The 454,548-nt window shown below is 70.8% G+C and carries 410 protein-coding genes, 7 tRNA genes and 6 pseudogenes (2 of these 423 only partly in view); 234 read left to right on the forward strand and 189 right to left on the reverse strand.

Annotated features, from left to right (window positions below):
* Positions 1-961 carry the 5' portion of a benzoylformate decarboxylase gene (mdlC, locus tag ACLJOK_RS21085; protein WP_410820410.1) on the reverse strand. It extends 635 nt beyond the left edge of the window, so the window shows 961 of its 1,596 coding nt (coding positions 1-961); it begins with the start codon at positions 959-961; the stop codon falls past the left edge of the window.
* Between the two features lie 321 nt (positions 962-1,282).
* Here mdlC and ACLJOK_RS21090 point away from each other — a divergent pair, with 321 nt between their 5' ends.
* Together ACLJOK_RS21090 and ACLJOK_RS21095 are read left to right on the forward strand one after the other, a co-directional pair.
* Positions 1,283-1,873 (forward strand): YqgE/AlgH family protein, encoded by a 591-nt coding sequence (locus ACLJOK_RS21090; RefSeq protein WP_410820411.1) that lies wholly within the window; start codon positions 1,283-1,285, stop codon positions 1,871-1,873.
* 88 nt (positions 1,874-1,961) lie between these two features.
* Positions 1,962-2,034, forward strand: a tRNA-Ala gene (locus ACLJOK_RS21095).
* 67 nt (positions 2,035-2,101) lie between these two features.
* Here the strand turns inward: ACLJOK_RS21095 and ACLJOK_RS21100 are convergent.
* Together ACLJOK_RS21100 and ACLJOK_RS21105 are read right to left on the reverse strand one after the other, a co-directional pair.
* Positions 2,102-2,362 (reverse strand): YciI family protein, encoded by a 261-nt coding sequence (locus ACLJOK_RS21100; protein WP_410820412.1) that lies wholly within the window; start codon positions 2,360-2,362, stop codon positions 2,102-2,104.
* Between the two features lie 104 nt (positions 2,363-2,466).
* Positions 2,467-2,589 (reverse strand): 50S ribosomal protein L36, encoded by a 123-nt coding sequence (locus ACLJOK_RS21105; protein ID WP_030490864.1) that lies wholly within the window; start codon positions 2,587-2,589, stop codon positions 2,467-2,469.
* A 124-nt stretch (positions 2,590-2,713) separates the two neighbouring features.
* Between ACLJOK_RS21105 and ACLJOK_RS21110 the strand changes: the two genes are divergently transcribed.
* Positions 2,714-3,634, forward strand: coding sequence for a lytic polysaccharide monooxygenase (locus ACLJOK_RS21110; RefSeq protein WP_410820413.1), 921 nt, complete (start codon positions 2,714-2,716; stop codon positions 3,632-3,634).
* Positions 3,635-3,661: 27 nt separating this feature from the next.
* On the opposite strand, the gene mgrA is transcribed toward ACLJOK_RS21110, so the two are convergent.
* Positions 3,662-4,657: an L-glyceraldehyde 3-phosphate reductase gene (mgrA, locus tag ACLJOK_RS21115; protein WP_410820414.1), complete on the reverse strand. Its 996-nt coding sequence runs from the start codon at positions 4,655-4,657 to the stop codon at positions 3,662-3,664.
* Positions 4,658-4,727: 70 nt separating this feature from the next.
* Here mgrA and ACLJOK_RS21120 point away from each other — a divergent pair, with 70 nt between their 5' ends.
* The 8 genes from ACLJOK_RS21120 to ACLJOK_RS21155 all read left to right on the forward strand — a co-directional run bounded on the left by ACLJOK_RS21120 (position 4,728) and on the right by ACLJOK_RS21155 (position 13,276).
* Positions 4,728-5,708, forward strand: a complete 981-nt coding sequence (locus tag ACLJOK_RS21120; RefSeq protein WP_410820415.1) for an aldo/keto reductase — start codon at positions 4,728-4,730, stop codon at positions 5,706-5,708.
* 5 nt (positions 5,709-5,713) lie between these two features.
* Positions 5,714-6,211, forward strand: coding sequence for a hemerythrin domain-containing protein (locus tag ACLJOK_RS21125; protein ID WP_030331463.1), 498 nt, complete (start codon positions 5,714-5,716; stop codon positions 6,209-6,211).
* Between the two features lie 55 nt (positions 6,212-6,266).
* Positions 6,267-7,511, forward strand: coding sequence for a sensor histidine kinase (locus ACLJOK_RS21130; protein ID WP_410820416.1), 1,245 nt, complete (start codon positions 6,267-6,269; stop codon positions 7,509-7,511).
* Positions 7,508-8,158: a response regulator transcription factor gene (locus ACLJOK_RS21135; protein ID WP_357270655.1), complete on the forward strand. Its 651-nt coding sequence runs from the start codon at positions 7,508-7,510 to the stop codon at positions 8,156-8,158. Before ACLJOK_RS21130 ends, ACLJOK_RS21135 begins: the two co-directional genes overlap by 4 nt.
* Before the next feature lie 76 nt (positions 8,159-8,234).
* Positions 8,235-9,311, forward strand: coding sequence for a hypothetical protein (locus ACLJOK_RS21140; protein WP_410820417.1), 1,077 nt, complete (start codon positions 8,235-8,237; stop codon positions 9,309-9,311).
* A 56-nt stretch (positions 9,312-9,367) separates the two neighbouring features.
* A complete protein-coding gene (locus tag ACLJOK_RS21145) occupies positions 9,368-10,828 on the forward strand; it encodes a magnesium chelatase (protein WP_410820418.1) in 1,461 nt (486 codons plus the stop codon).
* 2 nt (positions 10,829-10,830) lie between these two features.
* Positions 10,831-12,783 (forward strand): VWA domain-containing protein, encoded by a 1,953-nt coding sequence (locus ACLJOK_RS21150; protein WP_410820419.1) that lies wholly within the window; start codon positions 10,831-10,833, stop codon positions 12,781-12,783.
* A gap of 28 nt (positions 12,784-12,811) precedes the next feature.
* Positions 12,812-13,276 (forward strand): hypothetical protein, encoded by a 465-nt coding sequence (locus ACLJOK_RS21155; protein ID WP_410820420.1) that lies wholly within the window; start codon positions 12,812-12,814, stop codon positions 13,274-13,276.
* 110 nt (positions 13,277-13,386) lie between these two features.
* On the opposite strand, the gene ACLJOK_RS21160 is transcribed toward ACLJOK_RS21155, so the two are convergent.
* Positions 13,387-14,394, reverse strand: a complete 1,008-nt coding sequence (locus ACLJOK_RS21160; protein ID WP_410820421.1) for a GlxA family transcriptional regulator — start codon at positions 14,392-14,394, stop codon at positions 13,387-13,389.
* 1 nt (position 14,395) lies between these two features.
* On the opposite strand from ACLJOK_RS21160, the gene ACLJOK_RS21165 reads away from it, so the two are divergent.
* The gene (locus tag ACLJOK_RS21165; protein WP_410820422.1) at positions 14,396-15,751 is read left to right on the forward strand and encodes an MFS transporter; all 1,356 of its coding nucleotides are present in this window, start codon (positions 14,396-14,398) and stop codon (positions 15,749-15,751) included.
* A gap of 19 nt (positions 15,752-15,770) precedes the next feature.
* Here the strand turns inward: ACLJOK_RS21165 and ACLJOK_RS21170 are convergent, their stop codons facing one another.
* Both ACLJOK_RS21170 and ACLJOK_RS21175 read right to left on the reverse strand, forming a co-directional pair.
* Entirely contained in the window at positions 15,771-16,484 is a 714-nt protein-coding gene (locus tag ACLJOK_RS21170) for an RICIN domain-containing protein (protein ID WP_410820423.1), read from the reverse strand.
* Positions 16,485-16,548: 64 nt separating this feature from the next.
* Entirely contained in the window at positions 16,549-17,019 is a 471-nt protein-coding gene (locus ACLJOK_RS21175) for an aminoacyl-tRNA deacylase (RefSeq protein ID WP_410820424.1), read from the reverse strand.
* Positions 17,020-17,112: 93 nt separating this feature from the next.
* On the opposite strand from ACLJOK_RS21175, the gene ACLJOK_RS21180 reads away from it, so the two are divergent.
* From ACLJOK_RS21180 to ACLJOK_RS21215, 8 genes are all read left to right on the forward strand, one after another.
* Positions 17,113-18,510: an FAD-binding oxidoreductase gene (locus tag ACLJOK_RS21180; protein WP_410820425.1), complete on the forward strand. Its 1,398-nt coding sequence runs from the start codon at positions 17,113-17,115 to the stop codon at positions 18,508-18,510.
* Positions 18,507-19,850, forward strand: a complete 1,344-nt coding sequence (locus ACLJOK_RS21185) for a class I SAM-dependent methyltransferase (protein ID WP_410820426.1) — start codon at positions 18,507-18,509, stop codon at positions 19,848-19,850. Before ACLJOK_RS21180 ends, ACLJOK_RS21185 begins: the two co-directional genes overlap by 4 nt.
* Positions 19,851-19,950: 100 nt before the next feature.
* Positions 19,951-20,508: a helix-turn-helix domain-containing protein gene (locus ACLJOK_RS21190; RefSeq protein ID WP_410820427.1), complete on the forward strand. Its 558-nt coding sequence runs from the start codon at positions 19,951-19,953 to the stop codon at positions 20,506-20,508.
* Positions 20,501-21,370, forward strand: coding sequence for an SRPBCC family protein (locus ACLJOK_RS21195; protein ID WP_410820428.1), 870 nt, complete (start codon positions 20,501-20,503; stop codon positions 21,368-21,370). The genes ACLJOK_RS21190 and ACLJOK_RS21195 overlap by 8 nt, the downstream gene beginning before the upstream one ends.
* Before the next feature lie 178 nt (positions 21,371-21,548).
* Entirely contained in the window at positions 21,549-21,782 is a 234-nt protein-coding gene (locus tag ACLJOK_RS21200; RefSeq protein WP_030331435.1) for a zinc-ribbon domain-containing protein, read from the forward strand.
* Positions 21,783-22,108: 326 nt separating this feature from the next.
* Entirely contained in the window at positions 22,109-24,364 is a 2,256-nt protein-coding gene (locus tag ACLJOK_RS21205; protein ID WP_410820429.1) for a putative bifunctional diguanylate cyclase/phosphodiesterase, read from the forward strand.
* 50 nt (positions 24,365-24,414) lie between these two features.
* Positions 24,415-25,173 (forward strand): MerR family transcriptional regulator, encoded by a 759-nt coding sequence (locus ACLJOK_RS21210; RefSeq protein WP_410820430.1) that lies wholly within the window; start codon positions 24,415-24,417, stop codon positions 25,171-25,173.
* Between the two features lie 53 nt (positions 25,174-25,226).
* Positions 25,227-25,997 carry a hypothetical protein gene (locus tag ACLJOK_RS21215; protein ID WP_410820431.1) on the forward strand — a complete coding sequence of 257 codons (771 nt, stop codon included), beginning with the start codon at positions 25,227-25,229 and terminating at the stop codon, positions 25,995-25,997.
* A gap of 7 nt (positions 25,998-26,004) precedes the next feature.
* Here the strand turns inward: ACLJOK_RS21215 and ACLJOK_RS21220 are convergent, their stop codons facing one another.
* Positions 26,005-27,321 carry a serine hydrolase gene (locus ACLJOK_RS21220; protein WP_410820432.1) on the reverse strand — a complete coding sequence of 439 codons (1,317 nt, stop codon included), beginning with the start codon at positions 27,319-27,321 and terminating at the stop codon, positions 26,005-26,007.
* Between the two features lie 151 nt (positions 27,322-27,472).
* Between ACLJOK_RS21220 and ACLJOK_RS21225 the strand changes: the two genes are divergently transcribed.
* The gene (locus ACLJOK_RS21225; protein ID WP_410820433.1) at positions 27,473-27,757 is read left to right on the forward strand and encodes a putative quinol monooxygenase; all 285 of its coding nucleotides are present in this window, start codon (positions 27,473-27,475) and stop codon (positions 27,755-27,757) included.
* Between the two features lie 22 nt (positions 27,758-27,779).
* Here the strand turns inward: ACLJOK_RS21225 and ACLJOK_RS21230 are convergent, their stop codons facing one another.
* The gene (locus ACLJOK_RS21230) at positions 27,780-29,321 is read right to left on the reverse strand and encodes a gluconokinase (RefSeq protein ID WP_410820434.1); all 1,542 of its coding nucleotides are present in this window, start codon (positions 29,319-29,321) and stop codon (positions 27,780-27,782) included.
* Between the two features lie 171 nt (positions 29,322-29,492).
* Between ACLJOK_RS21230 and ACLJOK_RS21235 the strand changes: the two genes are divergently transcribed.
* From ACLJOK_RS21235 to ACLJOK_RS21265, 7 genes are all read left to right on the forward strand, one after another.
* Positions 29,493-30,644, forward strand: coding sequence for a hypothetical protein (locus tag ACLJOK_RS21235; RefSeq protein WP_410820435.1), 1,152 nt, complete (start codon positions 29,493-29,495; stop codon positions 30,642-30,644).
* A gap of 45 nt (positions 30,645-30,689) precedes the next feature.
* On the forward strand, positions 30,690-31,223 hold the full coding sequence (locus tag ACLJOK_RS21240; RefSeq protein WP_350864552.1) for a hypothetical protein: 534 nt from the start codon (positions 30,690-30,692) through the stop codon (positions 31,221-31,223).
* A gap of 48 nt (positions 31,224-31,271) precedes the next feature.
* On the forward strand, positions 31,272-32,546 hold the full coding sequence (locus ACLJOK_RS21245; RefSeq protein ID WP_410820436.1) for an RNA polymerase sigma factor: 1,275 nt from the start codon (positions 31,272-31,274) through the stop codon (positions 32,544-32,546).
* 115 nt (positions 32,547-32,661) lie between these two features.
* Positions 32,662-33,336, forward strand: coding sequence for a DUF998 domain-containing protein (locus tag ACLJOK_RS21250; RefSeq protein WP_410820437.1), 675 nt, complete (start codon positions 32,662-32,664; stop codon positions 33,334-33,336).
* Positions 33,337-33,369: 33 nt separating this feature from the next.
* A complete protein-coding gene (locus ACLJOK_RS21255; RefSeq protein WP_410820438.1) occupies positions 33,370-33,750 on the forward strand; it encodes a YciI family protein in 381 nt (126 codons plus the stop codon).
* Positions 33,751-33,935: 185 nt separating this feature from the next.
* A complete protein-coding gene (locus ACLJOK_RS21260) occupies positions 33,936-35,075 on the forward strand; it encodes an epoxide hydrolase family protein (protein WP_410820439.1) in 1,140 nt (379 codons plus the stop codon).
* 145 nt (positions 35,076-35,220) lie between these two features.
* Entirely contained in the window at positions 35,221-36,432 is a 1,212-nt protein-coding gene (locus tag ACLJOK_RS21265; protein WP_410820440.1) for a hypothetical protein, read from the forward strand.
* A gap of 23 nt (positions 36,433-36,455) precedes the next feature.
* Here ACLJOK_RS21265 and ACLJOK_RS21270 read toward each other — a convergent pair whose 3' ends face one another.
* Positions 36,456-36,893, reverse strand: a complete 438-nt coding sequence (locus tag ACLJOK_RS21270; RefSeq protein WP_410820441.1) for a VOC family protein — start codon at positions 36,891-36,893, stop codon at positions 36,456-36,458.
* A gap of 218 nt (positions 36,894-37,111) precedes the next feature.
* Between ACLJOK_RS21270 and ACLJOK_RS21275 the strand changes: the two genes are divergently transcribed.
* Positions 37,112-39,265 (forward strand): MMPL family transporter, encoded by a 2,154-nt coding sequence (locus ACLJOK_RS21275; protein ID WP_410820442.1) that lies wholly within the window; start codon positions 37,112-37,114, stop codon positions 39,263-39,265.
* Between the two features lie 26 nt (positions 39,266-39,291).
* On the opposite strand, the pseudogene ACLJOK_RS21280 reads toward ACLJOK_RS21275, so the two are convergent.
* Positions 39,292-42,276: pseudogene (locus ACLJOK_RS21280) on the reverse strand (DUF3427 domain-containing protein); the annotation flags it as partial.
* A gap of 154 nt (positions 42,277-42,430) precedes the next feature.
* On the opposite strand from ACLJOK_RS21280, the gene ACLJOK_RS21285 reads away from it, so the two are divergent.
* Positions 42,431-42,676 (forward strand): hypothetical protein, encoded by a 246-nt coding sequence (locus ACLJOK_RS21285; RefSeq protein WP_410820443.1) that lies wholly within the window; start codon positions 42,431-42,433, stop codon positions 42,674-42,676.
* A gap of 305 nt (positions 42,677-42,981) precedes the next feature.
* Here ACLJOK_RS21285 and ACLJOK_RS21290 read toward each other — a convergent pair whose 3' ends face one another.
* Positions 42,982-43,206 (reverse strand): hypothetical protein, encoded by a 225-nt coding sequence (locus ACLJOK_RS21290; RefSeq protein ID WP_410820444.1) that lies wholly within the window; start codon positions 43,204-43,206, stop codon positions 42,982-42,984.
* Between the two features lie 152 nt (positions 43,207-43,358).
* Positions 43,359-44,427 (reverse strand): annotated as a pseudogene (locus ACLJOK_RS21295) (DEAD/DEAH box helicase); the annotation flags it as partial.
* A gap of 409 nt (positions 44,428-44,836) precedes the next feature.
* Here ACLJOK_RS21295 and ACLJOK_RS21300 point away from each other — a divergent pair.
* The 9 genes and pseudogenes from ACLJOK_RS21300 to dpdD form a co-directional block, all read left to right on the forward strand.
* Positions 44,837-45,178: pseudogene (locus ACLJOK_RS21300) on the forward strand (helicase); the annotation flags it as partial.
* Positions 45,175-48,429 (forward strand): protein DpdE, encoded by a 3,255-nt coding sequence (gene dpdE / locus ACLJOK_RS21305; protein WP_410820445.1) that lies wholly within the window; start codon positions 45,175-45,177, stop codon positions 48,427-48,429. The pseudogene ACLJOK_RS21300 and the gene dpdE, both read left to right, overlap by 4 nt.
* The gene (gene dpdF, locus ACLJOK_RS21310; RefSeq protein ID WP_410820446.1) at positions 48,419-50,953 is read left to right on the forward strand and encodes a protein DpdF; all 2,535 of its coding nucleotides are present in this window, start codon (positions 48,419-48,421) and stop codon (positions 50,951-50,953) included. The genes dpdE and dpdF overlap by 11 nt, the downstream gene beginning before the upstream one ends.
* Positions 50,954-51,844 carry a protein DpdG gene (gene dpdG, locus ACLJOK_RS21315; protein WP_410820447.1) on the forward strand — a complete coding sequence of 297 codons (891 nt, stop codon included), beginning with the start codon at positions 50,954-50,956 and terminating at the stop codon, positions 51,842-51,844. It abuts the gene before it with no gap.
* Positions 51,841-55,014 (forward strand): protein DpdH, encoded by a 3,174-nt coding sequence (gene dpdH, locus ACLJOK_RS21320; protein WP_410820448.1) that lies wholly within the window; start codon positions 51,841-51,843, stop codon positions 55,012-55,014. Before dpdG ends, dpdH begins: the two co-directional genes overlap by 4 nt.
* Positions 55,007-55,702, forward strand: coding sequence for a hypothetical protein (locus ACLJOK_RS21325; protein ID WP_410820449.1), 696 nt, complete (start codon positions 55,007-55,009; stop codon positions 55,700-55,702). The genes dpdH and ACLJOK_RS21325 overlap by 8 nt, the downstream gene beginning before the upstream one ends.
* The gene (dpdJ, locus tag ACLJOK_RS21330; protein WP_410820450.1) at positions 55,699-60,204 is read left to right on the forward strand and encodes a protein DpdJ; all 4,506 of its coding nucleotides are present in this window, start codon (positions 55,699-55,701) and stop codon (positions 60,202-60,204) included. Before ACLJOK_RS21325 ends, dpdJ begins: the two co-directional genes overlap by 4 nt.
* Positions 60,201-60,722, forward strand: a complete 522-nt coding sequence (gene dpdK, locus ACLJOK_RS21335) for a phospholipase D-like domain-containing protein DpdK (protein ID WP_410820451.1) — start codon at positions 60,201-60,203, stop codon at positions 60,720-60,722. Before dpdJ ends, dpdK begins: the two co-directional genes overlap by 4 nt.
* Entirely contained in the window at positions 60,719-62,884 is a 2,166-nt protein-coding gene (gene dpdD, locus ACLJOK_RS21340; RefSeq protein ID WP_410820452.1) for a protein DpdD, read from the forward strand. The genes dpdK and dpdD overlap by 4 nt, the downstream gene beginning before the upstream one ends.
* Before the next feature lie 184 nt (positions 62,885-63,068).
* Here dpdD and dbpB (ACLJOK_RS21345) read toward each other — a convergent pair whose 3' ends face one another.
* The 9 genes from dbpB (ACLJOK_RS21345) to ACLJOK_RS21385 form a co-directional block, all read right to left on the reverse strand.
* Entirely contained in the window at positions 63,069-64,271 is a 1,203-nt protein-coding gene (dbpB, locus tag ACLJOK_RS21345; RefSeq protein ID WP_410820453.1) for a DGQHR domain-containing protein DpdB, read from the reverse strand.
* Positions 64,264-65,505 carry a tRNA-guanine transglycosylase DpdA gene (dpdA, locus tag ACLJOK_RS21350; RefSeq protein ID WP_410820454.1) on the reverse strand — a complete coding sequence of 414 codons (1,242 nt, stop codon included), beginning with the start codon at positions 65,503-65,505 and terminating at the stop codon, positions 64,264-64,266. The genes dbpB (ACLJOK_RS21345) and dpdA overlap by 8 nt, the downstream gene beginning before the upstream one ends.
* Positions 65,502-66,644, reverse strand: a complete 1,143-nt coding sequence (dbpB, locus tag ACLJOK_RS21355; RefSeq protein ID WP_410820455.1) for a DGQHR domain-containing protein DpdB — start codon at positions 66,642-66,644, stop codon at positions 65,502-65,504. The genes dpdA and dbpB (ACLJOK_RS21355) overlap by 4 nt, the downstream gene beginning before the upstream one ends.
* Positions 66,644-67,645 (reverse strand): hypothetical protein, encoded by a 1,002-nt coding sequence (locus ACLJOK_RS21360; RefSeq protein ID WP_410820456.1) that lies wholly within the window; start codon positions 67,643-67,645, stop codon positions 66,644-66,646. The genes dbpB (ACLJOK_RS21355) and ACLJOK_RS21360 overlap by 1 nt, the downstream gene beginning before the upstream one ends.
* Positions 67,642-68,001 carry a 6-carboxytetrahydropterin synthase QueD gene (gene queD / locus ACLJOK_RS21365; protein ID WP_410820457.1) on the reverse strand — a complete coding sequence of 120 codons (360 nt, stop codon included), beginning with the start codon at positions 67,999-68,001 and terminating at the stop codon, positions 67,642-67,644. Before queD ends, ACLJOK_RS21360 begins: the two co-directional genes overlap by 4 nt.
* On the reverse strand, positions 68,001-68,648 hold the full coding sequence (gene queE, locus ACLJOK_RS21370) for a 7-carboxy-7-deazaguanine synthase (protein WP_410820458.1): 648 nt from the start codon (positions 68,646-68,648) through the stop codon (positions 68,001-68,003). Before queE ends, queD begins: the two co-directional genes overlap by 1 nt.
* The gene (queC, locus tag ACLJOK_RS21375; protein WP_410820459.1) at positions 68,645-69,346 is read right to left on the reverse strand and encodes a 7-cyano-7-deazaguanine synthase QueC; all 702 of its coding nucleotides are present in this window, start codon (positions 69,344-69,346) and stop codon (positions 68,645-68,647) included. The genes queE and queC overlap by 4 nt, the downstream gene beginning before the upstream one ends.
* Positions 69,347-70,221: 875 nt before the next feature.
* Positions 70,222-70,740, reverse strand: a complete 519-nt coding sequence (locus ACLJOK_RS21380; protein WP_410820460.1) for a flavoprotein — start codon at positions 70,738-70,740, stop codon at positions 70,222-70,224.
* A 399-nt stretch (positions 70,741-71,139) separates the two neighbouring features.
* The gene (locus ACLJOK_RS21385; protein WP_410820461.1) at positions 71,140-72,021 is read right to left on the reverse strand and encodes a fibronectin type III domain-containing protein; all 882 of its coding nucleotides are present in this window, start codon (positions 72,019-72,021) and stop codon (positions 71,140-71,142) included.
* A gap of 258 nt (positions 72,022-72,279) precedes the next feature.
* Between ACLJOK_RS21385 and ACLJOK_RS21390 the strand changes: the two genes are divergently transcribed.
* Entirely contained in the window at positions 72,280-73,134 is an 855-nt protein-coding gene (locus ACLJOK_RS21390) for a hypothetical protein (protein ID WP_410820462.1), read from the forward strand.
* A gap of 108 nt (positions 73,135-73,242) precedes the next feature.
* Here ACLJOK_RS21390 and ACLJOK_RS21395 read toward each other — a convergent pair whose 3' ends face one another.
* Positions 73,243-74,097, reverse strand: a complete 855-nt coding sequence (locus ACLJOK_RS21395; protein WP_410820463.1) for a hypothetical protein — start codon at positions 74,095-74,097, stop codon at positions 73,243-73,245.
* 176 nt (positions 74,098-74,273) lie between these two features.
* Here ACLJOK_RS21395 and ACLJOK_RS21400 point away from each other — a divergent pair, with 176 nt between their 5' ends.
* Positions 74,274-74,909: a hypothetical protein gene (locus ACLJOK_RS21400; protein ID WP_410820464.1), complete on the forward strand. Its 636-nt coding sequence runs from the start codon at positions 74,274-74,276 to the stop codon at positions 74,907-74,909.
* A 5-nt stretch (positions 74,910-74,914) separates the two neighbouring features.
* Here the strand turns inward: ACLJOK_RS21400 and ACLJOK_RS21405 are convergent, their stop codons facing one another.
* The 5 genes from ACLJOK_RS21405 to ACLJOK_RS21425 all read right to left on the reverse strand — a co-directional run bounded on the left by ACLJOK_RS21405 (position 74,915) and on the right by ACLJOK_RS21425 (position 78,890).
* Positions 74,915-75,283, reverse strand: a complete 369-nt coding sequence (locus tag ACLJOK_RS21405; RefSeq protein ID WP_410820465.1) for a DUF4180 domain-containing protein — start codon at positions 75,281-75,283, stop codon at positions 74,915-74,917.
* Positions 75,276-75,728, reverse strand: coding sequence for a helix-turn-helix domain-containing protein (locus ACLJOK_RS21410; protein ID WP_410820466.1), 453 nt, complete (start codon positions 75,726-75,728; stop codon positions 75,276-75,278). Before ACLJOK_RS21410 ends, ACLJOK_RS21405 begins: the two co-directional genes overlap by 8 nt.
* A 111-nt stretch (positions 75,729-75,839) precedes the next feature.
* The gene (locus tag ACLJOK_RS21415; RefSeq protein ID WP_410820467.1) at positions 75,840-77,624 is read right to left on the reverse strand and encodes an FtsX-like permease family protein; all 1,785 of its coding nucleotides are present in this window, start codon (positions 77,622-77,624) and stop codon (positions 75,840-75,842) included.
* A gap of 1 nt (position 77,625) precedes the next feature.
* The gene (locus ACLJOK_RS21420) at positions 77,626-78,354 is read right to left on the reverse strand and encodes an ABC transporter ATP-binding protein (RefSeq protein WP_410820468.1); all 729 of its coding nucleotides are present in this window, start codon (positions 78,352-78,354) and stop codon (positions 77,626-77,628) included.
* A complete protein-coding gene (locus tag ACLJOK_RS21425; protein ID WP_410820469.1) occupies positions 78,351-78,890 on the reverse strand; it encodes a PadR family transcriptional regulator in 540 nt (179 codons plus the stop codon). Before ACLJOK_RS21425 ends, ACLJOK_RS21420 begins: the two co-directional genes overlap by 4 nt.
* Positions 78,891-78,993: 103 nt before the next feature.
* On the opposite strand from ACLJOK_RS21425, the gene ACLJOK_RS21430 reads away from it, so the two are divergent.
* Positions 78,994-82,251, forward strand: coding sequence for an ATP-binding protein (locus ACLJOK_RS21430; RefSeq protein ID WP_410820470.1), 3,258 nt, complete (start codon positions 78,994-78,996; stop codon positions 82,249-82,251).
* Between the two features lie 23 nt (positions 82,252-82,274).
* On the opposite strand, the gene ACLJOK_RS21435 is transcribed toward ACLJOK_RS21430, so the two are convergent.
* On the reverse strand, positions 82,275-82,769 hold the full coding sequence (locus ACLJOK_RS21435) for a MarR family winged helix-turn-helix transcriptional regulator (RefSeq protein ID WP_410820471.1): 495 nt from the start codon (positions 82,767-82,769) through the stop codon (positions 82,275-82,277).
* A 61-nt stretch (positions 82,770-82,830) separates the two neighbouring features.
* On the opposite strand from ACLJOK_RS21435, the gene ACLJOK_RS21440 reads away from it, so the two are divergent.
* Entirely contained in the window at positions 82,831-83,322 is a 492-nt protein-coding gene (locus tag ACLJOK_RS21440) for an SgcJ/EcaC family oxidoreductase (protein WP_410820472.1), read from the forward strand.
* Between the two features lie 83 nt (positions 83,323-83,405).
* On the opposite strand, the gene ACLJOK_RS21445 is transcribed toward ACLJOK_RS21440, so the two are convergent.
* From ACLJOK_RS21445 to ACLJOK_RS21455, 3 genes are read right to left on the reverse strand one after another with little or no spacing between them, the layout of a single operon-like run.
* Positions 83,406-84,263: an ABC transporter permease gene (locus ACLJOK_RS21445; protein WP_410820473.1), complete on the reverse strand. Its 858-nt coding sequence runs from the start codon at positions 84,261-84,263 to the stop codon at positions 83,406-83,408.
* Positions 84,260-85,273, reverse strand: coding sequence for an ATP-binding cassette domain-containing protein (locus ACLJOK_RS21450; protein ID WP_410820474.1), 1,014 nt, complete (start codon positions 85,271-85,273; stop codon positions 84,260-84,262). The genes ACLJOK_RS21445 and ACLJOK_RS21450 overlap by 4 nt, the downstream gene beginning before the upstream one ends.
* Before the next feature lie 27 nt (positions 85,274-85,300).
* Positions 85,301-85,855 (reverse strand): NADPH-dependent FMN reductase, encoded by a 555-nt coding sequence (locus ACLJOK_RS21455; protein ID WP_410820475.1) that lies wholly within the window; start codon positions 85,853-85,855, stop codon positions 85,301-85,303.
* A gap of 133 nt (positions 85,856-85,988) precedes the next feature.
* Between ACLJOK_RS21455 and ACLJOK_RS21460 the strand changes: the two genes are divergently transcribed.
* Positions 85,989-86,504 carry a GNAT family N-acetyltransferase gene (locus tag ACLJOK_RS21460; RefSeq protein WP_410820476.1) on the forward strand — a complete coding sequence of 172 codons (516 nt, stop codon included), beginning with the start codon at positions 85,989-85,991 and terminating at the stop codon, positions 86,502-86,504.
* A gap of 25 nt (positions 86,505-86,529) precedes the next feature.
* Here the strand turns inward: ACLJOK_RS21460 and ACLJOK_RS21465 are convergent, their stop codons facing one another.
* Both ACLJOK_RS21465 and ACLJOK_RS21470 read right to left on the reverse strand, forming a co-directional pair.
* Complete coding sequence (locus tag ACLJOK_RS21465) at positions 86,530-87,516, reverse strand: aldo/keto reductase (RefSeq protein ID WP_410820477.1); 987 nt, start codon at positions 87,514-87,516, stop codon at positions 86,530-86,532.
* Positions 87,517-87,597: 81 nt separating this feature from the next.
* Positions 87,598-88,350, reverse strand: coding sequence for an SDR family oxidoreductase (locus ACLJOK_RS21470; RefSeq protein ID WP_410820478.1), 753 nt, complete (start codon positions 88,348-88,350; stop codon positions 87,598-87,600).
* Positions 88,351-88,452: 102 nt separating this feature from the next.
* Between ACLJOK_RS21470 and ACLJOK_RS21475 the strand changes: the two genes are divergently transcribed.
* Complete coding sequence (locus tag ACLJOK_RS21475) at positions 88,453-89,295, forward strand: helix-turn-helix transcriptional regulator (protein ID WP_410820479.1); 843 nt, start codon at positions 88,453-88,455, stop codon at positions 89,293-89,295.
* Here the strand turns inward: ACLJOK_RS21475 and ACLJOK_RS21480 are convergent.
* Positions 89,253-90,260 (reverse strand): winged helix-turn-helix domain-containing protein, encoded by a 1,008-nt coding sequence (locus ACLJOK_RS21480; protein WP_410821556.1) that lies wholly within the window; start codon positions 90,258-90,260, stop codon positions 89,253-89,255. The genes ACLJOK_RS21475 and ACLJOK_RS21480 overlap by 43 nt on opposite strands.
* Positions 90,261-90,390: 130 nt before the next feature.
* Here ACLJOK_RS21480 and ACLJOK_RS21485 point away from each other — a divergent pair, with 130 nt between their 5' ends.
* Complete coding sequence (locus ACLJOK_RS21485; RefSeq protein ID WP_410820480.1) at positions 90,391-90,921, forward strand: nuclear transport factor 2 family protein; 531 nt, start codon at positions 90,391-90,393, stop codon at positions 90,919-90,921.
* Positions 90,922-90,991: 70 nt separating this feature from the next.
* Here ACLJOK_RS21485 and ACLJOK_RS21490 read toward each other — a convergent pair whose 3' ends face one another.
* Positions 90,992-91,843: an aldo/keto reductase gene (locus ACLJOK_RS21490; RefSeq protein ID WP_410820481.1), complete on the reverse strand. Its 852-nt coding sequence runs from the start codon at positions 91,841-91,843 to the stop codon at positions 90,992-90,994.
* Between the two features lie 97 nt (positions 91,844-91,940).
* Positions 91,941-92,906, reverse strand: coding sequence for a LysR family transcriptional regulator (locus ACLJOK_RS21495; RefSeq protein ID WP_410820482.1), 966 nt, complete (start codon positions 92,904-92,906; stop codon positions 91,941-91,943).
* 52 nt (positions 92,907-92,958) lie between these two features.
* Between ACLJOK_RS21495 and ACLJOK_RS21500 the strand changes: the two genes are divergently transcribed.
* Together ACLJOK_RS21500 and ACLJOK_RS21505 are read left to right on the forward strand one after the other, a co-directional pair.
* Positions 92,959-93,885, forward strand: coding sequence for a serine hydrolase (locus ACLJOK_RS21500; protein ID WP_410820483.1), 927 nt, complete (start codon positions 92,959-92,961; stop codon positions 93,883-93,885).
* 154 nt (positions 93,886-94,039) lie between these two features.
* A complete protein-coding gene (locus ACLJOK_RS21505; RefSeq protein WP_410820484.1) occupies positions 94,040-95,017 on the forward strand; it encodes an MBL fold metallo-hydrolase in 978 nt (325 codons plus the stop codon).
* 42 nt (positions 95,018-95,059) lie between these two features.
* Here ACLJOK_RS21505 and ACLJOK_RS21510 read toward each other — a convergent pair whose 3' ends face one another.
* The 3 genes from ACLJOK_RS21510 to ACLJOK_RS21520 are packed head-to-tail and all read right to left on the reverse strand — an operon-like array spanning position 95,060 to position 97,450.
* Positions 95,060-95,599, reverse strand: coding sequence for a DUF1697 domain-containing protein (locus ACLJOK_RS21510; protein WP_410820485.1), 540 nt, complete (start codon positions 95,597-95,599; stop codon positions 95,060-95,062).
* Between the two features lie 28 nt (positions 95,600-95,627).
* Positions 95,628-96,296, reverse strand: a complete 669-nt coding sequence (locus tag ACLJOK_RS21515) for a response regulator (protein ID WP_410820486.1) — start codon at positions 96,294-96,296, stop codon at positions 95,628-95,630.
* Complete coding sequence (locus ACLJOK_RS21520) at positions 96,293-97,450, reverse strand: sensor histidine kinase (RefSeq protein WP_410820487.1); 1,158 nt, start codon at positions 97,448-97,450, stop codon at positions 96,293-96,295. Before ACLJOK_RS21520 ends, ACLJOK_RS21515 begins: the two co-directional genes overlap by 4 nt.
* Positions 97,451-97,619: 169 nt before the next feature.
* Here ACLJOK_RS21520 and ACLJOK_RS21525 point away from each other — a divergent pair, with 169 nt between their 5' ends.
* Genes ACLJOK_RS21525 through ACLJOK_RS21535 form a run of 3 tightly spaced genes read left to right on the forward strand, consistent with a single transcriptional unit; the run spans position 97,620 to position 101,838 of the window.
* A complete protein-coding gene (locus ACLJOK_RS21525) occupies positions 97,620-98,369 on the forward strand; it encodes an ABC transporter ATP-binding protein (RefSeq protein ID WP_410820488.1) in 750 nt (249 codons plus the stop codon).
* Positions 98,363-100,786 (forward strand): ABC transporter permease, encoded by a 2,424-nt coding sequence (locus tag ACLJOK_RS21530; protein ID WP_410820489.1) that lies wholly within the window; start codon positions 98,363-98,365, stop codon positions 100,784-100,786. The genes ACLJOK_RS21525 and ACLJOK_RS21530 overlap by 7 nt, the downstream gene beginning before the upstream one ends.
* A 41-nt stretch (positions 100,787-100,827) precedes the next feature.
* A complete protein-coding gene (locus ACLJOK_RS21535; RefSeq protein ID WP_410820490.1) occupies positions 100,828-101,838 on the forward strand; it encodes a hypothetical protein in 1,011 nt (336 codons plus the stop codon).
* A gap of 1 nt (position 101,839) precedes the next feature.
* Here the strand turns inward: ACLJOK_RS21535 and ACLJOK_RS21540 are convergent, their stop codons facing one another.
* From ACLJOK_RS21540 to ACLJOK_RS21555, 4 genes are read right to left on the reverse strand one after another with little or no spacing between them, the layout of a single operon-like run.
* Complete coding sequence (locus ACLJOK_RS21540; RefSeq protein WP_410820491.1) at positions 101,840-102,403, reverse strand: SOUL family heme-binding protein; 564 nt, start codon at positions 102,401-102,403, stop codon at positions 101,840-101,842.
* A 32-nt stretch (positions 102,404-102,435) separates the two neighbouring features.
* Positions 102,436-103,185 (reverse strand): hypothetical protein, encoded by a 750-nt coding sequence (locus tag ACLJOK_RS21545; RefSeq protein ID WP_410820492.1) that lies wholly within the window; start codon positions 103,183-103,185, stop codon positions 102,436-102,438.
* A 2-nt stretch (positions 103,186-103,187) separates the two neighbouring features.
* On the reverse strand, positions 103,188-103,985 hold the full coding sequence (locus ACLJOK_RS21550) for an ABC transporter permease (RefSeq protein ID WP_410820493.1): 798 nt from the start codon (positions 103,983-103,985) through the stop codon (positions 103,188-103,190).
* Positions 103,982-104,878 (reverse strand): ABC transporter ATP-binding protein, encoded by an 897-nt coding sequence (locus tag ACLJOK_RS21555; protein ID WP_410820494.1) that lies wholly within the window; start codon positions 104,876-104,878, stop codon positions 103,982-103,984. Before ACLJOK_RS21555 ends, ACLJOK_RS21550 begins: the two co-directional genes overlap by 4 nt.
* Before the next feature lie 133 nt (positions 104,879-105,011).
* Here ACLJOK_RS21555 and ACLJOK_RS21560 point away from each other — a divergent pair, with 133 nt between their 5' ends.
* The 3 genes from ACLJOK_RS21560 (at position 105,012) to ACLJOK_RS21570 (ending at position 107,547) form a co-directional block, all read left to right on the forward strand.
* Positions 105,012-106,265, forward strand: a complete 1,254-nt coding sequence (locus ACLJOK_RS21560) for a sensor histidine kinase (RefSeq protein WP_410820495.1) — start codon at positions 105,012-105,014, stop codon at positions 106,263-106,265.
* A complete protein-coding gene (locus ACLJOK_RS21565) occupies positions 106,244-106,993 on the forward strand; it encodes a response regulator (protein WP_410821557.1) in 750 nt (249 codons plus the stop codon). The genes ACLJOK_RS21560 and ACLJOK_RS21565 overlap by 22 nt, the downstream gene beginning before the upstream one ends.
* 200 nt (positions 106,994-107,193) lie before the next feature.
* On the forward strand, positions 107,194-107,547 hold the full coding sequence (locus ACLJOK_RS21570) for a hypothetical protein (protein ID WP_410820496.1): 354 nt from the start codon (positions 107,194-107,196) through the stop codon (positions 107,545-107,547).
* Positions 107,548-107,649: 102 nt separating this feature from the next.
* On the opposite strand, the gene ACLJOK_RS21575 is transcribed toward ACLJOK_RS21570, so the two are convergent.
* Positions 107,650-108,429 carry a D-Ala-D-Ala carboxypeptidase family metallohydrolase gene (locus ACLJOK_RS21575; RefSeq protein WP_410820497.1) on the reverse strand — a complete coding sequence of 260 codons (780 nt, stop codon included), beginning with the start codon at positions 108,427-108,429 and terminating at the stop codon, positions 107,650-107,652.
* 305 nt (positions 108,430-108,734) lie between these two features.
* On the opposite strand from ACLJOK_RS21575, the gene ACLJOK_RS21580 reads away from it, so the two are divergent.
* Both ACLJOK_RS21580 and ACLJOK_RS21585 read left to right on the forward strand, forming a co-directional pair.
* Positions 108,735-109,373: a DUF6642 family protein gene (locus ACLJOK_RS21580; RefSeq protein WP_091393643.1), complete on the forward strand. Its 639-nt coding sequence runs from the start codon at positions 108,735-108,737 to the stop codon at positions 109,371-109,373.
* 42 nt (positions 109,374-109,415) lie between these two features.
* Positions 109,416-109,880: a PPOX class F420-dependent oxidoreductase gene (locus tag ACLJOK_RS21585; protein WP_410820498.1), complete on the forward strand. Its 465-nt coding sequence runs from the start codon at positions 109,416-109,418 to the stop codon at positions 109,878-109,880.
* A gap of 25 nt (positions 109,881-109,905) precedes the next feature.
* On the opposite strand, the gene ACLJOK_RS21590 is transcribed toward ACLJOK_RS21585, so the two are convergent.
* Positions 109,906-111,138 (reverse strand): serine hydrolase domain-containing protein, encoded by a 1,233-nt coding sequence (locus tag ACLJOK_RS21590; RefSeq protein WP_410820499.1) that lies wholly within the window; start codon positions 111,136-111,138, stop codon positions 109,906-109,908.
* 96 nt (positions 111,139-111,234) lie between these two features.
* On the opposite strand from ACLJOK_RS21590, the gene ACLJOK_RS21595 reads away from it, so the two are divergent.
* From ACLJOK_RS21595 to ACLJOK_RS21605, 3 genes are all read left to right on the forward strand, one after another.
* Complete coding sequence (locus tag ACLJOK_RS21595) at positions 111,235-111,828, forward strand: pentapeptide repeat-containing protein (RefSeq protein WP_410820500.1); 594 nt, start codon at positions 111,235-111,237, stop codon at positions 111,826-111,828.
* Between the two features lie 283 nt (positions 111,829-112,111).
* Entirely contained in the window at positions 112,112-112,972 is an 861-nt protein-coding gene (locus ACLJOK_RS21600) for a hypothetical protein (protein WP_410820501.1), read from the forward strand.
* Positions 112,973-113,089: 117 nt separating this feature from the next.
* Entirely contained in the window at positions 113,090-113,419 is a 330-nt protein-coding gene (locus ACLJOK_RS21605) for a hypothetical protein (RefSeq protein WP_410820502.1), read from the forward strand.
* A 45-nt stretch (positions 113,420-113,464) separates the two neighbouring features.
* On the opposite strand, the gene dacB is transcribed toward ACLJOK_RS21605, so the two are convergent.
* Together dacB and ACLJOK_RS21615 are read right to left on the reverse strand one after the other, a co-directional pair.
* Positions 113,465-115,048 (reverse strand): D-alanyl-D-alanine carboxypeptidase/D-alanyl-D-alanine-endopeptidase, encoded by a 1,584-nt coding sequence (gene dacB, locus ACLJOK_RS21610; RefSeq protein WP_410820503.1) that lies wholly within the window; start codon positions 115,046-115,048, stop codon positions 113,465-113,467.
* Positions 115,049-115,114: 66 nt separating this feature from the next.
* Positions 115,115-115,831, reverse strand: a complete 717-nt coding sequence (locus tag ACLJOK_RS21615) for an MIP/aquaporin family protein (protein WP_410820504.1) — start codon at positions 115,829-115,831, stop codon at positions 115,115-115,117.
* A 109-nt stretch (positions 115,832-115,940) separates the two neighbouring features.
* Here ACLJOK_RS21615 and ACLJOK_RS21620 point away from each other — a divergent pair, with 109 nt between their 5' ends.
* Both ACLJOK_RS21620 and ACLJOK_RS21625 read left to right on the forward strand, forming a co-directional pair.
* Entirely contained in the window at positions 115,941-117,014 is a 1,074-nt protein-coding gene (locus ACLJOK_RS21620; protein WP_410820505.1) for an NAD(P)-binding domain-containing protein, read from the forward strand.
* 191 nt (positions 117,015-117,205) lie between these two features.
* Positions 117,206-117,487 (forward strand): adhesin, encoded by a 282-nt coding sequence (locus tag ACLJOK_RS21625; protein ID WP_091393621.1) that lies wholly within the window; start codon positions 117,206-117,208, stop codon positions 117,485-117,487.
* An 8-nt stretch (positions 117,488-117,495) separates the two neighbouring features.
* On the opposite strand, the gene ACLJOK_RS21630 is transcribed toward ACLJOK_RS21625, so the two are convergent.
* Complete coding sequence (locus tag ACLJOK_RS21630) at positions 117,496-118,560, reverse strand: beta family protein (RefSeq protein ID WP_410820506.1); 1,065 nt, start codon at positions 118,558-118,560, stop codon at positions 117,496-117,498.
* 91 nt (positions 118,561-118,651) lie between these two features.
* Here ACLJOK_RS21630 and ACLJOK_RS21635 point away from each other — a divergent pair, with 91 nt between their 5' ends.
* The 4 genes from ACLJOK_RS21635 to ACLJOK_RS21650 all read left to right on the forward strand — a co-directional run bounded on the left by ACLJOK_RS21635 (position 118,652) and on the right by ACLJOK_RS21650 (position 123,634).
* Complete coding sequence (locus tag ACLJOK_RS21635) at positions 118,652-119,530, forward strand: sulfotransferase domain-containing protein (protein ID WP_410820507.1); 879 nt, start codon at positions 118,652-118,654, stop codon at positions 119,528-119,530.
* A 243-nt stretch (positions 119,531-119,773) separates the two neighbouring features.
* A complete protein-coding gene (locus ACLJOK_RS21640) occupies positions 119,774-120,166 on the forward strand; it encodes a cupin domain-containing protein (RefSeq protein ID WP_410820508.1) in 393 nt (130 codons plus the stop codon).
* A gap of 42 nt (positions 120,167-120,208) precedes the next feature.
* Positions 120,209-122,008 (forward strand): glycoside hydrolase family 15 protein, encoded by a 1,800-nt coding sequence (locus ACLJOK_RS21645; RefSeq protein WP_410820509.1) that lies wholly within the window; start codon positions 120,209-120,211, stop codon positions 122,006-122,008.
* A 258-nt stretch (positions 122,009-122,266) separates the two neighbouring features.
* Positions 122,267-123,634 (forward strand): pectate lyase, encoded by a 1,368-nt coding sequence (locus ACLJOK_RS21650; protein ID WP_410820510.1) that lies wholly within the window; start codon positions 122,267-122,269, stop codon positions 123,632-123,634.
* 51 nt (positions 123,635-123,685) lie between these two features.
* Here the strand turns inward: ACLJOK_RS21650 and ACLJOK_RS21655 are convergent, their stop codons facing one another.
* Entirely contained in the window at positions 123,686-124,876 is a 1,191-nt protein-coding gene (locus ACLJOK_RS21655; protein WP_410821558.1) for a threonine synthase, read from the reverse strand.
* A gap of 184 nt (positions 124,877-125,060) precedes the next feature.
* Between ACLJOK_RS21655 and ACLJOK_RS21660 the strand changes: the two genes are divergently transcribed.
* The 3 genes from ACLJOK_RS21660 (at position 125,061) to ACLJOK_RS21670 (ending at position 127,093) form a co-directional block, all read left to right on the forward strand.
* Positions 125,061-125,849: an aldo/keto reductase gene (locus ACLJOK_RS21660; RefSeq protein ID WP_410820511.1), complete on the forward strand. Its 789-nt coding sequence runs from the start codon at positions 125,061-125,063 to the stop codon at positions 125,847-125,849.
* A gap of 126 nt (positions 125,850-125,975) precedes the next feature.
* Positions 125,976-126,128 (forward strand): hypothetical protein, encoded by a 153-nt coding sequence (locus tag ACLJOK_RS21665; protein WP_410820512.1) that lies wholly within the window; start codon positions 125,976-125,978, stop codon positions 126,126-126,128.
* Complete coding sequence (locus ACLJOK_RS21670) at positions 126,128-127,093, forward strand: N-acetylmuramoyl-L-alanine amidase (RefSeq protein ID WP_410820513.1); 966 nt, start codon at positions 126,128-126,130, stop codon at positions 127,091-127,093. The genes ACLJOK_RS21665 and ACLJOK_RS21670 overlap by 1 nt, the downstream gene beginning before the upstream one ends.
* A gap of 56 nt (positions 127,094-127,149) precedes the next feature.
* Here ACLJOK_RS21670 and ACLJOK_RS21675 read toward each other — a convergent pair whose 3' ends face one another.
* Positions 127,150-128,271: a GH12 family glycosyl hydrolase domain-containing protein gene (locus ACLJOK_RS21675; protein WP_410820514.1), complete on the reverse strand. Its 1,122-nt coding sequence runs from the start codon at positions 128,269-128,271 to the stop codon at positions 127,150-127,152.
* Positions 128,272-128,569: 298 nt separating this feature from the next.
* Between ACLJOK_RS21675 and ACLJOK_RS21680 the strand changes: the two genes are divergently transcribed.
* Both ACLJOK_RS21680 and ctaD read left to right on the forward strand, forming a co-directional pair.
* A complete protein-coding gene (locus tag ACLJOK_RS21680) occupies positions 128,570-129,676 on the forward strand; it encodes an FAD-dependent monooxygenase (protein ID WP_410820515.1) in 1,107 nt (368 codons plus the stop codon).
* Between the two features lie 130 nt (positions 129,677-129,806).
* Positions 129,807-131,567, forward strand: a complete 1,761-nt coding sequence (gene ctaD, locus ACLJOK_RS21685; protein ID WP_410820516.1) for a cytochrome c oxidase subunit I — start codon at positions 129,807-129,809, stop codon at positions 131,565-131,567.
* Between the two features lie 292 nt (positions 131,568-131,859).
* On the opposite strand, the gene ACLJOK_RS21690 is transcribed toward ctaD, so the two are convergent.
* The 4 genes from ACLJOK_RS21690 to ACLJOK_RS21705 are packed head-to-tail and all read right to left on the reverse strand — an operon-like array spanning position 131,860 to position 137,761.
* Positions 131,860-133,107 carry an MFS transporter gene (locus ACLJOK_RS21690; RefSeq protein WP_410820517.1) on the reverse strand — a complete coding sequence of 416 codons (1,248 nt, stop codon included), beginning with the start codon at positions 133,105-133,107 and terminating at the stop codon, positions 131,860-131,862.
* Positions 133,108-133,147: 40 nt separating this feature from the next.
* Positions 133,148-133,729, reverse strand: a complete 582-nt coding sequence (locus ACLJOK_RS21695) for an isochorismatase family protein (RefSeq protein ID WP_410820518.1) — start codon at positions 133,727-133,729, stop codon at positions 133,148-133,150.
* A gap of 50 nt (positions 133,730-133,779) precedes the next feature.
* Positions 133,780-135,066, reverse strand: coding sequence for a nicotinate phosphoribosyltransferase (locus ACLJOK_RS21700; protein ID WP_410820519.1), 1,287 nt, complete (start codon positions 135,064-135,066; stop codon positions 133,780-133,782).
* A 16-nt stretch (positions 135,067-135,082) separates the two neighbouring features.
* A complete protein-coding gene (locus tag ACLJOK_RS21705; RefSeq protein ID WP_410820520.1) occupies positions 135,083-137,761 on the reverse strand; it encodes a LuxR C-terminal-related transcriptional regulator in 2,679 nt (892 codons plus the stop codon).
* Positions 137,762-137,955: 194 nt separating this feature from the next.
* On the opposite strand from ACLJOK_RS21705, the gene ACLJOK_RS21710 reads away from it, so the two are divergent.
* From ACLJOK_RS21710 to rdgB, 11 genes are all read left to right on the forward strand, one after another.
* Complete coding sequence (locus ACLJOK_RS21710) at positions 137,956-139,506, forward strand: hypothetical protein (protein ID WP_410820521.1); 1,551 nt, start codon at positions 137,956-137,958, stop codon at positions 139,504-139,506.
* 148 nt (positions 139,507-139,654) lie between these two features.
* Positions 139,655-139,945, forward strand: a complete 291-nt coding sequence (clpS, locus tag ACLJOK_RS21715) for an ATP-dependent Clp protease adapter ClpS (protein ID WP_410820522.1) — start codon at positions 139,655-139,657, stop codon at positions 139,943-139,945.
* Positions 139,942-140,442, forward strand: a complete 501-nt coding sequence (locus tag ACLJOK_RS21720; protein WP_410820523.1) for a DUF2017 domain-containing protein — start codon at positions 139,942-139,944, stop codon at positions 140,440-140,442. The genes clpS and ACLJOK_RS21720 overlap by 4 nt, the downstream gene beginning before the upstream one ends.
* Before the next feature lie 52 nt (positions 140,443-140,494).
* Positions 140,495-140,983 (forward strand): Mov34/MPN/PAD-1 family protein, encoded by a 489-nt coding sequence (locus ACLJOK_RS21725; RefSeq protein ID WP_030487200.1) that lies wholly within the window; start codon positions 140,495-140,497, stop codon positions 140,981-140,983.
* A 66-nt stretch (positions 140,984-141,049) separates the two neighbouring features.
* The gene (locus ACLJOK_RS21730; RefSeq protein WP_410820524.1) at positions 141,050-141,421 is read left to right on the forward strand and encodes a MoaD/ThiS family protein; all 372 of its coding nucleotides are present in this window, start codon (positions 141,050-141,052) and stop codon (positions 141,419-141,421) included.
* A gap of 11 nt (positions 141,422-141,432) precedes the next feature.
* A complete protein-coding gene (locus ACLJOK_RS21735) occupies positions 141,433-142,398 on the forward strand; it encodes a PLP-dependent cysteine synthase family protein (protein ID WP_328650747.1) in 966 nt (321 codons plus the stop codon).
* Between the two features lie 223 nt (positions 142,399-142,621).
* Positions 142,622-143,365, forward strand: coding sequence for an MBL fold metallo-hydrolase (locus tag ACLJOK_RS21740; protein WP_410820525.1), 744 nt, complete (start codon positions 142,622-142,624; stop codon positions 143,363-143,365).
* 109 nt (positions 143,366-143,474) lie between these two features.
* On the forward strand, positions 143,475-144,620 hold the full coding sequence (locus tag ACLJOK_RS21745) for a glycosyltransferase family 4 protein (protein ID WP_410820526.1): 1,146 nt from the start codon (positions 143,475-143,477) through the stop codon (positions 144,618-144,620).
* A complete protein-coding gene (locus ACLJOK_RS21750) occupies positions 144,617-145,786 on the forward strand; it encodes a glycosyltransferase (RefSeq protein ID WP_410820527.1) in 1,170 nt (389 codons plus the stop codon). Before ACLJOK_RS21745 ends, ACLJOK_RS21750 begins: the two co-directional genes overlap by 4 nt.
* Before the next feature lie 9 nt (positions 145,787-145,795).
* Positions 145,796-146,521, forward strand: coding sequence for a ribonuclease PH (gene rph / locus ACLJOK_RS21755; protein WP_410820528.1), 726 nt, complete (start codon positions 145,796-145,798; stop codon positions 146,519-146,521).
* Complete coding sequence (rdgB, locus tag ACLJOK_RS21760) at positions 146,518-147,135, forward strand: RdgB/HAM1 family non-canonical purine NTP pyrophosphatase (RefSeq protein WP_357270395.1); 618 nt, start codon at positions 146,518-146,520, stop codon at positions 147,133-147,135. Before rph ends, rdgB begins: the two co-directional genes overlap by 4 nt.
* 62 nt (positions 147,136-147,197) lie before the next feature.
* Here rdgB and hutH read toward each other — a convergent pair whose 3' ends face one another.
* From hutH to ACLJOK_RS21790, 6 genes are read right to left on the reverse strand one after another with little or no spacing between them, the layout of a single operon-like run.
* Positions 147,198-148,736, reverse strand: a complete 1,539-nt coding sequence (hutH, locus tag ACLJOK_RS21765; RefSeq protein WP_410820529.1) for a histidine ammonia-lyase — start codon at positions 148,734-148,736, stop codon at positions 147,198-147,200.
* Entirely contained in the window at positions 148,733-149,920 is a 1,188-nt protein-coding gene (hutI, locus tag ACLJOK_RS21770; protein WP_410820530.1) for an imidazolonepropionase, read from the reverse strand. The genes hutH and hutI overlap by 4 nt, the downstream gene beginning before the upstream one ends.
* The gene (locus ACLJOK_RS21775) at positions 149,917-151,284 is read right to left on the reverse strand and encodes a formimidoylglutamate deiminase (RefSeq protein ID WP_410820531.1); all 1,368 of its coding nucleotides are present in this window, start codon (positions 151,282-151,284) and stop codon (positions 149,917-149,919) included. Before ACLJOK_RS21775 ends, hutI begins: the two co-directional genes overlap by 4 nt.
* On the reverse strand, positions 151,275-152,477 hold the full coding sequence (locus ACLJOK_RS21780; RefSeq protein WP_410820532.1) for an allantoate amidohydrolase: 1,203 nt from the start codon (positions 152,475-152,477) through the stop codon (positions 151,275-151,277). Before ACLJOK_RS21780 ends, ACLJOK_RS21775 begins: the two co-directional genes overlap by 10 nt.
* A complete protein-coding gene (gene hutU / locus ACLJOK_RS21785; RefSeq protein WP_410820533.1) occupies positions 152,474-154,129 on the reverse strand; it encodes a urocanate hydratase in 1,656 nt (551 codons plus the stop codon). Before hutU ends, ACLJOK_RS21780 begins: the two co-directional genes overlap by 4 nt.
* A 17-nt stretch (positions 154,130-154,146) precedes the next feature.
* Positions 154,147-154,998 carry a MurR/RpiR family transcriptional regulator gene (locus tag ACLJOK_RS21790; RefSeq protein ID WP_410820534.1) on the reverse strand — a complete coding sequence of 284 codons (852 nt, stop codon included), beginning with the start codon at positions 154,996-154,998 and terminating at the stop codon, positions 154,147-154,149.
* Between the two features lie 180 nt (positions 154,999-155,178).
* Between ACLJOK_RS21790 and ACLJOK_RS21795 the strand changes: the two genes are divergently transcribed.
* Positions 155,179-156,435 (forward strand): hypothetical protein, encoded by a 1,257-nt coding sequence (locus tag ACLJOK_RS21795; RefSeq protein WP_410820535.1) that lies wholly within the window; start codon positions 155,179-155,181, stop codon positions 156,433-156,435.
* 52 nt (positions 156,436-156,487) lie between these two features.
* On the opposite strand, the gene ACLJOK_RS21800 is transcribed toward ACLJOK_RS21795, so the two are convergent.
* Genes ACLJOK_RS21800 through ACLJOK_RS21830 form a run of 7 tightly spaced genes read right to left on the reverse strand, consistent with a single transcriptional unit; the run spans position 156,488 to position 165,369 of the window.
* On the reverse strand, positions 156,488-157,624 hold the full coding sequence (locus tag ACLJOK_RS21800) for a glycosyltransferase (RefSeq protein ID WP_410820536.1): 1,137 nt from the start codon (positions 157,622-157,624) through the stop codon (positions 156,488-156,490).
* A 10-nt stretch (positions 157,625-157,634) separates the two neighbouring features.
* Positions 157,635-158,909, reverse strand: coding sequence for an acyltransferase family protein (locus ACLJOK_RS21805; protein WP_410820537.1), 1,275 nt, complete (start codon positions 158,907-158,909; stop codon positions 157,635-157,637).
* On the reverse strand, positions 158,906-160,438 hold the full coding sequence (locus ACLJOK_RS21810) for a lipid II flippase MurJ (RefSeq protein WP_410820538.1): 1,533 nt from the start codon (positions 160,436-160,438) through the stop codon (positions 158,906-158,908). Before ACLJOK_RS21810 ends, ACLJOK_RS21805 begins: the two co-directional genes overlap by 4 nt.
* A 1-nt stretch (position 160,439) precedes the next feature.
* On the reverse strand, positions 160,440-161,627 hold the full coding sequence (locus ACLJOK_RS21815) for a glycosyltransferase family 4 protein (RefSeq protein WP_410820539.1): 1,188 nt from the start codon (positions 161,625-161,627) through the stop codon (positions 160,440-160,442).
* Positions 161,624-162,661: a glycosyltransferase gene (locus tag ACLJOK_RS21820; protein ID WP_410820540.1), complete on the reverse strand. Its 1,038-nt coding sequence runs from the start codon at positions 162,659-162,661 to the stop codon at positions 161,624-161,626. Before ACLJOK_RS21820 ends, ACLJOK_RS21815 begins: the two co-directional genes overlap by 4 nt.
* Entirely contained in the window at positions 162,591-164,063 is a 1,473-nt protein-coding gene (locus tag ACLJOK_RS21825) for an O-antigen ligase family protein (protein ID WP_410820541.1), read from the reverse strand. Before ACLJOK_RS21825 ends, ACLJOK_RS21820 begins: the two co-directional genes overlap by 71 nt.
* 40 nt (positions 164,064-164,103) lie before the next feature.
* A complete protein-coding gene (locus tag ACLJOK_RS21830; protein WP_410820542.1) occupies positions 164,104-165,369 on the reverse strand; it encodes a glycosyl transferase family 1 in 1,266 nt (421 codons plus the stop codon).
* Positions 165,370-165,794: 425 nt separating this feature from the next.
* Here ACLJOK_RS21830 and ACLJOK_RS21835 point away from each other — a divergent pair, with 425 nt between their 5' ends.
* Both ACLJOK_RS21835 and ACLJOK_RS21840 read left to right on the forward strand, forming a co-directional pair.
* Positions 165,795-167,063, forward strand: a complete 1,269-nt coding sequence (locus ACLJOK_RS21835; RefSeq protein WP_410820543.1) for a DUF1800 family protein — start codon at positions 165,795-165,797, stop codon at positions 167,061-167,063.
* Positions 167,064-167,082: 19 nt separating this feature from the next.
* Complete coding sequence (locus ACLJOK_RS21840; protein WP_410820544.1) at positions 167,083-168,342, forward strand: DUF1501 domain-containing protein; 1,260 nt, start codon at positions 167,083-167,085, stop codon at positions 168,340-168,342.
* Positions 168,343-168,351: 9 nt separating this feature from the next.
* On the opposite strand, the gene ACLJOK_RS21845 is transcribed toward ACLJOK_RS21840, so the two are convergent.
* On the reverse strand, positions 168,352-169,767 hold the full coding sequence (locus ACLJOK_RS21845) for a sugar transferase (protein WP_410820545.1): 1,416 nt from the start codon (positions 169,765-169,767) through the stop codon (positions 168,352-168,354).
* 200 nt (positions 169,768-169,967) lie between these two features.
* Complete coding sequence (locus tag ACLJOK_RS21850) at positions 169,968-171,044, reverse strand: LCP family protein (protein ID WP_410820546.1); 1,077 nt, start codon at positions 171,042-171,044, stop codon at positions 169,968-169,970.
* Between the two features lie 119 nt (positions 171,045-171,163).
* On the opposite strand from ACLJOK_RS21850, the gene ACLJOK_RS21855 reads away from it, so the two are divergent.
* From ACLJOK_RS21855 to ACLJOK_RS21865, 3 genes are all read left to right on the forward strand, one after another.
* Positions 171,164-171,997 (forward strand): O-methyltransferase, encoded by an 834-nt coding sequence (locus ACLJOK_RS21855; protein ID WP_410820547.1) that lies wholly within the window; start codon positions 171,164-171,166, stop codon positions 171,995-171,997.
* A gap of 4 nt (positions 171,998-172,001) precedes the next feature.
* On the forward strand, positions 172,002-172,820 hold the full coding sequence (locus ACLJOK_RS21860; RefSeq protein ID WP_410820548.1) for an MOSC domain-containing protein: 819 nt from the start codon (positions 172,002-172,004) through the stop codon (positions 172,818-172,820).
* Between the two features lie 111 nt (positions 172,821-172,931).
* On the forward strand, positions 172,932-173,921 hold the full coding sequence (locus ACLJOK_RS21865) for an expansin EXLX1 family cellulose-binding protein (RefSeq protein ID WP_410820549.1): 990 nt from the start codon (positions 172,932-172,934) through the stop codon (positions 173,919-173,921).
* Between the two features lie 4 nt (positions 173,922-173,925).
* On the opposite strand, the gene ACLJOK_RS21870 is transcribed toward ACLJOK_RS21865, so the two are convergent.
* The 4 genes from ACLJOK_RS21870 to bcp form a co-directional block, all read right to left on the reverse strand.
* Positions 173,926-174,453 (reverse strand): GNAT family N-acetyltransferase, encoded by a 528-nt coding sequence (locus ACLJOK_RS21870; protein ID WP_410820550.1) that lies wholly within the window; start codon positions 174,451-174,453, stop codon positions 173,926-173,928.
* Between the two features lie 109 nt (positions 174,454-174,562).
* A tRNA-Leu gene (locus ACLJOK_RS21875) sits at positions 174,563-174,636 on the reverse strand.
* On the reverse strand, positions 174,627-175,223 hold the full coding sequence (locus tag ACLJOK_RS21880) for an HNH endonuclease (RefSeq protein ID WP_410820551.1): 597 nt from the start codon (positions 175,221-175,223) through the stop codon (positions 174,627-174,629). The genes ACLJOK_RS21875 and ACLJOK_RS21880 overlap by 10 nt, the downstream gene beginning before the upstream one ends.
* A gap of 30 nt (positions 175,224-175,253) precedes the next feature.
* Positions 175,254-175,730: a thioredoxin-dependent thiol peroxidase gene (bcp, locus tag ACLJOK_RS21885; RefSeq protein WP_410820552.1), complete on the reverse strand. Its 477-nt coding sequence runs from the start codon at positions 175,728-175,730 to the stop codon at positions 175,254-175,256.
* Between the two features lie 172 nt (positions 175,731-175,902).
* On the opposite strand from bcp, the gene ACLJOK_RS21890 reads away from it, so the two are divergent.
* Genes ACLJOK_RS21890 through ACLJOK_RS21905 form a run of 4 tightly spaced genes read left to right on the forward strand, consistent with a single transcriptional unit; the run spans position 175,903 to position 178,581 of the window.
* Positions 175,903-176,619 (forward strand): energy-coupling factor ABC transporter permease, encoded by a 717-nt coding sequence (locus tag ACLJOK_RS21890; protein ID WP_410820553.1) that lies wholly within the window; start codon positions 175,903-175,905, stop codon positions 176,617-176,619.
* Entirely contained in the window at positions 176,616-177,041 is a 426-nt protein-coding gene (locus ACLJOK_RS21895; protein WP_410820554.1) for a PDGLE domain-containing protein, read from the forward strand. The genes ACLJOK_RS21890 and ACLJOK_RS21895 overlap by 4 nt, the downstream gene beginning before the upstream one ends.
* Before the next feature lie 14 nt (positions 177,042-177,055).
* Positions 177,056-177,826: a cobalt ECF transporter T component CbiQ gene (gene cbiQ, locus ACLJOK_RS21900; protein ID WP_124855226.1), complete on the forward strand. Its 771-nt coding sequence runs from the start codon at positions 177,056-177,058 to the stop codon at positions 177,824-177,826.
* On the forward strand, positions 177,823-178,581 hold the full coding sequence (locus tag ACLJOK_RS21905; RefSeq protein WP_410820555.1) for an energy-coupling factor ABC transporter ATP-binding protein: 759 nt from the start codon (positions 177,823-177,825) through the stop codon (positions 178,579-178,581). The genes cbiQ and ACLJOK_RS21905 overlap by 4 nt, the downstream gene beginning before the upstream one ends.
* A gap of 128 nt (positions 178,582-178,709) precedes the next feature.
* Here the strand turns inward: ACLJOK_RS21905 and ACLJOK_RS21910 are convergent, their stop codons facing one another.
* From ACLJOK_RS21910 to ACLJOK_RS21925, 4 genes are read right to left on the reverse strand one after another with little or no spacing between them, the layout of a single operon-like run.
* Positions 178,710-179,798: a hypothetical protein gene (locus ACLJOK_RS21910; RefSeq protein ID WP_410820556.1), complete on the reverse strand. Its 1,089-nt coding sequence runs from the start codon at positions 179,796-179,798 to the stop codon at positions 178,710-178,712.
* The gene (locus tag ACLJOK_RS21915) at positions 179,795-180,511 is read right to left on the reverse strand and encodes a DsbA family protein (protein WP_410820557.1); all 717 of its coding nucleotides are present in this window, start codon (positions 180,509-180,511) and stop codon (positions 179,795-179,797) included. The genes ACLJOK_RS21910 and ACLJOK_RS21915 overlap by 4 nt, the downstream gene beginning before the upstream one ends.
* Positions 180,504-181,028, reverse strand: coding sequence for a MauE/DoxX family redox-associated membrane protein (locus tag ACLJOK_RS21920; protein ID WP_410820558.1), 525 nt, complete (start codon positions 181,026-181,028; stop codon positions 180,504-180,506). Before ACLJOK_RS21920 ends, ACLJOK_RS21915 begins: the two co-directional genes overlap by 8 nt.
* A 32-nt stretch (positions 181,029-181,060) precedes the next feature.
* Positions 181,061-181,651 (reverse strand): sigma-70 family RNA polymerase sigma factor, encoded by a 591-nt coding sequence (locus ACLJOK_RS21925; RefSeq protein ID WP_410820559.1) that lies wholly within the window; start codon positions 181,649-181,651, stop codon positions 181,061-181,063.
* 172 nt (positions 181,652-181,823) lie between these two features.
* Here ACLJOK_RS21925 and ACLJOK_RS21930 point away from each other — a divergent pair, with 172 nt between their 5' ends.
* From ACLJOK_RS21930 to ACLJOK_RS21940, 3 genes are all read left to right on the forward strand, one after another.
* Positions 181,824-183,491: a copper resistance CopC/CopD family protein gene (locus tag ACLJOK_RS21930; protein ID WP_410820560.1), complete on the forward strand. Its 1,668-nt coding sequence runs from the start codon at positions 181,824-181,826 to the stop codon at positions 183,489-183,491.
* Between the two features lie 17 nt (positions 183,492-183,508).
* On the forward strand, positions 183,509-184,243 hold the full coding sequence (locus ACLJOK_RS21935) for a YcnI family protein (RefSeq protein WP_410820561.1): 735 nt from the start codon (positions 183,509-183,511) through the stop codon (positions 184,241-184,243).
* 149 nt (positions 184,244-184,392) lie between these two features.
* Positions 184,393-185,412: a hypothetical protein gene (locus tag ACLJOK_RS21940; RefSeq protein ID WP_410821559.1), complete on the forward strand. Its 1,020-nt coding sequence runs from the start codon at positions 184,393-184,395 to the stop codon at positions 185,410-185,412.
* Between the two features lie 120 nt (positions 185,413-185,532).
* Here the strand turns inward: ACLJOK_RS21940 and ACLJOK_RS21945 are convergent, their stop codons facing one another.
* Positions 185,533-186,816: a glycosyltransferase 87 family protein gene (locus ACLJOK_RS21945; RefSeq protein WP_410820562.1), complete on the reverse strand. Its 1,284-nt coding sequence runs from the start codon at positions 186,814-186,816 to the stop codon at positions 185,533-185,535.
* A gap of 72 nt (positions 186,817-186,888) precedes the next feature.
* Between ACLJOK_RS21945 and orn the strand changes: the two genes are divergently transcribed.
* Both orn and ACLJOK_RS21955 read left to right on the forward strand, forming a co-directional pair.
* Positions 186,889-187,479: an oligoribonuclease gene (gene orn / locus ACLJOK_RS21950; protein WP_357352045.1), complete on the forward strand. Its 591-nt coding sequence runs from the start codon at positions 186,889-186,891 to the stop codon at positions 187,477-187,479.
* A 112-nt stretch (positions 187,480-187,591) separates the two neighbouring features.
* Positions 187,592-187,667, forward strand: a tRNA-His gene (locus ACLJOK_RS21955).
* A gap of 110 nt (positions 187,668-187,777) precedes the next feature.
* Here the strand turns inward: ACLJOK_RS21955 and ACLJOK_RS21960 are convergent.
* Positions 187,778-189,070 carry an Ig-like domain-containing protein gene (locus tag ACLJOK_RS21960; RefSeq protein WP_410820563.1) on the reverse strand — a complete coding sequence of 431 codons (1,293 nt, stop codon included), beginning with the start codon at positions 189,068-189,070 and terminating at the stop codon, positions 187,778-187,780.
* 250 nt (positions 189,071-189,320) lie between these two features.
* The gene (locus ACLJOK_RS21965) at positions 189,321-190,583 is read right to left on the reverse strand and encodes an Ig-like domain-containing protein (RefSeq protein ID WP_410820564.1); all 1,263 of its coding nucleotides are present in this window, start codon (positions 190,581-190,583) and stop codon (positions 189,321-189,323) included.
* 187 nt (positions 190,584-190,770) lie between these two features.
* Here ACLJOK_RS21965 and ACLJOK_RS21970 point away from each other — a divergent pair.
* Together ACLJOK_RS21970 and ACLJOK_RS21975 are read left to right on the forward strand one after the other, a co-directional pair.
* A tRNA-Lys gene (locus tag ACLJOK_RS21970) sits at positions 190,771-190,846 on the forward strand.
* Positions 190,847-191,295: 449 nt separating this feature from the next.
* The gene (locus ACLJOK_RS21975; RefSeq protein WP_410820565.1) at positions 191,296-192,117 is read left to right on the forward strand and encodes a MarR family transcriptional regulator; all 822 of its coding nucleotides are present in this window, start codon (positions 191,296-191,298) and stop codon (positions 192,115-192,117) included.
* 208 nt (positions 192,118-192,325) lie between these two features.
* Here ACLJOK_RS21975 and ACLJOK_RS21980 read toward each other — a convergent pair whose 3' ends face one another.
* Positions 192,326-193,966 carry a sigma factor-like helix-turn-helix DNA-binding protein gene (locus ACLJOK_RS21980; protein WP_410820566.1) on the reverse strand — a complete coding sequence of 547 codons (1,641 nt, stop codon included), beginning with the start codon at positions 193,964-193,966 and terminating at the stop codon, positions 192,326-192,328.
* Between the two features lie 642 nt (positions 193,967-194,608).
* Between ACLJOK_RS21980 and ACLJOK_RS21985 the strand changes: the two genes are divergently transcribed.
* Together ACLJOK_RS21985 and ACLJOK_RS21990 are read left to right on the forward strand one after the other, a co-directional pair.
* A complete protein-coding gene (locus tag ACLJOK_RS21985; protein WP_410820567.1) occupies positions 194,609-194,941 on the forward strand; it encodes a hypothetical protein in 333 nt (110 codons plus the stop codon).
* A gap of 218 nt (positions 194,942-195,159) precedes the next feature.
* Positions 195,160-195,840, forward strand: coding sequence for a YdcF family protein (locus ACLJOK_RS21990; protein ID WP_410820568.1), 681 nt, complete (start codon positions 195,160-195,162; stop codon positions 195,838-195,840).
* A gap of 6 nt (positions 195,841-195,846) precedes the next feature.
* Here the strand turns inward: ACLJOK_RS21990 and ACLJOK_RS21995 are convergent, their stop codons facing one another.
* A complete protein-coding gene (locus ACLJOK_RS21995) occupies positions 195,847-197,073 on the reverse strand; it encodes a helix-turn-helix domain-containing protein (RefSeq protein WP_410820569.1) in 1,227 nt (408 codons plus the stop codon).
* A 370-nt stretch (positions 197,074-197,443) separates the two neighbouring features.
* On the opposite strand from ACLJOK_RS21995, the gene amcA (ACLJOK_RS22000) reads away from it, so the two are divergent.
* From amcA (ACLJOK_RS22000) to ACLJOK_RS22025, 6 genes are all read left to right on the forward strand, one after another.
* Complete coding sequence (gene amcA, locus ACLJOK_RS22000) at positions 197,444-197,608, forward strand: multiple cyclophane-containing RiPP AmcA (protein ID WP_196921378.1); 165 nt, start codon at positions 197,444-197,446, stop codon at positions 197,606-197,608.
* Positions 197,605-197,952: a hypothetical protein gene (locus ACLJOK_RS22005; RefSeq protein WP_410820570.1), complete on the forward strand. Its 348-nt coding sequence runs from the start codon at positions 197,605-197,607 to the stop codon at positions 197,950-197,952. The genes amcA (ACLJOK_RS22000) and ACLJOK_RS22005 overlap by 4 nt, the downstream gene beginning before the upstream one ends.
* Positions 197,949-199,085 (forward strand): cyclophane-forming radical SAM peptide maturase AmcB, encoded by a 1,137-nt coding sequence (amcB, locus tag ACLJOK_RS22010; RefSeq protein ID WP_410820571.1) that lies wholly within the window; start codon positions 197,949-197,951, stop codon positions 199,083-199,085. The genes ACLJOK_RS22005 and amcB overlap by 4 nt, the downstream gene beginning before the upstream one ends.
* Positions 199,082-199,264 (forward strand): multiple cyclophane-containing RiPP AmcA, encoded by a 183-nt coding sequence (amcA, locus tag ACLJOK_RS22015; protein WP_222954740.1) that lies wholly within the window; start codon positions 199,082-199,084, stop codon positions 199,262-199,264. The genes amcB and amcA (ACLJOK_RS22015) overlap by 4 nt, the downstream gene beginning before the upstream one ends.
* 62 nt (positions 199,265-199,326) lie before the next feature.
* A complete protein-coding gene (locus ACLJOK_RS22020) occupies positions 199,327-199,989 on the forward strand; it encodes a pentapeptide repeat-containing protein (protein ID WP_410820572.1) in 663 nt (220 codons plus the stop codon).
* 15 nt (positions 199,990-200,004) lie between these two features.
* Positions 200,005-200,574, forward strand: a complete 570-nt coding sequence (locus ACLJOK_RS22025; protein WP_410820573.1) for a kinase — start codon at positions 200,005-200,007, stop codon at positions 200,572-200,574.
* Between the two features lie 113 nt (positions 200,575-200,687).
* Here ACLJOK_RS22025 and ACLJOK_RS22030 read toward each other — a convergent pair whose 3' ends face one another.
* Positions 200,688-201,176, reverse strand: coding sequence for an HAD domain-containing protein (locus ACLJOK_RS22030; RefSeq protein ID WP_410821560.1), 489 nt, complete (start codon positions 201,174-201,176; stop codon positions 200,688-200,690).
* A gap of 525 nt (positions 201,177-201,701) precedes the next feature.
* Between ACLJOK_RS22030 and ACLJOK_RS22035 the strand changes: the two genes are divergently transcribed.
* The 4 genes and pseudogenes from ACLJOK_RS22035 to ACLJOK_RS22050 all read left to right on the forward strand — a co-directional run bounded on the left by ACLJOK_RS22035 (position 201,702) and on the right by ACLJOK_RS22050 (position 205,741).
* Complete coding sequence (locus ACLJOK_RS22035) at positions 201,702-202,589, forward strand: replication-relaxation family protein (protein WP_410820574.1); 888 nt, start codon at positions 201,702-201,704, stop codon at positions 202,587-202,589.
* Positions 202,590-202,970: 381 nt separating this feature from the next.
* Positions 202,971-203,890: pseudogene (locus tag ACLJOK_RS22040) on the forward strand (DUF2637 domain-containing protein).
* The gene (locus tag ACLJOK_RS22045) at positions 203,865-204,272 is read left to right on the forward strand and encodes a helix-turn-helix transcriptional regulator (RefSeq protein ID WP_410820575.1); all 408 of its coding nucleotides are present in this window, start codon (positions 203,865-203,867) and stop codon (positions 204,270-204,272) included. Before ACLJOK_RS22040 ends, ACLJOK_RS22045 begins: the two are co-directional and overlap by 26 nt.
* The gene (locus ACLJOK_RS22050; RefSeq protein ID WP_410820576.1) at positions 204,269-205,741 is read left to right on the forward strand and encodes a tyrosine-type recombinase/integrase; all 1,473 of its coding nucleotides are present in this window, start codon (positions 204,269-204,271) and stop codon (positions 205,739-205,741) included. The genes ACLJOK_RS22045 and ACLJOK_RS22050 overlap by 4 nt, the downstream gene beginning before the upstream one ends.
* A gap of 659 nt (positions 205,742-206,400) precedes the next feature.
* Here ACLJOK_RS22050 and mads8 read toward each other — a convergent pair.
* The 13 genes and pseudogenes from mads8 to ACLJOK_RS22115 all read right to left on the reverse strand — a co-directional run bounded on the left by mads8 (position 206,401) and on the right by ACLJOK_RS22115 (position 226,399).
* Positions 206,401-211,848 (reverse strand): methylation-associated defense system ATP-binding protein MAD8, encoded by a 5,448-nt coding sequence (gene mads8, locus ACLJOK_RS22055; protein ID WP_410820577.1) that lies wholly within the window; start codon positions 211,846-211,848, stop codon positions 206,401-206,403.
* Positions 211,845-213,443 (reverse strand): methylation-associated defense system protein MAD7, encoded by a 1,599-nt coding sequence (gene mads7, locus ACLJOK_RS22060; RefSeq protein WP_410820578.1) that lies wholly within the window; start codon positions 213,441-213,443, stop codon positions 211,845-211,847. The genes mads8 and mads7 overlap by 4 nt, the downstream gene beginning before the upstream one ends.
* On the reverse strand, positions 213,443-217,576 hold the full coding sequence (gene mads6 / locus ACLJOK_RS22065) for a methylation-associated defense system protein kinase MAD6 (RefSeq protein ID WP_410820579.1): 4,134 nt from the start codon (positions 217,574-217,576) through the stop codon (positions 213,443-213,445). Before mads6 ends, mads7 begins: the two co-directional genes overlap by 1 nt.
* A 2-nt stretch (positions 217,577-217,578) precedes the next feature.
* On the reverse strand, positions 217,579-218,991 hold the full coding sequence (mads5, locus tag ACLJOK_RS22070; RefSeq protein ID WP_410820580.1) for a methylation-associated defense system restriction endonuclease subunit S MAD5: 1,413 nt from the start codon (positions 218,989-218,991) through the stop codon (positions 217,579-217,581).
* Positions 218,988-219,632, reverse strand: a complete 645-nt coding sequence (gene mads4 / locus ACLJOK_RS22075) for a methylation-associated defense system protein MAD4 (protein ID WP_410820581.1) — start codon at positions 219,630-219,632, stop codon at positions 218,988-218,990. The genes mads5 and mads4 overlap by 4 nt, the downstream gene beginning before the upstream one ends.
* Before the next feature lie 28 nt (positions 219,633-219,660).
* On the reverse strand, positions 219,661-220,959 hold the full coding sequence (gene mads3, locus ACLJOK_RS22080) for a methylation-associated defense system AAA family ATPase MAD3 (RefSeq protein WP_410820582.1): 1,299 nt from the start codon (positions 220,957-220,959) through the stop codon (positions 219,661-219,663).
* On the reverse strand, positions 220,956-223,049 hold the full coding sequence (gene mads2, locus ACLJOK_RS22085) for a methylation-associated defense system DNA methyltransferase MAD2 (RefSeq protein ID WP_410820583.1): 2,094 nt from the start codon (positions 223,047-223,049) through the stop codon (positions 220,956-220,958). The genes mads3 and mads2 overlap by 4 nt, the downstream gene beginning before the upstream one ends.
* A 169-nt stretch (positions 223,050-223,218) precedes the next feature.
* Entirely contained in the window at positions 223,219-223,377 is a 159-nt protein-coding gene (locus ACLJOK_RS22090) for a DUF397 domain-containing protein (protein ID WP_410820584.1), read from the reverse strand.
* 8 nt (positions 223,378-223,385) lie between these two features.
* Positions 223,386-223,724, reverse strand: a complete 339-nt coding sequence (locus tag ACLJOK_RS22095; protein ID WP_410820585.1) for a Scr1 family TA system antitoxin-like transcriptional regulator — start codon at positions 223,722-223,724, stop codon at positions 223,386-223,388.
* Positions 223,725-223,880: 156 nt separating this feature from the next.
* Entirely contained in the window at positions 223,881-225,110 is a 1,230-nt protein-coding gene (locus ACLJOK_RS22100) for an MFS transporter (protein ID WP_410820586.1), read from the reverse strand.
* Between the two features lie 13 nt (positions 225,111-225,123).
* Positions 225,124-225,234: pseudogene (locus tag ACLJOK_RS22105) on the reverse strand (hypothetical protein); the annotation flags it as partial.
* Between the two features lie 74 nt (positions 225,235-225,308).
* Complete coding sequence (locus tag ACLJOK_RS22110; protein ID WP_410820587.1) at positions 225,309-225,725, reverse strand: hypothetical protein; 417 nt, start codon at positions 225,723-225,725, stop codon at positions 225,309-225,311.
* A 329-nt stretch (positions 225,726-226,054) separates the two neighbouring features.
* Positions 226,055-226,399, reverse strand: a complete 345-nt coding sequence (locus tag ACLJOK_RS22115) for a YnfA family protein (protein WP_410821561.1) — start codon at positions 226,397-226,399, stop codon at positions 226,055-226,057.
* A gap of 279 nt (positions 226,400-226,678) precedes the next feature.
* On the opposite strand from ACLJOK_RS22115, the gene ACLJOK_RS22120 reads away from it, so the two are divergent.
* On the forward strand, positions 226,679-227,200 hold the full coding sequence (locus tag ACLJOK_RS22120) for a hypothetical protein (protein ID WP_410820588.1): 522 nt from the start codon (positions 226,679-226,681) through the stop codon (positions 227,198-227,200).
* 66 nt (positions 227,201-227,266) lie between these two features.
* Here ACLJOK_RS22120 and ACLJOK_RS22125 read toward each other — a convergent pair whose 3' ends face one another.
* On the reverse strand, positions 227,267-230,389 hold the full coding sequence (locus ACLJOK_RS22125) for a hypothetical protein (RefSeq protein ID WP_410820589.1): 3,123 nt from the start codon (positions 230,387-230,389) through the stop codon (positions 227,267-227,269).
* Between the two features lie 54 nt (positions 230,390-230,443).
* Entirely contained in the window at positions 230,444-231,079 is a 636-nt protein-coding gene (locus tag ACLJOK_RS22130; RefSeq protein WP_410820590.1) for a TetR family transcriptional regulator, read from the reverse strand.
* Positions 231,080-231,174: 95 nt separating this feature from the next.
* Between ACLJOK_RS22130 and ACLJOK_RS22135 the strand changes: the two genes are divergently transcribed.
* Together ACLJOK_RS22135 and ACLJOK_RS22140 are read left to right on the forward strand one after the other, a co-directional pair.
* Positions 231,175-232,113, forward strand: coding sequence for an oxidoreductase (locus tag ACLJOK_RS22135; RefSeq protein ID WP_410820591.1), 939 nt, complete (start codon positions 231,175-231,177; stop codon positions 232,111-232,113).
* Positions 232,114-232,189: 76 nt separating this feature from the next.
* Entirely contained in the window at positions 232,190-232,540 is a 351-nt protein-coding gene (locus ACLJOK_RS22140) for a DoxX family protein (RefSeq protein WP_410820592.1), read from the forward strand.
* 8 nt (positions 232,541-232,548) lie between these two features.
* Here the strand turns inward: ACLJOK_RS22140 and ACLJOK_RS22145 are convergent, their stop codons facing one another.
* The 7 genes from ACLJOK_RS22145 to ACLJOK_RS22175 all read right to left on the reverse strand — a co-directional run bounded on the left by ACLJOK_RS22145 (position 232,549) and on the right by ACLJOK_RS22175 (position 240,349).
* On the reverse strand, positions 232,549-233,256 hold the full coding sequence (locus tag ACLJOK_RS22145) for an ABC transporter ATP-binding protein (RefSeq protein WP_410820593.1): 708 nt from the start codon (positions 233,254-233,256) through the stop codon (positions 232,549-232,551).
* Between the two features lie 20 nt (positions 233,257-233,276).
* Positions 233,277-236,129 (reverse strand): FtsX-like permease family protein, encoded by a 2,853-nt coding sequence (locus ACLJOK_RS22150; RefSeq protein ID WP_410820594.1) that lies wholly within the window; start codon positions 236,127-236,129, stop codon positions 233,277-233,279.
* Between the two features lie 87 nt (positions 236,130-236,216).
* On the reverse strand, positions 236,217-236,435 hold the full coding sequence (locus tag ACLJOK_RS22155) for a hypothetical protein (protein ID WP_410820595.1): 219 nt from the start codon (positions 236,433-236,435) through the stop codon (positions 236,217-236,219).
* A 199-nt stretch (positions 236,436-236,634) separates the two neighbouring features.
* Positions 236,635-237,381, reverse strand: a complete 747-nt coding sequence (locus tag ACLJOK_RS22160; RefSeq protein ID WP_410820596.1) for an AfsR/SARP family transcriptional regulator — start codon at positions 237,379-237,381, stop codon at positions 236,635-236,637.
* Between the two features lie 20 nt (positions 237,382-237,401).
* Positions 237,402-239,216: an ABC transporter ATP-binding protein gene (locus ACLJOK_RS22165; protein ID WP_410820597.1), complete on the reverse strand. Its 1,815-nt coding sequence runs from the start codon at positions 239,214-239,216 to the stop codon at positions 237,402-237,404.
* Positions 239,213-239,728 (reverse strand): TlpA family protein disulfide reductase, encoded by a 516-nt coding sequence (locus ACLJOK_RS22170; RefSeq protein ID WP_410821562.1) that lies wholly within the window; start codon positions 239,726-239,728, stop codon positions 239,213-239,215. The genes ACLJOK_RS22165 and ACLJOK_RS22170 overlap by 4 nt, the downstream gene beginning before the upstream one ends.
* Positions 239,729-239,803: 75 nt before the next feature.
* Complete coding sequence (locus ACLJOK_RS22175) at positions 239,804-240,349, reverse strand: MauE/DoxX family redox-associated membrane protein (RefSeq protein ID WP_410820598.1); 546 nt, start codon at positions 240,347-240,349, stop codon at positions 239,804-239,806.
* 161 nt (positions 240,350-240,510) lie between these two features.
* Here ACLJOK_RS22175 and ACLJOK_RS22180 point away from each other — a divergent pair, with 161 nt between their 5' ends.
* Positions 240,511-240,981 (forward strand): S26 family signal peptidase, encoded by a 471-nt coding sequence (locus ACLJOK_RS22180; protein ID WP_410820599.1) that lies wholly within the window; start codon positions 240,511-240,513, stop codon positions 240,979-240,981.
* 58 nt (positions 240,982-241,039) lie between these two features.
* Here ACLJOK_RS22180 and ACLJOK_RS22185 read toward each other — a convergent pair whose 3' ends face one another.
* The gene (locus ACLJOK_RS22185) at positions 241,040-241,165 is read right to left on the reverse strand and encodes a hypothetical protein (protein WP_410820600.1); all 126 of its coding nucleotides are present in this window, start codon (positions 241,163-241,165) and stop codon (positions 241,040-241,042) included.
* 12 nt (positions 241,166-241,177) lie between these two features.
* Between ACLJOK_RS22185 and ACLJOK_RS22190 the strand changes: the two genes are divergently transcribed.
* The gene (locus tag ACLJOK_RS22190) at positions 241,178-244,162 is read left to right on the forward strand and encodes a glycoside hydrolase family 3 C-terminal domain-containing protein (RefSeq protein WP_410820601.1); all 2,985 of its coding nucleotides are present in this window, start codon (positions 241,178-241,180) and stop codon (positions 244,160-244,162) included.
* 52 nt (positions 244,163-244,214) lie between these two features.
* On the opposite strand, the gene ACLJOK_RS22195 is transcribed toward ACLJOK_RS22190, so the two are convergent.
* Genes ACLJOK_RS22195 through ACLJOK_RS22205 form a run of 3 tightly spaced genes read right to left on the reverse strand, consistent with a single transcriptional unit; the run spans position 244,215 to position 247,713 of the window.
* Positions 244,215-246,296 (reverse strand): CotH kinase family protein, encoded by a 2,082-nt coding sequence (locus ACLJOK_RS22195; RefSeq protein ID WP_410821563.1) that lies wholly within the window; start codon positions 246,294-246,296, stop codon positions 244,215-244,217.
* Positions 246,293-247,114 carry a polyphosphate polymerase domain-containing protein gene (locus ACLJOK_RS22200; protein WP_410820602.1) on the reverse strand — a complete coding sequence of 274 codons (822 nt, stop codon included), beginning with the start codon at positions 247,112-247,114 and terminating at the stop codon, positions 246,293-246,295. The genes ACLJOK_RS22195 and ACLJOK_RS22200 overlap by 4 nt, the downstream gene beginning before the upstream one ends.
* Positions 247,111-247,713, reverse strand: a complete 603-nt coding sequence (locus ACLJOK_RS22205) for a DUF4956 domain-containing protein (protein ID WP_410820603.1) — start codon at positions 247,711-247,713, stop codon at positions 247,111-247,113. The genes ACLJOK_RS22200 and ACLJOK_RS22205 overlap by 4 nt, the downstream gene beginning before the upstream one ends.
* 686 nt (positions 247,714-248,399) lie before the next feature.
* On the opposite strand from ACLJOK_RS22205, the gene ACLJOK_RS22210 reads away from it, so the two are divergent.
* Positions 248,400-251,075 carry an RICIN domain-containing protein gene (locus tag ACLJOK_RS22210; RefSeq protein WP_410820604.1) on the forward strand — a complete coding sequence of 892 codons (2,676 nt, stop codon included), beginning with the start codon at positions 248,400-248,402 and terminating at the stop codon, positions 251,073-251,075.
* Positions 251,076-251,119: 44 nt separating this feature from the next.
* On the opposite strand, the gene ACLJOK_RS22215 is transcribed toward ACLJOK_RS22210, so the two are convergent.
* Entirely contained in the window at positions 251,120-252,310 is a 1,191-nt protein-coding gene (locus tag ACLJOK_RS22215) for a DUF1996 domain-containing protein (protein WP_410820605.1), read from the reverse strand.
* A 179-nt stretch (positions 252,311-252,489) separates the two neighbouring features.
* Here ACLJOK_RS22215 and ACLJOK_RS22220 point away from each other — a divergent pair, with 179 nt between their 5' ends.
* Both ACLJOK_RS22220 and ACLJOK_RS22225 read left to right on the forward strand, forming a co-directional pair.
* Positions 252,490-252,786 (forward strand): DUF6582 domain-containing protein, encoded by a 297-nt coding sequence (locus ACLJOK_RS22220; protein ID WP_196921397.1) that lies wholly within the window; start codon positions 252,490-252,492, stop codon positions 252,784-252,786.
* A 65-nt stretch (positions 252,787-252,851) separates the two neighbouring features.
* Positions 252,852-254,066: an FUSC family protein gene (locus ACLJOK_RS22225; protein WP_410820606.1), complete on the forward strand. Its 1,215-nt coding sequence runs from the start codon at positions 252,852-252,854 to the stop codon at positions 254,064-254,066.
* A gap of 56 nt (positions 254,067-254,122) precedes the next feature.
* On the opposite strand, the gene ACLJOK_RS22230 is transcribed toward ACLJOK_RS22225, so the two are convergent.
* Positions 254,123-254,548, reverse strand: a complete 426-nt coding sequence (locus ACLJOK_RS22230; RefSeq protein WP_410820607.1) for a VOC family protein — start codon at positions 254,546-254,548, stop codon at positions 254,123-254,125.
* A gap of 164 nt (positions 254,549-254,712) precedes the next feature.
* On the opposite strand from ACLJOK_RS22230, the gene ACLJOK_RS22235 reads away from it, so the two are divergent.
* Entirely contained in the window at positions 254,713-256,542 is a 1,830-nt protein-coding gene (locus ACLJOK_RS22235) for a glycoside hydrolase family 15 protein (RefSeq protein ID WP_410821564.1), read from the forward strand.
* A 9-nt stretch (positions 256,543-256,551) separates the two neighbouring features.
* On the opposite strand, the gene ACLJOK_RS22240 is transcribed toward ACLJOK_RS22235, so the two are convergent.
* On the reverse strand, positions 256,552-257,367 hold the full coding sequence (locus ACLJOK_RS22240) for a DUF72 domain-containing protein (RefSeq protein WP_410821565.1): 816 nt from the start codon (positions 257,365-257,367) through the stop codon (positions 256,552-256,554).
* A gap of 124 nt (positions 257,368-257,491) precedes the next feature.
* On the opposite strand from ACLJOK_RS22240, the pseudogene ACLJOK_RS22245 reads away from it, so the two are divergent.
* Positions 257,492-258,472 (forward strand): annotated as a pseudogene (locus ACLJOK_RS22245) (glycosyltransferase); the annotation flags it as partial.
* Between the two features lie 91 nt (positions 258,473-258,563).
* Complete coding sequence (locus ACLJOK_RS22250; RefSeq protein WP_410820608.1) at positions 258,564-259,292, forward strand: Clp protease N-terminal domain-containing protein; 729 nt, start codon at positions 258,564-258,566, stop codon at positions 259,290-259,292.
* Positions 259,293-259,302: 10 nt separating this feature from the next.
* Here the strand turns inward: ACLJOK_RS22250 and ACLJOK_RS22255 are convergent, their stop codons facing one another.
* Entirely contained in the window at positions 259,303-259,821 is a 519-nt protein-coding gene (locus ACLJOK_RS22255) for a hypothetical protein (protein ID WP_354943271.1), read from the reverse strand.
* Between the two features lie 145 nt (positions 259,822-259,966).
* Positions 259,967-260,161 carry a DNA repair protein gene (locus ACLJOK_RS22260; protein ID WP_410820609.1) on the reverse strand — a complete coding sequence of 65 codons (195 nt, stop codon included), beginning with the start codon at positions 260,159-260,161 and terminating at the stop codon, positions 259,967-259,969.
* Positions 260,162-260,333: 172 nt separating this feature from the next.
* Here ACLJOK_RS22260 and ACLJOK_RS22265 point away from each other — a divergent pair, with 172 nt between their 5' ends.
* Positions 260,334-260,999 carry a GNAT family N-acetyltransferase gene (locus ACLJOK_RS22265; RefSeq protein ID WP_410820610.1) on the forward strand — a complete coding sequence of 222 codons (666 nt, stop codon included), beginning with the start codon at positions 260,334-260,336 and terminating at the stop codon, positions 260,997-260,999.
* 221 nt (positions 261,000-261,220) lie between these two features.
* Here the strand turns inward: ACLJOK_RS22265 and ACLJOK_RS22270 are convergent, their stop codons facing one another.
* From ACLJOK_RS22270 to ACLJOK_RS22285, 4 genes are all read right to left on the reverse strand, one after another.
* Positions 261,221-261,919 carry a TetR/AcrR family transcriptional regulator gene (locus tag ACLJOK_RS22270; protein ID WP_410820611.1) on the reverse strand — a complete coding sequence of 233 codons (699 nt, stop codon included), beginning with the start codon at positions 261,917-261,919 and terminating at the stop codon, positions 261,221-261,223.
* The gene (locus ACLJOK_RS22275) at positions 261,882-262,376 is read right to left on the reverse strand and encodes a thiol-disulfide oxidoreductase DCC family protein (protein WP_410820612.1); all 495 of its coding nucleotides are present in this window, start codon (positions 262,374-262,376) and stop codon (positions 261,882-261,884) included. The genes ACLJOK_RS22270 and ACLJOK_RS22275 overlap by 38 nt, the downstream gene beginning before the upstream one ends.
* Positions 262,373-262,972 carry a hypothetical protein gene (locus tag ACLJOK_RS22280; protein ID WP_410820613.1) on the reverse strand — a complete coding sequence of 200 codons (600 nt, stop codon included), beginning with the start codon at positions 262,970-262,972 and terminating at the stop codon, positions 262,373-262,375. The genes ACLJOK_RS22275 and ACLJOK_RS22280 overlap by 4 nt, the downstream gene beginning before the upstream one ends.
* A gap of 136 nt (positions 262,973-263,108) precedes the next feature.
* A complete protein-coding gene (locus ACLJOK_RS22285) occupies positions 263,109-264,563 on the reverse strand; it encodes a glycoside hydrolase family 3 N-terminal domain-containing protein (RefSeq protein ID WP_410820614.1) in 1,455 nt (484 codons plus the stop codon).
* Positions 264,564-264,733: 170 nt separating this feature from the next.
* Between ACLJOK_RS22285 and ACLJOK_RS22290 the strand changes: the two genes are divergently transcribed.
* Positions 264,734-265,909 (forward strand): ROK family protein, encoded by a 1,176-nt coding sequence (locus ACLJOK_RS22290; protein ID WP_410820615.1) that lies wholly within the window; start codon positions 264,734-264,736, stop codon positions 265,907-265,909.
* 124 nt (positions 265,910-266,033) lie between these two features.
* On the opposite strand, the gene ACLJOK_RS22295 is transcribed toward ACLJOK_RS22290, so the two are convergent.
* Positions 266,034-267,044, reverse strand: coding sequence for an ABC transporter permease subunit (locus ACLJOK_RS22295; protein WP_410820616.1), 1,011 nt, complete (start codon positions 267,042-267,044; stop codon positions 266,034-266,036).
* The gene (locus ACLJOK_RS22300) at positions 267,041-268,039 is read right to left on the reverse strand and encodes an ABC transporter ATP-binding protein (RefSeq protein ID WP_410820617.1); all 999 of its coding nucleotides are present in this window, start codon (positions 268,037-268,039) and stop codon (positions 267,041-267,043) included. The genes ACLJOK_RS22295 and ACLJOK_RS22300 overlap by 4 nt, the downstream gene beginning before the upstream one ends.
* A gap of 131 nt (positions 268,040-268,170) precedes the next feature.
* Between ACLJOK_RS22300 and ACLJOK_RS22305 the strand changes: the two genes are divergently transcribed.
* Positions 268,171-269,013 (forward strand): ABC transporter ATP-binding protein, encoded by an 843-nt coding sequence (locus ACLJOK_RS22305; RefSeq protein WP_410820618.1) that lies wholly within the window; start codon positions 268,171-268,173, stop codon positions 269,011-269,013.
* 23 nt (positions 269,014-269,036) lie between these two features.
* Positions 269,037-269,933, forward strand: a complete 897-nt coding sequence (locus ACLJOK_RS22310) for a ribokinase (RefSeq protein WP_410820619.1) — start codon at positions 269,037-269,039, stop codon at positions 269,931-269,933.
* Between the two features lie 39 nt (positions 269,934-269,972).
* On the opposite strand, the gene ftrA is transcribed toward ACLJOK_RS22310, so the two are convergent.
* Positions 269,973-271,001 (reverse strand): transcriptional regulator FtrA, encoded by a 1,029-nt coding sequence (ftrA, locus tag ACLJOK_RS22315; RefSeq protein WP_410820620.1) that lies wholly within the window; start codon positions 270,999-271,001, stop codon positions 269,973-269,975.
* A gap of 70 nt (positions 271,002-271,071) precedes the next feature.
* Between ftrA and ACLJOK_RS22320 the strand changes: the two genes are divergently transcribed.
* Positions 271,072-271,530, forward strand: coding sequence for a rhodanese-like domain-containing protein (locus ACLJOK_RS22320; RefSeq protein WP_410820621.1), 459 nt, complete (start codon positions 271,072-271,074; stop codon positions 271,528-271,530).
* A gap of 24 nt (positions 271,531-271,554) precedes the next feature.
* On the opposite strand, the gene ACLJOK_RS22325 is transcribed toward ACLJOK_RS22320, so the two are convergent.
* From ACLJOK_RS22325 to ACLJOK_RS22340, 4 genes are all read right to left on the reverse strand, one after another.
* Entirely contained in the window at positions 271,555-272,283 is a 729-nt protein-coding gene (locus tag ACLJOK_RS22325; protein ID WP_410820622.1) for a hypothetical protein, read from the reverse strand.
* 47 nt (positions 272,284-272,330) lie between these two features.
* The gene (locus tag ACLJOK_RS22330; protein ID WP_410820623.1) at positions 272,331-272,720 is read right to left on the reverse strand and encodes a hypothetical protein; all 390 of its coding nucleotides are present in this window, start codon (positions 272,718-272,720) and stop codon (positions 272,331-272,333) included.
* Positions 272,717-273,199 (reverse strand): DUF6232 family protein, encoded by a 483-nt coding sequence (locus tag ACLJOK_RS22335; RefSeq protein WP_091393319.1) that lies wholly within the window; start codon positions 273,197-273,199, stop codon positions 272,717-272,719. Before ACLJOK_RS22335 ends, ACLJOK_RS22330 begins: the two co-directional genes overlap by 4 nt.
* A 94-nt stretch (positions 273,200-273,293) precedes the next feature.
* Positions 273,294-273,773, reverse strand: a complete 480-nt coding sequence (locus ACLJOK_RS22340) for a DUF6232 family protein (RefSeq protein WP_410820624.1) — start codon at positions 273,771-273,773, stop codon at positions 273,294-273,296.
* 98 nt (positions 273,774-273,871) lie between these two features.
* On the opposite strand from ACLJOK_RS22340, the gene ACLJOK_RS22345 reads away from it, so the two are divergent.
* Together ACLJOK_RS22345 and ACLJOK_RS22350 are read left to right on the forward strand one after the other, a co-directional pair.
* Positions 273,872-274,645, forward strand: coding sequence for an enoyl-CoA hydratase/isomerase family protein (locus ACLJOK_RS22345; protein WP_410820625.1), 774 nt, complete (start codon positions 273,872-273,874; stop codon positions 274,643-274,645).
* Between the two features lie 117 nt (positions 274,646-274,762).
* Positions 274,763-276,385 (forward strand): acetolactate synthase, encoded by a 1,623-nt coding sequence (locus ACLJOK_RS22350; protein WP_354943287.1) that lies wholly within the window; start codon positions 274,763-274,765, stop codon positions 276,383-276,385.
* Positions 276,386-276,433: 48 nt separating this feature from the next.
* Here ACLJOK_RS22350 and ACLJOK_RS22355 read toward each other — a convergent pair whose 3' ends face one another.
* From ACLJOK_RS22355 to ACLJOK_RS22365, 3 genes are read right to left on the reverse strand one after another with little or no spacing between them, the layout of a single operon-like run.
* On the reverse strand, positions 276,434-276,844 hold the full coding sequence (locus ACLJOK_RS22355) for a PLD nuclease N-terminal domain-containing protein (RefSeq protein ID WP_410820626.1): 411 nt from the start codon (positions 276,842-276,844) through the stop codon (positions 276,434-276,436).
* A gap of 27 nt (positions 276,845-276,871) precedes the next feature.
* The gene (locus tag ACLJOK_RS22360; RefSeq protein ID WP_410820627.1) at positions 276,872-277,177 is read right to left on the reverse strand and encodes a DUF202 domain-containing protein; all 306 of its coding nucleotides are present in this window, start codon (positions 277,175-277,177) and stop codon (positions 276,872-276,874) included.
* Entirely contained in the window at positions 277,174-277,566 is a 393-nt protein-coding gene (locus ACLJOK_RS22365; protein ID WP_410820628.1) for a YidH family protein, read from the reverse strand. The genes ACLJOK_RS22360 and ACLJOK_RS22365 overlap by 4 nt, the downstream gene beginning before the upstream one ends.
* A gap of 42 nt (positions 277,567-277,608) precedes the next feature.
* Here ACLJOK_RS22365 and ACLJOK_RS22370 point away from each other — a divergent pair, with 42 nt between their 5' ends.
* The 4 genes from ACLJOK_RS22370 to ACLJOK_RS22385 all read left to right on the forward strand — a co-directional run bounded on the left by ACLJOK_RS22370 (position 277,609) and on the right by ACLJOK_RS22385 (position 280,758).
* Positions 277,609-278,406 (forward strand): GNAT family N-acetyltransferase, encoded by a 798-nt coding sequence (locus tag ACLJOK_RS22370; RefSeq protein ID WP_410820629.1) that lies wholly within the window; start codon positions 277,609-277,611, stop codon positions 278,404-278,406.
* A 2-nt stretch (positions 278,407-278,408) separates the two neighbouring features.
* Entirely contained in the window at positions 278,409-278,816 is a 408-nt protein-coding gene (locus tag ACLJOK_RS22375; RefSeq protein WP_410820630.1) for a hypothetical protein, read from the forward strand.
* Between the two features lie 187 nt (positions 278,817-279,003).
* A complete protein-coding gene (locus ACLJOK_RS22380) occupies positions 279,004-279,783 on the forward strand; it encodes an electron transfer flavoprotein subunit beta/FixA family protein (RefSeq protein ID WP_210865189.1) in 780 nt (259 codons plus the stop codon).
* Between the two features lie 15 nt (positions 279,784-279,798).
* A complete protein-coding gene (locus ACLJOK_RS22385; protein ID WP_091393283.1) occupies positions 279,799-280,758 on the forward strand; it encodes an electron transfer flavoprotein subunit alpha/FixB family protein in 960 nt (319 codons plus the stop codon).
* Between the two features lie 96 nt (positions 280,759-280,854).
* Here ACLJOK_RS22385 and ACLJOK_RS22390 read toward each other — a convergent pair whose 3' ends face one another.
* A complete protein-coding gene (locus ACLJOK_RS22390) occupies positions 280,855-281,712 on the reverse strand; it encodes an anti-sigma factor (RefSeq protein ID WP_410820631.1) in 858 nt (285 codons plus the stop codon).
* Complete coding sequence (locus ACLJOK_RS22395) at positions 281,666-282,268, reverse strand: RNA polymerase sigma factor (RefSeq protein ID WP_238678390.1); 603 nt, start codon at positions 282,266-282,268, stop codon at positions 281,666-281,668. Before ACLJOK_RS22395 ends, ACLJOK_RS22390 begins: the two co-directional genes overlap by 47 nt.
* Before the next feature lie 230 nt (positions 282,269-282,498).
* Here ACLJOK_RS22395 and ACLJOK_RS22400 point away from each other — a divergent pair, with 230 nt between their 5' ends.
* The 7 genes from ACLJOK_RS22400 (at position 282,499) to ACLJOK_RS22430 (ending at position 289,070) form a co-directional block, all read left to right on the forward strand.
* Positions 282,499-283,329, forward strand: a complete 831-nt coding sequence (locus tag ACLJOK_RS22400; RefSeq protein ID WP_410820632.1) for a DUF4397 domain-containing protein — start codon at positions 282,499-282,501, stop codon at positions 283,327-283,329.
* Positions 283,326-283,979 carry a class F sortase gene (locus ACLJOK_RS22405; RefSeq protein WP_410820633.1) on the forward strand — a complete coding sequence of 218 codons (654 nt, stop codon included), beginning with the start codon at positions 283,326-283,328 and terminating at the stop codon, positions 283,977-283,979. The genes ACLJOK_RS22400 and ACLJOK_RS22405 overlap by 4 nt, the downstream gene beginning before the upstream one ends.
* 104 nt (positions 283,980-284,083) lie before the next feature.
* Positions 284,084-285,259: a cysteine desulfurase family protein gene (locus ACLJOK_RS22410; RefSeq protein WP_410820634.1), complete on the forward strand. Its 1,176-nt coding sequence runs from the start codon at positions 284,084-284,086 to the stop codon at positions 285,257-285,259.
* Positions 285,260-285,511: 252 nt separating this feature from the next.
* Positions 285,512-286,585, forward strand: a complete 1,074-nt coding sequence (mnmA, locus tag ACLJOK_RS22415; protein WP_410820635.1) for a tRNA 2-thiouridine(34) synthase MnmA — start codon at positions 285,512-285,514, stop codon at positions 286,583-286,585.
* Between the two features lie 37 nt (positions 286,586-286,622).
* Positions 286,623-287,627 (forward strand): methionine synthase, encoded by a 1,005-nt coding sequence (locus ACLJOK_RS22420; RefSeq protein WP_410820636.1) that lies wholly within the window; start codon positions 286,623-286,625, stop codon positions 287,625-287,627.
* Between the two features lie 36 nt (positions 287,628-287,663).
* Positions 287,664-288,029, forward strand: coding sequence for a VOC family protein (locus tag ACLJOK_RS22425; protein ID WP_354943302.1), 366 nt, complete (start codon positions 287,664-287,666; stop codon positions 288,027-288,029).
* Between the two features lie 30 nt (positions 288,030-288,059).
* Positions 288,060-289,070 carry an ADP-ribosylglycohydrolase family protein gene (locus ACLJOK_RS22430; RefSeq protein WP_410821566.1) on the forward strand — a complete coding sequence of 337 codons (1,011 nt, stop codon included), beginning with the start codon at positions 288,060-288,062 and terminating at the stop codon, positions 289,068-289,070.
* Between the two features lie 135 nt (positions 289,071-289,205).
* Here the strand turns inward: ACLJOK_RS22430 and ACLJOK_RS22435 are convergent, their stop codons facing one another.
* Positions 289,206-289,742, reverse strand: a complete 537-nt coding sequence (locus ACLJOK_RS22435; RefSeq protein ID WP_410820637.1) for a type II toxin-antitoxin system PemK/MazF family toxin — start codon at positions 289,740-289,742, stop codon at positions 289,206-289,208.
* Between the two features lie 329 nt (positions 289,743-290,071).
* Between ACLJOK_RS22435 and ligA the strand changes: the two genes are divergently transcribed.
* The 4 genes from ligA (at position 290,072) to gatA (ending at position 297,040) form a co-directional block, all read left to right on the forward strand.
* On the forward strand, positions 290,072-292,207 hold the full coding sequence (ligA, locus tag ACLJOK_RS22440; RefSeq protein WP_410820638.1) for an NAD-dependent DNA ligase LigA: 2,136 nt from the start codon (positions 290,072-290,074) through the stop codon (positions 292,205-292,207).
* A 157-nt stretch (positions 292,208-292,364) separates the two neighbouring features.
* The gene (locus tag ACLJOK_RS22445) at positions 292,365-295,037 is read left to right on the forward strand and encodes a putative bifunctional diguanylate cyclase/phosphodiesterase (RefSeq protein ID WP_410820639.1); all 2,673 of its coding nucleotides are present in this window, start codon (positions 292,365-292,367) and stop codon (positions 295,035-295,037) included.
* A 145-nt stretch (positions 295,038-295,182) separates the two neighbouring features.
* Positions 295,183-295,488: an Asp-tRNA(Asn)/Glu-tRNA(Gln) amidotransferase subunit GatC gene (gene gatC / locus ACLJOK_RS22450; protein WP_091393256.1), complete on the forward strand. Its 306-nt coding sequence runs from the start codon at positions 295,183-295,185 to the stop codon at positions 295,486-295,488.
* Between the two features lie 76 nt (positions 295,489-295,564).
* Positions 295,565-297,040: an Asp-tRNA(Asn)/Glu-tRNA(Gln) amidotransferase subunit GatA gene (gene gatA, locus ACLJOK_RS22455; RefSeq protein ID WP_410820640.1), complete on the forward strand. Its 1,476-nt coding sequence runs from the start codon at positions 295,565-295,567 to the stop codon at positions 297,038-297,040.
* Between the two features lie 76 nt (positions 297,041-297,116).
* Here gatA and ACLJOK_RS22460 read toward each other — a convergent pair whose 3' ends face one another.
* Together ACLJOK_RS22460 and ACLJOK_RS22465 are read right to left on the reverse strand one after the other, a co-directional pair.
* Entirely contained in the window at positions 297,117-297,671 is a 555-nt protein-coding gene (locus ACLJOK_RS22460) for a hypothetical protein (RefSeq protein ID WP_410820641.1), read from the reverse strand.
* Positions 297,668-297,886, reverse strand: coding sequence for a hypothetical protein (locus tag ACLJOK_RS22465; RefSeq protein ID WP_410820642.1), 219 nt, complete (start codon positions 297,884-297,886; stop codon positions 297,668-297,670). Before ACLJOK_RS22465 ends, ACLJOK_RS22460 begins: the two co-directional genes overlap by 4 nt.
* A 148-nt stretch (positions 297,887-298,034) precedes the next feature.
* On the opposite strand from ACLJOK_RS22465, the gene gatB reads away from it, so the two are divergent.
* Together gatB and ACLJOK_RS22475 are read left to right on the forward strand one after the other, a co-directional pair.
* Positions 298,035-299,534 carry an Asp-tRNA(Asn)/Glu-tRNA(Gln) amidotransferase subunit GatB gene (gene gatB, locus ACLJOK_RS22470; protein ID WP_410820643.1) on the forward strand — a complete coding sequence of 500 codons (1,500 nt, stop codon included), beginning with the start codon at positions 298,035-298,037 and terminating at the stop codon, positions 299,532-299,534.
* A gap of 121 nt (positions 299,535-299,655) precedes the next feature.
* Complete coding sequence (locus tag ACLJOK_RS22475; protein WP_410820644.1) at positions 299,656-302,013, forward strand: transketolase-like TK C-terminal-containing protein; 2,358 nt, start codon at positions 299,656-299,658, stop codon at positions 302,011-302,013.
* 43 nt (positions 302,014-302,056) lie between these two features.
* Here ACLJOK_RS22475 and ACLJOK_RS22480 read toward each other — a convergent pair whose 3' ends face one another.
* From ACLJOK_RS22480 to ACLJOK_RS22490, 3 genes are all read right to left on the reverse strand, one after another.
* The gene (locus ACLJOK_RS22480; RefSeq protein ID WP_410820645.1) at positions 302,057-303,661 is read right to left on the reverse strand and encodes a metallophosphoesterase; all 1,605 of its coding nucleotides are present in this window, start codon (positions 303,659-303,661) and stop codon (positions 302,057-302,059) included.
* 60 nt (positions 303,662-303,721) lie between these two features.
* Complete coding sequence (locus ACLJOK_RS22485) at positions 303,722-304,894, reverse strand: PQQ-dependent sugar dehydrogenase (RefSeq protein ID WP_410820646.1); 1,173 nt, start codon at positions 304,892-304,894, stop codon at positions 303,722-303,724.
* A gap of 92 nt (positions 304,895-304,986) precedes the next feature.
* Positions 304,987-306,804 carry a SpoIIE family protein phosphatase gene (locus tag ACLJOK_RS22490; protein ID WP_410820647.1) on the reverse strand — a complete coding sequence of 606 codons (1,818 nt, stop codon included), beginning with the start codon at positions 306,802-306,804 and terminating at the stop codon, positions 304,987-304,989.
* Between the two features lie 186 nt (positions 306,805-306,990).
* Between ACLJOK_RS22490 and ACLJOK_RS22495 the strand changes: the two genes are divergently transcribed.
* Positions 306,991-307,917, forward strand: a complete 927-nt coding sequence (locus ACLJOK_RS22495; RefSeq protein WP_410820648.1) for a 2-hydroxyacid dehydrogenase — start codon at positions 306,991-306,993, stop codon at positions 307,915-307,917.
* Here ACLJOK_RS22495 and ACLJOK_RS22500 read toward each other — a convergent pair.
* Positions 307,911-308,303, reverse strand: coding sequence for a PH domain-containing protein (locus ACLJOK_RS22500; RefSeq protein ID WP_410820649.1), 393 nt, complete (start codon positions 308,301-308,303; stop codon positions 307,911-307,913). The two genes, ACLJOK_RS22495 and ACLJOK_RS22500, sit on opposite strands and share 7 nt — an antisense overlap.
* Positions 308,304-308,520: 217 nt before the next feature.
* On the opposite strand from ACLJOK_RS22500, the gene ACLJOK_RS22505 reads away from it, so the two are divergent.
* The gene (locus ACLJOK_RS22505) at positions 308,521-310,893 is read left to right on the forward strand and encodes an EAL domain-containing protein (protein WP_410820650.1); all 2,373 of its coding nucleotides are present in this window, start codon (positions 308,521-308,523) and stop codon (positions 310,891-310,893) included.
* A gap of 6 nt (positions 310,894-310,899) precedes the next feature.
* Here ACLJOK_RS22505 and ACLJOK_RS22510 read toward each other — a convergent pair whose 3' ends face one another.
* Positions 310,900-311,919: a LacI family DNA-binding transcriptional regulator gene (locus ACLJOK_RS22510; protein ID WP_410820651.1), complete on the reverse strand. Its 1,020-nt coding sequence runs from the start codon at positions 311,917-311,919 to the stop codon at positions 310,900-310,902.
* 112 nt (positions 311,920-312,031) lie between these two features.
* Between ACLJOK_RS22510 and ACLJOK_RS22515 the strand changes: the two genes are divergently transcribed.
* The gene (locus tag ACLJOK_RS22515; RefSeq protein WP_410820652.1) at positions 312,032-314,482 is read left to right on the forward strand and encodes a glycosyl hydrolase 2 galactose-binding domain-containing protein; all 2,451 of its coding nucleotides are present in this window, start codon (positions 312,032-312,034) and stop codon (positions 314,480-314,482) included.
* 95 nt (positions 314,483-314,577) lie between these two features.
* Entirely contained in the window at positions 314,578-315,132 is a 555-nt protein-coding gene (locus ACLJOK_RS22520; RefSeq protein ID WP_410820653.1) for a hypothetical protein, read from the forward strand.
* A gap of 164 nt (positions 315,133-315,296) precedes the next feature.
* Here the strand turns inward: ACLJOK_RS22520 and ACLJOK_RS22525 are convergent, their stop codons facing one another.
* From ACLJOK_RS22525 to ACLJOK_RS22550, 6 genes are read right to left on the reverse strand one after another with little or no spacing between them, the layout of a single operon-like run.
* The gene (locus ACLJOK_RS22525) at positions 315,297-316,040 is read right to left on the reverse strand and encodes a copper homeostasis protein CutC (protein WP_410820654.1); all 744 of its coding nucleotides are present in this window, start codon (positions 316,038-316,040) and stop codon (positions 315,297-315,299) included.
* The gene (locus ACLJOK_RS22530; RefSeq protein WP_410820655.1) at positions 316,037-317,056 is read right to left on the reverse strand and encodes an asparaginase; all 1,020 of its coding nucleotides are present in this window, start codon (positions 317,054-317,056) and stop codon (positions 316,037-316,039) included. The genes ACLJOK_RS22525 and ACLJOK_RS22530 overlap by 4 nt, the downstream gene beginning before the upstream one ends.
* The gene (locus tag ACLJOK_RS22535; RefSeq protein ID WP_238681878.1) at positions 317,053-317,922 is read right to left on the reverse strand and encodes an amino acid ABC transporter permease; all 870 of its coding nucleotides are present in this window, start codon (positions 317,920-317,922) and stop codon (positions 317,053-317,055) included. Before ACLJOK_RS22535 ends, ACLJOK_RS22530 begins: the two co-directional genes overlap by 4 nt.
* The gene (locus tag ACLJOK_RS22540) at positions 317,919-318,563 is read right to left on the reverse strand and encodes an amino acid ABC transporter permease (protein WP_112582064.1); all 645 of its coding nucleotides are present in this window, start codon (positions 318,561-318,563) and stop codon (positions 317,919-317,921) included. Before ACLJOK_RS22540 ends, ACLJOK_RS22535 begins: the two co-directional genes overlap by 4 nt.
* A 16-nt stretch (positions 318,564-318,579) precedes the next feature.
* Positions 318,580-319,548 (reverse strand): glutamate ABC transporter substrate-binding protein, encoded by a 969-nt coding sequence (locus ACLJOK_RS22545; RefSeq protein ID WP_410820656.1) that lies wholly within the window; start codon positions 319,546-319,548, stop codon positions 318,580-318,582.
* 19 nt (positions 319,549-319,567) lie between these two features.
* Positions 319,568-320,296 carry an amino acid ABC transporter ATP-binding protein gene (locus ACLJOK_RS22550; RefSeq protein ID WP_210781094.1) on the reverse strand — a complete coding sequence of 243 codons (729 nt, stop codon included), beginning with the start codon at positions 320,294-320,296 and terminating at the stop codon, positions 319,568-319,570.
* A gap of 163 nt (positions 320,297-320,459) precedes the next feature.
* Here ACLJOK_RS22550 and ACLJOK_RS22555 point away from each other — a divergent pair, with 163 nt between their 5' ends.
* Both ACLJOK_RS22555 and ACLJOK_RS22560 read left to right on the forward strand, forming a co-directional pair.
* Positions 320,460-321,650, forward strand: coding sequence for an ROK family transcriptional regulator (locus ACLJOK_RS22555; protein ID WP_410820657.1), 1,191 nt, complete (start codon positions 320,460-320,462; stop codon positions 321,648-321,650).
* A gap of 174 nt (positions 321,651-321,824) precedes the next feature.
* Positions 321,825-322,652: a DUF3152 domain-containing protein gene (locus tag ACLJOK_RS22560; RefSeq protein ID WP_410820658.1), complete on the forward strand. Its 828-nt coding sequence runs from the start codon at positions 321,825-321,827 to the stop codon at positions 322,650-322,652.
* Between the two features lie 485 nt (positions 322,653-323,137).
* Here ACLJOK_RS22560 and ACLJOK_RS22565 read toward each other — a convergent pair whose 3' ends face one another.
* Positions 323,138-323,317 (reverse strand): hypothetical protein, encoded by a 180-nt coding sequence (locus tag ACLJOK_RS22565; protein ID WP_410820659.1) that lies wholly within the window; start codon positions 323,315-323,317, stop codon positions 323,138-323,140.
* A 26-nt stretch (positions 323,318-323,343) separates the two neighbouring features.
* On the opposite strand from ACLJOK_RS22565, the gene ACLJOK_RS22570 reads away from it, so the two are divergent.
* Both ACLJOK_RS22570 and ACLJOK_RS22575 read left to right on the forward strand, forming a co-directional pair.
* On the forward strand, positions 323,344-323,862 hold the full coding sequence (locus tag ACLJOK_RS22570; RefSeq protein WP_410820660.1) for a hypothetical protein: 519 nt from the start codon (positions 323,344-323,346) through the stop codon (positions 323,860-323,862).
* A gap of 72 nt (positions 323,863-323,934) precedes the next feature.
* On the forward strand, positions 323,935-324,405 hold the full coding sequence (locus ACLJOK_RS22575) for a hypothetical protein (protein WP_410820661.1): 471 nt from the start codon (positions 323,935-323,937) through the stop codon (positions 324,403-324,405).
* Between the two features lie 97 nt (positions 324,406-324,502).
* On the opposite strand, the gene ACLJOK_RS22580 is transcribed toward ACLJOK_RS22575, so the two are convergent.
* Positions 324,503-325,339 (reverse strand): hypothetical protein, encoded by an 837-nt coding sequence (locus tag ACLJOK_RS22580; RefSeq protein ID WP_410820662.1) that lies wholly within the window; start codon positions 325,337-325,339, stop codon positions 324,503-324,505.
* Positions 325,340-325,521: 182 nt separating this feature from the next.
* Positions 325,522-327,369 carry a dihydroxy-acid dehydratase gene (gene ilvD / locus ACLJOK_RS22585; protein WP_410820663.1) on the reverse strand — a complete coding sequence of 616 codons (1,848 nt, stop codon included), beginning with the start codon at positions 327,367-327,369 and terminating at the stop codon, positions 325,522-325,524.
* Between the two features lie 129 nt (positions 327,370-327,498).
* Here ilvD and ACLJOK_RS22590 point away from each other — a divergent pair, with 129 nt between their 5' ends.
* The 5 genes from ACLJOK_RS22590 to serA all read left to right on the forward strand — a co-directional run bounded on the left by ACLJOK_RS22590 (position 327,499) and on the right by serA (position 335,734).
* Entirely contained in the window at positions 327,499-329,853 is a 2,355-nt protein-coding gene (locus tag ACLJOK_RS22590) for a putative bifunctional diguanylate cyclase/phosphodiesterase (RefSeq protein ID WP_410821567.1), read from the forward strand.
* A gap of 188 nt (positions 329,854-330,041) precedes the next feature.
* Complete coding sequence (locus ACLJOK_RS22595; RefSeq protein ID WP_410820664.1) at positions 330,042-331,922, forward strand: acetolactate synthase large subunit; 1,881 nt, start codon at positions 330,042-330,044, stop codon at positions 331,920-331,922.
* Between the two features lie 81 nt (positions 331,923-332,003).
* Positions 332,004-332,519: an acetolactate synthase small subunit gene (ilvN, locus tag ACLJOK_RS22600; RefSeq protein WP_088946549.1), complete on the forward strand. Its 516-nt coding sequence runs from the start codon at positions 332,004-332,006 to the stop codon at positions 332,517-332,519.
* 95 nt (positions 332,520-332,614) lie between these two features.
* A complete protein-coding gene (gene ilvC, locus ACLJOK_RS22605; RefSeq protein ID WP_238684655.1) occupies positions 332,615-333,628 on the forward strand; it encodes a ketol-acid reductoisomerase in 1,014 nt (337 codons plus the stop codon).
* Between the two features lie 507 nt (positions 333,629-334,135).
* Entirely contained in the window at positions 334,136-335,734 is a 1,599-nt protein-coding gene (gene serA, locus ACLJOK_RS22610; RefSeq protein WP_410820665.1) for a phosphoglycerate dehydrogenase, read from the forward strand.
* Positions 335,735-335,809: 75 nt separating this feature from the next.
* On the opposite strand, the gene ACLJOK_RS22615 is transcribed toward serA, so the two are convergent.
* Both ACLJOK_RS22615 and ACLJOK_RS22620 read right to left on the reverse strand, forming a co-directional pair.
* Complete coding sequence (locus ACLJOK_RS22615; protein ID WP_091393184.1) at positions 335,810-336,166, reverse strand: hypothetical protein; 357 nt, start codon at positions 336,164-336,166, stop codon at positions 335,810-335,812.
* Between the two features lie 303 nt (positions 336,167-336,469).
* On the reverse strand, positions 336,470-337,312 hold the full coding sequence (locus ACLJOK_RS22620) for an FAD:protein FMN transferase (protein ID WP_410820666.1): 843 nt from the start codon (positions 337,310-337,312) through the stop codon (positions 336,470-336,472).
* A 228-nt stretch (positions 337,313-337,540) separates the two neighbouring features.
* On the opposite strand from ACLJOK_RS22620, the gene ACLJOK_RS22625 reads away from it, so the two are divergent.
* Together ACLJOK_RS22625 and ACLJOK_RS22630 are read left to right on the forward strand one after the other, a co-directional pair.
* A complete protein-coding gene (locus tag ACLJOK_RS22625; protein WP_112582053.1) occupies positions 337,541-338,572 on the forward strand; it encodes a 3-isopropylmalate dehydrogenase in 1,032 nt (343 codons plus the stop codon).
* A gap of 156 nt (positions 338,573-338,728) precedes the next feature.
* Positions 338,729-339,826: a branched-chain amino acid aminotransferase gene (locus tag ACLJOK_RS22630; protein ID WP_410820667.1), complete on the forward strand. Its 1,098-nt coding sequence runs from the start codon at positions 338,729-338,731 to the stop codon at positions 339,824-339,826.
* A gap of 51 nt (positions 339,827-339,877) precedes the next feature.
* On the opposite strand, the gene ACLJOK_RS22635 is transcribed toward ACLJOK_RS22630, so the two are convergent.
* The 4 genes from ACLJOK_RS22635 to ACLJOK_RS22650 all read right to left on the reverse strand — a co-directional run bounded on the left by ACLJOK_RS22635 (position 339,878) and on the right by ACLJOK_RS22650 (position 342,005).
* A complete protein-coding gene (locus ACLJOK_RS22635) occupies positions 339,878-340,714 on the reverse strand; it encodes a tyrosine-protein phosphatase (protein ID WP_410820668.1) in 837 nt (278 codons plus the stop codon).
* 19 nt (positions 340,715-340,733) lie between these two features.
* A complete protein-coding gene (locus tag ACLJOK_RS22640; RefSeq protein WP_410820669.1) occupies positions 340,734-341,192 on the reverse strand; it encodes a PRC-barrel domain-containing protein in 459 nt (152 codons plus the stop codon).
* 82 nt (positions 341,193-341,274) lie between these two features.
* Positions 341,275-341,805 (reverse strand): carboxymuconolactone decarboxylase family protein, encoded by a 531-nt coding sequence (locus tag ACLJOK_RS22645; RefSeq protein WP_410820670.1) that lies wholly within the window; start codon positions 341,803-341,805, stop codon positions 341,275-341,277.
* Positions 341,806-341,807: 2 nt separating this feature from the next.
* Positions 341,808-342,005: a hypothetical protein gene (locus ACLJOK_RS22650; protein WP_410820671.1), complete on the reverse strand. Its 198-nt coding sequence runs from the start codon at positions 342,003-342,005 to the stop codon at positions 341,808-341,810.
* Positions 342,006-342,320: 315 nt separating this feature from the next.
* Here ACLJOK_RS22650 and cimA point away from each other — a divergent pair, with 315 nt between their 5' ends.
* Complete coding sequence (cimA, locus tag ACLJOK_RS22655) at positions 342,321-343,904, forward strand: citramalate synthase (RefSeq protein ID WP_410820672.1); 1,584 nt, start codon at positions 342,321-342,323, stop codon at positions 343,902-343,904.
* A gap of 152 nt (positions 343,905-344,056) precedes the next feature.
* On the opposite strand, the gene ACLJOK_RS22660 is transcribed toward cimA, so the two are convergent.
* Positions 344,057-345,040 carry an endonuclease/exonuclease/phosphatase family protein gene (locus tag ACLJOK_RS22660; protein ID WP_410821568.1) on the reverse strand — a complete coding sequence of 328 codons (984 nt, stop codon included), beginning with the start codon at positions 345,038-345,040 and terminating at the stop codon, positions 344,057-344,059.
* Positions 345,041-345,381: 341 nt separating this feature from the next.
* Between ACLJOK_RS22660 and ACLJOK_RS22665 the strand changes: the two genes are divergently transcribed.
* The 7 genes from ACLJOK_RS22665 (at position 345,382) to arfB (ending at position 351,155) form a co-directional block, all read left to right on the forward strand.
* A complete protein-coding gene (locus ACLJOK_RS22665; RefSeq protein ID WP_410820673.1) occupies positions 345,382-345,891 on the forward strand; it encodes a hypothetical protein in 510 nt (169 codons plus the stop codon).
* A gap of 282 nt (positions 345,892-346,173) precedes the next feature.
* Positions 346,174-347,223 (forward strand): AAA family ATPase, encoded by a 1,050-nt coding sequence (locus ACLJOK_RS22670; RefSeq protein WP_410820674.1) that lies wholly within the window; start codon positions 346,174-346,176, stop codon positions 347,221-347,223.
* Entirely contained in the window at positions 347,220-348,233 is a 1,014-nt protein-coding gene (locus tag ACLJOK_RS22675; protein ID WP_410820675.1) for a DUF58 domain-containing protein, read from the forward strand. The genes ACLJOK_RS22670 and ACLJOK_RS22675 overlap by 4 nt, the downstream gene beginning before the upstream one ends.
* Positions 348,230-349,189 carry a VWA domain-containing protein gene (locus ACLJOK_RS22680; protein WP_410820676.1) on the forward strand — a complete coding sequence of 320 codons (960 nt, stop codon included), beginning with the start codon at positions 348,230-348,232 and terminating at the stop codon, positions 349,187-349,189. Before ACLJOK_RS22675 ends, ACLJOK_RS22680 begins: the two co-directional genes overlap by 4 nt.
* 38 nt (positions 349,190-349,227) lie before the next feature.
* Positions 349,228-350,082 (forward strand): S1C family serine protease, encoded by an 855-nt coding sequence (locus ACLJOK_RS22685; protein ID WP_410820677.1) that lies wholly within the window; start codon positions 349,228-349,230, stop codon positions 350,080-350,082.
* A 98-nt stretch (positions 350,083-350,180) separates the two neighbouring features.
* Positions 350,181-350,477, forward strand: a complete 297-nt coding sequence (locus ACLJOK_RS22690; RefSeq protein WP_410820678.1) for a hypothetical protein — start codon at positions 350,181-350,183, stop codon at positions 350,475-350,477.
* Positions 350,478-350,729: 252 nt separating this feature from the next.
* Positions 350,730-351,155, forward strand: a complete 426-nt coding sequence (arfB, locus tag ACLJOK_RS22695) for an alternative ribosome rescue aminoacyl-tRNA hydrolase ArfB (protein ID WP_357754697.1) — start codon at positions 350,730-350,732, stop codon at positions 351,153-351,155.
* Positions 351,156-351,413: 258 nt separating this feature from the next.
* Here the strand turns inward: arfB and ACLJOK_RS22700 are convergent, their stop codons facing one another.
* Positions 351,414-352,280, reverse strand: a complete 867-nt coding sequence (locus tag ACLJOK_RS22700; RefSeq protein WP_410820679.1) for a 3-methyladenine DNA glycosylase — start codon at positions 352,278-352,280, stop codon at positions 351,414-351,416.
* A 34-nt stretch (positions 352,281-352,314) separates the two neighbouring features.
* Positions 352,315-353,736: a hypothetical protein gene (locus tag ACLJOK_RS22705; protein WP_410820680.1), complete on the reverse strand. Its 1,422-nt coding sequence runs from the start codon at positions 353,734-353,736 to the stop codon at positions 352,315-352,317.
* 174 nt (positions 353,737-353,910) lie between these two features.
* On the opposite strand from ACLJOK_RS22705, the gene ACLJOK_RS22710 reads away from it, so the two are divergent.
* The 4 genes from ACLJOK_RS22710 (at position 353,911) to ACLJOK_RS22725 (ending at position 355,325) form a co-directional block, all read left to right on the forward strand.
* Positions 353,911-354,714 carry a fumarylacetoacetate hydrolase family protein gene (locus ACLJOK_RS22710; protein ID WP_410820681.1) on the forward strand — a complete coding sequence of 268 codons (804 nt, stop codon included), beginning with the start codon at positions 353,911-353,913 and terminating at the stop codon, positions 354,712-354,714.
* Between the two features lie 108 nt (positions 354,715-354,822).
* Positions 354,823-354,894 (forward strand) — tRNA-Gln (locus tag ACLJOK_RS22715).
* A gap of 133 nt (positions 354,895-355,027) precedes the next feature.
* Positions 355,028-355,100 (forward strand) — tRNA-Glu (locus ACLJOK_RS22720).
* Positions 355,101-355,252: 152 nt separating this feature from the next.
* Positions 355,253-355,325 (forward strand) — tRNA-Glu (locus ACLJOK_RS22725).
* Between the two features lie 156 nt (positions 355,326-355,481).
* On the opposite strand, the gene ACLJOK_RS22730 is transcribed toward ACLJOK_RS22725, so the two are convergent.
* A complete protein-coding gene (locus ACLJOK_RS22730) occupies positions 355,482-356,168 on the reverse strand; it encodes an IclR family transcriptional regulator (RefSeq protein WP_007456408.1) in 687 nt (228 codons plus the stop codon).
* Between the two features lie 49 nt (positions 356,169-356,217).
* On the opposite strand from ACLJOK_RS22730, the gene leuC reads away from it, so the two are divergent.
* The 4 genes from leuC (at position 356,218) to ACLJOK_RS22750 (ending at position 361,211) form a co-directional block, all read left to right on the forward strand.
* The gene (leuC, locus tag ACLJOK_RS22735) at positions 356,218-357,663 is read left to right on the forward strand and encodes a 3-isopropylmalate dehydratase large subunit (RefSeq protein WP_410820682.1); all 1,446 of its coding nucleotides are present in this window, start codon (positions 356,218-356,220) and stop codon (positions 357,661-357,663) included.
* 14 nt (positions 357,664-357,677) lie between these two features.
* A complete protein-coding gene (leuD, locus tag ACLJOK_RS22740) occupies positions 357,678-358,265 on the forward strand; it encodes a 3-isopropylmalate dehydratase small subunit (protein WP_410820683.1) in 588 nt (195 codons plus the stop codon).
* A gap of 172 nt (positions 358,266-358,437) precedes the next feature.
* A complete protein-coding gene (locus tag ACLJOK_RS22745) occupies positions 358,438-359,124 on the forward strand; it encodes an HU family DNA-binding protein (protein WP_410820684.1) in 687 nt (228 codons plus the stop codon).
* A 161-nt stretch (positions 359,125-359,285) separates the two neighbouring features.
* Entirely contained in the window at positions 359,286-361,211 is a 1,926-nt protein-coding gene (locus ACLJOK_RS22750; RefSeq protein WP_410820685.1) for an endonuclease/exonuclease/phosphatase family protein, read from the forward strand.
* A gap of 28 nt (positions 361,212-361,239) precedes the next feature.
* Here the strand turns inward: ACLJOK_RS22750 and ACLJOK_RS22755 are convergent, their stop codons facing one another.
* The 5 genes from ACLJOK_RS22755 to cofC all read right to left on the reverse strand — a co-directional run bounded on the left by ACLJOK_RS22755 (position 361,240) and on the right by cofC (position 366,972).
* Positions 361,240-362,118, reverse strand: coding sequence for an NUDIX hydrolase (locus ACLJOK_RS22755; protein WP_410820686.1), 879 nt, complete (start codon positions 362,116-362,118; stop codon positions 361,240-361,242).
* Positions 362,106-363,626, reverse strand: coding sequence for a CHAD domain-containing protein (locus ACLJOK_RS22760; RefSeq protein WP_410820687.1), 1,521 nt, complete (start codon positions 363,624-363,626; stop codon positions 362,106-362,108). The genes ACLJOK_RS22755 and ACLJOK_RS22760 overlap by 13 nt, the downstream gene beginning before the upstream one ends.
* 24 nt (positions 363,627-363,650) lie before the next feature.
* Complete coding sequence (locus ACLJOK_RS22765) at positions 363,651-365,777, reverse strand: RNA degradosome polyphosphate kinase (RefSeq protein WP_410821569.1); 2,127 nt, start codon at positions 365,775-365,777, stop codon at positions 363,651-363,653.
* Between the two features lie 291 nt (positions 365,778-366,068).
* Positions 366,069-366,266: a cold-shock protein gene (locus ACLJOK_RS22770; RefSeq protein ID WP_030335323.1), complete on the reverse strand. Its 198-nt coding sequence runs from the start codon at positions 366,264-366,266 to the stop codon at positions 366,069-366,071.
* A gap of 58 nt (positions 366,267-366,324) precedes the next feature.
* Positions 366,325-366,972, reverse strand: coding sequence for a 2-phospho-L-lactate guanylyltransferase (gene cofC / locus ACLJOK_RS22775; protein WP_410820688.1), 648 nt, complete (start codon positions 366,970-366,972; stop codon positions 366,325-366,327).
* A gap of 128 nt (positions 366,973-367,100) precedes the next feature.
* Between cofC and ACLJOK_RS22780 the strand changes: the two genes are divergently transcribed.
* The 5 genes from ACLJOK_RS22780 to ACLJOK_RS22800 all read left to right on the forward strand — a co-directional run bounded on the left by ACLJOK_RS22780 (position 367,101) and on the right by ACLJOK_RS22800 (position 372,089).
* Positions 367,101-367,838, forward strand: coding sequence for a lysophospholipid acyltransferase family protein (locus tag ACLJOK_RS22780; RefSeq protein ID WP_410820689.1), 738 nt, complete (start codon positions 367,101-367,103; stop codon positions 367,836-367,838).
* A 76-nt stretch (positions 367,839-367,914) separates the two neighbouring features.
* Positions 367,915-368,922, forward strand: coding sequence for an NAD(P)H-dependent glycerol-3-phosphate dehydrogenase (locus tag ACLJOK_RS22785; protein ID WP_410820690.1), 1,008 nt, complete (start codon positions 367,915-367,917; stop codon positions 368,920-368,922).
* Positions 368,923-368,930: 8 nt separating this feature from the next.
* On the forward strand, positions 368,931-370,049 hold the full coding sequence (locus ACLJOK_RS22790) for a cystathionine gamma-lyase (RefSeq protein ID WP_410820691.1): 1,119 nt from the start codon (positions 368,931-368,933) through the stop codon (positions 370,047-370,049).
* Positions 370,050-370,057: 8 nt separating this feature from the next.
* Positions 370,058-370,843 (forward strand): putative protein N(5)-glutamine methyltransferase, encoded by a 786-nt coding sequence (locus ACLJOK_RS22795; protein ID WP_410820692.1) that lies wholly within the window; start codon positions 370,058-370,060, stop codon positions 370,841-370,843.
* A 196-nt stretch (positions 370,844-371,039) separates the two neighbouring features.
* Complete coding sequence (locus ACLJOK_RS22800; protein ID WP_410820693.1) at positions 371,040-372,089, forward strand: ROK family protein; 1,050 nt, start codon at positions 371,040-371,042, stop codon at positions 372,087-372,089.
* Positions 372,090-372,131: 42 nt separating this feature from the next.
* Here ACLJOK_RS22800 and ACLJOK_RS22805 read toward each other — a convergent pair whose 3' ends face one another.
* Both ACLJOK_RS22805 and ACLJOK_RS22810 read right to left on the reverse strand, forming a co-directional pair.
* Positions 372,132-372,332 (reverse strand): DUF397 domain-containing protein, encoded by a 201-nt coding sequence (locus tag ACLJOK_RS22805; protein WP_124817266.1) that lies wholly within the window; start codon positions 372,330-372,332, stop codon positions 372,132-372,134.
* Between the two features lie 5 nt (positions 372,333-372,337).
* A complete protein-coding gene (locus tag ACLJOK_RS22810; RefSeq protein ID WP_410820694.1) occupies positions 372,338-373,183 on the reverse strand; it encodes a helix-turn-helix domain-containing protein in 846 nt (281 codons plus the stop codon).
* A 278-nt stretch (positions 373,184-373,461) separates the two neighbouring features.
* Between ACLJOK_RS22810 and ACLJOK_RS22815 the strand changes: the two genes are divergently transcribed.
* Both ACLJOK_RS22815 and ACLJOK_RS22820 read left to right on the forward strand, forming a co-directional pair.
* Positions 373,462-373,680 (forward strand): hypothetical protein, encoded by a 219-nt coding sequence (locus ACLJOK_RS22815; protein WP_030335309.1) that lies wholly within the window; start codon positions 373,462-373,464, stop codon positions 373,678-373,680.
* Positions 373,681-373,876: 196 nt separating this feature from the next.
* Entirely contained in the window at positions 373,877-374,977 is a 1,101-nt protein-coding gene (locus ACLJOK_RS22820; RefSeq protein WP_410820695.1) for a D-alanine--D-alanine ligase family protein, read from the forward strand.
* A gap of 54 nt (positions 374,978-375,031) precedes the next feature.
* Here the strand turns inward: ACLJOK_RS22820 and ACLJOK_RS22825 are convergent, their stop codons facing one another.
* Both ACLJOK_RS22825 and ACLJOK_RS22830 read right to left on the reverse strand, forming a co-directional pair.
* Positions 375,032-375,715, reverse strand: a complete 684-nt coding sequence (locus ACLJOK_RS22825; protein ID WP_410820696.1) for a DUF3515 family protein — start codon at positions 375,713-375,715, stop codon at positions 375,032-375,034.
* Positions 375,716-375,724: 9 nt separating this feature from the next.
* Entirely contained in the window at positions 375,725-375,958 is a 234-nt protein-coding gene (locus ACLJOK_RS22830; RefSeq protein ID WP_030487446.1) for an Lrp/AsnC ligand binding domain-containing protein, read from the reverse strand.
* A 96-nt stretch (positions 375,959-376,054) separates the two neighbouring features.
* On the opposite strand from ACLJOK_RS22830, the gene ACLJOK_RS22835 reads away from it, so the two are divergent.
* Positions 376,055-377,044, forward strand: coding sequence for a thiamine-phosphate kinase (locus tag ACLJOK_RS22835; protein ID WP_410820697.1), 990 nt, complete (start codon positions 376,055-376,057; stop codon positions 377,042-377,044).
* Between the two features lie 29 nt (positions 377,045-377,073).
* Entirely contained in the window at positions 377,074-377,535 is a 462-nt protein-coding gene (locus ACLJOK_RS22840) for a GNAT family N-acetyltransferase (protein WP_410820698.1), read from the forward strand.
* A gap of 126 nt (positions 377,536-377,661) precedes the next feature.
* Here ACLJOK_RS22840 and rpmB read toward each other — a convergent pair whose 3' ends face one another.
* Positions 377,662-377,853 carry a 50S ribosomal protein L28 gene (gene rpmB / locus ACLJOK_RS22845; protein ID WP_007456456.1) on the reverse strand — a complete coding sequence of 64 codons (192 nt, stop codon included), beginning with the start codon at positions 377,851-377,853 and terminating at the stop codon, positions 377,662-377,664.
* A gap of 287 nt (positions 377,854-378,140) precedes the next feature.
* Between rpmB and ACLJOK_RS22850 the strand changes: the two genes are divergently transcribed.
* Both ACLJOK_RS22850 and recG read left to right on the forward strand, forming a co-directional pair.
* Complete coding sequence (locus ACLJOK_RS22850; RefSeq protein ID WP_410820699.1) at positions 378,141-379,754, forward strand: DAK2 domain-containing protein; 1,614 nt, start codon at positions 378,141-378,143, stop codon at positions 379,752-379,754.
* The gene (gene recG / locus ACLJOK_RS22855) at positions 379,751-381,949 is read left to right on the forward strand and encodes an ATP-dependent DNA helicase RecG (protein WP_410820700.1); all 2,199 of its coding nucleotides are present in this window, start codon (positions 379,751-379,753) and stop codon (positions 381,947-381,949) included. Before ACLJOK_RS22850 ends, recG begins: the two co-directional genes overlap by 4 nt.
* Positions 381,950-382,124: 175 nt before the next feature.
* On the opposite strand, the gene ACLJOK_RS22860 is transcribed toward recG, so the two are convergent.
* A complete protein-coding gene (locus tag ACLJOK_RS22860) occupies positions 382,125-383,267 on the reverse strand; it encodes an LPXTG cell wall anchor domain-containing protein (RefSeq protein WP_410820701.1) in 1,143 nt (380 codons plus the stop codon).
* Between the two features lie 395 nt (positions 383,268-383,662).
* Here ACLJOK_RS22860 and rsmD point away from each other — a divergent pair, with 395 nt between their 5' ends.
* The 9 genes from rsmD (at position 383,663) to ACLJOK_RS22905 (ending at position 391,625) form a co-directional block, all read left to right on the forward strand.
* Positions 383,663-384,226: a 16S rRNA (guanine(966)-N(2))-methyltransferase RsmD gene (gene rsmD, locus ACLJOK_RS22865; RefSeq protein ID WP_410820702.1), complete on the forward strand. Its 564-nt coding sequence runs from the start codon at positions 383,663-383,665 to the stop codon at positions 384,224-384,226.
* Complete coding sequence (gene coaD, locus ACLJOK_RS22870; RefSeq protein ID WP_030335289.1) at positions 384,223-384,705, forward strand: pantetheine-phosphate adenylyltransferase; 483 nt, start codon at positions 384,223-384,225, stop codon at positions 384,703-384,705. The genes rsmD and coaD overlap by 4 nt, the downstream gene beginning before the upstream one ends.
* A 262-nt stretch (positions 384,706-384,967) precedes the next feature.
* On the forward strand, positions 384,968-385,465 hold the full coding sequence (locus ACLJOK_RS22875) for a hypothetical protein (protein ID WP_030335287.1): 498 nt from the start codon (positions 384,968-384,970) through the stop codon (positions 385,463-385,465).
* 109 nt (positions 385,466-385,574) lie between these two features.
* The gene (locus ACLJOK_RS22880; protein ID WP_110562455.1) at positions 385,575-386,138 is read left to right on the forward strand and encodes a YceD family protein; all 564 of its coding nucleotides are present in this window, start codon (positions 385,575-385,577) and stop codon (positions 386,136-386,138) included.
* 5 nt (positions 386,139-386,143) lie between these two features.
* On the forward strand, positions 386,144-386,317 hold the full coding sequence (gene rpmF, locus ACLJOK_RS22885; protein ID WP_030335284.1) for a 50S ribosomal protein L32: 174 nt from the start codon (positions 386,144-386,146) through the stop codon (positions 386,315-386,317).
* 114 nt (positions 386,318-386,431) lie between these two features.
* Entirely contained in the window at positions 386,432-387,415 is a 984-nt protein-coding gene (locus ACLJOK_RS22890) for a phosphate acyltransferase (protein ID WP_238681234.1), read from the forward strand.
* Positions 387,412-388,335 (forward strand): ribonuclease III, encoded by a 924-nt coding sequence (gene rnc, locus ACLJOK_RS22895; protein ID WP_410820703.1) that lies wholly within the window; start codon positions 387,412-387,414, stop codon positions 388,333-388,335. The genes ACLJOK_RS22890 and rnc overlap by 4 nt, the downstream gene beginning before the upstream one ends.
* Positions 388,328-389,185 carry a bifunctional DNA-formamidopyrimidine glycosylase/DNA-(apurinic or apyrimidinic site) lyase gene (gene mutM / locus ACLJOK_RS22900; protein ID WP_410820704.1) on the forward strand — a complete coding sequence of 286 codons (858 nt, stop codon included), beginning with the start codon at positions 388,328-388,330 and terminating at the stop codon, positions 389,183-389,185. Before rnc ends, mutM begins: the two co-directional genes overlap by 8 nt.
* Positions 389,186-389,405: 220 nt before the next feature.
* Positions 389,406-391,625, forward strand: coding sequence for an MMPL family transporter (locus ACLJOK_RS22905; protein ID WP_410820705.1), 2,220 nt, complete (start codon positions 389,406-389,408; stop codon positions 391,623-391,625).
* Positions 391,626-391,778: 153 nt separating this feature from the next.
* Here ACLJOK_RS22905 and ACLJOK_RS22910 read toward each other — a convergent pair whose 3' ends face one another.
* The gene (locus ACLJOK_RS22910; RefSeq protein WP_410820706.1) at positions 391,779-392,621 is read right to left on the reverse strand and encodes an endo alpha-1,4 polygalactosaminidase; all 843 of its coding nucleotides are present in this window, start codon (positions 392,619-392,621) and stop codon (positions 391,779-391,781) included.
* A gap of 116 nt (positions 392,622-392,737) precedes the next feature.
* On the reverse strand, positions 392,738-393,901 hold the full coding sequence (locus tag ACLJOK_RS22915; RefSeq protein ID WP_410820707.1) for a CAP domain-containing protein: 1,164 nt from the start codon (positions 393,899-393,901) through the stop codon (positions 392,738-392,740).
* 372 nt (positions 393,902-394,273) lie between these two features.
* Here ACLJOK_RS22915 and ACLJOK_RS22920 point away from each other — a divergent pair, with 372 nt between their 5' ends.
* From ACLJOK_RS22920 to ACLJOK_RS22930, 3 genes are all read left to right on the forward strand, one after another.
* A complete protein-coding gene (locus tag ACLJOK_RS22920) occupies positions 394,274-394,468 on the forward strand; it encodes a hypothetical protein (RefSeq protein ID WP_030487463.1) in 195 nt (64 codons plus the stop codon).
* Between the two features lie 349 nt (positions 394,469-394,817).
* The gene (smc, locus tag ACLJOK_RS22925; protein ID WP_410820708.1) at positions 394,818-398,432 is read left to right on the forward strand and encodes a chromosome segregation protein SMC; all 3,615 of its coding nucleotides are present in this window, start codon (positions 394,818-394,820) and stop codon (positions 398,430-398,432) included.
* A complete protein-coding gene (locus tag ACLJOK_RS22930) occupies positions 398,432-399,052 on the forward strand; it encodes an HAD family hydrolase (protein WP_410820709.1) in 621 nt (206 codons plus the stop codon). The genes smc and ACLJOK_RS22930 overlap by 1 nt, the downstream gene beginning before the upstream one ends.
* A gap of 7 nt (positions 399,053-399,059) precedes the next feature.
* On the opposite strand, the gene ACLJOK_RS22935 is transcribed toward ACLJOK_RS22930, so the two are convergent.
* From ACLJOK_RS22935 to ACLJOK_RS22955, 5 genes are all read right to left on the reverse strand, one after another.
* Positions 399,060-399,581: a DinB family protein gene (locus tag ACLJOK_RS22935; protein ID WP_410820710.1), complete on the reverse strand. Its 522-nt coding sequence runs from the start codon at positions 399,579-399,581 to the stop codon at positions 399,060-399,062.
* Positions 399,582-399,625: 44 nt separating this feature from the next.
* On the reverse strand, positions 399,626-400,120 hold the full coding sequence (locus tag ACLJOK_RS22940) for a universal stress protein (RefSeq protein WP_410820711.1): 495 nt from the start codon (positions 400,118-400,120) through the stop codon (positions 399,626-399,628).
* A 9-nt stretch (positions 400,121-400,129) separates the two neighbouring features.
* Positions 400,130-401,749: an MDR family MFS transporter gene (locus ACLJOK_RS22945; protein ID WP_410820712.1), complete on the reverse strand. Its 1,620-nt coding sequence runs from the start codon at positions 401,747-401,749 to the stop codon at positions 400,130-400,132.
* A 179-nt stretch (positions 401,750-401,928) separates the two neighbouring features.
* Positions 401,929-402,369 carry a MarR family winged helix-turn-helix transcriptional regulator gene (locus ACLJOK_RS22950; protein ID WP_354943392.1) on the reverse strand — a complete coding sequence of 147 codons (441 nt, stop codon included), beginning with the start codon at positions 402,367-402,369 and terminating at the stop codon, positions 401,929-401,931.
* 10 nt (positions 402,370-402,379) lie between these two features.
* On the reverse strand, positions 402,380-404,107 hold the full coding sequence (locus ACLJOK_RS22955; RefSeq protein ID WP_410820713.1) for an alkaline phosphatase D family protein: 1,728 nt from the start codon (positions 404,105-404,107) through the stop codon (positions 402,380-402,382).
* A gap of 117 nt (positions 404,108-404,224) precedes the next feature.
* On the opposite strand from ACLJOK_RS22955, the gene ftsY reads away from it, so the two are divergent.
* The 9 genes from ftsY to ACLJOK_RS23000 all read left to right on the forward strand — a co-directional run bounded on the left by ftsY (position 404,225) and on the right by ACLJOK_RS23000 (position 415,453).
* Positions 404,225-405,406, forward strand: a complete 1,182-nt coding sequence (gene ftsY, locus ACLJOK_RS22960; protein WP_334508007.1) for a signal recognition particle-docking protein FtsY — start codon at positions 404,225-404,227, stop codon at positions 405,404-405,406.
* Positions 405,407-405,412: 6 nt separating this feature from the next.
* Complete coding sequence (locus tag ACLJOK_RS22965) at positions 405,413-406,276, forward strand: aminoglycoside phosphotransferase family protein (RefSeq protein WP_181518597.1); 864 nt, start codon at positions 405,413-405,415, stop codon at positions 406,274-406,276.
* 275 nt (positions 406,277-406,551) lie between these two features.
* Positions 406,552-407,964, forward strand: coding sequence for an ammonium transporter (locus tag ACLJOK_RS22970; RefSeq protein ID WP_238681247.1), 1,413 nt, complete (start codon positions 406,552-406,554; stop codon positions 407,962-407,964).
* Positions 407,965-407,989: 25 nt separating this feature from the next.
* Positions 407,990-408,328 (forward strand): P-II family nitrogen regulator, encoded by a 339-nt coding sequence (locus tag ACLJOK_RS22975; RefSeq protein WP_172862163.1) that lies wholly within the window; start codon positions 407,990-407,992, stop codon positions 408,326-408,328.
* A gap of 14 nt (positions 408,329-408,342) precedes the next feature.
* Entirely contained in the window at positions 408,343-410,619 is a 2,277-nt protein-coding gene (locus ACLJOK_RS22980) for a [protein-PII] uridylyltransferase (protein ID WP_410820714.1), read from the forward strand.
* A gap of 198 nt (positions 410,620-410,817) precedes the next feature.
* Positions 410,818-411,981, forward strand: a complete 1,164-nt coding sequence (locus ACLJOK_RS22985; RefSeq protein ID WP_410820715.1) for a sensor histidine kinase — start codon at positions 410,818-410,820, stop codon at positions 411,979-411,981.
* Complete coding sequence (locus ACLJOK_RS22990) at positions 411,978-412,634, forward strand: response regulator transcription factor (RefSeq protein WP_410820716.1); 657 nt, start codon at positions 411,978-411,980, stop codon at positions 412,632-412,634. The genes ACLJOK_RS22985 and ACLJOK_RS22990 overlap by 4 nt, the downstream gene beginning before the upstream one ends.
* Before the next feature lie 114 nt (positions 412,635-412,748).
* Positions 412,749-414,308, forward strand: coding sequence for a signal recognition particle protein (gene ffh, locus ACLJOK_RS22995; RefSeq protein WP_410820717.1), 1,560 nt, complete (start codon positions 412,749-412,751; stop codon positions 414,306-414,308).
* Between the two features lie 65 nt (positions 414,309-414,373).
* Positions 414,374-415,453 (forward strand): amidohydrolase family protein, encoded by a 1,080-nt coding sequence (locus ACLJOK_RS23000; RefSeq protein WP_410820718.1) that lies wholly within the window; start codon positions 414,374-414,376, stop codon positions 415,451-415,453.
* Between the two features lie 207 nt (positions 415,454-415,660).
* On the opposite strand, the gene ACLJOK_RS23005 is transcribed toward ACLJOK_RS23000, so the two are convergent.
* A complete protein-coding gene (locus ACLJOK_RS23005) occupies positions 415,661-416,257 on the reverse strand; it encodes a TetR family transcriptional regulator (protein WP_410820719.1) in 597 nt (198 codons plus the stop codon).
* 22 nt (positions 416,258-416,279) lie between these two features.
* Complete coding sequence (locus tag ACLJOK_RS23010) at positions 416,280-416,837, reverse strand: hypothetical protein (RefSeq protein ID WP_410820720.1); 558 nt, start codon at positions 416,835-416,837, stop codon at positions 416,280-416,282.
* A 69-nt stretch (positions 416,838-416,906) separates the two neighbouring features.
* Here ACLJOK_RS23010 and proS point away from each other — a divergent pair, with 69 nt between their 5' ends.
* The 12 genes from proS to ACLJOK_RS23070 all read left to right on the forward strand — a co-directional run bounded on the left by proS (position 416,907) and on the right by ACLJOK_RS23070 (position 425,260).
* Positions 416,907-418,313 carry a proline--tRNA ligase gene (proS, locus tag ACLJOK_RS23015; protein WP_410820721.1) on the forward strand — a complete coding sequence of 469 codons (1,407 nt, stop codon included), beginning with the start codon at positions 416,907-416,909 and terminating at the stop codon, positions 418,311-418,313.
* A 49-nt stretch (positions 418,314-418,362) separates the two neighbouring features.
* Complete coding sequence (locus tag ACLJOK_RS23020; RefSeq protein ID WP_410820722.1) at positions 418,363-418,983, forward strand: DUF402 domain-containing protein; 621 nt, start codon at positions 418,363-418,365, stop codon at positions 418,981-418,983.
* 229 nt (positions 418,984-419,212) lie between these two features.
* Positions 419,213-419,731, forward strand: a complete 519-nt coding sequence (gene rpsP, locus ACLJOK_RS23025) for a 30S ribosomal protein S16 (protein WP_410820723.1) — start codon at positions 419,213-419,215, stop codon at positions 419,729-419,731.
* The gene (locus tag ACLJOK_RS23030) at positions 419,706-419,966 is read left to right on the forward strand and encodes an RNA-binding protein (protein WP_186718042.1); all 261 of its coding nucleotides are present in this window, start codon (positions 419,706-419,708) and stop codon (positions 419,964-419,966) included. Before rpsP ends, ACLJOK_RS23030 begins: the two co-directional genes overlap by 26 nt.
* Positions 419,966-420,616 (forward strand): ribosome maturation factor RimM, encoded by a 651-nt coding sequence (gene rimM / locus ACLJOK_RS23035; protein ID WP_410820724.1) that lies wholly within the window; start codon positions 419,966-419,968, stop codon positions 420,614-420,616. The genes ACLJOK_RS23030 and rimM overlap by 1 nt, the downstream gene beginning before the upstream one ends.
* Positions 420,617-420,627: 11 nt before the next feature.
* On the forward strand, positions 420,628-421,401 hold the full coding sequence (gene trmD, locus ACLJOK_RS23040) for a tRNA (guanosine(37)-N1)-methyltransferase TrmD (protein ID WP_410820725.1): 774 nt from the start codon (positions 420,628-420,630) through the stop codon (positions 421,399-421,401).
* A 143-nt stretch (positions 421,402-421,544) separates the two neighbouring features.
* Positions 421,545-421,901 (forward strand): 50S ribosomal protein L19, encoded by a 357-nt coding sequence (gene rplS, locus ACLJOK_RS23045; RefSeq protein WP_007456548.1) that lies wholly within the window; start codon positions 421,545-421,547, stop codon positions 421,899-421,901.
* 183 nt (positions 421,902-422,084) lie between these two features.
* Positions 422,085-422,954: a signal peptidase I gene (lepB, locus tag ACLJOK_RS23050; protein ID WP_410820726.1), complete on the forward strand. Its 870-nt coding sequence runs from the start codon at positions 422,085-422,087 to the stop codon at positions 422,952-422,954.
* A 10-nt stretch (positions 422,955-422,964) separates the two neighbouring features.
* The gene (gene lepB, locus ACLJOK_RS23055) at positions 422,965-423,600 is read left to right on the forward strand and encodes a signal peptidase I (protein WP_354943409.1); all 636 of its coding nucleotides are present in this window, start codon (positions 422,965-422,967) and stop codon (positions 423,598-423,600) included.
* 48 nt (positions 423,601-423,648) lie between these two features.
* On the forward strand, positions 423,649-424,134 hold the full coding sequence (locus ACLJOK_RS23060) for an NUDIX hydrolase (protein WP_410820727.1): 486 nt from the start codon (positions 423,649-423,651) through the stop codon (positions 424,132-424,134).
* Positions 424,128-424,940, forward strand: a complete 813-nt coding sequence (locus ACLJOK_RS23065) for a ribonuclease HII (RefSeq protein WP_410820728.1) — start codon at positions 424,128-424,130, stop codon at positions 424,938-424,940. Before ACLJOK_RS23060 ends, ACLJOK_RS23065 begins: the two co-directional genes overlap by 7 nt.
* Positions 424,937-425,260 carry a DUF2469 domain-containing protein gene (locus ACLJOK_RS23070; RefSeq protein WP_007075222.1) on the forward strand — a complete coding sequence of 108 codons (324 nt, stop codon included), beginning with the start codon at positions 424,937-424,939 and terminating at the stop codon, positions 425,258-425,260. The genes ACLJOK_RS23065 and ACLJOK_RS23070 overlap by 4 nt, the downstream gene beginning before the upstream one ends.
* Before the next feature lie 63 nt (positions 425,261-425,323).
* Here ACLJOK_RS23070 and ACLJOK_RS23075 read toward each other — a convergent pair whose 3' ends face one another.
* On the reverse strand, positions 425,324-426,466 hold the full coding sequence (locus tag ACLJOK_RS23075; protein ID WP_410820729.1) for a sulfite oxidase: 1,143 nt from the start codon (positions 426,464-426,466) through the stop codon (positions 425,324-425,326).
* Positions 426,467-426,711: 245 nt separating this feature from the next.
* Here ACLJOK_RS23075 and ACLJOK_RS23080 point away from each other — a divergent pair, with 245 nt between their 5' ends.
* Positions 426,712-427,413 (forward strand): murein hydrolase activator EnvC family protein, encoded by a 702-nt coding sequence (locus ACLJOK_RS23080; RefSeq protein WP_410820730.1) that lies wholly within the window; start codon positions 426,712-426,714, stop codon positions 427,411-427,413.
* On the opposite strand, the gene ACLJOK_RS23085 is transcribed toward ACLJOK_RS23080, so the two are convergent.
* The 5 genes from ACLJOK_RS23085 to ACLJOK_RS23105 form a co-directional block, all read right to left on the reverse strand.
* A complete protein-coding gene (locus tag ACLJOK_RS23085; protein WP_410820731.1) occupies positions 427,334-428,515 on the reverse strand; it encodes an aminotransferase class V-fold PLP-dependent enzyme in 1,182 nt (393 codons plus the stop codon). The genes ACLJOK_RS23080 and ACLJOK_RS23085 overlap by 80 nt on opposite strands.
* Positions 428,516-428,559: 44 nt before the next feature.
* Positions 428,560-429,546 (reverse strand): tyrosine recombinase XerC, encoded by a 987-nt coding sequence (locus tag ACLJOK_RS23090; protein WP_410820732.1) that lies wholly within the window; start codon positions 429,544-429,546, stop codon positions 428,560-428,562.
* Between the two features lie 340 nt (positions 429,547-429,886).
* Positions 429,887-431,104, reverse strand: a complete 1,218-nt coding sequence (gene dprA / locus ACLJOK_RS23095) for a DNA-processing protein DprA (protein ID WP_410820733.1) — start codon at positions 431,102-431,104, stop codon at positions 429,887-429,889.
* Positions 431,101-432,621 carry a YifB family Mg chelatase-like AAA ATPase gene (locus ACLJOK_RS23100; RefSeq protein WP_410820734.1) on the reverse strand — a complete coding sequence of 507 codons (1,521 nt, stop codon included), beginning with the start codon at positions 432,619-432,621 and terminating at the stop codon, positions 431,101-431,103. The genes dprA and ACLJOK_RS23100 overlap by 4 nt, the downstream gene beginning before the upstream one ends.
* 30 nt (positions 432,622-432,651) lie before the next feature.
* A complete protein-coding gene (locus tag ACLJOK_RS23105; protein ID WP_410820735.1) occupies positions 432,652-433,011 on the reverse strand; it encodes a YraN family protein in 360 nt (119 codons plus the stop codon).
* A gap of 203 nt (positions 433,012-433,214) precedes the next feature.
* Here ACLJOK_RS23105 and ACLJOK_RS23110 point away from each other — a divergent pair, with 203 nt between their 5' ends.
* The 5 genes from ACLJOK_RS23110 to frr all read left to right on the forward strand — a co-directional run bounded on the left by ACLJOK_RS23110 (position 433,215) and on the right by frr (position 438,114).
* A complete protein-coding gene (locus ACLJOK_RS23110) occupies positions 433,215-434,279 on the forward strand; it encodes a hypothetical protein (RefSeq protein ID WP_410820736.1) in 1,065 nt (354 codons plus the stop codon).
* Positions 434,280-434,658: 379 nt separating this feature from the next.
* A complete protein-coding gene (gene rpsB, locus ACLJOK_RS23115) occupies positions 434,659-435,582 on the forward strand; it encodes a 30S ribosomal protein S2 (protein WP_410820737.1) in 924 nt (307 codons plus the stop codon).
* Between the two features lie 134 nt (positions 435,583-435,716).
* The gene (tsf, locus tag ACLJOK_RS23120) at positions 435,717-436,544 is read left to right on the forward strand and encodes a translation elongation factor Ts (protein ID WP_091400300.1); all 828 of its coding nucleotides are present in this window, start codon (positions 435,717-435,719) and stop codon (positions 436,542-436,544) included.
* A 161-nt stretch (positions 436,545-436,705) separates the two neighbouring features.
* Positions 436,706-437,473: a UMP kinase gene (gene pyrH / locus ACLJOK_RS23125; RefSeq protein WP_030487501.1), complete on the forward strand. Its 768-nt coding sequence runs from the start codon at positions 436,706-436,708 to the stop codon at positions 437,471-437,473.
* A gap of 83 nt (positions 437,474-437,556) precedes the next feature.
* Positions 437,557-438,114, forward strand: coding sequence for a ribosome recycling factor (gene frr / locus ACLJOK_RS23130; RefSeq protein WP_204943784.1), 558 nt, complete (start codon positions 437,557-437,559; stop codon positions 438,112-438,114).
* Between the two features lie 52 nt (positions 438,115-438,166).
* Here the strand turns inward: frr and ACLJOK_RS23135 are convergent, their stop codons facing one another.
* Positions 438,167-438,613, reverse strand: coding sequence for a hypothetical protein (locus ACLJOK_RS23135; RefSeq protein WP_410820738.1), 447 nt, complete (start codon positions 438,611-438,613; stop codon positions 438,167-438,169).
* 381 nt (positions 438,614-438,994) lie between these two features.
* On the opposite strand from ACLJOK_RS23135, the gene ACLJOK_RS23140 reads away from it, so the two are divergent.
* From ACLJOK_RS23140 to ACLJOK_RS23150, 3 genes are all read left to right on the forward strand, one after another.
* On the forward strand, positions 438,995-440,383 hold the full coding sequence (locus ACLJOK_RS23140; RefSeq protein WP_410820739.1) for a phosphatidate cytidylyltransferase: 1,389 nt from the start codon (positions 438,995-438,997) through the stop codon (positions 440,381-440,383).
* Positions 440,384-440,487: 104 nt separating this feature from the next.
* Positions 440,488-441,645 (forward strand): 23S rRNA (adenine(2503)-C(2))-methyltransferase RlmN, encoded by a 1,158-nt coding sequence (rlmN, locus tag ACLJOK_RS23145; RefSeq protein WP_091400305.1) that lies wholly within the window; start codon positions 440,488-440,490, stop codon positions 441,643-441,645.
* A gap of 31 nt (positions 441,646-441,676) precedes the next feature.
* Positions 441,677-442,840 (forward strand): DivIVA domain-containing protein, encoded by a 1,164-nt coding sequence (locus ACLJOK_RS23150; protein WP_410820740.1) that lies wholly within the window; start codon positions 441,677-441,679, stop codon positions 442,838-442,840.
* A gap of 88 nt (positions 442,841-442,928) precedes the next feature.
* Here the strand turns inward: ACLJOK_RS23150 and ACLJOK_RS23155 are convergent, their stop codons facing one another.
* Complete coding sequence (locus tag ACLJOK_RS23155) at positions 442,929-443,150, reverse strand: DUF2631 domain-containing protein (RefSeq protein WP_091400308.1); 222 nt, start codon at positions 443,148-443,150, stop codon at positions 442,929-442,931.
* Between the two features lie 198 nt (positions 443,151-443,348).
* On the opposite strand from ACLJOK_RS23155, the gene ACLJOK_RS23160 reads away from it, so the two are divergent.
* Positions 443,349-444,929 (forward strand): Rieske 2Fe-2S domain-containing protein, encoded by a 1,581-nt coding sequence (locus ACLJOK_RS23160; protein WP_410820741.1) that lies wholly within the window; start codon positions 443,349-443,351, stop codon positions 444,927-444,929.
* Positions 444,930-445,024: 95 nt separating this feature from the next.
* On the opposite strand, the gene ACLJOK_RS23165 is transcribed toward ACLJOK_RS23160, so the two are convergent.
* Together ACLJOK_RS23165 and ACLJOK_RS23170 are read right to left on the reverse strand one after the other, a co-directional pair.
* Positions 445,025-446,620, reverse strand: a complete 1,596-nt coding sequence (locus tag ACLJOK_RS23165; RefSeq protein ID WP_410820742.1) for a phytoene desaturase family protein — start codon at positions 446,618-446,620, stop codon at positions 445,025-445,027.
* A 61-nt stretch (positions 446,621-446,681) separates the two neighbouring features.
* Positions 446,682-447,506 (reverse strand): YhjD/YihY/BrkB family envelope integrity protein, encoded by an 825-nt coding sequence (locus tag ACLJOK_RS23170; protein WP_410820743.1) that lies wholly within the window; start codon positions 447,504-447,506, stop codon positions 446,682-446,684.
* Between the two features lie 51 nt (positions 447,507-447,557).
* Here ACLJOK_RS23170 and ACLJOK_RS23175 point away from each other — a divergent pair, with 51 nt between their 5' ends.
* Positions 447,558-448,136: a GNAT family N-acetyltransferase gene (locus ACLJOK_RS23175; protein ID WP_410820744.1), complete on the forward strand. Its 579-nt coding sequence runs from the start codon at positions 447,558-447,560 to the stop codon at positions 448,134-448,136.
* Here ACLJOK_RS23175 and ACLJOK_RS23180 read toward each other — a convergent pair.
* Positions 448,121-448,900 (reverse strand): SDR family NAD(P)-dependent oxidoreductase, encoded by a 780-nt coding sequence (locus ACLJOK_RS23180; protein ID WP_410820745.1) that lies wholly within the window; start codon positions 448,898-448,900, stop codon positions 448,121-448,123. The two genes, ACLJOK_RS23175 and ACLJOK_RS23180, sit on opposite strands and share 16 nt — an antisense overlap.
* Before the next feature lie 442 nt (positions 448,901-449,342).
* Between ACLJOK_RS23180 and ACLJOK_RS23185 the strand changes: the two genes are divergently transcribed.
* From ACLJOK_RS23185 to ACLJOK_RS23195, 3 genes are all read left to right on the forward strand, one after another.
* The gene (locus ACLJOK_RS23185; protein WP_410820746.1) at positions 449,343-453,314 is read left to right on the forward strand and encodes a CARDB domain-containing protein; all 3,972 of its coding nucleotides are present in this window, start codon (positions 449,343-449,345) and stop codon (positions 453,312-453,314) included.
* A 240-nt stretch (positions 453,315-453,554) separates the two neighbouring features.
* Positions 453,555-454,013 (forward strand): hypothetical protein, encoded by a 459-nt coding sequence (locus ACLJOK_RS23190; RefSeq protein WP_410820747.1) that lies wholly within the window; start codon positions 453,555-453,557, stop codon positions 454,011-454,013.
* Positions 454,014-454,163: 150 nt separating this feature from the next.
* Positions 454,164-454,548, forward strand: the 5' portion of a protein-coding gene (locus ACLJOK_RS23195) for a Uma2 family endonuclease (RefSeq protein WP_410820748.1). Its footprint extends 251 nt past the window's final position; the window shows 385 of its 636 coding nt (coding positions 1-385); it begins with the start codon at positions 454,164-454,166; its stop codon lies beyond the right edge, outside the window.

Raw genomic sequence — 454,548 nt, forward strand, 5'->3', positions numbered from 1 at the left:
CGGCCAGGGCCAGCCCCGGGTCGCTGAGCAGGCTGTCACCGACCGGGGCTCGTGCGGCCTCGTCGGGGTCGTCAGTGATGTGCAGCAGTCGGGCGCCTTCGGGCAGGTGCCCGCCTGGCACGTACGGGTAGTAGCGGAACACCGGGGCGCCGACGACCAGCACCGTGTCGTGCCCGCTCAGCGCCTCGGCGAGCGGACCGATCGCGTACGGCAGCACGCCGCGGAAGTGCGGGTGGTCCTCGGGGAACACCGCCCGCTCGGTGGCGGGAGCCGACCAGACCGGCGCGGCGAGCCGCTCCGCCAGCGCGACAGCGGTCGACCAGCTCGCGGAGCGGTCCACCCCCGGCCCGTACACGAGCACCGGGTTGCGGCTGCCGGCCAGCACCCGGACGAACTCCTCCAACCGTTGGGGGTCCGGCGCGAAACGGGTGGCCACCGTTCGCGGCGCGGGCGGCGGGTCGGCTGGCTGAGCCCAGTCGTCCATCGGCAGGGAGAGGAAGACCGGCCCGGCCGGTGGCTGCACAGCCGTCGCGTACGCCCGCAGCATCGCCGCGGGGATGTCCTGCGCCCGGGCCGGCTCGTAGGCCCACTTCACGTAGGGCTGCGGAAGCTCGGTGGGTCGGCGGCTGGCCAGCCGGGGTTCCAGAAGCAGCATCTCCCGGGTCTGCTGGCCGGCGGTGACGATCAGCGGGGTCTTGTTGTGCCAGGCGGTGACCAGGTTGCCCATGCCGTTGCCGGTGCCCGGTGCGGTGTGCAGGTTGACGTGGGCGGGCACTCCGCTGGCCTGGGCGTAACCGTCGGCCATCGCGACGGCCGTCGCCTCGTGCAGCGCGTGGACGTAGTGGAAGTCGGCGGGGAAGTCCTGGAGGAACGGCTCCTCGGTGGAGCCGGGGTTGCCGAAGACGGTGGTCATATCGAGGGTGCGGAGCACGTCGTACGTCGCGTCCCGGACAGTTGCCATCGCACCCGCCTCCGTGTCGCGGGCAGGGGCAACCGCGGTCGCCCTCCCGATCAGCCGAATCTATCGGGATGTGACGGACCTTTCGGGCGTTTCTCGGCCGCCGGTGGCCCCGATCGGTCGATCACCGGGAGGTCCGTCGCCGGGTGCGTTGGCCCTTCGTCTTAACTGTCCGATCACCCGCCGGTCAGACCTTAGCCAGCACCCAGCACGCAGGCTATGGTGCCAGGCATGGCGTTGACAGGGCGGCTGAACCCGATGCGGCGGGCGGATCCGGTCGATGACCGGCCCCCGACGCGGGCTCACGGTTGACGGGTGTGTGGCATGCAGGGAGAGGGCCAGGCGATCGGCGGACGAGCGATGGAGTCGATGACCGGGCGGCTGCTGGTCGCGACTCCGGCGCTCAAGGACCCGAACTTCGACCGTACTGTGGTGCTGTTGGTCGCCCACGAGCCGGGCGGCGCGCTCGGCGTGGTGCTGAACCGGGCCACTGAGGTGCCGGTGGCCGAGGTGCTCGGTGACTGGAGCGACCTGGCCCGCCACCCGGCGGTGCTCTTCGAGGGTGGCCCGGTGCAGCCCGACTCGGCCATCTGCCTCGCCCGGATGCGGCACCCGATGCGCCGGGTGAAGGGCTTCCACCAGGTTTCCGGGGCGGTCGGCACGATCGACCTCTCGGTCGACCCGGAGCGGCTGCGGGAGACCATCGGCGGCATCCGGGTCTTTGCCGGCTATTCCGGCTGGGGCAGCGGCCAGTTGGAGCAGGAGGTCGCCGACGGGTCCTGGTTCGTGCTGGACGGGCTCCCCGGGGACGCCTTCGTCGACCGGCCCGACGACCTGTGGCCGATGGTGCTGCGCCGGCAGGGCGGGATGATGGCCGCCGTCGCGCACTTCCCGCCGGACGTGGCGCTCAACTGACCCGGCTCGGCGGGGGACCCCGCGAGATGACCATGCGGGCCGGTCTGTGTATAGTTTCCCAGTGGCCGGGCGACCGGGACGACAGCAAGGGGCCGTGGCGCAGCTGGTAGCGCACCACACTGGCAGTGTGGGGGTCAGGGGTTCGAGTCCCCTCGGCTCCACCCTTGAGAAACGCCCTGGTCGGGATAATCCGACCAGGGCGTTTTGCTGTAGCTGGCGGTTCCGTCGCTACCGAACGATCGGTGACCACTCCCGCTGGTTGGCGATCGTCACCCCGGGGGTCCGGTAGTAGGGGTCCTCGGCGACGACGGCGGCGAACGCTTCGGCGTCCGGGACGTCGAAGATCAGCAGTGCTCCGGAGTCGTCGGCGTACGGCCCGGCCATGACCAGCCGGCCCTCCTGGTGCAGGGCCTGGAGACGCTCCCGGTGCGCCGGTCGGGCGGCCAGCCGGTCGGGTTCGTCACCGAAGGACAGCTCCAAGATGAACACCGGCTCCTCCTCATCGGGGCGATCTCTCGAGGCACCCTATGCGAAACGCCCCGACCGGATGACCCGGTCAGGGCGTTGGCGACTAGATGTCCGGTAAGGCTCGTTCAGCCCTGACGGCTCTTCCACTGCGGGTTGGCGCGGTTCACCACGACCACCCGGCCGCGACGGCGGACCACCACCGAACCCGGCTTCTGCTTCAGTGCACGCAACGAGCTACGTACCTTCATCTCTGCCTCCTCGGTTCAAGCGGTTCCGAGTATCGAAACGCCGCACCCACCCGCCAGATTCCCGGCCGGTCAGCGTCGAACCTTTGCCGCCTCCCGCCCGTACCACTGGGCGGAGGTCATCCTCATGCCCGTACGCCGGCTCCTCGCCACGGTGCTGGTCGCTGCCGCGACAGTGCCCCTGGCGGCCATACCCGCAGCCGCCCACGGTGCCCCGACCGACCCGATCAGTCGCGCGGCGGCCTGCGGCCCCGAGGGCCGGTACGCGGCCACCAGCGCCTGCCGGGCGGCGATCGAAGCCGGCGCGGCCGTCCGCGAATGGGACAACGTACGCGTTTCCACGATCAACGGGCGAGATCGGGAACGGATTCCGGACGGTGAGCTGTGCAGCGGCGGACTGTCCGCGTACCGGGGACTGGACCTGCCCCGCATCGACTGGCCCAGCACCACGCTGACCACCGGCGCGAAGTTCACCTTCCGGTACCGGACCACCATCCAACACCGGGGCACCTTCCGGCTCTACGTCACCACGCCCGACTACGACCCCCGCAAGAAGCTGACCTGGGCGGATCTGGAGTCGCGCCCGTTTCTGACGCTGACCGACCCGCCGGTGCGGGCCGGGGCGTACCAGTTGGCGGGTCGGTTGCCGGCGGGCCGCAGCGGGCGACACCTGATCTACACGATCTGGCAGAACTCCAACACCCCGGACACCTACTACTCCTGCTCGGACGTGGTGTTCCGGGGCGCCAAGGCCACCGCCACGCCGGCGAAGGCCGCCGCGACGAAGAGCGCGGCGGCTGCTCCGCGTACCGCCGCGAGTGGGCCGGCCAGCACGGAGCCGGCGGTTGCGGCGTCGGCCGACCCGGGCGTGCCGGTGTCGTCGGTGACCACCCTCGGCGACCGGTGGCCGGTGCTGGCCGGTGCCGCCGCCGTGCTGCTCCTGGCGCTGCTGATCGGTGCCGGACGGCGACGCCGCAGCGCCGCCGCACCGGTGGGCCGGCAGTGCGAGGTGCGCAACCACCGGGCCGGGCAGCGGCGGATCTGGTGACCCGACCCGCCCCGGGCCCGACGGCGTTCAGCCCAGGTGGCGCTCGATCTCGGCCAACTCGTCGGCAGTGAAGTCGAGGTTGTCCAGCGCGGCGATGTTCGTCTCCAACTGCTCGACGCTGCTCGCCCCGATGATCAGGCTGGTCATGCGCGGGTCACGCAGCGCCCAGGCCAGCGCGAGCTGGGCCAAGGACTGGCCGCGTCGCTCGGCGACCGCGCCGAGCCCGCGGATCGTGGCCATCTTCGCCTCGCTGAGGTCGCTCTCGTTGAGGAAGACGCTGGTGCGAACCCGCGAGTCGGCCGGGATGCCGCCCAGGTAACGGTCGGTCAGCAGGCCCTGGGCCAACGGGCTGTACGCGATGCAGCCCGCGCCGACCTGCTCCAGCGTGTCGAGCAGGCCGTCGGACTCGGTCCAGCGGTTGAGCATCGAGTACGACGGCTGGTTGATCAGCAGCGGCGTACCCAGCTCGCGCAGGATCGCGGCGGCCCGCGTGGTCTGCTCCGAGTTGTAGTTCGAGATGCCGACGTAGAGCGCCTTGCCGGAGCGGACGATGGCGTCGAGCGCCCCCATCGTCTCCTCAAGGGGGGTGTCCGGGTCGAACCGGTGCGAGTAGAAGATGTCGACGTAGTCCAGCCCCATCCGGCCCAGCGACTGGTCCAGCGACGAGATCAGGTTCTTGCGCGAGCCCCACTCGCCGTACGGGCCGGGCCACATCAGGTACCCGGCCTTGCTGGAGATGACCAACTCGTCGCGGTACGGCTTCAGGTCGGTGGCGAGCATCCGGCCGAAGTTCTCCTCCGCCGAACCGGGCGGCGGGCCGTAGTTGTTCGCCAGGTCGACGTGGGTGACACCCAGGTCGAAGGCGCGGCGCACGATGTCGCGCTGCCGTTCGAACGGGCGGTCCGGACCGAAGTTGTGCCACAGCCCGAGCGAGACGGCGGGCAGCCGCAGGCCACTGCGTCCGCTGCGCCGGTAGGTCATGGTGTCGTAGCGGTCATCCGCGGCGAGGTAAGTCACGATCATGAGCCTAGCTCCGGCCCACCGTGATGCGGATCGGGCGTGGAAACCGGGACATCGGGGTAGTTTCGACGCCATGCGTTTCATTGCGCTCGACACCCCCAAACCGCTGTCCAAGATCGGCTTGGGCACCTGGCAGTTCGGCTCCCGGGAATGGGGGTACGGCCCGGACTTCGAGCGGCAGGCGGCGCAGATCGTCCGGCGGGCCGTCGAGCTGGGCGTGACGGTCTTCGACAGCGCGGAGATCTACGGCTTCGGGCGCAGCGAACGCATCCTCGGCGCTGCCCTCGGCGACGACCGGCCGAAGGTGGTGGTCGCCACCAAGATCCTGCCGGTGCTGCCGGTGGCCGCCGTGGTGCAGCAGCGGGCGGTCGCCTCGGCGGCCCGGCTCGGCGTCACCAGCATCGACCTCTACCAGGTGCACCAGCCCAACCCGCTTGTCGCCGACCACACCACAATGCGCGGCATGCGGACCTTGCAGGACGTCGGGTTGGTCGGCGAGGTCGGCGTGAGCAACTACGGGCTGCGCCGCTGGCAGGTCGCCGAAGCGGCGCTCGGCCGGCGGGTGCTCAGCAACCAGGTCCGCTACAGCATGCTGGACCGCGCACCCGAGCAGGACCTGCTGCCGTACGCGCGGCAGGCCGGTCGGGTGGTCATCGCGTACAGCCCGTTGGCGCAGGGCTTCCTCTCCGGCCGCTACGACGCCAAGAACCCGCCGACCGGCGCGGTCCGGCGCGCCAACCCGTACTTCCTGCCGGAGAACCTGGAGCGCGGCACGGCCCTGATTGACACAGTGCGCCAGGTCGCCGACGCCCACGACGCCACCCCCAGCCAGATCGCGCTGGCGTACCTGCTGCGCCACCCGAACGTGCTCGCCATCCCCGGCGCGTCCGGCGTCGAGCAGATGGAACGCAACGCCGCCGCCGCCGACATCGACCTCGCCGACGACGAGTACACGGCGCTGGCCGAGGCCGCGAAACGCTTCCGCCCGATCACCGGCCTCGCCGCCATGCCGGCGATGCTGCGTGCCCGGTTCGGCAACCCAACCGGAAAGTGAGCACAGTGGACGACATCACCGCGCTGATCCTGGACGACCACGCCGCCTTCCGGCGTGGCTTCGCCCGCCTCGACGACGCCCGCGACGAGCAGGAGATGCTCGCCATCTGGGACGCCCTCGCCCTGCACCTGGACATCCACGCCGAGGCGGAAGAGGCGATCCTCTACCCGCACCTGGTCAAGCACGGCGACGACGGCGAGGACGAGACCGCCGACGCGATCGGCGACCACAACAAGATCCGCGACGCCATCGCCGAGGCGAAGCTGCACCCGGTCGGCTCGGACCAGTGGTGGGAGGCGGTCGGCACCGCCCGCCGGGAGAACAGCGAACACCTGGCCGAGGAGGAGGACGAGGCGCTGCCCGACTTCCGTCGGCACGCGAGCACCGAACTCCGCGCCGAGCTGGGCCAACGCTGGCTGACCTTCTACGGCGAGCACAAGAACGGTCGCAACCTTCCGTTCCGCGACAAGGACCCACAGCAGTACGTCGCCGACCACCGCTGACATCTCCCCGGCGCGGGGGAGTCGCCGGGACCCGGTCGGGCAGCAGAATGACGAGGTGACAGTCCGAGCGGCGCTGGCCCCGCTGGTCGCCGGCACCACCTGGCGGCGCGGCGTGTTCCTGCTGCTCGGCGGCGTGCTGGCACTGCCGTACGGGCTGCTCGCGGTGACCTTCGCCCAACTGCTCGCCGACTCGGCGATCCCGCGCCCGCTGGTTTACGTCCTGCTGGTCATCGCCGTGCTGATCGCTGTCGTCCCGTTGCTGGTGGACGGCAGCCGGGCGTTGGAGATCGCCGCCGTCCGGGCCCTGCTCGGCGTCGATCTGCCCGAACCCGCGCCCGGCCACCACGGTGACCGGGAGACCCGGCTGCGCAGCGCGCTCTGGATCGCCACCCACCTCATCGTCGGTGCCGTGGTGATGATCGCGCTGTTCAGCGCCCTGCCGATGGCGCTGGCGTTCATCGCCCAACAGTTCGGCGTCGGCACCGAGCTGACCAGCCGGGAACAGTTCGGGCCACTGGACGGGCAGGACAGCGGCTGGCTGACAGTGACCGGGGTGCTCCTGCTGGTCGGCCTCGGCTACGCCGTCGCCGGGCTCGGCGCGCTCGCCGGATCCATGGCACCGGTGCTGCTCGGCCCGGCTCAGGCGGAGCGGATCGCCGCCCTCGAAGCACGGGCCGCCCGGCTCGCCGAACGCAACCGGCTGGCCCGGGAGCTGCACGACTCGGTCGGCCACGCGCTGACAGTGGCCACCCTCCAGGCCGGGGCGGCCCGCGAGGTCCTCGACACCGACCCCGAGTTCGTCCGGCGGGCACTCACCGCCATCGAGGACGTCGGGCGGACCGCGATGGACGACCTCGACCACGTGCTCGGGCTGCTCCGGGAGAACGGGCGCGACCGGCCCGTGGTGGCGCCGCAGCGTACCCTCGCCGACCTGGACCGGTTGGTCACCGACGCCCGCGCGGCCGGCCTGGCCGTGCACGCGCAACGCGCCGGCGACCCGACCCGGGTGCCAGCGGTGGTCTCCCGGGAGGGCTACCGGATCGTCCAGGAAGGACTGACCAACGCGGCCCGGCACGGCCACGGGCCGGTGACGGTACGCCTGGACCTGCACAGCGACGCACTGGAGCTGGAGCTTGTCAACGCGGTGCGCCACCCCGACCGGGCCCAGCGGGGGCGGGGTGGTCGAGGCCTGGACGGCATGCGGGAGCGGGTGCTGCTGCTCGGCGGCCGGCTCACAGTGGGCCCGGACGGCGACCAGTGGCTGATCCGGGCCCGCCTGCCGTACGAGGAGACGACATGACCACCGGAGTGCTGATCGTCGACGACGACGAGCTGATCCGGGTGGGGCTGCGAGCCATCATCGACGCCCAACCCGACCTGCACGTGCTCGCCGAGGCCGCCGACGGCGCCGAGGTGCCGCCGCTGGTCGCCCGGCACCGGCCCGACGTGGTGCTGATGGACGTGCGGATGCCCGGCATCGACGGCATCCAGGCCACCCGGCACCTGCTGGCCACCTCCGCCGACCCGCCCCGGGTGCTGGTGGTCACCACGTTCGCCAACGACGAGTACGTCTACGAGGCGCTACGCGCCGGCGCGTCGGGGTTCCTGCTCAAACGGGCCCGCCCCGCCGAGGTGGTGGAGGCGGTCCGGGTGGTCGCGGCCGGCGAGTCGCTGCTCTTCCCGGCCGCGATCCGCCAACTGGTCGGGGCGTACGGGCCAGCGGGCGGCGACCGGTTGAGCGCCGCCCGGCTCACCGAACGGGAGGCCGAGGTGCTGCGGTTGATGACCACCGGCCGGTCCAACCCGGAGATCGCCGCGCACCTGGTGGTGGGGGTGGAGACGGTGAAAACGCACGTCGGCAACGTGCTGGCCAAGCTGGGCGTCCGCGACCGCACGCAGGCGGTCATCGCCGCCTACGAGTCCGGCTTCGTCACCCCGTCCGGCTGATCCGTCCCTCCAGCGGGGGAGCGAATTCACCGCAGGCCGGGAGGGAATCCGGCGGCTGTCCGTCGAGGCTGAGAGCATGACAACGATCACTGCCTCCCCACCCCGTACCGACTCCCGCTGGTCGGACCGGCTCGCCCCACTGGCTGCCGGTTGGCTCGGCCTGTGGGGCGTGCTCGCCCTGATCGGCACGCTCACCGGCGCCGGCTACCCGTTCGGCCCGAACGACCCCCACGGCGGCGACGTCAGCCTGCTGCGCCTGGTGCCGGCGGAGGTGGCCACCCCGCTCTTCGCCGGCGTACTGCTGACCGCCGCGGTGGCCGCCCTGGCCATGAGCCGCCCGGCGGCGCGCCCACCCGGCCCGTTGCGGGCGCTGCTCGCCGGCTACGGCTGGGCTGTCGCGTTCGTGCTCGTCCTGGTCGTGCCGGACGTCCGGGTGCTGCTCATGCTCGGCTACCTGCCGATACTGATCGTCGGGGCGCCGTTCGGCTGGCCGCCGGTGGACTACTCCGACCTCTTCAACTGGGCGCTGTTCGGCCGGTTCGCGGCGCTGGCCGGCGGGCTGCTGCTGGTCGGGGCAGTGCTCACCTGGCAGCGCCGTACCGCCGGGGCCTGCGTCGGCTGCGGCCGCGCCGACACCGGCCAGCTGTGGACCACCCCGGCCGCCGCCACCCGCTGGGGCCGGTGGGCCGTGGGCATCGCAGCGGTCATCCCGTTCACGTACGCGTTGACCCGGTTCGCCTGGGCGGCCGGCATCCCGCTCGGCATCTCCCGCGAGTTCCTGACCGAGATGCAGGACACCGGGCTGGTCTGGGCCGGCTTCGGGCTGGCCGCCTTCGCCACCGTCGGCGCGATCCTCACCCTCGGCCTGGTCCAGGGCTGGGGCGAGCGGTTCCCGCGCTGGATGATCGGCCTCGCCGGCCGGCGGGTGCCGGTGAAGCTGGCCGTGGTGCCGGCCACCCTGGTCGCCATCTCCGTGACCGCGGCCTCGCTGGGGCTGCTCAGCAACCCCGAGTTCTGGCGGCTGACCGGCGGGCTGAGCATCACCGGGGCGCCGATGCTGCTCTGGCCGGTGTGGGGCGTGGCGCTCGGCGCGGCCACCTACGCGTACCACCTGCGCCGCCGCGGCACCTGCCGGCGTTGCGACCGGGACTGAGGGTGGTAGCGGGGGTGCCCCCTGATGCCGGGGCGCCCCTGCGAATGTGAGCTAGCGTGGGTCGGGTGACTGCGCCTACCCCGGTAATCCCGGTTCCACCGGCCGACCTGCCCGGCACGCTCGGCGCGCTACGGGCGGCCGGTCACCAGTACCGCACCGTCAAGCAGGAACTCCGCGACAACCTCCTCGCCCGGATGCGCTCCGGCGAGACCCGTTTCCCCGGCATCGTCGGCTACGACGACACAGTGCTGCCCGAGGTCGAGCGAGCCCTGCTCGCCGGGCACGACATGGTCCTGCTCGGCGAGCGCGGCCAGGGCAAGACCCGGCTGATCCGCTCACTGGGCGCGTTGCTCGACGAGTGGACCCCCGTTCTGCCCGGCTCGGTGCTCAACGAGCACCCGATGCACCCGCTCACCCCGGCGTCCCGCGCCCAGGTCGCGGAGGCCGGCGACGACCTGCCGATCGGCTGGCTGCACCGCTCGATGCGGTACGGCGAGAAGTTGGCCACACCGGACACCAGCGTCGGCGACCTGATCGGTGACGTCGACCCGATCCGCATCGCCCAGGGTCGTACCCTCGGCGACCCGGAGACCATCCACTTCGGGTTGGTGCCGCGCACCAACCGGGGCATCTTCGCCGTCAACGAGCTGCCCGACTTGGCCGAGCGCATCCAGGTGGCGCTGCTCAACGTGCTGGAGGAGCGGGACATCCAGGTTCGCGGCTACCAGCTGCGCCTGCCACTGGATCTGCTCCTGGTGGCCAGCGCCAACCCGGAGGACTACACCAACCGGGGCCGGATCATCACCCCCCTCAAGGACCGGTTCGGCGCGGAGATCCGCACCCACTACCCGGTCGACCTGGAGCTGGAGCTGGCGCTGATCCGCCAGGAGGCCGACCTGGTCGCCGAGGTGCCGGAGCACGTGCTGGAGGTGCTGGCCCGCTTCGCCCGCGCCGTCCGGGAGTCGCCGTCGGTGGACCCCCGATCGGGTGTCTCCGCCCGATTCGCCATCGCCGCCGCCGAGACTGTCGCCGGTGCCGCGCTGCGTCGCGCCGGTCTGCTCGCCGCCTCCGGCACCCCGGACGGACGCCCCGAGGTCGCCGTTGCCCGCGTCGGTGACGCGGTGTCGGTGACCAGCACGCTGCGCGGCAAGGTCGAGTTCGAGAGCGGCGAGGAGGGCCGGGAAACAGAGATCCTCGCCCACCTGTTGCGTACCGCGACCGCCGAGACGTTCCGGGCCCACCTGGCCGGGCTGGACCTGTCCGGGTTCACCGCCCTGGTCGAGGACGGCGCCGCGATCGAGACCGGCGAGTTGGTCAGCGCCGCCGAGCTGCTGCGCCAGGTCGGCACCGTACCCGGGTTGGCGAAGGTCCTGGACCGGCTCAACCTGGGCGACGCGCCCACCTCGGAGGTGGCTGCTGCCGCCGTCGAGTTCGTGCTGGAAGGGCTGCACCTGACCCGCCGGCTCGGCAAGGACGTCACCGACTCGGGGCGCACCGTCTACGGCGGCCGGGGCTGACCATGGCCGGCAACCGGTTCCGTTACGGGCAGTGGAACGGCGGGCCCGACCCGCTCGCACCCCCGTACGACGTGCGCGAGGCGGTGGACGCGGTCGGCGCCGAGGTGCTGGCCGGCGGCAGCCTGCGGGAGGCGCTGCGTGACCTGCTGCGCCGTGGCCCGCAGGGACGGGGTGGCCTGGACGACCTGGCCGCCCGGGCTCGGCGGCTGCGCCGGGAGGCGCTGCGCAGGGGCGACCTGGACGGCGCGGTGACCCGGGCCCAGGCCCTGCTCGACCAGGCCCTCGCCGCCGAGCGGGACGAGCTGCGGGGTCGCGACGACGACGCCGCGCGGTTCGCCGAGGCGGTGCTGGACAACCTGCCCCGCTCGACGGCACGGGCGGTGGAGGAGCTGTCCGGCTACCAGTGGGCCAGCGACGACGCCCGCCGCTCGTACCAGCAGATCCTCGACCAACTCCGCGACGACGTGCTCGGTCAGCGCTTCGCCGGGCTGCGCGACGCGGTGCGCGCCTCCGCCGATCCGGCCGCCCAGCAGCGGCTCGCCGAGATGATGGGCGACCTGAACGACCTGCTCGCCCGGCACGGCCGCGCGGAGGACACCACCGACGCGTTCGCCGAGTTCATGCGCCGACACGGCGACTTCTTTCCGGAGAAGCCGGCGAACGTCGACGAGTTGATCGACGTGCTGGCCCGCCGGGCGGCCGCCGGTGAGCGGCTGATGAACTCGCTCTCCGAACGGCAGCGCGCCGAGCTGGCCGGCCTCATGCAGCAGTCGCTCGGCGACCGCCTCGCCGGGGAGTTGTCAGCGCTCGACGCGAACCTGCGGGCGCTGCGACCCGATCTGCGCTGGGGGCGGGGTGAGCGGGTCCGCGGCGACCAGCCGTTGGACTACGCCGACGCGGCTGGCGCGCTGGGTGAGATCGGCGACCTGGACGACCTGCTGGACCAGCTCGACCAGGAACACCCGGGGGCGACCCTCGACGACGTGGACGTCGACGCGGTGGCGCGCACGCTGGGCCGGGACGCGGCCGACGACGTTCGCCGGCTGCGCGATCTGGAGCGGGAGCTGCGCCGCCAGGGTTGGGTGAGCCGCGACGCCGAAGGGCTCACGCTGAGCCCGAAGGCGCTGCGCCGGCTCGGAGGGACAGCGCTGCGGCAGGTCTTCGCGGAGCTGACCGCCGGGCCGCGCGGGCAGCACGATCTGCGCTCGGCCGGCGCTGCGGGCGAGGTCAGCGGCGCGTCCAGGCCCTGGCAGTACGGCGATGAGCAACCGTTGGACGTGGTCCGCACGCTGACCCGGGCGGTCAGTCGGGCCGGGCCGACGGTCCCGGTGCAGCTCGCGGTGGACGACTTCGAGGTGGTGGAGACCGAGAGACGGGCCTCGGCCGCTGTGGTGCTCTGCGTCGACCTGTCGTACTCGATGATCTCTCAGGGTCGTTGGGGGCCGATGAAGCAGACGGCGTTGGCGCTGGCGCACCTGATGGAGACGCGCTTCCCGCAGGACGCCCTGCAGATAGTGGGCTTCGGCCGGGAGGCCATGACGCTCACCCAGCAGGAGTTGGCGGCCGTGGAGCCGGACATGGAGCAGGGCACCAACCTCCAGCACGCGCTGCGGTTGGCGGGCCGGCACCTGCGCCGGCACCCGGACGCCGAGCCGATCGTGCTGGTGGTCACCGACGGTGAGCCGACCGCGCACCTGGACCCGGACGACGGGGAGGCGCTGTTCCACTGGCCGCCGCTGCCGGAGACGATCGAGGCGACGGTCCGCGAGGTGGACCGGTTGAGCCGCTACGGCGCCACGCTCAACCTGTTCATGCTCGGCGACGACCCGGGCCTGCGACGCTTCGTCGACGCGGTGGCCCGCCGCAGCCGCGGCCGCATGTTCACCCCGGACACCGACGACCTGGGCGAGTACGTGGTCAGCGACTACCTCCGCTCCCGCCAATCCCGCCGCTAACTCCCGCCGCGGCGGGTTGACTGGGGGGATGGAGAGCGGGGAGTTGCGACGGGCTTACGGTGCCCTGTTCGCGGAGGTCGACGCTGGCGGGTTCGGTCCGGCTCCGCAGGGGCAGCTCAGTGCCGAGCAGATCGTCGCGCATCTGGTCGCCAACGACGAGCTGATGATCCAGGCCACCGAGGCGTTGCTGGCCGGGTCGCCGTTCGCCTACTACGAGTTGGCAGAGGACATGCACCGCCCGCAGCTCGACGCGCTCGCCGCCGAGCAGGGTGGTCTGCGTGGCCTCACCGCGCTGCTGCACGGCACCAGCGACCGGCTGTGCGGGCTGGTCGACCAGCTCGGTCTGGCAGCGGAGACCCCTGTCGAGACGCACCTACGCGAGGGCTTCGACCTCATCGTCGACGAGCCGCTGCCCTGGTCCCGCACCCTGGACCTGCACACGAGGGTGCACCTACCAAAACACCAGTCCCAGCTACACGAGCTCCGCCCGTGAGCCCAGCCCCCCAGACCGCGTCGATCTTGCACTTTCTGTCTCGATATAAATAGACGTAAGGGACTTTCAGGCAACCCAAAGTGCACGATCGGCGGGGGATTGGGCGGGGGTCAGGTCTCGATCAGCTCGGGGCGGGGGTGGAAGGTGCGGCGGTAGGTGGACGGGGCCACGCCGATGCGTTGGTGGAGTTGCTGGCGTAGGGCGGCGGTGGTGCCGAAACCGCAGCGGTGGGCGATCTGGTCGACGGTGAGCTCGGTCGTCTCCAGCAGCAGTCTCGCGTGGTCGGTGCGCTGTTGCAGCAGCCACTGGGCCGGGCTCAGGCCGGTCTCCGACCGGAAGCGTCGGGTGAAGGTGCGCACGCTCATCCGCGCCTGCTCGGCCAGGTCGCGCAGCGCGATCGGCTCGTGCAGCCGGTGCCGCGCCCACTCCCTTGCGCCAGCCGTGCTGGTGTCGGTCGCCTTCGGCACCGGCTGCTCGATGTACTGCGCCTGACCGCCGTCGCGCCACGGTGGCATCACGCAGCGGCGGGCCGCCCGGTTGGCCACCTCGCTGCCGTGGTCGAGGCGGATGACGTGCAGGCACAGGTCGATGCCGGCGGCGACTCCGGCCGAGGTGAGCACCCGGTCGTCGGCGATGAAGAGCACGCCCGGGTCGAGGTCCACCCGGGGGTGCAGGTGGCGGAACCGCTCGGCGTACGCCCAGTGGGTGGTCGCCCGCCGCCCGTCGAGGAGCCCGGCGGCGGCGAGCACGAACGCCCCGGTGCAGATCGACATGACCCGGGCACCCCGCTCGTACGCCGCGCGCAGCGCCTCGGTCACCTCCGGCTCGACGACGCCCGAGGTCAACGGGGTGCCGTCGTGGATGCCGGGGACGATCACCGTGTCGGCGGTGTCGAGCAGCTCCAGACCGTGGTCCGGGACCACCTGGAAGCCGGCGGTGCTGCGTACCGGCTGCCCGCCCGGGGTGCACACCCGGACGTCGTAGAAGGGTGTCCCGTCGGCGGCCCGGGCGGTGCTGAAGACCTGGGACGGGGTGCCGAGGTCCAAGCCGACCACCTGGTGCAGAGCGAGTACGGCGATCCGGTGCGGGCGAGCGCTCATGGCCCGATTATTGCGCATGATGGCTTTCCGGCCACTCGTCGAGGTGGGTGGACCGGCTCAGACTTGTTCCGTGACGAAGAACCGCCGTCTGCATCCCGCCTGGCTGGTCGCCGCCGTCGCCTTCGTGGCGCTGGTCGGCGCTGCCGGCTTCCGCGCCACCCCGTCGGTGCTGCTGCACCCACTGCACGAGGAGTTCGGCTGGCCCCTGGCCACGATCTCCGCGGCCGTCTCGGTCAACCTGTTGCTCTACGGCCTCACCGCGCCGTTCGCGGCCGCCCTGATGGACCGGTTCGGCATCCGCCGGGTGGTCTCGGTGGCGTTGCTGCTGGTCGCCGCGGGCAGCGGGTTGACGATCTTCATGACGGCCAGCTGGCAACTTCTGCTCTGCTGGGGTGTGCTGGTGGGGCTGGGCACCGGCTCGATGGCGCTGGCGTTCGTGGCCACCGTCACCGGCCGTTGGTTCGTCCACCGGCGGGGCCTGGTCACCGGTGTGCTGACCGCCGGCGGGGCGGCCGGGCAACTGGTGTTCCTGCCACTGATCGCCATCCTGGTCCGCGACCACGGCTGGCGTACCGCCGCGCTTCTGGTGGCCGCAGCGGCGCTGGCGGTCGTACCCCTGGTGGTGTGGCTGCTGCGCGAGCATCCGGCGGATCTCGGCCTGCCCGCCTACGGGGCGACCGCTGTCGTCGCGGCGCCGGCGGCGACCGGCGGAGCGGCGACCCGGGCGCTCGGCGCGCTGGCCACCGCGGCCCGGACCCGACCGTTCTGGCTGCTGGCCGGAGGGTTCGCGATCTGTGGGGCGACCACCAACGGCCTGGTCGGTACGCACTTCGTGCCGGCCGCGCACGACCACGGCATGCCCCAGACCACCGCGGCCGGGTTGCTCGCCCTGGTGGGGCTCTTCGACATCGTCGGCACCATCGCCTCCGGCTGGCTCACCGACCGGGTGGACAGCCGCCTGCTGCTCGGCATGTACTACGTGCTGCGCGGGTTGTCGCTGCTGGTGCTGCCGAGCCTGTTCTCCGGCACCGCCGAGCCGAGCATGCTGGTATTCATCGTCTTCTACGGCCTGGACTGGGTGGCCACCGTGCCGCCGACGGTGGCGCTGTGCCGGGAGTACTTTGGCGGCGCCGGAGCTGTGGTGTTCGGCTGGGTGTTCGCCGCACACCAACTCGGCGCGGCGGTCGCCGCGACCGGCGCGGGGCTGGTGCGGGACCGGCTGGGCGACTACGCGATGGCCTGGTACGTGGCGGGCGCGCTGTCGATCGGCGCCGCCGGGCTGTCGTTGCTGCTGCGCCGCCGACCCGGGCGAGGAGTGCCGGAGGCCGTGCTGGTCGCCGCGACCGCACCCAGGGCGTGGAGCTTCCGGGGCTGAACCGCGAGGCGTCGGCGGGTCAGCCCACTGTCCACTGCTGGGCCGGCCGGCCGTCGCACTGTCGCTGCCGGATGTCCTCGCCGGCCTCGACGGCGTCGTCGTCGGCCTGGGCGCACTTGTTGCTGTGCGCGGCGACGAGCAGCACCGCGCTGCTGCCGGTCCCGCCGAACCGCCACTGCTGGTTGGCCTCGCCGTGGCAGGGGAACTGCTGCAACCGCGCGCCGTCGTCCCCACTGCCGCCCTCGACGTCGAGGCACTGCCCGTACTTGGCGTTCGTCAACGTCAGCACGCCCGCGCCGGCCGGGCTGACCACCCACTGCTGCTCCGGCGCGCCGTTGCACACTGCCAACTCGGCCTCGGCCTTCTCGCCGTCACCGTCGAGCCCCAGGCAGAGGCCCGAGGCGGCGCGCAGCACCCGCGGCCCGGTGGGCGGGGCGGCCGGCGTGCTGGCCGACGGGGTCGGTGACGGCTCGGTCGGTGCGGTGGGGCTCGGCTCGCCGGCCGGCTCGCTGGGCTGCGCCGCGCCGGACGGCGTACCGACCGACGCCGGCACCGCCGGCTCGTCGTCACCGTCGAGCAGCCCGCTGGCGAAGACGACCCCCAGGAGTACGCCGACGGCCCCGACCGCCACCGCGACCCGCAGCAGCGGATCGGCCAGCGGGCCGGAGCGCGGTGCCCGGTGACCGCCGTAGACGGTGCCGGCGGGGTCGGGACGTTCCTCGGGCGCGGACATACGCGTCATCCTCACCCACGACGTCGCGCCGGAGCCAGCCCGGCGGTGCGGCTGTTGGCGAGGCTCAGCGGGTGGGCTGCGGGTCGGTGACGTCAGCCACTGTGGCGTCGAGGGCGGCGATCGCGGCGTCGGCGTCGATCGCGATGGCGAGACCACGCTCACCGGCGCCCAGTGTGATCTCCCGGCCGCGCAGTCGCTCGTCGGCGACCACCGGCCAGGCCGTGCTCGCGCCGAACGGGGTGATGGTGCCGCGTTCGTAACCGGTGGCGGCCAGGGCGCCCGCCGCGTCCGGCATGGAGAGCCGGTGCACCCCGAGCAGGGCGCGCAGCTTGGGCCAGGAGATGACCCGGTCGCCGGGGGTGAGCACGAACAGGTGATCGTTTCCACCACGCCGGACCACTATCGTCTTGACCACGTCGGGGACGGCCACGCCCCGGGCTGCGGCGGCCTCCGCGAGACTGCCGACCGCACCGTGGCTGACCAGGCGATACGACAGTTGGGCGGCGTCCAGGGCGGTGATCGCTGGCGATGGCATGCCCGCCACGGTAGCCGTCGGGCCTGCCCCCGGACGGGAAACTGCCAGCGCCGACATCCCACGGTTTCCAAACCGCGAGCGTAAGGTGATCACATGCGCGCTGAGCGTGTGGATCAACCGATTGACCATGATCAAGCGGTGGACACGCTGCGGCGGTCGTACGCCGCAGTGCCCACTGGCGAGCCTGTTCGGCTGGCCAAACGCACCTCCAACCTGTTCCGCCCCCGGTCCGCTCTGCGGACTCCGGGGCTCGACGTGAGTGGTCTGAACGGCGTGCTGTCGGTCGACCCGGCCGGCCGTACCGCCGACGTGCAGGGCATGTGCACCTACGAGGACCTGGTCGACGCGACGCTGCCGCACGGCCTGATGCCGCTGGTGGTGCCGCAGTTGCGCACCATCACGCTGGGCGGCGCGGTGACCGGCCTCGGGATCGAGTCGACCTCGTTCCGCAACGGCCTGCCGCACGAGTCGGTCCAGGAGCTGGACGTGCTCACCGGCTCCGGCGAGATCATCACCGCCCGACCCGACGGCGAGCACGCCGACCTGTTCACCGCGTTCCCCAACTCGCTGGGCAGCCTCGGTTACGCCACCCGGCTGCGCATCGAGCTGCAACCGGTCGGCCGGTACGTGGCGTTGCGCAACGTCCGGTTCACCCAACTGGAGGCGCTGACCGACGCGATCGCGGAGGTGACCGCCACCCGGTCCTGGGCCGGCGAACCGGTGGACGCGATGGACGGGGTGATGTTCAGCCCCGGCGAGGCGTACCTGATCTTCGCCACGTTCACCGACGCGGCCGACCCGCCCAGCGACTACACCGGTCAGGCGATCTACTACCGGTCGTTGCGCCAGCGCACCCGCGACGTGCTCACCGCGTACGACTATTTGTGGCGCTGGGACACCGACTGGTTCTGGTGCTCGTCGGCGTTCGGCGCGCAGCACCCGGTCGTGCGCAGGCTCTGGCCGGCGCGTTACCGGCGCAGCGACTTCTACCACCGACTGGTCCGGCTGGAGCACCGCCACCAGGTGGCGGCCCGGATCGACCGGCTGCGCGGGCAACCGGCCCGGGAGCGGGTCGTGCAGGACGTGGAGATCCCGCTGGACCGTACTGCCGACTTCCTGCGCTGGTTCGCCGGCGCTGTGGGAATGAACCCGGTGTGGCTGTGCCCGTTGCGACTGCGTGAGCCGGCGGGGTCCGGTTCGGCGCGGTCCTGGCCGCTGTATCCGCTGCGGCCCGGGCAGGACTACGTCAACATCGGGTTCTGGGGGAGCGTGCCGATCGCGCCGGGCGCCGCCGACGGCGACGTCAACCGCACGATCGAACGCAGGGTGTCGGAGTCGGGCGGCCACAAGTCGCTCTACTCCGACGCGTACTACGACCGGGACGCCTTCGATCGCCTCTACGGCGGCGACACGTGGCGCGCGGTGAAAGACCGCTACGACCCGGACCACCGGCTGACGGGACTGTACGAAAAGGCGGTAGCACGAGCATGAGCCTGACCGACAGAGATCAGGGGGCGGCGAGCGTCCCCGCCACCCCGCCGGCGGGGGGCCGGCACACGGGTCCGACCGTCGCGGATGTCATCCGCGCGGTCACCACGGGGCCGTTGCCGGTGCGGATCACCGGGTACGACGGCAGCGCCGTCGGCCCGTCCGACGCCGGCATCACCCTGGCGATTCATTCCGAGCGTGGGCTGTCGTACCTGCTCACCGCACCCGGCGACCTGGGTATGGCCCGGGCGTACGTCAGTGGTGACCTGGCGTTGCAGGGCGTGCACCCGGGTGACCCGTACGAGGCGTTGCGGGTGCTCAAGGACGAGCTGCGGTTACGCCCACCGTCGCTGGCCGAGGGGCTGGCGCTGGTCCGTGGGCTGGGCTGGGAGCGGCTGATGCCGCCGCCGGCACCGCCGCAGGAGGCGCAGCCCCGCTGGAAGCGGGTGATGAACGGGCTGCGGCACTCGCGGGTGCGTGACAGCACCGCCATCTCGCACCACTACGACGTCTCCAACGCCTTCTACGAGAAGGTGCTCGGCCCGTCGATGACGTACACCTGCGCGGTTTTCCGGTCTCCGGACGACACGCTGGAGCAGGCCCAGGCGGCGAAGTACGACCTGGTCGCCGGCAAGCTGGCGCTGAAGAAGGGGATGCGGCTGCTGGATGTCGGGTGCGGCTGGGGTGGCATGGTGCGCCACGCCGCCCGCGAGTACGGCGTCAAGGCCCTCGGGGTGACCCTGTCGCAGGCGCAGGCGCAGTGGGCGCAGGCCGCGATCGAGCGGGAGGGGTTGAGCGAGCTGGCGGAGGTGCGATACCTGGACTACCGGGACGCGCCGGCCGAGCAGTTCGACGCCATCTCCTCGATCGGGTTGACCGAGCACATCGGGGTGCGCAACTACCCGGCCTACTTCGGGGCGCTGCGCAGCAGGCTGCGGCAGGGCGGGCGACTGCTCAACCACTGCATCACCCGCGCCGACAACCGCGCGCCGCACCGCTCGGGTGCGTTCATCGACCGGTACGTCTTCCCGGACGGTGAGCTGGCCGGTCCGGGCCGGCTGATCAGTGAGGTGCACGACGCCGGGTTCGAGGTGCACCACGAGGAGAACCTGCGCCAGCACTACGCGCTGACGCTGGCCGCCTGGTGCCGCAACCTGGTTGAGCACTGGGACTTCTGCGTCTCGGAGGTGGGCGCGGGCACCGCCCGGGTGTGGGGGCTCTACATGGCCGGGTCGCGGATGGCGTTCGAGCGCAACGGCATCCAGCTGCACCAGGTGTTGGCCACCCACAACGGCCCGAACGGCGTGAGCGGCTACCCGCTGCGACCGGACTGGTTGCCCTGATCACCTGCTGAGCGCCGCCTGAGGCCGCGTCGAAAAAGTCGGCGCGGCTTCTCGCGAAGCGATTGACAAAGAAGTTTTGTACGTACAAACTGATTTTGCTATGAGAGATGTCCTGTACCTGGAGCAGATCGAGCAGGCCGAAGTCCTGCTCAAGCCGCAGCGCGTCGAGGTGCTGCGGCAACTGGCCGAGCCGCGCACCTGCACCGAGGTCGCGGCCCGACTCGACCAGACGCCGCAGCGCGTCTACTACCACGTCAAGCAGCTCGTCGCGGCCGGCCTCGTCGAGCTGGTCAGCGAACGCAAGGTCCGCGGCATCACCGAAGGCATCTACCAGGCCGCCGCCCGGTCCTACTGGCTCTCCCCGCGGCTCGTCGGCCGGATCGGCCTGCGCCGGGCCCGCGACGAGCTGAGCCTGGGCTACCTGCTCGACCTGATGGAGGAGGTCCAGGCCGACATCGCCGGCCTGGACCGGGCGGCCCCCGAGCTGCCCTCGATCGGGGTCTCCGGCGAGATCCGGGTGCCGGCCGAGCAGCGCCAGCAGTTCCTGCACGACCTGCAAACCGCACTTCAGGAGTTGTTCACCCGCTACGGCGGCAGCGAAGGAGATGCCTTCAAGCTGGCCGTCGCCTGCTATCCGAAAGGGAACGACAATGAGTGAGCCGATGAAGGTCCAGGCCCGTCTCTCCGCGCCCGTCGGGCGCGTCCGCCAGGCCCTGACCGACCCGGCCGAGCTGCGTCTCTGGCTGGCCGAGCACGCCGAGGTCGAGCTGCCCCAGCGGTACGAGTTCTGGGGCCGCTACACGCCCGAGGGCGACGCCCCGCACCAGCGGCTGCTGCACGCCGACGACGACACGCTTCGCTTCGGCTGGCTGCTCGACGGGGTGGAGACCACCACCGAACTCCAGCTCACCGCCGAGGGCACCGACAGCACAGTGCTGACGCTGATCCAGAGCCACTTCGACTTCGCCGAGGCGATGAGCGGCTCCACCATCCGGGGCGTCCTCCAGACGTACTGGGCGCTGTCCATCGCCAACCTGGCCGCCCACGTGGAGGGCAAGCCACTGCTGCCCCGCACCGACTTCACCTCCGCCGACCTGCGCGGTGAGCTGGTCATCGCCGCCCCCGCCGACAAGGTGTGGGAGTCGCTGACCAACTCCGAGCAGGCCAGCGCCTGGTTCGGCTACCCGATCGGCATCGAGCCCTGGGTCGGCGGCCGGTACGCCATGGGCGGCTTCGAGACCGGCTACGCGGCCAAGGTCGTCGACCTGGAGCCCGGCCGGCGGCTGTCCGTCGACTGGGGGCCGACCGGCGTGACGAGCTGGGAGCTGGCCGAGTCCGCTGGCCGGACCACGCTGACCTTCGTGCAGAGCGGCTTCGACGAGGCCAAGCCCCCGTACGGGGCCTGGAGCGGGTCGGTTGCCGGGCTGTTCGAGCTGCGCCGCTTCCACGAGGTGCCGAGCTGGCAGCCGATCTGGCTCTCCGAGGAGATCCCCGGCCTGGAGCCCGCGCCGGCCAGCTGAGCGTTTCGTCTTGATCGTCTCGCCAAGATCGTGCTCGATCAGCGATGTAGTGGCCTCGTTCACCCGGGAGGCCACTACATCCCGGATCGAGCACGATCTTGTGTGTGCCGCGCGGGGTCTCGGAGATCCGCTGGCGGGATCTGGTGACTTTTCGCTGTCGAGTGGGTACTGGCGGGCGATGTTCTTCATCTTTGGTCTGCGTACCAAGGTCGACCGGTCCGGTGTCGTGCAGCAGGTCTGCCGCCACTGCGGCAACCAGGCCGCGCAGGTGATCACCCGCCGCTCGACGAAATTCACACTCTTCTTCATTCCGCTCATTCCAATCCGCACCCGGTACGCGCAGCAGTGCACGTTCTGCGGCGCGGAGTACGAGATCTCCAGGTCCGACGCCGAGCGCCTCCCGGTCGGCTGATCCGACGATGGACCGCTTCCTCTGCTGGCTGATCGGCCGACAAACGTCCTCGGCCGACGTGGCCGTGCACACAGTTGCCCGCCCGCCCTGCACCCCTGGCCGGCGCAGACGCCGCCGCGCACGCCGTCCGTTGGCCGGCACCGCACTGCCCCGTTCACCCTGGAACCGATCCGCGGGCCGCTGACCCTGGCCGGGGCCAGGGCCGGAGTCGCAGCGGGGTGAACGTTCGGCTCTGGCGGCGTTTCTGGGCGCTGGTTAGGCTTTCGGGGTTTGCCGTGGACCGGCGCCGCCGAGGGTGCACGCACGACGAAAGAGCCGGAGCGACCGTGTCCCGACAGGACGGAAAGCAGGCTGCGGGGACGCTCAACCCCGCCGGCGCGTTCGTCGCGGCTGCGGTCATCCTGCTGGAGGCGGGCTGGTTGGTCGCCGCGTTGCCCGGTGCCGCGCTGGTCAGCGACATCGGCGCGATGCTGGTCGCCGGCTGGGCGACGCTCGCGTGCGTCGGGGTGGCCCGTCGACATCCGGCGCCGCTGCGCCGGTTCTGGACGCTGCTCGCTCTCACCATGGGGCTGGCCGCGATCGGCCGGGCGATCTGGACGGTGCAGCGGCTCGTCGGCGACGACCTGCCGCACACGCCGGTGGTCGGGGTGGTCTTCACCGCCGGCATCCTCACCGGCACTGCCGCGCTGCTCAGCTCGCCGTCCGCCCCGAGGACCGCGGTCGGGCGGGCCCGTACGTTGCTGGACGGGGTGATCGTCGCCCTGGCCCTGGTGCCGATCGGTTGGGTGCTGGTCTTCCGGGGGGTCGCCGCCGCCGAGCTGGCCGACCCCGCGCGCACGCTGGGGCTGCTCTTCCCGATGTTCGACCTGATGCAGCTCACCATCCTGGTCGCGGTCTCCGGGCCGGCCCGGCCGATGTGGCGGCCGATGACAGTCCTCGCGGCGAGCCTCACGCTGCGGGTCGTCGCCGACGTCTTCTACGTGTCGCTGGTCGCCCGCGCCGACTACACCGCCGGTCACCCGATCGACCTGTGCTGGCCGTTGAGCTACCTGCTGATCGGCCTGGCCACCCGGAATTCGCCGCCCCCGGACTGTGACGGCACCGACGACACCGCCGAGTCGCCGCTGCCGCCGTGGTGGCGGGTGGCGCTGCCGTACCTGCCGGTGGGTGGGGCGATCATCGCCGTGGTGCTGGCCCGTCTGCCCACCGGGCAGACCCCGCAGCTCGTGTTCGTGACCATGATGGTGTTGCTGGCCGCCCTCGCCGTCCGGCAGGGGTTGGCCGCCAACGAGAACCTCCGGTTGGTGGCCCGGCTGCGCCGGCTCGCGTACGGCGACCAGCTCACCGGGCTGCCCAACCGGCTGTTGTTCAACCGGCGGCTGCGCCTGGCCCTGCGCGACGGGCGACCGGTGGCCGTGCTGCTGCTCGACCTGGACGGTTTCAAGCAGGTCAACGACCGGTTCGGGCACGCCACCGGTGACACCCTGCTGACCGGGCTCGCGGCCCGGATGCACACCGCCGTGAACGGCGACGGCACCATCGCCCGGCTCGGCGGTGACGAGTTCGCGGTGCTGGTCGACGGCGAACGGCCGGTGTCACCCGAGCGGCTCGCCGAGCGGCTGCTGGACGCGCTGCGGCCCTCCGACGACGAGGAGGACGTCGGGGTGCACCCGTCGGCGAGCATCGGTATCGCCGAGTACGGCCCGCAGCACGCCTCCCACACCGACCTGCTGCGCGACGCCGACATCGCCATGTACGCGGCGAAGGCGGCCGGGAAGTCCGCGTACCGGACGTGCACGCCGGCGTTGCGCGAGTCGGCCGTCTCCCGTGCCGAGTTGATCGCCGACCTGCGCCGCGCTGTCGACGAGGATCAGCTGCACCTGGAGTTCCAACCCATCGTCGACCTGGCCACCGGCGCGGTGCGCAGCGCCGAGGCGCTGGTGCGCTGGCGGCACCCTCGGCTGGGGATGTTGCCGCCGGCGAAGTTCCTGCCGCTGGCCGAGGAGACCGGGTTGATCCTGCCGATCGACCGCTGGGTGATCCACCAGGCGTGTCGGGCCGCCGCGACCTGGCGGGGGCGGGCGCCGGAGGCGACCGTCGCTGTGAACATCGCCGCCGCGCACCTGCGTCGGCCGGACCTGATCGCCACTGTCACGGCGGCCACCAGCGCCGCCGGGCTGGCGCCGCGGGCGTTGACCCTGGAGTTGACCGAGTCGGCGCTGATCGAGGGCACCGAGGCGGTGCTGGAGCGGCTGCACCAGCTCCGGGAGCTGGGCATCCGGATCGCCATCGACGACTTCGGCACCGGCTACTCGTCTCTGAGCTACCTGCACCGCATCCCGGCCACCGAGCTGAAGATCGACAGGTCGTTCGTGGCCCGACTGGGCACCGACGACCGGGCGTACGCAACGGTGGAGATGGTCACCCGCCTGGCCGGCGCGTTCGACCTGGCTGTGGTCGCCGAGGGGGTGGAGACCGAGCGTCAGCACGAGGCGGTCACCGCGATCGGCTGCCCACGCGGCCAGGGCTATCTGTACGGGCGGCCGGACGCCCCCGCCATGGTGGGCCAGAATCGGAGTTGACTCTCACGTAACGGCAGGCAGGAGCCTGGTTCCCGGAAGGGAGGGGGACCATGGCGTACACGGTGGGTCAGGTCGCGAAGGTGGCCGGCGTGACGGTGCGGACGCTGCACCACTACGACGAGATCGGGTTGCTCTCGCCCAGCGGGCGCACCTCGGCCGGTTACCGCCGCTATGACGACGCGGACCTGCAACGGCTGCAACTCGTCCTGTACTACCGGGAGCTTGGTTTCCCGCTTGAGGAGATCACCGCGATCATCGACGAGCCGGCGGCCAATCCGGCCGCGCACCTGCGCCGGCAGCACGAGCTGCTGACGGTACGGCTCAGGCGGTTGCAGGAGATGGTCACGGCGATCGAGTTCGCGATGGAGGCGAGCAAGATGAACATCCAACTCACGCCGGAGGAGCGGTTCGAGGTCTTCGGTGACGTCGATCCGGAGGAGCACCAGGCCGAGGCGGAGCGGCGGTGGGGTGACACCGACGCGTACCGGGAGTCGAACCGGCGGGTCTCCCGCTACACAAAGGACGACTGGCTGCGGAACAAGGCGGAGAACGAGGACTGGGGTCGGCGGATCGTCGCACTGATGGCCTCGGGCGCGCCGGCGGACAGCCCGGAGGCGATGGACCTGGCCGAGGAGCACCGGCAGATCATCAGCCGCTGGTTCTACGAGTGCTCGTACGAGATCCAGACCGGGTTGGCCGACATGTACCTGGCCGACGAGCGGTTCACCGCGTCCTACGAGAAGATCGCGCCGGGGCTGACCGTGTATCTGCACGAGGCGATCCACGCCAACGCGATCAGCCGGGCGTGACGAGGTGCGGTCCGGCTAGTCTGGCCGGACCGCACCGCTCGGGGGAGATGACAGTGCAGAAACCGAAGCTGATCGCCGCTGTCGCCGTGCTCGTGGTGGCGGTCGGCGCCGGGGCGTGGGCGCTGGTCGCCGCCGGCGACGACGAACCGGACGCGGGTCGCCCGGCGGCGTCGGCGAGCACCGACCCGGTCGGTGTGCTGAAGGCCGCCGCCGTGAAGGCCGACGAGCAGCCGTACAAGCTGACCGTCGGTACCGGCGGCACGGACGGGGACGCCACGGTCCTGCTGTGGGATCCGAAGGCGAAGCGTGGTCTGGAGACCACCTCGCTGAAGGTGCCCACCGGTGTGGTGAAGATCGAGCGGTTGACCACCGGGCCGGACGTGTACGTGCGGGTCACCGCCCCGGACCGCCGTGTGCCGGTCTGGGACGGCAAGACCTGGTGGCACGTCGGCGCCCCGGGCGCCCCGGCGGCCAAGCAGGGCCTGGACAACACCCGGCTGGCCAGCACGCTGGGCGCGCCGGCGGGGGTCCGGCTGACCGGCGAGCGGGAGTACGCGGGCACGCTGGACCTGCGGCAGAGCGGCGCGGTGCTGGGCAGCGGCGTCGGCAGTGTGCTCGGGGAGCGGGCCGGCGCGGTGCCGTTCACCGCGGCCGTGGACGAGCAGGGTCGGCTGGTCCGCTACCGCATCGAGTTGGCCAGCGAGCAGTCGCAGACCGCCCAGCTCGACCTGACGTACTCGGACTTCGGGCTGTCGGTGTCGGCGGACCCGCCGGCGGCCGACCTGGTGGGCGAGGACCCGCCGGCGAACATTCCCGGCGCGTGAGGTCGGCTCACTCCTCGACCGCCCCGGCTACCGGGGTGACCAGGAAGTCGTAGACGGTGCGGGCCATCCGCCGGACCGTCTCGTCGCCGGTGGCCATGGGGCCGGCGGTGAGGAACGCGACGGCGGTCTCGGTGCCGGGGATCAGGTAGTAGCCGACGTCGTGTGAGGCGTCCGGCAGGTCACCGGTCTTGTGGGCCACCGGCACGCCGGGCGGCAACGCCGCCGGGATCTTCGTGTTCAGGGTCTGCTCCCGCATGAACCCGATCATTAGGTCGCGGGAGGTGGGGGTGAGGATCTCGCCGTCCCAGACCGCGCCGAGCAGCGACACCACATCGTCCGGGCTCGTGTAGTTCTCCTCGCCGCGCTGCGCCGCCGCGCTGTCGAGCATCCGGCGGGCCAGGATGGTGGAGCGTTGGTTCATCGAGTCGATGAGCGCGTTGACCGGGGCGAACCCACCCAGGTAGGTGATCAGCACGTTCGCGGCCACGTTGTCGCTGTACTTGATCAGGTACTGGGCGAGCCGGCGCACTGTGACGACCTGCGGGAACGTCTCGAACTGAAGTTGACCGGTGCCGCCGACCACGTCCTCCGGGGTGACCAGCACGCCGTCGTCGAGGAAGACCTGTCCACAGTCGACCCGACGCAGCAGCTCGACGAGGATCCAGAGTTTGATGACGCTGGCCGCCTTGGGGCGCAGCGATCCGTTGACAGCGATCTGCTGGTCGCCGTAGCGGCCGGACAGGTCGCGGACGGTGACCCCGGCCGGGTTGAGGCTCGCGTCGGCGACCACGCGGGCGAGCTGCCCACTGAGCGGGAACAGCCGGACCCCGGCGACCGGGTCGGTAGGTGGCTGCGGGCTGGTGATCACCACGCCGGTCAGCGTCGTCGGCGGGCGGTGCCGCTGGATCACCTCCAGCGTGCCCTCGCTGCGCCCGACCAGCGGCACCCGGTAGCGGTAGGCCGTCCCGCCGACGACGACCGCCCCGCTGGCCGCCCCGGCGGCGACCCGCATGGTCGGGTCGGCGACCCGACCGGTGTCGCCGTCGCAGGCGCGGTAGCGCACCGTGTGCCCGAGCGAGTCGACAGCGAACACCCCGCCGGGAAACGACAGCCAGGACACCTCGCTGGTCGGCGGGCGCTCCGGCGTCGGGTCCACCCCGGGCTCGTGACTCTCCGCGATGGGCCCGCGGCCCGGGCCGTCCGCGGTGGCCGGCCCGGTCGTCGCGAGCACCGCGAGCGCGACCGCCGCCGTCAGCACCTTCAGGGGTACGCGGGCAGAGTTCCCCAGCAGGGAAAATGAGCGCCTCTTGTCGCTTTTTCTCACGTTTGCACGATATGAAGCGCCGGGGGCTGGTGAGACCGGCGGGACCGGCGTCACCCGTCCGGGCGGCAATGTCCCGGCGAGCGACATGACCCACCGGTATAAATATGACCCACAGGCATCACGCTTCCCAACCACTCACCCCGGAGGACCCATGCTGATCATCGCCGGCAGTCTGCAGGTCGAACCGACAGCACGGGAGGCGTACCTGTCCGGCTGCGAAGAGGTCATCGCCCGGGCGCGTGCCACCGCCGGTTGCCTCGACTTCCTGCTGGCGGCCGACCCGTTGGAGCCCGGCCGGATCCACGTCTACGAACGGTGGGAGTCCGCAGAGCAGTTGGCCGCGTTCCGTGGCTCCGGGCCGGAGGACGCGCAGGAAGCGGTCATCCTCGACGCCGACGTGCAGCGCTACCTGATCGCCGGCGTCGAGGCACCCTGATCCAACGGCGAGCCGGCACCGGTCACGTCGGTGGCAGGGGGCCGGTGGGCAGGCCGGGTGCCATCCGACGGATCGAGGCGAAGGTGGGCGTGAGGGCCTCGTACAGCTCGGCGAAGAGCGGCAGCAGCGCCGCGTAGGTGGCGGCGGCGGCCGGGTCGGGGCGGACCGTCTCCTCGATCCGCACCAGGTCGGCGGCGACGTCGATGCTGGGGATCAGCCCGAGCGCCTCCATGCCGAGCAGCGCCGCGCCGAAGCTCGACCCCTCGTGCGCGGCCGGGAAGCTCACCGGCAGGCCGAGGGCATCGGCGAGCATCTGCCGCCACAGGCCGCTGCGGGCGAAGCCGCCACCGGCCCGGACCTCCCGGACCTCGTTGCCGGCCGCGCGCACCGAGCTGAGCACCAGCGCGAGCTGCTGGCAGACGCCCTCCAACGCGGCCCGCACCAGATGTTCGCGACGGTGTGCGTGGGTCAACCCCACGTACGCGCCGCGCGGTAGGGCGCTCCAGTGCGGTGCCCGTTCGCTGTGCAGGTACGGCAGCATGATGAGCCCACCCGAACCGACAGGCGCGCGGGCCGCCAGGGCGACCAAGTCCTCCTCGGAGTGCTCGCCCAGATCCGGGGCGAGCGCCGCGCCGGCCCACTTGAGCACAATGCCGCCGTTGTTGATCGCGCCACCGACCGCCCAACGCTGCTCGGTCAGCGCGTAGCAGAAGACCCCGCCGAGCGGGTCCACGCCGGGCCGCTCGACCATCACCCGCATCGCGCCGCTGGTGCCGATCGAGCAGGCCACCATGCCGGGGTGCACAGCGCCCAGGCCCAGGTTCGCCAGCGGTCCGTCGCCCGCGCCGACCACCACCGGGGTGCGCTCCGGCAGGCCGGTCTCGGCCGCTGCCTGCGGGATCAGGTTGGGCAGCACGGCGGTGGTGGCGACGAGCTGCGGGAGCTGTTCCGGGGTGATGCCGGCGATGGTCAGCGCTTCGCGGTCCCACTCCAGCTTGTGGATGTCGAGCAGGCCGGTGGCCGAGGCGATCGAGTGGTCGGTGACCAGCGCGCCGCAGAGCCGCAGCAGCACCCAGTCCTTGATGCCCACCCAGTGCGTCACCCGCTCGAAGAGTTTCGGCTCCTGCTCGGCGAACCAGAGCAGCTTGGGCAGCGGCGACATCGGATGCATCGGCGTGCCGGTACGCCGGTGCAGAGCCAGGCCCGACGGCACCGCCCGCAACCGCTCGGCCTGCCGGGTGGACCGCGAATCGGCCCAGGTCACCGACGGGGTGAGCGGATTGCCGTCCCGGTCCAACCCGATCAGGCTGTGCATGGCGGAGCCGAACGACAGCCCGGCCACCGGCTGGACCAGCTCGGCCACGACCATGCTGATCGACTTGAACACCGCTTCGAGGATGATCTGCGGGTCCTGCTCGGCGTAGCCGGGCTGCGGGTTGTTCAGCGGGTAGCCGACCAGGTGACTGCCGAGTTGCCGCCCGTCGGTGTCGTACGCGACGGCCTTCGTGCTGGTGGTGCCGATGTCGACACCGATCACGACCCCGGGCAGCGTGACTGCCGGCACGACCGCCACCCCCTCTCCGAAACGTGAATCGACGCAACACTATCGCCCTATCGTGTGGGTTGCTCCGCCGATCGGGTAGTTCGCCCGTTTCGGCGTGTCCGAGCGCCGCGCCGGACCTGTTAAACCTCGTGACACCCCCAGATTGGTGGCCAGCGCGGCGAAGGAGTCGGCGTGGCGAAGACTGATTCGACGGGTTCCACATGGCGGTACCGGTGGGCGCACCGGCAGAACGTGCGGCGGGTCAGCACGTACCGCGGCGCTGAGACGGCGTGGCGGCGACGCGACGACGAGTTACGGCGGCTACGCGCCCTGGCCGCCGACTTCCAGGGCTCGGCAGCCGCCGGCGCCGGGCTGGCGTTGGAGTTGGCCGCCGACGAGGTGGTGCTCTGGGCGTTACCCGCCGCGCAACTGGTCGAGGTACGGCACACCACAGTGCTGCCCGCGCCGGACCTCACTGTCGCCCCGCCAACCGGGCCGCTGCGCCCGCGCCGCCCGGACGGCGTACGCGTCACCGACGCCGGCATGGCCGTGATCACCAGCCGTCGACTCGTGCTGCTCGGCGGGCGGGGCCGGCGCGACTGGGCGTACGGCCGAATAACCGGCCTGGCCCACGACCCGGCGGCGCCGGTCACAGTGATCCAGGTGCTGGACCGGCGGCGTACCTCCGGGTTGCTGCTGCCCACCAACGCCGCGCCGGACTTCCGGTTCAAGCTCACGCTGGCCTTCGCCGACGCGATCGAACAACGCGCCGCGGTGATCGCCCAACTCGACGAGCTGATCGCCGAGCACGCCCAGCTCAAGCCGTTCCGGCCGGCAGTGAACACCCCGGCGCAGGCCCGGTTCTCCGCGCGGGTACCGGGTGGCCGCAGGACCCTCGCGGTGGCGGCGGCCATCGCGCTGCTGGTGCCGGCGGCGCTGATCGAGTCGGACCCGTCCGACCCGACAGGTGGCGCGGAGGTCGCCGCGGCCGCCACGCCGGCGCCCACCACCAGCGTGGCACCCGCGCTGATCCGCCCGGCGGGCCCGGCGCTCGCGCTGAAGCCCCCGCCGCCGAAGCCGACGAAGTCCCCACGCCCGTCGCCCAGCGCCAGCCAGGGCCCAAGCTGCGGGGCACCGGAGAACCCGCTGGGGTACGGCTTCTGTGGCGGCACGCGGATCCGCAAGCCGGCCACCGAGGTGTGCGACTGGTTCGACTGCGTACCGCAGTTCTGGGCGGGACGCGGTTACCTCGTGCAGTGCCGCGACGGTTCGGTGAGCCTGGCCGGTGGCGGGTCCAAGGCGTGCGCCAACCACCAGGGCGTGCGGCGGACCATCACGAAGTGACCGATTCGGGGGCTAAAGTCCGCTTCGCTCAGCCAGAATGATCGAGTGGAGATCCGGTCTGACGATGGCGCTCGGGTGCGGGTACGCCCCGTCGGCTACCAGCCCGGCATCGACCCGCCCGACGACCCCGACGGAGCCACGCCCGGCTGGCACGACTGGCTGCTCATCGAGGTGGACGCCCGCACCGCCGACGGCCAGACCTGGTCACACCACTACCCGAGCCTCATGGTCGAGGAAGCCCGCGCGCTCGGCGGCTGGCTGCACGGGCAGGCCACCGCTGCCCTCGGGCTGAGCGCGCCGCCGGCGATGGTGCGCTTCACCGAACCCAATCTGGCCCTGCGCAGCCGGGTGCTGCGCCGCCGCCGGCTGGAGCTGATCGTGGAGTTCTCCGCCGAGTCGCTGCCACCGTGGATGCGCCGCCCGTCCACGGCGATCTACCCGCTGATCCTCACCGTCTCCGCGGACGCCCTCGCCACCGCCGCCGAGCACTGGGCCGAGCACTGCGAGGCGTACCCACCGCGTACCCAGTCGCGGTTCCCGACCCACGGCCCGCAGCCGTACCGTCGACGAGCCGGCTGACGCCTCCTTCCTTGTCCCAACGGGATCAGCCTGCTGTGATGGGCGGTCATGGGGGATGAGCAGGTGCACCGCACGGTCGAGGCGGTCTGGCGGATCGAGGCCGGACGGGTGATCGCGGCGCTGGCCAGGCTCGTGCGTGACGTCGGCTGGGCCGAGGAGTTGGCCCAGGACGCTCTGGTGGCCGCACTGGAACAGTGGCCGCGCGACGGAGTGCCGGCCAACCCGGGCGCATGGCTGACCACTGTCGGCAAGCGGCGGGCGATCGACGCGTTGCGCCGCCGGCACCTGCTGGAACGCCGGGTCGCCGACCTCGGGCGCGACCTCGGCGACCAGCAGTTCACTCCCGACTTCGACGCCGCCTTCGAGGAGAGGATCGACGACGACCTGCTGCGGCTGGTCTTCACCGCCTGTCACCCGGTGTTGTCGCCGCAGGCGCGGGCGGCACTGACGCTGCGCATGCTCGGCGGTCTGAAGACCGAGGAGATCGCGCGGGCCTTTTTGGTGCCCGAGACGACCGTCGCGCAGCGGATCACCAGAGCCAAGAAGACCCTAGCCGAGGCGAAGGTGCCATTCGAGGTGCCCGGCGTCGCCGAGCGCGGCGAACGGCTCGCGTCGGTGCTGGAGGTGATCTACCTGATCTTCAACGAGGGCTACTCGGCGACCGCCGGAGACGACTGGATGCGCCCCGCCCTCTGCGCGGACGCGCTACGCCTGGCCCGCGTCCTGCAGGGGCTGATGCCCGACGAACCGGAGGTGCACGGGCTCACCGCGTTGCTGGAGATCCAGGCCTCCCGCACCGCCGCGCGGGTCGGCACCACCGGCGAGCCGATCCTGCTCATGGAACAGGACCGGGAGCGCTGGGACCGGATACTGATCCGTCGGGGTCTGGCCGCCCTCGACCGGGCTCGAGCCGCCGAGGGCGCAGCCGGCCCGTACACCCTTCAGGCGGAGATTGCGGCCTGTCACGCGCGGGCGCGCACCCCGCAGGAGACGGACTGGGCGCGGATCGCGGCCGGCTACGGGGAACTGGCCCGGGTCGTACCGTCGCCGGTCGTGGAGCTGAACCGGGCCGTCGCGGTCTCCTTCGCCGACGGCCCGGCCGCCGGTCTGGACCTGGCCCAGGCGCTGGCCGACGAGCCGGCGCTGGCCGGCTACCACCTGCTGCCCAGCGTGCTCGGCGACCTGTTGGCGAAGCTGGGTCGCTACGACGAGGCCCACGTTGAGTTTGATCGGGCAGCCCAGCTCACCGGCAACGAACGCGAACGCGCGCTGCTGCTCGCCCGCGCCGCCGACTGCGCCCGAGGCGTCGCGCCGACCCGCTAAAAAATGTTCGCCCGTCATGTCGTATCCCGCGCCGTCCGCTCGACGCGTCAGTGAACGGCCGGCTCGCACCGGCGCGCGGGACCGGCGACCGGCCGGCACAGACGAGGAGAACGACATGACGACGACGGCGAACGAGACCAGCGCAGGGTCCGCGGTGGCGGGCGTCGACTCCCGGCGTACGACGACCAGAGCGCTGCTGTCCGGCGGAGTCCTCGCCGGCCCGCTGTTCGTGGTGGTGGCGGCGGCCCAGGTGCTCACCCGCGACGGGTTCGACCTGAGCCGGCAGCCGCTCAGCCTGCTGGCGCTTGGCGACCTGGGCTGGATCCAGATCGCCAACTTCGTGCTGACCGGGCTGCTCGCCCTGGCCGGCGCGGTCGGGCTGCGCCGGGTGCTCCGCGGCGAGCCGGGCGGGACGTGGGGGCCGGCGTTGATCGCCGTGCACGGCATCGGCCTGATCATTGGCGGGGTGCTGGTCTCGGATCCCAGCATGGGCTGGCCGGCGGGCGCACCGGAGGGCGCGCCCTCGACGTTGAGCTGGCACGCCGTCGGCCACGGCATCGGCGCGGGGCTGGCGTTCGGCTCGCTGCCCATCGCCTGCCTGGTCTTCGCCCGCGCCTGGTGGCGAGCCGGGCAGCGCGGTTGGGCGGCATACTCCGTCGGCAGCGCGCTGGCCGTCGTCGCGATCCTGGCCTGGCCCGACCAGGACACCCTCAGCGTCCGGATGGCACTTGCCTGCGTCGTCACGTTCGGCTGGCTCACGGCGCTCTGCACTCGACCGCTGACCCGCTGATCCGCACCTACCTACCACGAGAGGCCCACACCGATGCGGTACATGCTGATGCACAAGCTCGACGAGACCCAGACCGAGGCGTTCAACCCGAGCCCCGAGTTCATGGCCCGGATGGACGGCTTCATGAAGGAAGTGGCGCAGTCCGGAGTGTTGCTCGCTGCGGAAGGGCTCTGCCAGAGCTCCGACGGCGCCACCCGGATCACCGTGAGCGGCGGCAAGACCACCGTCACCGACGGGCCGTTCACCGAGACCAAGGAGCTGATCGCCGGGTTCGCTCTGCTGGACGTGCGCTCCCACGAGGAGGCGGTGGAGTGGGGGCGGCGGTTCACCGAGGTCTTCGCCGACACGGTCGGCGACGTCGAGGTGGACGTCCGCAAGGTCTTCGAGATGCCGGAAGGCATGCCGCCAGCCTGATCCGACCCACGCCGCGCCGCCACCTGAGCGTGAAGGTGGCGGCGCGGCCTGTGTAGGGTGATCTTCGTCAGCCACGAGAGGAGGTGAGCCCGGTGACCACCCATCGTCATTCCTGGGCGCTCCTCCCGGCCGTCCCCCTCAGCTGACCTTTCGCGTCGGGGAGCGCCCTCCTTATCGGAGGACCAATGTCTGTCTCTTCGTTCCGCATCGACGTGTCCGATGCGGTTCTCGATGACCTGCGGGCCCGACTGGCCCGTACCCGCTTCACCGACCGCAGCGGCACCCAGCCGTGGCAGGGCGGTGTCGATCCTGACTTCTTGCGGGACCTGGTGTCCTACTGGCAGGGCGGGTTCGACTGGCGGGCTCGTGAAGCCGGGCTCAACGCGTACCCCCAGCACCTGGCCCTCGTCGGCGGCCGGAAGCTGCACTTCCTGCACGTCCGGGCCGCGCGCCCGGCCGGTGCGCCCGCGCCGTTGCCGTTGCTCCTCAGCCACGGCTGGCCCAGCAGCTTCGTCGAGATGCTGCCGCTGGTCGACCGGCTGACCGACCCCGACCGGCCCGGCGGCGCGTTCGACGTGGTGGTGCCCTCACTGCCCGGCTTCGGCTTCTCGGAGGCGCCGAACGAGCCGGTGACCCGGGCGCTGCTGGCTCGGACCCTGCACGAGCTGATGACCGACGTGCTCGGCTACGAGCGCTACGGCGCCTTCGGCGGAGACGTCGGGGGAGTGGTCACCGGCTGGCTCGGTGCCCTGTATCCGCAGCAGGTGGCCGGCATCCACATGATCCATCCGCCGTTTCCGGCCAGCTTCGATGCCCGTCCGCTGTCGCCGGCCGAGCAGGCGTACCTGGACGCCGAGGCCGCGTACGACGAGACCGACGGCGGCTACAGCGCCATCATGGGCACCCGCCCGGACACCCTCGCCGCGGCGCTCGCCGACTCACCCGCCGGGCTGGCCGCGTGGCTCGTCGACAAGTACCGGGACTGGAGCGACAACCACGGTGACCTCGCCAACAGCATCGACCGGGACACCCTGCTCAGCATCATCACGCTCTACTGGGTGACGGGCACGATCGGCTCGTCGTTCCGGCAGTACGCCGACTTCGACCACAACACCCCACGACCAATGATCACCGTGCCCGCCGCGTTCACGGTGAGCACCGAACCCTCGCAGACCAACTTTCCCCGCTCGATCGCCGAGCGGGCCTGCACCGACATCCGGCACTGGAGCGAGCCGGGCCGGGGCGGGCACTTCATGCCGCTGGAGGAGCCGGACCTGCTCGCCGGTGAGCTGAGGCAGTTCTTCACCTCGCTGCACAGGTCGTGACCTGGGGCGGAGCCGGTCCGATTGTGGCCCGGCTCCGCCACTGTCGGCCGTGATCCTGCAATTCTCTCCTTTCGGGCGCAACGGGATGCATCGATCCTGGTCGCGTTGCCTGTCACGTACATGAGCGGTTGTACCGCGTGTGACCGTGACCTCTGTGGCCTGCGCCCCCTGGCGGATCGCCTGGGCCGAGCGCGAGAACGAGCGCCGGCAGCGCGCGTACCGCGACGCCACCGACGCCTGGCGGCACCGCGACGACCACCTGGCCCGGCTCCGTATCGAAGCCGCCAGCTTCCTCGGGTGTACGCAGCCCCGCACCGGCCTACCGGTGGACCTCGACGGCGACGAACTCGTCTTCCGCGTCCTCCCCGTCGCCACGCTGGTCGAGGCCGAGGCGCGGCACGTCCCCGGCCTACCCACCCCGGGCCGCTCTTGTTCCTTCGCCGAGACGTCAGGCGAGGCGCTGCCGGCGGGCCTGCGGGCCGTCGACACCGGTATGGCCGTCGTGACCAGTCACCGGGTTGCCTTCGGCGGGCGTGAGCACCGGCGCGAGTGGCGGTACGAGGACCTGGTTGGCCCCGCCCACCACCCCGACACCCCGTTCACCCTGCTGCCCGACCACAGTCGACTCTCCGGACTGCTCGTCCCCACGAACGCCGTGGTGAACTTCCGCTTCTACCTCACCCTCGCTGTCGCCACGGATCGCGCTGCCGTCCTGGCGCAGGTCGACGCGCTGCTGGCCGCGCACCGGGCGGCCCGGCCCGCGCCTGTCGTGCCGGCGGAACCCGACGACGCACCCCTGACCGCGGTACGCCCCGACCGGCGGGCGCTCGGTGCGGCCGCCATCGCGGCTGTGGTGTTCGCGACGGTCGGCCCCGGCGCCCTCGGCCCGAGCCCGCATCTGTTGGAATCCGAGCCTGTGCCGCAGGCGCAAACCGTCGCCCTGGACGTGCCGAGGGCCGGAGCAGTCCTCGTTCCGACCGTTCCCGTCGGGCCGGTGGCACCCCGGTCGCGGGTCGGTGCGGCCGACAGTGCCGTCTGGAGCCCGCCGCACGGCCCGGCTGCCCGGCCGTCGACTGCGGCAGCCGTCTCCAGAGTGGTGTCACCGGCCGTTACGGTGGCTGTAGCGCCGGCCGTCACCCCGTCGGCCCTCCCTGCGCCGTCGCCCACCTCGGTGCCAACCCCTGGGCCCACCACGGAACCGGCCACGCCGGCCGTCCCGACGCCGCCCGTCGCGTCGGCCTCCCCGACTCCGACGCCCACCGCGACGCCGTCGCCGGATGTGTTGCTCGCGGTCTGCCTGGATCCGCTGCAACTGCCGTTGCTGGACCCGCTGCTCTGCCCGCCTCCGACGCCCTGATCCGTGTTCGTGCCTGCGTCAGCTCAGCCCATGGCGCTGAAGTCGGGAACGGTGAGGGTGCCGTCGGCCGCGAGGGCGAAGCCGGGATTCCACGCGATCTCCCAGACGTGGCCGTCCAGGTCGGTGAAGTAGCCGGCGTAGCCGCCGTAAAAGGTCTCCCGGGCCGGCTTGGTCACCGTGGCACCAGCCTTGGTCGCCGTGGCGATCACCTCGTCTACCTCTTCGCGGGATCGGACGTTCTGGGCGAGGGTCACCCCGCCGAAACCGTCCGTGCCCGGGTCGGCGATGCCGGCGTCGTCGGCGAGTTTGTCGCGGCCCCAGAGGACGACGGCCAGGCCGCCGGCCTGGATGAAGACCGTCTCCTCGACCTCCTGGCCCCGCCAGCCAAGGTGCTCGTAGAACGCCTTGGCGCGCGCCAGGTCGCTGACGCCGAGGGTGATCAGGCTGATCCGCTGCTCCATGCCCCCAACCTAGTGCGTGATCAGTCACCGGGTGTGGTACCCGGACGGCTGCCCGGTCATCGGCCGCGAGGCTGAAAGCACGCGCCCGACACTCCCGTGCGTCCGAAAAGGATGAGGCGCGACGGTACGCTGCACATCGGTAGCGCAGAGTGGTGATCGGGGCGTCGGTGGGCGTCTCGGCCACCAGACGTCGGTTGTGCCGGACACACGGGGGAACCATGTTCGAGCGGCTGGGCAGATTCGTCGTGGGCAGAGCGTGGTGGGTGATCGCCGGGTGGGTGGTCGCGGCAACCGCCATCATCCTCACTACACCGTCCCTGAGCGACATCACCTCCGCCGACCAGGAGAGCTTCCTGCCTCGCTCGTACGAGTCGGTGCAGGCCACCGAGCTGGGGCAGAAGGCGTTCCCGCAGCAGGCCGCCGCGACGGCGACTATCGTGGTCAAGCGCGCCGACGGGCAGAAACTCACTTCGGCGGACGAGGCGAAGGTGGGCCAGCTCGCCCAGTCGCTCAAGGCCAAGAACATCCCGCGCACGTCCGGCTACCTGACCGGCCCGCCCGCGGTCGCGCCGGACAAGTCGGTGCAGATCATCAACGTCGGGCTCGACGCCCCCACCCCCGACGACCCGGCCCTGCTCGACGCCGTGCGCGACCTGCGCGCGGACATCGGCCCGGAGCTGGCAAACAGTGGGCTGACCGCGGGCGTGGCCGGTGACGTGGCGAGCTTCGTCGACAACGAGGACACCTTCAACAACGCCTTCGCCGTGGTCGGCGTCGCGACGATCATCCTGATCATCGGGCTGATCCTCGTCATCTTCCGCAGCCCCATCGCGGCGCTGCTGCCCGTGGTGGTCGTCGGCGTCGTCTTGAGCATCACGACGGGTCTTGTCGCCGCCGCGGGCAAGGCATTCGACCTCAGTGTCAGCCAGGATCTGCAGACGATCCTGCTGATCGTGCTGTTCGGCATCGGCACGGACTACATCCTGTTCCTGCTCTTCCGCTACCGGGAGCGGCTGCGCGCCGGCGACGACAAGCGCACCGCGATGATCGTCACCGTCCAGCGGGTCGGCGAGGTCATCACCTCGGCCGCCGGAGCGGTCATCGTCGCGTTCCTCGTGCTGCTCCTCGCCTCGCTGGGCTTCTTCGGCTCCCTCGGTCCGGCGCTCGCGATCGCGGTCGGCGTCATGCTGGTCACCTCGCTCACCCTAATCCCGGCGGTCGTCTCCCTGCTCGGCCGTTACGTCTTCTGGCCCTCGAAGGCGTGGCAGCGTGCGCCCAAGGCCACCATCTGGCACCGGCTCGGCAACACGGTCGGGCGCCGGCCGGCGCTTGTCGCGGCGGCCTCCGGCGTCCTCCTGGTCGCGCTCGCCGCGGGCGTGCTCGGCTACAAGGCCGACTACGACTTCAGCGCCGGCTTCCCGCAGGACACCGAGTCGGCGAAGGCCGCACAGGACCTACAGCGCGGGTTCGCCGCCGGTGCGCTCGCCCCTACCGAGGTCTACCTGACCACCAGCAACGGGTCGCCGTTGAACGAGCAGCAGGTCAACGACTTCGCGGCGGCCGTGGCGAAAGCCCCGGGTGTGGGCCAGGCACAGCCCCCGGAGCGCAGCACCGACCCGAGTGTGGCCCGGGTCAACCTGCTGCTCAACGAGAACCCGGTCTCCAACGAGGCGATCGCCCTCGTCCGCGACGACTTGCGCAGTGCCGTGCACGCGGCGGCCCCGCCGGGCACCCGGGCGCTGGTCGGCGGGACCACCGCGATCTTCGCGGACATCAACTCGGCCAACAACCGGGACCTGTCGGTGATCCTGCCGGTCGCGGCCGGCCTGATCGCGCTTATCCTCGCGCTGCTGCTGCGCAGTCTGGTCGCGCCGATCTACCTCGTGATAGCGGTGCTGCTCAACTTCGCCGCCACGCTGGGTGCCACTGTCTACCTCTTCCAAGGGTTGCAGGGCGAGCCCGGTGTCACCTTCCAGCTGCCGATCATCCTTTACCTCTTCGTGGTGGCGATCGGGACTGACTACAACATCCTGATGATCGCCCGACTACGCGAGGAGGCGCGGGAGGGCAATGAGCCGCACCAGGCCGCCGCCATCGGGGTCGAACACGCCGGCCCGACGGTCGCGGCAGCAGGCTTGATCCTGGCCGGGACGTTCGCGGTGCTGCTGCTTGCTCCGATCTCGTTCCTGCAGCAGATGGGCTTCGCGGTGGCGATCGGCATCGTGCTGTCGGCGTTCGTCATGTCGATGTTCTTCGTGCCAGCGCTGACCGCGCTGATCGGGCACAAGGCGTGGTGGCCGGGCCACGGCGACGAGCGACCGGCCGGCGGGCCGCACGTCCCGCCGGAGCCGGAGGCCGTGGCGAAGGGGTAGCCGGGCGAGCGGACGGACGGCCGATATCAGGCGGCGATGGCCCGAGCCGCGGCGTACATGTCGGCGGGCAGCGCGTGGTGCAGCTTCCAGAGGATGCGCATGGGTCGGTCGCCGGTGTGCTCCTGGTACGTCATCGGCCCGGCGTAGAGGTACGGCGGTGCGCCCAGGTCGCGGTCAGCGATGCGGGTTTCCCGTACGAAGAGATGCACGGTCGAGCCGCCCGACGTGTAGCGCTGCCCGGTCGCCGACGCCGCCGAAGTCGTGCTCTGCGACTCCCACTGGAAAAGGGTGTCGGTGATGGCCCGGTCGGCGTACATGGTGGTGGGGGAGTAGTGGGCCTCCGACTTGACCAGGGTGACGAAGAACAGGTCGGCCTGGGCGTCGGGCAGCCACTTCACCCCCTCACGCAGTGACCCCGGGTTCGTCATCCCGAAGGCAGCGCATGCCTCGTTGCGGCTGTACCGGGCGTGCACCCGCAGCGGCACCGCTCCCGGAGCGGCGGTCGGCGTGACCCGGTGGATGCGGTCCCGCAACACCTCGGCGACCTGCCGCAACTCGGCGCAGCGGGCCGGCTCCTTCCACAGCCGCGCCAGCCGTTCGTCCCGCGTTGCCAGCGGGGTGCTCGGCCCCCAGAGGCTGAAGTGCAGCATGTCCAGCAGGCGGCTGCTGCCCGCGTACATCTGCTGGCCTGGCGCGGGCGGTCCGGCCGCGACCTTCGTCAGCAGCTCTAGCCGGTCGATGTCGTCGGTGTGCAGCATGCGACCGATGGCCCGGCCCAACTCCCGGTCGTCGGGGCCGGGCACAGACGTTTCGATGCCGGCGAGCCGCCGCAGTCCGGTCCAGCCGCCGATGCTGGCCGACCGGTACACGTCCTCGATCTCCAGGCCGGTCTCGCGGAGGAACGTGGCCAGGCTGACGTCGCCGAGCTGCCGCAGCTCGGACACCAGACCGGCCTTCGAGGTGGGCAGCGCCGATCGCAGGTTGGCGAGCACGATTTCTTTCGCCACCCGGTCCAGTTCGACATGGCAGCCGCTCGGCAAGCTCGGGAAGTCATCGCGGACGGCCTCGATGATCGCCCGTCGGCTCACACCGGTCAGGGCGCGCCACCGCAGATCAAAGCGGAAGTTGGCGTGCTGCCCGCCGATGAAGTCGAGCACCGTGAGGCAGGGCTTGTCGTCGTCGAGGCGCAGGCCACGGCCGAGTTGTTGGAGGAAGATCGTGGCGCTCTCGGTGGGTCGCAGCATCAGGATCGTGCCGACCATCGGCAGGTCAACGCCCTCGTTGAACAAGTCCACTGTGAAGAGCACCCGCAGCTTGCCGGCCTTGAAGTCCCGCAGCAGCGTCGCCCGATCGGTGCCGGCCCTCGAGGTCACCGCCGCCGCCTCGACGCCGTGCTTCCTGAACGAGTTGGCCATGAACTCCGCGTGCCCGATGCTCACGCAGAACCCGAGCGCCCGCATCCGTCCAACGTCCACCTTCTCGCGGACTGCGCGCAGCACCGTCCGCGCCCGCGCATCGTTGCCGGTGTAGATGGTGCTCAGCTGCGTCGGGTCATAGCCCTGGCCGCGCTTCCAGGTGAGGTGCGAGAGGTCCTCGTTGTCGTGCAGCCCGAAGTACTGGAACGGCGACAACAACTGCCGCTCCAACGCTTCCCACAGATGCAGCTCAACGGCCGCGCGCCCGTCGAACCACCGGCGCACGTCGCCGCCGTCGGCCCGGTCGGGGGTCGCGGTGAGGCCCAGGAGTACGCGGGGACGCAGCCGCTCCAACAATCGCGTGTACGTCGGCGCTTCCGCGTGGTGGAACTCGTCCACGATCACCATGTCGTACGCCTCGGGGTCGACCTCGCGGCGGTGCAGCGACTGGATGGAGGCGAAGACGTGCTTCCAACCGTTCGGCTTCTCGCCCGCGACCAGCGTCTCGCCGAAGCTGCCGTCCCCCATGACCTGCCGGAACGTCGACAGGCTCTGCCGCAGGATCTGCTCCTGGTGAGCGACGAAGAGCAGCGAGTCCACCTTTTTGCTGCGATGCAGCCGGCGGTAGTCGAGGGCGGCGACCACAGTCTTGCCGGTGCCGGTCGCCATCACGACCAGGTTGCGCCACCGCCCGTGCACCAGGCGCTCGGCGTCCAGGTCGGCCAGAATCTCGGCCTGATAGGGGTACGGGCGCACGTCCAGGTTCGAGATCGCTGTCGGTGCTTCATCGCGGCGCTCCCCGCTCAACGCACGCCGTAGCCGTTCGGCGTCCCGGGCCGCGTCGTACGCCTCGAACGCCGGATCGTTCCAGTAGTCCTCGAACGTCGCCGTGAACGTGTCGATGACGTGCGGCTGCTCCATGTTCGAGATGCGCACGTTCCACTCCACGCCGTCCACCAGCGCGGTCTTCGACAGGTTCGACGAGCCGACGTACGCGGTGGTGGTGCCGTTGTGGCGGCGGAACAGCCACGCCTTGGCGTGCAGGCGGGTGGTCCGCGTCTCGTACGACACCTTGATCTCTGCGCCCAGCTCGGCGAGCCGGTCTAGCGCTCGTTGATCGGTGGCACCGAGGTAGGTGGTGGTGATGACGCGGACCTTGCCGCCTCGGGCAATCAGCTCGCGGATGGCTGGCTCGACGATGCGCAGGCCGTACCACTTGATGAACGCGCACAGCAGGTCTACCTGGTCGGCGGAGGCCATCTCGTGGTTGACCTCGTGGCCGATGCGGGGCTGGTGACGGCCGTTGACCAGCAGCGCGCCGGTGGAAAGGGGAGTGGTAGGGCGCTGCGGGAAGGCTGGTGGCGCGGGAGGGGTTGGCGGCGCGGCGATGGCGTGGAGGAGATGTTTGGCGTCGGTTACCTGGTCCAGGGCCGTCGCTGCCTTCGGGCTCAGAGTGGCGATGGCGTCGGCGATCTGGTTCGCCATTGCGATCTGCTGGTGGAGCTTGTCGTCGCCGTTGGGGACGGAGTGGAGGGCGCGGGCGGCCAGGGTGGCGATGTGCCGGGCGAGGGTGTGGTGGGCGTCGGCCGGGTCGAGTTTGTGGTGCCAGCCCTTCATGTAGGCCCGTGCCTCCGAACCGCGCCTCGCCTACCGCCACCGCTGCCAAGTCAACCTGCCATGGCCCGATGCACGTGGCATCGAAGTCACACATCACCGTCCGGCCCGACGCCTCTCGCAGCAGGTTGCCGACATGGGCATCCCCGTGGACGAGCTTCGGCTCCTCCCGGTGGCGGAGCGCAACGAGCTGCGGTTCCAAGCGATCGCACCAGTTCACCAGGAAGTCGCGGTCATTCGGATCGAGATCTTCGGCGTCAGCCAGGCGCCGTCGGGCGTCGCCGACCGGATCCCAGGCCGGGAGTGCAATGGGGGCCACGTCGAGAGCATGGAACTTGCGCAGCACAAGGCCGAGATCCTGCACCGTCGGAGCAGACGGTGACGGTTGAACGTAGGACCAGACCGAGGCAACATGGTCGCCGACTCGGACCGGCTGCTCGACATCGGGCGCGAGCCGGATCGTCGGCGCGTCGATCCGAGCGAACCAACGCCCAAGCTGAACGACCTTGGTCACCCGGTCCAGGAGCTGATGGGTTCGTGCGATCCGGATGACGATTCCAGATCGAGGTAATGCGAAGACCCCGTTATTGGTCAACTGCAGCAACTGGGCGCCCTCGGGAGAGACGCCCAGGGTGGCAGCGATGTCCCGCAGGGCCGCCGTCATTGCGGCCTCGGAGAATCGCCCGCTCACGCGCCCGCCGCAGCCCGAGCGCTGAGGACGCGGTCGAACGCGGCCACCTCCGGAAGCTCCCTATGCCGAGCGAGATCACGATGCAGATTGTTTACTCGGTCGATGACCCGCTTGGAACTCATCACCTGCGACTTTTCCAGTACCCGATTGCCGATCGCGATTGCCTGCTCGGGCTCATCGGCGAGGAACAGCGCGCTGCACAGTCCGACCTCGTTCAGCACGGTGCTACGCGCGTTTTCCGCGCCGAACGCGGCGATGGAATCCCTGCCCCAGCGCACTGCCTCGGACGCATGGCTGCGGTCTCGCCGTGCCATGTCCCGGTACACCCGCCCGTACTGAGCGAACAACTCGCCGCGGTCGTAGAAGTCGCCTCGACGGCCCGCCGGCTGACTCCGGTCAACGCCCGCCACCGCAGGTCGAAGCGGAAGTTGGCGTGCTGCCCGCCGATGAAGTCGAGCACGGTGAGGCAGGGCTTGTCGTCATCCAGGCGCAGACCGCGGCCGAGCTGCTGCAGGAAGATCGTGGCGCTCTCGCTGGGGCGCAGCATGAGGATTGTGTCGACCATCGGCAGGTCGACGCCCCCGTTGAACAGGTCGACGGTGAAGAGCGCCCGCAGTTCACGGTTGCGGAATGCGGTCAGCAGCGCCTGCCGCCCGGCGGCGTCGACCCCCGAGGTAACCGCCGCCGACGGTACGCCGTGCTTGGTGAACCAATCCGCCATGAACTCGGCGTGCCCGATGCTCACGCAAAAGCCGAGGGCCCGCATCCGCCCGACGTCGGCGGTGTCGCGTACCGCCCGCAGGATCATTCGCGCCTGGGCGTGGTTGCCGGTGTAGACGCCGTCCAGCTCGGCCGGGTCGTACCCCTGCCCCGCTTTCAGCGCAGCTGCGACAGGTCGACGTCGTCGTGCAGCCCGAAATATTGGAACGGCGCCAGCAGTTGCCGCTCCAACGCCTCCCACAGGTGCAGCTCCACGGCGGCGCGGCCATCGAACCACCGCCGCACGTCGCCGCCGTCGCTCCGGTCGGGGGTCGCGGTCAGCCTCAGCAGTACGCGCGGCCGCAGCCGCTCCAGCAGCCGCGCGTACGTCGGTGCTTCGGCGTGGTGGAACTCATCGACGATCACCATGTCGTACGCCTCGGGGTCGATGTCCTGCCGGTGCAGCGGCTGGATCGAGGCGAAGACGTACGTCCAGTCCTTCGGCTGTCGCCGCCGACGAGGGTTTCGCCGAAGCTGCCGTCCCCCATCACCTGCCGGAACACCGAGCGGCTCTGCCGCGGGATCTGCTCCTGGTGGGCGACGAAGAGCAGCGAGTCGACGTGGCCGGCCTTGCGCAGCCGGCGGTAGTCCAGGGCTGCCACCACGGTCTTGCCGGTGCCGGTCGCCATCACCACCAGGTTCCGCCAGCGGCCGTGTACCAGCCGCTCGGCGTCGAATGTCGCCGCCCGGCTCCGCGACCTCAACACGCAGTACCCGCTGGGATCGTCTTCGACCGGAGCGAACGCTAGTAAGTCCGCACGCCCGGAGCTTGTAAGGGCTGGTCCTCTGTCGCATCCCTGACAGATGCGCTTTGCATCGATGCTGAGCTCAGCCATGGACGTCTCGGGTGCGCGAAGGGGTGAGGAATGACCAGGAGTTGGCCCGCCAGAGCGCCTCACCAGGACATACACGTCTTCTTGCGGAGTGGTTGCTCTGAAGCAATATCAACTTTGAGGGTTATTGACACCGCAACTAAGCCAGGTCACACCGGCTGAACGGGTGAATACTCGGGGGTCCCGCTCGTAGGACTCCTAGCTGTAGTGTCCGGGGACACCTTGTGGGGAGGTGAGGTCGATGCTTGCTGGGCTGGAAGTTCGGGCGCACCTCGGCGAGGCCGGAGCGGGGATCACCGTCGACACCGCCAACCGGCTCCAGGGCAGAGAGTACGACGTGACGATCGTGCTGCACCCACTGTCGCGGCGGCGTGACGCAACCGCGTTCCACCTGGAGTCCGGTCGGCTCTGCGTTCTGACGTCACGCCATCGGCACGCCTGCATCGTCGTGGCGCGGGTGGGGATCGCAGAGCTGCTCGATGGGCATCCATCGACTGAGCGGCTGCACCTCGACGTCCCGGTCAAGTTCCCCGACGGCTGGGAGGCGAACCACGCAATGATTGCTTATCTACGAGGCCACGCCGAGCGGAGGAACGCGTGAGCCCCCTACGTCCGGGCCTCGCAGGCCTCGTCGGATTGCAGACATGGGCTGGATCCGGGCGTGGCTGGGGCAAGGTCGGAGCGACAGACGGCCAGAAGGTGCGTGTGGACTTCTTCGAGTCTCCCGCACAGCCCGAGGTCGACTCTGTCTGGTTGCCGAAGGATCGGGTCAAGTTTCCACCGCTACCTCGGCAGACCCGTGTGTTTTGGGAGGAAGGGGGACAGTGGCATGCCGGACGAGTCCTAGCTGGGGATGCGCGGTCGGGTTACGCAGTTCGTAAGCCAAAGAGCTTCTATGACATACCGCTCGACGCCCGAAGGCTGTGGGTTCGGTGGTCCCGTCCAGTCACGGATCCGGTCCAGGTGCTACTTGCTGGTGCCAGCGAAAGTCCGTACTTCGCCGAGACGCGGCTGCCCTTCGTGCGGACAATTATTGAGCAACGGGCGGCTTGTTCCAACGTGCCGGCGATTCTGTCGAGTGCGGTGGAGCTATATCCACACCAGTTGCGCGCCGTCCTACAGGTGCTCCGGGACCCGATTCAGCGGTACCTGATGGCGGACGAGGTCGGCCTCGGTAAGACCATCGAAGCGGGACTGATCGCGCGTCAACTGCTTCTCGACACGCCTGATGCCGTCGTGACATTTATCGTTCCCGATCTGCTGCGCCGCCAGTGGCAGGACGAACTGCGGACGAAGTTTTTCATCGATGATTTTCCCAGGGCGAAGATTCGGATCGTCGCGCACGAGAGCCCGCTGCGGTGGCGCGGCGAGCACGCGCTGGACTTGGTAATCGTCGACGAGGCGCATCACCTCGTAGCAAACGACACGCCTACGGAAATCCGGAAAGCCCTCGCTGAGGTGTGCCACGCCAGCCGTCGGCTGCTGCTTCTGTCGGCCACGCCGGCCCTGCACCACGAGCAGGCCATGCTCGGCCTGCTGCACCTGTTGGATCCGGCGGTCTACCGGCTGGAGGACTTGGTGGGATTCACTGCGCGGGTCCGGGCACGGCACGAGCTCGCCAGCGCCTTCTACGCGCTAGACCCGACCTTCCCGGAGTTCGTGCCGCTGCACTTGGAAACTATCCGGTCCGCCTTCCCCCATGATCCCCGACTCCGGTCGCTGGTTGACGACGCGAACGAGGCCGCCGATCACGAGTCGGAAGGGCTACCGCAGGCACTCGACCGGCTACGGGCCTACGTCAACGAGACCTACCGGCTTCACCGCCGGGTGATCCGTCACCGGCGCGATCGGGTGCTAGCGGCCGAGGGCTGCGGCCCGGGAAGCCCTCGATTCGAGGTCAAGGGCCGGCGCAATCCTGAGCTATTGGAGATCATCGACCCACATGGTGACGCGGCCGAGGAGCTGCTGGAACGGTGGCGACAGTCTGTCCGCGATCACCTCGTGGAGGTGGCGGCAGACGAGGAGACCTGGGCTGCGTACGCGTGGACCCACGCGGTGCTGATGGAGCGCTGTAGGAACCTGGCCGGAGGGCTGGCGGCGGCGGTGGCGTCGCGGCTGGGTGACGATGACGCGTGCCGGCTCGCCGGCCTGGATCGGCACGAGACCCGACTGCTGAGGCGCGCGCCGACCGTGGCGGCGGACGAGGAGCTGCGGCGCGGTCTTTCCGAGCTCGCAATGTCCGATAAGCCGGATAAGGCGGTAGCCAGGATCGCCGAGGCGATTGGCTCGCTGTGTCGTCGGTATAGTCGGATCCTCGTCTTCGCCGGAACCACCGCCGCTGGCCGAGCCGTCGCCGACGCCCTCACTCAATGCCGTCCGTCGGCGGTGACCGTACGGCACCTGGCCGGAGAAGACCCGAGCGAAGTCGAGCGGCGGATTCAAGCCTGGATTGGCGGAGACGCGCAGGTATTGATCTGCGACCGCGATGGCGAGGAGGGGCGCAACTTCCAGCCAGCGGACGCTGTCGTCCACCTGCAGTTGCCATGGTCGGTTAACCGTTTCGAACAGCGCCTGGGCAGGGTGGACCGCCACGGCGAGGGTGTTCCGGCGGCTCAGTACGTCGTAGCTCCGGCCGACCCAGAGTCCACGATGGAAGCCTGGCTGGCACTTCTTCGCGACGGCTTCGCGGCCTTCACCGACTCACTGTCCATGCTGCAGTACGCCGTCGACGTGGTGGCTCCGACGTTGTTCCTTCAGCTTCTGCAGCGCGGCAGCCAGGCGCTGATCGAAGGCACCGGATGGATTGCCGATACCCTCAAGCAGCGGCGTAAGGAGATCGCGGCCGAGGACATCCTGGAGGCCACATTTACCAGCGACGGTGAGCGTGACGCGCTGTTTGCGCGTATCGACGATGTCGAGGGGCAGTGGAAGAGGGTGCAGCGTGCGGTCGACAACCTGGTGTGCGACGCCAAAGGTTCGCTCCAACTGGCCCGCGAGACTGACTCGCGCGACCGGACCGTACGCCGTTACCGCCTAGGCGAGAAGGTCTTGCTCCCTACGTACCTGCTAGCTCAGTCGCTGCCCGGTAGTTGGGACAGCCCTGGCTGTTTCAACCGCACGGCGGCACTGCGGCGCCCGGGCACGCGGGTGCTGCGTCTGGGCTCGCCGACGGTCGACTCGCTGTGGGGATGGGCTCAGCAGGATGACCGCGGCCAGGCGTCGGCCTGGTGGCGGCTTGTTCCGAAGCTGAATGGTGACCATGTTTGCCTCGGCTTCGAGTATGTCGTGGACGGCGATATCGGCCGGGTTCGTGATCGCTTCCCGGACTTGCCGGCCACTGCCCTGCAGCGGCGCCTGGACGGCTGGTTCGTGCCGTTCACGCACCGAGTGTGGCTCGATGCGTGGACGGCCGACCATGTCGATCCTGAGCTTCAACCCTTCCTGGAGTTGGCCTACGAACCGGCTCGAGGCGATCACAACCTCAACACTGATCGCTTTCCGGTGCTGATCAGCCTGTTCGGAGGTTCGCGAGCGTTCCGGGACGCGGTTCTGCGAGCGCGCGAAGAGGCGCAGTCACGGCTGCGGACGGTCCGGCACCTGGAGCAGCGCGCGGCCGAGGCGGACGCCGCCGCGGCTGTGGATCTCGACCGCGAGAACGAACAACGGATGGCCAGAACTCTCGCAGCCGCCCACCTCGGCGGAGAGGAGGACGGCGCCGTCGCGGGCCTTCCCGAGGTGCTGCGCCAGGCGTGCCGGGAACCCCGGGTACGGCTGATCGCCGTCTCCTGCGTGGTTTTAAGTAATCGACCGTTCGCAGGTGCGGCCTCGGAGTTGGGTGTCGATGCACACTGAGGCGTGGGAATTCGTTCAGCAGGCGCTGAGCGATGGGCATGTTCCGTGCCTTCCCCAATATCAGCTTCCCGCGCCACATCGGCGGCTCTTCGACGCCCTCGCCAGCGGCAGCGGCGGCGCGGGCGCGGGCGCGGCGGACATTGCCGTACTGATCCGGCACGTGTTGGGGTTCGAGGGCGTCCGGCAGGGCGACAAGTTCGGAATCTCGGTGCAGCCTGGCGTCGCGGCCGGCGACGACAGCGTGTGGCAAAGAGCGGGGATCGCCTGCACCCGTCTCGCCGACGGCCGTCTACATCTTCAGCGGCGGCTGTGGGTGCCGCCGGGCGACGACACCGCACACCTGCGTGGCGATCCCCTGCACCACGTGTACCTAGAGTCGAAGTCACCTCTATGCCGGCGGCCCGAGCCTGTTCCGGCCGACCCGTTTTGGAGGGCCACTGTCGGCTACGAGGATTACCGGTCGGAGGGGCAGCGCCAGGCGGCTCGGTCGATCGTCACGGCTCCACCCGGCGCCACTGTTCTGGTGAGCCTGCCGACCGGCACGGGGAAGAGTTCCTTGGCGTTCGCGCCCGCGCTGTTGGCCTCGCAGGTCGTCGGGGTGACTGTCGTCGTTGTCCCCACCGTCGTGCTGGCGCTTGACCAGGAGCGGCGACTGCAAGAGGTGATTAAGGAGTGCGGGGAACGGCCATCGCCAAGCGGACGCTATGCCTACATCGGTGACATGGCGGAGGAGGATAAGGAGGGCATTAGGAACGCGATTCGACGCGGCGAGCAGCGAATGCTGTTCACCTCGCCGGAGGCGCTCATGACCGGCCTAGCGCCAGCGCTGCACTTGGCGGCAGAAGCCGGTCACCTGCGCTTCTTCGTGGTTGACGAGGCTCACATCGTCGACGGATGGGGGGCCGACTTCCGGCCGGACTTTCAGGCCATGACGGGGCTGCGGCGTACACTGGTGGACCGGTCGCCGAGCGACGTTGCGCCGGTCACGGTTTTGATGACAGGCACCCTAAGCCCGTCTGCGGCGGAGACGCTGTACCGGTTGTTCGCCGACGACCGCCCGTTCCGAATGGTGAGCAGTTCGACGCTGCGCTCCGAGCCGGAGTACTTCATTTCACGCTGGCCTACGGACCAGGCGCGTATGGACGCTCTACGCGAACACCTGCTTCACCTGCCGCGCCCTGCCGTGGTGTACGTGTCGTTGCCCGAGCACGTGGACGAGGTCCGGCACGCTATGACGGCCTGGGGCTTCCGCCGCCACGCTGGGGTCAGTGGCCGCAGTCGGGCGGCCGAGCGGCGGGACGTCGTCAACGGCTGGCGGATGGGTACCGACGCCACGCGCTACGACGTGGTCGTGGCCACCTCCGCGTTCGGCCTCGGAGTTGACGTTCCCAATGTTCGCGCCGTTGTCCACGCCTGTGAGCCGGAGTCTGTTGACCGGTTCTACCAGGAGGTCGGCCGCGGTGGCCGCGACGGTTCTCCTTCCGTCAGTTGCCTGCTGCTTGCTCCAGACGACCGGAAGATCGCCAGGAGGCTCGGCTCGCCCAAGCTGCTCAACCAGAGGGCAGAGGGCAGATGGGACGCCATGCTCGTTGGGGCTCGGCAACTTCCGTCGATGCGGCTACGCATCGACCTCGACACGAGACCGCCCAATGTAACCATGGAGGGTCCAACCAATCGGCGGTGGAATATCACCCTGCTTTCGGCGCTGGCCCGAACCGGTGTCCTGGACCTGATCGCTTCGGGGTGGGGCGAGGCGCAGGAAGAGGTCACACTGGATCAGGCGGAGGTGCGCCGTTACCTGGAGATCTCCCGGCACCGAGAGATTGACTGGGCCGCCTATTTGACCGAACGGCAGCGGATCCTGGACGCAAGCCGCGGCGGGTTCAACGCGCTGAAGGTAATTGAGTCCGGCAGGCAGTGCGTGGGTGAACTGTTGCGCGGCTTGTACAGCTTCGACAGACCGTGGGGCTCGGCTGCGGTCACAAGGTCATGCCGGGGCTGCCCAGCCTGCCGCCGGGCCGGGGTACCGCCGAGCGAGGGACTGGCTCCGCTGCCACCGGTCGCCGACTGGGGCTCCGACGTTGCCGGAGTGCCGACGTCACTGCAGGCCCTGATGCCGCATGGACGTCTCACGGTGCTCATTGATACCGAAGACTATGTCCCAATGGCGCAGCAGGCCCGACGCGTCCTCGATCAGTTGGTCGTCGCGGGATTCAGCCACGTGCTGGACGTCGGCGGCCACATCACCGAGCGGGAATGGTTGGCGCTACAGGACAGCGGGGGGCCTCGGCCGTTGATGCGGTCAATCAACGCGCCAAGCCCGCTGGATCCCCCGGTGCCTACCGTCGCGTTGCTCGCCGACCGCGCCGAACCCCCACACGGCCTTGCGGACTGGTTCGACTACTATCCCGCGCTCGTGGTGGTAGCCCCTACCAACCTAGCCGCCCCCGACCACGCCCACGTCGCCTGGTCCGACCTGCATCAGCCCTGCGTGACGCACATACGATTGCTCGAGGACCTGTAGATGCCACTGCTCAACCCGCCGAACATCCTGCCCAATGGGATGTACCTCATCGCGAAGTACCTGACTGGACGCGCGGATGCGGTGGAGCGGCAGCGACTCAAATCGCTGCTGCAACCACCCACCTTGAAGCTGCGCGCTGATGGCATCCCTACTTTCGACGCATGTCTCAAGGCGCTGCAGGACCTGCGACTTGTGGTGGCGGCGGACGGCATGGTTTCGGCGGGCCCCCAACTCGTGGCGCCGTCGGACGTGCGGGTCTTCGGCGAGGCACTGGTGCCGGTGATTTGCGCCGGAGCGGCGGAGGACAGTCGTGAGGAGCTGCCGCAACGTGACCTGCTCGCGGCGCTGACCTGGTGGTGCGCCCAGGATCCGTACGGCGCCCCGCTGGGTTGGAAGGAAGTTCAAGGCCTGCTGTCGCATGACATGGGCGAGGCATTCACGTCCTTTGCCATCGGGAACAGCAACCCGTGGTTGGCCTTCGTTCGGTGGGCCACCGCGCTCGGCTTCGCCGAGTTCGCCGGGCCGCCCAGTAGAGCCGCCTCCACCATCGTCCCGGACATCACGCGCGCGGTCCGGACGGTGATCAAGAACCGGGAGTGGAGTTCGCCAGTTCCCGCGTCGGAATTCGTATCATTTCTCCGGGACAGCCTGCCCGTCGTCGACGGTGGCCGGTTGGCGAACCTTCTACGCTCAAAGTGGGATCTACCGCCGGTGCGGCGGGCGGCCGAAGAAGCCCTGGATCTGATGTTGAGTCATGCCCTCTTACGTAACGAAGAGAGCGACGTCATAGCCATGGACAACCCCTCAGACGCGCCCGACAAGGTGCTTTTGTCCGATGGCTCAGACGTGAGGATCATCAGCGTTGTCACAGTGCGAGGGATGAAACGGTGACCGAATCTTTCCCCGGCTATGTCTGCTGGAGCCGTACGGACGTCGCGGACACGATCAACACCGAAGCGGTGCACGCGGATCCAGCAGTGTTCCTGGCCACCCACCGTCCCCTCGCCGTCGTCCGTCAGGCATGGGGATCGTCCGAGCCGGGAGAAAAAGTCGACGAGCATACCGTGCTCGACGACTTCACCAATCGCCCGCCCACCGGTGGCATCGTGTTGATGCCCATCATGGGCGAGTCCGGCACCGGCAAGTCGCACTTGGTGCGCTGGGTCCAGCAGCAGTTGCATGACACATCGAAACGCCGGGTCATTTACCTGCGTAAGACTGAGACTAGCCTTTCCTCGCTTATCCGCACACTCCTAGCCGATCTGCAGGGCCAGCATTTCCAAGACATCCGCGATCGCGTTAGCCGTACCCTCGGGCAGTACGATGAGCAGGCGCTTCCGCATGAGTTACTCGACCGACTCGCGTTGGTCCTGCAGTTCGCTGACTTCACCGGCACTGCGACCGACAGCACCGCCGCCAGGTACCGCAAGGCTCTCAGTAACGAGCGTGCATTGCCCGCCCTCCTGCGCGACTACGGATACCGTCGCCATCTGCTCGCACCCGACAGTGTTATCACGCGCTTCGCTACAGAATTGCTGCATGGCCGGCGCAGTGGCGATGGCGACCGGCGTACAGCGTTCGAGCCCGAAGACCTGCTTCCGGACGTCGACCCGGGGGAAATCGGTCCGATCGCGGCGATGATGTACAAACAACTTCTGGGATCGCCGGCGCTGCGCGAGGAGGCAGCCAAACTCCTCAGCGAGAATCTCGACCGGGCGGTGCTGCGCCTGACAGACCTTGAAGGCGGGCGCCTTACTGAAGCAATGATCGAAATCCGCCGCGAGTTTCAGCGCCGCGGGCAGGAAATCATCCTACTCATCGAGGACTTCGCCCTTATTCAGGGCATTCAACGAGATCTTCTTGAGGCGATTACCGAGGCTGGCGTCCGGGAAGGTCAACAGGAACTGGCGACAGTGCGAACTCTCATGGCTGTTACGAGGGGCTACTTCTTCGAACAACTGCCGGAGACGGCGAGGACCCGTGCCGAAGCCAGCGTTCCCTACATGTACAAACTCGACGTGCCAATGAGCGACAAGGCCTCGATCAGGGTCGACGATCAGCAAATCGTGGACTTTGTGGCGCGCTACCTTAACGCCGCGCGGGCTGGTCGTTCCAATCTTCTCCGCGCCCATGAGCGAGCCGGGCGGCAGGCGGCACTGGCCTCATCGAGGTGGGTGCCCAACGGGTGTTCATCCTGCACGTTCCGTAGTCAGTGTCACGAAGCATTCGGTCTCTCCTCGGAAGGTTTCGGCCTCTATCCGTTCAACAAACCCGCTATCGTGCGCGCGGTCCGAGTCACGTCTGACCGCGACGCTAAGACATTTAACCCCCGTACGGTGCTCAGCAGGGTCGTTCGCTACGTATTAGACAACTATGACAACGCGATCCGGGAAGGGGAGTTCCCTCCGCGAACGTTCCGCCGCGACTTCCCGCGCAGGCGATTGCTCCACGTGCTGGGGCCGGAACTCGCTACACGCCTTCAGGCGGCCGATCCGGAGTACTACGAGCGGCGACTGGACCTGCTTGAGTTCTGGGGTGACCACGTGGCAGGCAACCTGCAGTTGCCTGCCGGGGTCCAAACGGCCTTCCGGCTACCGCTGTTGCAGATCCGCGAAATGCCGGCCCATCAACCGCAACGCCGCGTCGTTCCAAATCCCTCTCCCGAAGAACAGTCGTCTATCGCGCCGCAATTGTCGTCCGGGGGGCCTATCGAAACGGGTGCCGGCACCGGCACCGTGCCCCCGAAGGCGCTGCAAGCAAGACTCAAAGCGGTCGACGATTGGTATGGCCGGGACACGCTCCTTGCCCAGGACTACGCGCGTGATCTGCGAACGTGGTTGCGGGACGCCGTTGTCGCCCGAATGCCCTGGAACGAACTCGGGCTGCCTACTCCAAATGACACCATCCGCCGGGCATTGTTTGGCGACAAGGTCGGCGTGTACATCGAAAGAGCATTCGGTGACAAAGGTGAGCCGCCACAAGGCAAGGCTTACATCGTGCTCAAGAAAGAGCCAGCAACGGCTACGATGTTGAAGGCGATATTCCAACGCGAAGAATACGGGCACTGGAACTTTTCGGGCGGTCCGGAACAGCAGCGGATATTGTCACGACGGCTGGACGAGTGGGCTGAGGCGATGGTGCAAGCCACTCGCGACCGCTTTCGATTCCACGACGGGGAAACCATCGCCGCCGCAGTCGCGACCTTGCTGGTCGGCGCGCGCCTACTGGACATCAAGGGAAGCCGCGGACGGGTCCGTGAGGATCTCGTGGCGGCCCTCTTCCATCCGGGACCCCAAGCCAATCCGGCCACCCACACCGACGCTGATGTCCGTACCGCACAGTGGACGGACCTCGCCCGCAAGCACCTTGACGACAGGGCCGAGTTGGTGAAACGGCTGAGTAACGCAGTGGGCGCTGCCCAAGGCGACGGGGCGCCACAACTTATCGACGTTACCGCCCTGCTGCCCGCGATCGAGACGTTCGTCGCGAGCCCAGCCCTGAAAGTAGATCCGCAGGTCCTGCCCGAGTGGATCGGTCCATGGTACGGGCGACTGCAGCGAGGTTTCGATGCGGCTGTACACGCCCAGTGGGTGCACCTGCAGACACTCGTCGTCGAGTACCGGCGGCTGACCGGGGAGAACGAGCCGGACGTGCTGCTCAACGAGTTGCAGGAGGCTGTCGCAGTGCTGCCCACCGTCGCGCCAGGCGCCGGTGGCCGTTCTCCCGAGGAGTGGCTGGACGGGCTGAGGCAAGCGCGAAGACTGCCGTGGGAGCAGTGGCAGGATCTTCTGAAGGAGTTCGACGAAGTCGACACGGCGCCCAAGCCGGGGTCGGCTGGCGAGAACGAGCGACGGTCACGATTGGTCGCCAAGGACCGCGGTAAGAACTTCGGCGCAGTGCTCCAGTTCCTCACTGATTGCGAGCGGTGGTTGGACGACGGGCTACGAAAAGCCAATCACCAGCGAAGTGCGCAACCTGCGGACCCCTACCCCGAACTTCGGCAGGTGCTCGCCGACATCGACAAGCTGTTAAGTGACGGGCGGGAGTCGGGACATGGGTGAATCGCTGTTGGACAAGGCCCGTCGACTCAACCAGGTGGCTGGCGAGGTCAAGGCGGTGCGGAGCGCCATGGATAACGCACGGCGTCTGCAGAACCGCGCTTCGGAATTGCGTAAGGCACTCGTTGAGCCAGATCTGGCGGCGCAGACGTGGCGCGCCTGCCTCAAAGCGGGAGTGGACGGCCTGCAAACGCCTGACCACACTGCCCTGGTTCAGGCAGTTGCCTATCTGCGTCGCGGGCTGGATGCCGAGGCTTCAGCCGACCTGGATGCCAGCTTTGACACCGTGAAGCGGGCCTTGGCCGCCGTGGCGCGGCAGACCGATAGCCTCACCGCCGAGGCCTGGCCAGGCTTCGCCAAAGCCAAGGCCGAGGAGGCGGGTATCCGCTCCGTCCGGATGCTCCCGCCGTCTGTCCAAAAGACGCTGACCTACGCGATTGCCGACGTCGAGCGGGCTCGCGGCGCGGTGCCGCGAAACCCGTCGCAGGTGGACATGTTCCTCCGCCAGGTCACCTGGCTGCGCAGGGAGATCAACGATGTTCGCGGGACCAAACTTCCCACGCAGTTGGAGGCAGTGTTCGAGGCGCTCAGCGGCGGGAGTTTCCCGCTGCGGGATATGACTGCGGAGCAGTTCCGCCTCTTACAGGAGCACGGCCTCGCGAATGATCTAGTGGTGCGGTGGCAGGCGTGACGGAGTCCATCACGCCGACGGTGCTGGGTGAGGCACTTAACGCAGTCGAGGATAGGGAACTTCCCCTGCTGGCGTGGGGAGTCGTCGATCGGGATCTCACCGAACCGGAGCTGTTGGAGGCGGTGGCGCAGCGGCTGGAGGACATCGACTTGGACTTCACGGCGGAAGAGATTGTCGATGCGCTTGTCGCCAGGGCGCTGTTAGTCGATGTCGGTGAGGGGCGGTGGCGGTCTCGGTTCGCCGAGACGCTGCGCCTGCTGACTCATGCCCGCCAACTGTTCGGCACAGGGGCGGGGGAGTGGTGGTTGCGCGGCCGGCGGCTGGTCGCCGATTACCGGGTCATCGCCCAGCCCCGGCGCTACCCGCGGCGCAATCTCCCGTTGACTAATCTGATCGACCGGGTACGGGACGTGCACCCATTGACCGCCATCGGTGCGCAGGTCCTCGCCGCGCAGATCGGCGACAACGAACTAGCCGCGTTCCAGGTCGACGCCACCGCAGCGGTGCTGCGTTCGCTGCACAGCGAGGGCGCCCAGGCGGTGATCGTGGCCGCTGGCACGGGTAGCGGCAAGACCTTGGCCTTCTACCTACCCGCCTACCTTTGGATGGCGGAACGTCCCACCACTCGGCAGGTGCACACCCTGGCCGTGTACCCGCGTAATGAGCTCCTCAAAGACCAGGTCGGTGAGGCGCTGCGCTCGTCGCTCGACATGGCGTCCGCGCTGCGCGCCGCGGGCCGGCGTCCGCTGCGCATCGGCGCGCTCTACGGCGATACCCCGGAGTCCGTCCGCGCGGTGGACTCCGCGCCCTGGCTTCAGGAGTCCTGGCGGCGCGTTGCTGAGGGTCGGATATGCCCGTACTGCCGCTGCCCCCGCTGCGGCGCTGAGCTGGTGTGGCCGGATGCCGACCGGACGCCCGGACGCGCGAAGGGGGACAAGGCTGGCCGAGAACGCCTGGTCTGTCGGGGATGCGGAGGGGACGTGTCCGGGGACCTCCTGGCGCTTACCCGGACCAGCATGCTGGACAGCCCGCCGGATGTGCTGTTCACCACGACGGAGATGCTCAACCGGGCATCATCCGACCCCAGACTGGGCGCCCTGTTCGGGTTCACGCCGAACGGATCGCATCCGCGGCTGCTCCTGCTCGATGAGGTGCACACGTACCAGGGCGTGCACGGTGCCCACGTAGGGCTGACCCTCCGGCGCTGGCGAAACGCCGTCGGCCCCGACATCACGGTGGTCGGGCTCTCCGCCACCCTGGCGGACGCGGGTGCCTTTATGGCCCGGCTGGTCGGCGTGGCGGAGAGCGACGTCAGCCACATCGAGCCCGCCGACGATGATCTCATCGCCGAAGGCCGGCAGTACCAGGTCGCCGTACGGGCCGATCCCACGAGCGGCGCCAGCATGCTCTCGCTGACCATCCAGGCATCCATGCTGCTCGGCCGGGCCCTTGACCCGACCACCACCGCCGACGGGCTCGCCGGCAGTAAGGGTTTTCTGTTCACAGACGACCTCGACGTGACCAATCGCCTCTTCCACGACCTCAGAGACGCCGAAGGAGACGGCTGGACCGCCCGGCGGCGGTCCGGGGCCCAAAAGGTACTCGCCAACCTCCGCTCCGCGGCGCTACCTAACCGGGCCCGCCGCGACGCGGACGGGCAGGTATGGGCCCTCGCCGATCGCACCGGTCACCAACTGCCCGGAACATCTCCCGCCCGCGGCCTGCGCATCGGCAAGACCTCCTCGCAGGACCCCGGCGTCGCCGACGACGCCGATCTCGTCGTCGCTACGGCCTCGCTCGACGTCGGCTTCAACGACCCGCGCGTCGGGCTCATCCTGCAGCACAAGTCACCACGGGACCCGGCCCAGTTCGTACAGCGACGAGGACGTGCCGGCCGGACCCGCGCGATCCGTCCGCTCACTGTGGTGACCTTGAGCGATTTCGGCCGTGACCGGCTGACCTACCAGGCCTATGATCGGCTGTTCGACCCTGAACTACCGCCGCGGTCGCTGCCAATCGGCAACCGCTACGTGGTACGGATGCAGGCCACCTTCGCGCTGGCCGACTGGCTCACCCGGCAGCTACGGTGGCGCGTGGACGCGCGGCGGATTCTCACGCCCAAGCACGGCCTCAACCACCCCGCCCGTGACCAGGTCGCCGCGCTGCTGGAGCAGTTGCTGACCGATCCGCTCACCCAGCGGGAGTTCGCCGAGCACCTGCGGTGGTCGCTGCAACTGGACGAAGACGAAGTGTCGGCGGTGTTCTGGGACCCGCCGCGGGCGCTGCTCACAGCGGTGGTGCCGACGCTTCTGCGCCGGGTACGCAGCAACTGGTCGGCGGGGGCCGACGATCCCGGTGGGGTGGGGGATGCTTTCGCGCCCGAGTTCGTACCGCGGGCGCTGTTCGCGGCGCTGAACCTGCCCGAGGTCGAGCTGCTGCTGCCGGCCAGCTACTCCCGGCAGGTAGACACCCGCATGCCGGTGCTGCAGGCGTTGCGCGAGACCGCACCCGGACGGGTCAGCAAGCGCTTCGCTGTCCGCTCCGGTGCGCAGCGCACCTGGGTCCCCATTCCGCTGGACACGGTGACTGCCGCGATACCGTTGCGGGACTTCGTGGAGCGGGGAAGCCTGGAGGGCCGGTGGACGGACTACCGTAGCGATGAGCAGTTCATCGTTGTGCGCCCGTACGCCATCCGGCTCGGCGAACCCCTGGCTCAGGTGGCCGACACCGCAAACAGTCGGCCTGTGTGGCGTACCCAGATCGTGCCGCAGGACGGCACACCCTTCCGGCTAGAGGTTCCCGCGCCCTGGTCTCAGTACGTGGAGTACGTCAGCGTTCACACGCACGTCAATCGGCGTCCGCTGCAGGTGCGGCGGTTCACCCCCGGGGCGAGGGCGGATATGAAAACGCGGGGTCGCAGCGCCGGCGCCGCCCAGGTCCGGCTGTCGTACGTCAACCATGCCGGTGAGGCTGCCGCGCTCGGCTTCGCCCTTGACGTGGACGGGGTGCACTTCCGCCTGCGGCTGCCGCCGGCGGCCGAGTTGGCCGGGCTAGCTCACCTCAGCTCGCCGGCCTGGCGTTCTCTGTCGTTCCGGCACGCCGTCGCTTGCGACGAGTCCGTACCCGACCCGTTCGTCCGGTCGTGGCTGGGGCCTGTCTTTGAAAGCGCCGTGGTACACCGGGTACTCGCGCAGCGGCAGCCGGTCGACGACGTTTGCGCCGACGTGAGCCAGGAGGATCTGCGCGGGGCTGTGGGGCGGCTAACCGGCCTGCTGACCGGGGAAGTCGAAGGGCCTGCGGCCGGCACTCGCGAAGACCTCGATGACGATCCCGAGGACGACCCTCGTCAACTGCGAGCCAAACTGTTGGCGGCGGTGGCGGATCCGACTGTGCGGCAAGGGCTGCGGGACCACGCACGACGCCTACACGCCGCTTTCGTCGGGGGCACTGTCGCCAATGCCCCCAGCGCGGCCGGAGCCGGCGCCAGTGCCGACGCTAACGTCGACCTGGCCCGGCACGTCCTGGCCCGCACCATCGGCGCCGCAATCCACTCGGCCGTCCTGCAGCTCACCCCGGACGCAGACGACCAGGATTTGTTGCTTGACGTGCGTGTTAACGGCGGCGGCGCCGACATCTGGCTAACCGAGAGCACGGTGGGCGGGGCAGGCATCGTTGAGCGCCTGGTCCGGACGTACGCAGCAGACCCGCGTCGTTTCTGGCGGCTTGTCCGGGCCGGGTTGGGGCCGGGCGACTTCGAGGTGGTCGACAATGAACTGCGCCGCCTGCTCGACGAGGTGGTCACCACGCCTACCGCACCGCTCGCCAGAGCGCTGTCGGCGGTACGGGCCGCGCGAGACAATTCCTCATCCCGTACGGCGCTGCAGTCGCTCCTCGCGGAACTAGACCGGGGCGGCTACCTGGTGTCGCATCCGGTTGTCTCCGCCATCGCCATCCGGCTGCTGCGGCCAGGCACCGGGCCGCGCCACGACGCCGCCCTGCTGCACGTGCTCAAAAGCTGGGACGAGGCGGCCCGGACCGTAGGCTTCGAGATCGACGCCCGGACGTGGTCCGCGCTGATGCTTGCCCACCAGCGGGGGGACACCGGCGACGTCTACCGTACCCCCGACCACGTGTACTCCAGCCTGTGGCCGCGCGGGGTGGAGATCTTCAACGGTGACCTTCAGGTCTTCTCGCCGTACGACGATCTGCCACCGCCCATCGACCGGCAACTGGTGGCCGCCCTGCTCGACGACGACGTTCCGGAGGTGTCCGTGGCCGACCCGGACTGGCGGGCCGCCTTCGAACGGGAGATTACCTCGACCGGGATGGCCGATCTCGTCGCGTCGACGGAGTCTGTCCGCGAACTGCAAAGCGCGGTCATCCACCTCAGTACCGAGCCGATTGACACCAGCTATCTGTTCGTGCACCCGGTCGTCCGGGGAGCGCGGCGGGAAAGCGGTCAAATCAAGGTGAGGCTGGAGCTTCGGGAGATGGAGCAGTGAGCCATCCCGCTCGGACGCTACGCCGTGGCCACACCCGTACAAGTGACGACCTGCGGGCCTTGCTGCAGGCGGTCTTCATTGGCGAGTTGCTAGCACCCAGCGAGGAGATCTGGCTAGTGTCGCCGTGGGTCAGCGACATTGGGGTGGTCGACAACAAGGACGGGGCCTTCACCGGTTTGGAGCCGAGTTGGGGCGCTCGCCATGTACGCCTTTCCGAGATCCTGCTGCGCTTGGCCGCGCGCGGTACCCGGGTCCTCGTGGAGGTTCGGCCCGACGAACACAACGCGCGGTTCCTCCAGCGGCTGCAACAGACCGAGACCGCGGGCCGCGTGCAGGTGCGGCGCTCGCCGGTCCTGCACGAAAAGGGCCTCCTGGGCGACGCCTACCTGCTCAACGGGTCGATGAACTTCACGTACAACGGCGTGCAACTTCTCGACGAATGGGTGCGGTTCGATACCGATCCGCACGCGATCGCCGAGGCCCGGCTGGCGTTTCGTGCTCGTTGGGGGCACGTGTGAGGGACGTCGACCAGTTCGTGCGCGAATTCTTCGGTCCGGGTAACGAGTTCAACCTGCCCGATGGCTGGCGGTTGGACGAGCGCTTCTCGCGGGTGGCGCCGTTCATCGAGGACGTGGCCGCGGTCCCCGGCCAACCAGTCCTGCTGCCACGCCGGCAGGGCGGGCGATGGTTCGTCCTCGCCAAGGCGTTCGGCGCGCCGATGGGCCGCCGCCTGGTCGAGGCCGTCACCGCGTTCGTCGGCCCGACCTACGCCCACTTCAGCCCCACTCCGGCAGTGCCTCGTCGCGACGATCCGGTCGAGATGGCGCTGGAGGGCTTGGGGGATGGGCCGATGTGGCGGCTGGAGATCCCCCACGAGAAGTGGCAGGCGGCGTGGCACGCGCTGCGCCTGTTGCGCGGCGTGTGGCACGAGCAGCCCACCCGCACTGTGGATGAGGTCGTACCGGTCGGTCGGCTGCTACGTGACTTCCGCATCGCACTGCTCAGCTGTGACGAACAGTTGTCCGCGGTCTACCTGCAACGGCTGGTGGCGTCCGGCGCCTTCGACGCCACCAACACCGCGTTCCTTCGCATCCGCCGCCACGACGCGCTCGGCTTCCCCGAACGAGCGCTCGACGGCGCCGAAGTCGACGACCTGTTCCGGATCCGGCTGCCCGCCGCCATCCGGGAGACCATGCTCGTCGCGGTGCACCGGCGCCACCTCGCCGCCGCAGCCGCCGACGTCGACGTCGACGCCGCCCACGACGTGCTGCTGCGATATCCGCAGTACGCCTCGTTGCTGGGCGGGCCCAGCCGGGTGCGCCGCCCGGAGGCCCGCAGCGCGCTGCTCGCCCTGGCGCTGACGTATCCGACATCGGCCGACCTGGAAACGCTGCTTGTGGCGCTCGCCGATGCCGACGACCCGTGGCTCGTCGCGCTGCGGGAGCGCCTGCCGGCACCAGCGCCCACCAAGACCGAGCCGGGCATCAACACGATCCGGGATCTAATCGACGACGGTGCTTTCGAACAGGCGTGGCGGGCGTTGGGTGCCCTTCCCGACGGCGCGGTCCGCGACCGGCTCGCGGTGCACTGCGCCCTCGGCCTCGCCGACGCGGTACGTAGCGCAGAGCTCTATCAGGCAATCAGCGCACACGGCCCGGACTACCTGAGCCAGGTTCTGCCCCAGGACTGGCAGCGGGAAGCGTGGCAGCACCACCTTGACGGCATTGGTCTGCGCCGCGCCCGCGTTCCGGCTAACTGGGTGGAGTTCATCGAACGGGTCGCCGCCGGAGAGGATCTCTCCGGCCTGTCGAGAGACCTCGACGAGATCGCCCATCAGTGGCCGGTGATCGACGATCGATCGGTCGCCAACGCGATCGCCCAGATTCCGCCGGAGTCACCCGCCGTCACAACCATCCTCGACGCCCTGCCGCTGCTGCTCGACGCGCTCGGCGAGCAGCGGGCGGGTGGAAGCAGCGGAGTGGCGATCAGTCTCGTCCTGCTGTCCGAAGAGTTCAACGAGGCCGCCCTCGCCTCCCTTACCGTGGCGCTCCGGTCGTTCCTGCTAGCCGCGCCGAACGCCACGGAGTACCGCGAGACCGTCAGCTCGCTGTCCGATTTCGCGCCTCAACTTGTGCAGGTCCGCACGGTCGACCGGGTGCTCGACCTCGTTGACCTGCTGCTGGCCGGACCGGCGGTGGAACCGGGAACGCGAGCCAAGGTCTGCCAAGACCTGCTCGCGCGGGTACGCGACCTTGCCCGCCGACTGACACCGGCTCAGATCATCCTCGCCGGCGAGTTCGGCTCCGACGCGGGGCTTGATCTCGCGTGGCCGTCCCTGATCGCACCGGCCGAGCAGGAGGCGGGCGGCAGCCTCCGCACCGATGCCCGCACAGTCCTGCTGTACAGCCTGCAGGAGCGCGTCCTGGACCGGGTCCGGGCGGCACTCCAGCAGCTTGCGCCGGCGCTGACCGTGCATATCAGCAGTGATCACGACGGCAGTGACAGGCTTAAGGGCCAATCCCAGGCTAGCGACATAGCCCTTCTGGCCACCAGGCGTGCGACGCACGCGGCGACAGGATTCATCGAGCGCTGGACGAGTGGTCAGGTGATGTACGTGCCCGGGGCAGGATCGGCGAGCATGCTCCACGCCGCGGTGGAAGCGCTGCGGCAGCCGGCCTGACCGCCGCTCGAGGAACAGACAGGGATTCGAATGCTAAGTGTGCCGGGGTGCCGCATGCAATACCTGGTCTTGGCCCCGCACTAGAGCAGGGCCAAGACCGCTATCGGGAGGTTGTACGCACCCGCGAGGGACGCCGAACCCTTTGCCCAAGAGAGTGGCCCGCCTCAATTAGGCCCAGCCCTCGCTAAAAGAGCCGACTTGACCGGTCGTGCCGCTTTCCCTGCTTGGAATAATAGGTGGAAACCAGGAAGTCCGTGATTCGTTGAATATCCCGAGGGGTGTTCTGAACATCGTTCCACCGGCGCGGAATTCCGTCGCCGAGGTCCCAGGTCCCCTCGGTCCAGCGACAGTAATCCTTGACGGTCTTCAGTCCCGTGGCAAATCCCTGAGTATCCGGAACATCGCTGCCGCTGCCGCTGCCGCTCGTGTCGGCGATGGCGTCCATCAGATAGCCCATGCTGATGATCCCAACGCCATGCATCAGCCGCGATTTGCGAGGGGGCTTACCCCACGCATCCTCACCGAACACATCTCGCACTGCGGTCCAGAAGTCGCTCAATACGGTCACCATCAGCCCGATGTTGGGCAAGGTGCTGTCGCTGCCACGGAAGCGATACAGAGCGCCGTCCGAGATGCTGTTCTCGAGCATGCGCAGCATGGAGTTGTCTTTGATGACGCCGGCAGGATTCGTCGGCGTTTGAATCATGTGACGCAGCGGTGAACGCTCGTCGAAGTTGAGGCGCTCAAGAACCGTCGCGGGGAGTTGCCGTACACGCAGCTGGTTCGGCAGCGGGCCAGATGCGGCCGGAAGCAGTTCGTGAATGAGGCCCTTTGGAAGCGGCTTGGTCGAGTTCACCAGGATGAACTGCGATCGGTGGTCAGCCTGGTCGGCGGTGATGAAGGCGGTGACGCAGATCGGGAAGGTCTCGACGCCTGCGTCTCGGATAGCGGCACAACGCTGCTGGCCGTCCACGATGAAGCCTGGCTTGTCGGCGTCCTCCCAATCTTCGCTGACGGGTACCAGGAGGGTCCCCGAGCGCACGTAACCTGGGCCATCAGTAGCGGCGTCAGCCGGGACGAAGCGAACTCGGTCATCGAAGGCCACGACGATCGCATTAGGCAACAGAGGGCTCTCGGCGGACTCCACGTAGCGTCGGATCGCCGCCACGTGTGCGAGGACCTCCGGCCGTTGGTAGCCGTGTAGTTGCTGCTGGTTGTCGCGCCGAACACGTGAAACTGCGGCAAAGGACGGGACTTGCTTCCCGTCCACGGCGAAGGTGTAGAGACGGCGATTTGGGCCCTGCCTAATCTCGAGAGCGGGGAGATGTAGCACGTTCGGTTGGTTCCCTACCTCCACCGTGCCGCCCTTCCTACCCTGCTTAGTCACGATCGTCTGCTCCAAGCTGCCGGCGCACTCGCTGGCCGAACACGTGTAGGTTGTGGAAGCCCCGACGCTTGTTGCGCTCGGCGCCACGAAAAATGATCACTTCAATGCCCACTGACACACAAATTGTGCAGTCGCAGGCCCGCCATGGCTGGTTTTCAAGCGTGTCGCGGTATTGGCTCGTTCTATCCGCCTTGCGATCCCATAGGGCGCTATAGCTCACGAGAGCCTCTAGGGCGGCGTCCACGTCGACCTCGTCCTGATCGAACTGGCGAAGGCGGGCCAACGCGGTACGTTCCAATTGCATAGCTTGACCTTGGCTGATTTCGCCAGAGCGAATTCGAGCTTTCAGTTTTGCATTCCCGTCAACTTGGGGGACGCGGAGCGCCACGAAAGTGCGTTGGGGGGCATAGTAATTGTCACGGTCATCCTTGAAGGCCTGGCGGAACGGTGACGTGCTATCGAAGCTTGTCACGCCGTGGCCAGCGAAAGTCCGAATCTCTTCGCAACGACTGATCCCCAGGAGATGTAACTGCGTATCGGACTCCCGTACGGCATCGATGGCGCTCAGGCAGGCGAGGATGTCCTTTGTCTTGAGCGGCACCATGCCGCCGAGTGCTATGCGCCGGTACCCAATCCGTTGCAGTTCCACCACAGCGGATGCATAGGACTCCGGGCTCCAACCCTGAGCGACCCCGAGCGGAATGAAGTGGACATCACTAGCGCTGCAACGCCGCCAAAACTCGGCGGCCAGTTCGAGAGTGATCTGTTGACGGCGAATCCACTCAGCGGCAGCATCATCAGTACGAAGCACCTTCGGCTCATACTGAAAGATGACGTGGTCGACGGAGATGCCGTAGTCGAACCCGCACCCCTCGTAGAAGCTGACCACCTCTTCGACGGTATAGGGCGGGTACTCCTCTCCAACGTACGAGAAAGCTCCGCAGTCACCCATGATCTTTAAAGGGGCGCTACCGTTGTCGAGGCGGAAGAAGTCCCGCGCCCCTTGCCTGTACAGCCTGTGGCGCTGGGGCCCGGTGTATTTGCCTGTGCTGGAGCTGGCGGTGCCGTCCACGATGGCCTTCGACACCAGGAGGCCGTTGAACGGCGGCGGCTTCAGCACTTCGTGCGCGTATAGATCGTCGCGTTGGCGCACCCGGAACGGGTCGCGTTCCTCACTGAGGAAGTCGAACGTGGGGTCTACCTGGTCCTGGCTGTCAGGAAAGAAGAACTTCACCGAATTCCCGCCCGTTCGTTCAGGTAGACGCGGATGAGGTAGTTGGACAACTCCTGCACATGGCGGGACAGGTTCTCAATCTCGTTCCACCGAAGGTTGAGCTCGTCCCACCTTCCCCCCGTCCACTGGCAGTGCGGGGCAATCACCGCGAGGTGTTTGCTGACCAGTTCGGGCGCCTCGGGAAGACGGGCATCCACCGTGCCCAACACTCGATCCATCAGTCGTCCCATGGCCCGTATGCCTGCTCCGTGCATGAGCCGGCTCTTGCTCGGCGGCTTGCCCCATGCGTCGGGGAAGGTGTCACGGACCGCTGACCAATAGGTGCAGAGTGCCTGGAGAATTCCGTCGAAGTCGGTCTCGTTGCGGGTGACGTCGCGGTAAGGGAAGAGGCACCCAGCCGGCGAGGTAAGGCTCTCCTGGATCATCTCGACGACGACGGTATCGGTGATCACCGCGTTCGGTGCCTGCTGCCGGTTGGTCGATGCCCGTTTGATTAGCCCGTAGAAGGGCGAGGCCTTGTCGGCGTTCAGGACGTCGCACAGTGCCGACGGTGCCTTCCGTATGGCGAGTCGGGGAGGTAGCGGGCTGTCGACCTCCGGCAGGAGTTCGGTCACCAGGCCACGCGGTAGCGGGCGGGTGTTGTTGATGCGCAGGAACTGGTCGCGCTGGAAACTGACGCTGTCCGCCACGAAGGCGGTCACCGGCACCGGAAACTGCTGCCGCTGGGTACGGGACAGCGCGAGGGCTCGCTGCTGTCCGTCCACGATCCATGCGGGCTTGGGCTTGCCGGGTTGCGTCAAGGGAATGCTCAGTAGTCCGGAGGTGGCGAGTCCATCCGCGGCGCCCGGTCCTCTGCTCGACTGAAACCGTACGTTGGAGGACAGAGCCAAGATGATGGGATTGGGAAAGAGGGCGGCTTCGCTGTCGAGGTAGTCGACGATCTCTTGTATGTGTTTCCGCACCTGCGGGCGTTGGTAGCCGATCAGCTTTCCGGCGTCGTCCCGACTGACGCGGGAGATGTCCGCGATCTGCAGGACCTCTTCCGCTTGCAGCGTGAAGAGATAGAGGGCCGGGGTGCCGGGCTGGGCGATTCGCAGGGCGCGGCGCGCGATGGTCTTGGGATCGTGTGCGGGCGGCATCAGCAGCGCACATCCAATGAGATCTCATCGAACAGATGTTTGAAGCGCGCCTGCTCGCATGACTTGCCGGAGTCCCTTAGCTGTCGAAGCAGGCGCGTTGCCGACGTTGGCCTGGCGCCTGCGAGCGGCCGAATGAAGGCCCTGACCTCGTCGTCGCTCATGCGCTCACGATTAGCCCGAGGCGTTGGCGGGGGTGCGGTGGCCGCAAGTTCATGGGCCAGAGCGCGGAGGTGGGACCTGCGGTGCGTAGCGGGGTCCGCGGAAACGAGGCTGACGAGGCGCTGCGCGACCCGGACGTTGAGGGCGAGCAGGCTGCCGCCGACCGCCGGCCTCATCCGAGCGGTCACCCCGACAACCAGTTCGTTCAGGTCGGGATCTGCCTGGGCCGGTCCGACGATCGTCAGCCGTTGCGGGTCGCGTAGCTGCCTCGCCGCCCTGCGGAGATCGTCACTGCACGGCCGAAGGTAGGTGTCCGACAGGACTGCGATGATCGTGTCGTGGGGGTTCGTTCGGGCGAGGTCGTAGAACGACCGAGGTGCGCCGGGATCGGGACCCACCCACTCGCTAAGCCCGCGCCACCAGTCGAGGTTCTCGGTCGAACTCCGCCCGACCGAGTCGCCATCCCGCAATCCGAAGGTCGCGGCATAGGGGCGGACGTGCGCGGTAGCAGGAATCAGTCCGTACCCGGCCGAACAGACCCAGAGCTGCGCTTCCACGCGTACAGCGGTGGCCAGTTGGCGCGCCGCTGCCCAATGTTCGCCGGCATAGAGTGACGTCGCGGCAGTGGTAGGTCCGCCGGGTTCGGACAGCCGTCGAATCCACTCCGTGAGCCTCTGCCTTGGCAGGTAGTTCGACAGGTTTCCAATGCGCAAGCCCGGAGGCACCGGAAGATTCTTGCGGTTCGCGCAGGTCACGACGATGTGAACGCGCGGCGGCGTTTCCGGCGGGCTGTCATCCACGGACGCGCCCGATCGATGCTCGTCGGTCGTCGCTTCCGTCACGGGGCATCGCCCCGGTAGACGGCACCCGAGGTGCAGGTCTCCCTGACCATAATGGCCGACAGCGGCAGTCGATCGATAAGCCTCCCCCAGATCCACTGCGCCAGCACCTCGCTGGTCGGGTTCTCGAGCCCTGGCACGTCGTTCAGGTAGTAGTGGTCCAGTTGGTCCAGGATGGGCCGGAATGCCGCCTTGACGTCACCGAAGTCCATCACCCATCCGGACGACGCTCCGACCTCGCCACGCACGTGCAGTTCAACGCGGTAGGAGTGGCCATGGAGGCGAGCACACTTGTGCCCCTCGGGCACGTGCGGCAAGCGATGAGCAGCTTCGAAGGTGAACTCACGGAAGATTTCCATCAAGCAATCCCGATGTATTTGTGTGTCTGGAGACTCAAAGACCATTGAGGATGGGCGAGGCAATAGCTGATGGCAGCCTGCGTGTTCGCGGCTTGGTTCGGTCCGTCCATGGGTTGAAGGAGAAAGTGAGCGAAGCCCAGACCTTCGAATCGATCAGGCTCCGCGCCCGGTTGCGGGTAGACGAGCTTGAGATCGTCACCCTCGGTGAGGATTAGCTCAGCCCCAGCCTTCGGACTGACGCAGATCCAGTCGACGCCGGCGGGCGCCGGCCGCGTCCCGTTCGTTTCGATAGCTACCTCGAAGCCCTCATCGTGAAGTGCCTCGACTGCGGCAGCGTCGAGTTGCAGTAGTGGCTCGCCGCCAGTGCAGACGACGTACGGCCTGCTCTTCGGGTGGGCCGCACCGGCCCATGCCTTGGCGACGGCTGCGGCCAGGTCTTGAGCGGACCGGAAGCGGGCGCCTCCCGGCCCGTCAGTACCTACGAAGTCTGTGTCGCAGAACTGACATATGGCCCGGTGGCGATCTGCTTCGCGGCCAGTCCAGAGGTTGCAACTTGTGAACCGACAGAAAACCGCGGGCCGCCCGGCGTGGGTGCCTTCGCCCTGGAGGGTGTAGAAGATCTCTTTGATGCGGTACGTGGATCTCATGAGAGGCTGCCGACGGCGGGGTCTGACATGCCGAGTTCGGCGAAGCCCCGGGTGCGAAGCAGGCAGGAGTCGCAGGTGCCACACGGCCGGCCATCGACGGGGTCGTAGCAACTGTGGGTGAGCGAGTAATCGACCCCGAGGCTGAGGCCCAGCCGAATGGTGTCTGCCTTCGTGAGGTCGATGAGGGGAGTGTGGATCTTCAGCCGCTGACTGCCCTCGACGCCAGCCTTGGTGGCGAGGTTTGCCATCCGTTCGTATGCCTCGATGTACTCGGGGCGGCAGTCCGGGTAGCCGCTGTAGTCGAGGGCGCTTACCCCAATGAAGACATCGGAGGCCCCAAGGGTTTCCGCCCAGGCAAGCGCGAACGACAGGAAGATGGTGTTCCGAGCCGGCACGTAGGTGATGGGGATCTCGCTCCCGATCTCCTCGGCGCTTTCGTGGTGAGGCACAGCGAGGTCGTCGTCGGTCAGCGCGGAACCGCCAAAGATTCTGAGATCGATGTCCGCGACGACGTGGCGGGTCGCCCCCAGAGCCTTCGCGACCCGTGCGGCGGCTTCGAGTTCCACGGTGTGCCGCTGCCCGTAGCGGAAGCTGAGGGCGTTGGCTTCGAACCCCTTGTTGGCGGCTACAGCGAGGGCTGTGGCCGAGTCGAGACCGCCGCTTAGCAGTACTACGGCTGGGGGCTTGGATGCCGACATCTGAGGCTCCTCGCTTCGTCGATGGTCGAGAAACTGCAGTAGCTTGTTCCGCCGGTGATGCGCAGTTACTGCTCGCAGGTTGCGTCACGTTACCCGAGTACTGCGCGTTGTTGAAAGGTGGCCAGGGCGTGTCCTTCGCGCGCTGCTAGACAGGGCACACGGCATTGGCTGCGGACCGGCCGACGGGCTGAGTCGGCGGGAAGTGCTCTCGCTTCGCCCCACGTGATACCGGCCTCTGGCCGGATGAGGGCACGGCCGAGTGCACCCAAGCGTCTCGACAGGCGTACCGACAGCCCAACCGTCTGGTCCTACGGCTACGAGGCTCACGTCAACCTGGGGAGGCATCCCGAAAGGGCGCCTGGGCCACTGCTGGCGGCACTGCTCACCGAGTGGAGCGGCCAAAGTCACGCCCAGCCCGCCCTTAGTCGTGCGGCCTCCCGCCGACCGCTGACAAAGCCTCTCATCGACCCCGATTTGGTCGACGGTAACGCCTTCCTGGATGCCGACATGGCGTGCAGAACCTTGCTGGTCCCCGAGCGGCCAGCAAGGTCGGCGACGGGAGTTCGATGCATCGACTGGTTCAGCCGTGCCCGTGGTGCGGCCTGGATTGACGCGGCATTCTTATTCCGACCAGTCCGCGCGGTTACGCGCCGGCCGCCGCCGAAGCTTGGGCGATGCAGATTCCCCGGGTCTGCCTCCGCGCCCGAACAGTCGGTAACCTGCTTCGCCGACGCTCTGACGCGGTTCTGGAACCCAAACAGCTTGCCGTGTCGGCACCCGATCACGGCCCTCTCCTCGACGTGCCCAACGATGGGCGGCCTACCGGGGACGCCCGCAACGGTGCGGCGGCTCGATAACGTCGATAGGAAGCCCCCTCAAGACCGTCGCGTCGACCGCAGCGCCTCGACGACCACGCTCCAACGCTCCGGCCCGTTCACCGAGTTCAACGGCTTCCCATCCGCGACGACCACGCCGGCAGAGCGCAGCACCGCCAGGTGGTCCGCATATCCCGGATGGGCAGCTAACTCGGCCTTGACGTGCGGAAACGCGATGATTGGCAGCCCCGCTCCCAGCGACTCGTTGAGGACGCCGAGCGCCAGGGTGTCGTTGATGCCCAACGCCCATTTCGTCACCGTGTTGAACGTGACCGGCGCGGCCACCACCACATCAGCGGGCGGGTGCGGCTCCGGGTCGCCGGGCATCCGCCACCCCACGCGTACCAGATAGCCGGTCTTGTCTTGAAGCGCGGCCCGGTCGAGCCACGGCGCGGCGGTCGGGCTGGCGATCATGCACACCCGCCACCCGTCGTCGATCAGGAGGTCGACCAGCTCGCCGATGTGCTCCGCCGGACCCGCTGCGCAGACGACCAGATACAGCACCGGGCGTTCCTTCATGCCCGCAGTCTGCCCGATTCGACCGCCGCGACGTCGAGCGCATACCGATCGGGCATGCCGCCAACGATCACCGTGACATACCGTTGTCCCTGCTCAGCCGCGACAGTAGAAGCGTGGCGCCGGTTCGGGTGCGTTGTCCCTGGAGTTACGCCGGCCACTCAACGGTGCAACTCCGCCCCGGTGCCATCCCATTCGTCAACGTCTTGAGGTCGGAATGCCCACCTGATCGACGATGACCACCCGGCTCACGTGGGCCTGACGCCGCCCGGAAGTTGGTCGACGTTCGGGCCGCCGGTGGCTTCTGTTGCGCCCTCGAAGATCGCCGACCCGGGTTGCTTAAACACCGCGACGCGCTGCTCGCTGCCCGGCCGCCCGCTCGCGCCGCCGCCCGGCCTGCGGTCAGGAGTAGGTGTCGCCGAACTCGCGTACCCCGTCGACGTCCAGCGTGATCCGGTCGTTAGCGGTCCACTGGCCGGTGGCGGCGAGCCAGCTCGGGTCGTCGCGTTCGTCGATGGTGCTCCAGCTGTGCCGGTGATGCCGTAGCTGGATCGGCCCGGTCGACTGGCCCGGCGCGAGCGTGCCGTCGGTGAAGGTCAGCTCCACCCAGCCGGGGACCGGAGTTCCCGGGGCCGGATACGGCGGCGCCGGCGTCGTCATCCCGGCGGGCGGCCCGCCTGGCGGGATGAAGAACTGCACGGTCTGCTGGATCCGGTCACAACCCAGCGCTGCCCAGTCGCAGTTCGGCACCAGCGAGGTGTTGCCGCCCTCGAAGCGCAGGTGGTAACGCACCCGCACAGTGCTCAGGTCGAGCGGCCCGGTGCCGGTGTTGGTCACTTTCAGGAGGTGCTGGATCTGGTTGTTGGTGGGGGACCAGTCCAGGTTGAGGTAGCTGACCGTCGCGCGGCCAGCCGCGGTGCGCACGGTGGTGGTGGGTGAGGTGTCGGAGTAGCCGCCGAGCGCGCGGGCGGCAACCGCTATCCGGTACGTCGTGCCCGGTGCGAGGTCGGTCAGCGTGATCGTGGTGTCGGTGGTGGAGCCGAGGAAGCGGTACGTGTTCGGGCCCAGCGGCACCTGCACCTCGTAGTTGATCGGCTGCTCCGCGCCGGGCTCGACCCAGGCGGAGGGCGACCAGCTGAGGGTGAGCTGATGTGGTTCGTTGGCCACCACAGTGGGGGCGCCCGGGGTGCTGATCGCCGGCCCGTCAGCGCGGGCGGCGTTCACGGCGAGCAGGCTCGCCAGCGCGGCGAGGGGGATGGTGGCGGCGACGCGGCGAGCAGGCATGACCGAATGGTATGCACAAACATCGATGAATGAGCATCGTCCGTCAGTCCAGAGACATCGAACGCGGGTCCAGTCCGTTACGCGACGTAGTCGGCTTGGAGATAATGCCTGGTCGGCCGGCTACCTAGCGTGAACCCGTCATCACGAACGGCCTCGACGTCGGCGTCGCACCTGCCGCCCCCGTCCGGCCACAGACGGGAGAAACACATGCGTACTCAGAACAAAAGCCGGCGGTACGGAACCCGAGCGTCAGTACTCGTGCTCGGTCTTGTCGCGACCGGAGCGGTGCTCGTCCCGGCGAGCCCGGCGTCCGCCGCGGTCCCCGGTCTGGTGCGGGTCGCCGCGACCAGCGTCAACAACTCGGCCGACTACCACAGCGTCACGGCGACCTGCCCGGCCGGGAAGGTGCTCACCGGCACCGGCTACGAACTCAACGGCGTCACCGGCGAGGGCATCGTCGACGACCTGCGCCCCAACGGTGGCGTCGCCACGGCACCGACGGCGGTCACCGTCGGCGCCTACGAGACCGAGGCGTTCGCGGGGAACTGGTCGGTGACGGCGTACGCGATCTGCGCCAACCCGGTGCCCGGCCTGGTCCGGGTCTCCGCGGTCAGCGTCAGCAACTCGGCCGACTTCCGCAGCGTCACGGCGACCTGCCCGGTTGGGAAGGTGCTGACCGGGACCGGCTACGAGCTGAACGGCGTCACCGGTGAAGGTGTCGTCGACGACTTCCGGCCCAACGGTGGCGTCGCCACGGCACCGACAGCTGTCACCGTCGGCGCGTACGAGTCGGACGCCACGGCCCTGAACTGGTCCGCCACCGCGTACGCGATCTGCGCCAACCCCCTCGCGGGCCTGGTGCGCACCTCGGCCGTGGGGGCCAGCACCTCCCTCGACTTCCGCAGCGTCACGGCGACCTGCCCGGTCGGGAAGGTGCTGACCGGCGCCGGCTACGAGCTGAACGGGGTGACCGGCGAGGGCATCGTGGACGACTTCCGCCCCAACGGCGGCCCCGCGACCGCCCCGACGTCCGCCGCGTCCGGCGCGTACGAGGAGGACGCGTTCGCCGGGAACTGGTCCGACACGGCGTACGCCATCTGCGCTCTGCCGTAACACCAGCCCATTGGTGGTGGCCGCCCCGCACGCAGGGCGGCCACCACGCGTGGCTATCCGCACCCGGCCCGTCCCGACAGGCCAGGATCCGTCAGTGCTCGTCCGGCCTCACGGATTCCAGTAGACGAGGACGCTGGCCTGGTCGAAGCGTCGATCCTTCAGGTCGGCACGCTGGATCACCCAGTGGATGGTCGCGCCGCCTTGTCTGCCGCCGTGGAACTCGGCCAGCAGAACCCAGTCACCATGGTCGGGCGGCCCACCACCACGCACCGGCCCGTCGGAGCCGGACCGGCCCGAGGGGTTGGCGCCCAACCACGCGGGGTTGAAGCCGTTGCAGTCAGTGCCGTAGCCGCCCAGCAGCAGTGGCGTCGTCCAGCCTCCGAAGGAGAACATGCCGCCCGGCGCGTCGCCCAGGACGTCCTGCCACACCTTGGTCATCTCTTCGAACAGGGGATCTCCCGGCAGCGGCGGAGACCACGGGGGCCCCGGGATCGTCTTGACGTAGGGCAGAGATATGTCGACAGTGAGGTGCAGATCGCCCTGCGGGATCTCCGCGTAGACCTCGGCGAACTCCTCGTCGTCCGGAGGGAAGTCAGGCGGATACTGCTCTCGCTCCTCGACCGCCACGCCTGCCGGCACATACCTGACCTCGCCCCAGCCGCTCTCTTCGGGCCAGCCGAACAGCAGCAGTTGGCCGTCGGACGGTAGCGGAAGGTCGGTCACGTCTGCCGGAAGAGCAGCGCAGTCGATGGTGGCGATCAATGGGTACTCGGGGTCCTCGGCGTCGACCGGAAGCATCACGGGCCCACGGATGGCGCCCACGACCGGCCCGTCACCCCCCTGTGTCAGGAGCGCCGACGGGCGGGCGAGCCCCAGCCAGCGCTCCACGTCGGCAGCGGGGATGTCGCGGCGCAGCGCCTCGGCGCGGACCTGATCGAGGATCTTCACGTTTCGGGGAAGCACGGGAGCACCGTAGGTCAACAGTGCGACGTTCACGACCCCGCCGGATGCTGGCCGCCCGGAAGGCAGGCGCCCTTGCGGTCGATACCGCGATTTGCTGTCGGCGGGCGGCGTGTGGAAGCGCCCGGCCATAGCGTCCGAACCACGGATTTCCGTGAGCGCGTGATCTGTGGGAGGCGATGCAGACGACCGAAGGTGTGGTGTTACCGGGCGAGCGGGCCCCGGTCACCGTGAATGTCGACCGCTGGCGGGCAGGGCTGCCGCCGGATGTGTGGCCCGACACCCTGCCGGCGAGCGGGGAGCTCTGGCGGCGCGACGTCTTCGCGGCGGCCGAGGCGTACCGGGCGGGGTCCGCGAGCCCACGGCAACTACTGACGGCCGTGCTGGTCTGGGCTTACGGCCCCATCGGGTACGGCCCGTGGCGCGCCGCCAGGTCGCTCGACGCCGATCCGGACGGCAAACGCCTGGCGTACGCGCTGGAAGAGGTGTCCACCTCGGCGCCCGACGAGGACGCGCTGCTCACGGCGTACCGCCGCTTGCGCGACCCGGACCACGCCCGTCTGCCCTGGTTGGGGCCGGGCCTGTTCACGAAGGTCCTCTACTTCGTCGGCTACCGGCGCGGGGTGGGCGGGGTGCAGCCCCTGATCCTCGACCGTGTCGTGGCCGGTCTGCTCCCCGTCGAGGCGGGTGTCGGCAGGCGCAACGGCTGGTCGTCCGAGGAGTGGCTGGCCTATCTGCGGTGGGCGGCCGAGCAGGCTCGGATCAGGAGAGTGGAGCCGGACGCGGTGGAGATGGCGGTCGTGCCCGACCGGTGAGGTGGCTATCGGGCGGCGCGTAGGCGGGTGTCCAGCGCGTCCAGGTCGGGAACGAACCAGATCTGCCCGCCCTGGTTCGACTCGTGCACCAGGGCGCGCAACGCGGAACTCTCCGCGAGCTGCGCCGAGATGTCGCCGACGACGGCCAGCCGCACCCGGTAGTTGACGAACTTCTGCATCACGTCGCCGGCGAAGCGGGTGCCCAGCGAGAAAAAGCGTGCGTCGAGTCGGTTGGCCGGCACGGCCACCACCTGGGCGCCGAGGAACGCCGCCCCGATCAGGTCCAGCGCGTCCTGCTCGGTGGCCACCGGCGGCCCCGCCGGGTCGCAGACCAGCACCGGCACTCCGGCGCGTTCCTGGATCTCGTCAGACATCGTGGACCTCCCTGTCGAGCAGGCCGTTGCCGGCGTTGAGGACGGCGTCGAGCAGGTGCAGCAACTCGGCGGTGGCGGCCGGGTCACCCAGGATGATGATCTTCAGGCGAAGACGTTGCTCGTCGTGCACGATCTGCACCCGCAGCGGGTTGGCCTGGTCGTGGCCGGTGTTGGCACTGGTGAGCACGAGCGTGCCGAGCCGGTCGGCGGCGGCTCTGTCGACACCGTCGATCTGCACGATGCTCGACACTTCCGCCTGCCCGCTGACGGGTGTGGCGGCCGGGGCCTGCCCGGTGAGCGCGTCGAGATCGCTGCCGGCGATCCGGTACTGCTTGCCGATCCGCACCGCGCGGAGTCGGCCCGAGCGGATGTAGCTACGCACGGTGCGCACGTGCAGGTTGAGCCGGTCGGCCACCTGCTCAACTGAGTAGAGTTCTTCCGTCATCGCTCCCTATCCTACTCATATAGGGAAGGTTGAGGAGTGATAGGGCCGACTCGTTGGCGACCTCAGCTCCAAAAGGCTCCACGTCATATGGTTCCCAGCCGTCGGCGGTGGTCAGGTCGCTGCGGACCGGAGGGTGTCCGCGACCGGACGACGTGCGGTGGCCAGAGCGGGGATGGCGGCGACCGCGGCGACCGCGAACAGGACTCCGCCTGCCGCGGTGAGCGTCCAGGAGGCGGGCGGGTACCGCTCCCCGTCGAAGAGCAGGTACAGCCCGATGCCGAAGGGGACCCCGGCTGCGACGCCGGGTACGGCGGGGAGAAGCTGCGCCACGGCCAGCCCCGTGCCGGCCTGGGCGGGGGTCGCGCCGAGAGCGCGGGCGACCGCCAGCGGGTGCCGGGTGTCGAGGACGGCGGTCCAGGTGCTCACGATGGTGTTGAGCAGCGCGAGGAAGCAGGCCACCCCGGCGACGATGAGCATGGCCTGGAGGGTTCGCTCGTTGCGGGGGTCGGGAAGTTCGGAATAGCCCAGGTTCAGTGGATCGTCGTCCTGCGCCAGGATCGTGAGGACGGCGGCTAGCGCGGCCGTGGTGATCAGGGTGTTCACCGTGACGAGCCGGGCACGGTGTGGCCGGCGCGCGTTGATGCGTACCCCGATCAGCAGTGCGGTGGGCAGCCGGCGCGACAGCCAGATCGTCCAACGCCGACGACGTGGTGGCGTGGTGGCGTCGGCCAACGCCTGGACGGTGCTGGTGGCCGCAGCGCGTAGCACCGGCCCCAGGGTCGCCGCGACGGCGATCGCGAGGGCGAACGCGGTGGCGGTGACCACCACGCGTAGCGGCGGGTACACGCCGACGGAGCCGACGAATCCGGCGCTGGGACGGAACAGCAGGGGCGCCGCGAACCAGCCGATGGCCAGGCCGGCCCCGGCGGCGGCGAGCGCGACCACGAGGTACTCGGCCAGGTGGACGGCGGCGATCACGCCGGGCCCGGCGCCGACGGCCTTGAGCAGCCCCACCCGGCGACGCCGGGCGATGACCCGACCCGCGACGATGCCGGCGACGCCGACCACCGCGAGGCCGGTCAGCAACCAACTGCCGACCAGAAGGGCCGTCTCCGCCTGCCGGTTCTGCCGACCACTGCTGGTGGCGATGTCGTCCATCGACCGGAAGATCCAGCCGCGGAAGCGGGGATCGCCGCCGGACGGGTCAACGACCTGGACGCCGGCCTGTGGGTCGACCAGTTTGAGGTTCAGGGTGTACGACAGCGGCTGTTTCCCGGCGAGTGTGGCGATGTCGCGGTGATCGACCCAGACCAGGCCGCCCTTCTCCACCAGGTTCCCGCCCGGCAGGTGCCAGTGGACCTGCGGGTACACCGGCCGGGCGGCGGTGACCGCGAACCCGGTCACGTACAGCGGGTGATCGTCGATGGTGATCGTGTCGCCGAGGCGCAGGCCGAGGGCGTCGGCGAAGGTGCGCTCGACGACCACGCCGCCGGGGCGTACCCAGGTCCCGTCGGTCACCGCCGGTCGATCGACGGCGGCCGGGGTGCTGTCGCGGCCCTCGACGATGACCCGGACGGTCGTGTCGCGGGCGGTCATCGCCAGGAAGGCCAGCGGGAACGGTCCGCTGTGCTCGGTGACCCCGGGCAGGGTCGTCAGCGGGGCGAGCGCGTCCAGAGACTGCGGCCCGGGGAAGCCCGGCTCCACCACCAGGTCCGGGCCCGCGGTGGCGGCCCGGGTCCGCTCGTACGGGCGGGTAACCAGCTCGTTGAGGGTGAGGCCGAGGGTCAGCGTCGCGGTTGCGGCGGTGATCGCGACCAGCAGCAGTACGTTCTCGGTCCGGTGCTGACGCAGGCCTCGTATCAGCAGTCGCCAGATGAGCAGCAGGCGGCCAGCCACCTCAGCGCACCCCGCCGTAGACGGTGCCGGGGCCGGTGCCGGTGAGAAGGCTGTCGTCGGCGAAGGCCCCGTCCCGCATGGAGATCACCCGGTCGGCGACCGCCGCGATGCGGGCGTCGTGCGTGACCACCACAAGAGTCTGCCCGGTGGTTCGCAACTCCTCGAACAGCCGCAGCACCTCCAGGGTCGCGGCGCTGTCCAGATTGCCGGTCGGTTCGTCGGCCAGGACGACCTGCGGCTCGTTGCTCAACGCGCGGGCGATGGCGACGCGTTGGCGCTGGCCGCCGGAAAGTGCCGAGGGCAGGTGCGTGGCGCGGTCGGCCAGCCCGACCTGGTCGAGCAGGTGCAGGGCCCGCCGCCGGGCGCGACCCGGCGACCACCCGGCCAGCAGGGCGGCCATCTCGACGTTCTCCACAGCGGTGAGTTCGTCCATCAGATGGAAGGACTGGAAGACGAGACCGATGGTGTCGCGCCGCAGCCGGGCGAGGGCGCGCTCGCTCATCGTGTCGATCCGGCGGTCGGCCAGCCACACCTCGCCGTCGGTGGGGCGTTGCAGCCCGCCCAGCAGATGCAGCAGGGTGGACTTGCCGCAGCCGCTCGGCCCCATGATCGCCAACGTCTGGCCGGCGGGCACCTCCAGGTCGACCTCGTCCACCGCGCGGACCAGCGCGTTGTCCCAGCCGTACCACCTGCTCAGCCCGCGCGTCCGCACCGCGATCGACCCGGTCATGCCCCCGCCTTCCGTCCCGCTCGATCACGCTCGGACCACATGCGTTCGCACGCCTCCAGCCACTCCAGATCAGCCCGCAACCGCAACACGACGCCCTCCAACAGCAACCCTGCAACCGGATCCACCGACCGCTCCAACGCGGCGCGTTGCGCGTCACGCAGCCGGCGCAGCACCTCACGCCGCTGCGCGTCCACCAACGCCACCGGATCGGCCAACCGGGCAGCCGCGGCGGCCACCAGCTTCAGGTGAAACTCGGTGAGGTCCGGCTTCGGCCAGCTCACCTCGGTCAGCCAGCCGGCGACCCGCTGCTGCCCGGCTGGGGTCAACGCGTAGACCCGCCGGTCCGGCCGGTCCGGCAGGCCGTCGGCTCGCTCTGAGGTCACCAGACCGGCCTTCGCCAACCGGGCCAGCGTCACGTAGACCTGCCCCGCGTTCATCGCCTCGCCGAGCGGCCCGAGCGCGTTCCGCATCCGGCTACGCAGCTCGTACCCGTGCGCCGGCTCCTTGGCCAGCATGGCCAGCACCACGTCCTGCACCCTGGCACACCCCTCGAATAGACCGGTAATAGATAACCGCTATCTATGACGCTGTCAAATCTCGACGTCGACCGTCGGAGGGGTCCAGTACGGTCTGGGGACCATGGACGCGTTCGGCGACGCCATCATCGGGCGGGATCACCCCGCGGGTCTGCTGCGCGCCGAGTTGGATCGCGCCACCACCAGCCACGGCGGTCTCGCCCTGGTCACCGGCGAGCCGGGCATCGGCAAGACGACCCTCGTCACGTCGGCGGCCCGGGAGGCCCGGCAGCGAGGCGCGCTGGTGCTCGGCGCCGCCTGCTGGGATTCCGACAGCGCCCCCGGCTACTGGCCGTGGGTGCAGGTGCTGCGTGCCCTGCGGCGCTCCGCCGATGACTGGGCGGTGGCGCGGCAGTCCGCCGAGCCGGCCCTCGCGGCACTGCTCGGCCAGTCCAACGCCGGCGGCGAGCAGGCCGGTCGCCTCGTCAGTTGGGCGGGCGTCGACCCCGGCCCGGACACCGCCGACCAGGAGGCGTTCGCGCTGTACGACGCGGTGACCGCCGCGCTGGTCGCCGTCTCCCAGCACCGCCCGGTCGTGGTAGTCCTCGACGACCTGCACTGGGCCGACCCGGCCTCGCTGCGGTTGCTGAGCTTCGCCGCCCAGCACACCTGGTTCGAGCGGCTCCTGCTGATCGGCACCTACCGCGACGCCGAGGTCGAGTCGGGCGAGCATCCGTTGCGCCCGCTGCTGATGCCGCTGGTCGCGAAGGCCACCACGATCACCCTCACCGGTTTCACCCGCGACGAGGTGGCCGCACTGATGACCCGGACCGCCGGCCGGGAGCCCGAGGCCGACCTGGTCGACGAGGTGCACCGACGCACCGGCGGCAACCCGTTCTTCGTCGAGCAGACCGCACGCCTGTGGCACGCCGACGACGCGGTCGGCACTATCGCACCCGGCGTACGGGAGGCGGTGCGCCGCCGCCTGGCCCAGCTACCCGCCGCAGTGGTGGAGGCGTTGACCGTCGCCGCCGTACTGGGTCGCGAGTTCCACCGTCAGGTCCTCGCGGCCTGCGCGGCCGCCCCGGCGGCGCAGGTCGATCGGCTGCTCGACCGGGCGGTGACCGCCCGACTGGTGGTTGCCCGGGGCGGTGGCCGCTTCGCCTTCGCCCACGACCTGGTCCGCGAAACCCTCTACGACGGGCTGACCGACGACGACCGGCGGGCCCGCCACGGCGCTGTCGTCCGGGCGGTCGACGACCTGCGGGAGCTCACCGACCGGCTGATCCCGGCCGACCTCGCCCGCCACGCCTACCTGGCCGGCCCTGCGCTCGACCGGGCCCGGGTGGCCACGCTGCTGGTCGCCGCCGGGCGGGACGCCTTCGCCCGGCTGGCCGGTGACGAGGCGGCAGTGCACTTCCGCCGAGCCCTCGAGGTCGTCGAAGACCCGGCACAACGTGTGCGGATCCTCGTCGAGTTCGCCGAGTCGCACTATCACCACGCCCGCCGGGAAGAGGTCACGCGACTCCTGGCCGAGGCCGCCAAGCTGGCCCGTTCACTCGACGACCCGGTGCTGCTGGCCCGGGTCGCGCTCACAGTGAACCGCTCCCGCCAGGTGGATACCGCCCAGTCGATCGAGGCGGCAGAGTTGGTGCGCGAGGCGTACCGCCGATTGATCGGCGAACCGGACGCCACCGCGACGGTCGGCGCCCTGGTCGCCGACCTGATCACCGCCAGCGAGACGATCGCCCGTCGAGGGCAGGACGACGAGGCGCTCACCTTCAGCCTCTGGGCCCGTCACGACACGACCTGGGGGCTCGGCACCGCCGCGACCCGAGCCGCGCTCACCGCCGAGATCCGGGACGTGGCCCGTCGGACGGGCGACCGGGAAACCGAGCTGTGGGCCACCTCGCTGCGCTGGGTGGCGTTGCTGGAGCTGGGCGACCCTCGCTTCGCCGAGGAGCTGACCACCTTCGTCGACGCCGAACAGCAGGGCGACTTCGCCCGGCACCGGATGGCCGCGGCCGTCGACAGCGGGATCATCGCGGCGTTCCAGGGTGACTTCGCCACGGCCGACGAGCGGTTCGCCGTCCTCACCGACCAGACCGACCCGGGCCACATCGAGTTCGGGTTCATGGGCCACCACCTTCGCTGGTCCCGACTGCTGCTCCAGGGCCGGGTCGCCGAGGCCGCCGCTCTGGTGGACGGGCTGGCCCCGATCGACTACCCCTACCGGGAGCTGCTGCGGGCGATCACCGCGGCCGAGCGGGGCGACGGCGAGACGGCGATCCGGCTGACCGCCGGCATCGAGGCCGCCGCCATCCGGTACCCGCGCCCGGTGTCACCGCTCTGGCTACGGCTACGCGCGCAGGCCGCCGCCGCGTCCGCCGACCCGAAGCGCTGCGACGCCGCGCGGGCCGCGCTCGCCCCACACCGTGGAGAGTGGACGGTAGGGCTTTTCGGCTGCGACATCAGTGGCCCCGTCGACCACTGGCTGGCGCTGATCGACGCCGCCCAGGAACGCTGGGACGACGCCATCGCCGGCTTCACCGCCGCTCGGGACTCCGCCGACCGGCTGGGCTCCCGGCCCTGGTCGCTGCTCGCCCGCACCGGCCTCGCGAACGCCCTCGCCGGCCGAGGTCACCCGAGCGACACCGCGACGTCGTCAGCGCTGCGCGCCGCCGCCGTCCAGGAGGCGACCGCGCTCGGCATGACGCAGGTGCTCCACCGGCTCGCCGCCCCGACAACCCTCGACGCCGACCGCCCGGACCAGGCCGTCGGGTCGGGTCAGGTCGTCGCGCCCGGCCAGGCCGCGCCGGTCGCGACTGCGATCGAGGGGTACGAGTTTCGGCGCGACGGGCCGGTCTGGCAGCTCGCGTACGACGGTGTCGTGGTGCACCTGCCCGACGCCAAGGGCCTGCACGACCTGCACCTGCTGCTCAGCCGCCCGGGCAGCGACGTGCCGGCCGTCGAACTGCTCGACCCGGCGGCCGGGCCGGAGCTGGTAGCCGCCCGCCGGATGGGCGCCGACCCGGTCCTCGACGACGAGGCGAAGGCCCGCTACCGGCGGCACCTGGCCCGCCTCGACGAGGAGATCGACCGGGCCGCCGCCCGCGACGACGACCAGAAGGTGTCCAAGCTGGACGCCGAACGGGGTGCGTTGCTCGACGAGCTGCGTGCCGCGGCGGGCCTCGCCGGCCGGAGCCGCCGCCTGGGCGACGAGGCCGAGCGGGCCCGCAAGACGGTGACCGCGCGAATCCGCGACACGCTGCGCAAGCTCGACGACCGACACCCGGCACTGGCGAGCCACCTGCGCGACGCCGTCTCCACCGGCACCACCTGCCGCTACCTACCCCCCGGGCCGCTGCCCTGGCGGCTCTGAATTGGTGATTCGAGGAAGGGCGCTCACGTTCCGATTGGCGGATCGGCGACTGCGTCTCGCGGAGCACTGCTGATCCGTACCGCTTGCTCCTCCTGCACTCGGCTGGCGGTCTGCAGGAAGTCGAGGATCGTCGCGAGCTGACCCTCGTCGTACCTGTCGAGGGCCTGCATGCCGGCGGCACCGACGGGCAGATAGATGTCTTGTTCGATGGTGCGCGCGGCGTCCGTGGCGGTGACCAGGACCCGCCGTCGGTTCTCGGAGTCCCGGGTGCGGCGGACCAGGCCGACCCGCTCCAGCCGGTCGATGACCGTGGTGGTCGCTGCTGGGCTCAGCTTGAGGGCGGTGGTGAGTTCCCCCGCCGACATCGGACCGCCGTGGGCTAACACAAGATCCATCGCGCGAAGGTCAGTGCGGTTGAGCCCGAGCCGAGCGGCAGCAGCCTCCTCGAACGTGTCGAAGCTCTGTTGGAGCAGTCGCACCTGCATCGCCACGTCACGAATCAGCCCATCCTTCGACATTCGAAACCTTCTGCTATCGTAGTTTTCGTCAGTCGAAATATTATCAGACGGGGAGGGTGCAATGACAGCCGATGACCGCGAGCTCAGGGATCTGTTCAGCCGGCTCATGCAGGCATGGACGGACAACGACGCCGTCGCCTACGGCGCCTGCTTCACCGAGGACTCCGACTACGTCTCGTACGACGGTACGCACGCCGTCGGGCGACTCGACATGCAGCACGCTCACGACCGGCTCTTCCGGGGGGTGCTTGCCGGATCGGCGCTCGTCGGAGACATCGAGTCGATCCGGCACATAGGTCCGGGGGTGGCAATCATCCACGGCACCGCCTCGGTGCTGATGCCCTGGCGTTCCAAGCTGCCGAAGCGACGCCTGTCCCGGCAGACGCTGGTTGCCGTGCGCACTGATCGCGGCTGGCTGTTCACGGCTCTGCATAACGGGCGGGTGCGTCCGGTGCAGATTCCGGCCCCGGAATCGTTGCCCTCCCGGATGGCCCAAACTGTCGGCCACGTCGCACGACGCCTCGGGGTTGGCCGGGCTCCGGTCAGACCGTGATCGCCCGGGGCAACCCGGCCCGCAGCCAACCGACGGGCGCCGCCACAGCCGTGGCGGCGCCCGTCGACCAGGCCGAGGCAGGGTCAGCGGCGGTTGTACCTGTACATGGTCAGGGTGCCGAAGACGACCAGGAAGCCGGCGCTCCAGGCCAGCAGCCACATGGTGGCCGACGGGTCCGAATCGCCGCTCATCGCCCCGCGGATCGCGGCCACCAGCTGCGTCACCGGGTTGACCTTCACGAACGCCTGGAGCCAGCCGGGCATGGTGCTCGGATCGACGAAGACGTTGCTCAGGAACGTCAGCGGGAACAGCACCATCATGCTGACCCCCATCACCGACTTCTCGCTACGCAGGATCAGACCGAAGAACGTCCACACCCAGGAGAAGGCGAACGAGAAGACCACCAGCAGCCCGATCCCGACGGCCACCCCGACGATTCCGCCGGCGGGCCGGAAGCCGAGCACCAGCCCCAGGCCCAGGATCACCAGGGCGGCGAGGATGTAGCGCAGCACGTCGCCGAAGATCATGCCGACCAGGGCGGCCGGACGCCAGACGGGCAGCGTCCGGAACCGGTCGAAGATACCCTTCTCGATGTCGGTGTTGAGGCCGATGCCGGTGTACATGGTGATCATGACGACGCTGGTCACCATGATGCCGGGCAGGAAGAACTGCAGGTATTCGCGCGGGCTGCCGGCGAGGGCGCCACCGAACAGGTACGTGAACATCAGCACCATGATGATCGGGAACGCGGTGACGTCGAAGAGCTGCTCCGGCACGTGCTTGATCTTCAGCATGGCCCGCCAGCCGAAGGTGAGCGACGCGCCCAGCGCGCTCGGCCGGGGCGGTCGGGCGCCGGGCGCGAGCACGGTAGCCAGCGCCTCGGCGGACGGCACGTAGACGGTCGGTGCCCGTTCGGTGGTGGTGGTCGTGGTGTCGCTCATCGGGCTGCCTCCAGCTCGTCGTCGTGCGCGTCGGCCGGCACGGCGGGGTGGTCGGTCAGGGCCAGGAAGACCTCGTCCAGGCTCGGCTGGCCGAGGGAGAAGTTGTCGACGACGATGCCGGCGCGGGCCAGGTCGCTGAGCACGCGAGCGGCCTGGGCGCTGGCGTCGAGGTCGGTGCCGGCCTCACCGACGCGGGCGGTCAACGCCATCGGGTCGGCGGCGAGCTGCACCGGCACGTCGAGCGCCTCCCGGAGCACCCGCTCCGCCTCGGGGCGCTGAGCGGGGTCACGCAGTCGCAGGTGGACGGTGCCGGAGCCGATCGACGACTTCAACTCACCGGGGGTGCCCTCCGCGATCACCCGGCCGTGGTCGACGACAGCGATCCGGCCGGCGAGCTGGTCGGCCTCGTCGAGGTACTGGGTGGTCAGCAGCACCGTCGTGCCGTGCGACACCACCGCCCGGATGATCTCCCACACCTGGTTGCGGCTGCGCGGGTCGAGGCCGGTAGTCGGCTCGTCGAGGAAGAGCAGATCCGGGGTGTTCAGGATGCTGGCGGCGATGTCGATGCGCCGCCGCATCCCGCCCGAGTACTTCTTCACCTGGCGGTCGCTCGCCTCGGTCAGACCGAACGCGGCGAGCAGGGCCGCTGCGCGCTCCCGGGCGGCCGGCTTGCGCAGGCCGAGCAGGCGGGCGAGGAGCACCAGGTTCTCCGTACCGGTCAGGTCCTCGTCGACGGAGGCGTACTGGCCGGTGAGGCTGACCCGGGAACGGACCTTGTCGGCCTCGGTGACCACGTCGTGCCCGAAGACCCGGGCCGTGCCGCCGTCGGGTCGCAGCAACGTGGCGAGTACCCGGACTGCTGTGGTCTTGCCCGCGCCGTTCGGGCCGAGCAGGCCGTAGACGGTGCCGGCGGGCACCTGGAGGTCGATGCCGGCCAGCGCCCGGGTGTCACCGAATGAGCGGGTGAGCCCCTCGGCCTCGATGGCCAGACCGGTGGTGCGTCTACTCATGATCCTTACCTTTCGTGTTGGACGTGTTCAGGAGACGTAGGGCCGAGCCGCCCGGCCGTCGCGCAGTGCCAGACCCCACCAGCGCAGCTGGTCGAGCAGGACGCAGACGTCGCGTTGCAGCTCGTCGGTGCACTGGGCGGTCGGCTCGCCGGCGAGCAGGTCGATCCCGACGACGTCGCGCACCGTCATCGCGTGCAGTGCGGTGAAGACGGTACGTAGTTGGTCGACAGCGTGCAGGCCAGTCGACCGACAGCCGTACGACACGAAGCCGACCGCTTTGGCCTGCCACTCGTCGTACGCGTAGTCGATGGCTTGTTTCAGGGGTGCCGGGAAGCTGTGGTTGTACTCGGGGGTGACCACGACGAACGCGTCCGCCCGGCCCACCTCGCGGACGAACGCCCGGATGGACGCGGTCGGCTCGGCGGGGTAGGTGGCCGGGAAGTCGTACTCGGTCAGGTCAACGACCGTCACCGCCAGGTCGTCGTGCCGCTCGGCCTGCTCGACGAACCAGTGGGCGAGCCGGTCGCCGACCCGCCCCTCCCGGGTGCTGCCGACGATCACGGCGATCCGCAACTGTGTCATGGCCACCTCCCTTCCACAGTGAAGGCGCGAGGTGACGACACGCGCCCGCTAGATCCGATCTAGCGGGCGCGGTTCGGGGCGAAATGTCGGTGGGATCGGCTTGACTGGGGTCGTCGACGAATGGGGGAGCGGGATGGCAGAGGTGCGGATCGAGCCGTGGCACGAGGACGACCTCGACCTGCTGCGGCAGCTCAACTCACCGGACACCCGCAAGCACACCGGCGGCCCGGAGACCGACGAGCAGGTGCTCGCCCGGCACGATCGGTACGTGCACTTCCCGGGCACCGGGCAGGGCTGCATGTTCACGCTGGTGCTGCCGGACGGGGCACGGGCGGGCAGCGTCGGCTACTGGGCCCGCGAGTGGCGTGAGAAGCCGGTGTACGAGATGGGCTGGGCGGTGCTGCCCGCGTACCGGGGGCAGGGGCTGGCCACCGCGGCGGTGCGCGCGGTGGTGGACGTCGCTCGCGCCCGACGGGATCGGCACTACGCCCACGCCTATCCCTCGGTCGACAACCCCGCCTCGAACGCGGTGTGCCGCAAGGCCGGCTTCACGTTGCTCGGCGAGACCGGCTTCGAGTACCCGCCGGGGCAGATGATGCGGGCCAACGACTGGCAGCTCGACCTGACCGCCCCACCGACCGGGAGCTGAGGTCGGCGGGGCGGCCGGTGACAGGTCACCAGGTGGTGTCGAGGCGGTGCCGTTGCTCGGCGGTCAGCTCCAGGTCGACAGCTGCCAGGCTCTCTTCCAGTTGCGCCACCGACGAGGCGCCCACCAGCGGGATGGACGGCAGCTCACCGCCCAGCAACCAGGCGACCACCACCTGGTTGACAGTCGCACCACTCTGCCCGGCCACCTCCCGCAGCGCGGCCAGTCGCCGTGGCGCGCTCGGCAGGTCGTACGCCGAGCTGAGCGGCTTGTCCGCCCGGGTGAACGCCCCCTTGAGCAGCGGCGAGTACGCCACCAGGGTCAGTTCGGGATCGGCACGCAGATAGCTGAGCAGGTCACCGCTGACGCCGCCCGGCTCGCCGTCCGGGTCCAGGTCGCTGACCAGGTCGGTGCGGTTCGGCAGGTAACTGCGGTGGTACTGGAGCACCTCGTACCCGGGCAAACCGGCGGCGGCGGCCAACGAGCGGGCCCGCTCCACCCGCCAGGCCCGGTGGTTGCTGGCGCCCAACAGACCCACAGTGCCCTCGGCGACCAGCTCGGCGAAGCCCTCCACGGTCTCCTGGAGCGGCACGGTCCGGTCCTCGATGTGCGCGTAGAGCAGGTCCAGCCGCTCCACCCCGAGCCGTTCCCGGCTGCGCTCCGCTGACTCGCGGATCACCTTGGCGGAGAGACCCTCGGCGTTGTCGAGGTAGCTGGTCCCCGGGGCCAGCGGTCGGGCGCCCAGCTTGGTGGCGATGACGATCTCGGCGCCGACGCCCCGGCTGCGCCGCCATCGGCCGAGCAGTTCCTCGCTCTGCCCGCCCTGCCCGCCGTCCACCCAGAAGGCGTAGTTGTCCGACGTGTCGATGAATGTGCCGCCGGCCTCGACGTATCGGTCGAGGATCGCGTACGAGGTGGCCTCGTCGGTGGCGCTGCCGAAGAGCATCGCGCCGAGGCTGAGCACGCTGACCTCGCGCCGGGTCGCCGGGTCAGCGCCGATCGTGCGGTACCGCATGGGGGTCTCCTCTCGTGCGCCCTACCGGTGGGCGCACGAGTCACAGTGCCGGCTGGAGCGCACTCCAGGTCAAGCGCTCAGTCACCAGGGCAGCACGCCGTACCCACCGCCGGCGTCCATCTGGAAGCCCCACAGCAGCCCGTTCGGCCCGTCGGCCGGCAGGGTCGCCAGGTGCACGCTCACCTCGGCGCCCTGTTCGGCGGTGCGGAAGCCGCTGTTGCTGTTGAGGTCGGTGGCGCAGTAGCCCGGGTTCGCCGCGTTCACCTTGATCCGGGTGTCCCGCAGCTCCTTGGCGTACATCGCGGTGAGCATGTTCAGTGCCGCCTTCGACGACGGGTACGGCACGGAGGTCAGCTCGAACAGCGCGCCGTTCGGGTCGGTCATCACCGCGATCGAGCCAACCTCGCTCGACACGTTGACGATCCGGGCGGCCGGTGCCCGGCGCAGCAGCGGCAGCAGAGCATTGGTCACCTCCACCACCCCGAAGACGTTCGTCTCGTACAGCCGGCGCAGCGTCGCCACTGTCGTCTCGCTGGGCAGCCCTCGCGCGCCGTCGGCGAGGATGATGCCGGCGTTGTTGACCAGCACGTCCAGTTGGCCGTACTCCGCCTCCACCCGCTTGGCGGCGGCCGTCACCGACTCGGCGTCGGTGATGTCGAGCGGCACGAAAACCGCGTCCGCGCCGCCGTCGCGCAGCTGCCGCTCCGCTGCCCGGCCCCGCTCGGCGTCCCGCGCGCCCACCAGCACTGTCATCCCGAGGGCGCCGAGCTGCCGGGCGGTGGCAAAGCCGATCCCTTTGTTGGCCCCGGTGATCAGGGCGGTCATGTTCGTCATGCCGTCGAGCCTCGCCGGGCTGGCCGCGCCCGGGGAGAGACGGGCCGAGGCTGGGACCGGCGGTACCACCTTCGCCGGCCCGCACAGAGGCATGCTGGGGGCATGACGAGCAGCGGGTTGCGGCGTGACGAACTGGCGGCGTTCCTGCGTACCCGCCGCGCCCGGTTGCGGCCCGCCGAGGTCGGGCTCCCCGAGGGTGAACGCCGACGCACCCCCGGGCTGCGCCGACAGGAGGTCGCCCAGCTCGCCGGCATGTCGATCGACTACTACATCCGGCTGGAGCAGGGCCGAGGGCCGCACCCGTCGCGGCAGGTGCTCGCCGCGATGGCCCGGGCGCTGCTGCTCAGTCGGGACGAGCGCGAGTATCTGTTCCGGATCGCCGGGGAGAATCCGCTGCCGGCCGGCGGGCCGAGCCGGGAGGTGACCCCCGGGCTGAGGCACCTGATCGACGCGATGACTGAGACTCCGGCGTACCTCGTCGACGCCGCGTACCAGGTGTTGGCCTGGAACCGGTTGGCCACGTACTTCATGGGCGACCTCTCGGTCGTGCCGGACGCGGACCGCAACATGATCCGCTGGACCTTCCGGCGTCCGGTGGCCGACAGCCACTGGACCGACGCCGAGACCATCTGTTTCGTCCGCAGCACAGTGGCGGACCTGCGGGCCGCCTACGGCCGTTACCCGGCCGACCCGGCGATCCGCGAGCTGGTCACCGAGCTGCTCGGCACCTCGCCCAGGTTCGCGCGGCTCTGGGCGGAGCACGATGTCGAGGAGCGCCGCCCCATCGTCAAGCGGGTGCCGCACCCCGAGCTGGGATCGTTGGAGTTCGAGTGCCGGGTGCTGCACGTTCCGGAGACCGACCAGCGGATGATCGTCTACGTCCCCGAGCCCGGCTCGCCCACTCAGGCGGTGTTCCGCCGGCTCGCCGAGCGCGTCGCGCCCTGACCTGGCCGGCAGCCGACCAGCCCGTCCCCGTGGTCGGACCGCCGGTAGAGCACGCTGTGCCGCTCCCTGGTGCGCACCACCAGGCCGGAGCGCAGCAGCACCCCCAGATGGTAGGAGACGGTGGCCGGGGCCAGCCGGTGCCGCTCGCTGAGCTGCCCGGTGGACCGCGGCACGTCCAGGTCCGCCAGGATCGCCGCCCGGCTCGCACCAACCAGGTCGCCGAGCCGACCCGCCCGACGCTGCTCCGCCGGCCCGGCGCCGACCGGGTAGACCAGCACGGCGTTGCCCTCGTCGCAAAGCTGGGTGGACACCTGGGGCCAGGCCAGCGCCGACGGCGCGAGCACCAACTCCGCACCGGTCAGTGCTGTGGTGATCCGGTACGAACTGTCAATGGTCAGCGACCTGCCGGTCCAGCCGACCTTCGGGTGCAGGCCGTTCAGCATGCTGCCCACCCCGGCGGTGGCCATCGCGGTGGCCCGCACGGCCAGTTCGGCCTCCAGCGTGGCCCGCACCGCCGGCCACTGCTCGGCGAGCGCGGCCCGCCAGAAGTGCCGCAGCCCGTCGGTGACCCGCCGGGCGAGGGTGCCGTCCTCGACCGCCGCGCGGACCCGCACCGGCATCGGGCCCGTCGGGAACCGCTCGTTCACCTGCGCCGCCACCTCGTCGGCGGGCGTCGCCGCCGTGGCCGACAGCTGCTGGTCGAAGGCCGCGTCGAGCGGCCCCAGCGGCGGCTTCGGCGTGAGCAGGTCCGGCGTGTAGCCGAGCCGGCCGGGCGGCATCACCAGCTCCGCGACCAGGGCCACGTCGGGGTGCCGCAGCGCGGCGCGGGCGGCCGGACCGGGATCGCCGTGCACCGGATGCCCGAACCGCGAGAGTGCGGCCCGCAGCCAGGACGTCACCTCCCAGGCCGGCGAGATCGCCAACCGGAGCCGGGCGAGGCTCGGGCCGTCCAGATGCGCGACCATCACAGCGCGGATCGTACAAGCGGTGGCGTCGATGTGCCGTCCGCATTCGAGCTGGTTCGAATCACTGGCCGACTGGGTGGCAGGCCGGGTTGGCTGCGACGGCACAACCACTCGTCCGAAGGAGAACCCGATGCGTCCACCCGCCTCCGCCCGTCCCGCCGGCCGGCTCGGCCGCACGATCGCGCTGCTCGGGCTCACCGCCGGCCTGCTCGCCGCCGCTCCGGCCGCGGTGTCGGCCGCCACCCCCGGTCCGGGCGACACCACAACCGGGGACGCGGCGGCCCGCGGCTGCGAGCGCGCCTTCGACCGCGCCGTCCGTGCGTACGTGGAGACCACCGCCCGGCGCGACCTGGACGGCTTCGCCGCGCTGCTGCACCCCGACGTCACCTCGGTCTTCGCCTCCGACGGTGAGGTGCTCGACGGCAAACGGGCCACCGTGGACTGGCTGCGCGGGTTCTTCGCCGACGACTCGTGGACCCAGTCCTTCAGCGTGGCGAAGCAGACAGTGGTGGGCTGCCGGACCGGCTTCGTGCTGTTCGACTCCGTCTACGCGGTGCCGGCCACCGGCACCAGCGTGCCGCTGTTGATCGGGGTCAGCTACACCTACCAGCACGGCCGGTGGCTGGTGTTGCAGAACCAGGACTCCGTCGGCCGGGTCTGACCAGGGGGGTCGCCACCCGGGGGGAGGGGCGGGCGCCACCGCGGCGGCGCCCGCCCCTCGGCGGGTCAGGTCAGTTGGGCAGGTAGGCGAAGGTGTCCGGGTTCGGGCCCTGCCGGCCGGCCTCGCCCTTGTTCAGCGCGGTGATCCGCTCCATCGCCGCGTCGTCCAACTCGAAGTCGAAGATCCGGGTGTTCTCCTCGATCCGCTTCGGGGTGGTCGACTTCGGGAAGATGATGTCGCCGCGCTGCACATGCCAGCGGAGCACCACCTGCGCCGGGGTCCGGTCGAGCTGCCCGGCGATGTCGACAACCGTCGGGTCGTCGAGCACCTTGCCCTGCGCGATCGGCGACCACGCCTCGGTGAGGATGTTGTGCTCACGGCCGTAGGCGCGGACCTCGTCGTTGCCGAAGTACGGGTGCGCCTCGATCTGGTTGACCACCGGCACGACGCTCGCCTCGGCGGCCAGCCGCTCCAGGTGCGACACCTGGAAGTTCGACACGCCGATCGAGCGGGCCCGGCCGTCGCGCTGGAACTCCTCCAGCACCTTCCAGGTCGAGACGTAGTCGCCGTCGTACAGGGTCGGCAGCGGCCAGTGGATCAGGAACAGGTCGATGTAGTCCATCTTCAACGCCGCCAGCGTCGAGTCGAACGCCCTGCGGGCGTCGTCGGGGCGGTGGAAGCCGTTGTTCAGCTTGCTGGTCACGTAGACCGAACTCCGGTCGAGGCCGGACACGCGTACCGCCTCGCCGACCTCGGCCTCGTTGCCGTACATCTCAGCGGTGTCGATGTGCCGGTAGCCCACCTCAAAGGCGGTGGTCACCGCCGCGACGGTGTCCTTCGGCTCGATCTGGAACACCCCGAAGCCAAGCTGCGGAATGGTGGTGCCGTCGTTCAGGCTGATGTCGGGAATCGTGAGTGCCACTGCGGCTCCTTCGCGTCATCGTTACCTGTCATCCATACCCGGGTCTGTGGACGATCCACCGCCCAACCGGGGGTGACGAACGCAACGGCGCGTCGGTTCACCCGGTCGTGTCGAACAGCACAGGCCACGGCCGTGCCGCCGGCACCGACGTCGCGGGCGGCGCGGGCGCTGTGGGCTCGGCGTCGGCCAGCACCTCCGCGGCGAGTTGGCCGAACATCGCCGCCGCCGGGTGCGCCGATCGGTCCGGCCAAACCGCCGACGTGCGCTTGGCCAGCGGCGCGTCGCTGATCGGCCGCCAGGCCATCCGGGGTTCCCGGCGGGCCACCGCCGCCGGTTCCACTGCCACCCCGCCTCCGGCCAGCACCAGCCCGAAGAGGAACTCCGGGTTGCGGGCCGGACGCACCCGGGCTGGACGCCAACCGTGCTGCCGGCACACCGCCAGCAGGTGGTCGTGCCAGCCGGGGGCGGTGGCGCGCGGCGCGGCCACCAGATCCAGACCGGCCAGCGACGCGAGCGTCACCTCGCGGCCGCGGGCCAGCGGCGAGGTGCGCGGCAGCAGCACCCCCAGGGGTACGTCGACCGGAGCGCCGAAGCGCAGCCCGTCCGCCGCCACCGGGTGATGCACGAGCCCCACGTCGAGGGTCCGTTCGGTGAGCATCCGCACCTGCTCGGCAGTGGTCAGCTCGTGCAGCTCCACGTCCAGGCCGGGCGCCCGGGTGGTGAGCCCGTCCAGCAGTGAACGCAGCGTCACGGCGGGCGTCTCTGGTGGCACCCCGGCCCGGAGTACGCCCAGCTCACCGGCGCGGATCTGCCCCATCAGGCTGCGGAGTCGACCCTCGCCGGCGAGCAACTCCTCCGCCTCGCCGAGCAGCAGCTCACCGGCGGTGGTGAGGCGTACCTGGCGGCGGGACCTGTCGAACAGCTCGACAGTCAGCTCCCGTTCCAGCCGCTGGATCGACTGGCTCAGCGGCGGCTGGGCCATCCCGAGCAGCTCCGCGGCCCGGCCGAAGTGCAGTTCGTGTGCGACCACCACGAAGTGCCGCAGGTGCCGGAGCAGATCCACGGCCGGGACCCTACGCCAGCGCGGCCACTGCGGTGCTGGATACCGTGCTGGCGTGGACGTGGAGGAAAGCATCGGGGCCATCTTCGCCGCTGTCGGGGTGACGGCCAGCCTGCACGTCGTGGACCTGGACGCCGTCGACCTGAACGCCGTCGAGGGCGGCGGACCGGTCGGTGGCGCTCTTCGTGAGGTCGGGGTGCGGGCCGACGAGCAGGTGGTGATCGCCTCGATCTTCAAGATCCTGTTGGTGCTGGAGTTCGCCCGGCAGGTCGAGGCCGGTCAGCTGGACCCGACCGAGCGGGTCCTGGTCACCGCCGGCGACCGGCTCGGTGGGTGGGGTCTGGCCGGGTGCACCGACGACGCCGAGGTGTCGCTGCGCGACCTCGCGTACTTCGCCATGTCGGTCACCGACAACACGGCCGCCGACCTGCTGCTGCGCCGGGTCGGCCCGGACCTGCTGCCGATGCTCGCCGTCGAGCTGGGGCTGACCCGTACCCAGATCCTCGGTGGCCCTCGGGAACTGGTCGAGATGATGCTCGCCGACGTGGGCGCCCGGACCGAGGCGGAGTTCGCTCGGATCTTCCCCACGCTGCCGGCGGACCGGGTCCGGGCCATGCGGGTCTTCGACCCCGCGCACACCACGTCCAGCACCGCCCGGGAGATCACCCGGCTGCTCACGCTGATCTGGCGGGACGAGGCTGGGCCGGCGGCGGCCTGCGCGATGGTCCGCACCTGGATGGCCCGGCAGATCTTCTGGACCCGGTTGGCGGCCGGGTTCCCGCCGGGCGTCCGCGTCTCCGGAAAGACCGGCACCCTGCCCGGGTTCCACCTGGAGGCCGGGGTCGCCGAATACCCCGACGGCGGCCGGTACGCGATCGCCGTCTTCGCCCGCGCCGAACAGTTGACCCCGCGCCGCATCGACGTGGACCTGGCGATGGGGGAGGCCGCCCGGACGGCCGTCGAGGCGCTGCGCGGCGACTGATTTCGCGCCCGTTCGGGAGTCGCCGCACCCCCTCCGAGCAGGACCGATATCCGCTGGCGTATCGAAGCCGACGGCCCTTGATCTTGGACCGTGGCCCGGTGCCGCTGGTTGGCTCGTGGTCGACACATCGCCCGACCACGGGGAGTAGATCCGCATGCCCAGTCTCGACCGCCGACGCTTTCTGCGCGACGCCGCCGCCACCACAGCACTGGTCTCCGCCGGTGGCCTCGCCGCCGGCGTCGCCAGCCCGGCCCAGGCCGCGCCCCCGACCGCCGCGCCCACGCCCACCGCTCGCCGCAAGGGCGCGGTCAGCTTCCGCTGGTGGGGTACGGCCGGCTGGCGCGTCGACATCGGTGACCGCACCGTTCTCGTCGACCCGTTCCTCAGCCGGATCGACACCGGGCTGTTCACCGGGCCGTTCAAGACCGACACGGCGTTGACAGTGCGCACCGACGTGATCGACCCGCGCGTCGACCGGGCCATGACGGTGCTGGTCACGCACACCCACTGGGACCACTTCATGGACGTGCCGTACATCGCCAAGCGCACCGGCGCGCGGGTGTTCGGCACGCTGACCGCGTACCACCTGGGGTTGGCCTACGGGTTGCCGTCGACGCAGCTCAGCGCCGTGAAGGGTGGAGAGGTGCTGGACTTCGGCGACCACAGCGTCGAGGTGGTCGGCTCGCTGCACAGCCGCAACCCGTCGTACTCGGTGGCCTTCCCCGGGGTGCGGGTGAGCCCGCCGCCGCAGCCGGCCACCATCGCCGACCTGCCGGAAGGCGACACGCTGGGCTACCTGCTGCGGGTCGACAGCGGGCCGTCGGTCTACTTCACCGGGGCCAGCGACGTCGCCGAGCGGAACCTCACCGGGCTCGCGCCCGACGTGGCGATGGTGGCCATGCAGAACGCCACCACCACCGGCGACTACCTGCCCCGGCTGCTGGCCGGCCTCGACTACCCGAAGGTCGTGGTGCCGGTGCACTACGACAACTTCGAGACGGCGTTGCAGAACCCGCCGCCGGTCGCCCCGACCGACCGCACCCGGCTGAACGAGATGATCGCTGCGGTGCGCCGGATCTCGCCGCGCAGCCGGGTGCTGGTGCCCGAGTACGAGACCGCGTACCACTTCTGAGCAGCGACGGTGGGGGTCGCCGAGCCGCGACCCCCACCCCGGTCAGGAGGCGGTCATCTCCGCCAAGGCCCGCACCGACTTCCAGTTGCGGGAGGTGGCCACGACACCGAGCTTCTTCTCCAGGTACGCGTTCGTGAACTTCGACCGCCCGTACCCGCCGTCGACGTAGTGCAGGAACGCCTCCCGGCCGGTCACAGTGAACGACACGTTCTCGCCACCGGGCACGGCCAGCGCGTCCACCGTGGACTTCTTCGGTGCGGTGGCGAGGAAGGCCACCAGCAGTCGCGTCGGGTCGTCCTCTCGATCGGCGTACGGGTTGCCGCCGGCGATCGCCGCCAACTCCCGGCCGCTGCGCACCAGCACCGGCACTGTCAACGCCAGCTCGTCGGTGAGCGCCCGTGCGATCCCGGCGGCCAGCTTCTCCGCGTCGCGCACCGTGCTGCCGAAGGCCACGTTGCCGCTCTGCAGGTACGTCTTGACGTCCTCGTGCCCGAGGTCGGTGACGATGCGGCGCAGATCGGCCATCGCCAGCCGGGTGGTACCGACGTTGACCCCGCGCAGCAGGGCGACGTATCGGGTCATGGCTCCTCCTCGGGTGTGGCCGACCGGCTCAGCGTAGGCCGCCCGGCCCCACCAGGCCCGTCTCATACGCGACGATGACCAGTTGCGCCCGGTCGCGCACCGCCAGCTTGGTCAGCAGCCGCCCGACGTGCGTCTTGACGGTGGCCTGGCTGAGGTTGAGGTGCGCGGCCAACTCCGCGTTGGACAGGCCCCGGGCGATCAGCGCGAGCACCTCCCGTTCCCGATCGGTCACCCCGTCGAGCTGCCGGGGCAGCGGCCGGGTCGGCTCCGGCTGCCGGGCGAACTCGTCGATCAGCCGGCGGGTCACCGTCGGCGCGAGCAGCCCCTCCCCGGCGGCGACCACCCGGATCCCGGTCAGCAGGTCCGCGGGTGGGGTGTCCTTGAGCAGGAACCCGCTGGCTCCGGCGCGCAGCGCACCGTAGACGTACTCGTCGAGGTCGAACGTGGTCAGGATGATGACCCGGGTGTCGGCCGTCGCCGGCTCGGCGCAGATCCGCCGGGTCGCCTCGATGCCGTCCATCTCCGGCATCCGGACGTCCATCAGCACCACATCCGGTCGGTGCTGCTCGGTCAACGCGACAGCCTCCACGCCCGTGCCCGCCTCACCGACTGTGGTGCAGTCCGGGCTGAGGTCGACCAACAGCCGGAAACTGCCGCGCAGCAACGCCTGGTCGTCGGCGATCAGCACGCGGATCACGCGGTCACCCGGTAGGGCAGGCTGGCCGTCACCGCGAAGCCACCGTCGGAGCGTGGGCCGGCGCGGAACTCCCCGCCGTGCAACGCCACCCGTTCCCGCATGCCGATCAACCCGTGCCCCTCCCCGCCGAGCAGGACCGGCCGCCGGCCGTCGTCGGTCACCTCCACCCGCACCTCGTCGGGCAGGACGGTCACCGTAGCCCGGCAGGCGGCCGGCGCCGCGTGCTTCACCACGTTCGTCACCGCCTCCTGCACGATCCGGTACACAGCGAGGCCCACCGACTCCGGCACCGGGCCGGCCGGCTCGTCCCGCCGTACGTCGAGTTGCACGTCGACGCCGCCGATCGCCGCCTGCCGGGCGAGGAGGGGCAACTCGTCCAGCCCGGGCGTCGGCGAGTAGGGGCTGTCCTCGCGCAGCACGCCGAGCACCCGACGCACGTCGGTCAGCGCGGTGCGGCCGGTCTCCTCGATGACCCGGAGCGCGGCGCCCGCCTCGCGGGGGTCGGCCTCGGCGACGTGGTTGGCGACGGCCGCCTTCACCACGATCAGGCTCAGCGTGTGCGCGACCACGTCGTGCAGCTCACGGGCCACCCGTAACCGCTCCTCGGTGGCGGCCTGACGGACCAACTGGTCGCTCTGCCGGGTGGCGAGGGCCCGTCGCTCCCGGATCAGCCAACCGATCACCCAGGCTGGCGCGACCATGACGGCGGCGTAGGCGACCGCGCCGGTCCGCGACCAGAGGTCGCCCGCGGTCAGCACCAGGCCGACGCTCACCAGCGCCAGACAACCGGCGGCGCAGAGCATTGACCGGCGGGTGGGCGTCGCCACTGCCACCGTGTAGAAGGACAGGCCGATGGCGAACGCCGGCGCGGCCGCCGCGAAGTTGGGTATCACGCCGGTGATCAGGGCGACTGTGGTGATCGAGCTGATCACGACGGCCACCGCCATCGGCCACCGTCGCCGGACGGCCAACGGCAACCCGATGGCCATCCCGACCAGCACCGACACCCAGAGCGGCTCGCGTACGCCGCCGTGCAGCGGCGACTCCAGCGCCGCGTACGGGCAGAGCAGCCCACCGACGGCCACCGCCAGCAGGACGTCCACCCTGTACAGGTCCACCGGCCGCATCCGTCGGGTCAGCAGGAGAGCGGTCACGCGTCGAACGGTAGCGGCCGGCCGGGTTGGCCGCGTCCGCCTGCGGGTGGTCATCCCTCAGGACGACGTGCCGGCGGTTGCGGACCGCCGACTCCACCCTGGGGAGGGCCGGAAAGTGCCCGCCCCGGCACGACGCGCCGCACCCCCGGCATTCGGCACCGTAACGGTCATGACCACACACACGGTGACCCTGACGGGGCTGCGCGCGGTGTACGGCACCGGAACCCGGCGGGTGACGGCGCTCGACGGCGTGACCACCGGCTTCGCGAGCGGCACGTTCACGGCGGTGATGGGCCCCTCCGGCTCGGGGAAGTCCACACTGCTGCACTGCGCGGCGGGGCTGGACCGCCCGACCGAGGGGACCGTCACGATCGACGGCACCTGCCTCAACGACCTCGGTGAGGACGAGCTGACCCGGCTGCGGCGGGACCGGATCGGCTTCGTGTTCCAGGCGTTCAACCTCGTGTCCACGCTGACCGCCGCGCAGAACGTCGAGTTGCCGACGCGCCTGGCCCGCCGCCGCCCGCCGGCCGGGGACGTCGCCGCCGCTCTCGACGCCGTCGGCCTCGCCGACCGGGCCGGGCACCGGCCGAGCGAGCTGTCCGGCGGAGAGCAGCAGCGCGTCGCCGTGGCCCGAGCGCTGATCAGCCGCCCGGCGGTGGTCTTCGCCGACGAGCCGACCGGGGCGTTGGACAGCTCGTCGTCCCGGCAGGTGCTCCGGCTGCTGCGGGCGCTCGTCGACGACCACGGTCAGACCGTGGTGATGGTGACCCACGATCCCGCCGCCGCCGCGTACGCCGACCGGGTCCTCCTGCTGGCCGACGGCCGTGTCGTCGACGAGCTGACCGGCGGAATCACCGCCGCCGCCGTCGCCGCCCGGATCGCCGAGCGGGAAACCGTCGCGGAGTCGTCGTGCTGAGCGTCCGGCGGTCGGCCAGCGCGTTCGTGGCCGTCGCCATCGGGGTCACGCTGGTCGCGGCGGCCACCCTGCTGCTCGCTTCCGGCCGCCCGCAGGTGCCGGACCGGCTGGCGCGGGCGGCGGTAGTGGTGCAGAGCCCCGAGGCGGGTGCGTCCGCTGACGACTTCGTGCCGACCCGGCCCTGGTCCGCCGCCACTGCGGCGGAGTTCGTCGGTAGGCTGGCCGGCCTGCCGGACGTGGTGGCGGCGGTGCCGGACCGCACCTTCTACGCGCAGCCGCTCGTCGACGGCCGGCCCTACGCCGCCGACACCCGGCGGGAGGACGCCTACCAGGGGCACGGCTGGTCCAGTGCCCAACTGGGTGGGCTGCGCCTCACGGCTGGCGAGCCACCCCGCCGGCCCGGTGAGGTGGTCGTCGACAGCGCGCTCGGGCTGCGCGCCGGCGCACCGGTCACCCTGCTGACCGCGGCGGGCCCGGAGCCGTACACCGTCACCGGCCTGGTCGACGGGCCCGGCGTCCATGTCGCGGACGCTGTCGCCGCCGCGCTCGCGCCCGGCGTGCGGGCCATCGGGCTGGTGCTCGCGCCGGGCGCCGACCCTGAGCGGGTCGCCACGGCGGCCAGCGGAGTCGTCGGCGGCGGCGGACGGGTGCTCACCGGTGCCGCCCGTGGCGCGCTGGAGCCGCGCGGCGACGCCCGTACCCGGTGGATCGGCATGCAGGTGCTCACCGCCACGGCGGCCCTCGCCGGCTTCGTCACGGTGTTCGTGGTCGCCTCCACCTTCGCGTTCACCATCGCGCAGCGCCGCCGTGAGCTGGGACTGCTGCGCGCCGTCGGCGCCACCGGACGCCAGGTCCGCCGCATGGTGTACGCCGAGGCGCTCACCGTCGGCGTCTCGGCGGGACTCGTCGGCCTGCTGGTGGGCGCGGCGCTCGCCCCGCTGCTGGGTCGGCTGCTGGTCGACGTCGGCTACGAACCGTCGACCTTCCGGGTCCGCTACGAGCTCTGGCCGATCGCGGTCTCGCTCGCCGCCGGGCCGGTGATCGCGTTGCTGGCCGTCTGGTCGGCGTCCCGCCGAGCGGCGCGGGTCCGCCCGCTGGAGGCGCTACGCGACGCCGCTGTGGAACAGCGACCGATCGGCCGGCTGCGCGCCGTCACCGGTGCGCTGCTCCTCGCGGCGGGGGCCGCGCTCAGCCTGGGCACGGCGACCGCCGACGAGGCGCGGGTGGGGGCGCAGTACGCGCTCTACGCGGTGATGGCGTTGGTGGCCGGCGCCACAGTGTTCGCCCCGGTGGTGGTCAGGCCGCTGCTGTGGCTGCTGCGTTCCCCGGTGCGTCGGCCCGGTGGCGCGATAGGAATGCTGGTCCGGGGCGGGGCGTTGACAGCTACCCGGCGGACCGCCGCCATCGCCGCGCCGGTGCTGCTCACTGTCGCGTTCGCGGTGCTGGTGTCCGGGATGGTGCGCACCACCACCGCCGCGTACGCGGCAGGTCGGGCGGACAACGTGAACGCCGGCTGGATCGTCGTGCCGGACCGCGCGCCCGGTCTGTCCGACCGGGCCGTCGCCGCGACCGGCGGCACCGCCCTCCTGCCGACCACCGTCTACCGCGCCGACCCCGGAACGTCGCCGCAGAACCAGCCGATGACCGCGCTCGGCGTGGATCCGGAGAGCTTCGCCGCCGCGAACCGGGTGCTCACCGTCGTCGCCGGCTCGCTGAACGACCTGAAGGGTGACGACACCGTGGTGGTCACCGCCTCGGCGAACCAGCTGCCGTCCGCGCCGTACCCGGTGGTCTTCGCCGACGGGACGTCGGTGTCGTTGCGTGTCGTCGCCGTGGTCGACGACGCCTCGATCCCCGGCGACCTGCTCGTGCCCCGGGCCGTGGTGCGGGCGCACGACCCGTCGGCGCTGACGTCCACCGTGTACGTCCGGGATCGCATCGATCCGCCGGTCGGGGCGCGGATCCTCGACGTCCCGGGGTGGGCGGCCGAGGCGGACGCCGCCGAGGACCGCCTCGTCTGGCTCTTCACACTGCTGCTGATCGGGGTGTCCGCCGGCTACGGGGCCATCGCGGTGGCCAACACGCTGCTGCTGGCCGCCGCCGGCCGGGCCGCGGATCTGCGGCTGATCCGGATGGCCGGGGCGACCCGACGGCAGGTCATCTGGCTGGTCACGGCGGAGTCCGCCCTGGTCGTCCTGATCGGCGCCCTGCTGGGTGGGGCTGTCGCGTTCGTCGGTCTGCTCAGCATCGGTGCCGGCCTCGCCGAGCAGGTCGGCGCCCCCGTCGACCTGGTGGTGCCGTGGGCGGTGGTCGCCGGAGTGGTGGGGCTGTGCCTGCTGCTCGCGGTGCTGGCCAGTGTGCTGCCGACGTGGCGGCTCCTGCGGCACCGTCCCGCCCGCTCACCGGTCGGCGGATGACCGCGTCCCCGCGAGGGCGATCGTGCGGCTACCGTCCACGGATGCGATCCGCGCGCCCGGTCGGGCTGCTCCTCTCCGCCGCCGCCGTCGCGCTCTGGGCGTACGGCATGACCAACTGGCAACCGCTGACCGAGCCGCTCGGCCCGTGGTCGGAGCGCCTGCCGGGCAACAACGCCTACTGGGCGCGCGACCTGCGGTTCATGGCGATCATGGCGGTGTCGCTCGGGTTGGTGCTGGCTGGGCGGGGTCAGGTGCGGTGGAGCGGCCCGGCGGTGGTGCTGGGCGGCTGCTGGATCGCCGCCGACGTGGCGATCGACCGAGCCGACCCGATCGGCGTCGACTCGACGGTGCTGCTCGCCGTCGCCGGCTGTGCGGTGCTCGGTGTGGTCGCGGCGATGCTGCTCTGGTGGGAGCGCCGCACCCCGCAGACGCGGGAGCCTGGCACGACTCCGGCCGCCGACCGGCGGGTGCTGACCGGCGCGGCCTGCGTGGCCGGGGTGCTGACGCTGGTGGCGGCCGCAATGGAGTCACCGACCGACCGGGAGCCGGAGCTGAACCAGGGCGCCCTGGCCACCGCGGCGCTGCTGGTGGCCCTGGCTGTCGGCGCCGCGCTGGCGGCGGCTCCGGCGCGCACCCGGGCTCGGGTCGGGCTGGCGGTCGGTCTCACAGTAATGGCGCTGCTCGGTGTCGGGCTGGTCCGTGCCACAGTGCCCGGGACACGACTCCTGCCGGAGGTCGCTCTCGGGGCGGTGCTGCTCACCGGGGTCACCCTGCTGGCCTGGGACTGGCCGGGCGGCCGGCCGATCTGGTGGCACCACGCCCTGGCCGCTCTCCTCGCGTTGGTAGGCCCGTTGGTGTTCCTGGTGGCCACGGCCGTCCCCATGATGATCCTGCTGCCGATCGGCGCGGCGTTCACCGCGCTGGCCGGCAACAGCCCGATCCACGCCGCCGACTCCGATCTGCTGGTCTCACTGGCCGGGCTGCTCTCCGGGCTGGGAATGGCAGTGCTGCTGGCGCGACCGAGCGTCGAAGATCGCCGGCAGCTCAGGTAGCTCACTCGACGACCGGCAGCACTACCTCGTTGCGGCGCAGGAACCACGGCTTCCACGGCGGGTCGAAGCGCGCGTACCGGATGGCGCCGGTGGGTTGCAGCCCGGCAGCGGTCACCGACCGGCCGAGCATGGTGCCCCGTTGGCTGAACGCCTGCTCGGTCCACCGTCCGGAGAACCGCATCGCCGCCGCCAGCCGCGCCGGCACCGCGCGGATCCGCACCCGGGCGTCCACCGGCTCGGGCAGGGTGGCGGTGGTGAAGGTGGCCGGCATGACGAACTGGATCAGGTACGCGCCCGGCCACTCACCCTCGATCTGCACCACCGGCACGGTCATGGCGATCTTCTCCGAGCCGCTGGCCGCCGCCATCGCCGGAGCGGCGGAGCCGATCGGGTGCCGGGCCCGATTGGCGCCACCGATGTACGCGGCCAGCGGCCGGAACGCCTCGATCGGCGCCCGGGTGAACGACGCCTGGATCTGCATCTCGGCCACCAGGTGGGCGGGGTACCGACGCAGCTCGAAGCCGGGGTGTCGGGACACCACCCGATACGGCTGCTGTTCGGTCATCGCGCGGCTCCCAGGGTCTGCTGGGACAGACGCTACCGCCCGTCCGCCTCCCGCTCGGCCGAAGTCGGCTGCTCCGGCCCGAGGGCGAGGGCCCGGGTGGTCAACCGCCAGTACTGCCGCTTGCCCTCGTCGCGCAGCACCACCCCGATCTGGCCCAGTTCGCGGCGCAACTCCCGGGCGTCGTCGCGGCGGTCCCGCTGGATCGCCCGATCCCGGGCGCGCAGCAGCGCGTCCGCGCCGGCCGGCAACCCGGGCAGGTCCGGAACCCACAGCCGGTACGCCGACCGGTGCGGGTCGTCGTCCGCCCAACCCCAGCCGTGCGACCGGAACGCCGCCGCCAGTTGGGCGGCCGGCAGGTCCGTCGACTCCCGGACCAGTTCCGCGCCGTCCGCGTCGAGCAGCACCAGGTGCTTGTCGGCGAGGAAGACCACCCGGGTGTCGACCCGGGCGATGGACCGGTTCTCATCGGAGCGGCGTAGCTGGACCTGCGCCGCGTCGACTGTGACGATCAGCCGTTCGGCGGTGCCGATCCCGGCGATGACCAGGCCGGCGATGACGCCCACCGCGACGGTGCCGGCGGTGGCTTGCGGCTCGGGCAGCCGGTCCAACCACTCGATGAGGTCGCCGAACGGCACCCAGGGCAGCCGGGCGAGCCAGCCCGTCGCCGCCGAGAGGAGCCATCCGGCGCCCGCCCCGAGCAGCGGGAAGCCACCCCACAGGACCGCCAGTTCCAGCGGGCCTCCGCTGACCACTGTGCGCGGACGGTAGCCGGCCATGTCCATGGTCAGGACACCTCGCGGCGCAGCGTCCGGAACAGGCCGGCGGCCAGCGGGAGGACCATCCAGACCAGCAGGGAGACCGCTACCCGCCCCCACTGCTCGCCGGTGATGGCGTCGCTGCTGAACAACGGTTCCATGGTCTTGCTGGTGTCCAGCCATTCGGACGGGCCGCGCAGCGGCTTGACCATCTCGCCGAGCACCCCCCACAGGGTGGGCAGCAGCAGGTAGCCGACGATCGCCAGCGGCGGGTTGAGCAGCAGCAGACCGAAGGCGGCGCCCATCAACACGCTGGTGACCTGGAGGATCCCCGCGTTCAGGACCAGCGACCAGTCGAACTCCCAGGTGCCAGCCCCGCCGGTGGCGGACGCCACCAGCGTGCCGACGGCGGCGACGGCGAGACTGGCCAGCACCGAGGCGAGCGCGGTCAGCGACACGGCGATCAGTTTCGCTGCGACCACCCGCTCCCGGCGGGGCACCAGGGCGTACGTGGTGAGGGCGGTGCGCTGCGACCACTCACTGGTGATCGACAGGATGCCCAGCACCGGCAGCAGCACCGACACCGGCAGCAGCGAGGGGACGAAGAAGTTGAGGAAGGTCTGGTCGGCGTCCCCGGCGTAGATCAACTGGAGGGTGACGATCGCGGCGGTGACCAGACCGATGGTGATCATCAGCCAGCGACCGGCCCGGGTGTCGACGAGCTTGCGCACCTCCACGGCGGTGAGGCGGAGCAGTGACGGTCGGCGTACCGGTGTGTGCTGCCGGGGCGCGACCGCGCCGTCGGCGGGCGCGGTGGTGGTGGTCATCGGACGGCCTCCTTGGTGGATTCGCCGGCGGTCAGGGTGAGGAAGAGTTGTTCGAGGCCACCGCCGCTGGCGGGGCGCAGCTCGGCCAGAGCGACGCCGGCATCCGCGGCGGCCTGGCCGACCGCCTCGGCGTCGGCCTGCACGAGCAGCCCTTCGGAGCTGTCGGCGGCGCTCAGGTTGGCCACCTCCAGCGCCCGGCGCAGCGCCGCGCCGTCGCGAGCCCGGACCACTGTGCCGCCGCCGGCCAGCAGCTCGTTCTTGTCGCCCTGGGCCACGATCCGGCCGCCCCCGATCACCACCAGCCGGTCCGCGACCGCCTCCACCTCGCGCAGCAGGTGGGAGGAGAGCAGCACGGTGCCGCCCCGGTCGGCGAAGTCGCGCAGCAGGCCGCGCATCCAGAAGATCCCCTCCGGGTCCAGGCCGTTGGCCGGCTCGTCGAGGATCAGCACCCGCGGGTCGCCGAGCAGCGCCTGCGCCAGGCCGAGGCGCTGGCGCATGCCCAACGAGTACGCCCGTACCCGACGCTTCGCGGCCACAGCGTTCAACCCGACCAGGTCGAGCTTCGCGGCGACCTCGCGCCGGTCCAACCCCATGGTGTACGCGGACAGCGTCAACGCCTCGCGGCCGGTGCGCCCGGCGTGCTGGGCGGAGGCGTCCAGCAGCACCCCGACCTCCCGTCCCGGGTTGGGCAGTTCCCGGTACGGGCGACCGGAGACGGTGGCGCGGCCGGCCGTCGGCGCGGTGAGCCCGCAGATCATGCGCATGGTGGTCGACTTGCCGGCGCCGTTGGGGCCGAGGAAGCCGGTGACGGTGCCCGGCTCGCAGTGGAACGAGACGTCGTCCACCGCCGGGTGTGGCCCGTATCGCTTGGTGAGGTTCTCCACGGTGATCATGCGGTTGAGCCTGCCCGTTCCGCCTGGCCATCCGCTGCGGCCACCGGTCGGTGCCGCGTCGACCTTGGTCGATCATCGGATCTCGACTTTGGTAGCTGGTCGTGTCGCCCGTCGGCTGCCTAGCATGGGCGTCGTGACCAGCCTCGCCGTCCCGGAGCACCCCTGGCTGCTGCCAGGGGAGCTGGTGGTGCCGGCTGACCATGGGCGTAGGCGTCCGCGCCGCACCACCCGGGACTGGATCGTGGACAGCATCGCCTTCCTGCTCTCCCTGCTCTGGGTGCTGTTCGTCACCGCGGACGCCCTGTCGGCGGATCCGGCGATGGCGATCCCGCTGCCAACCGACTGGCTGACCGGCGTGGACGCGCTGCTCGGTCTGGTCTGCTGCGGGCTGCTCTGGCTGCGCCGACGGTGGCCGCTCGGGCTGATCGTGGCCACGACACCGCTGACCCTGTTCTCGCTGGCCTCCGCCATTCCGCTGCTGATCTTCTACTTCACCGTGGTGGTGCATCGGCGGACGGCCGTCGCGATCGCGGTCACCGGCGCCGGCCTTCTCACCAACCTGGTCTTCAGTTGGGTGCGTCCGGATCCGCACATGTCGTACTGGGAGACCGCGTCGTGGGGCGTGGTGCTCAGCTTCGCCGTGCTGGCCTGGGGGATGTTCGTCCGGGCTCGCAGGCAGTTGATCGTGTCGTTGCGGGAGCGGGCCGAGCGGGCCGAGGCGGAGCAGCAGCTGCGGGTCACCCAGGCCCGCCACCTCGAACGCACCCGGATCGCCCGGGAGATGCACGACGTGCTGGCCCACCGGATCTCGCTGCTCAGCCTGCACGCGGGTGCGCTGGAGTTCCGCCCGGACGCGCCGGCCGACGAGGTGGCCCGGGCCGCCGGGGTGATCCGGGGCAGTGCGCACGCCGCCCTCCAGGATCTGCGGGAGGTGATCGGGGTGCTCCGCGCCGCGGACGACGGTGCCGGCGACGCCCCCGAGCCGCCGCAGCCCACCCTCGCCGACCTGCCGGCCCTGATCGCCGAGTCGCGGTCGGCCGGGGTGCGGGTGAACGTCAGCGACAGCGTCGCCAGCCCGGGGGAGGTGCCGGCGGCGCTGGGCCGGGCCGCGTACCGGATCGTGCAGGAGGGGCTGACCAACGCCCGCAAGCACGCGGCCGGCGCGGCCGTCACCGTGGACGTGGCCGGTGGGCCGGGCGCCGGGCTGACCGTGGCGATCGGCAACCGGTGGCCGGTCGGCGCACCGGCGGGTGACACCTTGCCGGGTGCGGGCACCGGCCTGGTCGGCATCAGCGAGCGGGTCACCCTGGCCGGCGGGCGGCTCGCCTACGGTCGGGACGACAGCGGTGACTTCCGGCTCGCCGCCTGGCTGCCGTGGCCGGCGTGACCAGCCCAGACGGCGCGACGGGGCCGCCGAACGCGACCGGGCCGGACGGCGCGGCTGCGCCGCCGGTGCGCGTGCTGATCGTGGACGACGACGCGTTGGTCCGGGCCGGGCTCTCCATGATCCTCGGCGGTCTGCCGGACCTGACAGTGGTCGGCGAGGCGGCCGACGGCGGCGAGGTGCCGGCGGCCGTCGCCGCGTACGCCCCGGACGTGGTGCTGATGGACATCCGGATGCCCCGGGTCGACGGGCTGACCGCCACCGAGGCGCTGCGTGCCCAACCGCACCCGCCGGAGGTGCTGGTGCTGACCACCTTCGACGCCGACGAACAGGTGCTGCGGGCGCTCCGCGCCGGGGCGGCCGGCTTCCTGCTCAAGGACACCCCGCCGGCGGAGATCGTGCGCGCCGTACGCCGGGTCGCGGCGGGCGAGGCGACGCTCTCCCCGACGGTGACCCGGACGCTGATCGCCCACGTGACCGCCGCCGCTCCCGGCCCGGTCGGCCCGGACCCGCGCCGCGAACGGGCGCTGCGACAGCTCACCGGGCTCAGCGAGCGCGAGCGGCAGGTGGCTGTCGCGCTGGGGCGTGGCCAGACCAACGCGGAGATCGCGGGGGAGCTGTTCATGAGCGTGGCGACGGTGAAGGCGTACGTCTCCCGGCTGCTGACCCGACTGGACCTGAACAATCGGGTCCAGGTGGCGCTGCTCGTGCACGACGCCGGCCTCGTCTGACGGTCGTCGCGCCGGCCTGTCGGCGGAGGATCTGCTTACCGCGTACCGGAATTGAACTTTCGTCGGGTGTCCGCCGTACCCATGGCCGAGGATGTCGGTGCGGTGGGTCCGCCGTACCGCTGCCGAACTGCGGGAGGCCTGCCGTGCGAGTTGGTGAGCAGTCGACGGATCCCATCGATCAGGTACTGGGTGAGGTGCCAATGCCGGCAACTCTGACCCCGGAGGATGTTCGGCTCGCGGTCCGGGCGGTGGTGGTGCACACCGCCGAGGAGTGGCCCACGGGGCCGCTGTGCCGCAACGACGGCGCCTCCTACCCGTGCCGGCTGCACCGTTGGGGGCGGCGGGTGTTGGAGACACACGGGCTCAACGAGCGGCAGATCGAGGCGTTGATCCGGCACGGCAATCCGTTCGTGCACGTGCCCTTCCCGTTCACGGCGACCGGGCCGTCGCGGCAACAGGCCGCGCGGGTCGTCCCCCAGGGGGTACGGCCCACCGCTGCTGGCCGGCCGGTGACTCCCCCCGTCACCGCGCCGCGCTGGCCCCGGGCGAGCTGAGCGCGCTACCCCCTCCGCCCAACCGACCCGGGGCGACACGACGTCGGCCCGGCGCGAAGATTCCCCCTCCGCGTCGGGCCGACGTCGCTCTGAGCGGGTGGCTCAGTTGCCGACCCCGCAGTCCGGGGCGGACCAGCTCGTCGTGTTCGAGCTGCTGTCGCTGTTGTTCTCCCGACGCGAGTCGACGTGCACGTGGTCGTCGTGGTCGGGGTAGCCCGGCCCGTAGATCCCACTGAAGCCGTTGTTGCGGGCGCCCCGGGCGACCTGGCACAGCGAGGATGTCCGTGAGGTCACGTCGGCCGCGTTGCCGTACAGGTGTTGGCTGTCGGACGCGCCGCCGACCTGGTTGTTGCAGGCGCGACTGCGGAAACCACTGGACACGTTGAGCGGCTTGTCGCCGAGGCTCTTGCGCAGCGCCTCCAGCTTCCACATGGTGCGCAGCGCGTTCTGCTTGGTCTGGTTGGCCGACAGCGGGCCGCCGCTCCACCCGCTCCCGCCGCACCCGTTGTCCAGCTCGCCGTAGGTGAAGTGCGCGGGTGTGCAGTCGTTGTCCTGGAGTTGGTACAGCTTGGCGAAGGTCTGTGGGCCGGCGATGCCGTCGGCGCGCAGCCCGTACGCCTGCTGGAACCGCTTGACCGCGGCGGCGGTCTTCGGACCGTAGCGGCCGTCGTTCTCCACGATGTCCCGGTTACCGGCCCACCCGGCGACCCGGATCTGCAACTGGCGGACGTCATCGCCGGAGCGCCCCTGGGTCAGGGTGCGGTTCCAGGTGTAACAGCCGTCCGCGTGCGCCGCCGGTGCGGCGACCACCGTGGCGATTGCGGCCCCGGGCAGCGCCAGGGCGAATGCGACGGCGACCCGCTTCAAGGTGTTTACGCGCACAGAAGTCCTCCCGATAGGAGAGCGAATGGGGTGGCACCAGGACATCGACCGAGAAGTCCCGTGATTTCCACCCTCGCACTGATCAGTGCCGTTGGAGGTGGTTAACGAGAATCGTGCTCACAATCCGCTGTCCCTGGGTATTGGCTGGGAATTCGGCTGATTTGCGAAACAGCCATTCCCGGCCGATCACCCCTCCTGCCGCCAAGCACACCGAACGTCGCAATCTGCCACACCGAGGGTGATGTTCCCGGGGCGATGACGGCCGGTAACGTCAGCCCCGGGACGGCGGACTGGCGGAGGTGCGCGTGGCACGCGGTGGCGTCTTCTGCGTCGAGGGTCAGTGGCACCGTGACCTCAACGAGCGGGGCTCGGTGCTGCCCACCCTGGAGCTGCTGGAGCGGCTGGGCAAGATCCGCTTCATCCACAAGGACGCGGCCACCCGCGACGAGTTGTTCTACTTCCTGGACCGTTGGCTGCTCAAGCAGTACGCCGACCACCGGGTCGGCTTCTTCGCCATGCACGGCGAGCCGAGCCGGCTCTGCCTCACCGACTGGCAGTCCGTCGAGTTGAACGAGGTGGCGGAGCTGATGGCCGGCCGCGCCGAGGGGCGGCGACTCTATTTCGGCAGCTGCTCGGTGCTGCGCGCCTCGGACGCGGTCCTGCGCGAGTTCCTGGAGGTCACCGGAGCCGCTCTGATCTGCGGTTTCACCCGGGAGGTCGACTGGGTCGAATCGGCGGCCTTCGAAACCGTGCTCCTCGACGTGCTCGCCAACGGCCAGCGACACAATGCCGCTGAGCTGCGGATGGGCTCCGCCCACTGGGCGCCGCTCGCGTCGTACCTCGGGTTTCGGGTGATCTACGCCAACGGTCGGGCCTGGCGTCCGTCCGGCCGTCCCCGGGTGCCCACCCAGGCGGTGCACCGCGCTGCGGCCCGGCCCCGCTGACCCGCTGAACCCGCGGCGCCCGCGCCCTGGTAGGAACGGGGAATGGCACGCAGCATCGCAAGGAACACCCGGGTCGACCGCGCCGGCCTGCTCGACTTCCTCCGGCCGCGGCACCGCGTCGTGCTGATGACCACCCGGGCCGACGGGCGCCCGCAGTCCTCCCCGGTCTCCGCCGGGGTGGACGGGCAGGGGCGGCTGGTCATCTCCACCTACCCCGAGCGGGCCAAGGTGAGCAACCTCCGCCGCGACCCCCGGGTCTCGGCCTGCGTGCTCAGCGACGACTGGAACGGCCCCTGGGTGCAGATCGACGGCACCGCCGAGGTGCTCGACCTGCCCGAGGCACTGGAGCCGCTGGTCGAGTACTTCCGCAGCATCTCCGGTGAGCACCCGGACTGGGACGACTACCGGGCGGCGATGGTGCGCCAGCGCAAGTCGCTGATCCGAATCACCATCGACAATTGGGGTCCGATCGCCACCGGTGGCTTCCCGGCCCGCCTCGCCGACTGACCGTCCGTCCGCCCCCGGCGGCCGGTCAGTCGACCAGGGCGGCGTAGACGAGCTGGCGCAGCTGGGAGCGGAGTGGGTAGGTGCTCGACGGCATCAGCTGCGTGAACAGCAACGCGGTGATCTCCTCGGCCGGATCGACCCAGAACGCGGTGCTGGCCACCCCGCCCCAGTAGTACTCGCCGACGCTGCTCGGCACCCGGCTGGGGATCGGGTCGTCGACCACCGCGAAGCCGAGGCCGAAGCCGATCCCGTCCAGGGTGGTCTCGGCGAAGCCGCCGGTGGACAGGGTGCCCAGGTCCTGACCGCCGGGAAGGTGGTTGCGGGTCATGAACCGCACCGTGCGCGGCCCGAGTAGCCGGACACCGTCCAGCTCGCCGCCGCGCAGCAGCAACTGCGTGAATCGGTGGTAGTCGGCGGCGCTGGAGATCAGGCCGCCACCTCCGGAGAGCAGCGCCGGCTTGCTGAACGCGAGCGACCCCAGGCTGTTGTAGCGGACGGCCCGGCCGCTGCGCGGTTCCGGTACGTAGAGCGCGGCCAGCCGGTCGGCCTCGTCGCCCTCCACCCACCAGCGGGTGTCGGTCATGCCCAGGGGGCCGAAGATCCGGTCGGCGAAGAACGCGTCGAGGCTCTGCCCGGAGATCACCTCGACGAGCCGGCCCAGCACGTCCGTGGCGACGGAGTAGCCCCACGCCGAGCCGGGCTGGAACAGCAGCGGCAGCTCGCCGAAGGCCGCGCAGGCGCCGGCCAGGTCAACGTCCGCCGGCGGGTACAGGTCATAGCCGGCGGCCCGGTAGAGCCCGTCGACCACCGAGGTCTGCATGAAGCCGTACGTCAGGCCGGCCGTGTGGGTGAGCAGGTGCCAGACCCGGATCGGCTCGACCGCCGGCACTGTGTACGGCTTGAGCGCCGACCCCTTCGAGTAGACCCGCAGGTCGGCGAACTCGGGCAGCCAGCGGCTGATCTCGTCGGTCAGCTCGAACCGGCCCTCCTCCCACAGCATCATCGCCGCGACCGAGGTGACCGGCTTGGTCATCGAGTAGATCCGCCACAGGGTGTCGGCCTCGACCGGTGCGCCCGACTCCCGGTCGCGCAGCCCGTACGTCGAGGAGTGCGCCACCTCGCCGCGACGGGTGACCACCACCTGCCAGCCGGCCAGCCGGCCGTCGTCGACGTACCGGCCGAAGTGCTCATCGATCCGCGCCAGCCGCGCCCTGTCGAAACCGATCTGATCCGGGTCCTTGCTCCGAGCCACACTCACGCCGCCGAACCTACTCGCCGGTACGCCGCCACCGGAAGGGGGCCGGCACCGGCCCGCCGCCCGTCGGCTGTCGGCGGCCCCCACTAGCCTGGCCGGATGCCGGAGTTGACCGAGGACGTGACCTTCCGCAACGAGGACTGGTACGGCGAGGAGCTGACCGACCGGCACTTCGTGGGTTGCGAGTTCTTCGGGGTGGACCTGACCGAGGCGGCGAGCAGAGGCGCGGTCTTCACCGGGTGCACGTTCGGCAACGTGGCGTTCAACGCCTCCCGGCATGTCGACTCCGCCTTCACCCGGTGCGTCTTTCGGCGGTGCAACTTCTTCGAGGCCGAGTTCACCGGCTGCAAGCTGGTCGGCAGCACCTTCAGCGAGTGTGATCTGCGTCCGTTGACGGTGGACGGCGGCGACTGGTCCTTCGTCGCGCTGCCCGGTGCCGACCTGCGTGGTGTTCGGCTGACCGGGGTGCGCATGCGCGAGGTGGACCTCACCAGGGCCAATCTCACCGGTGCTACGGTCACCGGTGTCGATCTTTCCGGGGCACAGCTGACCAACGTCCGGCTCGGCGGCGCCGACCTGCGGGGCAGCGATCTCACCGCGCTGGACCCGACGGTCGTCGAACGGGCCGGTGCCGTGATCGACGTCGAGCAGGCCGTGGTCGTCGCGCAACTGCTCGGCTTCCGGATCGGGTGACCGGAAAGACGCTCCTGGTCTGCCGAAGTGTCCGTTCGGGCGGGCCGGGTTGTCCGACAGCGTCCCATTGTGGGCTGGACACGTCCGGTGGTCCGGATCTAGCGTGTCGTCCACGCCCGGATAAACGTGAAACTGCCCACAGTGGATGGTGTGGTCCTCGGCGGTCCAAAACGGCCGGGCGGCGGAGTTGGAGGGGTCGGTGGCGGACGAAGACCGCACGCGGGCTGGTTCGAGGGCTGGCGACGCGCCGCCGAGGCACCGTCCGCGTGCCATTACCGCCGGGGTGACCCGCAGCCTGTTGCGCCGCGCCCGACAGCGGCGACGCTGGGCGGTCGAGGGAGCCGCCGTACTCGTCTGCCTGGTGGTCTTGATCTCTTACCTCGCCACCCGGTCCGGTCCGGCGCCGGACGACGACCGGGCGGGTCCGGGCGGCGTGCCCGCCGGGGCCCGTTCCCCCGGTCTCCCGGCCGCCGACGGGCGCACCGGCGAGGCGGGGCCGGCGACGCCCGGCCTGCGTCCGCGCCAGCGCCCACCCTCGCCGGAGCCGACGCCGACGCCGTCGGCCAGCGCGCCGGCCCCGCCACCGGCGAAGCCCGGTGCGCCGACGCTGACGGTGAGCCGGGGCGAGATGCCCGCCATCGTCGACCTGACCGCCGTGGGCGCCCGGGACTGGGTGCACTGGGGAGAGCGCGGCGGCCGGTCGACGAACCGCAAGCGCTCCGGCTCCGGCGAGATCATCGACGGGGGTGGCGCCGGGCGGCGGGTCGGCTGGGACGGCAACCAGGAGTACGTGCGCTGGTCCGACGGCTCTCCGGAGCGGTCGACGAACGGCAGCTCCAACGGCGTCTACGCCTGCGGTGCCGGGAACGGTTTCAGCCTCGCCGTCGCCGGCAGCGGCGAGCCGCGCACGGTCCAGCTCTACGCCGGCATCTGGATGGCTCGGGGGCGACTGGAAGCGCGGCTGTCCACCGGCGGGCCCGCCAGCACCGCTCGACTGGAAGATCCCTACACCAGTCAGAGCGCCCAGTTCACCATCCGTTTCACGGTGCCGAAGGGCGCCCGGCTGCTGCTGAACTGGACCGTCGAGAAGGTATTCACGCAGCACTGCGGCAACGTCGGCCTCCAGGCCGTGACGGTGCGTTGACTGACTGACTGATCGCTGCGCATTGGGGCAGCGGGACAGTTTGTCCGTCGCCGACTGTCGAATGCGTCGTAACTTTCTGCTGTCCCCATCCGACCATCCAGTGTGGAGGCAGCGGAGATGAGTAGCAGCACCGCCCACCGCGTCCGTCGTGCCGCTTCGTCCGGTATCGGTGAAGCGTCCGGGGAGGTTCTTCGCGACATTCCCCTGCCGCCGTACGTGACGGGGGAGGACACCCAGTTCGCCGTACGGGCGGTGGTGGTGCACGCCCCGCGACGGTGGTCCGGTGGTGTCGTCTGCCGCAACGATGCCAGCCCACACCCGTGCCGCCTGCACCGCTGGGGCACCCGGGTGCTGGCGCTGCGCGGGCTGCGGGCCGCTGAGATCGCCGCGCTCATCGAACGTGGTGACCCGACGGCGGTGGTCCCCCCACCGGACCGTCCGGCCTGAGCGCTCGCCGGGCCGGGAGGCGCGTTCGCGCCTCCCGGCCGCCGCTCAGCAGGTGATCGGTTTGACCCAGGAGCACTCGACGCCCTCCGGGGTGCGCGGCGTCTCCGGCACCGCCGGCGGGGCCACCCGTGCCCTCGACGCACCACCCTCGCGGAAGCCGGCCAGCGCCACGGCGATCTGGTCCTCAAGCGACTTCACCGACGCCGTCAGGTAGTTGTTCAGCAGGATGGAGAACGCCAGCAGTCGACCATCGGCGCTGGTGACGTAGCCGGAGAGCCCGGAGACACCGGTCAGGCTGCCGGTCTTGGCGTGCACGTTGCCCGCGGCCGGCGTGCCGACCATCCGGCTGCGCAGGGTGCCGCCGACGAACCGCTCGGGCTGGCCGGCGATCGGCAGCGCCGCGTACCAGGTCGCGAACCACGGTTCGGCGCGCACGGCGCTCAGCAGGTCGACGAACTCCGCCGCCGGGATCAGGTTGCGCCGGGACAACCCTGAGCCGTCACGCTGGCGCAGTCTCCCGGTGTCCATTCCGGTGTCGGCGACGTACTCGCTGATCGCTGTGATACCGGCCGTCCAGGTGCCCGAGCCGGATAGCACCCGGCCGATCTCCTTGGTCAACACCTCGGCGTGCCCGTTGTTGGACAGCTTCAGAAATGGCGTCATCAGCTCGCCCAGGCTCATCGAGTCGTGGCGCGCCACCGGGTGTGCTCTCTCCGGGGTGGGCTGGCCGAGCACGGTCTGGCCGAGCACCCGGACACCGTGTCGGTGCAGCGCCGCCCGGAACACGTCGGCCGCGTAGCCGGTGGGTTCCCAGACGGTGACCCAGTCGCTGGCGGGCTCGTCGCCGACGGCGATCTGACCGGTCACCACGACGGTGTTGCCGCCGTGCTCGCGCTCGATCGAGATCGAGGTCTCGCCGTCGCTGACCGTCTGGGCGCGGTTGTCGACGCGGACGTACCCGGTGGCGGGGGTGGTGGTGACCACCGGCGGGGCGCCGGCCCGGTCGGCCGGTGCGGCGTGCACGATCACGGTGCCCGCGTCGTAGTCGGTGTTCGGGGCGACGGTCAGCGCGGAGACCTGGGCTGCGTAGTAGTAGGGCTCGTCGTCCCAGGTCCAGTCGGGGCCGAGTCGGGTGCGGTCGTAGCGGGTGTCGTCGGCGACCAGGTTTCCGGTGACCACCCGGACGCCGTCGGCGGCGACCTGCGCGGCGAGCGCGTCGTAGTCGGCGGCGAGCATTGTCGGGTCGCCCCCGCCGCGCAGGTAGAGGTTGCCGGGGAGCAGGCCCCCACGGCGTTTGCCGTTGGCCCGTACGTCGGTGCTGAAGCGGTGCCCCGGGCCGAGCAGCTCAAGGGCGGCCGTCGAGGTCAGCAGCTTGGTGTTGGACGCCGGGACCAGCCGGCGGTCGCCGTTGCGGTCGTAGAGCGTCTGTCCCGTGCTGGTGTCGACCACGACCACCGACGCCTGTGCGCCGGCAAGCCGGGTGTCGGCGAGGATCGTGTCGATGGTGGCGCGCAGCTGGGTCGTCGCGGCGGTGGGCGACTCGGCCGTGGCACCGGGCGCGCCGGCGGTGGCTGCGGTGGCGACCAGCGCGAGCAGCGCGAGGGCGCGGGGAAAGTGACGGCGATGCATCCGCTGATGCTGTCACGGAGATATTCGCCGGAGAAGGCCCTCGGGCGAAAGATGTTGCCGTCTGGGCTACTTAGGCCCGCCGACCGATTTTTCGTGGCCACCCCAGTAGTGCCGCTGCGCCCCCATGACCATTGGTGCGACCAGTGCGGCGAGCGCCCCGCCGAGCAGCGGGAAGACGATGAACACCCAGAGCTGCCGCAGGGCTGCACCGCCCTCGAAGACCGCCGGGCCGAACGCGCGGGCCGGGTTGACCGCCGCGCCGGTGAGCGTCACGCCCACCAGTTGGGTCGCGGCGAGGGCCAACCCGATGGCCAGTCCGGCGGTGCCCGGATTCTCGCTCCGACTGGTCACCACCAGCACGACCAGCACGAAGAGGAAGGTCAGCACGACTTCCAGCACGGCGGCGCCGCCCCGGTTGATGTGCGCGCCGTAACCGTTCGTGCCCAGGGCCCCGGTCTGGTCCGCGACGTCACCCCATCGGGTGAGCGCCCAGAGTACGAAGCCCGCGACGGTCGCGCCGACGAACTGCGCGATCCAGTACGCCACCGCCCCGAGCAGCGAGATCTTGCCGGAGAGCAGCACACCGAGCGTGACCGCTGGGTTGACGTGGCTGCCGGACAGTGGGCCGATCGTGTAGACGAGGGCCACCATCACGAACCCGAAGGCCAGCGCCACCACCACCACCCCGCCCTGGACCCGTGCGGCGATCGCGCTCCCCACCCCGAAGAACACCAGCAGCAGGGTGCCGAGAAACTCGGCTGCGTACCGACGGAAGTCGCTCATTCACTCAGCGTAAGCGCAGGTCAGGTGGTCGAAGCCGGAATGGTCTTCTGTGATCGGCGCGACGGTCGAGGACGGGCACAGCGGTGACGTCCGGTGCGTTGTAGCCCACGTGGACACCCACTCCGCGGACGTCGTGGTGATCGGCGCCGGGCAGGCCGGCCTGAGCGCCGGCTATCACCTGCGCCGCACCGGCTTCGCGCCCGGCAGCGGCTTCGTCATCCTCGACGCCGACGACGGGCCCGGCGGCGCCTGGCAGCACCGCTGGCCGACGCTGGTCTTCGACCGGGTGCACGGCTTCCACGACCTGCCCGGGCTGCCGCTCCCGCCCACCGAGCCACATCGCCCAGCTTCCGAGCAGGTCAGCGCCTACTTCACCGCGTACGAGAGGGCCTTCGACCTGCCGGTGCGGCGGCCGGTGCGGGTCCGGGCGGTGCGCTCCCGCCCGGACGGACGGCTGGATGTGCACACCGACCGGGGCACCTGGACCGCCCGGGCCCTGATCAACGCCACCGGCACCTGGACGCGACCGTTCTGGCCGCACTACCCGGGCCGGTCGACCTTCCGGGGGCGGCAACTGCACACCGCCGACTATCGGGGGCCGGCCGAGTTCACCGGCCTGCGTGTGGTGGTGGTCGGAGGCGGGACCTCGGCCGTGCAACTGCTCGGCGAGGTCTCCACCGTCGCAGCGGCCACCACCTGGGTGACCCGCCGGCCGCCGACCTTCAACGACGAGGAGTTCGGCCCGGAGCTGGGTCGCCTCGCGGTGGCCCGGGTGGACCAGGCGGTCCGGGCCGGCCGACCGCCGGGAAGCGTGGTGGGCGTGACCGGGCTTCCGGTCACTCCGGAGGTACGCCGACTGCGCGAGCGCGGCGTCCTCGACCGGCTACCCATGTTCGACCGGATCACGCCCGACGGGGTGGCCTGGACGGACGGGCGGTTCGTGCCGGCGGACGTGATCCTCTGGTGCACCGGCTTCCGGGCGGCCATCGACCATCTCGCCCCGCTGGGGCTGCGCGCGCCGGGCGGCGGTATCACGATGGACGGCACCCGGGTGGTCGCCGACGCACGGGTTCACCTGGTCGGGTACGGCCCCTCGGCCAGCACGATCGGGGCCAACCGGGCCGGCCGCACGGCGGTCAACGAGATTCGCGCCTGGCTGACGCAGGCCGCCGCTCTGCACTGACCTGGCTCTATTTGACGGATGGTCCGGCAGCGGGCACGGTGGGAGTGACGGGGCCGTCAGCTGCCCCGATTCGATGCGACGGCGATGACCGTTCGCCCCTAGTCGCCTCCCACGTGTGCTCGTACGCGGGCCGACTGTCCGGTCCGCGCGGTATCCGACCGCGAGCCGAGAATCCACGAGGAGTTCCAACAATGCTCACCATGACCGATAACGCCGTGCTCGTCATCCGTGACCTCGCCAACCAACAGGACGTCGCCCAGGACGGCGGTGTGCGTATCGCCGCCGACACCGAGGCCGGCTCGCTCACCGTCGAGCTGGTGCCCGAGCCGGTACAGGGTGATCGGGTGGTCGACAACCAGGGCGCCCGGATCTTCCTGGACGAGGACGCCGCCGAGTTGCTCGGCGACGCGTCGGTGGACGCCACCGTCGACGACGAGGGCATCATCCAGTTCGGCTTCACCGAGAAGCAGTAGACCCGGCCTCACCGCAGCGATCGTCCCCGCTGCGGTGGTCCCTGCCCGGGGTGCCACCGCGGCGCGCCGTCGCCGGCCGGGTGCAACAGCGTGCCGAGCACGTGGGCCAGGTGGTGCGAGGTGCTCCACGCCGCCCAGTTGGCGGTCGAGCCGGCCCCGGCGCCCCGGCGGGCCCGGCGCAGCAGCTCGTGGTCACCCCAGGAGAAGGCCGCCCCGCTGGTCGGCCAGTGTGGCGCCGACACCAGCGTGCGACACAGGTCGGCGAACCTGTCGTCGCCCCGGCCACCGCGTCGCGCCCAGCGGTAGACCCACCAACTGCCGTCGTCGGTGTATCGCACGGTCGGCAACCGGTCGCCGTCACCGGTGCCCGGCCCGGCCGGGTGGACGCCGTAGTCGCCGTAGTCGACCCCTGCGTCGGCAAGTCGTCGCCACAGTTGCCAGTCCCAACGGTCCAGTTGGACCGGCTCGTCGGTGGGCAACCGGGACAGCGCCGGCGGCATACCGCCCGCCGCCACCGTCACTGACCGCCAGGCGTGCCGGCGCGCCCAGTCCAGCAGGTGGCGTACCCGTGGCTCGGTGGTCCGCACGTCCGCCGGGCAGCAGACGTCCCCCGCATCCACCAGCAGGTCGCACTCCTCCGGAGCGAGGTCGGTGAACCGCCAGATCCGTTCCACGGCGGTGGTGCTCGCGTCCGGCCCGGCCCGGTCCCGACCGGCCCGTAGCCGGATGAGCGCGCGCCGGCCGTACGCCCGCGCCGCCGCGCCGTGCGCTACCAGCCGGTGGTCGCTCTCGGAGAGCCCGATCACCGGCACCACCGGTACGCCCCAACGGGTCAGCTCCGCCTCGGGGATGTCGGGCAGGGCGCTGACGTCGATGGCGGGCAGCAGCCCGGATGGCAACCGGCGAATCGCGTCCATCGTGGACCTGCCGATCGCGCCGATCTCCAGGATCGGGGCGACCAGTGCGGCGTACGCGGGATCGAGGTGGCTCAGGGCCTCAAGCTCGCCCCGTCGGTTGGCGAGGATGGGGCGGTAGATCGGTGCCGCCGCCCGGCCCCCGTGGGCGGGCACCATAATATAATCTAGCCAGGCATACGCGCCTGCCCCACTGATGTAAGCCGGAATTCGGCTGCTGGGCTGTCGGTTCGGCGACTACCATCCACCGGTGCCTACACCAATTCACCGTTACCAATCCGACGAAGAGGACAGCGCCCGGTGGAGCGGTTTCCCGTTCCGCGACGGCGACATCGTGATCAGCACCCGGTCGAAGAGCGGCACCACCTGGATGCAGATGATCTGTGCGCTCCTGGTGCTTCGTACCCCGGAGTTGCCGGCACCGCTGACCGTGCTGTCGCCGTGGCTGGACTGGTTGGGCGAGCCGCAGGCCACTGTGTACGACCGCCTGGCCGCCCAGCCGCACCGGCGGTTCATCAAGACGCACACCCCGCTGGACGGGGTGCCGCTCGACTCTCGGGCGCACTACGTGGTGGTGGCCCGGCACCCGCTGGACATGGCGGTCTCCCTCTACCACCAGGGCGCCAACCTGGACCGGGCGCGCATCGCCGAGCTGACCGGGCAACCTGCCCCGGCCGGGCCACCCCGGGAGCGGCCTTCGGTGCGGGAGTGGTTGCTGAGCTGGGTCGACCGGGAGGTGGACCCGCACACCGAGCTGGATTCACTGCCCGGGGTGCTGATGCACCTGAGTGATGCGTGGGACCGCCGGCACGAGCCGAACGTCGAGCTGGTGCACTACGACGACCTGCTGGCCGATCTGGGCGGTGAGATGCGCCGGCTGGCCGACACGTGGAAACTCCCGAGCGCGGGGCCGGAGTTGGTGGAGGCAGCCACCTTCGGTCGCATGCGGGAACGCGCCGACCGGCTCGCACCGGACACACTCGGCGTGCTGCGTGACCGCCAGGCGTTCTTCCGCCAAGGCGCCTCAGGTCAGGGACGCGACCTGCTGGACAACGCCGGCCGAGCCCGCTACCAGGAGAGGGCCGCAAAGCTGGCCCCGCCCGACCTGCTCACCTGGCTACACCGCTAGGTCCGCCAGGCACACATGAGCGCGCGGCGCCGCTCCGTGATCGGAACGTCGCCGCGCTCTGGCCGTCTCCCACCATCGCAGCCGTTCGGCGGTACGCCAGCGGGGACCTGGCTCGACCGGCCCTTCGTGCCGGTCCGCTTCTCGATCCCCGGTCCGCGCGAATCCAAACCCGCCCAGCGTGGGGAATTCCACCATTCGTGAGTCCTGGCGTGGCGAGCCGCCGGACGGGGTATGAGCGTGGACATGGAGCATTTCACTATCGCGACTGTCGCCGAGAAGAGCCCGGATTTCCGGCGCGTGCTGTGGACCGGTGAGCACACTCAGCTGGTCATCATGACCATCCCCGCCGACGGAGAGATCGGCGAGGAGGTGCACGAGGACATCGACCAGATCCTCACCTTCGTGAGCGGCGTCGGCGAGGCGCGGGTCGCCGGCGCGAAGCGGAAGGTCGTCGCGGGCGACCTGGTCGTGGTGCCGGCGCGCACCAAGCACAACTTCGTCAACACCGGCCCCAACCCGCTGGTGCTGTACACGGTCTACGGGCCGCCGGAGCACGCCGACAAGGCAGTGCACAAGACCAAGGAAGAGGCCGACGCGGCCGAGGCGGCGGGCGAGGACGAGCCACCCACCGAGTGATCCGTCCGGTCTGATCCGGGCCGATGCGGGTACCCCCGGCGGGTGGAGCAGCAGCCGCAGATCTCCGACTACGGGTTCCTCTCGGACTCTCGTTCGGGAGCCCTGGTCGGCAAGGACGGCTCGATCGACTGGTGGTGCCCGCACCGGTTCGACGGGTCGTCAGTGTTCGCGCGGCTGCTCGACCCGGGGGCCGGCCACTTCCGGTTGGCGCCGGTCGGGGTCGGCGGCCCGGGTCACCGGGTGGAGCGCGCGTACCTGCCGGACACGTTGGTGCTGCGGACCGTGCACCACACCCCGCACGGCAGCGTGGCGGTCACCGACGCGCTGGCCGCCGAGGTGGGCGCCCGCGCCCACGAGCTGGGCAAGAACTCACCCGCTGTGCTGATCCGGGTGGTCGAGGGGATCTCCGGGCGGGTGCGGATGGCACTGGACTTCGCGCCCCGCCCGGAGTACGGCCTGCTCACGCCGTACCTGCACGAGCAGCCGGACGGCGGGGTGCTGGCCGGCGCCGGCCCGGTGCTGCTCATGTTGCGCGCCGGGGGTCTGCACCTGCGGGCGGGCACGGACCGGGTGACCCACGAGTTCGAGGTGTCCGCCGGTCAGGTGATCGGGATGGACCTCGCGTTCGGCGAGGCGTACGGCGACCCGCCGGCCCGGGTGGACCCGCTGATCACCCTCGCCGAGACGACACAGGCGTGGCAGGCGTTCCGGGAGACGCACGGGTACTCCGGCCGCTACCCCGAACTCGTCAAACACAGCTCGACGGTCCTGACCGGCCTCACGTACGCCCGCAGCGGCGCGGTCGCCGCCGCGCTGACCTCCTCGCTGCCCGAGCAGATCGGCGGCGACCGGAACTACGACTACCGCTACTCCTGGCTTCGGGACTTCTCGTTGACGATGCGGGCGCTCTGGGTCGCGGCCTGCCCCGACGAGACGTCCCGGTTGTTCGCCTGGGCGACCCGCTCGATCGGCCGGTTCGGCGATGAGCCCGTGCCGGTGCTCTTCGGGCTGGAGGGGGAGCGCGACGTCTCCGAGCACCACTGCGACCACCTGCGCGGCTACCGCGACAGTCGACCCGTGCGGGTCGGCAACGACGCCTGGCGGCAGCGGCAGCTCGACGTACCGGGTGAGGTGATGTCGGCGGTGTGGCGGCTGCGCGACTACCTCGGCGCGCGGTTCGAGGACGAGCTGCGGGAGATGGTGCTCGGGCTGACCGAGCAGGTGGCCGCGACGTGGCACCTGCCGGACCGGGGCATCTGGGAGACCCGCGACGAGGAGCGCCACTACGTCTCGTCCAAGGTGTCCTGCTGGTTGACAATGGACCGGGCGGTGGGGCTCGCCGACCGGCTCGGTGATCGGGCCGACCCCACTCGCTGGGCCCGGGTACGCGACGAGATCCGCGACACCGTGCTGCGCGAGGGGTGGAACGACCGCATCGGGGCGTTCACCGGCGCGTTCGGTTCGGCGGAGCTGGACGCCTCGGTGCTCGCCCTGCCGGTCACGCACTTCCTGCCGGCCACCGACCCGCGGATGCGCTCGACGATCGCGATGGTCGAGCGCGAGCTGGGCACCGAGGACGGCCTGATGCGCCGCTGGACGACCGACCCGGCCGGCTTCCTGCTGTGCTCGTTCTGGCTGGTGGAGTGCCTGGTGATGACGGGCGAGCCGCAGCGCGCCGAGGCGCTCTTCGAGCGGGTCGTCGGGTACTCCAACGACGTGGGGCTGTTCAGCGAGCAGATCGACCTCACGACCGGCATGCAGCTCGGCAACACCCCGCAGGCGCTCTCGCACATCGGGCTGATCAACGCGGCCTGGCGGATCACCGAGCCGGAGAGCTACTGATCGGTCGGCGTTTCCGTCCCGGCCGGAATCCTGCAACAGACCTGCAAACGCCAGGCATTGACGCTGATGGTTGGACGGTCCTAGCCTCGAAGCATCGGGAAAGCCCTTTCCCCAGGGCTTCGATCCCGCTTCACTCCGCTTCGGATCCGGGCGTCCGGCGGGGGCGCACACCGATCCCATCCAGCGCAGCACGCCGTGCCGACACGTCTCGGCACGGCCGCCGAGGGATCACCACCACATGCGTCAAGGAGGACACCTGTGCGAAAAAGACGACTCTCCGGCCGCCGACCACTCCTGCTGGCGGTGGGCGCCGGTGTGACAGCGGCGGCCCTTGCCGCTGGCATGACCTCGGCCTTCGCTGCCACCGTCTTCAGCGACGACTTCACCGACGGCGACACCTCCGGCTGGTCCAAGTCCGGCGGCACCTGGACCGTCGACGGCTCGGGCGTGCTCAACCAGTCCAACGCCGGCAGCGAGCTGGCCCGGCAGTTCGCCGGCCAGACCAGCTGGACCAACTACTCCGTGCAGGCCCGGGTCAGGCCGACGAGCTTCGGCTCGTCCAGCGCCCTGGTCGGGCTCGCCGCCCGCTCCACCAGCAGCACCAAGATGTACCGGCTGGCCCTGCTCGGCTCCGGCCGGGCCGAGCTCCAGGCGGTAAACGGCAGCTCCGTCACGGCGATCGGTTCCGCCGCGCTGAGCATTGGCACCGGTACCTGGTACACACTGCGCATCGAGACCAGCGGCAGCACCATCCGCGGCTTCGTCAACGGCACCCAGATCGCGTCCGGCAGCAACAGCCTGGCCGGCGCGGGCCGGATCGGGCTGGTCACCGCGTACGCCAGTGGCGGCTTCGACGACGTGGCCGTCGACTCCTCCGGCGGTGGCACCCCGACCACTCCGCCACCGACCACCACTCCGCCACCGACCACGCCGCCGCCGACCACCACACCTCCGCCGGCTGGCTGGCCGACGCCCACCAGCAGCCAGAAGGTGGACGCCACGATCGCGGTCTCCGGCACCTTCGACGGTGGGCTCAAGCGCTACTACGGCATCGGCGACGGTGGGCAGAGTGAGAGCCAGGACCCGATGTTCGAGCTGGCCGCCGGCGCCACCCTGCGCAACGTGATCATCGGCGCCCCGGCCGGCGACGGCGTGCACTGCGAGGGCAACTGCACCCTGATCAACGTCTGGTGGGAGGACGTCGGCGAGGACGCGGCGACCTTCCGCGGCGGCACCACGTACACCGTCGACGGCGGCGGGGCCCGCTCCGCCAGCGACAAGGTCTTCCAGCACAACGGCTCGGGCACCGTCTACATCAAGAACTTCCGGGTGGAGAACGCCGGCAAGCTCTACCGCGCCTGCGGCAACTGCTCCACGTCGTACCAGCGGCACGTGGTGTTCGACAACGTGATCGTCCGGAACACCGACGCGATCGCCGGCATCAACACCAACTGGGGCGACACCGCCCGGTTCAGCCGGATCACCATCGTCGGCGACCCGGACCGGGAGACCTCGATCTGCGTGAAGTACAAGGGCGTGCCGAAGGGCAGCGAGCCCACCGAGATCGGCGAGGGCGCCGACGGCGTCAACTGCCTCTACTCACCCTCGGACATCACCTACCAGTAGACCGGCACGACGGCACCCCGCGTACCGCTCGGTCCGCGGGGTGCCGTCACCTCACCGCATCAGGGGTACGCCGGAGACGTCGACGGTGTCCGGATACTTCAGCCCGGAGCCGGTGTTGAGCACCACCACCCGCTCGCCGGCCCGGATCCACCCGCCCGCGCGCAGTTGCCGCGCCGCCGTGAGGCAGGCCGCCCCCTCTGGGCAGAGCAGCAGCCCCTCCCGTGAGGCGAAGTCCCGCAGATCGGCCAGGATGTCCGCGTCGTCGACGGCGACGGCCGTACCGGAGGACTCCCGCAGTGCCGCCAGGATCAACTCGTCGCCCAGCGGGGCTGGCACTGTGATGCCGAACGCCACAGTGTGCGCGTCCGCCCACGGCTGCGCCCGATCCTCGCCGGCGGCGAAGGCCCGCACGATCGGCGCGCAGCCGGTGGACTGCACCGCCACCAGCCGAGGCAGCTTGTCGCCGATCCAGCCCAGCTCGCGCAGCTCGTGCAGCGCCTTGTGGATGCCGATCAGGCCGACCCCGCCGCCGGTTGGATAGATGATCACGTCGGGCGCCTGCCAGCCGAGCTGCTCGACGATCTCGTACCCCATCGTCTTCTTGCCCTCCAGCCGGTAGGGCTCGCGCAGCGTGCCGGCGTCGAAGATCGCTCCGTTCGACTCCGCGATCAGCTCGGCCACCCGCCGACCGGCGTCGCCGATCAGCCCGTCGATCAGGCGCAGGTCGGCGCCGGCGGCGACGCACTCGCGGCGGCAGATGCTCGGCGCCTCCAACGGCATGACGATTGTCGCGCCCATTCCGGCCCGCGCGGCGTACGTGGCCCAGGCCGACCCGGCGTTGCCGTTGGTGGGCATCGCGATCCGCTCGACGCCCAGCTCGCGGGCCCGGCTCACCCCGACCGCAGCACCCCGGGCCTTGAACGAGCCGGTCGGGATCAACCCCTCGTCCTTGACCATCAGGTCCGCGATGCCGATCTCGGTGCCGTATGCCGGGGCGCGCAACAGCGGCGTCCAGCCCTCGCCCAGCGTGGTGACGTGTCGAGGGTCGGCGACCGGCAGTACCTCCCGGTAGCGCCACAGGTCGGCCGGGCGCAGTGGAAAGCGTTCCGGGGTGACCGCCTTCGCCACGGCCGGCAGGTCGTAGCGGGCCAGCAGCGGCGATCCGCACTCGCAGAGATTCTGTAACCGGTCGGCGGCGTGCTCCTTGCCGCAGCGCGGGCAGTCCAGGTGGGTCAGGTACACGTCGCTCCTCGCCGTCACACCGCGTCGATGGGGAACCACGGCGGAGTCTGCCAGTGCGTACCGGCCAAGACCAGCCCATCGAGCAGCTCCCGGCGTTGCGCGTACGGCACGTCGACGCTGCTCACGCCCTCCGAGTGTCCGATTCGCTCGGCGGCGGGGGGCGTGGCGGGGTAGAACGGACCTCATGGACCTCACCGACCAGCCCACCGCCCTGCTCCCCGGTGACGTGCGGATGCCCCTGCTCGGCTTCGGCACCTGGCAGGCCACCGGCCAGGCCGGTTACGACGCCGTGCTGGCCGCGCTCGACACCGGCTACCGGCACCTCGACACCGCCACCGTGTACGGCAACGAGCGGGAGGTCGGCCGGGCGGTGCGGGAGAGCGGGCTGCGCCGCGAGGATCTCTTCATCACCACCAAGCTCCCGCCGGACCGGGTGGGCCGGGAGCGCGCGACCCTGGAGGCCAGCCTGGAGGCGCTCGGCGTCGAGCACGTGGACCTCTGGCTGATCCACTGGCCACCGTCGTCGCCGGGGGACAGCATCCCGCTCTGGCGCGAGCTGCTCGCCGCCCGCGACCAGAACCTGGCCCGGGCGGTCGGGGTCAGCAACTACAGCACCGCGGAGATCGACGAGCTGATCCAGTCCACCGAGGAGAACCCGGCGGTCAACCAGATCCGGTGGAGCCCGTCGTTGTACGACAGGCAGCGGCACGCCGAGCACCGGGACCGGGGCGTGGTGCTGGAGGGGTACAGCCCGTTCAAGACCAGCGACCTCAGTGATCCGGTGCTGACCAGGATCGCCGGCGCGCACGGCGTCTCCCCGGCGCAGGTGGTGCTGCGGTGGCACATCGACCACGAGATCGTGGTGATCCCGAAGTCGGTGACCCCGGAGCGCATCACCGCCAACTTCGACGTCTTCCACTTCTCGCTCACGGCCGAGGAGATGCGCGACATCGACGCGCTCGGCGAGGTCTGAATCGGCGAAATCCTTCAGCCTGCGACCCAGCCATGAAGGGTATCGACATCGACGTACGTGACGGTATAACGTGCCCGTCATCACGTTCGTCGATCCGTTCGTACCCGCCGTCGCTGGAGGATCGCCATGGCCCGAATCCCGTCCATCCGTCTGCGCCGCCGTGGGGTGCTCGGCATCCCCGCCCTGGTGGTCACGGCGCTGACCGTCGTCGCCCGACCCGCCGCGGCCAGCGCCGCGCCGAAAGCCGAATGCCTCGCCGACCTGCTTCAGGACGCCTGATGGCGACGATTCCCTGGCTGGTGGACGTGCTGCGCGCTGCCGGGGTCCAGGTCGTTGTCGAGGGGGACTGGCTCAACCGGATGCGACCCGGCTCCTTCGACCCGATCGGGGTGCTCTGGCACCACACCGCCTCGACCTCCAGCGCCAGCAACCCGCACCCGGCGCTCGGCATCTGCATCAACGGCCGGTCCGACCTGCCGGGCCCGCTGTGTCAGGCGCTCGTCGACTACAACGGTGTCTTCCACGTCATCTCCGCCGGCCGGTGCAACCACGCCGGGGTGAGCGGAGGCAGCGGGCCGATCCCGGCCGGGGACGGCAACACCCTGATGATCGGGTGGGAGATCGATTACAACGGCGTCAACCAGGAGATGACTGCCGCGCAGTACAACGCGTCGCTCGCCGCCACCGCCGCCGTGCTCACCCGGCTCGGCCGGGACAGCAGCTACGCCCGGGGCCACCGGGAGACCAGCACCACCGGCAAGATCGACCCGTCCTTCATCGACCTGAACGTCATGCGCGCCGACGTGGCGGCGAGAATGGCCGGCGGCGGCACGGCGTGGTCCTCCACCGTGGACAACACCACCAGCGGTCGGTTCACCGCCAGCGCCAACTGGGGCGTGTCGTCGTACTCCAGTCAGCGGTACGGCGCCGACTACCGCTACGCGGACCCGGTCGCCGCCAGCGACGTCGCGTGGTACAGGTTCAACGTCCCGGCCACCGCCAGCTACCGGGTCGAGGCCTGGTGGCCGGCGAACTCGGGCTACAACAGCGCCGCCCCGTACATCGTCGCCACCAGCACCGGCAACCAGACCGTCCGGGTCGACCAACGGGCCACCGGCGGGCAGTGGCGAATCCTCGGCACGTTCACACTCCCGGCCGGTGACGCCAACCGGGTGGGCGTGAGCCGGTGGAGCAACACCACCGGCCTGGTCATCGCCGACGCCGTACGCCTCACCCGCGTCTGACCCTGATCTCGCAAGTGGTGGGGGCGCGACCGCATGGTCGCGCCCCCACCGTCAGTTCACGAGCGGGAGCAGGTTGCCCCGTTGAGCGAGAAGCTGGTCGGCGACGAGTACGACCCGTTCAGCGTCCCCTGGTAGCCGAAGCTGGCCGTGCCCCCGGGTGCGACCGACCCGTTGTGGCCGACGTTACGGGCGGTCACCGTCGACCCGCTCTGGCTCACAGTGGCGTTCCAGGCGTTGGTGACCTGCTGCCCGCCGGGCAGGCCGTAGGTCAGCGTCCACCCGTTGATCGCGCTGGACCCGGTGTTGGTGATCTGCACGTCGGCCGTGAAGCCGTTGTTCCACGAGTTCGCCGTGTACTTCACCGCGCAGCTCGCGCCACCGCTCGGCGGCGGGGTCGTCGGGTCGGTCGGCGGCTGGCCGCCACCGTTGACGTTTGCCGAGAACGAGGTCACCGCGAGGCCGACGCCGCCCTGCCAGGGCTCGAAGCCGGCCTGGATGCTGGTCAGGTACCAGGAGTTGGTGATCGCGCCCCGGTTGCGGGTGTCGTTGATGAAGTCCAGCACGCTGAAGTTCAGGCTGGAGATCGCCGACGACGCGACGTAGGAGATGACGTTGTTGGAGCCGTTGCTGCCCCGCCAGACCTCCCAGGTGCGGCCGGCCAGGTTCGTGGTGCCGACGACCGAGCCGATGGGCTGGATCGGACCCTGCCGGTTGAGCCAGATCATGATCTCCATCTGGTTCACCCCGTCCCGCTTGGGCGACGGGTCCAGCCAGATGTCGTACGACGCGTTGTAGGTGGCGCCGCTGACGTAGCGGTAGGAGATGCTGCTGGTGGCGCTGCTGATCTGGCTCACCTGGATCGGCAGGTTCGTGCCGGGGGAGCAGTTGGTGTAGTGACAACCGAAGAACACCGAGGGGTACGCGGTGGGCGCCCCGTTGGTGGGGCTGCTGCCGTTCAGGGTGGTGATCTCGAAGCCGTTGTTGGTGGCGTTGATGCACTGCTGGGCGGTGGTGCCCCAGCGGTTGTTCTGCACCACGTAGCGGCCCTGGATGACTGTCGAGCCGTACTGTTCGCAGATCTGGGTGTCGGCGGAGGCGCTGCCGCCGAGGGCCACTGCCACCAGCGAACTGGCGACCAGCAACCCGGCGGCGGCCAGGGCCCGAAGTTGACGTTTCATGACACTCCTTGACTCGGCGCGTGCCGGGCGCCGGATGTGGTGGGGTACTGCGGGAGCGCTCCCACGCTCAACGACACATTTACATGTCTGAAACTGGTGCGCAACCGTCCGCGTCGAACTGGTCAATTGTGAGGATTGCCATGCGCGCCGGACGGCTGGCGACGGACGGCCAGGCAAGCGGCGCGGGTCACCGACGAGCGGCGGGGTGTGGGCCGATTGGGCCTGGTGTGCACCGATCGCTCCGAGTAGCGTGTTGCCTCCAACGCGTGCCGCTCCCCCTCCGGAGGCGTACACCACCATGGGTGGCTCCCCCCTGCGCATCCTCGTCGTCGGCGCGGGCATCGCCGGCCTGGCCGTAGCCCGGGCGCTGCGCCTGGCGGGCTTCCGGCCCGACGTCACCGACAAGCTGCCACCGGGGGAGTCCACCGAGACCGGTCTCTACCTGCCCGGCAACGCCGCCCGCGCGCTGCACCGGCTCGACCTGCACGACCCGGTCCGGCCGATCGGGCAGGTCATCCGCCGGCAGCGGTTCTTCGACGCGGCGGGCGCGCAACTCTGCGAGGTCGACCTCGACGCCCTCTGGGCCGGCGTCGGCGAGTGCCGTGCGCTACCCCGGGCCGACCTGCACCGGGTGCTGCTCAGCGGTGCCGGCGGCGCCGTCCGGCACGGCGCCGAGGTCCGCACCCTGGACCTGCTCCCGGGCGCGGTCGGCGTCACCTTCACCGACGGCACCACCACCGAGTACGACCTGGTCATCGGCGCCGACGGGCCACGCTCCTCGGTCCGTGCGCTGGCGGCGCTCGGTGGGCCGCCGCGCCCGGTCGGGCAGGTGGTCTACCGGGCCGTCCTGCGCGACGGCCCGCCGGTCACCGAGTGGACCGCACTGCTCGGCCAGCGCTCCGGGTTCCTGATGGTGCCGATCGGTGCCGGGCGGCTGCACCTCTACGCCGACGAGGCCGGCACCGAGGAACCCGCCGACCCGCTGGCCCGGCTGCGGGACCTCTTCGCCGACTACCGCGGCCCGGTCCCCGAGGTGCTGGCGGCCCTCGACGAGGTGCACGTCGGGATCACCGACGAGGTGGAGTTGGGCCGCTGGTACCGGGGGCGGGTCCTGCTGGTCGGCGACGCCGCGCACGCCACAGCGCCGACGCTGTCGCAGGGTGCGGCCATGGCGTTGGAGGACGCCGTGGTGCTGGCCGAGTCGCTGCGCGCCGCCAACAGCGTGGAGGCGGCGCTCGTGGCGTACGAAAGTCGTCGCCGTCCGCGTACCCGATGGGTGCGCGACCGGACCCGGGACCGCAACCGGACCAGGGACGTGCCGCCGGCGCTGCGCGACCCGCTGCTGCGCGGGCGCGGCGACCGGATCTTCGGCGAGCACTACCGGCTCCTGCTCGGCCCGCTGTAGGCCCGTAGTAGATCGTGTCACGCCACCCCACGCGGCGCTGCGACCTGCCGGGGACTATCCTCCTTGCGGATGACGGCCCGCCGATAACCAGCGTGTGCCGAGCGGGACAACCGAGAACCGGAGGCCACTCGTGACCACCGTCGCACCCAAGCCGGTCGTGACCCGGCCCTGGCCGGTCCGGGAGCCGGTCAAGGGGTCGGCCATCGCGCGGCTGCTGCGAACCACGGACGCGAAGCAGATCGGGATCATGTACATGATCACCGCGTTCGTGTTCTTCATGATCGGTGGCCTGATGGCTCTGGTCATGCGTGCTGAGCTGGCCCGACCCGGGCTGCAGTTCCTGTCGCCGGAGCAGTACAACCAGCTCTTCACGATGCACGGCACGATCATGTTGCTGTTCTTCGCGACGCCGATCGTGTTCGCGTTCGCGAACTACATCGTGCCGATCCAGATCGGCGCGCCCGACGTCTCCTTCCCCCGACTGAACAGCTTCGCCTACTGGCTGTACCTGTTCGGCGGCACGATGGCGACCGCCGGGTTCCTCACCCCGGGTGGCGCCGCTGACTTCGGCTGGTTCGCGTACGCGCCGCTGAGCAGCGTCGAGCACTCGCCTGGCGTCGGCGCCAACATGTGGATCATGGGTCTGGCCATCTCCGGCCTGGGCACCATCCTCGGCGCCGTGAACATGATCACCACGGTGCTGACCCTGCGCGCGCCCGGCATGACCATGTTCCGGATGCCGATCTTCACGTGGAACATCCTGGTCACCAGCCTCCTGGTGATCCTGGTCTTCCCGTTGCTGGCCGCCGCGCTCTTCGCGCTCGCCGCGGACCGCATCCTCGGCGCGCACGTGTACGACCCGGCAACCGGTGGGCCGATGCTCTGGCAGCACCTGTTCTGGTTCTTCGGGCACCCCGAGGTCTACATCGTGGCGTTGCCGTTCTTCGGCATCATCAGCGAGGTCATCCCGGTCTTCTCCCGCAAGCCGATCTTCGGCTACAAGGGTCTGGTCGCCGCGACCGTCGCGATCGCCGCGCTCTCCATGAGCGTCTGGGCGCACCACATGTTCGCCACCGGCCAGGTGCTGCTGCCGTTCTTCAGCTTCCTGAGCTACCTGATCGCCGTGCCGACCGGTATGAAGTTCTTCAACTGGATCGGCACCATGTGGCGGGGCCAGATCAGCTTCGAGACGCCCATGCTCTGGGCGGTCGGCTTCCTGGTCACCTTCCTCTTCGGTGGTCTCACCGGTGTGCTGCTGGCCAGCCCGCCGATCGACTTCCACGTGTCGGACTCGTACTTCGTGGTGGCGCACTTCCACTACGTGCTCTTCGGCACCATCGTGTTCGCGGTCTTCGCGGGCATCTACTTCTGGTTCCCGAAGATGTTCGGCCGGATGCTCGACGAGCGCCTGGGCAAGGTGCACTTCTGGCTTACCATGATCGGCTTCCACACCACGTTCCTGGTGCAGCACTGGCTCGGGAACGAGGGCATGCCCCGTCGGTACGCCGACTACCTGCCCAGCGACGGCTTCACCACGCTGAACACGATCTCCACGATCGGCGCGTTCATCACCGGTATCTCCACGTTGCCGTTCATCTACAACTGCTGGAAGTCGTACAAGACCGGCCCGGTGGTCGAGGTGAACGACCCCTGGGGTCACGGCAACTCGCTGGAGTGGGCGACCAGCAGCCCGCCGCCGCTGCGCAACTTCGACCGGATGCCGCGGATCCGCTCCGAGCGGCCGGCGTTCGACATGAAGTTCCCGGAGTTGGCGGCCGGTGGCCAGAGCCTGGCCGGCCCGCCGGAGGGTGGCGCCAAGCCGCTCACCAGCGAGTCGGACGGCGGGGCCAGCTACCGCGAGGACACCGCGAGCGACGTCGACAGGCACTGACGCTCAAGCTCAGCAGTACGACGGGCGCCGCCCCCGGGACACCGGGAGCGGCGCCCGTCGCCATATCCGGCCAACGTCACTCCCGCGCCCTGCCCGCCCGTTCCTGGCCGCTCCACCGTCCCTTCACCGGCGCGTCGTCTGGCTCCGAAGCGGCTCTTCAGCATGCATGGGGGCCGGCTGCCCGGCGGACACCCGACTGGCCGCTGCCGCGGCCCACCCGGTCCATGGTCCGCCCGGCCCGACCGCCGGCCGGTGGGCCATCAAACCGCCGTCGGTGGCGTGGGCGCAGCCGTCAGTGGGCGGCGGGGGTGAGGTCGGCCTCGACGGGCGGTGGGGTGGCCGCTTCGGCGTTGCGGCGGCGACGCAGCTCGATCGGGAGCACCACCAGGGTGACCAGCGCGCCCAGCGCCCCGGTCACCACGAAGCCCCAGAGTGGCGCGCTGGCGTCGATCACCGCGCCGGCGAGCGGCGCGCCGATGGCGATGCCGACGGTGACCGCGGAGCCGTGCAGACCCATCGCCTCGCCGCGTACCTCGGCCGGCACCAGGCGGCTGACCGCGTCCGACCCGGCGGCGATGGTCGGCGCGCAGAGCGCGCCGGCGGGGATCAGCGCCAGGCACAGCAGCCACCAGTGCGCACCGCCGAGGCCCACCGGAATCGTGCACACTGCCAGTGCGGCGGTCAGTGCCAGCGGGGAGAACGAGCGGTGCACGGCCCCGTAGGCGAAACCGCCGGCCAGCGAGGCGACCGCCCAGATGGCCAGGACCGCGCCGGTCCACCCGACCTCGCCGCTGGCCCGCAGGACGGCGACCACCGCGACGTCGGTGCCGCCGAGCACCAGGGTCGCGGCGGCGCTGAGCGCCAGGACGGCGAGCAGTCGGGGGGTCATCCACTCCCGGCGCGGCACCCGGCGTTGTGGGCCGGTGGGCTCGGTGGCCTCCCGGATCGGTGGGTTGACCACCCACAGGGCGATCCCGGCGGCGACGATGCCGCCACCGACCAGATACATGGTGGTCTGCGCGGAGATCGCGGTGACCAGCGCCACCGCCAACGCCGGACCGATCATGAAGGACAGCTCCACCGACATCGAGTCCAGTGCGTAGGCCGGGCGACGTTGGTCCTCGGGGACCAGCGCGGCGATCGACTGACGGACCACGGAGAAGATGGGCAGGGCCAGGGAGCCGGCCACGAAGGCGGCCGGCAGGAGCACGGGGTACGCCAGCGTGGGCGCGGTGGACCAGAAGATCGCCTCGGCGATCCCGGTGAGCACCAGGACCGGGCGTAGTCCACGCCGGTCCACGAGTCGACCGAGCAGCGGCCCGCCGATCGCCGCGCCCACGGTGACGGCCGCACCCACCAGGCCCGCCGCCCCGTAGCCCCGATCAAGGTCGAGCACCACGTGGAAGGTCAGCGTCACCCCGGTCGCGGTGAGCGGGATGCGGGCGAGGACGGCGACCACCAGCAGCGACCGCAGGCCGGGCAGGGCGAGTGCCCGCCGGTAAGGCTTCATGTTCACGTGGGTCCGTACCTCCGGCGTCATCCTCGACCGGCGGCGGCTCCTTGGCCAACCAATTAGCGCCTCATGCGGCCCTGATCACAGGCTGGCCGTGCATGATCACCCCGGCGCCGTCCATCGCGCGCAGGGCCACGTCGGTGGTCGCCGGGGCGACGGCGGCGGTCAACTCCAGCAGCACTGTGGTGGCGAAACCCTCCCGGGCGGCGTCCAGCGCTGTCGCCCGAACGCAGTGGTCCGTGGCGATGCCGACCACGTCGACCTGGTCCACGTCGTGCCGGCGCAGCCAGTCGGCCAGGCACTCGCCGTCGTCGGCGTGCCCCTCGAAACCGGAGTACGCCGCGGCGTGCTCGCCCTTGTGGAAGATCGCCTCGACCCGGGCGGTGTCCAGTTCCGGATGGAACTCCGAACCGCTGGTGCCGACCACGCAGTGCCGGGGCCAGGACTCCACGAAGTCCGGCGGATCGCCGAAGTGGGCACCCGGGTCGACGTGGTAGTCCTTGGTGGCGACCACGTGGGTCCACCGGTCCGGCTCCGCGGCGAGCAACTGGGAGATGCCGGCGGCCACCCCTGCGCCGCCGGCGACGGCCAGCGAGCCGCCCTCGCAGAAGTCGTTCTGCACGTCCACGATGATCAGCGCGTTGGCCATCGGGGGTTTCCTCTCTCCGCACTGTCGGTGGGTGGCGCTCGGGGGATGACTCAGCCGGCGGGTACGACGGTGACCGGCACGGCCGGGTCGCCGGCCGAGAGCTTCAGCCCCTCCCACGGAATGGAGATCAGGCACTCCCGCAGGTGCTCCCGTGACTCGTCGAGGGTGGGCAGCGGCACCGACTCACCGGCGACCACGTACGACTGCTGGAGCAGGCGGTCGTTGGGCTGCCGGTCCGGAACACCCTGCGGGACGATGACCTCCTCGGTGGCGGTGCCGGTCGGCTTGTGCCGGCGGACCGCGACCTTCCGGCCGCCGATGGTGGCCTTGTGCTCGGAGCGCTTCACCACCGGCCGTCCCTCGACCTCGACCAGCTTGTAGACAAGCCCGGCGGTCGGTGCCCCGGAGCCAGTGACCACGGCCGTGCCGGCGCCGTACATGTCCACCGGTTCGGCGGCCAGTGCGGCGATCGCGTACTCGTCCAGGTCACCGGAAACGATGATCTTGGTCTCGGTGGCACCCAGCGAGTCGAGCAACTCCCGGGACTGCTGGGCGATCACCGCGAGGTCACCGGAGTCGATCCGTACCGCCCGCAGGTCAGGCCCCGCCACCGCGATGGCGTTGCGGATGCCCTGGCTGATGTCGTACGTGTCGACCAGCAACGTGGTGTCCTTGCCCAGCGTGGCGACCTGCGAGGCGAACGCCGCCCGCTCGTCGTCGTGCAGCAGGGTGAACGCGTGCGCCGCCGTGCCCGCCGTCGGGATGCCGTAGCGGGCCCCGGCGGCGAGGTTGGACGTGAACCGGAACCCGGCCAGGTACGCGGCCCGCGCCGCGGCCACCGCCGCCTCCTCGTGCGCCCGACGCGACCCCATCTCGATAAGTGCCCGGCCCCGCGCCGCGGTCACCATCCGGGCTGCGGCGGCGGCCACCGCGCTGTCGTGGTTGAGCACTGACAGCACCAGCGTCTCCAGCACCACACATTCGGCGAAGCCGCCGGAGACGGTGAGGATCGGTGAACCGGGGAAGAACAGCTCACCCTCGGCGTACCCGTCGACGTCGCCAGTGAAGCGGTAGTCGGTGAGCCATGCCGCCGCCGTCTCGTCGACCACCCCGGTTCGCAGCAGGAACTCGACCTCGGTGCTGTCGAACCGGAAGTCGCGGATCAGCTCGATCAGCCGGGCCGTTCCGGCGACCACGCCGTACCGGCGGCCGCTGGGCAGCCGGCGGCTGAACACCTCGAAGACACACCGGCGGTCGGCGGTGCCGTCCTTCAGTGCCGCGCTGACCATGGTCAGCTCGTAGTGGTCGGTCAGGAGCGCGGGGCGGTGGATGCTCACCACCCCAGCCTAAGGTTCAGCTCGGGTCGCCGCCGTCGTGGCCCGGGATCGAACGTAACGCCGCCCACAGCTCGGCCCGGCCGGTGACGCCGAGCTTGGCGTAGATCCGCTGGAGGTGGTTCTCCACAGTGCGCGCCGAGAGGTAGAGCCGTTCGGCGATGGCCCGGCTGGGGGCGCCGTGCGCGGCGAGGCGCGCCACCTGCCACTCCCGCTCGGTGAGCACTGGCGCGCCGGCCTGGAGCGCCGGCGTCCGGATCAGGTCACAGCGCCCGAGCAACCCGGCGAGGCGCTCCCGGGCGTCGTTTGCCGCAGCCGAGTGTTGCTGGCGTAGCCGCTGGACGGCCTGGGAGGTGGCCTCGGCGGCGTACACGGTCAACTCCAGGGCCGCATAGTCGTCGGCGACCGCGAGCAGGTCGGTGGGGGAGTCGGTCACCGCGGCGCGGGCGTGCCGGGCCAGCAGCGGCGGCAGCACCCCGTCGACCCGCTCGGAGAGCTCGGCGAGGCGCTGCGCGACGGTGCGCCGGCCACCGTCGGAGCAGGTGGGCCCGACCGCCATGCCCGCCTGGTCGAGTCGGACGAGGTCGTGCAGCACATGCACCTCGTGCCCGGCGAAGCCGTCCGAGCGCAGCCGATCCACCAGGTCACCGAGGTGTTTGACAGCGCCCGGCAGGTCACCCGAGGCGGCGAGCGACGCACCCCGAGCCTGCTCCAGCCACGGGTAGAGCACGGCCATGCCCGGCGCGTGGGTGCGGTCGGCTTCGGCCATCGCCGCAACCGCCTGTGCCGCGTCACCGCGCAGCGCCGCCGCCTGGGCGCGTTCGGCCTGAGCCAGACCGGCGTAGACCCGACTCGTGGCCAGCACCGCGCAGGCGCCCAGCGAGGTCCGCATGGCCGCGTCGCTCTGCCCGCGCAGCCGGGCCGCGTACGCCTGGAGGATGGCCAGGTAGCCGGTGCCGAGGCGGAAGTCGCCGGCTCCGGCGAGGTCGGCGAACTCGTCGGCCACTATCGCGTCGATGCCGGCCAGGTCGCCGGTGAGCATGAGCCGGGTGCCTCGGGCCAGCTCCAGGGCCAACTGGAGGTACGGCATGTCGGTACGCCAGCTCGCCGCGGCCGAGTGCACCTGGGCGATCGCCGTACCGCTGCGGGTCAGCTCACCCTGCGCGGCCTGGACGTACGCGATGGTGGAACGGGCCAGCTCGCGGGCGGCGACGCCGGCCGCCGGCCGGTCCAGTACTCGTCGGCTGAGCTGCACCGCGGTGGCCGTGTCCAGTCCGTGCAGGCGCATGATCGCCTCGAAGGCGTGCACCCGGGACCGGTCGGCGGAGTCGCTGAGCTGCTCGACCCGGCTTGCGATCTCCTCCACCGTGGACTCCCGGCTCAGCCCCCAGTAGCTGACCATGCCGCGGACGGTCAGCCACCGGCAGAGCCGTCGCTCGTCGCCGGGCTCGGGGGTGACAGCGTCGAGGACGTCGATCGCCTCGTCGGGCCGGTCGGCGAACATCAGGATGGTGGCCAGCAGCTCGGCCGCGTCGTAGCCGCCGTCGGCGTTCAGCGCGGCCCGAGCCAGGCGGGTCGCCAGCGGCACGTCGTAGCGGGTGAACGCCTGCACCGCGGCGTCCAGCAGCAGAGCAGGGTCCTGTGCGGTGCCGGAGTCGAGTCGCCAGACGGCCACCCGCAACAGGTCGTCGCGGCGGCGTTTGCCGACCTGCTCGAGCAGCTCGGCGAGGTGTGCCTGAAGTCGGCGGGTGCGGCTGACCGGGCAGCGTCGGCGCATCACCTCGCCGTAGAGCGGGTGCGCCAGCCGGACGTTGGTGCGCCGGTCGTGCTGGATGACGGTGATCAGCCCGCGTTCCTCGGCGGTCTCCACGTCCGACTGCTCGGCGGCCTGCCTCAGGAGGTGCAGGCCCAGTGGTTCGCCGAACGCGACCAGCTCGACGACCGCGCGCACGCCGTCGGTGAGCTTGCCGACCCGGGTGTCGATGAGGTCGGTCAGGTTGGGCGCCAGCTCCAGTCGCCCGGTCCACTTCCAGATCCCGTACGTGCGCTTCAACTCGGCGCTGCCGTTGGCGGCGTGCACCAGCTCGCGCAGCAGCAGCGGGTTGCCGGCCGACAGCCGGCCGAGCCGGTCGGCGGAGCCGGCGTCGACCGGGCCGCCCAGGATCGCCGCCAGCAGGTCGGTGGTCTCTGCCTGCGGCATCGGGGTCAGCTCGACGTGCTCGACCAGGTCGTCGGTCCAGAGTGCGCGGATCGGCAGCGGGATCTGCTCGCCGTCGCGCAGGGTGCCGACCACTGTGGCGTTCTCGGCGCGGGCGACCAGGTGCACCAGTGCGGCCGAGGGGGGATCGAGCAGGTGGGCATCGTCGATGGCGAGCACGATCCGTCGGCCGGCCGCCTGCTGTTGCAGCACGTTGAGCGCCCAGCGCAGGATGCCGGCGGGGGAGAGGCCCTGGGGCTGCTCGGCGGGGAGGACCTGGACCAGCCCACCGAACGGCAGCGCCGCGGTGGTGGCGCTGGCGGCGATGGACCAGATCGCGAACCGGTCGGTGGGCAACGCGCCCACGCCCTCGCGCAGCAGGCGACTCTTGCCGATGCCAGCGCTGCCGCTGAAGAAGAGCCCGCGGCCGGCCTCACCGGTCACCGCCTCCAGCAGGCGGTTGAGCTCATCCGTGCGGCCGACGAACTCCCATCGACTCATTCGCGCAGCATATCGACCGGAATCCGTCCGCGCCCGTACCGTCACCGTGCGAAGTTGAGTAATCGCACAATTACCGGTGAGTATTCGAGGTGTTCCGCCCGGTTGCCAGCCCGCCCGTAGTCTTCCGACATCCGGGTTGTTGTACCGGAATTTTCGCGACCGGACCTCCGGTCACCTGCAACGGGAGGCACCTGATGAAGCAGGGCCCTCTCCCCTCGGTCGACTCGCCGGGCGACATGACCGGCCCCACCGATCTACCCGCCTGCGGCCCACTCCCCACCCGGGTCGGCGTGTCCGGCGCCGCCCCGGACGAGCCGCTCGGTGTGATCGCCGTCGGTCCGGCCGGTGCCGAGCGGCGTGCCGTGCTGGCCACCCTGCTCGGGCTCGATCCGGTCATGCTCACCGTGCCGGCGGGCAGTTGGTTGGTGGTGCGCGACGCCAAGGTGCCCACCCGTGCGGCGTTCGTGCCCGGTTACCGCCTGCCGCACTCGTACGGCGCGGACCGGGACGCCGCCGGTCCGGCGTTGGCCCGCCCGCCCCGGCGTGTCGAGCTGAGCGTGCCCGAGCCGCTGCTGCGGCACTTCACCCTGATCGACGTTCCGGACACCGCCACCCTCGGGGTGTCCGGCACCCGGGTGCTGCTCGAAGCGGCGGGCCGAGCCGGCGCGCTGCTCTTCGTGATCGCCGCCGACCAGGCCTTCACCGCCGCTGAGTTGAACCTGCTCGCCGAAGTCGCCCTCACCTCGGTGGAGGTCGTCTTCGCGGTCACCCCCGGCGCGGCGGGGTGGGCTCCGCTGACCGACGGCACGGCGACTACGGAGGGCGCGGGGGCGTCCGTCCCGCCGGTCGGAGGTGCGGAGACCGAGGTGGACGCGGTAGCGGTGACGGTGGAGGCACATCGCGCGGCGCTCCTGGCCGCGGTGCCGGCGTTGGCCGGCGCCCGGTGGTTCCCGGTCGACGACGCCGACACCGCCGCCGACCTGCGGCGGGCGCTGGTGGGTTGGGCGTCGCGTGAGGGGTTGCAGCGGGCCAGCGTCGATCCGCCGGTCCTCCCGGGCCAGCAGGGCCGCGTCGCAGTGGCTGCCGATCCGGGTGACTGGTCCGAGCGGCTCGACCGCCACGCCCGCACGTGTGCACAGCGGATTCGCCAGCACCTCGCCCTGGAGTTGGCGAACATCCACCTGCGGGCCGTGCAGGAGATCGTGTTCGGCGTCGGCTGTGCCGGCCTACCGGATCTCCTCGACCGGGAGATGGCGGCGTTGTCGCTGTTGGCCACCGCGCAGTGCGACCAGGCGGTGCGCGGCATCGTGACCGACGTAGCGTCCCAGGTGCTCGGCGTGCCGCCGTCCGAGGGCGTGCGACGTCGGATCGCCGCCGCGGTGCAGTACGGCCTGGCCGATCACCGGCCCGGCCACGAATTGGACAAGGTTCTGCTGATCACCAGCACGGCGGGCGTGGCCGAGTTGACCGGCCTGGAGGCGATCGACGCCGCCGCCAGCTATCCGGCGGCTTCCCGGGACGAGGTGCTCCCGCCGGTCGCGGTGGCGCTCTCCGGCGGTTGCTGGCAGCAGTGGCGTACGCCCGGCAACGACGACCACAGCGCGGCGCGGGCCTGGTCCCAACGGGCGGTTCGTGAGGTCGAGTTGGGGTTGTCCAGGGAGATCTCCCGACGGTTCGAGGTGATCCGCCTCTCGCTGGGCGTGGTGCTCTCCGATGCAGTCGATCACGGCATTCTGCTCGCCTGACGGCGCGCCCACCGGTTGGTCCGGGTCCGGCCCGGACCCCGCCTCCGATGGCGTCCGGGGCGGGCCGGGAGGGCCCGAGGTGGGTGATCCGCGCCGGGCCGGCGTTCCGGTTCCTCGGTTCCGGGAAACCGGTGGCACGATGGGGGGCATGGCGGCTCCGCAGGTTGCACCGTTCGAGACGCCGGACACTGACGAGGTGCCGGCGTCCGACCGGCAGTGGGTGACGATCGTGTGGGACGACCCGGTCAATCTGATGACGTACGTGACCTGGGTCTTTCAAAAGCTTTTCGGCTACAGCCGGGAGAGGGCCGAGCAGCTGATGATGGACGTGCACCACAAGGGCCGCGCCGTGGTCTCCACCGGTGCCCGCGAACGCATGGAGCACGACGCGTCGCAGCTGCACGCGTACGGGCTGTGGGCGACGGTGGACAGATCATGAGCATGTTCCATCGCCAGGCCGGTCGCTACGTCGCCGTCTTCGCCGTCGACGAGGTGCGGGTGCTGCGCAAGGTCGCCTCCGAGGTGGTGGGTCTGCTCACCGACGGCTTCGACCACACCGACCCGGTCGTCGGTCGGCTCTTTCCGGCGGTCTACCCGAAGGACGCTCCGGGCACCGCAGAGTTTCGTCGCTACACCGAGGGCGACCTGAAGACCGCGAAGATCGATCAGGCGGGGGCGATCCTGGCCGCGTTGCCGGACGAGGCCGGCGGCGAGGTGCGGCTGGACGCCGAGGCCGCCGAGGCGTGGTTGCGGGCGCTGAACGACGCCCGGCTCGCGATGGGCGTCCGTCTGGAGATCAAGGACGGCACCGATCTGGGCGAGGAGTTGGACGACGCGGTCGCGGAGGACCCGGGTTCCAGCCGGGTGTTCCAGCTTTCGGTCTACGCCTATCTCGGGTATCTACAGGAGTCGCTGCTCAACGCCTTGATCGACTAGGGGTGACCGGCACCACTTCGGCCCGTGCCCGGCAGGCGTTAGGCTGGTGCACGTGCTGAGCATCGACCGGTCGATCATCGACGCGATCGTCGCCCACGCGCGCCGGGATCACCCAGACGAGGCGTGCGGCGTGGTCGCCGGTCCCGTCGGCAGCGACACCCCGACCCGGCACATCCCGATGGACAATGCCGCGCGGTCGATGACCTTCTACGAGTTCGACTCGATGGAGCACCTGCGCGTCTGGCGGGAGATGGACGACCGGGACGAAGAGCCCGTCGTCATCTACCACTCGCACACCGCCACCGAGGCGTACCCGTCGCGGACGGATGTCTCCTTCGCCGGTGAGCCAGGGGCGCACTACCTGCTCGTCTCGACCCGTGAACCCGACTCGGAGGAGATCCGGTCGTTCCGGATCGTCGACGGCGTGGTCACCGAGGAGCCGGTGCGTGTCGTGGAGGCCGGTGTCGACCCGCACGCCGTCCAGTCCTACATGTTCGGGCAGAGCCCGGCGACGGTCGATTACGAGTGTTCCGGCCGCTGACCTGTCAGCGCCGCAGCCCGCTCGTCCCGTCACCGTAGGCACACCCGATCGAGGAGTTTCCACATCATGGCTATTGAGGTTCGCATCCCCACCATCCTGCGCAGCTACACCGGCGGCGCCAAGGTCGTCGACGGCAGCGGCGACACGCTCGCCGATCTGCTCACCGACCTGGATTCCCGGCACGGCGGTCTGCGCGGCCGGCTGATCACCGACGCGGGCACGCTGCACCGCTTCGTCAACGTCTACGTGAACGACGAGGACGTCCGCTTCCTCGGCGCGCTGGACGCGAAGCTCTCCGACGGCGACAGCGTCACCATCCTGCCGGCCGTGGCCGGCGGCGCGTTCGGCTTCGCGGCGGCAGCGGCGATCAGCTCGCACAGCATCAGCTCGCAGAGTGCCGCCGCCGCGGTGGCGCGCGACGCCGTCGCGGCTCGCTGAGGTCGGCCGCCATGGCGCGGTACGACAGCCTGCTCGACGCCTGCGGGGGCACGCCGCTTGTCGGCCTGCCCCGACTCTCCCCGACGGTGCCCGACGGTGCCCCTCCGGTGCGGCTCTGGGCCAAGCTGGAGGACCGCAACCCCACCGGCAGCATCAAGGACCGCGCGGCGCTGTTCATGGTCCGGGCGGCGGAGGAGGCTGGCCGGCTCCGCACGGGTGACACCATCCTCGAGCCGACGAGTGGCAACACCGGCATCTCGTTGGCGATGGTGGCGAAGCTGCGCGGCTACCGGCTGGTCTGCGTGATGCCGGAGAACGTCTCCACCGAGCGGGTGCAGCTGCTCCGGATGTACGGGGCCGAGATCATCTTCTCGCCGGCGGCGGGTGGTTCCAACCAGGCGGTCGCCACGGCGAAGCAGATCGCCGTCGAGCACCCCGACTGGGTGATGCTCTACCAGTACGGCAACGAGGCCAACGCCCGGGCGCACTACGAGACGACCGGGCCGGAGCTGCTGCACGACCTGCCCAGCATCACGGACTTCGTGGCCGGGCTGGGCACCACCGGCACCCTGATGGGCACCGGGCGTTACCTGCGGGAAAAGGTCGAGGGCATTCAGATCGTCGCCGCCGAGCCGCGCTACGGCGAGTTGGTCTACGGCCTGCGCAACATCGACGAGGGGTACGTTCCGGAGCTCTACGACGCCTCGGTGCTCTCTCGGAGGTTCTCGGTCGGCACCCGGGACGCGGTGTTGCGCACCCGCCAGCTGGTGGAGGTGGAGGGCATCTTCGCCGGGTTCTCCACAGGCGCGATCCTGCACGCCGCGCTGGCGGTGGCGCACGAGGCGGTGCGCGACGGCCGGCGGGCCGACGTGGCCTTCGTGGTCTGTGACGGCGGGTGGAAGTACCTGTCCACCGGCGCGTACGGCGGCACACTCGCCGATGCCGAGGACGCCCTGGAGGGGCAGCTCTGGGCCTGACCGATCTGGTCTGCCGACTACGGGCCGTCGACATTCGTCGACGGCCCGTGCGCTTCCCGACGTACCGCGAGCGGGTGTCACGTTCGTGACAACTTCCGTTGGATGATTCTTGCTGCCGGGTGCGCCAGCGTAGGCTGCGCAGCGTGGCGTACGCGTCGGTAGAGATCATGGCCGGGACCGTCGCCGGTGCGGGTGCTACTGATAGTGACAGCGAGACCACTCGATGCGACTGACCGTTCTGGGAAGCGCCGGCAGTTTCCCTGGCCCCGAGTCGCCCTGCTCGGCCTATCTCATCGAGGCCGACGGCTTCCGGCTCCTGGTCGACTTCGGCTCGGGGTCGCTGTCCAGCCTCCAGCGGTACGCGGGTCTGCACGCCCCGGACGCCATCCTGCTGACCCACCTGCACTGTGATCACATGTTCGACGCCGTGCTGTACGTGGTGGTGCGCCGGTACGCCCCGGACGGCCCCTACCCGGCGCTGCCGGTGTACGCGCCCGCCGGCGCGCCGGACCGGCTCAGCGCCGCGTACGGCGACGACGGTTCGGTGGAGGACGTGTACCAGTTCTACGCGCTCCAGCCGGGCACCTTCCCGATCGGCCCGTTCTCCGTCACCGTCGACCGGGTCAACCACCCCGTCGAGACGTACGGTGTGCGGCTGGAGCACGACGGCCGTTCGCTGTGCTACTCGTCGGACACCGCACCCTGCGAGGCGTTGCTGCGGCTGGCCCAGAACGCCGACGTGTTCCTCTGCGAGGCCAGTTACCTCGACGGCATGGACAATCCGCCGGACCTGCACCTGACCGGTCGGGAGGCCGGTGAGGCGGCGACCAAGGCCGCTGTGGGTCGGCTGCTGCTCACCCACCTGGTGCCCGCCTGGGGCAGCGAGGCGCACACGCTGGAGTCGGCCGCTTCCGCGTACACCGGGCCGCTCGAAGTGGTCCGGCCCGGCGCCAGCTACGACATCTGACGCACCGAGTCCCGGTTTGCGAGGCCGGCCGCGGTGTTGTGCCGTACTGTTCGCCGGCCGGTCAGCGGGCGGTCGTCTGGCGCACCCGTGGCACCCGCACGGTGTGGGCATGCGGATCGCCATCGTGACCGAGTCGTTCCCACCGGATGTGAACGGCGTCGCGCACTCTGTGGTGCGGACGGCGGAGCACCTGCTCGACCAGGGCCATGAGCCGGTGGTCATCGCGCCCGCCCCGCCGGGCGGCGGCCGGCAGAACATCGACCGGCTGCCGTACTCGGTGGTGCGCATCCCGAGCGTGCCGCTGCCCCGCTACCAGGGCTTCCGGCTGGGTGTGCCGACCAACTCCCGACTGACCGGGGCGCTGCTGTCGGCCGAGCCGGACGTGGTCCACCTGGCCAGTCCGTTCGTCCTGGGCGCCCGGGCGGCCACGCTGGCCAGCCGGCACGGGCTGCCCACTGTGGCGGTCTACCAGACCGATGTGGCGGCGTACGCCCGGGCGTACCGCGTCAGTTGGGGCGAGGCCGCGGCGTGGCGGCGGATCCGCGAGATCCACAACTCGGCGCAGCGCACCCTCGCCCCGTCCACCCGGGCCGCCGCCGACCTGATCGCGAACGGGGTGCAGCGGATCTGGCTGTGGCGGCGCGGTGTGGACGCCGTTCGCTTCGATCCGGCCAAGCGGTGCGCGGCGCTGCGGGACCGGCTGGCGCCCGGCGGTGAGCTGCTGGTCGGCTACGTCGGTCGGCTCGCCCCGGAGAAGCGGGTGGAGTTGCTGGCGGCGACGTCCCGACTGCCCGGCGTACGGGTGGTGGTGGCCGGCGACGGCCCGACCCACCGCCAGTTGGCGCGCGAGCTGCCCGGGGTGACGTTCCTGGGCGTGCAGCAGGGCGAGGACCTGGCGCGGCTCTACGCCAGCCTGGACCTGTTCGTGCACACCGGACCGCACGAGACCTTCGGCCAGACCATCCAGGAGGCGCTGGCCTCCGGGGTGCCGGTCGTGGCGCCGGCCAGCGGCGGCCCGGTCGACCTCGTCGACCACGGCGTGACCGGCCTGCTGGTGCCGCCGAACGACGGCAACGCGCTCGCCGCGGCGGTGGCCGAGCTGACCGGCGACGCCGACCGGCGGCGGGCCTACGGGCTGGCCGCCCGGGTCGCGGTCAGTCGCCGCAGCTGGGCGGCGGTCGGCGACGAGCTGATCGGGCACTACCACGCGGTACGCGCCGTTGCCGCCACCGTCGGCCTGCCGGCCGCCTCGTGACCGGGCCCGTCGGCGGCCTGCGGATCGTGCGGATCGCCAACTTCGTCACGGAACGCTCCGGCGGCCTGCGTACCGCGCTGCGGCACCTCGGCGCGGGCTACCGGGCGGCCGGACACGATCCGGTGCTGGTGATACCGGGTCAGCGGGCCGCTGACGAGACGTACCCATGGGGGCGGGTGGTCACACTGCCCGGGCCGCGGATGCCGGGCACCGGTGGTTACCGGCTGCTGGCCGGCCGACGCCGGTTGGCGCGGCTCCTCACCGACCTGGCACCGGACCGGTTGGAGGTCTCCGACCGGTCGTCGCTGCGCTGGACGGGCCGGTGGGCGCGGGCGCACGGGGTCCCGTCGGTGATGGTGTCGCACGAGTCGCTGACCGGGCTGCTCGGCCAGTGGGGTGTGCCGGATGCGCTGCGCCGCCCGACCGCCGACCGGCTCAACCGGGCGACCAGTCGGGCGTACGACCGGATCGTCTGCACGACCCGCTGGGCTGCCGAGGAGTTCGACCGGATCGGCGCCGACAACGTGGATCTGGTGCCGCTCGGGGTGGACCTGGACACCTTCGCGCCGCACCGGGCCGACCCCCTGGTGCGCGAGCGGTACGCCGACACCGGCGAGTTGCTGTTGGTGCACTGCGCGCGGCTGTCCCCGGAGAAGCGGCCGGAGTTGGCCGTGCAGACCCTCGCCGAGCTGCGCCGGGAGGGCGTGCCGGCGGTGCTGGTGATGGCCGGCGACGGCCCACTGCGCGGCGCGCTGGCCCGACGGGCGGAGGGGCTGCCGGTCACCTTCACCGGTTTCCTGCCGGACCGCGCCACGGTGGCCGCGCTGCTGGCCAGCGCGGACGTGGTGCTGGCGCCGGGCCCGGTGGAGACCTTCGGTCTCGCTGGCCTGGAGGCGCTGGCCTGCGGCACTCCGGTGGTGGTCAACGCGGCCAGCGCGCTACCCGAGGTGGTCGGCGACGCCGGGCTGGCGGCGTACGGCTCGGGGGTGTCGATGGCGGCGGCGGTGACCCGCCTGGCGGCCCGGCCGGAGGCGCAGCGGCGGCGGGCCGCCAGGGTGCGGGCCGAGGAGTTCGGCTGGCCGGCCGCCGTCGCCGGGTTCCTCGGTGTGCACGGCGCGGACGTTCTCCGGGGCACCCCGAGCGAGGTCGATCGCCGCACCGCATAGGGTGCAGGGATGGCGCGACCTGACGGGCGAGGGCCCTCTCAACTTCGACCGGTGACCCTGACCCGTGGCTGGAGCACCCATCCGGAGGGCTCGGTGCTCGTCGAGTTCGGCGGCACCCGGGTGCTCTGCACGGCGAGCGTCACCGAGGGGGTGCCCCGCTGGCGCAAGGGCTCCGGGCTCGGCTGGGTGACCGCCGAGTACGCGATGCTGCCCCGGGCCACGAACACCCGCTCCGACCGGGAGAGCGTCAAGGGTCGGGTCGGTGGCCGGACCCACGAGATCTCCCGGTTGATCGGCCGCAGTCTGCGGGCCAGCATCGACCTGAAGGCGCTCGGTGAGAACTCGGTAGTGCTCGACTGCGACGTGCTCCAGGCCGACGGTGGCACCCGCACGGCCGCAATCACCGGCGCGTACGTCGCCTTGCACGACGCGGTGGGCTGGCTCGCCGCCCGGAAGTCGTTGGCAGGTAAGCCGGAGAAGGTGATGCACCGTTCGGTGGCCGCGGTCAGCGTGGGGATCATCGCCGGGGAGGCCCGGCTCGACCTCTGCTACGAGGAGGACGTCGCCGCCGAGGTGGACATGAACGTGGTGGTCACCGGCGCAGGCGACTTCGTCGAGGTGCAGGGCACCGGCGAGGCGGGCGTGTTCGCCCGCGACCAGCTCGACGCCCTGCTCGACCTGGCCGTCGCCGGCTGCGCCGAGTTGGCCGAAGCCCAGCGGAAGGCTCTCTCATGAACAAGGTCCTGCTCGCCACCCGTAACCGCAAGAAGCTCGTCGAGCTACAGCGGATCCTCGACGGCGCACTCGGCGCGCACCGGATCGCCCTGCTCGGGCTGGACGACGTCGAGCAGTACGCGGAACTGCCGGAGACCGGCCTGACCTTCGGCGAGAACGCGCTGATCAAGGCGCGGGAGGGTTGCCGGCAGAGCGGGCTGCCGACGATCGCCGACGACTCCGGGCTCGCGGTCGACGCGCTCAACGGCATGCCGGGGGTGTTCAGCGCCCGCTGGTCCGGCCAGCACGGCGACGACCGGGCCAACCTCCAACTGGTGCTAGACCAGATCGGCGACGTGCCCGACGAGCAGCGGGCCGCCTCGTTCGTGTGCACCGTGGCGTTGGTGCTGCCCGGCGGCAAGGAGCACCTCGTCGATGGCCGGCAGTCCGGGCGGGTGCTGCGCGCGCCGCGCGGTGACGGCGGGTTCGGCTACGACCCGATCTTCCTGGGCGACGGACAGGACCGGACAAACGCCGAACTGACCCCGGCGGAGAAGGACGCCATCAGTCACCGGGGCAAGGCGTTGCGCGAGCTGGCCAAGCTGATCGCCAAGGTGCTGCCGCCGGCCGCCTGACGGGCGCGAGGTGCTGCCGCCCGCCGCCTGACCCGCGGCGGACGACAGCGACCCGATGGAGATCAGCCCAGCGGGCCGACCTCCCGTTCGATGGCGGTGCGCAACTCCGGCCCGGCGACGACGGCACGGGCGGCCTCCATCACCGGGGCGAGGAACACGTCCGGGCCGGGCTCGCCGGCCGCCGGACCGAGCGCGGCGACGGCCGCCCGGCCGGCCGGGGACGGCACCAGCGGGGCGCGCAGCTGGAGGCCGCGTACGCCGGCCAGCAGCTCCACCGCGAGCAGGCTGGTCAGGTTGTCCAGCACGGTACGCAGCTTCTTGGCCGCCGCCCAGCCCATCGAGACGTGGTCCTCCTGCATTCCGCTGGTGGGCAGCGAGTCCACCGAGGCGGGGGCGGCCAGCCGGCGGTTCTCGGCGACGATCCCGGCCGCCGTGTACTGGGCGATCATCAGCCCGGAGTTGACCCCGGCGTCGGGGGAGAGGAACGCCGGCAGCTCCCGGGAGCGGGTGACGTCGAGCAGCCGGTCCACCCGCCGCTCGGCGATCGCGCCCACCTCGGCGGCGGCGATGGCGAGGAAGTCCGCGGCGAAGCCGAGCGGCGCGCCGTGGAAGTTACCCGTCGACTCGACCCGGCCGTCCGGCAGCACCACCGGGTTGTCCACAACGGACACCAGCTCTCGGCCGGCGACAGTGCGGACGAAGTCCAGGGTGTCGCGGGCCGCGCCGGCCACCTGCGGGGCGCAGCGCATCGAGTACGCGTCCTGCACGGCGTGCGCCAGGTCGTCGCGGTGCGAGTCCATCACCCGGGAGTCCTGCAACAACCGGTGGATGTTCGCCGCCGACGTCGCCTGACCGGGGTGTGGCCGGATCGCGTGCAGCTCGGGCAGGAACGGTCGCTCCGAGCCGAGCATCGCCTCGATGGCCAGCGCTGCCGTCACGTCGGCCATGGCGAACAGGTGCGCCGCGTCGTGGATGGCCAGCAGCAGCATGCCGAGCATGCCGTCGGTGCCGTTGATCAACGCCAGCCCCTCCTTGGCGGCCAGCTCGATCGGCTTGAGCCCGGCGGCGGTCAGCGCGTCGGCCGCGTCCTGCCGCTCACCGGCCGGGCCGAGCACCCAGCCCTCGCCGAGCAGCACCAGCGCGCAGTGCGCCAGCGGCGCCAGGTCACCGGAGGCGCCCAGCGAGCCGTGCTCCGGCACCCAGGGGGTGATGTCGTGGTTGAGCAGGTCGACCAGGGCCTCCGCGACCAGCGGCCGCACGCCGGATCGGCCCAGGGCGAGGGACCGGACCCGCAGCAGCATCATGGCCCGGACCACCTCGCGCGGCATCGGGGCGCCCACCCCGGCGGCGTGCGAGCGGATCAGTGCGTGTTGCAGCTCGGCCCGTCGCTCCGGGGCGATGAAGGTGTTGGCCAACGCGCCGAACCCGGTGGAGACCCCGTAGACGGGACGCCCCGACGACTCGATGCCGTCCACGATGGCCCGGCTGGTCGCCATGGCGTCGATGGTGGCCGGTGCGAGGACGACAGTGGCGGTGCCGCGGGCCACCGCGCGCACGTCGTCGGCGGTGATCCCGGTGGGCTGGATGGTCACGTGCGTCATTGTGGTGCTCCGTTGCGTATTACCTGGCGGATCAGGGGGACACCGGGCCGGTAGGCCAGGTGCAGGTACGACGGCGCGTCGAGGACGACGAGGTCGGCCCGCGCGCCGGGGGTGAGGACACCGATGTCGTCGCGGCGCAGCGCCCGCGCGCCACCGGCGGTGGCGGCCCAGACGGCCTCCGCCGGGGTCATCCGCATCTCGCGGACCGCGAGGGCCACGCAGAACGGCATCGACGAGGTGTACGACGAGCCGGGGTTGCAGTCCGTCGCCAGCGCCACAGTGACACCGGCGTCGAGCAGCCGGCGGGCGTTCGGGTAGGGCGAGCGGGTGGAGAACTCCGCGCCGGGCAACAGGGTTGCCACCGTGCGGGTGCCCGACCCGTCGCTGTGGGCCGTGTCGGCCAGCGCGGCCACGTCGGCGTCGCTCAGGTGGGTGCAGTGGTCGACGCTGGCCGCGTCCAGCTCCACTCCCAGCTGCACCCCGGGGCCGGGGCCGAGTTGGTTGGCGTGCAGCCGTACGCCCAGCCCGGCGGCCTGACCGCAGGCCAGGATGGCGCGGGCGTGGTCCACGTCGAAGGCGCCCCGCTCGCAGAACACGTCGATCCACTTCGCGTACGGGGCGGCGGCGGCCAGCATCGGCCCGCAGACCAACCCGACGTAGTCGTCGGGGCGGTCGGCGTACTCGGCGGGCACCACGTGCGCGCCCAGGAAGGTGGTCTCGGTGCTGATCTCGGCGGCGATCCGCAGCGAGCGGGCCTCGTCGGCGACGGTCAGGCCGTACCCACTCTTGATCTCCATGGTCGTGGTGCCCTGGCGCAGCGCCTCCCCGCGCAGCCGGCGCACTGTGGCCCGCAGTTCCTCGTCGGTGGCGGCCCGGGTGGCACCGACGGTGGTCCGGATGCCGCCGCCGGTGTAGGGCTCACCGGCCATCCGGGCGGCGAACTCGGCGGCCCGATCCCCGGCGAAGACCAGGTGGGCGTGGCTGTCCACGAAACCGGGCAGCACGGCGGCCCCACCGGCGTCGATGTGATGGTCGGCGGCCGGCGCGTACGCGGACGGCCCGACCCAGACCACCCGGCCCGCCTCGGCCAGCACTGCGGCGTTGCGTCGGATGCCGAGCGGGCCCTCGCCGGCACCGTTGGTGACCAGCTCCCCGATGTTGTCGACAAGCAGGCTGCCGCTCATGCGGGTGTCACCGCCTCGATCGCGGACGACAGTTCGGTCGGCACGTCGACGGTCAGGTGTCGGCCCTCGGCCACCACCACCCGGCCGTCCACCACCACCTGCTCGACGTCCGCCGCGCCGGCGGCGAAGAACGCGCCGACCGGCGGCACTCCGGCGGTGCGGGCGCTGTCCAGGCGTACCGTCACCAGGTCGGCGCGGGCGCCCACAGCGATCCTTCCGGCGTCGGCCCAGCCCAGCGCGGCGTGCCCGGCGACGCTGGCCGCGTTCAGCAGGTCGAGCGGCGCGAAGTGACCGCGTCGGCGGGTACGCAGCCGCTCGTCCAGCTCCACCGCCCGGGCCTCCTCGAACAGGTCGATCACGGCGTGGCTGTCGCTGCCGAGGCTCAACCGGATGCCCGCGTCGGCCATCAGCCGGGCCGGGCCGATGCCGTCGGCGAGGTCCCGCTCGGTGGTCGGGCAGAGGCACACACCGGTCCGGCTGTCGGCGAGCAGGGACAGGTCCGCGCTGGTGGGGTGGGTGGCGTGGACGGCTGTGGTGTGCGGCCCGAGCACGCCGTGCTCGGCGAGCAGCGCGGTGGGCGAGCGCCCGTGCACGGCCCGGCACTCGTCGTTCTCGGCGGGCTGTTCGGAGAGGTGCACGTGCAGCGGCGCCTGCCGCTCCCGGGCCCAGTCGGCGACAGTGCGCAACTGATCGGCTGGGACGGCCCGCACCGAGTGCACGGCAGCGCCGACCCGGGCGTGCGGGTCCGCCGGCTGGAACGCCGCGGCCCGCTCGGCCCAGCGGCCCGCGTCACCGTCGCCGAATCGGCGCTGCGGCCCGGTGAGGGGCCGACCGTCCACGCTGGAGGTCAGGTAGCAGGTGTCCAGCACTGTGAGTCGGATACCGGCGTGCGCGGCGGCCTCGACCAGCGCCGCGCCCATCGCGTTCGGGTCGTCGTAGGCGCCGCCGTCCGGCCGGTGGTGCAGGTAGTGGAACTCGCCCACGCAGGTGATCCCGGCGAGCGCCATCTCGGCGTACACGGCCCGGGCCAGGGCGAGGTAGGTGTCCGGGTCCAGCCGGTCCGCGACGGCGTACATCTGGTCCCGCCAGGTCCAGAAGTCACCCCGCCCACCGTGGGTACGCCCGCGCAGCGCCCGGTGGAAGGCGTGCGAGTGCACGTTCGCGAGGCCGGGCACTGTGAGGCCGGGCAGCGGCACCGCATCGGCGTACACCTCGACCCCGGCCGGTGGCCTGCTGCCCGGGGTCAGCGGCGTCACCGCCGTGATCCGACCGTCCTCGGCCTCGATCAGCACGTCGGGTGTGGGTTCGGCGTGCTCGGGCAGCCAGGCGTACTCGGCGAGCCAGCGGGTCGGTGTCACCGGCATGTCAGCTCCTCCAGCACCCGGGCCAGCGCCCGTACCCCGGCCGCGCAGTCGTCGTCGGTCGCCGCCTCGGCGGGGGAGTGCGAGACACCGGTCGGGTTGCGCACGAAGAGCATCGCGGTGGGCAGGTACGCGGCGAGCACCCCGGCGTCGTGCCCCGCGCCGGTGGGCAGCACCGGAGCGTCGAGCACTGTGGCCAGGCGCTCGGCCAGCCCGCCGTCGAAGGCGACCACCGGGGTGGCCGACTCCTCGGTGACTGTCACCGTCGTCCCGTCGCGGCGAGCCCGCTCGGCGAGCTTGCCGCGTACCGCGTCGACCAGCCCGTTCAGCGTCTCCGGGTCGGCGGCCCGGGCGTCCAGCCAGCCGATCACCTTCGACGGGATCGCGTTTGTGGCGTTGGGTTCGACGGCGACCCGGCCCACCGTGGCGTGCGCGCCGCGCAGCCGGGCCTCCTTGTTGGCCGCCAGCACCGTGAACGCGTAGGTCAGCATCGGGTCGCGCCGGTCGGCCATCCGTGTGGTACCCGCATGGTTGCCCTCGCCGACGACGTCGAAGCGCCACCGGCCGTGCGGCCAGATCGCGCTGGCCACAGCGACCGGCGAGTCCGTGTCGACGAGCGCGCGGCCCTGTTCGACGTGCAACTCCACGAAGGCGCCGAACCGGCCCAGCACCTCCGGGCGGGCGCCCGCCGGCCGGTCACCGAGCGCCTCGGCGAAGCTCACCCCGGCGGCGTCGCGCAGGCCGGCCGCGCGTTCTGCCGACAGCGCCCCGGTGAGCAGCCGCGACCCCAGACACGGTACGCCGAAGCGCGCACCCTCCTCCTCGACGAAGGCGCCCAGCACCAGCGGCCGGCCGGGGGTGACGCCCGCCGCGCGCAGCTCGTCCACGGCGAGGAACGCGCTCACGATGCCGAGCGGCCCGTCGTACGCCCCGCCGTGCGGCACCGAGTCGAAGTGGCTGCCGGTGAGCACCGCCTCGGACGCCTCCGGGTCACCCCAGTGGGCGAAGAGGTTGCCGTTGCCGTCCTCGGTGACCGGCATGGCACGGCGCTCGGCCTGGGCCCGGAACCAGGTGCGCAGCTCCCGCTCCGGCTCGGTCAACGCGTACCGCAGATAGCCGCCGCTGCCGGCGTCCCGCCCGACCGGCGCGATCTCGTCCCACAGCGCCCGGAACCGCGCGGAAAGCTTGTCGCTCATGCTGGTCCCTCGGTCATGGGGACCCGGACGCCGGTGCGGTCGGCGACCTCACGGGCGCTCTCGTAGCCGGCGTCGACGTGCCGGATGACGCCCATCGCGGGATCGTTGGTGAGCACCCGCTCGATCTTCTGACCGGCGAGGGCGGTGCCGTCGGCCACGCACACCTGCCCGGCGTGGATCGACCGGCCGATGCCCACCCCGCCGCCGTGGTGAATGGACACCCAGGAAGCCCCACTGGCCGTGTTGACCAGGGCGTTGAGCAGCGGCCAGTCGGCGATGGCGTCGGAGCCGTCGGCCATCCCCTCGGTCTCCCGGTACGGGCTCGCGACGCTGCCGGTGTCCAGGTGGTCGCGGCCGATCACCACCGGGGCGGAGAGTTCGCCGGAGGCAACCATGTCGTTGAACCGCACGCCCGCCCTGTCCCGCTCGCCCTGACCGAGCCAGCAGATCCGGGCCGGCAGGCCCTGGAAGGCAACCCGCTCACCGGCCAGCTTGATCCACCGGGCCAGCGACTCGTTCTCCGGGAACAGGTCGAGGATGGCCCGGTCGGTGGCCGCGATGTCGGCCGGGTCGCCGGAGAGCGCCGCCCACCGGAACGGACCCCTACCCTCACAGAACAACGGCCGGATGTACGCGGGCACGAAGCCCGGGAAGTCGAAGGCACGCTGGTAGCCGCCGAGCTGCGCCTCACCCCGGATCGAGTTGCCGTAGTCGAACACCTCGGCGCCGGCGTCGAGGAAGCCAACCATCGCCTCGACGTGCGTCGCCATCGACGCGCGGGCCCGGTCGGTGAACTCGGCCGGCTTCGCGGTGGCGTAGTCCCGGGCCTCGGCCAGCTCCACCCCCACCGGCAGGTACGCCAGTGGATCGTGCGCGCTGGTCTGGTCGGTCACGATGTCGATCTCGACGCCCCGGGTCAGCAACTCCGGGAAGACCTCGGCGGCGTTGCCGACCACGCCCACGCTCAGCGCCCGGCGCTCCCGCTTCGCCGCGCGGACCCGAGCGATCGCATCGTCGAGGGAGTCGGCGACCTCGTCCAGGTAGCGGTCGTGCACCCGACGGTCGAGCCGGGTGCGGTCCACGTCAACGATCAGGCAGACGCCGCCGTTCATGGTGACCGCGAGTGGCTGCGCGCCGCCCATCCCGCCGCAGCCCGCGGTCAGCGTCAGCGTGCCAGCGAGGGTGCTCTCGAACCTCTTGGCGGCCACCGCCGCGAACGTCTCGTAGGTGCCCTGGAGGATGCCCTGGGTGCCGATGTAGATCCAGGAGCCGGCGGTCATCTGCCCGTACATGGTCAGGCCGAGCTGCTCCAGGCGGCGGAACTCCGGCCAGGTCGCCCAGTCGCCGACCAGGTTCGAGTTGGCCAGCAGCACCCGGGGCGCCCACTCGTGGGTGCGCATCACCCCGACCGGGCGGCCCGACTGCACCAGCATCGTCTCGTCCTCGCGCAGGTCGGTCAGCGTGCGGACCAACGCGTGGTACGACGGCCAGTCCCGCGCCGCCTTGCCGGTGCCGCCGTAGACCACCAGGTCGTCGGGACGTTCGGCCACCTCGGGATCGAGGTTGTTCATCAACATCCGCAGGGCGCCCTCCTGCTGCCACCCGCGGGTGGTGAGCTGGCTGCCCCGTGCGGCACGAATGGGCTGGGTCATCTCTGGTTCTCCTCCGGTCAACCGAGGAACAACTGTCGGCGGGCCGCGGAGGCTTCGAACGCCTCCAGTCGGCGCTGGGTGTCGGCCGGGGTGGCGTCGCAGATCGCCTGCAACAGCACCATGGCCAGGGTCATCGGTGCGGTGTGCAGGTCGAAGACGAGCTGCGCGCCGACCGCCGCGGCGAGCACCACGTCGGCGTGCTCGGTGGCCGGGCTGACCGGCGAGTCGGTGATCGCCACGACCGTCAACCCGGCGTGGCGGGCGTCGCGCAGCGCGTCCAGGGTCTCCCGGGGGTAGCGGGGCAGCACGAAGGCCAGTACGGCTGACGCGCCGGCCTCGGCGGCCTGCTCCAGGCGGTCGGTGAGCAGGCTGCCGCCGTCGTCGAGGACCCGCACGTCCGGGTGCACCTTCGCCGCGAAATAGGCGAAGTAGGCGGCCAGCGGCGCGGCGGCGCGCAGGCCGAGCACCGGCAGTGGGCGACTCTCGGCGAGGAGCCGCCCGATCTCGGCGATCCGGTCCCGGTCGGCGAGCTGACCGGCCAGTCGGTCCAGGTTGCCCATCTCGGCGCGTACCGCCTGCTGGAGTTCGTTGCCGGCGTCCGTCGACCCGCCCGGCGTGGTGGCGGTGAGGTCACGCAGCCGGCGGCGCAGCGCCGGGTAGCCGTCGTGGCCGAGCGCGACGGCGAACCGGGTGACCGACGGCTGACTGACCCCGGCCAACTCGGCGACCTCAGCCGCGGACAGGTAGGCAACGGAGGGGGCGTGCTGCACAAGGCAGTGCGCGATCCGGCGCTGGGTGGGGGTGAGCCGCACCCCTTGGAACAGGTCGAGCACCCGGTCAGCGGGTGCCTCGACAGCTCCTTCATTCATGAGTCGACTCTATGCATGAGAATTTTCACTGGCAAGCGGCACCGGCCACCACCGGTCGCCCCGGGCGGGGCGGGCCGGGTTGGCCGACGGTCGGTACTATCCGCACGGCGGTTCAACGGAGGAGTGCGCATGCAGCCGGAAGGCCCCTACAGGTACACCCACGCGCTCGGCGGGTCTCCAGTGGGGAAAGCATGGGCCGCGATCGACGAGCAAGGCCGATTCGTCACCGTTGCGGTGCTCGACGCCACAGTGGCCGCCACACCCGGCTGGCGTGAGGCGTTCGCCGGGGCTGCCGACCTGCTGGCTCAGTCGGCCGACCCGATGCCCTACACGTACGCCGATTTCTCGGCCGCCGCGCCCTGGGTGGCATACCCCGCCGAGGCGGGCCCCGGCGCCGAAAAGCTGTTCCGGGCCCTCGGCGTCGAGTACACCCCCGCCCCGCCGGCGATCCCACCGACGTCCGCCCCGCCGCTGGTCTCCGCCCCGCCTTCTGTCTCCGCACCACCCTTGGTGTCCGCCCCGCCCGTGTCCGCCCCGCCGCAGCCGATCTCCGGTGGGCCGCAGGTGCCTTGGGCCGTGCAGACCGGCCCGATCCCCGGCCAGCTGGTCTCTGCGGTCCCGCACCCCATCTCCGGCGTGCCCACCTCGCCGACCGCGGTGACCTCGTCACCGCCGGCCGCACACGTCTCCCCGGTGAGCGGGCCGAGTGCCGATGCGTTCGCCGCACCGGTGCGCCGGATCACCCCGTCCACGCCGCCGCCCCGGCGCACCGGGCTCTGGATCGGGATCGCCGCACTGGTCCTGGTGGTGCTGGCGGGTGGCGGCGGCCTGGCGATCTGGAAGGGCTCGGGCGACAAGCCTGCGGACGTAGCCAGCAGCGCAACCCCAGAGACGCCCTCGATGCCCGCCGCGCCGCCACAGTCACCGGGCATCGAGCCGCCGCAGAGCGGCAAGTGGCCGGCACAGTGGCCGACGTTCACCGAGCGGGACAACGTGCGGACGCTGACCAACCTCGAAGGGCTGGGCTTCCCGGTCAAGGTTCCGATGGACTGGTCCTGCAGCCTGGCGGGTAAGGCTGAGGGGTTCGTCAAGTACAACTGCGGCCGGTCGGCATCGGGGGAGTCGACGATGGGCGGTGAGCTGATCGTCCGAGCCTGCCCGCAGCCGTGTGACGAGCGCCGCCAGACCGCCATGCGGATGGCCGAGGAGGCGTGGGGCACGCGGTGGACTCGCAGCGGCCAGGCCACCACCTACGGCGAGGCGCTCATCAACACCGATGGCGAGCAGCGGCACGGCCTGGCCGTCGTCGCCTACTATCGGGGCGGCCCGGACGGCGTCATCGACCAGCAGTTCGTGCTGCGACTGACCGGTCCGATGCAGGAAGCCAATCAACTGCGTCGGATCGCCACCTACCTGCGCGCCGTCCTCGTCTACTGAACCAGGCGCGGATGTGCGTGCGGTCGGCACGCACATCCGCGGCCATTGGCGTTCAGCGTCCGGCGTCGGCGATCCAGGCCGTCATCCGAGCCGCGAACTGCTGCTCCGAGAACCCGTGGGCGTGTGACCGGATGCGGTCCTGCGACAGCTCGGACAGCCGGTGGATCAGCGGCACGAAGCTAGCCGGGTCTTGGGAGTCGATGAGGAAACCGGTCTCCCCGTCGACGACGGTCTCCAGCAGGCCGCCGCGGCGCAGACCCACCACCGGGGTCCCGCAGGCCTGGGCTTCGACCGGGATGATGCCGAAATCCTCGTGGACCGGGAAGAGCAGCGCCCGTGCGCCCCAGTAGAGCTGGCGCAGTCGCTCCTTCGAAGGCCGCACCTCGAACGTCACCGGAACGCTGACCCGCTCGGCGACCCGTCGCAGCGCGGTTTCCTCCGGTCCGGAGCCGGCGATCACCACTGGCAGTCCGGCCGCCTCGGCGATCTGAATGATCAAGTCGAAGTTCTTGTACGGGATCCACCGTCCAAACCCGAGCAGGTACTCCCGCGGCTGATGCTGGTCCGCTGCGGGCGCGGCCGCGAAGTAGTCGACGTCCACCGGAGGGTTGATGACGACCGCGTCCCGCTTCCAATAACGGGCGATGCGGGCCCGGACCTCCTCCGAGTTCGCGGCGTAAGCGTTCACGTGCCGGCTGAGCCGGACGTCAGCGCTCTGCAGCACGCGTCGCGGCACGGTCAGCATCGGGTTGGAGCCCCGCCCGTCGAAGTTCGGACTCCAGATGTACCGCGCGGGGGAGTGCACGTAGCTGAGGTACCGGGTCTCTTCCGACGACCCGAGCCGCACCGTGTGGGCGAAGGCATGGCTCGACGAGATCACCAGGTCGAACCGCTCCTGGCTGAGGGTCCGCCACACCAGGGGCATCAACGGCAGCGCCCCGGCCTTCGTCTTGCGCAGCGGAGTCCGCGCCATCCACGACTCCCGCAGGTTCGGCTCGACGGCGTCGTGGTCCTTCCAGAGCACGAAGCGCTCCGCCTCCGGCAGCAGGCTGCTGATCTGCCGGAAGACGTTCTCCGAGCCGCCGGTTGCCCCGAACCACTCGTGGACGAGTGCGACTCGGGCGCTCTTCAGGGCGTCGAGGGGCCGTGGCGCGCCGGCCTGGGGGATGGCGGAAAGGTTATCTACCACTGGTTGCTCCTCATGCCACGGGACTTCCGGCGTCCGTCCGAACCGAGCCGCCGTATTGATCACTGTTCGCCGTTCGGCGCTCGCTGGGGCTGTCGCTGTTCGCCGACTGACTGGACTCGATGCTGCCGAGCGGGTCGCGAGTCAGCGGGCTCGCAGCGGATCGACCCGGCCCGCCGCGGTCCGCATCATGCTCCTGGTCTGATCCCGACCGGACCTGCGCGAAGCTCTCCTGCAGCTTGCGGCGAAGGAACCGGGCGCCGGGCCGCTCCACGAAGCGGTGGGCGAGGTAGGCGAGTAGCAGTACGCCGGCCAGCAGTGCGGTCAGTAGCGCCCAGGGCGGCACCGAGTCATGCAGGCGGCTCACCGCGACACGGCTGATCTGGAGGTGCAGCAGGTACAGCGGGTAGGTGAGCGCGCCGATGACGGTGAGCCCACGCCAACGCACACCGGAGAGGAACCCGAGCGCGACCAACGTCATGACCGCGAAGAAGACCAGCAGCACCGGTAGCGCCACCTCGAAGGAGACGACCGGCTTCGGTCGGTTCGCGTTGTGCTCCGCCACCCGCCTGTTCAATTCGATGATCGCCAGAATCGCCGATACGCCGAGTATGCCGGTCAGGAGGAGGTTCGGCCCGAAACGGTGGCAGAGATAGAGGGCAATGCCGGCGATGAAGTACGGCGCGAATCTCGGCTCGACGATCGACACCAGCAGCGGCGAGTCCGAGGACTGGGCGAACAGCGCGGCGATCGTCCAGAACACGCAGAAGAGGACGACTCGCCGGTAGGTGAGGCCGAACCACACCACGACCACGAAGAGTAGGTAGAACTTCAGCTCGACGAAGAGGGTCCAGTAGACCGAGTCGATGTGCGGAATGCCGACGAATGACTGCAGCATCGTCAAGTTCATCAGAACGTGCGATGGCTGCGGCCGACCGCTCGCGAGCGGCCAGAGTATGAGAACCGCCGAGGTGAACAGCACCGCGAGCAGGTAGGCGGGCACGAGCCGGGTGACCCGTGACGTGAAGAAGTCAGCTACCGATCTGCCCCAGCAGCTCATGCAGATGACGAATCCGCTGATCACGAAGAAGAACTCGACGCCCATCCAGCCGTAGCGGGAGACTCTCACGATCGTGTCGCCGAACAGCACACCCGCGTCGGTGCCCCAGGCACCCCGGTTGTCCACGAAGACGTGGTAGCAGAGGACCGCGAGGGCAGCGCAGAAGCGCAACAGATCCAGGATGTAGAGGCGGTCGCCGCGAGGGCGGCGCGACAATGGGTTCCTCACTTGATCGCCACCAGGTCGTCCTGCGGAGTCTCGTCAGCACCCCGACCGAGCTTCTTCAGGACGAACGACAGGAACGTACGCCGAAGCTGAGGCACGGCAGCCACGTAACCGACCCAGATCAGCAGGATGGCCACGCAGGACGCGATGAGCCGCAGCAGTCCGGGGCCGGCCAGAAGGTACCCGGCGGCCGCGGCGGCCGCCGCGCCCGGCAGCACAACGGCGAGCAAACGCATGCTGAAGCCCAGTACCGACAGCAACCGAGCCGAGATGAGGAACATCAACAGGCCGCTGAGCGAGGAGGCCGCGCCGATCGTGAAAGCCCCCCAGTGCTTGTACAGCAGCAGGTTGAAGGCGATGGGAATACCGAAGGAGACCGCCATCACGATTGCGACCTTGAAGTTGGCTCCTCGGGCGTTCAGCACCTTGACGAAGGTGTAACCGAGCACGTGCGCCCAGATCCCGAGCGCGAAGCCCAGCAGCAGCACCGACGAGACGTCCACAGCGCGACTGTCGAACTCGCCCCGGGCGTACAGGAGGGTGACGATTCCCCGGCTGTTCAAGGAGAGGATCAGGGCGAGGGGGATCGCCACCAGGATCACCGGCGGGATCAGGCGGCGGAGTCCACCGCTCACCTCGTGTGCCTTCATGCGGGCGAACGAAGCTAGGCCGGCCAGGCCCAACGGGGCGGCGAGCAGGGCCATGACCGAGTCGACCACGAAACGCGCGTACTCGGTGGCCGCCACCACCTCCACACCAAGCAGCGAGCCGACGGCCCGCTCGACACCGATCGACCCCTGAAGGATCACGGGAATCAGCAGCAGCGGGCGCAGCCGTCGCCAGAACATTCGAAGGGCCAGCTTCGTCGCATCCTGGTCCGGGCGGCGGGGACCCGACTCGTCCCCCTCGCGCAGGTAGCCACGGCGTCGGAGCCAGTAGGCGCCCACGCACCACAGCACGATGTACGGAAGGGTGAAACCCCAGGCCAGCACGGACACCTGCCCGGTCATCCAGGCGATCACCGTGGCGAGGATCAGCCCGATGCTCTGGCACGAAGGGCGTAGGTTGATCAGTCGGACGTCGTCGTTCGCAAGGCCGACCAGTGTGTACAGGTTGTACAGGACGTAGAACGGCACGCCCAGCGCGGCGATGCCGAGCATGGTCGCGGCGATGTCCGCCGTGTGTGGATCGAGCCCGGGCCCGAGAAGCCCCACCCACAGGTCCCGACCGAAGATGAGCGCCACGGCCAGGACCACGGAGAAGGCAGCCAACAGCAGGTGCACCGCGCGGTAGAGCACCTGCGCCATCGCGGGCCGCTCCTGGCGGTACTGCACGTACAGCGGCAGGAACCCCGCGGAGAGCGCGTCGGCGGTGAAGAAGTTGATGGGGATCAACGTCGCCGTCAGTGCGATGCGGTTGGCCGCCACCACCCGCCCCGCCCCAAAGAGCGCGGCCAGCAGGACCTCGCGGAGCAATCCGAGGATCTTGCCGGCGATACCGCCGAGGACCAGACGGAAGAAGACCTTGCCCATGTCAGGCCTGGCGCTGTGTGATCAGATGGGCGAAGTCAGCCAGGTAGTCCCGCGCGCAATGATCGAGAAGGAAGGTGGGCGGCAGCAGATTGGTGCGCGGGCCCCGATCCGCGGTCACCTTCTGCACCACGTCGGCGAGCGCATCGGAGTCCGGCGTGTCGACCTCGTGCAGCACTCGGCTCAGTGCCTCCGATCGGATCGACCCGGCGGTGACGACGCATGGCAGGCCGGACGCCAACGCCTCCAGAACCGCCATCGGAAGCCCTTCGAGACGTGCCGTGGTGAGCAGTGACACGTCGCAGGCGGAGTAGTAGTCACGCACGGCGTCGGCCTCGACCCGGCCGGTGAACCGGACCATCTCCTCCAGCTGCAGTTTGCGGACCAGACCCCGCAGCCGCGCCTCGTCCGGGCCGTCGCCGACGACGACGAAACGGAACCGGCTGCCAAGGCCGCGGTCGCGCAGGACCGCCGCGGCCTGCAGGGCCCGATCGACCCGCTTCTGCACGTGCAGGCGGCCGACGCAGCCGACCACCACCGTCTGCTCGTCGATGCCCAGCTCGCGCCGGATCCGGTCCCGGGCGACGGCGTCGAATGCGTGGTCCTCGGCTCGGACGCCGTTGGGGATCAGGCGGACCTTGTCCGGCGTTGCCGCCCAGTTCTGGGGTGCGGCGGTCAGCGACTCGACAACGTTCTCACCGACCGCGACGAGGCGGTCGAAGTCCCGGTAGCGGGCCAGGTCGCGCACCAGTGAGAAGGCGTTCTTGGGCGTGCCGACCAGGGAACGCGCGGTGGGCGCCCGCAGCTTCGACCCGAGCTCCATGGCGGACGTGCCGTGCACCTGGAGCACGAACGGCGTCCGCGGGTGCTGGGCCCGCTCCCGGACCACCGAGTATGAGCCGGCGCTCACCGAGAAGACCACACTCGGTGGGGTGCTGGTCGCGAGCCAGTGCGCCCGGGCCTCCTCCCACCAGGCGTGGGAGTAACGGCCAGGTCGGGTGCCCGCCAACGGCGTCACCTCGACACCATCCTCGGTGAACGTGCCGGTCCGGCCCGGGATCGCCGTGGTGACGATCCGTACCCGCGGCACGTGCAGTGCCCACTCGGCGGCCAGCCGCCAGGCGAGCGTCTCCATTCCGCCGGTGTGGTGATGCGGCGTCGACCGGGAATGGATGAGAATGGACTCGATCACAGTAGGTCCCCATACAACGACTCAAGTTTGGCGGTCTGCCGGCTCAGGTTGAACTGGTCTTCGACTGTCTGCCGGCCGGCCTTGCCGAACCGGTCACAGAGGTTCTGATCGCGCAGTAGTTCGATCAGCCGGTCCGCGAGCGCGGCGACGTCACGTTCGGGCACCAGGAAGCCGTTCGCCCCGTCCGTCACCGCTTCGGGAATACCACCGTGATGGGTTCCGACCACCGGCTTACCGGAGGCGGCGGCCTCCAGAAGCACCATCCCCAGCCCTTCCTGGTCGCCGTCCTGGGCGGTCACGCTCGGCAGGCACAGCAGCGTCGACTGGCTCAGCCAGCGCAGGGTGTCACTGTGCTTCTGCGCGCCCAGGAAACGCACCCCCGCCTCGACACCGAGCTCCCGAGCGAGTGACGTGAGTGAGTCACGCAGCGGCCCTTCGCCGATGAGCACCAGTTCGCTGCCGGGGATCGCCTTGCGTACCTCGGCGAATGCTCGCAGCAGGTACTGCGTCCCCTTCTTCTCGACCAGCCGGGCGACGTGCAGGATCCGGGGTACGTCGACGGGCTCGGCGGGCTGGATGGCCTCGACGTCCACCCCGATGGGGAGGACGTGGCATCGCTCGGCAGGGTAACCCCATTGCACGGCGCGTCGTCGGATGTGTTCGGACACGCAGATGAACACGGCGCCTTCGGCGAAGAGGGAGTGCCGCCAGGTGACGTAGTTCAACCATGACGGCTTCTTCGAGGCCAGCATCTTCGCCCGGCTGACCGTCACGTCGAAGCCGTGCAGGGTCGTGACCAGCGGGACCTTCAGCGCTTTGGCGGTGGGAACCGCGTACACGCCCTCGACGCCGAAGTGGGCGTGCAACAGCGCGGTGTCACGCTTCGCGAGGGCACTCGCCAGTGCGTCCGAGCGGCGGGTCAACGTGTACGACAGAACCGCGGGCCTGCCGAACTCGGCGACACTAACTGATTCGGTCCCCGGCCTGGTCGGTACCGGATCGCGGCCCACGAACAGCGGCCGGAAGCTGCGCATCGCCAGTGCCTGGTTCGGGATGAACGTCTCCGACGGCAGGAACTGTTGATGTCGCAGAATCCCGACGGTGGGCAGTTGCATTGTCGTTCGACTCCTCGCGGTCACCAACGATGAGGTAGGCGACCAGCAGCGAAAGAATAGGAATGAGGTGGATGTCGCCGAAGATCTCGGTGTTGTCGCCCAGACCGTGGATCACCGTCCACGCGATCGCGGCGGTGGTCCAGAGCGCGAAGGTCCGATAGTGGCCCTCACCGGTCAGCACGGCTCGCACGGCGAGCCGCACGGTGAGCGCGAAGAACACGGCGCTCAGCACCAGCCCGGCCAGGCCCGTCGCGGCCCACGCCGCCAGGAGGACGTTGTGCGGCGGGAAGCTGCGATAGATGTCGTGCTCGCGGGCGTACGCCCCGAATCCGGCGTCCCAGCCGCCGTAACCGAGGCCGAGGAGCGGATCCCGCAGGAACGCCTCGGCGCCGAAGCCCCAGATGGCCGTCCGGTCGCCGAAGGACTTGGCCAACGCCTGAGTGAAGCTGAGGTCGGCGGCGACCAGTACGGCCACGACGACGCCGAGCAGAACCACGCCGGCGAGCCCGATCGTCAGTTGTCGGTGTGCTCGCCTCAGCCGGCGGCGGTGGCTGCCGTGCCCGAGCGCGCCCGACTCGGCCGCCCGTCGTGCCCGGATGAGCCGCCGGGCGGCGAATACGGACGCGGGCAGGACGACGGCCAGGACCGTCGCCGACTTGGAGCCGGTGACCGGCACCGTAGCGAGGGCGACAAAGCCCACCACACGCGTCCAACGGCTCCCGGTGACGGCGGCGACGGCGAACGCGGCAACCGCGTTCACGCCGAGGAACAGCCCGGCGACGTTCGCGTTGACGAACACCCCGCCGGACTTCGCCTCGTCGAAGACGTTGTTCGGGCTGCCTGTGAAGAGGGCGGCGACAGTGTTCTGCCCGCTGACGATTCCGGCGATCGACCGCAGGAACGCGTCCTCCACGTCGGGCAGGATCCGGAAGACGAATACGAGCGCTGCCTCGGCCACGATCCAGGGCCAGTACCAGCGTTCAATCCGGCGTAGCAGACCTGGGTCCTGGCGGAGGGCCTGGAGCATCAGCGTCAGCGTGACGATGAACTGACCAAGCAGGGCGATCAGTGGCAGGCCGGCCCGCGGGTCCGGCGACCAGGCCAGCGCGAGCAGGCGTACCACGAGCAGGGCGATCAGGACACGGAACAGGCCGAGGCGGAGCAGTTCGACACCCGAGCCGCGCCGAGCCGCCAACAGCACCCCGGGCACCAGCAGAATGGTGACCACTGTCGACGCCGCGACGTCGGTGCTGCCCTCGGGCAACAGGTAGAACTGCGGCACGGCGAGGAAGAGCACGAGGCAGACCGCGGCCCATGGCATCGATCCGATCGCGATCGCCCAGGCTGCGGCCGGACGGACCCTAGCCACGAGGCCTTCCAGCGTCGCCCGCTGGCTGCGTCACCACCTCGTCGGCACGCCGAGGCATCCGGTCCGCGATCTCGCGCAGGAGACCGCCTCGGGAACTCCAGCCGAAGTCGCTGGCGTACCGGATGCGGGCCGCGAGCACGTCGTCCGAAACGGGCTGGATCCGGGCCAGCACCTCGTCAACGAAGGCAGTGGCCGAGGTTGCGGCCGTGATGTGTTCGGTCGCCTGTGCCGCCTGTACGACATCCGGGATGGGCGTGCTGATCACGCTCAAACCGGAAGAGAGGTATTCATAGCATTTGAGCGGGCTGACACCCGCTGTGTAGTCGTTCAGCGAGTACGGGATCAAGCCCACGCTGCATGTGCCCGCCGCAGCGGCGAGCTGGTCGAGGGGGAGCATTCCCAGGTATCGGGCACCGAGCCGTTCGAGCTCAGCCAGCTCGCGGTCGAACCCGCCGCCACCGGCCGCGATCGGGCCGGCGAGGAGAAGCTCGCCGTGTCCCTGTAGTGCGGTGGCCAGCGTGCGCAGCAACTCGAAGTCCAGCTTGTGCGGCGTGAGGTTCCCCGCGAACAACGCGGCGGGACGCCGTTGAGACGCCGGCTGGCTGGCGGCGGAGAATACGTCGATCTCGGCGACGTTCGGCAGAGTGAGAACCTCGGTGAACCCGACGTCGTTCAGGTGGGCGGTGACGGCCCCACTGGTGCCGATGGTCAGGTCGGCCCGGTTCGCGAGCTTCTGCTCGCCGGCGGAGACGGCTGAGCCGTCGATGCCGGGGAACGCCTGGAAGATGTCGACGCAGTGGTAGAGGGTGTAGTCCGCGTACTGCTCAAGGCCGTACGTGACGGGCGTGAAGGTCCAGAGGATCCGCGGGCTCGGGCTGCGCCGCCATTCGGCCACGGCCCGTTCCAACAGCAGCCGGTTGGGCAGTCGCGTCGGCGCCTGGTGAATCGGCACGATGAGCGGCGAGATGACGCTGACCCGGTCAGGAATGGAGCGGTAGGTTGCCGTCTTCTCGTGGCCGACAACCGAGTGCCGCAGTCGCTTGGCGATCCGGGTGACGTCCTTCGCGTCGAGCCGCACCCGCCGTAGACCGAGGGACTCCACGAAGTGGATGTCGAAGTCACGGGCCAGTTCCCGTACGACGTAGTGCTGATTCGTGGCGATCGGAGAGTTCCACTCGGCGGTGCCCAGGACCAGGATCGTCAGTGCTGCCGACCCGGCTCCGGAGTGGGGTTCCGGGGGCGAAGGTGGTGTCGTCACGTGTCTCTTCCGGATTCGTCCGGCCACTAGATTGCGCTGCGGCCGCAGGTCTGCAGACCGCGCGGCAGCGGTGATGCGTGCACGACAGGACGCACCCCGATACCTCCCGATCCCCGTTCGGGTTGGCGCGCTTTGCCAGCCCAACGGGGCTTTGCCGGGCGCACCGTTAGACGGGCAGCAGGAAGGGCTGCCCGTCAAGCCCGGGTTAATAGACCTCAACGCCGACCCTTCTGTCAATGGCGGCCTGGCGCCCGACCAGGCGTCTGCTGCTGCGGAGAACCGAAGCCCCTGCTGTATGTGGGGATTTGCAAGGTTATGAGAGACCGCGTAACGCGGACGAAATGACTCTTCGGTCAGTCCGTGTCGACCGGGGGAACGGGTCCGGCCGTCTGCGGGGAACACCGGTGCTCCCTTACTGTGGACGTATGACCGACGACATCGTCCTCCTGCTTCGGCGGGCCGGCTTCGGTCCTACCGCGGCGGAGGTAGGTGCGGCGCGTCGACTCGGTTACGCATCGACATTGTCCGGTGTGGTCGCGCCAACCGGACCGGACGTCGGCGCCACCAGCGCACCGACGCCCAAGCTGGGCGCTGATCCGTTCACGCTGATGCCACGGGCCACCGACGCCCAGCGAGCCGAGGGCGATCGGCGTCGCACGGAGCAGACCATCTCCCTGGCACGGTGGTGGCTTGACCGGATGACCGTGGCCGATCACCAGGCGGTCGAGAAGCTGCTCTTCTTCTGGCACGGCCACTGGGCGACCTCGGTGGCGAAGGTGCGCAGCCCTCAGCTCATGCTCGGGCAGCTGCGCACGTTCCGGGAAGCGCGCGACTTCGCCGACCTGGCGCACCGGATGGTGCACGACCGGGCGCTGGTCTACTGGCTCGACGGGCAGCACAACAAGAAGGCAGCGCCGAACGAGAACCTCGCCCGGGAGCTGTTCGAGCTGTTCATGCTCGGTGTCGGGCACTACACCGAACGGGACGTCAAGGAGGCCGGTCGCGCGTTGGCGGGTTGGCGGGTCATCCTCGACCGTGAGTCGCTGATCTCCGATCCCCAGCACCGCGACACCGGCCGCAAGACGATCCTCGGCAAAACCGCGAACTTCGAGGCCAACAGTCTCGTAGACCTCCTGCTCCAGCAGCCGACCTGCAGACGGTTCATTGCGTCCCGCCTGTGGTTCCGTTACGGCTCCAGCACGCAGCCGATCCCGGAACGCACGCGGGAGGCGATGGCGGCGGCGTTCCCGGCGCCACTGGAGATGCTCAGGGTGCTCTTCAGCGATGAGGCATTCCAGGGGACCCGTGGCACGATGGTCCAGCAGCCGGTCGAGTGGCTCGTTGGCGCCATGCGTCACCTGGGGATCCGTCCTGTGTCCATGCCCGATCAGGTGTTCACACGGGTCTACTGGGCAATGGAGGCGCTTGGCCAGCGTCCGTTCGCTCCACCCAGTGTCGGTGGCTGGCCGGCGGGGGCCGCCTGGCTCACCTCGGCCGCTGCTCAGGTACGGCTGACGATCGCCGGCATGCTCGTCGACCTGGTTCGGCCGGGCCCGATCACCCCGGAGGCCGTCGCGCACCTGCTCTGCATTGACCGATGGAGCAACCGGACGTACAGCGTGCTGCGGGACGCCCGCGACGACCGACTGAAGCTGATACTCGGGCTGGTCAGCCCCGAGTATCTGGTGAGCTGACCAGAGTGGGTGTGTGGACATGGACGCGTTGACCCGGCGGCGGTTTCTCATCTCGTCTGGGGTTGTCGGCGGCGGCGCACTGGCGGCCGGCGCGGGCGTGTTGGGCTTCCACGAGTTGCTCAGGACCGCCGAGAAGGCAAAGGCCGGTGACGTCGAGGATGGTTTGCCCACGCTCGTCCTGGTCACCCTGTACGGCGGTAACGACGGACTCAACACCGTAATTCCGTACACGGAATCGGCCTACCACAGCGCGCGGCCAGAGCTGGCGTACGCGCCAGAGCGGGTGCTGCGACTCGACGAGAAGCTGGGCCTCAACCCGATGTTGCGGGGGATGAAGCGGCTGTGGGACGCAAAGCAGGCGGCCATCGTGCTTGGTGTCGGCTACCCGAAGCCGGACCGGAGCCACTTCAAGTCGATGGACATCTGGCAGACCGCGTCACCGGGCACCCCCGCCCCTACCGGTTGGGTGGGGCGGTGGCTCGACGGGACGAAGGCCGCCACCGAAGCAGCCGTGAGTTTCGAGCCGGCCCTGCCGCCGATGTTGGTGGGCAAGTCTCGTATCGGTGCCTGTGTGAGTTACCGGGGGCTCACCTTGCCGCCGGGTGTCTCGACCGATGTGGTTTCGGCGCTCGGGCGAGCTGAGCCCGGTGAGTCGGAGATGCAGGCGCGAGCCGCCACCTCGTACGCGGACCTCATTACGATGAACCGCGTGGTGCGGCCCGCGAGCACCGGCCCCGAGGTGCAGGGGCACGCAGTTGGGGACATGGTTCCGGCAACCGGCACTGGTGGCGACAACGCCCTCTCCGCCCAGTTGGCGCTCGTCGCACGGTGCGTGGAGTCCCAGGTTCCCACCCGGGTCTACTCGGTGAGTCTCGGAGGTTTCGACACTCACGCCGGGGAGCGGGTGTGGCAGGAGGCGCTGCTGCGGCAGCTGGACGATGCGCTGAGCGCCTTCGTGGACCGGATGGGTCGCACCGAGACCGGCCGCCGGGTCACCGTCGTGGTTTACAGCGAGTTCGGCCGGCGAGTCCGGGCGAACGCCTCCGACGGCACCGACCATGGCACGGCCGGCCCGGTGTTCGTGCTCGGCCACTCCGTGGCCGGTGGGTTCTACGGCGAGCAGCCGAGCCTGACCAACCTGGACGACGGCGACCTCAAGGCGACGACGGACTTTCGGGACGTCTTCGGCACCGCTGTCGCTCACGTGTTGGCTGGGGACCCGGATCGCTACCTTGGTGGCTACCGGGCCCGCCTGCTGCCACTGCTCGCCTCACGCTGACGTCGGTCGTCAGCGGCCGCCGCCCCGAAAGACCTCGGCGACCGTGCGGAGCACGACCTTCACGTCCAGCCACAGCGACCAGTTCTCGATGTAGTAGTTGTCGAACCGCGCCCGGTCGGAAATGGGCGTGTCACCGCGCAGACCACTGACCTGAGCGAGTCCGGTCAACCCCACCGGGACGCGGTGCCGCATCGCGTAGTTCGGGTATTCGGCCGAGAACTTCTCCACGAAGTACGGCCGCTCCGGTCGCGGCCCGACCACACTCATGTCGCCGCGCAGAATGTTCCACAGCTGGGGGAGCTCGTCCAGGGACGTGCGGCGCATGAACCGACCGATCGGGCCGACCCGCCGGTCGTTCGCGATCGACCAGTTCGTCTGCGACTCGGTCTCGTCGACGGGGCGCATCGACCGGAACTTGACGACGTTGAACGGCTTACCGAAGCGGCCGATCCGCTCCTGGTAGAAAAAGATCCCTCGGCCACCGTCGATGAATGTCGCGAGCGCGCACAACAGCAGCACCGGACTCAGCAGGAACAGGGCCAGCCCGGCGAACACCACGTCGGAAGCCCGCTTGATCGCCCAACGCGGACCGGAGAGCGAGATGTCGCTGACCTTCACGATCGGGATCGCTCCGATGTGGTCGGGGTATCCCCCCTGCGAACGGGAACCCCACAGGCGCGGCACCTCCCACAGGTCGCAGCGCGAGCTGCCGGGCAGCAGGAGAGTGTCCATCAGTTCCGACTCCGGGCAGTCCGGGTCGGCGATGACCAGCACCTCGCACTTCAGCACCCGGACCAGCTTCTCCAGCTCGTCGAGCCTGCCGAGGAGCGGAAGCACAGACGGATCCTGCTGTGCCGTCACGTCGACGCAGCCCACGAAACGCAGGCCGTACTGCGGGTAACGACGCAGCAACCGGGCCAGCTCCAAGGCAACCGGGCCACTGCCGATGATGATGGCGTTGTGCTCCACCCAACGACGCTTGCGCACCAGGATGGTGAGTGCCCGGCTGAGCGCCCGGCCAACGATCACCAGGCCGGCCGAGACGGCGACGCCACGCATGAAACCGCCGACGTACTCAACCGAGGAGTGACGTTCCGCAGCGATGATGGCTACCACCGCGGCGGACGCCAGCAGGCGCCCGACGATGCTCGGCAGCTCGTCGAGGATGCTCACGTGCCGGCGGGCCTGGTAGAGCCCGCCGGCCGCGAAGATCGCCATGGTGAGCCCGGCGTTGACCAGGGTGCCACGCCAGTAGTCCTGCGAGATCACCAGCGGGAAGAGCAGCGCGACCATGTCGATCGGCACCGTCATCATCCAGGCGCGCAGCAAACGCGTCCGGGACGAAGTCCGGGACCCCGCGTACGGCAGGACCGCAGTGGTCTCCAGACCGGGCCTGGGCGCCGGTGCGGTCTTGGGAACCTTCACCGGCTCGACTGTGCGCTCCACCGAATTCGGCTCGCCGGACCATTGCGCCGGTGCGCCTGATCGGCTTGTTGTTGAATGACCTGACATGGTCAACCTTTCCCCCGTTAGCCCTTCGAACCAGGTACCTCGAGCCGAAGGGCGAAGGAAGGATACGACCAGGTCAGGCCCGCCGGTATAGACGAAAGGTGAATTTCCGCTAGCTACTTCACTGCGGACGCGATCTCCCCCACCGAGTCACGACGGACCGCGTCGAAGACACGCTCGGCCTTCGGCTTGTCAACGAGGACGACGCTTTCGGAGCCCATCCGACCGGTGCCCGTCGTGGGGCAGGTGAAAAAGCCGAGCTGACCGCTCTGCATGTGCCGCAGCTGCATTGCCAGGTCCACCAGGGACATCGACTGGTCGACCGCGACAGCGTCAGCGGTGGCCCGGATGAACGAGTTCAACTTGGTGGGGCTGGCCAGCGTGCCACCGGAAACGGCCTTGTCCAGGATTGCCTTGATGACCTGCTGCTGGTGCTTGATCCGGGTGAAGTCGCCTTCGGCGAACGCGTACCGCTCGCGGGCGTAGTCCAGTGCGGCGGCCCCGTCCATGGTCTGCCGACCCGCGACGAACTCCCGCCGGCCATCCGGGTTCAACGAGTGCTTCGACGTGAAGCCCTTGTCCACGGTGATGTCGATGCCACCGAGCGCGTCCACGATTTCCTTGAAGCCCGCGAAGTCCACCATCGCCACGTGGTCGATGCGGACGCCGGTGAACTTCTCCAGGGTCTGCACCATGAGCGGAACGCCACCCCACGCGAACGCGGCGTTGATTTTCGCGTCCCGGCCACCGCGCCCCTGCGGCGACTCCGGCACGCTGACCCAGCTGTCTCGGGGAATCGAGATGAGCTGTGCGCTCTGCCGGTCCTTCGGGAGGTGGGCCAGGATGATGGTGTCGGTCCGGGAGCCGGAGCTGTTCTCCGGGTCACGCGAGTCGCTGCCGAGGATCATGATGTTCATGGCACCCTGAGCGACGACCTGGGGCCGCGACTCCTCCGGCACGCCGTCGAACGCGTCGACACGTTCGATCCCGGAATTGATCGACCGGAAGTAGAGCCCGCCTGCGATCAAACCGCCACCGCCGAGCAACGCCACCACCAGAAAGGTGATGAGTGCGACCTTCTGCCAACGAGGGCGGCGACGCCGCGATCGGGGCTGCTCCTCAGTCGGCTCGGGCGGCGACTGCGCTTCAATGAACTGGGTCTGGGGTTCCACGTACTCCTGGCGATACTGCATGCCGCGATGCTACTGATTGCGGGTTACGCTCACGTACCCCTGTCTGGTCCATCCGGCTGCACATCCTGACCAAAAGACTTTTCCCCGCAACGATTGCCCGAACCTGGTATGAAGCAGCGGTGGACGCCACGCAGCTGCGCCGAGCCATCGCCCGTACCCCACTCGCACCCGTCGCCGCATTCCCCAAGCGGCTCGCCCGGGTCGCCCGCCACGACGCCAAGGTGCTGCGCGCCTCGGCCCGGTGGTTGGTCACCTCCCGTGAACATCACAACTACACGTACGAGCTGACCAAGCTCAGTCGCCACCACCTGACCTGGTTCGTCAGCGTCGTCTGCGACATTCCGGTCCAGCAGGTCCGTGGCTACGTCGCCGAAATCGAGTCCGACGACGTGCTGCGGCACCACATCGAGCAGGCCACCGCCACCGCAGCCCGCCGTGGTCTCGCCGACAAGAACGTCCGCTATGCCCGACGCGTCGGCTGGTACGCGATCGTCCGTGCCACCCGCCCCGCGCACGTCGTGGAAACCGGCGTGGACAAGGGGTTGGGCACCTGCGTCCTCGCGTCCGCCCTGCTCCGCAACGCGCAGGAGGGACACCCGGGTCGGGTCACCTCGCTGGACATCAACCCCGAGGCCGGCTACCTCGCCCGGGTCGCGCCGTGGTCGGAGGTCGTCGACCTGGTGATCGGCGACTCGATCGCCTCGATCGGCGCGCTGGACCGCCCGGTCGACCTGTTCCTGCACGACAGCGACCACAGCCGCGCCCACGAGAAGCGCGAGTTCGACGCCGTGGAGCCCCAGCTCGCCCCCGGCGCGATCCTGCTCACCGACAACGTCACCAGCACCAACGTGCTCGCCGAACACGCCGAACGCACCGGCCGGCGGTTCCTCGCCTACCGGGAGAGCCCGGCCAACCACTGGTACCCGGGCGACGGGATCGGCGTGGCATGGTAGCCGGGTGCGGCTGACCTCGATTCACACGTACCCCGTCAAGGGTTGTCACCGACTCGACCACGACGGCGCGTTCGTGCACCCCTGGGGCCTGGCCGGCGACCGGCGCTGGATGGTCGTGGACGCCGACGGGGTCGGCGTCACCCAGCGCGAGACGACCCGGCTCGTCGGCCTGCGCGCCTCCGTGCGCCCCGGGGGTCTGTCGCTGCGCGCCGACGGGCAGCCCGACCTCGACGTGCCCGAGCCGGCCGGCGGCGAACCGGTCGCGGTGCGCACCTTCCGCAGCCGCACGTTCCCGGTCCCCGCGCTGCCGGGCGGCCAGGCTGCCGACGACTGGCTCGGCGCCCTGCTCGGCCGACCGGTCCGACTGGTCTGGCTGGCCCAGCCGACCCGCCACGTGGCCGCCGGGACCCGCGAACACGACACCGGTGACCAGGTCAGTTTCGCCGACGCCTACCCGGTGCTGCTGGCCAACGCCGCCTCCCTCGACGCCCTCAACGACTGGCTGGCCGAAGCGGGGGAGGAAGCGGTGCCGATGACCCGGTTCCGACCCAACCTGGTCGTCGGCGGTTCGCCGGCCTGGGCCGAGGACGACTGGGTCGGTCGGCGGTTGCGCATCGGCGACCGGGTGTTCCAGGCCGCCGGGCCGAGCGAACGCTGCGTGGTGACCACCACCGACCAGGAGACCGGGGTACGCACCAAGGAGCCGCTGCGCACCCTCGGGCGGCACCGCAACGTCAAGCAGAAACTCCTCTTCGGACTGAACCTCTTGCCGCTCGACAGTGGACCCCTGGCGGTAGACGCCCCGATCGTCATCGCGCCCTGACCGGACCGCCTACCGGCAATCGGCACCCCACGGTCACAGTCCGTCGATGCTGTCTTAGCTTTGGCTTAGCCCGCTTGTCGGTACCCCACGGGGTCCGGCAGCATCGCCGTCGTGACGGACGGAAGCGCTGTCGACATCAACATCGACCTGGACCATCCTCCAGAGGACCGGCCCGCGCCGTCGTCCGGCGCGAAGCCCTGGCTGGTCGCCACCGGCGTCACCATCCTCGCCGCGACGCTCGGGCTCACCCTCACCCTGCGCTCCGGCTCCACCCCGGCCTGCGCCGCCGGCCGGACGCTGGCCGCCGCGCCACCCACCGGCACCGCCACGCACACCGGCAAGGCCACCTTCTACGACTCCAAGGGCGCCGGCGGCAACTGCTCGAACCCGGCTGCCCCGGCCAACCGCCTCTACGTCGCGCTCGGCCCGACGGAATACTCCGCCGGTGCCGCCTGCGGCGGATTCCTCGACGTCGTCGGCCCCAAGGGCACCGTCCGGGTGCTCATCATGGACCAGTGCCCGGAGTGCGAGCCCGGCCACCTCGACCTGTCCCGCGAGGCGTTCGCCCGGATCGCCGACCCGGTCAAGGGCCTCGTTCCGGTCACCTACCGCGCGGTGGTCAACCCGCCGCTGCCCGGACCCCTCACCTTCCGGATCAAGGAGGGAGCGTCGCAGTGGTGGTTCGCCGTCCGCGTCGGCAACCACGGCAACCCGCTGCGGTCCGTCGAGGTCCGGCAGCGCGACGGCGATCCCTGGCAGTCGGCCGCCCGGCAGGACTACAACTACTGGCTGATCGCCTCCGGCGCCGGGCCGGGCCCGTTCAACCTCCGCGTCACCGACGTGTACGGCAAGCGGGCCACCGTCGGCGGCATCCGGATGGCACCGGGCCAGGTGCAGAACAGCACGGTCCGGATGTACGCACCCGGCGGTGGGGCGGCCCCACGTCGTCCGTCCGCGTCGACCCGACCACCGAGCAACCGACCCGCCGTCACGCCGACACCGACCCGTCGCTCGGTCGAGGTGGCGAGGACGAGCGCTCCGGCCACCGACGCGCCGACCACCAGCTCGGCCCGGGCAAACGCCCGGTGGTGCGCGGGCTGACCGCTCAGTCGGCGTCCGTCAGATCGAGCCACATCAGAATCTCGTCCCGGTCGTCATCGGGAGCAACCCGCAACGCGCCCGGCAGCCGGCCGATCTCCCGGTACCCGAGGCGGCCGTAGAACGTGTCCAACCCCAGCCCGCCGCGCACCGTGACATGCAGCGCCTCGTGACCCAACGCCCTGCCCAGCCGGGCGGCCTCCACCATCAGCGCCGAGCCGTAGCCGGTGCCCTGGGTGTCCGGGTGGACCATCACCCGCTTCAGCACACACCAGTGCGCCGTGAGCGGAAAACGGTTGTCACTGAAGATCAGCATTGCCGCCAGCCGGTCCCCGGAGTAGCCGACCAGCAGCCGGTCCGGTCCGTCGGCGATGCCGGCGAAGGTCGGATCGGCGGTGACGTGCACGTCGGTGGCGGTGACCGGTGGCACGAAACCGACAGCCCCACCGGCGTTGCTGACGTCCACCCAGAGGTCGACGATCTCGGCACGCAGCTGCGGGGTCAGGTCAGGGTCGAGGACGAAGCGCAGACTCACGCTCGCCATCCTGAACCAACGACCAGGCCCACGACCCGCGACAGTGACGCGCCCGACAACCGATCCTGGCTCCGACCGAGCCAGGATCCGTCGTCACTCAATGGCGATGTGGGGCCGACGGGATTCGAACCCGCACTGGTGCGGACCTAAACCGCATGCCTCCTGCCGTTGGGCTACGGCCCCTTGAAGCTGTACTCCACCAGCGTCCACGGCCACTCCAGCCGACGCGGCATTCGCCTGCCTATGGGGAAGCCGGTCGGAGTAACCGCATCAGGATCGTAGACCACCTCGGGCTCCACGAGTGCAGGCCGTCGCTGACCAGCGTACGTAGAGGTCTGGCTGTGGCAATTAGGGCAGAGCAGACGAAGGTTGCGCGGCCGGTTGTCGAGAAAGTCGCCATTGATGTGGTCCACGTGCAGCGTCAGTCTGGCACCTTGCCACGTTGACCCGGTGCCACACACCTCGCAGGTTTCAGGCAGGCCGATTGTCGCCAAGGCGCGTTTGAGGCGGATCCCCGGGATTCGGCGAGAACCGGCCGGCAGCACTACCAGCAACTCCGTGGGGGACATTCGCCGCCAACGCACGCCTCGATTGTGTGCCTGGCCAGTGAAGTGCGACGTGTCGATGCCGAACCTCTTGAGCTGTCGGCTGATGTGCGCGTGCGAGCCACCGCTGACACGTACGCCCAGCAACCGCATCACCTCGGTGATGTTGCGGGCGACGGCGGCAGCGGCGGCCAACGCTTCGGGCGTGTACTTGTATCGAACCACTGACGGACCGTAGCGAACCGGTACGACAGGTCAGTCCAGCCCGAGGTCGCGGCGGAGCTTGGCGACGTGCCCGGTCGCCTTGACGTTGTAGAGCGCCCGCTCGACCTTGCCGTCGGCGTCGATCACGAACGTCGAGCGGATCACGCCGGTGACGGTCTTGCCGTAGAGCTGCTTCTCGCCGTACGCGCCGTAGGCAATCAGCACCGCCTTGTCCGGGTCCGACACCAGCGGGAAGGTGATGGCGTCACGCTCGCGGAACTTCGCCAGCTTCTCCGGCTTGTCCGGGGAGATGCCGATGACCTCGTAGCCCGCGGCCTGGAGTGAGGCGAGTGAGTCGCGGAAGTCGCAGGCCTGCTTGGTGCAGCCGGGGGTCATCGCGGCCGGGTAGGCGTACAGGACGACCTTGCGACCTCGCAGGTCGGCGAGGGAGAGCTGGTCGCCGGTGTCGGTGGCGAGGGTGAACTCGGGTGCGGGGTCACCGGGGGAGAGGCGGTCGGGCGAGGTCATGGCCCCGACCCTACCGCCGTGCCGCCGACCGGCCGAGCACCGATGGGCTGGCGGGGCCTGGCCTGGAGTGATCAAGCCCATGCGTTGTTGCCAGAGTCTGGCAACAACGATGCTTGGGAAATAGGCTGACCCACGCTGGCCCGGTCGGGCCCGCTGACGCGTGGGAGGTCGCGTGGAGACACTGGCGATGCACATCTCGAACGGGATCATCGACGGTCCCGTGGCAGCGATCTTCGCTGCGCTCGCTCTTGCCGCGCTCACCGCCTGCGTGCTGCGCGGCCGGCGCGACCTGGACGACCGGCTGGCCCCGATGGCAGGCCTGGTGGCGGCGTTCATCTTCGCCGTCCAGATGCTCAACTTTCCGATCTTCACGGCCGGGGTCAGTGGCCACCTGCTCGGTGGCGCGCTCGCCGCCATGCTGGTTGGCCCCTGGGTCGGCGCGCTCTGCGTGGCCGTGGTGCTGGTCGTACAGGCACTGATCTTCGGCGACGGCGGCGTGGCGATGCTCGGCCTCAACATCACGAACATGGCGTTGCTCGGCACCGCCGCGGCGTACGCGCTGATCGCGCTGCTGCTGCGGGTGCTGCCCCGCACGCGTGCCGGTCTGGCCGTGACCGCGTTCGTCGCCGCGACGCTCAGCGTGGTGGTGGCGTCGCAGGGCTTCGTCCTGGAGTACTGGCTGGGTGGCACCACCGACCTGGGCAACAACCTGGGTGGCCTGGCCGGCACGATGGCCGGCGTCCACCTGCTGATCGGCATCGGCGAGGGCCTGATCACCGCGACCACGGTGCTCACCGTCGCGAAGGTACGCCCCGACCTGGTGTATGCGCTGCGTTCCCTGCGCACGCCCGCCACCCCCGCCGTCCCGGTCGCCGGAGGTGTCCGATGAAGAACCGATCCTGGGTCTTCCTGGCCGGTGGTCTGCTGGTCGCGCTGCTGCTCGCCGGTGTGGTGAGCAACTACGCCTCCTCCCACCCGGACGGGCTGGACTCGTCCCTGCTCAAGGGCTGCACCGTCGACGCCGACGACACCATCGTCGGGGGGAGCTGCCCGGCCCAGCAGGCCCGTGACCACGAGTTGGCCGACAGCCCGCTCGCCGACTACGGCGTACGGGGCGTGCGGAACAGCTTCGTCTCCACCGGCCTCTCCGGGGTGCTCGGGGTGCTGGTCACCTTCGCGATCGGGGCCGGCGGGTTCTGGCTGCTGCGCCGTCGCGGCGGCACGCCGACCGGCGCTGACGCGTCGACGCCCACCGAGGGCGACCCCGCGACGTCCGGCGACGTCCGGCGCCGCGCCGACGCGGCCAGCTGAGCAGGGGTACGCGGATGGGGGCCGGTCACGGGCACGTGCTGTACCGCGAGTCGGACTCGCCGGTGCACCGGCTCCCGCCCGAGGTCAAGATCGTGGCGATGGTGGTCTTCACCCTCGCCGTGGTGGCCACCCCACGCGAGGCGTTCTGGGCCTTCGGCGCGTACGCCGTGCTGGTGGCGGTGGTGGCGGCGCTGGCCCGGGTGGGGCCGCGGTGGTTGCTCAGCCGAGCGTTGATCGAGCTGCCGTTCGTGTTGTTCGCCGTCGCCCTGCCGTTCCTCGGCAGCGGCGACCGGGTCGAGGTGCTGGGTCTGCGGTTGTCCGAGGACGGGCTGCACGGCGCGTGGAACATCCTGGCCAAGGGCACCCTGGGGGTGCTCGCCTCGCTGCTGCTCGCCGCGACCACCACCACCCGGGACCTGATCGTGGGGCTGGACCGGCTGCACTGCCCGCAGGTGCTCACCCAGATCGCCACGTTCATGCTGCGCTACCTCGACGTGCTGGTCGGCGAGGCGCGGCGGATGCGGGTGGCCCGGATCTCCCGAGGCGACGACCCGCGTTTCCTGTGGCAGTTGCGCGGCTTCGCCGCCGGGATCGGGGCGTTGTTCCTGCGCGCCTTCGAGCGCGGCGAGCGGGTCTATCTGGCGATGCTGTCGCGGGGCTACACCGGGCGGATGCCCGCAGTGTGGCAGGGCGAGGGTGCGGCGAGCGCCGGTCAGTGGCTGGTCGCGGCGACCGTGCCGGTGTTGGCGGCCTCCATCGCCGCCACCGCCGTCGTGCTGTCATGATCGGTGTCGTGCAGACCGCTGTCTCGCTGGACGTTCGGGGTGTTCATTACGCGTACCCGGACGGGCACGTAGCCCTTCAGGGGGTCGACCTGAACGTGCCGCGGGGCGACCGGGTGGCGCTGCTCGGGCCTAACGGCGCCGGCAAGACCACGCTGGTGCTGCACCTCAACGGCATTCTCACCCCGACCGAGGGCAGCGTGAGCGTCGGCGGGCTGACGGTCACCCCGGATCGGGCCACCCTGGCCGAGGTACGCCGCCGGGTGGGCATCGTCTTCCAGGACCCGGACGACCAGTTGTTCCTGCCCACCGTGGCGGAGGACGTGGCGTTCGGGCCGGCGAACCTGGGTCTGCGCGGGGCCGAGCTGGCCGCCCGGGTGGACGAGGCGCTCGCCGCGGTGGGAATGAGTGAGCACCGCGGCCGGGCCCCGCAGCACCTGTCGTTCGGGCAGCGCCGCCGGGTGGCGGTGGCCACCGTGCTTGCCATGCACCCGGAGATCCTGGTGCTCGACGAGCCGTCGTCGAACCTGGACCCGGCGGCTCGTCGGGAACTCGCCGAGATCCTGCGCGGCCTGCCGGTGACCCTGCTGATGGTCACGCACGACCTGCCGTACGCGGCGGAGCTGTGCGAGCGCTCGGTGATCCTGGACAACGGCCGGATCGTCGCGGACGCCCCCACCAACACCCTGCTCAACGATGCCCCCCTGCTGGCCAGACACCGCCTGGAACTCCCCCACGGGTTCACCCCACAGCCGTAGAGCCACTCCCGGCGACCGCCGATCTTGCATTTTCTGTCTCCGCTTTTAGGGCGAAAGCCGCATATGGCCAACACAAAGTGCAAGATCGGCACGGGCGGGCGCGGGGCGCGGGCGGGTTGGGGCGGGGGTTAGGGGGTTGGGGTTGGGACGGCTGTTGCGGTGGTGCGGGAGGTGGCGTGTAGGCGCAGGATGCCGGCGGCTGTCGCGCCGGCTCCGGTGATCAGGAAGAGCGCCACCATCACCCGGGCGGCCGCGGGTGACCAGGGCACCGGGGCGATGGCGCGGGCGAAGACGGCGGCGTTCGACGCTCCGGCGAAGAGCGCCAGGCAGGCCCCGGCCAGCGCGACCACGAAGTCGGCGGCCGGGCGGCGGCTCAGCGCGTGCCAGCCGGCGGCGATCGCGCCGACGCCGGTGAGCAGGGGCCAGATCTGCCCGGAGAGCAGCCCGACCAGCACCCCGCCCGCGCCCTTGGCACCAGCGTCCAACTCCCGTCCCACCGGGTACCCGACGGCCAGCGCGCCGCCGACGATCAGCAGCACTCCGAGCGCGGACAGCGCGCGGGCGCCGGCCGGGGCGGTGGCGGCGAACAGGCCGAGCGCGCCCACAGCGAGCAGCCCCACGATGCTCACCGCCCACCAGGTGTACGCGTCCGGCGGCGGCACCCAGTCCAGCGTGCCGCCGATCGTCACCGGGTCGGTGCCGTCGCGCAGTGGGATGGTCCAGTCCCGGACCCGGTGCTCGCGGTCCGGCGCGGCGCGTACCGCGGCCGGTGGCGCCGACTCCTGCCACAGCGCGCGTTGGTCGTGCCAGCGCGCGGTGGTGCCGTCGTCGATCCGTCGCCAGGACGGTGCGGCGGCCGGGTCGGCCTCGGCCGGGAGTGCGGTGTCCCCGGCGATGGTTTGGTTCAGGTACGTGGCGGGGGAGTGGCTGTTCTCGAAGACCCCGTCCGGGCCGACGCGCAGGTACGGCTCACCGGAGTAGCCGATGACCTCGATGGCGCGGCCGGTGCGGTTGGTCAGCTCCAGTCGGGCGCCCGCCTCGATGACGCGTACCTCGAGCCCTGGCCGCGCCGGTGCGACCCCGGTGGTCCGGGTGCGGTAGTCGGTGCCGTCCGGTGCGTCCGCGCCGTGCGCGGCGGCGGGCGCCGCGCTGGTCACTGTCACCAGGCCGGCTGCGGCGGCGACCAGGCCGGCGCGGCCCAGCAGGGTACGGATCACTTGCCGGCCGCCGCCACGGCTGCGGTGAGAGCGTCCGGGGTGGGGTTCTCGACGGCTTGACCGTTGACCTTGACGGTCGGTGTGCCGGTGACGTTGCTCCGACTGGCGTCGTCGGTGACGTGTTCGGTCCAACTCTTGTACGTCTCGTCCTTCACGCAGCCGCCGAAGGAGCCCCGGTCGAGGCCCACGCTGGTGCCGATGTCGACGAGCTGGTCGTCGGTGAGCCCGGCGCTGCCCTCCGGCGGCTGCTGGGCGAAGAGCGCTTTGGCGTACTCGTGGTACTTGCCGCCCGCCGCCGCGCAGCCGGAGGCGGCCGAGGAACGGGTGGAGTACTCGGTGGTGGAGAAACGGTTGAGGTACGCGACCGGGTGGTAGACCACCTTCGCCTTGTTCTCGGCCACCAACTGTTCGAGCGTCGACCCGCTGGTCTGCTCGAACTGCTTGCAGGCCGGGCAGAGGAAGTCCTCGTAGACGTCGACGGTGACCGGGCCGCCGCCGGTGACGATGCCGGTGCCGGCCGCGTTGGCGCCGGGTGGGGTGGTGAAGCTGTCGGAGCGCTGGTTGGACCAGACGGCCCAGCCGACGACGCCGGCGATGACCAGGACGACGACAGCGGCGGCGGAGACCCAGATCGTGCGGCGGCGGCGCCGCTCGCGGGCCAACTGCTCGCGGACCACCCGGGCGGCGTCCCGCTGCCCCTTGCGACTACTCATCCTCGTCCTCCACAACGGGTTCGCCGGACAACCACCCGTCCACCGATACCGGCGTACGCGGCCAGATCAGCAGAAATCCGGCCAGCACCAAGAATCCCAGGTCCCGGAGGATCTCCGGGAGGTAACTGGGTGCCTGCCCCGCCGCCAGCTGCCCGCCGCTGCCGAAGCAGCCGCAGTCGATGGCCAGCCCACGCGCCCAGGCCGAGGCGATCCCCACGATGAAGACCACCAGCAGCGCGGCGGACACCCCGGCGACGAGCCGGGTGGCCAGCCCGAGCAGCAGCAGCACGCCCAACGCCAGCTCGACGAAGGGCAGGGCCGCGCCGATCACGGTCGCCACGTCGTACGGCATCACCTGGTACGCGTTGACAGCCCGCCCGGAGGCGGCGAGATCGCTGACCTTCGACGCGCCGGCGACCAGCCAGACGGCGGCGAGGCCGAGTCGGGCGGCGATGCCGAGCCACGGGCGAACCACTGGCCAACGGCCACCCAGGGTGGAAGGTGCTGTCACGCTCATTTGTCGTCCCGTCCGCACCGGAAGTTCCGCGTTCAGCCGGCCAGGGCGTCGCCGACCGCCTCGACCAGGTCGTCCCGGGCCCGGGCGACCCGGGAACGGATGGTGCCCACCGGCACCCCTTCGACGGCGGCGGCCTCGGCGTACGACAGGCCGAGCAGTTGGGTGAGCACGAACGCGGAGCGCCGCTCGGGGCCGAGGCGGCGGACCAGGTCGGCGGCGCCGAACTGGCCGGCCGGGTCCGGGTGCGGCCGGTCGGTGTACGCGTTCGCCGCCAGACGCTCGTCGAGCCGTCGACGCCTGATGACGGTGCGCAGGTGGTCGGCGCAGGCCCGGCGGGCGATGCCGAGCAGCCAGGTGCGGACGCTGGAGCGACCCTCGAAGGCGGGGAGTGCCCGAAACGCCCGCAGGTAGGTCTCCTGGGTCAGGTCGTCGGCGCTGTCCGGGTCGACCAGGGCTGCGGCGAACCGCCAGACCTCGGCCTGGGTCAGCCGGACGAACGCCGCCTGGGCGGTGGGGTCACCGTCGCGGGCGGTCAGTGCCCACTCGGTTGCCGGGTCCCGGGCGACCTCGTCGACCGGGTCTGCCGGACCGGCGGCACCGGGGTCACGCGGGACAGGGATCACGACACATCAGGTTACGCGGCAGTCGGCGGCGCGTCTGGGTCGTTCGGCCCTTGGATGGTCTGCGCCACGTCGGGAACTTTTCCCCGACCCGGGCCGACTACCAGTTCATGACGTGCGACCACCGACGCCCCCACCCCCCTCGGGTCGCCGAAGGGGACACCCATCGGCGACCATGGCCGGCATGACTGTCGCCCCCCGCCGCTGGGCCGCCAGGCTGGCCGCAGCCGCCGGCCTCCTGGTCACCGTCGTCGCCTTGTTGATCGCGCCAGCTACCTCCGCCAGCGCTCACGCGGTGTTGGAGAGCAGCAGCCCGGCTGCCGCCTCCATCGTGCCGAGCGGGCCGTCCGAGGTGGTCCTCACCTTCAGCGAGTCGGTCCGCAAGGTGCCCGGCAAGATCCGGATCATCGCGCCGGACGGTTCCCGGGCCGACCGGGGCGAACCGTCGTTCAGCGGCGGCGTGGTGACCATCCCGGTGGACCCGGCCGGCGCCCGCGGCACCTACCTGGTCAGCTTCCGGGTGATTTCCGCCGACAGCCATCCGGTCTCCGGGGCGTTCACCTACTCGGTCGGCGCACCCTCGACCCCACCCGTCGACTCCGGCACGGACAGCCGCGCCAACCCGGTGGTGGAGACGGCGGTGAAGGTGGCCCGCTTCCTCGGCTACGCCGGCCTGGTGCTGCTGGTGGGGCCGGCGCTGGTGCTCGCCGCGCTCTGGCCCCGACGGCTCTCCCGGCGGGGGCCGACCCGGCTGGCCTGGACCGGCCTCGGTCTGGTGGCCGTCGCCACCCTCGCCGACCTGTGGTTGCAGGTGCCCTATACGGCCGGCGGTGGTCTCTTCGACGTCACCGGCGAGGGGTTCGGCAGTGTGTTCGGCAGCGCCTTCGGCGCCGCCCACCTGGTCCGGCTCGGCCTGTTGGCGGCGTCCGTCTTCCTGCTCCGCCCGCTGCTGGCCCGACCCGCCGGCCGCGCGGACGCGATCATCCTGGCGGTGCTCGGCGGTGCCGCCCTGCTGACCTGGCCGCTGGCCGGGCACCCGGCGGCGTCCCCGGCGCCGGCGGTCTCCGTGGTGGTCGACGCGGTCCACCTGGGCAGCATGGCGGTCTGGCTGGGCGGTCTGCTCATGCTCGCCGTCTTCCTGCTGCGCCAGGCCGACGAGCGGGAGCTGGGCGCGATCCTGCCGATCTGGTCGCGCTGGGCGGCGCTCGCCGTCTCGGCACTGCTGCTGGCCGGCACCGTCCAGGCGCTGATCGAGGTGGCCACCCTGCAGGCGCTCTTCGACACCACGTACGGGCGCTTGCTGCTCGCCAAGATCGGGTTGTTCGCGCTGGTCATCGCCGTGGCCGCGTACTCCCGGACGTTGGTGCGTAGCCGCGTCGCGGCGCAACGCCCGGTGCCGGTGCGCCGGGCGGTCCTGGTGGAGTTGGCAGTCACCGTGGTGGTGCTGGCCGTGTCCGCCACGCTCGTGCAGACCACGCCCGCGCGCACCGCCGGAGCCGCCCCCTCCGCCGGGGCCGAGGCCGGCCTCTTCAGCACCAGGCTCTCCAGCCCGCTCCTGTCCGTCGAGGTCGAGGTGAGCCCCGCCGAGCGGGGCAACAACTCGGTGCACCTGTACGCGTACGACAAGGCCAACCAGCCGCTGCTGGTAGCGGAGTGGAAGGCGACCGTCGCGCTGCCCTCGGCCGGGATCGAGCCGATCGAGGTGCCGTTGCTGCGGTTGACGGACAGTCACGCCTACGGCGACATCAGCCTGCCGACCGCCGGCGAGTGGCAACTGAAGATCACCGCCCGAACGACCGACATCGACCAGGCCACGGTGACCGCCACCGTGCCCATCCGTTAGAGAGGTTCGCGAAACCCATGACCCGATTCCGGCGTACCGCAACCGCCGCTGCCGCCCTGGCGTTCACCGCCGCCGCCACCGCTGTGCTCGGCTTCGCCGGACCGGCGTCCGCGCACGTCACTGTGAACCCGAAGGAGGCGACCCAGGGCGGTTACGCCCGGGTGGCGTTCCGGGTGCCCAACGAGAGCGACACCGCGTCGACCACCAAGCTTGAGGTGGTGCTGCCGGAGAACGCCCCGGTCGGCTCGGTGTCGACGATGCCGGTGCCCGGTTGGACGGTCACCACGGAGAAGCGCAAGGTGGACCCGCCGATCGAGGTGCACGGCAGTCAGCTCACCGAGGCGGTCTCCAAGATCACCTGGACGGCCTCCGGCGACGCGGGGGTGAAGCCGGGTCAGTTCCAGGAGTTCCCCGTCTCGATGGGGCCGCTGCCGCAGGTCGACTCGATGATCTTCAAGACCCTGCAGACCTACTCCGACGGCAACATCTCGCGGTGGATCGACGACCCGGCGCCGGGCGCCGAGGAGCCGGAGCACCCGGCTCCGGTGCTCACCCTGGCCGCCGCGGCGGCGCCGGCGGGCTCGGCCACGCCGACCGCAGCCGTGGCCGCGCCCGACGACGATGACGACGATGGCGGCAACGGGCTCGCCGTCGGCCTCGGTGTGGCCGGTCTCGTCGCCGGTCTGGCCGGCCTGGTGCTGGGCGGGCTGGCGTTCACGCGTACCCGCCGGCAGCCGGTCGCCAAGGCCTGACCCTGTTCCATCCGCTGGCCCGCCGGATTGTCCGGCGGGCCAGCGTGCTTTCCGGAGCCGATGCCGACCGTGCCGTGGATATCCCCTGATCAGACCGTGTACGTCGGTAAGGTCGGCCGGGTATTTGGCTACGGAGGGGGACGGTGCGGATGCGGTTCGTGCGGGTGATCGCCGGAGTGCTGCTGTTGGTCGTGGGAATTCCGGCGCTGTTCGCCGGTGGCGGGCTGTGGCTGGTGACCCGACACGCCGACCCGGGCGGGTCCTTCGCCGCCCGCTTCGAAACGGTCCGCACGCCCGGTCACGCGGTAGTGGTCACCGACCTCGACCGGTTGCTGCGGCAGGAGGCGCCCTTCGCGCGTACCGCGCAGACCCGGCTGCGCCTGGACGCCCGCACCACGGGCGGGCCGGCCTTCATCGGATTGGCGCCCACCGCCGAGGTGCGTGGCTGGCTGGAGGCGGCGCCGCACGCCACGGTCCGTCGGGTGGCGCTGGCCCGGGGTCCGCTCCCGGTCCGGCTCGACCCGGCCGGACCGGCGGCCGACACCCCGGGCGTCGCGACGGCGGACGGGCCGGTCACACCACTGGGACGGCCCTTCTGGGTACGCGAGGGAATCGGCTCACTGGAGTGGAGCGCGGACGACCTCGCCGGTGAACCCATGAGCCTGGTGGTGATGCGCCCCGACGGCGAGGCCGACCTGGCCCTGGACCTGCGCGCCGAGTTGCGGGTCGGGTGGACCGGCCCGGCCACCTGGGGTCTGCTGACCGTCGGCGTACTGCTGGTGGTGTGCGCGGCGCTGCTCCTGCTGCGGCCGCTACGGCCGCGTGAGGTGATCTTCGTGGTCGAGCCGGATCAGGTGCCGGTGCTCGCCGGCCGGCTCGGGGTCACCTCGCTGAGTGGCCTGGGCCCCCGGCAACCCGATCCGAGCCCGCCGTTGCCGGCACGACAACTCGCCCCGGTCGGCTCCGGAGCCCCGGAACCCGCCCGGCCGGCGATCGGCGCGGCACGCGCCGCCACTCTCGCCGACCTGGACGAACCGGTCCGGCTGCCCCGCCCACCGGAGGTGACGCTGAGTCTCGCCTGGCCGCCGGCCGACGCGGACGAGCCCACGGCCCGGCCGGTGGCGGCCGCACCGGGCGACGACCCGGCCCGTGGCGGCCCGGCCAGGTGACGGTTCGGCCAGTGTCGGTGGGTGAGACGGCGAGTGGCCCTCCGCGCTGCCGACGCGGAGGGCCACCCTCACCGGGGGATCGGTGCTACCCGAGCGACGCTTGAGGTAGATGAGGACAGGTTAGCGCCGAACGTGGCTACTCGGGAGGTCTGTCCAATTGGTGCGATTTTCTGCACCGAGCCCCGAGCGCACCGGCAACGCCGCCAACAGCAGCAGACTGAGCAGCACGTAGGTGTTCTGCACGACGAAGTCCACCGGGTCATGAGTGCGGACCGGTCCCGCGCCCCAGGCCTGGAACGTCACCACCCCGTAGATGGTCACGGCGGTGATGCCCAGCGCGAGCCCGGCCAGCCACCGACGCCGGCGTGCCTCGTCCGGGCGGTCGGCGCTCAACGCCGCGTCGGCGAGCAGCACCACCGCCGGCACGAACCAGTAGATGTGGTGGGTCCAGGTGATCGGGCTCGCCAGGGAGCCGACCAACCCGGTCAACGTCAGGCCCGTCAACGGGTCACCGGCCCGCGCCGCGCGGGCGGCCCGCCACAGCCCGTAGCCGGCGACAGCGGCGACCACCAGCAACCAGAGCAGCCGGTCCGGTTTCTCCGGCTCGGTGAACCGGCTGAGCAGGCCGAACAACGACTGGTTGCCGACGATGTCGGTGCGTCCCACCCGCTCGGTGGTCCACAACTCGTGCGTCCAGAACCGCCACGAATCACGTGGGGCGATCGCCGCCGCGAGCAGGGTCGCCGCTGCTGCCGTCGCGCTCGCCACCGCCGCGGCCCGCCACCGCCGGGTGGCCAGCAGGTACACGATGAAGATGCCGGGAAAGAGCTTGAGCGCCGTCGCCAGCCCCACGCCCACCCCGGCCCAGCGTCGCGCCTGCGGTACCGCGAACAGCAGGTCGGCCAGGATCAGCACTACCAGCAGCATGTTGATCTGGCCGAAGGTGATCGTCTCGCGGATGCTCTCGACAGCCAGCACCAGCAGGACGGCGGCGACCAGGGTGAACGTTCGGGGCAGGTTGTGTCGGGCGATCACCGGGGCCACCAGCCACCGGGTGGTCAGCACCACTGCCAGCACTGTGAGCGCCGTGAAGATCGCCACTGTGGCGCCGAGCCGCAGCAGACCGAACGGCCACAGCAGCAGCGCGCTGAATGGTGGGTAGGTGAAGTACAACTCGCCCTGCACCCGATCGGGCTGGACGTAGTCGTAGAGCGGGTGGCCGACGCGCCACCAGTCCATCGCGGACATGTAGATCTTGAGATCGAAGAAGTTGTGCACGAGGCCGGGCAGGTAGAGCGCTGGCAGCACAGCGCCGAGGGCCACCACCGCGACCAGACGACGGACCGTACGGCCGCCGGGATCGTCTTCGGTGACGGCGGGCGGTGCGACGGGTTCTGCTGGCACCCCGAAACCCTAGCGGTCCGGTCCGCCGAGAGCGCGCAGCCGCGGGGCGTGGGCTGCGCGTAGGCTGTCCCGGTGGCTGATCTCCTCGTCTGGATCGACTGTGAGATGACTGGGTTGGACCTCGGCAGGGACAAACTGATCGAGGTTGCGGCACTGGTCACCGATCCCGACCTCAACGTGCTGGGTGACGGCGTCGACGTGGTCATCCACGCCGACGAGGCGGCACTGGAGGGGATGCCGGAGGTCGTGCAGACCATGCACGCCAAGTCCGGCCTCACCGAGGAGGTCCGTCGTTCGGCGGTCACCCTCGCCGAGGCCGAGGACCTGGTCCTGGAGTACGTGCGCACCTTCGTCAAGGATCCGCGTACGGCGCCGCTCTGCGGCAACTCGATCGCCACCGACCGGGGCTTCATCGCCCGGGACATGCCCCGCCTCGACGCGCACCTGCACTACCGGATGATCGACGTGTCGTCGATCAAGGAACTCTGCCGCCGCTGGTACCCCCGGGTGTACTTCGGTCAGCCGCAGAAGGGTCTCGCGCACCGGGCGCTGGCCGACATCCGGGAGAGCATCCGGGAGTTGGAGTACTACCGGCGCACCGTCTTCGTTCCGCTGCCCGGCCCGGATGTCGAGACCGCCAAGGCCATCGCCGCCGAACTCTGACCGCAGCAGTTCGTCCCGGGGAGCAGGGAACCCGCTGGACGGGGCGCGCGGCGGTGTGGCTATTATTGGTCCGCACCCCGCCCGGAGCGATCGTCTGGGCGACGGCGGCATGGTGGCTGTAGCTCAGTTGGCAGAGCACCGGGTTGTGGTCCCGGTTGTCGTGGGTTCAATTCCCATCAGTCACCCCACTGGTTCCACCGCTCAGGCCCCCTCCTCGGAGGGGGCCTGAGTCGTTGTGGGAGCGAGACAGGGGCCTACGCGAAAGCCCCCTCCGAGGAGGGGGCTTTCGTCGGGTGGCTCAGGCGGTCGGCGTGGGGGACGGGGTGACCGTCCCGTCCGGGGTCGGGCTGGTGGCGTCCGGGTCGGCCGGAGGCTCGTACGGAAGGGCACTGCCCTTGACGTACTCGTCCCAGCTCATGTTCCAGTCGGTCCAGCCGTTGCCGTTCTGGAGCTTGCGCTCGGTGCCCTTGACGGTGATCGGGTCGCCGATCTGGGTGTTCTTGAAAAGCCAGTCGCCGTTGGCCATCGACACGTTCACGCAGCCGTGCGACACGTTCGTGGTGCCCTGCTGACCCTCGGACCAGGGTGCCGCGTGGATGAACTCCCCGCCCCAGGTGAGGCGCTGCGCGAAGTCAATCTTGGTGCGGTAGCCCTCCTCCGGGCCCAGCTCCTCGAACGTGTCGAAGACCGTCTTGCGCAGCTTCTCGATCACGACCATGGTGCCGCTGGACGACGGGGTGCTCTTCTTGCCCAGGCTGACCGGGATGGTCTTGATCACAGAGCCGTTGCGGGTCACCGTCATCCGCTTGGTCTTGTTGTCCACAGTCATGACCACCGCCGCGCCGATCTTGACGTCCACCGAGAGGTCGGCGCGGCCGTACCAACCCGCACCCATCGGCAGGCCGCCGGCCTGCACCCGGTAGGAGACCTTGCTGTCGGGCTTCCAGAACTCCTTCGGCCGGTACCGGATCTCGGTGGGGCTGACCCAGTGCCAGATCCCCGCCTGCGCCGGGGTCGAGGTGACTGTCATCCGGCGCTGCACGTCGTCGCGGTAGTCCTCCGGGATGGCCCGGCTGAACTTCACGATCAGCGGCATGCCCACCCCGACCACCTGGTTGTCACCGAGGAAGCTGCTCACCCGTACCTGATTGCCGGGCTTGGCCATGGTGGTGAAGGTGCTGGTCGCGGTGGCCGGACGGCCGTCGTCGCCCTTGGCGGTCACGGTGGCCGTGTAGCTCGTGCCGTAGGCCAGCGCGCCAGCCGGCAGCCACGACTTGCCGTCCTTGGCGAGGGCGCCCTCGACCGCCCTGCCAGCGGCGTCCTTCACCTCGACGGCGGTCTCCACGGCGTCCTTCGTGGTGAAGGTGACGCCGGTGGACGCCGGCACGTCCTTGGCGTCGGCCGCCGGCTCACTGATCGTCGCGGCGGCCTTCGGTGCCGGGTTCTCACCCCCGCCGTGCCACGAGGACGGCTTGCCGCCGTCGCCGGCGGTGCAGGCCGAAGTGAAGGCCAGCGCCACGGCGAGGAGCCCCGCCGCGAACACGCGGCGTCGCCCACCGGGCCTGATCAGCTGGTCCTGGCTAGCTCGCATGAATTCCCTCACAGTTGTGGTCGCTGCCCCATCGTCTCTTACTGACGCGCCAGAGCCGGCCCCGGTTGCCGAGGGTGAACCGAAACACGCCATCAATAGTGCCCGGATTCTGCTACTATCCGGCGTTTCGTGAGCCTGGTTCGTCTCCGTACCGGGAGTGCGGGGGTCGCCGCGCCGTCATCGAGCGGCGGGAGTGCAAGGGTACGCCGGCCCGGCCAAAGGCCGGGCCGGCGCAACGAAGGCCGCCGGCTCAGACCGCCGGGCCGGTCCCACCACTGGGCACCGGCAACGCGCTGCCCTTGACGAACTCCGACCAGCTCAGGCTCCACGCCGTCCAACCGTTACCGGCGGCGATCCTGCGCTCGGTGCCCTTGATCGTGATCGGGTCACCGATCCGGGTCTTGTCGAACAGCCACCTGGCGTTCGCCATCGACACGTTCACGCAGCCGTGCGAGACGTTCTGCCGCCCCTGCACGTGCTCGGACCAGGGCGCGGCGTGGATGTACTCGCCACCCCAGGTGAGCCGCTGGGCGAACTGGATGTCGGTCACGTAGCGGTTGGCCGGATCCGGGTCGTCGCGGGTGTCGAAGACCGTGGCTTCCTTCTTCTCCATCACCACCATCGTGCCGCTCGACGACGGAGTGCTCTTCTTGCCCAGGCTCACCGGAATGGTGCGCACCGGCGCGCCGTTCTCGTACACAGTCATCTTCTTGTTGGCGTTGTCGACCTTCATCTCGAACGACCGGCCGATCTTGGCGGTGGCCTTGCGGTCGACGTCGCCGTACTTACCGTTGCTCAGCGGCACCCCCGCCAGGGCGATCCGCACGGTGATGGTGGTGCCCGGCTTCCAATACTCCGGGGCCCGGTAGTAGGCCTGCGTGCCGTTGCTGACCCAGTGCCACGCGCCCGGCTGCGGCGGATCGGTCCGGACGAACATCCGCTTCTGCACGGCCGCCCGGTCCTTCTTCGGGATGCCCGGATGGAACTCGGTGACCACCGGCATGGCCACCCCGTAACTCTTGTCGTCGAAGAGGTACAGGCCCGAACCGATCGTCGACTTCGGCTTGGCCATCGTGGTGAAGCTGCTGGTTCCCTGGCTGCTCGTGCCGTCCGACGCGCTCGCCGTCACCGTCGCCGTGTAGCGGGTGCCCCACTTCAGCGGAACGGACGGCACCCAGGCCGAACCATCGGTACGCAGCTTGCCCTCGACCGAGCCGCCACCGTCCGCCGTCAGGGTGACAGCTGACACCTTCCCGCCGTCCGGGAGCTTCGCGCTGATCTCCGTGCTCACCGGCCGGTTCTTCGTGCCGTCGGTCGGGCTCAGCGCGAGCGGCGGCCCGCTCGGTGTGCTTGGCGTCGACGGTGCGGCTGAACCAGGGGTTGCGCTCACGTCCGAGGACGCCCCGCCAACGAATTCCGGCTTCTTCTCGTCGCCGCCGCATCCGGTCAGTGCCAGCGACGCCGCCAGAGTCAGGGCGCCCACCACCGCCCCGGCTCGCGTGAACCGTGCCATGCCCACCTCTGTTCTCGCGTACCTGGCGGATATCGTGCCGCATCACCGCCGCAACCCACGCCCCGATCTTGGCGACGGTGGCCGGTTTGGGGCTTTTTGCCGGCAAAGCTCGACCGAAGGGGGGACCCGGGGAACCGAATTGGAGCCCGTGTTGGAGGGGTGCTAATGTTCTCTCCGTTGCCGACGAGCGCCGCTAGCTCAACTGGCAGAGCAGCGGACTCTTAATCCGCGGGTTCGGGGTTCGAGTCCCTGGCGGCGCACCAACGATCAAGGTCCTGACCTGGTGGTTCACACTGGGGCAGGGCCTTTTTCGCGTACGGCGGTGGTGGGTGGTCGCTCGGTGGGTGCTCGGGAGCCGGTGGACCCGGGGCGGTAGCGGTGGGACGCGGCGGGGTGCTCTGGGACGCTGCGCGGTAGCTGCCGGTGCAGGGTCTGGTCGGGTGGCCGGCGTTGCAGCTGTCGGTGGCCCCCGGATCGGTTCGGCGGGCGGTTTCCGAACGGACTCGGAGCCGGGGTCCGGCGATCTTGGCGGAACGCGATATGCCGCTTCTGCGGCGTCCGTCATCAGCTCTTCGGCTGATTCGGTGAACAGCGATCATGGAAAACGTCTCACAAAGCCCGTTTTGAGGGTGCGGGAGTTCCCTCGGGGCGTCACTGCGGTGCCGGATCGTCGGGATGGTGGGGCGTCGGCGGAGTGGGGGATCATCGATGGGTGGCCGGTGGTCGTGAGCTGTCGCCTCGGCGGTGGCGGATCCTGTCGTTCCTGGCATTGCATGGCCGGGCTACCACGAGCGACATCGCGGTGGTGGCGGGGGTGCCGCGGTTGACCGCGCACCGGGACCTCACCTGGTTGCACACCGTGGGCCTGGTGGGCCGGGAGCGGTCGGCGGAGGACCGAGCGCACGCCTGGTGGTACAGGATCACCGGGGAGGGGACCGAGCTTCTACATCGTGGTCTCGTCTTGTCGGGGCAGTCGGTGCCGATGCGTCTGGGTCAGCGGGACTGGGGTGCGGCGCACTACCTGCTGTTCCTGCCGCTGCTCGCGGTGTCACGCCAGGATCCCGCCCGGTGTGGGCTGTTCCAGTGGTTGACGACGTTGGACACGTCGGTGTGGCTGCGGGAGCGAGGGCTGGCGCATCTACGCGCTGATGGATACGGAGTGTGGTTGGAGGACAGCCAGTGCCTGCGGTTCCTGGTGCACGTCGATCCCGGCCCGGTCGGCGATGCCATCGCTGAACGGGAGCGGCCCACCGCCGGCCTCGGCGGTGTCCTTGCCGGCTATCGGCGCACGGATCCCGTCGTGCCGGTCGGCGCGGTGCTGGTCATCATCCGTGACGCGGTCCGGGAGGCGAACTTGCTGGCTGATCTGGAGAGCCGGCCGTTGCGGGCGCCGATCGCGGTCACCACCGTCGACTTGTTGCACCGGAACTGGCCGCACGAGCAGGTGTGGCGGGCCCCGAGTACGGGCGCCACGCGGCACCGGTTGCTCGACCTTCCACTTCCGTCCGAGCTATCCCCGGATGACTTGCAGTAGATGGGGACGCCCTGAGGGGGCTGCAGCACGGCGCCGCCATGGGGCTGCCACCCGCCAGTGATCTGGAACCGGGAGATGCGGCCGTGCATGTTCCCGGAACCAGGCGGCAGGCCGTCGTGACGTTCCGCCTTCGAGGAGCCGGCGTTGACGGTATTGCGTGTCCTCTTCTACCGAGTTGAGTGAGGGCCAGCGAGTTAGCGACCGGAGCTTAGTTGTCGGCAATAGTTTCGGCGACTACCATCGCGCGCCAGATTGCAGGAACGCAATCGACGATAAGACGAAGGCGGCGTGCGTCGAAACCCTGCAACCACATGATTAGAACTCGACTAGACAGATGCTGCTTGAGTTCGAAGCGCGGGTCTATCTCCGCTAACTCATCGAGCCGTGACCTAAGTCGTTCTCGCGCCTCACTCGAGTTGTGAACCATGAAATTGCGAATCTCGCGCAAGACGTTGTACCGCAACACGGTCTCGTCGGGAATGGCGTCTAGCTCGGCTTGGGCACCCGGCCTTAGCCAACCCCCGGCGTCCCTCGGGTTTGCTAGCCTATCGATGTACATATCTGTCAAAACGCCGGAGATGTTGGGTGGATTGGCTTCCAATAGCGCGCGCTGCTTGGCTGGCAGTTTAACGTCATTCAGTCGGCGGGATACTGCAGTCGGGTCTGCCTCAACCGCGGCCCTGAGCCATCCCCTGCGCCGGAACTCGAATTCCTGGGCGTGGGTGCGTATAAAACTGTCGATAATAGGGCGGGATTCCACTGCAGAGCTCGTGGCTAACTGTCCGAAGAGTTCGTCAATCTCAGACTGCGCCTGATGCAAGGCGATCGCAGCCTCAGACGCGGCAGCGTTCCGTGCGAGTCGGCGACCCTTTGTGGATTCGCTGTCGACGGCAGCCGCGCTCCGTTTCGCGTTCATCCAGTTGCCGAATCGCAGGCGCACGGAGGCGGGCGCTGGCCAATGCCGTCCTGCCCGCTCCTCCTGATCAACCCACTTGCCGTACATCTCGAATGATTGCGGCTGCCCGGTTCGGCTAGCGAAATCCAGGAAGCCAGAGACTGCCTGCGTGTACTGCGTCTCGTTGAAGACGAGAAGGCCGCGTTGCCTGCCGCGCTTGTCAGGCGTGAGCCCAATACCGATGAGCGCGTCTGCCCACGCACCCGCACCGAGCCTCTTCATCACCGTCTGACTGGTAGGCGGCCACGGGGCAGATCCCTGCCTGGATTGAAACCCCAGCTCAATCAGAATTTTACTTCGCTGAGCATTGTATCGCTGCGCAGACAGGCCAACGCCAAGGTTCGCGGCGGCGTAGGCCTTCGCTGCTTCAACCGATAAAAGTATGTTTGCCACAACGTCAGGATCCAAGCCCTCGGCCTGCAGAACCTCGGTCAGTTCGGTTGCTGCCGCGACGTCGAGTTGACGCACCGCCGTTGCAGGGGCCACCGCAAGGTCAAGCTCACGGGCTAGCGCGAACCAGACAGCGCTCTCAATCACGGCTTCCGAGAACTTGAACTCCTGTACGTCAACGTCAAAGAGGATGCCTGCTTGGCTGAGTCCCTCTCTAACGATTGCGGCGGGTACTGCAGGAATTAGCAAGCGGAACCTGGCCTCGACCTCCGTACGGGGCACGCCTGAAGCAGCCATCTCAGTCAGCACTTCCCGATACTCATCAAGGAATCGGCGCACGGCCTCAAACAGCTCGTCAGCCCTGGCCTCGCGTCGAACACGCCTTGCATCCTCGGCAGTGACTGCGCCCTGCTTGGCAAGTATCTGACGGACTCGCTCCCGCGTAACTCCGAACTTCTCACCGATGGCAGATAGCGTCCCGCCACCCGCATACATGTCGACCATTGCGAGATTTCGCTCGCTGTGCCCTTGCGCCACGCTGTTTCCCTCTCGCTTAAACACCTGCATCGTGTGTCAGGCGGCCGGGACCGCCGATTCTAGCCAGTACCTGCCCACTTGAGCTGCCCCAGTTGATCGCTCGCGAGTTCAGGAAGATGGTCGGCAGGCCGGAAGCGTCGAGAGTCAGCTCGTCGGCGCTCACGACGTGAGTCATCGGCAGAAGCATCCTCCTGTTTGCGCGAGTCGCGAGGAAGGGAGAGTAGGGCCGGCCGGTTCGCCCGGTGCACTTTTTGCTGCGATCTGGCCGTAGGCCAACGTTCAGCGGTCAGTCAGCGCGTCGGCAGAGGAGAACCGGAAGTCAGCATCGTTTCGCGTTCAGGGACCTCCACGTCGCAGCCCTCGTACACCGCGACGCGTGCGCCGACAAGCCCCAGCCTCGGCAAACGTGGCTCACGGTGTCGCTCAGCCATGTGGGGGCAGTTCGTTCCCTCGACGTGGCGTGCCGCGTTCGGCCCGTCAGCTGGCAGAATGGCCGCCGCTGCCTCGCATGGACGAACGGGTGGGTTGATGTCGCTAGTACCGGGTGAGTATGTGTTCGCGTGCACCTATTGCGATGGAGACGGTTGCTCGGACTGCAATGGGGGCCTCGTGTACGTGGACGAGGAAGAAGCGGAGGAGTGGCTTGAGGAGGGCTTCAAACCCCTCGCCGAGCCGGGCCCCGACGGCACGACACCGCGGCCGTTTCATCCGGTGAGCAAGCCCTCGGAGCCCAATCCGGACCCGGTGCGCTGGGAAGATATGTCCGAGGCCGAAAGGCAGGACATCATCGTCGACCAGGTGAACGTTGAGACCATCGGGACCGACGAGCTGGAGGCCGTCTTTCAGCAACTCGACCCCGAGCATCAGGCCGTGTTGGCCGCAAGGATTCAAAAGTTCGCCGACGATGCGGTCGGCGACGAGCACTGGGACTCCGACAACTGACGGGCGCGGCGTCGCCGGGCCTGGTGATGCCCAACGCCGTGCGTCCCCATCTCCTCCAAGCGGTGAGGCAAAGTCGGCTGTCCGCAGTCAGCGACTGGGCCCGTAGGTCGGCTAATGCGCTCAGCCTCGGCTGATCTGGACTGGCCCGGCCTGCCCTACGCTGACGCCATGAGGGAGTGGGGCGTGAACCAAACTCCAGCGCTGACCCTACCCGGCGGATGCTGATGGACCGGCAGGCGGCGGTGCCGACTCGCGTGCTCCCGGACGAGGTCCGGGCTGACGTCGAGACATTGTGGCGCTACCACGACATGCGCCACGAGCTGCGCCCTTGTGACGTGGGCATCGGGTTGGGGAGCCATGACCTCGGCGTTGCGGTGATCGCAACGCGGCTGTTTCAAGCGGGCCTGTTCCCATGGATCGTTTTTACCGGTGCGAACGCCCCGACCACTGTCGAACGGTTCCCGCGTGGAGAGGCGGTGCACTACCGCGAGTACGCCGTTGAGCAGGGTGTGCCCCCGGAAGCGGTTCTCGTGGAGCCGCGTGCCACGAACACCGCCGAGAACCTCGAATTCTCCCGTGCGCTCTTGGCCGAACGCCAGATCCCGGTGAAGTCGGTGCTGATCATGTCTCGGCCCTACCAACAGCGTCGGGCCTACGCCACCTGCAGGCTGATGTGGCCGGAGGTCGATGTGGTCTGCGCGTCGAACCCACTCGAACTGGACGACTACGTGGCCAGCATCGGCGACCCGCGGCGGGTGGTGGACATGCTGGTAGGCGACACGCAGCGGATCGAGGTGTACGCGGAGCGCGGGTTCGCGATCCCGCAGGAGATGCCGGACGAGGTGCGGACGGCGTTCGAGCGCCTGATCGCGGCTGGCTACACCAGCCGGCTAATTTGAGCCCAGCTACCAGCGCGGCCCTCCCGACCGGACGCCCATCCGGTCGCTGAGTTCGACGGCCAGTCGGGGTGGCCGGGGGCGGGTGAGAATGTCGCGGACGAGGTCGCGGGAAAGCTGGTGGTAGCGCACCTGGTCAGGGCCGATGACCTCGGCCTCCAGGAGCGCCGCGAGCGCGTCGTCGATGCGGTTCCACCGGGCAAGGGCCCGGGCGGTTTCGATGGCGTGCCGAACCTGCCGCTCGACGGGCACGGTGCTGGTGTCGAGTGGGGCGCCGATGGCGATGGCGCGCTGCACGTCGCCGAGTTCCATCGCCACGGTCGTCTTGTGGATCGACACGTTGGTCGGCCCGAAGGCGGTCCAGACGTGGTTGCCATCGGCGCCGAGCCGCCGTGCGGCGGCATCGGCCTCAGCGATATGGGTGTCGGCGGAGGCGCGGTCGTCGTCTCGGGCGGCGGCCAGCGCGCAGACGAGGTGCAGGCTGCCGTAGACCGACAGCAGCTGCGGAGTGGGTTTGGCGAGCCGTGGTTCCAGGAACTGCGCCGCCGTGGCGGCGAGGCCGCGGGCTTGGGCGTACTCACCGATGGACGCCAGCGAGTGCGCGGCGGAGCGGCTGAGCGAGCCGATGACGACGTGGTCATGGCTGGCGTTGGCGGCGGCCAGCCCACGGCTGGCGGCGGTCCACGCGAGGTCACCTTCGCCGAGCTTGGTGAGGAACAACGCGGCCAGCTGGTGGGCGTAGGCGGTCATCGCGTGCGCGCGCTGGCCATCGTCTCCGTCGTACGCCTCGGTGGCGGTGAGGCAGTCGTGGATGAGGTAGGGCAGCCGGCGGGCGAGGGTGCCGTAACGCGAGTGCTGGTAGGCGGTCCAGATCTCGGCGACGTCGTTCTCGATCTCGCCCAGGGCGGGGGCCTCGACGTCCCCCGTGCTGGTCAGCGTCGGCGCGAGGTGACGATAGTCGTGAAGCGCGGCCCGCAAGGCCGGGATGGTCTCGCGCCCTGAGTCGTCCGACCACTCGAACAGGCTCGGTGCACCGATCAGGTCGCCGAGGGACACGTCGAGGGCTTTGGCGATCGCGCGTATGACCGATAGCCGATCGAGGTCAGCCCGGTTCGTCTCGACCTTGCGTAACCACTCCTGGGTCTTGCCAACCAGACCGGCCAGCACCTCCTGGGAGAGCCCTCGTCGACGCCGGTAAAAGGCGACGCGCTGGCCGATGGTCATGTCTTCCGTCATCCCTCGCACACCATCACCCTGCCCGCTGAAGACCGCCGGACCCGGTACGGATTTTCCCGGTCCTCCGTACGGACCGCCCCTACGTTCAGTTCACCCCAGATCACCGGCGCGTGTCGATGCCGGTATCGGGGATGACTAACAGGGAGCTGCAGATGGAGGGATCGATGAGCGGCGCACCACACCACGGATTGGGCCGCAGGCTCGGCCCGTCCTGGAACGAACTGTCTCGGTGTTCTCCCCGCCTGCGTACCGCCATGAGGGCTGCGTGGGTGGGTGATCGGCGGCCTGCTCCCAGCCGCCGTGATGCGGCGGCGGGCTCGCCATTCCCCCGGCGAGCCCGCCGCTCATCGATCCTGGCGGGGGTGGAGGCATGACGGTGTACGTCTCGCGTAACGCGATAGCCAGCCAGTCCCGGCGCCCCGAGCCCAGGTGGACGTCCTCACAGGGTCAGGTGCGGCGCGCTGATCCTCCGCTGCTCACCTTCGTGTGGCGTCGGCTGTTCGAGCAGCAGGCCCGCGAGGGCGGTCGCCGGTGACCGGGCAGCAGCGCCGTCTGGCGGCGAACGGGCTCGCGCCAGCCGAGGTGGAACATCTGCCGATGCGCCCGCTGTGGCTGTGCCGCCGGTGCGGGCAGCCATGGCCCTGCGGCGCGGCGAAGCTCGCGCTCCTCGCCGAGTACCGGGAAGAGCCGGTGAGCCTGTTCCTCTACCTGGCCGGCTGCCTGCACGACGCGATCGACGACCTGCATCGGCTCAACCCGAGCGTCACGGGCAGCGCCGCCGACATGTTCGACCGGTTCCTCGGCTGGCCCGCCCGCCACACCCACGCCTACCGCGTCCGTACCACCACGGCCGCCAGCATCGAAGAGGCCTCCTCGTGAACGGCATCGGCCTCATCAACGCTACCGGCCAGCCGGCGGTCGCCGGCAGCTTCCACACCCTGGTCGTGCAGCCGACGAGCTTTTGCAACCTCGACTGCACCTACTGCTACCTGCCCGACCGGAGATCCCTCCGCCTGATGAGCAGCGCAGTCGCGCAGGCTTGCGCCGAGTCGATCGCGCAGCAGAACAGCGGCCATCCGGTGAGCGTCGTGTGGCACGGGGGCGAACCCACCGCCACACCCACCAGGTTGTTCCGGGATCTACTAGACCCATTCGAGGAGCTCCGCCGCGTGGGGATGGTGCGTCACGAGATCCAAACAAACGCGACGTTGATCAACAGGCAATGGTGCGAAGTTTTCACCGCTCATGGGTTCGAGGTCGGGGTCAGTATCGACGGACCGGGCGCGTTGAACCGGAACCGCCTCGACCGGGCCGGCAACCCGACGGACGCCCGAACCTTGCGCGGCATACAGACCCTGGCCGAGGCAGGGCTGAGGTATTCGGTGATCTGTGTTGTCACCCCGGAAACCATCGACCACGCGGAAGCCCTCATCGACTTCTTCACCGGCCTGCCCGGCTGCGAGTCGGTGGGCTTCAACATCGAAGAGCAGGAGGGCGCTGACCGGGCACCGGTGTCGGAGGACGCCGCGTACCGGTTCTGGCAGCGCCTTATCGAACGTCGCGTCGGCGGCAGCCCGCTCCGGATCCGCGACGTGGACCGGCTGGCCGACTATCTCGCCGCCACCCGCGCTGGCCGCGTCGACCACGAGCCGTACGAGCCGATCCCGACCGTCTCTTGGGATGGACAGGTGGTGCTGCTGTCACCGGAACTGCTCGGCATCACCGAGCCGCGATACGGCGACTTCATCGTCGGCAACGTCCTTCAGCAATCCATTTCCGCCATGCTTGCCGGCGCCGGCGACCTGGGCTACGTCGCCGAGTTCATTACGGCCCTCAACGGCTGTGCCGACCACTGCGCCTTCTACGACTTCTGCCGTGGCGCCCAGGCCGGCAACCGCTACTTCGAGCACGCGACGTTCACCGCCCGAAAGACGACCTACTGCCGGACCACCCGACAGGCCCTCGTTCGCGCCGCCGCGGACCACCTCACCCCTCAAGGAGGAGCACCATGACCAATGCTCTCGCGGTCCTCGTCAACGCCGCACCCGAGCAACTCGCTCGCCTCGGCGTCGACCCTGAGCGGTCAGTAGCGTCGATCGACGCGGCGAAGTTCGACAACCGCCCCGCCTGGGCTAACAAGGGTAAGTTCGACAGCCGACCCGGCTGGGACAACTGGAACAAGAAGAAGTAGCCCCAACCACGGGAATGCGCGGGGTGGCGTGCCCACCCCGCGCCTACACAGGTTGAGGACACATGCGCACCACCACGATCGGCGACGTGAAGGTCCTGCTGCCGGACCTCGAACCGGACGACCTCGACATCACCGCGGACCTCGCCGGCGGCCTCACCGAGGCCCTCGTCAACGGCGCAGCGTGGCACGGCTCGCACCTTGAGGACGCCCGCATCCGCAGCAGCCTGATCACCGGCGTGGACCTGAGCGAGAGCACCTGGGAGGCCGGCAGCCTCTACGGCTGCGAAATCACCCGCACCGACTTCTCCGGCGCGACCCTGACCGGCATCACCATCGAACGCTGCGCCATTATCGGCTCCCGGTTCACCGGCACCAGGCTCACCGACGTACGCCTCAAGGACGTCCTGTTCGACGGCTGCCGCTTCGACTACGCCACCTTCCAACGCGTCACCGCCGCCGGCTCGGTCGCCTTCACCGACTGCACTCTCACCAACGGCGCGTGGTCCTCCTGCCGACTACCTCGCATCGCGCTGCGGTCATGTGACCTCGCCGGACTGGAATTGGACTCCTGCCAGCTCGACGGCACCGACCTGCGGGGCAGCCGGCTCCAGGGCCTCAAGACGCCGCTGGACAACCTGCGCGGCGTCACCCTCGGCGAGGACCAGCTTCCTGACCTCACCCAGCTGACCGTCGCCGCCCTCGACCTCAGTGTCCGCAACGACTGAAGCCGAGGAGGCATCGTGCTCGCTGAACCCACTGGCAGCCCGGACACGATCCTCGTCTGCATCCGGGGCAACTCCGGCTCCGGCAAGAGCAGCATCGCCCGCGAGCTACGACGCCGGCACGGCCGGGGCTGCGCCCTGGTCGAGCAGGACTACCTACGCCGCATCCTGCTGCGCGAACGGGACATGCCCGGCGGTGCCGCACCGGCGTTGATCGCGCAGACCGTGCGGTTCGCGCTGGACCACGGCTATCACGTCGTGCTGGAGGGCATCCTGCACAGCAGCCGCTACCGCAGCATGCTCACCTCTCTGCGGGACGACCACCGCGGCCGGTCGCTGTTCTGCTACCTCGACGTGTCCCTGGCCGAGACCCTGCGCCGGCACCTCACCCGCCCGCAGGCCAGCGAGTTCACCGCCGAGAACATGAGCGGCTGGTACGCCGCCCATGACGTCCTGGGCTGGCCCGACGAACTCGTCCTACCCGAGACCACCGGACTGAACGAGGCCGTCAAGGCCATCGCCGCTGCCACTGGACTACCCCAGACCGGACGCGACGACGACCTGCTACCGAACATTCCGTCCCCGTAGAGCAGCCAAGCCGGCTACCGGTGTCGCCGTTCCGGCGCACCGTTCGCCAACGTCGGTCCCGAGTGGTCAGACAACCCGTCAAGCACGGCGACTGCGACGGCGTGGAGCTCGCCCTACCGCGCCCGCCGGAGCCAGCTCTCGATGACAGTGAAGTCGTGTTGGGTCAACCCGCCACGGGGATCGACCTGATGCAGCAGGGCCGGGGCGTGGTGATGAGTCGACACCCACTGCTGATCGGCGTGGGAGATCTCGTCATCGACCCAGACGAAGGGGCGTTCCTGCGCCCACTCGACCAGCCCACGGGTCTTCCAGTGCAGGGGGCCTATCTCGTCGGCGTCGGGCCAGTCCACGACCGGCAGGGTCGGTAGCCCGAGCAGCGGCGCGAGCACGTCGTTCGCGTCGCTCATCCAGGTCGTCGCCCACACCAGATCACACGGCAGGGCCTCCAGTCGGCGGCCGTGCTCTGGATTGACCTTGTGTAGCAGGGGATGGGCGTCGGCCGGTAGGGCCGGTGCCGGGGTGTGGCCATGCGGCATGCCCGGCTGAGCCGCCGTGGGTGTTCCGAGCGGGATGAGGGTGCCGTCCACGTCGAGGAACAGCAAGGGACGCGGTGCAGGGGCGGACATGACCCAAGAGGCTAGCCCTCACCCCGCCAACGGCTACCTCCGCGCGCTTGCCCCAAGGCCATTCGTTTCGCTGCTGCTCTTGGCGGCGGGCAGTCACGCGCCGCTGACCCCGACCCCGACCCCGACCGCGGCAGGGGCGGTGCCGGGATGCCTCTCACCAGATCCCTTCCGCTCCGGCGGCGCCGGTGACCCGACCACGCCAGCAACACCACATCCACACCTCAACCAAGGAGTTCTCGTGCTTTCGTCGACACCTTCACCTACTGCCGTAGGCATTGGCAGTGATGAGTTTCGGCTTGATCCTCGTTCGGGGGTCGGGCTTGGGGTCAGCGTTGACGTCAGTCTTCAGCCGGACCCCCGAACCGACCCCCTGTTTCCTCTCACACCGCAGGTCAGTCCGTCTGGCAGTGTCGTCGGCTTGTCCTGCGACAGACCCTGCCTGGTCTCGGGTCTCTCCCCCTGGGGCTGGCATTCCGTACCCGGGGAAGGAGGTGGTAGCTGGTGGATGATCCGGTCCTTCGGGTCCAGTCCCAGCTGACCGGCCGTGACCGTGTGCTGCTCGGCTGGTTATACGACCACGGCGTGCTGACGTCGTTCCAGATCGCGACCGCCTTGTTCCCGTCGTTGGACTTTTGTCAGCGGCGGCTGCGGACCCTATACCGGCTGCGGTTGGTGGCCCGGTTCCGGCCACAGCGGGCCGACGGCGGCTCGTACCCGTACCACTACGTCATCGACCAACTCGGCGCCGAGGTCGTCGCGGCCAGCCGGGACGAACGCCCACCGCGGCGGGATCACGCCCGGGTGGAGCGGCGGCGCTGGACCTCGACCCGCAGCCTCACCCACCGCCTCGGGGTGAACGGGTTCTTCACCGACCTGGCCGGGCACGCCCGCACGCATCCGGGCGCGGCGTTGTTGGAGTGGTTGCCGGAGGTGGTGTGCCAGCGCGCCGGGACGTTCACCAGCCGCCAGGATCCGGGGCTGGTGCGGGCGTATCAGCCGCGTGTCCGTCCGGACGGCTACGGCCGGTGGGTCGAGAACGGTGTCGAGGTGCCGTTCTTCGTCGAGTACGACACTGGCGCCGAGCAGTTGTCGATCCTTGTTGGCAAGGTGGACGGCTATCAGGAGCTGTTCGGCACGATCGAGCGGGCGTGGCCGGTGCTGTTCTGGCTGCACTCGGCCGCCCGCGAGCGCAACCTACGCCGCGTGCTGGCCGACGTGCCGCTGGCGGTGCCGGTCGCCACCGGGGCCCGCGACCACGCCGCGACGACGGGCCTGAGCCCAGCGGAGGCGGTGTGGGCCGTGGCCGGCGGACGAGGACCGCGGCTGCGGCTGGCTGACCTGGCCGGGTACGTCGTTGACGTCTCCGAGCGGGCGGGTGAGGCCACGTGATCGGCGACAGCACGGCGGCGGCGGACAGTACCTCTGCTGCGGATCGGACAGCAACGGCCGGCGTCTGTCACGGATCTGTCGTGAGCGGCTCGGCCGGTGCTGACAGACCCGTGAGAGCCCCGGACGACCGCTCCCACCGCGATGTGACCGCGTCCCCGTCCGGCATCCGTGGCAGGCGGTCCGCAGCCGGCGTCTGGGCCCCGTGCCGCCAGTTGTCCGACGCCGGGCCGGTCCGCCATCTGGTCCGGCCGCCTGCGGCTGGTGGACGGGCCGTCGCCCCAGTCCGGGTCGGGGAGGTGATCGGCCACGACGGCACCGATCGCTGACCCGAACGCCAGTCAGCGCGGCAGCCGCGTCGAGGGCGTCGTCCAGGTCGTCATCATGCTGGCCATCGGCGGCGCAGCGGGGGCGGCCAGCTTCACCCACGTGCACAACGTAGCCGCCGCGCACGGCCAACCCGGCTGGCTGGCCTGGGCCGACGCGATCGTCCTGGAACTGATGTCCATCGCCTCCGGCCTGGAACTCCGACGCCGCAAACGCGCCCACACCTCCACCGTGTTCTCGGCCACCGTGCTCGCCTGCGCGGTCACCCTGTCCCTGGCGGCACAGGTCGTCGAAGCCGAACCCTCGATCATCGGCTGGATCGCCGCCGCCGTACCCGCGCTCGGGTTCCTCGTCATGGTCAAGATCGCCCTCGGTCGGACCAGCACCGCCACGCCCGCCAACACCGCCTGGACGGTTGGGGACGGCCGACGGGATGAGGCCGGGCGGACCGTGCCGGACAGCGGACTGGACGAGGTGACCCGGTCCGCTGTCACGGCGGGGGAGCGGCGGTCCCGGACCCGGACCGTCCGCTCACCGGATGCTCGTCGCCGACACGGCGGACGGAACCGGCAGCGAGCGGACCGGGGACGGTCCGCGCAGCCGTCCAGCGACGTGGCCGAGCTGCTGCCGGCGGCGCGCAAGGTCCGGGACCGGCTCGCCGCGGACGGGCGGCACTGACCCGGGCGGCACTCGCCGAAGCCCTCCGCGCAGCCGGTCACACCGTTTCCAACACCCGAGTATCCGAACTCCTCAAGACCCTCAAGGTCGAGTCGTCGGCACCACCTGAGCTGATCGCGAGCCCGGCCGTGCCGACCAACCCGACGCCACCGCCTCTGTCACCGAAGCGGCACAACGGTGGCGGAGCAGCCACCCCTGCGCCGGTCGACCACGACAGGGTTACCCCGCTCCTACCGCACCGCCATCCATCTCATAACCAGGAGAACCCTGATCATGAACAGCCCAACGAACCCCGCTGACCAGACAACCCGCACCACGACCGACAGCACCACCACCGCGCCTGGCATCGGAGAGGTGTGGACGATCGAGCGCATCCGTGCCCTCGGCGTGACCACCACCCTCGCCACCACCGCCTCCGTCCTCGGGATCAGCCGATCCCAGGCGTACCGGCTCGCCGCCACCAACCAGTTCCCTCTACCGCTGATCCGGGCAGGCAACCGCATCATCGTCCCGGTCGCCGCGCTGCTCCACCTTCTCCAACCCGACCCCGCCGCAGCCGGCGGCGGCGAACGACTTGAAGCCGACGCGAAGGTGAGCGTGGATGCGATGACCACGCCACCAGCGGATTCCACCCGACACCGCTGGCGGCACCATACGAAGCATCCAGGAGACGATGAGTGAAGGGATCCACCTTCAAACGCTGCGGCTGCCGCGACAGCGTCACGGGCCGGCGACTGGGACGCTCCTGTCCCCAGCTTTGCCGGCCCGGCGGCGGCTGGTCCCGCACCCACGGCCACTGGCACTGGCAGATCGAGATCCCCGCTCGCGCCGACGGCACCCGCCGCCCACTTCGCCACGGCCCCTACGCCACCCAGGCCGACGCGGACGCCGTCCTGGACCGCATCCGCGCTGCGCTCGCCGTCCCCGACCTCACCGACCCTTACACCACCGTCAAGACCGGCGACCTCATCGAAATCGCCGTCAAGACCGGCGCGCCCGTCCCCACTCCGGACCAGGTCCGGCGGGCGCTGCACCTGGACATCATTTCGACCGAGCTGCCCGCGATGCAGGCGTACCTGACCGACTGGCTGGCCGGGCGCAAGAACATCAAGGCCGGCACCCTGCGGTCCTACGAAGGGCACATCCGGCTGTACTTGATCCCGCACCTCGGGCACCTGCGCATCGACCGGCTTCGCCCCGGCCACATCGACGCCATGTACGACGCCATCGCAGAACGCAACACCACCATCGCCACCCTGCGCGCCAGCCGCGACCCCGCCAAACGCGACCAGGTCAAGAACCAACGGATCATCGGCAACCGGACCCTGCACGTCATCCACGCCACCCTGCGCAAGGCCCTCAACGACGCGATGCGCCGCCACCGCTACATCGACACCAACCCGGCCCTCATGGTCGAACTACCCACCGCCCGACCACCCAAGCCCACCATCTGGACCGACCAACGCATCCGCAGCTGGCGCGACACCGGCAAGACCCCCAGCCCCGTCATGATCTGGACCCCTGAACACACTGGCAGATTCCTCGACCACACCCACGACGCCGGCGACCGGCTGTATGCCCTCTACCACCTGATCACCTTCACCGGGCTGCGCCGAGGCGAAGCCTGCGGCCTGCACTGGGACGACCTCGACCTCGACGCCCACACCCTCACTGTCCGCTGGCAACTCGTCCAACACGGCTGGGCCACCGCCATCGACACCCCAAAAACCACCGACAGCGAGGCCGCGGTCGCACTCGACGCCGAGACCGTCGCGGTGCTGCGCGCCCACCGTGCCCGGCAACAGCGCGAGCGTCTCGCCGCCGGTACTGCCTGGACCACCACCGGGCTCGTGTTCACTACGCCCACTGGCGGGCGGCTCCACCCTGCGGACGTCACCGACCACTTCCACCACCTCGCTACCCAAGCCGGGCTACCACCCATCCGGCTCCATGACCTCCGCCACGGTGCCGCGACCATGGGCCTCGCCGCCGGCGTCCAGATGAAAGTCATCTCCAACCGACTCCGCCACTCCAGCCCACACTTCACCGCCAAGTTCTACGGCGACGTCCTCCCCGAACTCTCCCACGCCGCCGCCGAAGCAACCGCAGCCGTCGTCCCAAGATGCGGTGGCACCGCAAGACCGACATAAGACGCAGGCTCACCGTCTATCAGATGGCCAGGACCAGATTGCCACCGAGCCGTCATCGGCAAGTCCGAAGCGTCTCAGGTAGTCGGCGTCGTCGGTGTCGCCTGCCTGCATGCGGAGCTCGGCCAGTTTCCGCAGCCCTGTGGTGTCGCCGCGGTCGGCGGCCTGCTGGTGCAGCGCCTCGGCACCGGCAGTATTACCAGCCTGCTCCCGCCGGTCCGCCAGGTAGGTCTCCGGTAGATGGATTTGCTTGGTCGCTGAACCATCTACCGGAGACCTCGCTGCGTCCCGACCTCCGACACGCAGAGATCATCAAACAAGCAGCTCAAGCCCGGGCATCGACTTCGACACAGGGCCTAGGCCTACGAGACTGCCGGATCGGTGAGGTGTCGCCCGTCGTCGGCGAGGCGCCGCGAACACCCGGTCCTATGCGTTCTACAACTGGTCTCGCCTACTCGGCGTAGGTGTTCGTGAGAACCGGCGCCCTTGTGGATCATGGAGAAGTTCGGTGTGGGCCATCAGCAACAGGTCGAGTCACTCTCCGTAGAAGGCGCACCTGGGCGTACCCCGGTCCGGTGCCCTCGACCCGGGTGCCCTGCTGACCAAACCGCTGGCGTCCCGGCAGTAAACGGATCTGCCGAGTTATGGTGAGATTCTCCGGGTCAGTCGCCGGCGACTGCGGTTTTGGTGCTGCCGCCGTGTTCGGTGATCCGCGGCCGGATGTGTGCCTTGACGGCGCTGCGGCTGAAGGCTGGGTCGGTCGCCTTGCCTGACCAGATGTAGGCCTCTCCTCGTCCCAGCGCTGCCATCTTGGCCGGCGTTAGATCGGCGAGAGCGGCGTTGGCCTTCTGTAGATGCTTCAACCAGGCCGGAGAGGTGAACCGGTGCAAGATGAGTTGGTTGGAGAGCTCGATGAGGGCTATCGGCACTGATGCTGGTTCCTGGCTCGCCACCAGGATGCTCATCCCCTTGTGTCGCATCTCTCGCACGCTCTCGATCAGCCCGGCGGCGAGATCCGGGCTGTCGATGAACTTGTGTGCCTCGTCGAAGACGACGAGTTTGTTGAACCGACGCCCGGCGCTGGTGGCTTCCGAGAACAGCTCCATGAGTACGACGAACAGGCCGAGAGCCTCGTCCTTCTCAATCAGTTCGTCTCGAAGATCCACAATGATTACCCGACCGGGGCGGACCAGGTCCTGGATGCGGGCCGTGTCGTCGATGTAGTCGGCGGCGAGGTCCAGACGCTGGTGGGCCAGCTGTTTGATGGGATCCGACAACGACGATCCATCGACCCCGGCGCGCAGAGCGTCGATGGACAGGTTGTTGCGGTGCGCCTTCATGATCCGGCCGAGTTGGCGGATGTAGGTGGACTGGTTGCCGACAGCTCCCATCAGAAAACGCCAGTGTGCGGCCCGTAGCTCCGTCGAGCTGAATTTGAGTGCCCGCAGCTCGATGCCGGGATATTCGTTTCGGCGTTGCTCCAGTTGGTCTTCGGGCACCAGCATCAGCACATCGTCGAGCCCGGCCGGTGCTACGCCGTAGCGGTCCCGCAGACGTTGGACCTGCGTCGCGTCGGAGTTGGGGGCGACCAGGCTGGTGAACTCAGGTACGTAGCTCAGGATCGGACTGTAGTGGAAGATGATGGTGGCAAGCGGCTGCGGCAGCCGGTTGACCGGTGGCGTGGCGAGGGAAGCAGCTTCGACGATGGTGCCCAGCGTGTAGCTCTTCCCAGCGCCCTGCACGCCGAACAGGCTGATGGTGTGGGTCTCGTTCAGGTCGAGAGCAATATGCCGCCCGCCGTACTCGCCGATGATCCCGTACTGGGGGGACGGACCGGCTGCGCCGATGTAGATGTCAGGCTGAACCGATGGAGCCGGTGGGTCGGGCACCGGCTGTTCTGACCGGTCTGTCGACTCCACTAGTTCCGCTGGTCCGGTGGATTCCGGCTCCGGCCCAATTGGCGTTGCATCGGTGATCGCATCGTCTCGGTCGTTTGGGGTCTCGGGGTCGGGGTCGCTCGGTGGCCGACCCTGCGGCACGGCATGGTGGCGGGCAGGTGCCCGGAACGCGGCCTGTGGCAGATGTGCGACGGTGGACTGACGTGTTCCGAAGGTCCCCTCGGAGTGGGTGTCGGTCGGCGAAGCCGCCGCCAGAACCGGATCGGTGGCGATGCCGCCGAGTAGTTCGCTGATGACGTCGCGGCCGACGCGGTGAAACTCGACCTCGCCCTCGTCGTCTTGGTCAGTTCCGCTGCCCCGCAGGTCGAAGATGAGTCCGGTCTGGGTGAAGCTCAGCTGATATCCCCAGTCGAGGTGATCCAACATCCAGTGAGCTTCTTCCGCGATCTCACTGGCACCATCGATGATGCCGTGGCGGACCGCCCGGCCGAGATAGAAGCGCAACAACGCGGCGAGCTCCGCGTTGCGGCTCGCCCGGTCAGGACGATCGGGCTGGTAGTACGCGGGGTCGAAGCCCTCGGCGAGCACGTCTCTGCTGCGGCTGAGCTGCTCGGTGATCTCGTTTCGGACCTTCTGCAGGTCCGCGATGCTGGTCAGCGTGCTGTGACACTTCACTTCGACGAGCCGGCAGGTGATGGCGCGTCGCTGCGCGTCGAGACTGAAGAGGGCAAGGTCGGTGCGTCGAAGTCCGACGCTTTCGGCGACCTCGTCGGCTCTGCGGCGAGCGTCGCGGTATAGCTCCAGGTGGGAGTCGAGGGGGACGAGGATCTGGTCGCCCAGGACTGCCTGGTGCTCCAGGTAGAGCCGGGCGAGCGCCAAGCCCAGGACTTCGGTCCGCTGGTTCGGTGCGGTGGACGCGATCTTGAAGGCCAGCCTGCCGGACAGTAGCCGAAGCTGGTCGAAGAAGGTCCCAGCGTGTCTGCGGTCGACCTGGAATCCGTGCTGATCCAGCATCGGACGCAGCAAGGAGCGCAGCTCGTCGACAGACCTGGAGCTGACCACCAGTTGGTGGCCGAGGCCGTCTGGTCCGCTGCTGGCGAAGTCGATGATGTAGTCGGGGCGGCGGGAACTTCCTGGGCTGTCGAAGTACTCGACGCCCAAGGTCCGGTCCACGGTGATGACCCAGTCGCTGCAGCGGTGTGCCTGATGTAGCAGGCTGGCGTCGGCGGCGGTCAGGTTCAGCGTTATCCGTGGCACCAGCCCGGTTCCTGCTTCGCCGGTGGCCACCGTCGCTGTGGCTACCGAGATCGCCTGGGGAAGTGCGGTGAGCAGGTCGGAGTATTCCTCGGACCCTGGAATGTCCCGGCCGGGGCCGTGCCGGGGCTGCTTGTGCCAGGCCACGATGCCGTCGGTGGTGTCGACGTAGTCGACGGTCAACTCCTGGACCAGCCCGTGCACCGGTGCTGTCGAGTCGGGGCGGGCCGGACCGACACCGAGATCTTCGCCGCTGAAGGCATCGAAAAGCAGCGTGAGGTGTGCCGTGTGCCGGCTTGTCGCCGAGCGGAAGTCGTCGAGCGGCAGCACCGCGACGGCGAGTTTGGGCGCCAACCCGGCGCTTGTCGGTGTGCAGAACGTCTCCGCCTCGGCGGTGGTGCTCCACTCGCCGCTGAGCAGTTGAGCGAGCGCCACACCGGTGCCGGTCTGCTGCGGGTCTGCCGCGAACAGTCGCAGGTCGTACGAGAGATGCCGAAGGTTCTTGCGGCGTTCCAGCTCGATGAGGGTGTCCGCCAGCTGCTCCGCACGCCCCGGGTTGACCACGCACAGGACCAGGGTGGCGACGTAGGGGTGCATCCGGACGTAGCGCTCGATCCGGTCAGCGAGTTGTCCGGCGGTGACCGTCAGGGCCGCGCTCGGACTGTCCGGCACGCCGAGCGCCGATGCCACGTCGGCCAACAGGGTCTGCGGGTCGCCCGTTTCCGCCGGTAGGTAGACCCCCCAGTGGGTGGCGAAATCGATGGTAGCGGCGCTGAGCCGGCGGTCGGTGCCGACGGCGGTCAGCGGGAAACCGGTTGGTGCCAGGGCGAACAACCGCTCGGCCGCCGCCCGTACCCGGTCCTTGTCACCCGCCGCTACCGCGTGAACGAGCGGGGCGACGGACGAGGCTTCCGCGAGCCAGTGTCGCCCAAGCCGGGCCCAGGTGACCATCCACAGCAGACGCAGTGGGTGGGTGGGGGCGACCAGGGTGAGCTGGTGCAGGTTGCCCCGGATGTCCTGGTGCTCCACCACGACGGTGTCGATCTGCAACAACGTCGTCAGTTGCCGCGTCAGCTCGGTGTCAGCGATCCGCCCGGTGCTGTGCAGCGATCCGTTGAGCAGCTCGGTGTATGCCTCTGCGTAGGCGAGTATGGCGGTGTCGATCCGGCTCAGATCACGGCCGGCGACGACCATGCCATCGTCGCCACTGATCGCGGTCAGGACGGCGGCCCGGGTGGCGAGGAACGTGTCGAGCCGTTCCGAGGCAGCCAACGGTGGGTGCTGATGCTCGACCTCGACAAGGCGGGGCAGTTGCCCGGCCGCTGTGCTCAACTGACGGCCGGCGAGCCGGGTGGGCTCGGCCAGGATCTGCCGTTCCAACTCGGCGAGGATCGGAGCGAGCGGCACCTGCGCGGTGCCATGCCCGCCGAAATTGGCCTCGACGATGGTGCGGGCCGGATCCTTCCATGACGTCTGCTGGCAGCTGATCTCCTGCCAGTCCCGCCCGTCCGCCGACGCCTCGAACGCCAGCCGGAGCAGCTCCTGAGTCACCCCAACGGTCCGGCGGTTGTGGGGTTGCATGGGCGGTTCGTCGAGGTCGTTCTCGGCGACAACGTAGAACCGGTCACTCTCGTTGTCGGGGCGTCCGGCCGGCAGCTCGGATTCCGGCTGGTCGCGGCGGCTTGCCGGCTGGGACGTCTCGACCGGCAGCGGCACGCCCGTGCTGTCCATGGGCGTGACCCGGATGTAGTGCCAGCCGTGGTCGAGCCGGGCAGAGCGCAGCCGCTTCAGCACCGCCTTGTACGCCTGCCGTCGGTTGGTGCCGACCTTGACGGTGGTGTGTACCCCGGTCGGGCCGGACTCCTCGGACATCAGTTGGACGGAGAAACTGGTCAGGCCACGGACCTGTCGGGCGTCCGGGTTCACCCCGAAGACCACCGGCAGCTGGTTGTGGCCGGATGCGCCGCCTGTCAGGTATGCCTGGCCGGTGATGCTGCCCAGGACCGGGTGGTCGCGGTGCTCAGCTCGCCCGCCGGCCCGCGGCAGGGTCAGCTCGTCGAGGGTGATGCGTACGGCCGATGCGACCCGGTCCTCCGGCAGCGGCCAGCGGTGGAACGACAGCCCCCAGTTGGCGCGGTCGACGACGATCCGGCGGGTCCACTCCAGGGAGGTGTCCTGGCCGACGTCGGCCAGGAATTCGGCCACCTTGGCGCGGAACGCGGCGTCGGTGAGCCGCAGGTCGACGACGCGTTGCCGGACCGAGCGGTCGGCGCGGTTCAGCGCCTGGATGGTCCGGGCGTTGCGGGTCGCCCGGGTGCGCACCTGGGCGGGGTCGGCGAACAGCTCGAAGTCGGGGATGAGCCCGAGCTCGAACAGCGCGCCCCCGACGGCCTGCCGGTCCCGGTCGTTGTGTTCGACGGTGAGCAGGAACCGGGCCCGCTGTAGCGGGCCGGCGACGACCCCGTACGCCTCGGTTGCCTGCTCGTCGAGCACGCCGAACAGTTCGCTGATCGCCGTGCGCAGCCCGTCGGGTAGGGCGGTCTGCAGGCGGGTGGCGAGCTCCTGGTAAACGTCGCCGGGTTCACTCTGCTCGAAGGTGGCGACCCCGAAGGAGTCTTCGGCGCTGGCGTGTGTGCCGGGTGGAATGAACACGAGCAGCGGTGGGCGCTGGCGGTCATCGGCGTCGGGGTTGCGCAGCTCGACAAGCTTGGTGCCGCTGATCGCCACATCGTCGGGCACCTGGGGTGGTTGTCCGAGGACGTGGACCTGGGCGGCGGCACCGGCCGCGCCGCGTAGCCGGCGACACAGCTGGGCAGCCAGCGGCGCGCCGAGGTCGGTCACCCGTACGCAGTGCCCCGGTGCGCGGGCGGCGAGCAGTGCGGCGAACCGGGGCACCAGGACCCGTTCGAGGGCTTCGTCGAGGTCGGTGTCGGTGACTTCGCGCAGTCCGGTGCTCATTGTGGCGCTCCGTCGGGCCCGAGGCGATAACGCGGGGTAATGGTCTGGGTGAGGTAGGCATCGGAGAGGTCGGTGTAGAAACCAATCTCCCGCAGCCGGGCGACGAACGCGGTTCGGTTTTCCCGCAGCGCCCGGTGGTCGGTGATGCTGGGTTGGCCGAAGCCGTCAACGGGCGGAAGCTCGTCGATGTAGAGCCCGTACCGGTCGCGCAGCACCGCGAGGAATTCGTCGACCCGGATCGCGGTGGTCCGCAGCGCGCCAGTGCCGTCGGGGCGCAGTAGGGCCAACTGGAGGAGCACTTCGAGCAGCCGGCTGTCGAGCACGAATCGGCGCTGTCCGCGTCGTGGCTGGGTGAGCATCGCGCCGGGTCGGTGTTTGAGTAGCAGGCTGTCAAGGCAGTCGGTCAGGTAGCCACGGTGGAACTTGATCCGGTACGCGGTGATGATCTCGATGTAGGTGGCGAACGGGTCGAGTTTCAACTGCAGCAGGTCGGCGATCTGCGGATCGAGGCCGTTGTCCTCGCCGGATGCCGCCTCCACGACCCGGGCCAGCCGGGCTTCGGCGAACCGGCCCCGGTCGGCCTTGTGCGCCGGGCCTAGCAGCGACAACAGTTGCTCGATGAGGAACATGCCATCGGCCGGCTTGCGCAGCTTGCCGATCTTCACCAGGTGCCAGCCGAAGTCGTCGAGTTTTTTCAAGGTGAAGGTCGCTTGCACGAACGCCGGGATTCGGTCGTACCAGATCTGGGCGCTGGTCTCGGCCAGCCGGGCGGCGGGTGTGTCGGGCACGCCCGCGACGTCGAGGAAGAATCCGCCACCGAATCCGACGCGGTCGCCGGTTGTCCAGATCGGCAACGTCTTCATGATCCGGAAGTGGTACCGCGCCAGGTGGAAGGCGAACAGGATCTTCAGGTGGTCGACCAGCACCGATCGGGGTACGACTCCCCGGTGGTACAGCAGCCGGGTGACGTCCTGGGTGAGTAGCTCGGCGGCGGCGGTGTCCAGCGGTGGGTAGATCTTGCGGACCCGGCTGCGGTCCTCGCGGTCGGTGACCTTGGTCTTGGCCGCCTCGCAGAGGTTGATCAGGGCCTGGGTCTCGACGTCGATCTCGGTGGCGTCGCCGACGCCACCGATCCGTTGGTCGACCCCCGCGAAGAAGAAACGTTTCAGCTGCTCCAGCACGGTGCCACGAGTTGTCGAGCCGTGATGGAGCATCCAGTAGAGCTGTTCGTCGGCACCGTATGGCCGGGATCGGCGCGCTACTCGGAAGCGGTAGGTGAAGCCGTGCAGCGGACGCAGCCCGGCGATGGCCTGGCCAGGTTTGCCCCGGTTTACCAGGTCGAGCAGATGGGTTTCCAGCCAGCGGGCGGTGACCTCCGGGTCGAATCCGACGAAGTGATCAGGATGCTTGGTGATCTCTTCGACGAAGACGTCGACGCTCAGATCCGCCCCCGAGCCGACCAGCACGCTCGGCGAGCCCTTCCACCGCAGCCGGGGCAGCAAGGCGGTGAGCACCCGGTCCATGTCGAGCTGTTTGTAGTCGAGGTAGCTGACCGCCGGGTGGCGGAACTCCTTGTCGTCCTTGTGTAGCCCCACTACGACTCCTCCCGTGGGGCCACCGGCTCCATCCGGATCTGCCCAGTTGGCTCCCGCAGCACCCGCCACAGCTCCCGCCCGGTCACGGTGAGCAGCAGTTCCTGGTAAGGGGCGGCGGACAGCTCGTGCTTGAAGATGGTCAGGCCGAGATGCAGCCCTTGGCGTTCGGCGATGCCGGGCAGGTAGCCGTCCCGCAGCCGGTTGAGCAGCTCGAACAGGTCGAGCCGGATCCGCAGCGCGGCGTGCTGGTCGGCTGCGCCCCGGTAGCCCAGCACCAGCTCCTGGGCACCACCCTCCAGGTAGGGCGACTGCGGCGCACCGTCCGCGCGCAACGACAGCTGCCCGGCGGGGAACAGCCGGTAGCTGCGGATCTTGCCGTCGGGCACCGCTCGGACCTGCAACGCCAACGCGTCGGCGATCCGGGCAGCGTCGCCGAGTCCTTCGCTGCGGTTCAGCGCGCCGATGAGCTCCGGCAGCCGAGACGGCAGGTCGTCCGGGCGGGCCAGCAGGTTCAGGAAGTCCGATGCCGAGCGGTACGGCAGCATCCGTCGTGACCGTTCGTCGTCGACGCACTCGAAGTAGAACCGGCGACGGGCGGCGGCGAGGTAGCGGCGGTGCGCCTGGCCGGTGGCCGAGCTCAGTGCCGTGCCACGTGGCAGATCGTCTACCAGGCGTTGCAGCAGCTGCAGGTCGTATTCACCGCGCTGGTCGACCGTCATCAGGGCGCGGCCGGCGTCCGGGCCGACGTAGTCGAGCCGGCGGTCCAGGCCCGGATCGGCGACCGCAGCGATATCGACTTGGGTCAACAGGTTCAGTAGTCGGTCGGCGCCGTCGACCGGCCCGGCCCAACTGTTGAAGTAGAAGCCGTCGAGCACCTCGGTGAGCTGGTCGCTGGCATACAGCTCGTGGATGTCCGCGCAATCGAGACCGGAGGTGAGCATGAAGGCCAGCGCCGACTGGACGTCGCGGACGGTGATGTGCGCGATGCCGCGCAGCTCGGTCAGGCGGTAGAGCATCCGCAGCCGTGCCGTGATCTTCGGCCCGATCGCCGGGTGCGCGAAGGTCTGGGCGTTGTGCCGGGCGTAGCACTTGTCGACGAGCACACACCCGTCGCACCCCTCCCACCGCTGGGGGTGGGTCATCCGGCTTAGCATCCGGTCGAAGACGGCACCGTTGAGCTCGTCGGAGTCGTCCAGCAGGCTGCGGCGGTTGAGGTTGATAACCACGACGCCTGACTCAGCGGCACCTGGACCAACGGCACTCGTGTCAGCGCCGGCGGTCGGCGCTTCGGACCGGCCGTGCAGACCGGTCAGCACCTGGTCGGCCAGGGTCGGGAACGTCGACCGGTGGGTGTCGAGGAAGTCGACCAGCCGACCTTCGTTGATCGCGATCAGCCGGGTTTCTCCGGCGACCCCGGCCAGGTCGGCGCCGGCGAACGGCGCGAAGAAGTCCAGCAGGACATCGTCGTTGTGCTTGTCCGACTCGTCCTGGCTGCCGTCATGGTTGGTCCGCAGGACCAGGCCGGTCGGGGTCTCGAAGTCCGCTCCGTTGGCACGCCGCACGGGGATGCGCGGCCCGTCCTTGGTGGCGACCGTCAACAGCCGTTCCAGGAACGCGGTCTTGCCGTCGCCAGCGTTGCCAGTGATGATCACCAGCCGGTAGGTGCCGGCCAACACGTCGGGGGTGAGCTTGTCGTCCAGCGCGGTGGTCACGTAGAGATCGAACGCCGGGTTGCCGCCGGCGCGGGTGCCGGCGTTGCTCCGGACGCTTTGGCTGTAGAGCGTCTGCAGGTGCCCGACGAACGGGTTGCTGCCGGCCGACGACGGCGTGGGCGGCGGGAGCACCGGGTTGGCGGGCTCCGGTCGCACCGGCCCGAACACCTGGTCGCCGAGGTCGCGCAGCGCGTCGCGCAACTGCTGGGCGCTGGTGTACCGCTCGCTGCGCAGCGGGGCGATGGCGGTCAACAGGGTGTGGACGAGTCGTTCGGAGAGGTTGCCGAGCCCTGGCACCTGGCGTGGGTCGTCGGGCCGCCGATCGATGGTGGCGGCGCGATCCGAGAACGGCCACTGACCGGTCAGCACCTCGTAGAGGGTCAGCCCGAGCGCGTAGACGTCCCGGTCGATGAGGTCGGCGCGGGTGACCGGCCCGCCGACGGCGAAGTCCGGCGGGGCGTAGCGGGCGGTGCCACCGGTGCGCGACAGGCTGGAGTCGTCGGAAACCGCCACGTTGAAGTCGATGATCTTGCAGCCGTTGTCGGTCCGCAGCAGGTTCGCGGGCTTGATGTCACAGTGGTAGATGCCGTTGTCGTGCAGGTAGGTAAGCCCGTCGGCGACGTCGATGCCGAGCCGCACGGTGTCCGCCGGCCCCAACGCCCGCTGACTGACCAGGTCGGCGACCTGCTGACCGTCGACGTATTCGAAAACCAGGTACGGGATCTCGCCGCCGTCGAGGAAGTCGGCGCTCTCCACCTTGACCACACTGGGATGTGCCGGCAGCCGCAGCAGCAGTTGATACTCGACCCGCAGCCGTTCGATCACTGAATCCCGGTCGCGGTGCACGATCTTCACCGCCCGGTCTAGGCCGGCAAGACGGTCGTACGCCTGGTAGGCGGTGCCGTAGGAGCCCGGCTTGCCGAGCCGGCGGCGGATGGTGAACTTGTGCGTCAGCTGGTGACCTGGCGGCAGGTCCCGGAATTCGGGCTGCGGCGGCGTCGGCGTGGAGGCAGCCTCGGCCCGCCTGGTGTTGCCCGGTCGGATCAGCCAACCCAGGTCACGCAGGGCCTCGGCGGTGGTGGGCCGCGCCGACGGTGCCAACGCGCACATCCGGCGCAGCAGCTCGGCCAGCGCCGGACTGAGTCCGGCAGCGGTCATCACCTCCGGCGGCAGTACGCTGCCCCGGCGGATCTGGTCGTCGGTGGTGGCGAATGGCAGCTCGCCGGTGAGTAGCCGGTACGCGATCACCCCGGCGGCGTACACGTCGGACGCTGGGCTCATCGCCTGGGCCCGCCGCTGGCATTCGGGGGCGACGTAGGCCGGGTCGAGCACGTCGGCCAGCCGGTCGATCACCGAGTGGTCTCGTGGCCCCTGTGGCCGAGCGTAGTCGAACCCGGTGAGCACGCCACGGTTGTCCCGGGTGACCAGCACCGACGCCGGGGTCAACGCCCGGTGCAGCACCCGGTGGGTGTGCGCGTGGGTGAGCCCACGCAGCAGGTCCGCGACGATCCGCAGCCGCACGTCGGCGCTGAGCGCCTGCCGTGGGTCGGTCAGGTGCACGGTCAGCGGTTGGCCGTCGACGTCGTCGAGGACGAGGACGAACTGTCCTTCGTCGTCGGTGGGGAAGAAGTCGCGTCGGCCGACGATGTGCGGGCTCGGCGGCATCTTCGTCAGGACCTCGTACGCGTTGCCGATCGCATGGCGCTGCATCGCCCGCTGATCGGCGGGCAGGAACGGGTCGGCCCGGTAGACCCGCAGCAGCACGGTCTCCGAGGCGACGATGGTGGCGTTGCGGGCCCGGTACTCGGTGACCTCCTCGTCCCCGCCGAGCCGTTCGCAGACCTGCCAGTTGCCGAAGTGTCGGGGCCCGGTGCGACGGCGGACACCGCTGCCCAGGGCGTTGAGGACGGTCGCCTGCTGGGCTCGGATGTCGCGGATCATGCCGGCCCGGATCCGGGCCGGGTCATCGAGGGCCGGTATCAGGCTGGGCAGGTCGACGACGTCGATGGCGTCGGCGTCGGGGCGGTCGCTGGGGTCGACCAGCCGGGCGTCGCGACCGACCAGGACCACCAGGTGGCCCACGTAGACCTGGGAAAGCTCGGGTCGGGCCCGCTCCAATATGCCTTTCAGGGCCCTGGCGTGCCCCCGGAGTTTGCGCACCGGCGAGGCGAACGAGTCGCGGCCCTGTGGATACCACCGGACACCAGCGACGTCGATCCGACCGGCGGTGCCCTTTACGTCGATCAGGTGTACGGCCCGGGTGGTCACCACCACCAGATCCACTTCGTACGCGGCGCCGCGCACCGGAATCTCGATGTTGTGCAGCACGAACCAGTCGCCGGGAGCGTTGTCCCGCAGGTGCGCGATGACCCGGCGTTCCCCGTCGTTGGCCGGGGTGGACCCACCAACGATCTCAGCCACGATCAGCGAGCCGCCTCTCGCACCGCCTTGTCGAGCAGAGCAAACGCCTCGTCCTCCTTGCGGTCCGCATCGTCGCGGTCACGATACGCCTGCCGCACCACCCCGGCGATCCGCTCCCGGTCCGACCCCGCCGCCATCGGCACCGGCAGCCGGGCCCGCAGCGACTCGTGGATGTCCTGCTGCTTGCCGCCGGTGCTCATCGAGCGGAGCATCCGGAACGCCACCTCGGACCGGAGGAACGCGAAAAGGTACGCCCCCGACACCTGCGGATCCCCCGAGACCACCCGGAGATAGTCTTCTGAGAAGACGTACTTGTCCAGCCAGTCACCGGTCACCAGGAGCGGGCGACAGTACACCTCGGTTTCGCCCAGAGTGCCGCGGGCAGCGATCAAAACGGTCTCATCCTGGCAGCGCATGGCGTCGAGCGTGTCGGCATCGAGACTGATCCACCGGCCCTCGGGGCGCAACCAGAATCCCTGGCGTTGGCCGAGTAGCCGGTGACCCATGCCCGGTGTGCTGTCGACCCGCTTGAACCGATGACCGCGCGACAGTTGGCCGCCGGTGCAGATGTCGCCGAGGGGGCGGTGCGGGACGGAGCGGAGGGCCTCGATGATGCGGCGGGCACGGGGGGAGTAGTTGAGTGCCCGCAGCGACAGAGCGGTGGGGCGCTCGATGGTGAAGCCGAGGTCACGCTCCCGGTCGTGCCAGCGTAGGTCGAGAAGCTCGGGGATGCCGGCGCTGACGAACAGGTCGCGGGTGGCCTCCCGTACCCCGTCTTCGTAGTGCTGCCGGAGCTGCATTGCCTCGGTGACCAGGGCGTCGATCCGCTGCTCGACGCCGCCGCCGAAGCGGGGAACCGGCAGGTCGGCGATGTGGCTCGGCTCGATGTGTTTGACGCTGGTGCCGTAGATACCGCCCTTGATCACTGGGATGCCGAACGGGCTGGCCAGGAAGGTGTAGAGGTAGCCAGCCGGGATCCGGGCCAGGTCCGGCACCACCCGCATGACATCTTGGCTGCACGCCGCGCCAGCCATGCTGAGCCGGGCGTAAGTGACCCGGCCGGCGGTCATCCCGGAGCAGGTGACCAAGGTCCAGCCCGGCTCCAGCGGGAGGTTCGGGATCGTCTCGAACGACCGCTTGGTGATCATCGGCAGGTTGGCCAGGTCGGCCTCGAAGATGTCCGCGCTGCCGAGGAACGGCACCCCGTGGGCCGGGTCGGTGGTCCACTCACGGCGGAATCGGCCGGCGTGGAAGACCCGTGCGGTGACCGCGTGTAGCGGCTCGCTATGCGGCATCCGGTGCAGGTATTTGCGGGCGGCGTAGGCGTCGGAGACGTACGGCCCCGGGTCGAGGCGGGACCCCTGCTCGGCCAGCCAGCTCGCCTGGACGGGATTGTCTGGGCTGGCCAGCTTCACAGCTCCTCCTCGGGGAACCAGTCACGTAGCGTGTCGCGCAGTTTCAGGAACGCCGGATCGACGCAGCCCCTGACGGAGATCCCGGCCGCCAGCCGCTTGAACAGCGCCGGAGAGCGGTCCACCTTGTGCCCGTCGCGGCGCAGGTCGCGGTAGCGGTCGCGTAGATGCTCGAGGGCTTCCTTCGGCCGCGCCGGTTTGGCCCGGTCGCGCGGCCAGTGGCCGCTGTCGGCCAGGATCTGCCGGAAGTTGGCTGGGCAGTTGAGTGCCTGGGCGACTCGGGGGTTGTCCTGCCAGACCCACGCCTCCAGCTCGGGCTCAATCAAGATCACCGCGAACTCGGCCCAGGTATCGCGCATCCGTTGGTTGAGATCGTTGTAGATCTTTTCCGGCCCGGGGGTGCCCTGCCAGTCGTTGTCCAGCATGATCACCGCACGGTCGTGGCTGCGCCGGAATCTGCGCAGCACCTCCGGCCCCTGCCGGTAGACCCCGGGATCCTTGGTGGGGGAGACGACCACATCGTCGCGCGGGTCGAAGGCGAACCGTTGGCAGCCCACGCTTCGGTGGAACTCGGGTCGCCCGAGGAATCCGTGCAGCAGCTGCTGCATCGAGCCGTCGGCGACCAGGAAGATCACGTCACGCATGGGTGGGGGCATCCGGGGGGTGGGAGGATCACGAGAGCACTCCTGAGGCGAAGAGGGTGCCGATGTCGACGCTGCCGTGCCAGTCCTGCATTCGAGGATGCGCGGTGCCGGGGATGACCTCGACCGCGCCGTCGCCGTCGAGCCGGGCGAGCACGATGTTGGCGAGGTCGGTGTTGGCCAGCACGATCGGCGACTGGGTGGAGATCCACACTTGGTCGTCGGTGAGGGCTGCCAGTGACTGCACCACGGTCTCGATGGCCCGTGGGTGGATGCCGTTCTCCGGCTCCTCGGTAACCAGCAGGCGGGGCCGCGCGGAGCTGGGCAGGTAGGGCAGCAGCGACAGCGACAGGATCCGCAGGGTCCCCTCGGACAGCCCGGACGAGGTGACCCGGTAGCCGCCGACGTACTCCACCGACAGGTAGGCGTAGTGGTCGTCGGCACGCTCGATCGCCGTGACCCCGGTGATCTGCGGCAGCGCCGTCTGCAGGTGATCGATCCAGTAGGCGAACCCTTGCGGATCTTCCTGTTGCAGGTGCAGCACCAGCCAGGGCAGGTTGCGCCCGGAGGGCAGCACCCGCAGCGGGTCACCGGGCGCGGCGGCCTGGCGCAGCTGTGCCCAGTCCGGATCGAAGAAGACGGCACCTTCACGCAGCAGGTTGGCGAACCAGAGCGCTGCCGGGAACAGCTCCGGGTCCGCCGGCACGGCGGCGAGCGCGACCTGACTGGCCGGCACTCGGAAGTCCGGCACCTTTGGGCCTCGGGTGGTCGTCTCGGCGGTGAACGCGGTCGGCTCGCCCGGCCCGCGTTGGATGACCGGCTGGGCGGCTTGGCGGGCGGACCGGCCGCGCCTGGGCAGGTTGGCTCCCTGCATCGCGATGCCCGCCGCCGGGCGCCGCCGGTCGACGGCGGAGAAGAGGTAGAGGTATTCCTCGTCGACCTGCAACTCGTCGTTGAAGATCCGCAGCCGCAGTTCGTACCGCAGATGATCGGGGATCCGGTGCATCATCGCCGCGGTGCTGCGGGCGGCCATGGTGTTGACGATGTCGGCCGGTAACGCGGCCTCGATGGTGAAGGCCACGCTGTCGCCGCGCCCCTGGTGCACCAGCTCGGTGAGAGTGTGCGCCCGGGGCACGCCGCGCCACTCGGGTGGGCGGAGGAAGGCGTCGGCCACCCGCTGCTGGGCGAGCAGGTCACCGAGCAGCACCGGGATGTCCAGCAGGGTGCTCTTGCCGGCACCGTTGGCACCGGCGAGCACGTGGAACTCGCCCAGGTCGATGCTGAGCTGCGCGAAGCAGCGGTAGTGGTAGGCCTCGATCCGGGTGATCATGTGCGCTCCCCTGGCTCAGGGTGCTCCGCGCGGAATCGCCGGTAGGCCAGGACGATCTCCGGCAGGTCGTTGTCGACGACCTCCTTTTTGCGGGTGACCTCCCGATAGCTGGTGCCGCCGTTGCGGTAGACCGGAATACGCTCCACAGTGTCCTGCAGGATCGGCACGCCGTCCGGCCGGCACTTGTAAATCTTGTTGCCACGCCGGTCCACGCCGACCTTTTCGGCCACCGCCATGAACACCGGGTAGTCGGGCTGCTCGCCCAGCTCGGCTGCCAGCTTCTCCCGGTCGGTCTTCTTCTTGAGCAGCAGCACCGAGGTGAGGATGTTGACGTGCGCGTCGACGATGAAGGTCTCCACCGGCAGCTCGACGCTGGCCAGGATCCAGCAGTTGTCCAGCACCCAGCGGCGGATCCCTTCGTCCACCGGGCCGGGGTTGGACAGGATGCCATTGGGCAGCACGATGCCAATCCGCCCGCCGGGCCGGACCCATTCGACCGCCCGTTGGATGAACAACTGCTCCGGCGACATCGCCGACACCCGGCCCGGCCCGGCCTCGACCTGGCCGGTCTGCCGGTTGCGGGCCCAGGACTGGGCCACCCCGTCGCGGTACGCGTCAAGGATGTCCGCGTCTTCGATCTTGATGTCTGAGCCGAACGGCGGGTTGGTCATCAGGACATCGACGCTGCCCAGCGGGATCCTCTCGGCTGCCGCGTGGCGTTCGGTCAGGTGACCGCCGGGGAAGGCGAGGGAGTCCAGGTGGAAGACGTTGCCCTCTTCGCCGGTGGAGAGCATGACGCTCATCTGCGAGGCACGCACCAGGAACGGGTCGAAGTCGGCACCGAACAGATGGGTCCGCGAATACTGGGCCAGCCGCTCCTGGTGCTCGATCAACTGTGCCTCGGTGTCGGGCAGCCCCTTGGTGCCCGCCGCCTCACGCCACTGGTCGAGCAGGTAACGCAGGGGCTCCCGGAGGAAACCGCCGGTGCCGCAGGCCGGGTCGAGGATGGTTTCGTGCTCCTTGGGGTCGAGCATCCGCACCATCAGCTCCACCGCGCCCTTCGGGGTGAAGTACTGCCCCCGGTCGCCGCGCAGGTTGATGCCGACCAGCTCCTGATAGGCCATGCCCTTGACGTCGATGTCGGTGCCGGCCAGGTCGTAGGAGGCGAGCTCGCCGACGATGAAGGCGAGCGCACGCGGCGAGAGGCTGATCTGGTCGCGGTCGGTGAACAGCGGGTAGTTCTTCTTCACCTCTTCGAACAGCTCATGGATGCGCCCGGCGATGTCGGCGCGGCCGTCGTTGGTGAAGGGTTCGGCCGGCAGGGCGTAGAACCGGGGGGCGCGGTGCTGTCGGCGGCTGATCCGCTCGTCGTGCACCTTGGCGAAGATCAGGTAGAGGAACTGCCAGAACGCGGCGTCCTTGGGCAGACCTTCATTGCCGTGCACGTAGTTGTGGCAGCGCCGGAAGGCGGTCTTGAGCATGGCTGCCTCGCCTCGGCGGAGCCGGGCTGCAGAGCCGCTCGTGGCGCCGAAGCTGGCGGCGTCGATCGGCCAGTCGGCCCGCGCCGGGAATTTGACACCGAATCGGGTGTTTTCCCGCTGCAGGAAGAAGAAGTCCAGGCCGTTGGTCCACAGGCCGTACTGCGCGTTGGGGGTGGCCGGCGTGCCGAGCAGATCCTCAAGCTCCTCCAGATCCTGCCGGGCCTGCTCATGTGTCCTGATCTTGGTGACGGCCCGGCTGACCTTCGGCTCCGGTTTGCAGATCACCACCCGTTGCAGGTTCTCCAGGGTCTGCGGCGCGCCAGGGGTGAACACCGCAATATCGGCCTTGCGGATGCGCCGGCGTCGCCCCTCGATGTCGACCGGGATCGGGAAGTCGCGCGCCATGTCGTCGACCGAGATGCCGTACTCCACGGCCAGCGCTCGCGCGATGCGCTGGCGGACCTCTTCGTTGCCGCGCAGCCGGACCGGCTTGTTGGTGATGAAGTCGATGGTCTCGTCTGTTGCCAGGGACTCCGGCCCAGCTCCGGCGACCGCTGCCGTGCTGGATTCGTCGCCCGACGCGACGTCGTGGCCCCTGTCGTCAACCATCCGCTGTGCCAACCCCTCTGAGCCGATCAAGTCTCGATCATTGTCGCCTGTGTGACCGACACTCCCGCGCGACACCCCCGGATCTGCCCCAGGTGGCGAGGGCAGAGCCGGAGGTGGCCAGCGCAAGAGGTGGTCAGCGGTGGATGCTGACCTGGGTGACGAAGGCCGACTAGGCGGTCAGGCCGAAGGTGAGGGTGCCGTCGGCGCGGTCCTTGCTGTCGCGGACCAGCACCCGGCCCGGCAGGTTGTCGGCGACCTCGACGCAGTCGCCGCCATTGCTGCCGCTACGGGTGCTCTTGTGCCAGTTTGGGGCGTCGCTCATGTTCATGAATCACCCTAAGGATCAAGTCGCGGGACATCACAGGATAGCGCTCGCGCGCAGATGGCTTCCCAGACAGCTGCCGCGTAGTGCACGTCCTTCGTCCTGGCGCCGATCTCACCCTCAACCAGGGTGTCGAGGTATACCAACGGCGATCCGTCCAGAAGAGTGGCGATTGCAAAAGCGCCCTTGAGTCCCGCGTGCACGCCTGCCGTGAACGGATTTTCCCGACTCCGGTACGGTATGACTAAAACGATCGACGCACAAGGACGCCTACACCCATCGCTTGAGTGGTCCGGCAGGCGGGTGCTCGTCGGGTGCTCGCCCGCCGTGGACAGGTAGGCATCAGGTGGCACCCGGCGGCTGCAGAAACCGGATCAGTGCGCGTGTGTAGGACCGTCGGTGCCGCATGGGACCAATGAACATGACATAGACGTGACTCTTAATCCGCGGGTTCGGGGTTCGAGTCCCTGGCGGCGCACCAGCAATATTCAGGGGGCATGACCAATTGGTCATGCCCCCTGAATTGCGTTGTCCGGCAGGGCAGCGCGGATCACGAGTGGACCACGACGTCCCAGCGCCCACACGATGAGCGCGAAGCAGCAGAGCGCCGTTCCCGCGATGGTGACGGCTGTCCAGCCGCCCGCGGACCAGAGCGCGGTAGCGCCGGCAGAGCCGATCGCGGCGCCGACGAAGTTGCCGGTGGCCAGCGCGGTGTTGAGTCTGCTCCGGGCCTCGTGCGAGAGGGCGAACAGCCGCGCCCGGTTGAGCAGGGCCTGCGTCTGGAGGGCGACGTCGAGCATGACGATCACGATGATGACGAGGACGACGGACCGTACGGCGAACGGCGCGACGATGAATGCGGCGAGGGCCAGTACCCAGGCCACGCCGGTGGCGGGAAGCGACCAACCGCGATCGTGCAGCCGTCCGCCGCGCAGGCCGGAGAGGACGCCAGCGAGACCGGCCAACCCGAACAACCCGATCACCGCCACCGCGAACCGGAACGGCGGGCCGCTGAGGAGGAACGTCAGCGCCGTCCAGAACAGCGAGAACGCGGCAAACCCGGTGGCGGCCAGGACCAGCGTCCATCGGACCGCCCGCTCGCGCACGACCACCGCGCCGACCGAGGCGATGAGCTGCGCGTAGGGCATGCGGGTCCGCGGTGTCAGCTGTGGAATCGTGCGGTAGAGCACGATCGCGAGCAGGACGGCGACGACCGCGGCGAGGGCGAAGATCGTCCGCCACCCGGCGGCGTCGGCGACGAGGCCGCTGATCGTGCGGGAGGCCAGGATGCCGGTGAGGGTCCCGGATCCGACGACGCCGACGATCCGGCCGCGCTGGGCGTCGCCGGCAAGGTCTCCGGCGAGCGGGGTGAGGATCTGCCCGGAAATCGTCGTCACGCCGAGCACGCCGAGCGCGAGGAGGAGTACGCCGATCGACGGCGCCAGCGCGCACAGCAGCAGTGCGGCGGCCGAGGTCAGCAGCATGATCGGGGCGAACCGGCGGCGGTCCAGGACGTCACCGAGCGGTACGAGAAGCAGCACGCCGACGGCGTACCCGAGTTGCGTCGCGGTGACCAGCCAGCCGGCCGTCGCGGTCGTGACGCGTAGATCGCCGGCGATGAAGCCGAGCAGTGGCTGGGCCCAGTACAGGTTGCCGACGGCCACTCCCGCCGCCAACGCGAACAGGAACGTCAGCCGGCGGCTCATCCCCGACGGCGGTGCCATGCGGGGTGCTGCCACCCTGCCACGCTACGGCGCGGGCCAAGCGTCCGAAGTTCGGGTCGGGTTGGAAGGTGGCGACGAATCCGAATGCGCCGAGGGCGATGACTCCGGCGGCGATCCACCACAGGCCGCGGTGCTTGCGTCAGCGTCCTGCCCGGCGAAACGTCGACGGCGAACGCCGGCCGGCCGAGGCGAACGCCGGCCGGCCGTCCTCCGTCACGCCACAATGTCCCAGGTCGTTCGACACTTCTCGTCGGAGCCGCCCGCGCCTTTGCGTTCGCAGGCTTCCACAAAGACTCTCGTGCCCGGCAGCAGTCTGACGTAGTAAGGCTCGGAGCAGGTGCCGCTGCCGTTCGCCGCGTGGAGCGTGACCTTGGCGTATACGGGCTCCCACCAGATGCGGCCAATGGTACGGCGACCGTCCGGTGCGCCCTCGTCGCAGGCGCTGAACGACGCATCAATCCCGGAGTTGGTGTAGATGGCGAAGCCGTTGCCGGCGGAGTATGGGTCGGCCGAATACACGACCACGGGGTACCCCGCCAGAGCGGTGCTCGGGGTGGCCACGAGCCCGGTGGCCGTGAGCACCAACGCCATCAGCGTGGCACCGAACCAGCGTGAACTCTTGCGGATCATCGGCAATCTCCTACCGTCGACAAACGATCGGTGTGGTCGTCACGATCGATGATGGGCGCGAGCCGTCTGTGGATGACAGACGCACGGACAGTTCGGAACAGGTCCGAACGCCTCCGGTGCACTGCTTGATCAGGACGGCGGCCTCCGACCACGGGGTCCTGCTCAGGTGTAAGGAGTCGTTGCAACACCGGCTCGTTGCAGCGACCATAGGTGCACGTCGACCACTCGTTCGCCCTGTTATTCGGCCTGATCGATGAGGGCTGCACCCGCATCCTCGGCTCTGTCGAGGGCGAGCCAGATGTCAAGGTCGCGGAGCTCGTCGAGGGCGATCAGGAGCCGCCTGCCGAACGCGGCGCGTACATGATCAGGGCGACGCCGATCAGGCAGATGCCGGCGCCGATGAGGTCCCAGCGGTCGGGCCGGAACTTGTCGACGATCACGCCCCAGGCGAGGGATCCGGCGACGAACACGCCGCCGTAGGCGGCGAGGATGCGTCCGAAGTTCGGGTCGGGTTGGAAGGTGGCGACGAATCCGTACGCGCCGAGGGCGATGACTCCGGCGGCGATCCACCACAGGCCGCGGTGCTCGCGCCAGCCCTGCCAGATCAGCCACGCCCCGCCGATCTCGAACAGGGCAGCGACGACGAACAGCAGGACAGAGCGGACGACGGTCATCCGTGGACCGTACCGATGTGCCCGCGGCCCTCGGTCGTGCCGGCCCATTTCGAGGCCACCGATGCGGGGGGCGGCCAGGGTGGTGGCGACCATGACGATGGTCTCGCCGTACGGCATCCGCTTGAGTGTGGCCGGGGCGACGGAGTGCCAGTCGAACGTCGACACCGCGACGATGATCATCACGGCGACCGGCGCAGCCACCCCCTGCCTGCACCTCAGCGCGGAGGCTGCCGAAATGATCTCTCTCCACGTGGTCAGGCGGCGATACATTCCCCCGGTATGACCCTCGCCGCGATTCGGGAAGACGTCGCCATCATCGACGCCCTGCTCCGGGACATCGCTGACCGTCCGGTGGATCTGACTGATCCGGACTGGCCGTCGAAGCTGTCTGCCTCAGCACCGCCTGCGGAGGAAGCCGGGGTGGCAGCCGAGGCCGCTGCGGCCCTGACCGCTCTCCTGGACATCTACGAGTCCGGTGACGAGGCGGCCAGGGACGAAGTCCGCCGGATCTTCCGCGCCCATCGAGCCTTCAGCTGGGGAGTCGGCCTCAGCCTCACCGGTGAGTGGCCGTCCGCCGCCGCCGAGTTCCGCCGACGACTGGTCCACGTCTCCGCCCGGGACCAGTCCGACGACCCGCGCGACGACCTCATGGTGATCTGGCAGTTGTGCGAGTCGGCACGCGCACGCGGGGTCGACGTCGAGCCCATCGTTCGTGCCGTTGCGGGCATCTCGGGTGAGGTCGACCATCTCGGGATGGGTTCCACCCGCCTCCTGATCCTGCGAGGCCTGGAACGCCACTGAAGCGGGAACGCCACTGAAGCTGGCATAAGGCGTTGCCGGCGCCCGGAGACGCCGGCAACGCGTGGGTCAGTTGGCGTGGGTCAGGCGCGTGGTGATCCGCAGGCCCATGAGGGTGTCGTTCATCCACGGCACCCGCTCGCGGTGCAGACCGGCGGTCATCTGGTCCGCCCACACCTCGTACCGCTGCATGAGTGTGTTGGCGCGGGACCGCGCGCTGGTGATCAGGCAGTCGCCCAGTGGGTCACCGGGCAGGTTGGACGAGTCGACCGCTGGCTCGCAGGGCACCTTGAGGCTGACCTGGTCGCGCAGTGGGCGGCTGGGGTCGAGCGAGCACGGCGTGGGCCCGCAGAGGGCGTAGTTCCCGCTCGCCTTGGAATAGGCGTTACCGATCTTGGCGTCCGTCGGCATGTTGACCGGAATCTGGTACTGCCCGAACAGGTTCGCGGACAACACGTCGTCCGAGTCGAGGGCGTTGGGCAGACCCAACCGGGTGTACGCCTGGAGCAGCCGCGCCGCAGTGTTCACCTTCTTCAGGGCGGTGGGCACCGCCCCGCTGACCTGGGTGCTCTGGTCCCGTACCCGGTCGTACATGGACTTCTGTCGGGCCTGGAGGAAACCGCGCAGGGTCGGAGTCAGCGTGGCGTCCAGCGCCGTGTTGTTCACCGCCGTTGCGCCGCTCTCGAAGGCGTAGCGTCCGGACGGCCATTTCTGGGTCAAACCCTGTTCGGGCGTGGTCTCGCTGTCACAGTTGAAGAACTCGCAGTCGACCTGGTAGACCTGCTCGTCCGGCCAGGTGTAGTCGGCGGTGCGCCCGTTCTGCCAGGCCGTGTTCGAGTTCAGCCGGAACCGGCTGTGGATCTGCAACCGCAGCTTGCCGTAGTGGCGGATCACCCCGGTGCCGTAACCCGTCGTACGCGTGTAGACCCAGCTCGGCGTGTAGCAGTAGCCGACCTCGGGCAACTCCCGTACCCCCGCCGGCGGCTCGTCGTGGCGCGGTGTGTACGCGTACTGGAGTGCCCGCACCATGTTCGACATCAGTTCGTAGCGAACGTTGCTGGGTCGGCCGATCTGCCTGCTGCCCTCACACGCGGGCACCGTCGCCTCGTCGGCCTTCGCCGGCGCCGCGGCGAGCGGCTTGTCCGTGTCCCAGAACAGGTCGTAGTCCTTGAGCGTCTTCACCTGTACGCCATTGGCGTCCGGTTCGTAGCGGACCTGGACCTCGTTGCTCCGGAACGCCCGCAGCGCTGTCGACAGTTCGTTGGTGGCGGCGACGTACTCGTTGACCAGCCCGGTGACCAGGCCGTTGGCGTTGCCGTTGGCCGGCCGACCGAAGCTGGCCGCGAGGTCGGCGATGCGGGTGCCCTCCGCCTCGATCTGCGCCGCGCGGCCGGCGCTGACCTGGGCGGCGTACGTCGGGTTCTGCAGCATCAACATGGCGTACGCCTGCGCGCCGAGGTTCCACACCGTCGGGTTGCCGACCGGCGTGGACGGTTCGACCATCGACGGGTCACGTCCGTTGGCGACCCGGGCCAGGTAGTTGATCGATCGGGCTTCGCCGAAGCTGTTCAGTACTGTGGTCGGGTCGACCGCCGGGTTGTCGGCGTCGGTCTTGGGCACCACGAAGGCGGCGCCGCTGGCCAGCTGCGTCGAGGTCAGGTGGAATTCGTTCTCCGGGCCGACGAACTCGTTGTACGTCGGGATGGGTTGACCGAAGTTCTCCCGGTAGCCGATGTACTTGTTGATGTCGGCGCGGGCGTCGTGCAGTGTGGCGTCGCCGATCGCGGCCAGGACGGTGGCGGCGATGTCCTCCAGGCGCAGGCCGAGCTGAGCGACCTGCTGCTGGACGAGGGTGATCTGCGCGGTGTTGCCGGCGATCGCCGCGTTCAGTTTGTCGAACTGGGCCATCATGTTCGCGTACACCGTGTTGATCTGCGCCTCGACCCGCGCGAAGCTGGCGCGCATCTCGTCGCCGAGGGCCCGCACCTCGTCGCGCAACGCTTTGACCTGGGCAAGGATCTGCGCGTCCAGCGATGGCCCGCTGCTGCCGAAGAGCCCGACAACCGACATCACCGCACCGAAGATGTTGCCGGTCATCGCCAACGTCGCGGTGCTGAAGATCGAGCCCGCGAGGCCGCGGCCGGCGATCGCCGCCGCGTACTTGGAGATCGCGCTGATCGTGGTGAGGACCGCCTCCCCGATCACCTTTGACTTCTTGCCGGCGTCGGGGTCGGCGAACCCGATGATGGTGGAGACCATGCCCACTCCGGCCTTGACGTCGGAGATCGTCTGTTGCCGGGCCTTGTCCCGGTCCTCGGCGGCCTTCTTTGCCGCCGCGGTGCACGCGGCGCTCGGCGGGCCTTCCGGCGGACACTTGCTGTTGTTTCCGCCGATCTCGAGACGGATCTCCAGGCTCAGGCCGAGCAGCTCCGCGTGCAGGGACGCGAGCTGCTGCTTGGCGGCCGCGACGTACGCCACCGAGTCGTCCCGCAGCGCCAGGATCGCGTCGAGGTCGACATGCGAAAGTCCGGGATCCTGCTGGAGCTCCTCGTAGGTGCTGGTGATGTCCAGCCCGACCGGCGCACCGAGGACGGCGTTCCAGGCGGTGGCGACGGGCGCGCTGGCGGCCCCCGCCTGTCGGGTCGCGGACCACACCGCGGCGAGAGCGTCATCGCGGCCGCGCAGCCACTGGGCGGTCCGCAGCGCGCCGGAGGCGAGTTCCTCGCGGGTGTCCCACGGTTCGACCGTCTTGCCGATCACGGCCCCGACCAGGCCGGTGATCTCCGGCGAGGTCCGGGTGTCGCCGCCGGGAGCGCCGAGCAGGATGTCGACGGACTTGAGCAGCAGGTCCTGTTCGGGCAGCAGGAGGTCAAACGTGGTCAGCGAGCTGTCGAGCAGCTGCTGGCGTTCGGTGAGCTGGATCTGTGCCTGTTTGTCGGTGGCGTTCGGGTGCAGCCGGTGCCACTGGACGAACTCGGCCGACAGCACGACCGTGGTGATCCGAGCGGCGCCCTGGAGATGGATCTCGGCGACCTGGCCGAAGGCCCGGTCGGTGAGCGCTGCCTGAGGGATGGGGACGGGGACGGGATCGGCCGACGCGGGCTCACCGAAGAGCACGCTTGCCGCCGTGACCGCGATCATCGCCAGCACGGCAGTCCCGCGCCTGGTGCGCGTGGAACGTTTGAATGTCATGCCGCGAACGTATGAAGCGGCCTGAAAGGGCGCTGAAACCGCGCTGACTCGCGCTCAGCCGGCGGCGGGTGACGCGGCGGGCGCGTCGAGGGCCGGTGCCACGACGGCGAACGCCTGGTCCATCAGCTCGGCCAGGTGCTGCTCGTCGTCGCCCGGCTGCCACCGTTGGAGCACCGTGTCGAGTGCCAGCAGTGCCATCCCGGCGGCCATCCGGGGGTAGGGGTCGCTGTGGGGGTCGAGGCGACGGCGGTCGGCCAACTCGGCGGCCAGCTCGGCGCGCCACTCGATCTGGCGTTCCAGCCAGCGGGCGTGCAGTGCGGGGGTGTCCAGGATCAGACGGACGACGACCCGGGCTCGCTCGGAGTGCTCCGGGTGGTCGTTGCAGGCGGCGAGCGGCACCCAGAGAGCGTGGCGCAGCGCGACCGACGGTGGCTCGGCGGCCGGCCGGGCGGCGAGTTCGGTGATGATGTCCGCGCTGGTGTCGGCCAGGAACCGGACGACCACGTCCTCCTTGGACGCGAAGTAGCGGAAGAAGGTACGCCGCGACATGCCGGCCGCCGCCACGATGTCGTCGACTGTCACCACGTCGAAACCCTTTGTGGCGAGCAGCATCAGGGCGGCGTCGCGCAGTTCGTCGGCAACGAGCTGGCGTTTGCGTTCGGCCAGGCTGCTGTCCGCGCGAGATCTCATCCGCCGATGCTACGTCATCGGGTGCTACGTCATGCCCATGTTGGCATTCTGCGCACTACTTGACACTGGGTGCCACCCACAGCACAGTGGGTCCCATGACTGTCGATGGCTGGTCCACTGACCAGATTCCCGACCTGAGCGGCCGTACCTTCGTCGTCACCGGTGCCACGGCGGGCCTCGGCCTGGTCACCACGCGGGCGCTCGCCGTCCGCGGTGCGCGCGTCGTGCTGGCCGTCCGCGACGAGGAGCGGGGTCGCCGGGTGGCGGCCGACATCGCCGCGACCCGACCCGGCGTCGATCTGGAAGTCCGGCGGATCGACCTCGCCGACCTCGACTCGGTCCGGACGTTCGCCGACGGAATGCACGCCGACCACCGTCGAGTGGACGTGCTGATCAACAACGCCGGGGTGATGGCACTGCCGCGCACTCTCAGCCCGCAGGGGCACGAGGTGCAGTTCGCCACGAACCACCTCGGGCACTTCGCTCTCACGGGGCTCCTGCTCGACCTCCTGCTGGCCGGCCGGGATCCACGGGTGGTCACTGTCACCTCGGTCAACCACCGGCAGGCGAAGGTCCGCTTCGCCGACCCGACCGGCGAGCGCGGCTACTCCCCGATGGGCTTCTACAACACGTCCAAGCTGGCCAACGCCATCTTCGGCTACGAGCTGCACCGGCGGCTCACTGCCGTGGCGAGCCCGCTGGGCAGCTTCCTGGCCCACCCCGGCTACACCGCGACGAATCTGCAGACCAGCGCCACCACGCCGATCTGGCGGCTGCTGCTGGGCCGGATCGGCAACCCACTCCTCGCCCAGCCGGTCGACAGCGGCGTCTGGCCGCAGCTGTTCGCCGCCACCGACCCCGGGGCGCAGCCCGGCCAACTCGTCGCCCCGGGTGGGCCGGGCGAACTGCGCGGCCACCCCGCGCCGGCGAAGCTCTCCACCGCCGCGACCGACCCCGAGCACGGCCGCCGTCTGTGGGAACTGTCCGAACAGGCCACCGACGTACGGTTCGGCTCGCTGCGACCAACGAGCTGATCACGGCGCATCCAGCAGCCGTCACGTTCCGTCGCGCCAGATCGTCCAGGGGGCGAGCAAACACAACGGAGGAACCATGTTCGCTGCCTATGTCACGATCACCATTCTCGCGGCGGTCTTCACCGGCATCGCCGCCGTCACCTACCTGATCGGTCACGACTATCCCAAGGCCCAGGCCGACATGAAGCGTGTGCCACGGTCGTGGTTACCGCGGCTGGGCGTGGCGCTGGCGGCAGGCTCGTTGGGGTTGCTGGCCGGCTTCGCCGTACCGCTGCTGGGCACCCTCGCCGCCGCCGGGCTGGTGCTGTATTTCATCGGCGCGCTCATCGCGCATCTGCGCGTCGGCTCCCGCCAGTTGGTGGGCCCGGCCGTATTCTTCGTCACCGTGGTGGCCGCGCTGACAGTGAATGTGCTCTACCACTGGTGATCCGTTAGCTATGACGTGAGGCACCCGTCCCGCATCTGGACGGCTCGGTCGCAACGCGCGGCGATACCGGTGTCGTGGGTGGCCATGATGAGGGTCGTGCCCTGCTCGTCGCGCAGCCTCAGCAACAGGTCGACGATCGCGGTGCCGGTCTGACTGTCGAGGTTGCCGGTGGGTTCGTCGGCCAGCAACAGGGCAGGTTGGTTGATCAGCGCGCGGGCGATGGCGACCCGTTGCTGCTGCCCGCCGGAGAGCCGCGACGGCAGGGCGGCGGCCCGGTCGGCGAGCCCCACCATCGCCAGCAACTCGTGTGCCCGAGCGGCCTTGTCGAAGTCGGTGCGGAACGGGATCAGCGGCGCCATGACGTTGTCCAGGGCGGTGAGCGTGGGCAGCAGGTGGAACCGTTGGAACACGAAGCCGACCCGTCGCCGGTAGGCGGCCAACCCCCGGCCGGACAACCGGGTCACCTCCTGGCCGCCGACCTCGATGGTGCCACCGTCAGTTCGTTCGATGGCGCCGATCAGGTGCAGGAGCGTCGACTTGCCCGAGCCGCTCGGCCCGGTCAACGCGATCGCGGTGCCGGCAGCGATCGCCAGGCTGACGTCGTTCACCGCGACCAGCGGTGCGCCGTCGGGGAGTGGAAAGGACTTCCGTACCCGGGTGAGACACACCAGCGGCATGGTGACAGTGCTCGACGTCGCAGCTGACGTCCGTTCCATCGGACCTACTCCTTTGCCGCTCACCCCTCGGCGAGCAGGTGGGCGGTGGGCAGTCGGCGGAGCACGGCGATCGGTACCACCACCGACAGGGCGGAGACGGCGACGCCGAACACCAGTGCGGCTCCGGAACACCAGAGGATGGCAGCGGTGACGCCCCCGGCGAAGGCCGCCGCCGCGCCGAGGCCGGCAGCGGCACCGAGCGTGCCGCCGATGGCACCCATGCCAATGGCCTCGATGATGACCAGCCGGTTCAGCATGGCGTCGGTCCAGCCGACGGCAGCGAACAGGGCGAACTCGGCGGCGCGCTCGGAGATGTTGAGGTAGAGCACGTCAGCGACCGACACGATGCCCAGCACGATCGTGACCGCCACGGCGATGTGATCAACGGTGCGGGCCTGGAGGGTGACGGCATCACCGAGCAGGGTGCCGGTGATCGCCCCACGGAACGCGAACGTGATCGCCAACAACATGGTCAGCGCGGCCACCCCGATCGTCAGACTCAGCGCGCCGAGCGCGGTCCGACCGGGTGTGCGGGCAAGGTTGGCCAGCGCGAGGGTGGCCAGCCGGCGCGGCGCCTGCCGGCGGAGGGCGAAACCCGAGACGGCGGGCCGGATGATCTCGCCGGGGTCCGGCCGGGCGGCCCGCCAGGCCGGCCAGCCGCCGGCGAGCAGGGCCAGGGCCACCGCTGCGGGTACGGCGAGCAGGGTGTGGCTCCACGCGATGTTCAGCCCGAGACCGAACGCGATCCCGAGCGCCAGCCCGGTGCCCGCGATGCCGGCGGCGAGGCCGATGCCGACGATCTCGATGAACATCAGCTGGAGGAGGTGCCGGCGGCCCCAGCCGAGGCAGGTGAGGATGCCGAACTCGGTGCGTCTGGCACGGATGGCGGCGGTGTTGGCGTTGAGCACTGCCAGCGCGCACACCGCGAGCACCAGGACGGACAGCAGTACGCTCTTGCGGTCGGCCGCGCGGACCAGCACGGACGCGACGCCCTTCTGCACCCAGGGCTCGGCCACGGCGAGGTCGGGCCGACCGTAGTTGCCCGCCGGGTAGTGCACCGTCATCGCGGTGGGGGACGACCCCAGTGTTACGTCGACCTGTAGGCCGGTGCGTTGCGCGATCTCCTCGGCGATCACCCGGACCCGCTCCCGGGAGACTGGGTCGATGCCGACGTCTCCGGCCAGCCGGACCCGCACCACGCTGATCGGCGCGGTGGTGTTGAGCTGGTACTCCGGGTAGCTGGGCTCGGTGCTGTACGCGCCGGGGTCGAAGACGGCCGGCAGCGCCGCCATAGTGGTGAGCATCAGCGGTGGTTGGCTGAGCAGGCCGGTGACGTTCGAGTTCGGGGCCAGGCGGCGGCCGCCCAGCGCCTGCCGGGACGCTTCGTCGGCGCCCTCGGCGCCCGGGTTGAAGTAGGTGTCCATCGGCACCGCCGACAGCGCGCTGCCCAGCGAAACCTTGGCGGGGTCGAAGGTGCCCACCGCACCGAGCGCGGCATCGGGCATGCTCACGTCCCCTGGTTGCTCCTCGTACCCGTGCGCCAGGTTCCGATGGACGGCGACGCCGCTGCGCACACTGGTGTCGGCGAACTCCATCGGAACGTGCCGGGACGACCCGCCGTCGTCGGCGCCCTGACCCCAGATCTTCAGGTCGTACGGATCGGGCTGGGCACGCAGACCATCCCCGGCCGGTACCCGCTTCGGCGGTCCGACGGTCCAGAACTGGTCGAGCCACCTGGTGTTCGCCGTTGCCAGGTCGTACTCGACGCCCAGGTCGTCGGGGCGGAGCATCCGGTTGATCAGGTCCCGGTACGGCGCTTCGGACGACGTCGTCCGTTGGGTGACAGGGGTGCCGGACTCGTTGGCCAGCGCGGCGCGTAACCGCTGGTCGTCGGCGGTTCTCCGGACCAGCTCGGGCACGTCGGGGCCCAGGCGCTGCACTGTGACGTTGAGCGTCCGGTCGACCTGGGGTCGGTCCGCGATGAGGATGGGGAGCACCGAGTAGGGGTACGGCATTCCGTCCAGTCGCCGCGACGTCGGCGCTTCCGCCGAGGTGAAGTATCGGCCCGAGGTGACGGCCTGGTCCAGCGCCGCCAGCGCGGCCTCCGACTCCGGGTCGACCGCGGCCATCAGGAACGGCACCGTCCATGCCAACGTGACGGTCGGCCGCGTCGCCTTCCCCTCGCGATCCGTCGAACCCAGGCCACCGACACAGGTCAACGACGATCGGGCTCGGAGGTCGGTCGGTGCGAGCCAGTCGTCGGTGTCGATGGCAGCTGCCGCTGGGCAGATCTTCACCCGTTGGCCGTCGGCGTCGACCTCCTCCGGCGGTGGCAGGCCCCCGCCGCTCTTCAGCTCGCTGTTGGGCACCACCTCCAGCCGGTTCCGCGTCGCGTAGAGAAACGCCGGCCCGTCCGGGATCTGGCTCAGCCCCGCATCCGTTGCCCAGGTCGGCTGGACCCGTAACACCTGACGCTCGGCGGTCGGGTCAAGGTGCTCCGACAGGTCGACAGTCACGGGCACGGTGCGCATCACGTACCCGACCATCGCGACAGGTGCCGCCACCGACACCCCGCGCACCGCCTGGATCTCGCGCCACTGATCGTGGGTGATGCCGCCACGCATGCCCGCCAACTGACCCGACTGGACCAGATTGCGCTCCTGCTCCAACGGCAGCACCGCGTCCTTAGGGCGTACCAGCAGGTCGTAGACCGGGCGGTAGTTGGCGCTGACCGCGCCCACCGTGTCCAGCCGCGAGGTCACCGCGGCCCCGGTGAGCAGGGTGAACCCCGCCACCGCGACGGCGATCATCGAGAGCAGGGCCAGCGACCTGCGCAGCCGTACTCGCCACTGCGACGCGGCTATCCCCAGCATCGACGCTCCGTGCCCTGCATCGTTGGTCCTCCAGCATGAGGCCGTCGGCCGGATGGGGACATCCGGCCGACGGCCGCGATTCGACGATCAGCAGCAGCCCGTGGAGTAGCTCACGGAGGACGCGTTGCAGTCTCTCGCCGTGTTGGCGTAACAGCGGACCTGTCCCGCGACCACCTTGTTGTAGTAGTAGTAGCAGAAAGGCCCTCCACACCCGACATAGGCGAGAGTGCAGACGTTGCACGCGGACGCCGTGGCCTTCGGCAGCAGCGTGGCCAGTAGCTTGTCGGCCAGCCTGTTGATAATCATACGACCTCTCTCCTTCTCCGCAGGTACGACGGTATGTCGACAGAGGTCACGATGTCATCGACCGCTTACGATCCGCTAACGGTGCGCTAATGCCCCGTCGATCGGCTGTTGGGCGGCATTCGCGCTGGTCATGGCCGACGGTCACGCGATGGTGGCGGCGTTGTCGAGGGGCGCCGACGGCGGCAGGCAGGTGACAGCGCTACCGCTGGCTGTTCTCGCGCATGATGCTGATCAGCCGGCCGATTCGTTGACCGGGAGCGACACCGAGGTCCCCGGCCAGGATCTCGCACAACTGGTCGTGAGCGGCCAGGGCGGACGCGATGTCACCACGCCTCATGTGTGCCTCGATGAGGTGCTCCCAGGCCCGTTCCCGGTACGGCCACTGGCGTACGAGTGGCTCCATCGCGTCGATGACGGCGTTGTGGTCACCGAGGACGAGTTGCGCCTCGGCGAGGTCCTCCATCGCCCGCCACCGTCGCTCGTCTAGTGACGCCGCCACGACCGCCACCCCAGCGGATCGGGCATCGACGCAGGCGTCCCCCCGCCACAGCCGCAGTGCCGCGGAGAGCGCGGCGACCCGGCGTTCGGCACCTTCGGGGAGCCGCGCGCCGGCGCCCCGCTGCGTCATGTCGTCGAAACGGGCGAGGTCTGTCGATGCGAGACGGGCGCACAACAGGTAACCCGGCGGGCGGGTCTGCAGGATGTTCGCGGCGTCCGGCCCGCCGAGCCGCACCAGGCTTCGCCGCAGGGCGCAGACGTGGCCCTGTAGCTTCGTCGTCGCCGTCGCCGGCGGGTGGTCGTCCCAGATCACCTCGATGAGGCGGTTCACGGCGACCACAGTGCCCAGGTTGAAGGCGAGCGCCGCCAGCAGTGCTCGCCTGCCCAGGCCGCCGACGGCCATCGGCTGCCCGCCGACACTTGCCTCGATCGGACCCAACAGTGACACTCTGAGCAGGGTGTTAGCGTTCACATCGACGTCCGAGTGGTGATCGCGTCGTCGTAACCGGATGCCTGGAGTTGGAACAACTCGGCATAGCGCCCTCCCGATGCCATCAGCTCGTCGTGGCTGCCCTGTTCGAGGATGCGGCCGGCGGCCAGCACGGCGATGCTGTCCGCCTCCCGGACGGTGTTGAGCCGGTGCGAGATGAGCAGGCTGGTGTGTGTGCGGCGCAGCGACATCAACCGCTGGTTGATCTCGTGTTCGGTCGCCACGTCGAGACCTGACGACGGTTCGTCGAGGATCAACACGTCCGCGCCCTCCCTGAGCAGGGCTCTAGCCAGCGCCAGCCGCTGCCACTGGCCCCCGGACAGCACCACCCCCACCCCGGGCAGATCTCCGTCGCTGAAGGCTCGCGTCAGCATGGTGTCGTACCCGTTCGGAAGCGCAACCAGTGTGGAGTCCATGTCGGCCGTCGCCGCTGCTGCCCGTACGCGGGCACGGTCGTCCACCGCGCTGATGTCGCCGACCGCGATGTTGTCGTGGGCGGAGAACTCGTAGGTCATGAAGTCCTGGAATGTCGCCCCGAGACGGGCGCGGAGCGAAGCCGGGTCGATGGTGGTGATATCGATGCCGTCCCACCGAATGACGCCCTTGTTCGGGACGTGGAAGCCGCAGAGGAGCTTGACCACTGTCGACTTTCCGGCGCCGTTGTCGCCCAGCAGGGCGAGGGACGAGCCGCAGGGGATCCGCAACGTGAGACCGCGCAGGACCCAGTCGTGCTCGGGGGCGTACCGGAACCAGACGTCGTCGAACTCCAGGCCTCGCTTCAGTGGCGGCAGGGCGGGCAGCGGAACGGCACGTCGGGCCTCGCGGATCACCGCGGTGATGTCGACGTAGTGGCCGAACACGATCAACGTCTCGCCGAGCATCGCGATCTGTCGGACCAGGCTCGACGCGGACATCTGCAACGCGGTCAGTGCCGCGATCACGAGTACGAGGTCGCCGACGGTGCCGTGTCCGTCGACCACCCGTGCGACGAAGACGGCCAGCGCGACCAGCGAGACGATGCCAGTCAGCGTCGCGAGGGCGCTGTCGACCCACAGGGCCAGCCGGTCCTGGTGACGTTCCTGTCCCTGTGCCGCGCGCAACTCTCGCAGCAGGCGACCCTGGAAGAACTGGCCGAGCCCGAACAGCCGGATCTCCTTCGCGGCGCGCATGTCCAGCAGGAGTGCCGCGTAGAACGTCTGCCGGCGGAACATCGGTATGGTGCGTTCCATCATCGCCCCGCGCATCCGAGCCAACCGGATCTGGGCCACGAGCGTGGGCAGCACCGCCAGCATGACCAACGCGCTCACCAGGGGAGACCAGCGCACCAGCGTCACGCCGAAGGCGACGATGGTGATCATCTCTTGCCCGATGCCCAGGACCATGCTGTTGAGCTGGGTCGGTGCGAAGCGGCTCGCCTCGTGGGCGAGCCGAAGCCGATCATGAAACTTGCTGTCCTCCAACTCCGTCAGCCGAGGGTGCGCCGACACCGCGGTGAACAGTTCCTGCTGCGTGCGTATCGTCACCCGGCGTTCCGCGTCCCGCTGTACGTACTGCGAGACGTGCAGGATGACTGGTGACACGATGGCCAGCGCGCCGAAACCGGCGACACCGAGCCAGATCGTCGACGTGGCGTCGGCGGAGAGACCATCGATGAGCGCTCGGGTGAACCAGGCGGTGGCCACCGCGGTCAGACCACCCACCACCATGATCACGATGCTCACCGCCGCCGCCCAGGGCGCGGCGCCGAAGTAGATCCCGAACGCGCGACGCATCAACGCTGCCGACCGCCTCATCGGCTGCCCAACACCTCGCTCAGGTCATGCCCGCGTGCCGCCAACCGTCCGTCCGCGCCGAACAGCACGAATGACGGAGTGCCCTGCACCTGGAAGGCGGCCATCACCGCGCTCGGACTGTCGTCCATGACGAGGAGGCCGGCCTTCCGCAGCGTCGGGCCAAGCTCGTCGGTCATGCCCTCACCCACCGTGAGGAAGCTGACCACCCGTACGCCCGTGCCGCCGAACTCCTCGGCGCGGTCGACCAATTTCTCCGCCTGCGCGGGGCAGTGTCGGCATCCGGCGGAGAAGAACCCGATGAGGGTCGGGCTGCCCGCGAGGTCGGCGCTGGAGACCTGGCCGTCCGGTGACACGAACTCTGGCAGGGCGGCGCCGACCGGTAGCCCCGAGGCGGGCGGCGAGTTCATCTCGATGAGTTTCGCCTCCGTCTCGCGTAGCCGCCTGATGACTGCGGCGCTCAGCGCGAGATCGACCAGGACGAGCGCCGCGAGTATGGCGACAGCGGTGGACATAAATAGCACGGTGGGCTCCTTGGATCGGGGCGTCGAAGCGCAGCGCACGAGAAGTGCGCGATCGATTGGAGATATTCAGCGGGCGTGGGACGCTCCACGAAGGAGCCAGGTGAGGTCGTCAAGCCTGACCAGCGTCGTGACGATGAATCCCGCTAGGGAAAGAGCCAATATGAGGTGCGGCGGCTCTAGACTTCTGAGCGATATGGCGGGCTGGGTGATCGCGCCAAGAAGGGCGCCGGCTGCCGCGCTGGCGAGGAAACCACTGCGAGCGACGTGCCGCCACGCAACGGGTGTGTCGGTCGGGCCGAAACAGTGGCATCCCGCCGTGGACCCTTGTCGGACGGCCCGTGCGAGCACGACGGTGAACGCGCCGAAGAGCAGCACAGCTGCGGCCAGGCCGATGACCGCGCCCCCGGGCCAGAGGACAAGCGCCAGTACGGCAACCTCGGACGCGATCGATGCCACCGCCACCGGGCGGGACCAGCGCACGGGGGCAACCCGCAGTTGGGCAGTGGCGTCGGCGAACGCGCGAAAACTCATTCGGCTACGCACTTTTCCGATGACAGATATCGCAAGAACGCCGGCCAGCGTCAAAATGGACACGACAACAGCGACACCCATATCGTCCCCCATTCCCCGTGGCGCCCATGTGCCCGGGTCTGAGTCGCACAGACCTCAAGAACCCCGGCTGGGAAACCCGAGATTATCGGCGTGCTTCAATGCTGTCAACGGGTTGATTTGCCGGCGGAAAGATGAGAGGAATACCCCTCGAAGGGGGTCTCATGCCCGATGAGTCGCAATTCCTGCTCACCGTCCTGGGTGGGTTTGCCGCGCTTGCGGTACCCGTCGTCGGCGTTGCCGTGGCGCGTCGGAGACTGATGTTGGTCGACGTGATGGGTGACAGCATGGTCCCCACTCTGGCTCACGGCGACCGCCTCGTGGTGCGCCGAACGCGCAGGCTCCGGGCCGGCGGCATCGTCGTCGCGCGCCATCAGGAGGGTGCACCCCGGAATGCCGTTGCGGGCTCTCCCGCGTCCGCCTGGCTGGTCAAGCGCCTCGTGGCGCTGCCAGGCGACGCCGTCCCGGAAGTGGTCGCCCCGGCCGTCGGCGCCGGGGTGCGACAGGTGCCGGCCGGTATGGCCGTGCTGCTCGGCGAGCATCCGGACAGCGTTGACTCGCGCCGGTGGGGATTCGTTCCGCTGAAAGACATTGAGGGTGTTCTGGTCAAGCGGCTGGGGTCTACCGGCCGGTAGGGCAGGCAGGCATTGCCCAGTCATTGGCGTGCATCTATAGTTGCGCGGATCACAACAATCATGGCCGTGGTGGCGCGGCCGGGTCGTCGAAGCGCTTCGACGATTCGTCGTTCAGGCCCGTCAGCCGGGTGTCGAGCCTGGTCACGTCGGTCGCGGCGCCCCGCTGGGCGTCTTCGTACGACATGAGGAGATCCGCATGCGGAACTGGCGCCTTCGGCGCGGAATCACCGCGCTCGCGCTTGCCCTGCTAGCCCTACCGGCCGTTCCCGGCACCGCGCTCGCCGAACCCACCTACCCGTTCCGAGATCCCCACCTACCCGTGAACGCCCGGGTCGACGACCTGCTCGGCCGGCTCACCCAGGACGAGAAGATCTCCTGGCTGCACCAGTACCAGCCGGCCATTCCCCGGCTGGGCATCGGCCTGTTCAAGACCGGCACCGAGGCGTTGCACGGGGTGGCCTGGTCCACCGACATCGACAACAACGGCGCGGTGGTCAAGGCCCGCGGCACCGTCTTCCCACAGCCGGTGGGCATGGCGAGCACCTGGAACACCGACCTGATCCGGCAGGTCGGTTCGGCCGTCGGCGACGAGGCGCGCGGCTACCACGCGCAGAACCCCCGGGTCTGGGGGCTCAACCTCTGGGCGCCGGTGGTCAACCTGCTGCGCGACCCCCGGTGGGGCCGCAACGAGGAGGGCTACTCCGAGGACCCGATGCTCACCGCCGCGATCTCCACCGCGTACGGCTCGGGGATGACCGGCGGTGACCCGAACCACCTGAAGAGCGCGCCGACCCTCAAGCACTACCTGGCCTACAACAACGAGGTCCGGCGCGATGTGACCTCCTCGAACGTGCCGCCTCGGGTGCTCAACGAATACGACCGCGCCGCCTTCGAACCGGCCATCGCCGCCGACGCGGCGACCGGGATGATGGCCGCGTACAACCTGGTCAACGGTCGCCCGGCCACCGTGGACCCGGACCTGGCCACCGTGGTCCGCGACTGGACCGACCAGCCGCTGATGAACGTCACCGACGCCTGGGCGCCGAACAACCTCGTCGCCTCGCAGGGGTACTACCCGACCCAGGCCGAGGGGAACGCTGCGATCATCAAGGCCGGCCTGAACAGCTTCATCACCGACGACACCAACGCGCAGCCGACCATCACCGCGATCAAGCAGGCCCTGGCGGCCGGTCTGCTCACCGAGGGGGACATCGACGCCCGGATCCGCGAGATTCTGAGCGTCCGGTTCCGGCTGGGTGAGTTCGACCCGGGCGGCGGCCGGTACGGCGGCATCACCCCGGACGTCATCAACAGTCCTGAACACCAGCGACTGGCCCGGCAGGCCGCCGGTGAGGCGATGGTGCTGCTGAAGAACGAACGGCAGGCGCTACCGCTGGACCCGGCCCGGACCCGCAAGGTGGCGGTGCTCGGCCCGCTGGCCGACACCCTCTACTCGGACTGGTACGGCGGCGACCTGCCGTACCAGGTGACGGCGCTCGGGGGCATCCGCGAACGGTTGGGCGGCTCGGCCAGTGTGAGCGGGCTCGACGGGGCGGACCGGATCGCCCTGAAGGACGTGTCGACCGGCCGGTACGTCTCGGCCACCGGCACCACCGACGCCGACAGGGTCCTCGGGACCGGCGCCACCCCGGCGCTTGCCGCCCAGTTCGACGCTGTCGACTGGGGGCAGGATGTGGTGACGTTGCGCAACGCCGCCAACGGCCGCTACCTCGGCTACAACTGGGGGCCGTTCGTCACCCGCGACGAGCAGCCGAACGGCTGGTACGTCCAGCAGCAGTTCAAGCTGGAGCCGCAGGCCGACGGAACAGTGGTGCTGCGTTACGTCGGCTACGAAACCACTGAGAGCTGGTTCGGCGCCGACACGTACGTGACGGTCGGCGACGACGGCGCCCTCAAGCTCGGCGCATCCACCCCGGCCGGCGCGGCCCACTTCAGTCGCGAGGTGATCAGCAGCGGAATCGACCGGGCCGTGGCGGCAGCCAAGGCGGCCGACACTGCGGTGCTGGTGGTCGGCAGCAACCCGTTCATCAACGGCCGTGAGGCGCACGACCGGACCTCGACGGCGCTGAGCGCCGGCCAGGAGGCGCTGGTCAAGGCCGTGGTCACTGCCAACCCGCGGACCGTGCTCGTGCTCCAGACCAGCTACCCGGTCACCATCCGGTGGGAGCAGGAGCACGTACCGGCCATCGTCTGGACCACCCACGCGGGCGCGGAGACCGGTCACGCCATCGCCGACGTCCTCTTCGGCGACCGCAACCCGTCCGGCCGGCTCACCCAGACCTGGTACCGCTCGGACTCGCAACTGCCGCCGGACCTGCTGGAGTACGACATCATCTCGTCCGGGCAGACCTACCTGTACAGCCGCGCGAAGCCGCTCTACCCGTTCGGCCACGGTCTGTCGTACACCCGCTTCCGGTACGGCCAGCTGCGTGCCGGTCCGCAGTCGGTCGCGGCCGACGGCACCATCACGGCCAGTGTCGACGTGACGAACGTCGGCAGCCGGGCCGGGACCGAGGTCGTTCAGCTCTACACCCACCAGCGCACCTCGCGGGACACCACCCCGATCCGCCAGCTCAAGGCTTTCCAGCAGGTGAAACTCGCGCCCGGGCAGACCCGTACGGTGACCTTGCGCCTGCCCGCCGCCGACCTGGCGCACTGGGACGTCACCCGCAGCAGGTGGGTGGTCGAGTCGTCCGTCCACGACCTGATGGTCGGGGCGTCCGCCGAGGACATCCGGGCCCGCGCCGCGGTCCGGGTCCGTGGTGAGACCATCCCGGCCCGCGACCTGTCCCGGCCCACCAGGGCGGAGAACTTCGACAGGTACGCGGGAGCCCGGCTCGTCGACGAGACGAAACCCAGCGGTACGGCGATCGGTGCCACAGCGGCCGGTCAGTGGATCTCTTTCGACGGTTCCGCGCTGCGTGCTGACGCGCGCACCTTCACCGCGAAGGTCGCCAAGGCCGGCGCGGGCGCCGGCACGATCCAGATCCGGTTGGGCTCGCCCACCGGCCGGCTGCTGGGCACGGCCACAGTGCCCAGCACCGGCGACGACTACCGGTACGTCAGCACCAGCACCGAGGTGGCCCGGGCCGTCGGCACCCGCGACGTGTACCTGGTGTTCGACTCCCCGCTGCGGCTGGCGGAATTCTCCATCAGGTGACCGGAGCCCGTGGCCGGGTCGATCGTCGACCCGGCCACGGGCCGGTGGCTCGTCAGTTGGCCGTGCAGGTCAGCGAAGGTGTGCTGGGCGTGCCGGTGGACGAGCCGAGGAACCCGAACGCGGTGCTGGCGCCGGCGCCGAGTGCCCCGTTGTAGGCGACGTTGCGCGCGGTGACCGCCGATCCCTGGCTCGTGACTGTCGCGTTCCAGGCCTGGGTGATGCTCTGGCCACCGGCGAAGGTCCACGTCACGGTCCAGTTGCTGATCGCCGACGTTCCCGCGGTGACCCGTACCTCGCCCTGGAAGCCACCGGTCCACTGGCTGGTCACCGCGTACGTCGCGGTGCAGCCGGCCGCCGGCGGTGGGGTGGTGGGCGGAGGCGTGGTAGGCGGAGGCGTGGTGACGGAACCACCCCAACCGGCGGTGGAGTCCAGCCAGGCGGCGCGCCGCAGCATCCAGTCCCGCATGACCTGGACCTGCCCCTGCCAGGTGGGCGAGGTCGGGGTGCGGAAGAAGCTGACCGTCGGCGCCGTCAGGTTCGGCCAGCGTTGGAAGTTGCGCTGAGCCGCGTTGGTCAGCGGGGTCGCGAGAGCGTTGACCCGGGTCTGGAGCGCGGCGTCGGAGAGCAGGCCCCGTCGCAGTGTCTGCCAGCGCGATCGGGCCTGGTTGACGAACGCGGGGTCGCGCAGCAACTGGGCGAACCAGTCGTTGGCCGACGGCTGCCGGGTCTGCTGGTGCTGCCAGCCCGACACCTGGTCGTTGGCGAAGAACCCACCGACGCCGAAGCTCAGGTCGAAGTCCCACAGCGGACCCGCGAAGATCTTGCTGTCCCGGTCCTTGTAGAAGTGCGAGCTGCGGACGTAGGCGTCCATCTCCCGGCTCAGCTCGTTGACGATCATGAGGTCGATGAAGGAGTCGACGTCGATGTACTTGCGGTATCCGGTGGTCGGGTCGGCGAAGTTCGACGAGTGCAGCACGTCGTTGAACTCCTGGAGGTGACCGCGCAGCCAGTCCCGTTGCTGCGGTTGCAGGGGCGACGGATCGGCGACCTCAAGGTAGTTCCAGCAGGTGGCGGCCGGCCCGGTGCACGGCAACGTCGGCTCCTCGGCCGCCATCCACTCGAACTTCCAGATGTACCCGCCCTGGATCTTCGGCAGGGTCACGTCGTCGGAGTCCAACTGCTTGAGGTCGAGGCGGTCCTTCGAGTTCTTGATCGTCTCCATGAACATGTAGACGCCCATGTAGTCGCCGGCACCCACCGGTGCGGCGTCCGTGTTGAGGTAGAACTCGGCGAACGCGTAGCGCGGGGCCGGCAGCCCCATCTCGCGTCCGAGGTCGTAGACGAGCGCCTCGCGGATCAACGCCTTGTCGGGGAACGGGCCGCGCAACACCCAGTCGGAGTCGGCGGGCATGCCCAGCACGGGGTGGTCGGCGTCGTCGTTCTCGTTGTCCCAGAACTCGACCCGGAACGGCGTCTTCTCGAACGTTGCCGACGAGTTGCCGCGCAGCCGGAATCCCGCGCGGGTGCTGAGCGTCGGGGCGGCCGCCAGCGACGTGGTGCCGCCACCGGCCGGTTCGAAGATCATGGTGGTGGCGTCGAAGTACTCACGGTCGGGCCGGCCCGCGCCGTACGAGTCGATCAGCACCACCGGCAGGTCGTGGGCGGTGGTGACGTTCTGCGCGGCGTACATGGCGGTGCCGGGCGCACCCGTCGGTGTCTGGCCGACGAACGCCTGTGCCCGCAGTTGGGTGGTGCGGGTGAAGCGCAGCGCCGAGCCCGAATAGAGCGACGACTGGGCGGTGGGCGGCTGCCCGTTGGTGGTGTAGCGGATCTGGGCACCGCTGACCGTGCTGCTCAGCGTCACCGCCACCTCTCCCTGGAAGGTGCCGCTGGGCACCGAGAAGGTGATGTCGCCGACCAGGTCGTCCGCCGCGGCCGGTGCGGCGGCGGCATCGGCGGCCTGGGTGCCGGCGAGGAGTTCGGTGACCGGTTGGGCGGCCTGGGCAGTCGCGACGGGTTCGGCGCCGGCCGGTGGCGACGACACCACGAGGAGGCCTGCGACGAACACTGTGGTGGCGGCGATCCCGGCGGCACGAAGGGCCGCCACCGGAAGACCGGTGTTGCGGGTGGTCATGCGCACGATGCCTCCTGTTCTGATCGGGTGGGAACTGTCAACTCCAGGAACGCCGAGGACGGGTCGGCGCGGAAATGGCGGCGTAGCGTCCGTCGCCACGGCACGTCGGGAAGATCCAGGCGGAGAGCAGCGAGACCGGTGGCGTACTTCGAGATGCGCACGGGCCGGGTCCCGCGCTGCCACAGCGCGCGGTCGACCAGCGAAGGGGCCGAGCTGGTCTTGGTCTCGACCACGGCGATGCCGGGCAGTCGCAGGGTGCGGTCACCGTCCTGCCAGGTGAGCGCGGTGTCGATGGTGACCCGGCTCGCGGTCGACGGCAGCAGCAGAGTGGAGCGACGGTAGCTGGTGACCAGCACCGGCTCGAGCGGGCTGCCGGCGAGATCGGACAGGATCGACTCCCGATCGAGCACCTCGTCGACGAACCTGCGCCCAAGCCGGACGGTGCGGCGGTCCTCGGCGAGATACGGCAGTCGGTGCTTGGTGACCCGTCCGCGCGCTCCGCTGATCTTCACTTCCAGCCAGCACTGGGCCGAGTCGAGGTAGGTCCGGGTCCGTACCTTGAAGCGTCTGCGCCGCCGGTACGCGGCGCAGTGGTAGCTGGCCAGACAGGGCGTGTCGAAGTACACGGACTCGTACCGGAAGCTGCGCTCACCATCGATGTCCAGCACCCGGGCGTACGGGGTGAGCTGGTCCAGCAGGTGCGGCAACTCGTCCACCGCGATCACGTACTTGCGGTCCACCCTGCTCTGCAGCGCCGCTCGGTCGATCACCTCGGCGAGTGCGATCGGTGCCAGCCGGGCCAGCGGTGGCGCGCTCATCGGAGCGCCCCGGTCCGGACCGACTTGCTGGTGCCGGCCGCCGCGCTGCGCCGGGCGACCGAGTATCGGACGTCGACCACTGTGGTCTCGTTGACCATGTCGAGCCGCTGGACGATGGCGTTGTGCACCCGGGCATTGAGCAGTTGCTCCAGCTGGGCGACGAGGGCGACGTGATCGGTGACGGCGGAGTCGAGCACCATGATCTGGTGCCGGTAGTGCCGGAGCAGCCGTCGGTGATCACCGACGAACATCACCGCGACGATGAGTGCCATCAGGCCTCCGCTGAGCCAGACCGAGGTGGTGCTGAGTGCGCCGAGAATGCCCAGTGCGAGAGCGGAGAAGTAGTACGCGACCTCGTGCTGGTCGAGCTCCGTCGACCGGAGTCGGATGATGGAGAGCACCCCGAACAGCGCCAGTCCCAGCCCGAGCCCGGCACCGACGTCGCTGGCGCTCAGCGCGCTCGCCACCGCGAGGACGCCGACGTTGACCCCCAGGTAGGCGACGACCAGGTCGCGCCGGCGGTGCCGGGGGAAGTAGAGCCCGAAGACGAGCAGCGCCACCGCGCAGATGTCGATCGCGAACAGGACGAGCTGCGACATCGCTGGGGTTCCTCCTGGTTCACGCCGGAGCGGACCGACGCCAGGCCGCCGTCGCTGCGTGGCGACCTGCGGACGGTGGCCGGACCTCCGGGTTACTTTTCGGTAAACTTTCGGTATTTCGTTGGTGACTGTAAGCAGAACATCAATGCAAGTCAATGTGTGATCGGTGCGCACATGCAGCTCCCGGGGCCGGCTGGCGAGGGTGCGCTGCGCCTGACGTGGGCATGCCCGGGACGCCGCCTCGACTCCTGACGCCGCCGAAACTTTCGGAGTCTTTCGGACTTCGCGGTCTCGGTTGATCGGGCCCTGGCGCGGGTTGATCGTCGGTCCGGCCCGGGGTCTCCCTGATTGCTGTCGCGGCCTATATGGCGAGCCCGCGTCGTCGCTGCGGATTCGTCGGACGACGTAGGCAGGGGCGTGCGGTCGGCATGGTTGATCTGCCCGATCCGACGGCATTTCTACATAGACGCCCTCCAATTGCCAGTTGCATTGGTCAGACGTGTGACCTACGCTCCCAGTAAGAATTTCGGGGCGGTTAACAAAGAGTGCGGTCGGGGCGACGGAAGTCCCCGCCGGCCCTTAGTGGCGTCGCTGTTTCCGTACTCGTCGCTCGATACGAACTTTGGGCACCACATCGACGACCAGTGAGAGGAACAGACGTGAAGTCAGCCATATCCACCGCTCGAATGTCAGTGCTGGCGGTGGCGGCGCTTGTCGCCGCCACACTGCCGGCAGTGCTGACAAACCAGCTACCGGCCTCGGCCGCAGTCCAGGCGACCTACTATGTCGCCCCGGACGGTAACGACGCCAATCCGGGCACCCTGCAGTCGCCATTCCGTACTGTGCAACGTGCCCGGGACATCGTTCGTACGATAAACACGAACATGACCGGCGACGTGGACGTCTACCTCCGTGGTGGAACCTATCCGGTGAGCAGCACTGTCGAATTCGGGCCGAGCGACTCCGGCACCAACGGATTCCGGATCAGCTACGCGGCCTACCCCAACGAGAAGCCGGTCCTCGACGGCGGCGTCCAGGTGACCGGGTGGAGCCAGCACAGCGGCAACATCTGGAAGGCGCCGCTCAACCGCGCCAACAAGCTGCGGGCTCTCTACGTCAATGACAAGCGCGCGTTCATGGCGTCGAAGACGATCAGCTCGGCGGGCTGTTACGGGACGTACAACATCACCGCCAACCAGGCCTCGTGGGCCTGGGAGTCGGGCTCGCAGTGCGATGGCGCGAAATACAGCCTGAACGACTTCCCGGCCGTCCCCAACAACCAGGACGACATCGAGATCGAGACCGGAACGACCTGGACCACTGCCATCGTGGGCGTCCGCCAGGTGACCACGAGTTCCGACGGCGCTAACCGGGTCGCCCTCTTTCAGCAACCCGGTGCGGCCATAGCCCAGGGCGCATTCAACGGCAACGCCCAGGTGGGTGGCACGCACAAGCTCATGAACGCCTACGAGTTTCTGGACGCCCCCGGTGAGTTCTACTTCGACAAGGGCAGCCGGACGCTCTACTACTACAAGGCCAGCGCCGAGAACATGTCGACAGCGACGGTCTACGCGCCGAACAACATCTCCACAGTGCTGCGGGTCGCCGGCACCTCGACGAGCAGCCACGCGCGCAACATCACGTTCTCCGGCCTGACGGTGCAGCACTCCGACTGGAACCTGGTCAACGTCGCAGGCTCGGTCCTCAAGCAGGCGCAGCAGGGCAATCTGAGCGCGAACGTGTACGCCAAGGGCAACTTCCACGTCTACCACTACCGCAACGTCGACGTGGTTCCCGGCATCGTCCAGGTGCAGAACGCCGACGGGATCCTCCTGCAACGCAACCGGATCCAGCACACCGGTGCCGACGGGATCAGCATGGTCAACGACGTGCAGAGCACGCAGTTGATCGGCAACCACACCAACGACATCGCCGGGTCCGCGATCCTCGTGGGCCATCCGCAGCACGTCTACGTCGGAGACGGCACGTCGACCAACCGGGAGAAGTACTCCGCGTCGGTCGAGGGGCTACCGAAGAACATCGACATCAAGAACAACTACCTCTACGACAGCGCGGTTCTGTTCAACGGGCACAGCCCCATCTCCGCGTACTTCGCCGACACCCTCACCATCCAGCGCAACCGGATCGAGAAGACCCCGTGGTCGGGCATCACGCTCGGCTGGGGCTGGTGGAACTTCGACGGGTCGTCGGGCTCGATCGTGCCGAACCGACCGACCACCACGGCGAGGAACAACACCATCAGTTACAACCACTTCATCGACACGGTGCAGCGCCTCAGCGACACGGCCCCCATCTACACGCTCGGAAGCCAGCCCGGAACCACCATCACGAACAACTATCTCCAGGGTGTTCCGTCGGGTCACAAGTACGGACTGCACCCGGACGAGGGATCCGCGTTCATCACGTTTCGCGACAACGTCCTGAGTATCGACAAGAACGTCACCTGGATGATCAATTCGGATGACTTCGGGCGGAAGCACGATCTGAGCATCACGCAGATCTACGGCCCGATCAACAAGGTCTCGAACAAGAATCTGCCGAACAGCACCGTCGCCGACATCCTCGTCTCGTCCGACTATGTCTGGCCGGCGGCGGCGTACGGCATCGCCGCGAACTCCGGCCTTGAGGACGCGTACCGCGACATCATTCCGGCGAGCAATTTCTCCGCACCGAACTATGTGCTGCCGGCCAGCACCTTCGTCACCAGCGCCACGGCGTCGATCCCGATCCGGAGCATCGGCGACGCCACCAAGTCGGTCTGGTTGGCGCCGTACGGCACGACCACCTTCACCGCCGGGGCGACGATGACCAGGGCCGCCGGCACCGCCACGTCCATCGCCGTGCCGGCCACTCAGGGCGAGTACCGGCTCTACGTCGTCGATGCGCAGGGCAACCGGTCGGCCGAGTCGACAGCGCTCGTCCGGCAGCAGCAGGGCGGTGGCAGCGGTACGGGAAGCGGACAACTCGTGGGTGGCCAGTCCGGCCGCTGTGCCGAGGTGCCCAACTCCTCGACCACCAACGGCACTCAGGCCCAACTCTGGGACTGCTCCACGGGCACCAACCAGCGGTGGACCCAGACGGCCAGCAAGCAGCTGACCGTGTACGGCAACAAGTGCCTGGACGCCTCCGGGGCCGGCACGGCCAACGGCACCGCGGTCATCATCTGGGACTGCCACGGTGGGCTCAACCAGCAGTGGAACGTCAACGCCAACGGCACCGTGACGAACGCCCAGTCCGGGCTCTGCCTCGACGCCAACGGCGCCGCCACCGCCAACGGCACCAAGCTCATCCTCTGGTCCTGCAACGGCGGCACGAACCAGCGGTGGACGCTGCGTAGCTGACCCGAACAGACTCCGGGGCCAGGCCGACACGGGCCTGGCCCCGGCTATTTCTGGTAGCCGTAGTTGTCGCAGGTCCGGCGTCCCTGGACGCAGTTCTTGGTGCGCTTGTTCATGGTGTTGACGTCCCACATCACGAACGCGTCGCCGTGCATCGACGAGGCGCTCTTGCCCTCCTTGTCGGAGGAGAGGTAGTAGCCCGCCGGGGTGCCCTTCGCCGGGTACTGAATGTCGAAGGTGATCGCCGGGATCCGGACCGGGTGACTGGTCGGGCAGGAGTTGCCGCTGCCGTACGCCACATGGTCCTTGTGGTTGGGGCTGTCCAGGTGCTTGCCGTCCCAGCAGTCCGGGAACTGCATCATGAAGTGCAGCGTCGCGTCGCCCCCGCAGATGGGCCAGTTGCCGTTGGTGCTGCGGGCGATGCCGTCGAGGTCGCCGGGGCCGTAGAAGGCGCAGTAGAACTGGCCGGTCGCGCCTCGCGGCGTCGGCTTCTTCTTCTTGGCGTCGCCGGAGATCATGCGCAGGCCGTTGGGCATCGGCATCTGGCCTGTCGAGTTCTTGGCGAGCGAGCGGTAGTAGACCCGGAAACCGGTGGTCTCGACAGGCTTTCCCGTCGCGTTGTCGTAGAGCGTGGGCACCCAGTAGGCGGAGTGGTCCTGGACGGGCTTGCAGGAGGTGGCAGTGAACTTCGTCAGGTCGCCGGCGACGGTGTTCGCGTCGACGGCCTTGTTGCCGACGAACGAGTGCATGTGTGACGCGCCCGGTAGGCCGGGGGCGACGATCGGGTCGTCCGGTAGCCGGTGGCTGTACTGGCAGTCCGCCCGGAACTCCGGAAGGTTGCCCACGCCGGACGGGACGGGGTCGATCTTCAACGCCCGGTACGCGTCGGCCTGCGCCTTCCAGGTCGTCCGGTCGACCGGAATCCAGCCGGTTGCCGGGACCTTCGGCGCGGCAGCGGTCGACGGTGTCGCGCCGGTCGACGGGGTCGTGGCGGCCGACGGCGTCGCGGAGGTCGACACCGCCACGCCGGGCGACGCCGGCTGCCCGGCCGGTGGTGACGGGTATTCGAGGGCGTTGGCCGCGTTCGACGGCTCGGGCTGCGCCGCGCCGTTGCCCAGGTACGCGCCCCCGGCCGCGATGACGAGTACTGCCGCCGCGCCGGCGGCCACCCCCAGCCTGTTGCGGTCGAGCCAGCCAGGAAGGCGATGACGGGGTGGTGGCGGGCCTTCGTACGACACTGTCACTCCCAACGAGTAGACGCCAGGATGACCCGAACGGCCACGGCGGCCGAATGGTAGGCGCTTCCGGCCCGTGCCCGGAAGGTCTTTAAACCTTCCTTAAAGTACGCGGGCTTTCCGCGCCCGATCTCATGTCGGTTCGGAGGTGCTGCCGGGCAGCGCGCGGGTAATGCTGGGCGATGACATCGACCTGGAAGCCCCACGAGAAGCACGGCGGCCTGTCGGACAAGGACAAGCGCGAGCTGCCGGAGACCGTCTTTGCGTTCCCCGGCAAACGCAAGGAGCCGATGACCGATGCGAGCCACGTCCGTAACGCCATCGCCCGGTTCGATCAGGTGCAGGGCGTCACCGACAAGGACCGCGACCTGGCCTTCCAGAACATCCTCGCCGCCGCCAAGCACTACGGTGTCGACGTCGCCGAGACGAACTGGCGCCAACTCGGCAAACTTCCGCACACGCCGAACCCCGCCCACTGACGGGACACAGACACGATTCGGCCCACTGGCCGGATAGGTCCGCCTCCGCTGGGTAAGCGGCGCGGATGCCCGCCAAGCAGGAGCCGGCAGCTGACCACGACCCACCCCCGCACCGGGTGTTCCGGGTCGACCGAGCCTGGGCCGGCCTGCGCGAGCGGGTGCGGCACGGGTTGCGATCCCGGGCCTGGCGCCTGCGCCTCTATTGGCTGCTCGCCGTGCAGGCCGGCGTCGCGGCGACGATCGCCTGGTTCGTGGGGTACCAGTTCCTGGACAATCCCGCCCCGGTGCTCGCACCCACCACAGCGGTCGGCATCGTGGCCGCCGCGATGGGCTCACGCTTGCGGCGCACCATCGAGCTTCTGGTTGGGGTCGTTCTCGGGCTCGCCGTCGGCGACGCGCTCATGCCGTTGTTCGGCATCGGGGCGTGGCAGACCGGCGTGGTCGTCGTACTGGCGATCATCGTCGCCATCCTGCTCAAGGGCGGTGGCTCACTGCTCACCCAGGCCGGCGGCACCGCAGTGCTCATCGCCACCCTGGAACCGCCCGTGCGTGACCTGTCCGTCCCTCGCTTCGTCGACGCCGCGGTCGGCGGCCTGGTCGGGTTGGCTGTCGGTCTGTTGCTGGTGCCCATCCACCCGCAGCGGACCGTGCGGCTGCTGGCCGAACCCGTCCTCGACCCGGCCATCACCGCCATGCACGACCTGGCCGCGGCGCTGCGCCTTCGGGATCTCGACGGCGCCCAGCGGAGCCTGGGGACGTTGCGCGGCCTCGGCTCCCGGCTGACCGCGCTGGACGAAGGGCTCGGCGCCGCGCAGGAGGTGGTGCGACTGGCGCCACTGCGCTGGCGGGAGCGCCCATCCCTGGCCTATTACACCGATGCCGTCCGACACATGGAACGCAGCCTGTACGCCTTTCGAGCGATCACGAGAAGGCTCACGAAGGCCATGCGGGACGGCGAACCGGTGCCGGAGGAGTTTCCCGCTGCGATCGACCTGCTGGCCGACAGCGTGCAGACGCTGCGCTGCGCGATCCGTGCGCGGGCCGAGCCGCAACAGGCGCGCCAGCAGATCCTGACCGCCGTCGAGTTGGTCGGAAAAGCGCAGGGACCCGCCGTGTCGGATCCCACCCGCCCGCACACCCACCGGCTGGGCTACTCGGGCATGATCGCCGCAGGCGATTTTCGCACCTCGGCACACGAACTGCTGATGGCCAGCGGGCTGAACGCCGACGAAGCGGGAGCGTTGGTGCGGCGAACGGTGGACCGGGACGAGTGGGACTGATCCCGGCCCGGCACCTCCGCCGCTACCGCTGAGCGGGAACGTCGAGCGCACCCACCTCAGGTCGCCTTCAGCGACGCGAGGACGTCAAGGTAGTGCGGGTTCTTCATGACCCCCAGCACGTTGCCGAACGGGTCGACCACCGCCGCGGTGATGAACCCCTCGTCCCCGTGCGGAGTAATCGGCTGGTACTCCGTGGCACCCATCGCCAGCAGCCGTTCGACTGTCGCGTCGAGGTCGTCGACGTACCAGTGCATCACGACGCCGCCCGGCCCGGTCGCCGCGCCGGCCGGTGCGAATTTGCGGTCGATGATGCCCAGTTCGGCCTGGTAGTCCCCGACGCGGAACTCGGTGTAGGCCGGGCGTCCGTCGGGGCCGGGGCGCATGAAGTACGCCTCGACGCCGAGGAAGTCCGCGTACCAGGCGGTGGCCGCTTCCACGTCGTCCGCCCAGATGTTCAGGGTGGCGAATCCTCGCAGGCTCATCAGGTGTCCTCTCGTCGATGTCGTTGATGGTGACGCTATCGACGATTGCGGAAGGTTTGCTTCCGCAATGAGTGGTGGTCTCGACCGTGTCCAGCCGCGGGCCGCATCTTTCGACGGTGCCCGGGTAGTCGCCGCCATTGCCAGTACTGATGGCGGGGGACAGCGTGGACAGCTACCCGGCAGTCGAGGACCACGGTCTGATCGGTGATCTACAGACCGCGGCGCTGATCAGCACGGACGGTACCGTCGACTGGTTCTGCGCGCCCCGCTTCGACTCGCCGAGCGTCTTCGGAGCGCTGCTGGACCGCCGCAACGGCGGCCACTTCCAGCTCTCGCCCGAGGGTGTCGACTACACGAGCAAGCAGCTCTACCTGCCCGGTACGCCGATCCTGATCACCCGCTTCCACAGCGCCGACGGTGTCGGTGAGCTGTTGGACTTCATGCCGGTCACCGGTGCGGAGGCCACCGACCGGCACCGGTTGATCCGGCTGGTGCGGATGGTCCGGGGGAGCATGCGGTTCCGCTTCCACTGCCACCCACGGTTCAACTACGGGCGCGATCCGTACGAGCTGGAGGTGCACCCCGAGGGCGACGTCTTCCGGAGCCGGACGATGAGCCTCACCCTGGCCGCCTTCAAGAACTCGCGCCGCGAGTTCAACGCGAGGGACATCAAACGGGACACCGACGGTGTGTCTGCTTCGTTCACCCTGCACGCCGGCGACATCGGCGGGGTGGTCCTGGAGACGGCCTGCCCGCACGCGCCCCGAGCGCTCACCACCGACGAGGCGTGCGAACTGCTCGCCGAAACCCGCGACTACTGGCGGCGGTGGGTGGGCGGTTCCCGCTACAAGGGTCGCTGGAGGGAGGTGGTCGAGCGGTCGGCGATGACCCTCAAGCTGATGACGTACGCACCGACCGGCGCCCTGGTCGCCGCGCCCACAGCGGGGTTGCCCGAACAGATCGGCGGACAGCGGAACTGGGACTACCGCTACACCTGGATCCGGGACGCGTCCTTCTCCGTGCACGCGCTGCTGCGCCTGGGCTTCACCGACGAGGCCGAGAAGTATCTGCTCTGGCTCGACGCGCGCATCCGTGAGGCACGGGACGGCAACCTGCCCCTGCAGATCATGTACCGCATCGACGGCTCACCGGACCTCCCCGAGGAGGTGCTGGGTCACCTGGAGGGGTACCGCGGCTCCGCCCCGGTGCGGATCGGCAACGGCGCCGCGGGTCAACTCCAACTCGACATCTACGGCGAGGCGCTCGTCTCGTTGGAGCTGGCGGACCGCAACGGGCTGATCGCGCCGTACGAGGGGTGGCGCAAGACGGCCGGCTTGATGGACTGGCTCTGTGAGCACTGGGACCAGCCCGAGGACGGCATCTGGGAGACCCGTTCCGGTCGGCAGGACTTCACCTACGGTCGGGTGTTGTCCTGGGTCGCGCTGGACCGGGCCATCCGCATCGCGCGACGCCGGGGCCGCCCCGGCGACATCGCCCGCTGGTCCGCCGAACGTGACGCCATCTACCACCAGGTGATGACTCGTGGGTTCAACCAGGAACGTCGCGCGTTCGTGCAGCACTACGGCTCCGACATCCTGGACGCGTCGCTGCTGGCGATGCCGGGGCTGAACTTCATCTCGGCGACCGACCCGATGTGGGAGTCGACGCTGCGGGCGATGGACACCGGCCTGGTCTCCGACAGCCTGGTCTACCGCTACGACCCGAGGGCCTCGCCGGACGGTCTCGCCGGCACCGAGGGCACCTTCAACATGTGCACCTTCTGGTACGTGCAGGCGCTCGCCCTGGCCGGCCGGATCGACGACGCCCGGTTGACGTTCGAGAAGATGCTCACCTACAGCAACCCGCTCGGCCTCTTCTCCGAGGAGATCGCGCCGACCGGTGAGCAGATCGGCAACTTCCCGCAGGCGTTCAGCCACCTCTCGCTGATCAGCACGGCGACCCACCTGGACGACCTGCTCCACCAGCAGGGCTGACCGGTCCGCTCAGAACAGCGTCAGCGGCTCGACCGGGATCGGCTCCGGCAACGCGTCGAGCCCGGGTACGCGTGCTCGTACCTCGTCGTGGAACCGGCGGGCGAGCGCCGGCGCGTCGGCGTTGTCCGGGGTGTGGATGAACATCGTCGGCGAGCGCCCCTCGCGGAGCCAGGTGACTGTCACGTCGATCCAGCGCTGCCACCCCTCGACAGTGCGCGTCGAATCGTCGCGACCGAGGTATCGGACGATCGGCCGGTCGGTCAGCGCGAGGGACCGGAGCGGCACGCGGGGCTTCTTGGTCCAGGCGTCCCGCTCCGCGTCGCTGGTCGGCGGGCTCGCGAAGAAGGCTGTCGTGTCGAAGGGAATCCACTCGGCGCGGGCGGCGGCGAGGGTCTCCCCGAGCAGCCGGGCCGCGTGGGCGTCGGTGAAGAACGCGGGATGGCGGACCTCCACCGCGTACCGGTGCGACTGCGGAAGCTGTTCCAGGAAACGGCTTAGGGCCGGGACGTCGGCGGGCGCGAACGAGCCGGGTAGCTGGATCCAGAGGGCGTGGGCGCGCGGGCCGAGCGGTTCGACGGCGTCCAGAAAGACGCGTAGCGGTTCGTCGACGTTGGTGAGCCGGCGTTCGTGCGTGATGACCTTGGGAAGTTTGAGGACGAACCGGAAGTCGGGACCCGTCTGGGCGGCCCACGAGGCCACGGTGTCCCGGGCCGGGGTCGCGTAGAACGTGGTGTTGCCCTCCACGGCGTCACACCAGCTGGCGTAGTGCCGCAGGCGCTCGGTGGGCGGCAGTCGATGGCCCGGCCACGACCGGTGACTCCACATCGCGCACCCCACGTGCAGACGCATGACCGCCCTTCCCGCCGGTGACCGCGCTCGACCGGAGCCCACCGTATACGGGCCGGCGGACCCGGCCGGGCCCACGGTGCGGCAGGTAGGGTCCGACGCCATGCGTGTGCTGTTCGCCAGTCTTGCGTCCGTCGGTCACACCTATCCGCTGATCCCGTTGGCGATCGCCGCCCGGGACGCCGGGCACGAGGTCCACTTCGCCGCCGGGACGGAGGTGCACGCGCCGCTCGCCGCGCACGGCCTGCGGCCGTTCCGGCCCGGCGACGCCTTCTACGAGGTGTACGCCGAGGATCTCGCACCTGAGTTGGCGCGGCTGCGGCCCGACCTGGTGGTGCACGAGTGGGGGCTGCCGGGAGCGGCCGTGGCGGCTCACCGGGCCGGGATCCCCGGCCTGTGGCACGGGTTCGGCCGGATGTTCCCCGAGGGCATCGGCCTGGAACTGCCCACCAGGAACGCCGAGGTCGTCGGCCGGCCGCACCTGGACATCTGGCCGCCGTCGCTCCAGGACAAGGACTTCCTCGCCACGGAACGTCGGATCGAGCTGCGACCTGTCGCCTTCTCCACACCGGCCCCGCTGCCCGAACGGGTGAGCCGTCGCACGTCCCGACCGTTGATCTATGTGACCCTCGGCACCGCGTTCGGTACGCCGGAGCTGCTGCGCACCGCCATCGCCGGCCTGGCGGCGCTGGACGCCGAGGTGGTGGTCGCGGCCGGACGGGTGCCCGTCGAACAGTTGGGCGAGATCCCCGCCCACGTCAGCGTTCACCAGTGGGTGTCGCAGGCGGAGCTGTTGCCGCTCGTCGACGTGGTGGTGCACCACGGGGGCAGCGGCACCACCCTCGGCGCGCTCGCGGTTGGCGTACCGCAGTTGCTGCTGCCGCAGGGCGCCGACCAGTTCGCCAACGCCGACACGCTCACCGCCGCCGGTGTCGCAGTGCGGCTCCTTCCGGGCAAGGTGGACGCGAGCGCCATTGCCGAGCAGGCGCGCCTGCTGCTGCCGCGGCGGGGCCAGGTCGAGCAGCGCGACGCGGCCCGTCTGATCGCCGAGGAGATCGCCGGCATGCCCTCGCCGGCGGCCGTCGCTCAACTCCTGCCGGAATACGTCGCCTGAGCGGAGCTGGAGTCGTCAACTCAGGGTTGACGCGAGGAATGCGTCAACCTATGGTTGACGCATGACAGATCCTCTTCAGATCGGTAACCCCGTCAAGCTCGACGACCTGATCCAGGCGATCAAGACGGCGCACACCGACGCGCTTGACCAACTCACCGACGCGGTCATCGCCGCCGACCACCTCGGCGAGGTGGCCGACCACCTGATCGGGCACTTTGTCGACCAGGCACGGCGCTCGGGCGCCTCCTGGACCGACATCGGCCGCAGCATGGGGGTCACCAAGCAGGCCGCCCAGAAGCGCTTCGTGCCGAAGACGACCGACGCGGCCGCGCTCGACCCCAACGCCGGCTTCGGCCGGTTCACCCCACGCGCCCGCAACGTGGTGATGGCCTCGCAGGAGGAGGCCCGGGCCAGCGGCAACGCCGAAATCGGCCCCGAGCACCTGGTGCTGGGCCTGCTGGCCGAGCCGGAGGGGCTGGCCGCCAGAGTGATGGCTGGTCGCGGCGCCACCGGCGAGGCGGTACGGGAGGCGGTCGGCACCGTCCTCCCACCGAGGGTCGAGCAGGTTCCGGACCTCATCCCGTACGACGCGCGCGGCAAGAAGGCGTTGGAGCTGACCTTCCGGGAGGCGCTGCGCCTCGGGCACAACTACATCGGCACCGAGCACATTCTGCTCGCCCTGTTGGAGCAGGAGGACGGCGCCGGCGTGCTCACCAACCTCGGCCTGGACAAGGCGACGGTCGAGGCCGACCTGGCCGCCGCCCTCGCCGCCGCCGTCGGAAAGAAGTGAGAACCCGGGGTCAGGGCACCTCAGGAAAGCCGTAACGCAGGGCGTGCTCCGGATCGGCCGGGTCGATCTGGCGTACGCCCGCGTCGGCGAGGCGCTTGTTGACCTCGTCGAGTTGCTCACGCACCAGGCGGGCCTCCTCCTCGGTGACCCGGCCCCGGTGTGGCTTGCCGGCGTGCTCCAGCGTGCCGTAGTCGATCTTCTCGGTGGTCTTGCGGGCCTTGGGTGGGCGGACCCGCTCAGCCGTCTTCAACAGCTGCGCCATCGGCACGTCGGTGGCCATCGCGTCGAACTCGCTGGCGGTCAACACCACCCGGCGGGGCTCGCCGCCACCGTGCCGGTCGTGGATCTCCACCACCGCCACGTCCAGCGCGGCGTCGTCGATGTTCTCCACCTCGCCCGGGGTGGCGTCCAACTGCACGGGCCCGGCGACCAGGTCCGGGTGCTCCAGCACGACGACGCGGACCACCTCGGCGTCCTGCTGCAGAACCGTGCCGGTGAAGTCGGAGACGTGGATCGTCTTCTTGCCCATGCGCGGAGCTTCTCCTGTCGTAGGCCGGGATGGCGGACCCCAAGAAATTACCCGACAGGTGTGCGAAAGCCGCCGCTGGACCTCCTCCGGTGTGTCGCCCCGAACGTCGGAGGCTGCCCCTCGGTGCCACCCGACCGGTGGTGCGTCAGTGGGTGTTCAGGCGGTGCCGACCGGAGCTGCCGACGGACAGCTTGTTCAGCCCGGCCCACGACAGGGCGCCGCCGCCGATCGTCCGCGGGTTCCGGTAGCGCGGCTGGGGCGGATTGCCTCCGACGGCCTCCGCCGCCTGCCAGAGTCGCTCGGGGTCCTGCTGGTAGTCGTCGCTCGGCTGAATCGGCATGCGTTTACCGTCCCAAACAAAGGTGTCCAGGTATGGAAATACATATGACGGTCGATTTTGTGCGCGCCTGGGTTCCGCACCCCTTTCCCGCTCGGCCCTGACGTATCCTGCGCCCGGCCCTGCCGTCCGGCGTACGGTGATCGACGAAAGGTCGGGTGACGGGGAGGTGCGCATGCTCGACCGGCGACTTCACCTGCACCTGGCCACCTGGCTCGGCCAGTGGCCGGCCGGGCCGGGGTTGCACGTGGTCGCCTCGCAGCGGCGGGCCGAACCGGCCTGGGATGGCCGGCTACGCCCCGCGCTCGCCGTGGACACCGGGCAGAGCGCCGTTCTCTCCGTGGCGCCGGACCGCGTGGCGGCGACCCGCGCGTTGGTCGTCAGCCGTACGCCGGCTCGCTTGCTCGCCGCACTGCCGGAGGCCGTCGGCCGGCCCGGCTTCTGCGTACACGACGGGCCCTTCCGGTGGAGCCTGGCGCCCGCGCCGCTGCCCGACGTGGGGGAGTGGACCGAGCCGACCGCCACCGGGCTGCCGCCGTGGCTGCGACTCTTCGACCGGCCGGTGCTGGTGGTCCGCGACCCGGACGGCGGCTACCTGGCCGGTGCCGGGATCAAACGGCACGACGCGTACGGGCACGAGTTGGCCGTCGGTACCGTGCCGGCCGCCCACGGGCGAGGCCTGGCCCGTCGACTGGTGGCCCAGGCGGCGCGGCGGGTGCTCGACGAGGGAGCGGTCCCCACCTATCTGCACGAGCGGGACAATTACGCCTCGGCCCGCGTCGCCGAAGCGGCCGGTTTCCCGGACCGGGGCTGGCGCGCGTACGGCGTCTATCCACGCTGAGCGGGCATTGGGCGCGGACCGTGGATCCCGGGCCGGATCCACGGTCCGCAACCTCCCCCCAGGCCCCGGTACCGGGTGTAGCGGCCTCGCCGTGGGCGAGCCGCTACGCGTCGATCACGCTACGTATCGAACTGGCTCGGGGCAAGGTTGAAGCTGTCGGTTCGGAGTGTCGAAAACCGGACTTGACCTGCGGCTTCGCTGGCAGCATGGTGTCGGCCGGATCAGTGACGCAGCGTGCGAATCAGGTCGAGCACCTGTCGGGTCACCGGCCGCAGGACCCGGAGCCGGGACAGCGCCACGAGCCGGTCGATCAGAGGTACGGCCCCGTCGATCAGCTGGCGGGTCTTGGTCTGGTCCGGCGACCTGTCGTGCACCCAGTAGAGGATCACGCCCATGTACGCGAGCCAGAGCAGCTCGGGCAGCTGCGGACGCAACTCGGCGTCGACAGTGGCCGTCGAGCCGGTCAACACCTCGCCGAAGAGGTCGATGGCCGCCTGTCGAGGGCCGGAGGACTCCGCGGAGAAGGGGCTCAAGGGGGAGGTGGGCTCCGCCGCCGTCTTGAAGAAGGTCGCCGCGAATCCGTGTGAGGGCGTCAACACGTCGATCCCCGCGTGCAGCACCCCGGCGAGCCGGGGACCGAACGCCTCCTCCCGATCGAGCACGGGCTGCGCGGCGGCCCGGTGCTCGACCTGGGACTGGGCGTAGAACTCCTGGATCAGGTGGTCCTTGGAACCGAAGTAGTAGTAGGCGTTGCCCACCGCCACGCCGGCTTCCTGCGCGATCGCCCGCATCGTGGTCTGGGCGTACCCGCGTTCGCGGAACAGCCGCATCGCGGTGTCCCGGATCAGCTGCCGGGTCTGCTCGCCTCGGGCGGTGGCTGGGTCACCCGCAGTGGTCGTCTGCGCAGGCTGCTCGGTCATCGGGCTCACCGTATCCCGCCGGTTCGTCGGTCGGCTCGGCCCGCGGGTCGCGGATCCGCTCCCGGATCGCCGAGGCGGCGGCCACCGTCTGCCGGGCGAGGGGAAGCAGGTGCGGTCGGGCCAGCCGCTCGGCCGTGGACCGATGGTCGGCCAGTGCCCAGAGGCAGGCGAACCAGGCGCCGTCGCCCGCGTACACCTCGCCGGTGTCGGCGATCACGGTGAGGTCGCGCAGCGTCGCGTCGTGGTCCAGGCCGGGGAAGCGCCGCCGGGCCTCGGCGGACCCGGCCGGCACGAACTCCAGGGGTACGAGTTGGGCGCGGGACGACAACCAGCGGCGGGCGGCGCGGCAGAGCGGGCAGGCCGCGTCGAACAGGACGGTGAACCCCCGGATCCCACCGCCGGAGTGAGCGGTGGGATCCGGGAGCCGACCGATGCCGTCAGTCGGGGGCACTGTCATCGGGTCGGTGGGTTGTTCGTCGGGCCGACGCCCGGCTGCGGACCACCCGGCTGCGGACCACCCGGCTGCGGACCACCCGACTGCGGACCGGTCGGCTGAGGTCCGGTCGGGTAGGCGCCGGTTGGCTGGGGTCCGGTCGGGTACGCGCCGACCAGCTGCGGTCCGGCTGGGGTGGCTTGCATGGGTAGTCGGCCGATCGGGGCGAGCGGGGGGTGGGTGGCGAACTGGCGGAGTCGGTTTCGGCGGTAGCGGCCGAGTGCGAAGACGTTGAAGAAGTGCAGCGCGCCGAGCACCAGCAGCACCAAGCCGATCTTGAGTGACAGTTCCTCCATGGCCTGGCTTGTCGAACCCACCGGGTCGGAGTGCTTCATCGCCACGGTGACGTAGCCGAGGTTGAGCAGATAGAAGCCGACCACCAGGAGGCTGTTGACCGCTTGGGCGAGTCGCTTCTCGGCGAACACCTCCTCCAGGAAGACCAGCCCGTTGCGGGACAGCGCTCGAGCCACCCAGATGGTCAGGCCGACGCTGACCGCGAGGTAGACCACGTACATCCCGACCTTGATGTCCATGTGGACGCCCTTCTTGAACGTGTTCAACTACCGACGTCATCAGAGTAGAGCTGAACTTGAACATGTTCAAGAAGTGGCGACCAGTGACTGTGGACACTCTGGTGCGGCGCTGAGAGCGCGCCGTCCGGCCGAGCGTTTCAGCCCGGCCGGATGGCGCCGTGGCTCAGCCGGCCAGGCCGAGCACCTCGGCCGCGGCGCGACCGTTGGCGTGGCTCGCGCCGTAGGTGGTGACGAAGGCACGGACGCCCGCGGGCCGCCACTGTGCCGGCCAGCCCATCTCCACCACTGTCACCGGGTGCTGAGCCGCCAGGTCGGCGATCAGCTCCGGGCCGCCGGGCAGCCGGTGCAGGTGTCGCCCGACCAGCACGATGGGACGGTCGCCAGCCAACCCGCGCAGGGTGGCCGGGTCGGTCTCGGCGGCGATCACCCGGATCTCCGGCACCCCGGCCAGGTGCGGACCGAGGCCCCACGGCACCCGGCCCTCGGCGATCGTCGACTCGGTGTGCAGTTGCACCACCAGTGGCTGGTCCAGGCCGGTGAGCAGGCCGTCCACCCGAACCGCTCGACGCGCTGCCGCATACCCCAGCTCGGTGTCGCCGGTGGCCGGCGACCCGCTGGCGGCCCGGGTCCAGGCGGCGAGGTCGGCGGCGCGGCCGGCCGCCTCCTCGACCCGCGCCCTCGCCAGTCGGCCGTCGGCGAGCGCGTCGACGATCTCGGCGGCCACCCGCTCGACCAGTTCGGCGTCGACCTTCGCGCCGATGCAGAGCAGGTCGGCGCCCGCGCCCAGGGCCCGGACCGCGGCCGGCCCGACCCCGCCGGCGGCCACCGCGGCGCCCTTCATCTCCAGCGCGTCGGTGATGACGGTGCCGGTGAAGCCGTACTCGGTGCGCAGCAGGTCGACCAGGACGGCTCGGCTGAAGGTGGCCGGGTCGGCGCCGGTGAGCGCCGGCACCCGGATGTGCGCGGTCATCACGGCGCGCGCCCCGGCGGCGACGATGGCCGCGAACGGCGGTAGGTCCCGCTGGCGGAGCAGGCCCAGTGGAGCGTCCACAGTGGGCAGCTCGTGGTGGGAGTCGGTGACTGTGGCGCCGTGCCCGGGGAAGTGCTTGGCGCAGGCGGCCACGCCGGCGGCCTGCAACCCGGCCACGGCGGCGGCCGAGTGGGCGGCCACCCGCACCGGGTCCGCGCCGAAGGACCGGGTGCCGATCACCGGGTTGTCGGCGGCGGTGTTGACGTCGACAGTCGGGGCGAGGTTGACGGTGATGCCGAGCGCAGCCAGTTCGGCGCCGATCGACTGGTAGACCCGTCGGGTGAGGGCCACGTCGCCGATCGCACCCAGGGCGGCGTTGCCGGGGTACGGGCTGCCGGTGGCGTGCGCCAGCCGGGTCACATCGCCACCCTCCTCGTCGATGGCGATCAGCGCGTCCGGCCGACCGGTGCGCAGCGCGGCGGTGCTCGCCGCCACCTGCGCGGGGTCGTGCACGTTGGTGCCGAACAGGGTGTGCCCGGCCAGCCCGTCGGCCAGCAGGTCGACCGCCCAGTCCGGCGGGACCGGTCCCGGGTACGCGGCCAGCAGCGTGCCCAGCGCGAGCCGGCGCAGTCCTGGATCCAACCCCACGTGATCTTCCCCCTTCGGTGCCCCCGCGGGTACGAAACGTCGTACCGGTGGTGGTCTTGGCCCTGCCGACTCGGCGGAGCGTCCCACCGTCGAGTGGCCGTTACGCTACGGCTACCCGTTCGCAGGTCGGTTTACAGTTAGCAAAGTTTACTAAAACTAGAGGACGTGTCATGAGTGCGACCCGGCTGCCCGGCACCCCCCGTCTGTTGCGGGCGCTCAACGACCGTGCCGCGCTGGAGCTGCTCCTCGAACGCGGCCCGCTGACCCGGGCTCGACTCGGCGAGCTGACCGGGCTGTCGAAGGTCACCGCCTCGCAACTGGTCGAGCGGCTGGAGGAGCGCGGCCTCGTCGCGCGGGTCGGCGAGCAGGCCGGCGGGCGAGGGCCGAACGCCCAGCTCTACGCCGTCCGCCCGGGCAGCGCGCACGTGGTCGGCGTGGACGTCGGGCCGGACCGGGTGGTGGCCGCGTGCGCCGACATCACCGGTGCGGTCATCGGCCGGGTGGAGCAGTCGACCCGCGACACCGACGACCCGGTGGGCGTGGTGCACAACGCCGTCGTGCAGGCCGCGAGCAGCGCCCAGGCGCAGCTGAGCAGCGTACGACGGATCGTGCTCGGCACGCCGGGCCTGGTCGACCCCGGCACCGGCGACATCACCTTCGCCTTCAACCTGCCGCGCTGGCACAGCGGTCTGCTCGCCGCGTTGCGGGACGACCTGCACACGCCGGTGGTCTTCGAGAACGACGTCAACCTGGCCGCGGTGGCCGAGGCGCAGTCCGGCGCAGCGCAGGGGCTGTCGGACTTCGTGCTGGTCTGGGTGGGCGCCGGGGTCGGCCTGGCGATCATGCTGGGCGGGCGGTTGCACCACGGCAGCAGCGGCGCGGCCGGCGAGATCGGCTATCTGCCGGTGCCCGGCGCGCCCATCCCGCGCGACGTCTCCCGTCGCGCCAAGCCGGCCTTCCAGCAGTTGATCGGTGCGGACTCGGTGCGCGCGGTGGCTCGCGAGCACGGCTACCCGGACGCCGACGCCGCCGAAGGGGTCCGCGCGGCCGTCGCGGCCGGCGCCGACGGCGGCCCGATGCTCGACGAGCTGGCCCGTCGGCTCGCGCTCGGCGTGGCCAGCACCTGCGTGGTGCTGGACCCGCCGCTGGTCGTGCTCGCCGGCGAGGTGGGCCAGGCCGGTGGCGCGGCGCTCGCCGACCGCGTGCAGCAGGAGGTTGCGGCGATCACACTGGTCCAGCCGCGAGTGGTGCCGACCGGGCTGACCGAGGAGCCGATCCTGCACGGCGCGCTGCGCACCGCCCTGGACGCGGTGCGCGACGAGGTGTTCGGCTCCACCGTCGGCTGAGCCCGCTGCGGCGGTCATGTGAAGGAATATTTCACCGCGCGTCCGCAGGTTGCAAGCTCTTGCCGCCTGGTCGGGCCCGGCCCACCGGGCCGCCCATCGGAGGATGGGCAGCCCGGTAAGAGCCTCAGATCAGGTCGCGGCGGCGGAACACGGCGAACGCCGCCGCGGTCAGCCCGCCAGCGAGCACGAGCAGCACCAGCAGCGACGCCTGCCAGGTGATCGTGTAGAACGCGTCGCAGTTGAGGCCGGTGCTGCCCGTGCAGAGCCGTTCATCGTAGAACCGCGCACCGCCGTTGAGCCACGCTCCGATGTGGCTGGAGAGCATGAACAGGTCCGACTTCCGCGCGTCGACGATCTCCAGGACCAGCCGGGCGCCCAACTCCCAGACCACCGCGTACGCGGCGAACGCGCCGAGTGCCGCCGACGTGTGTCGACCCAGCGTGGCGATCGCGAAGCCCAGCGCGGAGGCCAGCAGCACCAGCACCAGGCCACGGCCGTGCACCGCGCCGAGCGAGCGCCAGAAGTCACCGTCCAGCCGGCCCGGCAACCCGGCGGCCTGCCCGATCACCCAGAACGTGGCGAGATAGGCCACCGACGCCAGCAGGGCCAGCACCAACACCGTGCCGAGCAGGGTGCCCAACTTGGCCGCGAGCACAGTCACCCGGCGCGGTCGCCAGAGCAGCAGGTTCACCACGCCGCCCGAGGTCAGGTCCGCGCCAATGTAGGAGGCGCCGACCAGGAACCCGAACAGCACCAGGAACGCGACGAGGAAGTACAGCAGTGGCTGTGCCTGCTCGGCGAAGGTGAACACACCCGGCAGGAAGTCGGCGGCGATCGGCAGCCGATCCTGCAGGACCGGGTCGATGTCCGAGCAGTCGTTGGGAAAGTACTCGTCCGGGACGGTCGGGGTGGTGTCGTTCTGGCGGGCCAGGCACGCCCGGAACGTGGCCTCCATGCTCTGCCGCGCCTCGGTGGCCTGCTGCCGCGCCGAGTTCAGCTCACTGACGCTCGGCTTGTGGGAACCAGCAAGGGTGGTTGCCGCCGTGACAGCGAACGCCAACACCAACAGAACGACCATGAGCTGCACGAAGCGACGCGCGGACAGTCGCTCCAACTCGGCACGCACCAGGTTCACGCGTCCACTCCCCGATCGAGGTCGATCACAGCTTCGCCCTGCGGCAACGACGAGTCGCCGACCTGCCGGGGCACCGATGGATGCTCGTACGCGCCGGTCAGCTCCAGGAAGACGCTCTCCAGATCCGGCCGGAGCGGCGTCAGCTCGCCCACCCACAGACCCTGCTCACCGAGCACCCGGCTGACCACCGTCGGGTCGCTCACCCCGCTCACCACCACCGCTCCGCCGTCCACGACCGCCGTCAGCTCGGCCGCGTGCAGCAGCTCGACGGCCCGCTCCGGCTCGGCCACCCGGACCAGGAACTCGTGCCGGTCGTGGCCCGCCAGCACCTCGTCCACCCGACCGGTCGCGACCCGCCGCCCCCGAGAGATGATCGTGACGTGGTCGCAGATCAGCTGGATCTCGCCCAGGATGTGACTGGACACCAGCACTGTCACCCCGTTGGCCGCCAGCGACCGCATCAGGTCCCGCATCTCCCGGATGCCCGCCGGGTCCAGCCCGTTCGCCGGCTCGTCCAGGATGAGCAACCGCGGGTCCTTCAACAGCGCGGACGCCACCGCCAGACGCTGCTTCATGCCCAGCGAGTAGCCCTTCACCCGCTCATCGCCCCGGTCGTGCAGGCCCACCAGATCCAGCACCTCGTCCACCCGCGAGACCGGCACACCACCCGCGCGGGCCAACAACCGCAGCGTGCGGTAGCCGCTGAAGTTGCCGAAGAACTGCGGGCTCTCCACGATGGCGCCGACCTGGCCCGCCACCCGGGGCAGCAGCTCCGGCGACGGTTCCCCGAGCACTGTCATCCGGCCGCCGTCGGCGCGTACCAGCCCGAGCAGGGCCCGCAGGGTGGTGGTCTTGCCCGAGCCGTTGGGGCCCAGGAAGCCGTGGACCTGGCCCGCCTCGACCAGCAGGTCGAACCCGTCCACCGCCACCCGTCGGCCGCTGCGCAGACTCTGGAAGGTCTTGCGCAGACCCTCGATCTCGATGACCGCGCTCATCCGCGCGGCTCCGTACGTCGGAGGGGCATGGGCCGTCCTTCGGGCTTGGTGATCAATGACACGGCGCTTCACCCTATGGCTGAGGCGCTGCCCATGGGGGGCACCGCGGCGCTGCGTGGTTGGATGGAGCGGTGACTGGTGACCTGATCCCCGGCGCTGCCGGCGCCGAGCCTGCCGCCGCTTTCGTGGACCCGGATCTGGTGGTCAGCCTCGACGGCGTCGGCGTACGCCGCTCTGGCACCGCCCTCCTGGAGGACCTGACCTGGCGCGTCGAGCTGGACGAGCGGTGGGTGGTGCTCGGCTCCAACGGCGCCGGCAAGACCACACTGCTCAACCTCGCCGCCGGTCGGCTGCACCCCACCACTGGTGTCGCGCACGTGCTCGGCGAGCGGATCGGCCGCACCGACGTCAACGAGCTGCGTACCCGGATCGGGCTCACCACCGCCGCGATCGCCGAGCGGCTGCCCGCCGACGAGCGGGTCAGCGACGTGGTGGTGACCGCCGCCTGGTCGGTGGTCGGCCGCTGGCGGGAGAACTACGACCGGGGCGACGAGGCGCGGGCGCGGGCACTGCTGAGTCAACTCGGCGTCGGTGGCCTCGCCGAACGCCGCTACGGCACCCTCTCCGAGGGTGAGCGCAAGCGGGTGCAGATCGCGCGTGCCCTGATGACCGACCCGGAGCTGCTGCTGCTCGACGAGCCCGCCGCCGGGCTCGACCTGGGTGGTCGGGAAGACCTGGTCGCCCGGCTGGCCGAGCTGGCGTACGACCCGGACGCCCCGGCGATGGTGCTGGTCACCCACCACGTCGAGGAGATTCCGCCCGGGTTCACCCACGCGCTGCTGCTGCGCGAGGGCGGGGTGGTCGCCCAGGGCCTGCTCGCCGAGACGCTGACCGGTGACAACCTCTCCAAGACCTTCGGGCTGCCACTGGTGGTCGAGCGGTCGGGCGACCGCTTCACGGCTCGCGCCGCCTGAGCGTCGGACAGGCGGAGGCGACAGTGCCGCAGACCAGGGTTGCCGTGGTGGGCAGCGCCAACATGGACCTGGTCGCGATGGCGCCCGCGCTGCCTCGGCAGGGCGAGACCATGCTCGGCACCGACTTCGTGATGGTGCCCGGCGGCAAGGGCGCCAACCAGGCCGTGGCCGCGGTCCGGGCCGGCGCCTCCTGTGCCTTCCTCGGTGCGATCGGCTCGGACGCCTTCGGCGTCACCCTCAAGGCCCGCATCACAGCGGCCGGCGTGGACACCAGTCAGCTTCGCGTGGTCTACGGCGCCTCCGGGGTGGCGCTGGTGATGGTCAACGCCCAGGGGGAGAACGCCATCGTGGTCACCCCCGGCGCGAACGACTCCCTGGTCGGCCTCACCGAGGAGGAGCTGACCACGGTTCGCGCGGCGGACGTCCTGGTCGCCCAACTCGAGATTCCGGTGCAGACCGTGACCGCCGCCGCGGTGGCCGCCCGCGCGGCCGGCACCCGGGTCATCCTGAACGCCGCCCCGGCACGGGAGCTCCCACCCGAGCTGCTCGCCGCCGTGGACCTGCTGGTCGTCAACGAGGGCGAGGCGCAGGCGCTCGCCGGCCGAGGTCGGGAGGAGCCCCGCGCGCTGCTCGACCTGACCCCCCGGGCCGTGCTCACTCTCGGCGGTGAGGGTGCCTGGTACGTCGACCGGGACGGTGCCGAGGTGCACGTGCCGGCGGTACGTGTCGACGTGGTCGACTCCACCGCCGCCGGTGATGCGTTCACCGCCGCGCTGGCCGTCGGCTGGGGCGAAGGGCGCGACCTGGTCGACGCGGTGCGCTGGGCGTCGGCGGCCGGCGCTGCCTGTGTCCGCAAGCTCGGCGCCTCGGTGGCGCTACCGCAACGCGCCGAGATCGACGAGCTGTACGCACCGGCCTGAGCGCGTCCCGCGCTGGGCCGGCCTGAGCGTGTCGGCCGGTTACGCCCGCTGGCCCACGCCGGTGCGGAAGGCCCGGCGGTACGCCGACGGTGAGGTCAGCATGACCCGGCCGAAGTGGTGCCGATAGGTCACCGGCGTGTCGAAGCCGACCGCGCGGGCGACCTGCTCGACGGGGGCGTCGGTCTCCTCCAGCAGGGCCAGGCTGGCGCGGATCCTCTGGTCGATCAGCCAACGGATCGGGCTGGTCCCGGTGGCCCGGGCGAAGTGCCGCAGGTAGGTGCGGGACGACATGTGCGCCCGCCCGGCGAGCTGGGCCACGTTCAGCGGCTCGGCGAGATGGGCGAGCGCCCAGTCGATGCTGCCCGCGATCCGGTCGTCGTCCGGGTCGGCGGCTACCGGTGTCTCGACGAACTGGGCCTGCCCGCCGTCGCGGTGCGGCGGGATCACCAGCCGTCGGGCGACCGCGTTGGCGACAGCCGCGCCATGGTCACGTCGGATCACGTGCACGCAGAGATCCAGCCCGGCTGCGCTGCCGGCACTGGTGAGCAGGTCACCGTCGTCGAGGTAGAGCACGTCCGCGTCCACTTCGACCCGCGGGTAGCGTCGCGCCAGCAGCTCCGCGTACCGCCAGTGGGTCGTGGCCCGCCGACCGTCCAGCAGCCCCGCTCCGGCCAGCGCGAACGCGCCCGAGCAGATCGACATGATCCGGGCGCCGCGCTGGTGCGCCTGGCGCAGCGCGGTGGTCAGTTCGGGCGACGGGTCAGCGGTCACGTCCGGCACGCCGGGCACTATCACCGTTCGGGCCGTCGCCAGCTCGGCCAGGCCGTACGGGGTGTGCAGGCTGGCCCCGCCGACCACCGGCACCGGCCCCGGCTGCTCGGCGCAGAGCACAAGGTCGTACCAGTCGAGGTCGAACTCGGGCCGGGCCAGTCCGAACACCTCGGTGACGATGCCGGTCTCGAACCCCGACATCCCCGGGTACGCGAGCACGGCGACCCGGTGCGCGGCTGTCTGTCGTCGGGGCGCTGGCAGCGGGCGCGGGCCGGTTGTCGTGGCCGGGATCGGCATGGCGGGATGTTAGCGCAGGACGTCGTTCCCGCCACTCGTCCCGAGCTGGCATTCTGGCGAGGATCGGTGCATGACCTTCACTTTCGCCGTTCCGCCGGCCGATCCGGCCACTGCCGCCGCCTACTTCCGCAATCGGCTCAGCGTCGAGACCGACGTCAGTGACGTGCACGCTGACCTGTCGGCCCGTACCCCGGGTCTGGTGGTCGTCGACTCCCGGGGCGCGGCCGCCTGGACGCAGGGGCACCTCCCCGGCGCGGTGCACCTGCCCACCGCCGAGATCGCGACCCGGGCGGCGGACCTGATCCCGCCGGGCTCGGCGGTGGTGACCTACTGCTGGGGTCCGGGCTGCAACGGCGCGACCCGGGCCGCGTTGGAGTTCGCCCGGCTCGGTCACCCGGTGAAGGAGATGCTCGGCGGGTTCGAGTACTGGGTGCGGGAGGGGCTGCCCGTGGTGACGGAGGCCGGGCTGACCCGGCGACCGGTCGACGACCTCACGGCGCCCACCACAACGATCACCTGCGACTGCTGAGCCTGCGCGCGGGCGAGCGAGGGTTCAGTCGATGGGCTCGTCGGCGAGCTTCTCGCCGCGTCGGCGCAGCATGCCCAACCCGGGGATGCCGGCCACGGCGAGCTTCAGGTCGCGGGTCACGTCGAGCAGGTCGTGCAGGTCCGGACCGACCCGATCCAGCGTGGCCAAGATCGGCAGGATGTCCGCCGTCAGGTGTTCCTTGAGCTTCGGCAACTCGTCGATCAGGTGGATCGCCGCGCTGATCTCCTCGTGGCTCAACTCCTCGACGAACCGGCCGGCCATCGGCGCGGCCCGGCGCAGCGCCGGCTCGTACGCCGTCAGCAGCTCGGCCGCCGTGGCGGCGGCCTCCGTCGCGGTGCCCACGGTGGCGGCGGCGCGGTTCGCCACGCTGTCGGCCTCGGCGACCACAGTGCTCGCAGCCCGGGAGACCCGGTCGGCCTCGGCGACCACGACGGCGGCTGCGGTGGCCACCTCGGTGGCCGTGTCGATCGCTGTGGTCGCGGCGGCGCTGATGACGGCCACCTCGCGGACCGCCGCCTCGGCGTCGGTGAGCACCTGATCGGTCCGGTCCAGGGTCGTCTCGATCCGGTCGACCACACCGTTGATCCGGGCCAGCAGCGCCTCCACCCCGTCCAGCACGGCGAACGCGCGGGCGGGCACGGCGGCCATCGAGGCGGCCGAGCCGAGCGCCTGGTCGAGAGCGGAGCGGGTCAGGCCGACCACGGCGGTCGGGGTGGGGAGGGGAATCGCCATGGGATCAAGTGTGCGTCGGCCGGGCCACAACCGCCCGACGGGGCGTGTCAGCGGGACCGTCGACCGGCGGTGTCGGCGCGGGCCACCCGCAGCGCCCACCAGATCAGCGGCACCTGCAACGGCACCCGGCCGTACGCGATGGCCCGCTTCGTCGGGCGGCGCCGCCGCCAGTCCACTGCCATCTTCACGTTCGCCGGTAGGACGGCGACGAAGAGTGCGGCGGCTGCCCGACCGCCGGCCCGTCGGGTGGCCGGGTGCGCGACCGCCGCCGCCACCGCAAGTTCGGCCACACCGCTGGCGTACGTCCAGAACCGGGCCGGGCCGGGCAACGCGCGCGGCACGATCGGGTCGTAGACGCCGGGGCGGACCAGATGGGTGACGCCGGCCGCCGCGAGCAGGCCGGCCAGGGCGACGGCCTCGCCGCTGCGGGTGGTCATCGATGGTCCCCCTGCTGTTCGACGGCGCGCTGCACGGCCCGGTAGATCTGCCCGAACCGTAGCGCGTCCGGGGTGCGCACCAGCAGATCCTCCCGACCGTGGTGCTGCACCCACAACTCGTGCACATGGTTGCCGCGCTCGTAGGAGCGGTCCAGCCAGCCGAGGGGGATCTCCAGGAACGGCATCAACGCCAGCGCCCCCACCGCGCAGGCGGCGAGAATGATCAGCGCCAGCTGCCAGTTGCCCCGGTCCTGAGCCGACCAGGCCAGCGACAGCACGCAGACCACGGCGACCAGCGGCGGCAGCGAGAGCAGCAGGACCAGGACACCGCGCCCCAGCACACGGCCCCGGACGGCGAGGGTCTTCTGCCCCCGGTCGTGCCAGACGAACGTCACGTCGGACAGGGCGATCACGTGACCGCCCGCCCGGATCGACTCGGAGGTCACCTGCACCGCGTCGTCCCGGTAATAGAGGGTCATCACTAAGCCTAACCACCGGCAGGCAACCCTCGCCTCGGCAATCTCGGACAGTTTCCGTTAGCCGCCAACGGAAACTGTCCAAGATCTGCGGCGGTTAGCGGCGCGTGACGGGGCGGGCCGGCTGGCTGTGCTCCACCGCGCGCTGCACCGCCCGGTAGATCTGCCCGAAGCGCAGCGCGTCACCGGTGCGCAGCAGACGCACCGGCTGACCCCGCCAACGGGCCCAGATCTCCAGTTGGCGGCTGCCCCGGGCGTACGAGCGGTCCAGGTGTTCGAAGAGGAAGTCGGCGACCGGCCCGACGGCCAACCCGACCAGCACCGACGCGCCGACGATCGCGATCGTCACGGTGGGGGAGCGGTGCAGCCAGACGGCCACGCCGATGCCGAGCACCGCCGCGACCAACGGGCCGGCGAGCGCGGCGCCGATCGCACCCCGTCCCACCAGCACGCGCCAGGAACGGGTGCCACGGCGGTGCCAGATCATGGTGATGTCGGCCAGCGCGTAGCTGCGACCGTCGACGCGGACAGTGGTGGAGGTGACCTGGACCGATCTGTCGTCGTAATACGTGATCATGGCTGGACTCCCGCCCACGGGGCTGACACCACACTACTTACCCAAACGAGCCGGGTCGTAAGGTTGGCACGCGACTTCGACGAGGAAGTGAGGGCAGCGTGGGCGAGTTCGTTCGGCTGGAGACCACTGACGGCATCGGCACGATCCGGCTGGAGCGGCCGCCGATGAACGCGCTCAACACCCAGGTGCAGGAGGAGTTGCGCGCCGCCGCCGCGGCGGCCACCGCCGATCCCGAGGTCCGCGCCGTCATCGTGTACGGCGGGGAGAAGGTCTTCGCCGCCGGCGCCGACATCAAGCAGATGGCCGAGATGTCCTACGTGGACATGGCCGACCGGGCGGCGAACCTGTCCAGCGCGCTCGGCGCGATCGCCCGAATCCCCAAGCCGGTGGTCGCCGCGATCACCGGGTACGCCCTCGGTGGTGGCTGTGAGCTGGCGCTGGCCTGTGACTGGCGGGTGGTCGCCGAGGACGCCAAGCTCGGCCAGCCGGAGATCAAGCTGGGCATCATCCCGGGCGCGGGCGGCACCCAGCGGCTGGCCCGCCTGGTCGGCCCGGCCCGCGCCAAGGACCTGATCATGTCGGGGCGAATGGTGGACGCGCAGGAGGCGCTGCGGATCGGCCTGGCCGACCGGGTCGCCCCGGCCGCCGAGGTGTACGACACGGCCGTCGCGCTGATCACTCCGTACCTGACCGGCCCGGTGCAGGCGCTGCGCGCGGCGAAGCTGGCGGTCGACGGCGGCCTGGACATGGATCTGAACTCGGGTCTGGCCTGGGAGAGTCAGCTCTTCGCGGCGCTGTTCGCGACCGACGACCGGCGCGAGGGCATGACGGCCTTCGTCGAGAAGCGCAAGCCGGGCTTCACCGGCCGCTGACCGGTGGGCCGGGGGGTTCCGGACAGCCGCTGGGACGGTTAGTCGAGAACGGTTCACATTCTGGCTACCGGCCAGTAGCGTGTGACTTCGGCCATGATCGAGGAACAGGGAGCGGCGATGACGGAGCGGATCGAGGGTCACGGCGGCGAGTTGGCGCTCGCGGCACTACGCGCGCACGGCGTACGGGAGATGTTCACGCTGTCCGGCGGGCACGTCTTCCCGCTCTACGACGCCGCGTACAAGACCGACTTCCCGATCTACGACGTCCGGCACGAGCAGTCAGCGGTCTTCGCCGCCGAGGCGGTGGCCAAGCTCCAGCGCCGCCCCGGCCTCGCCGTGCTCACCGCCGGGCCCGGCGTCACCAACGGCATCTCCGGCATGACCAGCGCGTTCTTCAACGCCTCGCCGGTGCTGGTGCTCGGCGGGCGTGCGCCCGCGTTCCGCTGGGGCTCGGGCAGCCTCCAGGAGATGGACCACCTGCCGCTGGTCTCCCCGGTCACCAAGCACGCCGAGACGGTGTTCAGCACCGACGACATCCCGCGCGCGGTCGGCGCGGCGCTCAACGCCGCGCTCACCCCGCACCGTGGCCCGGCCTTCCTCGACTTCCCGCTGGAGACGGTCTTCTCGGTCGCCGAGGCCGAGCTGCCCACCGTGACGGGTGTCGACCCGATCGCGCCGGACCCGGAGGAGGTCGGCCGCGCCGCGCTGCTCATCGCCGGGGCGCAGCGGCCGGTCATCATCGCCGGCTCCGACGTGTACGCGGGCGACGCGGTCGCCGCGCTGCGCGAGGCCGCCGAGGCGTTGCAGGTGCCGGTCTTCGCCAACGGCATGGGTCGCGGCTCGCTCCCGCCGGAGCACCCGCTGGCGTTCGCCAAGGCCCGCCGGGCCGCGCTCTCCGGCGCCGACGTGGTCGTGGTGGTGGGCACCCCGCTGGACTTCCGGCTCAGCTTCGGTGACTTCGGTGACGCCAAGGTGGTGCACATCGTCGACGCGCCCAGCCAGCGGGCGACGCACGTGCAGCCGGCCGCCGCCCCCGCCGGTGACCTGCGCCTGATCCTCTCCGCGCTGGCCGACCACTCCGGTGACCGGGCCGACCACGCCGACTGGATCGCCGACCTGCGCGTCGCCGAGGACGCGGCGAAGGCTCGGGACGCAGCGGAGATGGCCGCCGAGACCGACCCGATCCGCCCGGCCCGGATCTACGGCGAGCTGCGTCGGGCGCTCGCCCCGGACGCGATCACCATCGGCGACGGCGGCGACTTCGTGTCGTACGCCGGGCGGTACCTGGAGCCGGCACAGCCCGGCACCTGGCTGGACCCGGGCCCGTACGGCTGCCTGGGCACCGGCATGGGTTACGCGATGGGCGCCCGGGTCAGTCACCCGGACCGGCAGATCTGCGTGCTGATGGGCGACGGCGCGGCCGGCTTCTCGCTGATGGACGTCGAGTCGCTGGTCCGCCAGAAGCTGCCCGTGGTGATCGTCGTCGGCAACAACGGCATCTGGGGGCTGGAGAAGCACCCGATGCGGGCCATGTACGGCTACGACGTGGCCGCCGACCTCCAGCCGGAGCTGCGGTACGACACGGTGGTCAGCGCGCTCGGCGGAGCGGGGGAGACGGTCGCCAAGGCGGCCGACCTGGGCCCGGCGCTCCAGCGGGCGTTCGACTCCGGAGTGCCGTACCTGGTGAACGTGCTCACCGACCCGACCGACGCGTACCCCCGGTCGTCGAACCTGGCCTGAGTCGCACCCGCCGCCGCCGTCGCTCCTGCGCCGGCGGCGGCGTCGCGCTCACACCTCCGGTCGGTCACCCTCGCGCGGCGGCTCACCGTCGCGGCGGCGCAGGTCGTCCTCGCGTCGCCGCAGGTCTTCCTCCCAGCGTTGGAACAGCGCCTGGTCCTGCTGCTGGGCGCGTTCCTCCACCGAGCGCAGGAACTCCGGGTCGTCGTCGGGGGCCACCGGCCGGGGGCGCTGCCGCTCGCCGGTGCCGCCCGGCCAGCCCTTGCGGGCGGCGGGGCTGGGCTCCCGGCCGACGATGAACCAGGCGATCGAGCCGACCAGCGGGAAGAACAAGATGATCAGCACCCAGGCGATCCGGGGAAGGGCACGGATCTTGCCCTCCTCGGCGGAGAGGCAGCTGATCAGTGCGCAGACGGCGAGGACAATCTGCACCAGGAAGAGGAGTACGCCAAGCCGGGCCATCCACCCATCATGGCGCACCGGCGCGCGTCACCACAGTCCGCGCAGGACCAGCAGCACTCCCAGTGACGCCAGCACCACGGTTCCCGCCGTGACCAGGGGCAGTGTCCGGCCGCCGGTGCGGGCCGGACCGGTGCCGGTGCCACGGGGCCAGCAGAGCACCAGCAGGGCGCCCCACACCAGCACGGTGCCGCCGGCGATCAGCGCGCCGGTCGGGTCGCCGGTCGACGCCAGCCGGACGGCGAGCACTGTCACCACTGTCACAGTGAGCAGGGTGCGCCGCCAGGCCAGTCGGGTCCGCTCCGGTTGCAGTCCCGGGTCGCGTCCGGTGCTCACCGTCCGCCGATCGCCCGCATCAGGACGGCGACCACCAGCAGCAACGCGCCGACGCCGACGGCGAGCGCCAGGATGGCGGGGAAACGGGACGCGGGCAGCTCCTGACCGAGGCGGATGGCCCGTTCGGTACGCGCCCAGTGGTCCAGCGCGCGGATCGCGACCGCCGCGCCGAGCAGCAGCAACGCCACAGCGATCACCTCGCGCAGGTGGCTCATCGGCAGGGGTGGCAGGAACTGCGCGGCGGCCAACCCGCCTCCGACCAGCGCCAACCCGGTGCGCAGCCAGGCGAGGAACGTCCGTTCGTTGGCCAGGGAGAAGCGGTAGTCCGGTGTTTCACCGACCGAGCCCAGCTCCGCCGGGTCGAACCACCGCCTGATCGCCTCCCACACAGTGGGAGATTATCCGCTTCCCATCCCGCTTAGCCTGGGCCGGTGACTGATCTCGACATCTTGACGCTGCGTACCGCCTACGACAACCAACTCCGCCCGGAGATCCCCGACCCGGTTCCGGCCGGGGTGACGGTGGAGCGGGACGGGCCGCTGGTCCGGATCACCGGGCTCGATTCCGGTGGGTTCATCACCTACCGCGACCTGGGCGGGTTGACCGGCGACGCGCTGGACGAGTTGATCGCCCGGCAGGTGCGGTTGTGCCGTGAGCGGGGCGAGTCGGCGGAGTGGAAGCTCAACGAGCACGACGAACCGGCGGACCTGGCGGACCGCCTGCGCGCCGCCGGCTTCGTCGCGGAGGACCGGGAGACCGTCGTGGTCGGCCCGGTCGCGCCGCTGGCCGCCGCGCTGCCGGTCGCTCCCGAGGGCGTACGCCTGCGTGAGGTGACCTCCCGGGAGGACCTGGAGCGGATCGCCGCCATGGAGGAGGAGGTCTGGCAGGAGGACCGCTCGCACCTGGTGTGGGGCCTGGCCAAGGAGATCGACGCCGACCCGAACTCGATCACAGTGGTGGTGGCGGAGGTCGACGACACGGTGGTGAGCGCCGGCTGGGTGCGCTTCCCGGCTAACACCGGCTTCGCCACCCTGTGGGGTGGGTCCACCCTGCCGCAGTGGCGTCGCAAGGGCATCTACCGGGCGTTGGTCAACTACCGGGCGCGGCTGGCCGAGCAGCGGGGTCGGACGCTCATGCAGGTCGACTGCTCCGAGGACAGCCGGCCGATCCTCCAGCGGCTCGGCCTCGTCGCGGTCACCACCACCACCCCGTACGTCTACACTCCGTGATCATGGAGCTGCGGCTGACGGACGAGGAGCGGCTGACCCTCAAGACCGGTGCCTTCGGCGCTGTCTTCCTGGTCTCCAACGCCGACCCCGGTGTGCTGGGCGTGATCCGGGAGAGCATCGCCGCGTCCGGTGCGCTGGCCGGCGCCAGTGGCACGGTCAAGGAGGCGCTGACCACCGGCCCGCTGCCGCGACTTCCCCGGGACTCGCAGCTGGAGATCGAGTCGGTGGTGCTGCCGGCGCTGGGGCAGGCGGTGCGGATCCTGCGCGAGAAGTCCCCACGGGACGTGGACGCGTACCGCGAACTCGTGTTGGCCGCGGCGGACCAGGTGGCCCGGGCGCACGACGGGGTGGCACCCACCGAGGCGGCGGCCATCGACCAGATCCGGGTCGCGTTGGCCGAGCCGGCCTGACCGGCCGCACGTCGGTGAGCTGTGTCACTCTGAGTGCTGCGGGAGCGCAACCTACTGGCAGGTAACATTGCGCCGTGGGCAACTGCACAACCGCCCGCGGTTGACCTGGCGTCGACCGACGCGCGACGCTGCGCCCCAGACCGGGCGAGCGAATCGCAACACCACACAGGAGGGTCGTCGAAGCGCGATGAACATCGTCGTACTCGTCAAGCAGGTGCCTGATTCGGGCGCGGACCGCAACCTGCGCAATGACGACAACACCGTCGACCGCGGTTCGGCGAACAACGTGATCAACGAGATGGACGAGTACGCCATCGAGGAGGCGCTGAAGATCAAGGAGGCGCACGGGGGCGAGGTCACCATCCTGACCATGGGTCCGGACCGGGCGACCGAGTCGATCCGCAAGGCGCTCTCCATGGGCCCGGACAAGGCCGTGCACGTGCTGGACGACGCCCTGCACGGCTCGTGCGCCGTCGCCACCTCGAAGGTGCTCGCCGCCGCTCTCGGTCAGCTCGGTGCCGACCTGGTCATCTGCGGTGCCGAGTCCACCGACGGCCGGGTCCAGGTCATGCCGCACATGATCGCCGAGCGGCTGGGCGTCGCGGCGCTCACCGGTGCCCGCAAGCTCACCGTCGACGGCGCGACGCTGACCGTCGAGCGGCAGACCGAGGAGGGCTACGAGGTCGTCACCGCCTCCACGCCGGCCGTGGTCTCCGTCTGGGACACCATCAACGAGCCGCGCTACCCCTCCTTCAAGGGCATCATGGCCGCGAAGAAGAAGCCGGTGCAGACGCTCTCGCTGGCCGACCTCGGGGTCGCGGCCGACGAGGTGGGCTTCGACGGCGCCACCAGCGCCGTCGTCGAGCACACCAAGCGCCCCCCGCGCTCCGGCGGTGCCAAGATCACTGATGAGGGCGAGGGCGGCGTCAAGCTGGTCGAGTTCCTCGCCACCGAGAAGTTCGTGTGAGAGGGGGGTTCTGACATGTCTGAGGTTCTCGTCGTCGTCGAAGCCACCAAGGAATTCGGCGTCAAGAAGGTCACCCTGGAAATGCTCACCCTCGCACGCGAGCTGGGCACCCCGAGCGCTGTGGTGCTCGGTGGCGCCGGCGCCGCCGAGGCGCTGAGCGGCAAGCTGGGCGAGTACGGCGCGGAGAAGATCTACGCCGCCGAGGGTGACGAGATCGACGGCTACCTGGTGGCCCCCAAGGCGACAGTGCTGGCCGAGCTGGTCAAGCGGGTGCAGCCGGCCGCCGTGCTGCTGGCGTCCGCCCAGGAGGGCAAGGAGATCGCCGCCCGGCTCGCCGTCAAGCTCGACAACGGCATCCTGACCGACGTGGTCGGCCTGGACGCCGACGGCACCGCGACCCAGGTCGCCTTCGCCGGCTCCACCATCGTCAAGTCCAAGGTCACCAAGGGCCTGCCGTTGGTCACCGTCCGGCCCAACTCGGTCACCCCCGCCCCGGCGGCGGCCACTCCGGCGATCGAGCAGCTCAGCGTGTCGGTCACCGACACCGACAAGCTGGCCACTGTCGTCGAGCGGGTCGCCGAGCAGAAGGGCTCCCGCCCCGAGCTGACCGAGGCCGGCGTGGTCGTCTCCGGCGGCCGGGGCGTCGGCAACGCCGACAACTTCAAGCTGGTCGAGGAGCTGGCCGACCTGCTCGGCGGTGCCGTCGGCGCGTCCCGCGCGGCCGTCGACTCCGGCTTCTACCCGCACCAGTTCCAGGTGGGCCAGACCGGCAAGACGGTCTCCCCGCAGCTCTACGTCGCCCTCGGCATCTCCGGTGCCATCCAGCACCGGGCCGGCATGCAGACCTCGAAGACCATCGTCGCTGTCAACAAGGACGGCGAGGCGCCGATCTTCGAGCTGGCCGACTTCGGGGTGGTGGGCGACCTGTTCAAGATCGTCCCGCAGGCCGCCGAGGAGATCCGCAAGCGCAAGTGACCCCGCGCTGAGACCAGTGGCCGCCCCCGATGGGGGCGGCCACTGTCTTTGGATGGGAGCTGATCGGCGGGCCGGGGAGCTGAGCCGGCCCGCCGATCAGCCCGTCAGGGAGCCCCTCAGCAGGCTGTCGCCGGAGTGGCGGGTGTTGTTGTCGTACTGCTCGGCGGAGACGTCGACCACCGAGTAGCTCTTGAGGTCGACATTCGAGGGCAGGGGTAGCAGGGCGTCCGAGCCGCCACCCAGGGTGCCGACCGAGAACATCTCCATCGTCGTCGGATTGATGAGCCAGACCTCGTAGTACCCCGGGACGCTCGGGAGATTCGCCACATGCAGATGTAGTTGGCCGTCCTGGAAAACGCGGGCGTCACCAGTGGCCGTCGGCGGGGTCGCCCCGTACGCCGCCAGCGGCGCGCTCGCCACCACCACCGGCGGCGGGGTGGGCGTCGGATCGTCCGGTCGGAGCACCGAGACGGTGCCCACCACGCCGACCGCCGCGGCGGCGGCCGCGGTCACCGCGGTGGCCACCCAACCGGACCAGCCGCGACCCCGGCGGGATCGCCGCGCCGGGTCCAGTCGGGTCACCGTCGACTCGGCCGCCGCGCCGAAGGTCTGCTCGGCCGTCGTGGTGTCGGCCTGCTCGGCCGTCGTGGTGTCGGCCTGCTCGGCCGTAGTGGTGTCGGCCTGCTCGGGCACCCGGTGTCGACGGGTCTCGGTCAGCAACGGCCCGGCCTCAGCGGCCCTGACCTGGGCTTCGATGCCCTGCCAGACGTGCTCCGGCGGGTCGGGCAGGTCGGCCAGGCCCTGCGTCTCGGTGCCGAGGCCCGCCACCTGCCGAAGGGTCGCCACCTCCGCGCGGCAGAGCGCGCAGGCGCCGAGGTGGGTGCTCTCCCCGTCGTCCGCCTCGCTCTCACCGAGTGCCAGAAATACCAGCCGGTCGTGGTCCAGGTGCTGCACCGTCCACCTCCCATCTGCGTTTCAAGCTCGCCATGCCGCGTCGGATGTGACTCTTCACGGTGCCCAACGGCACGCCGGTCACCGTGGCTATCTGCTGGTGTGTCAGGTCGTCGTAGAAGGCCAGCTCCAGCATCCGTCGCTGGTCGTCCGGGAGGCGAGCCAGCTCGTCGGCGATCACCAACCGGTCCACCACGCGGTCCGGGTCCGGCTGGGTCTGCGCCGGCTCGGGCAGCTGTCGGACCGTCTCCACCACCCGGGTCTCCCGGGCCGAGGCGCGCATCCGGTCGATCACCTTCCGCCGGCCGATGCCGAGCAGCCAACCGATCAGCGACCCCTTGGCCGGGTCGAACGTGTCGCGACCCAGCCAGGCGGCGACGAACGTCGCCTGGGTGACGTCCTCGGCGTCGCTGCGGTTCGCCAGCATGGACGTGGCCAGGTGGAACACGGCACGACCGTAGCGGTCGTACGCCTCGCGCAGCGCCACGTCGTCGCCGTCGCGGAACCTGCGGTCGAGGTCGTCCACCGGAGGGTCCGGTTCCTGTCGTAGCGCCGTCATCGGGCGGCTCGCCTTCGATGGGGCATGCCCGACTGTAGCTGCCACAGCCCCCGCCCCACTTCCCCGGTCGATGTCATCTCACCAGCTCTTCGTCTCCCGACCCCGGTCCGGATGCAGTCGGGGCCGGAAAAGAAAAGTGCCTCCGGGGCGCATCCGCCCGTCCGACAGCCGGCGTAACCCGTTCTGCAAGCCAGGCCTGACGAATCAGCACCAAATATCAGGAGGCAGACATGCAGCTCTCGTACTTCCGTCGGGTCGCCGCGGGCGGCGCGGTCGCCGCGCTGGCCTTCGCCGGTGTCGGCGCGTTGACCGCCGGCCCCGCGTACGCCGCCACGTCGAAGGTCTCCGTCGTGCACGGCATCCCGGACACCCCGGTCGACGTCTACGTCAACGGCAAGAAGACGCTGGACAACTTCAAGCCCGGCGACGTCGCCGGCCCGCTGAACCTGGAGGAGGGCGACTACGACATCGCGCTCACCAAGCCGGGCGAGCCGATCGGCAGCGCCATCCTCACTGTCGACAACGCCGCGGTGCCCGGCGGTGCGAACATCAGCATCGCGGCTCACCTCGACGCTGCCGGCCAGCCGAAGATCACCCCGTTCGTGAACGACGTCTCCAAGGTCGACGCCGGCAAGGCCCGGCTGATCGTCCGGCACACCGCCGCCGCCCCGGCGGTCGACGTCCGCGCCGGTGGCACCCCGGTCTTCGAGGGCCTCACCAACCCGAACGAGGCCAAGGGCGACGTCGACGCGGGCAACGTCAAGGCGGACGTGGTGCTGGCCGGCACCGACACCGTGGCCATCGGCCCGGCGGACCTCAACCTCAAGGAGGGCACCGCCACGATCGTCTACGCGATCGGCTCCGCCGAGGGCAAGACCCTCGACGTGGTGGCCCAGACCATCACCGGCCTGCACTCCGCCCCGGGTGGCGTGCCCAGCGGTGACGGCGGCCAGGCCGGCACCGGCGTGGACACCTGGTGGTACGTGCTCACCGGTGCCGGCGTACTCCTGCTGCTTGGTGGTGGGGTGCGGATGGCGACCGCGCGGACCGGCCGCAAGTGACGGTGCGCAACCGCGGCGCGCTGGCGGCCCTGGCCGCCGGCGTTGCCGCGCTCACCGTCGCCGCACTGGTGGCATGCGCCAACCAGCCGGCCGGGACCGTTGGTGCCGAGGAGGCCAGCACGCTGGCCAGCGCCCCACCGACAGCTGCCAGCGCCCCGTCGGTGCCGGTCACCGCCGGTGAGCTGCCCGCCGGTCCGAAGATCATCCCGCCGGTGCGGCTGCTGATCCCGGAGATCGGCGTCACCGCCACCGTCAACGCGGTCGGCATCAACGAGCGGACCAACGAGTTCGAGGTGCCGCCGAGCGTCGACCAAATCGGCTGGTACCGCTACGGCCCCGGCCTGGAGGCGGAGGTCGGCTCGGTGGTCATCGCCGGACACGTGGACAGCGCCAAGCAGGGCAAGGGGGCGTTCTTCCGGCTGCGTGAGCTGGACCAGGGGGACACGTTGACAGCGACCGGCAGCGACGGTGAGGCGCGGCGCTACCGGGTCGTCGCCCGCGAGGAGTACGCCAAGACCAAGATCCCGCTGGACCGGTACTTCGCCCGCGACGGCAAGCCGCGGCTGACCCTGATCACCTGTGGTGGGCCGTTCGACGCCAAGGCGCGCAAGTACCGCGACAACATCGTCGTCACCGCGGTACCCGCCTGACCGGGTCCGCGCGCGTCGGGCCGGGGTGGAGTTCCACCCCGGCCTTTGCGTGCGGTCCCCTCCGGCATCCGGTCCCCGAGGTGTCGGCCGTACGCTGAACGGCGATGGCTTACCTGGATCACGCGGCGACGACTCCCATGCTCGATGAGGCACTGGAGGCGTACGTCGCTACCGCCCGCGAGGTCGGCAACGCGTCCTCCCTGCACGCGGCGGGCCGCCGTGCCCGCCGCCGGGTCGAAGAGTCACGCGAGCGGGTGGCCGCGGTGCTGGGCGCCCGGCCCTCTGAGGTGATCTTCACCGGTGGTGGCACGGAGAGCGACAACCTCGCGGTCAAGGGCATCTTCTGGGCCCGCCGAGGAGCCCGCCCCGACCGCCGCCGGGTGGTCTCCAGCGCCGTCGAGCACCACGCGGTGCTGGACGCTGTCGACTGGCTGGCCCAGCACGAGGGCGCCGAGGTCGGCTGGCTGGCGGTGGACGCCGTCGGTCGGCTCGACCCGGAGACCCTGCGCGCCGAGTTGGCCGCGCACGCCGACCAGGTGGCCGTTGTCACCGCGATGTGGGCGAACAACGAGGTGGGCACCGTCCAGCCGGTCGCCGAGCTGGCCGCCGCCGCCGCCGAACACGGTGTGCCCTTCCACACCGACGCCATTCAGGCGGTCGGTCAGGTGCCGGTCGACTTCGGCGCCAGCGGGGTCGCCGCGCTGACCGTCACCGGGCACAAGCTGGGCGGCCCGACCGGGGTGGGCGCGCTGCTGCTCGCCCGGGACGTGCCGGCCACGCCGCTGCTGCACGGCGGCGGCCAGGAACGCGACATCCGCTCCGGCACCCTGGACACCGCCGGCATCGTCGCCTTCGCGGTCGCCGTGGAGACGGCAGTGAAGGGTCAGCAGGAGTACGCGGCCCGGGTGGCCGCGCTCCGCGACGACCTGATCGAGCGGGTCCGCCAGGCGGTGCCCGAGGTGATCTACAACGGTGACCCGACCGATCGGCTGCCCGGCAACGCGCACTTCTCCTTCCCCGGCTGTGAGGGCGACGCGCTGCTGCTCCTGCTCGACGCGCAGGGGATCGCCTGCTCGACCGGCTCCGCCTGCTCGGCCGGGGTGGCCCAGCCCTCGCACGTGCTGCTCGCGATGGGCGCCCACGACGACCGTGCCCGCTCCTCGCTGCGCTTCACACTGGGCCACACCAGCACCCAGGCCGACGTCGACGCGCTGATCGCTGCCCTCCCGGCAGCCGTCGACCGAGCCCGCCGAGCCGCCGCCCTTCGCACCCCCCGCTAACGCGGGCCAAAGCCCCGCCGTCCCCGCCCGTCGCCCGTCCCCGTCCCCGTCCACCCCCGTCCCCGTCCACCCCCGTCCTTGTCGATCAAGGAGTTGTGGTGGGTGACAAAAGCCGCCGTCCGTCTCATTCCAGGCACCGCAACTCCATGATCGGCGGCGGGGTGGCGGGACGGTGCGCGCGGGTGGGGTGGGGGTTGGGCTGGTGGATAGGGTTGTGGTGGGGGACGGGAAGGCGGGAAGGGGAGTGGGTCAGTGAGGGTTCTGGCGGCGATGTCGGGCGGGGTTGACTCGGCCGTGGCGGCGGCGCGGGCGGTGGCTGCCGGGCATGACGTGACCGGCGTACACCTGGCGCTGGCCCGCAACCCACAGACCTATCGGACCGGTGCGCGCGGCTGCTGCACCCTGGAGGACTCCCGGGACGCCCGACGGGCGGCCGACGTGATCGGCATTCCGTTCTACGTGTGGGACATGGCCGACCGCTTCCACGAGGACGTGGTCGACGACTTCGTCGCCGAGTACGCCGCCGGCCGTACGCCGAACCCCTGCCTGCGCTGCAACGAGAAGATCAAGTTCGCGGCGGTGCTGGACCGGGCGGTGGCGCTGGGCTTCGACGCGGTGGTGACCGGGCACCACGCCCGCCTCGGCGCGGACGGGCTGCTGCGGCGCAGTGTCGACCTGGCCAAGGACCAGTCGTACGTGCTCGCCGTGCTCACCCGCGAGCAGCTCGACCGGTCGATCTTCCCGCTCGGTGACTCGACAAAGGCGCAGGTTCGCGCCGAGGCCGCCGAGCGTGGCCTGGCCGTGGCCGACAAGCCGGACTCGCACGACATCTGCTTCATCGCCGACGGGGACACCCGCGGCTTCCTGGCCGGCCGGCTCGGTGAGGCGCCCGGCGACGTGGTGGACGCCTCCACCGGCGCGGTCGTCGGCAGTCACAGCGGCGCGTACGCGTACACGGTGGGGCAGCGTCGCGGGCTGCACCTGGACCGGCCCGCCCCGGACGGCCGGCCACGCTACGTGCTCTCCATCACGCCGATAACCAACACGGTGACGGTCGGCCCGGCCGAGGCCCTGGACGTGTCCGACGTGCACGCCCTACGTCCGGTCTGGACCGGCGGCGCCCGTCCGGACGCCCCTGTCGAGTGCGAGGTGCAGTTGCGCGCGCACGGCGACGTGGTGCCGGCGACCGTCGCCCTCGACGGTGACCGGCTGCACGCCGAGCTGCGCCGACCGGTACGCGGCGTCGCCGCCGGTCAGGCAGTGGTGGCGTACCGGCCGGACCCGGCCGGCGACGTGGTGCTCGGCTCCGCGACCATCACCGGCTGACCGCACGGCCTGGGTGTTCGCGGGATAGCCTTCGCCCGTGACAGATCAGGCGTGGCCCTGGCCGGCCGGCGCGGCAACCGGAATTGGTTCGCTGCCCGGCACCGACATCGGCGAGGCTCAGCGGGTGGTCCTCGGTGAGCTTCCCGAGCTGCCCCATCTGCCCGAGTTGCCGGCCCGTGGCCCCGGAGCGGACATGATCGGCCGGTCCGCCGGGCTGCTCGTCGAGCTGCCCGTCGAGGTGTACGCGGGGCGGTGGCGGGTCGCCCCACGCCCAGGCCGTGACCTGCGCCGGGCCCGTGACCTGATGGAACGCGACCTGGACCAGCTCGCCGAGCAGGCCGAGGGGTACGCCGGGCCGATCAAGATGCAGGCCGCCGGCCCGCTCACGCTGGCCGCCTCCCTCGAGTTGCCGATCGGTGGCCGACTGTTGCGCGATCCCGGCGCGGTCCGCGACCTGACCGGCTCTCTCGCCGAAGGGCTGCGCACGCACGTCGCGGCGGTCGCCCGCCGGCTGCCCCAGGCGTCGGTACTGCTGCAACTGGACGAGCCGTCACTGCCGACAGTGCTGGCCGGGCGGGTGCCGACCGAGAGCGGGCTGGGCGCGTACCGGGCTGTCGATTCGGTGGATGCCGCCGCCCTGCTGCGCACGATCGTCGAGGCGGTCGGCGTGCCGACACTGGTGCACTGCTGCGCCCCGGACGTGCCGCTGGAGCTGATCCGCTCCACCGGCGCCGTCGCTGTCGCCCTCGACCTGGACCTGGTCACCAAACTCGACCCGCTGGGCGAGGCGATCGACGCCGGCCTCGGGTTGCTGGCCGGGGCCGCGCCGACCCGGCCACCGTCGGCCGGTGCCGCGCCGACCTCCGCGCAGATCGCCGAACGGGTACGCCAGGTCTGGGACCGCCTCGGCTTTCCTCGTCGCCAGCTCGCCGAGCAGGTGGTGATCACCCCGGCCTGTGGTCTCGCCGGCGCCACCCCGGAGTACGCGCGGACGGTCCTCGCGGCCTGTCGGGACGCCGGCCGGCGGCTCGCCGAGGACTGAGGTTTCCTGTCGTACCCGGTGGGCAGGATGACTGTCATGATTGGACAGCTTCGTTCAGTGGTGATCGACTGCCCGGACCCGCAGGCGTTGGCGGCCTTCTACGCCGAACTGCTCGGCGTGCCGCTCGTCGAGGGCGACTCCGACGACGACTGGGTGGTGCTGGGCGGCCCACCCGGTCACCAGCCACGCCTCGCTTTCCAACAGGCGCTCAACCTGCGCCCACCGGCCTGGCCGGATCCCGAGCGCCCACAGCAGTTCCACCTCGACGTGACTGTGGACGACATCGAGGCCGCCGAGAAGGCGGCGCTCGCGCTGGGTGCTCGGCGGCTGCCGGGCGAGGGCGAGGGCTTCCGGGTCTACGCCGATCCGGCCGGCCACCCGTTCTGCCTCTGCTGGGACTGAGCCCGTGGTGGGTTGCGGCGGCCGGGCATGATGGCCGCCGTGATCCACACCTCCGCGCTACGCGCCTCCGGTTCGCTCTTCGGCCTCGCCTACGGTGACGCGCTGGGCAAGCCGACCGAGTTCCTGACCGTCGCCGAGATCGAGCGCCGGTACGGCCCGGCCGGTCCGCGTGAGCTGTCCGGCGAGCCGGCGCTGGTCACCGACGACACCCAGATGGCGCTGGCACTGGGTTGGGCGCTGCGCGAGGCGCCGTCGTTCACACCGGAGGCGGTGGAGCCGCTGCTGCGGCGACGCTTCCTGGCCTGGGCGGTCAGCCCGGACAACAACCGTGCCCCGGGCATGACCTGCCTGCGCGCCTGTGCCGAGCTGAGCCGTGGGGTGTCCTGGCAGGAGGCGACGGTGGTCGGCTCGAAGGGCTGCGGGGCCAACATGCGGGTCACCCCGGTCGGGTTGCTCGACGTGGATCTCGACACGCTCGCCGGGTTGGCCCAGTTGCAGGCCGGGCTGACCCACGGCCACCCGACCGGGCTGGCCGCCAGCGAACTCACCGCGTACGCGGTCTTCGTGCTGCGCGCGGGCGTTTCGCTGCCCGAACTTCCCGCGGTTCTCACCGAGCGGGCACTGTCCCAGCGCCTGGTCTACTCCGAGCGGTGGTTGGGCGACCTCTGGCAGCGCGCCGGTTCCGGGTCTGGGCAGGAGTTCATCGCCCAGGGCTGGGACGAGTGCCTGGCGGTGCTGGGCCGGCTGACCGCCACCCTGGCGCAGCCGGACGACGGCGGTGACCCGTGTCAGGCCACCGGGGAGGGCTGGGTGGCCGAGGAGGCGCTGGCCACCGCGCTGCTCTGCGCCGTACGGCACGCCGACGACCCGGTCGCGGCGCTGGCCCGGGGCGCGACCACCGCCGGTGACTCCGACTCGATCGCTGCTCTGGCCGGCGCGTTCGTGGGCGCGGCCGTCGGCATGACCGCCTGGCCGCGCGAATGGGCCAACCGCATCGAGTACGCGGACCAACTGGCCACGCTCGGCGCGACCTGGGACTGATCCGGGCGCGGCCTGCGCGGCCGGTGCAGCCATGATCGACTCGGGGTTTTGAAAGTCGGGGCATCCGGGGCTTCGGGACTCCGCGACTTTCAGGAACCCGAGTTGATCAAAAGCGGCGAGCGGCCACGAGGGCGGTCAGGGGGTGGGGAGGTGACGCAGGCTGCGAACCTTCCGCCACAGGTCGGCGTCGCAGCGGCCGGCGTGGTCGGCGAAGGCGGCCGAGCTGAGTCGGATCGGCTCGGTGAGGCTGAGGTAGCTGTCGTGCTCCGCGCCCGGGTCCCAGTCCCGGATGGGAATCCGCACGTGGTCGTCCCGGTCGCTCTTGTCCTGGCTGGTGATCTTCAGGACGTCGGCGCCCCGGGAGTCGGCGCGCAGCACCAGACACGGGCGCACCTTCGACCCGCTGCCGTCGGCGTACGGCACGTCGGCCCACCAGATCTCACCGGGCGCCGGGGTGTCGCCGTGCCGGTCGGTGTCGCGCGAGCGGGGCTTGGTGGACGGCCGTTCGGCGCCACGGGGCCGTGGCGGGCTGGAACGACTGCCGCCGGTGCCGCCCCGACCCGGCCGGTTGCCCGGACGCCGGTTGGCCACCCGGTGCCGCCAACTGTTCCACGCCCAGCCGGCGGCCACCGCCAGCAGGATCGCCACCGCCCAGAGCAGTGCCTCGGGCATCCGTACCTCCGTACCTCCGCGTCCCGGCGACCGCCGGTCGCGCCGTCCGGCGATCCTTGCACGCCGCCGCCCGTGTCGCCCGCCAACCACACCGCAGCCTCCCCGCCCGCGCCGATCTTGCATTTTCGGTCGCCGAGATGCACGGAACGCCCCCTATGCCGCGACAGCAAATGCAAGATCGCGGGAAGGGTGGATCATGCTGATCATGGGACGGCGGCTGAGGGTGGGGTCGCTCTGGGCGCGGGCGGGCGGCGGATTGTCCCACCGGCCCGATACGGTGCCGGAGTAGCGTGATCAGGGAGGTCGCAGGCGTGTCCGAAGGTGGCGGTGTGTCCGAGGAGCAGATCGGTCAGCAGGTCAGCCCGGCGCAGGAGGCGGCGGCCGGGGCTGAGCCGACGCCGCAGGCCCGGGAGCGGCATGCCGCGCTCAGCCAGGAGTTGACCGAGCACCAGTACCGCTACTACGTCCTGGACTCGCCGACCATCCCGGACGCCGATTTCGACAGGCAGTTGCGCGAGTTGGAGGCACTGGAGGCGGAGTTTCCGGCGCTACGGACGCCGGATTCGCCGACCCAGCGGGTGGGCGGCACGTTCTCCACCGACTTCACCCCTGTCACCCATGCCGAACGGATGCTCTCGCTCGACAACGCCTTCGCCGACGAGGAGTTGGCGGCCTGGGCCGAGCGGGTCGAACGGGACGCGGGCGGCCCGGTGCCCTACTTGTGCGAGCTGAAGGTCGACGGGCTGGCGATCAACCTGACCTACGAGAACGGCCGGCTGGTTCGGGCCGCCACCCGGGGCGACGGGCGCACCGGTGAGGACGTCACGGCAAACGTACGCAGCATTCGGGACGTGCCCGGCCAGCTCGTCCCGTCCGCCGAATTCCCGGACATCCCCGAGCTGGTGGAGGTCCGGGGCGAGATCTACTTCCCGATCGCCGCGTTCGCCGATCTCAACGCGGGTCTGGTGGAGCAGGGCAAGGCGCCCTTCGCCAACCCCCGCAACGCCGCCGCCGGCAGCCTGCGACAGAAGGATCCACGGGTCACCGCCACCCGGCCGCTGCGCCTGGTCGTGCACGGCATCGGCGCCCGCCGGGGGTTCCAGCCCAGGGCACAGTCCGAGTCGTACGCGGCACTCAAGTCGTGGGGGTTGCCGACCAGCGACCGGTGGCGGGTCGTCCCGGACCTTGGCGGCGTGGCGGAGTTCATCGCCTACTACGCCGAGCACCGGCACGACGTCGAGCACGAGATCGACGGCGTGGTGGTCAAGGTCGACCCGGTCTCCATTCAGGGCCGGCTCGGGTCGACCAGTCGTGCCCCCCGCTGGGCGATCGCCTTCAAGTACCCGCCGGAGGAGGTCACCACCAAGCTGCTCGACATCGACGTCAACGTGGGGCGCACCGGCCGGGTCACCCCGTTCGCCGTGCTCGAGCCGGTGCGCGTGGCCGGCTCCACAGTCGCGCTCGCGACCCTGCACAACGCCCGCGAGGTGGAGCGCAAGGGGGTGCTGATCGGCGACACGGTGGTGCTGCGCAAGGCCGGCGACGTGATCCCGGAGGTGCTCGGCCCGGTGGTCGACCTGCGGCCCGCCGATGCCCGGCCGTTCGTCATGCCCACCAGTTGCCCGGCCTGCGGCACCCCGCTCGCGCCGTCGAAGGAGGGCGACGTGGACATCCGTTGCCCCAACACCCGCAGCTGCCCGGCGCAGTTGCGGGAGCGGGTGTTCCACCTCGCCGGCCGGGGTGGGTTCGACATCGAGGTGCTCGGTTACAAGGGCGCGGCCGCCCTGCTCGACGCGGAGATCATCAGCGACGAGGGCGACCTCTTCCACCTCGACGCCGAGCAGTTGTCCCGGTCGCCGTTCTTCGTCAACAAGGACGGCAGCCTGGGCAGCAACGCCACCAAGTTGCTGGACAATCTCGCGGTCGCCCGGGAACGGGACCTGTGGCGGGTGCTGGTGGCGCTCTCCATTCGGCACGTCGGCCCGACCGCGGCCCAGGCACTCGCCCGGCACTTCCGTTCGATGGACGCCATCGATGCGGCCACCGAGGAGGAGCTGTCCTCCGTCGACGGCGTCGGGCCGACCATCGCGGCCAGCATCCGGGAGTGGTTCGCTGTGGACTGGCACCGCGAGGTGGTCCGCAAGTGGGCCGAGGCCGGCGTGCGGATGGCCGAGGAGGCTGTCGACGAGGGGCCGCGCCCGCTGGAGGGGATGACGGTGGTGGTGACCGGCACACTCGCCGGCTATTCGCGCGACCAGGCCGCCGAGGCCGTGCAGAGCCGGGGCGGCAAGGTCAGCGGGTCGGTCTCCAAGAAGACGAGCTTCGTGGTGGTGGGGGACAACCCCGGGTCGAAGGCCGACAAGGCCGCCAGTCTCAAGGTGCCGGTGCTCGACGAGGACGGGTTCCGGCTCCTGCTGGACGCGGGCCCGGACGCCGCCCGGGACGTCGCTCAGCTGGGCGGCTGACCCCGCCGACGGCTGGTCGCGGCGACTGGCCGCGTATACCAACTTAATTACGACTACGACCGATTCGTGACTGTCATACCGGGAAACTGGGGGCCGAGGGCGTTTCATTGGGTCACGGCGTGCGCACCGGCACGCCGATGGTCGGTCGGGAGGTGTGGTGGAGGTCGCCGACCCACGCAACTCGCTTCCTGCGGGACGGGTCGCACCGTTCGCCGCCTTCGTCGCCGGCATCCTGGCGGTCGCCGCGCTGACCGCCGCCGTTCCACTCGCGACGCTCCCCGGTGAGCTGTCCCAGCTGCCGGTGGCGTTCTGGACGATGGCCGCGCTCGCCGTGGTCTGCGACGCGCGCCCGTTCGTGCCACCGGGGCGCCGGCAGACGTCGGCGGTGTTCCCGTCCACCTGCTTCACCTTCGCGATCCTTCTCGGCTGGGGTCTCGGCCCGGCGGTGGTGGTGCAGGCGGTGGGCGTCGTCGTCTCGGGTTGGCGGATGCGGCACGCCGCGTGGCGCACGGCGTTCAACGTCGGCCAGTACGCCTGCGCCCTCGCCGCCGCGTACGGGGTGATTCAGCTCGGCTCGGGCACGATCTTCTCCGGCGGGCGGTTGCACTGGACCGACGTGGCCGCCGTCGGCGGTGCCGCGCTCGCCTGGTTCGTCGTCAACTACGGGTTGGTCAGCTGGGCGGTGCGGCTGCGGTTCGGGGACCGCTGGTGGCCCACCGTCCGCCAGGGCCTCGGCTTCGAGTTGCTCTCCACCGGCTCACTGCTGCTGCTCGCCCCGGTGCTGGTCGCGGCGGCGCGGGTCAGCGCCGCGCTGATCCCGCTGGTGCTGGTGCCGCTCTTCGCCGTCTACCGGATGGCGCGGTTGACGAACGAACAGCAGCACCTCGCCGCCGCCGACCCGCTGACCGGGCTGCCCAACCGCAAGGCCCTGCTGGCCGAGGTTGCCGAGCAGGTGCACCTGCATGCCGAGCGGACCGCCCGTGGTGAACCTGACGGGCAGCTCGCGCTCCTGCTGATCGACCTGGACCGTTTCAAGAACGTCAACGATGCCCTCGGGCACGCCGTGGGCGACCGGCTGCTGGTCGAGGTCAGCGCCCGGCTCACCGACATGCAGCCCCGACCACAGATGATCGCTCGGCTCGGTGGTGACGAGTTCGCCATCGTGATGACGGGGCTGACCGACGTCGGTCAGGCGCGGGAGTTGGCCGACCGGGTGGTCCAGGCGCTGGCCGAGCCGGTGCCGCTCGACGGGCTGCCGCTGGACGTGGGCGGGTCGATCGGGATCGCCCTCTTCCCGGAGCACGGCGAGGACTTCGCCACCCTGATGCGCCACGCCGACGTCGCGATGTACGACGCCAAGCACCGCAACGACACGGTGGCCGTGTACGCCCCGGAGTCCGACCACAACTCGGCCGAGCGACTCGGCCTCCTCGCCGACCTGCGTCGCGTACTGGAGGCCAGCCCGTCGACCGAGGCGCCGTTCCACGCCGACGCCGAGCCGGCAGGTCAGGGCCAGGGCGAGGGTGCGCAGCCGGACGGGACCGGTCGGCACGGTGCGCCGAGCGACGCCGAGCGGACGGCCGACGTACCCCTTGTCGCGTCGGCGGAGGTGCGCGGCGGTGACGGGGCGGCACTGCCCACCGGCGCCCCGGCCGAGGGCGTGCTGCCCACCGCGGCGCCGGGCCGGTCCGTGCCGGCGGCGGACCCGGCGCCGACGCTCGCCCCGGCACCACCGGGATCTGGCCGGTGGTGGGCGCGCCGTCGACGCACCGACGCCGAGCTGGCGCACTCCGATGAGCTGATCAACCGGATCGCCACCGGAGCCGACCCGATCCGGGGCCGCAACGCCCGTGCCACAGTCGCCGGCACCCGTTCCGGCCCGGCCCGGGAGCGGCGCGCCGGCGGCGGGATCGGTCGGCGGTCCCCGAACGGGAGCGCGGTGGGCAAGGGTCGCACCGGGGGGCGGCGGGACGTCGGCCCGGGTGCGCCCGGGCAGCCACTCGAACCGACCGGGTGGGCGCACGCGGACGACGAGCCGGCCGACGACGCCGGGGAAATCACCATGTATTACCAGCCGCAGATCGCCATCGCGACCGGCGAGGTGGTCGGCGTCGAGGCCCTGCTGCGGTGGCGGCACCCCCGGCGGGGCATGGTCGACCCGGAGGAACTGATCCGGGTCGCCGAGCAGAGCGCCGTGATGCGACTGCTCACCCGTCGTGTCGTCGACGACGTGGTGGAGCAGCTCGCCAAGTGGTCGGTGGCCGGGATCGGCCTGCGCGCCGCGCTGAACGTGAGCGTGCGCGACCTGCACACCGGCGAGATCGCCGACCAGATCGCCGACCGGCTGGCCCGCTACGGGGTGCCGGCCGAGCGGCTCCAGGTCGAGATCACCGAGGGCGCGTTGATGGCCGACCCGCGTCGGGTGCTGGCCACCATCTCCCGGCTGCACCGGATCGGCGTGGCCATCGCGCTGGACGACTTCGGCACCGGCTACTCCTCGCTCCAGCACCTGCGCCGGTTGCCACTGTCCGAGGTGAAGGTGGACCGATCGTTCGTCCTCGGCATGGCCGAGGACGCCGACGACGCGGCGATCGTCCGGTCGATGATCGAGCTGGCCGGCGCGCTGGGGCTGCGGGTGGTCGCCGAGGGTGTCGAGGACGAGCGAACCTGGCGGATGCTGCACGCCGCCGGCTGCGACGCCGCTCAGGGCTGGTTCTACGCCCGGCCGATGCCGGCCGAGGAGTTGGTCACCTGGCTGGCCCGGTACCGGCCGGTCCGCCCGACCGGCGGGCACCCGCAGCCGGATGCCGCCCGCCGCCCCACCCGCTGACCCGGCGCGAGGGTCGCTGGAGGGGGAGTCGGGGACGCGGCACCGGAGCGGAACAATAGACTCGCTCCGGTCACCGCGTGTCACGCTCCACCTGTCGCGCGGCCGGCACACCGCCCGACCAGCAGGAATTCAGAAGGGGGCACGGATGGCCGCCATCTCCCGCGAGGAGGTCGCGCACCTGGCGCGCCTGTCGCGGCTCGCCGTCACCGAGGAGGAGCTGGACACGTTCGCCGGCCAGCTCGACGTGATCCTCCAGGCGGTCGCCCAGGTCGGCGAGGTCGCCGCCGCGGACATCCCGCCGACCTCGCACTCGGTGCCGCTGACCAACATCTTCCGCGAGGACGTCGTCACGCCGTGCCTGACTCCGGAGGAAGCGCTGTCGGGCGCGCCCGACGCCGAGGACCAGCGGTTCCGCGTACCGCGGATCCTGACCGAGGATGTGGCCTCATGAGCGAGCGCCAGCGAGCGAGTCAGCAGTGCAGCGCCGTGGTGCCTCATGGCGTCGTGGAGCGAAGCGGAGTGACGGCATGAGCGATCTGATCAAGATGACCGCGACGGAGATCGCGAGCCTGGTCGCGGGGGGCGAGACCTCCGCCGTCGAGGTGACCCAGGCGCACCTGGACCGGATCGCCGCTGTCGACGACCGGGTGCACGCCTTCCTGCACGTCGACACCGACGGCGCGCTCGCCGCGGCCCGTGCGGTGGACGAGCGCCGGGCCGCCGGCGAGGAGTTGGGCCCGCTCGCGGGCGTGCCGGTCGCCGTCAAGGACGTGCTCGCCACCCGGGGCATACCCACCACAGTGGGGTCGAAGATCCTGGAGGGCTGGCGCCCGCCGTACGACGCGACGATCGTGCAGCGGCTGCGGGAGGCCGGCACGGTGATGCTCGGCAAGACCAACATGGACGAGTTCGCGATGGGCTCCTCCACCGAATACTCGGCGTACGGCCCGACGCACAACCCGTGGGACCTCAGCCGGATCCCGGGTGGCTCGGGTGGTGGCAGCGCCGCCGCGCTGGCCGCGTACGAGGCTCCGCTGGCGATCGGTTCGGACACCGGCGGCTCGATCCGCCAGCCCGGGGCGGTCACCGGCACCGTGGGCGCCAAGCCCACCTACGGCGGCACCTCCCGTTACGGGCTGGTGGCCTTCTCCTCGTCGCTCGACACCCCGGGCCCGTGTGCCCGTACGGTGCTCGACGCGGCCCTGCTGCACCAGGTGATCGGCGGGCACGACCCGCGCGACTCCACCTCGATTCCGCAGCCGGTGCCGGATGTGGTGGCGGCGGCGAAGCTCGGCGCTACCGGTGACCTGACCGGTGTGCGGCTCGGCATCGTGAGCGAGTTCGTCGGCGAGGGTGCCGAGCCGGGCGTGATGGCCGCGTTCCGTGAGTCGGTCGACGCGCTGACCAAGATGGGCGCCGAGGTCGTCGAGGTGTCCTGCCCGACGTTCGCGTACGCCCTGCCGGCGTACTACCTGATCGCCCCGAGCGAGTGCTCCTCCAACCTGGCCCGGTTCGACGGCGTCCGGTTCGGCCTGCGGGTCGGCGACGACGGCAACCGGTCGCTGGAGGAGGTCATGTCGCTGACCCGGGAGGCCGGCTTCGGCCCGGAGGTCAAGCGCCGCATCATGATCGGCACGTACGCGCTGTCGTCGGGTTACTACGACGCGTACTACGGGCAGGCGCAGAAGGTCCGGACGCTCATCACCCGGGACTTCACCGCCGCGTTCGAGCGGGTCGACGCGCTGATCTCGCCGACCACCCCGTCGGTGGCGTTCCCGATGGGCGCGCGGACCGCCGACCCGTACCAGATGTACCTGGCCGACCTGTACACGATTCCGACCAACCTGTACGGCGGGCCGGGCATCTCGGTGCCCTGTGGGCTCTCCGAGGGGCTGCCGGTCGGTCTCCAGGTGATGGCCCCGACGATGGCCGACGACCGGATGTACCGGGTCGCCGCCGCGTTGGAGTCCGCAGTCGGCACGTTCACCCCGCCGGCGCTCTAGACCGGATGTCACCGCATCGGCGCCGAGGGACATGTCCCTCGGCGCCGATCGCGCGTCTGGACGGGTTGGGCGTCGATCAGGGCTGGCTCGGCGGCCCGGCGAGGTAGCGGCGGGCCTCCCGCAGACCACGCCAGCGATACCAGGCGGCACCCACCATGAGCAGGATCAGCATTACGGCCAGCACGCGGCTGAACGGGTTGACCGTGCTCACCAGGGCCGACACCTGGGTGACGGCGACCACCGCGAACAGCCACAGCAGCCAGCGTTGACCGACTCGGAGTCGGGCCTCCCTGCGAGCCAGCGCGTCCAGACGAGGGTCGTCGGTGGACCCGTCGCGCAACGCCTGGCCGATCCGCCGCCTGGTCGCCGGGTCGTCACCGGCCGTCCGGGGCATCCGCCTGATCAGCCGACGGCCGAAGACGAGGGCCGCGACCGCGCCGACCAGCGGCGGGATCAGCATCAGCGCGAACGCCGCGAGGAGGCCGGACCCACCGGTGTCACCGTCGACCATCGCGGCGGTGCCCATCGCGGCCGCGCCGACCACGACGGCCGCGGCGACGGCGTACGTGCTGCGGCGGTGCCGCCCCAACGGCACCTGCTCGTCGGAGGCGACACGTCCCCCGCTCGTCACGGCCGCCCCTGATTCCGACGCCGCCGGTTCACCAGGTGCACGACGGCGTACGCGATCGCCACCGCCACCACCCCGGGCAACACCATGGCGATCACCAACTCGGCGGCCGTGTCCGGGTTACGGTCCTCTCCGGAGGCGAACCAGCTGACCAGGGTCACCACGACGGCCACCGCCCACACCGCGACCACCCCGACGAGCACCGGTCGGACCTGCATTCCCCGCTCTCTCCCCGTATTCGTCATGGTCGTTCCGTACCCCGCTGTCGGTAACGCCACGCACGCCGGACGAAACCCGGCCGAGGATTGATCGGGCAACCCCATTAGGCTGGACAGGTTCTGTCCCGGATCGCGCCTGGAGCGTCTCATGACCACGACACTGCCCGCGTACGACGAGGTCGTTGCGCGCTTCGAACCGGTGATCGGCCTGGAGACCCACGTCGAGCTGGGCACGAACACCAAGATGTTCTGTGGTTGCCCGACCGACTTCGGCGGCGAGCCGAACACCCGGGTCTGCCCGGTGTGCCTGGGCCTGCCCGGTTCGCTGCCGGTGGCCAACAAGGCGGCCATCGAGGCGATCATCCGGATCGGCCTGGCGTTGAACTGCTCGATCGCCGAGTGGTGCCGGTTCGCCCGGAAGAACTACTTCTACCCGGACATGCCGAAGAACTTCCAGATCAGCCAGTACGACGAGCCGATCTGCGTCGACGGTTACCTGGACGTCGAGGTGGGCGGCGAGACGGTCCGGATCGAGATCGAGCGGGTGCACCTCGAGGAGGACACCGGCAAGACGCTGCACGTCGGCGGCGCCACGGGCCGCATCCACGGCGCTACGGAGTCGCTGGTCGACTACAACCGGGCCGGCATCCCGCTGGTCGAGATCGTCACCAAGCCGATCACGGGCACCGGTGCGCTCGCCCCCGACGTGGCCAAGGCGTACGTCGCCGAGCTGCGCGACGTGATCCGCACCCTCGGCGTGTCCGACGTGCGGATGGAGGAGGGTTCGCTGCGCTGCGACGTGAACACCTCGCTCAACCTTCCGGGCGCGGAGTGGGGCACCCGTACCGAGACGAAGAACGTCAACTCGCTGCGGTCGGTGGAGCGGGCGGTCCGCTCGGAGATGCTGCGGCAGGCGTCGGTGCTGGACGCGGGCGGCCGGATCACCCAGGAGACGCGCCACTTCCACGAGGACACCGGTGACACCACCCCGGGTCGCTCGAAGGAGACGGCCACCGACTACCGGTACTTCCCCGAGCCTGATCTGGTGCCGATCGCCCCGGACCAGGCCTGGGTCGCCGAGCTGAAGGCCGCCCTGCCGGAGCTGCCCCGGGTGCACCGGCGTCGGCTCCAGGAGCAGTGGGGCCTGTCCGACCTGGACATGCAGTCGGTGCTGAACGCCGGCGCGGTCGAGCTGATCGAGGCCACCGTGGCCGCCGGCACCACCCCGGCGGCGGCCCGCAAGTGGTGGCTGGGTGAGCTGTCCCGCCGGGCCAACGAGAGCGGTGTGGAGCTGGCCGAGATCGGCGCGACGCCCGCCCAGGTCGCCGAGCTTCAGGGGCTGGTCGACGCCGGCAAGCTCAACGACAAGATGGCCCGCACGGTGCTGGAGGGCGTGGTCGACGGCGAGGGCTCGCCCACCGAGATCATGACCAGCCGGGGCCTGGAGGTCGTGTCGGACACCGGCGCGCTGACCGCCGCTGTGGACGAGGCGATCGCCGCGAACCCCGGCATCGCCGACAAGATCCGCAGTGGCAAGGTCGCGGCGGTCGGTGCGCTGGTCGGCGCGGTCATGAAGACCACCCGGGGTCAGGCCGACGCGAAGACCCTGCGTGAGCTGATTCTGGAGCGCCTCGGCGTCCAGGGCTGACACCCACCCGAGCACGCCGCCGCCGCGACCCGGCGGCGGCCTGCCGCCACCCCCTGTCGACCACGCGGCCACCCCGCACCCCTCGCGAGGGCGTCAACGGCGACGCCTGGATGGAGCCACCGTGACCCAGCACGACCTCGATGTCCTCGACGAGATCCAGCGGCGGGTCCTCTGGCTCGCCACCCGGATCGTGGACGCCGCCAACCATGACCGGGCCACCGGCGACGGTGTGAAGGTCGGCGGCCACCAGGCGTCCAGCGCCTCCCTGGTCACGGCGATGACCGCGCTCTGGTTCGCGCACCTGGACGCCGAGGACCGGGTCGCGGTGAAGCCGCACGCGTCCCCGGTGTTCCACGCCATCCAGTACCTGCTCGGCAACCTGGACCGCTCCTACCTGCCCCGGCTGCGGGCCCGTGGCGGCCTCCAGTCGTACCCGTCGCGCACCAAGGACCCGGACGAGGTGGACTTCTCCACCGGTTCGGTCGGCCTGGGCGCGGCGGCGCCGCTCTTCGCCGCCGCCACCCGGCGGTACGTCGACGCGCACTTCGGGGCCCGCCCGCACTCCCGGTTCGTGGCGCTGATCGGCGACGCCGAGCTGGACGAGGGCAACATCTGGGAGGCTGTGGCCGACCCGGCGACCACCGGGCTGGGCAACGTCATGTGGCTGGTCGACTTCAACCGCCAGTCGCTGGACCGGGTGGTTCCCGGCATCCGGATCAACCAGTGGCGGGGCCAGTTCGAGGCGGCCGGTTGGCACGTCGTGGAGGTCAAGTACGGCCGCCGGCTCGCCGAGGCGTACGCCCGGCCGGGCGGCGAGGCGCTGCGCGACTGGATCGACGCGATGCCCAACGAGCAGTACCAGTCGCTGTTCGGGCTGGTCGGGCCGGCGCTGCGCAAGCAGTTCCTGGACGGCGCTCCGACCGGCATTGCGGAGCTGATCGCCGACGTCTCCGACGAGGAACTCGGCCCGCTCGTCACCGACCTGGGCGGGCACGACCTTCAGGCGATGCTGGACGCGTACGCCCAGTGCGACGCGGTCACCGACCGGCCCAGCGTCGTCTTCGCGTACACCGTGAAGGGTTGGGGGTTGCCCATCGCCGGCAATCCGCGCAACCATTCCGCGCTGCTCAGCTCGGAGCAGGTCGACACGCTGCGCGCCGCGCAGGGGTTGACCGCCGACACCGAGTGGGACCGCCTCGACCCGGCGTCACCCGCCGGGATCCAGGCCGGCGCCCGCCGGGAGGCGCTGTCCCGCGCGCCGCGCGAGCGTGCGCTGGGCGTCACCGTCCCGGAAAGCACCGGAGTACGCGCCAACAAGCCGATCTCCACGCAGGAGGCCTTCGGTCGGGTGCTGGTGGACCTGGCGCGGGACCGGGAGGTGGGCCGCTACCTGGTCACCACCGCCCCGGACGTGGCCACCTCCACCAACCTCGCCGGGTTCATCAACAAGACCGGGGTGTTCGCCCCCACCGAGCAGCGTTCCTGGACCGAGGACCGGATGCTGCGCTGGACGGAGAGCCCCGCTGGGCAGCACATCGAGCTGGGCATCTCGGAGATGAACCTGTTCCTGCTGCTCGGCCAGCTAGGGCTGTCCTGGGACCTGTCCGGGCAGCCGCTGCTGCCGGTGGGCACTGTCTACGACCCGTTCGTGCTGCGCGGCCTCGACGCCTTCCTGTACGGCACCTACTCCGGCTCCCGGTTCGTGGTGGCCGGCACCCCGTCCGGCATCACCCTCGCCCCGGAGGGCGGCGCCCACCAGTCCACGATCACCGCGTCGGTCGGCCTGGAACTGCCCGGGGTGACCTTCATCGAGCCGGCGTACGCGGCCACCCTCGACTGGCTGCTCTGCGACGCGCTCGGTCAGATCGCCGGTGGGTCGGCCCCGGCCGCGACCGCCGCACCCGCCGAGGACGGCGCGTACTACTTCCGGTTGAGCACCCGACCACTGGACCAGGCGCCGTTCGAGGCGGCCCGGGCCCGGCTCGGCGACGCGGTGCTGCGCCGGCAGGTCGTTGCCGGGGCGTACCGGCTGGTCGATGCGCACCAGGCGTACCCGCATCTGGTCGACGCCCCGGTGGTGCAGTTGGCCGCCTCCGGCGCGGTCCTGCCCGAGGTGCTGGCCGCCGCCGCGGAACTGGCCGACGAGGGCATTGCCGCGCACGTGGTGGACGTGACCTCGCTGGACCGGCTCTACCGGGCCTGGCAGCGCACCCTGCGCCAGGGCGTACGGACGGCCACGGTGCCCAGCGTGCCGGGCGCGCTGCGGTCCGCGTTCGCCGATCGGGTGCCGGTGGTGACAGTGCACGACGCCGCGTCGCACGCGATGGCCTGGCTCGGTTCGGCGGTCGGCGCACCGGCGGTGCCGCTCGGGGTGGACGAGTTCGGCCAGTCCGGCAGCGTCGCCGAGCTGTACGAACTGCACGACCTGCTGCCCGGCAGCATCGTCAACGCTGCACTGGCCGCCATCGCCCTCCGCTGACCCGTCGGCGCCCGCTGGTCCGCCGGCGGGCGTCGACGTCGGCTCAGCCGGTCGGCGTGGGTGTGGGTGTGGCGGGGACACCGCCGCTCGGCGTGGGTGTGGGTGTGGCGGGGACACCGCCGGTCGGGTTCTCCACCAGGCGCCGTTCCAGGTTGACCTGGGCCTGCCCGGTGCCGCCGACGGTGATGGTGTCGTACGCCTGGAGCAGCTTCTGCTGGTCGAAGTAGAGCACGCTCATCGACAGCGGGGTGGGCTTCTCGCCCTCCAGACCGCGCAGCCCGGCGCCGCCGGTGGAGCCCTCCACCAGGAGCGCCGTGGGCTGCTGCCCGGGCGCCTGCGGCAGCTTGGTTACCTGCCGGGCGTGGGTGTGCCCGGCCAGCACCAGCGGGCAGGTGCCGGCGAGCGGCCCGGCCGACGCCGGGTCGTGCACGAGAGCGATGTTGACCGGTCGCGGTGAGCTGCGGACCGTCGCGGCGAGCTGGTTGCCGGCCCCGATCACCTGGTCGGCCACCTGCTGGGTCAACCCGCTGCCGGCCGGGGAGGTGTTCTTGTCCGGGGTGAAGCGCGGGTCGCCGATGCCGGCGATGGTCAGCCCGGCGACCGTCGTGGTCGTGTTGTTCAACACGATCGCGTTCGGCTGGCGGGCCACAGCGGCGGCGGTCTTGCCGGAGTCGTGGTTGCCCCGGATGAAGACGTACGGCTTCTTCAGCAGGCCGATCGAGGCGACGAAGGAGGCCTCCGGCTCGCTGCCCCAGTCGGTGATGTCCCCGGTGTCGACCACCACGTCGATGCCGAACTGCTCCACCACAGTCCGGATCAGCTGCCAGCCGGTCGGGTTGAGGTGCATGTCGGAGACGTGCAGCACCCGGGTGGTGCCCGGGGTCGGCTCCAACAGCGGTAGCGCCGAGACGGTGGTGTAGAGCTGGCTGACGTTGCCGACCAGGCGCTGCAACTGCTCCGAGTACTTGGTGTAGTCGTTGGCGATCCGGCGGGCGTCACCGACGATGGCCGGCGCGTTGACCAGCAGCCCTTCGTAGCGTGGTTCCTCGATGGCCTGCGGGCGAAGTGTCGCCGCCGCCGTGCCGAGGCTGCTGGCGGTGACCAGCAGCGCCAGCCCACCCGCCCAGGCGGTGCGCCGGACGTCACGGAAGATCAGCCCAGCCAGGATCAACGTGACCAGCACCGACGCGCCGAGGGTACGCAGGCCGAGGCGCATCACCCCGGAGCGGACGTCCTCCACGGCGCTCTGGCTGGCCCGGCTGATGCTGGCGGGGTCGTCGATCAGCGCCTCGGTGCGCCCCTGGTCGAGGGCGCCCAGCCGGACGGTGAGATGGGTCGGCCCGTCGTGGCTGTCGAGCAGCAGCGCGCCGAGCGGCGGGATGTCGACGGTGGTGCCGCCGTCCCGGGCGGGGGAGATGCTGAGATTGGCCCGGAACGGGCCGATGTCGGTGCTCACCTGGCCACCGGCCAGCACCCCGAGCACCGCCCCGGCCAGGGCCACGGCGAGGACGGCGACGATCAGCCCGAGGCGGCGCAGCGGGCCGGCGGCGCCGACCCACCAACCCGTCGGGCGCGGCTGATCGTCGCCGGTCACCGGGTTGTCCCGGTCATCGGCGTCGTCGTGCCGCTCGTCGCGTTGCCCGTCCATGCTGAAAGTCTGACCTGCCCGTCGGAAGATCTTGGCAAACCTGAACGGATGGTGACGCAATCAGCTGCGTCCGCCGTCACCACCCGCGAAGACCACCCGCAGGAGCCGGTCATCGTCGCCCGCCGGGTCGCCCCGGCCGTCGTGGTTGGAGGTGCTCACCCAGAGCGACCCGTCCGGTGCCGCGGCCACCGCGCGCAGCCGACCGTAGCGGTTGGTGAGCAGCTCACTGGGCTGACCGAGCAGGGTGCCGGTGTCGGTCAGCTCCATCACCCAGAGGCGCTTGCCGCGCAGGCAACCGGTGACCAGCAGCCGGTCCGTGGCGGCCAGACCGGAGCAGGACGCGTCCGACGTCGCCCACTGCGCGATCGGGTCGGTGAACCGCTTGTCGCCGGCCTGACCCTCGACCTTCGGCCAGCCGTAGTTGCCGCCCTTAGTAATCTGGTTGATCTCGTCCCAGGTGTTCTGGCCGAACTCGACGGCGTACATCCGCTTCGCGGCGTCCCAGGCGAAACCCTGGACGTTGCGGTGCCCCAGGGACCAGACCGGGGAGTTGGGGTACGGGTTGCCGGCGGCGGGCTTGCCGTCCGGGGTGATCCGGAGGATCTTGCCGCCGAGGCTCTTCGCGTCCTGGGACAGGGGGCGCTGACCAGCGTCACCGGTGCTGACGTAGAGCTGCTTGTCCGGGCCGAAGCCCAGCCCACCGCCGTTGTGCACATTGGCCTTGGGGATGCCGGTGAGGATCGGGGTGGGCTGCCCGCCGATTCGCAGCCGGGCGACCCGGTTGTCCCGCTCGGTCGTGTAGTAGACGAACACCGTCTGGTCCCGGGCGTAGTCGGGGGAGACGGCGATGCCGAGCAGGCCACCCTCGCCCGCCGCCGCCACGTCGGGGATGGTCTGGAGCGGGCGGACCCGCAGCCCGTCCGGCCCGGACTCGGGCCCGACCTGAAGGATCCGGCCGTTGTCCCGTTCGGTGACCAACGCGCCGCCGTCCGGCAGGAAGGCGATCGCCCACGGCACCCGCAGACCCTTGGCGAGTACTGTCGCCACCGCCTGCTGGCCGGCGCCGCCAGGGCTCGCCGACGCGGACGGGGTCGGCAGGTTGGGCGGTTCGCCGGCCGGGTCGGGCTCCGGCTCGCCGAAGCTGCAACCGGCGGTGAAGAGCAGCGCCGCGCAGGACGCCGCGAGGGCCACCCGGAGGCGGTGGATGCGAGGGTACGGGGGACGGGCTCTCACCCGGCCCAGGGTAGCCCGCTGCGCGGCCGGGCCGGGCCCGTCGAGTGGCAACGGGTGCCGACGGACCCGTCCGATGGTCCCCGGTGGATCGCTCACCGAGCCCGTACGGCCAGCAGCGCGGTGTCGTCCTCACGGTGCCGGATCGAGGCGAGCAGCAGGTCGCACAGGTCGTCGAGGGGCAGCGTGTCGGTGCCGGACAGCCGGCCCGCCAACTCGGCCAACCCCTCGTCGATGGAGCGGTCCCGCCGTTCGATCAGCCCGTCGGTGTAGAGCAGCAGGGTGTCGCCGGTGGCCAGGCTGGTCGAGTGGCTGCTCCGAGGCGACGGACGGGCCAGGCCGAGCAGCGGCTCCGGTGTGCCTTGCAGGACCTCGACCGCCCCGCCGACGCGGACCACCAGGGCCGGCGGGTGCCCGGCGTTGGACCAGGTCATCTCGTGCACACCGGCGCGCCGCGGACAGATCCGGACCAGCGTCGCGGTGGCGGCGATCGGCAGCCGCAGGCCACGGATGGCGCCATCCAGGTTGCTCAGCAACGCCCCGACCGCGTCCGGCCGCCCGAAGGCGTTGCCCCGCACCAGGTTGCGCAGCTGGCCCATGGTCGCCGCCGCCTCGATGTCGTGCCCGGCGACGTCTCCGATCGCCACGATCACGTCGCCGTCGGGCTGCACGAAGGCGTCGTACCAGTCACCGCCCACCTCCACCCGGTCGGCCGCCGGCTGGTAGCGGGCCGCCAGCTCCAGCTCTGTCACCACCGGCAGTCGGGGCAGCATGCTGTGTTGCAGGACCTCGGCGACGTGCCGCTGCTCGCCGTACATCGAGCTGTTGCCGACGGCCTGGCCGGCCCGACGGCCGATGTCGACAGCGGTGAGCAGGTCCCGGTCGTCGAACTGCTGACGTTGGCCGCCGTTGACGAGGGTGATCGCCCCCAGCACGGTGCCGCCGACGCCCCGCACCGGCACGCTCAGGTAGGAGGCGATGCCCAGCCGGCTGGCGATGGAGGCCATCTCCGGGTGGGTGGTACCCCTCGTCACGTCGGCCAGGGACGCCACGCTGCCCAGCCGGGGCTGGCCGGTCCGCAGGACCGTCCGGATGATCGACTCGGAGCTCAGCCCGGTGCGCAGCAGATCGCCGAAGCGGTCGACGTCCGCCGCGCGGTCCGGGTCCCGGTGCACCGAGACCACCTCGCGGGGCAGGCCGGTCGGCCCGATCAGGGTGAGCAGGCACCAGTCGGCGAGCAGCGGCACCATTGTGGCGGCGAGCCGGCGCAGCGCGGTGCCCACGTCCAGGGTGCCGGCCAGCGTCTCACTCACCCCGGCCAGCAGCTCCAGCCGCCCGTGCGCCTGCACCACACGCCGCCGCGCCTCCTGCGCGCCGTCGAGCGCGATCCGCAGCCGCAGCTCCGACGAGCAGGCGGCGGCCAGGTCGGCCAGGGTCCGCAGCTGCGCGGCCGTCCAGGCGCGGGGCTTGCTGTCGATGGCGCAGAGCGAGCCGAGCACCCGGCCGGAGAGGTCGGTCAGCGGCATCCCGGCGTACGCGACCACGCCGAGGTCGTCGATGGCCAGGTTGTCCCGGACGCGGGGGTAGAGCCGGGCGTCCGGCAGCACCATCGGCACCTCGATGTCCACCACGTGCTGACAGAACGAGTGGCTCAGCGGGGTCTGGCGGCGCTCCGACCAGGGCTCCGGCAACCCGACCGCGCCCGGGAAGAACTGCCGGTCGGCGGAGACCAGGGAGACCAGCGCGACCGGCACGTCCAGCAGGTCACTGACCAGCCGCGCGAACCTGTCGAACGCCTCGTCCGGGGCGGCGTCGAGCCCGGTGTCGGCGAGCGCGCGCAGCCGCTCCGGGTCGCCGAGCACCGAAGGTGGCGCGATCGAACGCCGGGCGGGGCCGGGGGAGCCGTCGGTCATCGAGCACCTGTCTGCCGGGGCGGAGGCCGACCGGCCCTCCGACCCTTCGTTATACCTCGTTCGGGTCGGAGGCGAACATCGGTGTGCTGAGTCTCGCCCGCCCCGGGCCGACGCGCCATCCCCCGGGACGCCGGTTCGTCGCCGTGCCTGCACCGGCCGCGGTGTCGGGGACTATCGTCGGCGGACGTGAAGGTATGGATTCCGCACCAGGCCGGCCTGAACCTCTTGGGCGAGCTGCCCGCCGACGTGACAGTGGAGGTCTTCGAGCAGACCGACCGGATGCCGTCCGAGGCGGCCGACGTTCGCTTCTGGGTGCCGCCGTTCCTGGGTGGCTCGGACGCGACGGCGGTGCTGCGGGAGCTGCCCGACCTGGCGGTGGTGCAGTTGCTCTCCGCCGGAGCGGACGCCTGGGCCGGCCGGACACCGCCGGCTGTCACCCTCTGCGATGCCCGGGGTGTGCACGACCCCTCCACCGCCGAGTGGGTCGTCACGGCGATCCTCACCCAGCTGCGGGCGTTTCCGGCGTTCGTCCGCGCGCAGGCCGAGCGGCGCTGGACGTTCGCGGAGAACACCCCGACCGACGAGCTGACCGGCAAGCGGGTGCTCATCATCGGCGCCGGCTCGATCGGCGCCGCGGTGCGCGACCGGCTCGCCCCCTTCGACGTGAGTTTCACACTGGTCGCCAGGACGGCCCGCCCGGAGCAGGGGGTGCACGCCGTCGAGGAGTTGCCGCGGCTGCTGCCCGACGCGGACGTGGTGGTGGTGCTGGTGCCGCTCACCGACCAGACCCGTGGCCTGATCGACAAGGCGTTCCTGGCCGCGATGCCGGACGGGGCGCTGCTGGTGAACGCCGCCCGGGGCCCGGTGGCGCATACCGAGGCGCTCGTCGCCGAGCTGGGCACCGGTCGGATCTCGGCGGCGCTGGACGTCACCGACCCGGAGCCGCTGCCCGCCGACTCTCCGCTCTGGGAGATGCAGAACGTGCTGCTCACCCCGCACGTCGGCGGGTCGGTGCGCGGGTTGTTGCCACGGGCCTACCGACTAGTGGGTGATCAGGTCCGCCGGTTCGCCGCCGGGCAACCGCTGATCAACACGGTGGTCGACGGCTACTGACCGGGGGTCTCCGCCGAAGCCTCCGGCAGCGGCTGGCCGGTCGCCGCGACCAGTCGGGGCAGATCCGCCCCACGGACGGCCGGCAGGGTGACCTGGCGGCCGTCGTCGAGCCGGGCCACCGCGCGCCCGCGCTGGTCGGTGGTCAGCTCGAGGACCTGGTCCCAGGCGATCCGACGCTGCCCGACCAGCGCCCGGATGCGCAGCTCCCGCTTGTCGGCGTCGGTGCCGGCCCGCCAGGCCCACAGCGCGACGGCGAGCGGGACGAGCAGCACCGGCAGCAGGTAGTCCCGGGCGTTGGCCAGCGGCAGGGCGCCGACGAAGGCGATGATCGCGGCCACCAGGATGGCTTGGTTGTACCGGAAGCGGACCGTGTCGGGCTTACTCACCCTCCGATGATCCCACTCCTGGTTGTTTCGGCTCGCGGCGGGCGGTGCCGGCAGCGTGCGGTACGCCGTACAGTGACACAGGTCGTTGTCTCCCCTGAGTGACCGGCAAGTAACCAATTCGGCCGTCCATCGTTGCCAATCGTGGGTAGCGGACTCGCAACGTCCGATTTCCCGCACCGCCGCACCGCCCCCGTGCCCCCTCACGAAGGCGACCGCCGTGCTCCTCGCGTACCCGTTCCGCGTCCTCGTCCCCCGCCGTGCGGCACCGGAGGCCGCCACGTCCGTGGCGGTGGCGCTGCTCCTCCTCGCCGCCGCCGTCGACCTGGTCCCGCCCTCGGTGGTGATCGCGCTGGCCGCCGGTGCCGGCGCCACGCTCGCCGGGCTGCGACTCTCCCGGCTGGCCTCCCGACGCGGCACTGACCCGACGCCGCGTGCGGCGGGCGTGCTGCTCGACGCGGCGGTGGTGGCGGCGGGTCTCACCGCCGTCGTGCTGCCCCTGGCCGGCATCGGGCACACCCTCGCCGTGCTGATCGGGTCGCTGGTCGTGGCGGCCCTCTCGACAGCCGGTCTGTACCGGCTTCCCGGCCGATCGCGGCCGGCGGCCTCGGTCCGACTGCGGTGGCTGGTCGAGTCGACCGGCCCGGCCGTCGGTCTGGCCCTCGCCGGCTGGTTGCTGCTGCCCCGGGACGGCCTGCCGGTCCCGGTTGGGCTGGTCGCCGCGTTGACGCTCGGCGGCTTGGGCATGGCCGCGTTGAACGCGTTCGCGGGGCCACGGCGACGCTCCGGTGCGGCGGTCTGCCGGGGCGGCGTCCTGCTCACAGTGGGCGGGCTGGTTCTGCTGGCCACGTTGCCGTCCGCGCCGGCCGGCCGGGTGGCCCTGCTGGCCGTACCCCCGTTGGTGTTCGGGATGTTGCTCGTCGCTGTCGGCGCGGCGGATGCGGCGGACGAGACGGAGCCGGTGGAGTCGGTCGCCGCGGCCTGGCCCCGGTCGGTGCTCCCCGCGGCGCTGCTGCTGCTGGCGGCGGGTCTGCACCTGGGCGCCGGCCGCGCACCGGACCAGACGAGTGTGCTGTTGGCCCTGGCGGCGGTGCCGCCCCTGGTGCTGCGGGAGCTACTGCGCGCGGGTGACGCGTCCACGTCCGTTCGGCGGGCCGCTCATCGACGACCTGCCGGCCGGTCGCTGCGGCACCGCCGTGCGGCCCCGGCCCGCTGGCCGGGCACGCCGGAGCCGCCGCCCGAGCGAGGCCCCGCCGTCCCGCAGGGCGCAGCCACCGCGTTGGGTGGCGGCTCGACCTGGTCGCCTGATGACAGTTCCGCCTGGTCGGGGCTCAACCGGCGACCCGCGACGGCGAGCGGCGCCCCCGGCGACCGGGCTGCCCTGCTGGACGCCCTGGCCGCGATCGGCGACGTGCCGGCGCCGGCCGGCGCGCTGCTGCTGGTGGACCTACACGGCACCGAGGGTTTCGGCCCGACGGCCCGGGAGGACGTGCTGGCCGAGGCGGTGCACCGGGCCCGCGCGGTCATCGCCCCCGACGATCTGGTCACCGGGTGCACGGGTACCGGCTTCGCGGTGGTCACCGCCGCCGGCCCGGTGCTGGCGTACGCGCTGGGCACTCGACTGTTGAGTGCGCTCAGCCCGCCCTACCGGCTGGCCGGCGCGATGTTGCGCGTGCAGACGAGCATCGGGTTGGCCGAGGTGAGCGGCGCCGGGCCGGCGGACGTGCTCCGGCAGGCCGAGCTGGCCCGACGACGGGCCGTGCAGCTGGGCCGGGACCGGGTGGAGTGGTACGACGCGTTCCTGGAGGAACAGCTGGTGCGCCGGCTCGACCTGGAGCGTGAGCTGCCCGGTGCGGTGGCGCGCGGCGAGCTGGACCTCGTCTACCAGCCGGTGGTCGACCTGGCCGACGGGCAGCCGGTGGGCGCGGAGGCGCTGCTGCGGTGGCGCAGCCCGGTGCTCGGCACGGTGCTCCCGGCCGAGTTGCTGCCGGTCGCCGAGGACCTGGACCTGGTCGGCGAGTTGGAGTGGTGGGTGCTGGATCGGGCCTGCCGGCAGTTGTCCAACTGGTCGGTGGGTGTCCGGGAGCTGTGGATGGCGGTCAACGTCACGACCCGGGAGCTGACCACGCCCGACTTCGTTCAGCGGCTCGCTGCCGTGCTGGCCGCCTACGGGGTGCCGCCGGAGCGACTGGTGGTGGAGGTGAGCGAGCCGAGGGTCGCCGGTGACCTGCCGACCGTGGTGGCTCGGCTGGCCGGGCTGCGGTCGCTGGGCGTACGTACCGCGTTGGACGACTTCCGGGCCGAGCACGCCTCGCTGGCCCAGCTTCGCCGCCTGCCGATCGACCTGCTCAAGGTGGGCCCGGAGTTGGTGGGCGCACGGCCGGACGGGCAACCACCGCTGATCGACGTGGTGGTCAACGTGGGCGAGCGGCTGGGCGTCGAGATCGTCGCCGAGGAGTTGGAGTCGTCGACCCAGGTCGAGGGGGCGCGCCGGGGCGGCTGCCGGTACGGGCAGGGGTTCGCGCTGGCCCGGCCGGCGACGGCCGAGCGGGTCGAGGCGTACTTCGAGGAGTTCCCCTCAGCATCTCGCTGAACCGGTTCATCTGTCCCGGGGCGGTGCGGTGCTGCCGCGCGGCGTCAGGTGGGCGGTCTCGTCCTGCACCTGGTCGGCCGGCTGCCCGGCGACGACGGCGAGCAGTTGCCGGGCGGCGTGCGCACCGTACGCCGGGATGTCGCGGCCGAGCGCGGTCAGCGGCGGGTGCACCAGCCGGCACAGCGGCGAGTCGTCCCAGGCCACGATGGATAGATCGCCGGGCACGGTCAGGCCCATCTCCTGGGCGACGGAGAGCCCGGCGACGGCCATCACGTCGTTGTCGTAGATGACCGCTGTGGGTCGGTCGGCCGAGCTGAGCAACCGGCGGGTGGCCCGGCCGCCCTCCTCGCCCGTGTAGTCGGACCAGACGGTGACAGCGTCGACCAGGCCGAGCCGTTGGCAAACCGCAGCGAAGGCGTCGGTGCGGATCTCGGTGTGCAGCAGGTCGGGCAGGCCGGCGACCCGGGCGATCCGCCGATGCCCGAGCGCTACCAGGTATTCCACCGTCTCGGTCAGCGCGGCGGCGTCGTCGGACCAGAGACTCGCCAGCTCACCGGTGCCGCCGGGGCCGCCGATCACCACCGCCGGCAGTTGCAGCTGTTCGAGTGCGGGGATGCGACGGTCGTCGGTGCGCAGGTCGCAGACGAGCACCCCGTCCACCCGTCGTTCGCCCCACCAGCGCCGGTAGACAGCGATCTCGGCGTCCGGGTCGGCCACCACCTGGAGGGTCAGCGCGTACGAGCGGGCGGAGAGTTCGGCCTCGACACCACTGATCAGCGCCATGAAGAACGGCTCGACGCCGAGGGTCCGCGCCGGTCGGCACAGGGCCAGACCGATCGCCCCCGCGGTGGCGGCCGAGAGGGCGCGGGCGGCGCTGCTGCGGCTGAAGCCGATCTCCGTGGCGATGGCCAGGATGCGCTGCCGGGTGGCCTCGGAGACGCCGGGCTGCCCGTTCAGCGCGTACGACACGGCGCCCTTGGACACCCCGGCGCGTTGGGCGACGTCGGCGATGGTCGGCCGCTTCACCGGCGTGCTCCTTCGCTCTGTGGCCGTTGACAGCCCGGATTCCGAACCGTACCGTGGCTCAACTTATCCGGTTCAGTCGGCATCTTTCGATGCGGGAAGGTGCTGTGACATCGTGAGCCGACAGGCACTCTACGACGGTTGGACAGTGCGAGCGGCCCCCGGAGCGCAGGTGCCTGAGGGAATCGCCGGCCGGTCCGTGCCGGCGACCGTGCCGGGCTGCGTACACACCGATCTGCTCGACGCAGGGCTGATCCCCGATCCGTACCTCGACGACAACGAGCTGGCGCTGGCCTGGATCGGGCGCACCGACTGGGTCTACCAGACCACATTCGTCCACCGGGCGGGCGACGACGAGCGCGTCGACCTGGTCTGCGCCGGCCTGGACACCGTCGCCACGCTCACCCTCAACGGTGTGGAGATCGGCCGCACCGCGAACATGCACCGCGGCTACCGGTTCGACGTCCGACAGCTGCTGCGCGACGGGAACAACGACCTGGTCGTCACGTTCGACTCCGCGTACCGCTACGCCGAGGCACAGCAGGAGCGGCTCGGCGACCGGCCGAACGCCTACCCGGAGCCGTTTCACTTCATCCGCAAGATGGCCTGCAACTTCGGCTGGGACTGGGGGCCGACACTGGTCACCGCCGGCATCTGGCAGGAGATCACCCTGCACGCCTGGTCGACCGCGCGACTGGCCAGCGTCCGCCCACTGGTCACGATGGACGGTCGCGACGGCCGGGTCGAGGTGCACGTCGAGGTCGAGCGGGTCGCGGACGTCCCGCTGACCGTCCGCGCCGCCGTGGCCGGCGCCCGCGCCGAGGTGGTCGTCCCGGCCGGGCAGCGCACGGCCGTGCTGACCCTCACCGTCCGCGAGCCCGCGCTGTGGTGGCCCCGGGGGTACGGCGACCAGGCGCGCCACCCGATCGAGGTGACGGTGCACGCACCGGACGGTGACACGCTGGACAGCTGGTCGCACCGGATCGGCTTCCGCTCCGTGCGGCTGGACACCACAGCCGACGAGCACGGCACCCCGTTCGCGTTGTCGGTCAACGACGTCCCGGTCTTCGTGCGCGGGGTCAACTGGATCCCGGACGACGCGTTCCCCACCCGGGTCACCCGGGCCCGGCTGGCAGAGCGCTTCGACCAGGCGGTCGCGGCCAACGTCAACCTGCTGCGGGTCTGGGGCGGCGGCCGGTACGAGTCGTCCGACTTCTACGACCTCGCCGACGAGCGCGGTCTCCTCGTCCAGCAGGACTTCCTCTTCGCCTGCGCCGCGTACCCGGAGGAGGAGCCGTTCGGCACCGAGGTGGCCGCCGAGGCCGCCGAGCAGGTGACCCGGCTCGCGCCGTACCCGTCGCTGGTGCTCTGGACCGGCAACAACGAGAACATCTGGGGGTGGCACGACTGGGACTGGCAGCCGGCCCTGGCCGGGCGCACCTGGGGGCGCGGCTACTACCTCGACGTGCTGCCCCGGATCGTCGGCGAGCTGGACCCGACCCGCCCGTACTGGCCGGGCAGCCCCTGGTCGGGCACCGAGGCGATCCACCCCAACGACCCGGCGCACGGCACCACCCACATCTGGGACGTGTGGAACACCGACGACTACACCAAGTACCGGGAGTACGTCCCGCGCTTCGTGGCCGAGTTCGGCTACCAGGCCCCACCGGCGTACGCCACGCTGCGCCGGGCGTTGAGCGACGAACCCCTGGCGCACGACTCACCGGGCATGGCACACCATCAGAAGGCGGCCGGCGGCGACGCCAAGCTCCAGCGAGGCCTCGACGCGCACCTGCCCGCCCCGGCGGACTTCGACGACTGGCACTACCTGACGCAGCTCAACCAGGCACGGGCGATCCAGCTCGGGGTGGAGCACTTCCGCTCCCACCGGGACGTCTGCTCCGGCACCATCGTCTGGCAGCTCAACGACTGCTGGCCGGTGACCTCCTGGTCGGCCGTTGACGGCGACGGCCGCCGCAAACCCCTGTGGTACGCGCTGCGCCACGCGTACGCCGACCGGCTGCTCACCGTGCAGCCCCGCGACGGCGGCCTGGCCCTGGTCGCGGTCAACGAGACCGCCGAGGCGTGGACCGTACCGGCCGCGGTCACCCGGTTCACGCTCACCGGGGAGCCGAGGGCGAAGACCTCGGTCGACCTCGACGTCCCGGCGTACTCCTCGGTGGTGCTGGCGCTGCCGGCGGACCTGGCGCTGCCGGAGGATGCCCGGCGCGAGGTGCTGGTCGCGGAGGCCGGTGGCACCGCGGAGCGCGCCCTGTGGTTCTTCGCCGAGGATCGGGAGGTGGACTGGCCGGCGGCGGCCTGGGACGCGACGGTCGAGCCGGTCGACGGTGGGCAGCGGGTCCGGGTCACGGCCCGCACGGTGCTGCGCGACCTGACGCTGTTCGCCGACCGATTGGACCCCGCGGCCACTGTGGACCGGGCCCTGGTCACCCTGTTGCCCGGCGAGTCGACGACATTCACGGTGCACGCGGACGGGGTGCTGGACCCGGCGGCCCTCGTCGCCCGCCCGGTGCTGCGCTGCGTCAACGACCTGACGTCGAGCTAGCGCCGCCGGCCGTGTTCGCCTCTCTTGGCCCGCTTCTGTCGCCTTCCGGATAGCACGGACCCCGGCGACCGGCCAGGACCGGTTCAATGGCAGGCATGCGAGTGATCAGCGGCACGGCCGTGGCGAAGGCACTCATCCTGGCGGCCATTCCCGTCGGTGCCGTCGGTTTCCTCGTCACGGAGCGGTGGGCGATCGGCGCGATCGTCGCGAACCTCGTTCTGCTCGCCAGCGGCGGCGGCCTCTGGTGGGCAGTCCGCCCGAGGCGACGCTTCTCGAAGCTGCATCGGACCGGCGTCTACCTCACCGTCGAGCCTCTGAAGGATCCGGACGACGACGGTGACCATGGCGACGCCGGCGACGACGTCGGGGATCCCGAGCCGGGGGGTTTGCCGTCGCGTCGCGTTCGCAGGCATCAGTTGACGTTGTCGACGACGAGCCGGGTCCGTCGCCACGGCGTGCGGCGGTCGCTCACGGGCGAGCACGATGGCGGCGACCAGGGCCTGATGATGATGGCGAACACCCTGACCCAGATCCAGGGCGGCCTTCAGTCGGCAGAGCGAAGGGCCAGGCGCGAGCAACTGTGGTGGTTGGTCGTGGGGCTTGCTGCGTCCATCCCGATCGGCGTCGCCATCAACCTCGCCACCGGTTAGCGACGAAGCCCGAATGATGGCCCGAGCGCGGCGCGAGCGGTGGCCACGAAGGGGCCGACGTCCCGTGATCGTGCCCGTACATGGAAGTAGTGGCCTCCCCAGCTTGGGAGGCCACTACTTCATGGGTCGAGCACGATCATCACGCCCGGGGCGCGATCCGACGGTCAGGCGCGGGCGGCGGCGAGCACCTGGCCGACCAGGGCGCCCGAGGTGCCCGAACGCTCGTACTCGGGCCGGTTCAGGCTGCCACCCATCAGCGGTGCCGGGTTGCGGTGCACGGCCGGGCTGTCCGAGCTGACCAGGGCCGCGAAGTGGTACTCGTCGGCACCGGTCGCCTCGACGATCCGGGCGATGTTGCGCGGGGTGATGCCACCGCCCGGCATGATGACGATCCGGCCGGCGGCCCGGCGCACCAGCTCGGCGATGAGCGGAGCACCCTCCAGCACGCTGACCTCCTGACCCGAGGTGAGCACCCGCTGCACGCCCAGCTCGATCAGCTGCTCCAGCGCCGCGCACGGGTCGCGGGTCATGTCGAACGCCCGGTGGAAGGTGATGCTGGCGTCGCCCGCGGCGGCGATCAGCCGGCGGGTGGTCGGCACGTCGACGTCACCCTCGGCGGTCAACGCGCCGATCACGATGCCGTGCGCGCCGGCCGCCACCGCGGCCCGAACGTCCCGCTCCATCGCCTCGACCTCGAACGGCGAGTAGATGAAGTCGCCGGCCCGGGGACGGACGATCACGTGTACCCGGATCCGGCTGACCGCGTGCACTGTCGTCTCGATGGTGCCCAGGCTGGGGGTCAGCCCGCCGTCGAAGAGCGCGGAGCACAACTCCACCCGGTCGGCGCCGGCCTCCTCGGAAGCGACCGCTCCCTCGACGCTGTCGATGCAGATCTCGAATGTGTTCATGATTCTTCCTTTTCCGTGCGAGGCGATGCCGCTTCGGTCCGAGACGATGCTGTGGTCCAGTCGATGACGGCCGTGACGGCACCAACGGGTACGCCGCCGCCGAGCACCGGCACCTGGCGCAGCGCGTCAGCCCCACCCACCGGCACGCCCACGGCGTCGAGGGCGGCGAGGGCGATGGCGGTGGTGGCCCGGGGCGAACCGTCGACCGCCTTCACCGCCACCGCGTGACCATCCGGTGCGGCCACCGCGAGCACGCCTTCGGCCCCGCCCTTGGCGAGGACGCCGGGCAGCGCCCGCATCAGGTCGGTGTTCGGGTGCCCGTTCCAGCCGCCGACGTACTCCGGGTGTTGGCGCATGGCCTGCGCGACCAGCGCCTCGTCGCTGCCGGCAGGCGCGGTCACCAACGCCTGGAAGGTGCGGGCCAGGCCGGTCAGCGACAGGCCGAACAGCGGTGCCCCGCAGCCGTCGACAGCGTGGTGCGCGATCGGCGTGCCGGCCAGCCGGGCGACGGCGGCGGCGGTTTCCCGCTGGAGCGGGTGGTCGGGGTCGAGGTAGTCGTGGGTGCTCCAGGACCGGGCGACGCAGGCGACCAGCATCGCCGCGTGCTTGCCGGAGCAGTTCATCCGGATCCGGTCGCGCTGTCCGTCGGCGCGGATCAGCCGGACCCGGGTCTGTTCGTCCTCCGGCCAGTCTTCCGGGCAGCCGAGCGCGTTCTCGGTCAGGCCGGCCCCGGCCAGCATCGCCCGCACCACAGCGACGTGGCGGTCGTCGCCGGTGTGGCTGCCGGCGGCGAGGGCCAGCGCCGGGCCGGTCAGCTCGTCGCCCGCCGCGGTCCGGCAGGCCAGTGCCTGCACCGGCTTGAGGGTGGAGCGGGGCAGCACCGGCTCGTCGGGTACGCCGGCGGAAAGGGCGACAGTCCCGTCCGGGGCGAGCACCACGACGCTGCCGTAGTGCCGGCTCTCGACGAAGCCGTTGCGCACGACCCGGGCCAGTTCGGCGTAACGGAAGATGGTCACCGCGGGGTGTTCCCTTCGAGAAGCGGCGGGGGCAGTTCAGCGGTCCGCCGTCCGCGCCGGCCGCCGAAGCGGCCGTTGCGGGCCTGGAGTACGCGGGCGAACTTCGACAGCGAGGCGTTGACCACCAGGTAGATCAGCGCCACCACCAGGAACGTCTGGATCAGCAGGTGGGTGTACGAGGAGAGCACCTGCCCGCTGTAGAGCAGCTCGGTGTAGCTGACCACGAAGCCGAGCGAGGTGTCCTTCAGCAGCCCGACCAGCTGGCTGACCAGGGACGGGGCGAGTTGGAGCAGCGCCTGCGGCAGGACCACCAGCGCCATCACCTGCCCGCGGCGCAGCCCGACCGCGAGGCCGGCCTCGGTCTGCCCACGGTCCAGCGCCAGGATGCCGGACCGGAAGATCTCCGCGAACGCCGCCGAGTTGGAGACCACCAGCGGCACCACGAGCTTCCAGAACAGCGGGAAGTTCATCCCGTACTGCGGCAGGGCGAACAGCGTCACGTAGATCAGCAGCAGGGTGGGTACGGTCCGGAAGATCTCCACGTACGCGCCGGCCAGCCAGCGCAGCGGTCGATGCGTCGACAGCCGGCCGAGCGCCAGTAGCAGCCCGAGCGCGGCGCTGAGCACGGCGGTCGCGGCGGCAGCGCGCAGCGTGGCCCAGAGGCCGTTGAGCAGGTACCGCCAGATGGGCCAGGTGGTGAACGGCTCCCACCGGGCGGCGGCCAACTCGCCGTGGCTGGCGAACTGGTAGACGGCCGCGACCAGTGCGCCGGCCAGGAGGACGGCGCCCAGCACTGTGGCGATCCGGATCCGCCGTTGGGCGCGCGGACCGGGTTCGTCGAAGAGGATCTGTTGCGTCTTGTTCATCGGACGATCGCCAGCCTTCGTTCGAGCAGGCCGGTGACCTGACCGATGATCAGCGCCAGCAGCATGTAGGCGAGACCGGCGCCGGTGAAGACAGCGATCGGTTGAGCCTCGACCAGGTTCACTGTGTTGGCCGCCTGGGTCAGCTCGACCACGCCGACGGCGGCGGCCAGTGAGGTGTTCATCAGCAGCGCGATGCAGATGTTGCCGATCGGCTGGATCACCGCCCGGAGTCCCTGCGGCAGGATCACGTGCCGCAGGGACTGGCCGAAGGTGAGCCCGATGGCACGGGCCGCCTCAGCCTGGCCCACACCGACAGTGTTGATCCCAGCGCGGATCGCCTCGGCCAGGTACGCCCCCTCGTACACAGCGATGACGATCGCGGCGGAGGTGAACAGCGGGAACGTGATGCCGATGGTCGGCAGCGCGAACACGAAGAGCACCAGCAGCGCCAGCAGCGGCAGGTTCTGGAACACCTCGACGTACGCGGTGCCGATGGCGCGCAGCAGCGGGACGGGGGCAATGCGCAGGGTGGCCACGACGATGCCCAGCAGCATCGCGCCGACGGTGGTCACGACGGTCAGTTCAACCGTCGTGACCAGGCCGTGGCCAAGCTCGCTCAGGTGGGCGGTGAGGGCTTCCATCGGTACGAGAGACTGCTCAGGAGCCGTCGGCGGAACCGAGGGCGGGCGGGGTGGGCGCCCCACCCTCCACCACCGAGCCGAGGGTGCCTTCCCAGACCTTCGCCCACGTGCCGTCGGCCTGGATCTTCTTCAGCCAGTTGTTGACGAACTCCTTGAACTGCGCGTCCTCCTTGTTGAGGCCGATGCCGTACGCCTCGGTGGTGAACGGCTCGCCGACCACCTTCATCCCCGGGTTCGCCTTGGCGCCCGAGGCGAGCAGCGTGAAGTCCTGCACGTACGCGTCGCCGCGCTTTTGGAGCAGCGCCTGCAACGCCTGCGGGTCGGTGCCGAAGGCGATCTGCTTCGAGCCGGGCGCGGCGGAGGGCAGCGCGGTGACGGCGGGGGTGTTCGCCCCGACGATCACGGTCTTGCCGGCGAGGTCCTTGACGCTCTTGATCGAGGTGTCGTCCTTGCGGACCCCGACCGCGAGGCCGGAGGTGAGGTACGGCCCGGCGAACGCGACCTGGGTGGCCCGCTGCGGGGTGATCGTGTACGTCTGGAAGACCGCGTCCACCGACTTGGCCTGGAGCATGGCCTCCCGGGTCTGGGTGCCGATGGTCGTCGTCTTCACCTCGGGCTTGCCGATGATGTACTTCGCCAGCAACTTCGCCATGTCGGCGTCGAAGCCTTCGATGGTGCCGCTGACCGGGTTCTGCTGGGCGAGCAGCGGCGCGTCCAGGGATCCGCCGATGTTCAGGTAGCCGCGCTTGCGGATCGCCTCCATCGTCGAACCGGCCGGGATGTCCGCGTCGGTGGCCACCGGGGCGGCGTCGTACACCGACTGGGCGACCACGCCGTCGCCGCCCAGGCCGGGGTTGCCGGGCAGTGCCGGAGCGCTGCCGCCGCTGTCGCCGCCGCAGCCTGCGGCAGCGAGGGCCACCGCCACCGCGGTGGCGGTGAGGGCGAGCGACCGCCGCCCGGTGAAGCTCATCTTGAGGATTGACATGACACCCTCCCGTTGGGGGCTAGTGCTGGAGGATCTTGGATAGGAAGTCGCGGGCCCGCTCGGTGCGCGGAGCTGCGAAGAAGTCGTCGGGTGCGCCGGATTCGACGATCCGGCCGTCGTCCATGAACACCACCCGGTCGGCGGCGCGACGGGCGAAGCCCATCTCGTGGGTCACCACGATCATGGTCATCCCCTCGGCGGCGAGGGAGACCATCACGTCGAGCACCTCGTTGACCATTTCCGGGTCGAGCGCCGAGGTCGGCTCGTCGAAGAGCAGCACCTTCGGTTGCATCGCCAGGGCCCGGGCGATAGCGGCCCGCTGCTGCTGCCCGCCGGAGAGTTGGGCCGGGTGGTGGTCTGCCTTGTCGGCGATACCGACGCGCTCCAGCAGGGCCATCGCCTGCTGCCGCGCCTCGGGTCGGGGGATCCGGCGGACCCGGGTGGGGCCGAGGGTGATGTTGTCCAGCACCGTCTTGTGGCCGAAGAGGTTGAAGGACTGGAAGACCATGCCGACATCGGCGCGTAGCCGGGCCAGTGCGCGGCCCTCGGCGGGCAGCGGCTCACCGTCGATCTCGACGCTGCCCTGCCCGGCGGTCTCCAGCCGGTTGAGGCAGCGGCACAGTGTCGACTTGCCGGAGCCGGAGGGCCCGACCACGACGACCACCTCGCCGGCGGCCACCGTGAGGTCGATGTCCTTGAGCACGTGCAGCGGACCGAACCACTTGTTCAGGCCGCGTACCGACACCATCGGTCGGTCCGCACCCGTCGTCTCCGGTGCCACCAGACGGCCTCACTTCCTTCGACTACAAAACTAAGTCAGCTTCATATCGAACCAACAGCGTTATCTAAAGGTAGCGAGCAAACTAAGTCAACCGGTTGCTTGAACAAACGCCGGGTGCTAAGAAGCTGACGTGACGATTGACGACGCGCCACGCGATGCCCTCCGGGGCGGCCCCCGGGAGCTACTGCGCTGGGTGGCCACCGGTGCGGCCGTCAGTCGGGCCGACCTGTCCCGCCTCTCCGGGCTCTCCCCGTCAACGGTTTCCCAGCGGGTCGAGGCGTTGATCAGCCAGGGGTTGCTGGAGGAGACCGGCGCCGGGCGGTCCCGGGGTGGGCGGCGACCCCGCCAGCTCGCCGTGCCCACCGGCGGTGCCGTGGTCGGCGCCATCGACCTCGGCGCGCATCACGCCCGCGTCGGCGCACTGGATCTCTCCGGGCGGGTGGTCCAGGCCCGCACCCTGCCGGTCCGTATCGAGGACGGCCCGGAGGCGGTGCTCGGCGCACTGCTGGCCGAGGTCGCCACGCTCGTGGGCAGCGATCCGGCGGCCGGCGGTGGGGCGGTGGCCGGCGGCTCGGCGCCAGGTGCGCTCCGCGGCGTCGGCATCGGGATTCCCGGTCCGGTGCAGCACGCCACCGGGCGGATCGTCAGCCCGTCGCGGATGCCCGGCTGGAACGGCTTCGACGTCGCCGCGTTCTGCGCCGGCCGGGTCGACGTACCGGTCATCGTGGACAACGACGCCAACCTGATGGCGCTCGGCGCGCACCGCACCGCGCATCCCGAGTTGGACCACGCCGTCTACATCAAGGCTGGCACCGGAATCGGCTCCGGTGTGATCTCCAGTGGACGGTTGCACCGGGGCGCGCAGGGATCGGCCGGAGACATCAGCCACTGCCGGGTGGTGGCCGACCCCGCGCCACCGTGCACCTGCGGCAACGCCGGTTGCCTGGAGGCCGTGGCCAGCGGCGCCGCACTGGTCACCGCGCTCCGGGAGCAGGGCGTACCGGTCTCCGACCTGACCGGTGTGATCCGCCTGATCGACGACGGTGACCGGCAGGCCACCGCACTCGCGAGGCAGGCCGGCCGCGCCGTCGGCGAGATCCTGGCCGTGGTGGTCAACTTCTTCAACCCGCAGGTGGTGGCCATCGGTGGTCGGCTCGCCGACTGCGAGCCGCTGCTGGCCAGCATGCGGGCCACCCTCTACGAGCGGTGCCTTCCGCTGGCCACCCAGACGCTGCTCATCGAACGGGTCGCCGCCGGCCAGGACGTCGGCATCACCGGTGCCGCCCACCTGGTGATCGACCACGTCGTAGCGCCCGCCTGACCTCGCTCAAAGCGACAGCAGCGGTCACTCGGTGTGACCTTATCTGTGTTGCATGCCCGATCTTTGCGCTTTTGCGCGTGCGCCGCCACCGATCACCCTGACAGTTTCCTTACAGGCAGTCACGTAGCCTTCCGGTGTCCTCACTCACCCGTGACTGCTCCTGGAGGTTTCGACGTGCGGATCAACGGACGGCTGCTCGTGCCGATCTCGTTGGCAGTGGTGCTGGCGACCGCCGCCTGTGGCCTGTCGGCACCGGCGTCCGGGCAGGCCGACGTTCCACGCTCCGGCCCGAGTACGCAGAGCTCAGCTCCGAAGCCCAGCGACACGCCGACCTCCAGCCCTACTCCGGAGATCCCGACCGACGCGCAGATCCCCACCAGGGCCGCCGGCACCTTCACCACCGCCACCGGCACCGGTCGCGTGATCGGCAAGGGCAAGAAGCGGGTGCGCTACAGCGTCTCGGTGGAGAAGGGCATCGCCTGGGGTGACATCCCCGCGTGGAAGCCGGACCGGTTCGCCGCGAGCATCGAGCAGGTGTTGGCCGCACCGAACGGGTGGACCACGTCCGCGCAGCACCCGGTCACCAACTCCGCGGTGAACCTGACCCGGGCGTCGTGGTCCTTCCAGCGGGTCGGCAGCTCGAAAGTCGACGTCGACGTGCGGCTCGCGACACCGAGGACAGTGGACAGACTCTGCGGCGCTAGCGGCGTCGACACCGAAGGCGTCTACTCCTGCAAGTACGGCAAGACCATCATGATCAATCTGCGGCGGTGGCTTCAGGGTTCACCGGGATACCCGGTCAGCATCCACGAGTACCACGCCGGCGTGATCAATCACGAGTTCGGTCACTTCCTCGGCTTCGCCCACATGAAGTGCGCCGGTCGCGGCAAGCCGGCGCCGGTCATGATGACCCAGACGATGGGCCTGGGCGGGTGCGTGCCGAACGTCAGCCCGTTCGTCGGCAACAGGCAGTTCGTCAGCGGACCGTGGGCGCCGTCCTGACCTGGTGGTTCCCACCTCGCGACCGCCGCTCGGCCGAGCGCGTCGCCGCGTGTGCCGGACAGTGCCGGAACGGAACGGGCGGGCCCGGCGTGACGCCGCGCCGCCTGGACACGTAACTGCTTCAGCTGGTGGTGCTCGGACCCTGTAGACCCTTGAGCATCTCGGCGAAGTCGGTGGTCGCCGCAGGCGGCGGCATCCTAATGGTCACCGCCTTGCCGTAGTCGGTGCAGTCGATCACCATGCCACCCATCCTGCCCATCACCCGAGCGGCGCTTTGTGATCATTTTCAGGTACCTCGAAGTCCCACGATGACCGTCCGGCCTTATCGGCATCCAGTCTCCAGATCTTGGACAGTTTCCGTCCTGCGCGAACGGAAACTGTCCAAGATCTCGAAGGAGTTGACGGGGTGGGCCGCGGCCCGCCGCTTCGATGGCGGTGCGGAGATCCGCCTCGACATCGCCGACCCTCATGGTGAAGGTCGGTGCTCAGCCGAGGACGCTGATGTAGCGGCGTGCCGCCTCCGAGCTGCCCTGTGCTGCCTGGGTGTAATGCGCGTTGGCCTGTTCCGCGTCGGCCTGAGCGCGTCGCGCGACAACGGCGGCGCTGTGCAGGGTGTCGATGGCGCCTCTCAGTTGGGCGACAACTTCGCCAAGGCTTCCGCTCATCCGATGATGGCGAGGTAGGCGGCAGCATGATCCTTGGCAGCCTTGATTCGGCGAAGCACCAACTCGACCTCGTGCCGGTGAGCCGTGGCTACGAACCACCCGACCCGCCCTGGCTGGGTGAACCCGTCGACTGGCGGCCCTGCCCGGACTGCCGACCACACAGCTGGCTACGCGCCTGCGACTGCCGGCTCGGCGGCCGCGCGGCCGACCCCGACTGCCCGCACTGCTGCGGCGCCGGCCTGCGCCCATCCGCCCTGCACTGTTTCACCTGCGGCGACACCCACCGTCTGCACCGGACCCTGCTGGTCACCATCACCGACCTACGGCACCGGGTGGTGCACCTGGCCTGGCAGGCCGGTACGCCCGAGGTTGCACCGCTGGTCGCCACCCAACCGGGCGGCAAGCCCGTCGTCCAGCTTCCGGACCGTTACCGGCTCGGATCCTGGGCGGTCGTCCTCGGTGCACGGCCCGACGACCTGGCCGAGGCCGACGGTGGGCAGCAGATCGGCAAGGACCTCCGCGACGGTTACGTCACCCTTTCCTAGGCCGGGGCCGACCCGGTCGGGGAGCACGTCCGCAACGCAAGCCGGGGTACGCCGGCCGGCCGTCTGATCGTGGTGGCGACGCCTCCCGACGGGCCGCCGCTGACCGAGTTGCTGCGGCTCGCCCTCGGCCTCGACCTGGCCCTCGTGGTGGCCGTGTGCGACCTGCGGCACAACGCCGCAGACCCACTGCTGGCCGACGGATTGCGCTGGTCTGTCGAGGTGAAGCCGCTTGGTGCACCTGTCCGTCCCGACGACTTCCCCTACCGGCCGAGTCTGGCTGCCGCGCTCTCCTGGTGCGTCGAGTGCCTGACCGACGCCGTCGCCGGGGCCGCCCCAACCGACCCGACAGCGCCCATCCCGGTGCCCTGCTCGGGGCCGCGTGACGTCGCGAATCCCGAGCCGGAATTGCTACGCCTGGCGGCCCAGCACGCCGGGCAGGTGGTCACCGTTCGCTTCACCCGCGCCGGTTGCACAGTGCACCGACACGACGACGACGGCGTGAGCCTCCTCGCCGAGGCCCTCGACCTGCGCGACCTCGGCTGACCCGGAGTCGGCTGTCAGCCGGGCGCGACGAGCGGGCGGACACGGCACTGCCCGGCGGGCGCGTCGGCGCGCCGGCCGGGCAGCCTCCCGATCCTGATCAGTTGCTGGCGGTCAGGCCCTGCAGACCCTTGAGCATTTCGGCGAAGTCGAGGGTCTCCGCCGTCGGCGGCGTATCGATGCTCACCGCCTTGCCGTAGTCGGTGTAGTCCATCACCAGGTCGCCCAGCGGGCCCATTTTCAGGGTCGCCCGGCTTGGCCGGTACTGCTCGTCGACCCACAGGTCGGTGGTGATGTCCTTGACGCCCATCTTGGTCATCTGCTGCTCGACGCCCGCCCGCAGCTTCGCATCGATCTGCGCGAGGTAGGTCGCCATCGGCGTGGTGACGGTGTAGTGGACGGTGGCCGTCCCGTTCACCGTCTCCTGCCCGACCACCTTCGTGCCCTCGGTGGCGAGCAGCGTCTTGACCTGCTTGGTCGGGTCGATGTCCTCGAACTGCTTGCCGAAGTTCATCCCGGCCTGCTTGCCGGCGGCGCTCATGTCCATCTTCATCCAGCGCTTGCCGTCCATCTCCGCGCGGTCCTCCGCCGGAATCTCGACGTAGATGACCGCGCCGACCATCCGGACGATCGTCGCGGCGCCCTTCTCGTCCGTCGTCGTCATCTCGGCCTTGACCGGGTCGCCGAGGTCCAGGACGCCCTTCATCGAGACCTTCTCGCCGCCCGCCGTGCCCGTCATCGTCACGGTCACCGAGTCGCTCTTGTCGGTGGCCTCGGCGGTCTTCTGCAGCGACCCCTTCAGGTCACTGGCCAGCAGCTCCAGGACGCTGGGCTGCTTCGGCGACTCGGAACCGCCGGACGTCGTACCGCAAGCGGAGACAGCGAGCGCGGTGAGCGCCGAGACCGCCACCACCACGGACTTCTTCCAAAATGACACGTACACGCATCTCCCCCCGTCGAAATCTGGGGCTCTCCCCAGATAGACCGACGACACGCTAGCCCACGGGGCCGACATGGGGGACCGCCTCTTGCGCCGGCGCGTGGAAATCGTTGATATCGGGGTGTCCCGTGGACGCGGACACCCCGATATCGCTCGTCTCCTGTGGATCAGGCTGGTGGTTACTCCGGGACGCGGCGGTAGGCGCCGTCGCTGGCCGAGGTGGCCATCGAGGCGTACGCGCGCAGCGCCGCCGACACCGGGCGCTGCCGATCGGTCGGGGTGTACGGCTTGTCGCGCTTCTCCTCGGCCACCCGTCGTGCCTCCAGCTCCTCGGCGGGCACGTTCAGCTCGATCAACCGGCCCGGGATGTCGATGACGACCTCGTCGCCGTCGCGGACCAGAGCGATCAGCCCGCCGGAGGCCGCCTCGGGGGAGACGTGCCCGATGGAGAGCCCGGAGGTGCCACCGGAGAAACGGCCGTCGGTCAGCAGCGCGCAGGAGCGGCCCAGCCCGCGTCCCTTGAGGAACGAGGTGGGGTAGAGCATCTCCTGCATGCCGGGGCCGCCCTTTGGCCCCTCGTACCGGATCACCACGACGTCCCCGGCGACCACCTGCTTGGCGAGGATCGCTGTCACCGCGTCGTCCTGCGACTCGTAGACCTTCGCCGGGCCACGGAAGGTCAGGCAGTCGTCCGGCACGCCGGCGGTCTTCACCACGCTGCCCTCGGGCGCCAGGTTGCCGTGCAGGATGGCGAGCCCACCGTCGGCGGAGTAGGCGTGCTCGCGGTCTCGGATGCAGCCGCCGGCCGCGTCGGTGTCCAGCGACGACCACCGGTTGGTGGTGGAGAACGGCTCGACGGTACGCACTCCGCCGGGGGCGGCGTGGAACAGCTCGACGGCCGTCGGGGTGGGGGAGCCACCGCGCACGTCCCAGTCGGTCAGCCACTGTGCCAGCGAGGGGGAGTGCACGGCCCACACGTCCCGGTTGAGCTGCCCGGCCCGGTCCAGTTCGCCGAGGATCGCCGGGATGCCGCCGGCCCGGTGCACGTCCTCCATGTGGTAGTTCGGCGAGTTCGGCGCGACCTTGGCCAGGCACGGCACCCGCCGGGAGATCGCGTCGATGTCGGTGACGCCGAAGTCCATCTCCGCCTCGCGAGCGGCGGCGAGCAGGTGCAGCACCGTGTTGGTGGAACCGCCCATCGCCACGTCCAGGGCGACGGCGTTCTCGAAGGCGGCCTTGGAGGCGACGGTACGCGGCAGCACCGAGTCGTCGTCGCCGTCGTACCACCGCTTGGAGATCTCCACGACGGTCCGGCCGGCCTCGACGAAGAGCGACCGGCGGGCGGCGTGGGTGGCCAGCGTCGAACCGTTACCGGGCAGGGCGAGCCCGATCGCCTCGGTGAGGCAGTTCATCGAGTTGGCGGTGAACATGCCGGAGCAGGAGCCGCAGGTCGGGCAGGCCGAGCGTTCGATCTCGCCGAGCTGCTCGTCGGTGACCGCCTCGTTCGAGGAGGCGATCATCGCGTCGATCAGGTCGATCTTGCTGTGCACGACGCCCTCGATCGCCATCGTCTTGCCGGCCTCCATCGGGCCGCCGGAGACGAAGACGGTCGGGATGTTGAGCCGCAACGCGGCCAGCAGCATCCCCGGGGTGATCTTGTCGCAGTTGGAAATGCAGACCAGGGCGTCCGCGCAGTGCGCGTTGACCATGTATTCGACCGCGTCCGCGATCAGCTCACGGCTGGGCAGCGAGTAGAGCATGCCGCCGTGGCCCATCGCGATGCCGTCGTCGACAGCGATGGTGTTGAACTCCCGGCCCACCCCGCCGGCCTCGGCGACCGCGTCGGCGACCAGGCCACCCATGTCCTTGAGGTGTACGTGACCAGGCACGAACTGGGTGAAACTGTTGGCGATGGCGACGATCGGCTTGCCGAAATCGTCGTCGGTCATCCCGGTGGCCCGCCAGAGGGCCCGGGCGCCGGCCATCGTCCGACCGTGTGTGGAGGTCCTCGACCGCAGCTCAGGCATACATACCAGCATGACACCGTCGGCGCGCCGGCCCACCCGGGTATCTGCCGTGTCCCAACAGATGCACACTCAGCCCCCCATGACGTGCGCCCATCCGGCACTCTTGGAGGCGTGCATTTTCCACCGGGCATGGTCGCTGTCGCGGCGCTCAGCGGGCTCGTCGCCGCGGTGGCCGTCGTGCTGCTGACCGTCGTCGCCCGGCGGCGGACGGGGCGGCGTCGACCGGCACACGTGCTGCTCGCGGCGGCCGCCGGAGGTGCGCTGCTCAGCCTCCTGACCGGGGTGCTCGCCGCGCTCAGCGCCAACGACCACTGGGCCCACGAGCAGGGTCAGCGCACCGGTTGGGCGACAGTGGTGGCGATCGGCACGGCGGTGAGCGGGCTGGCCTTCGCCGCTGGTCTGCTCCGGCTGCCCGGGGTGGCCGCCACCGCGGCGGGAACGGCCCGGCTCGCCCTGGACGGGTTGGTCATGGCAGCGGCGCTGTGGTTCGTCGGTTGGGTGCTCTTCTCCGAGCCCACCCGGTTGCTCGGTGCCGCCACTCCGATGGCCTGCCCGGCGATCCTGGTGGCCACTGTGAGCGCCGCGCTCGGTGCCGGGCTTGTCGTGATCATCGTCTTCCGGGCCGCCACCCCACGTCGACGGCTCGCCGCGCTGGGCGCCGGCATCAGCGCGGTGACCTGCGGCGGGCTGGGTCTGAGCGCCGGGCTCTGCCAGGCCGGGCCGACAATGGCGCTGACCGGCGCGGCGGTGCTCGCCGCCGGCCTGCTGACAGTGGCGCTCGCGGTGTATCGGGCCGACCGGCCGGGGCAGGTCGACCTGGACCTGGTCGGGAGCGACGGCGAGTACGCGATCGCCCCGATGCTGGCGATGGCCGCCTCGGCGATGTACCACCTCGCCCAGGACGGCCGGTTCACCGCGGCCGGCATCGTGGCCGGCAGTGTGGAGGGCTTCGCCCTGGTGGCACGGCAGTACCTCACCCTGCGCGACGTCCGGGGGTACGCGGGCCGCCTGGCCGAGCGGGAGGCGCACTTCCGTGAGCTGGCGCACACCGATCCGCTGACGTCGTTGGCGAACCGGCGCGGGCTGCTCCGGGCGCTGCACCGCAACGCTGCGGACCACAACCCGTGCGTGCTGCTCGGTTTGGACCTGGACGGCTTCAAGAACGTCAACGACATGCGGGGCCACGACGTGGGCGACGCCGTGCTGGCCGAGGTGGGCCGGCGGCTGCGCGGCAACCTGCGCCCCGGCGACGTGGCCGCCCGGTTGGGTGGCGACGAGTTCGCCGTACTCATGCGGGGCCGCCCGGTCGAGGCGGACCGGGTCGCCGAACGGCTCCTCGGGGTGCTCAACCGCCCCTACGACCAGCCGGAGGGGCCGGTCTTCCTGTCGGTCAGCATCGGCGTGGCCGACTGGGCGGACGAGCCGGACGTGGAGCTGCTGCTGCGCCACGCCGACTTGGCGTTGCGCTACGCCAAGCAGCGTGGCAAGAACCGCATCGAGCGGTACGACGCCGCCTACGACCTACTGCTGCGCCGGCGTACGACAGTGGAGCACGAGCTGCGGGGGGCCATCGACCGCGACGAGCTGCGGTTGGCGTTCCAGCCGGTGGCGTCGCTGCCGTCGGTGCGGCCGGTCGGCGCCGAGGCGCTGCTGCGTTGGCACCATCCTGAGCTGGGCAACGTGCGTCCTGACGAGTTCATCCCGCTCGCCGAGGAGTGCGGCATGATCGCCCCGCTCGGCGCCTGGGTGCTGCATCAGGCCTGCTACCAGCTCTCCCGATGGCTGGCGGACGGGCACGACGTCTGGGTGTCGGTAAACGTCTCCCCACGCGAGCTGCACGCCCCGGAGTACGTGGTCCAGGTCGCCGAGGCGCTGCGCGCCCACCACGTGCCGCCGCAGCGGCTGGTGCTGGAGGTCACCGAGCACGCGGTCGCCACCGACCTGGACGAGCTGATCCGGCGGCTCACCGCGCTGCGGTTGACCGGTGTCCGGATCGCGCTGGACGACTTCGGGGCCGGCTACTCGTCGCTGGGGCAGCTGCGCCGGTTGCCGATCGACATTCTCAAGATCGACCACAGTCTGGTCGCCGAGCACGAGCCGGTCCGTCCGGTCGACCAGGAAGGCCCGGCGTACGCCCCGATGGTCGACATCGTCATGCGTCTGGGCCACCAGTTGGGGCTGGAGGTGATCGCCGAGGGGGTGACCACCCCGACCGAGTTGGCAGCGGTGGTGGCCGCCGGTTGCCGCTTCGGCCAGGGCGCGCTCTTCGGCTGGGGGGTGCCGGCCGAGCACCTGGAGGCGATGCTGGAGGCGGCCACGTCCCCGGGCGCGCGTCCCGCCCCGGTGCCCGCGCCGCGTCGCGCTGCGGGCGGGTCCGGGCAGCTCACCACGCCTGCCGATGGCGCGTCGCCGGCGGACGCGCCGGCCTCCGTTAACCAACATGTGGGATCAGTTGACTCATCGCGTGAGATGCGTCAGGCTTAGCCGCATGTCGTCGTACCGGTCGCTGCGAGTACTTACCTGAGCGCACTCTCCCTCACCGAGAGTGCGCTGGCCCCGTGCATCTGCACGAGGGCCGTTTTTATTGCCATCGGAACCTGGCGAAGCGGGCCGCGCCCGCGTCGCATCGCTTGACTAGCCACCAGCCACTCCAGCCGAAGGCCAGAACCGCCATGACGAGACCCACGCCCGAGACCCTCGCCCACACCGCCCGCCGGGCCCGCGCGGCCGCCGACCCGACCGTCGACGTCGACCAGGCCACCACGCGCACGGCCACCCCGGCCGCCCCGGCGGTACGGCCCGCCGCCGCGACTCCGATCTCCGGGGCCGGCTCGCTCGTGCGGTCCCTCGAGGCGCTTGAGGTCGACGTCGTCTTCGGTATTCCGGGCGGCGCGATCCTGCCGGCGTACGACCCGCTCTACGACTCGACGGTCCGGCACATCCTGGTGCGGCACGAGCAGGGCGCGGGGCACGCGGCGACCGGCTACGCGCAGGCCACCGGCAAGGTCGGCGTCTGCATCGCCACCTCCGGCCCGGGCGCGACGAACCTGGTCACCCCGATCGCTGACGCGTACATGGACTCGGTGGCGATGGTGGCGATCACCGGGCAGGTGGCCAGCCCGTTGATCGGCACCGACGGCTTCCAGGAAGCGGACATCCAGGGCATCACCCTGCCGATCACCAAGCACAACTTCCTCGTGCAGAACGCCGAGGAGATCCCCCGGGTGCTGGCCGAGGCGTTCCACCTGGCCAGCAGCGGACGACCCGGCCCGGTGCTGGTCGACATCCCCAAGGACGTGCTCCAGGCGCCGACCACCTTCTCCTGGCCGCCCACCCTGGACCTGCCCGGCTACCGGCCCACCCTGCACCCGCACGGCAAGCAGATCCGGGAGGCGGCGCGGTTGATGGCCGCGGCCCGACGGCCGGTGCTCTACGTGGGCGGCGGGGTGCTCAAGGCCGGTGCCACCGACGGGCTGCGCCGGCTGGCCGAGCTGACCGGCATCCCTGTCGTCACCACGCTGATGGCGCTCGGTGCGTTCCCCGACTCGCACCAGCAGCACCTCGGGATGCCCGGCATGCACGGCACCGTCGCCGCGGTCTACGGCCTGCAGAAGGCGGATCTGATCGTCGCGCTGGGCGCACGCTTCGACGACCGGGTCACCGGCAAACTGGACTCGTTCGCCCCGGACGCGGCAGTGGTGCACGCGGACATCGACCCCGCCGAGATCGGCAAGAACCGGCACGTGGACGTGCCGATCGTCGGCGACGCCAAGCACGTCATCGACGAGCTGATCGCCGCGGTCACCGCCGAGCGGTCGGCGGGGCGCACCACCGACCTCGGTGACTGGTGGACTCAGCTGGACGACCTGCGCAACCGTTACCCGCTGGGCTACGACGAGCCGGTCGACGGGACCCTGTCCCCGCAGTACGTCATCAAGCGGCTGGGCGAGATCGTCGGCCCGGACGCGATCTTCGTGGCCGGGGTGGGCCAGCACCAGATGTGGGCGTCGCAGTTCATCTCCTACGAGAAGCCGTACACCTGGTTGAACTCCGGCGGCCTCGGCACGATGGGCTACGCGGTTCCGGCGGCGATGGGCGCCAAGGTCGGCAAGCCGGACACTGTGGTCTGGGCGGTGGACGGGGACGGGTGCTTCCAGATGACCAACCAGGAGTTGGCCACCTGCGCGTTGGAGGGCATCCCGGTCAAGATCGCCGTCATCAACAACGGCAACCTCGGCATGGTCCGGCAGTGGCAGACGCTCTTCTACAACGAGCGCTACTCCAACACCGAGCTCGGCACCCACAAGCACCGCATCCCGGACTTCGTCAAGCTCGCCGAAGCCCTGGGCTGTGTCGGGCTGCGGTGCGAGAGCGCCGATGACGTGGACAAGACCATCGCCGCCGCCATGGAGATCAACGACGCGCCCGTGGTGATCGACTTCGTGGTCGGCAAGGACGCGATGGTGTGGCCGATGGTCGCCGCCGGCACCAGCAACGACGAGATCATGTTCGCCCGCGGCGTCCGCCCGGCCTTCGACGAGGATGACATCTGACATGAGTGAGCACAGCGAACGAATCAGCAAGCGCAGCATTGCCAATGGTCGTGACACGACCGAGCGAAGCGAGGCCGTGGCATGACCATGCACACTTTGTCCGTGCTTGTGGAGAACAAGCCGGGCGTGCTCGCCCGGGTCTCCGGCCTGTTCTCCCGGCGCGGGTTCAACATCGACAGCCTCGCGGTCGGCGAGACCGAGAACCCGGACGTCTCCCGGATCACCATCGTGGTCAACGCGGAGTCGTCCCCGCTGGAGCAGGTCACCAAGCAGCTGAACAAGCTGGTCAACGTGCTCAAGATCGTTGAGCTGGATCCGCAGGTCTCGGTCGCCCGGGAGCTGCTGCTGGTGAAGGTTCGCGCCGACCGGTCCGCGCGGTCGCAGGTGCTGGAGACCGTCAACCTGTTCCGCGCCCGGGTGGTCGACGTCGCACCGGACACGCTGACCATCGAGGCCACCGGCACCCCGGACAAGCTCGACGCGCTGCTGCGCGACCTCGAGGCGTTCGGCATCAAGGAAATGGTCCAGTCCGGGCTGGTGGCCATCGGGCGCGGCTCGCGTTCGATCACCGCCGGTCCCGCGCTGCGGGCCGCCTGACCCGCCGCCGGTCGGCCCTCGGCCGGCCGTCCGGCGAATTCATCCGCACAGACCACGACGGGCCGCCCCGGCCGTCGTACGAAAGGGAAGTTCTCATGAGCGTTGAGGTGTACTACGACGACGATGCCGACCTCGGCCTGATCCAGGCCAAGAAGGTCGCGGTGATCGGTTACGGCAGCCAGGGCCACGCCCACGCGCTGTCGCTGCGTGACTCCGGCGTCGACGTGGTGATCGGTCTGCCGGAGGGCTCGAAGAGCCGTCCGAAGGCTGAGGAGCAGGGCCTGCGGGTGGTCACGCCCGCGCAGGCCGCCGCCGAGGCCGACGTGATCATGGTGCTCGCACCGGACACCGCCCAGCGCGGGATCTACGCGGAGTCGATCGCCCCGCACCTCGCCCCCGGCAAGGCGATCTTCTTCGGCCACGGCTTCAACATCCGGTACGGCCTGATCAAGCCGCCGGCCGAGGTGGATGTGGCGATGGTCGCGCCCAAGGGCCCCGGCCACCTGGTCCGCCGCCAGTACAGCGACGGCAAGGGCGTGCCCTGTCTCGTCGCCGTCGAGCAGGACGCCAGCGGCAACGCGCTCGCGCTCGCCCTCGCGTACGCCAAGGGGATCGGCGGCACCCGGGCCGGCGCGATCAAGACCACCTTCACCGAGGAGACCGAGACCGACCTCTTCGGCGAGCAGGCGGTGCTCTGCGGCGGTGCCTCGGCGCTGGTGCAGACCGGTTTCGAGGTGCTCACCGAGGCGGGCTACGCCCCGGAGATCGCCTACTTCGAGTGCCTGCACGAGCTGAAGCTGATCGTCGACCTCATGTACGAGGGCGGCATCGCGAAGATGCGCTACAGCATCTCCGACACCGCCGAGTACGGCGACCTCTCCCGCGGCTCGCGCATCATCGACTCCCGGGTCAAGGACGAGATGCGCAAGATCCTGGGTGAGATCCAGTCCGGCGAGTTCGCCCGCGAGTGGGTCGCCGAGGACGAGGCGGGCCGGCCCAACTTCACCAAGTGGCAGGCCGAGGGTGCGGCGCACCCGATCGAGGAGACCGGCAAGAAGCTGCGCGGCATGATGAGCTGGGTCGATCGCCCGATCACCGAGACCGCCTGACCGTTCGACACAGAACGGTCCACCAGCGGCCGGCGATCCAGCGCTCTCCCCAGCGCGGGTCGCCGGCCGCTGGCCGTAGCACCCCGCGTCAGCGGCTCTCCATCGCCTCGGCCTCACCGGCTGCGTCGGATTTTCACCTGTTGGGACCGGGTGACCAACGCCTCGGCCAGCCTCGGACCGAACCGCGGGAGATCGATGCGGCTCAGCTGTCGGAGCAGCGTGACGCGTACGGCGAACAACAAGGGCGGATCCTCCCGCAGGGGTGTGCCTCCGGTTGTAGTGGGCGGGAGCAACCGTGTCGGTCCGGTGAACGGCCGATGTCCGCCGCCCGACCGGGCGTGTGAGGGCACTCACCCTGAAGACCGGAACACGCCGACCAGCGGGGCCCCTACGATCGCCTGTAGGTGCAGCAGCCGGCACCTGACGGCCACGGCACGGATCAGCGCAGGGCGCAGTGCGGCGCCCCGCCGCCCGGGCCGATCGCAAACACGACCTCTACGAGGACCGATGAATCCTGTCGTACTGATCGCCGAAGAACTCGCCCCCGCCGCCATCGAGGTGCTCGCCCACGACTTCGACGTCCGTCACGTCGACGGCACCGACCGTCCGGCCCTGCTCTCGGCGCTCTCCGAGGCCGACGCCGTCATCGTGCGCAGCGCGACCCAGATCGACGCCGAGGCGGTCGCCGCCGCGCCGCGACTCAAGGTGGTCGCCCGGGCGGGCGTCGGGCTGGACAACGTCGAGGTGCCGGCCGCCACCGCGCGGGGCGTCATGGTCGTCAACGCGCCCACCTCCAACATCGTCTCCGCCGCCGAGCAGGCCGTCGCGCTGCTGCTCGCCGTCGCCCGTAACACCGCGAGCGCCAGTTCCGCGCTCAAGGCGGGGGAGTGGAAGCGGTCGAAGTACACAGGCGTCGAGGTGCAGGGCAAGACGGTCGGCGTGGTCGGGCTCGGTCGTATCGGGGTGCTCTTCGCCCAGCGCATTGCCGCGTTCGGCACCCGGCTGATCGCGTACGACCCGTACATCCAGCCGGCCCGTGCGGCGCAGCTCGGCGTCCGCCTGGTCGGCCTGGAGGAGCTGCTGCGGGAGAGCGACTTCATCTCCATCCACCTGCCGAAGACGCCGGAGACGGTGGGCCTGATCGGTGAGAAGGAGCTGGCGCTCGTCAAGCCCACGGTTCGCATCGTCAACGCCGCCCGTGGTGGGCTGGTCGACGAGCAGGCGCTCGCGGACGCGATCGCCGAGGGCCGGGTCGCCGGCGCCGGTGTCGACGTGTACAGCAAGGAGCCGTGCACCTCGTCGCCGTTGTTCGCCTTCGACAACGTGGTGGCCACCCCGCACCTGGGCGCCTCCACCCACGAGGCGCAGGACAAGGCCGGTCTCGCCGTGGCCAAGAGCGTCAAGCTGGCGTTGCAGGGCGAGTTCGTTCCGGACGCGGTGAACGTGCAGGCCGGCGGTGTGGTCGCCGAGGACGTTCGGCCGCTGCTGCCGCTGGCGGAGAAGCTCGGCCGGGCGTTCACAGCGGTCGCCGGTGGGGTCGCCGCCAGCGTCACCGTCGAGGTCCGCGGTGAGATCGTCAGCCACGACGTGTCGGTGCTCAAGCTCGCCGCCACCAAGGGCCTGTTCAGCTCCGTGGTCGAGGAGCAGGTCACCTACGTCAACGCCCCGCACCTGGCCGCCGAGCGTGGCGTCGAGGTCACCCTGGCCACCCTGGCCGAGACGGCCGAGCAGCCGACCCTGGTCACCGTGCGCGGCGCGCTGCCGGACGGCCGGACGGTCAGTGTCTCCGGCACTGTCACCCACTCCGGCGCCCGGGACGTGCTGAAGCTGACCGAGGTGGACGGCTTCGACGTGGAGATCGGCGCGGAGGGCATCCTGCTCTTCCTGCGCTACGCCGACCGGCCCGGTGTGGTCGGCACTGTCGGTACCCTGCTCGGCGAGTCGGGCATCAACATCGCCGCCATGCAGGTGGCTCGTCGGGAGGCGGGCGGTGAGACGCTGATGACGCTCACCGTCGACCAGGCGCTCGGCGCCGACCTGCTCACCTCGGCCGCCGAGTCGATCGGCGCCACGGCGGCCAGCGCCGCCGACCTGCGCGACGAGTAGTAGACGACAAACACCGTGGGGGGCCTGGCGATTCGCCGGGCCCCTCGTCTTTTCCCGTCCGTGCCGCCGGTCAGGTCAGCCGGGCAGCCGCGCCGGCGGCGGGTAGACCGAACCGTCCTGCGGGTCGAAGAGCATCAGGCCGTGCTCGCCGGCCAGCCGCTCGATGTCCAGCAGCACCTGGTCCGCGCAGGTCGGGTGCAGGTTCAGCTCGACGTGGTCGTGGGCCGCGTGCAGCGGCGCCACCGCCCACGGGCTGTTCGGGCCCGGGTGACGGTCCGGATAGGAGGCGGTGATCGCCCGGTAGAAGCTGACCACCCGCGGATCGGGGTAGCGGTCCACGTGCCGCCCCTGCCGGCAACCGTTGACCGCTGTCCGTACGTCCTCGGGCGTCGCCCCGTCCTCCAGGGCCCACACGCTCAGATCGAAACTCACGGCGGATAGCGTGCCATCCGCCGTTCACCATGTCGAAACTGCCTCGCCGCCGGTCAACCACCGATTACCGCAGTCTCCGGTCACGACGGTCCGGTGTGGAGACTCTTGCGTCGAGTTGCGTCGATTCGCTAGCGTACGCACTGCGGTCACTGGCCGAGTTCGAGGCGCCGGCCCGTCTTCGGGTGGCGCGGTCGACGTCCGGCCCGACCGGTCCGCACCCCTCGGTTGTGCGAGCCACGCGCACTCGTCGCTGACCGGCCCCCACTGTCGTTGCCGAGACCGTGGGGGCCGATCGCGTTCCGCTCAGCGACGGTGTGCGAAGAGCGCGCGATAGTCGGAGTTGCCCCGGAACCACGCCAGGCCGGTAGGGCCGGCGGCGTAGAGCGCTGTCGCGTAGGCGTCGGCGATCGCCAGGTCGGGGCCTACCACTGTGGCGGCGACGAGGTGATCGGCCGGCTCGCCGGTGTGCGGGTCCACCACGTGCCCCTGCCGCCCGGTCACCCCGGAGGTGCCGACCGCACCAGCGGTCATCTCCAGCACCAGCGGCGCGCGCTCGGGAGCTGTCGGATGGTGCACCGCCACCCGCCAAGGTCCGCCGTGCGGCGCGCGGCCCCGAACGACGAGGTCAGCGCCCGCGAGTACGGCGTAGTCGTGGATGCCGGCGGCGCGCAGCCGCTCCGCGGCGCGTTCCACCGCCCAACCGCCGAGCAGGCCGCCCGGGTCGAAGCCGCCGGGCACCGCCCAGGCGTCGAACCACCCGTCGGTGGCCGCGCGCATCGCGGCGCAGCGGTCCACCAGATCGGCGAGCGGCGGGTACGACTCGGGGCTGATCTCGCCCCGTCGCAGCCGGGAGACCAGGCTCTCCGGTCGGTTGGGGCCGTAGGTGAGGTCGATGGCGCGCAACTCGGCGACGCTGTCCCGCAGCGCCTCGCCCACGCCCCGGCGGCCGAGCCACTCGGGGGCGTTGAGCAGCAGGGTGTACTCCGCGGTCGCGGTGCGTACGGTGTGCTGCACCGCGATCCGGCCCTCGGTGGCCGTGGCCGGGTCGATCCGGTGCCGGCGGCTGCCGAGTCGAAGGTCCGGCCGGCGGTTGCGGAACGCGGACGGGTCCGGCCAGCGGGTCCGTGGCTGCTCGTCGATGCGCATCGCATCTGCCCCCTCGCACATGGCGCCGCGTCATCGCGACCCCGTTGGTCAGCGGGCCCCCGCGACCCACTGAGTACTACCGTAGGCAGCGGAGATGACCGCCCCATGAGTCCCAGCTGAGAGGGTGCTGTGCATTCGCCCATCCCAGATCGTGGACGCAGCGTACCGGGAGGCGGGACGGCGACGTACCGTTGCCCGAACGGAACCGCTGAGCAGAGGAGTGCGGTCGTGGCGCGGATCGCGGTGGTGGCCGGAGACGGCATCGGGCCCGAGGTGGTCGCCCAGGCCCGCAAGGTCCTCGACGCGGTACTGCCCGACGTGCAGGCCACCGAGTACGACCTCGGCGCCGCCCGCTGGCACCGTACCGGAGAGGTGCTGCCCGACTCGGTGCTGACCGAGCTGGCCGGGCACGACGCGATCCTGCTCGGCGCGGTCGGTGACCCGACGGTCCCGCCGGGTGTGCTGGAGCGAGGGCTGCTGCTGAAGCTCCGTTTCGCCTTCGACCAGTACGTCAACCTCCGCCCGTCCCGGCTCTGGCCCGGGGTCGCCGGCCCGCTGGGCAACGTGAAGCCGGGCGAGGTCGACCTCGTGGTGGTGCGCGAGGGCACCGAGGGGCTCTACGCCGGTGCCGGTGGATCCCTGCACCGGGACACCCCGGCCGAGGTCGCCACCGAGGAGAGCCTGAACACCCGGCACGGCGTGGAGCGGGTCATCCGCGACGCGTTCGCCCGCGCCGGCCGCCGGGAGCGGCGCAAGGTCACCCTCGTGCACAAGACCAACGTGCTCACCCACGCCGGGTCGCTCTGGGCGCGTACGTTCGACGCGGTCGCCGCCGAGCACCCGGACATCGAAACCGAGTACCAGCACGTCGACGCGGCGGCCATGTTCCTGGTCACCCAACCGCAGCGCTACGACGTGGTGGTCACCGACAACCTCTTCGGCGACATCCTCACCGACATCGCCGCAGCCGTCACCGGCGGCATCGGGCTGGCCGCCAGCGGCTGCATCAACCCCGAGGGGGCGTACCCCTCGATGTTCGAGCCTGTACACGGCTCGGCACCGGACATCGCCGGTCAGGGCATCGCCGACCCGGTCGCCGCGGTGCTCTCCGCCGCGTTGCTGCTGGAGCAGCTCGGGCACAGCGAGTCCGCCGCCCGGGTCAACGCGGCGGTCGCCGCCGAGCTGGCCAGCCGGGTGCCGGGCGTAACGCTGCGTACCGAAGAGGTCGGCGACCGGCTCGCCGCCCACGCCGTAGCCTGATCACCCCGGCCCGAGTGGCGACCGGCCCTGAGGCCGGTCTGCCACGGGCAACCCGACCCGGCGCTACCCGCTTAACGACCGTTCGGGGTAAGTTTCTGGCACAGCCAGGTCGGTGTGCGGTCCCGCATGCCGTTGTTCCGCAGGGAGGTCAGCGCGATGAGCGGTGGTGACAAGCTCGACTTCGAGATCCGTCCGAATCTCGCGCCGGTATCCGCCGCCGATCGGGCCGCACTGCTGACCAACCCCGGGTTCGGTCGGGTGTTCACCGACCACATGGTCACGGTCCGCTACGCCGACGGCAAGGGTTGGTACGACGCCCGGGTGGAGGCGCGTGCCCCGATCCCGATGGACCCGGCCAGCGCGGTGCTGCACTACGCGCAGGAGATCTTCGAGGGCCTCAAGGCGTACCGCACGGCCGACGGTGGCGTCACGATGTTCCGGCCGGATGCCAACGCGGCCCGCTTCGCCACCTCCGCGCAGCGGATGGCGATGCCGGTGCTGCCGCCGGAGGTGTTCGTCGACTCGCTGCACAAGCTCATCGAGATCGACCGGGAGTGGATCCCCACCGGCGAGGACGGCAGCCTCTACCTGCGGCCGTTCATGTTCGCCAGTGAGGTCTTCCTCGGCGTCCGCCCGGCCAACGAGTACCTCTACATGGTGATCGCCTCACCGGTCGGGGCGTACTTCACCGGTGGCGTCAAGCCGGTCACCGTCTGGGTCTCTCCGGACTACACCCGGGCCGCGCCCGGTGGCACCGGCGCGGCCAAGTGCGGCGGCAACTACGCCGCGTCGCTCGCGGCTCAGGCGGAGGCCATCGAGGCCGGCTGTGACCAGGTCGTCTTCCTGGACGCGGTGGAGCGCCGGTACGTCGACGAACTGGGCGGCATGAACGTCTTTTTCGTCTACGACGACGGCACTGTGGTCACCCCACCGTTGACCGGCACGATCCTGCCGGGCATCACCCGCGACGCCGTCCTCGCGCTGGCCGGTGCGGCCGGGCACCAGGTCGAGGAGCGGCCGGTCAGCTTCGCCGACTGGCAGGCCGACGCCGCCAGCGGACGCCTGAAGGAGGTGTTCGCCTGCGGCACCGCCGCGGTGGTCACCCCGATCGGTGGGGTCCGCTTCCCGGACGGCGAGTTCCTGATCGGTGGTGGCGAGCCCGGTCGGGTCACCATGGCCCTGCGTCAGCAGCTGGTCGACATCCAGCGGGGCAAGGCGGCCGACCCGCATGGCTGGGTGCAGCGGGTCTTCTGATCTCCGTCGCTGCGCCGGCCCGTCCACCCGGACGGGCCGGCGCAGTCGGCCCTACGCGTCGGTGGACTGCGCCTCGGTGGGCTGCGAGTCGGTGGGCTGCGCCTTGGTGGGCTCGTCGAGCAGGTGGTCGCGGAGCGCGGCGAGCTGCTCGTCGGTCACTCCGGCGCGGCGCAGGTACGCCTCGACCGAGCCGTGCCCCGCGCGCAGCTCGTCCAGGAAGATCTGCATCGCCTCGGCGGGTGAGCTCAGGAACGGCGCCGGCACGTCCACGCCGCCCGGGTTGACGGAGGCCAGCCAGGCGCTGTACCGGGCCGACGCCGCACTGCTCAACGCGTAGTCCGCGGTGATGTCCGCGTCGTCGACGCCGACCACGGCGAGGGTCAGCGCGCAGACGATGCCGGTGCGGTCCTTGCCGGCGACGCAGTGCACCACCACCGGGGCGTTGGCGGAGTCGGCGATCAGGCCGACCGCCTCGGCCAACCCGGCCGTGCCGGTCTGGGCCAGGTCGGCGTACCGGTCCGCGAGGTACCGGGCCAGGCTGGCACCCTCCTCGTGCGGCGTACCCGCCCAGTCGGCGTGCTCCGGGTGGATGTGCCGGTAGGCCAGCCCCTGGTACTCCGGCACCCTGCCGTCGCGCTCCACCTCGGTGGGGCGGCGCAGGTCGATGACGGTGCGGATCCCGATCGCGGCGAACGCGTCCCGGTCCTGCTCGGTGAGGCGGTGCAGCGAGTCGGATCGGTAGAGCCGTCCTCGGCGTACTGACCGGTCGTCGTGGCCGAGGTAGCCACCGACGTCGCGGAAGTTGAAGGTGGCGGGGAGCGAGAGCTGGGGGTTGTTCGCGGTGGCGTCCACGCTCACACGGTAACGGCCGGTGGGACAGCGCCCCACCGGCCGTCGGGTCGAACAGTCACCGTGCGGTGCCGGGCGGGAGCGCGCCGTACGTCTCGTCGTAGTAGCCACCCAGCTGATCCCGGTAGCTCGGGTCGCTGTGGCTGGCCTCGTCGTACTCCGGGGCGGCCTTGATCTGGTCCCGGGTCCGGTCGACGGCGACGATGCGCTGGTCGTGGTCGACCTGGTTGACGGTGCCGGCCGGCAACATCACCTTCTTGCCGAAGATCCAGGGCCCGGTGTCCACGACCAGGTAGCTGCCGCCCACCTCGTGGCTGGCGCTGTCGATCTTGCCGATTCCACCGTCGTTGGCCTCGACCTTGTAGCCGACCAGGTCGGCGTCGGCCACACCGGCCTGGTCCCGGTAGCGCCAGGGGTCGAACGTGCCGGCCGGCGCGCCGCCGGGCACCGTGCCCTGGTCGCCTCCGCGCAGCGGGTCCGGCCCGGCGTGGGTGGCGTGCGGATCGATCCTGTCCATGCCGTTCACTCCTGACTGTCACCGATCACTCATGTCTCCGCAGGAGCTACCCGGCTGTCGGGGGCCGGAAACGGCCACCGGCTCAGGCCAGTGCGGCCTCGGCGTCCAGGGTGACCGCAGCGGCGTGCACCACGGCGGAGATCCGCAGGGCCTCGTGCAACTGCTCCCGGGTGAAGCCGCTGCCGCGCAGCTTCTTCTCGTGCAGCTCCAGGCACACCCCGCAGCCGGCGATGGCCGACACGGCGAGGCACCAGAGCTCGAAGTCGCCCTTGTCCACCCCCGGCTTCGCGATGATCTGCATCCGCAGTCGCGCCGGCATGGAGGCGTACTGCTCGTCGCCGATCAGGTGTTTGGCCCGGTAGTAGATGTTGTTCATCGCCATGATCGCCGCAGCGCCCTTGGCCGCCTCGACACCCCCCGGCCCGAGGTGCCCGAGCGCCTCGGCCGCGATCTCCCGCAGCACCAGCGGGTTGCGGGCGGTCACCGCGCAGGCCAGCGCGGTGCCCCAGGTCTGCATCGGGGTCAACGTTGAGGAACCGACGGTGGCGCCCAGGTTGAGCTTGATGTCCTTGGCGTACTCCGGCAGGGCTGCCGTGATCGCGTCCAGCCCCATGGTCAGACCCCGGTGGCGGCGAGGGTCTCGTCGGCGATCTCCGTCGGGCTGATGGAGGTGAAGCCCATCTGCCCGACGAAGACCACACACCACGTGCCCTCGTGGGACGTGTGGTTGATCGTCTTGGACGCGTTGTTGGCGGCCAGCGATACGCAGGCGGTGAGTCCGTGCTCAGGTAAGCGGTCACTGACTGTGAGCACAGGTCCTCCTTGCAGACGGCGCGGTGGCCATCATCGGATCCATTCCAGATGCTTCCGCATGGCAGTTTCCGCCGATGAGTGGCCTGGCGGCTTGTGAAGCCGATCACGAGCGGCGGTCCGGTGCGAACGAACCCTCCGTCACCATCCCGCTATGTGGATTGTTCCTCCCAAAACAGGGGAGGGGTGGCAGAGTGGCCATCGTGACCAGCACCGCCCTGATTATTGCGACCTAGCGCGCCGGCTCTCCCCTCTGCCGAGCGCGCAGACCTCCCGCATCCGCGGGAGGTCTTTTTGTTGCTCCGAGAAAGGATCCTGATGACGTTCCAGGTCTTCGACACCACGTTGCGCGACGGCGCCCAGCGCGAGGGGCTCACCTACTCGGTGGTCGACAAGCTGGCCGTGGCCCGGCTGCTCGACGAGTTCGGCGTCGGCTTCATCGAGGGCGGCTGGCCGGGCGCGGTGCCCAAGGACACCGAGTTCTTCCGCCGCGCCCGCACCGAGCTGGACCTGCGGCACGCCGTACTCGTCGCGTTCGGCGCCACCCGCAAGGCCGGTGTTCCGGTCGCGGACGACCCCCAGGTGCGCGCCCTGCTGGACGCGCAGACCCCGGCCGTGGCCCTGGTCGCCAAGGCCGACACCCGGCACGTCGAGCGCGCGCTGCGCACCACCGGCGCGGAGAACCTCGCGATGATCCACGACACCGTCAACCACCTCGTCCGCGAGGGTCGACGGGTCTTCGTCGACGGCGAACACTTCTTCGACGGCTACCGGCACGACCCCGCGTACGGCGCGGCAGTGGTCCAGACCGCGCTCGCCGCCGGCGCCGAGCGGATGGTGCTCTGCGACACCAACGGCGGCATGCTGCCGTCCCAGGTGACCGCCGTGATCCGTGACCTGACCGACCGGCTGGGGATCGACGCCGGGCTGCTCGGTATGCACGCCCAGAACGACACGGCCTGCGCCGTCGCCAACACGATCGCCGCCGTCGAGGCGGGCGTCCGCCACGTGCAGGGCACCGCCAACGGGTACGGCGAACGCCCGGGCAACGCCGACATCTTCGCGGTCGTCGCCAACCTCCAACTCAAGCTCGGCATGCCCGTCCTACCGGAGGGCTGCCTGGCGCAGATGGTGCGGGTCTCGCACGCCATCGCCGAGATCGCCAACATCGCCCCCGACACCCACCAGGCGTACGCCGGGGCCGCCGCCTTCGCCCACAAGGCGGGGTTGCACGCGAGCGCGATCAAGGTCGACCCGTTGCTCTACAACCACGTGGACCCGTCGGTGGTGGGCAACGACATGCGGATCCTGATCACCGAGATGGCCGGTCGGGCCAGCGTCGAGCTCAAGAGTCGTGAGCTCGGGCTGGACCTGGCCGGCAGCCCGGACGCCCTCAACCGGGTCAGCAAGCGGGTCAAGGAGCTGGAGGCGGGTGGCTGGTCCTTCGAGGCGGCCGATGCCTCCTTCGAACTGCTGGTCCGCTCCGAACTGCCGGAAGGCAGCCCGGCCCGGCCGTTCACCCTGGAGTCGTACCGGGTGTTGGTCGAGCACCGCGAGGACGGCGCGGTGGTCTCCGAGGCGACCGTCAAGATCCGGGTTCGCGGCGAGCGGGTGATCGCCACCGCCGAGGGCAACGGCCCGGTCAACGCCCTCGACGAGGCGTTGCGGGTGGGGCTGGCGCGGCACTATCCGCAGTTGCGCGACTTCGAGTTGGCCGACTACAAGGTGCGCATCCTGGAGGGCAGCCACGGCACCGGCGCGGTCACCCGGGTCCTGTTGGAAACCTCCGACGGCGGCGGCCGGGACTGGACCACTGTCGGCGTCCACCCCAACGTGGTCGAGGCCAGCTGGCACGCCCTGGTAGACGCCCTAACCTACGGCCTGGCCCCCACCTCCGTCTGACTCGCCGCCGCCCGCCGCCCGCCGCCCGCCGCCCCGCCAGCGTCGATCATGGAGTTGTGGTGGCGCACGTACGGGGCTTCGGTGCCCAAAACGCCCACCACATGTCCATGATCGACCGGGGCGGGGCGGGGCGGGGCGGGGCGGGGCGGGGGTTAGGGGGTGGGGAGGGTGAGGGTGGCTTGGACGGGACGGTGGTCTGTGCCGGGGAGGTCGAGCACCTTCACCGAGCGGACCGCTATCCGGTTGTCGACCAGGACGTGGTCGATGGTGACGGGTGGGATGAGGTCACCGTCGTACGGACCCCAGGTGCCGGTCAGTCCCTTCCCGGTGGCGTCGGCGGCGTCGACGTAACCGCTGCGTAGCAGGGCCCGCAGCGGACTGTGGTCGAGGGTCGCGTTGAAGTCTCCGGCGAGGATCCGCAGGCCACCGTCCGGGGTGGCCGGTGGTTGGGCGGCCAGGTCGGCACGCCAGGCGCCCACCTGGTCCAGCGCGTACGGCGCCGAGGGGTGGGCCGACTCGACGCGGACCGGGGGCCCGCCGGGGACGGACACCGTCGCGTACGCCTGGCTGAAGCCCCAGCCCTCGAGGTTGCGCCGGACACCGCCGTCGGTGATCGGCCACCGCGAGTAGAGCCCGGAGCCGGGGGTGCCCACCTCCGGGTTGAGCTGCCGGTGCGGCAGCAGCGTGGCGAGGCCGAGCTGATCCAGGGCGACCTGCGCGTCCGGCGTGAACTCCTGCACGGCGAGCACGTCCACCCGGTGTCTCCGGACCAACTCCACAAGCGTCCGCGCGTCGCCGGCGCCGGCGAGCAGATTGGCGGTGAGTAGCCGCACGGTCGCCCCGGCCGCCGCCGGCTGCGGGCTGGCCAGCGCCCGAGGTGCCACGGTGCCGAGCAACGCCACCGCCGCCAGGGCCGCGAGCGCCGCCGGCCACCAGCGCCGCAGGGCGAGCGCGAGGGCCAGGACCAGCACGCTGACGGCCGCGACGTACGGCGTGAAGGCGAGCGCCTGCACCAACGGCCCCCGGTCCAGGCCGAGCAGTCGGGCGGCCGCCCAGAGGGCTGTGGGTACGACGGCAAGCCAGCAGAGCACCGTGCCGAGCCGAGCGAATCGGTGCGCGGGTGGAGCGTCGACGATCACGACGGTGATCCTAGTCGGGCCCCGCGAAGCCATTTCATGAATGGTGGTGCGCTCACATTTCACAATTGTCTGACGGCTGGTTGACACCCCGGAAAAGCGAGATCAACTATTGACTGGCGGCTTTTTTCGGTGCTACGTTCCATCTGGCTTAAACGACGCAACTCTGAGTAGTAAGAGCAGCTCAGGTGGGATGTAGATTGCTAGGAAATTAATCTCATCGGGTGTGAGCGAGGCCGCTTTCCCCCGCCCAACTGTCGTCGTACGCCTATTTATTGGCAGTCAACCGTCCCGCCCCGCGGGTCGGCCGAATTCGCACGGTCACACAAGGGGGACCTGTCATGAGCACATCCTTCCGACGTAAGGTGGCGGCGGTAACGTTCGCTGTCCTGGGGCTCAGTCTCGCCGGCGGGGGCATCGCTATCGCCCAGCCGTCGGCGAAGGCGCCGCAGGAAGCCGTCCAGCCGGCGGCACGCGGCACGAACTCCCAGCCGCCGGTCAGCGCCGAGTCGGCGCGCATCGCGAAAGCCGCGCTGAAGGCGGGTGCGGCCACCCCACTGGTGGCCACCAACGTCTACACCGTCGTCAACTCCAACGGCACCAAGGCGCGCGGCGGCGGCACCGTGGTCAAGTACGGCGTCGGTCAGTACGAGGTGATCTTCGGTCACACCGTGTCGGCTGGTGCCTTCCTGGCCACCCTCTCCCTGTCCGGCTCCTGCTGCATCCCGCCCGGTGGCGAGGTCTCGGTCGCCCCGCGGCTGCTGACACCCAACGGGGTCTTCGTGCAGACCCGCAACTCGGCCGGGACCCCGTCCGACCTGGGCTTCACCCTGCTCACCCATACACCCTGACCGAACCGATCACCCGGCCCCCGTCGCCTCCGGCGCGGGGGCCGGACCCTGTCTGCCCGGCGCCCGGCCCGGATGGGCGGCGCCAGGAAGGGGTCGGTCCCTCCTCGACCGGTTCGTGCCGGTCGGCGCACAGTGGCCGCTCCCTTGCCGGTTGTCCACCCCTCGGCAAGCTCGCGACGGTCGTCACCCTTCCGCGCGGCTCCTCCCCATTCCGGCCACTCCGGGCCGGTCCGGGCCGCACAATCCGACGTTTGCCGGGCGCGTGCCCGGGAAGCAAGCACCGTGACGGACATCTCGGACACCCTGGCCAGCATGCCCAGCCCGGTCGATCCGGAGCCGACCGGCATCGAGCTGGAACAGACCCTCTTCGAGGTCAAACGCGTGATCGTCGGGCAGGATCGCCTCGTCGAACGCCTGCTCACCGCCCTGGTCGCCAACGGACACTGCCTCCTGGAGGGGGTACCCGGCGTGGCCAAGACACTGGCCGCGCAGACCCTCGCGACAGTGGTCGGCGGCAGCTTCTCCCGGATCCAGTTCACCCCGGACCTGGTGCCCTCCGACATCGTCGGCACCCGGATCTACCGGGCGTCGAAGGAGACCTTCGACATCGAGCTGGGCCCGATCATGGCCAACCTGGTGCTGGCCGACGAGATCAACCGGGCCCCGGCCAAGGTCCAGTCGGCGCTGCTGGAGGCAATGGCCGAACGGCAGGTCTCGATCGGCGGGCGCAGCTGGCCGGTCCCGGAGCCGTTCCTGGTGCTGGCCACCCAGAACCCGATCGAGTCCGAGGGGGTCTACCAGCTCCCGGAGGCGCAGCGAGACCGGTTCCTGATGAAGGTGGTGGTCGACTACCCCAGCGACGCCGACGAACTGGCCATCCTCTACCGGATGAGCACCGACCGGCCGACCCCGCGCCAGGTGCTCGACGCGCAACGGCTGCGGGACCTCCAGCTCCACGCCGAGCGGGTCTTCGTCCACCACGCGTTGGCCGAGTACGTGGTGCGGCTGATCCTCGCCACCCGCGACCCGGCCCGGTTCGGGCTGCCCGAGATCGCCCCGCTGTTGGCGTACGGGGCCAGCCCCCGGGCCACCCTGGGCCTGGTCGCTGCCGCCCGGGCACAGGCACTGCTGCGCGGGCGGGAGTACGTGCTGCCCGAGGACATCCGTGAGCTGGCCGTCGACGTCCTCGCCCACCGGCTGGTGCTCTCCTTCGACGCGGTCGCCGACGGGGTGTCGGCCGAGAGCGTGGTGCGACGGCTCGTCGAGGCGGTGCCGCCGCCCCGGCTGGCCACCGGACACCCGCAGCAGACACCGGATCTGGCGGCGGCATGAGACGCGCCGCCGTCGCGCCCGCCGATCCCGGCCTGGCCGAGCTCGCCCCGGACCAGCGCCTGCGCCGCCTGGAACTGACAGTCACCCGCCGACTGAACGGCCTGCTGCACGGCCAGTACCGTGGTCTGCTGCCCGGTCCCGGCAGTGAGCCGTCCGGCAGCCGCGAGTACCGGCCGGGCGAGGACGAGGTCCGCCGGATGGACTGGGCGGTGACGGCCCGGACCGCCGTGCCGCATGTCCGGCAGGTCGACGCCGACCGGGAACTGACCACCTGGCTGCTCGTCGACGGCAGCGCCAGCATGGAGTTCGGCACCGCCGAGCTGGACAAACGGGAACTGGCGGTGGCCGCCGTCGCGGCGGTCGGTTTCCTGACCGCGGGTGGCGGCAACCGCCTCGGCGCCCAGGTGCTGCGCGCCGACGGGGTACGCCGCTTCCCGGCCCGCAGCGGGCGTACCCATCTGCTGTCTCTGCTCCGCGCGTTGCTCGCCGCCCCCAGGGCCACCGCGCCCACCGACCGACCCGGGCGGGGGCCGACAGCCGTACCGCCCGATCTGGCGGACGGGCTCGACGCGCTGCACCGGATCGCCAACCGGCGTGGGCTGGTCGTGGTGGTCTCCGACTTCCTCGACGGCCTGCCCGACGACCCCAGCCAGGTAGCGCCCTGGGAGCGGACCATGCGCCGACTGGCCGTCCGGCACCAGGTGCTGGCGATCGAGGTGACGGACCCGCGTGAGCTGGAACTACCGGACGTCGGCCTGATCACGCTCGTCGACCCGGAGACCGGTCGGCACCGTGAGGTGTGCACATCGGACCGTGGGCTGCGCGAGCGGTACGCCGAGGCCGCCACCGCCCAGCGCGAACAGGTCCACCAGGCGCTACGCCGCAGCGGGGCCACCCACCTGCCGCTGCGCACCGACGGGGACTGGAGCGCGGACATCGTCCGCCACGTGCACGCCCAGCGTCGGCTGGCCGCCGCGCCGGTCGGCCGGCCCCGGGGAGGTGCCGCGTGATCTGGCAGTCGCCGCTGCGACTCTGGCTGCTGCTCGGCGTGCTCGCCCTGGTCCTCGCGTACCTGGTGGTGCAGCGGCGACGCAGCCGGTACGCGGTCCGCTTCACCAACCTGCGGCTGCTGGACCGGGTGGCGCCGGAGCGGCCCGCCTGGCGTCGGCACGTACCGGCCGGGCTCTTCCTGGCCATGCTGGCGCTACTCGTGGTCGGCTTCGCCCGCCCGAGCGCCGAGGTCCGGGTGCCCCGGGAACGGGCCACTGTGATGGTGGCGGTGGACGTCTCCACGTCGATGCTCGCCACCGACGTCGAACCGGACCGGTTGGCCGCGGCGAAGGAGGCCGCCCGGCGCTTCGTCGAGGGCCTGCCCGACGAGTTCAACGTGGGTCTCGTCGCGTTCGCCGGCAGCGCGGCCGTGCTGGTGCCTCCGGGCACCGACCGGGACGCCCTCGACGAGGGGATCGACCGGCTCGCCGAGGGCATCACCGGTGTCCAGGGCACCGCGATCGGCGAGGCCATCAACACCTCGCTCGGCGCGGTCAAGAGCCTGGACAGCGAAGCCGCGAAGGAGACCCCACCGGCCCGGATCATCCTGCTCTCCGACGGCGCCAACACCTCCGGGATGGACCCGATGGAGGCGGCCGCGGAAGCGGTGAAGGCGGAGGTGCCGGTGCACTCGATCTCGTTCGGCACCCCGTCCGGGTTCGTCGACCGAGGTGGACGACCCATCCAGGTGCCGGTGGACGGCCAGACCCTCAAGGCGGTCGCCGAGGAGACCGGCGGCATGTTCCACGAGGCCAGCACCACCGACGAGCTGCGCGCCGTCTACGACGACATCGGCAGCTCGGTGGGCTACCGCACCGAGCGGCAGGACGTCTCGGCCCGGTTCATCGGCCTCGGACTGGTGTTCGCGATGGGCGCCGCCGCCGGCTCCATGCGCTGGTTCTCCCGGCTGCCCTGACCGCCGCGCACAACCGACGTCGACCGTGAGGAGTACGCATGGCAGTACAGACCGGACTGGGCGAACCGCGCGGTCCCTGGTTCATCTCGCCGGAACTCGACCCGGACGGGCGCGGGTGGTGGGACGCACCCGAACGCGACCCGGGCGGGCGACGGCCCGGGCGGCTGCTCGCCGTGCTGGCAGTGGTGGCGGTCTCCGCCGTCTCCGGTGCTCTCGCCGGTGGTGTGGTGGCCAGCCGGGACGGGGCTGGGGGCCCGGCTGCGGCGTCCGCCGCCCCGGTGCCGGCCGAGCTGGTCACCGCGGCCGAGCGGACCGTACCGGGTGTGGTGTCGGTGCTGGCCGGCGGCGCGAGCAGCGGGTCCGCGACCGGCTCCGGCTTCGCCGTGGACGACCAGCAGCACCTGATCACCAACGACCACATCCTGGCCAAGGGGGGTGGCGGGCCGGTGACAGTGGAGCTGCCCGACGGCCGCCGGTTCGCCGCCGAAGTGGTCGGACGGGAACCGCGCAGCGACCTGGCGGTGCTGAAGGTGCCGGCGTCGGCCGGTCTCACTCCGCTGCCCCTGGCCAAGCCGGGCGCGACCCGGGTCGGTGAGCCGGTGCTCGCGGTGGGGTCGCCGCTCGGTCTGGCCGGAACTGTCACCGCGGGCATCGTCAGCGCGCTCGACCGGGAGGTACGGCTCGGCAACAACCGGCACAGCGCGGTGCAGACCGACGCGTCCATCAACCCCGGCAACTCCGGTGGGCCACTGGTCAACGCGCGCGGGGAGGTGGTCGGGGTGAACACCGCCATCGCCACCATCGACGGAAACGGCTCGATCGGCATCGGGTTCGCCATCCCGATCGACCAGGTGCAGCAGACCGCCGACACGATCATCGGCAAGGGTGGCTGAGCTGCCCGAACGCCCTGACGGGGCCCACCACTGTCAGATATCCGGCCGGACGGCATCGGACCATGGAAATATTACGCTCGGTATGGATACTGGCGGAGGTGGAGCGTCCTCTTCTCACGGTCCTCCTGCTGGTGGGCCTGGTCATCGGATGTGCAGTGGGGTCGGCGTACGCCCGGGCACGACGCGGGTGGAACGATTACCAGACCGTCAAGAAATCGGTGCCAGGCGCCCGCCGGGGCGCCTGGTCGCTGATCCGCGGCGTCGCCGTGAAGGCCGCGGTCATCGGGGTGCTGCTCTTCGGCGCTGTGGCGTACGCGGCCGTCGGCTCCGACGAGGAGACCGCCGGGCCGGCGCCCAGCCAGTCCCCAAGCCAGAGTGAGCCTCCGCGCCGATAGTGGCGGCAGCTCGGGTGAGCTGGCAAGCAAGGCCGCGCCGATCTTGCACTTACGGTCGCCGAAAGGCCCGCAATATCCCCGATGCCGGGGCAGCAAGCGCAAGATCGCGGCCAGTCCTGCGCCGATCATGGAGTCGTGGTGCCCGGATTGGCGCTGTAGCGGGTATTTTGCGGCCCGCCACAACTCCATGATCGACGGTTGGGGTGTCGGTACTCCAGCTGACTGCACGGCGGGTGGGGCTAGCCTCGAGGCGTGGACGACGGACTGCGGGTAACCGACCGGTGGGTCGTTCCCGCCGGGGAGCTGCGGGAGCGCTTCTCCCGCTCGTCGGGGCCGGGTGGGCAGGGCGTCAACACCGCGGACTCCCGGGTCGAGCTCAGCTACGACCTGGCCAACTCGCCGTCCGTGCCCGAGTGGCTGCGGCCGAGGGCGTTGGCCCGGCTGGCCAACCGCCTGGTCGACGGTGTGCTGACGATCGCCGCCAGCGAGCACCGGGCTCAACTGGCCAACCGGGAGGCTGCCCGGGCACGGATGACCGCGCTGCTGCGGGAGGCCGCCGCACCTCCACCACCGGCGCGTCGAGCGACCCGCCCGTCCCGTGGGGCCAAGGAACGCCGGCTGGCCGAGAAGAAACGCCAGTCCCAGCGCAAGCGGGACCGCCGCGCCGACGACGACTAACCCCAGTGCCTGTTTCATAAGAACGGCCGGCCTGCGCCTCGGCTCGACCGCCCTCATAGGCAGGACTAGCGCCGTTCAGCCAGCGCGGTCGGGCGTTGACAAATCGCGGAACCGCTTGGTCGATCATGGCGTCGTGGTGCCCAATTTGGTCCTGTAACGGCTGCTTTGTGGCCCACCACAACTCCATGATCGACGGTGCGGTGCGGTGCGGTGCGGGGCGGGGCGGGGCGGGGCGGGGTGGGGCGGGTTTGGGTCGACTTAGGCCGGGACGGCGGCGAGCAGCCGGTCGCGCAGCACTGCGGCCCGCTCGGCGAACCCGCGCTGCGCCGCCGCGTACTCCGCCCGGCCGTCCGGCGTCTCCACCCGCACCGGCGGGTAGCCGAGTGCCACCAGGTCGTACGGGCTGGCCCGCATGTCCAGCGTGCGGATGTCCCGGGCCAGGTCGAACGCGTCGGCCACCAACTCCGAGCAGACCAACGGCGACAGCTTGTACGCCCACTTGTACAGATCCATGTTGGCGTGCAGGCAGCCCGGCTGCTCGTGCGCGTGCTGCGTCTCCCGGGTCGGGGTGAGCAGGTTCAACGGGCGGGCCGGCGGGGTGAAGAACCGGAACGCGTCGAAGTGGCTGCACCGCACGCCCCGCTCCTCGACGACCTCGGCGGTGCGCTCCGCGCTGAGCCGCAGCGGCCAGGCGTTGTGCCGCAGCTCCTCCCGGGTCTGCCGGTAGACCATCGCCCACTCGTGCATCCCGAAGCAGCCGAAGTGCGGTGCCCGCCCCCGCGTCGCCTCCAGCAGGGTGCGGATCCAGGCGATCGACTCGCCGCGCCGCGCGCGTACCCCAGCGGTGTCGAGGGTGACCCCGGCGGTGCTGGCGCGGTAGTCGCGGCCGAACTCGGCCGGATCGGCGTCGCGCAGCTCGACCCCGGGCCCCGGATGCCAGCGACGTAGCTGGGCCGGGCGGTGCGAGTAGTAGGTGAACAGGAAGTCGGCCACCGGGTGCCGCTCACCGCGTCGTCGCCGGGCCAGGTGCGGGGTCAGCCAGACGTCCACCCGCTCCTCGTGGGCCCGCCGGCGGGCCTGCCACTGCGCCACGTCGAGCACGGCGGGGGCGAGGGCGGCGGTCACGCACCCAGGGTACGACCGCCGCCCGCACACCCGGTCAGGGCATCTGCACCCGGACCCCGGCGGAGAACACCCCGCTGCGCAGCTCCAGCTGCTGGGGCGGGTCCCGCCCGTCGACTGTGAAGACGAGCGGGAGCACCATCCGGGTGCCCGCCGCCATCGGGTCGGCGAAGACGTCCCGACCCAGGTTCGCCGTCCGGGTGGCCGACTCGTCGGTGCTCACCCAGCGCCCGCCGGGCAGGTACGCCCGTTGCAGCTCGCTGTGCCACGGCTGATGGTCGCCGGTGACGTTGCGCACACCCACCGTGGCCTCGCAGCGTCGACCGTTGGCCGGCGCGGCACCGCCGCCGTCGGGCTTCCCGGCGGTGCCGGGCGCGCCGCAGGTCATCCGGTACACGGTGAACTCGAACGCCGACTCGCGCAGCGGCACGCCCAGCGACCCGTTGACCCCGGAGCCCACCCACGCGCCGCTGGTGGGCTGCTTCTGCGTGTCGATCGCCGCCACCTGCCGGGTCGCCGTCCAACCCGCGGTGCCGACCACGCCGGCCAGCACCACGACGGCGGCGCCCACCAACATCCAGACCGGCGGGGTACGCCGCCGCCGCACCGGACTCGGGGCGGCCGGGCGGGGGTAGACCGTCCCGCGGCCACCCTCGGCGCCGCCGCCGGTGGAGAGTGCGGCAGCCGTCACCCGACGCCCGCGCCGACGTCGCCACACCCACACCAGGGTGGCGCTGATCAGCAGCAGGACAGCCAGTCCGGCGAGCAGCACCGGGTAGCGGCGCCACGGCGGCGCCTCGGTCATCTCGGCCGCCGGTGCCGCTGCCGCCTGCCAGGTGGCGCTGGCGCAGTCGTACGGCCGGCTGCCGTCACTGGTGAACGCGCAGGTCGGTGCGGTCAGCGGCCGGCCCGGCACGGTCGCGGCGAGCGCGGTGCCCAGGGTGGTGGTGCTGTGCGCGGGCAGCCGCAACCGCCAGGTCACCTCGGTGGCCGATCCGCCGGCCGGGGTGGACTGGCCACCACCGCTGATCGCGGTCGTCGACGAGCCGGGCGGGAGCTCCTGACGCACGGTGGTCACCAGCGGCGAGTTGCTCACGTTGCGCACCTGGATCCGGTACCTCGGTGCCGGGCTGCTCTCCGTGGCGACCGCCACAGTGACCTGTTGCGGGGGCGCCGACGCCGGCGCCCGGGTCGGTGGCGCCATCGCCGGTGGCGCCGAGGGAGGGGTGGGCTCGGTCACCCGCGCGACCATCGCCACCGGTGGCCGGGATCCCGCTGGTGCTGGTGTCGCGGCCGGTGGTGGTGGCGCGGCAGCCGTTGGTTGTGGCGTCGCGGCCGGTGGTCGTGGTGCGGCCGCCGCCTCCGGAGCCGCCGACGGCAGGGCCGGCACGGCGGCGAGGATGCCGAGGCAGTGCACGAACACTGCGAGGGCTCTGTGGTGTCGTGTCGATGCAGGCATACGAACGAACCTCCGGAGCCGACGCTAGGGGCGAGCCGCCTCCGTGCGGGTACGAAGTCGAGAAGTCCGCCCCGGTCACCTCCAGCTCCGGTAGGGTGCCGCGCGCTGACGGCTTGAGCACACCCGACCGCCGGTCCTGGCCGGTTGGGGCACCGGCGGCGCTAGATTGGCCGGGTGCGTATCGCTCGTTTCGCCCATGCCAAGGGAATGTCGTTCGGTGCCGTCGAAGGCGAAGCGGAGGCCGGGCCGCAGGCCCTGACCATCGCCGAGATCGAAGGCCACCCGTTCGGCAATCTCTCCTTCAGTGGGGCCCGCTGGGCCCTCTCCGACGTCCGGCTGCTCTCGCCGATCCTGCCCAGCAAGGTCGTCTGCGTCGGCCGCAACTACGCCGACCACGCCGCCGAGCTCGGCAACGAGGTGCCCAAGGAGCCGCTGCTCTTTCTCAAGCCGTCCACCTCGGTGATCGGCCCCCGTGACGCCATCCGACTGCCGATCTTCTCCAAGCAGGTCGAGCACGAGGCGGAGCTTGCGGTCGTGATCGGGGCGCCGGGTGCGCGCCGCGCCGACCGCGCCGCCGCCGAACGCGCCATCTTCGGCTACACCTGCGCCAACGACGTCACCGCTCGGGACCTCCAGCGTTCGGACGGGCAGTGGACCAGGGCCAAGGGCTTCGACTCGTTCTGCCCGATCGGCCCGTGGATCACCACCGGGCTGGACGTCTCCGACCTGGAGATCCGGTGTGAGGTGGGTCGCAACCCGGAGGAGATGGAGGTACGCCAACTCGGCCGGACGAAGGACATGGTCTTCGACGTGCCGGGCCTGGTGTCGTACATCTCGCACGTGATGACCCTGCTGCCCGGCGACGTCGTTCTCACCGGCACTCCGGCCGGGGTTAGCCCGCTTGTCGAGGGGGATACGGTCACCGTGCGGATCGACGGCATCGGCGAGCTCACCAACCCGGTGGTCCCCGTCGCCTGATCCGTCTGATGCCCCTGTTTCCGCAGCTCACGGGTGGTTCGGGGGGATCGGATTTGGCCTGCCGGCACCGGGAGGGTAAAGTTCACTCCCGGCGCCGCAAGGGGCCGATGGGGTATGGGGTAATTGGCAGCCCGACTGATTCTGGTTCAGTTAGTCTAGGTTCGAGTCCTGGTACCCCAGCGCTGCTGGAATTCGCGAGAATTTCCAGACGCTGGATTCTGACGGAGTTCGACTCCGCCCCTTCGGGGGCGGAGGGTGGTCTTCGGTAGAGTGCAGCTCCTCCGCCGCCAAGGTGGGGGAGCAAAGTTGTTCTGGCCCCGTCGTCTAGCGGCCCAGGACGCCGCCCTCTCAAGGCGGTAGCGCCGGTTCGAATCCGGTCGGGGCTACAGCGTGCACAGCCCGTCTCACCTGGTGAGGCGGGCTGTTTCGTGTCCGCCGCCGGGCCCTCGGGTGACAGCGCACCCCGCGCTCGTGCCCGGGTACGGTGCCGCTAGACTACAGTCGCACCGCCCGCGAGGGTGGTGAACGGAAAAGTTCTGGCCCCGTCGTCTAGCGGCCCAGGACGCCGCCCTCTCAAGGCGGTAGCGCCGGTTCGAATCCGGTCGGGGCTACAACCAAAGGCTCATCTCGCTAAGCGAGATGAGCCTTTTTCGTTCCCCCGCCCGGTCTCCCGTTGATCATGAGGTTGTCGTCACGACACGCCGATGCCGGTGGCGTTAACCTCATGATCAACGCGGAGAAAGCGGACGGGGGTGGGGGCGGCGGGGTTAGAGGCCGGACAGGCGTTGGCCGGCTCTTACTACGGCCATGGCGTGGCGTTCGCCGGGGCGGCGGCCCAGGCGCTCGATCGGGCCGGAGATGCTGACCGAGGCGATGACCCGGCCGGTACGGTCGCGGATCGGGGCGGAGACGCTCGCCACACCGGCCTCCCGCTCGGCGACGCTCTGCGCCCAGCCGCGGCGGCGTACCTCGGCGAGGGTGCGGCCGGTGAACTTGCTACGCGGCAGCAGCGGCATCACCGCCTCCGGCGGCTCCCAGGCGAGCAGGATCTGGGCCGCGGAGCCGGCCGTCATCGGCAGCACCGAGCCGACCGGAACGGTGTCCCGTAGACCGCTGGCGCGTTCCGCCGCCGCCACGCAGATCCGTTCGTCGGCGCGGCGCAGGTAGAGCTGCGCACTCTCACCGGTGGCATCGCGCAGCGCGGCCAGCAACGGCTCGGCGGCGGTCAGCAGAACGTCCGGTGCGGCGTTGGCCAGCTCGCCCAGGCGGGGGCCGGGCCGCCATCTGCCCTGGGTGTCGCGCACCAGCATTCGGTGGATCTCCAGGGCCTGGGCCAGGCGATGTGCTGTTGCCCGGGGCAGCTTGGTGCGTTCGACGAGTTCGGCCAGGCTGGCGCCGTCCACGCAGGCGGCCAGGATGACCACCGCCTTGTCGAGAACGCCGACACCGCTCATACTGTGTCCCACAAGCCGAAACTTACCTCCCAGAATTTAGGATGTCCAGATGGTGGGAGTCACTCCTGAGCCGAGGACCCTGGCCGAGAAGGTCTGGGACGCGCACGTCGTACGGTCCGCCGCTGGTGAGCCGGACCTGCTCTTCATCGACCTGCACCTGCTGCACGAGGTGACCAGCCCGCAGGCGTTCGACGGGCTGCGGCTCGCCGGGCGCCCGGTGCGTCGTACCGACCTGACCCTCGCGACCGAGGACCACAACACCCCGACCGGGTACGCCGACCCGGCGTTCCGCCTCCGCCGTGGTGACCTGCTCACCATCGCGGACCCCACGTCGCGTACCCAGATCGAGACGTTGCGCCGCAACTGCGCCGAGTTCGGGGTTCGACTGCACCCGCTCGGCGACGACAACCAGGGCATCGTGCACGTGATCGGCCCGCAGCTCGGTCTCACCCAGCCGGGCCTGACGATCGTCTGTGGCGACTCGCACACCGCCACCCACGGCGCCTTCGGCGCGCTCGCCTTCGGCATCGGCACCAGCGAGGTGGAGCACGTGCTGGCCACCCAGACGCTGCCGCAGAGCCGGCCGAAGACGATGGCCGTGAACGTCACCGGCCGGCTCGCGCCCGGCGTGACCGCCAAGGACCTGGTGCTCGCGCTGATCACGCAGGTCGGCACGGGTGGGGGTCGCGGGCACATCGTCGAGTACCGCGGCGAGGCGATCCGCGCCCTCTCCATGGAGGGGCGCATGACCATCGCCAACATGTCCATCGAGTGGGGCGCCAAGGCCGGCATGATCGCGCCGGACGAGACCACCTTCGCGTACCTCAAGGGTCGACCGAACGCGCCGCAGGGCGCGGACTGGGACGCGGCGGTCCAGTGGTGGCGGACGCTGCCCACCGACGACGGCGCGCGCTTCGACGCCGAGGTGACACTGGACGCCAGCCGGATCACGCCGTTCGTCACCTGGGGCACCAACCCCGGGCAGGGTGCGCCGCTGAGCGCCCCGGTGCCGGACCCGGAGGAGTTCACCACCGACTCGGAGCGCACCGCCGCCCGCCGGGCCCTGGAGTACATGGACCTGCGCCCCGGCACCCCGCTGCGGGAGCTGCCCATCGACGTGGTCTTCGTGGGGTCCTGCACCAACGGCCGCCTGGAGGACCTGCGGGCCGCCGCCGACGTGCTGCGGGGCCACCGGGTCGCCGACGGCGTCCGGATGCTCGTGGTGCCCGGCTCCGCCGCCGTGCGCGAGGCCGCTGAGGCCGAGGGGCTGGACAAGGTCTTCGCCGACGCCGGGGCCGAGTGGCGGTTCGCCGGCTGCTCCATGTGTCTGGGGATGAACCCCGACACGCTGAAGCCGGGCGAGCGCTCCGCCTCCACCTCGAACCGCAACTTCGAGGGCCGTCAGGGCCGGGGTGGGCGTACCCACCTGGTCTCCCCGCCGGTGGCCGCCGCCACCGCAGTGGTCGGCCGGCTGGCCGCCCCCGCCGACCTGTAGAAGGGACCGACGAGATGGACAAGTTCACCACCCACACCGGCACTGCCGTGCCGCTGCGCCGGTCCAACGTGGACACCGACCAGATCATCCCCGCCGTGTACCTCAAGCGGGTGACGCGGACGGGCTTCGCCGACGGGCTGTTCAGCGCCTGGCGGGAAGATCCGGCATTCGTGCTCAACGATGAAAACTATTCCGGGGCGTCGATCCTCATCGCCGGCCCGGAGTTCGGCACCGGCTCCTCCCGGGAGCACGCCGTCTGGGCACTACGGGACTGGGGCTTCCGCGCCGTGGTGGCCCCGCGCTTCGGTGACATCTTCCGCGGCAACGCCCTCAAGGAAGGTCTGTTGCCGGTCGAGTTGGAATTGAAAGCCGTCGAAGAGTTGTGGGACCTGGTCGAGGCGGATCCGACGACTCCGGTGACCGTCGACCTGACCGCCCGCCAGCTCCGGGCAGGGGAAGCGAGCTGGTCGTTCCCGCTGGACGACTTCAGCCGTTGGCGGCTCCTGGAAGGCCTCGACGACATTGGACTCACCCTCCGCCACGTCGCCGACATCGACTCCTACGAGGCGCGCCGACTGCCGTTCCTGCCCTCCGTGGCATAGCCGTTAGACCGCTCGCACAGCGGATTTCACCCCCATCGGTCCATCCGGTGGGGGTGAATCCGTTACGACACAAGGGCTTTTTTCTACCGAATGTTTGTGTCCCGGCAGCACAGGGCATACCGTGCGCGCAGAATGGCTCGCGACGAGTCAGTTGCACAATCGGGAGGAAGTCGTGAACAAAGCCGAGCTCATCGAGGCGCTCGCCGTTCGCCTGGGGGACCGGAAGATGGCGACGGCCGCGCTCGACGCGGTCCTCACCGAGGTCCAGGCGGCGGTCACCAAGGGCGAGAAGGTGGCGATCACCGGATTCGGAGCATTCGAAAAGCGTGTGCGTGGCGCGCGAACAGCGCGCAACCCGCGTACCGGCGAGGCGGTGAAGGTCAAGAAGACGTCAGTCCCGACCTTCCGCCCCGGCGCCGGGTTCAAGGAAATGGTGGCCAGCGGCAAGGTGCCGAAGGCCACGGTGGCGACCAAGAAGGCCACCACCAGCACCGCCACGGCCAAGGCGGCGGGCACGAAGGCGACCGGCACCAAGGCGGCCACCGCGAAGGCGGCGGGCACCAAGGCGACCACGGCGAAGGCGGCCAGCAAGAAGACCGCCCCGGCCAAGGCGAGCAAGACCACCACGGCGACCAAGACGGCCGCCAGCAAGAAGACCGCCCCGGCCAAGGCGAGCAAGACCACCACGGCGACCAAGACGGCCGCCAGCAAGAAGACCACCGCGGCGAAGAAGACCACCGCCGCGACCCGGTCGACCGCGGCGAAGAAGACCACCACCGCGGCGGCGAGCAAGAGCACGGCGGCCAAGAAGGCGCCGGCGAAGAAGGCTCCGGCCAAGAAGGCGGCCAGCAAGCGCTGACCGACCAGTACCGCAAGGGCGTCCACCCGTGGGTGGGCGCCCTTTCGGCGTACCGGGACGGCTTTTCGGCGTACGGGGACCGTTGACCCGGTTGGCTCGCTCACGCAGAATCGCCGTGCCGGCCACCCCTGGGCCGGCCCGTCGACGGAAATGGGGCGCCGGTGCGCTACCGCCAGCTCACCACCGGCACGCTCGCGCTGGGCGTGCTGCTCCTCATCGACGTGCTGCGGGTCTGGCTGCCCGGCATCATCACCATCTTCGGTCAGGCGGCGTCCACCCCGGCCGAGCTGATGGGAGCGTTCGCCCTCGGCTGGTTCGTGCTCGCGATGGGGGCACCCGCCGTGGTCCGCCGCGTCGGAGCCCGCCCGGTCACTGTCGTCGCCGCTGTCGCGCTCGCCGTCGCCCGGCTCGCGCTCACCGCCGCTCCCGGCGGGCGTACCCAGCTCTGGTTGGCCACCGCCGGGTTGCTCGCCGGGCTGGTCTGGCTGGTCGGCGTCGCCGCCGACACCGACCGCCCGGTCCCGGGGCTGGCGTTGGGGTTCGCGGTCAACGCGGCAGTGCATGCGGTGCTGGACACCGTCGACCTGGTCTGGCGGGGTGACTGGGTGGCCTGGCTGCTCAGCGCCGTCGCGGCGGCGTTGTTCCTGGCCGGCGCGGCGCAACCCGGCCAGCGCGGCGCTGACGTCCCTGCTGACGCCCCAGCCGGCCCTGGTGGTGGCCGAGCCTGGCTGCTGGCCGGGCCGGCGCTGCTGCTGGCCGGAATGGTGGCGCTCTCCCCGGCACTGGCCCGGACCGGGATGTCGTACCTCGTCGCGGAGGATGGGGTGGCTCGTTCGCCGCTGTTCGGTCTGGCGCCGGTGCCGGTGGCGGTCGCCGGGTTCCTGTGCGCCGCGTTGACGCGGCCGCCCCGTGGGTGGGGCCGGGCGTACGGACCGGTGGCGCTGCTCGGCGGCGCGGTGCTGTTCGCCCTCGACCGGGGCGACCTGCTCCTGCCGGCCATCCTCCTCGCCGCGGTCGGACTCGGCGCCTGCCTCGCCCTGACCGACGACACCAGCCAGCCTGCCAGCGACACCGCGAGCGCAGGCACCGCCGGCACCGGCGCCTCTCGGCGGGGGTACGCGGTCGCCACCGGGATGCTCGTCTTCGCGCTCGGTGCGGTGGGGTACTACTCGGCCTACGACCTCGGCTACCCCAACGCGGCGGTGCCCGTGGTGGTGGCCCTGCTCATCGCCGCCGTGGCGTTCACCGCGCGTCCCGTCGTCCACCGGCTGCCCGGGCCGTTTCCGCCGCTCCGGGCCGCCGCCGCGGTCACCGCGCTGGCCCTGCTGGCGCCGGTGCTCGCCGACGAGGTGCCGGTGGCCAGCAACCGGGACGGCCCGCCGCAGCGGTTGACAGTGGTGGCGTACAACATCCGGATGGGGTTCGGGCTGGACGGCCGGTTCGACTTGGCCGGCCTTGCCGAGGTCGTCGACCAGCAACGACCCGACGTGGTGCTGCTCAGCGAGGTGAACCGGGCCTGGCTGCTCAACGGCGGGCACGACACCCTGGACCTGTTGTCAGACCGGCTCGGTATGCCGTACGTCTTCGGGCCGGCCGCCGATCCCGTCTGGGGTGACGCGGTGCTCAGCCGTTGGCCGGTGCGCGATCCGCGGACCCTGCCGCTGGCCGCCGTCGGCGCGCCCACCGGAGCGCAGGCCCTCGCCGTCACGCTGGACCTCGGCGACGGTGTCCGTACCGCGGTGGTCAGCACCCACCTGCAACCGCCGCCCGGCAAGGGCCCGGTGGTCCAGGCCCGCGCGGTCGCCGACTTCGCCACCCGGTACGCGGCCGGTCGGCCGTTGGTGGTGGCGGGTGACCTGAACACCGAGCCGGGCGACGAGGCGTTCGCGGAGTTCTCCAACGCCGGCCTGGTCGACGCGTTGGCCGCCGCCCGGCCGCTGGCGACCAGTCCGGCGGACGACCCGCGCCAGCAGATCGACCACATCTTCGTCTCGCCCGGCCTGACCCCGAGTGATCCGGTCGCGCCGCGCAGCACGGCCAGCGACCACCTGCCGGTCGCTGTGACAGTGACCCTGCCGCCCCGCTGACCAGGCCGGGCCCGTGCGAACGCGGGCCCTACAGGCGATCGGCGGCCAACAGCCGGTCGGCGGCGAAGGCGAGCAGCCAGCCGCCGCCCTTCGGGGTGGTGAAGTCCTCATCGGTGCGGCCGGTCAGCCGCTCCAGGGCGCCCGGCAGGACCTTGCCCTGGCTGCACACCGCCGACTGCCCACCGGTGCCGGCCAGCTCCAACAGCCGGGCGGCGGTGGCCAGGATCTGCTCGTCGCTCTGCTGGCCGGGTTGTGGCTCGTCCAGGTCGCCGCAGACCTCGATCGGCAGGTCGAGCAACGCGGCGGCCGGGTCGAGTGTCTGCACGCACCGTCGCGGTGACGCCGACAGCAGCCGGGCCGGTCGGATCAGGGCGATCAGCGCGGCCAGGGTGCTCGCCTGGGCCCACCCCTCGGCGTCCAGGGGCCGCCCGACGTCCGGGCCGGACCAGGTGGCCCGCTTACCGGCATGCGCGTGCCGGACCAGCGCGACCGTCGCCGTCACCGACGGCAGCGCGGCGAACGCCGCCAACACCTCGGCGTCGTGCGGGTAGCTGACCAATCGGATCGCCTCGTCCACAGCGAGCCAGCGGATGGCGTCCACCTCGGTGTCCGGTTGGAAACCGCCGCTGGCCACCGCGAGCATCGACCAGTAGTCGACCAGCTTGGATTGCCCCTCGCTGCGGTACCGCACCGACGGCAGCCGCACCTGCGGCACGCCCCGCACGTCGGCCTCCTCGGCCACCTCACGGACCGCTGCGGCCAGCGCGTGCTCGCCCGGCTCCAGCTTGCCCTTCGGCAGCGTCCAGTCGCCGTAGCGGGGGCGGTGCACCACGCAGACGCGGACGCCGTCGTCGGTCGGCCGCCAGGCCACCCCGCCCGCCGCCCGGATGCCCGTCACGGCAACCAACTGGTGCGCCGTCGCCGGGTGGCCCGGTGCCAGGCGGCCGGGAGGAGACCACGCATGTGGCGTACCGACACGCGTTCCCGCTCGGCCAGTCGCCCGGCGGTGACCGCCAGCTCGTGGTCGTCCGGTCGCTCGGCCGCGATCTCCAGCCAGGTGTCGGCCGCCACCGCCGCGTCCTGGTGCTCGCCGAGCACGTCCTGCACCTGGGCGAGGGCGCGGGACAGCCGGCGCGCGCCCTTGCCGACCGTCGAGGCCACCGCGTTGACCGCGTACCGGGCCTGCTTGCCCTCCTTGCGGACGGCGTGCCAGCGCTCGTCCGGCGACTGCGCGTCGAGCCCGCCGACGCCGTCCGGCCCGGCCAATCGTCGCCAGGGACGGGCCACCAGCGCGGGTAGCGCCTGCGCGGCGGGGGCTGCCGCGCGGCGGGTGAACCGAGGTGCGCGGGCGGCCAGCACCAGGGAGTCCACCAGGGCCAGGTAACGCGCGGAGCGCAGCATCTCGTCGATGGCGGTGAGCGCCTGTCGCTGCCGTTCGGCGAGCACCTCGTCGAGCCGGTCCACCGCGCGCCGGTCGAGCGGGCTCAGCGGATCGGCGTCGGCGGTGCGGCGCAGCCGCGCACGCAGCACCTCGGCGTCGCGGGCCGCGCCGAGCACGTCGGCCAACCAGCGCAGCTCGGTGCGCAGCGGGCGGGACCACGTCCTTCGCAGCAACGGTTTGAAGGTGCGCAGATCACTGCGCAGGCGTCGACAGGCCACCCGCATCTGGTGCACGGCGGTGTCGCCACCGGCGGCCGGCGCGCGCAGCCGGACCAGCGGGTCGTGCGCCAACAGCCGACGGATCTCCTTGCGTAGCGACTCGGTCACCACGTCACCGGCGCTCGGCTCGGCGGTCAACCCGGCCGGCGCGACCAGGTCCGGATCGGCCTGCGCCGTCGCGCCCAGCGCCCGTACGTGCTTCGGCGTGAACGACCCGCCCTGGGCGCCAGCCTCGCGCAGCACCCCGCCGACCCGGTCGAGCAGCTCCCGGTCGCCGGCCTTCAGCTCCACCTCCACCTCGCGGAACGTGTCGGTGGTGCTGCCGGAGTCGTCGAGCACTGTCACCCGGTCGTCCACCACCTCGGCGAGGACGGTGCCGGCCCGGTCGCACACCTCGTACGCGTGCCGCACCGTCCGCACCACAGTCACCGGGGCCAGCGGCGCACCCCGGTGCAGGACGGTGACCAACTCCACCAGCTCCGGAGGCGGCTGCCCCTTCGGCCCGGGACGGGAGATCTCGTGCCGGACGCCCGGCGTCCCGGTCGGAAGTTTCACCGTCCAGGGCGGCTCGTCGCCCCGGCGGTGGCGCAGCGAGGCACCGGCCCGGGCCAGCCGCAGGTCGACAGTGTCGAGGTAGCGGGCGACCAGCTTCACCGGTGGCAGTGCCCGGACCCGACCGCCGGCCGGGGCCGTGCCGGCCAGGTCCGGCAGCACGTAGGCGTCGTCCACCTCGTACTTCTGCTCCTCCTCGACCATCAGCTCAGCCTATGCGCTGCGCGGTCAGCTGGCCGTGCCACCGACGCGGCTCAGCAGCAGTTCCTGCAGATGCGCCCGGGCGGCGTTGTCACCGCCGGTACGCCGGGTCCAGGTCCCGTCTCCGGCCAGCTCGAACGCGTCCACGTCGGGGCTCATCGCGGCGGTGAGCACGTGGTCCAACTCGGCGCGGGCGATCGGGTCGCTCACCTGCACCAACGCCTCCACCCGCCGGTCCAGGTTGCGGTGCATGAGGTCGGCCGAGCCCATCCAGAACTCGGCCTCACCGTTGTTGCCGAACCGGAAGATCCGGGAGTGTTCCAGGAACCGGCCGAGGATCGAGCGGACCCGGATGTTCTCCGACAGCCCCGGCACCCCCGGGCGCAGCGTGCACATGCCCCGGATGAGCAGGTCGACGTGGACGCCGGCCTGGGAGGCGCGGTACAGGGCGTCGGTCACCCCCTCGTCGACCAGGGAGTTGACCTTGAACTGGACCAGGCCGGGCATGCCCAGGCGGACGTGCGAGATCTCCCGATCGATCCGCTCGATGAGGCCGCTGCGGATGCCCTGCGGGGCGACCAACAACCGCCGGAACGCGGTCTGCCGGCTGTACCCGGTCAGCACGTTGAACAGGTCGGTGAGGTCGGCGCCGATCTCCGGGTCGGCGGTGAGCATGCCGAAGTCCTCGTACAGTCGGGCCGTCTTCGGGTGGTAGTTGCCGGTGCCGATGTGGCAGTAGCGACGGATCTGGTTGCCCTCCTGCCGGACCACCAGCGCGGTCTTGCAGTGCGTCTTCAAGCCGACCAGGCCGTACACCACGTGGCAGCCGGCGCGTTCCAACGTGCGGGCCCAACCGATGTTGGCCACCTCGTCGAAGCGGGCCTTCACCTCCACCAGCACCACCACCTGCTTGCCGGCGGCGGCCGCGTCGACGAGCGCGTCGACGATCGGGGAGTCGCCGCTGGTCCGGTAGAGGGTCTGCTTGATGGCCAGCACGTTCGGGTCGGCGGCGGCCTGCTCGATGAAGCGCTGCACGCTGGTGGCGAACGAGTGGTACGGGTGGTGCACCAGGATGTCCCCGTCGCGCAGGGTGGAGAAGACGCTGCGCGGCACCTCGCCCTCGGCGAGCCGGGGATGGGTGGCCGGCACGAACGGCGGGTCCTTCAGGTCCGGCCGGTCCGCCTCGCCGTAGACCTGCCACAGCGCGGACAGGTCGAGCAGGCCGGGCACCCGCAGCACGTCCTGGTCGTCCATGTCCAGCTCGCGGACGAGCAGCTCCAACATGTGGTCGGAGATGGAGGCGGCGACCTCCAGGCGGACCGGGGGACCGAAGCGTCGTCGGGCCAGCTCGCGCTCCAGGGCCTGGAGCAGATCCTCGTCGCGGTCCTCGTCGACCTCCACCTCGGCGTTGCGGGTGACCCGGAACAGGTGGCACTCGACCACCTGCATGCCGCTGAACAGCTGCCCCAGGTGCACCGAGATCAGGTCCTCCACCGGCAACATCCGCACGCCCGGCTGGTCCCGGTCCACCCGGACGAAGCGGGGGACGTTGTTGGGCACCTTCACCCGGGCGAACAGCTCCGAACCGCCGTCCGGGTCACGAACCGCCACCGCCAGGTTCAGCGACCGCCCCGAGATGTACGGGAACGGGTGCGCCGGGTCCACCGCGAGCGGGGTCAGCACCGGGAAGATGTGCTCCCGGAAGTAGGTGCGCAGCCGCTCCCGCTCGCCGTCGCCCAGCTCGCCCCAGCGCAGGATGCGGATGCTCTCGTCGGCCAGCTTGGGCAGCACGTCGTCGACGAAGCAGGCGGCGTGCCGGGCGCCCAGCGCGGCGGTCCGCTCGGCGATCAGCTCCAACTGCGTACGCAGGGGCAGCCGGTCGCCGCCGCGCACCGGCAGGCCGGCGGAGAGCCGCCGCTTCAGCCCGGCGATGCGCACCATGTAGAACTCGTCGAGATTGCTGGCGAAGATGGCCAGGAACTTGGCCCGCTCCAGCAGCGGGGTGCGCTGATCCTCGGCCAGGGTGAGCACCCGGGCGTTGAAGTCGAGCCAGGACAGCTCCCGGTTGAGGAACCGATCCTCCGGCAGCGGTGGGGCCGCCGGGGGCTCGTCGTCGTCCTCCGGTGCGGCGCCGGTCGGCAGGTCACTCGGCAGGACCGGGTGGACGTCACCGGCGGCGGGGCCGTCCGCTTCGATCTTCGGGGCGGGGTCGATGACCTCGTCCAGCCCGGAGGAGGCGGCGCCGGGGTCGTCGGCGAGCGTGTCGGCGCGGGCGGCACCGGCACGTTCGGCCCGGGACGGGCGGAAACGCCCGTCGGTGCCGCGCGTACGGGAGCCGTTGCGGAGGTCGGTGGCGGGCGGGTGGGCCGGTTGCTCGCGAGGGGTGCTCACCCGCTCATAATCACCTGATTACGGTAAACGCAAAATGAACTTGGGCTCGCCGGGTCAGATCATCGTCGGCAATGTCACCCGGACGACCTCTCCGTCGGGATCGGTGTCGATGCGAACCCGCTGCCCGAGCCGGAGCAGTCGCAGCCCGGAGGCGTCGAAGGCCCGGGCGGGAAAACGCATCTCGGTGCCGTCGTCGAGCAGCAGAACACCGCTGCGCGTCGCCGCGTCGTAGCTGGCCACCGTGCCCTGCATGCTGGCACCGTACACCGGGTGGTTCACCCCGTGGCGTGGGCTCAGCGCACCGGGCGGCTCAGCCGGCGGCGCGGGCGGGGCGACCGGCGGCCACCAGTGCGGCAGTACGCGGCCCCAGCCCGAGCCGGGCGGCGGCGGCCAGGTCCCCGGCGGTGTCCACGTCCCGGCGCAGGCTGGGCCAGTCGCCGTCGAGCGGCAGGGCCCCGCTCGCCGCGTGCGCGACCGCCGAGCCCACCCCGAAGCGCGGATCCAGCGGCACACCCGGCCCGGCGGTGAGCAGCACAGTGCCCCCACCGGGCGCGTCCGGCAGGAACCGGCGTACCCCTTGTCGACCGTTCTGCGCCGCGAGCAGCGCGCCGGCCAACTCCGCTGGGCGCAGCGCCGGCACATCCGCGGTGATCCCGGCCACCCACCCGGCGGCCGCCCCGGCCGCTCCGTGCCGGAACGCGGCGTTCAGGCCGGCGTCCGGCTCGTCCGGCAGCACCCGCGCGCCGGCGACCCGCGCCGCCGCCGCCACCCGAGCGTCGTCGGTCACGACCAGGGCCTCGGCGACCGCCGGGCAGGCCAGCACCGCGCGGAGCGTGTCGGCCGCCAGGGCCAGCGCCAACTCCTCGTGCGGTACGCCGGGCAGCGCGCCCCGCAGCCGGCTCTTGGCCACGGCCAGCCGCTTCACCGGCACCACCACGGCCCACCTCGGCTGAGTCACGTCCGCAATCCTGCCAGCCGGACGGCAGGCCCCTCGCTGGCCGTACCGGGGGCGAGCAGGCATGATTTCCGCTGCGGGCATCGCGGGCGGGATTTCGCGACGGGGTTGGGGCGCGAAGAGGAGGCACAGTGGCACGGCGGAGGCTGGGGTTCTGGCAACGGTTCGCCGTGTGGCTGGTGAAGCCGGTGATGACCGTCTGGACCCGGCGTACCTGGCGTGGTCAGGAGCATCTCCACGGCGACGGCGGCGTGATCATCGTGGCGAACCACATCTCCCACGCCGACCCGCTGGTGTCCGCGCACTTCATCTACGACTCCGGGCGCTGGCCTCAATACCTGGGCAAGGCCAGCGTGTTCCGGGTGCCTGTGGTCGGCTGGATCCTGCACCGGTGCCGGCAGATCCCGGTCGAGCGGGGCAGCGCGGACGCCGTCCGTTCACTGGACGCACTGGTCGCCGCGCTCGACGACGGCGGCGCGGTCGTGATCTACCCTGAGGGCACCACCACGCGGCAGCCGGAGCTCTGGCCGATGAAGGCCAAGACCGGTGCGGCCCGGCTGGCCCTGGCCACCGGCGCCCCGGTCGTACCGGTGGTGATGTGGGGGCCGGAACGGATCTTCGACCCGCGGACGACCCGTGTCAGCCTGCGCCCCCGGATCCCGGTGACCGTTGCCGCCGGGGAGCCGATCGACCTGAGCCGGTGGGCGGACGCCCAGCCGACCCGGGCCACCCTCGAGGAGATGACGGACACCATCATGTTGCGGCTGCGGGACATGCTCGCCGAGATCCGTGGCGGTACCCCGCCGCCACTGTGGGAGCGACCGGCCCGGTCCTCCGTCGGCCGCGAGCAGCGAGACGAAGCGGCATGAGCGAGCGAAGCGAGCGAATCGTCGGGCTCGGCAGTGGTGCCGTTCAGGCCGCCGCGAAGCGAAGCGGAGCGGTGGCATGAGCGGTCACGTCGCGGTGCTCGGTGCCGGTTCCTGGGGCACCGCGTTCGCCAAGATCCTCGCGGACGCGGGACGGGACGTGACGGTGTGGGCCCGCCGGGCGCCGGTCGCCGAGAGCATCCGGACCGAGCGCCGCAATCCGGAGTACCTGCCCGACCTGCTGCTCCCGACCCGCGTCACCGCCACCGCCGACGCCGCCGAGGCGATCACCGGCGCCGAGGTGGTGGTGCTGGCCGTGCCGTCGCAGACCCTGCGCGGCAACCTCGCCGAATGGGCCGGGCACCTGCACCCGGATTCCACACTGGTGTCGCTGATGAAGGGCATCGAGCTGGGCACCACCAAGCGGATGAGCGAGGTCATCGTGGAGACCGCAGGGGTCGCCGCGGACCGGGTGGTCGTCGTGTCCGGCCCGAACCTGGCCCCGGAGATCGCCGCCGAGCAGCCCGCCGCGACAGTGGTCGCCGGGACGAACAGCGCCCGCGCCACGCTCGTCCAGTCGTCGATCCGGACGCCGTACCTGCGCCCCTACACCAACGACGACGTGATCGGCTGTGAGCTGGGCGGGGCGGTCAAGAACGTGATCGCCCTGTCGTACGGCATCGCCACCGCTATGGGTTTCGGCGACAACACCCGGGCCATGCTGATGACCCGTGGGCTGGCCGAGACGGCCCGACTGGGCGTGGCGCTCGGCGCGGACCCGATAACCTTCGCCGGCCTCGCCGGCATGGGCGACCTGGTCGCGTCCTGCTCGTCCCCGCTGGCCCGCAACCGCACCTTCGGCGAGCATCTGGGCCGGGGCGAGACGCTGGAGCAGGCCCAGACCGCCACCCGGCAGACCGCCGAGGGCGTGAAGAGCTGCCTCGCGATCCGCGACCTGGCCCGGGCGCACGGCGTGGAGATGCCGATCACCGAGCACGTCGAGCGGATCTGCCACGAGGGGATGGACCCGCGCCTCGCCGTGGAGACCCTGATGAGCCGCACCGCCAAACCCGAGTCGTACGAGTGAGGAACCCGATGAGCGAGTGGGGAGACGGCACCCGCTGCGTACGCGCTGGCCTGCCCGAGCCGGCACCGGGGGACCCGTTCCTACCCGGGCCGGTCTTCGCCGCGCCGTACCACCTCGACCCGTTCGAGGGTCAGGGCACATCGCCGAATGGCTACGGCCGCCCCGACAACCCGACCCGGCGGCTGCTGGAGGCGGCGGTGGGCGAGTTGGAGGGCGGTGACTGCCGGGTCTTCGCGACCGGTCAGGCGGCCATCACCGGCCTGCTGCTCACCCTGCTGCGGCCGGGGGACACCGTGGTGCTCCCCACCGACGGTTACTTCCCGGTCCGGGCGTTCGCCACCGGTGTGCTGGAGGCGATCGGCGTCCGGGTGCTGTTCGTGCCGACAGTCGGGCCGTACCCGTCGTTCGAGGGCGTCCGGCTGGTGCTGGTGGAGACGCCCGCCAACCCGGGCCTCGACGTGGTCGACGTGGCAGCCCTGGCCGAGCGGGCGCACGCCGCCGGCGCGTTGCTCGCGGTGGACAACACCACTGCCACCCCACTCGGTCAGCGTCCGCTGGATCTCGGTGCCGACCTGGTGGTCGCCTCCGGCACGAAGGCACTCACCGGCCACTCCGACCTGCTGCTGGGCTACCTGGCCAGCCGGTCCCCCGAGCTGATCGACGCGGTGACGACCTGGCGTACCACCACCGGGGCGGTCCCGGGCGCGTTCGACGCCTGGCTGGCCCACCGGTCACTGGCCACTCTCGACCTGCGGCTGGCGCGGCAGAGCGCGAACGCCGCCGCGGTCGTCGACCTGCTCGCCGGCCGGTCGGACGTGACCGGCCTGCGGTGGCCGGGGCGGCCGGACGACCCGGCGTACCCGGTGGCCTCGGCGCAGATGCGCCGGATACCGGGGGTGCTCTCGTTCGACCTGGGCGACGCCGATCGGGTGGGCCGATTCGTCGAGGCCGCCCGGCTGGTGGCGGCGGCGACCTCCTTCGGTGGCCTGCACACCACTGCGGACCGGCGGGCGCAGTGGGGCGACGACACCGCTCCCGGCTTCGTCCGGCTCTCCTGCGGCGCGGAGGACACCGCGGACCTGGTGGCCGACATCGCCGCCGCGTTGGATGTGGCGGGATCGGTCTGACGTCTCCCATGGCGCTTCCTTCCGCCACCGACCGGGCCGCCCTGGTGGGGCGGTTGCGGGCCGCCGGTTGCGTCTACGCCGAGGACGAGGCCGAACTGCTGCTGGCCGCCGCGCGCAGCCCGGCGGCGCTGGCCGACCTGACCGACCGTCGGGTGGCAGGTGTTCCGTTGGAGTACCTACTCGGCTGGGCGGAGTTCTGCGGCCTGCGGATAGCCGTCGACGAGGGCGTCTTCGTGCCCCGGGCCCGGACCGCCCTGCTGGTCGAGGTGGCGGCCGAACTGACCGGCGCGGCGCCGGCAGTGGTCGACCTGTGCTGCGGCTCCGGGGCCACCACTGTCGCGCTGGCGCACCGGCTCTCGCCGCGTTGGCTGGCCGCCGCCGACATCGACCCGGCGGCCGTGGCGTGTGCGCGCCGCAACGTCGTCGGGTTGAACGTCGAGGTGTACGAGGGTGACCTCTTCGCGCCGCTGCCAGAAGAGTGGCGGGGTCGACTGGACCTGGTGGTCGCCAACGCCCCGTACGTGCCGACCGACGCGGTCGCGCTGATGCCGCCGGAGGCGCGACTGCACGAGGCCCCGGTGGCGCTCGACGGTGGCCCGGACGGGCTCTCCGTGTTACGCCGGGTCGGTGCCGACGCCGCCAGCTGGCTGACCCCCGGCGGTCACCTGGTGGTAGAAGCCGGCACCACCCAGGTAGAAGCCCTCTGCGATGCGTTCAGCGCGGCCGGCCTGGTGCCAACCGTCCACCACGACGAAGACCTCGACGCCACGGCGATAGCCGCCCGCCGCCCCTGACCCGAGTCGATCATGGAGTTGTGGTGCCCGTTAACCGCCATAACGGGTAATTCGTCCCCCACCACAACTCCTTGATCGACGGTGGGGAACTGCCGTGCACGCCCCGGCTGAGGCTGCTCGGGCCGCCCGGGCATGGCGGGGGAGGGGGGTTGGCACTAGCCTCGGCTCACACTCATGACGGCGGGAGGCGGTTTCGGTGGGCAGCGCAGGGGTGCCGGTGGTCGTCGGGCTGGACAACGGCGGCACCAGCAACAACGCCACGGTGCTGACGGTGGACGGCCGCTTCCTGGTGGACGGGCTGTTGGAGATCCCCAGCGAGGTGCGGTCCGGCCCGGAGGCGGCGATCGAGGCGTTGGCCCAAGCGCTGGACGGCGCCCTGGCGCAGACCGGTGTCTCGCGCGACCTGGTCCAGGCGGTCGGGCTGGACACTCCCGGCCCGGCCAGCGCCGAGGGCGTCATCTCGTCGCGGGGCTCCACCAACTTCTCCCAGCCGGCCTGGCGCGGCTTCGACGTGCGAGGTGCGCTGGAGCGACGGCTCGGCCTGCCGGTGATCTATCACAACGACGGCAACGCGGCCGCGCTCTACGCGCACCACGTCCACTTCGGCGCCGACGCGATGAACCGCTCGTCGGTGTCCGCGATCGTCGGCACCGGCCTGGGCGGCGGTGTGGTCGAGAGCGGTCGGGTGATCGCCGGTGCGGCCGGGATGGCGGGGGAGTTGGGTCACGTGCACATCCCGCTGAGCGGGCTGCTCGGCCCGGGTCAGCCGGAGCCCACCTGCGCCTGCGGCTTCACCGGGGACGTCGAGAGCGTCGCCTCGCTGACCGGCATCGAACGCAACCTGCTGCCGTACTGGCTGACCCGGTACCCCGACCACCCGCTCGCCGCCGAGCCGGTGGCCCGGGCGGCCAAGCTTGTCCGGGGGTACGGCGAGCGCGAGGACGCCCTCGCGCGGGACCTCTTCACCCAGCAGGCGATGGCGTTGGGGCGGCTGTTCACCGTCGCCGCGAACTTCACCGACCCGCACGCGTACTTCGTCGGCGGCGGGGTGGTGGAGGCGGCACCGGAGTTCCGCGACTGGTTCCTGGCGGCGGTTCGCGAGCACACGATGCTCCGCGAGGAGCAGGCGGCGGTGGCCACCTTCGCCCTGGTACCGGACCGGGACATGGCCGGCGCCCGAGGTGTCGCGATCGCCGCGCTGGAGGCGCTACGCGCCGTTCCGGAGCCCCGCCCTCTGGTTGCCTGAGCCGGCGCGGGCCTCGGCCCGCACCGGCTCAGGCACCTCTGGTCAGCGCTGCGGTGGCGCCTGGGCGAAGGCGGCCCAGGCCGCCGTTGGGAACAGCAGGGCCGGGCCGGCCGGGTCCTTGGAGTCGCGGACTGCCACGAGCCGCGGGATCGCGGCCACCTCCACGCAGGCGCCTTCGTCGCCGCTGCGGCTGCTCTTGCGCCACGGCGCCGCGGCCAAGGCCGCTGTGATCATCGGTGTCATCGGTCCTACCGTCCCTTCAGGACTGACAGGAGCATCTCGCGGCTGTCCGCCGGGCTGAGCGCCACGCTTCGGAGATGCTCCATGATCTTGGTGCAGGTACGCGTCTCGCCGGCGCGGTCGAGGATCATCTGACCGGCGACGGTCTCCACCGACGCGATGATCGGGTCCTCCGGATCGGCGAACTCGAGGATGTGCAGGGAACCCCGGGTGCCCCGGTGGTAGCCGGCGGAGAGCGGGATCACCTGGACGCTGATGTTCGGCAACTCGGCCATCTTGACCAGGTGCCGTAGTTGCCCGTTCATCACCGACTGGTCACCGACCGGCCGTAGCAGCGCGCCCTCGTCGATGATCGCGTCGAGGATGGGCGGCTGTTCGGCGGTGAGCCGCTGTTGTCGGTCGAGCCTGATCTTGACCCGCTGCTCCACCAGGTCGTCGCCGAGCGTGTGCGGCCCGCCGCGCATCACGCCACGGATGTAGTCAGCGGTCTGCAACAGGCCGGGCACCACCGAGGGCTCGAAGTTGGCGATGGCGGTCGCCTCGGCCTCCAGCGCGATGAAGTCGATGGTGCGCGGATCCAGCAGGTAGGAGTACGACACCCACCAGCCGGGCTTGCGGGCGTCCTTGGCGAGCTGCACCGCCGCAGCCACCTCCTCGGCACTCACCCCGTACGACGTGAGCAGGGCGCGCACGGTGGCGGGGCTGATCAGGGTCTGGGCGTTCTCGTACCGGGAGAGGGTGCTGCGGGTGCTGTTGATCTCATCCGCCGCGGTCTCCAGCGTCAGCCCGGCGGCTTCCCGGTGGTGGCGCAGGGCGATGCCGAGCCGGCGGGCACGGGCGGTCTTCGGAGCCATGCATCGATGGTCGCACACATTTGCGGGAACGTCTGCATGAGAGAACGTCGATGAGAGTTGCATTCACGGCTGTACACGTGTCAATCTGTTATGGCGTCCTCACCGCCGGTTGTCGTGGCGACGGTGGTGGTGAGCGACCGGAGGGGATGGGGCGCGCGGCGATCGGGTTTCTCCCCCGTACCCGATCGTCGCGTGCCGCCCCTCCACACCGGCCTGCCGGAAGGAGACGACGTGCGAACCCGCCCGGAGCCCCCCGCCTTACCCTCGGGCGGCGTGCGATGACCCGCTTCCTCGTGGTGCTCACCGACGTGCGTCCCGTCGAGGGCGTCAACCGCAACGAGCGGGTCGCGCCGGAACGGCGCCGGCAGGTCGTCGGCGCCAGCAGCCGGGAGGCCGCCGACCGCATCGCCGGAGCGTTCATGGCGCTGGGCATGGTCCGGGCCGGTCGGCAGCGGGTGAAGGTCATAGCGGTCGGCCGCCGGCACTCCCGGGACTGAGCAGGCCCAGGTCGACTGGTCCGCGACCCCGCTACCGCCCGATCACGCACCGTATACCCTCTCCTGACCGATTGCCGTGTCGTGCCGTGGCTCGCCGGGTATCGCCTCGCCCTGTCGCCACGCACAGTAAGGTCAACCGGGTGAGCGCCACCGGCGAGCACGACCAGCCGCAGTCGCGTACGAAGAGGTGACCGGAGTGACCACCCCAGGCAAGACCCGCGTGGCGATCGTCTTCGGCGGCCGCAGCCCGGAGCACGGCATCTCCTGCGTCAGCGCCGGCAGCGTGTTCGGCGCCCTCGACCCGGACGAGTTCGAGGTGGTGCCGGTGGGCATCACCCGGGCCGGCCAGTGGGTGCTGACCAACGGAGACCCCGCCCAGCTCGCGATCAACGCCCGTCAGCTGCCGGAGATCACCGCCGACTCCGGCGACGACATCGTGCTGCGCGCCGACCCCACCGGCAACGGCCTGATGGTGCTCGACCCGACCGAGGGCCCCCGGGTGCTGGCCGACGTGGACGTGGTCTTCCCGGTGCTGCACGGCACCTACGGCGAGGACGGCACCATCCAGGGAATGCTGGAGATGGCCGGCATCCCCTACGTCGGGGCGAACGTGTTCGCCTCCGCGGCCGCCATGGACAAGGAGTTCACCAAGAAGCTCTGCGCCGTCGAGGGCATTCCGGTCGGCACGTACGCAGTGCTGCGCAACGGGATGACGCTCAGCGAGCAGGACAAGGAACGGCTCGGCCTGCCGGTCTTCGTCAAGCCGTCCCGGGCCGGGTCGTCGTTCGGCGTCAGCAAGGTCACCGACTGGGCCGAGCTGGACGCGGCCGTCGCCGCCGCCCGGCAGTTCGACCCGAAGGTCATCATCGAGGCCGCGATCGTCGGCCGCGAGATCGAGTGCGGTGTGCTGGAGGGCGAGGCCGGTGGCGCGCCCGAGGCGTCCGTGCTGGCCGAGGTGCGGGTCGTCGCCGACCACGACTTCTACGACTTCGAGGCCAAGTACCTCGACGACTCCTGCGAGTACGACATTCCGGCCAACCTGCCGGAGAAGGTGACCCGCCAGGTGCAGGAGTACGCGGTCCGGGCGTTCACCGCGCTGGACTGCGCCGGTCTGGCCCGGGCCGACTTCTTCGTCACCCCCGAGCTGGACGTCTACCTCAACGAGATCAACACGATGCCCGGGTTCACCCCGACGTCGATGTTCCCGCGGATGTGGGCGGCCTCCGGCCTGGAGTACCCGAAGCTGGTCAACCGGCTGATCCGTACCGCCCAGCGCCGCGGCGTCGGCCTGCACTGAGCCGTCCGGCCCCGCCCGCGCAGGTCAGCCGGCGCGGGCGGAGCCGGTTCGACGTCAGCGCTGGCAGCCGGACGGGATGGCGCCGCCGGAGGGCACGCTCGCCACGATCGTGCTGGAGATCGTCGGCAACCACTGCAGCGGCTGCTCGTAGGAGCGCGGAACGCGCACGGTGATCAGCGTCTCCCGGTCGACAGTGGAGAGGACCGCCGCGTCGGCCTGCTCGGCCAGGTGCCAGCAGACCCGGTTGACCGTCCAGACCTCGTCGGTGCTGGGGAAATTCGGCTCGGTGCCGCCGCAGGCCACGGTGAGCGCGGGGTCGCCGTACGCGGCGTTCTGCTCAGGGCCGGCGGTGACCAGCCGCTGGGCCAGGTCGCGGATGCTCGCCGGAAGCTGGGAGAGCAGGGCCCGGCAGACAGTGGCCGGGCGGGCGGCCAGCGCCGGGGCGGCCATCTCCACCGGGGTGGTGGACTGCACCCGGGCGGTGGTCGCGGAGGGTGTCGGCGCGGCGGCCGGCGCGTCCGGGCTGAGCTTGCTGAAGGCCAGCACGGCCACCAGCAGCGTGATCGGCAGCGCGATCAACGTGGCCAGCAGGGCCGCGCCACGCATGGTCCGATCGCGGCCGGCCGGCGCGGCGGCGGCGGGATCGGTCGACTCGCGGTTACCGTCAGCCGGCTCGGGCGTCCCGTCGGCCGCGTCGCGCGCCCCGTCGTCGTCCAGAGCCGAGGAGGAGGTCGTCATCTCGTCCACTTACAGCCGCACCACCGAACACGTGAGGGTGCGGGTGATGCCGGGCACCATCTGCACCTTGCTGACGATGAGTTTGCCGAGTTCGTCGACGGTGTTCGCCTCGGTGAGGACGACCACGTCGTACGGCCCGGTGACGGCGTCGACGCGCACCACGCCGGGGATGTCCGCGATGAGACCCGCCACGTCACGTGCGCGGCCGACCTCGGTCTGGATGAGGATGTACGCCTGTACCACGACTCGACCTCCGTCCGTCGCCGCCCGGGAGCGGCCCGAAGGGTGAAACTACCTTACGGACCAGGTCTGATCCCTATCGGTCGTCAAGGAGCAGCGGTGAGCGAGCGCGGCGGAGCCGGGCAGCACGGGCGGAACGCCCGCGGCGGCGTCGGCGTGTCCGGGATCGGGGAGTTCGGGCTGATCGGGAGGATCACCGCCCGGCTGTCGTACGGGCCGACGACGCTGCTCGGCCCGGGCGACGACGCGGCGGTGGTGGCCGCGCCGGACGGCCGGGTGGCGGCCTCCACCGACGTGCTGGTCGACGGGCGGCACTTCCGGCGGGACTGGTCCTCGGCCCGCGACGTCGGGCACCGGGCGGCAGCCGCCAACCTGGCGGACATCGCGGCGATGGGTGCCACGCCGACCGCCCTGCTGGTCGCGCTCTGCATGCCGGCGGACCTGGACACCGCCTGGGCGGAGGAGTTGGCCGACGGGCTCTCCGCGGAGGCGGCGACAGTCGGCGCGAGCGTCGTCGGCGGGGACATGTCGGCCAGCCCCACCCTGACCGTCGCTGTCACCGCGCTGGGCGACCTGGCCGGCCGCCCGCCGGTGCTGCGCTCGGGCGCCCGCCCCGGGGACGTGCTCGCGCTGGCCGGGCGCACCGGGTACGCGGCAGCCGGGCTGACCGTGCTGACCCGGGGCTTCCGTACGCCCCGGCTGCTGGTCGAGGCGTACCGGCGGCCGCAGGTGCCCTACCAGGCCGGCCCTCAGGCCGCCCAGCTCGGCGCCACCTCCATGATCGACGTGTCGGACGGGCTCCTCGCCGACCTCGGGCACGTCTCGGCGGCCAGCGGGGTCGCGATCGACGTACGCCGCGACGGGTTCGAGGTGCCCCGGCAGATGGCCGACGCGGCGCAGGCACTCGGCGTCGACCCGTACACCTGGATCCTGGCCGGTGGCGACGACCACGCGCTGGCCGCGACCTTCCCCCCGGCGGTGGCGCTGCCGCCGGACTGGCTGCCGATCGGCCTGGTCACCGACGGTGCCGGCGTGACTGTCGACGGCGTCGCCTACGACGGCCCGGCCGGCTGGGACCACTTCCGGTGAGGTCCGCGCGCCGTCGTACCCTGGACACCGTGAGTGAGATCGAGATCCGGGCGGCGCGGTTCGACGCGCCGGTGGCGCAGCACCTGATCCAGGCCGCACTGGCCGACCTTGGTGCCCGATACGGCGGCACCGGCGACGACACCCCGGTGGACGCGGCCGAGTTCGAGCCGCCCAATGGCGCCTTCCTGGTGGCCTACCTGGCCGGCGAGCCGGTCGGCTGCGGTGGCTGGCGCAGCCACGGCGCGGACACGGCGGAGCTGAAGCGGATGTACACAGCTCCGGCGGCGCGGGGGCGGGGCGTGGCCCGCGCGGTGCTGGCTGCCGTCGAGCGCTCCGCGCGCGAACAGGGCCGCAAGCGAGTGGTCCTGGAATGCGGCGACAAGCAGCCCGAGGCGATCGCCATGTATGGCTCCGCCGGGTACGAGCGAATCCCGAACTTCGGCTTCTACAAGGACGCGGAGGGCTGCGTCTCCTTCGGCCGCACCCTCTGACCTGCGCGCCGGGTCCCGGCGGGCCTGGCGGGGCCGCTGTGCGGCGCCTGCCCCGGTGACACGACAGAGCCGGCGGACCCTCGGGGTCCGCCGGCTGAGCCGAACGAGAAGGTGGGTGCTACCGCGTCAGGCGCGGGTGACCTTGCCGGCCTTGATGCACGAGGTGCAGACCTGCAACTTCTTGGTGTTGCCGCCACCGGCCGGGGTACGCACCGACTGGATGTTCGGGTTCCAGCGGCGGTTGGTCCGCCGGTGCGAGTGGGACACGTTGTGGCCGAAGCCCGGTCCCTTGCCACAGACGTCGCACACGCTAGCCACGGGATACTCCTGGGATTGATACGTTCATGAGGTCGCCGGCAGGTGCTGCCCGGGCAACCTGGTCAGGTTACCCGATGAGTCGCCGACCCGGCCAACCGGCCCGGTCCGGCGCTCGCCCGTGCTCCGGCTCACACCTGGTCGTGGGCCCGTCCGCCCTGCGGTGGGCCGGCCCGGCGGCAAGGGTACCGGAGGCACTCGTCCCCGCTGCGGCCAGCGCCGGCCCGGGCCGGCGAGGACACGCCGGACGAGTCCGACGGGTGTCGGTGCGCGCCAGTAGGCTTCTGCCCGTGCTGGACACCCTCGACGCCGCCGCGGTCCGCCGCTGGTGCGCGAGCGGGCTGGCCGCACTGAAGCGCCACCAGGGCGAGATCGACGAACTCAACGTCTACCCGGTGCCCGACGGCGACACCGGCACCAACCTGGTGCTCACCCTCACCTCGGCGCAGCAGGCCCTCGCCATGGATCTGGACACTCTCCCCGACAGCGGGCCGACCGCGCACGGGCACGCGCTGCGGCTGATGGCCCAGGGCGCGCTGCTCGGCGCACGGGGCAACTCCGGGGTGATCCTCTCGCAGATCCTGCGTGGTTTCGCCGACCAGGTCGCCGGGGTGCCGGCGGTGCGTGGCCGGGAGTTGGCTGCCGCGCTGCGTTCCGGCACCACCGCCGCGTACACAGCGGTCTCCCGGCCGGTCGAGGGCACAGTGCTCACAGTGGCCGCGGCCGCCGCCGCCGCGGCCGAGGGCGCCGACAGCGACGACCTGCCGGCGGTGGCCGGCGTCGCGGCCCGGGCGGCGGCCGAGGCGCTCGCCCGCACCCCGGAACAGCTGCCCGCGCTGGCCCGCGCCGGCGTGGTCGACGCCGGTGGCCGAGGGCTCTGTGTGCTGCTCGACGCCCTGGTCGAGGTGCTCACCGGGGAGCGCACGGCCCAGCCCGCGCCGGCGCCGCGCTCCGCCCGGCCGGCGGCCACCGTCGCCCGCGAGAGCGGTTCGGATGAATACGCGTACGAGGTGCAGTTCCTGCTCGACGCCCGAGCCGAGGCGGTCACCGGGTTGCGGCGCGCGCTCGACGCCCTGGGAGACTCGCTGGTCGTCGTCGGCGACGGGCGTGAGCCGGAAGGCACCTGGAACGTGCACGTGCACGTCAACGACGTGGGTGCGGCGGTCGAGGCCGGTGTCGCCGCCGGCCGCCCGTACCGGATCTCGGTAACCCGTTTCGCCGACCAGTCGGAGTCATCCTCCGGCCCGGTGGTGGCCGGCCGGGCCGCTGTGGTGGTGGCCACCGGCGGCGGCATCGCCGACCTGTTCGCCGCGGAGGGCGCCACCGTCGTGCCGGGCAACCCGTCCACCGGCGAGTTGCTGGATGCCGTCCGCAGCACCGGCGCGGCCCGGGTGGTGGTGCTGCCCAACGACGCCAACACCGAGGCGGTGGCGAGTGCGGCCGCCCGCGAGGCCCATCGGTACGGCATCAAGGTGAGCGTGGTGCCGACCCGCTCGCCGGTGCAGGCCCTCGCGGCCCTCGCGGTCCGCGACGGTGACCGCCGTTTCGAGGACGACGTCATCGCGATGGCCGAGGCGGCCGGCGCCTGCCGTTACGCCGAGGTCTGTCATGCCAGCCGGGAGGCGCTGACAGTGGCCGGCCCGTGCCGTCCCGGTGACGTGCTGGCGCTGGTGGAGGGGGAGGTGCACCTGATCGGCACCGACCTCACCGACACCTGCGCGGCAGTGGTCGACCGGATGCTCGGTGGTGGCGGCGAGATGGTCACCCTGCTGGCCGGGGTGGACGCCCCCGCCGGGCTCACCGATGCCGTCCGCGCGCACGTCGCGCGGCGCTGGCCGTTCGTCGAGGTGCACGCGTACCCGGGCGGCCAGCCGTTTTATCCGCTCCTGGTAGGGATCGAATGAGCGAACCAGCCACCGTGGACACTCCGCTGAAGAAGCTGGTCGGGGACAAGACAGCCAAGGCGCTGGCCTCGCACCTCGACCTGCACACCGCGGGGGACCTGGTCTACCACTTTCCACGTCGCTACGACGAGCGTGGTGAACACACCGACATCCGCTCACTGGACGTCGGTGAACAGGTCACCGTGCTGGCCCAGGTGCAGCGCACCGCGGTGCGCCCGATGCGTCAGCGGCGAGGCAACCTGCTGGAGGTGACCGTCGGCGACGGCTCCGGCGGGGTCCTGACGTTGACCTTCTTCGGTAATCAGGCGTGGCGCGAGCGCGAGCTGCGCCCCGGCCGGTGGGGCCTGTTCGCCGGCAAGGTCACCGAGTTCCGGGGCAAACGGCAGCTCAACGGCCCGGAGTACGTCCTGCTCGGCGAGGGTGGCGATGGCGAGGCGGCGGTCAGCGACGACATCGAGGAGTTCGCCGGGGCGCTGATCCCGGTCTACCCGGCCGCCGCGGCCGTGCCGACCTGGGTGATCGCGCGCTGCGTGCGCGTCGTACTGGACACGTTCACCCCGCCGGACGATCCACTGCCGAGCGCCGTGCGGGCCAGCCGCAAGCTGGTCGGGCTGGGCGCCGCGCTGACCGAGATCCACCGGCCGTCCAGCAAGGAGGCGCTGCACCAGGCGCGGCGGCGCCTCAAGTGGGACGAGGCCTTCGCCGTCCAGGTGACCCTGGTGCAGCGCAAGCACCGGGCGGCCGACTGGCCGGCCCGGCCCCGCCCGGCGCGCCCGGGTGGGCTGCTGGAAGCGTTCGACGCCCGTCTCCCGTACGAGCTGACCGCCGGTCAGCGTGAGGTGGGTGTGGAGATCGCGGCGGACCTGGCCGCCCCGCACCCCATGCACCGCCTGTTGCAGGGCGAGGTGGGCTCGGGCAAGACGGTGGTGGCGCTGCGGGCGATGCTCCAGGTGGTCGACGCGGGTGGGCAGGCCGCACTGCTGGCGCCCACCGAGGTGCTGGCCTCCCAGCACCACCGCGGCATGCTCGACCTGCTCGGGCCGCTCGGGCGGGCCGGTGAGCTGGGCTCCGCCGAGCACGCCACACGGGTCGAGCTGGTCACCGGCTCGCTGGGCGCGGCGGCCCGTCGCCGGGCGCTCGGCGAGGTGGCCAGCGGTGCCGCCGGCATCGTGCTCGGCACCCACGCCCTGCTCTACGAGGGGGTCGACTTCGCCGACCTCGGCCTGGTCGTGGTCGACGAGCAGCACCGCTTCGGCGTGGAGCAGCGCGACGCCCTGCGGGCCAAGGCCGACCAGCCGCCGCACGTGCTGGTGATGACGGCCACCCCGATCCCGCGCACGGTGGCGATGACCGTCTACGGCGACCTGGAGGTCTCCACGCTCTCCCAACTGCCCCGGGGGCGGTCGCCGATCGCCTCGCACGTGGTGCCGGCCGCCGACAAGCCGGCCTATCTGGACCGGGCCTGGCGCCGGCTGCGCGAGGAGGTGACCGCCGGCCACCAGGCGTACGTGGTGTGCCCGCGCATCGGTGACGGGCCGACCAGCGACGAGGAACCGCCACCCGAGGACGACAACGGGCGGCGGCCGCCGCTGGCGGTGACCGAGGTGGCTCCGCTGCTGGCCGAGGGCCCGCTGCACGGCCTGCGGATCGGGGTGCTGCACGGTCGCCTGCCGGCCGACGAGAAGGACGCGGTGATGCGTTCCTTCGCGGCCGGTGACCTGGACGTGCTGGTGGCGACGACAGTGATCGAGGTCGGCGTGGACGTGCCGAACGCCACGGTGATGATCGTGCTGGACGCCGACCGGTTCGGCGTCTCCCAGCTCCACCAGCTGCGGGGCAGGGTCGGCCGGGGTGCCGCCGCCGGGCTCTGCCTGTTGGTCAGCGAGGCGGCCGAGGGTTCGTCGGCGCGGGAACGGCTGGACGCGGTGGCATCCACTGGCGACGGTTTCAAGCTCGCCGAGCTGGATCTGGAGCAGCGCCGCGAGGGCGACGTGCTGGGTGCCACCCAGTCCGGGCACCGCTCGCACCTGCGGTTGCTGTCCCTGCGGCGCGACGCCGACCTGATCCGCGATGCCCGCGCCGAGGCGATCACCCTGATCGAGGACGACCCGGAGCTGGCCCGCAGCCCGGCGCTGGCCGCCTCGGTGGCCGCACTTGTGGACGAGGACCGGGCGGAGTACCTGGAGAAGGGCTGACTCCGCGCCGGGCTGCCCCGGCTGATGATCGACTCGGCTTTCATGAAACCGGGGTGTCCCGCCGACGGGGATACCCCGGTTTCAGTGATGTCGAGTCGATCACGCAGGCCACTACGTGGCTGAGGGCGCGCCGACCGGGTGGTCGACGCGCCCTCAGGTGTCAGAGCGGGTTGGTTCAGGCGGTGAAGCGAACCCGACGTCGACGGGCCACCACGAACAGGGCGGCACCGGCAGCGAGCAGCACGACGGCGCCGGCGATGATGCCGCCGGTGGCGGCACCGGTCAGCGGCAGAGTCGGCTCATCCTTGTCGCCGCCACCCTGACCCGGGGTGCAGTCGGCCGGCTTCTCCCAGGCGATCGGGCTGGTGTCGTCGAGACCCTCGGCGGTCGGGGTCACGGTCAGACCCTCCTGGGCCGGGAAGGTGACGGTGCCGCTCTTGCCCGGCTCGACCGTCAGCGTCTGGGCCTTGCCCTTGTTCGGGGTGAAGGTGATGGTGATCGTCTTGCCGTCGGCCGGGTTGGCGATGTCGAAGATCAGTTCGGTGCAGGTCGACTTGTAGCTGCCGGCCGGCTCGCCCGGCTCGACGCAGTTCTCGGCGGCGGCGGGCGTGCCCTCGAAGAGCGGCTTGTCCACGCCGTCGGCGACGACCTTGATGGCGGTGGCGTTCTTGGCCGGCACCTTCACCGACTCGTTCTCGCCGACCTTGACGGTGACGGTCTTGGTGAAGCCGTCGGCACCGGTGATGGTGAACTTCGCCGGGGCGGTGGCGTCCTTGCCGTTCTCGAGCTTCACCAGGACGTCGCCGTCACAGTCGGCGGCCACACTGGCGGTCGGCTTGGGGGTCGCCGGCACCGGGGGCTGCTCCTTGGCGCAGGTGCCGCTGAACTCGATCGCCGCCGAGCGGAGCTCCTTGTCCAGGAACTCGTTGTCCCACATGGCCCGCACCGACAGGGTGGCCTTGGTGGTCTTCGCGTCCAGGCGCTGCTTGGCGATCACCGGCTCGCTGACGGAGTGCGGGTACTCCTTGCCCTCGCTCACCGCGATCCCGTCGATGGTGGCGTCGCTGGCGACGTCACCGACATACGTTTTCGCCGAGACCTCGTCGAACTTGTAGTTCTTGACGTCGCCCGGGGCGAAGCTCTGGACGGTCCAGGTGGCCACCCACTCGCCGGTGGCGGTGTCACATGCGGCCTTGACCTGGATCTCGCTGTGGTGGGCGCTGGCGGGTGCGGCGAACGTCATGACGCCGGCGAGGCCGATCAACGCGCCCGCGGCGATGGCCGCGACGCGCCGGAACGGAGACTTGGGAGGGTTCACGCCTGCTCCTGGTGAGGGGGTACGGATCGCGTGGCGGGAGGCCGGGAGACATCGTGACCGGGGAGTCACCTGCTCACCGGGGCGTCGCGCGACGCGGTGGTGTTCCCGCGGCTAAAGCGGGGACAGGGGGTGACTGTACTGATGGGTGGTTAATGAGGGGAGTTCAGATCATTGCCATCTGGCAATGTAGTCGATTCGTGATCCTTGATATACCGAAGGTGTCGGTCCGATCACTGGGGACGGTCCGCCCGTCGGGCCTCCACGGTGGATACCGAGCCGTCGGGGCTGCTCAGGTGCTCCGCGTCGCCGCCGCCGGCCAGCTCCCCGGATCCGCGCCGCGCTGACCGGATCCGCACCGCATCGCGTAGCGTCGCGGGCATGAGCAGGAGGAAACGGTGACCCGGATCGTGGCCGGGACCCTCGGTGGCCGGCGCATCGCCGCGCCGCCCGGCGCCGGCACCCGACCCACCTCGGACCGGGTCCGGGAGGCGCTGTTCAGTGCCGTCCAGGCCGAGGTCGATCTCGATGGCGCCCGCTTCGCCGACCTGTACGCCGGCTCCGGCGCGGTCGGCCTGGAGGCGCTCTCCCGGGGTGCCCGGCACGTGTTACTGGTCGAGTCCGACTCGCGGGCGGCCCGGGTGATCCGGGAGAACGTGGCGGCCCTCCGTGCCGGTCCGGCGGCCCGTCTGGTCACCGGCAAGGTGGCGACGGTGCTGGCCGCCGGACCGGACGGCGAGCCGTACGACGTGGTCTTCGCCGATCCGCCGTACGCGGTGCCGGACGAGGAGATCACCGCACTGTTGGCCGCGCTGGTCGACGGCGGCTGGCTGGCGCCGGACGCGTTGGTGGTGGTGGAGCGGTCTCGTCGCACCAGGGAGTTCGACTGGGTGGACGGGATCACCCCCGAGCGCAGCCGCCGTTACGGCGAGACCACCCTTTGGTACGGTCGCCGATCATGAGACGTGCGGTGTGCCCCGGTTCGTTTGACCCGGTCACCAACGGACACCTCGACATCATCGGGCGGGCCAGTCGGCTCTTCGATGAGGTGATCGTCGGTGTGCTGGTGAATCAGTCGAAGAGTGGCCTGTTCACCGTCGAGGAGCGCATCGAGATGCTCCGCGAGGTGACCTCGTCGTACGGCAACGTGCGGGTCGAGTCGTTCCGAGGGCTGCTGGTGGACTTCTGCCGGGCTCAGCAGGCCAGTGTGCTGATCAAGGGCCTGCGGGCGGTCAGCGACTTCGACTACGAGTTGCAGATGGCCCAGATGAACATCGGTCTGGCCGGCGTCGAGACGCTCTTCATGCCGACCAACCCGCTCTACTCGTTCCTCTCGTCGAGCCTGGTCAAGGACGTGGCCAAGTGGGGTGGCGACATCTCCGCCCACGTCCCCGACCCGGTCCGCGAAGCCCTCCAGGCCCGCCTGGGCCCCCGCCGCTAAACGGCCTCCGTCTCCTCGCTCACCCTCTTTCACCCACGCGATCTTGCACTTATGGTGCCTGAATTGCCCCTTCAGGGATGGTTTGGCGCGACGGAAAGTGCAAGATCGGCGCGGTGGGAGCCGGGGGTGACTATGTCGCGACTCGCCGGGTTGGGGTGAGTGGGGCGGCGGTGGGGCGGGCACGACATGATTGGTGGCGCGGGGAACGGCCGTAGCCCGCATCATGGAGGTCGGCCGACGAACGACAGGAGTGAGGTAGCCGGTGGACCCGCTCGATCGCATCGACGAACTGATCGCCATCCTGGAGCAGGCGCGCTCCGTCCCGATGTCGCGCAACAACTGCATGGTCGACCGGGGTGAGATGATCGCTGCCCTCGATGAGATGCGTGCCGATCTCCCCGCCGACCTGCGTCGCGCCGCCGCGCTCCTGGAGGAGCGCGACAAGATCATGGAAGCCGGCAAGCGCGAGGCGGACCGGATCATCAGCGAAGGTGAGGCAGAACACGCCCGCCTGGTCTCGGTGAACGAGATCACCGTGTCGGCCGAGCACGAGGGTGCCCGGATCATCGGTGAGGCCCGCGCCGAGGCGCAGCGCCTGCGTGAGGAGGTCGACGACTACGTCGACACCGCGCTGGCCAACTTCGAGCAGTTCCTCACCCGGGCGCTGGCCTCGATAGAGCGCGGCCGGGACAAGATGCACGCGCTGCGGGAGATCGGCACCTTCGCTGGGGATGAGGCGGAACGCCCGCTACCCTTCTGAGCGGCACCTCACCAGCCGACTTCTCAGGCGGGCGTCGCCCCCGGTTCGACGGTCCGGCGGTCGCCCAGGTAACCTTTTTTGTCGGCCTCTCACCGGCCGGAGTCTAACTATGCCCAAGCACTCGCCATCGACACTCAACCCCAGGTCGCCGCTGGTCCTCGACACGAGGGACCTGCCGCGTCGCCCTGGCGCGTTGCGTGAGGTCCAGCGGGTCGTGCCGGCACCGGCGGACCTCGGTGTGGAGTTGATCGGCGTGCCGGAGGGCGCGGACCTCGACCTCGATCTGAGGTTGCAGTCGGTGTCCGAGGGCGTGCTCGTCTCCGGGACCATCACCGGTCCCGTCCGGGGCGAGTGCGGCCGTTGCCTGCGCGAGATCAACGACTCGATGGGCGTGACGATCCAGGAGCTGTACGCGTACGAGGACAGCACCACGGACGCCACGACCGACGAGGACGAGGTGGGCCGGATGCAGGGCGATCTGATCGACCTGGAGCCGGCGCTGCGGGACGCGTTGGTGCTCACGCTGCCGACCAACCCGCTCTGCCGGGAGGACTGCCCAGGACTGTGCCCCGAATGCGGGGCGCACTGGGACGATCTGCCGGCCGACCACAGTCACCAGCAGATCGACCCGCGTTGGGCGGGCCTGTCGCAACTGACCGTTACAGAGGAGTAAGAACCGTGGCCGTCCCGAAGCGCAAGATGTCGCGCAGCAACACCCGGTCCCGCCGGGCGAACTGGAAGGCGACAGTGGTCGCGACCGTTGCGTGCCCGCAGTGCAAGTCCCCGAAGCTGCCGCACGCCGCCTGCTCCGTCTGCGGCACCTACAACGGCCGCCAGGTTCTCGAGGTCTGACCTGGACGCCGAGTGACGCCCCCGACCCCAGGTCGGGCGGCGCGCGCATCCTGGCATTCGCCCGGTGCTCCGGCTCCCTCCGACGCCGGCCGGCCCAATCCGGCCGGCGTTCCGGTGGAGCCGGGCGCCGCGCGGATCGCCGTTGACCTCCTCGGCGGGGACGACGCTCCCGCCGTCGTGGTTGACGGCGCTCTGCGGGCCATGCGCGCCGACCCTGACCTGCATCTGCTTCTCGTCGGTCCGACCGAGGTCGCCGACGAGCTGATTGCTGCCCTCGATCCGGCGCAACGCGCCCGGATCACGGTGCGGCCAGTCCGCGATGTCGTCGGCATGGCCGACCATCCCAGCGCCGCCCGCTCCGAGAGCACCGTCCGGGCCGCGGTCACCGCCGTCCGGGACGGGACCGCCGACGCCCTGGTCTCCGCCGGCGCCACCGGCGCCACAGTCACCGCTGCCGTGCTCGGCCTCGGCCGCTCGCCGGAGATCCGCCAACCCGCGCTGGCCGCCACCCTGCCCGCCGTCGCGGGTCCTGTCGTATTGCTCGACGTCGGCGGCTCCCTGGAACCCCGCCCGGCCACCCTCGCCCGCCACGCCGTGCTCGGCGCCGCGTACGCCGCCGTGGCCCACTCGATCGCCGCGCCACGGGTCGGGCTGCTCTCGGTCGGCACCGAGGCCGGCAAGGGCGACCGGGTCCGCCGCGCCACCGATCCCCTGCTCGCCGTCGAACCGCTGCCCGGCGGGGCGCGCTACATCGGCCTGGTCGAGGGGTACGACGTGGCCCTCGGCGCGCGCGCCGATGTGGTCGTCACCGACGGCTTCACCGGTAACGTGCTGCTCAAGGCCATTGAGGGCGCGTACGCGATGGCCGGCGGCCCACCCGCCCAGGGCGGCGCGCCCCGCGCGGCGGCCCTGCTGGGCGTCGCGGGGACGGTGGTCGTGTGTCACGGGTCCGCCCGCGCCGACGACGTCGCCTCCGGCATAGCTCTCGCCGCCCACCTGTGGCGGCGGCGCGCCACCGATCTGGTCTCCGCGTTGCTCGACCGCGACGCCGCGACGGATCGCACCGACCGCTCCACCGACACCGAGGTACGCACATGAGCAACGACAAGCGGCGGCGGGCGTCCGTCGGTCACCTGGAAGCCGCCTTCGGAGTGAGCCTGGAACCCGAGCTGCTCCAGCGCGCGTTGACCCACCGGTCGTACGCGTACGAGAACGGCGGGCTGCCGACCAACGAGCGGCTGGAGTTCCTCGGCGACTCGGTGCTCGGCGTGGTGATCACCACGGCGCTCTTCCACAACCACCCGGATCTGCCCGAGGGGCAGTTGGCCAAGTTGCGGGCCAGCGTGGTCAACATGCGGGCGCTCGCCGACGTGGCCCGCGGTCTGGGCCCGGACGGGCTCGGCGCGTACCTGCTGCTCGGCAAGGGTGAGGAGACGACCGGTGGCCGGGACAAGGCGAGCATCCTCGCCGACACGCTGGAAGCGCTGCTCGGCGCGATCTACCTCCAGTACGGGCTGGACACCACGGGGATCGTCATTCACCGGCTCTTCGACCCGTTGATGGCCGAGTCGGCCGGTCGCGGGGCCGCACTGGACTGGAAGACCAGCCTCCAGGAGCTGACGGCGGCGCTCGGGCTCGGCGTCCCGGAGTACCGGATCGAGGGCACCGGCCCGGATCACCTCAAGACGTTCACCGCCTGGGTGGTGGTGGCCGGCAACCGGTACGGCGGCGCCGAGGGGCGCAGCAAGAAGGAGGCCGAGCAGCGGGCCGCCGAGGCCGCCTGGCGGACGCTCGCCGAGCAGAACGGTCAGAACGGCGACGACGGCCAGGGTGGTCGGGCCGGCGACGATCGCCAGGACCAGCCGATCGGTCAGGACGACTCGGCCGACCGGGACGAGCCGTTCGGGCCGCTGGAGCGCGCCGAGCGGGCGGCTCAGGCCGAGCAGGCCGATCACCTGGCGCAGGCGCTGCCGGCCGGGGGCGCCGACGGCCACGAGACGGGTCGGCCCCGTGCCTGAGTTGCCCGAGGTGGAGACCGTCCGGCAGGGAGTGGCCCAGTGGGTCGTCGGCCGTCGGATCGCCTCCGTCGAGGTTCGTCATCCGCGTGCGGTCCGCCGGCACGCTCCGGGCGACGTGCACTTCGCCGACGTGCTCGCCGGCCGGACGGTGCTGGACGCCCGTCGTCGCGGCAAGTACCTGTGGCTGCCACTGGACAGCGGTGACGCGATCGTCGGGCACCTCGGTATGTCGGGTCAGCTGCTGCTCCAGCCACCCGGCACGACCGACGAGACCCACCTGCGGGTCCGGTTCCGGTTCAGCGACGACGGCCCGGAGCTGCGCTTCGTCGACCAACGCACGTTCGGTGGGCTCTCGGTGAGCGAGGGCGGCGCCGAGCTGCCCGACGAGATCGCGCACATCGCCCGTGACCCGATGGACCCGGAGTTCTCCGACAAGGCGTTCGTCGCGGCGCTGCGCCGCCGGCACACCGAGGTGAAGCGGGCACTGCTCGACCAGACCCTGATCTCCGGGGTGGGCAACATCTACGCCGACGAGGCGCTCTGGCGCGCCAAGCTGCACGGCGGCCGACCCACCGACGCGCTGACCGGCCCGGCCGCGCAGCGCCTGCTCGGCCACGTCCGCGACGTGCTGGCCGAGGCGATCAGCGAGGGCGGCACCAGCTTCGACGCCCTCTACGTGAACGTCAACGGCGAGAGTGGCTACTTCGACCGGGCGCTCAACGCCTACGGCCGCGAGGGCGAGCCGTGCGGGCGGTGCGGCGCGCCGATCCGCCGCGAGGCGTTCATGAACCGGTCCTCGTACAGCTGCCCGCACTGTCAGCCGCGGCCCCGGGGTTCCCTTCGGGGATGACCCGGAGCCGGCTCGGGGCGATGCCGGCGGGTCGCGGCGGGTTGCTCCGGGATAGGCCCCGGTGTACGTCCGGATCGCGGGCCGACGCCGGACGACAGCACCCCCGCTCCCGGTCCGGTGGTTCCAGGGTGGGCCCGGGTCGATCCCCGATGTGACCGCCTCGTCACGCACCTAGCGTCAGCACAGTTGACAGGGGGTTGACGTGACAGGGGGACCCGAGATGGGCAGAAGACCGGTGACGGTGCGGCTGGCGCGGTGGAGCGCCGAGCACCCGTGGCGGGCGATCGCACTGTGGGCCGTGTTCGTGGCGGTGTGCTTCGTCGGCGGCAGCGCCGCCGGACTCAACGAGGCCACCAGCGGCGACCAGGCGATCGGCGAGGCGGGGCGGGCCAGCCTGATCGTGGACGCCGGTGACTTTGACGACCCGGCCGTGGACAACGTCCTCATCACCTCCCGGGGTGGCGCGTTGGACCCGACGGCGGCGAAGGCGGCGGCCGACGACGCGGCGGCCCGGCTGCGTACTGTCGCCGGGGTGGCCGGGGTGGGCCAGCCGGTCACCGCGGGGGACGGCTCGGCACTGCTGCTGCCGATCACCATGGCGGGTGACCCGGAGACGGCCTCGGAGCGGGTGCAGCCGTTGCGCGACGCCACCGCCACCGTGCAGGCCGCGTACCCCGGGCTGCGCGTCGAGCAGGTCGGCGGGCCGTCGATCGGTCAGGCCCTTGACGACACCCTGGGCAAGGACTTCAAGCGGGCCGAGCTGCTCAGTCTGCCGGTCACCCTGGCGATCCTGATCATCGCGTTCGGTGCGCTGATCGCGGCGAGCGTGCCGGTGCTGCTGGCACTCTCCTCGGTCGCCGCCGCGATGGGTCTGTCCACTCTGGCCTCGCACCTGGTGCCGGCCACCGACACCACGGCACCGGTGATCCTGCTGATCGGCATGGCGGTCGGCGTGGACTACTCGCTGTTCTACATCCGTCGCGAGCGGGAGGAGCGCGCCAAGGGTCGGTCCGGTCTGGACGCTGTGGAGATCGCCGCGGAGACCTCCGGGCACGCCGTGGTGGTCTCGGGCTTCGCCGTGATCATCTCGATGGCCGGGCTGCTGCTCGCCGGCGACGTGGTCTTCTCGTCCCTCGCCATCGGCTCGATCCTCGTCGTGGCCGTCGCGGTGACCGGTTCACTGACCGTCCTGCCCGCCCTGCTGGCCCGGCTCGGCCGTTGGGTGGACCGGCCCCGGGTGCCGCTGCTCTGGCGACTGACCGCGCCGCGTACCGGCCGGCACGGCGAGCCCCGCGCGCCCCGGCTGTGGCCGGCGGTGCTCCGGCCCGCGCTGCGCGCGCCGGTGGCGACGCTTGTCATCTCGGTCGGGCTGCTGCTCGCGCTGGCCGCGCCGGCGCTCGGCATGAAGCTGAAGTTCCCCGGCATGGAGGACCTGCCCCGCACGACTCCGGCGATGCAGGCGTACGACCGGCTCACCGCCGCCTTCCCGAGCGCCGGCACCAATCACGTGGTGGCCGTCCGGGCGCCCGCCGACCAGGCCGATCGGGTACGCGCCGCCCTCACCGGTCTCTCCACCCGGGCGGCCGGCGATCCGCTGTTCGCCCCGGCCGAGGCGGACGGCCCGAAGATCGAGGTGTCGGCCGACCGGCGGGTCTCGGTGCTAGACGTTCCCACCCCGTACGCCAGTCGGGACGACCGGTCGGTGCAGTCGTTGGAGAAGCTGCGCGGGGACCTGGTCCCGGCCGAGCTGCGCGGCATTCCCGGCATCGAGTACGCGGTGGGCGGGAGCGTGGCCGACAGCGAGGACTACGCCCAGCACGTCCGGGACAAGTTGCCGCTGGTCATGGGCTTCGTGCTGGTGCTGACCTTCCTGGTCATGACGTTCACCTTCCGGTCGGTGGTGATCGCGGCAAGCTCGATCGCGCTGAACCTGCTCTCCGCCGGTGCCGCGTACGGCCTGCTGGTGCTGATCTTCCAGGGTGAGTGGGCGCAGGGACTGCTCGGCTTCACGTCGATGGGCGCGATCGTGTCCTGGCTGCCGCTGTTCCTGTTCGTGGTGCTCTTCGGCCTCTCGATGGACTACCACGTGTTCGTGGTCAGTCGGATCCGCGAGGGAGTCCGGTCCGGCCTGCCCAACCGTGACGCCGTGTCGTACGGGATCACCTCGTCGGCCGGAGTGGTGACCAGCGCGGCCATCGTGATGGTCGGGGTCTTCTCGATCTTCGCCACGCTGAGCACTATCGACATGAAGCAGCTCGGTATCGGTCTGGCCGCGGCGATCCTGCTGGACGCCACGATCATCCGGGGAGTGGTGCTGCCGGCGTTGATGACCATGCTCGGCGACGCCAACTGGTGGGCCCCGCGCTTCCTGCGCCCCCGCCCGGCATCCGCGCCCACCGACCCGCCCGCCCCCGCCCCGGAACTGGTTCCGGTGCCCTGACCGCCACCCCCACGCCCCGCGACCCCTCGCCCCGCCTGCCCCGCCCCGCCCTCCTTGCCCCGCCGATCTTGCAGATTCTGGCGCGACAAAGCTGATCAAATCCGGCAATTCAGCGACCGAAAGTGCAAGATCGCGGGGCGGGGCGGGGCGGGGTTAGGGGAGGGGGCAGGGTTCTCGGGACGCGTCCAACGTGCGGTCCTTTCGGATCGACGCGAAGCCGTAGCCGACTGTGGTGACACAGAAGTCGTCCGTCGAGCCGGTGTACTCGACATGGAAGACCGGCTTGCCGGCGTCGCTGAACGGCAGCAGCTTGGCGCACTGGGCGAGCCGGACGCACTCCTCGTTGACCGCGAAGTCGAAGTCCGGGGCCAGCGCGGCGAGTTGCGGCACGTCGTTGACCAGCCCGGGGGAGAGGCTCAGCGAGCGGGCCAGCTCGGCCAGCCGGCGGTTGAACAGCAGTTGGTCGTCGAAGTCGAGCGCAAAGGCGGTGCGTGCCGCGTACCCGTCGGCGTCGAAGAGCGCCACCGCGCCGAAGCCCTTGCCCCGGCAGAGCCGGAACCGGTCGGCCAGCACCGGCCGGAGCGCGTCCCAACTCCGGACGTCCAGCCACCGGCTGTCGGGGCGACGCCCGGCCGCACCCCGAACGACCTCCGGAAAACGGCTGGCGTCCGGGTCGTCGGAGCGGACCGATCCCACGTTCACCTGGCAGATCAACCGGCGGTCCCGGGAGCGCAGTTCGGCGGTCTGTGCGGCGGTGGTGGCCACCGGGTCGAGCAGGAAGACATCGGCGTCCACCGCCGGGTCGAGCGGGCCGCTGAGTTGCCACTGCCACTGCCAGTGCCGGGCCTGTTCCGCCGGCCACGCGGTGGGCGCGCCGGGCGGGGTCAGCGCGGGCCGGCACCCGTACGCCGGCACCACCAGCACGACAGCGACGCTGGCGGACAGGACGCGGCGCAGTGGGCGTACGGCGACGCGTCGCCGCGGCCGGATCCGCATCGGCAGCTCCCGGGTCCCGGACGGCCGGTCGCCGCCCGCACCGGTACGCGGCCCCCACGCTCCGGCCCGACGTACCTCACCAGGTCAACGAGCGCGGGGGCGGGAACGACGCGCGGTCAGCGCGGCGCCGCGAAGACCTGCGTCCAGTACGGTCCGTTGCTGTCGGCGATGCCGACGCCGATCTCGGTGAACGCGCAGTTCAGGATGTTGGCCCGGTGGCCGGAGCTGTTCATCCAGGCGTCCATCACCGCGGCCGGGTTCTTCTGGTTCCAGGCCACGTTCTCGCCGTACGTGCGCCAGGTGTAGCCGACCCGGTCCAGCCGGGTGCCGGCGTTGCTGCCGTCGCTGCCGGTGTGCGACATGTTCTGGTTGTCGGCCTGGTCCTGGCTGTGCCGCTGGGCGGCCGTCATCAGCTTGTCATCGATGCTCAGCGCCTTGCAGCCGGCCTTGGCGCGCTCGGCGTTGACCAGGTCCACCACCTCGCGGGCCTGGGCGCTGACGGAGCCGCTGGAGCCGTTGGAACCAGTGGAGCTGCCGGTGTTGCTCGGCGCGGTGCTGCGCTCGACGCTGCGGCGCGACGCGGCGGTGCTCCGCGACGTCGCCGGTGTGGGCTTGACGACCTTGGTCGGCGACGGGCTCGCAGACGCCGGGCTGGGGATGGTGGACGGGGAGGGTGCGGCGAGGGTGTCCAGCGCCGGCTCTCCGGTCGGCGCGGCCGACGTGGCGAAGGAGTCGTCGACGGCCGTCGGCTGCGCGGCTCCGTCGTCACCGCCGGGCAGGGTGAGTGCGCCGACGCCGAAGCTCACCACGAGGGTGGCGGCCGCGGCGGCGCCGCCGATCATCAGCGGCCGGCGCCAGCGGCGTGGGGAGCGGTGCCGGCCCTCGCCGGGCCGTCCGGTCTCGGCGGCGCCGCGCCAGCCGTCGGTGGTCTCCGGGTCGGTGTCGGTGTGCCAGCCGCCGGGCGCCTCGGCGCGCCGGCCGCCGGTGGTGTCCTGGGCCGGGTGGCTGTCGCCCCAGTCGCCGGTCCCGCCCTCCGGCTGGTAGGCATCCCAGGCGGCGGTGTGGGCGTCGGACGCCTCGGCGGGGATCGCCGGGTCCGGTTGCCGGCCGCCGGGGGGCTGCTCTCGGTGCCACTCGTCGCCCGGCTGACCGGGCTCGTCGCCGAAGAGGTAGGCCGAGCGGGGCTCCGGGCGGTCGTGCAGCCAGGCCGGCTCGTCGGTCGGCCCCTCGGCGCGCCGGGGTGCGCCGTTCGGGTCCATCGGATCGGTCCAGCCGTACACGCCTATGCCTCCAGGGGTTGGTTGCGGGCCGGGGTGACGCTACGGCGCGCCTACGACCTGCGGCAACGTGGCTAAGAAAGAGTTAAGGGGAAGTCGGACGCCAGGGTGCGGACTTCCGCTGATCCGGGCGTACAGTAAAGGCGTCCGGACAGAGAGTGTCCGTGCCTTGCGGCAGCCCCCCGACAAGTGGACAGGTCGACGTAGAGATGATCTACGGCCTGCGAGAACTTGACGAAGGAGGGGTTTGCGGCTCAATATATAGGTGTCGCCAGTCGCGCCCGGTCATGCCCAGATACAGCCTGGAATGACAGCCGCGTATGAATTGGGCGCGCGTTGGCCGGCCTTTCCGGCAGCGCATATCAAGGAGTCAGCATGGCGAAGGCCCTCTACGGCCACGTAGGTGCAGCGCCCGACCGGCGTCTGCTCGACGAGGTCACCCGACTGCGTTCCAGGGTTCAGGCACTGGAGTTCGAGATCACGCGTCTGCGAGCCGACAATGATCGGCTTGCGGCGGCTGCGGCGGAGGCGGACGATCTGCTCCGTCTGGCCGAGCCGGCGCTGACCTGATCTTCAGGTCGTAAAAAACTGAATCGCACCACCGCAAAAATGCGCGCCGACACCTCTGTGCCGGCGCGCAACACTGTCCGGCACCCTTTCGGCACCGACGATTCATGATCATGCGGCCGATCGTGTGGGAACAGCGCCGCACAGTTACCGGAAAGCGCGTCGGCGGATAAGCCGATCATGAAAGGCGCTTGCCTTTATCGCTGTCCACGGAACATCAGCGCGCCCACTGTCGACGCGACGCGGGGCGGGTCGCGTGCCGGGCCGCTCCCGCCGCCGGGTTAGTCTGCGGGTTCACCCAGGTCCCCACAGCCGGCGACGGTACGGCGGCCACCGGACGAGGATCGAGTAGGTGTATCTCAAGAGCCTGACGGTGAAGGGGTTCAAGTCCTTCGCCTCCGCGACGACGTTGAAGCTGGAGCCCGGGATCACCTGCGTGGTGGGCCCGAACGGCTCGGGCAAGTCCAACGTCGTCGACGCCATCGCCTGGGTCCTCGGCGAGCAGGGCGCCAAGGCCCTCCGTGGCGGCAAGATGGAGGACGTCATCTTCGCCGGCACCGCCGGCCGGGCGCCGCTGGGTCGCGCCGAGGTCACCCTCACCATCGACAACACCGACGGCGCGCTGCCGATCGAGTACACCGAGGTCTCCATCACCCGCCGGATGTTCCGCTCCGGCGAGAGTGAGTACGAGATCAACGGCAACTCCTGCCGGTTGCTCGACATCCAGGAGCTGCTCTCCGACTCCGGCATCGGCCGGGAGATGCACATCATCGTGGGGCAGGGCCGCCTCGACGGCATGCTGCACGCCAAGCCGGAGGACCGCCGGGCGTTCATCGAGGAGGCGGCCGGCGTCCTCAAGCACCGCAAGCGCAAGGAAAAGGCGCTGCGCAAGCTCGACGCGATGCAGATCAACCTCAACCGCCTCACCGACCTCACGGCCGAGCTGCGTCGTCAGCTCAAGCCGCTGGGCCGGCAGGCCGAGGTGGCCCGGCGCGCCGCCGCCATCCAGGCCAACCTGCGCGACGCCCGGCTGCGGCTGCTCGCCGACGACCTGGCCACCCTGCGGACCACCCTCGACCGGGAGATCGCCGACGAGACCGCGCTGCGCGAGCGGCGCGAGCAGATCGAGGGTGAGCACACCGAGGTGCAGGGCCGACTCGGCGAGTTGGAGGCCGCCCTCGCGGAGGACGCGCCGCTGCTCGCCGCCGCCCAGGACACCTGGTACAAGCTCTCCGCCCTCCAGGAACGCTTCCGCTCGATCGAGCAGTTGGCCCGGGAGCGGCTGCGGCACCTCAGCGCCACCGGCGACGACGAGCGGCCCGGCCGCGACCCGGACCAGCTGGAGGCCGAGGCGGAACGCGTCCGCGAGCAGGAGGAGGAGCTGCGCGGCGCGCTCACCGACGACCAGATCCGACTGGCCGAGGCGGTCGAGCACCGCCAGGAGTTGGAGCGGCAGCTGGCCGCGGCCGAGCGCGAGCTGGTCGCCGCGGCCAAGGCCATCGCCGACCGGCGGGAGGGGATGGCCCGGCTCACCGGCCAGGTCAACTCCGCCCGGGCCCGGACCACCAGCGCCGGCGAGGAGATCGAACGCCTCGCGATCGCGCACGCCGACGCGCTGGGCCGCGCCGAGCAGGCGCAGGCCGAACTGGACGCGGTCGCCGCCCAGTCCACCGAAGCCGACCGGGACAACGCGGACCTGGACGCCCGGCACGCCGAGGCGGTCGCCGTGCAGGAACGGGCCCAGGCCACAGTGCGCTCACTCTCCGACGCCGAGCGGGCGGCGGAGAAGGACGCCGCCACCTGGAAGGCCCGCGAGGAGGCGCTCGCCCTGGGGCTGCGGCGCAAGGACGGCGCCGGGGCGCTGCTCGCCCGCGCCGGGGACGTGCCCGGCCTGCTCGGCAGCCTCGCCGGGTTGCTCACCGTCGCGCCGGGTCACGAGGCCGCGTTGGCCGCCGCGCTCGGCGGCCTTGCCGACGCCGTCGCCGTCAGCGGGGTGGACGAGGCCGTCGAGGCGATGCGGCTGTTGAAGATCTCCGACGCCGGCCGGGCCGGCCTGCTGGTCGGCAGCCCGGCGGGGCCCGGCATGACCGGCTCCAACGACGCGCTGCGCCCGAAGCTGCCGGACGACGCCCGGTGGGCGCCCGACCTGGTGGAGTGCAGCGCCGAGCTGCGTCCGGCGGTACACCGGGCCCTGCGGGACGTGGCGCTCGTCGACGATCTCGCCGCCGCCGCCGAGCTGGTCGCCAGCAACCCCGAGCTGAGGGCGGTCACCCCGGACGGTGACGTGGTCGGGGCGTACGCGGCGGCGGGCGGGTCGGCCAAGGCCCCCAGCTACATCGAGGTGCAGGCCGCCGTCGAGGAGGCCCGCGCCAACCGGGTCACCGCCGAACGCGCTGGCCTGGAGCTACGTGATCAGTTGGTCGAGGCGCGCGCCGAGGTAGCCGCCGCCAAAGAGACCGTGCAGCACGCCGCCGCCGAGAAGCGCGAGGCGGAGAGCCACCGCAACGCCGCCGCTCGCCGGCTGGCCGAGCTGGGCGCGGCGGCCCGCTCCGCGAAGGCCGAGACCGACCGGCTCGGCGACTCCCGCTCGCGCGCCGAGGCCGCCCGGCAACGGGACCTCACCGCGCTCGCCGAGCTGGAGGAGCGGCTACGGCTGGCCGAGGAGACCCCTGTCGACGCCGAGCCCTCCGCCGAGGAACGGGATCAGCTGGCGGCCATGGTGCCGCAGGCCCGGCAGAATGAAATGGAGGTCCGGCTCGCCGTGCGTACCGCCGAGGAGCGGGTCTCCTCGATCGCCGGCCGGGCCGACTCGCTCACCCGGCAGGCCACCGCGGAGCGGGCCGCCCGGGAACGCGCGGCGGCCCGGCGGGCCGCCCGCGCCAGGGGTGCGGGCATCGCACGGTCCGTCGCCGGTGGCGCCCGGGAGGCGCTGACCCAGCTGACCACCTCGATCGCGACGGCCGAGGAGCACCGCGACGCGGTTGCCCTGGAGCGCGCCGCGCGGGAGGCAGAGCTTCAGGAGGTACGCGGGGCCGCCAAGCGGCTCGCCGCGGAGTTGGAGCGGCTGACCAGCCAGGTGCACCGCGACGAGGTGGCCCGGGCGGAGCAGCGGCTGCGCATCGAGCAGCTGGAGGCGAAGGCCGCCGAGGACTTCGGGCTGGACGTGGAGACGCTGGTCGCCGAGTACGGTCCGACGCAGCCCGTTCCGCCGACCCAGGTCGACGTCGCGGCGGCCGAACGGGACGGTCTGCCGGTGCCCGAGCCGGTGCGCTACGAGCGGCCGGTGCAGGAGAAGCGGGCCGCTAAGGCGGAACGCGAACTCGCCCTGCTCGGCAAGGTCAACCCGCTCGCGCTGGAGGAGTTCGCCGCGCTGGAGGAGCGTTTCAAGTTCCTCTCCGAGCAGTTGGAGGACCTCAAGGCCACCCGTCGGGACCTGCTCACAGTGGTCAAGGACGTGGACGAGCGGATTCTTGAGGTCTTCGCCAGCGCCTTCGAGGACACCGCCCGGGAGTTCGAGAAGGTGTTCACAGTGCTCTTCCCCGGGGGCGAGGGACGGCTGATCCTCACCGAACCGGACGACCTGCTCACCACCGGCGTCGAGGTGGAGGCCCGCCCACCGGGCAAGAAGATCAAGCGGCTGTCGCTGCTCTCCGGTGGCGAGCGGTCACTGACCGCGGTGGCCATGCTGGTGGCGATCTTCCGCGCCCGACCCAGCCCGTTCTACATCATGGACGAGGTGGAGGCGGCCCTGGACGACGTCAACCTGGGCCGGCTGATCCTGTTGCTGGCACAGTTGCGCGAGAAGAGTCAGTTGATCGTCATCACGCACCAGAAGCGGACGATGGAGATCGCCGACGCGCTCTATGGCGTGACAATGCGCAGTGGGGTCACCCAGGTGATCAGCCAACGGCTCAACCGGGCCGACGAGGACGACCAGCGGCACGGCCGCGGCGAGGAGAACGGGTAGTGGCTCGGGAACGCGCGACGGCGCTCCTGCTGGACTTCGACGGCGTACTGCGCCGGTGGGACCCGGCGGTGGCCGCCGTTGTCGAGCGGGAGTACGGCCTCTCCGAGGGGGTGCTCGGCGAGATCGCCATGCAGTGGGGGCGGCTCCAGCCGGTGCTCACCGGCCAGGTCAGCCACGCCGAGTGGATGAACAGCGTGGCGGACGCCCTGAGCGAATCGGTGGGCAGCCCGGAACGGGCCCGCGCCGCGGTGGAGCAGTGGCAGAGCTACCGGGGAGAGGTCGATCAGGAGGTGCTGGCGTTCGTCCGGGAGGTCCGTGCGGCGGGCGTCCGGGTCGGGCTGGGCACCAACGCCACCGACCTGCTCGACGCCGACCTGGCCGCGCTCGGCCTGGTCGGCGAGCTGGACGTGGTGGTCAACTCCTCGGTGATCGGCGTGCACAAGCCCGCGCCGGAATACTTCAAGGCCGCCTGCGTGGCCCTGGCCACCCCGCCGGCCCGGGTCCTCTGCGTCGACGACGAGGACTGGGCCGTCCGGGGTGCCCGGGCCGCCGGGCTGTCGGCGCACCGCTGGGGCGGCCACGCCGACCTGCGTTACCTGCGGGCGGCCCTGGACTACTGAGCGCCTGTCACTCGCCGGTGACGCCGTCGATGCGTTCCCGGATCAGGTCGGCGTGACCGTTGTGCCGGGCGTACTCCTCGATCATGTGCACGTACACCCAGCGCAGGTTGAAGGTGCGCTTCTTCGCGCTGACCTCGGTGAACGTCTCGTCGAGCGCGTGGCCGGCGGCCGCCTCGCGGGCCAGCGCCACCTCGCGGTGGAAGATGGCGAAGTCGGCCTCGGCGTCGGCTGCGCTGACGTCGTGGTCGGCGTCCGGGTTCTCCGGGGTGAAGTACGGGTAGTCGACAGGCTCGCCGGCGAAGTTCTCCCGGAACCACCAGGCCTCTACCTCGGCCAGGTGCCGGACCAGGCCGAGCAGGGTCAGCCCGGACGGTTCCACGCTCGGCGTCCGCAGCTGCTCCTCGGTGAGGCCGGCGCACTTGAGCAGCAGTGTCTGTCGGTGGTAGTCGAGCCAGCCGTCGAGCATGGTGCGCTCGTCGCCGACGTACGGTTCGGGGGTCCGGGTGATCTCCGGCGCGATCCAGGTCATGCCGCGCATCCTGCCCGGCACCTCGGACAGCCCGCGAGGGGTTATCAGGGCACCACGACGACCGGCCAGCGGCCGGCGCGGACCAGCCGGGTGGCGACCGAGCCGACCAGCCGGTGTCCGGCCTGCTCGGAGGCGCCGACCACCACCATGTCGGCCTGGAACTCGTCGGCCGCCGCGCGCAGCTCGCCGTACGCGTCGCCGCGCCGCACCAGCAGTGTCACCGGGATGTCCCACTGCTCGGCCCCGCGCCGGCACTCCCGGCGCAGTTCGTCGGCCAACTCGTCGTGGGTGCGCTGGACCGCGCCGGCGTCCATGCCGGGCACCAGGGCGGTCAGCCCGCTCGGCGAGCTGACGAAGACCACCACCAGCGCGGCGCTCTGTCGACGGGCCAGGCCCGCGGCGTAGGAGCCGGCCCGCTCGGAGGTCCGGGTGCCGTCGACACCCACCATGATCACCCGAGGCCCGTCCGTGCCGCGCTCGAAGGGCAGCGGTCGGGTCCGGGGGCCGTACTCCTCGCGGTCCGGTGCTCCCACGCCCATGGCTCTACCTCACCTCTGCTCGCCGGTACGGATCACGGGTGAGCCGGCGCCGGCAGCGACAGTCGATTCCCGCTCGACCTCGTCGGAAACCGGGTTGCCGTTGTGCTGGCGCAGCGGCACCTCCTTGATGAAGGCCACCGCGATCAGCGCGATCAGCGCGAACGGGGCAGCGGTCAGGAAGATGTCACCGGCTCCGTGGCCGTACGCGCTCTCCACCACCGCCCGTAGCGGGCCGGGCAGTGTGTGCACGTTGGGCAGGGCGCCGCCGCTGCCGGAGCTGGAGGCGGGGATACCGAGTTGGGCCAGCCCGTCGGCGGTGTAGTCCTTGACCTTGTGGGCGAGCACCGCGCCGAGGGCGGAGACGCCGATCGCGCCACCCAGGCTGCGGAAGAACGCCACCACCGAGCTGGCCGCGCCGAGTTCGTGCGGGCCGACGGTGTTCTGCACGGCGAGGACCAGGTTCTGCATGGTCATGCCCAGGCCGACGCCGATCAGCAGCATGTAGACGCTGAGCAGTGTGAAGCTGGTGTCGACGCGCAGGGTGCCCATCAACGCGAAGCCGATGGTGAGCAGTGCCGACCCGATCACCAGGTACCGCTTCCAACGGCCGGTCTTGCTGATGACCCGCCCGATGACAGTGGAGGCGACCAACAGGCCGAGGATCATCGGCAGGGTCATCAGACCGGACATGGTCGGGCTCTGCCCGCGGCTGATCTGGAAGTACTGGCCCAGGAAGATCGAGGCGCCGAACATGCCGACGCCGACCGCGATGCTGGCGACGACGGCGAGGGTGATGGTGCGGTTGCGGAACAGCCGCGGCGGGATCATCGGCTCGGCGGCCCGGGTCTCGACCCGGATCGCCAGCGCGCCGAGGACCAGCGCGCCGACGATCATCACGGCGCTCTGCCAGGAGGCCCAGGCGAACTGGTCGCCGGCGAGCGAGACCCAGATCAGCAGCACCGAGACGGCCGCGGTGATCAGGGTGGCGCCCCACCAGTCGATCTCAGCCTTCCGCTTGACAACCGGCAGGTGCAGGGTCTTCTGGAGCACGATCAGCGCGAGGATGGCGAACGGCACGCCGACGTAGAAGCACCAGCGCCAGCCGAGCCAGGAGGTGTCCACGATCACGCCGCCGATCAGCGGGCCGCCGATGGTGCCGACGGCCATCACGGCGCCGAGGTAGCCGCTGTAGCGGCCGCGTTCGCGGGGCGCGATCATCGTGGCCATGATCACCTGGGCCAGCGCGGTGAGGCCACCGGCGCCGACGCCCTGGAGCACGCGGCAGGCGATCAGCTCACCGGTGCCCTGGGCGAGGCCGGCCAGCACCGAGCCCAGCACGTAGATCCCCAGGGCCAGCTGGACCAGGGTCTTCTTGCTGGTCAGGTCGGCCATCTTGCCCCAGATGGGGGTGGTCGCGGTGGTCGCGAGCAGGGCCGAGGTCACCACCCAGGTGTACGCGGACTGGCCGCCGTGCAGTTCGGTGATGATCCGCGGCAGCGCGTTCGAGATGACAGTGGAGGAGAGGATCGCGACGAACAGGCCCAGCAGCAGACCGGAGAGTGCTTCCAGGATCTGCCGGTGGGTCATGGTCACGGCGGTCGCCTGGGAGGGCACTGTCGCCTGGCTCATCGTTTGTTGCCTCCGAGCGGAGTCGAGGTGGAACGGCGGCGGGCTGGTACGCATGGGCCGCCTGAGAGTTGCCTGAAGCAACCGTATGCCTTGGTTGCCTGAAGCAACAACTTGTCGGACCGGCGTCCTATTCCCCGGTTCTGGGCGGCTACCGCCAGGGACTCCCTGGCGCCGGGTGGCTACTGCCAGGAGTCGTTGAACCGGCCGAGCAGCCGGGCGAACTCCTCGACGTCCCGCTCCGGCCAGCCGTCCAGAGCGCGCAGGAACTCGCCCAGCCGAGCTGCGCGGGCCACGTCGAACCGGCGCTGCCCCTCCTCGGTCATGCTGATCTGCGCGGCCCGCCGATCGCTCGGATCGGGGTCGCGGTGCACCAGACCGAGGACCTCCAGCGCGTTGATCTGCCGGCTCAGCGTCCCCTTGCCCACGCCCAGCCGCGCCGCCAACTCGGTCAACCGGATCGACCCGCTACGCCGCAACCAGAGCAGCAACCCGTAGGTGTTCGGCTCCAGGTTCGGGTGCACCTCCCGGGCGATCTCCCAGGAGACCGCCCGGCCACGGCGCAGCAGAGCGGTCAACTCGTGCTCGACCGCCCGGATCGGCTCCGGCAGGTGCTCGTCCACGGCGTAGAGACTACGGCGCGGCCGGCTCGCCGTCGCCGGAGAGTCGACGCCGCATCACCGGGCGTAGGTGCCCGTCCTTGGTGGTGCCCTCGATGACCACGTCGGCCCCGCGCCCGTGATGGGTCAGGGTGGCGACGGCGTTACCGAAGTACGGGCCGGCCAGCTTGCGCCAGCGCACCCCCGGCCGGCGTACGCCCGCCGAACGGGCCAGCGCCCGGGTGGCCCCGGCCGGACCGGGCGACCAGCCCAGCCGCATCAGCGGACGGATACCCGCCGGCACCTGGTTGTGGATGGGCGAACAGGTGAGCTGGTGCACCGGAGTGACCACCGCCGGGTCCGCGAACCGGGCCCGCGCCACGTACGAGTGGTGCACGTCACCGGAGAGCACGCTGATCGACGCCGGTGGGGCGTACGCCGGGCCGGCCCCGATCCGCGCGCCGGACTGCCGGGGCGTGCCGGTGCCGATGCGGGCGAACGTCTCCGCGAGCGCCTCGAAGGAACGCCGGAACGCCGCCCAGTGCTCCAAATCCAGGGCGCGGCGCAGCTTCTCCGCCCCGCGGGCCACCCACGGTCGGCGTGAGTCCGCCAGTTTCTCGTTCCACGCCTCGATGTGGTGGATGCCCTGCGGCAGCAGCCAGGGCAGCGAGGCGCCCACCACCAGGTGGTCGTAGACCCCGTGCGCCTGGTCGAGGAACCAGGCCCACTCGCCGGGCGGCAGCATCGCTCGGCTGTTGGGCTCGAGCACCCGGCTGCACCGGTTGTCCAGCATGACCAGCCGGGTCCGGCCCAGGTCCAGTGCGTAGCTCCACTGATATTGCACAGCGCGCCAGCGCTCGGTGTCGTGCGCCAGGTCGGACTCCTGGTCGACCCGGTGGCCGAACTCGCGCAGCACGCTGGTGGCGTCCTCGGCGGCGGCGACCTTCGCGAAGACCGGATCGGCGACGATCTCGTCGGGGGAGAGGTTGCCCAGGTGCTGGTAGACCCAGTACGAGGCGAGCCCACTGCCGATCCGCTCCTGCCACCACGGCTGCTCGCGCACCTCGTCGCGCCACGCCGCCGAGGTGTTCCAGTCGTCGATGATCTCGTGATCGTCGAAGATCATCACGCTGGGCACTGTGGAGAGCAGCCAGCGGATCTCCGGATCACGCCAGGACTCCAGGTAGAGCTTGGTGTACTCGTCGAAGCTCACCACCTGGTCTGCCGGAGCGCCCTTCGGCCGCCGCCGCCGTCGACGCAGCAGCCGGCGCACGGTGGGCGAGGTGACGTCGGCGTAGACCTGGTCACCGAGCAGCACCAGCAGGTCGGGCAGCGGATTCGACTCCGGGTCGGCCATCAGCCGTCGGGCGTACGCGTCGAGCGCGTCCGGCGGCAGCTTGCGGGTGGTGGCGTGCTGGGTGGTCTCCCGGCACGAGCCGAAGATCAGGTTGACCGGCTGGTCCCGATCGTCGGCCGCCCGGGTGCGGATCACGCTCGGCGGGAACCCGCTGCTCGGCACCGGCCAGACGATCTCGTCGTCGACCAGCACCTCGTAGGTGGTCTCGCTGTCCGGGGCAAGGCCCTCCACCACGACGAGGGCGTAGTGGTGGTCGTACGCCGAGAAGGTGGGCGCGGTGCCGGTGGCGCCGCTGGCGGTGCGGACGGTGACCACGGCGGGCGCCGCAGTCTCCACCCAGATCGTTGCCCGAGTGTCCACCACTCGCCGCAGAAGTGGGCCGATGAGGAGGTGCGCGGCGGGCATGCGGCCGAGCCTACCGCCGGTCTCCGGCACCGGCCGGGGTGCGGTGGCTGAGACGCCGGGCACGGCTCGGGGTGCGGTGGCTGGGACGCCGCCGCCCGCATCTGACAGGATTCCGGCATGGCCGAATATCTCGTCCTCGCTCTGGTCCTGCTCGGTGTGCTGATCGCCGGCACAGTCGGGCTGGTCGTGCCGCGATTGCGGCGACGGCCCGAGCCTCCGCTGCCACGCACGGAGGTCGACACCAGGGCTGAGGAGGATCTCGCCGGCCCGCCGGTCGAGGCACCGGAGTCCGATCTGTCCACCGGCGTCCTGGTCGAGCCGCCACCGGTGCTCGAACCACAGGTCGAGGTCCCCGAGCCGACCGCCGGGCGGCTGGTCCGGCTCCGCTCGCGGCTGTCCCGCTCACAGAGCGTGTTCGGCAAGGGTCTGCTCGGCCTGCTCGCCCGTGACCACCTCGACGAGGACGTCTGGGAGGAGATCGAGGACAGCCTGATCACCGCCGACGTCGGCGTCGACGCCACCCGCGACATCGTCGACCGGCTCCGCGAGCGCACCCGGGTGCTCGGCACCCGCTCGGCCTCCGAGCTGCGGGCACTGCTCGCCGCCGAGCTGGTCAACGCGCTCGACCCGAGCCTGGACCGCTCGTTGCGGACCGCCCCCAAGGACGGCGTGCCTGCTGTGGTCCTCGTCGTCGGTGTCAACGGCGCCGGCAAGACCACCACCTGCGGCAAGATCGCCCGGGTGCTGGTGGCCGACGGTCGCAGCGTGCTGCTCGGCGCGGCGGACACCTTCCGGGCTGCCGCAGCCGACCAACTGGAGACCTGGGGCTCCCGCGTCGGCGCGGAGACCGTCCGGGGGCCCGAGGCCGCCGACCCGGCCAGCGTCGCCTTCGACGCCGTCAAGCGCGGCATCGACACCGGCGTGGACACCGTGCTCATCGACACCGCCGGCCGCCTGCAAAACAAGGTCGGCCTGATGGACGAGCTGGGCAAGGTCAAGCGTGTGGTGGAGAAGCAGGGCCCGATCGACGAGACACTGCTCATCCTGGACGCCACCACCGGGCAGAACGGCCTGGAACAGGCCCGGGTCTTCACCGAGGTGGTCAACGTGACCGGTGTGGTGCTGACCAAGCTCGACGGCACCGCCAAGGGCGGCATCGTGATCGCCGTGCAGCGCAAGCTCGGCATCCCCGTGAAGCTGGTAGGCCTCGGCGAAGGCAAGGACGACCTGGCCCCGTTCGACCCGGCGCAGTTCGTCGACGCGTTGCTGGGGACCGAGGCCACCGGCCGGGACGCGTAGTCTCGGGTGACCACTGACGATCGCGCGTACGCGGGCTGGCGTGACCCCGGCCATCCCTCGCAGCGCCTCGGGAGACCGTACGTGACTTCGCAGGAGATCCCGCTGCACGGCGGCAACGTGAGCACCGTTGTCCGCGTGGGTGACACGGTCCGGCGCAACGCCGGGCCGTGGACCCCGTCCGTGCACGCGCTGCTGCGCCACCTGGAGTACGTGGGGTTCACCGGCGCCCCCCGGGCGCTCGGGATGGACGAGCGCAACCGTGAGGTGCTGTCGTACCTGGAGGGGGAGTGCGGAGAATATCCGCTCGCCCCGCACTGGGTGACCGACGAGGCCCTGGTCACCGTTGCCACCATGCTGCGGATGTTCCACGACGCGCAGTACGGCTTCACCCCTCCGCAGGCGGCGGTCTGGCGCTCGTTCGGGCCCCCACCACCGGACACCGAGGTGATCTGCCACCACGACGCCGCGCCGCACAACGTGATCTGGCGTCCGGACGGCACCCTCGGGCTGATCGACTTCGACCTCGCCTCACCCGGAGCGCGGATCTACGACGTGGCGTACGCGGCCTGGACCTGGGTGCCGATCTTCGCGGACCGCGACTCGATCACGCTGGGCTGGAAGCACCCGGACCGGCCTCGCCGCCTCCGGCTCTTCGCCGACGCGTACGGGCTGATCCCCCGGGACCGGCACCGGCTGATCCGGACCATCCGTAAACGGATCGTTGACCACGTCGAGGGGATCCGCCGGATGGCCGCCGCCGGTGAGCCGGCGTTCGTCCGGATCGTGCACAAGGGTCACCTGCGTCGACCGATGCGCGATCTGCGGCTGCTCGACTACGAGCGGCACACACTGGAGAACGCCCTCCGCTGAGCGTCGGTCGGGCGATGCTCGGCCGGGCTCGTCAAGCGCACCGGTCGATGCCGTTGACCGGTCAGCCATCGACGATCGCCGTCCGGCCGATCCACATTCGTCCATGCTGATGACTGTGCGGAGTTCGTGACACGTCCGAAACAACCCGTCACGAAACGGAAACCCGCACGGGACCCAAAGTGAAACAGCCGGCCGCGAAGCTTCCGCGCAACCGGCCTACGGGCGACGCTGCCCCGGAAAGCCGCGAAGGAGGACTTCACCTTTAGGAGGCCAGCGTGCCTGAAGCACCGACGATCGACGGCGCCAATACCACGTGGCTGCTGGTTTCGACCGCGCTCGTGCTGCTCATGACCCCCGGACTGGCGCTGTTCTACGGCGGCCTCAACCGGGCCAAGGGCGTACTCAACATGATGATGATGAGCTTCTCGGCTATCGGGCTCATCTCTATTCTGTGGTGGTTCTACGGATTCAGCGTCGCCTTCGGGACCGACGTGAACGGCTTCTGGGGCGACCCGGGCGCGTACCTCGGCACCAAGACCTTCCTCGCCGAAACCGACCTGTGGGGTGCCACGGCGGAGAACCCCAGCGGCATCGGCGTCCCGCTCTACGTGTTCATGGCCTTCCAGATGGTCTTCGCGGTGATCACCGTCGCGCTGATCAGCGGTGCCATCGCCGACCGGGCCAAGTTCGCCGGCTGGCTGCTGTTCGCCTTCGGCTGGGCCACCCTGGTCTACTTCCCGGTCGCCCACTGGGTGTGGGGCGGCGGCATCATCGGCGGCGACATCCACGCACTGGACTTCGCCGGTGGCACAGCGGTGCACATCAACGCCGGTGCGGCGGCCCTGGCCGTGGTCCTGGTCCTCGGTAAGCGGCTCGGTTGGCCGCGTGAGGGCATGAAGCCGCACAACATCCCGTTGGTCGCGCTCGGTGCTGGTCTGCTGTGGTTCGGCTGGTTCGGGTTCAACGCCGGCTCGGAGCTGACCGTCGACTCGGTCGCCGGCCTCGCCTTCATCAACACCCAGCTCGCCACGGCGGCGGCGGTGCTCGGCTGGATCGCTGTCGAGTGGGTCAAGACCCGCAAGCCGACGATGGTCGGTGCCTCGTCCGGCGCCGTCGCCGGTCTGGTCGCCATCACCCCGGCCTGTGGCTTCATCGCACCGTGGGCGTCCGTCCTGCTCGGCATCGTCGCCGGCGCGGTGTGCGCGCTCGCCGTCAGCCTCAAGTACAAGCTCGGCTACGACGACTCGCTCGACGTGGTCGGCGTGCACTTCGTCGGTGGTTGGATCGGGTCGCTCTGGCTCGGCCTCTTCGCCACCAACTCGGTCAACGCCGCGATCACCGACGTGGTGGGTGCCTCCGACGGCCTCTTCTACGGCGGCGGCGCGACCCAGCTCGGGCGGCAGGCCCTCGCCGGCCTGATCGTCACCGCCTGGTCGTTCGGCGTCGCCTGGGTGCTCGCCTTCGTGATCGAGAAGACGATCGGCTTCCGCGTCACTGGCGAGGCGGAGGTCGAGGGCATCGACATCGCCGAGCACGCCGAGAGCAGCTACGACCTGTCCCCGGCCGGCGGCGGCACGGGCAGCGCGTTCGCGATGGCCGGCATCGGCACCCCCGGTGGCGGCGCGACGAGCGGTGCCAAGCCGGAGGCGGAGCCCGCCGAGCCGGTCAGCGAAAAGGTCGCCGGTTAACGTTCCTGGGATGGAGGGGTTGGACATGAAGCTGGTGACCGCAGTCATCAAGCCGTACCAACTGGACGCGGTGAAGGAGGCCCTGCACGCCCTCGGGGTGGCCGGGCTGACCGTCAGCGAGGTTCAGGGGTACGGGCGGCAGAAGGGGCACACCGAGGTCTACCGGGGTGCCGAGTACACGGTCGAGTTCCTGCCCAAGATCCGGGTCGAGGTGCTCACCGATGAGATCGACGTCGACAAGGTGGTCGACGCCATCGTCGGAGCGGCCCGCACGGGCAAGATCGGTGACGGCAAGGTCTGGGTCACCGGTGTCGAAGAGGTCGTCCGGGTACGTACCGGCGAACGCGGCCTCGACGCACTCTGACCGCGGCCACTGACATGACCTCGTTGATCAAGAAGAACGCGTCAGGACCTGCCGATGACGGCGACGCGAACCTCTTGATCAACGAGGTCGTCGGCGTTCCCGGGGGGATCGGGGAAGCGGCCCGGCGGGGGCGGGCCGCGGCGTACGACTCGTTCCTGCGGGGGTTGCTGCCGGTGCGGGACGGGGTGGCACTGCTGGCCGTCGGGGGGCTGGGTCGGCGGCAGTGTGCCCCGTACAGCGACCTCGACCTCGTGCTGGTGCACGCCGGCGTGCCCGGCACCGACGAGTTGGCCGCCTCGGTCTGGTACCCGATCTGGGACGCGGGCCTGCGGCTCGACCATTCCGTCCGCACCGTCGCCGAGGCGCTCTCGGTGGCCCAGGACGACGTCAAGGTCGCCCTCGGGCTGCTCGACGCCCGGCTGGTAGTGGGGGACCAGGCGCTGGCCGACGCGTTGATCCGCACCGCCGCCGACCACTGGCGGCGTACCGCCGTCCGGCATCTGCCCGGCCTGCGGGAGGTCACCGAAGCCCGTTGGCAGGCCCATGGTGAGCTGGCGTTCCTGCTGGAGGGCGACCTCAAGGAGGCCGCCGGTGGTCTGCGTGACGTGGGGCTGCTGCGGGCGATCTCCGCGGCCGGCATCACCGACGCGCTGCGCCCCGCCGTACGCGCCGCCCACCTGCGCCTGTTGGACACCCGCGACGCCCTGCACCAGCAGGTCGGCCGACGCGTCGACCGGCTGGTCGCCCAGGAACGCGACGGTGTGGCCGCGCTACTCGCGTTGGACGACGGCGACGCTCTCCTGCGGCGGGTCGCCGGCGACGCCCGCACGGTCAGCCACGCCCTGGACGACGCGTTCCGCGCCGCCGAGCGGTTGCGTTCCGGCCGCTCCCGAGGAGGCAACGGTCGCCCGGCCCGCCGCCCGGTGGCCCGCGACGTGGTCGAACACGACGGCGAGCTTGTGCTCGCCCGCACGGCGATCGGGGCACGCCCCGACCCGAGCCTCTCGCTGCGGGTGGCGGCCGCGTCGGCCACGACCCGAATCCCCATCGCGCGGGCCACCTGTGAGTGGCTGGCGGCGTACTGCCCGCCCCTGCCCGCCCCCTGGCCGGCCGAGGCCCGGGCCGCGCTGATCACCCTGCTCGGCGCCGGTCTCGGCCTGGTGCCGGCCTGGGAAACCTGCGACCGGTACGGGCTGGTCGACGGCTGGCTGCCCGAGTGGACCCGGCTGCGCAGCCTGCCCCAGCACAATCCGGTGCACCGCTTCACCCTCGACCGGCACCTCGTGCAGACCGCGCACGAGGCCAGCCGGCACGCCCGCGAGGTGGAGCGCCCCGACCTGCTGCTCCTCGGCGCTCTCCTGCACGACATCGGCAAGGGACTCCCCGGTGACCACAGCACGGTCGGTGTGCCGGTTGCCCAGGCGGTGGCCACCAGGGTCGGTCTGCCCACGGCGGAGGTCGAGCTGATCGGCAAGCTGGTCCGGCTGCACCTGCTGCTGCCCGACGTGGCTACCCGCCGGGACCTGTCCGACCCGGTCACCATCGCCTCGGTGGCCGAGGCGGTCGGTGACACCGGCACCCTCGACGTGCTGCACGCCCTGGTCCGCGCCGACGCGGCGGCGACCGGGCCGGCGGCCTGGTCAGACTGGAAGGGCCGACTCGTCGCCGAACTGGTCACCCGTGTTCGCACCGCGCTGGACACCGGCGTACTCCCCGAGCCGCCCGCCCCGGACCCGGAGCTGCTGGCCGGGCCCCTGCCGGTCGTCCACCTGACCGGCGACCGGGTGTCGGTCGCGGCGGCCGACCGGCGGGGTCTGCTCGCCACGGTGGCCGGCTGCCTGGCGCTGCACCGGCTGGAGGTGATCTCCGCGGACGCCTCCGCCGTCGACGGCCGGGCCCTGGTCGAGTGCCGGGTGCAGCCCCGCTACGGCCTCCCACCGGACCCGGTGCCCCTCCGCGCCGACCTGCGCCGGGCGGTAGCCGGGGATGTGTCGGTCACCCAACGGCTGCGCGGCCGTGCGCTCGCCAGCCGTGGCGGCGGCGCCGCGCCACGAGTGGTCTGGCACCGCGAGGCGGCCACCGACGCCGTACTGCTGGAACTGCGCGCCGCCGACGCCGCCGGGTTGCTCTACCGGGTCACCTGTGCGCTCGACGAGGCCGGCGCCCTGGTTCGCGCGGCCCGCATCTCCACCCTCGGCGCCGACGTGGTCGACGCCTTCTACCTGGTCGGAGGTTGGCCGGACGACGCCACCCGAGCCCGCCTGGAAGCCGCAGTCCTAGCGGCCGTCTAACCCCCGCCCCGCCCCCACCCCCACTCCCGCGTCGATTTTGCACTTGGTGTCGCCGCACACCGCGCAAAGGCCGCATAGTGACGACACAAAGTGCAAGATTGCGGGGTCGAGGGTGGGGCGGGGTACGTCTGGGGGCGTAGGGGCGGTGTCGCTCGTGGGCGCACGTCGGGGGGCACCTGCGCGGGCAGAATGACGGCCATGCGACGAGGCGGGCAGTGGCGGTGGCCGGGGGTGGCGGCGGATGCCGCGCTCGCCCTGGTGTTGCTCGCGTTCGGGTTGCTCGCCACCGGTCTGGCCGGGGACAACCAGCCGGGCTCGAGGCCGGTGGACGCCGCCTGTCGGGTGCTGATCGCCGTCGCCGCGCTCGCCCTGCTGGTCCGGCGGCGTGCTCCGGTCGCCGTCCTCGCCGTGGTCACGGTGGCCACCTCGACGTACCTGCTGATCGGCTACCCGTACGGGCCGATCCTGGTCACGTTCCTGGTCGCGGTGTACACCGTGGCCGTGTGGCTGCCGGTGCGACCGGCGGCGCTCGCCACCGGTAGCGCGTTCGTCCTGTTGTTGGCGCACGTCTTCTTCGGCCGGGGGCCGGCGCCGGGTTGGACGGGAGTGCTGCCCGCGTCGGCCTGGGTGGTCGTACCGTTCGCTGTGGGGGTGGTGGTGCGGGTGAGCCGTGAGGCGACCGCGCGTACCCGTGCCGACGAGGCCCGCAGCCGTGTTGAACAGGCGCGACGGCAGGCCGACGAGGAGCGGCTGCGCATCGCGCAGGAGGTGCACGACGTGGTGGGGCACGGGCTGGCCGCGATCAGCATGCAGGCGGAGATCGCCCTGCACCTGCTGCCGAAGCGGCCGGAGCAGGCGGAGGTGGCACTGACCGCTATCAGCCGGACCAGCCGTGAGGCCCTGGACGAGCTGCGGGTCACCCTGGGCGCGGTGCGGCGGGGCGCCGAGCGCGAGCCGGTACCCGGCCTGGCCCGGCTCCCCGCGCTGCGCGACCGGCTCGCCGGGGCGGGGCTCGCCGTCGACGTGCGCGTGGTCGGTGACCCCCGGGAGTTGCCGGCCGCTGTCGACCTGGCCGCGTACCGGGTGGTGCAGGAGGCGTTGACCAACGTGCTGCGTCACGCGGGGGTGGCGAGCGCGGAGGTGACAGTGGACTACCGCGCCGACGAGGTGACCGTCGAGGTCACCGACCGGGGGGTGGGCGCCGACCGCATCGGGAAGGCTCCGGCCGATGACGAGGGCGGTCACGGTCTGGCCGGGATGCGCGAGCGGGTCGCCGCGCTGGGCGGGCGGTTGACCACCGGGCCGCGCGCCGGGGGCGGGTTCCGGGTGTACGCCGGGCTGCCCGTGGAGCCGACGACGTGATCCGGGTGCTGATCGCCGACGACCAGGACCTGGTCCGGCTCGGGCTGCGCGCGCTGGTGGAGAGCGAGGACGACCTGGCGCTGGCCGGCGAGGCGTCCGACGGGCTGCGGGCGGTCGAGTTGGCCCGTCGGGAACGGCCGGACGTGGTGCTGATGGACATCCGGATGCCCGGTATCGACGGCATCGAGGCGACCCGCCGAATCGTCGCCGACCCCGATCTGACCGGTACGCGGGTGGTGGTGCTCACCACCTTCGAGCTGGACGAGTACGTCTTCGACGCGCTGCGCCACGGTGCGAGCGGGTTCCTCACCAAGGACACCAGACCGGCTGAGCTGCTGCGCGCTATCCGGCTCGTCGCCGAGGGGGAGGCGCTGCTGTCGCCGTCGGTGACCCGTCGGGTGGTGCGGGAGTTCGCCACCCGGCCGTCCCGGGTGCTTCGTCCGCACCCCCGACTGGAGACGCTCACCGATCGGGAGCGTCAGGTCGTCGGCCTGGTCGGTGAGGGCCTGAACAACGAGGAGATCGCCGCGCAGCTGGTGGTCAGCCCGGCGACCGCGCGAACCCACGTCAGCCGGGCGATGGGCAAGCTGGGAGCCCGGGATCGGGCCCAGCTCGTCGTGTTCGCGTACCAGTCGGGGTTGGTGGCGGGGTGAGGCCCGGGCCGGGCGACAGCGGCCCTGCGGCCGGGCGGTTACCCTAGCGGTGGCCGGACTCCGCAGTGCCGGCCGCGTTGTGCCCGCCGGAACACTGACAAACGGGATGTTCGCGTGTTTGACACCTTGAGTGACCGCCTGTCCGGGATCTTCACCAAGCTCCGCGGCAAGGGGCGGCTCACCGACGCCGACATCGACGCCACCGCGCGCGAGATCCGCCTCGCGCTGCTGGAGGCGGACGTCGCGCTGCCGGTGGTCAAGGGCTTCATCGCGGCCGTCAAGGAGCGCGCCCGCAGCTCCGAGGTCTCCCAGGCGCTGAACCCGGCCCAGCAGATCATCAAGATCGTCAACGAAGAGCTGATCAAGGTGCTCGGCGGCGAGGGGCGACGGCTCCAGTTCGCCAAGCAGCCGCCGACCGTGATCATGCTGGCCGGCCTCCAGGGTTCCGGTAAGACGACCCTCGCCGGCAAGCTCGCCCGCTGGCTCAAGGGCCAGGGACACCAGCCGCTGCTCGTCGCCGCCGACCTCCAGCGCCCCAACGCCGTCGGGCAGCTCCAGGTGCTCGGTGGTCGGGCCGGTGTCGAGGTGTACGCCCCGGAGCCCGGCAACGGCACCGGTGACCCGGTGCAGGTGGCCCGCGCGTCGATCGAGCACGCGAAGCGCGCCGCCCGCGACATCGTCATTGTCGACACCGCCGGCCGCCTCGGCATCGACGCCGAGATGATGCAGCAGGCCGCCGACATCCGCGACGCCGTCTCGCCGGACGAGGTCATCTTCGTCATCGACGCGATGGTCGGTCAGGATGCCGTCCGCACCGCCGAGGCGTTCCGCGACGGCGTCGGCATCACCGGTGTGGTGCTCTCCAAGCTCGACGGCGACGCCCGTGGTGGTGCCGCGCTGTCGGTCCGTGAGGTCACCGGGCAGCCGATCCTGTTCGCCTCCACCGGTGAGAAGCTGGAGGACTTCGACGTCTTCCACCCCGACCGGATGGCCAGCCGGATCCTCGGCATGGGCGACGTCCTCACTCTGATCGAGCAGGCCGAGCAGGCCTTCGACTCCGATCAGAAGGAGAAGATGACCGCCAAGCTGATGGGCGGTGAGCAGTTCACCCTGGACGACTTCCTCGACCAGCTCATCGCGGTGCGGCGGATGGGCCCGATCGCCAACGTGCTGGCCATGATGCCCGGCATGGGGCAGATGAAGGACCAGCTCGCCGACCTGGACGACAGCCACTTCGACCGGGTCACAGCGATCATCCGGTCGATGACCCCCGGCGAGCGGACCAACCCGAAGATCATCAACGGTTCCCGCCGGGCGCGCATCGCCAACGGCTCCGGGGTCACCGTGATGGACGTCAACCAGCTGCTCAACCGCTTCGCCGACGCGCAGAAGATGATGAAGCAGATGGGCGGCATGATGGGCCTGCCCGGCGGTGGCCGCCGCAAGGCGACCAAGTCGCCGAAGAACAAGCGCAAGGGCACCAAGGGCGGCGGTCGTCCGCGTACCGGCGCCGGCGCGGGGATGCCCGCCGGCTTCCCGGGTGGCATGCCGCAGCTCCCGCCGGGGATGGACCCGAACGACCTCGCTGGCGGCCAGGGCCTGCCGCCCGGCTTCAAGCTCCCGAAGATTGACTTCAACAAGCTCGGCAAGGGCGGCGACAACGGCCCCCGCTGACCTTCGTGCCGGTCCGGGGCGACCTGCTCGCCCCGGACGGGCAGTGATCGGGTAGGACTGTGCGCATGGCTCTTCATGTGCGCGGTGTGCTGCTGCCCGACGACGAGGTACGGGATCTCTGGCTGGTCGGCGACCGGGTGACCTTCACCCCGGTGCCGGGCGCGGAGACCGTCGTCGACGGCGGTTTCGTGCTGCCGGGGCTGGTCGACGCGCACTGTCACATCGGCATCGCCCGAGGTGGCGCCCCGATCACGTCGCTCGACCAGGCCCGCGAGTTGGCCCACGTCGACCGGGACGCCGGGGTGTTGGCGATCCGCGATGCCGGCTCGCCGTACCCGTACCCCGAACTGGACGACGAGCCGGACCTTCCGCGACTGGCCCGCGCGGGCCAGCATGTCGCCCCGCCGAAGCGCTACCTGCGCGACATCGGCGTGGAGGTCGACGCGACCGAGGTCGCCGCCACTGTTGCCGCGCAGGCGCGGGCCGGCAACGGCTGGGTCAAGCTGGTCGGCGACTGGATCGACCGGGGCGTCGGTGACCTGGCGCCGGCCTGGGACGCGGACACCCTCACCGCCGCCGTGCGGGCGGCGCACGACGCCGGGGTACGCGCCGCGGTGCACACCTTCTCCGAATCGGCCGTCGAGATCATGGTGCGGGCCGGGGTGGACTCGGTGGAGCACGGCACCGGGCTCAGGCTCGACCTGATCGACGAGATGGCCCGCCAGGGCACCGCGCTGGTTCCCACAATGATCAACATCGCCACCTTCGGGGGCATCGCCGAGCAGGCGCGGGGCAAGTTCCCCGGGTACGCCGACCACATGCTCGCGCTGCGCGACGGCTTCCCCGAGGTGGTGCGTGCCGCGCACGAGGCCGGGGTGCCGATCTACGTGGGCACCGACGCCGGCGGCGGCATCGATCACGGGCTGGCCGCCGAGGAGATGCTGCTGCTGCACGAACGGGCCGGCATGGCGCCCATCGACGTACTCGCCGCCGCCTCCTGGGGCGCCCGCGCCTGGCTCGGCTTCCCCGGCCTGGTCGAAGGCGGCCTCGCCGACCTGACCGTCTACCCCGAAGACCCCCGTAGCGACCTGCGCGTCGTCCGCGCCCCGTCCCGCACGATCCTCCGCGGCCGCGTCATCCGCTGACCCCCGCGCCGGCCGTTCCGCGTCGTGTGCGCCTCACGCCGGCCGTGCCGCCCCCGGGCCGTGCCGCGCGCTGTGCGCCGCAAGATCGTGCTGGAACAAGGATGTAGTGGCCTCGGCGTTTGGGGATGCCACTACATCCAGGATCGAGCGCGATCTTGGCGTGCGGCGTCGGCCAGCGGGCGGGTGCGCGGGGGTGCGGGGTGCGGGTCAGGGGGTTGGGCGGGCGGCGGCGCTGAAGAGGTGTACGGCAAGGTCGGCGAGGGCCGTGGCGGTCTGCTCGATCGGTTCGCGGGCAAGCACGATGTGGCTGACCACCAGGCGGACGATGGTGTCGGCGGCGAAGGCCAGCGCGGCCTGGTCCGCCCCGGGCAGGTGGTCGCCGGCCCAGTCGATCAGCGCGCCGGACGCCTCGGTGAGCACCACCTCGGCCCGGGTGGTGAGGTACGGCAGTAGCTCGTCCGAGCCGCCTCGGGCGCTGGTCAGGATGGCCTTGACCAGGGGGTTTTCCGCTGCCGTGGTGAGGGTGTGCGCGATGGCCGCGTACGCGCCGGCCCGTACGTCGGTGCCGTGGGCGAGCAGAGCGGCCCCGACGGCGCCGACGAACCGGTCCACCTCGGCGCGGGCGAGCGCCTCCGCCAGCCCCGCCTTGCTGCCGAACTCGTTGTAGACGGTCTGCCGGCTCACCCCGGCGGCGTTCGCGACGGCGCCCATCCGGACGCCGTCCCATCCGGTCGCGACGGTCAACGCGCGGGCGGCGTCGACGATGCCGGTCCGTACCGGGGTGGGGCCCCTCTGCTCAATCATGGTGGTCGAAGTGTAGGACGGTTCAGCGCACCTCGATCTGGTACTGCGCCTCGACCCAGAACCGCCCGCCGTCGGTGCCACCGAAGCTCAGCTCGTGTCGGCCGGGGCCGGGCGGCGGGATCAGCCCCCACAGTCCCCAGCAGGAGACCGGAACGGACCACGGCCACATGGTGACGACGTTGTTGAAGAAGCCGCGAACCGGGAACGGCTCGGCCGAGCCGGCCGGAGTCAGCGCGACCGGAAGTCCGTCGAGCTGCGCGTGCCCGGTCGCGTCGAGGTCGGGCTCGGCCGGGCCGGCCCCGCCGCCGACCTGCCACCAGCAGAACGCCGGGAAGAAGAGCGGCCGTCCGGCGGGAACCACGCAATTCCGTTGCACAGAGCCACCGTGCGTACCCGCGAGGAACCACACGTCGGCGGGCTGGTGACGCCCGGCGTGCCGGCCGAACTGGTCGGCGATCGGGCTGGTCGGCCTCCGGTGCCGGGCCACCCAGCTCACCCATCTCGCGGCCAGGTCGGCCAGATCGGGGGCCTCGGGCTCGGGGGTGGGAGCCGCTCCGGTGTGCGGATTGAGGAAGGTCATGACGGCAGATGCTAACGATGCCGCGCCCGAGCGCACTGCCCTGACGAGCGACGCATAGGATGTGCGGTCATGGCACGCGTGCTCACTCCCCGTGCGGAGGATTTCCCCCGCTGGTACCAGGACCTGATCGCCAAGGCGAAGCTGGCCGACAACGGCCCGGTTCGCGGCACCATGGTCATCCGACCGGCCGGCTACGCCATCTGGGAGCGTATGCAGGCTGAGATGGACGCTCGGATCAAGGCGGCGGGTGCGGAGAACGCGTACTTCCCGTTGTTCATCCCCGAGAGCTACCTCAAGCGCGAGGCGCAGCACGTCGAGGGCTTCTCGCCGGAGCTGGCGGTCGTCACCCACGGTGGCGGCAAGCCCCTGGCCGAGCCGGTGGTGGTGCGTCCGACCAGCGAGACTGTCATCGGCGAGTTCATGGCCAAGTGGATCGACTCGTACCGGGACCTGCCGCTGCTGCTCAACCAGTGGGCGAACGTGGTCCGGTGGGAGCTCCGTCCGCGGATCTTCCTGCGTACCAGTGAGTTCCTCTGGCAGGAGGGGCACACCGCGCACGCCACCCGTGAGGACGCCCGGGCGTACGCGCGGCGGATCCTGCACGAGGCGTACGAGGACCTGATGGTCAACGTGATCGGCATTCCGGTGGTGGTCGGCCTGAAGACGACGCGCGAGCGCTTCGCCGGGGCGACGGCCACGTACACCTGCGAAGGCATGATGGGCGACGGCAAGGCGTTGCAGCTGGGCACCAGCCACGAGCTGGGCCAGAACTTCGCCAAGGCGTTCGACATCAGCTACTCGTCGAAGGAGGGCGGCCGGGAGCACGCCTGGACCACCTCCTGGGGCACGTCCACCCGCATGCTCGGTGGCCTGATCATGGCGCACGGCGACGACAACGGCCTGCGCGTGCCGCCGCGACTCGCGCCGATCCAGGCGTACGTCATGATCGTCAAGGAGGGCGACGGCGTCGGCGAGGCGGCTGCCAAGCTGCGCGACGGCCTGCGCGACGCCGGTGTCCGGGTCGCGCTCGACGACCGGACCGACACCCCGTTCGGCCGCCGGGCCGTCGACGCCGAGCTGCGCGGCTATCCGGTACGCGTCGAGGTCGGCCCCCGTGACCTGGCCGTGGGCAACGCGACGGTGGTGCGTCGCACCGACGGCTCGAAGACCCCGACGCCGGTGGCGGACGTGGTCGCCGCCGTGCTGGCCGCGCTGGAGACGGACCAGCAGGTGCTGCACGACCAGGCGCTGGCCAACCGCGAGTCGCGCACTGTGGAGGTCGCCACCCTGGCCGAGGCGATCGAGGCCGCCGCGAACGGCTGGGCCCGGGTGCCGTGGTCGGCGGTCGGCGTGGCCGGCGAGGCGGAGGCGAACGGTCAGGGCGTCACTGTGCGTTGCCTGTTGCGCGCCGACGGTTCGGTACCGGACTCGGAGGACGAGCCGGATCTGATCGCCATTCTCGCCCGCGCCTACTGAGGTGCGGCCGGGCAACCCTGTCGACCGGTTCGAGCCGGGTCGGCTGATCATGCACCGGAATGTGCGGCACGGCCGGATCGGGTGGGTCCGGCCGGCCCGCGTGGTCAGCGACGACGATCGAGGGTTGCTGGTCTGGATCGCCCGGGACTCGCCGGTGGCCCACGAGGTGACCGAGGCCGGGCTCAACATGCGGGCGATGCCGTTCGCCGAGTGGATCTCGTCGACGTACCGGTTGGCCGAGGGGCGTTGGAACGGCCCGCCGCTGCTGAAGTTCCTGCCCACGGGGGCGGCGCACTCCGTCTGGTGGTTCCGGGACGCCGAGGGCCGGTTCGCCCACTGGTACGTCAACCTGGAGGAGCCCGGTGTCCGCTGGGACGACGGTCCGGTGGCCGGCGTCGACGTGGTGGACCAGGACCTGGACGTGGTGGTGTGGCCGGACCGCGGCTGGGAGTGGAAGGACGAGGACGAGTTCGTCGAGCGGCTAGCCTTCGGCGCCGACTACTGGGTGACGGACGAGAAGGCCGTCCGCGTCGAGGGGGAGCGGGTGATCGCGCTCGCCGAGGCCGGTGAGTTCCCGTTCGACGGCACCTGGTGTGACTTCGCACCCCCGCCGGAGTGGGGCGTACCGGACAAACTGCCACCGGGATGGGATCGTCCGCCGGTGCGCTGAGCGGCATTCCAGGTCACCGACAACGCGGTGTACGGGTCCGATGCGTGCGATCGACAGCGGATCTGGCAGAATGGGTCGCTGGTATCCGGCGCGCGTCCGGCGCCCTCTAACCCAGGCGCGTCGCCAGTCCACCGAGTAGTCTCCGGCCCAACCCCACGGGTCCGGTCGGCGCTCACCCACGCACACCGCCCGCCTGGGCCGGTGAGATCGCAACAGGAGCGAAACAACTGTGGCCGTAAAGATCCGGCTCCTGCGGATGGGCAAGATCCGCAACCCGCAGTACCGCATCGTCATCGCTGACTCGCGCACCAAGCGTGACGGCCGGGCGATCGAGTTCGTCGGGATTTACCAGCCCAAGGAAGACCCCTCGATCATCGAGGTCAAGTCGGAGCGGGTCCAGTACTGGCTGTCCGTCGGCGCTCAGCCGAGCGAGGCGGTGCAGCGGCTGCTGGAGCTGACCGGTGACTGGCAGAAGTACAAGGGCCTGCCGGCCCCGCCGCCGCTCCTGGTTGCCCCCGAGCGGGCCGACCGCAAGGCGACGTACGAGGCTGAGGCGAAGGCCGCCGCCGGGCTCGCCCCGGAGACCCCGGCCAAGCCGGCCAAGAAGGCCGCCAAGGCTGCCGAGGCTCCGAAGACCGAGGCTCCGGCTGCCGAGGCGCCGAAGGCTGAGGCTCCGGCTGCCGAGGCGCCGAAGACCGAGGCTCCGGCCGAGGCCCCGGCCGCTGCCGACGCCGGTGAGCAGGCCTGACATGCCACTGCGTCCGGCGTTGGAGCACCTGGTCAAGGGCATCGTCGACCACCCGGACGATGTCCGGGTGCGGCTTGTCGATTCCCGTCGGGGCAAGCGGCTCGAAGTCCGCGTGCACCCCGAGGACCTCGGCACTGTGATCGGGCGGTCCGGCCGGACCGCCAAGGCGCTGCGCCAGGTGATCGGCTCCATCGGCGGGCGCGGGGTTCGCGTCGACATCGTCGACTCGTACTGATGCAGCTCGTCGTCGGCAGGATCGGCAAGCCGCACGGTGTCCGCGGTGAGGTCACCGTGGAAGTGCGGACCGACGAGCCCGAGGCACGGTTCGCCCCCGGCACAGTGCTGCGCACTGAGCCGGGGGCGACACCCCCGCCTGCGCGCAACACTGTGCCGGGCGCTGAGCCGGGGGCGACACCCCCGCCTGCGCGCAACACTGTGCCGGGCGCTGAGCCCGGGGCGACACCCCCTCCAACCAGCGCTGAGCCCGGGGTGCCGTTCCAGGTTCCCGCAGAGCTGACCATCGAGGAAGCCCGCTTCCATCAGGGCCGGGTGCTGATCGCGTTCGAGGGCATCCCGGACCGCAACACCGCCGAGGCGCTGCGTGGGACGCTGCTCGTGGTGGACAGCGCCGACGTGACCCCACCGGACGACCCGGAGGAGTTCCACGACCACCAGCTGGTCGGGTTGGCCGTGGTGACCCCGGCCGGCGAACGCCTGGGCGAGGTCGCCCGCATCGACCACGCACCCTCGTCCGACCTGCTGGTGCTGCGGCGCCCCGAGGGGCGCACCGCGTTGATCCCGTTCGTCCGGGCGATCGTTCCGGAGGTCGACCTGGCCGGCGGACGTGTGATCGTCGACCCACCAGCCGGACTGCTCGACCTTTAGGACCAGCCCGCATGCGCGTCGACGTCGTGTCGATCTTTCCGGAGTACTTCGCCCCGCTGGACCTGTCGCTGATCGGACGGGCGCGGGCCAACGGCGTACTCCAGCTCGCCGTGCACGACCTGCGGACCTGGACCCACGACGTCCACCGCACTGTCGACGACACCCCCTACGGCGGCGGGCCGGGAATGGTGATGCGCCCCGAGCCGTGGGGTGAGGCACTGGACGCTCTCGCGCCGGTCGACGCCCCACCGCCAAGGCTGCTGGTGCCGTCGCCGGCCGGTGCCCCGTTCACCCAGGCCATGGCGCACGAGTTGGCGGCCGAGTCGCATCTGCTCTTTGCCTGCGGCCGTTACGAGGGGATCGACCAGCGGGTCCTGGCGCACGCCGCCACCCGGATGCCGGTCACCGAGGTGTCGCTCGGTGACTACGTGCTCTTCGGCGGCGAGGTCGCGGTTCTGGTGATGCTGGAGGCGGTCACCCGGCTGCTGCCGGGGGTGCTGGGCAACGCGGGCTCGTTGGACGAGGAGTCGCACGCGCACGGGCTGCTGGAGGCGCCGATCTACACGAAGCCGCCGAGTTGGCGTGGGCACGACGTGCCGGACGTGCTCCGCTCCGGTGACCACGGCAAGATCGCCCGCTGGCGGCGCGAGGAGGGTCTGCTGCGAACCGCGGCCCGCCGGCCGGACCTGCTGGCCGCGCTGCCGGCCGATCGGCTCGACAAACGGGACATCGCGGCCCTGGACCAGGCCGGATTTCAACCTCCACCGGGGGATGTGGCAAAGTAGGGGGGTTGCCGCATCCGTCCGCGCCCGCGGTCGGCTGCGAGGATCCCCGACCGGGGTCGGTTCGCCGATCACCACCCGGGAATCAGAATCACCCACCCGCGCACCGAGTGACGGTGCGCCGTGAGCCTTACGAGGACGCAGCGATGAACATCCTGGACGCCCTTGACGCCCAGTCGAAGCGGACCGACCTTCCCGACTTCCGGGCCGGTGACACCGTCAAGGTGCACGCCCGCGTCGTCGAGGGCAACCGGTCCCGTGTCCAGATCTTCCAGGGCGTCGTGATCCGCCGCCAGGGTGACGGTCTGCGCGAGACCTTCTCGGTCCGCAAGGTCAGCTTCGGTGTCGGCGTCGAGCGGACCTACCCGCTCAACGGCCCGGGCATCGACCGGATCGAGATCGTGACCCGCGGTGACGTGCGTCGCGCCAAGCTCTACTACCTGCGCGAGCTGCGCGGCAAGAAGGCCAAGATCAAGGAGAAGCGGGAGAAGCAGCCCAGCTGACTTCCCGCTCGCCACGCCGCCCGAGCTGCGCGTATGCCGTACCGACCAGAGCGCATTACCCTGGTCGGTACGGGCGCAGCGAGGCGGCGGTCCCGCCCAGGTGGCGGGTAGTTGTCCACTACCGCCCGTGGAGCCTCGACGAGGCTCCCGGGCGGTGGTGTTTTCTGCGGACCGGGGAGTGGCGTGGTGCAGACGCTTGACGAGGACGGCACCGTCGATCCGTGGCGCCGACGGGCTCGCCGCACCCGCCGGCAGATGCCTCTCTGGCAGGAGTTGCCGCTGCTGCTGGTGGTCGCGTTCTGCCTCGCGGTGCTGATCCGCACCTTCCTGCTCCAGGCGTTCTTCATCCCGTCCGGCTCGATGGAGGACACCCTCCTCGTCGGCGACCGGGTGCTGGTCAACAAGGTCGTCTACGACGTTCGTGACCCGCTGCGCGGCGAGGTGGTGGTCTTCCGGGGCACTGACCGCTGGGCGCCGCAGGTCGACGAGCAGCCGAAGCCCGGCGTCGGCGGCCGGCTCGCCCGCACCGTCGGCGACCTGGTCGGGGTGAGCCGCCCCGGTGAGAAGGACTTCATCAAACGGGTGATCGGCCTCCCCGGTGACCGGGTCAAGTGCTGCGACAGTCAGGGCCGGGTGACAGTCAACGGCACCCCGCTCAACGAGTCGTACGTCCTGCGGGACTCACCCCTGGACCTGCCGCCCAACCCGGCGGAGTGTCGCTCCCGGCGCTTCGACGAGATCGTCGTGCCGCCCGGTCAGATCTTCGTCATGGGTGACCACCGTGAGGTCTCCCAGGACGCGCGTTGCCAGGGGCCGGTGCCGATCGACAACGTCGTCGGCCGGGCCTTCATGGTGGTCTGGCCGTCGTCGCGGTGGAGCGCGCTGTCGGTGCCGTCCACGTTCGAGGACGTCTCCGGGCCGGCCACGGCGTCACCCGGCGCGCCCCCGGCGCGACCGACTCCGCAGGGCGGTGCGCTGCTGATGCTTCCGTTGGCAGCCGCGCTACGTGGTTCCCGCGCGTTCCGGACGGTGCCGTCCAGCCGGGCAACGTAGGCTCCTTGGCGTGATTGACGAGCAGACCGACAAGCCGCGCAGCTCCTTCTGGAAGGAGCTGCCGATCCTGCTGGGTGTGGCGATCCTGGTCGCGGTGCTGGTCCGCGCCTTCGTGCTGCAGACCTTCTTCATCCCCTCCCCGTCCATGGAAAACACCCTCAAGATCGATGATCGGGTGCTGGTCAACAAGCTGGTCTACGACTTCCGGTCACCGCACCGCGGCGAGGTGATCGTGTTCAAGGCCCCGACCGCCTGGAGTGGCAACCCCGACGGTGAGGACTTCATCAAGCGGGTGATCGGCATCCCCGGCGACCACGTGGTCTGCTGCGACCCCGAGGAACGGCTGATGATCAACGGCAAGTCGCTGGACGAGCCGTACATCTTCTCCCTGGACGGGATTCGCGACAAGCCCGCCGACCAGGAGTTCGACATCACAGTGCCGGAGGGCCGGCTGTGGGTGATGGGCGACCACCGGTCGGCCTCCGGCGACTCACTGGAGCACTGGCAGCAGTCCCAGCAGAACATCACCGAGGCGACGATCCCCGAGGACGACGTGGTCGGGCGGGCGTTCACCGTCTTCTGGCCGGTCAACCGGGCCACCTGGCTGACGGTGCCCGACGGGTTCGACGGCATTCCCAAGCCGTAGGCCGGCGGGGGCGTGGGCGATCCGCCCTCGGTCTGGCAGGCTGGTGCGGTGACCGTCTACACCCCTCGACGCGCGGCCCGCGTGCTGCTCGTCGACGCGGCCGGCCGGGTCCTGCTGTTCGAGGGCTTCGACCCGGCCCGACCCGGGCACCGATACTGGTTCACTCCCGGCGGCGGGCTCGATCCGTCGGAGTCCCCGGCGGCGGGCGCGGCCCGGGAGTTGGCCGAGGAGACCGGCCTGCGGCTCGACCCGGCCGAGTTGGGCGAGCCGGTCTGGTCCGACGCGACCGAGTTCTCCTTCGACGGCATCTGGTACCGCCAGGAGCAGGATTTCTTCCTCTTCCGGGTGGACTCCTGGCAGGTGGACACCACGGGCTTCAACGACATCGAGCGACGCAGCATCGCCGACCACCGCTGGTGGGTTCCGGACGAGTTGGCCGCCAGCGGTGACCGGTTCTACCCGCCCGAACTGCCCGCCCTGCTGACCCGGCTGGGGCAGTCGACCGCCGCCGGCCAGGACGAGGCGTCGTGCTGACCCCGCCGCGCACAGTGGTGCGCCGCGAGGCCGGCCTGTATGCCCTGGAGCGGGCGTTGCAGCGCCGTGGCTTCCGGCACGTCGCCGGCGCCGACGAGGCGGGCCGGGGAGCGTGCGCCGGTCCGCTGGTCGCCGCCGCGGCGGTGCTGCCCGAGGGGCGGCGCGGCGAGATCGAGGGGCTGGCCGACTCGAAGCTGCTCACCCCGGCCAGCCGGGAACGGGTGTACGCGGAGGTCGTGGACCGCGCGCTCGCGTACGCCGTGGTGGTCATTCCGGCCGAGGAGGTCGACGCTCGGGGCCTGCACGTGTGCAACCTGGCCGCGATGCGCCGGGCGCTCGCCTCGCTCACCACCCGCCCGGAGTACGTGCTGACCGACGGCTTCGGCGTGGACGGCCTGGGTGTGCCCGGGCTGGCGGTGTGGAAGGGCGACCGGGTGGCGGCGTGTGTGGCGGCGGCCAGCGTGCTGGCCAAGGTCACCCGGGACCGGCTCATGGTGGAGTTGGACGCGGTGTTCCCGGCGTACGGCTTCGCCGAGCACAAGGGCTACATCACACCGGAGCACTCGGCGGCGCTGCGGGAGCACGGGCCGTGCCGGGAACACCGGTTCTCGTACGTCAATGTCGCCGCGGTCTCCGGCCGCGACGGCCGGCCGCCGCGCGCTCGACGGCCCGGCGGCCACGGCCCGGATGAGCCGATGGAGCGCTCGTGGGCGTCAGGGGGTACCGTCGGCGTGGCGTTGGGCGAGCAGCCTCGGCCTCCGACGCCGGTGGGGGAAGATGTGGCCATGGAAGGCGGAGTGCGATGAGCGCGGAAGATCTCGAGAAGTACGAGACCGAGATGGAGCTGCAGCTCTACCGGGAGTACCGCGACATTGTCCGCCAATTCTCGTACGTGGTGGAGACGGAGCGCCGGTTCTACCTGGCCAACCAGGTCGACCTGCACGTGCGTAACTCCGACGGCGAGGTCTACTTCGAGGTCGAGATGCACGACGCCTGGGTGTGGGACATGTACCGTCCTGCCCGCTTCGTGAAGAACGTCCGGGTGATGACCTTCAAGGACGTCAACGTCGAAGAGCTGGAGAAGCCCGACATCTCACTGCCCGCCGACTCCGGCTTCGGCGGCTGAGCGCACCCGAGCCGCCGGGGCGTGCCACGGGCCCCCCACCCGTGGCCTGACACCCACCGCCGATCACTCGGCCGGCACCACGACCTCGACCCGCTGCACCATGTTGTTGGCGAAGCCGCCACGGTTCCACTGTTGCTCGACGGGCTGGGTCCGCCCGGACGCGTCGGTAGCCCGCGCGCCGAGCACGTACCGGCCGGGGGTGGCGACCCACTCGTGCCGCCAGCGCCGCCAGGCGAAATCCCCCGCGCCCGTCGGGTCCAGCTCGGCCGGCGCCCAGCTCTCCCCACCGTCGGTGGTCACCTCCACGGCGACCACCGGGGCGTGCCCGGACCAGGCCCGACCATCCAGGGTGCATGGGCCCTGTCGCAGCACCCGGCGGCGGGACATGAAGTCGGGGAAGCCGGGCGGACGGACCAGCGCTCGCGGCTCGATCCGCGTCACCGGCACGCCCGGGTCGTCGGCGTCGCGGCGCACCCGGTAGGCCACCGCGTTCTGGTACCCCTCGAACGGCTCGGTCCGCAGCTCGATGGAGTGGACCCACTTTACGTGCGCCATGCCGTACCAGCCCGGCACGATCAGCCGCAGCGGCGCGCCGTGCTGCGGCAGCAGGGGAGCGCCGTTCATCTCGTACGCCAGCAGCACCTCCTCGCGCAGTGCGTCGGCGACCGGAAGCGCCCGCTGGTAGTCCTGCTCGATCCCGCGCTCCACACCGTGATCGGCGCCGGTGAAGACCACGTCCACCGCGTCCGGGTCGATGCCCGCCTCCCGCAGCAGCGGAGCCAGGGGGGTGCCGGTCCACTCCGCGTTGCCGACCGCCTCGACCAGCCAGGGCTGGCTGACCGGCCGGGGGTGCAGCAGGGCCCGCCCGTTGCCGGCGCACTCCAGGGTCACCTGCCGGGTGACCCGGGGCCGCTCGCGCAGGTCGGCGAGGGTGACAGTCAACGGCCGGTCCACCGCGCCGCCGATGGTCAGCGTGTGCGTCGCCGGGTCGAGTTCCGGGATGTCGTAGTGGATCAGCAGGTAGTGCAGCCCGGCCGGGGTGACGTCGTAGCGCAGCGCCTCCAACGGGATGCCGTGGTTGCGGGCCGCGAGCTGCAACTCCTCGGCGCTGATCGTCTCGTTCGGCTCCGCGAGCCGGGACGGGTCGCTCACGTCGGCCACCGTCGGCCCGGCGGTGGACGACGTCCGGTCATCGAGAGTGGTCATACGGGCCTCCCCGGTACAGACGGCGGGACCCGCCGTACGCGGCCCAGCCTAGGCCCTTCGTGACGGCCCGAAAACGGCACCGGAGGTACGGCGGCGTGCGCGCGACGGGCCGTGGACAGCGGCTTGCCGTCCCGGGCATAGCAGATCATCGAAGTTGTTGGGTGGTCGTCCACAGCACCCCCGGTTGTCCACAGAAGCGTCGGCCGGGCTGGCGGGCGACCCGGCGTCGGCCGGAGGCTGCCGACATGCGACAGCCATCCGTCCGTTCGATCCGCCGCACGCTGCTGCTCTGCGCGGCACTTCCGCTCGCACTGACAGTGCAGCTCTGCGGGCTGGCGGTGCTGGTCGCGGCGGTGCCCGGCCAACCACCGACCCCTACCGCGCCGGTCGCGGTTTTGGCCGTGCCGGTCGCCGACCCGGCGCCCGCCGGGCGGTTCCGCTGGCCGGTCGACGGGCCGCCCCGTCCGGTGCGCCGGTTCGACCCGCCGCCGCGACCGTGGCTGCCCGGCCACCGCGGCGTCGACCTGGCCGCCCCGGCCGGAGCAGTGGTCCGCAGCGCCGGGCCGGGCACCGTGCTCTTCGCCGGCCTGGTGGCCGGTCGACCGGTGGTCACCGTGGGGCACGCCGACGGGCTGCGGACCACCCACGAGCCGGTCCAACCCGTCGTACGTCCCGGCCTGCCGGTCACCGCCGGCGCGCCGCTGGGCAAGCTGCTGCCCGGGCATCCGGGGTGCCCGGCCGAGGCGTGCCTGCACTGGGGCCTGCGCCGGGGCGAGGAGTATCTCGACCCGCTGGCCCTGCTCGGCCTCGGCCCGGTGCGCCTGCTCCCGGTCGGTCCGGTCCCGGTGTCCGCTCCCAGCCGTCCGGTCAGCGCTGGGCGAGCAGTGCCGGCAGCCGCGCGGCCAGCCGTTCGTACTCGTCGGCGGCGTTGTAGACCTGGCCGGTGAGCCGCAGCCACCCCCGGCCGCTCCAACTCATCACCGCCACCTCCGCGGCGAGCCGCTCACCGATCCGCGCCTGCAACGCCCGCGCAGCGTCGATCGTGGTGCCAGTGCCGGCTGGCAGCGGAATGAGGCGCAGCGCCACCCCCGGCCCGCCGGGGTCGGGCAGATCGGCGGGGGTCACCCCCAGCGCGTCCCCCACCACCCGCTGGCCGTACGCGGCGAGCGCGGCGTTGTGCGCCCGCACCCGGTCGACGCCGAGACTGCGCATCGTGAACAGACCCGCCGGAGCGGCCAGCCAGGGCGTGTAGTCGAGCGTCGCCTGCCACTCGAGCCGGGCCGGGAAACCCGACTCCTGCTCCCAGGACACCACCAGCGGCTCGATCCGGTCCCGCCACTGCGGCGCCACCGCCAGCAGGGCGGTTCCGCGCGGGGCGTACGCCCACTTGTGCAGGTTGCCCACCCAGAAGTCCGCGCCGATGCCGGCCACCGGGGTGGGCAGCATGCCCGGGGCGTGCGCGGCGTCCACCAGGACCGGCACGCCGTGTTCCCGGGCCACCCCGACGATGGCGGCGGTCGGAAAGAGCTTGGCGGTGGCCGAGGTGAGCTGGTCGACGACGAGCAGCCGGGTCCGCCCGGGGCGCAGGCCGGCGCGGACGCTCTGCACGATCTGCTCGTCGGTGGCGGCCAGGGGGATCGGCAGAACGCGGCTGACCGCTCCGGTGCGGCGGCACTCGCGCTGGATGGCCAGGCTCACCGCCCCGTACCCGTGGTCGGTGCTCAGCACCTCGTCGCCGGGCTTGAGACCAACCGACTGGAGCACCACTGCGACGCCGGTGGTGGTGTTGCCCACCAGGGCGCTACCGTCCGGGTCGGCGCCCAGGAACCCGGCGAGGTGCCGGCGGGTGTGCGCGATCCGGTCGACCAGCCCCTGGGTGAAGAAGCGCAGCGGGTTCGCCTCCATCTCGTCGCGCAGCCGCTGCTGGGCGCGCTGCACGCCGATCGGCACCGCGCCGAACGAGCCATGGTTGAGATGACTGACCGCCGGGTCCAGGGAGAAGAGCAGGCGGGCGCCCGGGATCGGCTCAGGGGGATTCGGGACGCTCACTTGATGATCGTAACCGTCACGCTCGCGCGCCCTCCGGCCCTTGATCAGGCCCGTGGGTGCGCCTGCCGGTACGCGGCACGCAGCCGCTCGACCGAGACGTGGGTGTAGATCTGCGTACTCGCCAGCGACGAGTGGCCGAGCAGCTCCTGCACGGCGCGCAGGTCCGCGCCACCCTCCAGGAGGTGGGTGGCCGCGGAGTGGCGTAGATCGTGAGGGCTGGTCCGGGGCAGTCCGGCGGTCTCGGCGTACGCACCGACGATCTGACGTGCGGTCGTCGGGTTGAGCCGACCACCCCGGGCACCCAGCAGCAGCGCGTCGCCGGAGCGGGCGCCCACCATCGCCGGGCGGCCCCGGCGCAGCCAGTCGTCCAACGCCCGCTGGGCGGGCACCCCGTACGGCACCGAGCGCTCTCGCCCGCCCTTGCCGAACACCCGGATCACCCGCCGACCGTGGTCGACATCCCCGACGTCCAACCCGCACGCCTCACTGACCCGTACGCCGGTGGCGTAGAGCAGCTCCAGCAGCACCCGGTCCCGTAGCGGCACCGCCTCGGCCGCTCCGCTCGGGCCCGACTCCGCGGGCGGATTCGGGGGCGGTGCCTGCCGGGACGGTGCCTCGACCAGAGCGACGGCCTGGTCGGTACGCAGCACGCTGGGCAGTTCCCGGTGCGCGCGAGGGCTGGCCAGCGCGGCGCCCACGTCGGCGGGGAGCAGCCCGGCTCGGTGTGCCCAGGCGCTGAATGCCCGTGCCGACGCGGCCCGCCGGGCCAACGACGTGCGGGCCGCACCCGTGGTGCGCTGCTTCGCCAGCCAACTGCGCAGCACCGACAGGTCCAGCTCGGCGAGGTCGGCGCAACCCATCCGGACGGCGTGGTCGAGCAGCGAGACCAGATCGGTGACGTACGCGCGGACGGTGTGCGCCGACCGGTTACGAACCCGGGACAGGTGCTCGGCGAAGTCGTCGACAGCGTCGCGCAAGGCTGGCGGGAGTGCCTGGTGCATGGCCCGGGTACCCCGGTCGGGCCGGCTCATCGCGGTCGCGCCGGCGTGCCGGCCGGTACGTCGGCCCCGGCACTCGCGATCACAGCTGGCACGGCATCAGCCTACGGCCGGGTCGGGTACGTCACCGGCCATGACGGGCGCGGTGCCCACCCGAACTATCGGCGGTTGCTCTTCTTGATGAGGAACACGACCAAGCCGACAACGAGCACGGCGGTCACGACGAGACAGCAGAGCACGCTGATGTGCCACGGCTTGATTGCACCCATGACCGGGCACGGTACCGGCAGTATCGGCTGGCCGGGGCCCCAAGCGCGAGGGGGTACGGGCATCCGGACGACCACCCCCGGCCGGCGGGCTGCGTCGCTCCCGCTCAGGTACCAGGTAGAACGGATGCCCCCGCTGCCGCCGCTTGCCTGGGCTTGGCGGGTGGGGCGAGGGCGTAGCCGTCGTCGCGACGGACCACCATGGACAGTTCCTCCAGCATCGACAGCTTGCGCAACGCGGTCCGTACGTCGACACCGGCGCGCGCGGAGAGCCGGTCCACGCCCATGGCGCCTCGGCGGGGCAGCGCCTCCAGCAGCGACCGCGCGTCGTCGTCCAGCGCGTCGGTGGCCCGTTGCGGTCCGCGCGCCAGCGGGGCCAGGTCGGCGCCGATCCGACCGACCTCCTCCAGCACGTGCGCCACCCCGGTGACCAGCCGAGCCTTGGCGTGCTCGCGCAGGAACTCGTGGGCGCCGACGGACATCGCCGAGGTCACCGGCCCCGGCACCACCATGGCCACCCGATTGGCGTGGATGGCTCGCCGGGCGGTCTGCGTCGCGCCACTGCGCGCCGACGCCTCGACCACGACGGTGCCCCGGGTGCCTGCGGCGATCACCCGGTTGCGGATCAGGAACCGGGGCCGCAGCGGCTCGGCACCGGGCGGCCACTCGCTGACCAGCAGCCCCGTCTCGGCGATCCGGTCGAAGAGCGCGGCGTTGCCCATCGGGTACGGGCGGTCGAGCCCGCAGGCGAGCACCGCGACGGTCAGACCGCCCGCGGTGAGGGCGCCCCGGTGGGCGGCGGCGTCGATGCCGAACGCGCCACCGGAGACGACCGTCCAGTCCCGCTCCGCCAACCCGTACCCCAGTTCGGTCGCGACGTGCTGCCCATAGCCGGTGGCCGCCCGCGCCCCCACCACGGCCACCGAGCGATCCAGCGCCTCGCCGAGCGGCCAGCTCCCGCGTACCCAGAAGCAGAGCGGCGGGGCGGTCTCACCGTCGACCCGGCGGCTGACGTCCGGCAGCCGCAACGCGGCCAGGCTGGCGACCTGGGCGGGCCACTCCTCGTCGTCCGGCGTGACCAGCCGGGCACCCAGTCGGTCCGCCCGCTCCAGGGCCTCCGCGGCCACTGCCCGTGCGTCGCCGGCCGCCGAGCGTGCGGCGACAGTGGTGTGCAGCCAGCCGTCCGGGCTGCCGCCGTCGAGCAGCAGATCCAGGGTCGCCACCGGGCCGTGCCGTTCGACCAGGTGATGGACCGCGCGCGTGCCCGGCTCCGCCAGCCAGGTCAGTGCGACCCGGGCCAGCCTGCGTTCGTCCTCGGCGCTCATGTCGCCTCCCCCGTCCGTAGTTGAAGCGCTTCTCGGACGTCGTCCCGATCAGGTCGGTCGCGACCGTCCAGGTCGGCGATGGTCCAGGCCATCCGGATCACCCGGTCGAAGCCGCGCGCCGACAGCGAGCCGGAGTCGAGCCGGCCCCGCAACTCCACGGTGACCCGGGCCGGCAGCCGCCACGGCGGTCGGCGCAGGTGCGGCCCTTCCACTTCGGCGTTGAGTCGCCGGCCGAGGTCGGCCCAGCGGGCGGCCGCCGCCTGCCGGGCCGCCGCCACCCGGGCGGCGACCGTCGCCGAAGGCTCGACGGCGCCGTCGGCCGCCATCAGCTCGGCTGCCCGCACCGGCATCAGCCGCACCTGGACGTCGATCCGGTCCAGCAGCGGCCCGGAGAGCCTGCCCAGGTAGCGGCGGCGAGCCAGCGGCGAACACTCGCACTGCGCATCGCCGGCCGGCTTCGCGCACGGACACGGGTTGGCCGCGAGCACCAACTGGGTGCGAGCCGGGTACACGGTGCCGCCCCCGCTGCGGTTCAGCTGGATGCGGCCGTGCTCCAGCGGCTGGCGCAGCGCCTCCAGCGCGCCCTTGCTGAATTCGGGAGCCTCATCCAGGAAGAGCACCCCGCGATGCGCCAGCGACACCGCGCCGGGTCGGGCCAGCCCCGAGCCGCCCCCGACCAGCGACGGCACGGTCGCGGTGTGGTGCGGCGCCTGGAACGGCGGGCGGCGCAGCAACCGACCGCCCGGCGGCAGCAGCCCGGCGACCGAGTGCAGCGCGGTGACCTCCAGCGCCGCGTCGTCGTCCAGCTCGGGCAGGATCGACGGTAGTCGTTCGGCGAGCATCGTCTTGCCGGCGCCCGGGGGGCCGAGCAATGCCAGGTGGTGCCCACCGGCCGCGGCGACCTCCAGGGCGCGCCGTCCCATCTGCTGCCCGGCGACCTCGGCGAGATCCGGCCCACCGACCACCGGTGCCGGGATGTCCGCCGGTGGCTCGATCAGCGGGGTCCCGTCCCGGACGAAGGCGACCAGCCGATGCAGGGTGTCCACCGCTCGCACCCGCACCCCGGGGATGACGGCGGCCTCGGCGGCGTTGCCGGCCGGGACGATCACCCGCGCGACGCCGGCCTGGGCCGCGGCGGCGACCATCGGGAGCACGCCGCGCACCGGCCGGACCGTCCCGTCGAGCCCCAGTTCGCCGAGGACCACCACCCCCTCCAGGGGGAGCAGCGGCAACTCACCCGAGCCACCCAGGAGCGCTGCGGCGATGGCCAGATCGAAGGCCGAACCGAACTTCGGCAGTGTGGCGGGCAGCAGGTTGAGAGTGATTCTCCGGTTGGGCCAGCGCTGGCCGGAGTTGACCACGGCGGCACGGACCCGGTCGCGGGCCTCGTGCAGGGCGGTGTCCGGCAGACCGGAGATCACCACCGCCGGCAGGCCGGCGGCCAGATCGGCCTCCACCTCGACGAGGTGGCCGGTCACCCCGACCAGGCCCACGCAGAGCACCTTCGCGTAGCTCACGGCGCGTCACCGATCCTCCGGGTACGCATGTCAGAACGCGCCCTTGAGGTGCTCGACCTGCGCCGGACCGGCGTCGGGCAGCCGCACCGACAGCACGTCGAAGCGCACCTCCTCGGCTGTCGTACCGGTCTCGGTCAGCCACCGCGCGGCGAGCCCTCGCAGCCGGCGCGCCTTGGCCGGCACGACCGCCTCGGCCGGGGTGCCGAAGCCGTCACCCCGGCGGGTCTTCACCTCACAGAAGGCGAGCACCGGGCCGTCCCACGCGATGATGTCGATCTCCCCGGCCGGGCAGCGCCAGTTGCGGGCGATCGGGCGCAGCCCCGCCTCGGTCAAGTGCCGGGCCGCGCATTGCTCGCCGTACGCGCCAACCGCCTGGTTCCGCTTCGTCATGGCCGGCACCGTGCCCGCCAAAGGGCGATCGCCGCGACCCGGCGGGGGCCCAACTGTGGACAACGGGGGTGCTGTGGACAGTCGGACGATCATGCCCGCGCTGTGCTAGTGCGCGACTCGTGTCCGCGCTGTCCGGACGATCGGCGGCACGGCCGGCCGGGCTGAAATGGCGCGGGCGTGGCCGGTCGCATACGGTGCCTGACGTGGACGGACGACGGAGTTTTCCGGAAGATCAGGAGTCGCGCTGGTACCCCGACGAGAGGGGTCGCGGTTACGGCGAGTCGGAGTGGCGCGGCGCGGGCGAACCGCGGTACCGGGACGGCGAGATTCCCGAGCAGCGTGGCGCGGAAGACGGCCGTTCCGTCGAGGACACCGGCGTCGGCCGCCGCCGCGAGCCGGACTCGGGACGCTTCGGCGCCGTCGACGCCGGCCGCTTCGGTACGCCCGAGTCGGACTCGGGTCGTCTGAGCGCGGTGGACGTGGGCCGCTTCGGTACGCCGGAGTCGGACTCGGGTCGCTTCGGTGCCCTCGACGATCAGACCGGTCGGTTCGGGCCGGGCGAGGCTGATTCGGGGCGTTTCGGCGCTGTCGACCCGTTGGGCGCCGCACGGCCGGAAGCCGACGGTTACCGGGCCACCCGCTCATGGCGGGCGGACCGGGACCCCTCGGAGACCTCCGGTGAGCTGCCGGGTCGCCGGGCGGCCCGCGAGACGACCACGGCGGGGTCCCCGCTGACCGGCGTCGCGCCGGAGACCACCCGCGACAGCACGTCGACAACGCCGGCCAGCGTGCTCGCTGACCAGGCTCGTCCCGCTCCGCTCGCCGGCTACCCGATCGTCGAGCCGACCCGGGGCGGCGGCGACACGCCCCACCCGCTGGAGATGCCGACCGGCCCGATGCCGGGGATCGGCCCGCGACCCGACCTGCCCGCAGGCGAGCCGCCGGTGTATCCGCCGGCCGCCGACGGCGTCTATCGGACCCGTCGACCGGTGCTGGCCGTACTCTTCGCTCTGCTGGTGTTGGTCTTCGAGGTCCCCGCGTCGCGGGTGCTGCTGGCGGGCGTGACCGGCGACCCGGTGGACGCCGGGAACGTGGTGGTGGGTATCGCCCTGGTCGCCGGACTGCCGATCTTCGCGACCGGGCTGTACGGGCTACGAACCGGAGGTCTGGCGCTCGCCGACAACGGTCGGGGCTGGCTGCGCCCACCGACTGCCTACCTGACCGTCGGTCTGGTGCTCTTCGTGGCCGCCGCGCTCGCCGCCGGCTGACCTGGCCTGACCCGCCGCCGGCCGGGCGTGCGCTGATGATTCGGACAACAACCAGAAAATAGTGGTCTTCGGCGACGCGGAGGCTGCTGTTTCCATGAACCAGCGCGATCTTCCCGGCACGTCGAGCCCCGGAGCCCCGGAGACCGGAGCAGCACCTCCGCGCACCCCGGGGCGGCTGAAGGGGCGAGGGGCGTACACTGGCCAACTGGCGACCGCCTCGTGCGGTCGACCTCGCGCGCCCTCTTCACGAATCGTCGTGGAGCGACGGCCTCCCTGGTCCCGATCTTGATCGGGTCCACCATGGGTCGGCGACCAGGCGCCAGGACGCCCGGCCACCGGCCGGGCGTGACAACCAGGGACCTTGAGGAGTACCCCAACCATGGCCGTCGTGACCATGCGTCAGCTGCTGGAGAGCGGTGTCCACTTCGGGCACCAGACCCGGCGCTGGAACCCGAAGATGAAGCGCTTCATCATGACCGAGCGCAACGGCATCTACATCATCGACCTGCGCCAGACCCTCGAGTACATCGAGAAGGCGTACGAGTTCGTGCGTGGGACCGTCGCCGAGGGTGGCAGCATCCTGTTCGTCGGCACCAAGAAGCAGGCCCAGGAGGCGATTGCCGAGCAGGCGACCCGGGTCGGCCAGCCGTACGTCAACCACCGCTGGCTCGGTGGCATGCTGACCAACTTCCAGACCGTGCACAAGCGGCTCCAGCGGATGAAGGAGCTGGAGGGCCTGGGTGACCTCAGCGGCACCGCCGCCGGTTACACCAAGAAGGAGACGCTGCAGCTCTCCCGCGAGAAGATCAAGCTGACCCGCACCCTCGGTGGCCTGCGGGACATGCAGAAGCTTCCCGCCGCGGTCTGGATCGTCGACACCAAGAAGGAGCACATCGCCGTCGACGAGGCCCGCAAGCTGGGCATCCCGGTGATCGCGGTGCTGGACACCAACTGTGACCCGGACGAGGTCGACTTCCCGATCCCGGGTAACGACGACGCGATCCGCTCGGCGGAGCTGCTGACCAAGGTCGTCGCCGCCGCCGTCGCGGATGGTCTGATCGCGCGTTCCGGCCGTCGCCGGGGCAACGACGAGAAGCCCGAGGGTGTCGCGAGCGACGAGCCGCTGACCGAGTGGGAGCGCGAGCTGCTCGAGCCGAAGAAGGCCGACGAGCCGGCTGCGCCGGCCGCAGCGGCCGCCCCGGCCGAGCAGCCCGCCGCTGCCGCCATCGAGCAGCCCGCCACCACCCCGGAGCAGCCGGCGCAGGCCGCCACCGAGCAGCCGGCGGCCGCCACCGCGGAGTGATCGCACCGTCGCTGCCCCGCCGTCCGTTTTCGCGAACGGCGGGCAGCGACGGTACGCCGGGCACGATCCGCCCGGATCCGGGTAACCGGCACCTCTGACCATCCACACGCCGTCTCAACACCGAAGAGAGAGCCATGTCCCAAATCACCGCCGCGGACGTCAAGAAGCTCCGCGACCTCACCGGCGCCGGCATGATGGACAGCAAGAAGGCGCTGACCGAGGCCGAGGGCGACTTCGACAAGGCCGTCGAGATCCTGCGCGTCAAGGGCGCCAAGGATGTCGGCAAGCGGGCCGGCCGTACGGCCGCGAACGGCCTGGTCGCCCACTCCGGCAAGGCGCTGCTCGAGCTCAACTGCGAGACCGACTTCGTCGCCAAGACCGAGTCGTTCATCGCGCTGGGCCAGCAGCTGGTCGAGCACGGTGAGCGCGCTGGCGTGAACTCCGCCGAGGAGCTGCTCGCCTCCGAGCTCGACGGCAAGGTCATCGCGGACCTGATCCAGGAGCAGTCCGCCAAGATCGGCGAGAAGCTGGTGCTCAACCGGTTCGCCCGGGTCGAGGGCACCACCGCCGTCTACCTGCACCGCAAGGCCCAGGACCTGCCGCCGGCCGTTGGCGTGCTGGTGTCGTACACCGGCAAGACCGACGAGGCCGGCGACGCCGACGCCCGTGGTGTGGCCATGCAGATCGCCGCGATGCGGCCGAAGTACCTCACCCGGGACGAGGTTCCGGCTGAGGTCGTCGAGTCCGAGCGGCGCATCGCCGAGCAGACCGCCCGCGAGGAGAACAAGCCCGAGGCGGCTCTGCCGAAGATCATCGAGGGTCGGGTGAACTCCTTCTTCAAGGACTTCGTCCTGATCGAGCAGTCGTCCGTCTCTGACAACAAGAAGTCGGTGAAGCAGCTGCTGGCCGAGGCCGGCATCGAGGTCACCCGCTTCGTGCGGTTCGAGGTCGGCCAGGCCTGAGCCGTCACCGGGCGCCACGCGCGCCCGTGGGCAGAAGACGTCAACGAGGAGGCCGCCGGTGTACGTGACAGGCACCGCGGCCTCCTCGTCACATAGGGTCGGCAGCGGCAGGTTCGCGGTACGCGCCGCACGGGGCGTGCGCGTGGGGAAGGGCGGGGCGGATGACGCAGGTTGTGAGTGACCGGACGCTGGAGCTGGACGATCCGACGGCACCGCCGCCTGGGCGTGCCCGCCGTGTGGTGCTGAAGCTCTCCGGTGAGGTCTTCGGTGGCGGCGCGATCGGCGTCGACCCGGACGTCGTCCAGGCCATCGCCCGGCAGATCGCCACAGTGGTGCGCCGCGGCGTGCAGGTCTCCGTGGTGGTCGGCGGAGGCAACTTCTTCCGCGGCGCGGAGCTGCAGAAGCGTGGGATGGACCGGGCCCGCGCCGACTACATGGGCATGCTCGGCACCGTGATGAACTGCCTCGCACTTCAGGACTTCCTGGAGAAGGAGGGCATCGAGACCCGGGTGCAGAGTGCCATCACGATGGCCCAGGTCGCCGAGCCGTACATCCCGCTGCGGGCCATCCGGCACCTGGAGAAGGGCCGCGTGGTCATCTTCGGCGCCGGCGCCGGGATGCCGTACTTCTCCACCGACACGGTGGCCGCCCAGCGGGCGCTGGAGATCCGGGCCGACGTGGTGCTGATGAGCAAGAACGGCGTGGACGGCGTCTACACCGCCGACCCGCGGATCGACCCCACCGCCAGCAAGCTCGACTCGATCACCTTCTCCGAGGCGCTGCGCCGCAACCTGCGGGTGGCCGACGCGGCGGCGTTCAGCCTCTGCATGGAGAACGGCCTGCCGATGCTGGTCTTTGGCGCGCAGGGTGACGACACCATCATCCGCGCGGTGGGTGGCGACAAGATCGGCACCCTGATCACCGCCTGAGTCCCGCCGACCGGCGACGACGACAGCGGTGTGACGACTTTCAGCAGAGCCCACCACGAGCACAGAAGGAGGCGAGGAGACCGGTGATCGACGACACCCTCCTCGAGGCCGAGGAAAAGATGGAGCGTGCGGTTGAGCACGCCAAGGAGGAGTTCGGCGCCATCCGTACCGGTCGCGCCAACGCCGCCATGTTCTCCAAGGTCATCATCGACTACTACGGCACGCCCACGCCGCTGACGCAGATGGCGTCCATCGCGGTGCCCGAGCCGCGGATGGCCATCATCAAGCCGTACGACAACTCGCAGATCAACGCCATGGAGAAGGCGATCCGCGACTCGGACCTCGGGGTGAACCCGAACAACGAGGGCAACCAGCTGCGCATCCTGCTCCCGCAGATGACCGAGGAACGCCGCCGCGACATGATCAAGGTGGCTCGGCACAAGGGCGAGGAGGCCAAGGTGGCGATCCGCAACGTCCGCCGCCGTGGCAAGGAAGAGCTGGACCGGATCGTCAAGGACGGCGAGGCTGGCGAGGACGACGGCCGCCGCGCCGAGAAGGAACTCGACGACCTGACCCAGCGGTACGTGGCCAACATCGACGACCTGGTGAAGCACAAGGAAACCGAGCTGCTCGAGGTGTGACCCATGCTCCGAGGCCCGTTCCCGACGTCGGGAACGGGCCTCGTTCCATAGGTCAGCAGGGGATCCAGACGGTCCTGGTGCTCTCGGCGAACTGCTCGCCGGTGGTCGAGTCGCGCAGCGAGAAGTGGGCGGTGGCCCGACCGGGGTGCAGTGCCGGGGCGATCCGGGCGAACGCCATCCCGAGTTCGACGCTGCCGCCGTCGCAGAGGATCTCGCCGGCGCCGTGTCCCCCGGTGGCCCAGAGGGTCGGCAGGCCGTCCTGCACCAGCGAGGCCGACATGAGGACGATGCCGGCCGGGCAGTGCCGGGCGGTGGCGGTGACCCGTGCCGCCGGGTACGTCACTCCCGGCGGCTCAGCGTAGGGCGGCTCGAACGGGAACAGCTCGCTGGTGTGGCGGTCGATGGTGATCCTGGTCCGTGCCGTGGTGGCGGCGGCCGGTGACCCTGCTCCCAGGACCATGGCGGCCACCGTCAACACCGCGAGACCGAACTTGAACATGTGAGTGCCCTTCCCCCGTTCCGGAGCGCGGGCTGGCGCCAGCGCGGCACCAGCGGACCACGCCGGACGCGTTCGCTCAGTACTCGATCGCGCACCGGACGAGTCGGATCGACGGCTGCGGATCGCCTGCGGTCTGCGGTACCGGATGGGTGTGCGTCGCTGGCCGGCGGCCTGGCGGCGCGGGTGGCGTCCGTGGGCGTGCCTCGTCCGCCGTGCCGATCCGGCGTGTGCAGTAGGCTCGGCAGGATTCCCGGCCACCGGGTGGTGAACACCGGGGATCGACCGACCGTCGGGGCGGTCAATCGGAGGAACATCGCACGTGTAGGGGATGCTTGTGGTCTTGCGTCATGTGGTGGTTCTCGTGCCCCGTCGCGGTGCGTGATGTCCCACCCCGACCCCTACGGCAGCGAGCCTCGCGGCTGGGACCGGCCGGAGCGCCCGGTGGCGCTGCCCTGGCCGGACCAGGAGCTGGAGGCCGGCCAGTGGAGCCGCCGTCCGGCCGCCGGCCCTGAGCTGTACGCCGACCCGCACGCCCGGCCGTACGCCGACCCGCACCCCGCGGACCCGTACGACGAGCGCGGCCGCCCGGTCCGCCCGGACGACCGCTTCGACGACCGCGACCGGCACGATCGTTTCGACGACCGGGACCGGCACGTCGACGACCGCAACCAGCCCGACCGGTACGACGACCGGGGTCGCGGTGACCGCTACCCGGACCGACCTCCCGCGGGCGACGGGCCGCCCCGTTACGACGGCCCGGACCGTGGGCGCTTCGACGAGCCGAGCAGCCTCGACGGCCCTCCCATCCGCTTCGACGACCCGGGGTACCCGACCGAGCAGCTCGCGCCCGTGCGGGCCGAGGTGGTGCCGGACGAGGCTCCGACGACCGGTCGACGGTCGAAGGGCCGACGTCGGGCCAGCCTCGACCGACCGGCCACCCAGCAGCTGGGCACCGGGCGGGCGGGGCGCAACCTTCCCGCGGCGATCGGGGTCGGGCTCGGCCTCGGCGCGCTCATCGTGGTGCCGCTGATCGTCTATCCGTTGGCCTTCCTGCCGGTGATCGCCGCCGCTGTCGCCATCGGCATCTGGGAGATGGCCCGCGCGGTACGACGCAGCGGCGCGCACCCGCCGCTGGTGCCGCTGATCGCCGGTGGCGTGTTGACAGTGGGCCTGGCCTGGTACGCCGGCCCGGACGCGCTCAGCCTGGGGCTGCTGGTCACAGTGCTGGGCACCATGATCTGGCGGTTGGGTGATGGGCCGGCCGGCTTCCAGCGGGATCTCACCGCGGCCACCCTGATCGCCGTCTACGTGCCGTTCCTCGCCGGTTTCGCGGCGTTGCTGGCGGCGGCCCCCGACGACGGGCACCTGCGCATCCTGGCCACGCTGATCGGTGTGGTCCTCTCCGACACCGGTGGGTACGCGGCCGGGGTCTCCTTCGGCCGCCACCCGATGGCCCCGTCGATCAGCCCGAAGAAGTCCTGGGAGGGCTTCGCCGGTTCGGTCACCGCGGCGGCCCTGGGCGGCGCGTTGCTGCTGTGGCTGATGTTCGAGGTGGCCCCCTGGTGGGGTGCGCTGTTCGGGGTGGCAGTCTCCTGCGCGGCGGTCCTCGGCGACCTGGCCGAGTCGATGATCAAGCGGGATCTCGGCGTGAAGGACATGAGCAACCTGCTGCCCGGCCACGGCGGTCTGATGGACCGGCTGGACTCGATCCTGTTCGCGGTACCGACGGCCTACCTGCTGTTGGCGGTCTTCGTGCCGGTGGTGAACTGAGGTATGAATCACGGCGACCTGGTCATCCGGCTCCGGCGGTCGCGGCCCGTTCGACACCTCCGGACCGGCAGCCGCCGCCGACGGCGTGACACACTGGACCAGCCATGACGAGCCTGCCCTTGATCCCCGCCATCTCGGTCGCCCCCGCCGCGCGCCGGGCCTCCATGCCCCCTCAGCACCTCGCTGACCTGGACCTGGCCGGCCGCCAGGCGTTGGTCACCGGGCTGGGTGAGCCGGCCTTCCGCGCCAAGCAGGTCTCCAACCACTACTTCGGGCGGTTGGTCCGCGACCCGCAGGCGATGACCGATCTGCCCGCCGCGACCCGGGAGCGGCTGGCCGACCAGTTGCTGCCGACGTTGCTCAACCCGGTGCGCGAGCTGGCCTGCGATGACGGCGCGACCCGCAAGGCGCTCTGGCGGCTGCACGACGGTGCGCTGGTGGAGAGCGTGCTGATGGGCTACCCGGACCGGGTGACCGTTTGCATCTCCAGCCAGGCGGGTTGCGGCATGGCCTGTCCGTTCTGCGCGACCGGCCAGGCCGGGCTGACCCGCAACCTGTCGACGGCGGAGATCGTCGACCAGGCGGTGTACATGGCCGGCGTGGCGGCCTCCGGCGTGGTGGCCGGTTCCCCGCCGAGGCTGTCGCGCGTCGTCTTCATGGGCATGGGCGAGCCGCTGGCCAACTACAACCGGGTGATCGCGGCGATCCGTCGGCTGGTCAGCCCGGCCCCGGAGGGGCTCGGCCTGTCCCAGCGGCACATCACCGTTTCCACGGTCGGCCTGGTTCCGGCCATCCACCGACTGGCCAGCGAAGACCTCTCAGTGACCCTTGCGTTGTCGTTGCACGCGCCCGATGATGATCTGCGCGACGAACTCGTGCCGGTAAACCAGCGCTGGAAGGTAGCCGAGGTGCTGGACGCAGCGTGGGACTACGCCGCCCGGACGGGCCGCCGCGTGTCGATCGAGTACGCGATGATCAAGGACGTGAACGACCAGCCGTGGCGAGCCGACCTGCTCGGGCGGCTGCTGGCCGGCAAATTGGCCCACGTGAACCTCATTCCGCTCAATCCGACGCCGGGCAGCCGCTGGGACGCGAGCCCGAAGCCGGTCGAGCGGGAGTTCGTCCGGCGGTTGCGCGACGCCGGGGTGTCCACCACAGTTCGGGACACCCGAGGTCGCGAGATCGACGGCGCGTGTGGCCAGCTTGCCGCCGCCGAAGACAACGACACCAACACCGACCGCGCCGGAGAGGCACCGGCGTGACCGGGCGTGGCGAACGAGACCAGGAGACATAGTGGCGAGTCAGGGTCAGCGTTTCCGGCGCAAGGCGCTCCGCCGGGGATACAAGGTCGACGAGGTGGATGCCTTCCTCGACCGGGTCGAGGCTACGCTCGACGGCCGACAGGTCGGCGCCCCGGTGGCCTCCCAGGAGGTCCATGACGTCGTCTTCCGGGTCCGCTTCAACGGCTACGACGAGTGGCAGGTCGACCTTCACCTGGACCGGGTCGAGCGGCAGCTGGCCGAGCTGGAGGAGCGCAACAGCGCCGGGCGCGGTGGCGACCCCCGGATGGGTGACCGGATGGGCCCACCGGACCGGATGGGTCCGCCGATGCGTGATGACCGGGGCATGGTTCCGCAGCCGATGCCGCCCCGGCCGATGCCCGCGCAGGCCGGCCCGCCCTACGGCCGCTACGACGAGCCGACCGGTGCCTTCGCCGGTGGTTACGACGCCCCCCGCGGCGGTGGTTACGACGCGCCCCGTGGCCCGGCCGGCCCTCCGATGGGTCCCGGTGGCCCGATGGGCCCCGGCCCGATGGGTGGCCACGGCATGCCGCAGCGCGGCCTGCCCGCCGGCCCCAGCGGGTACGGCCCCCCGGACGACCAGCGCTCACCCGGTGGCTACGGCCCGGATGATCAGCGCGGCGGGTACGGCCCCGACGACCAGCGCGCGCCCGGCGGTTATCCGCCGCCGCCGGAGGAGCCGCGCTTCGACGGCTTCGAGGCCGGGCGGCACGGCCGCGCCGACATGACGGCCGAGATCCGGATGCCGGAGCGGGATCTGCGCGACATGCGCCGTGGTCCGGCCGGTCCGCCTCCGCTGCCGCAGCAGGGCATGGGTGGTCCGCCGATGGCCGGCCCGCCCGCTGTGGCCGGCCCGCCGATGGGTGGCCCGCCGATGGCCGGTCCGCCGATGGCGGGCCCGCCCGGCAGCGACCTGTACCGGGTCGACCAGATCCGTCGTAGCTTCCAGGTGCGCCGGTTCGGCAGCGGGTACGACCCCGACCAGGTGGACCGGTTCTTCGACACCCTGCTCGGTGGCATGCAGCGCCGCAACCCCATGCCGGTCGACCCGAAGGACCTGGACACGCTCCGGTTCGGCCTGGTGCCGGGTGGCTACTTCGAGGCCGAGGTCGACGCCGCGCTCAAGGACGTGCAGGACATCCTCTTCGGGCGCTGACCCCGACGCGATACGGACGAGGGCCCGTCCCCCGGGTTGGGGGCGGGCCCTCGGCGTACGTCGGCCGGTCGTCCGGCGGTGGGTCGGGTCAGGAGCGCAGACCGCTGCGCCGCAACACGACGTCGCCGATCACGATGATCAGCAGCAGCGCGGCCAGGCCGATCAGCCAGATGTCCTCGACCCTGCCCTCGTGGTTGCCGCAGATCATCGCCAGCAGCGCCAGTGCGGACAGCACGGCGCCGATCTGCCCGGCCTTGCGGTGCCCGGGCTTGTGCTGGTCTGGCGACGTTACCGGCTCGCTTCCTGCCACTGTCGGTCCTTCCCTCGCGATCGGATCTTTGGTTAGTCTGGCACGCCTCGTACGCGGTGCGGTGGGGTGGGGGTTTCCTGGCCATCGGCCCTGCCCCACCAGGGCTGGACGGCACTACCGGCGTCGCGGGGCGGCGGTCAGACTCCCTCCGGTAGCGTTTGGCGTACACCTGATTGTCTGTTTGAGGGGGACTGTGCGGTGCGAGTGACCGGAACCGGGCACGCCAGCATGCGGATCGACACGGCCGCGGGCAGCATCCTGTGCGACCCGTGGGTCAACCCGGCCTACTTCGCGTCGTGGTTCCCGTTCCCGGACAACTCACTGCTGGACTGGGAGAGCCTGGGTCAGGTCGACTACCTGTACGTCTCCCACCTGCACCGGGACCACTTCGACGCGAAGCACCTGCGCGACTTCATCTCCAAGGACGCCACGGTCCTGCTCCCCGAGTTCCCCACCTCGGAGATGGAGGACGAGTTCCGGGCGCTGGGCTTCACCAAATTCCTGCAGGCGCCCAACGAGCAGGTGGTGGAGCTGCCCGGCGGCCTGAAGATCATGATTCAGGCGTTGACCAGCCCGACCGACGGGCCGATCGGCGACTCCTCGCTCTGGGTCGAGTACGAGGGTGTGCGGCTGCTCAACCAGAACGACGCCCGCCCCACCGACCTGAGCCTCTTCACCGAGTTGGGGCACGTGCACGCGCACCTGCTCCAGTTCTCCGGTGCGATCTGGTACCCGATGGTCTACGAACTGCCGCAGGCGGCGAAGACCGCGTTCGGCAAGCAGAAGCGTGACCGGCAGTTCGACCGGACCTGGCGGTACATCGACGACCTGAAGGCGTCGCACGTCTTCCCGATCGCCGGCCCGCCGTGCTTCCTCGACGACGCCCTGTGGCAGTTCAACGACATCCACGGCGATGAGGGCAACATCTTCCCCGACCAGTCCGTCTTCCTGTCGGAGTACGCCAAGGTCGGCGGCACCAACGGGATCGTGCTGCTGCCGGGCAGCGTCGCCGAGGTCACCACGGAGGGCGCGAGCACCACCCACCCGGTGCCGGTGCAGGAGTTCTTCGCGAACAAGGTCGCGCACCTGGAGGAGATGCGGGAGCGCAAGCGCCCGATCATCGAGGCGGAGAAGGCGTCCTGGCGGCACCCCGAGGTGGACGTGCTCGGCGAGATGAAGCGTCGGATCGAGCCGCTGCTCGACGAGTCGATCTACCTGGCCAAGGGGGTCGGCGGCCCGGTCCGTTTCGACCTGGTGGGGTATGACGGCGAGAGCGTCGAGTCGATCGTGGTGGACTTCCCCGGCAAAGAGGTTCGGCCGTACGCGGACGAGAAGGTGCGCTACCGGTTCCGGATGGAGCGTTCGCTGATCGAGCACCTCCTCTTCATCGACGAGGTGGACTGGGTCAACTCGCTCTTCCTGTCCTGCCGGTTCTCGGCTGCCCGGATCGGCCAGTACAACGAGTTCGTCTACGCGTTCTTCAAGTGCCTCTCCGAGGAGCGGCTCCAGTACGCCGAGGGCTGGTACGACGAGCACGAACGCAGCACCGACGCCGAGGACATCACGTTGGGCGACTGGGTGGTGCAGCGGCGGTGCCCGCACCTGAAGGCGGACCTGACCCGCTTCGGCATCGTCGACGGTGACCAGCTCACCTGCCAGCTGCACGGCTGGCGCTTCGACCTGCCCTCTGGCCGCTGCCTGACGAGCGTGGGCCACAAGGTGCGAGCCCACCGCGTAGACGCGGAAACCCCCGCCCCCGCCGGCGAGGCAGTGATCTGACCCGCCTCACCACCGCGATCTTGCACTTGCTGTGGCGACGAAGCGGGGCGTAGCCCATAGCGACGTCCGAGATTGCAAGATCGCGGGAGTTTGGGTCAGGCGCTCAGGTCTTTGAGGATGCGGCGGGCGGCGTTGTGGCCAGCCGCACCGATCACGCTGCCGGCCGGGTGGCAGCCGGCGCTGCCGGCGTACACACCGTCGACCCCGCTGGCGTAGGGCATCCGGTCGGTGAACGAGACGGTGTTGTCGACGTGGTGGATGTGCCCGCCGGTGATGCCGAAGTGCTCCTCGATGCCGGGCGGCGGCAGGGGCACCGCGTCGGCGATCAGGTCAGCGGTGCCGGGGGCGTAGCGCTCGACGATCCCCAGCAGCCGATCGACGTATCCGGGCAGCTCCGCGTCCCAGGTGGTGCCGGCCAGCTCGTAGGGGACGGACTGCACGAAGAGCGCCGAAGAGTGGTGCCCGGCGGCGTCGGAGAGCGACGGGTCGACGGTGGTGTGCAGGTACCACTCGATGGTGGGCTCCGCCGGCAGGAGGCCGGCCTGCACGTCCGCCCACATGGCGCGCAGCGCGGTCATCGGCGACGCCTCCGCCCCGCCGACCAGCGACGCCGACCCGGGCAGCAGGTGGATGGTGGAGCCGAACGGGCTCGGCGTGCCGTCCGGCAGGCAGGAGAACCGCGGCAGCCCGGTGAGCGCCAGGTTGAGCTTGAGCGTGGTGCCGGGCCGGCGGACCGCCGCCATCCGCTCGCCGAGCCGCGCCGGGAGCGCGCCGTCGGGCAACAGGTCCATCAGCCGGTACGGGTCACACGCGCCGAGCACCACAGGGGCGGCGACCTCCCGACCGTCGGCCAGCACCACTCCGCTCGCCGTGCCGCCGTCCACTGTCACCGCGTGCACCGGCGTACCGGTCAGGATGGTCGCTCCGGCGGCGCGCGCGGCCTCGGCGAACGTCCGGGAGACAGTGCCCATCCCACCCTCGGCGATCATCCAGGTGCCGCCGGAGCCGGGCAGTCGGCACATGTTGTGCACGAGGAAGTTGTGGCCGGTGCCGGGGTCGTCCGGGCCGGCGTTCAGCCCGGACAGGCCGTCGGTGACCGCGTACATGCTGACCAGCAGTTCGGAGCGGAACTCGAACCGGGCCAGGTAGTCGGCGACCGAGCCCTGCACGAGGTCGACGAAGACCTGGCGCAGCGCCGGGCGGACGTGCCGCTCGGCGGTCTCCTGAACGCTCAGCGGCTCGGCCAGCCAGGCCGGGGCGAGGTCTTCCCGCAGCGCGGCCAGCTCGGCCTGCATCGCGTCGTCGGCGGCCACGTCGGCGGGGGAGAAGAACTCGGCGAGCTGCGCCCGGGTGGCGGCGGTGTCACTGCCGAAGAGCAGGTACGGCGAGCCGAGGCCGCCCGGGGTGGGCAGGAAGTAGTGCGGGTCGCGGCGCAGCACCGGGATCCGGACGTCGAGCGTGGCGAGCAGCTCCGGGGGCATCAGCCCGAGCAGGTACGAGCCGGTGGAGTGGCGCAGCCCGGGCACCTTCGGGAACGGGTTCTCGGTGCGGGTCGCGCCGCCGATCACGTCGGCGGCCTCCAGCACGAGGACGTCCAGGCCGGCCCGGGCCAGCAGGACCGCGGAGACCAGACCGTTGTGCCCGGCACCGACGATCACGACGTCTGCGCGGGCCGGAATCTCACTGCTCATGCCGCGGCAGCCTAGTCCGCCCACCAGTCCAGGTCACCCCTTCCGCCCGTTCACCCACGCCCTATCGGTTGGCGCGCCAGCGGGAGAGGGCCAGGGTCGCGGAGTAGCCGGCCAGGACGATCACGTGGAACAGGTAGAGCCAGAGGAGGACGGCCACGCCGGCGCCGATCTCGTCGAAGCCACCGAACGGCACACCCAGGTCCAGCGGGAGCGAGGCGAAGAGCACGAAGCCGTGCAGGAAGCCGGAGAGGTTCGCCGCGGTGAACGACCCGATCCCGAGCGTGGACAGCCAGTCCGGTGAGGCCGGCCCGACCACCCGGAACACCCACACCAGCACCGGCGTGAGCACCAGCCAGACCGCCAGGAACGACAGCACCACGCCGAGCACACCGAGCCAACCACCCTGACGTACGAGGCGGGTGGTGAGCGGCAGCGCCAGCAGGATCGACAGCAGCAGCGCGGGGGCCGGTGCGAGCAGCGGTAGCAGCAGGAGCCGGCCCCGCCAGCCGACCAGGTGCTCGTCGGAGCGGGGTGCGGCCACCGAGACGAACGCCCGGCGCAGACCCTCGCCGTACAGCGAGGCGGGCAGCAGCGAGGCCAGCGCCAGTAGCGGGGTCAACTCCACCCCGGCGTTGACGAGCGCGTCCACCGCCCGGGGCGCGCCGATCGCGGTGGGGAGGGCTTCCACGGCGTACGAGGTGAGTCGGCGTACCCGGTCGGCCCCGGCCAGCAGCGCGGTGAGCCAGATCGCCAACAGGGCGACCGGCACCACCGCGATCGCACCGTAGAAGGTGATCGCGGCCGCGTGCAGCGACAGGTCCCGCCCGCGCACCGGACGGAACGCGCCGCTGGTGATCCGTTTCGCGCGCTGCCATCCGTTGCCCATCGGGTCCTCCTTCCCCGTCGTCGTTGCCGTCACTCCTTAAGATCGCCGGTCATGACTGTTCTCACCACCGAACGCCTGATCCTGCGTGATTGGACCGACGATCCGACCGACTTGGCCCGCATCTACGACATCTACTCCCGCCCCGGTATCACCCGTTGGTTGGCGGTGTCCCCCGGGCTGCCGATGACCGATCCGGCGCAGGCCGCTGACCGGCTGCGGATCTGGCGGGACCGGCACGCCGCCGACCACGGCCGGTACGGCACCTGGGCGATCGAGGTGCGCGAGACCGGCCTGGTGGCGGGCACCGCGTTGCTCAAGCCGCTGCCGGGGCGCGATGAGGCACTGCGTACCGAGGACATCGAGACGGGTTGGCACCTGCACCCGGATTCGTGGGGTCACGGCTACGCGACCGAGGCGGCCCGCGCGATCGTCAACCGGGAGTTCGCTGCCGGCACCTCGGAGATCTACGCGCTCGTGTCGCCGGGCAACGATCCGTCGATGGCGGTCTGCCGGCGACTCGGCATGGCCCACGTGGGCCTGCGCACCGACTGGTACGGCGGCGAGGAGTTGGAGACCTTCGTCCTGGCCGCCCCTGGCGGACAACTGCCCTCGGGTCAGCCAGCCAGGTAGCGGGTGGCGAGTTCGGGGCGCTGTCCTCCGAATGCGGCGAGGTCGGCTCGGAAGACCGCGTCCAGGAGGCCGGCGTCCTCGACGCCCGGGGCGACGACGACCTCACCCAGTTCCAGACCCCGCAGGCTCGCCGTGACCACGTCCTCGGCGCTCATCCGGGGGACCACGCTCATGTCGAGACCTTGGCGCTCGTGGAACTCGGTGGCCACCACGCCGGGGCACACCACCTGCACGGTCACGCCGGTGCCCTCGAGCTCGGCACTGAGTGCCTGGGACATCGCCACGAGATGGGCGAGGGTGCCGGCGTAGACGGCACGGCGGGGCATCATCGAGCCCGGTGCCGGGCCGCTGAAGGCGATCATGCCGGCGACGTTGATGATGGTGCCTTCGCCGCGCGCCTGCATGCCCACGACCGCGGCGCGGCTGAGCATGGTCGGGGCGACGACCTTGACGTGTACGAGTTCCTTGGCCTTGTCGGCGGGTAGCTCGGCGAGCGGCATGTAGTGGGACACACCAGCGTTGTTCACCAGCATGGTCAGGGGTTGTGACGCGCACACCTCGGCGACTGCGTCCACACCTGCGTCGGTCGCCAGGTCGGCGACCACCGTCTGCACCCGGACGTCGGTATGTGCGGCCGTGAACTCGTCCAGACGGTCCTTTCGCCGACCCGCGATCACCAGGTCGTAGCCGTCGACCGCCAGGCGCTCGGCGAAGGCCTTGCCAATGCCGGAGGTGGCGCCGGTGACGAGTGCGAGCTTGTTCATGGTGCTGGTCCCCTCGGTTCTGTGCGGGCCGTCAAGCCGGGCTCGCGGTGTCCACCCCCACTGTGGGCCGTCGTCGGCCGGAACGACAGGAGATCGCTGATATCGCGCTGTCCTGTCGACAGGTGGATTGCCGTCAATAGTCAAGGTGGTCGAAGTGTTGACGCCCTCGTAGCACGTCAGTAATCTTTGGTCAACGCCATGCAAGATCTCGACAAAGGCGTGCTTGCTTCGTTGCATGTGCTCGAAAAATTCGAGGGACCGCCTCGTTTGGTGGGGGTTGATCCCCATCCCCAACCCGGTGCCCCCGCGCCGCCAGCACATCCTCTTCCGGCACCCCCGACACCGGCCGACGTCCCCGCGTCGGCCGGCGACCCACCACCGCACACCCCACCCCCGTGGTCACCCTGCCCGCGGCAACCGTCCCCCAACGACAAGGACCGCAATGAGACGAACGAATCTGTTCAGGATGGTGGCGACGACAGTCGCGGCCACGATGATCGCCACGGCAGGTGCGAGCGCCGTCGCGACCCCGGCCGCCGCCGCCCGTCCGGCCGACCCCGCGGCCGCACCGAGCGCCGGCTTCGCCCCGGCGGCCACCAACCTCGCCCAGGGCCGTCCCACCCAGGAGAGCGGCCACGCCGACGTCTACGACTCGTCGAAGGTCGTCGACGGCAACGCGGGCAGCTACTGGGAGAGCGTCAACAACGCCTTCCCACAGTGGGTGCAGGTCGACCTCGGCTCATCGCAGAGCGTCAACCAGGTAGTTCTGAAGCTGCCGACCAGCGGTTGGGGCACCCGGACGCAGACGCTGAGCGTGCGGGGCAGCACCAACGGTTCGTCCTTCACCGACCTGGTCGGGTCGCAGACGTACACCTTCAACCCGGCGAGCGGTAACACGGTCACGATCAACTTCGGCTCCACCTCCACCCGCTACGTCCGGATCAACGTCACCGCCAACAGCGGCTGGCCGGCCGGGCAGTTCTCCGAGCTGGAGGTGTACGGCAGCGGCGGCACCACCCCGGACACCACCGCGCCGAGCGTGCCGGGCAACCTGTCGTTCACCCAGTCGGGCACCACCATCAGCCTCACCTGGGTCGCGTCGACCGACAACGCGGGCGGCAGCGGCGTCGCCGGCTACGACGTCTACCGCAACGGCGCGTTCCTCCAGTCCATCGGAAACGTGACCACCTTCAACGACACGCAACCGGCCACGGCGACTGTCTCGTACCACGTCCGGGCCCGCGACGCCGCCGGCAACATCTCCGGCAACAGCAACACGGTGACCCGCACCGGCAGTGGAGACACCACCGCGCCGAGCGTCCCGGGGACCCTCTCGCAGAGCACGTCGGGCAGCACGATCACGCTCAACTGGGGGGCCTCCACCGACTCCGGTGGCAGCGGGCTCGCCGGTTACAACGTCTACCGGGGCGGCAGCCTGATCGCGACGCTGGGCACCGTCCTCACCTACCAGGACACCCAGCCGGCGACGGCCACCGTGTCGTACTACGTCCGCGCCCGCGACGGCGCCGGCAACCTCTCCGGCAACAGCAACACCGTCACCCGGACCGGCAGCAACCCGCCCGCCTGCACCAACGTGGCGCAGGGCAAGAGCATGACGGCGAGCGGCTCCACGTTCAGCTTCACCCCGGACAAGGCGAACGACGGGCAGCTCACCACCTACTGGGAGGGTGCGGCGAGCTACCCGCAGAACCTGACAGTGGCGCTGGGCGCGAACCACTCGATCTCCGGCGTGACCGTGAAGCTCAACCCGGACCCGGCCTGGGGCACCCGTACCCAGACCATCCAGGTCCTCGGTCGCGACCAGGCGTCGTCCTCGTACACCAGTCTGGTGTCGGCGGCGGCCTACCAGTTCGCCCAGGGCACCAACCTGGTGACCATCCCGGTCAGCGCTACCACCGCGGACGTGCAGTTGCGGTTCACCGGCAACACCGGTGCCCCGTCCGGCCAGGTCGCCGAGCTTGAGGTGTGCGGCACCCCGGCGCCCAACCCGGACCTGGTCGTCAACTCGGTGACCTGGTCGCCCACGTCGCCCAGCGAGGTCTCCCCGGTCACGCTGTCGGCCGTGGTGCAGAACATCGGGTCCGCCACCGCCGGTGCGACCACTGTGAACTTCAGCCTGGCCGGCGCTGTCGTCGGCAGCGCCTCGGTGGGCACGCTCGCCGCGGGCGCCTCGACCACCGTGTCGTTCAACGCCGGTACGCGGCCGATGGGCAGCTACGCCGTCTCGGCGGTGGTCGACCCGGCGAACACGATCGTCGAGCAGAACAACGGCAACAACAGCCACACCGCCGCGTCGCCGCTGGTGGTGGCGCAGGCCCCAGGCCCCGACCTCCAGGTGCTCAGCATCGCCTCGAACCCGCCGAACCCGGCCGTCGGGGCTTCCGTCACCTTCACCGTGACGGTCCGCAACCGGGGCACCACCGCGACCGGCGCGACCACTGTCACCCGGCTGGTGGCGGGCAGCACCACGCTCAACACCAACACCGCCTCCATCGCCGCCGGCGCGACGGTCACCGTGGCCGTCAGCGGTAGCTGGACCGCCACCAGCGGCGGCGCCACCATCACCGCCACCGCCGACGCCACCAACGTGGTCACCGAGACCAACGAGACCAACAACGCGTTCAGCCAGTCGATAGTGGTCGGTCGCGGGGCCGCCGTTCCGTACGTCTCCTACGAGGCGGAGGCCGGCCGTTACCAGGGCACGCTGCTGGAGGCCGACCCGCTGCGGACCTTCGGGCACACCAACTTCGCCAGCGAGTCCTCGGGTCGCAAGTCGGTACGACTCACCGGCACCGGCCAGTTCGTCGAGTTCACCTCGGCCAACCAGGCCAACTCCATCGTGGTGCGCAACTCCATACCGGACGCTCCCGGTGGCGGCGGCATCGAGGCGACCATCAGCCTCTACGTCAACGACGTCTTCTCCCGGAAGTTGACCCTGTCGTCGAAGCACAGCTGGCTCTACGGCAACACCGACGGGCCGGAGGCGCTGACCAACACCCCGCAGGCCGACGCCCGGCGGCTCTTCGACGAGTCGAACGCACTGCTGGCGCAGTCGTACCCGGCCGGCACCCGGTTCAAGTTGCAGCGCGACTCGGGTGACACCGCCTCCTTCTACGTCATCGACATGATCGATCTGGAGCAGGTGGCGCCGGCGGCGAGCCAGCCGGCCGGTTGCACCTCGATCACCTCGTACGGTGCGATCCCGAACGACGGGCTCGACGACACCGCCGCCATCCAGCGGGCGGTGACCGACGACCAGAACGGTGTCATCAGCTGCGTCTGGATCCCCGCCGGGCAGTGGCGGCAGGAGCAGAAGATCCTGACCGACGACCCGCTGAACCGGGGCATGCACAACCAGGTCGGCATCAGCAACGTCACGATCCGGGGCGCCGGTATGTGGCACTCGCAGCTCTACACGCTGACCGAGCCGCAGAACGTGGTGGGCGGCATCAACCACCCGCACGAGGGCAACTTCGGCTTCGACATCGACAAGAACACCCAGATCTCCGACATCGCCATCTTCGGCTCGGGCCGGATCCGCGGTGGTGACGGCAACGCCGAAGGCGGCGTCGGTCTGAACGGGCGCTTCGGCGCCGGCACGAAGATCAGCAACGTCTGGATCGAGCACGCCAACGTGGGCGCCTGGGTGGGCCGCGACTACGACAACATCCCCGACCTGTGGGGGCCGGCCGACGGGCTGGACTTCAGCGGCATGCGGATCCGCAACACGTACGCCGACGGCATCAACTTCAGCAACGGCACGCGTAACTCGCGGGTGTTCAACTCGTCCTTCCGCACCACAGGTGACGACGCCCTCGCCGTCTGGGCCAACCCGTACGTCAAGGACCGCAGCGTGGACATCGCCCACGACAACCACTTCGTCAACAACACCATCCAGCTGCCCTGGCGGGCCAACGGCATCGCGATCTACGGCGGCTACGACAACTCGATCGAGAACAACCTGATCTACGACACCGCCAACTACCCGGGCATCATGCTGGCGACCGACCACGACCCGCTGCCGTTCTCCGGCACGACGCTGATCGCCAACAACGGGCTCTACCGCACCGGCGGCGCGTTCTGGAACGAGGACCAGGAGTTCGGTGCCATCACGATCTTCCCGGCCACCAGGGACATCGTCGGAGTCACGATCCGGGACACCGACATCATCGACTCCACGTACGACGGCATCCAGTTCAAGAACGGAGGCGGCAACATACCGAACCTCGCGATCACCAACGTCCGGATCGACAAGTCGAACAATGGCGCCGGCATCCTCGCGATGAGCGGCGCGCGCGGCAACGCCAACCTGACCAACGTGACGATCACGAATTCGGCCGACGGCAACATCGTCATCCAGCCGGGCTCGCAGTTCGTCATCAACGGCGGCTAGTCGTTTGGCTTGATCAACACGGTTTCAAGAAAGTCGGGGTGTCCGCGGCCTGCGGACACCCCGACTTCCGTGAGCCCGAGTCAATCAAGGTGGCGCAGGGTCCGTCGTGGGCGTCGCGCTGCCCGGGCCCGTGCTGACCTTCACCACCTCGGCCTGGACGGCCTTCGTCACGTTCACGGCGGTGAGCCGGCCCGTGCGATGATCAAAGCCGGCTCGCCGGCGGAAGGCTGACAAATCAGGATGGGTGTCATCACGACAGGGCTCTGCCTCGCCGTACCCGCTCTGTTCGTGCTCTGGCTGTGGGGCCGACCTCTGCTCACCGGCCGCTGGAAGACTCCTGGCTGGTTCCTCGCGACGGCCGGGCTCTCGATCGTCGCCACCGCTGTCACGTGGTTCCTCGGGGCGTTCGCGGGTCCCTTCATGAGCTCGGAGGAGTCCTGCCGACAGGCCGGCGTCAGCTACGACCGGGCCTACCGCGCCGCGCACTGGCGTGAGTCGTCGCGATGGTTCCCCCTCCACGATCGATGCAACGCCACCCATGACCTGGTGCCCGCCTGGATCAACCCGGCCCTGGTGCTGCTGTCCCTGCTGGCCGTCTTCTGCATCGGCGCGGCGGTCTGGTTGGCCGTCATGCGGCACCGCACCACAGCGAGTCGGGTGCCGGCCCGTAGATCTTGGACACTTTCCGTTCGGCCTTGACGGAAAGTGTCCAAGATCTGCACGCGCCACGCGTAGGGGCCGCGGCGCAACCATCTCGGACAGACGGACCCTGTGTGCGATGACGCGCTTCTGGGGCTGCGGTGGCTAGGCTGAGCTGAGCAGGATGGTCCGCTGAGGGGGTGAACCCGGATGGCCCAGGCAGCGTTCGCGCCGGAACCGGCGCCGCAGGACACCGAGCCGTCGTTCGACGTGCTGCGGTGGCATGACAAGCCGTGGACAGCGCAGCTCGCCCTCGACCTGTTGCCGGAGACCAACGGCCCCAAGGTTGAGGTCCTGAGCGGAAGCGTGATCGTGACACCGCATGCCGGAATCGATCATCAGTCGGTCGAGCGGGAGTTGCCCTACGTGCTGCACCGCGCTGCGCGGAAGGCCGGTTTCTGGGTCTATCCAGAGATCAACGTCCTCTCCGGCGATGATCTCTTCATTCCAGACATTGCTGTGCTGCGCAAATCGGGGGCTGGCCGCACGACGGTGCCAATTGCCGAGGCAGTGTTGTTGGGGGAGATCGTTTCGC

This window comes from Micromonospora sp. 050-3 (genome assembly GCF_046549335.1).
GTDB lineage: Bacteria > Actinomycetota > Actinomycetes > Mycobacteriales > Micromonosporaceae > Micromonospora > Micromonospora trifolii.

Bases quoted from the DNA above. Each gene is read 5' to 3' on its own strand.
- ACLJOK_RS21090 (WP_410820411.1), top strand. From the start codon at position 1,283: ATGCAGGGAGAGGGCCAGGCGATCGGCGGACGAGCGATGGAGTCGATG.
- ACLJOK_RS21105 (WP_030490864.1), bottom strand. From the start codon at position 2,589: ATGAAGGTACGTAGCTCGTTGCGTGCACTGAAGCAGAAGCCGGGTTCG.
- ACLJOK_RS21110 (WP_410820413.1), top strand. From the start codon at position 2,714: ATGCCCGTACGCCGGCTCCTCGCCACGGTGCTGGTCGCTGCCGCGACA.
- mgrA (WP_410820414.1), bottom strand. From the start codon at position 4,657: ATGATCGTGACTTACCTCGCCGCGGATGACCGCTACGACACCATGACC.
- ACLJOK_RS21120 (WP_410820415.1), top strand. From the start codon at position 4,728: ATGCGTTTCATTGCGCTCGACACCCCCAAACCGCTGTCCAAGATCGGC.
- ACLJOK_RS21135 (WP_357270655.1), top strand. From the start codon at position 7,508: ATGACCACCGGAGTGCTGATCGTCGACGACGACGAGCTGATCCGGGTG.
- ACLJOK_RS21140 (WP_410820417.1), top strand. From the start codon at position 8,235: ATGACAACGATCACTGCCTCCCCACCCCGTACCGACTCCCGCTGGTCG.
- ACLJOK_RS21150 (WP_410820419.1), top strand. From the start codon at position 10,831: ATGGCCGGCAACCGGTTCCGTTACGGGCAGTGGAACGGCGGGCCCGAC.
- ACLJOK_RS21155 (WP_410820420.1), top strand. From the start codon at position 12,812: ATGGAGAGCGGGGAGTTGCGACGGGCTTACGGTGCCCTGTTCGCGGAG.
- ACLJOK_RS21160 (WP_410820421.1), bottom strand. From the start codon at position 14,394: ATGCGCAATAATCGGGCCATGAGCGCTCGCCCGCACCGGATCGCCGTA.
- ACLJOK_RS21165 (WP_410820422.1), top strand. From the start codon at position 14,396: ATGGCTTTCCGGCCACTCGTCGAGGTGGGTGGACCGGCTCAGACTTGT.
- ACLJOK_RS21170 (WP_410820423.1), bottom strand. From the start codon at position 16,484: ATGTCCGCGCCCGAGGAACGTCCCGACCCCGCCGGCACCGTCTACGGC.
- ACLJOK_RS21175 (WP_410820424.1), bottom strand. From the start codon at position 17,019: ATGCCATCGCCAGCGATCACCGCCCTGGACGCCGCCCAACTGTCGTAT.
- ACLJOK_RS21180 (WP_410820425.1), top strand. From the start codon at position 17,113: ATGCGCGCTGAGCGTGTGGATCAACCGATTGACCATGATCAAGCGGTG.
- ACLJOK_RS21185 (WP_410820426.1), top strand. From the start codon at position 18,507: ATGAGCCTGACCGACAGAGATCAGGGGGCGGCGAGCGTCCCCGCCACC.
- ACLJOK_RS21190 (WP_410820427.1), top strand. From the start codon at position 19,951: ATGAGAGATGTCCTGTACCTGGAGCAGATCGAGCAGGCCGAAGTCCTG.
- ACLJOK_RS21195 (WP_410820428.1), top strand. From the start codon at position 20,501: ATGAGTGAGCCGATGAAGGTCCAGGCCCGTCTCTCCGCGCCCGTCGGG.
- ACLJOK_RS21200 (WP_030331435.1), top strand. From the start codon at position 21,549: ATGTTCTTCATCTTTGGTCTGCGTACCAAGGTCGACCGGTCCGGTGTC.
- ACLJOK_RS21210 (WP_410820430.1), top strand. From the start codon at position 24,415: ATGGCGTACACGGTGGGTCAGGTCGCGAAGGTGGCCGGCGTGACGGTG.
- ACLJOK_RS21225 (WP_410820433.1), top strand. From the start codon at position 27,473: ATGCTGATCATCGCCGGCAGTCTGCAGGTCGAACCGACAGCACGGGAG.
- ACLJOK_RS21245 (WP_410820436.1), top strand. From the start codon at position 31,272: ATGGGGGATGAGCAGGTGCACCGCACGGTCGAGGCGGTCTGGCGGATC.
- ACLJOK_RS21250 (WP_410820437.1), top strand. From the start codon at position 32,662: ATGACGACGACGGCGAACGAGACCAGCGCAGGGTCCGCGGTGGCGGGC.
- ACLJOK_RS21255 (WP_410820438.1), top strand. From the start codon at position 33,370: ATGCGGTACATGCTGATGCACAAGCTCGACGAGACCCAGACCGAGGCG.
- ACLJOK_RS21260 (WP_410820439.1), top strand. From the start codon at position 33,936: ATGTCTGTCTCTTCGTTCCGCATCGACGTGTCCGATGCGGTTCTCGAT.
- ACLJOK_RS21270 (WP_410820441.1), bottom strand. From the start codon at position 36,893: ATGGAGCAGCGGATCAGCCTGATCACCCTCGGCGTCAGCGACCTGGCG.
- ACLJOK_RS21275 (WP_410820442.1), top strand. From the start codon at position 37,112: ATGTTCGAGCGGCTGGGCAGATTCGTCGTGGGCAGAGCGTGGTGGGTG.
- ACLJOK_RS21285 (WP_410820443.1), top strand. From the start codon at position 42,431: ATGGGCATCCCCGTGGACGAGCTTCGGCTCCTCCCGGTGGCGGAGCGC.
- dpdF (WP_410820446.1), top strand. From the start codon at position 48,419: ATGCACACTGAGGCGTGGGAATTCGTTCAGCAGGCGCTGAGCGATGGG.
- dpdG (WP_410820447.1), top strand. From the start codon at position 50,954: ATGCCACTGCTCAACCCGCCGAACATCCTGCCCAATGGGATGTACCTC.
- ACLJOK_RS21325 (WP_410820449.1), top strand. From the start codon at position 55,007: ATGGGTGAATCGCTGTTGGACAAGGCCCGTCGACTCAACCAGGTGGCT.
- dbpB (WP_410820455.1), bottom strand. From the start codon at position 66,644: ATGCCGCCCGCACACGATCCCAAGACCATCGCGCGCCGCGCCCTGCGA.
- queD (WP_410820457.1), bottom strand. From the start codon at position 68,001: ATGGAAATCTTCCGTGAGTTCACCTTCGAAGCTGCTCATCGCTTGCCG.
- queE (WP_410820458.1), bottom strand. From the start codon at position 68,648: ATGAGATCCACGTACCGCATCAAAGAGATCTTCTACACCCTCCAGGGC.
- queC (WP_410820459.1), bottom strand. From the start codon at position 69,346: ATGTCGGCATCCAAGCCCCCAGCCGTAGTACTGCTAAGCGGCGGTCTC.
- ACLJOK_RS21380 (WP_410820460.1), bottom strand. From the start codon at position 70,740: ATGAAGGAACGCCCGGTGCTGTATCTGGTCGTCTGCGCAGCGGGTCCG.
- ACLJOK_RS21385 (WP_410820461.1), bottom strand. From the start codon at position 72,021: ATGCCTGCTCGCCGCGTCGCCGCCACCATCCCCCTCGCCGCGCTGGCG.
- ACLJOK_RS21400 (WP_410820464.1), top strand. From the start codon at position 74,274: ATGCAGACGACCGAAGGTGTGGTGTTACCGGGCGAGCGGGCCCCGGTC.
- ACLJOK_RS21405 (WP_410820465.1), bottom strand. From the start codon at position 75,283: ATGTCTGACGAGATCCAGGAACGCGCCGGAGTGCCGGTGCTGGTCTGC.
- ACLJOK_RS21410 (WP_410820466.1), bottom strand. From the start codon at position 75,728: ATGACGGAAGAACTCTACTCAGTTGAGCAGGTGGCCGACCGGCTCAAC.
- ACLJOK_RS21420 (WP_410820468.1), bottom strand. From the start codon at position 78,354: ATGACCGGGTCGATCGCGGTGCGGACGCGCGGGCTGAGCAGGTGGTAC.
- ACLJOK_RS21430 (WP_410820470.1), top strand. From the start codon at position 78,994: ATGGACGCGTTCGGCGACGCCATCATCGGGCGGGATCACCCCGCGGGT.
- ACLJOK_RS21435 (WP_410820471.1), bottom strand. From the start codon at position 82,769: ATGTCGAAGGATGGGCTGATTCGTGACGTGGCGATGCAGGTGCGACTG.
- ACLJOK_RS21440 (WP_410820472.1), top strand. From the start codon at position 82,831: ATGACAGCCGATGACCGCGAGCTCAGGGATCTGTTCAGCCGGCTCATG.
- ACLJOK_RS21445 (WP_410820473.1), bottom strand. From the start codon at position 84,263: ATGAGCGACACCACGACCACCACCACCGAACGGGCACCGACCGTCTAC.
- ACLJOK_RS21450 (WP_410820474.1), bottom strand. From the start codon at position 85,273: ATGAGTAGACGCACCACCGGTCTGGCCATCGAGGCCGAGGGGCTCACC.
- ACLJOK_RS21455 (WP_410820475.1), bottom strand. From the start codon at position 85,855: ATGACACAGTTGCGGATCGCCGTGATCGTCGGCAGCACCCGGGAGGGG.
- ACLJOK_RS21460 (WP_410820476.1), top strand. From the start codon at position 85,989: ATGGCAGAGGTGCGGATCGAGCCGTGGCACGAGGACGACCTCGACCTG.
- ACLJOK_RS21465 (WP_410820477.1), bottom strand. From the start codon at position 87,516: ATGCGGTACCGCACGATCGGCGCTGACCCGGCGACCCGGCGCGAGGTC.
- ACLJOK_RS21470 (WP_410820478.1), bottom strand. From the start codon at position 88,350: ATGACGAACATGACCGCCCTGATCACCGGGGCCAACAAAGGGATCGGC.
- ACLJOK_RS21475 (WP_410820479.1), top strand. From the start codon at position 88,453: ATGACGAGCAGCGGGTTGCGGCGTGACGAACTGGCGGCGTTCCTGCGT.
- ACLJOK_RS21480 (WP_410821556.1), bottom strand. From the start codon at position 90,260: ATGGTCGCGCATCTGGACGGCCCGAGCCTCGCCCGGCTCCGGTTGGCG.
- ACLJOK_RS21485 (WP_410820480.1), top strand. From the start codon at position 90,391: ATGCGTCCACCCGCCTCCGCCCGTCCCGCCGGCCGGCTCGGCCGCACG.
- ACLJOK_RS21505 (WP_410820484.1), top strand. From the start codon at position 94,040: ATGCCCAGTCTCGACCGCCGACGCTTTCTGCGCGACGCCGCCGCCACC.
- ACLJOK_RS21510 (WP_410820485.1), bottom strand. From the start codon at position 95,599: ATGACCCGATACGTCGCCCTGCTGCGCGGGGTCAACGTCGGTACCACC.
- ACLJOK_RS21525 (WP_410820488.1), top strand. From the start codon at position 97,620: ATGACCACACACACGGTGACCCTGACGGGGCTGCGCGCGGTGTACGGC.
- ACLJOK_RS21535 (WP_410820490.1), top strand. From the start codon at position 100,828: ATGCGATCCGCGCGCCCGGTCGGGCTGCTCCTCTCCGCCGCCGCCGTC.
- ACLJOK_RS21540 (WP_410820491.1), bottom strand. From the start codon at position 102,403: ATGACCGAACAGCAGCCGTATCGGGTGGTGTCCCGACACCCCGGCTTC.
- ACLJOK_RS21545 (WP_410820492.1), bottom strand. From the start codon at position 103,185: ATGGACATGGCCGGCTACCGTCCGCGCACAGTGGTCAGCGGAGGCCCG.
- ACLJOK_RS21550 (WP_410820493.1), bottom strand. From the start codon at position 103,985: ATGACCACCACCACCGCGCCCGCCGACGGCGCGGTCGCGCCCCGGCAG.
- ACLJOK_RS21555 (WP_410820494.1), bottom strand. From the start codon at position 104,878: ATGATCACCGTGGAGAACCTCACCAAGCGATACGGGCCACACCCGGCG.
- ACLJOK_RS21570 (WP_410820496.1), top strand. From the start codon at position 107,194: ATGCCGGCAACTCTGACCCCGGAGGATGTTCGGCTCGCGGTCCGGGCG.
- ACLJOK_RS21585 (WP_410820498.1), top strand. From the start codon at position 109,416: ATGGCACGCAGCATCGCAAGGAACACCCGGGTCGACCGCGCCGGCCTG.
- ACLJOK_RS21595 (WP_410820500.1), top strand. From the start codon at position 111,235: ATGCCGGAGTTGACCGAGGACGTGACCTTCCGCAACGAGGACTGGTAC.
- ACLJOK_RS21605 (WP_410820502.1), top strand. From the start codon at position 113,090: ATGAGTAGCAGCACCGCCCACCGCGTCCGTCGTGCCGCTTCGTCCGGT.
- dacB (WP_410820503.1), bottom strand. From the start codon at position 115,048: ATGCATCGCCGTCACTTTCCCCGCGCCCTCGCGCTGCTCGCGCTGGTC.
- ACLJOK_RS21615 (WP_410820504.1), bottom strand. From the start codon at position 115,831: ATGAGCGACTTCCGTCGGTACGCAGCCGAGTTTCTCGGCACCCTGCTG.
- ACLJOK_RS21625 (WP_091393621.1), top strand. From the start codon at position 117,206: ATGCTCACCATGACCGATAACGCCGTGCTCGTCATCCGTGACCTCGCC.
- ACLJOK_RS21630 (WP_410820506.1), bottom strand. From the start codon at position 118,560: ATGGTGCCCGCCCACGGGGGCCGGGCGGCGGCACCGATCTACCGCCCC.
- ACLJOK_RS21640 (WP_410820508.1), top strand. From the start codon at position 119,774: ATGGAGCATTTCACTATCGCGACTGTCGCCGAGAAGAGCCCGGATTTC.
- ACLJOK_RS21660 (WP_410820511.1), top strand. From the start codon at position 125,061: ATGGACCTCACCGACCAGCCCACCGCCCTGCTCCCCGGTGACGTGCGG.
- ACLJOK_RS21665 (WP_410820512.1), top strand. From the start codon at position 125,976: ATGGCCCGAATCCCGTCCATCCGTCTGCGCCGCCGTGGGGTGCTCGGC.
- ACLJOK_RS21670 (WP_410820513.1), top strand. From the start codon at position 126,128: ATGGCGACGATTCCCTGGCTGGTGGACGTGCTGCGCGCTGCCGGGGTC.
- ACLJOK_RS21675 (WP_410820514.1), bottom strand. From the start codon at position 128,271: ATGAAACGTCAACTTCGGGCCCTGGCCGCCGCCGGGTTGCTGGTCGCC.
- ACLJOK_RS21680 (WP_410820515.1), top strand. From the start codon at position 128,570: ATGGGTGGCTCCCCCCTGCGCATCCTCGTCGTCGGCGCGGGCATCGCC.
- ACLJOK_RS21690 (WP_410820517.1), bottom strand. From the start codon at position 133,107: ATGACGCCGGAGGTACGGACCCACGTGAACATGAAGCCTTACCGGCGG.
- ACLJOK_RS21695 (WP_410820518.1), bottom strand. From the start codon at position 133,729: ATGGCCAACGCGCTGATCATCGTGGACGTGCAGAACGACTTCTGCGAG.
- ACLJOK_RS21705 (WP_410820520.1), bottom strand. From the start codon at position 137,761: ATGAGTCGATGGGAGTTCGTCGGCCGCACGGATGAGCTCAACCGCCTG.
- ACLJOK_RS21710 (WP_410820521.1), top strand. From the start codon at position 137,956: ATGAAGCAGGGCCCTCTCCCCTCGGTCGACTCGCCGGGCGACATGACC.
- clpS (WP_410820522.1), top strand. From the start codon at position 139,655: ATGGCGGCTCCGCAGGTTGCACCGTTCGAGACGCCGGACACTGACGAG.
- ACLJOK_RS21720 (WP_410820523.1), top strand. From the start codon at position 139,942: ATGAGCATGTTCCATCGCCAGGCCGGTCGCTACGTCGCCGTCTTCGCC.
- ACLJOK_RS21730 (WP_410820524.1), top strand. From the start codon at position 141,050: ATGGCTATTGAGGTTCGCATCCCCACCATCCTGCGCAGCTACACCGGC.
- ACLJOK_RS21735 (WP_328650747.1), top strand. From the start codon at position 141,433: ATGGCGCGGTACGACAGCCTGCTCGACGCCTGCGGGGGCACGCCGCTT.
- ACLJOK_RS21740 (WP_410820525.1), top strand. From the start codon at position 142,622: ATGCGACTGACCGTTCTGGGAAGCGCCGGCAGTTTCCCTGGCCCCGAG.
- ACLJOK_RS21745 (WP_410820526.1), top strand. From the start codon at position 143,475: ATGCGGATCGCCATCGTGACCGAGTCGTTCCCACCGGATGTGAACGGC.
- rph (WP_410820528.1), top strand. From the start codon at position 145,796: ATGGCGCGACCTGACGGGCGAGGGCCCTCTCAACTTCGACCGGTGACC.
- rdgB (WP_357270395.1), top strand. From the start codon at position 146,518: ATGAACAAGGTCCTGCTCGCCACCCGTAACCGCAAGAAGCTCGTCGAG.
- hutH (WP_410820529.1), bottom strand. From the start codon at position 148,736: ATGACGCACGTGACCATCCAGCCCACCGGGATCACCGCCGACGACGTG.
- hutI (WP_410820530.1), bottom strand. From the start codon at position 149,920: ATGAGCGGCAGCCTGCTTGTCGACAACATCGGGGAGCTGGTCACCAAC.
- ACLJOK_RS21775 (WP_410820531.1), bottom strand. From the start codon at position 151,284: ATGCCGGTGACACCGACCCGCTGGCTCGCCGAGTACGCCTGGCTGCCC.
- ACLJOK_RS21780 (WP_410820532.1), bottom strand. From the start codon at position 152,477: ATGAGCGACAAGCTTTCCGCGCGGTTCCGGGCGCTGTGGGACGAGATC.
- hutU (WP_410820533.1), bottom strand. From the start codon at position 154,129: ATGACCCAGCCCATTCGTGCCGCACGGGGCAGCCAGCTCACCACCCGC.
- ACLJOK_RS21790 (WP_410820534.1), bottom strand. From the start codon at position 154,998: ATGAATGAAGGAGCTGTCGAGGCACCCGCTGACCGGGTGCTCGACCTG.
- ACLJOK_RS21810 (WP_410820538.1), bottom strand. From the start codon at position 160,438: ATGGGCAAGGTCTTCTTCCGTCTGGTCCTCGGCGGTATCGCCGGCAAG.
- ACLJOK_RS21820 (WP_410820540.1), bottom strand. From the start codon at position 162,661: ATGCGCAGCTTCCGGCCGCTGTTCGTGGGCCGCGATCCGGTACCGACC.
- ACLJOK_RS21825 (WP_410820541.1), bottom strand. From the start codon at position 164,063: ATGCCATGGGCCGCGGTCTGCCTCGTGCTCTTCCTCGCCGTGCCGCAG.
- ACLJOK_RS21835 (WP_410820543.1), top strand. From the start codon at position 165,795: ATGACCGACGACATCGTCCTCCTGCTTCGGCGGGCCGGCTTCGGTCCT.
- ACLJOK_RS21840 (WP_410820544.1), top strand. From the start codon at position 167,083: ATGGACGCGTTGACCCGGCGGCGGTTTCTCATCTCGTCTGGGGTTGTC.
- ACLJOK_RS21850 (WP_410820546.1), bottom strand. From the start codon at position 171,044: ATGCAGTATCGCCAGGAGTACGTGGAACCCCAGACCCAGTTCATTGAA.
- bcp (WP_410820552.1), bottom strand. From the start codon at position 175,730: ATGACCTCGCCCGACCGCCTCTCCCCCGGTGACCCCGCACCCGAGTTC.
- ACLJOK_RS21895 (WP_410820554.1), top strand. From the start codon at position 176,616: ATGAAGAACCGATCCTGGGTCTTCCTGGCCGGTGGTCTGCTGGTCGCG.
- cbiQ (WP_124855226.1), top strand. From the start codon at position 177,056: ATGGGGGCCGGTCACGGGCACGTGCTGTACCGCGAGTCGGACTCGCCG.
- ACLJOK_RS21905 (WP_410820555.1), top strand. From the start codon at position 177,823: ATGATCGGTGTCGTGCAGACCGCTGTCTCGCTGGACGTTCGGGGTGTT.
- ACLJOK_RS21915 (WP_410820557.1), bottom strand. From the start codon at position 180,511: ATGAGTAGTCGCAAGGGGCAGCGGGACGCCGCCCGGGTGGTCCGCGAG.
- ACLJOK_RS21920 (WP_410820558.1), bottom strand. From the start codon at position 181,028: ATGAGCGTGACAGCACCTTCCACCCTGGGTGGCCGTTGGCCAGTGGTT.
- ACLJOK_RS21930 (WP_410820560.1), top strand. From the start codon at position 181,824: ATGGCCGGCATGACTGTCGCCCCCCGCCGCTGGGCCGCCAGGCTGGCC.
- ACLJOK_RS21935 (WP_410820561.1), top strand. From the start codon at position 183,509: ATGACCCGATTCCGGCGTACCGCAACCGCCGCTGCCGCCCTGGCGTTC.
- ACLJOK_RS21940 (WP_410821559.1), top strand. From the start codon at position 184,393: ATGCGGTTCGTGCGGGTGATCGCCGGAGTGCTGCTGTTGGTCGTGGGA.
- ACLJOK_RS21960 (WP_410820563.1), bottom strand. From the start codon at position 189,070: ATGCGAGCTAGCCAGGACCAGCTGATCAGGCCCGGTGGGCGACGCCGC.
- ACLJOK_RS21965 (WP_410820564.1), bottom strand. From the start codon at position 190,583: ATGGCACGGTTCACGCGAGCCGGGGCGGTGGTGGGCGCCCTGACTCTG.
- ACLJOK_RS21980 (WP_410820566.1), bottom strand. From the start codon at position 193,966: ATGGTCGACATGTATGCGGGTGGCGGGACGCTATCTGCCATCGGTGAG.
- ACLJOK_RS21990 (WP_410820568.1), top strand. From the start codon at position 195,160: ATGCTGATGGACCGGCAGGCGGCGGTGCCGACTCGCGTGCTCCCGGAC.
- ACLJOK_RS21995 (WP_410820569.1), bottom strand. From the start codon at position 197,073: ATGACGGAAGACATGACCATCGGCCAGCGCGTCGCCTTTTACCGGCGT.
- amcA (WP_196921378.1), top strand. From the start codon at position 197,444: ATGACGGTGTACGTCTCGCGTAACGCGATAGCCAGCCAGTCCCGGCGC.
- amcA (WP_222954740.1), top strand. From the start codon at position 199,082: ATGACCAATGCTCTCGCGGTCCTCGTCAACGCCGCACCCGAGCAACTC.
- ACLJOK_RS22020 (WP_410820572.1), top strand. From the start codon at position 199,327: ATGCGCACCACCACGATCGGCGACGTGAAGGTCCTGCTGCCGGACCTC.
- ACLJOK_RS22045 (WP_410820575.1), top strand. From the start codon at position 203,865: ATGAACAGCCCAACGAACCCCGCTGACCAGACAACCCGCACCACGACC.
- mads8 (WP_410820577.1), bottom strand. From the start codon at position 211,848: ATGAGCACCGGACTGCGCGAAGTCACCGACACCGACCTCGACGAAGCC.
- mads4 (WP_410820581.1), bottom strand. From the start codon at position 219,632: ATGCGTGACGTGATCTTCCTGGTCGCCGACGGCTCGATGCAGCAGCTG.
- mads3 (WP_410820582.1), bottom strand. From the start codon at position 220,959: ATGATCACCCGGATCGAGGCCTACCACTACCGCTGCTTCGCGCAGCTC.
- mads2 (WP_410820583.1), bottom strand. From the start codon at position 223,049: ATGGTTGACGACAGGGGCCACGACGTCGCGTCGGGCGACGAATCCAGC.
- ACLJOK_RS22090 (WP_410820584.1), bottom strand. From the start codon at position 223,377: ATGAACATGAGCGACGCCCCAAACTGGCACAAGAGCACCCGTAGCGGC.
- ACLJOK_RS22110 (WP_410820587.1), bottom strand. From the start codon at position 225,725: ATGATCCGCAAGAGTTCACGCTGGTTCGGTGCCACGCTGATGGCGTTG.
- ACLJOK_RS22115 (WP_410821561.1), bottom strand. From the start codon at position 226,399: ATGACCGTCGTCCGCTCTGTCCTGCTGTTCGTCGTCGCTGCCCTGTTC.
- ACLJOK_RS22120 (WP_410820588.1), top strand. From the start codon at position 226,679: ATGACCCTCGCCGCGATTCGGGAAGACGTCGCCATCATCGACGCCCTG.
- ACLJOK_RS22125 (WP_410820589.1), bottom strand. From the start codon at position 230,389: ATGACATTCAAACGTTCCACGCGCACCAGGCGCGGGACTGCCGTGCTG.
- ACLJOK_RS22130 (WP_410820590.1), bottom strand. From the start codon at position 231,079: ATGAGATCTCGCGCGGACAGCAGCCTGGCCGAACGCAAACGCCAGCTC.
- ACLJOK_RS22135 (WP_410820591.1), top strand. From the start codon at position 231,175: ATGACTGTCGATGGCTGGTCCACTGACCAGATTCCCGACCTGAGCGGC.
- ACLJOK_RS22140 (WP_410820592.1), top strand. From the start codon at position 232,190: ATGTTCGCTGCCTATGTCACGATCACCATTCTCGCGGCGGTCTTCACC.
- ACLJOK_RS22145 (WP_410820593.1), bottom strand. From the start codon at position 233,256: ATGGAACGGACGTCAGCTGCGACGTCGAGCACTGTCACCATGCCGCTG.
- ACLJOK_RS22150 (WP_410820594.1), bottom strand. From the start codon at position 236,129: ATGCTGGGGATAGCCGCGTCGCAGTGGCGAGTACGGCTGCGCAGGTCG.
- ACLJOK_RS22155 (WP_410820595.1), bottom strand. From the start codon at position 236,435: ATGATTATCAACAGGCTGGCCGACAAGCTACTGGCCACGCTGCTGCCG.
- ACLJOK_RS22165 (WP_410820597.1), bottom strand. From the start codon at position 239,216: ATGAGGCGGTCGGCAGCGTTGATGCGTCGCGCGTTCGGGATCTACTTC.
- ACLJOK_RS22170 (WP_410821562.1), bottom strand. From the start codon at position 239,728: ATGTCCACCGCTGTCGCCATACTCGCGGCGCTCGTCCTGGTCGATCTC.
- ACLJOK_RS22175 (WP_410820598.1), bottom strand. From the start codon at position 240,349: ATGGGTGTCGCTGTTGTCGTGTCCATTTTGACGCTGGCCGGCGTTCTT.
- ACLJOK_RS22180 (WP_410820599.1), top strand. From the start codon at position 240,511: ATGCCCGATGAGTCGCAATTCCTGCTCACCGTCCTGGGTGGGTTTGCC.
- ACLJOK_RS22185 (WP_410820600.1), bottom strand. From the start codon at position 241,165: ATGTCGTACGAAGACGCCCAGCGGGGCGCCGCGACCGACGTGACCAGG.
- ACLJOK_RS22190 (WP_410820601.1), top strand. From the start codon at position 241,178: ATGCGGAACTGGCGCCTTCGGCGCGGAATCACCGCGCTCGCGCTTGCC.
- ACLJOK_RS22195 (WP_410821563.1), bottom strand. From the start codon at position 246,296: ATGACCACCCGCAACACCGGTCTTCCGGTGGCGGCCCTTCGTGCCGCC.
- ACLJOK_RS22200 (WP_410820602.1), bottom strand. From the start codon at position 247,114: ATGAGCGCGCCACCGCTGGCCCGGCTGGCACCGATCGCACTCGCCGAG.
- ACLJOK_RS22205 (WP_410820603.1), bottom strand. From the start codon at position 247,713: ATGTCGCAGCTCGTCCTGTTCGCGATCGACATCTGCGCGGTGGCGCTG.
- ACLJOK_RS22210 (WP_410820604.1), top strand. From the start codon at position 248,400: ATGTCAGTGCTGGCGGTGGCGGCGCTTGTCGCCGCCACACTGCCGGCA.
- ACLJOK_RS22220 (WP_196921397.1), top strand. From the start codon at position 252,490: ATGACATCGACCTGGAAGCCCCACGAGAAGCACGGCGGCCTGTCGGAC.
- ACLJOK_RS22225 (WP_410820606.1), top strand. From the start codon at position 252,852: ATGCCCGCCAAGCAGGAGCCGGCAGCTGACCACGACCCACCCCCGCAC.
- ACLJOK_RS22230 (WP_410820607.1), bottom strand. From the start codon at position 254,548: ATGAGCCTGCGAGGATTCGCCACCCTGAACATCTGGGCGGACGACGTG.
- ACLJOK_RS22240 (WP_410821565.1), bottom strand. From the start codon at position 257,367: ATGTGGAGTCACCGGTCGTGGCCGGGCCATCGACTGCCGCCCACCGAG.
- ACLJOK_RS22250 (WP_410820608.1), top strand. From the start codon at position 258,564: ATGACAGATCCTCTTCAGATCGGTAACCCCGTCAAGCTCGACGACCTG.
- ACLJOK_RS22255 (WP_354943271.1), bottom strand. From the start codon at position 259,821: ATGGGCAAGAAGACGATCCACGTCTCCGACTTCACCGGCACGGTTCTG.
- ACLJOK_RS22260 (WP_410820609.1), bottom strand. From the start codon at position 260,161: ATGCCGATTCAGCCGAGCGACGACTACCAGCAGGACCCCGAGCGACTC.
- ACLJOK_RS22265 (WP_410820610.1), top strand. From the start codon at position 260,334: ATGCTCGACCGGCGACTTCACCTGCACCTGGCCACCTGGCTCGGCCAG.
- ACLJOK_RS22270 (WP_410820611.1), bottom strand. From the start codon at position 261,919: ATGACCGAGCAGCCTGCGCAGACGACCACTGCGGGTGACCCAGCCACC.
- ACLJOK_RS22275 (WP_410820612.1), bottom strand. From the start codon at position 262,376: ATGACAGTGCCCCCGACTGACGGCATCGGTCGGCTCCCGGATCCCACC.
- ACLJOK_RS22290 (WP_410820615.1), top strand. From the start codon at position 264,734: ATGAGTGCGACCCGGCTGCCCGGCACCCCCCGTCTGTTGCGGGCGCTC.
- ACLJOK_RS22300 (WP_410820617.1), bottom strand. From the start codon at position 268,039: ATGAGCGCGGTCATCGAGATCGAGGGTCTGCGCAAGACCTTCCAGAGT.
- ftrA (WP_410820620.1), bottom strand. From the start codon at position 271,001: ATGCCGATCCCGGCCACGACAACCGGCCCGCGCCCGCTGCCAGCGCCC.
- ACLJOK_RS22320 (WP_410820621.1), top strand. From the start codon at position 271,072: ATGACCTTCACTTTCGCCGTTCCGCCGGCCGATCCGGCCACTGCCGCC.
- ACLJOK_RS22325 (WP_410820622.1), bottom strand. From the start codon at position 272,283: ATGGCGATTCCCCTCCCCACCCCGACCGCCGTGGTCGGCCTGACCCGC.
- ACLJOK_RS22330 (WP_410820623.1), bottom strand. From the start codon at position 272,720: ATGACCACCCGCAGCGGCGAGGCCGTCGCCCTGGCCGGCCTGCTCGCG.
- ACLJOK_RS22335 (WP_091393319.1), bottom strand. From the start codon at position 273,199: ATGACCCTCTATTACCGGGACGACGCGGTGCAGGTGACCTCCGAGTCG.
- ACLJOK_RS22340 (WP_410820624.1), bottom strand. From the start codon at position 273,773: ATGATCACGTATTACGACGACAGATCGGTCCAGGTCACCTCCACCACT.
- ACLJOK_RS22350 (WP_354943287.1), top strand. From the start codon at position 274,763: ATGACGGAGCGGATCGAGGGTCACGGCGGCGAGTTGGCGCTCGCGGCA.
- ACLJOK_RS22355 (WP_410820626.1), bottom strand. From the start codon at position 276,844: ATGGCCCGGCTTGGCGTACTCCTCTTCCTGGTGCAGATTGTCCTCGCC.
- ACLJOK_RS22375 (WP_410820630.1), top strand. From the start codon at position 278,409: ATGGAGCTGCGGCTGACGGACGAGGAGCGGCTGACCCTCAAGACCGGT.
- ACLJOK_RS22380 (WP_210865189.1), top strand. From the start codon at position 279,004: ATGAACATCGTCGTACTCGTCAAGCAGGTGCCTGATTCGGGCGCGGAC.
- ACLJOK_RS22385 (WP_091393283.1), top strand. From the start codon at position 279,799: ATGTCTGAGGTTCTCGTCGTCGTCGAAGCCACCAAGGAATTCGGCGTC.
- ACLJOK_RS22395 (WP_238678390.1), bottom strand. From the start codon at position 282,268: ATGACGGCGCTACGACAGGAACCGGACCCTCCGGTGGACGACCTCGAC.
- ACLJOK_RS22400 (WP_410820632.1), top strand. From the start codon at position 282,499: ATGCAGCTCTCGTACTTCCGTCGGGTCGCCGCGGGCGGCGCGGTCGCC.
- ACLJOK_RS22410 (WP_410820634.1), top strand. From the start codon at position 284,084: ATGGCTTACCTGGATCACGCGGCGACGACTCCCATGCTCGATGAGGCA.
- ACLJOK_RS22425 (WP_354943302.1), top strand. From the start codon at position 287,664: ATGATTGGACAGCTTCGTTCAGTGGTGATCGACTGCCCGGACCCGCAG.
- ACLJOK_RS22430 (WP_410821566.1), top strand. From the start codon at position 288,060: ATGGCCGCCGTGATCCACACCTCCGCGCTACGCGCCTCCGGTTCGCTC.
- ACLJOK_RS22435 (WP_410820637.1), bottom strand. From the start codon at position 289,742: ATGCCCGAGGCACTGCTCTGGGCGGTGGCGATCCTGCTGGCGGTGGCC.
- gatC (WP_091393256.1), top strand. From the start codon at position 295,183: ATGGCCGCCATCTCCCGCGAGGAGGTCGCGCACCTGGCGCGCCTGTCG.
- gatA (WP_410820640.1), top strand. From the start codon at position 295,565: ATGAGCGATCTGATCAAGATGACCGCGACGGAGATCGCGAGCCTGGTC.
- ACLJOK_RS22465 (WP_410820642.1), bottom strand. From the start codon at position 297,886: ATGCAGGTCCGACCGGTGCTCGTCGGGGTGGTCGCGGTGTGGGCGGTG.
- gatB (WP_410820643.1), top strand. From the start codon at position 298,035: ATGACCACGACACTGCCCGCGTACGACGAGGTCGTTGCGCGCTTCGAA.
- ACLJOK_RS22480 (WP_410820645.1), bottom strand. From the start codon at position 303,661: ATGGACGGGCAACGCGACGAGCGGCACGACGACGCCGATGACCGGGAC.
- ACLJOK_RS22490 (WP_410820647.1), bottom strand. From the start codon at position 306,804: ATGACCGACGGCTCCCCCGGCCCCGCCCGGCGTTCGATCGCGCCACCT.
- ACLJOK_RS22520 (WP_410820653.1), top strand. From the start codon at position 314,578: ATGCGAGTGATCAGCGGCACGGCCGTGGCGAAGGCACTCATCCTGGCG.
- ACLJOK_RS22525 (WP_410820654.1), bottom strand. From the start codon at position 316,040: ATGAACACATTCGAGATCTGCATCGACAGCGTCGAGGGAGCGGTCGCT.
- ACLJOK_RS22535 (WP_238681878.1), bottom strand. From the start codon at position 317,922: ATGAACAAGACGCAACAGATCCTCTTCGACGAACCCGGTCCGCGCGCC.
- ACLJOK_RS22540 (WP_112582064.1), bottom strand. From the start codon at position 318,563: ATGGAAGCCCTCACCGCCCACCTGAGCGAGCTTGGCCACGGCCTGGTC.
- ACLJOK_RS22545 (WP_410820656.1), bottom strand. From the start codon at position 319,548: ATGTCAATCCTCAAGATGAGCTTCACCGGGCGGCGGTCGCTCGCCCTC.
- ACLJOK_RS22550 (WP_210781094.1), bottom strand. From the start codon at position 320,296: ATGGTGTCGGTACGCGGCCTGAACAAGTGGTTCGGTCCGCTGCACGTG.
- ACLJOK_RS22565 (WP_410820659.1), bottom strand. From the start codon at position 323,317: ATGAGCGGAAGCCTTGGCGAAGTTGTCGCCCAACTGAGAGGCGCCATC.
- ACLJOK_RS22570 (WP_410820660.1), top strand. From the start codon at position 323,344: ATGATCCTTGGCAGCCTTGATTCGGCGAAGCACCAACTCGACCTCGTG.
- ilvD (WP_410820663.1), bottom strand. From the start codon at position 327,369: ATGCCTGAGCTGCGGTCGAGGACCTCCACACACGGTCGGACGATGGCC.
- ACLJOK_RS22590 (WP_410821567.1), top strand. From the start codon at position 327,499: ATGGTCGCTGTCGCGGCGCTCAGCGGGCTCGTCGCCGCGGTGGCCGTC.
- ACLJOK_RS22595 (WP_410820664.1), top strand. From the start codon at position 330,042: ATGACGAGACCCACGCCCGAGACCCTCGCCCACACCGCCCGCCGGGCC.
- ilvN (WP_088946549.1), top strand. From the start codon at position 332,004: ATGACCATGCACACTTTGTCCGTGCTTGTGGAGAACAAGCCGGGCGTG.
- ilvC (WP_238684655.1), top strand. From the start codon at position 332,615: ATGAGCGTTGAGGTGTACTACGACGACGATGCCGACCTCGGCCTGATC.
- serA (WP_410820665.1), top strand. From the start codon at position 334,136: ATGAATCCTGTCGTACTGATCGCCGAAGAACTCGCCCCCGCCGCCATC.
- ACLJOK_RS22620 (WP_410820666.1), bottom strand. From the start codon at position 337,312: ATGCGCATCGACGAGCAGCCACGGACCCGCTGGCCGGACCCGTCCGCG.
- ACLJOK_RS22630 (WP_410820667.1), top strand. From the start codon at position 338,729: ATGAGCGGTGGTGACAAGCTCGACTTCGAGATCCGTCCGAATCTCGCG.
- ACLJOK_RS22640 (WP_410820669.1), bottom strand. From the start codon at position 341,192: ATGGACAGGATCGATCCGCACGCCACCCACGCCGGGCCGGACCCGCTG.
- ACLJOK_RS22645 (WP_410820670.1), bottom strand. From the start codon at position 341,805: ATGGGGCTGGACGCGATCACGGCAGCCCTGCCGGAGTACGCCAAGGAC.
- cimA (WP_410820672.1), top strand. From the start codon at position 342,321: ATGACGTTCCAGGTCTTCGACACCACGTTGCGCGACGGCGCCCAGCGC.
- ACLJOK_RS22665 (WP_410820673.1), top strand. From the start codon at position 345,382: ATGAGCACATCCTTCCGACGTAAGGTGGCGGCGGTAACGTTCGCTGTC.
- ACLJOK_RS22675 (WP_410820675.1), top strand. From the start codon at position 347,220: ATGAGACGCGCCGCCGTCGCGCCCGCCGATCCCGGCCTGGCCGAGCTC.
- ACLJOK_RS22685 (WP_410820677.1), top strand. From the start codon at position 349,228: ATGGCAGTACAGACCGGACTGGGCGAACCGCGCGGTCCCTGGTTCATC.
- ACLJOK_RS22705 (WP_410820680.1), bottom strand. From the start codon at position 353,736: ATGCCTGCATCGACACGACACCACAGAGCCCTCGCAGTGTTCGTGCAC.
- ACLJOK_RS22730 (WP_007456408.1), bottom strand. From the start codon at position 356,168: ATGAGCGGTGTCGGCGTTCTCGACAAGGCGGTGGTCATCCTGGCCGCC.
- leuC (WP_410820682.1), top strand. From the start codon at position 356,218: ATGGTGGGAGTCACTCCTGAGCCGAGGACCCTGGCCGAGAAGGTCTGG.
- leuD (WP_410820683.1), top strand. From the start codon at position 357,678: ATGGACAAGTTCACCACCCACACCGGCACTGCCGTGCCGCTGCGCCGG.
- ACLJOK_RS22760 (WP_410820687.1), bottom strand. From the start codon at position 363,626: ATGGTCGAGGAGGAGCAGAAGTACGAGGTGGACGACGCCTACGTGCTG.
- ACLJOK_RS22770 (WP_030335323.1), bottom strand. From the start codon at position 366,266: ATGCAGGGCACGGTGGCCAGCTACGACGCGGCGACGCGCAGCGGTGTT.
- ACLJOK_RS22785 (WP_410820690.1), top strand. From the start codon at position 367,915: ATGAGCGGTCACGTCGCGGTGCTCGGTGCCGGTTCCTGGGGCACCGCG.
- ACLJOK_RS22790 (WP_410820691.1), top strand. From the start codon at position 368,931: ATGAGCGAGTGGGGAGACGGCACCCGCTGCGTACGCGCTGGCCTGCCC.
- ACLJOK_RS22795 (WP_410820692.1), top strand. From the start codon at position 370,058: ATGGCGCTTCCTTCCGCCACCGACCGGGCCGCCCTGGTGGGGCGGTTG.
- ACLJOK_RS22805 (WP_124817266.1), bottom strand. From the start codon at position 372,332: ATGACACCGATGATCACAGCGGCCTTGGCCGCGGCGCCGTGGCGCAAG.
- ACLJOK_RS22810 (WP_410820694.1), bottom strand. From the start codon at position 373,183: ATGGCTCCGAAGACCGCCCGTGCCCGCCGGCTCGGCATCGCCCTGCGC.
- ACLJOK_RS22815 (WP_030335309.1), top strand. From the start codon at position 373,462: ATGACCCGCTTCCTCGTGGTGCTCACCGACGTGCGTCCCGTCGAGGGC.
- ACLJOK_RS22825 (WP_410820696.1), bottom strand. From the start codon at position 375,715: ATGACGACCTCCTCCTCGGCTCTGGACGACGACGGGGCGCGCGACGCG.
- recG (WP_410820700.1), top strand. From the start codon at position 379,751: ATGAGCGAACCAGCCACCGTGGACACTCCGCTGAAGAAGCTGGTCGGG.
- coaD (WP_030335289.1), top strand. From the start codon at position 384,223: ATGAGACGTGCGGTGTGCCCCGGTTCGTTTGACCCGGTCACCAACGGA.
- ACLJOK_RS22880 (WP_110562455.1), top strand. From the start codon at position 385,575: ATGCCCAAGCACTCGCCATCGACACTCAACCCCAGGTCGCCGCTGGTC.
- rnc (WP_410820703.1), top strand. From the start codon at position 387,412: ATGAGCAACGACAAGCGGCGGCGGGCGTCCGTCGGTCACCTGGAAGCC.
- ACLJOK_RS22905 (WP_410820705.1), top strand. From the start codon at position 389,406: ATGGGCAGAAGACCGGTGACGGTGCGGCTGGCGCGGTGGAGCGCCGAG.
- ACLJOK_RS22910 (WP_410820706.1), bottom strand. From the start codon at position 392,621: ATGCGGATCCGGCCGCGGCGACGCGTCGCCGTACGCCCACTGCGCCGC.
- ACLJOK_RS22920 (WP_030487463.1), top strand. From the start codon at position 394,274: ATGGCGAAGGCCCTCTACGGCCACGTAGGTGCAGCGCCCGACCGGCGT.
- ACLJOK_RS22935 (WP_410820710.1), bottom strand. From the start codon at position 399,581: ATGACCTGGATCGCGCCGGAGATCACCCGGACCCCCGAACCGTACGTC.
- ACLJOK_RS22940 (WP_410820711.1), bottom strand. From the start codon at position 400,120: ATGGGCGTGGGAGCACCGGACCGCGAGGAGTACGGCCCCCGGACCCGA.
- ACLJOK_RS22945 (WP_410820712.1), bottom strand. From the start codon at position 401,749: ATGAGCCAGGCGACAGTGCCCTCCCAGGCGACCGCCGTGACCATGACC.
- ACLJOK_RS22955 (WP_410820713.1), bottom strand. From the start codon at position 404,107: ATGCCCGCCGCGCACCTCCTCATCGGCCCACTTCTGCGGCGAGTGGTG.
- ftsY (WP_334508007.1), top strand. From the start codon at position 404,225: ATGGCCGAATATCTCGTCCTCGCTCTGGTCCTGCTCGGTGTGCTGATC.
- ACLJOK_RS22975 (WP_172862163.1), top strand. From the start codon at position 407,990: ATGAAGCTGGTGACCGCAGTCATCAAGCCGTACCAACTGGACGCGGTG.
- ACLJOK_RS22980 (WP_410820714.1), top strand. From the start codon at position 408,343: ATGACCTCGTTGATCAAGAAGAACGCGTCAGGACCTGCCGATGACGGC.
- ACLJOK_RS22985 (WP_410820715.1), top strand. From the start codon at position 410,818: ATGCGACGAGGCGGGCAGTGGCGGTGGCCGGGGGTGGCGGCGGATGCC.
- ACLJOK_RS23000 (WP_410820718.1), top strand. From the start codon at position 414,374: ATGGCTCTTCATGTGCGCGGTGTGCTGCTGCCCGACGACGAGGTACGG.
- ACLJOK_RS23005 (WP_410820719.1), bottom strand. From the start codon at position 416,257: ATGATTGAGCAGAGGGGCCCCACCCCGGTACGGACCGGCATCGTCGAC.
- ACLJOK_RS23010 (WP_410820720.1), bottom strand. From the start codon at position 416,837: ATGACCTTCCTCAATCCGCACACCGGAGCGGCTCCCACCCCCGAGCCC.
- proS (WP_410820721.1), top strand. From the start codon at position 416,907: ATGGCACGCGTGCTCACTCCCCGTGCGGAGGATTTCCCCCGCTGGTAC.
- ACLJOK_RS23020 (WP_410820722.1), top strand. From the start codon at position 418,363: ATGCACCGGAATGTGCGGCACGGCCGGATCGGGTGGGTCCGGCCGGCC.
- rimM (WP_410820724.1), top strand. From the start codon at position 419,966: ATGCAGCTCGTCGTCGGCAGGATCGGCAAGCCGCACGGTGTCCGCGGT.
- trmD (WP_410820725.1), top strand. From the start codon at position 420,628: ATGCGCGTCGACGTCGTGTCGATCTTTCCGGAGTACTTCGCCCCGCTG.
- rplS (WP_007456548.1), top strand. From the start codon at position 421,545: ATGAACATCCTGGACGCCCTTGACGCCCAGTCGAAGCGGACCGACCTT.
- ACLJOK_RS23070 (WP_007075222.1), top strand. From the start codon at position 424,937: ATGAGCGCGGAAGATCTCGAGAAGTACGAGACCGAGATGGAGCTGCAG.
- ACLJOK_RS23075 (WP_410820729.1), bottom strand. From the start codon at position 426,466: ATGACCACTCTCGATGACCGGACGTCGTCCACCGCCGGGCCGACGGTG.
- ACLJOK_RS23080 (WP_410820730.1), top strand. From the start codon at position 426,712: ATGCGACAGCCATCCGTCCGTTCGATCCGCCGCACGCTGCTGCTCTGC.
- ACLJOK_RS23090 (WP_410820732.1), bottom strand. From the start codon at position 429,546: ATGAGCCGGCCCGACCGGGGTACCCGGGCCATGCACCAGGCACTCCCG.
- dprA (WP_410820733.1), bottom strand. From the start codon at position 431,104: ATGAGCGCCGAGGACGAACGCAGGCTGGCCCGGGTCGCACTGACCTGG.
- ACLJOK_RS23105 (WP_410820735.1), bottom strand. From the start codon at position 433,011: ATGACGAAGCGGAACCAGGCGGTTGGCGCGTACGGCGAGCAATGCGCG.
- rpsB (WP_410820737.1), top strand. From the start codon at position 434,659: ATGGCCGTCGTGACCATGCGTCAGCTGCTGGAGAGCGGTGTCCACTTC.
- tsf (WP_091400300.1), top strand. From the start codon at position 435,717: ATGTCCCAAATCACCGCCGCGGACGTCAAGAAGCTCCGCGACCTCACC.
- pyrH (WP_030487501.1), top strand. From the start codon at position 436,706: ATGACGCAGGTTGTGAGTGACCGGACGCTGGAGCTGGACGATCCGACG.
- ACLJOK_RS23135 (WP_410820738.1), bottom strand. From the start codon at position 438,613: ATGTTCAAGTTCGGTCTCGCGGTGTTGACGGTGGCCGCCATGGTCCTG.
- ACLJOK_RS23140 (WP_410820739.1), top strand. From the start codon at position 438,995: ATGTCCCACCCCGACCCCTACGGCAGCGAGCCTCGCGGCTGGGACCGG.
- rlmN (WP_091400305.1), top strand. From the start codon at position 440,488: ATGACGAGCCTGCCCTTGATCCCCGCCATCTCGGTCGCCCCCGCCGCG.
- ACLJOK_RS23165 (WP_410820742.1), bottom strand. From the start codon at position 446,620: ATGAGCAGTGAGATTCCGGCCCGCGCAGACGTCGTGATCGTCGGTGCC.
- ACLJOK_RS23170 (WP_410820743.1), bottom strand. From the start codon at position 447,506: ATGGGCAACGGATGGCAGCGCGCGAAACGGATCACCAGCGGCGCGTTC.
- ACLJOK_RS23175 (WP_410820744.1), top strand. From the start codon at position 447,558: ATGACTGTTCTCACCACCGAACGCCTGATCCTGCGTGATTGGACCGAC.
- ACLJOK_RS23180 (WP_410820745.1), bottom strand. From the start codon at position 448,900: ATGAACAAGCTCGCACTCGTCACCGGCGCCACCTCCGGCATTGGCAAG.
- ACLJOK_RS23185 (WP_410820746.1), top strand. From the start codon at position 449,343: ATGAGACGAACGAATCTGTTCAGGATGGTGGCGACGACAGTCGCGGCC.
- ACLJOK_RS23190 (WP_410820747.1), top strand. From the start codon at position 453,555: ATGGGTGTCATCACGACAGGGCTCTGCCTCGCCGTACCCGCTCTGTTC.